The organism is Klebsiella sp. GG_Kp175, assembly GCF_040062325.1.
Classification (GTDB): Bacteria; Pseudomonadota; Gammaproteobacteria; order Enterobacterales; family Enterobacteriaceae; genus Klebsiella; species Klebsiella quasipneumoniae.
This window is the reverse complement of record NZ_JBEAFX010000002.1, coordinates 57,187-518,559: the sequence shown is the minus strand read 5'-3', so window position 1 is coordinate 518,559 and position 461,373 is coordinate 57,187. Positions and strand designations below refer to the sequence as shown.

The following is a 461,373-nucleotide window of genomic DNA, read 5'->3' as shown; positions in this document are numbered from 1 at the left end:
TACCGACGAAGAAACCCACCACCGAGGAGCGCAGCGTCGCGCCGACGCACTGTGCGGCCTCTTTGGTGTTAAACAGCATCCGTCCGGTTTTCCGCACCAGGGTTTGTCCGCCGCTGGTGCTCTCCAGCATCAGCAGGATCTCCGAAACCGAGAACAGGCCGATCACTACCACAATAAACTGTACGCCGTCGGAGAGATGGACGCTGTCGAAGGTGAAGCGGTAAACCCCGGTATTAGCGTCTACGCCCACCGTCGCCAGCCCCAGGCCGATTAACGCCGCGAGGAACGACTTCAGCGGGTTCTGCGCCATCATGCTGCCAAGACAGGCGATGGCGAAGACCATCAGCGCGAAGTATTCCGCGGGACCGAACGCCAGCGACCACTGGGCGAGCAGCGGCGCGAACAAAATAATGCCGCCGATGGCGATCAGTGAGCCAAAGAAGGAACTGACGGCGGAAATCGACAGCGCAACGCCGCCGCGACCCTGCTGGGCCATCGGATAGCCGTCGAGGGCGGTCATAATGGCGGCGGCATCGCCGGGCACGTTCAGCAGAATCGATGAAATACGCCCGCCGTATTCGCAACCGATATAGACCGTCGCCAGCAGGATCAGCGCCGACTCCGCGGGTAAATGCAGGGCGAAAGCCAGCGGCAGCAGGATCGCCACGCCGTTGATAGGCCCCAGCCCCGGCAGCAGGCCGACGATAGTCCCGACAAAGCAGCCGATCAGGGCGATCAACAGGTTCTCCGGCGTCATGGCGACGGCGAAGCCCTGCGAGAGATAGATCCAGGTATCCATAAACGCCTCCGTTAATTAAACCAGATGCCGAGGGGCAAGGTGACATCGAGCAGGGTGTCGAAGGCGTACCATAACGACACGCCCATCGCGACGCCGGCAATGCCCGCCGCCGGCAGCGTCGCGCCGAACAGCAGACCAATGATCGCCGTCAGCAGCGCGGTGGCCAACGGAAAACCGAGCCATTCAAACCCCCAGGCGTACACCACCAGCACCACGACCATGGTCAGCAGACGCTGCAGCACATGCCGTCCCGGCCACTCGACGGCGTCCGGGCGACGCAACAGCATTAACGCCGAGCACAGCAGCATCAGGCCGATGATCCCGAGCGGGAAGGGGCGCGGGCCGACGGGTTCATAGGAGTATTCGCTATGGATCTGCCAGGCGATAAACAGACCGCCAGTACATAACAACAGCCATACTCCGGCAAAAATACGATCGCTCATGAGCGCCTCCGCGGTTTATTTTGCCAGGCCAAAGGCTTTCGCCTGTTCGCGGTAGTCGCTGACCTGCTGCTTAACGTAGGTATCGAGCGCCTTGCCGTTCATATTGAATTCAAACAGGCCGCGCAGTTCACGTTGCTTTTTGAACGCTTCGGTTTGCTGCAGTTTAGTGAATTCATCGACCCACCACTGGTACTCGGCGTCGCTGACTTTCGGGCCCATAAAGAAGCCGCGAATAATCGGCCAGACCAGGTCGTAGCCCTGCTCTTTTGCAGTGGGGACATCGGCGAGCGCCCCCGGCAGCCGTTCACTGGAGAAGACCGCCAGCACGCGGATTTTATTGCCCTGCAGATAGGGCACCATCTCGCTGAGATCGCCGGAGACTGCCTGCACATGGTTACCGAGCAGCGCGGTCACCGGCTCGCCGCCGCCCTCAAAGGCGACGTAGCGCATTTTATGCGGGTCGACGTTGGCTTTTTGCGCCAGCAGCGCCGCTTTCATCCAGTCCTGGCTGCCGATGGAGGCCCCGGCGCCAATCACGATACTGGAGGGATTTTTCTCCATCGCGGTCATAAACGACTTCAGATCTTTCCATGGCGAATCGGCGCGCACGGCGATCATGCCGTAGTCGGTGCCGACGCTCGCCAGCCAGCGCACGTCATCGACGCTGTAACGGCCGAATTTACCCTGCGACAGGTTCAGCAGCGAGCCGCCGGAGAAGGCGACGACGGTCCCCGGCTCTGCCGGGCGCTGGGCGACAATGGCGTTGTAGGCTACCGCGCCCACGCCGCCGGGCATATAGGTGACGCGCATCGGTTTCTCGATAGCGCCGGTTTCCATCAGGCTCACCTGAATCAGCTTACAGGTCAGGTCAAAGCCGCCGCCGGGTTTAGCAGGCGCGATACATTCGGTGCGGGACGGGGCCTCCGCGGCGAAGGCGCATGTGGTACAGAGGCACAGCGCGATGGCGCTCAGATGACGGAGAAATGGCGTTTTCATAGGCTTCCTCAGCAGGTACAGGGCAGGTTTTTTTGATTATGTGAACCGACATATGGCGATTCGGTTGCATGATTGTTAAAACAGTTACCTTTCATTTCCCTTTCAATGCGGCAGCAACGTTACAGGATGTGATATGCGTCTCTTATTAGCCGAGGATAACCGTGAGCTGGCTCACTGGCTGGAAAAAGCGCTGGTGCAGGGCGGTTTTGCCGTGGATTGCGTCGCTGACGGGCGTGCAGCCGACCATCTGCTGCAAAGCGAGCAATATGCGCTGGCGGTGCTGGATATCGGTATGCCGGGGTACGATGGCCTTGAAGTGGTCCAGCGGCTGCGCAAGCGCGGGCAGACTCTGCCGGTGCTGTTGCTGACCGCCCGCAGCGCGGTAGCGGACCGGGTGAAAGGTTTAAATGCCGGCGCGGATGATTATTTACCCAAGCCCTTTGAGCTGGAAGAGCTCGACGCCCGCCTGCGGGCGCTGCTCCGGCGCAGCGAAGGGCAGGTGCATGAGGTGCAGCAGCTTGGTGAGCTGGCGTATTGTGACGAAGGCTATTTTTTACTCCGTGGCCAGATGCTGTCTTTGACGCCGCGTGAGCTGGCGTTATTGAAGGTGCTGATGTTTCGCCGCACCCGCCCGGTTTCGCGCCAGCAGTTATTCGAACAGGTGTTCAGTCTCAGCGACGACGTCAGTCCGGAAAGCATCGAACTCTATATTCACCGCCTGCGCAAGAAACTTCAGGCGAGCAATGTGCGTATAACCACCCTGCGCGGGTTAGGCTATCTGCTTGAGTGCGAGTGCAATGAGATGGGGTAAGCCGCAATCGCTCTATGCCCAACTGTTGCTGTTTCTCGGCCTGCCGCTGGTTCTGCTGTGGGGACTCTCCGCGTTTAATAGCTACGTCAGCGCGCTGCAGGCGGCGACGCAAGCCTACGATCGTACCCTGCTGTCGTCGGCGCGGACGGTGGCCGAGCGGCTGGTGGTGCGCGGAGGGCAACTGGAGGTGAATGTGCCCTGGGTGGTGCTGGACAGCTTCGAGCTCAACATGAACGATCGCCTCTATTACAAGGTGCTTGACCCGCAGGGGAAGGTTATTTCCGGCTATGACGATCTGCCCGCGATGCCGCCCTCCACCTCGCGAACTCAGCTCTATCCGGCGCTGGCATGGTTTTATCATACCGAATATCGCGGTCAGGCAATTCGCGTGGCGCGCCTGCTGCAGCCCATCAACGAAGGGGGCATCGTGGGCATGGCGGAGATCTATATTGCCGAAACGCTGCAGTCCCGCCGCTGGCTGGCTGGACAGTTACTCTTTTCATCCTGGGTGTCGCAGGGGTTACTGGTCCTGTTGACGCTGGTGCTGGCAGCCTGGCTGCTGCGCCGCGTGCTGCGGCCCATGCGCCAGCTCTCCGCGCTGATGGTGCGCCGTGAACCCGGCCTGCTGACGCCGCTGCCGGAGCTGCTGCCCTGGTCAGAAACGCGGCTGCTGATTGTCGCGTTCAACCGCTATATCGACCGCCTGCGGGTGATGATCTCCCGTCAGGAGCGCTTCAGCGCCGATGCGTCCCATCAGCTGAAAACGCCGCTGGCGGTGCTGAAAACGCAGGCTTCGGTTGCGCTGGCCAGCGACGATCCGCAACTGTGGCGCGAAAGCCTGCAGGCGATGCGCGCCACGCTGGACGATACGGTCTTGTTAACGGAGCGGTTGCTGCAGCTGGCGACGGTAAAACAGCGGGAGCAGGCGTTTGCGGTGATTAACTTGCCGGAAATTGTGCGCAACAGCTGCTTTTCGCGTATTGCGCAAGCGCGGAGCAAACATATCGATCTTGGCTATGAGGGCGAGCAGTCGGCGGTACAGGTGGCAGGCGATAGCGTTCTGCTGGGGGAACTGTGCGCTAACCTGCTCGACAATGCCATTCGCTATACCCCGGAATATGGTACGGTCACGCTTAGCCTGCATCGCGACGGCGACGCCGTGCTGCTCAGCGTGGAAGACAGCGGCCCGGGAATTGACGACCAGCAGGTACACCAGGCGCTGATGCCGTTTCGCCGCCTCGATAACGCGGGCGCGATACCCGGTGCCGGGCTGGGGCTGGCGCTGGTAAACGATATCGCGCGTCTGCATCGTAGCCACCTGCAGCTTTCGCGCAGCGAAAGCCTGGGCGGACTGAAGGCGACGCTGCGCCTGCCGACCGTGGCGTCAGAGTAGCCCCTTCATGCTCAGGGTCAGGCGGGTGGCGGCGTTGAGATCGTAGTTTTTAAGCTCATCCGCTTTCACCCAGGCGTAATCGTCAAACTCCTCGTTGATCGTCACGTCACGATTGGCGCTGACGCAGTCGAAGATCAGATAGATCATATAGATCGCTTCCTGGCGCCCATCGGGGTAAGTTTTAACGCGGGTATCATCTCGGAAGCTCCACGGCGCAATATGGGTAAGGATGAGTTTTTCGCCGAGCTCTTCGCGGATTTCCCGGCGCAGCGCCTCTTCAAGACGTTCCCCCGGCTCCACGCCGCCGCCGGATAAGGCCCATTGTCCGGGAAAAACGCCGCGGTCGGCAGCCATCTTGCACAACAGGTAATGGCCATCATTTTGGATTAGCGGGCAAACAATCGTCCTTTGACGCATGATCTTTCTCCTTCGCAATAAGTCGGGCTGGGTATCGAGGAAACAGTTTGCGAGGCGCCTCGGCAAACCGCAAGGGAAATACGGCGCTGGCTTTACAGAGTGATAAGTTAAGCGAAAATTATCGTATGGAGAGCCACCATGGAAAGGACCACCCATTCCCCACATGACGCCGTGTTTAAACACCTACTGTCGCATCGGGCGACGGCGCGGGATTTTCTGGACATTCACCTTCCTGAACATTTGCGAGAATTATGCAATCTGCAAACGCTGCAGTTGGAGTCCGGAAGTTTTATCGATGAAGACCTGCGCGCCAGCCATTCCGATATTCTTTACTCGCTGCAAACCCAGGCGGGGGACGGATATATCTATCTGCTTATCGAACATCAAAGCTCTGCGGACCGTCATATGGCATTTCGCCTGATGCGTTATGCGATAGCAGCGATGCAGCGCCATCTGGATAAAGGACATACGCAACTGCCATTGGTGATCCCGCTGCTTTTTTATCATGGGCAAGTCTCGCCCTGGCCGTATCCCATGTGCTGGCTGGAAGGATTTGCTCATCCGCAAACCGCGCGGCAAGTATACAATCAGGATTTTCACTTAATCGATATCACGGTGCTTCCTGACGATACAATAATGCAGCACCGACGGGTCGCGATGCTTGAGTTGCTGCAAAAGCATATCCGGCAACGCGATATGATGGAACTGCAGGAGCAACTAGCCAGCCTGTTAGCGCTGGGATACACTAGCCGCAGACAGCTCAGGACGCTGCTTCACTATTTATTGCAGGCAGGAAATGCCGCCGATCCGGTCGCCTTTTTACGTAATCTTGCGCAAAATGTCCCCAGGCGGCTGCATAAGGAGACGCTAATGAACATTGCCCAGTTTCTGGAACAACGCGGCCATCAGCAGGGCCTTGAGCAGGGCCTGCAGCAAGGTCTTGAACAGGGAGAACAATTGGCTGCGCAACGTATTGCCCAGGCGATGCTGGAAAACGGGCTTGATCTGGCGCTGGTGGCGAAGCTGACGGGGCTTGCGCCGGAGCGCCTGGCCCTGCTCGCCCATTAATTTTTCTGCTTCCTTCAAACAGCCTGCGCGACGGCGATTGCGCAGGTAAATATAGATTTATTTAATCAATACAACCTAATTAAATATAATTCCACTGAATTTGAATGCGATGAAATTTACTTTCTTTCGCAAATGCGCGGCGGTATTGCTGTAAAAAGACGCAACTGGTTACACTCTTGTGAAAAATCATTTCGCCAGGTCATTGATTCCTGACGAGTGCGCAGTAGAATTTTCGGGTTTTTTCGGGACTTCTTTGATTTTAATTTTCTGGATAGAGTAAATAATGAAAAAAAGCATTTTTATGGCGCTGGCTGGCGTCATGCTGGTTTCTTCGGCGGCCCATGCGATCAGCGTTACCGGCGAAGCAGGCGAGCATTACACCAACCTTGGGGTCGGCTTCGGCACCGAGTCCACCGGTCTGGCTGTTTCGGGTAACTGGTTGCACAGCGATAACGACGGCGACGCCGCGGGTTTAGGCCTGGGTCTGAATATTCCGCTGGGGCCGTTCCTCGCGACCGTGGGCGGTAAAGGGGTATACACCAACCCGAAGCAGGGTGATGAAGGCTATGCGGCCGCGGTCGGCGGCGGCCTGCAGTGGAAAATCGGCGACAGCTTCCGTCTGTATGGCGACTACTACTACTCTCCGGATTCCCTCTCCAGCGGCATTGACAGCTATCAGGAAGCCAACGTCGGCGCCAGCTGGACCATTATGCGTCCGCTCAGCATCCAGGCGGGCTATCGCTATCTGAACCTGGCGGGTAAAGATGGCAACCGCGATAACACCATCGCCGACGGCCCGTACATCGGCGCCAGCGCCAGCTTCTAATCTCCTCCGGCGCGGTCTCTTCTTGCCGCGCCAGATTTTCCTCCTCGTCAGCATCCCGCTTTGCGTTATAGTATTTGCCACCTGGCAGGCAAGGAGTGAGCAATGTTGAATGTGGAAATGCTGTCCACTGGCGATGAAGTGTTGCATGGTCAAATCGTTGACACCAATGCAGCATGGCTGGCGGATTTCTTTTTTAATCAGGGTTTACCGTTAACGCGCCGTCATACCGTCGGCGACGATCTCGATGCGCTGGTGGCGATTCTGCGCGAACGCAGCGAACAGGCGGATGTGCTGATCGTCAATGGCGGCCTCGGCCCCACCAGCGACGACCTGAGCGCGCTGGCCGCGGCCACCGCGAAAGGCGAAGGGCTTATTTTGCATCCGGAGTGGCTGGATACCATGACCCGCTTCTTTGCTGAACGCGGGCGGCCGATGGCGGAAAGCAACCGTAAGCAGGCGGAAATCCCCGCCAGCGCCGAGATGATCAATAACCCGGTGGGCACGGCCTGCGGCTTTGCCATCCAGCTCAATCGCTGCCTGATGTTTTTCACCCCCGGCGTTCCCTCTGAATTCAAAGTGATGGTCGAGCAGGAGATTTTACCGCGCCTGCGCCAGCGCTTTACGCTGCCGGAACCGCCGGTATGCCTGCGGCTGACCACTTTTGGCCGCTCGGAAAGCGAGCTGGCGCAAAACCTCAATCCGCTGACGTTACCGCCTGGCGTCGTGATGGGCTACCGCTCGTCGATGCCGATCATTGAGCTGAAGCTGACCGGACCGGCTGAGCAGCGTGACGCCATGCTGGCTCTGTGGCCGGAAGTGCGTAAAGTGGCTGGCGACAGCCTGATTTTCGAAGGCACTGAAGGGTTACCGGCGCAGATTGCACGCTCCCTGCAGGAGCGGCAGCTGAGCCTGACGCTCAGCGAGCAGTTTACCGGCGGTCTGCTGGCGCTCCAGCTGTCCCGCGCCGGCGCGCCGCTGCTGGCCAGCGAAGTGGTCCCGGCGCAGGAGGAGACGCTGGCGCAGGCGGCCCGCTGGGCGGCCGAGCGGCGCATAAACCATTTTGCCGGCCTGGCCCTGGCGGTGAGCGGCCAGGAGAACGATCATCTTAACGTGGCCCTGGCCACCCCGGACGGCACCTTCGCGCTGCGGGTGAAGTTCAGCGTCACCCGCCACAGCCTGGCGGTACGCCAGGAAGTCTGCGCCATGATGGCATTAAACCTGCTGCGTCGCTGGCTGAATGGCCAACCGCTGGCCAGCGAACATGGCTGGATTAACGTGGTGGATTCCCTCTCGCTGTAAGTCGTTTCCCGGCGCACGGGCTTCTCCCTGGCGCCGGTTGTCCAGCCTGTTGTACTCTCCTGAAAAAATTCTGTGCGTTAAGTCGCAATTTTCCGCTGCGAACGGTCCAGCATACGGGAAAGCGATTGCCCCGCGATGTCGCTCACACTTTACCGCCCGGACAACCGCAACACTGATTCCAGTATTCAGGATTGGAGTCCAGTATGTTGGAATCAACGAAAGTCCCGGCGCTGACCCGCGCGATTGAGATCCTCAATTTAATTGGCCGCATCGGACCCTGCAGCGCGGCGACGATAATAGCGGAGCTGGGGATCCCGAAAAGCACGGTTTATCTGCTGCTGGGCGAGCTGAAAAAGCAGCGCTTCATCAGTATGGATAATCAGGATAACTACTGCCTGTGGACCAAACTGGTGGAGCTGGCCGGGCAGGCGCTAAGCAAAATGGACCTGCGCGAGCTGGCGCGGCCACGCCTGACCCGGCTGATGGATGAGTGCGGCCTGCTCTGCCATCTGGGCATTATCGATCACGGTAACGCCTACTACATTCTGAAAATTGAATCACCCGCCACCATTAGCGTGCGTTCGCACGAAGGAAAGAGCCTGTCGCTTTACCGCTCCGGGATCGGCAAATGTTTGCTGGCCTGGCAGCCCGCCGGGGTTCAGGCATCCATTATCGATGAACTGCAGTGGGAGCGGGCTACGCCAACGACCATCAGCAATGCTCAACAGCTGCGGGAGGAGCTGCGGCGGATCCGCGCCCGGGGCTGGAGCTTTGATAATGGCGAGGACTACCCGGATGTGCGCTGCGTGGCCGCCCCGGTTTTTAACGCCAATAACGACCTGACCGCCGCCATCTCGGTGGTGGGCACCCGTCTGCAAATCAATGAAGACAATCGCGATTATCTGGCCGGTAAGGCGATTGCCTGCGCGAAAGATATTTCACGACTGCTGGGGTGGAAAAGCCCCTTCGAACAACTCGCCTCATCATAAGGAGAACAACATGACCCTACCGAAAATTAAACACGTCCGTGCCTGGTTTACCGGCGGCGCCACGGCAGAGCAGGGCGCCGGCGGCGGCGATTACCACGATCAGGGGGCTAACCACTGGATTGACGATCATATCGCTACCCCGATGAGCAAATATAAACAGTATGAGCAGTCCCGCCAGTCGTTTGGCATCAACGTGCTGGGCACGCTGATTGTGGAAGTGGAGGCTGACAACGGGCAGACCGGCTTTGCCGTGTCGACGGCCGGAGAGATGGGCTGCTTTATCGTGGAGAAACATCTCAACCGCTTTATCGAAGGCAAATGCGTCAGCGATATCAAACTGATCCATGACCAGATGCTCAACGCTACCCTTTACTACGCGGGATCCGGCGGTCTGGTGATGAACACTATCTCCTGTGTCGACCTCGCGCTGTGGGATCTGTTCGGGAAAGTGGTTGGCCTGCCGGTCTACAAACTGCTGGGCGGAGCGGTGCGTGACGAAATCCAGTTCTATGCTACCGGCGCTCGTCCGGATCTGGCGCAGGAGATGGGCTTTATCGGCGGCAAAATGCCCACCCACTGGGGGCCGCACGATGGCGACGCCGGGATCCGCAAAGACGTCGCCATGGTGGCGGACATGCGCGAAAAATGCGGCCCGGATTTCTGGTTAATGCTGGACTGCTGGATGAGCCAGGACGTTAACTATGCCACCAAACTTGCCCATGCCTGCGTCCCTTACAACCTCAAGTGGATCGAAGAGTGCCTGCCGCCGCAGCAGTATGAAGGCTATCGCGAGCTGAAGCGCCAGGCGCCGGCCGGGATGATGGTGACCAGCGGCGAGCACCACGGCACCCTGCAGTCCTTCCGCACCCTGTCGGAGACCGGGATTGATATTATGCAGCCCGACGTCGGCTGGTGCGGCGGCTTAACCACGCTGGTGGAGATAGCGGCTATTGCTAAAGCGCGCGGGCAGCTGGTGGTGCCGCACGGCTCGTCGGTGTACTCACATCATGCGGTGATCACCTTCACCAACACGCCGTTCAGCGAGTTTCTGATGACCAGTCCGGACTGCGCCACGCTGCGTCCGCAGTTCGACCCGATCCTGCTCGGCGAGCCGGTGCCTGAGAGGGGGCGCATTCATAAATCGGTACTGGATAAACCCGGTTTTGGCGTCGAACTCAATCGCGACTGCAACCTGAAACGTCCTTATCAACACTGATCCCCCGGGCCGCCCGGCGGCCCACGCCTGAGGATATTATGATGAGCAACACTCTGCTGGAGAGCGTGGTGAAGAAAAACCGCGCCCGCTTAATCCCCTTTATGCTGGCGCTGTACGTGCTGGCGTTTCTTGACCGTTCGAATATCGGTTTCGCCAAAGAGACCTACCAGCTGGATACGGGCCTCAGCAACGAAGCCTATGCGCTGGGGGCGGGGATTTTCTTTGTGGTCTATGCCTTTCTCGGGGTACCGGCCAACCTGCTGATGCGCAAATTCGGCGCCAGAAAATGGATCGGCTGCACCACGCTGCTGTGGGGCGTGCTGTCGGCGGCGATGGCGTGGGCGGATACGGAAGCGAAATTCCTGCTGGTACGCACCCTGCTGGGCGCGGCGGAGGCGGGCTTCTTCCCCGGCATGATCTACCTCACTTCACAGTGGTTTCCCCAGCAAAACCGCGCCAGCATTATGGGGCTTTTTTATATGGGGGCGCCGCTGGCGCTGACGCTCGGTTCGCCTTTATCCGGCGCACTGCTGGAGATGCATGGGTTTATGGGCCATCCCGGCTGGTTCTGGATGTTTGTGATTGAAGGCCTGCTTGCTGTCGCCGCGGGAGCGTTCACCTTCTTCTGGCTGGACGATTCGCCGCAGCATGCCCGCTTCCTGAGCGCTGCGGAGAAACAGGCGCTGATCGGCGAGCTGGCGCGAGAGGAGGAGAAAAAGGTCACCTCGCGCCTGTCCGATGCGCTGCGTAACGGGCGGGTCTGGCAGCTGGCGCTGATTTACATGACCATTCAGGTGGCGGTCTATGGCCTGATTTTCTTCCTGCCTACTCAGGTCGCCGCGCTGTTGGGCACCAAAGTCGGCTTCATTGCGTCGGTGGTGACGGCTATCCCATGGGTGGCGGCGCTGTTCGGCACCTGGCTTATCCCTCGCTACTCCGATCGCACCGGCGAGCGGCGCAATATTGCCGCGCTGACGCTGCTGGCGGCAGCGGTCGGGATTGCGGTTTCCGGGCTGGTGGCGCCGGTGCTGGCTATCATCGCGCTGTGCGTGGCGGCGGTTGGGGTGATTGCCGTGCAGCCGGTCTTCTGGACGATGCCGACGCAGCTGCTCTCCGGCACGGCGCTGGCCGCCGGGATTGGCTTCGTTAACCTGTTTGGCGCCATCGGCGGCTTTCTGGCGCCGATCGTGCGTGTGCAGGCCGAAACGCTGTTCGCCAGCAGCGCCGCCGGACTGTTAACCCTGGCCGGCGTGGCCATCGTCGGGGTGATCATCATCTTCTCATTAAGCCTCACCCGCGCGGTTCCTCAGCGCGGCAGCGTACAGCATTGATTGAAGGAATCGCTATGAACGCACTATTATCTAACCCCTTCAAACGTGGATTATTACGCGGTGAGACGCAAATTGGCCTGTGGCTGAGCTCGACCTCCTCCTATATGGCGGAGATTGCCGCCACCTCAGGATATGACTGGCTGCTGATCGACGGCGAGCATGCCCCGAACACCATTCAGGACCTTTATCATCAGCTCCAGGCCATCGCTCCCTATGCCAGTCAGCCGGTGATCCGACCGGTGGAGGGCAGCCGCAGCCTGATAAAACAGGTGCTGGATATTGGCGCCAGAACGTTGCTGGTGCCGATGGTCGATACCGCCGAGCAGGCGCGGGAAGTCGTCTCGGCAACCCGTTATCCTCCCGTCGGTAGCCGCGGCGTGGGCGCCGGCGTGGCCCGGGCGGCGCGCTGGGGCAGAGTGGAGAATTATATGGCGGAGGCGAATGACGAGCTCTGTCTGCTGATTCAGGTAGAGAGCCGAACCGCGCTGGAAAATCTGGACGCTATCCTCGAGGTGGAGGGCATTGACGGGGTGTTTATCGGTCCGGCGGATCTCTCCGCTTCGCTGGGGCACCCGGACGATGCCGGCCATCCTGACGTGCAGCGGGTGATTGAGCAGAGCATCCGGCGCATTCGCGCGGCGGGTAAAGCGGCCGGATTTCTGGCGGTCGACCCGGCGATGGCGGAAAAATGTCTCGCCTGGGGGGCCAATTTCGTCGCCGTCGGGGTCGATACCATGCTCTACACCGAGGCGCTGGACCGCCGGCTGGCGATGTTTAAATCCGCCAGCGCTCAGCCGCAGGGGAAAGCGAGCTATTGACGGCGCAGGCTGGCGCCGGACTCAGACGAGCGCCTGCGCCAGCACCGTCAGCGGATGTTCGCAGCGTTTGCTGGTGGACATCTCAATCTGCCATTTGCAGGTCTCGCAGTCGGTGACGACGATGTCGGCTCCGCTCTCCTCAATCTGACGGAACAGCGGGGCGCCGATAGCCTGGGATACCGCGTAATTCTCAGTCTTAAAGCCGTAGGTGCCGGCGATGCCGCAGCACTGCGAATCCAGCACCTCCAGCTGCAGGCCGGGGATCAGCCGCAGCAGTTCGAGGGTATACAGCGACCAGCCCATTTTCTCCATATGGCACGGCGTGTGATAGACCACCTTCAGCGGCAGCCGGCGCAGCGGCAGCGTTTTGCCACTATCCAGTTGTTTCCAGATCCAGCGAGTGGCCAGTTCCACCCGGTCGCGGAGATCGCTGTTGTCAACATCCAGGAGGTGAGGGTATTCATCGCGCAGGGTAAAGGTGCAGGTCGAAGAGGTGGCAATGATCGGCAGCGCGTTTTCCCGCATCGCGGCGACGTTGCTCAGCGCCTGCTTACGCGCTTTGTCAAAAAAGCCGTTGGCGATCAGCGGCACGCCGCAGCATTTTTCCCTTGATAACAACTGCACGCCGGTGCCCAGCGCATTGACGACGCGAATCAGGTCCTTGCCCAGCTGCGGGTGGTTATAGTTGACGTAGCAACCATGAAAGAAGGCCACCTGCTCAGGGTACTGCGTCTGGTGGGCCGCGAGCTGGCGGTAAGCGCGGCGGAAGGTACCGAAGCCATATTTCGGCAGCGTGCGGCGATGATCGATATGGAGCGCTGCGTCGAGCAGGCGGCGTACCGGTTTTAAGCCGGTGGTGGCATTAACCAGTGGGGCAAAGGGGGTGGAAAGGGTGCCCATCAGGTCGGTATGGCTGAGGATGGCGTCGCGCAGGGTCGGCTTTTGCTGGCCGTACTGTGCCCGGGCGCGTTGAATGATATCGCCAATTTTCACATCCGACGGGCAGGCCACCTCACAGCGCTTGCAGTTGATGCAGTACTTGAGCGCCTCATCGTACAGCGCGCCATCCTTCAGGCGGAGGCGTTCGCCATCCGGCCCCGCCTGTTTCGGCCCGGGATAACGCGGATTGACCCGGCTTACCGGACAGGTGGTGGTACAGACCGTGCACTTAATGCAGCTTTCAAAATGGGTATCGTTCATGGCCGGCCTCCGGCAAGGGCGTGGATCTGTCTGGCGGCGTGCAGCGCGGTGACGGCACAGACCCCGCCGCCGCAGCCGAGCTGAATGGCATCGAACCCGCCGAGCAGCGAACCGATGGCGAACAGATTGCTGAACGGCTGCCCGCTCAGCAGGGGACGCAGCAGTGCATCGGTTTTCACCCCGAAGCGCTGCCACGGCTGGGAGGCAAAGAAGTCCCGCTGGTACCAGTCGTCGCGCGGCAGGGTCTGTTGCAGATCGAGACCAAGAATGGGTTCGCGCACGCTCTCCCGCGTGGCGACAAGACCGTTACTGAAAAAGCTGCCGCTGGCCAGCACGGTAAAACGCGGACGCAGCGCAATATCGCCGTGATTTCGCGTCCAGACGGCCTCGACGGCGCCCTGTCGATGGCTGATGTTCACCACTTCATCGCCGGCAAGCCAGGTGCCGCCGCCGCGAATAAACTGCCGCTGCAGCAGACTGTGCAGGCGCATCCCGGGAACCGAAGGCGGCAGCGTCGGCAGCAGACGCAGCGGGCAGGGCAGGCGCGCCTGCAGCCAGTGGTACAGGCGATCGTCGGCGAGACCAAAGCAGGCGGGCATGATCAGCAGCTCATGCTGCTGCGCCAGGGGCAGCAGCGCCGCGTGCAGGGCAGGCCAGTGGTTTTCATCGTCGAGGAGGCGGGCGATATTGGCGGCGCGAAATTCGGTGGGGTTGTCACGCAACACATCCAGCAGCGGTAACTCGATTTCCGCCGCCACGGCGGTAACGCCGGTTTGCCCGAGCGCGGCGGCGGCGAGGTGCGGCTGAAAATCGGCAAAGCCGCTGATCCCCACCAGGCAGACCCCTTGTCGGGGGAGTGGCGCGACAGGAACCTCCTGCGGCGATAGCCACGCCGCGCGCAGCGTCCCCAGCGGCGTTACTCGCCGGTGCGGGTGGTGCGCGTCGCCCTGCATCTCCGCCCCGCAGGTGGTCAGCAGGGCTTCAGTCTGTTTAGCGTATTCGAGCACCGCCCCGGCACCGAGCCGGGAATAAGGGTGCTCAGGAAGCAGTTCAGCGAGCTGCTGCAGACCTTGCGCGAGGTCAGTGACGTTATCGCCGTTCGGCAGCGCCGAGAGCAGATCTAACGACGCGGAGGAAAAATGCAGCGCGCTTTGCCCGCGGCTGATGATAACGCTGCGCAGGCCGGACTGATTCAGCGTCAGGCCGCACAGCAGACCGGCCAGTCCGCCGCCGATAATCGCGCAGTCAAATTTCATCCTGATGCTCCTGTGGCAGTCCGCACAGGCCGAGGTAGACCCAGCGGGTGAATTCGCTTTCGCGCAGCGCGTCGCCCCAGGCGATGGGCTGCACGCCCTTCCAGCGTTCATTGAGAAACGCCGACAGCTGGGCCAACGACTGCGCGGGGGTGGTGACGTTAAAGCGCTGCAGCAGCCCGGCGGCGCGGCAGGCGCAGAGTTCCCCCTGGCAGGTCCCCATGCCAATCCGGGTACGGCGGCGCAGGTCGAGCAGGGTGTTAACCGCCAGATTTTCCACCGCGTATTTCACTTCACCAGCGGTGACGGCTTCGCATTCGCAGACCAGGCTACGGTGCTGGCGGCTGTCGCCAAGCCAGGCCGGAGTGCGATCGCCATGGCGGTAGACGGCAGAGCCGCGCAGCGGGCCAGGCAGGGAGATAATTTTTCGCAGGGTGCTTTCCGTCGGCTCCTGTGAGCCGGGCAGCGGGCTCTCGGCCGTGGTACAGGGGGTGGTGTTGCCCAGCTTACGACAGACGGCGTCGGTGGCCCACTCGGCCATCAGGCGATAGGTCATCAGCTTGCCGCCGGTGATGGTAATGAAGCCTTCCATGCCGTCACGCTGAGCATGGTCGAGCAGGACGATGCCGCGGCTGACGCTGCGTCCGCTGGGATCGTTGTCGCTGGCCACCAGCGGGCGGACGCCGGAGTAGGCGCGGAGGATCCGGGTGTGGCCCATGACCGGCGCCAGCTTTTCGCCTTCGCGCAGCAGGGTATCGACTTCCGCGGTCGTGACCCGGTTGTCGTCAATTTCATCATAAGGAATATGCATCGAGGTGGTGCCAATCAGCGAGATGGTATCCCCAGGCACCAGAATATCGGCATCGGCCGGCTTACGGCAGCGGTTGATCACCAGGTTGTTAATCCGGTGGTCGAGGATCAACAGCGATCCCTTCGCCGGGAACATGGTGATGCGCAGGTCGGCATATTCCGCAATGCGCTGCCCCCAGATCCCGGCGGCATTAACCACTACCCCGGCGTACAGCGTGCGGGCCTGGTGAAGCTGACTGTCGTATACCTGGACGCCGCAGACGCGATCGCCCTGGCGCAGCAGGCCAGTGACTTCGCAGCCGGTGAGGATCTGCGCGCCGTGTTCGCGGGCGTCGAGCATATTGGCCGCGGTGAGGCGAAACGGGTCAATGGTGCCGTCCGGAACCTGCACCGCCCCCAGCAGCGCCGGGTTGACGGCGGGCTCGCGGCGCAGCGCCTCCTGCGCAGAGAGCGGCGTGGCCTCTATGCCAGCCTGCTGGCAGGCGGCGATAAAGGTCTGCTGATATGCCAGATCGTCTTCAGGCAGGGTTATGAACAGACCGCCGGCAGGTTCGATACAGTGACGGGCGATGCGGCGCAGGATGCGGTTCTCACTGATGCATTCGCGGGCGGATTCGTTGTCAGTCACCGCATAGCGGGCGCCGCTGTGCAACAGCCCATGATTACGGCCGGTGGCCCCGGTGGCGATATCATGACGCTCAATGAGCAGTGTGCGTAATCCGCGCCGGGCGCAATCGCGGGCGATACCGGCGCCGGTTGCTCCGCCGCCGATGATTATGACCTCGCTATCCAGACGTCCCGTCATCTTCAGCTCCTTTGCTTTCGTTTAACACCATTTAGCCACAGTCTATAAGGTTATTGTTTGATTTCGAGCACATTCGCGCGTTATTTGAGCGTGTTATGTGATTTCGTGCTCACATTGGAACCTTTTGTCATATTTCTGTAACAAATTGTGCGATGTTTCACAGTATCAGCTCTACGTATTGCCTACCATCGCGGCCAGATTCGAAGTTAGTGATTAATCTGGGATTGTTGTCGTGACGTCAGTAAAAAACAGCAAGGGCCACGGAGGCTGATATGTTAAGTATTTTTAAACCCGCCGCGCATAAAGCGCGTTTGCCAGCCGCGGAGATCGACCCGCTCTATCGTCGGTTACGCTGGCAGATTTTTATCGGCATCTTCTTTGGTTATGCCGCTTACTATCTGGTTCGTAAGAACTTTGCCCTGGCGATGCCCTATCTTATCGAGCAGGGTTTCTCCCGCGGCGACCTCGGTTTCGCCCTTTCCGGCATCTCCATTGCCTACGGATTTTCGAAATTCATCATGGGATCGGTCTCTGACCGTTCGAATCCACGCATTTTCCTGCCGGCGGGGCTGATCCTCGCCGCGCTGGTGATGCTGGTGATGGGCTTCGTACCGTGGGCCACCTCGAGCATCATGATCATGTTCGTGCTGCTGTTCCTCTGCGGCTGGTTCCAGGGGATGGGCTGGCCGCCGTGCGGCCGTACCATGGTCCACTGGTGGTCGCAGAAAGAGCGTGGCGGAATTGTTTCAGTGTGGAACTGCGCGCATAACGTCGGCGGCGGGATCCCGCCGCTGTTGTTCCTGTTGGGTATGGCCTGGTTTAACGACTGGCACGCGGCGCTCTATATGCCGGCGTTCGCCGCTATCCTGCTGGCGATTTTCGCCTTTGCGATGATGCGCGATACTCCGCAATCCTGCGGCCTGCCGCCAATCGAAGAATATAAAAATGACTACCCGGACGATTACAGCGAAGAGCATGAACAAGAGCTGACGGCGAAGCAGATCTTTATGCAGTACATTCTGCCGAACAAGCTGCTGTGGTACATCGCGGTCGCCAACGTCTTCGTTTATCTGCTGCGCTACGGCATTCTCGACTGGTCGCCGACCTACCTGAAAGAGGTGAAGCACTTCGCGCTGGATAAATCCTCCTGGGCCTACTTCCTGTACGAGTACGCCGGGATCCCGGGCACCCTGCTGTGCGGCTGGATGTCGGATAAGGTGTTTAAAGGCAACCGCGGCGCCACCGGCGTGTTCTTTATGACCCTGGTGACCATCGCTACCATCGTGTACTGGCTGAACCCGGCGGGTAACCCGGGCGTGGATATGGCCTGTATGATTATTATCGGCTTCCTGATCTACGGCCCGGTGATGCTGATTGGTCTGCATGCGCTGGAGCTGGCGCCGAAGAAAGCTGCCGGCACCGCGGCAGGCTTCACCGGTCTGTTCGGTTATCTCGGCGGCTCCGTGGCCGCGAGCGCCATCGTCGGCTACACCGTCGATTTCTTCGGCTGGGACGGCGGCTTTATGGTAATGATCGGCGGCAGTGTGCTGGCGGTCGTCCTGCTGGTTATCGTGATGCTCGGTGAACGCCGTCATCATCAACAGCTGAAACAAGCCTAAGGAGCGGCGATGAACATGAAACTCACCACGCTAATGAGCGGCATGATGTTGGCCAGTTCGGCGCTGTGCTTCAGCGCGACAGCGGCGGATAAAATGGTTATCGCCCACCGGGGCGCCAGCGGTTATCTGCCCGAACATACCCTGCCGGCGAAAGCGATGGCCTACGCGCAGGGGGCGGATTACCTTGAGCAAGACCTGGTGATGACCAAAGACGACCGGCTGGTGGTGTTGCACGACCATTATCTCGACCGGGTGACCGACGTCGCCCAGCGCTTCCCGCAGCGGGCGCGTCAAGATGGCCGTTTCTACGCCATCGACTTTACCCTGGCCGAGATTAAGTCGCTGAAGTTTACCGAAGGCTTTGAGCCGAAAGATGGCAAGAACGTGCAAACCTACCCCGGGCGTTTCCCGATGGGCAAATCCGATTTCCGCATTCATACCTTTGAAGAGGAGATTGAGTTTGTCCAGGGGCTGAATCATTCCACCGGCAAAAACATCGGTATTTACCCGGAAATCAAAGCGCCGTGGTTCCACCATCAGGAAGGCAAAGATATTGCTGCCAGCACCCTGAAAGTGCTGAAAGAATATGGCTATACCAGCAAGCAGGATAAGGTCTATCTGCAGTGCTTTGACGCCAACGAGCTGAAGCGCATTAAAAATGAACTGGAGCCGAAGATGGGCATGGATCTTAATCTGGTGCAGCTCATCGCCTATACCGACTGGAATGAAACCCAGCAGAAACAGGCCGATGGCCAATGGGTGAACTACAGCTATGACTGGATGTTCAAGCCGGGGGCCATGGCGCAGATTGCACAATACGCCGACGGCATTGGTCCGGATTACCATATGCTGGTGGCGGAAGGCTCAAAGCCGGGGGCGGTGAAGTTGACGGCGATGGTGAAAGAGGCGCACGCCAGCCATCTGCAGGTGCATCCGTACACCGTGCGCGCGGATCAGTTGCCGGAGTACGCGACTAACGTTAATCAGCTCTATGACCTGCTGTATAACCAGGCGGGCGTCGACGGCTTGTTTACCGATTTCCCGGATAAAGCGGTGCAGTTCCTGGACGCGAAACGCTAAAAAGCCGGGTGGCGGTTGCGCCTTACCCGGCGTACGAACTGCGGTTTTGTTGACACGGTTCTCGGCGTGCAACGATTTCGACCCGGGAATAACGTTTGTTCTATGATATTTCCTGGAAGATTGCGCTCCCGATATTTCTTCTGCGTTATGCCTTTCATAGCGCAGGGAGCGCACAGGGGGAGGCCAGTCGCCGCCTCCCCCTGTACCCCCGGGCTCCGGCCAGCAAAATCGCCGCTGCGCGGTCCCTTCGACTTATCCCTGCAGGCTTCGGGTCGGGCCGAGGCAGCGTCCCTGCAAAACACGGCCCTCAGCCCGCATCCATGCGGGCTGCTCCGGCCTTCCGGGAACGTCTCAGCGATTTTGAGGCCGTCAACACCGTCAGTTTCAGCAGCCCAGGGCGGCAGTACGTAAACGGCCGGTCCTGGAACAGTAGCTCAGGTAAGTGTAGCGCCACCTGACAAGACTACATCTCGATCTCAATATCGCCTTTCGCCCGGCAGCAGCAGGGCAAAATCTCGCCCGGCTGGATAAAGGCCAGCGGCTCGGTCAGCCAGTCAACCTGGCCGGAGACCAGACGGGTGCGGCAGGAGCCGCAATAGCCTGCGCGGCATTGATACTCGACGTCGATATTATGCGATTCAAGAGCAGCCAACAGGGAAGGGTGTTCATCCTGACACTCAAGGCGAGTGTCAGAGATTTTCAAGAAGATCCGCTTCATTACAGCTGGAAGTTGCTCAGATCGTCGGCATCGACTTCAGAGTCGATCTGGCCGACCAGGTAAGAGCTGACCTCTACTTCCTGCGGCGCCACCTGAACGTTGTCGGAGACCAGCCAGGTGTTGATCCACGGGATCGGGTTGGAGCGGGTCTGGAACGGCAGATCAAGGCCCACCGCCTGCATGCGGATATTGGTGATGTACTCGACGTACTGGCAGAGAATATCTTTGTTCAGGCCAATCATCGAGCCGTCGCGGAACAGGTAGTCCGCCCACTCTTTCTCCTGCTGGGCCGCCAGCACGAACAGATCATAGCACTCCTGTTTGCACTCTTCGGCGATTTCCGCCATTTCCGGATCGTCGCTGCCGGAGCGCAGCAGGTTCAGCATATGTTGAGTGCCGGTCAGGTGCAGCGCTTCATCGCGGGCGATCAGGCGGATAATTTTGGCGTTGCCTTCCATCAGTTTGCGCTCGGCGAAAGCGAAGGAGCAGGCGAAGCTGACGTAGAAGCGGATCGCTTCCAGGGCGTTAACGCTCATCAGGCACAGATAGAGTTTCTTTTTCAGCTCGCGCAGATTGACGGTCACGGTCTTGCCGTTGACGGTATGGGTGCCTTCGCCCAGCAGATGCCAGTAGCTGGTCATCTCGATCAGCGAATCGTAATAGTGGGAGATCCCCTCGGCACGCTTCTGGATCTGCTCGTTGGTGACGATATCGTCGAACACGGTCGCCGGATCGTTGACGATGTTGCGGATGATATGGGTGTACGAGCGCGAGTGAATGGTCTCAGAGAAGGCCCAGGTTTCCACCCAGGTCTCCAGCTCCGGGATGGAGATCAGCGGCAGCAGAGCAACGTTCGGGCTGCGGCCCTGGATGGAGTCGAGCAGCGTCTGGTACTTCAGGTTGCTGATGAAAATGTGTTTTTCATGTTCCGGCAGCGCCTGGTAGTCGATGCGATCGCGGGAAACGTCAACCTCTTCCGGGCGCCAGAAGAAGGAGAGCTGCTTTTCAATCAGCTTTTCAAAGATGTCGTATTTTTGCTGATCGTAGCGGGCCACGTTAACCGGCTGGCCAAAAAACATTGGCTCAAGCAGCTGATCGTTTTTCGTCTGTGAAAAAGTGGTGTATGCCATTGAAGTGAGTCCTGTTGAACTGTATTGCCCGGCGGGAATGGGTTGGCCGGGCCTACAAAATCGTAGGCCGGGTAAGCGTAGCGCCACCCGGCAAAAATACCTTAGATCTTACAAGCGCCGCTTTCGCAGCCGTCGTCCTGAATGGACGGGGCCAGGTCATCCTGAGCGTCTTCAGCGCCATCACGGGTGTTATGATAGTACAGCGTTTTGACGCCGAATTTATAGGCGTTGAGCAGGTCTTTCAGCAACTGCTGCATCGGCACTTTTCCGGAAGGGAAGCGCGTCGGATCGTAGTTGGTATTCGCAGAGATCGACTGGTCGATAAACTTCTGCATGATACCCACCAGCTGCAGGTAGCCGTCGTTGTTCGGCATTTCCCACAGCAGCTCGTAGGCGTTCTGCAGGTTTTCGTAGTCCGGCACCACCTGGCGCAGGATCCCATCCTTCGAGGCTTTGATACTCACGTGACCGCGCGGCGGCTCGATGCCATTGGTGGCGTTGGAGATCTGCGACGAGGTCTCGGACGGCATCAGCGCGGAGAGCGTAGAGTTGCGCAGGCCGTGGGTTTTAATGGACTCGCGAAGCGCTTCCCAGTCGTAGTGCAGGGATTCGCTGACGATGCTGTCCAGGTCTTTTTTGTAGGTATCGATCGGCAGGATACCCTGCGCATAGGTGGTTTCGTTGAACCACGGGCAGGCGCCCTGTTCGATAGCCAGCTCGTTGGAGGCCTTCAGCAGGTAGTACTGAATCGCTTCGAACGTTTTGTGGGTCAGGTTGTTGGCGCTGCCGTCGGAGTAGCGTTTGCCATGCTTCGCCAGATAGTAAGCGAAGTTGATCACGCCGATGCCGAGCGTACGGCGGCCCATTGCGCCGCGTTTGGCGGCCGGGATGGGGTAATCCTGATAGTCGAGCAGCGCGTCCAGGGCACGCACCGCCAGCACCGCCAGCTCTTCCAGCTCGTCGAGGCTGTCGATAGCCCCGAGGTTGAAGGCCGACAGGGTGCACAGCGCGATTTCGCCGTTTTCGTCGTTGACGTCTTCCAGCGGTTTAGTCGGCAGAGCGATCTCCAGGCACAGGTTAGACTGGCGCACCGGGGCGACCACCGGATCGAACGGGCTGTGGGTGTTGCAGTGGTCGACGTTCTGGATGTAGATGCGGCCGGTGGAGGCGCGCTCCTGCATCATCAGCGAGAACAGCTCAACCGCTTTAATGCGCTGCTTGCGAATGCTGTCGTCCTGCTCGTACTGGGTGTACAGGCGCTCAAACTCGTCCTGATCGGCGAAGAAGGCGTCATACAGGCCCGGGACGTCGGAAGGGCTGAACAGGGTAATGTCGCCGCCCTTCAGCAGACGGGTGTACATCAGCTTATTGATCTGCACCCCGTAGTCCATGTGACGAACGCGGTTGGCGTCGGTACCGCGGTTGTTTTTCAGCACCAACAGGCTTTCCACTTCCAGATGCCACATTGGGTAGAAGAGGGTCGCCGCGCCGCCGCGAACGCCGCCCTGCGAGCAGGACTTCACCGCAGTCTGGAAATGTTTGTAGAACGGAATGCAGCCGGTGTGGAAGGCTTCGCCGCCGCGGATCGGGCTGCCCAGCGCGCGAATGCGGCCGGCGTTGATGCCGATGCCGGCGCGCTGGGAAACGTATTTCACAATCGCGCTGGAGGTGGCGTTGATGGAATCCAGGCTGTCGCCGCACTCGATCAGCACGCAGGAGCTGAACTGACGGGTCGGGGTACGCACGCCGGACATGATCGGCGTCGGCAGCGAGATTTTAAAGGTCGACACCGCGTCGTAGAAACGCTTGATGTAGTCCAGACGCGTTTCGCGCGGGTAGTTAGAGAACAGGCAGGCAGCCACCAGAATATAAAGGAACTGCGCGCTCTCATAAATTTCGCCGGTGACGCGGTTCTGTACCAGATACTTGCCTTCCAGCTGCTTCACGGCAGCATAGGAGAAGTTCATGTCGCGCCAGTGGTCGAGGAAACCGTCCATCTGCTGGAACTCTTCTTCCGTGTAGTCTTCCAGCAGATGATGATCGTATTTACCCTTCTCGACCATCTTCACCACGTGATCGTAAAGCGCCGGCGGCTCAAACTGGCCGAAGGCTTTTTTACGCAAGTGGAAGATCGCCAGACGCGCGGCGAGGTACTGGTAATCCGGCGCCTCGCGGGAGATCAGGTCCGCAGCGGCTTTAATAATGGTTTCGTGGATGTCCGCGGTTTTAATGCCGTCATAGAACTGGATATGCGAGCGCAGCTCTACCTGGGAAATCGAAACGTTATTCAGTCCTTCTGCCGCCCAATCCAGTACGCGATGGATTTTGTCGAGATTGATGCGCTCGGTGGTCCCGTCGCGCTTTGTCACCAGCAGACTCTGATTCATGTGGATTTTACCTGTCCGTGAAAGAAAATATCCCCCGTTTATCCACAGAAGGCCGTTGTGACTAACTCTGTGGATAAATACTATATGTAGGGGGTTGTCGATAAAAGGAACGCTATATGGTGAGTATTTTAGTAAGGAATCTTTTGAGTACAAGGGTTGATTTTGACGTTAAATTGAGGTTGCGGAAGGGTAATAATCCGCAAGTCCACGTCGCATAAGGCCTGGAGAAGAAGTCAATAAAACAGAAAAAAAAATGAAAATTTGATCGAGTGCTGATTTCTTCATCGGAAGAAATAATCACGCGGCTTGATGCCGCGCAATCATCATAAGCGCAGCTGCTGACGTCACGCTTTTTTGGCGCTGGTATGCAACATATAGTTAACATCAACCCCCGGCGCCAACTTGAAGGTGTTGGTCAACGGATTGTAATGCAGACCGATGATATGCTGCTCTTTCAGAGTAGTCTGATCTACCCAGCCCAGCAGTTCGGCCGGCTTGATAAACTTTTTCACATCATGGGTGCCTTTGGGCACCATCTTCATGACATATTCCGCGCCGACCACCGCCATCAGCCACGCTTTACCGTTGCGGTTGATGGTGGAGAAGAAGACCTGACCGCCAGGCTTCACCAGCCGCGCGCAGGCGTGGACTACCGACTGTGGGTCAGGGACGTGCTCCAGCATTTCCATGCAGGTGACGACATCGTATTGCTGCGCGTGCTTCGCGGCATGTTCCTCAACCGTTTCCTGAACATATTCCACCTGAATACCGCTCTCCAGGGCGTGCAGTTTCGCCACCTGCAGCGGCTCTGCGCCCATGTCCAGTCCGGTGACCGTCGCGCCTTCGCGCGCCATACTCTCGGCGAGGATGCCGCCGCCGCAGCCGACATCGAGGACTTTTTTACCGAACAGGCCGCCTGAGCGTTCGGCGATATAGCCCAGCCGCAGGGGATTAATGCGGTGGAGCGGTTTGAACTCGCCCTCCAGATCCCACCAGCGCGAGGCGACGGCTTCGAATTTGGCGATTTCAGCATGATCGACGTTAGGGGCTACCGACGTTTTTTCGGCATTCATGGGCGCTTTTACTCCTTTTCTGTTCAGACCTGGGAGTATATCAGCAGCGCGCCATGAATAAACCGTATTGCTTTACCTCTCTTAGCGCGGCTGTGTTATAATTTGCGACCTTTGAATCCGGGATACAGTAGAGGGATAGCGGTTAGATGAGCGACCTTGCGAGAGAAATTACACCGGTCAACATTGAGGAAGAGCTTAAGAACTCTTATCTGGATTATGCGATGTCGGTCATTGTTGGCCGTGCGCTGCCGGATGTCCGAGATGGCCTGAAGCCGGTACACCGTCGCGTACTTTACGCCATGAACGTATTGGGCAATGACTGGAACAAAGCCTATAAAAAATCAGCCCGTGTCGTTGGTGACGTAATCGGTAAATACCACCCGCACGGCGACTCCGCGGTATACGACACCATCGTCCGTATGGCGCAGCCGTTCTCGCTGCGTTACATGCTGGTGGACGGCCAGGGTAACTTTGGTTCCATCGACGGCGACTCCGCCGCGGCGATGCGTTATACCGAAATTCGTCTGGCGAAAATCGCTCATGAGCTGATGGCCGATCTTGAAAAAGAGACGGTCGATTTCGTTGACAACTATGACGGTACGGAGCGTATTCCGGACGTCATGCCGACCAAAATTCCTAACCTGCTGGTAAACGGCGCCTCCGGGATCGCCGTCGGGATGGCCACCAACATACCGCCGCATAACCTGACGGAAGTGATCAACGGCTGTCTGGCCTATGTCGACGACGAAGACATCAGCATTGAAGGGCTGATGGCGCATATTCCTGGCCCTGATTTCCCGACCGCCGCCATTATCAACGGCCGTCGCGGCATTGAAGAGGCCTACCGCACCGGTCGCGGTAAAGTCTACATCCGCGCGCGCGCGGAAGTGGAAGTGGACGCCAAATCCGGCCGCGAAACCATCATCGTGCATGAAATTCCTTATCAGGTGAACAAAGCGCGCCTGATTGAGAAAATCGCCGAGCTGGTAAAAGAAAAACGCGTGGAAGGCATCAGCGCGCTGCGTGATGAGTCTGATAAAGACGGGATGCGCATCGTGATTGAAGTGAAGCGCGACGCGGTAGGGGAAGTGGTGCTCAACAACCTCTATTCCCAGACCCAGCTGCAGGTCTCCTTCGGTATCAACATGGTTGCGCTGCACCATGGCCAGCCGAAGATCATGAACCTGAAAGACATCATCGCCGCCTTCGTGCGCCACCGCCGCGAAGTGGTGACCCGTCGTACGATTTTCGAACTGCGCAAAGCGCGCGACCGGGCGCATATCCTCGAAGCGCTGGCCGTGGCGCTGGCCAACATCGACCCGATTATCGAACTGATCCGTCGCGCGCCGACCCCGGCTGAAGCGAAAGCGGCGCTGGTTGCCCAGGCGTGGGATCTCGGTAATGTCGCGGCGATGCTGGAACGTGCCGGTGATGACGCCGCGCGTCCGGAATGGCTGGAGCCAGAGTTCGGCGTGCGCGAGGGTAAATACTACCTGACCGAGCAGCAGGCTCAGGCGATTCTGGATCTGCGTCTGCAGAAACTGACCGGCCTTGAGCATGAAAAACTGCTCGACGAATATAAAGAGCTGCTGGAACAGATCGCGGAACTGCTGCACATCCTCGGCAGCGCCGACCGTCTGATGGAAGTGATTCGCGAAGAGCTGGAGCTGATCCGCGACCAGTTCGGCGACGAACGTCGTACCGAAATCACCGCCAACAGCGCTGATATCAACATCGAAGATCTGATCAACCAGGAAGACGTGGTGGTCACCCTGTCGCATCAGGGCTATGTGAAGTATCAGCCGTTGACCGACTACGAAGCACAGCGTCGTGGCGGTAAAGGCAAATCGGCAGCGCGCATTAAAGAAGAAGACTTTATTGACCGCCTGCTGGTGGCCAACACCCATGACACTATCCTCTGCTTCTCAAGCCGCGGTCGTCTGTACTGGATGAAGGTCTATCAGCTGCCGGAAGCCAGCCGCGGCGCGCGCGGTCGTCCGATCGTCAACCTGCTGCCGCTGGAAGCCGATGAGCGTATCACCGCTATCCTGCCGGTACGCGAGTACGAAGAGGGTGTTAACGTCTTTATGGCCACCGCCAGCGGTACCGTGAAGAAAACCGCGCTGACCGAGTTCAGCCGTCCGCGTTCCGCTGGCATCATCGCGGTGAACCTGAACGAAGGCGATGAGCTGATCGGCGTCGATCTGACCTCTGGTCAGGACGAAGTGATGCTGTTCTCCGCGGCCGGCAAGGTCGTGCGCTTCAAAGAAGATGCCGTTCGCGCCATGGGCCGTACCGCCACCGGCGTACGCGGCATTAAGCTGGCGGAAAACGACAGCGTCGTCTCGCTGATTATTCCGCGCGGCGAAGGCGCGATCCTGACGGTGACGCAAAACGGTTACGGTAAACGTACCGCCGCGGCTGAGTATCCGACCAAGTCGCGTGCCACCCAGGGCGTTATCTCGATCAAAGTCACCGAGCGTAACGGTTCCGTGGTCGGCGCCGTACAGGTGGATGATTGCGATCAGATCATGATGATCACCGACGCCGGGACGCTGGTGCGTACCCGCGTTTCCGAAGTGAGCATCGTGGGCCGTAACACCCAGGGCGTGATCCTCATCCGCACCGCGGAAGATGAAAACGTGGTGGGTCTGCAGCGCGTCGCTGAGCCGGTAGACGACGAAGAACTGGACGCCATCGACGGTAGCGCGGCGGAAGGCGATGATGATATCGCCCCGGAAGCAGATACCGATGACGACATCGCCGAAGACGAAGAGTAATCGTCCCAGGTAAATGTTCTGAAAGGGCCGGGTATTCTCCCGGCCCTTTTTGCATTAACATTGCGGCAAAGCCGGTTTACCGCTACTTTAACCCCATTCTGTTGAGTCCCTGACGGCCGAGCATCGCCACATTGAAATATCTTGCCTCTTTCCACACAACCCTGAAGGTTTCACGTTATCTGTTCAGAGCGCTGGCGGTATTGCTGTGGCTGCTGATTGCGTTTGTCTCTGTGTTTTATATCGTCAACGCGCTACACGAGCGGGAAGCCGAGATCCATCAGGAGCTCAATCTCAATGCCGATCAGGCCCAGCGCTACATTCAGCGTACGGCGGACGTGATTAAAGAGCTGAAGTATGTCGCCGGTAACCGGCTGTCGGCAGGGGATGCGGTAGCGCAAGGGCAAAGCGGCGATATTGCGATCCCCAGCTTTGAACCCCTGTATCCTGACTCCGACTGCAGCGCAATGAGTAGTGCATGGCGTAATTCGCTCCAATCGCTGGCGTGGTTTATGCGCTACTGGCGGGATAATTTTACCGCCGCCTACGACCTTAACCGCATCTTTCTCATCGGCAGCGATAATCTCTGTATGGCCAACTTTGGCCTGAGGGACGTGCCGATTGAGCGCGATCAGGCGCTGAAAGTCCTGCATCAACGCATTGAGCAATACCGCAATGCGCCGCAAAACGAGCGCGGCAACAACCTGTTCTGGATAAGTCAGGGCGTGCGCCCCGGGGTGGGCTACTTTTACGCCCTGACGCCGATCTATATGGCCAATCGCCTGCAGGCGATGCTCGGCGTGGAGCAGACCATCCGCATGGAAAGCTTCTTTACGCCGGGCAGCCTGCCGATGAGCGTGACGATCTTCGACGATAACGGCCAGCCGCTGATCTCGCTGGCCGGCGCGGAAGGCAAAGTCCAGAGCGAAGCGAAGTGGATGCAGGAGCGAATGTGGTTTGGCTACAGCACGGGTTTCCGCGAGCTGGTGCTGAAGAAAAGCCTCGCGCCGTCCTCCCTGAGCATCGTCTATTCCGTCTCGGTAGACCAGGTGCTGGAGCGGATCCGCATGCTGATCATCAACGCCATCGTTCTCAATATCCTCAGCGGCGCGATGCTGTTTGCGCTGGCGCGGATGTATGAGCGGCGCATTTTTATCCCGGCGGAAAATGACGCTCAACGGCTGGAAGAGCATGAGCAGTTCAACCGCAAAATCGTGGCCTCCGCCCCGGTGGGGATCTGTATTCTGCGCACCCTCGACGGGACCAACATTCTCAGTAACGAGCTGGCGCACAACTATCTGAACATGCTGACCCACGAGGACCGCCAGCGGCTGACGCAGATTATCTGCGGCCAGCAGGTCAACTTTGTCGATGTGCTGACCAGCAACCATACCAACCTGCAGATTAGCTTTGTCCACTCGCGCTATCGCAATGAAAACGTGGCGATTTGCGTGCTGGTGGACGTTTCCGCCCGCGTGAAGATGGAGGAGTCGCTGCAGGAGATGGCCCAGGCGGCGGAGCAGGCCAGCCAGTCGAAATCGATGTTCCTTGCCACCGTCAGCCATGAGCTGCGTACCCCGCTGTATGGCATCATCGGTAACCTCGATCTGCTGCAGACTAAAGCCTTGCCGAAAGGCGTCGATCGCCTGGTGACGGCGATGAACAACTCCTCGAGCCTGCTGCTGAAAATCATCAGCGATATTCTCGATTTCTCCAAAATCGAGTCCGAGCAGTTGAAGATCGAGCCGCGGGAATTTTCCCCGCGCGAGGTCATGAACCATATCTCCGCCAACTATCTGCCGCTGGTGGTGCGCAAGCAGCTGGGTCTGTACTGCTTTATCGAACCGGACGTTCCGGAACAGATGTCAGGCGACCCGATGCGTCTGCAGCAGGTGATCTCAAACCTGCTGAGCAATGCGATCAAGTTCACCGACACCGGCTGCATTATCCTCCACGTTCAGTGCGCAGGAGATTATCTGCAGATTAGCGTCCGCGACACCGGGGAGGGGATCCCGGCGAAAGAGGTATTGCGCCTCTTCGACCCTTTCTTCCAGGTGGGGACCGGCGTGCAGCGCAACTTCCAGGGCACCGGCCTTGGCCTGGCGATCTGCGAAAAACTGATCAGCATGATGGATGGCGATATCGCCGTGGAAACGGAGCCGGGAATGGGCAGCCGCTTTACCATCCGCATCCCGCTGTATGGCGTGCAGAACACGCCGCAGGTGACGGCGGACGGTTTCGCTGGCAAGACCTGCTGGCTGGCCATCCACAACACCTCGTTGGCGATGTTCGTCACCTCGCTGCTCAGCTATCACGGCCTGACGGTACGCCGCCATGCCGGAGAAACCCCGGACGCCGAGGATGTCTTACTCACTGACGATGAAGCGCTGAGCGGCTGGCAGGGAAGGGCGATGGTCATCTTCTGCCGTCGTCATATCGGTATTCCGCAGGAGCGGGCCGCCGGCGAGTGGCTGCATAGCGTGACGACGCCGCATGAACTGCTGCCGCTGTTGGGACGTATTTTCCACGTCGCGCTGGCCAGTGCGGAGAATAGCCGGGCGCTGATGGCGCCGGAGGCGCAGGTCGGCAATAACGACGACATGATGATTCTCGTGGTCGACGATCATCCGATCAACCGCCGCCTGCTGGCGGATCAGCTGGGATCGCTCGGCTACCAGTGCGTGACCGCCAACGACGGGGTCGACGCGCTCAACGTTCTCAGCAAGCAGCACATCGATATTGTGCTCAGCGACGTCAACATGCCTAATATGGATGGTTATCGCCTGACGCAGCGCATTCGTCAGCTTGGCCTGACGCTGCCAGTGATTGGCGTAACGGCCAATGCCCTGGCGGAAGAGAAGCAGCGCTGTCTGGAATCGGGGATGGACAGCTGTCTGTCCAAGCCGGTGACGCTTGACGTGCTGAAGCAAACGCTGACGGTATATGCGGCGCGGGTACGTAAAGGGCGGGAATAATCGGGAGCTCCGTCTCGCCGGGGCGAGACGGAGAGCGCGTCGGGATTACTCTTTGTCCGTCGAGCTCAGCGAGACGGAGGAGAGGTAGTTCAGCAGGGCGATGTCGTTTTCGACGCCCAGCTTCATCATCGCCGACTTTTTCTGGCTACTGATGGTTTTGATGCTGCGGTTCAGCTTTTTGGCGATCTCGGTCACCAGGAAGCCTTCGGCGAACAGACGCAGCACTTCGCTCTCTTTCGGCGACAGGCGTTTATCGCCATAGCCGCTGGCGCTGATTTTTTCCAGCAGACGAGAGACGCTTTCCGGGGTGAATTTCTTCCCTTTCTGCAGCGCGGCCAGCGCTTTAGGCAGATCGGTCGGCGCCCCCTGCTTGAGGACGATCCCTTCGATATCCAGATCCAGCACCGCGCTGAGGATCGCCGGGTTATTGTTCATGGTCAGAACAATGATCGACAGATCCGGGAAGTGGCGCTTGATGTATTTGATCAGCGTGATCCCGTCGCCGTATTTATCACCGGGCATGGACAGATCGGTAATCAGCACATGGGCGTCCAGCTTCGGAAGATTGTTGATAAGGGCCGTGGAGTCTTCAAACTCGCCAACGACGTTCACCCACTCAATTTGCTCAAGTGACTTACGAATACCGAACAGTACGATCGGATGGTCATCGGCAATAATTACGTTCATAGTGTTCATGTATAAGGCTACCTTCTACAGCAAACTCTTGACGTAAGCGTCAATGTCGCTGATATATTTTTCTATGCCTTGCGCATCCTTTTCGCGAATCAGATGCTCAAGCGTTTCACATAACTGCTTGCCGGGTATCAGATTAAGCATAGCAAATGCCCCTTTGAGGCGGTGGGCGGTTTGCGCCAGAGCAGCAAAATCACCCGCTTCGTTTTCAGTATACAATCTCTGAACATCATCCGGTACCGTATCGGCAAACAGTGCGTAATAGCCGCTGGCATGGAGTTCGGCGTTACTCTCGTTTCCTGAGGTGGCGGGTTGAACCGCCTCCTCCGCCAGCTGCTGCTCAATAAGCTGCAGGATAGCCTCCTGCATCGCCGTGCTAATATTAAAGTTGACCCGCAGTTGGCCCGGGCCGATTTTGCGTATCCCAACCTCATCATCGCTTAAAAGCAAGCCCGAAGCAGTAAGATTAGACGGATTATCCGTTAAATACAGATCGAACGCTTGACTTGTCGCTCGATCGTCCGGCGTGATGCAGGACGCCCCCCAGCTCTCCAGCTGGCGGGTGACAATCCGCCGTACTTCGCTGGAGGTCACATCCAGCAGGACGATAACGTCATCCAGCAGATGTTCTCCCGCCTCTGGCGCCTCTTCGCTGGCCGGCATTTTCAGATGCAGGCTATAGCGAGTCCCCAGCGACTCCCGCGCTTTGATGGTCAACTGCCCGCCCAGCTTGCGCGTCATACGGTCACATAACCAGAAGGTAAGGGCGTTCGCTTTGCCGTACAGATCGCTCTGAGTCTCATTGAGATACGGGAAGTGCATATTGTCGATCTCGTTTGCCGAGACCCCGTTGCCAGTATCCAGTATGCGGAAGGTCAGGCGATCGCTGGCCGACTCTTCCTGGCAGACGTCGAGGGTGATCTTGCCGATAGGCGTGGTGGTGATGGAATACTGGATCAGCAGTACCAGCGTGCGCCGCAGGGCTTCACGGTCGCCATAGCGTTGCTCGCCGGCAGGCAGCGCGTTATTGATAAGCAACTGCAGACCCTTGCGCTTCATCGCCGGCAGCACCTCCGGTACGACGTCGTCGATCAGCTCCTGCACCGAGAACAGCGACTGGCTGGTTTTCCAGGCATCGCTTTCCAGCAGGTTGGCGAGCTGAATATCATCGATCAGTTTGACCAGCTCATCGGCATGCTGCGCCAGCGTCCGGCTCTCCGCGCCGTCGAGCGCCGCTGCCTCAGCCGCCAGGTTAAGGGCTGGCTGCTTCAGGGCGCTGCCGATATGCCGCATAAAGGTCGTCCGGCCCTGCTGGTTTTTCTCATACAAGCGCTGGGCCTGTTTGAGCTTTTTATTGACCAGCACTTCGCGGTCCTGGTCTCGGATAATCAGGATCTGCGTGCGCGGCGCGACCTGGCTGCGATACTGGCGGATCTCATACTGTTCGTTGTTGACGGTGGCCTGGATCACCCCCTGATGCTGGTCCGCCATGTTAGTGATGTTCTGCAGATTCAGGTGCGGAAGCAGATGGTCGGCAATCGGGTTGCTGATCACCGTTCGGTTGGCTTCCTGATCGTGGACCAGCAGCCCCAGCGGCAGCAAAGAAACAATTTCTTCATTAAGGGCGCGCAGTAAACGCAGTTCGCTATTGGCGGCGGAGGGGAGCCCGGCGCCCGAGGCGCTGCTGCGACCTTTATAATTCCGGAAGGTCGTGAAACCGAACAGCGCCAGCGCCAGCAGGCCAATGTTAAGCAGCAGCGGCAGAAGAATGTTTTGCAGGGACTCCAGTAGCATAGTGCTCATCGGTACCGTCCACACTAACTGCATACCGGTGGTGCTGATGTCGGTGGCGATGTCAATCTGCATGCCGTTGAAGGTGATCCCGATATGATCGCTAGCCTCTTTCTCGGGGCTGGCGGCCACATTTTGCGTGGGATCAGGCTCGATACGAAAGCTATCCAGCGCCATGCCCGGCGGGATCAGATCGTTAATCGGCAGGTCGAAGGCGACCACCGTTGCCAGGTGTCCTGGCTGATTGAAGGTAGTACGTAACGTGAAGTAGTGCGCGTTCTGCCAGGCAAGATGGCGCAGCGGCGAGAAGGTCTCGCGCTCATCAAGGGTATTGGCCTGCAGCAGCATTTCCGCGCGCCGGGATTCCACCACGCTGCTGATCGTTGACTCTTTAAAGCTTGAGGAGAGGTCCTTCAACGGCAGGGTGGAGATAAGGATCAGGCTATTGTCCAGCCCATTGAGATAGTACATCGACCACGGAATGGTCTCCGCGCCCCACAAAATATCGAGATAATCGGACATTTTCTGCGTCATCTCGAGGGTCGAACTGTCGTGGGAGCCAAAGATCAGGGCTTCGGTTTTACGCCGGGGCTTCTCCAGATAGTACACGTCCTGCTTTAAACGCGTCTCCTGCAGACCGCCGCTGGCGGTGTTGGCGGAGGTGGCGGCGATATTGTCGTAGATCTGCCAGGTGGCATAGCGCCAGGTATCAATGCGTTGGTGCAGGGCATGGGAGACATCAACTACCTGATAGCTCTTCTCTTTCAGCCAGGCATTGACGGCGCTTTGAATCATCACCCCCATCGTCGCCAGCAGGACAATAACCATCAAAATGAAGAAGCGGCTGATGTTGCCGGGGATCAGAGAGAATTTTTTCGGGGTCATCTTGTGGCTGAACGACTCATCATTGTTTGTAAACAGGATGTAGCGCCAGAGTAACTGGCAACAAAGCAGATGCTGCAGGCAGTATAAAGGCTAATGGCGTAAATCCATACTACAGATTGGTGCCAGCGGCGCGATACCGCCCAGGAATTATCTTAGAAACGAAGCGTAAATGAAACCGCGTCCGCAAGACTGACCAGTGACGATATTGACAGAAACAAAAGCCAGGAATCGCACGAAATAACAAGACATTGGCAGAATAAGCGCAAAAGACGGCCTAATTGATTGATTAATAGTCGTTAGGGAATCATTGGCTGTAGCACAGATAAATTAAAGTTGTGTAAAGAAGGGTAAAAAAAACCGGATGCGAGGCATCCGGTTGAAATAGGGGTAAACAGACATTCAGAACTGAATGACGGTAATAAATAAAGTTAATGATGATAGCGACTGTTATTTTAGTCACCGATGATCATTTTGTTTTACCATTCAGTGCTATAGGCTTAGTTTTGTATATCCTGTTGATTTTAAATGGCTAAATAATTTTTTTGATTATTAGTGCGTATTTCCCTGGCCATTTTGGGGTAAAAAAAAGTTCCGCCATATTTACAAATTGAAACATCTTGTGGGAACTTTGAAACATCTTAGAAGTTTTAGTATCATATTCTTGTTGGATTATTCTGCATTTTGCAGCACAATGAAATAGCCGACTGATTAGAAGGGTAATCAGTAAGCAGTGGCATAATAAAAGGCATATAACAAACAGAGGGTTAATAACATGAAAGTTAAAGTACTGTCCCTCCTGGTACCGGCTCTGCTGGTAGCAGGCGCAGCAAATGCGGCTGAAATTTATAACAAAGACGGCAACAAATTAGACCTGTACGGTAAAATTGACGGTCTGCACTACTTCTCTGACGACAAGAGCGTCGACGGCGACCAGACCTACATGCGTGTAGGCGTGAAAGGCGAAACTCAGATCAACGACCAGCTGACCGGTTACGGCCAGTGGGAATACAACGTTCAGGCGAACAACACTGAAAGCTCCAGCGATCAGGCATGGACTCGTCTGGCATTCGCCGGTCTGAAATTTGGCGACGCGGGCTCTTTCGACTACGGTCGTAACTACGGCGTAGTATACGACGTAACGTCCTGGACCGACGTTCTGCCGGAATTCGGCGGCGACACCTACGGTTCTGACAACTTCCTGCAGTCCCGTGCTAACGGCGTTGCAACCTATCGTAACTCTGACTTCTTCGGTCTGGTTGACGGCCTGAACTTTGCTCTGCAGTATCAGGGTAAAAACGGCAGCGTCAGCGGTGAAGGTACTTCTCCGACCAACAACGGTCGTGGCGCTCTGAAACAGAACGGTGACGGCTTCGGTACCTCTCTGACCTATGACATCTATGATGGCATCAGCGCTGGTTTCGCGTACTCGCACTCCAAACGTAACGGCGATCAGAATCGTTTGGATAAAGGCCGTGGCGACAACGCTGAAACCTACACCGGTGGTCTGAAATACGACGCCAACAACATTTACCTGGCGACTCAGTACACCCAGACCTACAACGCAACTCGTTTCAGCGGCAACGGAGAATCTGATTCTATTAGCGGTTTTGCTAACAAAGCACAGAACTTCGAAGTGGTTGCTCAGTACCAGTTCGACTTCGGTCTGCGTCCGTCCGTAGCTTACCTGCAGTCCAAAGGTAAGGACATCGAAGGTTACGGCGACCAGGACCTGCTGAAATATGTTGACGTTGGCGCGACCTACTACTTCAACAAAAACATGTCCACCTATGTTGACTACAAAATCAACCTGCTGGACGAAAACGATTTCACTCGTCGCGCTGGTATCTCTACCGACGACGTGGTTGCACTGGGCCTGGTTTACCAGTTCTAAGTTGCAAGCTGCATAACAAAAAGGCGCCTCTGGCGCCTTTTTTTATGTCTGGTTTAACCTCGCTGGTATACTCTTGTCGCCCTGGTAAGAGGAGCCTCGATTAATGGATATGACTTTCTTTCGCGCCGCGCTGTTGGGCGCCTGCGTACTCTTCTCTGGCTGCGATTCAGCCACCACTCCCGCGACACCCGCATCAACGGCCACCGTGCTGGATGGTAAAACAATGGGCACCTTCTGGCGGGTCAGCGTTATCGGCGTGGATGAGGCAAAGGCCCAGGCGCTGCGCGCCAAGGTTCAGGCCCAGCTGGACGCCGACGATCGCCTGCTGTCGACCTGGAAAAACGACTCGGCGCTGATGCGTTTCAACCACGCGGCGGATACCCGGCCCTGGCCGGTGAGCGAAGCGATGGCGGACATCGTGACCCTGTCGCTGCGGATTGGCGCCAAAACGCATGGCGCGATGGATATCACCGTCGGGCCGCTGGTCAATCTGTGGGGCTTTGGCCCGGATAAACAGCCGGTTGCCACTCCGGATGCGCAGGCGATCGCCGCGGCGAAAGCGCGCACCGGCCTGCAGCATCTGCAGGTTATCAATCAGAGCGGCAGGCAGTTCCTGCAAAAAGATATTCCCGATCTGTTTGTCGACCTCTCCACCGTGGGTGAAGGCTATGCCGCCGACCACCTCGCGCGCTTGATGGAGCAGGAAGGGATCTCCCGCTATCTGGTGTCGGTAGGCGGGGCGCTGGTCAGCCGCGGGATGAACGGCGAAGGCAAGCCCTGGCGGGTGGCGATCCAGAAACCGACCGACCAGGAAAACGCCGTTCAGGCGATTGTCGACATCAATGGCCACGGCATCAGCACCTCCGGCAGCTATCGCAACTACTATGAACTCGATGGCAAACGTATCTCGCACGTCATCGATCCGCAGACCGGGCAGCCGATAACCCATAAGCTGGTCTCCGTGACCGTCATTGCGCAAACGGCGCTGGAGGCGGACGGCTGGGATACCGGGCTGATGGTGCTTGGGCCGGAAAAAGCGCAGCAGGTGGTGCGCGAGCAGGGCCTGGCGGTCTACATGATCGTCAAAGAGGGGGAGGGCTTTAAAACCTGGATGTCGCCGCAGTTCCGTACCTTTCTCGTCGGCGAAAAAAATTAAAAAGCAAGATTGCGGGTTTTTTGCTGCGGGCTTTACCGCAGACTGAGGATACACTTACAGCAGGAGACCCGTGATGAAACCGATAGTTGCCGATACCGATGACCGCCGCTGGCAGGCGGTCTGCGAGCGTGATACCCGGGCCGATGGTCAGTTCGTCTTTGCGGTACTGACCACCGGCGTCTGCTGCCGTCCCTCCTGCCGCTCACGGCGCGCGCGGCGGGAAAACGTGCGCTTTTTTGCTGACGTCGCTGCTGCCGTGGCGGCGGGATTCCGCCCCTGCAAACGCTGCCAGCCGGATAAAGACTCTCCGCAGCAGCAAAGGATCGACAAGGTGGCGCAGGCCTGTCGGCTGCTGGAGCAGGAGGCGCCCCTGACCCTCGAGGCGCTGGCGTGCGAGCTGGCGGTCAGCCCGTTTCATTTCCACCGTTTATTCAAATCCGTCACCGGCATGACCCCGAAAGCCTGGCAGCAGGCGTGGCGCGCGCGACGCCTGCGGGAGGCGCTGGAGCAGGGGAAACCGGTGACCCGCGCCGCGCTGGCGGCCGGCTTTCCCGACAGCAGCAGCTATTATCGCCAGGCCGATGCCGCCTTAGGGATGACCGCCAGCCAGTTTCGCCGCGGCGGCGCCGCCACCGTGGTGACCTGGACGACAGGCGACTGTGCGCTGGGCCGCTGCCTGGTGGCGCAAAGTGAACGCGGCGTCTGCGCTGTGCTGCCGGGTGATAACGATGCTGCTTTGCTCGACGATCTGCGTCAGCGCTTTCCCCGCGCCGAGCTGCGTCAGGGCGACCCTGAGTTTCGTCGTCAGATGGCGGAGATTTTCGCCCACCTCGACGACAGCCGGCGGCCGGTGTCGCTGCCGCTGGATCTGCGGGGCACCGCGTTCCAGCTGCAGGTCTGGCAGGCGCTGCGGCAGATCCCGGCGGGGGAGACCCGAAGCTACCGCCAGGTGGCCGAGCATATTGGCCAGCCGCGGGCGGTAAGAGCCGTGGCCGGCGCCTGCGCGGCGAATTCACTGGCGGTGATCGTTCCCTGCCATCGGGTGGTGCGTGAAGATGGCGCGCTATCCGGTTATCGCTGGGGAACGGCGCGAAAAGGGCAGCTGCTGGCGCGCGAGGCGCAACGAGAGGAGGAGTAATGCTCGATCTGTTTAGCGATACCCCACCGTGGCAGGAGCCGCTGGCCCCCGGCGCGGTGGTGCTTCGCCGCTTTGCCCGCGAGCGTGCCCCAGGGCTGCTGCAGGCGATTGCCGACGTCGCCCGCCAGTCGCCGTTTCGCCAGATGGTCACGCCGGGCGGGTACACCATGTCGGTGGCGATGACCAACTGCGGCCGGCTGGGCTGGACCACCGATCGCCACGGCTACCTCTACGCCCCGGTCGATCCGGTCACCCGTCACACCTGGCCGCCGATGCCGGCCGTGTTCCATGAACTGGCGCTGGCGGCAGCCGCGGCCGGCGGCTATCCGGGCTTTTCCCCCGACGCCTGTCTGATTAACCGCTACCAGCCCGGCGCAAAGCTGTCGTTGCATCAGGATAAAGATGAACAGGATCTGCGGGCCCCGATCGTCTCGGTCTCCCTGGGCCTGCCGGCCATCTTTCAGTTTGGCGGGTTGCAGCGCAGCGACCCGCTGCAGCGGCTGTTGCTGGAGCATGGCGATGTGGTGGTCTGGGGCGGGGAGTCGCGCCTGTTTTATCATGGCATTCAGCCGCTGAAAGCGGGCCATCATCCCGAGACCGGCGACTGTCGATATAACCTCACCTTTCGGCAGGCGGGCCGTCCCGGCGATTAAAATAAGAATTATTCTTGATGTCACCGGCGAGCCGTTTAAACTGCTGGCTGTTTTGCTTTTCCGGATAGCCTGTTATGGAACTTCTTTCTCTCGTCTGGCGCCAGTATCGCTGGCCGTTTCTGGGCGTTATTGCCCTTAGCCTGCTCAGCGCCGCGCTGGGTATCGGCTTAATCGCTTTTATTAACATGCGCCTGATCGCCACTGTCGATACCTCGCTGCGGGTGCTGCCGGAATTTCTTGGCCTGCTGGGGCTGTTAATGGCGGTGACCCTGGGCTCGCAGCTGGCGCTGACCACCCTCGGCCACCATTTTGTTTTTCGCCTGCGCGGCGAGTTTGTGAAACGCATCCTCGATACCCAGATTGAACAGGTGGAGAAGATCGGCAGCGCGTCGCTGCTTGCCGGGCTGACCAGCGATATCCGCAATATTACCATCGCCTTTGTACGCCTCCCTGAGCTGGTGCAGGGGATCATTCTCACCTTCGGCTCCGCCGCTTATCTGGCCTGGCTGTCAGGAAAAATGATGCTGGTGACGGCGCTGTGGATGGCGCTCACCATCTGGGGCGGCTTTGTGCTGGTGTCGCGGGTGTACAAACATATGGCCAGCCTGCGCGAAACGGAAGATAAGCTCTATCACGACTACCAGACGGTGCTGGAAGGGCGTAAAGAGCTGACCCTCAACCGGGAGCGCGCGGAGTACGTGTTTAATCAGCTCTATCTCCCGGACGCCCGCGACTACCGGCACCACATCGTTCGCGCCGATACCTTCCATCTCAGCGCGGTCAACTGGTCGAATATTATGATGCTTGGCGCCATCGGGCTGGTGTTCTGGATGGCCAACAGCCTCGGCTGGGCCGATACCGCCGTGGCGGCGACCTACTCCCTGACGCTGCTGTTTTTGCGCACGCCGCTGCTCTCCGCCGTCGGCGCGCTGCCCACGCTGCTTAGCGCCCAGGTGGCGTTCAACAAGCTGCGCCAGTTCTCGCTCGCCCCTTACCGGGCGGATTTCCCCCGGCCGCAGCCGCAGGCTGACTGGCAGACGCTGGAGCTGCGCGATGTCACCTTCCATTATCCGGACCAGCGCTTTGCGGTAGGGCCGCTTAATCTGACGCTAAAACGCGGCGAGCTGGTGTTTCTCATCGGCGGCAACGGCAGCGGCAAATCAACCCTGGCGATGCTCCTGACCGGCCTGTATCAGCCGATTTCCGGTCAGATTCTGGTGGACGGCCAGCCGCTGGCGGCGGATAAACCGGAGGCGTACCGCAAACTGTTCTCCGCGGTGTTTACTGACGTCTGGTTGTTCGACCGTCTGCTCGGGCCGCAGGGCGAGGAGGCCGATCCGGCGCTGGTGGCAACGTGGCTGGAGCGTCTGCAAATGGCCCACAAGCTGCAGCTGGAAAACGGTAAGATCGGCGACCTGCGGCTGTCGAAAGGGCAGAAGAAGCGCGTGGCGCTCCTGCTGGCGCTGGCCGAGTCCCGGGATATCATTCTGCTGGATGAATGGGCGGCGGATCAGGACCCGCATTTCCGCCGCGAGTTCTACCAGGTCCTGCTGCCGCTGATGAAGCAGATGGGGAAAACCGTGTTTGCCATCAGCCATGACGATCACTACTTTCAGCACGCCGATCGCCTGCTGGAGATGCGTGCCGGGCAGCTGTCCGAGCTCACTGGCGAAGAGCGGGCGCAGGCCTCCCGCGATGCGGTGGCCCGCACGGCCTGATTCACGCTGCGCGCCCGGGGAAAGCCGGGCGCCGCTGAAATTTTCAGCGTCTACAGTGCTGACGGTTATTATTTCCCCCTCCTCGCGCTATGCTTAAGGCTTCCGGCCCGCAGGCCGGCTCACTATTCTCAAAAGGATTGCCTGACCGATGTCCGTTTTGCATAAAAAAAGCGCCCGCTTGCGTGACGAAGAGCGCGCCCGTCTGATTTGGCTCTTGAGCACCGATAAAGCGGTGACCTCCGCGCTGCTGGGCAAACTGACGCTGGCCGAACGTTACGATGAAGGGACGCTGGCCGATGACCTGGCTGAAGTGGAAATGCTGGTCTCGCATCTGCCGCCGCCGGATCTCGCCGATGCGCTGGAAGCGCTCCCCTATGACGCCCGCACCGCGCTGTGGTGCCTGGTGCCCGACGATAAACGCGGCGAAGTGCTGCTGGAAGCTTCAGAAAACGTCTGGGGCGACCTCATCGATAAGATGAGCGACCACGAGCTGCTGCAGGCGATGCAGCCGCTGGATATCGATGAACAGGTTTACCTGCTGCAGCATCTGCCGCGCAATCTTACCGGACGGTTGCTGGCGACCCTGCCGGCTGAGAAGCGCGCCCGTATTCGCCAGATTATGCGCTACGCCGACAACAGCGTCGGGTCGATCATGGAGTTTGAGGTCATTACGGTGCGGCCGGAGGCCACCCTGGCGGCGGTCCAGCGCTATCTGCGGCGTCTCGGGAAAATGCCGGAGAACACCGATAAACTGTTCGTCACCACCCGCAATAAGCTGCTGCTCGGCGAGCTGGAGCTGCAGACCATTCTGCTCAACGATGCGCAGAAGCGGGTGGGGGAGGTGATGGAGGGCGATCCGGTCACCTTTCAGCCGCACGAAGAAGCGGAGAAGGTGGCGCGCACCTTCGAGCGTGATGACTTGCTCAGCGCCGCCGTTATCGATGCCGATGGCAAACTGATCGGCCGTCTGACCATCGATGAGATCGTCGATGTGGTCTATGAAGAGACCGACAACGATCTGCGGCGGATGGGCGGCCTGAGCGATGAAGAAGATGTCTTCGCCCCGGTCAGCAAAGCGGTGAAAACGCGCTGGGCGTGGCTGGCGGTGAACCTGTGTACGGCGTTTATCGCTTCCAGGGTCATCGACGGCTTCGAACATACCATTTCACAGCTGGTGGCGCTGGCCTCGCTGATGCCGATCGTCGCCGGGATCGGCGGCAATACCGGCAACCAGACGATCACCATGATCGTTCGGGCGATGGCGCTGCAGCAGATCCAGCCCGGCAGCTTTACCTTTCTGATCCTGCGTGAAATGGGCGTTGCACTGATTAATGGCCTGGTGTGGGGCGGGATCATGGGGGCCATCACCTGGTGGCTGTATGACGATCCGCAGCTTGGTGGGGTGATGACGCTGGCCATGATGCTCAACCTGCTGATGGCGGCGATGATGGGCGTGATAATCCCGATGCTCATGGTGAAGCTGGGGCGTGACCCGGCGGTCGGCTCCAGCGTAATGATCACCGCTATCACCGACACCGGCGGCTTCTTTATTTTTCTGGGCCTGGCGACGCTGTTTCTGATGTAGCCTGCGCTTTTGCTCGCAGGCGGCGGGGGATGATCGCCATCGCGACAATCCCCGCCAGCACGCCAATCGCCAGATTGCTGGTTCCCACCGTCGCGGCGACGGTCACCAGCATCACCAGCGTTTCCGGCCACGGATTGCACGCCAGCTCGCCCGGGCGAATGCTGTGCCAGCTAAAGGTCTTCACCGCCACGATCACCATCACCCCGGCCAGGACCGCCATCGGGATCTTCGCCATCACCTGGCTGAGCGCTGTCACCAGCAGGAGCAGCACCAGGCCGGCGATAACCGTTGAGAGACGGCTACGGGCTTTGCCCATTTCCACGTTAACGATAGTCTGGCCGATCATCGCGCAGCCCGCGATACCGCCATAACAGCCGGCGAGGATGTTGGCGATCCCCAGCCCGGCGCTCTCCCGCGATTTATTCGACGGCGTATGGGTCAGGTCATCCACCAGCTTAGCCGTCAGCAGAGACTCCATGAGGCCGACAAAGGCGATGCTGAGGGCGCACGGCCAGATTATCTGCAGGGTGGTCAGGTTCAGGGGAACGGTCAGGGCGGTGAACCCCGGCAGGCCGCCGCTCATTGACCCTTCATCACCCACGGTCGGCAGCAGCTGGCCGGTGGTCGCGGTATAGAGAGTGAGCGCGACGATGGCGATCAGCGGCGCCGGGATAGTCTTAATAAAGCGCGGCGCCCACAGAACGATAAGCAGCGTCAGGACGAACAGGCCGACGATCAGCGGCTGGCGGCTCCAGAAGTGCGGCACCTGGGCGAAGAAAATCAGGATCCCGAGGGCGTTGACGAACCCGGTCATCACCGCCGGGGGAATAAAGCGCATCAGGCGCGCCATGCCGCACAGACCAAACAAAATTTGAATCATACCCGCCAGAATGACGGCTGGCAGAATGTAACCCACGCCGTGCTGATGCACCATCGGGCCAATGACCAGCGCCACTGATCCCGCGGCGGCGGTGACCATCGCCGGGCGTCCGCCGAGTAGCGACATCGCCAGACAGAGCACGACGGAAGCAATCAGGCTCACCTGCGGGTCAACGCCGGCAATAACCGAAAACGAAATCACTTCAGGAATTAACGCCAGGGCGGTGAGCACGCCGGCCAGGACTTCGCGCGTCAGCAGCGACGGAGAACGAAGGATTGGACGCAGGTTGCCGGAAGCGGCGGGGTCTGAAACTGGGGGCATAAAAAAAGTTCGCAGATTATAAAAAAAGGAGGAGCGGTGTCAGGCCCTGCTTCCGTGCGGTCTGTCACAAAACCAGGGATGATAGCGCGGAATCTGCCAGGGCACCAGTACAAAAAGTGATTTGGTGTATACATTTATTAAACATTTTTATAACGGATCTCAAAACAGAACTTAAAATTTAAACAATATTTAAATTTTTGAGCTTCGGTGGTAACGTGAGGGGTGACAATCGTATCACCTGCGCTAAATAAAACAGCGAGTAAAGTAAGGCTCAAATCCGATGAATAAAAAGATGGCCGTACCACGCTCACAGGCGGTTGGTCCCAACAGCACTCGGACCAACACCCGCCATGAGCAAGAGACGGATGTATTGTTGATTGGCGGCGGCATTATGAGCGCCACACTGGGAACCTGGCTGCAGGAGCTTGAGCCAGACTGGTCTATTACCATGGTTGAGCAGATGTCCAGCGTGGCGGAAGAGAGCTCAAACGGGTGGAACAATGCGGGTACCGGCCACGCGGCGCTGATGGAGCTGAACTATACGCCGCAGACCGCCAACGGCATCAATATCGACAAAGCGGTCGACATCAACGAAGCCTTCCACATCTCGCGTCAGTTCTGGGCGCATCAGGTGACGCGCGGCGTCCTGAACAAACCAAAATCATTCATTAACAGCGTGCCGCACATGAGCTTTGTGTGGGGCGAAGATAACGTCAACTTCCTGCGCGCGCGCTATGCGGCGCTGCAGCAGAGCGAACTGTTCCGCGGCATTCGTTATTCTGAAGACCATCAGCAAATCAAAGCCTGGGCGCCGCTGGTGATGGAAGGCCGCGACCCGCTGCAAAAGGTGGCCGCCACCCGTACGGAAATGGGAACCGACGTCAACTATGGCGAAATCACCCGCCAGCTGATCGCCAGCCTGCAAAAGCATGATAATTTCTCCCTGCAGCTGGGCACCGTGGTGCGTCGCTTCAAGCGCAACGCCGATAAGAGCTGGACGGTGACCCTCGCGGATGCCGACAACCGTCGTCAGAAGCGGGTTATTAAAGCCAAATTTATCTTTATCGGCGCCGGCGGCGCGGCGCTGACCCTGCTGCAGGAAACCGGCATTCCGCAGGCCAAAGAGTATGCCGGCTTCCCGGTCGGCGGCCAGTTCCTGGTCTGCGAAAATCCGGAGGTAGTAAACCACCATCTGGCGAAGGTTTACGGCCAGGCCGAAGTGGGCGCGCCGCCGATGTCAGTGCCGCACATCGATACCCGTATTATCGACGGTAAACGCGTGGTGCTGTTCGGGCCGTTCGCCACCTTCTCGACCCGCTTCCTGAAGAACGGTTCGCTGTGGGATCTGCTGGCCTCGACCAATACCTCGAATATCCTGCCGATGCTCAACGTCGGCCTGGACAACTTCGATCTGGTGAAATACCTGATTAGCCAGGTGATGCAGAAAGATAAAGATCGTCTGGCCGCGCTGTGCGAATACTATCCGGAAGCGCGGAAAGAGGACTGGCGGTTGTGGCAGGCCGGTCAGCGCGTGCAGATCATCAAGCGCGATGCGAAGAAGGGCGGGGTACTGCGCCTGGGCACCGAAGTGGTCAGCGATGACGAAGGCACCGTCGCGGCGCTGCTCGGCGCATCGCCAGGCGCCTCCACCGCGGCGCCTATCATGCTGCAGCTGATGGAAAAAGTGTTTAAAGACAAAGTGAATTCGCCCGAATGGCAGGCCAGGCTGAAGGCGATCATCCCGACCTACGGTATTCGCCTTGATGGCAACCCGGCGGAGATTGAGAAAGCGCTGGCGTGGACCAGTGAAGTGCTGGAGCTGAAATATGAGCCGGCCGCGGCGGCGGATGAAGCTCCGCAGGCGGAGCTGAAGCCGCTGAGCGGCGGCAAGCCGATGGCGGACATCGCGCTCTGACAAAAACGGCAGCCTGCGGGCTGCCGTTGTTTTATTGCTGATTTAATTGCGCGCCTTAGCGGATCTCGGCGTTGCCGATAGTCTCGTCGGCGCGCCAGATGCGATATTTTACATCGACATTAGTCGGCGTGTAGATGACGATCGGCAGCTTGCTGTTGTAGCGCAGCATAGCGTCATCGCCGAGGCCGGCAGTAACAAATTTCTTCGTTTTCTTGCCGTCCGGGCAGGCCATCATGGTGGATACCGGGCCGCTCAGCTTATCAAAGACATAGTAGTCATAACCCCAGCCTTCCAGGGTTTTGCTTTCCAGCTGCCCGCCAAAACGATGGTGGTTACAGTCGACTTCCAGCGTCTGGCCGATCATCAGCTCAACCTTCAACGCCGACTCATCCTGCTGCTGCGGCAGCTGAATAACCTGACGCTTCATGCCTTTTTCCGCTTTCGGGAACGGCGCGACTTTTTCCAGCGGCTGGTCTGCGGCCAGGGCACCGGCAGACATGCAGGCGGCGGTGAGCAGAGAAACGGCTAGCGTAGTGATTTTTTTCACGGTTGATCATCCTTTATTTTCGTTCCTGACAGGGATAGCCTATCATCACTTAGCTGAATGTTAAGATTTATTTACCATTTTTTGCAAAGTGAATAGTGTTATCTACTGGCAAAAGGGCAGCGTTCAGAGCGCGACAGTGGCGCTGGCGGGCCGCCAGACGCCTGCCGGAGAAGCTATTCAGTACGGCTATTTTTTGCTTCCTCAATAAACTCTTCATCGATTTCATCGGTGTTGCCAGCATGTTCCCGTCCCGACAGCAAATTCCAGCAGGCGATAAACAAGGCGGCGATCAGTGGCCCGATCACGAATCCATTGATACCGTAGATCTCCATGCCGCCTAAAGTGGCGATCAGGATCAGGTAGTCCGGCATCTTGGTATCCTTGCCCACCAGCAGCGGACGCAGAATATTGTCCACCAGACCAATCACAACGACAAAGAAGCCCACGATAAAGGCGCCCTGCCACAACTGGCCGGTAGCAAAAAGGTAAATAGCCGCCGGCACCCAGATAATGGCCGAGCCCACCGCCGGGATAAGCGACAGGAACGCCATCAGCGCCCCCCAGAGAATGCTGCCGTCCAGACCGGCGATCCAGAAGGCTAAGCCGCCCAGCGCCCCCTGCGCCAGCGCCACGGCGACGGTGCCTTTTACCGTGGCGCGGGCCACTGCGGCGAACTTAGCGAACAGGTGCTGCTTCACATAGCTGGATAACGGCAGAGATTCGAGGATCAACAGCACCAGGTAAGGTCCATCCTTCAGCAGGAAAAACAGTAGGTACAGCATGATGCCGAAGCTGACGGTAAAGCCAAAGGTCCCTTTGCCAATCAGAAACGCGCTGCCGGCCAGATACTGGCCACCTTTCAGGGCGACATCGGAGAGCTGCTGCTGGATCTGCTGCGCGCTATCAAGGTTATGTTCTGCCAGGAAGCTTCTGGCCCAGCCGGGGAGGTGGGCAATCAGGCTGGCGACCACCGTCGGGAACTGGGTATCGTTATGCTGCAGTTTGCTGTACACCACGTTCAGCTCGTAGGCCAGTGACGACAGGATAATCGCCAGCGGCGTAAACACGATAAGGCAGATAATGACGATGGTCATCAGCGCCGCCAGGCCATTACGCTCGCCGAGGCGGGTGCGAATTTTGTTTTTGACCGGATTAAAAATCACCGCGAGGATCGCGGCCCAGAGAATGGCGGAATAGTAGGGTGAGAGAACATCAAAAAAGGCCAGGGTTACAATGAAGACGATAAGGATGAAAAATCCTTTGGTAAGTCCATTAACTCTCATGTCATCCGCTCCTGCTTATGAGTCATACGGTCGAATAATAGATGCTACGACGTAATTTACCATCAGGATAGTCGTACTCTATACGCTGTGGTGCGGAAAGGGCACAAATTCAACGAGGTGGGGGACGGGCGTAAAAGAGAGACATAAAAAAACCAGCCTTAAAAGGCTGGTTTCTCTGGGATTTTTGGTCGGCACGAGAGGATTTGAACCTCCGACCCCCGACACCCCATGACGGTGCGCTACCAGGCTGCGCTACGTGCCGACGCGTGGGGAACAATATTACCCGTTCCCCAGGCGAATGCAAGCGGGTCGCGCGCGATTGATTCATAATTAATCAATCAGTTAGCGATAAAGCGTTTTTCGTCGGTCAGGACCTGCAGCAACAGGCTGAGCTGCGGTTTCTGATCTTTGATTTTCTCGCCGTCGCGGCTCCAGGTGGTGTAGGTGCCGTTATGGTTGAGGACCACGGTGATGGTCGGGGTGGTAATGGCCAGCGTATCGCCGTTGGCCGCGGTGACCCAGTTCCGACGCCGCGCGGCGCTGAACAGATCTTCACCCTGCGAATACTCATTGGCCGGCGTCGAAACGTGAAGCAGGCGCTGCATCAGCGTGGTCATCACATCTTTGTTATCGGTCAGGGTGGCAATTTCCTGGGCTGGCGTGCCCGGCCAGTGAATAACCAGCGGCACCTGCAGCTGCTCGCGCGACCAGTCGAATGAGTCGTGTTTGACGTTAAGCGGCTTGCCGTGGCCGCCGGTGATAATCACCACCGTATTATCGAGCTTGCCGGCTTCGCGCAGCGCGTTCAGCACCCGATCGATCTGGGCATCAACGTCGCCTGCCGCCTTGCTATAACGGCGGACAAAGTTCTGCTGCTGCGTGTCGTCGAGAGTGGTGCCATTCAGCGAGATCCACGAGAACCAGCGATTCTCATCCTGCGCGTAACGGTCCAGCCAACTGATCCACTGATTGGCGGTCTGCTCGTCGCTCTGGGTCTTCGCGCTCGGCAGCGAGAAGTCGGAGAGCAGCGCCTGGCGATACAGCGGGCTGCTAAACCCATCGGAAGAGAACAGCCCCAGCTGGTAGCCCTGCTGGTTGAGGGCGGTGATCAGCGCTGCGGGAATACGCGCCGAGAGGACACCGTCCATATAGGCTGGCGAAATGCCGTAGAACAGGCCAAACAGGCCGCTGTCGGCGGTATTGCCCGAGCTCATATGCTGGGTAAAGTTGACGTTTTCTTTGGCAAACGCCGCCAGCGCCGGCATCGTCTTTTCAAACCGCGAGTAGTTCAGGTTGTCGACGGTGATCAGCAACACGTTATAGCCCGCGCCGAGGTCGCGGTAGCGCAGGTTACTGAGCGGATACTGGACCGATACCGCCTCCGGCGCCCCTTGTTCCACCAGGCGACGCTGATAATCCTGGGCGTCGAGCAGGCCATGTTTCTCAAGGAAACGACGGGCGGTCATCGGATAGGAAAGCGGTAGATTCGCTCGCTGCATGGTGATCGGGCGATAGAAGTTGGCATCCGCCCAGATATAGACCAGGTGGCTGCTGACGAACGACAAAAAGAAGAACCAGGCCACCGGGCGGGCGTAATGGCGGCGGCGCGTCAGGCTGCGCAGCTTTTGCCAGCTCCAGGTGGCGAAGAGCATTTCAATCAAAAAGATGACCGGGACGCTGATAAACATCAGCTGCCAGTCGCGCGCCATCTCATTCTGGTCAGGGTTGATGACCAGCTCCCAGACCACCGGATTTAAATGAAGATGGAAGCGGGTAAAGACCTCGCTGTCTATCAGCAACAGCGTCATCCCGGCGGTGGCAAGGATCACCGACAGGAAGCGCATCAGGCGCTGCGAGACCACGATAAAGGTCAACGGAAAGAGGATCAGCACATAGCTGGTAAACACCAGGAAGCTGAAGTGCCCGACGAGACTGACGTACGAAAAGAGTCGTCCGGCAAGCGTCGTCGGCCAGTCGGCGACAAAAAGGTAGCGGCTGCCGAGCACCATGGCCAACAACATGTTGAACAGGGCGAACCAGTGCCCCCAGCTAACCATCTGGGAGACTTTTTCTCGGTAGGGCTGACGTAGAGTCACCATATACTGTTGCTGTTATCCTTAATGCGCTGGATCGTCGTTAATCGAAGATTGCAAAGCCTGCGCGAAAGAACGGGCGATGGCCTGACGCTGCGCCGGCGCGACGCTACTGTTGATCAGGTTGGTCACCATATTGCCTAACACCATCAGTGAAAGGTCAACCGGGGCTTTGTGTGATTCCAGGACGTTCGTCAGCTCGCTGAGCAACTGTTCGACCTGTTGATCGCTATAGCGGGAAATTTGCGGCATAAACTCAAAATCTGTTTGTTCGTGAAAGGGCAACATATTACCGTAGCAGCAGCTTTTTTTCCGCATTTTTTCGCCGCGGCGCAAAAGCGCACCGATCGTCAGTCATGACGTCGAAATGTGTGGCGCCAGTTGCGTCGGCTACCCGGCGGTGGTTGAATACCGCCCGGTCTAAAAGGAGAGTTTAACATGAGTCTGGATATCGACCAGATTGCCCTGCATCAGTTAATCAAACGTGATGAACAAAATCTGGAGCTGGTGCTGCGCGAGTCACTGCTGGAGCCGAACGCGACGGTCGTCGAGATGATGGCTGAACTGCACCGGGTTTATAGCGCCAAAAGCAAAGCCTATGGGCTGTTCAATGAAGAGAGCGAACTGGCGCAGGCGCTGCGCCTGCAGCGTCAGGGCGAAGAGGAGTTTCTGGCGTTCAGCCGCGCGGCGACCGGCCGCCTACGCGATGAGCTGGCGAAATACCCGTTCGCCGAAGGGGGCATTGTCCTCTTCTGCCAGTATCGTTACCTGGCGGTCGAGTATCTGCTGGTGGCGGTGCTCAATAACCTGAGCAGTATGCGCGTCAACGAAGAGCTGGATATCCGCTCGACCCATTATCTGGATATTAACCATGCCGATATCGTCGCGCGCATCGATCTGACCGAGTGGGAAACCAACCCGGAGTCGACTCGCTACTTAACCTTCCTGAAAGGGCGGGTGGGGCGCAAAGTGGCCGATTTCTTTATGGATTTCCTCGGGGCCAGCGAAGGCCTCAACGCCAAAGCGCAGAACCGCGGCCTGCTGCAGGCGGTGGACGACTTCGCCGCCGACGCGCAGCTTGATAAATCCGAGCGACAGAATGTGCGTCAGCAGGTCTATGCGTACTGCAACGAACAGCTGCAGGCCGGGGAAGAGATTGAGCTGGAATCGCTGTCCAAAGAGCTGGCCGGCGTCAGCGAAAAGAGCTTCCAGGAATTCACCGCCGAACAGGGTTACGAACTGGAAGAGAGCTTCCCGGCGGATCGCAGCACCTTACGCCAGCTGACCAAGTTTGCCGGCAGCGGCGGCGGTTTAACCATTAACTTCGACGCGATGCTGCTGGGCGAACGCGTATTCTGGGATCCCGCCACCGATACTCTGACCATTAAGGGCACCCCGCCGAACCTGCGCGACCAGCTGCAGCGCCGGACCTCCGGCGGCAACTAAGCGCCGCGCCCCGTCAGCGCGACCGCTGAACGGGGACGATCTCCACGCCGCGCTGCACCAGCTGCTGGCGCAGCGCGGCGTCGGGATCCCCATCGACGATAAGCGTACTGGCGAGGTTCAGCTCGCCGATGGCAAAGGCCGACGCGGCGTTGAGCTTTTCCCGGGAGGCCATCACCACGGTTTCCGCGGCCCTGGCCGCCAGCGCGCGCTTGATGCCTGCCTCTTCATAATCACCGGTGGTAAAACCCGCTCGCGGGTGGACGCCGGTCACCCCCATAAAGAACACATCGGCGTTGATCCGCGCCATTCCTTCCAGCGTTTCGGGGCCGACGGCGACAACTGAATGCTTAAACACTTTGCCGCCAAGCAGGATCACCTCGATTCGCGGGTGATCGACCAGCGCCACGGCGATGCCGGGGCTGTGGGTGACCACCGTGCAGCTGAGGTCGGCGGGTAAGAAGCCGATCATCGCCGCGGTGGTGGTGCCGCCATCGACAATCACCACCTGTCCAGGCTGGATCCGGGCGGCGGCGGCGCGCGCTACCGCCTGCTTGGAGGCGATTTGCACGCTTTTGCGTGTTTCAATAGGGGCGATGGCAGCGGAGACCGGCAGCGCCCCGCCGTGGACCCGCTGCAGTTTTCCTTCCGCCGCCAGCTCGCGCAGGTCGCGGCGAATGGAGTCCTCTGAGACGTTAAACCGTTGGCTCAGCTCCCCGGACATCACCTGTTTTTCCTCCGCAAGGATGTGCAGGATTTGCTGTTTTCGTTGACTGGCGAGCATGATTTTTCCTTCACGAGTGATCTTGTTTGTGCACTATTATGCATGTTATGGTGCCTGTTGTCATCTTAAAGGGGATATAACATGCAAACTCATGCACCGCACGTCCGCCACATTCGCGAGACGCTGCTCTCTGATAACTGGTACACGCTGAAAAAATATACCTTTGAACTGCAGCGCCGGGACGGACGCTGGCAGGAGCAGAGCCGCGAGGCCTACGATCGCGGCAACGGCGCGGTCATTTTACTCTACAACCGGGAAAAGCGAACGGTGGTCCTGACTCGTCAGTTCCGTTTTCCGGTGTTTACTCACGGTCACGACGGATATCTCATTGAAGCGGCGGCCGGGCTGTTGGATAACGCCTCGCCGGAGGCGAGGATCGTTGCCGAAGCGGAAGAGGAGACCGGCTTTCGGGTGACGCGCATCGAGCCCGTCTTCACCGTCTTTATGAGCCCCGGATCTGTCACCGAAAAACTCTACTTTTTTATCGCCGAATATCAGGCCGATGACCGGCAGGGAGAGGGCGGCGGGCTGGCGGCGGAAGGTGAGGACATTGAAGTGCTGGAGTGGCCGCTGGCGCGGGCGCTGCAGGCCATTCGCGATGGCGAGATCATGGATGCCAAAACCATTATCCTGCTGCAGCACCTGGCGCTGAATGCCGACACGCTCCTCGCCGGCTGAGCGGCAAGGAGCTGGGGGGGTTAACGCAGCTCGCGGGCAATGGCGCTGTACATCAGCGCCGCTTCCAGCGGCTGGGCGTTAAAGGAGGGTTCCGCCTGCGGCCAGGTCGACCACTGGACGATCACCAGGTGTTCCGCGCGGTTCACCATGATCACCTGGCCGTAGATACCCAGCGCCCACAGCGAGTCCTTCAGCCCTTCCTGCGGCGTCGGCTGGACGTTTTGCGCATTCGCCGGAATGGCGTTATTCCACCACTGATAGCCGTAGATACCTTGCGGATGCGCCGCCGAGACCGAGTTTAGCGCTGTGGTCCAGCTTGCGGCCTGATCGAACCAGCCCGCAGGCACCAGCTGTTTGCCGTTGCTTAACCGACCATCGCGGGCGACGAATTCGCCGAAGCGGCCCCAGTCTTCAAGGGTGGCGTTAAAGCCATGGGCGCCAACATCATGCTTCCCTTGCTGATAAGCATGCCATACGCCGTCGTGGGCCATCCCGGCGGGCTGCCACAGCGACTGCTCAAGCCAGGCGGCCAGCGGCATACCGGTGGCGCGCTCCAGGATATCGCCCAACAGCCAGGCGCCGCCGGAAGAGTAGGACCACTGCTCCCCCGCCGGATGCTGGCGCGCCAGGCCGGTGACGATCTTGCGCACGCAGGCATAGGCGCCGTGCTGCGCCTCGCACTGGGTCAGGCGGGCGAAGTGCGACTGCGGGTCGGTGTAGTCTTCATTCCATTCCACACCGCTGGTGTGCTGAATTAACTGCTTCAGCGTCACGCCGTCCCAGGCGGTGCCTTTCAGTTCGGGCTCATAAACGGTAATCAGATCATCGAGGGAGTGTATCTTACCCTGCTGAATGGCGATACCCACCAGCGTCGAGACCACCGATTTTCCCACCGAGCGTGAGGTCCACAGGGTGGTATCGGTGTTGCCGTCGCCAAGATATTTCCAGGCGACTTTGCCGTCTTTCAGCACCAGCATACCGCTGACGTTCTCGCGCTTCAGGTAATCCTGCAGGGTCCAGGTGTGGCCGTTAAGGGTATAGCGGGCATCGGTCAATTGTTTTTCAGCGCGTTCCAGCGGCACTGAGGCGCCGTGGCGGAAGACATCCCCGGCATAGTTGCGATAGTCATTGCGAAAGCCAATCACGCGTGAAGTCTGATCCCAGCTGAGCATGTCTTTGGCCGCGGGTAGCGTTTGATCGTAAGGCGTTGGGCAGACATCCAGCGTCAGGCCGCCGCAGTTTTGCGCCATTGCCGCCGCCGGCAGCGCCGCCAGGATTAACGCCAGGGCCAGTGGTTTTCTTATCATCTTCCTTTCCTCGTTTGCCATAGATTCGCTGCGCAGTATATAAATCGGCGCGCGCCGGCTAAAATCAGCACAGGGGGGATTTTCCCCCGTAAGGGAGAGAAGGATGAAAACCCTGCAATATTCTTTCGCGCAGATTGAAGCATTCGCCACTATCGCCGAGACCGGCAGCCTGTCGCGGGCGGCCATTCGGTTAGGTAAAGACCGAACCACGCTGCGCGATCTGCTGGACTATCTGGAAGACGCGCTGGGTTACCATCTGTTCAGCCGGGAAGGGCGTACCCTGATCTTAACCGCCGAAGGCGAGCAGCTTTTTCGTCAGGCGCATCTGCTGTTGCGCCAGGCGCAGGCTTTCGAGTCTTTTGCGCAAACGCTGCCGCAAACCACCGGACAGGCGCTGCGTCTGGTGTACGATCCCTTTATCCCACGTGATTTTCTCTGCGCGCTGGCCGATACGCTGGCCCGGCGGCAGATCCGCCTGAGCTGCTGGAGCGCCTCGCGGCGCGAAGCCGAGCAGGCGCTGAGCGATGGCGTGGCGGATATGGCGCTGTGCCAGGCTAACAACCGCACGCTGGGGAGCGAAATGGAGTGGCGGGCGCTCGGCACCGTGGATCTGCGTTTCTACGCGGCGGACAGTCTGTTCCACGACGCTCCGCGGCCGCTGACGCTATTGAATCTTTCGTTGACGCCGCAGTTAGTGATGCACCGGCGCAGTGACGATCAGATTGCCCGCCGGCTGCAGATCTCCGGCCATACGCTGTATATGAACGAAATTACTCTGCTGCGCCATGCGCTGGAGCAGGGGAGGGGCTGGGGGTTTTTACCGGACCATTTGCGGCCAGGCGAGTGGCAGGGAGTCAGTGAAATCGCGACGGAGGTCGGCAGTCAGGGGCTGAACGTCACCATGGTGATGCTCTGGCTGCCCGGAATGAATAAGCATCGGATGCTTAGCGACATCGTGGACGAGGCGCCGGAGCTTTGGCGGCGCGGATAACAAAACGCCCCGGAGCCGAAGACCCCGGGGCGCTTGCCATACAACTTGCTATCGGCGATTACGCGCGAACGAAGTCGATGTGAGTCAGTTTCGGCTTGAACGCGTGGCGCTGAACAGCCTGAACTTTGACTTTTTCTTCTTTGCCATCAACCACGACGGTCAGAACTTCGCCGTAAAACTCAGCTTTGTCCTGCATGTTCCATACTTTGTCGTGGTCCAGTTCGATAGCAACCGGAGCAGCTTCGCCACCGTAGATGATTGCCGGGAACTTGTTAGCTGCGCGCAGGCGGCGGCTCGCACCCTTACCCTGCTCTTTACGTACTTCTGCGTTGATAGTAAACATTGATGTCTCTCTATATATAAAGCCTGCTACAGGCGACCCAGCAACAGGCGGATTATCTGCTTTGCGAATGCAAAAGCGGGCGGCATTATAGCCGCCAAACGACACCCGGGCAATCAAAACCTCAGCTTTCGGGTGATTAACGCAGCTCGTTGGCGCGGCGAAAACGCCCCTGATAATCGAACACTTTTTCCCGCACCTGCCAGTACTGGCCTTTCATGCGGGCGACGACAAAGTCCGGATGGCGCAGCAGCGTCTGCTGGGCCACGATATCCGCCGGCGTTATCCAGCGCAGCGGCACCCCCGGCGTGCGGGTATGCGGACGGATAAACAACTGCTCAAAGGCGGTACGCTGGGCGGGCGTTTGCAGACGGAAGCGCTCACTGACGTCGGCGCCGTCCTCATCGTAGTAGGTGATCTTCAGCCACGGGCCTTTCTCGTCGCCGCCATGCTGCAGGGCCATGCCGCTGCAGCGCAGCACCAGCGCGTCCTTCAGCTTCAGCGCCGCCTTCAGCATATCGTCCGGGTCAACCAGAATGGTGTCGCACTCCCGGCAGCGGCGGGCGGCGATATCGTTTTCCGCGTTGCACTGCGGACAGTTTTTGAAGCGAAAGCGGAAGTCGCACTGTTCGCGGTGGCCGTCGTCATCTTCGAACCACCCCTGGCAGCGGCGGCCAAAATGCTCAATCAAGGTGCCGTCGGCGGTGGTTTTGCCCCAGAAGGTATTGGCGAAGCCGCAGGCCGGGCAGAAGACCTGCACCGGCACGTTGTCGCTTTTACCCTTCGGCGTTCCCACTTCCGGGGCGTACAGGTCGTGCGGGTTGCCGGCGTAGTCGAGGATCAGGCAGTCGGTTTTTCCCGGCGCCAGGCGCAGGCCGCGGCCAACGATCTGTTGGTAAAGACTCACCGACTCGGTGGGGCGGAGGATGGCGATCAGGTCGACGTGCGGGGCGTCGAAGCCGGTGGTCAGCACCGCGACGTTCACCAGATAGCGATACTCCTGCGCTTTAAACGCCTCGATGATGCGATCCCGTTCCGGACCCGGGGTTTCCCCGGTGATCAGCGCCGCCTGGCCTGCCGGCAGCAGGCCGGTCACTTCCCGGGCGTGCTCCACGGTGGCGGCGAAGATCATCACCCCTTTGCGGCTTTCGGCGAACTCCACGATCTGGCTGACGATATGTGGGGTGATACGCTGCTGTTTTTTCAGCTCATGGTTAAGATCGGCTTCGCTGAACAGGCCGTTGCTTTGCGCCTGCAGGCGACTGAAATCGTACTGCACCACCGGCATATCGAGGCGCTCCGGCGGCGTCAGGTAGCCGTGCTTAATCATATAGCGCAGCGGTAGCTCATAGATGCAGTCGCGGAACAGGGCCTTTTCATCGCCGCGCACCATCCCGTGGTAGTGGAACTGATAGATCCAGCCCTTGCCAAGGCGGAACGGAGTGGCCGTCAGGCCGAGCAGCCGGATCTGCGGATTAACCTGCCGCAGGTGGCCGATGATCTGCTGATACTGGCTGTCGTCATCATCGCTGATGCGGTGGCATTCATCGACGATGAGTAGCGAAAATTCGCTGCGAAACTGGTCGAGATTGCGCGCCACCGACTGTACGCTGCCGAACACCACTTTGCCGTGGCTCTCTTTTCGCTGCAGACCGGCGGCAAAGATATCCGCCTCGAGGCCAAGGGCGCAGTATTTGGCATGATTCTGCGCCACCAGCTCTTTGACGTGGGCCAGCACCAGCACGCGGCCGCGGGCCAGGCGGGCAAGCTCGGCGATCACCAGGCTTTTGCCCGCGCCGGTGGGTAGGACAATCGCCGCCGGCTCGGTATGGCGACGGAACCAGGCGAGGGTGGCATCGACGGCTTCTTGTTGGTAAGGACGTAATGTAAAAGTCATGAATTCACGGGGCTAATTAACTCGCGAATAGTATGCCATGAATCTTTTCCCTTGAGTGGTGTTAAGAGCCCGTTATACTAGCCAGTGAAATTCTTCTTTTTCGGGCGATTTGCCCGCTCCAGCACTTTGACAGGCTAAAAAAATCTCATGCGACTTGATAAGTTTATCGCTCAGCAGCTTGGCGTCAGCCGGGCTATTGCCGGGCGTGAAATCCGCGGCAGCCGCGTTACCGTGGACGGCGACATTGTAAAAGATGCTTCCTTTAAGCTTCAGCCGGAGCACGAGGTGGAGTATGACGGAAACACGCTGACCCAGCAGAACGGCCCGCGCTATTTTATGCTCAACAAGCCGCAAGGGTACGTCTGTTCCACCGACGATCCCGATCATCCGACTATCCTTTATTTCCTCGACGAGCCGGTGGCGCATAAGCTGCACGCCGCCGGAAGGCTGGATATCGACACCACCGGACTGGTGCTGATGACCGATGACGGCCAGTGGTCGCACCGCATTACCTCGCCACGCCACCATTGTGAAAAAACCTATCTGGTGGCGCTGGAAAGCCCGCTGGCGGAAGGGACCGCGGAGCTGTTCGCCAAAGGGGTCCAGCTGCATAACGAAAAAGATCTCACCAAACCGGCGGTGCTGGAAGTGATCACTCCGACCGAAGTGCGCCTCACCATCAGCGAAGGCCGCTACCATCAGGTGAAACGCATGTTCGCCGCCGTGGGTAACCACGTGGTTGGCCTGCATCGGGAACGCATCGGCGACATCCAGCTGGATGAATCGCTGGCGCCGGGTGAATATCGTCCGCTGACGGAAGCGGAAATTGCCAGCGTGGGCGCCCCGCAGCCACGGAGTAAAACGTGACGCTGAAGCAGAATTCTTCACTGGGGATTGTGTTTATCCTTGGCCTGCTGGCCATGCTGATGCCGCTGTCGATCGATATGTACCTCCCGGCCCTGCCGGTGATCGCTGCCCAGTACCACGTGCCGGACGGCAGCGCGCAGATGACCCTCAGCACCTATATCCTCGGCTTTGCGTTGGGTCAGCTGCTGTACGGTCCGATGGCTGACAGCCTCGGCCGCAAGCCGGTGATCCTCGGCGGAACGCTGGTCTTCGCGGCGGCCGCGGTGGCCTGCGCCCTGTCGCAGACCATCGAGATGCTGATCGCCATGCGCTTCTTCCACGGTCTGGCGGCCGCGGCGGCCAGCGTGGTGATTAACGCCCTGATGCGCGACATCTATCCGAAAGATGAGTTTTCGCGGATGATGTCGTTTGTCATGCTGGTGACGACCATTGCGCCGCTGGTGGCGCCGATGGTCGGCGGGGCGGTGCTGGTCTGGTTCAGCTGGCATGCCATTTTCTGGATCCTTGCCCTGGTGGCCCTGCTGGCCTCGCTGATGATCGGCCTGTTTATCCGCGAAACGCTACCGGCTGAAAGGCGTCAGCCGTTCCACCTGCGCACCACGCTGGGTAACTTTGCCACCCTGTTCCGCCATAAGCGGGTCCTGAGCTATATGCTGGCGAGCGGCTTTAGCTTCGCGGGCATGTTCTCTTTCCTAAGCGCCGGGCCTTTCGTCTATATCAATATTAACCACGTTGCGCCTCAGCACTTTGGCTACTATTTTGCGCTGAACATTGTCTTTTTGTTCCTGATGACCATGTTCAACAGCCGGTTTGTGCGGCGGGTAGGGGCGTTGCGCATGTTCCGCGCCGGGCTGTGGATCCAGTTTGCCATGGCGGTGTGGATGGTGGTTTGCGCGCTGCTCGACGTCGGTTTCTGGTCGCTGGTGATCGGCGTGGCGGCCTTCGTTGGCTGCGTATCGATGGTGTCGTCTAACGCTATGGCGGTGATCCTCGATGAGTTTCCGCATATGGCGGGCACCGCTTCGTCGCTGGCGGGGACTTTCCGCTTTGGTATCGGGGCGATTATCGGCGCGCTGCTGTCGATGGCGACCTTTACCACCGCCTGGCCGATGCTGATCTCTATCGCCTTCTGCGCCACCAGCTCTATTTTCTTCTCGCTTTACGCTTCCCGCCGGCGAAAAATCGCACGCTAGGTCACATTTTCAGGGGCGAAATCGCCCCTTTCTTGATGCATGTCAACCGTAATGGGCTTCAGGGTTCTGTGATTTGTTTCCTTTATGTAAAATCAATTAGTGTAAAAAGTCGCATTGTTGCGATAAAAAAGTTGTTTTGGATCACAGAAACGGGTACATATAGCGCCAATCGGCTTGCCGGGTTAAAAAATAACACGCTGGAATATAAGCGCTTAACCCTGGTCCGACGCGGCTGTAAACGTTTTCTGCGTCTGAGTAGGACTATTTGTCAACAGTGTGTTAATATTGATGTAAATTTATTGTGAAGCCTTTTGCTTCCGGGGAAACCACGTGAATACACAACAACTCTCTATCGTACACCGTCTGCCGCAGAGCTATCGCTGGCTGGCCGGTTTTGCGGGTTCCAGAGTTGAACCGATTCCGCAAAACGGCGCGCAGAACGAAAACAGTCTCGTCGCCCTGAAACTGCTGAGTCCGGACGGTGAAAAAGCCTGGCCGGTGATGCATAAGCTCAGCCAGGCGTTAAGCGACATCGAAGTCGACTGTTCCGTTCTTGAGTGCGAAGGCGAACCCTGCCTGTTCGTTAATCTGCAGGATGAGTTTGCCGCCACCTGTCGTCTGAAAAATTTTGGCGTGGCGATCGCCGAGCCCTTCTCCGGCAATAACCCTTTCTGACCGTCAGCTTAGCGCCAGCAGCTGGCGGGTATACTCATGCCTGGGCGCGCTGAAGACGGACTGGCACTCGCCCTGTTCAACCACCACTCCCTGCCGCAGCACCATCACCTGGTGACACAGCGCGCGCACCACGCCTAAATCATGGCTGATAAAAATATAGGCCAGCTGATGCTTCAGCTGTAATGCTTTCAACAGATTCAGGATCTGCGCCTGAACGGTTTTATCCAGCGAGGAAGTCGGCTCGTCGAGGACGATCAGCTGTGGCTTGACGATTAACGCTCTGGCGATGGCGATACGCTGGCGCTGGCCGCCGGAGAATGCCGCCGGGTAGCGCTGGCGGCTGGCCGGATCGAGCCCGACCTCCTGCATGGCAAGGATCACCGCCTGTTCGCGTTCGACTGCCGTCAGCGTCGGCTGATGGACGCGCAATCCTTCTTCAATAATCTGCTGCGCCGTCAGGCGCGGATTGAGCGACGAGTTCGGATCCTGAAAAACCACCTGCATTTGTCGGCGCAGCGGCAGCAGCTGTCGACGGTTACGCCCCTGAATCGGCTGACCGGTAAAGGTTATCCTGCCCTCGGATGAGATCAGGCGCAGCAGCGCCAGACCGGTGGTGCTTTTCCCCGATCCCGATTCGCCCACCAGCCCCAGCGTCTCGCCGGCGCGCAGCTGAAAACTGAGGCTGTTGACCACCCGATGGTGATCGACAACCCGGCGCAGGATCCCTTTGCGAACAGGAAATGCCACGTTTAAATCGTCCACCTGCAGCAGCAACGGGGCATCGACGGCCAACGGCACCGGCTCACCGTCCGGTTCGCTATCCAGCAGGCGTTGGGTGTAGGGATGAGCCGGCGCGCTGAACAGCGCCCGACAGTGATTGTGCTCCACGCAGCGGCCGTTCTGCATTACCGCCACCCGGTCAGCCAGCTGGCGGACGATGCTCAGGTTATGGGTAATAAACAGCATCCCCATGTTCAGCTCCCGCTTCAGCTCGCGCAGCAGCTGCAGAATTTGCGCCTGCACTGACACATCGAGGGCGGTGGTCGGCTCGTCGGCGATCAGCAGCTCAGGGCGCGTCAGCAGCGCCATGGCGATCATCACCCGCTGGCGCTCGCCGCCGGAGAGCTGGTGCGGATAGTCCGCCAGCCGCCGCGGCGCCTGACGGATCCCGACGCGCTCCAGGCAGTCGAGGATCTCCCCGCGCGCCGCCTCTTTGCGCATTCCCCGGTGTAACGACAGCACCTCGTAGAGCTGTTTTTCCAGGGTGTGCAGGGGATTGAGCGACACCATCGGCTCCTGAAAGATCATCGCGATCCGGTTGCCGCGTACGCCGCGCAGGGTCGCCTCATCAGCATGCAGCAGCGACTGGCCATGAAAACGGATATCGCCGCTGGGGTAGCTTGCCGGCGGGGTAGGGAGCAGCCGCAGCACCGACAGGGCGGAGATGCTCTTACCGGAGCCGGATTCTCCCACCAGGGCCAGCGTTTCGCCGACCGCCACTTCGAGCGACAGATTATGCACGACGGTCTGCGTCTCGCCCTGCTGGCGAAAGGCGATAGAGAGATTGTCGATAGCTAACAGCGGGTGGGTCATATTACACCGCCTTACTGGGGTCAAAGGCGTCGCGAACCGCTTCACCGATGAAAATCAGCAGCGTCAGCAGCATGGCGACGGAAAGAAACGCGGCAATACCCAGCCAGGGCGCCTGCAGGTTGTTTTTGCCCTGCAGGAGCAGCTCGCCGAGTGAGGGCGAGCCAAGCGGCAGGCCGAAGCCGAGAAAATCCAGCGACGTCAGGGTGGTAATAGAGCTGCAGAGAATAAAAGGCAGGAAGGTGAGGGTCGCCACCATCGCGTTGGGCAGCATATGCCGCAGGATGATCTGCCGGTCGCTGACCCCTAACGCCTGCGCCGCCCGGATGTAGTCGTAGTTGCGGGTGCGGAGAAATTCAGCGCGCACCACGCCCACCAGTGTCATCCAGCCAAACAGGACGGTGATCGCCAACAGCCACCAGAAGCCCGGCTGCACGACGCTGGAGAGCAGAATGATCAGAAACAGCGTCGGCATGCCGGACCAGACTTCGATAAAACGCTGCCCCCAGAGGTCGATTTTACCGCCGTAATAACCCTGGATCGCCCCGGCCAGCACCCCCAGCACGCTGGAGAACAGCGTCAGCAGCAGGCCAAAGAGTACCGAGATGCGCGTCCCATAGAGGATCCGCGCCAGCACATCGCCGCCGTTGGCGTCGGTGCCGAGCCAGTTGCTGGCCGAGGGCGGCGAGGGAAAAGGAACCGTGCTGGCAAAATTGATCGTCGTCGCGCCGAAGCGCACCGGCGGCCAAAGCGCCCAGCCGTGGCTGGCCAGCTGGTGCTGCAGCCACGGATCCTGATAGTCAGCGGCGGTGGCGAATGCGCCGCCGAAGGTCTGCTCGGTGTAGTTTTTTAATACCGGGACGTACAGCTGGCCCCGGTACTGCACCAGCAGCGGCCGATCGTTGGCCAGCAGCTCAGCCCCCAGGCTGCAGAGGAAGAGAATTAAAAACAGCCACAGCGACCAGTAACCGCGACGATTGTGGCGAAAGCGCGCCCAGCGGGCCTGATTAACGGGACTGAAGAACGACATTAGCGGCCCTCAAAATCAATACGCGGGTCGACCAGCGTATAGCTGATATCGCTGACGATATTAAGCAGCAGGCCGATCAGGGTGAAAATATAGAGCGTCCCGAACATCACCGGATAGTCGCGGGAGACCGTCGCTTCATAGCCCAGCAGCCCCAGACCATTCAACGAGAACATCACTTCGATCAGCAGCGAGCCGGTAAAGAACATACTGATAAAGGTGGCCGGGAAACCAGCGATCACCAGCAGCATGGCGTTGCGGAACACGTGTCCCCAGAGGATCTGTTTCTCCCCGACGCCTTTGGCGCGGGCGGTAACCACATACTGTTTGCGGATCTCCTCGAGGAAGCTGTTTTTGGTCAGCATGGTCAGGGCGGCGAAGCCGCCGATCACCGTCGCCAGCACCGGCAGGGTGATGTGCCACAGATAGTCGAGGATCTTTTCATACCACGGCAGGGTGTCGAAGTTTGGCGAGACCAGACCGCGCAGCGGGAAAAGGTCGAAATAGCTGCCGCCGGCAAAAATCACGATCAGCAGGATGGCGAACAGAAAGGCGGGGATCGCATAGCCAATGATAATCAGCGTACTGCTCCAGATGTCAAAGCGGCTGCCGTTGCTGACGGCTTTGCGGATGCCCAGCGGAATGGAGACCAGATAGATGATCAGCGTGCTCCACAGCCCGAGGCTCACCGAGACCGGCAGGCTGTCTTTAATCAGCTGCAGTACGGAGGCGCTGCGAAACAGGCTGTCGCCAAAATCAAAGCGCAGATAATCGCCCAGCATCTTCAGGTAGCGCTCGTGCAGCGGTTTGTCGAAGCCGTAGCGGTGGGTGATCTCGGCGATGACTTCCGGATCGAGGCCGCGCCCGCCGCGATAGTGCCCCTCGCTGATATTGCCGGCGCCGGTGCGGGCATGGCTGGCGCCCATCCCACCGTCGCCGGCGCCTGGCATTCCGCCGTGCTGACCAAATTCGATGGCGGCGATGGCCTGGTCGACCGGGCCGCCGGGGGCGATCTGCACAATAAAAAAGTTAATGGTGATGATGGCCCACAGGGTGGGGATCACTAACAGCAAACGGCGGATCAGGTAACTGCCCATGGTATGTCCTTAGCGTCTGTCCGCGGGGAGGGTGGCCGCTTTGTTCGCGTCATACCACCAGGTATCAAGGCCGGACGAATAAATGGGGCGGGTTTTCGGGAACGAGAATTTATTCCACCACGCGGTGCGGTCCTGCGCCATATACCACATCGGCAACATATAGTGGTTCCAGGTGAGGACGCGGTCCAGCGCCCGGCCGAGCGGGATCAGCTTCTGCTTATTACCCTGCCACTGCAGGATCTGCGCAATCAGTTTATCTACCACCGGACTCTGCACCCCCGGCGCGTTGTAGCTGGAGTGAATATAGTCTGACGCCCAGGAGATTTGCAGGTCGGTCCCCGGCCAGGGCATGGCACGCCACAGGCTTGGCATCATGTCGTAATCGCGGCTGCGGCGGCGGTTGCTGTACTGCGAGTTATCCACCTGACGAATATCCATGACGATCCCCAGGCGCTGCAGGTTGTGCTGGAACGGCAGCACCCAGCGGTCATTGCTTCCGGCCGGCATCAGCAGCTCAAAGCGCAGCGGCTTGCCGGTGGCGGCGTTAACCCGGCGCTGGTTCTTCACCGTCCAGCCTGCCGCGTTGAGCAGGGCGTCGGCTTTGAGTAAGTTGGCGCGGTCAAAGCCATCGCCGCGGGAGACCGGCGGCTGGTAAACCTGACTGAAGAGCTCGGGGGGCAGTTCGTTTTTCATCGGCGTCAGCAGGGCCAGTTCGGCCGCGTCGGGCAGGCTGCGGGCGGCATATTCGGTGTTCTGGAAATAGCTATTGGCGCGCTGATAGGCGCTGTAGAACAGCGCTTTGTTCATCCATTCAAAATCAAACGCCAGGGTAATAGCCTCCCGCACCCGGTGATCGGCGAATACCGGGCGCTGGATATTGAACGCCAGCCACTGGGTATCCTGCGCCGAGGTGTTGGCATACTCCTCTTTGATGATGTAGCCGCGGCTGAAGTTGCGGCCGACGTAGCGGGTGGCCCAGTTTTTGGCGACCGTCTCTTCCCGGCGGTCGACGGCCCCGGCTTTAAAGGCTTCGAAAGCGACGTTGTCGTCAAGATAATAGTCATAGCGCAGCGTATCGAAGTTCCAGCGACCGCGGTTGACCGGCAGGTCGGCCGCCCAGTAGTCGGCGACCCGGGAATAGGTAATATACTGTCCCATCCGCCAGGCGCTGATGCGGTAGGGCCCGCTGGCCAGCGGCGGCTTTGACAGCGGGTCGCTGAGTTTGTGATGACGCCAGAACGCCTCGGGCATCACCGGCAGGCTCAGCAGGCTCAGCATGTTCTCTTTACCGGGCTGGCCGAGGTCGATACGCACAGTCAACGGCGCGATGGCCTTCACGGTGGTGCCTTTATAAAAGAGGCGGAACTGCGGCACCCCTTCGGTCATAAACTTCTTGAAGGTAAAAGCGACATCCTGGGCGGTGATTGGCGTGCCGTCGTGAAAACGGGCGCGGGGGTTGAGAGCGATCTCCATCCATGAATAGTCCCCGGCGTAGCGCGCCCGCTCGGCAATCAGCGGATAATAGCTCCCGGGCTCATCATCCGAAGTGGTGAACAGGGCATCGTAGAGCGCCTCAGTTCGTACCGCGGGATTGCCGCGCAGCGCATAGCGGTTGAAGTTGTCGAAGGTGCCGATTGCCGCCAGGGTGAGGGTACCGCCTTTCGGCGCCTGTGGATTGACATAATCAAAATGGCTGAAACCGGCGGCGTACTTGGGCTCGCCGATAATCGCGAAGGCGACGCTTTCCTGAATGGATTGCGCGTTAGCGCTCAGGCTAAACAGAGCAAGCAGAAGCAGAAAAAGTCGCGCATACATAGGCGGCAGAATACCCCGTCATAGCCGGCCCCCATGGCCGACTTCTGTTCCCGCATCATAAGTGAGACTTAACGCGTTGTGAAATAGTTCGCGGGTTCATCGTGCGCGGCCACCAGCGCCGCCAGCGACAGCGGCCGGCTGATCCAGTACCCCTGCAGGAAATGAACCCCCTGAGCGCGGAGCCACTCCGCCTGCTCCTGGGTCTCCACCCCTTCGGCGATGGTCATTAATTTCAGCCGGCGGCTGAGGGTCAGCACCGCATCCAGCACCGGCGAGGTAACAGTTTCGGTGCCAATCGCCTGCACAAAGCCGCGATCGATCTTCAGATAGTCGAAGTTATAGCGCTCAAGATAGATCAGCGCGCTATGCCCGGTGCCAAAATCATCAATCGCGATTTCGAATCCCTGGCGGTGGAGCCAGGCGAAGTTAGCCATCGATTTTTCTTTATCAATCATCGCCCGCTCGGTCACCTCCAGCACCACGTGAAAATGGCCGGCGGGCAGGGCGGCGGTGAAGCGCAGCATATCGTCGCGGAAGCTGTCGGCCTGCAGATGCGCAGGGGAAATATTCAGCCCCAGCTTGACGCCGCGCGGCAGAATACGCTGCAGCGCCGGCGCGTCGCGGGCGATCAGCGCCAGCAGGTGATCGGTCAGCGGCACGATCATCTGCTGGGTTTCCGCGAGGTTAATAAAGATGTCAGGCGGGATTTCGCCCACCACCGGATGGCGCCAGCGCATCAGAACCTCCACGCCCATGATCCGCAAGGTCTGAGCATTCACCACCGGCTGATAGACGATGTAGAACTGGTTGTTTTTGATCCCCAGGAGAATGGATTTTCGCGGATCGGATTTGATCGTCAGCACGTAATAGCAGAGCAGCCCCGCCAGCAGGCCGCACACCACCCCGAGCAGCAGAGCAAACTGCGTATTTTCCGCCAGCCAGCTGTTGGCATACAGGTAGACCTTCAGCGGTAAACCCTCGATCTGTGTCTGGCGGATCGGCGCGTCATGCAGCGTTTGCGGATCCACCAGCCGGTTACTGAAGGTGGAGATGGCGGTGTGATCGATGGCCAGCGCAATGCCGCTGAAATCATTCTGCCGTGCAGAATAGAGGATATACGGTGTGAGATTGGCGTTAATCGACACGAAAATGCCGCTGTTTTTATCACCAGGTTTTCCTACCCACAACGCCAGCGCCGCGCTCTTCGGCATCATCGGCGTGCCCGGCAAAATGGCCATATCAAGGGGTTTGCGGATATCAATGGCCGGGATCAGCTGGGTGAGGGGGGTATCCATGGCGCCGGTTGCCGAGGAGCAAAAGGCCACGCCGTTTTTGACCAGCAGAAAGGCGCGGACGTTAGGGCTGAAAGCGGCATGGGAGGTGAGCCCGGAGTCAATATTCTCGCAGGGCTGGTCCACCAGCGGCTGCAGGCCGTCGATGGTCTGCCGCAGGTCGTGAAAGTAGCTCTTCAGATAGGTATTAACGTTGTTGATAATGGCGTCGAAACGCTCCGCCCGGTTATGGTAAATCACCATAAACTGAATGCTGCCGGCCAGTAGCGCGACGATAACTCCCACGCACAAGCTGGTTATCCAGGTTTTACGCTGGGGCGAAAAGTAGCGAGTCAGCATAGCTATAGTCTTTCCGTGTTATTGATGCGCAGCAACGGGTTGTCAGTCGTCGTTTTTCTCATTCCCACTTAAAAGACATAGCTTATTTTGCGTCGTTCAGAATCAGGTGGCAAAAAAAAACACTGCCGGGGCAGTGTTTTTTATCCCGCTTCCAGCCAAGGGATAACCGGCGGCGGTAGAGGACAGTTTACGAGCGGCTCAGGACTCGACGCGCTTCGTTGTAGCGCTTTTTCCAGTATGGCTCATCCATGCTGGAGATAGTCACCCCGCTGCTGGTAGAGGCGTGAACAAACTGGTTGTTGCCGAGGTAGATCCCTACATGGCGGCCGGTAGAACCGGCACGGAACAGAACCAGATCGCCGGTACGCAGCTGGGTACGGGAAATCGATTTTCCGGTTTCCTGCTGTTCAGAAGTTGAACGCGGCAGTTCCAGACCAAATTGTTCGCGGAAGGTGCGCTGCACGAACGCCGAGCAGTCGATACCTTTGCGGGTGCTGCCGCCGAGGCGGTAACGCACGCCTTTCCAGCTGGCATACTGATCCATTAAACGGGACTTCACGTCCAGGTTACGGACCATCGTTTCAAATTCATCCTGAGAGGCTTGCAGTGATGATAAATCGCCACTACCCACAGCATGCGTCTCAGAATGCATATTCCTGGCGGTACTTGTTGAACTACACGCGGAAAGCAGAACCGCTACTGCAATCGCGGGGGCTACCCGCAAGATGTATCTCAAAATCGGCTGAGATTTGACCATGCTGTTTATTTTCCCTTGTTGTCCTTAACGACAATGTCGTTATAAAAAATGCCAAACGTGTTAGAGCCTAAATACCCATCCGCAATGAGACAATTCCTTAAGCTTAAATTTGTGCAGTCACGCACAATTTTATTCACGCCTTGAATTAATGTTGCGGAAAAGGCAAAACGAGAACGAGATTACCCTATCAAACGCCGCATGGCGAGCGGTTTTGCGCGATTTCTTATAAGTATTTTGGTGACAAAAAGTGAATCATCGGGAAAGGCCAAAATAGCGACAATATCGGGCAAAAAACAGACAATTCCTTCATTTGTCACGGGATTAATGTGACAAGAAGATGAACGTGATGTAGAAAAAAAGGACAATTGAAAAAAAGGGACCCAAAAGGTCCCCTTATAGATAATGAGTCTGGCGACTGCCGGAGACATTATTTGGCTGATATTCCACCGGGTAAGTAGCGATCGAAAAAGGCGATCAGTTTATCGCTCAGGGGAGTCATCAATACCCAGGGCGCGCCAATCAGCACGGCGGTCAGCGAGCCGACGGCAATATCGCTGAACCAGTGGGCGCCAATCATCACCCGCGGGAAAGCAAAGACCACAAATATCACCAGCGCCACGGCCAGCGCGCGGCGACCAAAATAGCGCCACATAAAGCTCGCGAAGATCAGCAGCATCATCCCATGATCGCCGGGGAAGCTGTCCTTGGAAGCATCCTTAGTGGGGAAGTTAACGACGTCGCTGACGCGGGTTACATCGCTGAAAAACAGCGACGGGCTGGCGCGCTGAACCGGCATCAGGTGCTGCGCCAGCTGGTTGATGATCACCGCCGCCAGCAGCATCACCAGGCCCATAATGGCGATCTGACGACGGCCTGCCGCCGGCGCCTTGAGCCAGTAGCTAAGCATCAGGCACCCCATAGCCAGCAGCGAGCAGGCGTCGAAGGCGCGATTGTTGATGATCGCCAGCAGCCAGGCGTAAGCGCGGCTGACGCTGACGCCATGGTTAAAGAAATGGAAGATCGCGGAGTCAACAGGCGCCCACGCGCCGTGGTTGGCTGGCAGATACCAGGAGCAAAATAGCGCCACACCCGCGATGTTTAGCAGCAAGATTAAAGGAATTCGGTTTTTCATCATAGCCATTGCGATTTTGTGACAGTCGGCGGCAACCTTAGCCGCCTTAACTTAAACGAAGCCTCAACAATGAGGTCTGGAGCGCATTCCAGTCGGCTTCATTAGCGGAGATAAGCTCGATGCGGCTATCGGGCGGTGCAACGCTGAGGGTCTCGATATGCAGATCCTCACCCTGGCGGTTGATCCGCACCGCCCCTTCGGCAATGCGCAGCACACCTTTGACGCGCGCCACCGGCGCCAGCCGGGCCCACTCCAGCAGGGCGATGGTGTCAAAGACCGTTTCCGCGTCGAAGATCCAACCGCAGGCCTGATAGCCCTGGCCGCTGTTAAGGTGGCGGCGCCAGCGCTGGTGTTCCGCCAGGCTAAGGGCGGCGAGACCGGCTGTTGGGGGATGGCGATGGGCGTGCTCCCCGCTCGCCGGCAGTGGGGCGGTGTTCCGTCGTGGCTCATCAAGCAGGGCGAGGTCGATATTCCCCTGGGTCACCGACACCTGGCGACGCTCGCCGCCCCAGCGTTGCCACCAGTCGGCAAACGCCTGAGCGCTTTCGGGCGTTTCCCGATCGCTTTTATTGGCCACGATGATATCCGCCGCCGCCAGCTGGTCGCGAAAGTTGTCGTTGTTGACCGCTTTCTCGTCCAGTAGCTGACGCGGATCGAGGATGCACAGGGTCGCGCGCAGATCGATCCAGGGTTCATACACCGCCGCGGTGAGAATATCGAGGATCTGCTTTGGATGGCCAAGTCCGGTAGGTTCGATCAACAGACGATCGGGTTTCCCCTGGCGCAGCAGGGTGTTCAGTCCGACCTGCATCGGCAGGCCATTGACACAGCACATGCAGCCGCCGGGGATCTCTTTGAGCAGGGCGCCGCTGTCGGCCAGCAGCGCGCCGTCTATCCCGACTTCGCCAAACTCGTTAACCAGTACGGCCCATTTTTCATCCGCAGGCTTCTGCGCCAGCAGATGAAGAATCGAGGTCGTCTTACCGCTGCCGAGAAAGCCGGTGATCAAATTGGTTCTGGTCACTCTTTTCTCCAGGATAAATGTAATGTTGTAACAGTTATGCCTATCCTGACGAAAAAAGAGGGAAAAGAGAAGTCCTGAGGCGGACAGAAGGGAATTCTGTCCGCATAAGCGCAAATATTGTTAAGAATCGAGCGCGCGGGCAACTGCCTCGCGGGCGCCGTGCATCGCCAGCTGCTGCCAGGCGGCGCGGATCCCGGTCACAAACAGGGCGTTGCGCGGCAGGTCGCGGCCAAATATTTCCTCCAGACCCAGCAGGGCGTCAACACGCTGCTGCTCATCGCTCTGCGCCACCCGCTGCTGGATCTTGTCCACCAGCGGATCGCGCACGTCGATGGCCTGACCGGCATCGTCCGTGCCGCTGACGTAGCGCATCCAGCCGGCCACGCCGAGGGCCAGCAGCGGCCAGCGGCTGCCGCGCTCAAGATGCACGCGAATACCGTCGAGCATGCGCTGGGGTAGCTTCTGGCTGCCGTCCATGGCGATTTGCCAGGTACGGTGTTTGAGCGCCGGGTTGCTGAAGCGCGCGATCAGGCTGTCGGCATAGGCCGCCAGGTCGACGCCGGTAATGGTCAGCGTCGGGGCCTGTTCGTCGAGCATCAGCTGGCGGGCGGCGCGGCGGAAGACCTCATCCTGCATGCAGTCGCTAACGTGCGCATGACCTGCCAGATAGCCAAGCCAGGCGAGGAAAGAGTGGCTGCCGTTGAGCATCCGCAGCTTCATCTGCTCCCAGGGCAGCACGTCGTCGGTCATCTGCACGCCTGCCGTCTCCCAGGCGGGGCGCCCGGCGACAAAGTGGTCTTCGACTACCCACTGAATGAAGGGTTCGCAGCTGATGGCGCAGGGATCTTCCACCCCCAGCACGGCGGCGATTTCCGCCAGCGATTCGGCGGTGGCGGCGGGAACAATGCGATCCACCATCGTGCCCGGGAAGCTAACGTTGTCGGCGATCCAGCTCGCCAGCGCCGGACTGCGTTTTTCCGCCATGCCGAGGACGGCATTTTTCACCACGTTGCCGTTATCGGGAATATTATCGCAGGAGAGCACGGTAAAGGGCGGCAGGCCGCGTTCCCGGCGGCGGGCCAGCGCTTCAACTAAAATACCGGGAGCCGACTGCGGGAGCGTCGGATTTTCCAGATCGTGAACGATGCGCGGATGCGTCGGATCCAGCTTGCCGGTCGCCGGATCGATGCAATAGCCTTTTTCCGTGATGGTCAGCGAGACAATCGCCACCTGCGGCTCGCAAAATTTCTCGATAATCGCCGCCAGCGAATCGAGCCTGGCGTTCAGGCATTCGTGCACTGCGCCGATAATAATGGGCTGATTACCGTCGGCGCCTTTTTCCAGTACGGTAAACAGGTGGTCCTGTTCGCGCAGCTGGCTCATCAGCGTATCGCCGCTGAACAGACTGATTTCGCAGATCCCCCAGTCGCCGCCGATGTTATTCAGCACGCGATCGGTCAGCAGCGCCTGGTGCGCGCGATGAAACGCGCCAAAGCCGAAATGGACAATACGCGAGCGGAGCTGGCTGCGATCGTACTGAGGACGTTGCACGTTTTCCGGTAGCGTAGCGGTTGCAATTGTTGTCATTCTTTACACACCTGTTTAACTGCTTATTAACATTGCCAGTCTAAAGTTATATGACAGGAAATTAAATTGGTAAGCCGAAATTATCCGCTGACTGTGAGCTGGATCAATCAATGCGCCGGCACTGTTTGCAGCCTGCTGAGAAACATGTATGGTAGTCGTCATGAGTGTCGCCATTATTGGTATAACAACTTTTGTGAGGGCATAGCGATGGAGCAAACCTGGCGGTGGTATGGGCCGAACGATCCGGTATCGCTTGATGATGTACGGCAGGCAGGAGCGACCGGGGTCGTCACTGCGCTGCACCATATTGCAAACGGTCAGGTCTGGCCGGTCGACGAGATTAAAGAGCGTCAGGCGCTGTTAGCGGCGAAAGGGCTGACCTGGTCGGTGGTCGAAAGCATTCCGGTGCACGAGGATATTAAAACCCACAGCGGGCAGTATGCGACCTGGATTGCCAACTATCAGCAGAGCATCCGCAACCTCGCGGCCTGCGGCATCGATACCGTATGCTACAACTTTATGCCGATCCTCGACTGGACGCGCACCGATCTGGAATATGAGCTGCCGGACGGCTCCCGGGCGCTGCGTTTCGATCAGATCGCCTTCGCCGCCTTTGAACTGCATATCCTCAAACGCCCGGGGGCGGAAGCGGATTACAGCGAAGAAGAGCAGCGCCAGGCCGAGGCGTATTACAAGGCGATGAGCGAAGCGGACATTGAGAAACTAACCCGCAATATCATCGCCGGCCTGCCGGGGGCGGAAGAGGGTTACACCCTCGACCAGTTCCGCGCGCGTCTGGCGGAATATGACCACATCGATAAAGCGCAGCTGCGCGAAAATATGGCCTATTTCCTGCGGGCCATCGTGCCGGTGTGCGAAGAGGTGGGGATCCGTCTGGCTGTGCATCCGGACGATCCGCCGCGGCCGATCCTTGGCCTGCCGCGTATCGTCTCGACCATTGAAGATATGCAGTGGCTGAAAGAGACAGTAGACAGCATTAATAATGGCTTTACCATGTGCACCGGATCCTATGGCGTCCGCGCCGATAACGATCTGGTAAAGATGGTGGAGACCTTTGGCGATCGCATTCACTTTACCCATCTGCGCTCCACCTGCCGTGAAGCGAACCCGAAAACCTTCCACGAGGCGGCGCACCTTAGCGGCGACGTTAATATGGTGGCGGTGGTGGATGCGATTCTGCGTGAAGAGCAGCGGCGTAAGCAGGCCGGCGATCTGCGCCCGATCCCCTTCCGTCCGGATCATGGTCATCAGATGCTCGACGATCTGCGGAAGAAAACCAACCCAGGCTATTCGGCGATTGGCCGTCTCAAGGGGATGGCGGAAGTACGTGGCGTGGAGCTGGCGCTGAAGATGACCAAATACCCTGAACTGCTGTAATCGCGGCAATGGGGATAATAAAAAGGACAGCCAGCGGCTGTCCTTTTTTATGTCAACTCGTCACGGAAGATTAATCCGCGCGGCCCATATAGCGGCACTCTTCGATATGAATGCGGATTTTCTCACCGGTGGTCAGGTATTCCGGCACCTGAATCACCAGGCCAGTGCTCATGGTGGCGGGCTTGGTGCGGGAGCTGGCGGATGCCCCTTTAATCCCCGGCGCGGTTTCGATAATTTCCAGGTCCACGGTCTGCGGCAGCTCAAGCGCGAGCAGCTGCCCATCCCAGGTCAGCACCTGCATATCCGGCATGCCGCCTTCCGGAATAAACTGCAGCTCTTCTTCGATCTGCTCTTTTGTAAAGGTGTAAGGGGTGTAGTCTTCTTTATCCATGAACACGTATTCGTTGCCATCGACATAAGAGAAGTCAACGAAACGGCGGGTCAGGGTCACGGTATCGACGATATCGTCGCCTTTGAAGCGCTCTTCTACTTTCAGGCCGGTACGCACATCGGAGAAGCGCATTTTATACAGTGTCGCAGCACCGCGGGCGCTGGGTGACTGAATATCGATATTTTTCACAATCAGCAGCTTGCCGTTGTAATTCAGCACCATACCTTTTTTAATTTCATTCGCTCTTGGCATTGCAGTAATCCTGTCACTTAACGAGTCAAAAATATCGCGTAAAACTACTCGCGCCCGGGCGTTCAGGCAAGTGGAATTCGCGAGTTTTGCTATCTTCTGGCAAAACGTTTAGGCTGTGGCGCAAAATGAGCGTTCGGGAGCTGGGTTGTGGAATGTCGTACTGATTGTGGCGCATGTTGCATCGCCCCCTCTATATCATCGCCGATCCCCGGTATGCCGCAGGGCAAGCCGGCCAACACTCGCTGTATTCAGCTCTCCGAGCACAATCTGTGCCTCATTTTCGGTTCCCCACTGCGCCCGAAGGTGTGCGCCAGCCTGCAGCCCTCGCCGGAGATGTGCTTGACTCATCGTGATGAAGCCATTACCTGGCTGCTGGCGCTTGAGCTGGCCACCGCGCCCTGAGCTTAAAGCAGCAAATGAGACAGGTTTTTGATATGGACGCTGAGGCCGTCCAGCAGCGCCTGGACGCGCAGCGGAAGAATGTCCCGTCGCTGGTAGATAAGCCAGGCCTGCAGATCGATACAGCGCTCCTTTTTCAGACAGGGAACCAACTGTCCTGCCGCCAGCTCGGTGGCGAGTGAATAGTAGGGCGCATAAACGATCCCCATCCCTAGCTTCGCCAGCTCCACCGCCGGCAGCGTGTTATCGCACACGAATCCCCCCTTTACCGTGAGATTAAGCGGTTTGCCGTTTTTGCTTTTGAAGGTCCAGATATTGTCGCTGCCGCCCAGCATACGCAGGGTGATGCACTCATGATCCACCAGCGCCTCCGGTTCGGCGATAGGGTGTTGCGCGAGGTAATCCGGGGAGGCGAAGACGCCGGTACGAAAGCGGGTAAACGGGCGGGCGATGAGGTTTTCATTCTGTGGCTTAAAGGGGCTTATCAGCAGATCGCAGTCGCTATTGAAAATGGCGCCGTATTTCTGTTCCCGCTCGCTGGCGTTGCGGGTGACCAGATTGATCTGCAGCTCCGGCAGCGTTTTTCTTAGCGCTGGCAGAATATAGCGCCCGAGAAACTGGTGGATGCCGATGGGCGCTCCAAGGGTGACAACGCCCTGCAGTGTGTTCTTATAACGGTCGGCGAGGTTGATAAGCTGCTCATGCTGCGCAAGAACGGCGCTGCTGGCGTGAATAAACTGCTCGCCGAACTCGGTACGCACCAGTTCCCTGGCGGTGCGCAGAAAAATAGCCAGACCGACTTTCCGCTCCACGCTGGTCAGCGTCCGTGAGACGTTAGACTGGGGCATATTCAGGCGCTGGGCTGCCCGGCTTACGCTGGCGGTTTCGGCGATGGCGCAGAGGATCCTCAGCTCGTCCATTTTAAAGTCTTTCAACATCTTATCGCTGCCTGATATTAATGGTATATCAAAAATGATATACCAGTTTGGCTGAATTGCCATGTGATTTATTGATCCGCTGAACGTATGATGGCCTTTGCGTTGAACAGTCGTTTATTTAAGGAAATCTGTGCGTTTTATTGCTTCTTTTGTGGTTCTCGACGTGATTAAAAATAACGATCTTCCCGCTGGCTTACTGAGTGTATATGCACCATGCTGCTTAATTATTTTGCTTTGTTTGTATTAATACTGGTATTTCTCATATTGTTTTATGGAGTTATTATTATCCACGATATTCCCTATCACATCGCGCAAAAACGCCAGCATCCCCATCAGGACGCGATTCATGTAGCAGGCTGGATAAGCCTGTTTACCCTGCATGCTATCTGGCCTTTTCTGTGGATCTGGGCCACGTTGTACCGGCCTGATCGTGGCTGGGGGATGGCCTCACAGACCGAAGGACATCAGCAGCGAGCGGAGCTGGAGAAACGCATTGCGTTACTTGAAGCGGCATTAAAAAACAGCCAGCAGGCGTCGGTGGAGAATAGCGAGAAATAATATGGATCTGTTAATTATCCTTTGCTATGTCGCCATTGCCTGGGGCGTGTTTAAAATATTTCGCATTCCAGTAAATAAATGGACGATCCCCACCGCTATATTAGGCGGAATAGTGATCGTCGGTGCACTAATATTAACGATGAACTATAACCACCCCTATACGATGCGAGCGCAAAAAATTGTCGTCTCCATTCCGATGGTGCCGCAGGTATCAGGCGAGGTGGTGGAGGTGACCAGTAAAACCAATGTGTTAATGAAGAAGGGCGAACTGCTGTTTCGCATCGACGATACCCGCTACCGCGCACGGCTGAACAAGCTGAAAGCCGATCTGGCGGCCGAGGAGGCCACGCTGCGGGCGAAGCAGGCAACCATTGACGATGCCAGCGCCAGAGTACAGCAGGCGCAGGCGGAGTACGACCGGGTCACCCGCGACTACCAGCGCTATGCCCAGGGAGCGGCCATGCCGGTGAATCCTTTTTCGGAACAGGATGTGACCCATGCCAGGCAGCAGGTGCAGATTCAGTCGGCGGTACTGCAGGCGGCTAAAGCGCAATTACAAAACGCCCGAGAGCAGGTATCCGGACGCTACCACGGGCTGGATGCCAATATTGCCAGCCTGAAATCGCAGATCCTTGAAGCGGAGTATAATCTGGCGCAAACCGTGATTCGCGCGCCGAGCGACGGCTACGTCACCCAGCTTCTGGCGCGGCCGGGGATGACCGCGGTGCGTCTGCCCTTCAAGCCGGTGCTGGTGTTTATTCCCCAGCAAAAGCGCCAGGTGGTGGCGGTATTCCGCCAGAATTCGGTCCTGCGTCTGACGGCCGGGGATAGCGCGGAGGTGGTGTTTAACGGTCTGCCGGGCAGCGTCTACAGCGGTAAGGTATCGCGGGTGTTGCCGACCGTCCCGGACGGCAGCTACCAGGCCAGCGGCGCGCTGCAAGGACTGAACGCCGGGGCAGGGAAAGAGGGCATTTACGTGCTGATCGACCTCGATCCCCATCCGGAAGTGGAACATTTACCGGACGGGGTCAGCGCCCAGGCGGCGGTGTATACCGATTATTTTGCCCATGTGTCGATTATGCGCAAAGTGCTGCTGCGCATGACCAGCTGGCTGCATTATCTCTATCTGGATCATTAATCCCCATTGCCCGGCTCCGGCCGGGCAACCTTATCTAGACGTCCCTGATCCGCCACAGGCAGGCCTGCGTGGCGATCCCCATGACCAGCGCAATCCAGAACACCGCATGATAGCTCCAGATCTCTGCCGCCACGCCCGCCAATGAGCCGGCGATGATCCAACCGACGCGGGTGGTATTGGTGTAGAGGGTGGTGGCAGCGCCTGCCTGCCCGGGCATCAAATCCTGGAAATAAAGCATGCCAATACCGGCGAGGATCCCAATATAGATGGCGTTCAGCACCTGCATCGCCAGCAGCAGCCCCGGCGTATGCACCGTCAGCATGCCCACATAAAACAGCACCCCAGCCACCGCGGAGAGGCGCATCAGAAAGCGTTTACCGAAGCGCCGGGCATAGTAACCGGCAATCAGCATGGTGGGGATTTCCAGCCCGGCGGCGGTACCCATCATCAGGCCGGCCAGCTTTTCCGGCAGATGCAGCTCGTTAATGATAAACAGCGGCATATTAATGATGTACAGGCTGTTCGTGCCCCACATCAGCGTGCAGATGCTGAACAGCAACAGCGCATCGCGGCGGTGCGTGCGCGGGGCTTCCAGCCGGCCGGTCGCCACCGCCTTCGCTTTGCGCATGCTGGGCAAGAACAGCCAGACCATTATCCCGCAGACGATAAACGCCGCCGCGGCGCTGAGGTACATCGCGGTAAAGCCAAACCCCATCGCCAGCGCATAGGCCAGCGGGGGACCAATCACCCATGCCAGGGAAACCTGGGCGCGCAAAATGGAGCTGAACATTACCGCTTCGCGGCCGGTTTTGTCGGCATGCTCGCGCGCGAGGGCGAACATCTGTGGGTTGGCGGTCGAACCAAAGCTGCTGAGGAAGACGCCGACGAACAGCAAAATGAAGTAGTTCCGGTTCCAGGCAAACAGCACGCAGGCCAGCACTCCCAGCAGGCAGCAGACGACAATCAGCTGCTTGCGGTCGCCCTGACGGTCAGAACGTCCGGCGAGGAACTGGCTGACCAGAATGCCTATGACGGCGCTGCCGGTAAAAAAGAAACCCACCATCGCCGGGCGGACGTGTACTTCATTGGTCAGAAACAGGCTCAGGGTCGGCGTCTGCAACGCCCCGGCAATGCCCGTCAGAAAGGCGACGATCAGGAAGGCGGAAGAGGTGACATCGAATCCGCGTCGGGGAAGGGCGGCGCTTCGGTTTTCCATGTGTTTGGTTTTCTGTAGTTTCAGGAGACGGCGCGGAGTTTACGCCTGCTGGCTGAAAATAAACAGTAGTATGGCACGAATAATTAAAAAGGCGTTTCAAAATACAAGGTTCAGCAAAAAGCTGACGCTTACCCCAGCCAGGCGCCAGGGCTTCAGCAAAAGTGTGCAGTACCTCTAAGTTCTGCAATCAAGTCGCTGACGTACCTTGCGCATTGAGCAAGAAAGGTACAAAATTCTTGAAACGTTTCAGCGTCATTCGACATATCGTTCACCGTCAGATGGCGCCTTTTTTCTCAAGTTAGCTGAAACGATTCAATTCAGCAGGAGAGGAGAACCATGTTCCAGTTATCTGTGCAGGATATTCATCCCGGCCAGCAGGCCGGTAATAAAGAAGAGGCCATCCGGCAGGTCGCCGCCGCGCTGGTCAGCGCCGGCAACGTGGCCGATGGCTACGTGAACGGCATGCTGGCCCGCGAGCAGCAGACCTCGACCTTCCTCGGCAACGGGATCGCGATCCCGCACGGCACGACGGATACGCGTGATCAGGTGCTGAAGACCGGCGTTCAGGTGTTTCAGTTCCCGCAGGGCGTCACCTGGGGCGAAGGGCAGACCGCCTATGTGGCGATCGGGATTGCCGCCAGCTCAGATGAACACCTCGGCCTGCTGCGTCAGCTGACCCACGTGCTGAGCGATGACGCCGTCGCCGCCCAGCTGCAGTCCGCCACCACCGCGGAAGAGCTGCGTGCGCTGCTGATGGGAGAGAAACAGAGCGAAGCGCTGAAGCTGGACAACGAGACCCTCAGTCTCGACGTCGCGGCCAGCGATCTGCTGACCCTGCAGGCGCTGAACGCCGCGCGTCTGAAAGAAGCAGGCGCGGTGGATTCCGCCTTCGTTAGCCACGTCATTAACGATACGCCGCTGAACCTCGGTCAGGGCATCTGGCTGAACGACAGCGCTGAAGGCAATCTGCGCAGCGCCGTGGCGGTCAGCCGCGCCGCCACCGCCTTCACCCGCGACGATCAGCCGGTTTCCCTGCTGGTCACGGTGGCGATGACCGACGAGCAGCCAACCGCGGTGCTGAACCGCCTGAGCAAGCTGCTGCTGGACAAGAAAGCTGACCATCTGCTGAAAGCCGACGCCGCCACCGTGCTGGCGCTGCTGACCAGCGACGACGCGATTGCCGAAGATGTGCTGAGCGCCGAATTCGTGGTGCGCAATGAGCATGGCCTGCATGCCCGTCCGGGCACCATGCTGGTCAACACCATTAAACAATTTTCCAGCGACGTCACCGTCACTAACCTCGACGGTTCCGGCAAGCCGGCCAACGGTCGTAGCCTGATGAAGGTCGTGGCGCTGGGTGTGAAAAAAGGTCACCGTCTGCGCTTTACCGCGCAGGGTGAAGATGCGCAACAAGCGCTGGATGCGATTGGCGAAGCGATCGCCGCAGGCCTTGGGGAGGGCGCATAAATGAGCAGACGTGTAGCAACCATTACTTTAAACCCGGCGTACGATCTGGTGGGCTTCACCCCGGAGATCGAGCGCGGTGAAGTGAACCTGGTGCGTACCACCGGCCTGCACGCCGCCGGGAAAGGCATCAACGTGGCGAAAGTGCTGAAAGATCTTGGCATTGACGTCACTGTCGGCGGCTTCCTGGGGAAAGACAACCAGGATGGCTTTCAGCAGCTGTTCAGCGAGCTGGGGATCGCCAACCGTTTCCAGGTGGTGCAGGGCCGGACCCGCATCAACGTTAAGCTGACGGAAAAAGATGGCGAAGTGACCGATTTCAACTTCTCCGGCTTCGAAGTGACCCCGGGCGACTGGGAACGCTTCGTCAACGACTCCCTGAGCTGGCTCGGGCAGTTCGATATGGTCTGCGTCAGCGGCAGTCTGCCGTCCGGCGTCAGCCCGGAGGCCTTTACCGACTGGATGACCCGTTTGCGCAGCCAGTGCCCGTGCATCATTTTCGACAGCAGCCGCGAAGCGCTGGTTGCCGGACTGAAAGCGGCGCCGTGGCTGGTGAAACCGAACCGTCGCGAGCTGGAAATCTGGGCTGGCCGTAAGCTGCCGGAGATGAAAGACGTTATCGACGCCGCCCATGCGCTGCGCGAGCAGGGGATCGCTCACGTAGTGATTTCCCTGGGCGAAGAGGGCGCGCTGTGGGTGAACGCCTCCGGCGAGTGGATTGCCAAGCCGCCTTCAGTCGAAGTGGTCAGCACCGTTGGCGCCGGCGATTCGATGGTCGGCGGCCTGATTTACGGCCTGCTGATGCGTGAATCCAGCGAACATACCCTGCGCCTGGCGACCGCTGTCGCTGCCCTGGCCGTCAGCCAGAGCAATGTAGGGATCACCGACCGTACCCAGTTGGCCGCGATGATGGCGCGCGTCGACTTACAACCCTTTAATTGACAGCAGGAGAGGCATAATGAAAACGCTGCTGATTATTGATGCCGGACTCGGACAGGCGCGCGCCTATATGGCGAAAACCCTGCTGGGCGCCGCCGCGCCAAAAGCGCACCTTGAACTGATTGATAACCCCAACGACGCCGAACTGGTGATTGTTCTCGGGTCGGCGCTGCCCACTGACAGCGCGCTGAACGGCAAACAGGTTTTCCTCGGCGATATTAATCGCGCCGTGGCGCACCCGGAGCTGTTCCTGAGCGAAGCCAAGGGCCATGCGACGCCGTACGCGGCGCCTGCCGCCGCGGCAGTCCCGGCGGCCACCAGCGGACCGAAACGTATTGTCGCGGTCACCGCCTGTCCGACCGGCGTTGCCCATACCTTTATGGCCGCTGAAGCCATTGAAACCGAAGCGAAAAAACGCGGATGGTGGGTGAAAGTGGAAACTCGCGGCTCCGTCGGCGCGGGCAATGCTATCACCCCGGAAGAGGTGGCCGAGGCGGATCTGGTGATCGTCGCCGCTGATATCGAAGTCGACCTGGCGAAATTCGCCGGCAAGCCGATGTATCGCACTACCACCGGTCTGGCGCTGAAGAAAACCGCCCAGGAGCTGGACAAAGCGGTGGTGGAAGCCAAACCGTACCAGCCTTCCGGGAAACCTCAGGCTGCTGGCGAAGGTAAAAAAGAGTCGGCGGGCGCCTACCGCCACCTGCTGACTGGCGTCTCCTACATGCTGCCGATGGTGGTGGCGGGCGGCCTGTGTATCGCGCTCTCCTTTGCCTTCGGGATCAAAGCGTTTGAAGTAAAAGACACCCTGGCGGCGGCGCTGATGCAAATCGGCGGCGGCTCGGCCTTCGCGCTGATGGTGCCGGTGCTGGCGGGCTTTATCGCCTTCTCTATTGCCGACCGTCCGGGTCTGACCCCGGGTCTTATCGGCGGTATGCTGGCGGTCAGCGGCGGCTCCGGCTTTATCGGCGGGATCATCGCCGGTTTCCTTGCCGGTTACGTGGCGAAAGCCATCAGCACTAAGCTGAAACTGCCGCAGAGTATGGAAGCGCTGAAGCCAATCCTGATCATTCCGCTGGTTTCCAGCCTGATCGTGGGCCTGGCGATGATCTACCTGATCGGTAAACCGGTCGCCGGTATCCTCGCCTGGCTGACCCACTGGCTGCAAACCATGGGCACCGCCAACGCGGTTCTGCTGGGCGCGATCCTCGGCGCGATGATGTGTACCGACATGGGCGGCCCGGTGAACAAAGCGGCCTATGCCTTCGGCGTTGGCCTGCTGAGTACCCAGACTTACGCGCCGATGGCGGCGATCATGGCGGCCGGTATGGTGCCTCCGCTGGCGATGGGTGTCGCGACGCTGGTTGCCCGCAATAAGTTCGACAAAGGGCAGCGGGAAGGGGGCAAAGCCGCGCTGGTTCTCGGCCTGTGCTTTATCTCTGAAGGGGCGATTCCTTTTGCCGCACGTGACCCGATGCGCGTGCTGCCTTGCTGTATCGTCGGCGGCGCGGTAACCGGCGCTATCTCGATGGCAATTGGCGCAAAACTGATGGCGCCGCACGGCGGGCTGTTTGTTCTGCTGATCCCGGGGGCGATTACGCCAGTGCTGGGCTACCTGCTGGCGATTGTCGCCGGGACGCTGGTGGCGGGCCTCTCCTACGCGGTGCTGAAACGCCCGGAAGCGCAGGTAGCGGAAGTCGAAAAAGCGGCATAATCTCTCCGCAATAAAAAAGGGCCGACTGTTCGGCCCTTTTTTTATGTCTCTGTTTACGCCACTTCGGCGATCTGCTGCGCCCGCAGCCAGGCTATCTCTTCCGCCCAGATATCCGGGTTGATGGTTTCCAGAATCAGCGGAATGCCGTCGAAGCGGCTGTCCTGCATGATCCAGCTGAAGCAGTCGTGGCCGATGTTGCCTTCCCCCAGACTATGGTGACGGTCAACCCGGCTGCCAAAGGCGCTCTTGGCATCGTTGAGGTGCATGCCGCGCAGATACTGAAAGCCGACGATACGGTCGAAGTCGGCAAAGGTCTTCTCGCAGGCTTCGGCGCTCCGCAGGTCGTAGCCGGCGGCAAAGGCGTGGCAGGTATCGATGCAGACGCCGACACGGGTTTTATCTTCCACGCCATCGATGATGGCCGCGAGATGCTCGAACTTAAAGCCGAGGTTGCTGCCCTGGCCGGCGGTGTTTTCGATCACGGCGGTGACGCCTTCGGTCTTGGCCAGCGCGATATTGATCGATTCGGCGATGCGCGCCAGGCACTCCTCCTCCGGGATCTGCTGCAGATGGCTGCCGGGGTGGAAGTTGAGCAGCGTCAGCCCCAGCTGCTGGCAGCGGGTCATCTCATCGATGAAGGCATCACGGGATTTTTCCAGCGCTTCTTCCACCGGATGGCCGAGGTTAATCAGGTAGCTGTCGTGCGGCAGGATCTGCCCGGGGCCAAAGTGATACTTTTCACAGGCGGCTTTGAATTCGGCGATGGTCTCGTCGCTGAGCGGCGCGGCGCGCCACTGGCGCTGGTTTTTGGTGAAGAGGGCGAAGGCGGTTGCTTCGATTTCGGCGGCGCGAATGGCGGCATTGGCCAGTCCACCTGAGGCGCTCACGTGCGCTCCTACGTATTTCATAAAAAAACTCCAGTTAAAGCCGCTGGGGGGTGGGTAATGATAGCGGCTTAACTGGAGAAAGATGTAGTGCTTTATGCCATCAGGCTGTGGATCGCGACGTTAATGGCCCCGCCGCCGACAATCAACCAGACGAACAGCATCAGCGCCATCAGCAGCGGTTTCGCCCCGGCTTTTTTCAGCGCGCTGACGTGAGTGGTCACTCCAAGAGCGGCCATGGCCATCGCCAGCAGGACGGTATCCAGCGTCACCAGCATATCCACGACCGCTTTCGGCAGCAGATGGAAGGAGTTAAACACTGCCACCAGGATGAACATAATGGCAAACCACGGAATGGTGATTTTGCTTTTCTCGCCGTTACCCGCCGGGGTCAGCTGTTTAACACGCGCCGCCAGGAACAGCAGGAACGGGGCCAGCATCATCACGCGCAGCATTTTAGCGATAACCGCGGCATTCTCCGCATCCGGGCTGACCGCATGGCCGGCGGCGACGACCTGCGCCACTTCATGCATGGTGGAACCCATATAGATCCCGTAGGTCTCCGGGGTAAACCAGTGCGCCAGCAGCGGGTACATCGCCGGGTAGAGGAAGATGGCGATGGTACCGAAGATCACCACCGTGGCGACTGCGACGGTCACTTTACTGGCTTCGGCTTTGACCACCGGCTCGCTGGCGAGCACAGCCGCCGCGCCGCAGATGCTGCTGCCGGCGCCGATCAGCCAGCTGGTGTGCTTATCGAGCCCAAACACTTTCTGGCCCAGGAAGCAGGCGATGAAAAAGGTGCTGGAGAGCGTCAGAACGTCAATCAAAATACCGCTCACGCCGACGTCGGCAATCTGGGCGAACGTCAGGCGGAAGCCGTAGAGGATGATCCCCAGGCGCAGCAGATGCTGTTTGGCGAAGATCACCCCGCCGTCGCAGGGTTGCCAGATTTTCGGATAGACCGTGTTACCGACGACCATCCCGAACAGGATAGCGAGGGTCAGGGCGCTGAAGCCCGCCCCGGCAATGGCCGGAAAGCTACCGGCCCACAGGGCGGCGCCGGTCAGGGCGGCGGTCAGCGCCAGGCCTGGGACAAAATGCCACAGGGAACGATGTTTGGTGGGTAAAGTGAGTGCTGTCATAACCTTCTCCTTTGTCTGCCTAAAGGTTACGCCGCGCGGGATTAAATATAAAATTGATTATATGTTTATAATCAATCGTAATAAGTGGTTAATGACCGCTTCGCCGGTGACAATGGGGCAGGGGAGTGAGGCGCGGAGGCGAGCTGTTCTTGTCAGCAAGACGATGATTTTGTGACGTAAGGGGATTTTCCTTCCATCAGCCGCCTCGATTTGTGTCACCATAGTAAGAAAGGTTATTCAGACTGGATTACTCAACGGGTGGGTTATGCATATTACGCTGCGGCAGCTGGAAGTGTTCGCCGAAGTCCACAAGAGTGGGTCGACCACTCAGGCGTCACAGATGCTGGCGCTTTCGCAATCTGCGGTCAGCGCCGCGCTGACCGATCTGGAAGGGCAGCTCGGCGTACAGCTGTTCGACCGCGTCGGCAAGCGGCTGGTGGTCAATGAGCATGGACGGCTGCTCTATCCGCGCGCCCTGGCGCTGCTGGAGCGGGCCCTGGAGATCGAGCAGCTGTTTCGCGGCGACAACGGGGCGATTCGGGTCTACGCCAGCAGCACCATCGGCAACTATATTATGCCGGAGATCATCGCCCGCTATCGCCATGACTTCCCGGATCTGCCGGTTGAGCTGAGCGTGGGCAACAGCCTGGACGTGATCAACGCCGTTGCCGACCTGCGGGTGGATTTCGGTCTGATCGAGGGGCCGTGTCATGCCGCCGATATTATTGCCGAGCCGTGGCTGGAAGATGAGCTGGTGGTGTTTGCCGCGCCTGACTCGCCGCTGCTGGCGGGGGAGGTGACCCTGCAGCAACTGGCCGAGGCGCCGTGGATCCTGCGCGAGCATGGATCCGGCACCCGGGAGATTGTCGATTACGTTCTGCTGTCGCATCTGCCGGCGTTTCATCTGGGGATGGAGCTCGGCAACTCGGAGGCGATCAAACACGCGGTACGCCATGGGCTGGGGATCAGCTGCTTATCGCGGCGGGTGATTGCCGAACAGCTGGCCTCCGGCACGCTGGCGGAGCTGAAAGTGCCGCTGCCCCGGCTGACGCGCACGCTATGGCGGATCCACCACCGGCAGAAGCATATTTCTAAAGCATTACAACGTTTTCTGCAGTATTGCCAGGTGTAGCGATCCGGCTTTATCGCCTGATAATGGTGGGGGGAATTTGCTGGCAATTCCGCAGGTTAGTGCTTTACTAATAATTTGCGGTCGATCATGAAGCTCTCTTATAACTTTGCATTTGTACCGGATGGAACCCCGATCGTCTGCTACAATCGCGCCTCATTTTTTGGATGGATAGCATTATCACATGGTTTCGGAAACTAAAACCACAGAAGCGCCCACGCTACGTCGTGAACTGAAGGCGCGCCACTTGACCATGATCGCCATCGGCGGTTCCATCGGTACGGGTCTTTTTGTTGCCTCTGGCGCAACGATTTCGCAAGCAGGTCCCGGAGGGGCGCTGCTGTCTTATATTCTGATCGGTCTGATGGTCTATTTCCTGATGACCAGCCTGGGCGAACTGGCGGCGTTTATGCCGGTGTCCGGTTCCTTCGCCACCTACGGACAGAATTATGTTGAAGAGGGCTTTGGCTTCGCGCTGGGCTGGAACTACTGGTACAACTGGGCGGTAACGATCGCCGTTGATCTGGTGGCCTCGCAGCTGGTGATGAGCTACTGGTTCCCTGACACCCCGGGCTGGATCTGGAGCGCCTTGTTCCTCGGCATTATGTTCCTGCTGAACTGGATCTCGGTGCGCGGCTTTGGCGAGGCGGAATACTGGTTCTCGCTGATCAAAGTGGCCACCGTCATTATCTTTATCATCGTCGGCGTGATGATGATTGTCGGCATCTTCAAAGGGGCGCAGCCTGCCGGCTGGAGCAACTGGGGGATCGCGGATGCGCCGTTTGCCGGCGGCTTCTCGGCGATGATCGGCGTGGCGATGATTGTCGGCTTCTCCTTCCAGGGCACCGAGCTTATCGGTATTGCCGCCGGTGAGTCTGAGAACCCGGAGAAGAACATTCCGCGCGCGGTGCGCCAGGTCTTCTGGCGTATCCTGCTGTTTTACGTCTTCGCGATCCTGATTATCAGCCTGATCATTCCATATACCGATCCGAGCCTGCTGCGCAACGACGTTAAAGATATCTCCGTCAGCCCGTTCACGCTGGTCTTCCAGCACGCCGGTCTGCTGTCGGCGGCGGCGATCATGAACGCCGTTATCCTGACGGCCGTTCTGTCGGCGGGTAACTCGGGGATGTACGCCTCTACGCGTATGCTGTATACCCTGGCCTGCGACGGCAAAGCGCCGCGCATCTTCTCGAAGCTGTCGCGTGGCGGCGTGCCGCGCAACGCCCTGTACGCGACCACCGTTATCGCGGCGCTGTGCTTCCTGACTTCGATGTTCGGTAACCAGACGGTGTACCTGTGGCTGCTGAACACCTCCGGGATGACGGGCTTTATCGCCTGGCTGGGGATTGCCATCAGCCACTACCGTTTCCGTCGCGGCTACGTCCTGCAGGGTAACGATCTCAATAACCTGCCGTATCGTTCCGGGTTCTTCCCGCTGGGGCCGATCTTCGCCTTCGTGCTGTGCCTCATCATCACCCTGGGACAGAACTATGAAGCGTTCCTCAAGGACACCATTGACTGGGGCGGTGTGGCGGCGACCTACATCGGTATTCCGCTGTTCCTCGTCATCTGGTTTGGCTACAAACTGGCGAAAGGCACCCGCTTCGTTCGTTACAGCGATATGACCTTCCCGGACCGCTTTAAGCGTTAATCCCGGCGGTGATACAGCATAAGCCCTCTGATACAGAGGGCTTTTTTTATGTCCGCGCAGTTACAGCCTGACACAATTCTTCATAATTATATTGATAATAGAAATCATTATCTTTATCATTTCTGACCATTACGGATGAAGCCACTCCCCCGTCTCTGCCATGTGTACAGACTGACATCGGGCGACCAGCCACATCGACAAGAAAACAGCGAGTCTACCGCCGACAGAGCGGCAGGCCGCCAGCGCGTGTGAGCAGCACCTTTTTTGTTTGTTTGGTTGTACACCTCATGGAGATTTGGAATGTTCAGGTTAAACCCTTTTATCCGGGCGGGATTGTCTGCGTCCGTCGTATCGTTGGCGTTTCCGGCCCTGGCCGACGTGAATGAAGAAACGCTGGTGGTGACCGCCTCGGCGACTGAACAGAGCGTCAAAGACGCGCCGGCGAGCATCAGCGTCATCACTCAGCAGGATTTGCAGCGCAAGCCGGTCCAGAACCTGAAAGACGTACTGCGCGATGTGCCCGGGGTCCAGCTCACCAACGAAGGGGATAACCGCAAAGGCGTCAGCATCCGCGGTCTGAGCAGCAGCTATACCCTGATCCTGGTTGACGGCAAGCGCGTCAACTCGCGGAACGCCGTCTTCCGCCACAACGACTTCGACCTTAACTGGATCCCGGTGGATGCCATCGAACGTATCGAAGTGGTGCGCGGCCCGATGTCTTCCCTGTACGGCTCCGATGCGCTCGGCGGTGTGGTCAACATTATTACCAAAAAAATCGGCCAGAAATGGACCGGGACGCTGAGCGCTGATACCACCATCCAGGAGCACCGCGACCGCGGGGATACCTGGAACGGCCAGTTCTTCACCAGCGGCCCGCTGATCGACGGCGTGCTCGGGATGAAGGCTTACGGCAGCCTGGCGAAACGCGCCAAGGACGATCCGCAGTCCTCCAGCAATGCCACCGGCGAAACGCCGCGCATCGAGGGCTTCACCAGCCGCGATGGCAATGTTGAATTCGCCTGGACGCCGAACGACAGCCACGATTTCACCGCGGGCTATGGCTTTGACCGCCAGGATCGCGACTCCGATTCCCTTGACCGCAACCGCCTTGAGCGTGAGAACTACTCCCTGAGCCATAATGGTCGCTGGGATATGGGCAACAGCGAGCTCAAGTTCTACGGCGAAAAGGTGGATAACAAAAATCCGGGGCAGAATGGGACCATCACTTCGGAAAGCAATGCCATCGACGGCAAGTACGTTCTGCCGCTGGACATGATTAACCAGCTGGTGACCTTCGGCGGCGAATGGCGCCACGACAAGCTGAAAGATCCGGTCAACCTGAGCAGCGGCGGTCAGTCAACGGCGGCCAGCCAGTACGCCCTGTTTATTGAAGACGAATGGCGCATCATCGAGCCGCTGGCGCTGACCACCGGCATTCGTATGGACGACCATCAGACCTATGGCGATCACTGGAGCCCGCGCGCCTATCTGGTGTATAACGCCACCGATACCGTCACCGTTAAAGGCGGCTGGGCGACGGCGTTTAAAGCCCCGTCCCTGCTGCAGCTTAATCCCGACTGGACCACCAACTCCTGCCGCGGCTCGTGCAGCATCGTTGGTAACCCGGATCTAAAACCGGAAACCAGCGAAAGCTTCGAACTCGGTCTCTACTACCGCGGGGAAGAGGGCTGGCTTGAAAATGTCGAAGGCAGCATCACCACCTTCCAGAATAATGTCGACGACATGATCGATGTTCTGCGCACCTCCAGCGCCAGCGAAGCGCCGGGCTACCCGAACTTTGTCGGCTGGAAAACCGTCAACGGCAAGCGCGTGCCGATCTTCCGCTATTTCAACGTCAACAAAGCGCGCATCAAAGGGGTGGAGACCGAGGTGAAGATCCCGTTTGGCGATGAGTGGAAGCTGACGGTGAACTACACCTACAACGATGGTCGCGATCTGAGCAACGGCGGCGACAAACCGCTGCAGACGCTGCCGTTCCATACCGCCAACGGCACGCTCGACTGGAAACCGCTGGATGACTGGTCCTTCTACGTGACGGCCAACTATACTGGCCAGCAGCGCGCGGTGAGCGCCACCGGCAAAACGCCGGGCGGCTATACCCTGTTTGACGTCGGCGCGGCGTGGCAGGTCACCAAGAATGTGAAACTGCGCTCCGGGGTGCAGAACGTGGGCGATAAAGATCTCAGCCGGGACGACTACAGCTATACCGAAGAGGGCCGTCGCTACTTTATGGCGGTGGATTATCGCTTCTGATTGCCGGCGCTAAAACGCGTCCTGTAGGCCTGAACATGCGCCGCGAAGCAGCTTCGCGGCGCATATGCGTTTAGCCAAAGAGATGCTGCGCATGGAAGCGCAGATGGTCTTCAATAAACGAGGCAATGAAGTAGTAGCTGTGGTCGTAACCGGGCTGGATGCGCAGCGTTAACGGCCAGGCCTTCTGCCGCGCGACCTCCGCCAGTACCGCCGGCTGCAACTGTCCGGCAAGGAATGGATCGCTGTCGCCCTGATCGATAAGCGTCGGCACAGCGTCCGCCGGCTGGCTGGCCTGCATCAGGGCGCAGCTGTCCCAGGCGTGCCATGTCGATTCATCGGCGCCGAGATAGGCGGTAAACGCTTTCTTACCCCACGGCACCTGGGAGGGATTGACGATCGGCGCGAAGGCGGAGACGCTGACGTAGCGGCCGGGATTGTTGAGCGCCATGATAAGCGCGCCGTGACCGCCCATCGAGTGGCCGCTGATGGCGCAGCGGTCGCTGATGCTAAACTCGCTGCGGATAATCGCGGGCAGTTCGTCGCGCAGGTAATCGTACATTCGGTAGTGCGCCGCCCAGGGCGCCTGGGTGGCGTTCAGGTAGAAGCCGGCGCCTTGCCCCAGATCGTAACTGTCGTCGTTGGCCACCTCGTCACCGCGCGGGCTGGTATCCGGCATCACCAGCGCGATGCCCAGCTCGGCGGCAATGCGCTGCGCGCCCGCCTTGGTGGTAAAGTTTTCATCGTTACAGGTCAGCCCGGACAGCCAGTACAGCACCGGCGGCGGCGTTTCGCGCTCAGGCGGTAAAAAAATGCTGAACGTCATGGCGCAGTTCAGGACAGGGGAGTGATGACGCCAGCGTTGTTGCCGGCCGTCAAAACAGCGATGCTCTTCAAGCAGTTCCATGCAAGGCTCCTCGGAAGGGGTGTGCGCGTAAACGTTCATAATACAGATATTTCATTAGCCGGTGAGCAACTTTCACTTTCTCCTTTTGAGAACTTACTGCATCATTAATGCAACTTATAGCCAACATGCCGGTGTAGCGATGGCGCTTATGGATGCGTACAGCGGTTGGATCATTCCGGATTCGGCGGTAGGGATTTGGCGCCGCGCTTGAGGCGAGACTTCGCGCCTTAATAAAAGGCAGCGCCAATTTCAATAATTATCGTTACGGCTACTGGATTCTGTGCGCCGCCTCACGCACAATGAATACAAACTTTGCCCCCAGAAAAAGCAAAGAGCGCCACACCTGCAGGAGAAACCCAAATGTCATCACTGAGTAAAGAAGCCGTCCTCGTTCATGAAGCGCTGGTCGCTCGTGGGCTGGAGACGCCGATGCGTGCGCCAGTACAAGAAATTGATAACGAAACACGCAAGCGTTTGATTACCGGTCATATGACCGAGATTATGCAACTGCTGAATCTGGATCTGAGTGATGACAGTCTGATGGAGACCCCGCATCGCATCGCCAAAATGTATGTCGATGAGATCTTCTCCGGACTGGATTATTCTCGCTTCCCGAAAATCACCGTCATTGAAAACAAAATGAAGGTCGATGAAATGGTCACTGTACGCGATATCACCCTGACCAGCACCTGTGAACACCATTTCGTCACCATCGATGGTAAAGCGACGGTAGCCTATATCCCGAAAGATTCGGTGATTGGCCTGTCGAAAATCAACCGTATCGTGCAGTTTTTCGCCCAGCGTCCGCAGGTCCAGGAGCGTCTGACGCAGCAGATCCTGATCGCGCTGCAGACGCTGCTCGGCACCAGCAACGTGGCGGTATCCATTGACGCGGTGCATTACTGCGTGAAAGCGCGCGGCATCCGCGACGCGACCAGCGCCACTACCACCACCTCCCTCGGTGGCCTGTTCAAATCCAGCCAGAATACCCGCCAGGAATTCCTGCGCGCAGTACGTCACCACAGCTAAAACGGAGCAGGGTACATGGAGAGAAATGTCACGCTGGACTTTGTCCGCGGCGTCGCCATCCTCGGTATCCTGCTTCTCAATATCAGCGCCTTCGGCTTGCCGAAGGCCGCTTACCTCAATCCGGCCTGGTCAGGAAGCGCGACCCTCAGCGATACCTGGACCTGGGCGCTTCTCGACCTGCTGGCGCAGGTGAAATTTCTCACCCTGTTCGCGCTGCTGTTTGGCGCCGGTCTGCAGCTTCTGCTCCCCCGCGGAAAACGCTGGATTCAGTCGCGCCTGACCCTGCTGGCGCTGCTTGGTTTCATTCACGGTCTTTTCTTCTGGGATGGCGACATTCTGCTGGCCTACGCCCTGGTGGGGCTGGTGAGCTGGCGCATGGTGCGCGAGGCGCAGCATGTCAAATCGCTGTTCAACACCGGGGTGGTGCTCTACCTCACCGGCATTGCGGTGTTGGTCCTGCTGGGGATGATCTCCGGACCCGCAGCCAATCGCTCCTGGGTCCCGGACGCGGCCAATCTGCAGTATGAGCAGTACTGGAAGCTGCACGGCGGCATGGAGGCGGTCAGCAACCGGGCGGATATGCTGTCGGACAATCTGCTGGCGCTCGGCGCGCAGTATGGCTGGCAGCTGGCGGGGATGATGCTGATAGGCGCGGCGCTGATGCGCAGCGGCTGGCTGAAAGGGCAGTTCAGCCAGCGTCACTATCGGCGCACCGGCGTGCTGCTGGTGGCGGCCGGGATGGCGGTGAATGTGCCGGCCATTGTCGCCCAGTGGTATCTGGCCTGGGACTATCGCTGGTGCGCGTTTTTACTGCAGGCGCCGCGTGAACTGAGCGCCCCGCTGCAGGCTATCGGCTATGCCTCGCTGGCCTGGGGCTACTGGCCGCAGCTCTGCCGTTTCCGCCTGGTGGGGGCTATCGCCTGCGTTGGACGCATGGCGCTGACCAACTATTTGCTGCAGACCCTGATCTGCACCACCCTGTTTTATCATCTCGGGCTGTTTATGCGCTTCGATCGTCTGCAGCTGCTGGCCTTTGTTCCCCCCATCTGGGCCGTAAACCTCCTTCTGTCATCACTCTGGCTGCGCCGCTTCCGCCAGGGGCCGGTGGAATGGCTGTGGCGTCAGTTAACCCTGCGTGCGTCAGGGACATCATTGAAAGACACATCCAGATAACGATCTCGATCACAATCATTAACAAAACGGATGTAAACGTTTCCAGCCGTGTGACCTCACTCACGTAGCGGACCGCGGGTCGCTGCCAGAATAGCCTCCTTGCTGAGCACAGGAGGTGAATGTGACGTGCTGTAATTCTCTTAAGGTCGCTGAGTATGATCACCATTCGTGATGTCGCCCGCCAGGCGGGCGTATCCGTGGCCACCGTGTCGCGGGTGCTGAACAACAGCGCGCTGGTGAGTCCGGATACGCGCGACGTCGTGATGAAAGCGGTGACCCAGCTGGGCTACCGGCCAAACGCCAATGCCCAGGCGCTGGCCACCCAGGTCAGCGATACCATCGGCGTGGTGGTGATGGACGTCTCCGATGCCTTCTTCGGCGCGCTGGTGAAAGCGGTGGATACCGTCGCCCAGCAGCATCAGAAGTATGTGCTGATCGGCAACAGCTATCACGAGGCGGAAAAAGAGCGCCACGCCATCGAGGTGCTGATCCGCCAGCGCTGCTCGGCGCTGATCGTCCATTCGAAAGCGCTCAGCGATGCTGAACTGAGCGACTTTATGCAACATATCCCGGGGATGGTGCTGATCAACCGCATCGTGCCGGGCTTTGCCCATCGCTGCGTGGGTCTCGACAACGTCAGCGGCGCGCTGATGGCTACCCGCATGCTGCTCAATCACGGCCACCAGCGCATCGGCTATCTCTCCTCAAATCACGGCATTGAAGACGACGATATGCGCCGGGAAGGGTGGAGCAAAGCGCTGCAGGAGCAGGGCATCATCGCCCCGGACAGCTGGGTCGGGTCCGGCTCCCCGGACATGCAGGGCGGCGAAGCGGCGATGGTCGAACTGCTGGGGCGGAATCTCGGCCTCACCGCCGTGTTCGCCTATAACGACAGCATGGCGGCCGGCGCGCTGACAACGCTAAAGGATAACGGCATTGTCGTGCCGCAGCATCTGTCGCTGATTGGCTTTGATGATATTCCTATTTCCCGTTACACCGATCCTCAACTGACCACCGTGCGCTATCCGGTGATGTCGATGGCGAAGCTGGCCACCGAGCTGGCGCTGCTGGGGGCGGCCGGCAAGCTGGATCGCGAGGCGACGCACTGCTTTATGCCGACCCTGGTGCGCCGTCACTCCGTTGCCCAGCGGCAAACTGTGGGGCCGATCACTAACTGAAGCGGCAGCGGGATGTAACCGCTTTCAATTTGTGAGTAAATTCACAGTATATTAACATTCGCCTGATTATGATGGCAGCGTTTACCAGTCTGAACCACAAGGTGATGGGAAATCCTCACTTTTACTATTAGGAACAAGGCGTTAAACGAGTATTAGAGTCGTATTTTCCTGGAGCGTTACCCGACACGGAAGACCGAATTTTCGTCGTGAAATGCGTTGTGCGGTAACACTAATGCAACAAGTCCCGCCCGCACTTTTCACAAAAATGACCCTGCATAATAAAACCGGAGATTCCATGAATAAGAAGGTGTTTACCCTCTCTGCTGTAATGGCTGGTCTGTTATTTGGCGCCGCAGCACACGCAGCAGATACCCGTATCGGCGTGACGATTTATAAATATGACGACAACTTTATGTCGGTGGTGCGTAAGGCGATTGAAAAAGATGGCAAATCCGCGCCTGACGTCCAGCTGCTGATGAATGACTCGCAGAACGACCAGTCGAAACAAAACGATCAGATTGACGTGCTGCTGGCGAAAGGCGTGAAAGCCCTGGCGATCAACCTGGTTGACCCGGCTGCGGCGGGAACGGTCATCGAAAAAGCGCGCGGGCAGAATATTCCGGTGGTGTTCTTCAACAAAGAGCCTTCCCGTAAAGCGCTGGATAGTTATGACAAGGCTTACTACGTCGGTACCGACTCGAAAGAGTCCGGGATTATTCAGGGCGATCTGATCGCCAAGCACTGGAAAGCAAACCCGAACTGGGATCTGAATAAAGACGGCCAGATCCAGTACGTCCTGCTGAAAGGCGAGCCGGGCCATCCGGATGCGGAAGCGCGTACCACCTACGTTATCAAAGAGCTGAACGATAAAGGTCTGAAGACCCAGCAGCTGCAGATGGACACCGCTATGTGGGATACCGCCCAGGCGAAAGACAAAATGGACGCCTGGCTCTCCGGCCCGAATGCGAACAAGATTGAAGTGGTGATCGCCAACAATGACGCCATGGCGATGGGTGCGGTTGAAGCGCTGAAAGCGCACAACAAGAGCAGCATTCCGGTGTTCGGCGTTGACGCCCTGCCGGAAGCCCTGGCGCTGGTGAAATCCGGCGCGATGGCCGGTACCGTGCTGAACGATGCTAACAACCAGGCGAAAGCGACCTTCGAGCTGGCGAAAAACCTTGCCGACGGAAAAGAGGCGGCGGCAGGCACCAACTGGAAAATTGACAACAAGATTGTTCGCGTCCCCTACGTGGGGGTCGATAAAGACAACCTGAGCCAGTTTACCGGCAAATAATCGTGATGTGAGTTGCGGGCGTGGGTTATCCACGCCCGATTATTCCTGATACAGAACCAGACTCCTGCTGGCGTTATTGCGCCGGACGGGGCGTGCATGAACGCAGCCAGGTATAACTATGGTCAGCAATAATAGCGAACGGTCAGGCGAATATTTGTTGGAGATGACCAACATCAACAAATCGTTTCCTGGCGTCAAGGCTCTTGATAATGTCAACCTGAAGGTTCGTCCGCACTCCATTCATGCGTTAATGGGTGAGAACGGCGCCGGAAAATCGACATTATTAAAATGCCTTTTTGGGATCTATCAAAAAGATTCCGGCAGCATTCTTTTTCAGGGAAAAGAGATCGATTTCCATTCGGCGAAAGAAGCCCTGGAAAACGGTATTTCGATGGTGCATCAGGAATTAAACCTGGTCTTACAGCGTTCGGTCATGGACAACATGTGGCTCGGCCGCTATCCCACCAAAGGCATGTTTGTCGATCAGGACAAAATGTACCGGGATACCAAGGCTATTTTTGATGAGCTGGATATTGATATCGATCCGCGCGCCCGCGTCGGGACTTTATCGGTATCTCAGATGCAGATGATTGAGATCGCGAAGGCGTTTTCCTATGACGCCAAAATCGTCATCATGGACGAGCCGACGTCATCGCTGACGGAGAAAGAGGTCAACCATCTGTTCAAGATCATCCGCAAGCTGAAAGATCGCGGCTGCGGTATCGTCTATATCTCGCACAAAATGGAAGAGATTTTCCAGCTGTGCGATGAAATTACCATCCTGCGCGACGGCCAGTGGATCGCTACCCAGCCGCTGGAAGGGCTGGATATGGACAAGATCATCGCCATGATGGTCGGGCGTTCGCTCAATCAGCGCTTCCCGGATCGTGAAAACACCCCGGGGGAAGTCATCCTCCAGGTGCGCAATCTCACCTCCCTGCGCCAGCCCTCCATTCGCGATGTCTCCTTCGACCTGCATAAGGGCGAAATTCTCGGTATCGCCGGTCTGGTGGGCGCGAAGCGTACCGACATCGTGGAGACCCTGTTCGGGATCCGTGAGAAGGCCAGCGGCACCATTACCCTGCACGGGAAGAAGATCAACAACCACAGCGCCAATGAGGCGATTAACCACGGTTTTGCGCTGGTAACCGAGGAGCGGCGCTCCACCGGAATTTACGCCTATCTGGACATCGGTTTTAACTCGCTGATCTCCAATATTAAGAAATATAAAAACAGCGTCGGCTTGCTGGATAACTCGCGGATGAAGAGCGATACCCAATGGGTGATTGACTCCATGCGCGTTAAAACCCCCGGCCAGCATACGCAGATTGGTTCGCTTTCCGGTGGTAACCAACAAAAGGTCATTATTGGCCGCTGGCTGCTGACCCAGCCGGAGATCCTGATGCTGGACGAGCCGACGCGCGGTATCGACGTCGGTGCCAAATTCGAGATCTATCAGCTGATTGCCGAGCTGGCTAAAAAAGATAAAGGGATCATTATTATTTCTTCCGAAATGCCGGAACTGCTGGGGATTACCGACCGCATTCTGGTAATGAGCAACGGCCTGGTCGCGGGCATTGTTGAGACTAAAACCACCACGCAAAACGAAATACTGCGTCTTGCGTCATTGCACCTTTAAGATCAGGGGCTTCACATGAGTGCGTTAAATAAAAAGAGTTTTCTCACTTACCTGAAAGAGGGTGGGATATATGTCGTCCTTCTGGTCCTGTTGGCCATTATTATTTTCCAGGATCCGACATTTTTAAGTCTGCTCAACCTGAGTAATATTCTGACCCAGTCCTCGGTGCGTATTATTATTGCCCTCGGCGTGGCCGGACTGATCGTCACGCAGGGCACGGACCTCTCCGCCGGCCGTCAGGTGGGACTGGCGGCGGTGATTGCCGCGACCATGCTGCAGGCGGTGGATAATGCCAACAAGGTGTTCCCGGATATGGCGACCATGCCGATCCCACTGGTCATCCTGCTGGTATGCGCCATCGGGGCGGTCATCGGGCTGATTAACGGGATCGTCATTGCCTATCTGAACGTAACGCCGTTTATTACCACCCTCGGGACCATGATCATCGTCTACGGCATTAACTCGCTGTACTACGATTTCGTGGGCGCGTCGCCGATCTCCGGCTTCGACAGTCACTTCTCCCATTTCGCGCAGGGGTTTGTGGCGCTGGGCTCGTTCCGCCTGTCCTACATTACCTTCTACGCGCTGATTGCCGTCTTCTTTGTCTGGATCCTGTGGAACAAAACGCGCTTTGGCAAAAACATTTTCGCTATCGGCGGTAACCCGGAAGCGGCGAAAGTCTCCGGGGTTAACGTGGCATTGAACCTGCTGATGATCTATGCCCTCTCCGGGGTGTTCTACGCCTTCGGCGGCCTGCTGGAAGCCGGTCGTATCGGCTCGGCGACCAATAACCTCGGCTTTATGTACGAACTGGACGCCATCGCCGCCTGCGTGGTGGGCGGTGTATCGTTCAGCGGCGGGGTAGGGACCGTATTCGGCGTGGTGACAGGGGTAATTATCTTCACCGTGATCAACTACGGCCTGACCTACATTGGCGTCAACCCTTACTGGCAGTACATCATCAAGGGGGCGATCATTATCTTCGCCGTGGCTCTGGATTCCCTGAAATACGCCCGTAAGAAGTAATTTTTGCCTGAGTAAAAACCCGCGCCTGGCGCGGGTTTTTTTATACCTGAAACGGATGCGATGATGCAGGCTACTTTTCTTTCTGCAGCTCCAGCAGCTGCTCCGGCGTGACCGCCGGGTAGGACTGGGCGTCATCCGGCACGTCGTGCTGCTGCGCCGGAATCGGGATTAAAGGGCCAAGGAAGCGCGGTTCCCGTTTGAAGATGTAGAGGTCCGCCAGCGCGCCAAAGCGGGCACCGAATTCGCGCAGCCGCACGCTCCACATATCCTTCGGCGACGGCACCGCGTAGCACTGGGCCTGGATCCCCATATGCAGGGCGATAAACAACGCCCGTTCGCAGTGGAAGCGCTGGGTGATGATAATGAAGTCGTTGGTGTCGAACACTTTGCGGGTGCGGACGATCGAATCAAGCGTGCGGAAACCGGCATAGTCCAGCACGATATCCGCCGGATCGACGCCGCCTTTAATCAGGTCCCGGCGCATCGTCATCGGTTCATTGTAGCTTTGCAGGGCGTTATCCCCGCTCAGCAGCAGATAGTTGACCTTGCCGCTGTTGTAGGCGTTGAGCGCGCCCTGGATGCGGTAGCGGTAATACTGATTGATGACGCCGGTGCGGTAGTATTTAGCAGTGCCCAGCACCACGCCGACCTGGCGGTAGGGGAGGTCCTGCAGCTCGTCATAGATATAGGGCGCGGTTTTCCAGCTCATCCAACGGTCAAGACCCAGCACGGTCAACAGCAGCAGGCCGAGCAGGACTAACAGGCTGTAGAACACACGCTTTAACATGAACTTGGCTCAATAATAGACAACGGAGTCTTCAGGCTACTTTACCCGCCGGGTAAGCGCAAGAAACCCGCGTTTGATTGCGGGGATTTTCAGCAATATAGACAGATCGCCGAACGCAGGCCGGGTAAGGGGTGAGCCGACACCCGGCATAGGGATCTTCAGCTCGCCATGGCGCGAACCGTAGGTCGGGTAAGCGTAGCGCCACCCGACACCTAAGGGTATAAAAGGTAGGCCGGATAAGCCGAAGACGCCATCCGGCCATCTGCGCAGGCTGATTAACCTAACAGCACGCGCTCGATATTGTGGCAGCCCAGCGCCTTCAGGGTGGCGACGGTGGCGTCCCACTGAATCAGCGCCGCATCGGCTTTCTCCGCCAGGATCGCCCGCTGGATGTCCGGATAATCATAGCCGTTGAGGCTGAGGAGATTCAGCGCCCCCTGCAGCGGCGGCAGCGTCGGGTTGAACGCCGCGTTTTCCGCATAGCTGCCGCTGAAAAGGGTGCCATCTTTCAGCTCCAGCGCTACGCCGGAAGGCGAGTGGCTGTACGGCGCGTGGCAGCGGTTAGCGGCCTCAATCGCCGCCTGGGACAGGGCATCGCCGCTGACCGGGAAGCCGTGGTTCTGGTGGTCCATCAGCAGGGTTTTGATCTCCAGGTCTTTCGGGCCGAAGGCATCCGGCAGATAGTGCTGCAGCGCATGGGCTTCGCGACCGGGCAGATGAATGCGCAGCGCCAGTCCGCTGTTCAGTTCGTTCATAAACTGACGACAATGGCCGCACGGCGTGTAGTTCACCGTGATAGCGCGCAGGGAGGTTTCACCGCGCAGCCAGGCGTGGCTGATGGCGCTCTGCTCTGCATGGACGGTCTGCTGCATGGTGGCGCCGAGAAACTCCATGTTGCCGCCAAAGTACCAGCGGCCGCTGACGCCGCGGGCGATAGCCCCGACGTTAAAGTGAGAAAGGTCGGCGCGCGCGCAGGCGGCGGCCAGCGGCAGTAGCGCAAAGGCCAGCGCGTCTTCGTCCAGACCTGTCGCCTGTTGCAGCGTCGCCACCTGATCGGCTTCGAGCAGCGCCGGGAAGTGCGGGTCGGCGAGCATCGGGGAGATGGCCGCCTGCAGGTCTGCTGCCAGGGTAGTCAAAGCAGCTTGAAAACGTGAGTGCATAGCGTTGCCTCATAACAGTGTAATGGGGAACCAGTGTACGGGCGTCAAGGGGTTTCAAATGTGATTTACATCCCATTGCTAATGCAACTTTTCTTTGTTGCATTAAGAAATGTGACTTGAATCACAATTCATCCCACCACCGCGAGGATCAGCGGGAATAAAAATGGTGCCATCAACGAGGTGATGATCCCGCACAGCACCAGCGCCAGCGAGCTGAACGCTCCTTCCTGATAGTCCAGTTCCGCACAGCGGGCGGTACCGAGGGCGTGCGAGGCGGTGCCCATCGACAGGCCACGTGATGCTTTGGTGCGAATACGCATCAGGTTGAGCAGCGTATGGCCGAATACCGCGCCAAGGATACCGACAAAAATCACGCACACGGCGCTGATGGCCGGGATGCCGCCGATACTGCCGCTCACCGCCATCGCAATCGGCGTGGTCACCGATTTGGGCAGAACAGAGGCGGCGATTTGCGGCGTGGCGCCCATCAGCAGGGCCACGGTGGTGCCGGTGATCATCGCCACACAGCTGCCGATAAAGCAGATGGTGATGATCGATTTCCAGCGCGCGCGGATCTGGTGCAGCTGTTCATATAGCGGGAAGGCCAGCGCGACCACCGCCGGCTGCAGCAGATCGTTCAGGATCTTGCTGCCGGCAAAATAACGTTCATAGGAGATCCCGGTCAGCAGCAGAAAGGGAATAATCACCACCATCGCCACCAGCAGCGGGTTGAGCAGCGGGAATTTGAAGCGGGCCGCCAGTTTGCGGGCGAGGAAAAAGACGATCAGGGTAAGCGGTAGCGACCACCAGATTTCATGCATCATTTTTCTTTTCCTTTTGCCCAATCACTTTACGTTCGCCATGCACCAGATGGGAACTCCAGCTCACCACCACAAACACCACCAGCGTGCTGATGGCGCAGGAGATAACGACAGGCCCAAGCTGGGCGCGTAGCAGATCCCAGTACTGCATCACGCCGACGCCGATCGGCACGAACAGGAGCGCCATATAGCGGATCAGGATATTGCAGCCGGGGTTGACCCACTGCGGCGGCATGATTTGCAGCGCCAGCAGCACGAAGAGGATCAGCATGCCGATGATGCTGCCGGGGATGGTGATGGGCAGCAGCCCGGCGATAAATATTCCGGCGTACAAGCAGGCGTAAATCAGGACGAAAGCCCGCAGGTACTGCCAGATAATAGTCAGCGATTTACTCATGGTAATAACCCTTGATGAAGTGAATTCATCATACAATTAATCCCTAAAATGTGCTACCGATCACATCATGAATTCTATGCATAGCGCTTATAGCTTACGGGAACCATCGTCTCGCCCGTCAGAGTCCGAAGCCTTGCGGCTTAGACGGTTTCTCTCCCCACGCTACCTTGCTGGACGAGGCGCGGCAAATAAAGGTAAATGGGACGCCACAGACCCCTGTAAAGCATAGAGATTATCTCGCCGTTTTGCCGCCTCGGGCGTCCGGGGACCGGAGTGCGCTGGGTCGGACGCATTGAGCGCTTTCAACCAACGCCCGGAGGCGCTACCATAGCGCCTCTTTTTTTTCCGGGTAACGATATGCGTGTACTACTGGCGCCGATGGAAGGCGTGCTCGATTCGCTGGTGCGCGAGCTGCTGACCGAGGTTAACGATTACGATCTTTGCATCACCGAATTTCTGCGCGTGGTGGACCAACTGCTGCCGGTCAAATCGTTCTACAGGCTGTGCCCGGAACTGCATCATCAAAGCCGCACCCCGTCCGGTACCCGCGTGCGCGTCCAGCTGCTGGGACAATATCCCGAGTGGCTGGCGGAAAACGCCGCCCGCGCGGTGGCGCTGGGGTCGTGGGGCGTTGATTTAAACTGCGGCTGTCCGTCGAAGCTGGTGAACGGCAGCGGCGGTGGGGCGACGCTACTGAAAGATCCAGAGCTGATCTATCGCGGCGCGAAAGCCATGCGCGAAGCGGTCCCTGCGGATTTACCGGTGACCGTCAAGGTGCGTCTCGGCTGGGACAGCGGTGAACGGCGCTTTGAAATCGCCGACGCGGTGCAGCAGGCGGGGGCCAGCGAACTGGTGGTTCACGGCCGTACCAAAGAAGATGGCTACAAAGCCGAACGCATCAACTGGCAGGCGATCGGCGAGATCCGCCAGCGCCTGACTATCCCGGTGGTCGCCAACGGCGAGATCTGGGACTGGCAAAGCGCGCAGGACTGTATGGCCGTCACCGGCTGCGATTCGGTGATGATTGGCCGCGGGGCGCTCAATGTGCCGAACCTCAGCCGGGTGATCAAATACAATGAACCGCGCATGCCGTGGCCGCAGGTGGTCCAGCTGTTGCAAAAATATACCCGCCTGGAAAAGCAGGGTGATACCGGCCTGTATCATGTGGCGAGAATTAAGCAGTGGTTAGGCTATTTACGCAAGGAATATACCGAGGCGCTGACCCTGTTTAATGAAATTCGCGCCCTGCAAACGTCTGCTGAAATAGCGGTGGCGATCGGCCGCTATTAACCGCCATACTGTTATTCGCTTCACATATTATTACTTGCATGCCTATTGATGATAGGCATGGGTTGAATAAAGTGATAATGTGCGGTCAATCAATTCAGGATTGCTACTGAACTCAGGCAAAACCTAAGCACTTTCGTCATTCGTGGCGCAAAGTGCTTAGGTTTTTTTTTGGTAAAAATTCAGGGTGGATAAAATGATGATGTAAAACAATGAGATGTGAATAACGATTTCTCTGGCATTGTCGCGGTTTTATTACCGACGGACGCTTTTTGCCATTCATTTTTAAAAAAAGAAAACGGGTAAATAAATAGCCTGGGGATCCCCTTTGTTTTTATTCAGTCACGGTGGAGATCACAATGCATAACAAAAAAATAAATCAGCTTTTTATCGGCGCGGCGCTGGCGACTATGGCGCCCGCCGTGAACGCGGCGCAAACCCCGGCGTGGAACGGCAGCGTGCTGGGGTTTGAAGCCGGACAGCCAGGGCTGCTGGGCGATATGCTGGGCATTCGTCCCATCCTTGAAGAGAACGGCTTTCATTATAATCTTGGCTATCTTAACGAGATGGCCTACAACGCCGGCGGCGGCTATAACCATGATAAACATCTGGCCTATATTGACCAGGTGTCATTGACCTTTACCCAGGATCTGGAGCGCTGGACCGGCATACCGGACGCGCGGCTTGAGGGTAATATCGTCAATCGCAACCATGATGATAACCTCACCACGAAACGGCTGCAGGATCCGCGGGTCAGCTTCAACGATCTGTCGCAGGAGAGCTGGGGCGGCGGGTCGATCACCCGTCTCGGCTGGCTGACCTTTGCCCGCAGCTTTGACGACCGCCGCCTGACCTGGCGCATCGGCATGATGAACAAGGTGCAAACCTTCGACCAGATCATACCCTGCGATTTTCAGCTGCTGACCCAGTGCGGTGGGAAATCGGCCAACTCGCTGACGTGGAATAACTGGAACATTCATACCTGGGGCACCACCCTGGAGTACAAGCTGACGCCGACCGTCACCCTCAAAGGCGGGGTGATGGAGCAAAACCCGCAGGCTACCGCGCGCAGCCACGCGTGGAGCTGGTCGACGAAGGGTAGCAAAGGCATCTTACTGCCGATGGAGATCGAAACCCGTCCGCTGATTAATGGCCTGCCGGGAGCCTATAACCTTGGCGTGGTCTGGACTAACGCGCCGCAGAGCGACCTCTATAGCGGCAAATCTGGCGGCGCCGGGGCGACCGATCCGCAAGGTTACGCCGAGCACGACAGCACCTGGTTTATGTACGCCGGCCTGAACCAGCAGATCACCCGCCACGCCGACGACCCGCTGCGGGGGATGAGCGTCTCACTGAGCGGCAGCCTCAGCGACCAGCGCAGCAACTATATCCACTCCGCCGTCGCCGCCTCACTGCGCTACCGCGGTCTGTTTGACGCCCGTCCGGAGGACTGGATCGGCTTCGGCCTGACGTGGATCGACATGAGCAGCCACTACGCACGTAATCAGCGCTATATGAATCAGATAAGCGGCGCCACCGACTATAACGATCCGGCTTACCAGCCGGTGGCCGGTCATTCGCTGAACGGTGAACTCTATTATCGCTTCCGCCCGGTCTCCTGGCTGGAGCTGCAGCCGGGCCTGCAGTACTGGCACCGTCCGGGCGGCGTCGCGCAGACCCAGGACGCGTGGGTAGTGGAGTGGAAAACCATCGTGACCTTCTGATAGTCGCGATCTTAATCACGTTTTTTCACTTGTCAGGTTGAGCGCGCAGCAGAAGTTGTTACAGTGCTGGCGTTGGATTGCAACTGCTGCGGCAGGCAAAACCTGATCACCTGGCGTTTCGTCGGGGGTCAGGTTTTTTTGTTTCTGGGGTCTATATGCAAATCGCCAAAGTACTCAATAACAATGTGGTGGTGGTTCTCGACGAGCACCGGCGCGAACAGGTGGTGATGGGGCGAGGGCTGGCCTTTCAGAAACGCCCGGGCGACGCGCTGGACGACAGCAAAATTGAAAAAGTTTTCGCCTTACAAAGCGATGAGCTGGTCGGCCGCTTAGGCGAGCTGCTCAGTCAGATTCCGTTAGAAGTGATGACCACCTGCGATCGCATTATCGACCTGGCACGCGGGCGGTTGGGCAAGTTACAGGAAAGTTTGTACATCACGTTAACGGATCACTGTCATTTTGCTATCGAGCGGCAGAAAAAGGGCATCGCACTGCGTAACGTGCTGCTGTGGGAGATTAAGCGGCTGTATCCGAAGGAGTTCGCGCTGGGCCAGGAGGCAAGGGCCATCATTGCCAAAAGGCTAGGCGTGGCGCTGGCGGAGGATGAAGCCGGATTTATCGCCCTGCATCTGGTGACGGCGCAGCTCAACAGCGAAATGCCGGAGGTCATGCACGTGACCCGGGTGATGCAGGAGATCCTGCAGCTGGTGAAGTATCAGCTGCAGCTTAACTACGATGAAGAGTCGCTGAGCTATCAGCGTTTCGTCACCCACCTGAAGTTTTTCGCCCAGCGGATGCTGACGCGCACGGTGGTGGAAGATGACGACGTCTCGCTGCACAGCGCGGTGAAAGATAACTACGCCAAAGCGTGGAAGTGTGCGGAAACGGTGGCGACGCATCTGCAAAAGCAGTATCAGCGGTCGCTGACCACCGAAGAAATTATGTTTCTTGCCATTCATATCGAACGGGTAAGAAAAGAGGGGCGTTAATTCTCCCCAACAAAACTGGATTGTTACTGCATGATGCAGGCAAAACCTGAGCGCGACGCCCACCGGCGTGGTTCTCGGGTTTTTTTATTTTTTACTACTCAGTCGCCGGTTGTCTGCGGGCAGCGGCAGTAAGGAAAAGAGCATGGAATATAAAGCACTCGCGCAGGATATTCTCAGCCGCGTCGGCGGCAAAGAGAACATTGTGAGTCTGGTTCACTGTGCGACACGTCTGCGTTTTAAACTGAAGGATAACGGCAAAGCCGATGCCGAAGGGCTGAAGGCCAATCCGGGCGTGATTATGGTGGTGGAGAGCGGCGGCCAGTTTCAGGTGGTGATTGGCAACCACGTCCACGACGTCTGGCTGGCGGTGCGCCAGGAGGCGGGGTTGAGCGATGACAGCGAACCGGTTGCCGAGGAAAAAGCGGCCAAAGGATCGGTGTTAAGCCAGCTTATCGACATCATCTCCGGCATCTTTACACCGTTTATCGGCGTGATGGCGGCAACCGGTCTGCTGAAAGGCCTGCTGGCGCTGGCGGTGACCTGCGGCTGGCTTACGCCGGAGCAGGGGACTTATAAAATCTGGTTTGCCGCCAGCGACGCGCTGTTCTTTTTCTTCCCGCTGTTTCTTGGCTATACCGCCGGGAAGAAGTTTGGCGGCAACCCGTTTATCTCGATGGTGATTGGCGGGGCGTTAACCCACCCGCTGATGATTCAGGCCTTTGAGGCCAGCCAGGCGCCGGGCGCGGCGGTGGAGCACTTTCTCGGCATTCCGGTGACCTTTATCAACTACAGCTCGTCAGTGATCCCGATTATTCTCGCCTCATGGGTCTCCTGCTGGCTGGAGCGCAAGAGCAACGCGCTGTTGCCGTCATCGATGAAAAACTTCTTCAGCCCGGCCATCTGCCTGGCGGTGGTGGTCCCGCTCACCTTCCTGGTGATTGGCCCGGTCGCCACCTGGCTGAGCCATCTGCTGGCCAACGGCTACCAGTTCATTTATGCGTTTGCGCCATGGCTGGCGGGCGCGGTACTGGGCGCCATGTGGCAGGTGTGCGTTATTTTCGGCCTGCACTGGGGGCTGGTGCCATTGATGATCAATAACATGACGGTGCTTGGTCACGACTCCATGCTGCCTATTATCCTCCCGGCGGTGATTGCCCAGGTGGGCGCCGTGCTCGGTATTTTCCTCGCCACCCGCGATGCGCGCCAGCGGGTGCTGGCCGGTTCCGCCTTCTCCGCCGGGCTGTTCGGCATCACCGAGCCGGCTATCTATGGCCTGACTCTGCCGCTGCGCCGTCCGTTTATCTTCGGCTGTGTCGCCGGGGCGATTGGCGGGGCGATCACTGCCTTTAGCAACAGTTATGCCTACTCGTTTGGCCTGCCAAACATCTTTTTCCCGGCGCAAATGATCCCGCCCGGCGGGATTGACGCCAGCGTCTGGGGCGGGCTTATCGGCACCGGCGTGGCTTTCGTGCTCGCCTGCGTGCTGACCTTCTTCGCCGGCCTGCCGCGCGCCAGCGCCGCGCCGGGCGCCGTGGCGGTAGCGCCGGTCTCGGCAAATGACATCCTGGCGCCGATGAGCGGCAGCGTCATCGCCCTCGATCAGGTGCCGGACAGCACCTTCGCCAGCGGCCTGTTGGGGAAAGGAGTCGCCATTATCCCGGCGGTGGGCAAAGTCATCGCCCCATTCCCGGGCGAAGTGGCTTCCCTGTTTCAGACTAAACACGCCATCGGCCTGCAGAGCGACAGCGGCATCGAGCTGCTGATCCACGTCGGCATCGACACGGTCAAACTCGACGGCGTGCCGTTTACCGCGCATGTGAAAGAGGGCGACAGGGTACAGGCCGGCGATCTGCTGATTGAGTTCGATCGTCAGGCGATTCTGGACGCCGGTTACGACCTGGCGACCCCGATTATTATCAGCAACAGCGATGACTATCGTGAGATCGACACGGTGGCGCCCAGCGCCGTCGAAGCCGGTCAGCCGTTGTTGTCAGTCAGCCATTAATCACAGGAGAGAGAGATGAAAACATTCCCGACAGATTTTTTATGGGGCGGCGCGACCGCGGCGAATCAGGTGGAAGGGGCGTACCTGGAAGATGGCAAAGGGTTATCCACCTCCGATGTGCAGCCGCACGGCGTCTTCGGCGAAGTGGTCGAGCGCGTACCCGGCGACAGCGGCATAAAGGATGTGGCGATCGATTTTTACCATCGCTACCCGGAAGATATCGCCCTGTTCGCTGAGATGGGCTTTAACTGCCTGCGGGTCTCCATCGCCTGGACGCGCATCTACCCCAACGGCGACGACGCCGAGCCGAACGAAGCCGGACTCGCCTTCTACGACAAATTGTTCGACGAGATGGCGAAGCACAACATCACTCCGCTGGTGACGCTGTCGCATTATGAAATGCCATGGGCGCTGGTGAAAAATTACGGCGGCTGGGGCAACCGGCAGGTGATTGGCTTCTTTGAGCGCTACGCCCGGACGGTGTTCAGCCGTTATAAAAACAAAGTCAAACTGTGGCTGACCTTTAACGAAATCAATATGTCGCTGCATGCCCCGATGACCGGCGTCGGCTTGCCGGCCGGCAGCAGTAAAGGCGAGGTGTATCAGGCCATTCATCACCAGCTGGTGGCCAGCGCTCTGGCGGTCAAAGCCTGTCATGAGCTGGTGCCCGAGGGCAAAATCGGCAATATGCTGCTCGGCGGGCTGATGTATCCCCTGAGCTGCAAACCGGAAGATGTGTTTGCGACGCTGCAGGAGAACCGCAGCTGGCAGTTCTTCGGCGACGTGCAGGCGCGCGGGGCGTACCCGGGCTATATGCAGCGCTTTTTCCGCGACAACGGCATCACGCTCGACATCACCGAGGCCGATCGCGAAACGCTGAAAACCACCGTCGATTTTATCTCCTTCAGCTACTACATGACCGGGTGCGTCACCGCCGATGAGGCGCTGAACCAGCAGGCGCGCGGCAATATTCTCAGCATGGTGCCGAACCCGCACCTGGCGAGCTCGGAGTGGGGCTGGCAGATAGACCCCCTCGGCCTGCGTACGCTGCTGAACGTGCTGTGGGATCGCTATCAGAAGCCGCTGTTTATCGTGGAAAACGGTCTGGGCGCCAAAGATAAGGTGGAAGCCGACGGCAGCATTAATGATGACTACCGCATCAGCTACCTGAACGACCACCTGGTGCAGGCGCGGGAAGCCATTGACGATGGCGTTGAGCTGATGGGCTTTACCAGCTGGGGGCCGATTGATCTGGTGAGCGCCTCGAAGGCGGAGCTGTCGAAGCGATACGGCTTTATCTATGTCGACCTCCATGATGACGGCACCGGCACCCTGGCACGCAGTAAGAAGAAGAGCTTTGACTGGTATAAAGAGGTGATTGCCAGCCGCGGCGCCAGCCTGAAAGCGTAATGCTTCCCCGCCCGGCCATCGCCGGGCGAGGGATCAGCCCGGTTTACGCGCGCGCAGTAAAAAGATCATCGGACGCTCTTTCTCTTCATCCAGGGCGGGCTGTTGAGCAATCTGTTCGGCGCTCGGACCCCACTCATCCAGCTGCTCCAGCACAAAACCAGCGGCGATAAGCGCGTTTACCCAGCTTGAGAGTTTGCGGTGCTGTTTAATGACGCCCTCGGCAAACCAGTTGCTTACGCGCTCGCCCTCCTGCTGATAGTGGCTGACCGGCCAGCTTTTTTGCCCCTGCTCATTTACCTGCCATCCCTGCTGCAGCGGCGCGGTATAGATGGGATGTTCCGCGGAAAAGACCAGGATGCCGCCAGGGACCAGCGCCTGCTGCAGGGCGGTGAAGAGCGGGGCGATGTCTGGTAAGTAATGGAGCGCCAGTGAGCTGTAGACCAGATCGCAGCTGTTGGCGGGCAACGTCAGGGTTTGCAGATCGGCGCAGCGGTAGTCAATCTCATCCCCGCGGGTCATCTCTCGCGCCTGCGCCAGCATACGTCGGGAGATATCAAAACCAATTATCTGGCTGGCTCCCTGCTGCAGCGCCCAGCGGCAAAACCAGCCGTAGCCACAACCGAGATCCACCACCCGCAAACCGGTTACTGGCGGCAGCATTGCCTGCAGCGATGGCCACTCTGGTGCACCCTCCAGTCCCTTCACCGAGCGATCGAGGGTCGCATAGCCGGCAAAGAACTGCGGGTCGTCATAAATATTCTGACTCATATTCATCCCTTGAATTGATAAGGTTGTTTATTTTTAGCTAACTAATAATTTAGTCACACGCTTTACTAAACGCGTTTAATTCAATTAATTTATGATAACCAACCTGATTACGTTATCTGACCTGTTAAATGAAATTGATATTAAAAAATAGCGTGCTGGCGGCGTTGCCCCTGGCCATCGCGCTGGCTGGCTGCGCGCCTTCTCATGAGGTCGCTAATCCGCCGCAGCAGCAAATTCCGGCTTCCCACGTTTCCATGGATCTTCCCGCCGCCGTCAAAAATGGCTGGCCACACACCGACTGGTGGAAAGACTACCACGATGCCCAACTGGATAATCTGATTCAGCGCGCACTCGCCAACGCGCCGGACATGCAGATTGCCGAACAGCGCATCAGGCTTGCTGAAGCGCAGGCGCGAATGTCGCAGGCGAATCTTGGCCCGGAGATGGATTTCTCCGCCGATATCGAACGGCAGAAAATGTCCGCTGAAGGCCTGATGGGGCCGTTCGCCACCGATACCGACGGCAATACCGGCCCGTGGTACACCAATGGCACCTTCGGCCTGACTGCCGGCTGGGATCTCGATCTGTGGGGCAAAAACCGCGCGCTGGTGAAAGCGCGCATCGGCGAGCTGAAAGCCCAGGTGGCCGAGCAGGCCCAGACCCGCGAGCTGCTCTCCGGCAGCGTGGCGCGCCTGTACTGGCAGTGGCAGACGGAAGCGGCGATCAAAGCGGTGCTGCAGCAGGTGAAAAACGAGCAAAATAATATCGTGACGGTCGACAAGGCCCTGTATCAGCGCGGGATCACCAACTCCGCCGAAGGGGCGGAGAACGATATTAACGTCAGCAAAACCGACCAGCAGCTGGCGGACGTGGCGGGCACGATGAAAGAGATTGAAGCGCGGCTGATGGCCCTGACCAACAGCCAGAGCCAGTCGCTGAACCTCAAACCCGCCAGCCTGCCGACGGTCAGCGCGCAGCTGCCGGATACCCTCGGCTATGAGCTGCTGGCGCGCCGCCCGGATCTGCAGGTCGCTCACTGGTATATCGAGGCGTCGCTGAGCGAAGTGGACGCGGCGAAGGCGGCGTTTTATCCGGACATCAACCTGATGGCGTTCCTGCAGCAGGATGCCCTGCACTTAAGCGATCTTTTCCGCCATTCGGCGCAGCAGATGGGCGTCACCGCCGGACTGACGCTGCCGATCTTCGACAGCGGTCGTCTCAATGCTAATCTGGATATCGCCAGCGCGCAGAACAGCCTGTCCATCGCCCAATACAACAAAGCGGTGGTGGACGCCGTCAACCAGGTGGCGAAAACCGCCAGCCAGGTTGAGACGCTGATGGCCAAAAGCCAACAGCAGCAGCAGGTTGAAAAAGACGCCCAGCGGGTGGTGGATCTGGCGCAGGCCCGAATGGCGGCGGGGATCCTGCCCGGCTCCAGGGTGAGCCTGGCGAAACTCCCGGCGCTGCAGGAGCGTATCACCGCCTTGCGCCTGCACGGCCAGTGGATTGACGCCAGCATTCAGCTGACCTCGGCCCTTGGCGGCGGCTACCACCAGACGGTGAAGTAACCGCCAACCACGGTGCGCCCGCGGGCGCGCCGCTCAGTCTTTCTTCTTACTCTCGCGCCGCCTGAGCCACCAGTGGGCGGCCACGACCACCAGCACCGCGAGGATCAGCCAGATCCAATGCTTCAGATGGGCGTCCAGATGGTGCAGCCACGGGCCGACCACCTCGCCGCCAAGATAGCCTATGGTGGTAAACAGCAGGGCCCACACCAGCGCTCCGACAATATTCAGCGGCAGGAAAATGCGCGGCGGCAGGCGGCTGGCGCCGATCAGCAGGGGGCCGATCACCCGGAAGCCGTACATAAAGCGGGTGCCGATGACAAACAGCCACGGCCGGTGCTGGATCATGCGCTGCGCTTTCCGGATCCGCGCCTTCTGGCTGGCGAAACGGCGCAGAATGCGCCCGCCGAAGCGGCGACCAAGCAGATAGAGCAGCTGATCGCCAATCATCCCGCCGAGGGCGACGGCGATCACCACCAGGGGAAACTTCAGTAGCCCCTGATGCGCTGCGACGCCGCCCAGCAGGGTAATGGTCTCACCTTCCGCCATGCTGCCGACGATCAGCGCCGCGTAGCCATACTGGGAAATCAGGTGATTGATATCCATAAACAGCTTTTCTCCTTACCTCATCACCTCTTAATCATACACCCTGCTGACCAAAACGCGGCGAGGCAGATTTTTTGCGCTGTACACAAAATAATCTATAGGGTGAATTATACTTGGATCAGTGCAGTACGAAGCCGTGACAAGGGGGACGCTATGAACCATGTCTGGGGGCTCTTCGCTCATCCCAACCGGGAGATGAGCGTGATCAAGAGCGAGAATGAAACCATTTCTCATCACTATACGCACCATGTGCTGCTGATGGCGGCGGTTCCGGTGGTTTGCGCCTTTATCGGCACCACGCAGTTGGGCTGGAACTTCGGCGACGGCACTATTATTAAACTGTCGATGTTGACCGGGCTGGCGCTGGCGGTGCTGTTTTATGCCGTGATGCTCGCCGGGGTGGCGATCATGGGGCGGGTCATCTGGTGGATGGCCAGGCAATATCCACAGCAGCCTTCCCTGAAACGCTGCATGGTATTTGCCGGCTATGTGGCCACACCGCTGTTCCTGAGCGGGATTGTGGCGCTCTATCCGCTGGTCTGGCTATGCGCGCTGATCGGTACCATTGCCCTGTTCTATACTGGCTATCTGCTCTATCTCGGGATCCCGACCTTCCTGAGCATTAACCGGGAAGAGGGGCTCAGTTTCGCCAGCTCAACCCTGGCCATCGGGGTGCTGGTGCTGGAAGTCCTGCTGGCGATCACCGTGGTGCTGTGGGGGTATGGCTACCGACTCTTCTGATCGGACGTAACGGGTCAATATGCATTGCCGGCAAATATGTATTTTATGTCGGCAATGCAGCATTTCTTCACGATTCTTATTAGGCACAGGGCCTTACAGCGCGGTATGATGGCGTTTGCCAGCGAAGTTGCCCACTTAACCTCGCGGCGTACGTTGCATAACGTGCAAAAATACTTTTCAGAATGCCCATGATGCCGAAATTTCGAGTCTCTTTGCTCAGCCTGACCTTGCTGCTGGCTGTGCCTTTTGCGCCCCAGGCGTTAGCAAAAACCTCCGCGGCGGTGACCGCCTCGCAGCCGGACATCGCTTCCGGCAGCGCCATGATCGTCGATCTGGCCACCAAAAAAATCATTTACGCCAGCCAGCCGGATCTGGTGCGCCCGATGGCGTCGATCACCAAGGTGATGACCGCCATGGTGGTGCTCGATGCCCATCTGCCGCTGGATGAGATGCTGACGGTGGATATCAGCCATACCCCGGAAATGAAGGGGATTTACTCGCGCGTGCGTCTCAACAGCCAAATCAGCCGCCGCGATATGCTGCTGCTGGCGCTGATGTCTTCCGAGAACCGTGCGGCCGCCAGCCTGGCGCATCACTATCCTGGCGGCTACGACGCCTTTATTCGCGCGATGAACGCCAAAGCGCAGGCGCTGGGTATGACCCATACCCGCTACGTGGAGCCCACCGGACTGTCGGTGCATAACGTCTCCACCGCCCGCGATCTGACCAAACTGCTGATCGCCAGCGAGCAGTACCCGCTGATCGGCCAGCTGAGCACCACCAAAGAAGAGACCGCCACCTTTGCCCATCCGGCCTACAGCCTGCCGTTCCGCAACACTAACCATCTGGTGTATCGCGACAACTGGAACATCCAGCTGACCAAAACCGGCTTCACCAACGCCGCCGGCCACTGCCTGATTATGCGCACGGTGATCAACCAACGCCCGGTGGCGCTGGTGGTGATGGATGCCTTCGGCAAATATACCCACTTTGCCGACGCCAGCCGTTTGCGCACGTGGATCGAGACCGGGAAGGTGATGCCGGTGCCGGCTTCGGCGCTGAGCTATAAGAAGCAGCGCGAAGCGCAGATGGCGGAGGCGATGCTGAAAGGCGGCGCCCAGACCGCGCAGAACGATTAATCTGCACATCCCCCGGATGACGGCGCATTGCGCCTTATCCGGGCTACGTGATTTGGCACCCGGTTCGCCCCCTTCGTAGGCCCGGCAAGCGCAGCGCCGCCGGGTAATCAGGCTGAGTGCCGGTGTTTGTGCCGGATGGCGGCTGACGTCTTATCCGGCCTGGGGAACCGCGCTGAACGGTAGCCCGGCTGAGGCGTTTACGCCGCGAGCCGGGGATTTGACGCCGAATATTACTCCGGGAGCGTCCAGTCGCCGTCACCCAGCGCGCGCTGCATAATCAACGTATCCCGCCAGTCGCCCATCTTATAGCCGACGCTGCGCAGCTGACCCGCCACGGTAAAACCGAACTTTTTATGGATCGCCAGCGAGCCGGCATTGTTATGGCCATCGCCGATGATCGCCAGCATCTGCCGCCACGGGCCTTTCTCGCATTCGGCGATCAGCCGCGACAGCAGCGCGCTGCCGATGCCGCGCCCGCCCATTCCGGACTCCACGTAGATGGATTCCTCGAGGGTATAGCGATAGGCCGGGCGCGGGCGATAGAAAGTGGCGTAGCAGTAGCCGACGATAGCCCCGCGCCACAGCGCGACCAGCCAGGGCAGCCCGTTATCGCGCACGGTCTGGATCCGTTTACGCATTTCGTCAACGGTGGGGGGGATCTCTTCGAAGGAGGCGCGGCCATTAAGCACGTGCCAGACATACAGCGCGGCGATGGCGTGCGCATCGTCGGGCAGCGCTTCACGAATTTCTAAATCACTGTCGAGTAACGGGGCCTCTGCGGGCATGGCGGCGCTCCTGAATCTGCCGGAGAGACATTCTCCGGCGTGCAGCGTAATACAGAAGCGCCAGGCTGAATAGCCCTGCCGCCGATTATTGCGGATCCGCCGGGGAGACCGGCGCCGGGGCCGCTTCACCCCAGTATTTTTGCTTGCTGGTTTTACCAATCCCCGGGTTCATGCTGTTGGTCGGATCGTTCTGGCGATAGAACTGCTGCAGGCTCTCCGGCGCTTCATACAGATGACCCACGTTATGCTCCGCCGGGTACTGGGCGCCGCGCGCTTTCAGTAACGCCAGCATCTGCTCCTTCAGCGCATGGGCATCGACTCCTTTCTTGACGATGTAATCCTGATGGAACACATGACACATAAAGTGGCCATAGTAGAGCTTGTGCACCAGCTGGCTGTCGATCTCCGGCGGCAGATGTTCGAACCACTCGGTATCGTTGCGGCGCAGGGCGATATCCAGCGCCAGAATATCTTCGACTTCGTCGGCATGCACCGCCTGATAGCGGATCGCCGCGCCGGCGGCGGCAAAGCGATGGAGAAACGCCTTACTGCCTTCCTCCGGCGTACAGGCGAAGAAATCTCCCTCGGCCTGCTGGAAGTATTCCGTCAGCCAGCGCTGTGCTTCTTCGATGCCGTCGCCGGCCATCTTCAGCAGCAGATGGTGTTCATATTTGTCGCGCCAGGTTTTCATCCGCTCCGGTAAATGCGCCGGGAAGACGTGGCCGAGCTTCTGCATAAAGCGGTCGGTAAAGTGCGGTTTAAACAGCGACACTTTCTCCAGCATCGCGTCGGTTCGCCCCTTCATGGTGAAGAAGAACGGCATTTTGTCGGTGCCGAGCTTGTCGATCATCAGGAAGGTGTCTTTGCCATACTGCTCGGCGATATCGTAAATATCGCGGTGCATATATTCCCCGGCCACCGGCAGATGCTGGAACTCGGCGAGGATATGGCGGCGGATCTCGGTCAATACCTGCGGCTGGTTGGTGCCAATGTAAAACACCTGCTGGCGCTTTTCCGCCGGGAAGGTATCGAGACGCACGGCGAAAACCGCCAGCTTGCCGGCGCAGCCGGAGGATTCGAACAGGCGGTCCGGGTCGGCGTTGTAGCGCGCCGGGGTGTCGGCATCGACATCGCGCACGCGGGTAACATAGTCGTGATCGTGGGCGTGGCGGCCATCGTGCAGCACATCGCTATCGCTGATCCGCTCGTCGTCGAGTCGGCTGAGGATCTGCTCCGGCGTACTGCCGAGATCGATGCCCAGATGGTTGACCAGCTTCAGCTTGCCGTCGGCGTCAATCTGTGCGAACAGCGACATCTCGGTGTAGGCCGGCCCGCGCTGCACCAGGGAACCGCCGGAGTTGTTGCAGATCCCGCCGATCACCGACGCGCCGATGCACGATGAGCCGATCACGGAGTGCGGCTCGCGCCCCAGCGGTTTCAGCGCTTTTTCCAGTGAGTAGAGCGTGGTGCCGGGCCAGGCCAGCACCTGCTCGCCTTTGTCCAGCAGATGCAGTTTATCCAGGCGCAGGGTGCTGATAATCACGATCTCGCGATCGTAATCATTGCCGTTGGGGGTGGAGCCTTCGGTCAGGCCGGTGTTGGCCGCCTGCATCAGAATGATTTTATCGGCGTCGACGCAGGCGTTGAGCACGCGCCAGAGTTCCAAAAGGGTGCCGGGAAAGACAACCGCCAGCGCCTCGCCCTGACCGGAGCGGAAGCCTTTGCGGTAGCGCTGGGTTTTTGCCGGGTCGGTCAGCAGATGCGAAGGGCCAACCAGGCGCGCGAGGTCAGCCAGAAACGTTTTATTGGTGTTAGTGGGTGCAGATGACATGTTCCACTCCTTGTGGTGGTGCGCGAAATATCGAGGATAAGCATAGCGCTTTGTATGACAATTTGATGCATGAATGTTTCGCAAAAATCAGAGAAGAACCTTAGCATTCTGCGGGCGCGTTGTTTATATATATGGCAAACTGCGGTTTTTATTATGTTTTACCGAGTCCCCGTCTGAGAAAAAGCGAGATAACAATGAAATGGCTCTGCACTGTAGGCGTCGCCGTGAGTCTGGCGCTGCAACCCGCGCTGGCGGATGAACTGTTTGGTAACCACCCCCTGACCCCGCAGGCGCGGGATGCCTTTGTCACCGACCTGCTGAAAAAAATGACCGTAGACGAGAAAATCGGCCAGCTGCGTCTGATAAGCGTCGGCCCGGATAACCCCAAAGAGGCGATCCGTGAAATGATCAAAAACGGTCAGGTGGGGGCGATTTTTAATACCGTTACCCGCCCGGATATCCGCGTGATGCAGGATCAGGTGATGCAGCTCAGCCGCCTGAAAATCCCGCTGTTCTTTGCCTACGATGTGCTGCACGGCCAGCGCACCGTCTTCCCGATAAGCCTCGGCCTGGCCTCGTCGTTTAACCTCGACGCGGTGAAGACCGTGGGCCGGGTGTCAGCTTATGAAGCCGCCGATGACGGGCTGAACATGACCTGGGCGCCGATGGTCGACGTCTCCCGCGACCCGCGCTGGGGACGCGCTTCCGAAGGGTTCGGGGAAGACACCTATCTGACCACGATGATGGGTCAGGCGATGGTGGAGTCGATGCAGGGCAAAAGCCCGGCGGACCGCTATTCGGTGATGACCAGCGTCAAGCACTTCGCCGCCTACGGCGCGGTGGAGGGCGGGAAAGAGTACAACACGGTCGACATGAGCCCGCAGCGCCTGTTCAACGACTATATGCCGCCGTATAAAGCCGGGCTGGATGCCGGCAGCGGCGCGGTGATGGTGGCCCTGAATTCGCTGAACGGCACCCCGGCGACCGCCGATTCCTGGCTGCTGAAAGATGTCCTGCGCGACCAGTGGGGCTTTAAAGGCATCACGGTCTCCGACCACGGCGCCATTAAAGAGCTGATCAAGCACGGCGTGGCCTCCGACCCGGAAGACGCGGTGCGCGTGGCGCTCAAGTCCGGCATCAACATGAGCATGAGCGACGAGTATTACAGCAAGTACCTGCCGGGGCTGGTGAAGTCCGGCAAGGTGACCATGGCCGAGCTGGATGACGCCACCCGTCACGTGCTTAACGTCAAATATGATATGGGGCTGTTCAACGATCCGTACAGCCACCTGGGGCCAAAAGATTCTGACCCGCAGGACACCAACGCAGAAAGCCGTCTGCATCGTAAAGAGGCGCGGGAAGTCGCCCGCGAGAGCCTGGTGCTGCTGAAAAACCGGCTTGATACGTTGCCGCTGAAAAAATCCGGCACTATCGCGGTGGTGGGCGCGCTGGCGGACAGCAAACGCGACATGATGGGCAGCTGGTCGGCAGCGGGCGTGGCCGACCAGTCGGTGACCGTCCTGACCGGCATCAAAGAAGCGCTGGGCGATAACGGCAAAGTGATTTACGCCAAAGGGGCGAACGTTACCAACGACAAAGGCATTGTCGATTTCCTCAACCTGTATGAGAACGCGGTGCAGGTTGACCCGCGCTCGCCGCAGGAAATGATCGACGAAGCCGTCGCGGCGGCGAAGCAATCCGACGTGGTGGTTGCCGTAGTGGGCGAGGCGCAGGGCATGGCCCATGAGGCCTCCAGCCGGACCGACATCACCCTGCCGCAGAGCCAGCGCAACCTGATTGCCGCCCTCAAGGCCACCGGCAAACCGCTGGTGCTGGTGCTGATGAACGGCCGTCCGCTGGCGCTGGTGAAAGAGGATCAGCAAGCCGATGCGCTGTTGGAGACCTGGTTTGCCGGCACCGAAGGCGGGCATGCCATCGCCGACGTGCTGTTTGGCGACTATAACCCGTCGGGCAAGCTGCCGATGTCCTTCCCGCGCTCGGTGGGGCAGATCCCAACCTACTACAGCCACCTGAATACCGGTCGTCCGTATAATCCTGAGAAGCCGAACAAGTACACCTCGCGCTACTTCGATGAAGCCAACGGCCCGCTGTACCCGTTTGGCTACGGCCTGAGCTATACCACCTTTAGCGTCTCCGATGTCACCATGTCGTCGGCCACCCTGCCGCGCGACGGCAGCGTGACCGCCAGCGTGCAGGTGACCAATACCGGAAAACGCGAAGGGGCGACGGTCATTCAGCTGTATCTGCAGGACGTCACTGCCTCCATGAGCCGGCCGGTGAAAATGCTGCGCGGCTTTAAAAAGGTCAACCTCAAGCCGGGCGAAACGCAAACCGTCAGCTTCCCGATCGACGTCGACGCGCTGAAGTTCTGGAACCAGCAGATGAAATACGTCGCTGAGCCGGGCAAATTCAATGTCTTTATCGGCGTGGACTCCGCCCGCGTGAAGCAGAGCGAGTTTGAGCTGTTGTAAGGCATAGCCCTTAAGCCCAACGTCACACTTAAAAGGCCGATTAATCGGCCTTTTCTTTTTCGTATCGCTGGCAAATGGACTACGCTTTTCTCTTAAGCTTCTGTAAGCGAAGCGCAAAAGAACTGAGGGATGCGGGATGAAGATGGCGACGAAATGGTCCGGCGCGCTGGCGCTGGCCGCCCTGATAAGTGTGCCGCTGCAGGCGGCGGAGCCGGTGAAGGTCGGCTCGAAAATTGATACCGAAGGGGCGCTGCTGGGTAATATGATCCAGCAGGTGCTGGAAAGCCACGGCGTCAAAACGATTAACAAAATCCAGCTCGGCACCACGCCGGTGGTGCGCGGGGCGATTGTCGCCGGCGAGCTGGATATCTACCCGGAATATACCGGCAATGGCGCTTTTTTCTTTAAAGATGAAAACGACCCGGCATGGAAGAATGCCCAGCAGGGCTATGAGAAGGTGAAGCGCCTGGATCAGGAGAAACATCAGCTGGTATGGCTTACCCCGGCGCCGGCTAACAACACCTGGACCATCGCCGTGCGTCAGGAGCTGGCGGAGAAAAATCACCTGACTTCGCTGGCCGACCTCAGCCGCTATCTGCAGCAGGGCGGCGAATTTAAGCTGGCGGCCTCGGCGGAGTTTATTGAACGCCCGGACGCGCTGCCGGCGTTTGAAAAAGCGTATGACTTTAAACTCAACCAGAACCAGCTGCTGTCGCTGGCCGGGGGCGATACGGCGGTGACCATCAAAGCGGCGGCGCAGCAGACCTCCGGTGTCAACGCGGCGATGGCCTACGGCACCGACGGCCCGGTGGCGGCCCTGGGATTACAGACGTTGAGCGACCCGCAGGGCGTGCAGCCGATTTACGCCCCAACGCCGGTGGTGCGCGAGACGGTGCTGAAAGCCTACCCGCAGATCGCCGACTGGCTGAAGCCGGTCTTCGCCAGCCTCGATGAAAAGACCCTGCAGCAGCTTAACGCCCGCATCGCGGTGGAAGGCCAGGATGCGAAGCGCGTGGCGGCAGATTATCTGCAGCAGAAAGGCCTGCTGAAGTAAGCCACCGGTGACCATTCGCTGTACTCACCGCGTCGGCCTGCTGCTGACAGGCCTGCTGCTGGTTACGCTGGCGCTGCCGTTTATCACTTACGCGCCGAATCGCTTACTCTCCGGGGAAGGGCGCGGTCTGTGGCAGGTGATGCCCTGGCTCGCCGGCGTTCAGCTGGCGGCAGCCCTCGCCGGGATCCTGCTCTGCTGGCTGCCGGGCAGGGTCGCGCCGCTTCTCCATCTGCTGCTGGCCGAACTGCTCTTCCCGCTGCTTATCTGGGGCAGCGGCCAGGCGGCGCTTGAGCTCTCCCGGCACGGCTCGCCGCTGGCGCGCACCTCGCCCGGCAGCGGCCTGTGGCTGTCGCTGGCGCTCTGCCTGCTGCTGGCCAGCGAGGCCATTCGTCATCTTACCGCCCGGCCGCTGTGGCGCTGGCTGCTCAATGCGCAAGTCTGGCTTCTGCCCATCATCCTGCTCGCCGCCGGGGCGCTCGATCAGCTCTCGCTGCTGAAAGAGTATGCCAACCGCCAGGAGGTGTTTGACGACGCTCTGCGCCAGCATCTGCTTCTGCTGTTTGGCACCCTGCTGCCGGGCCTGCTGATCGGCCTGCCGCTGGGGGTATGGCTCTGGCGGCGTCCGCGCTGGCAGGCGCCGGCCTTCACTGTGCTCAATGTGATCCAGACTATCCCGTCGGTGGCGCTGTTCGGCCTGCTGATTGCCCCGCTTGCCGGTGTGGCGCGCTATTTTCCGGCGCTGGGCGAGCTGGGCGTCTCCGGGACCGGCGTGGCGCCGGCCCTGATTGCCCTGACGTTGTATGCGCTGCTGCCGCTGGTGCGCGGGGTGGTGACCGGCCTGCAGCAGGTGCCGCAGGATGCGCTGGAGAGCGCGACGGCGATGGGCATGAGCGCCGGGCAGCGCTTTCGCCAGGTGCAGCTCCCGCTGGCGATGCCGGTGCTGCTGCGCAGCCTGCGGGTGGTCAGCGTGCAAACCGTCGGCATGGCGGTGGTGGCGGCGCTGATCGGCGCCGGCGGCTTTGGCGCGCTGGTATTTCAGGGGCTGCTGAGCAGCGCGCTGGATCTGGTGCTGCTGGGCGTGGTGCCGACCATTGCCCTGGCGGTGGTGGTGGATGCTCTGTTCGCCCTGTGGGGCGCCTGGCTAAAAGGAGAGGCCAATGATTGAGTTTCAAGGGGTCAGCAAAGCGTTTGCCGGCCACCCGGCGGTGAAGGACCTGACCCTGGAGCTGCGCGAAGGCGCATTTTCGGTGCTGGTGGGCACCTCCGGCTCGGGCAAGTCGACGACGCTGAAAATGATCAACCGCCTGCTGGAGCCGGACCGGGGCATGGTTCGCTTTGCCGGCGAAGACATCCGCCAGCAGCCGCTCCTGACCCTGCGGCGACGGATGGGCTATGCCATCCAGTCTATCGGCCTGTTTCCCCACTGGACGGTGGCGCAGAATATCGCCACCGTGCCGCAGCTGCAAAAATGGCCGCGGGCGAGGATCGCCGACCGGGTCGACGAGCTGATGGCGCTGCTGGGGCTGGAGGCGACGCTGCGCGACCGCTACCCCCATCAGCTTTCCGGCGGCCAACAGCAGCGGGTCGGGGTGGCGCGGGCGCTGGCGGCAGACCCGGAGGTGCTGCTGATGGATGAACCCTTCGGCGCCCTCGACCCGGTGACCCGCGAGGCGCTGCAGCAGGAGATGCTGCGCATTCACCGCCTGCTGGGGCGGACGATTGTCCTGGTGACCCATGATATTGACGAAGCGCTACGTCTGGCGGACCACCTGGTGCTGATGGACGGTGGCGAGGTGGTCCAGCAGGGGGCGCCGCTGGCGATGCTCCTGCGGCCAGAGAATAGCTTTGTGCAGACCTTTTTTGGCCGCAGCGAGCTGGGCGTGCGCCTGCTGTCGCTGCGTGAGGTGCGGGACTATCTGCGCCCCGACGAGCGGCTGGCGGGCGAGGGGCTGATCGTCACCATGACCCTGCGGGAAGCGCTATCGCAGTTTGTCGCCCGGCGCTGCGAGGCGCTGCCGGTGGTGGATGCCGAGGGGCAGCCCTGCGGCACGCTGCATTTTGCCGATCTGCTGCGCCAGGAGGCGAGTCATGAAGGCGCTTCGTGAGCCGTTGTGGTGGCTTATCGCGCTGTTCATCGGCCTGCTGATGGGGCTACCCTACAGCGCGCCGCTGTTCAGCCGGCTGTTTCCGGAGCTGCCGCGGCCGGTTTACCAGCAGGAGAGCTTCTGGGCGCTCACTCTCGATCACGGCTGGCTGGTAGTGGTATCCAGCCTCGTGGCAACCGCCGTCGGGCTGGGGGCAGGGGTGGCGGTTACCCGGCCCGCGGGCAGCGCGTTTCGTCCGCTGGCGGAGACCATCGCCGCTATCGGGCAGACCTTTCCGCCGGTGGCGGTGCTGGCGATGGCGGTACCGGTGCTGGGCTTTGGCTGGCTGCCGGCGCTGATCGCCCTCGCGCTGTATGGCATACTGCCGGTGCTGCAGGGGACGCTGGCCGGGCTGGGCTCGATACCGTCGGGCGTGTCAGATGTGGCAGAAGGGATGGGAATGACCGGCTGGCAGCGTCTGTATAAGGTGGAGCTGCCGCTGGCGGCCCCGGTGATCCTGGCGGGGATCCGCACCTCGGTCATCGTCAATATTGGTACCGCGACGATAGCCTCGACGGTGGGGGCCAATACGCTTGGGACGCCGATCATCATCGGCCTGAGCGGGTTTAATACCGCCTATATTGTGCAGGGGGCGCTACTGGTGGCGCTGGCGGCGATCATTGTCGACCGCGCGTTTGAGCGTCTGACCCGCTGGATCAGCCGACACCGCCACGCACAATAAAGGAATAGCCGGCCAGCATTACGCCGCTGATCCCGCCGATGGCCATAAGTAAGAAGAGAGTGACGACCGCGATTTTCGCTGGCTTCATAATAGGCTCCTGATGTTAACAGGGGGATTATACGGTGAAGCGCAGGTGTTAATGAAACATTAATTGCGGTTTAGCGCGCCGCGCCGGGCTTTTTGCCGCTTTGGCTGAGCAACGCGCCGCAAAAAAGTGTGATCCTGCCCGTCATTTTTCATTTTTATGCAGGGCTTCAAAGAAAGTTTTCGCCAGTCAGGGTATGGTACGCGCTTTCTGAAATGTGTGGTTTGCGGGTATGTACGAGTTTGATCTGGTGTTGCTGCTGCTTCAGCAGATGTGCGTATTTTTGGTCATCGCGTGGTTGATGAGCAAAACCCGACTGTTTATCCCCCTGATGCAAGTCACCGTTCGCCTGCCGCACAAGCTGCTGTGCTACGTCACCTTCTCCATTTTCTGCATTATGGGGACCTATTTTGGTCTGCATATCGAAGACTCTATCGCCAATACCCGCGCCATCGGCGCCGTGATGGGCGGCCTGCTCGGCGGCCCGGTGGTCGGCGGGCTGGTGGGGCTGACCGGCGGCCTGCACCGCTACTCGCTGGGGGGGATGACCGCCTTAAGCTGCATGGTCTCCACCATCGTCGAGGGGCTACTGGGCGGTCTGGTGCACAGCGTGCTGGTCAAACGCAGCCGGCCGGACAAAGTCTTTAGCCCGCTCACCGCCGGGGCGATCACCTTCGTGGCCGAGCTGGTGCAGATGATGATCATTCTGCTGATTGCCCGCCCGTTCCAGGACGCCCTGCATCTGGTGCAGAGCATTGCCGCGCCGATGATGGTGACCAATACCGTCGGTGCGGCGCTGTTTATGCGCATTCTGCTGGACAAGCGGGCGATGTTCGAGAAGTACACCTCCGCTTTTTCCGCCACGGCGCTGAAGGTGGCGGCGTCCACCGAGGGGATCCTGCGTCAGGGGTTCAACGAAGAGAACAGCATGAAGGTGGCCCAGGTGCTTATCCAGGAGCTGGATATCGGCGCGGTGGCGATCACCGATCGCGACAAGCTGCTGGCGTTTACCGGCATCGGCGACGACCACCATCTGCCGGGCAAACCTATCTCCTCGTCGTATACGCAACGGGCGATTGAGACCGGGGAGGTGGTGTATGCCGACGGCAACGAGGTGCCCTACCGCTGCTCGATTCATCCGCACTGTAAGCTGGGATCGACGCTGGTGATCCCCTTACGCGGTGAGAACCAGCGGGTGATCGGCACCATCAAACTGTATGAGGCGAAAAACCGTCTGTTCAGTTCGATCAACCGCACCCTCGGAGAGGGGATTGCTCAGCTGCTGTCGGCGCAGATCCTCGCCGGGCAGTACGAGCGGCAGAAGGCGCTGCTGACGCAATCCGAAATCAAGCTCCTGCATGCCCAGGTTAACCCGCACTTCCTGTTTAACGCGCTCAACACCCTGAAGGCGGTGATCCGTCGCGACAGCGAGCAGGCCGGCCAGCTAGTGCAGTATCTGTCGACCTTCTTTCGCAAGAACCTGAAGCGGCCGACGGAAATCGTCACCCTCGCCGATGAGATAGAGCATGTTAACGCCTATCTGCAGATTGAGAAGGCCCGCTTTCAGGCTAACCTGCAGATCCAGATGGCGGTGCCGGAAGGGCTGGCGCATCACCAGCTGCCGGCCTTTACCCTGCAGCCGATCGTGGAGAACGCCATTAAGCATGGCACATCGCAGCATCTTGGCGTCGGCGAAATTACCATTCGCGCCAGCCAGGACGATCGCTGGCTGCAGCTGGATATCGAAGATAACGCCGGGCTGTACCAGGCCAACCCTCAGGCCAGCGGGCTGGGGATGAATCTGGTGGACAGGCGGCTGCGGGCGCGTTTTGGCGCCGACTGCGGCATCAGCGTCACCTGCGAGCCGGAGCGCTTTACCCGTGTCACCCTACGTCTGCCCCTGGAGGAGAATGCATGCTGAGAGTATTGATCGTCGATGATGAGCCGCTGGCGCGGGAAAACCTGCGTATATTGCTGGAGACACAGCGCGATATCGAGATCGTCGGCGAGTGCGGCAACGCGGTGGAGGCGATTGGCGCGGTACATAAGCTGCGTCCCGACGTGTTGTTTCTCGACATCCAGATGCCGCGCATCAGCGGTCTGGAGATGGTCGGGATGCTCGACCCGGAGCACCGCCCCTATATTGTGTTTCTCACCGCCTTTGATGAATACGCGGTGAAAGCCTTTGAGGAGCACGCTTTTGACTATCTGCTCAAGCCGATTGAAGCTGCGCGGCTGGAGAAAACCCTCGCCCGCCTGCGCCAGGAGCGTAATCTGCAGGATGTGTCGCTGCTGGATGATGCTCAGCAGACGCTGAAATACATACCCTGTACCGGTCACAGCCGTATCTGGCTGCTGCAGATGGAGGATGTAGCCTTCGTCAGCAGCCGGATGAGCGGCATCTACGTGACCGACCGCGAGGGCAAGGAAGGGTTTACCGAGCTGACCCTGCGCACCCTTGAGAGCCGCACGCCGCTGCTGCGCTGCCATCGCCAGTATCTGGTGAATATGGCGCACCTGAAGGAGATTCGCCTGGAGGAGAATGGTCAGGCGGAGCTGCTAATGCGCGCCGGGCAAACGGTGCCGGTGAGCCGACGCTATTTAAAAAGCCTGAAAGAGGCGATTGGCCTGTAAAGCTGCTACACTGCGCCCCATTGCATCATCGACAGTAAAAGGCACTCATGCTCAGTAATGATATTCTTCGTAGCCTGCGCTACACCCTGAAAATCAATAATAACGATATGGTGCGCATTCTTGCGCTATCCGCGATGGAATCCACCTCCGCCAGCTTCGACACTTGGACCACGAAAGAGGATGAAGAGGGCTTTGTCCGCTGCCCGGACATTATCCTGTCGGGTTTCCTCAACGGCCTTATCTATGACAAGCGCGGCAAAGACGATTCGGCGCCGGAGTTAGCGCTGGAGCGTCGGGTGAATAACAACACGGTGCTGAAAAAGCTACGGATCGCCTTCTCGCTGAAAACGGACGATATTGTGGCGATCATGAGCGAGCAGAAATACCGCGTGTCGGTGCCGGAAGTGACCGCCATGATGCGATCGCCTGACCACAAAAACTACCGCGAGTGCGGCGACCAGTTTCTGCGCAATTTCCTGCGCGGGCTGACCCAGCGGGTGCATCACCCGAAACCGTGATTTTTGCCGGGTGGCGGTTTCGCCTTACCCGGTCTACATAACCCGTAAGCCCGTGCAAGCGCAGCGCCGCCGGGCAAAAAAAAGCCGGATGGTTAATCCGGCTTTTTTATTATTTCACCTGCTGACCCGGCTTGGCGCCGTCGTCAGGGCTTAACAGGAAGATATCCTTCCCGCCAGGGCCGGCGGCCATCACCATCCCTTCCGAGATACCGAAGCGCATTTTGCGCGGCGCCAGGTTGGCGACCATCACCGTCAGGCGGCCAATCAGCGGCTGCGGATCCGGATAAGCGGAGCGGATGCCGGAGAAGACGTTACGCTTCTCGCCGCCAAGATCCAGCGTCAGGCGCAGCAGCTTGTCGGAGCCTTCAACAAATTCCGCGTTCTCAATCAGCGCCACGCGCAGATCGACTTTGGCGAAATCGTCAAAGGTGATGGTGTCCTGAATCGGATCGTCCGCCAGCGGGCCGGTCACTGGCGCAGCTGCGGCTTTCACCTCTTCTTTTGACGCTTCAACCAGGGCTTCGACCTGTTTCATCTCGATGCGGTTGTACAGCGCCTTAAACGGATTGACCTTATGCGCCAGCAGCGGCTGCTGAATGGCGTCCCAGCTCAGCTCGCTGTTAAGGAACGCTTCCGCACGCGCGGCCAGCTGCGGCAGGACCGGTTTCAGCCAGGTCATCAGCACGCGGAACATGTTCAGACCCATGGTGCAGATGGCCTGCAGGTCGGCGTCGCGGCCTTCCTGTTTCGCCACCACCCACGGCGCCTGCTCATCGACATAGCGGTTGGCCACGTCGGCGAGCGCCATGATTTCGCGGATGGCCTTACCGAACTCGCGGCTGTCCCACGCTTCGCCGATGCTTTCCGCCGCGTCGGTGAAGGTTTTGTACAGCGCCGGGTCGGCCAGCTCAGCGGCCAGCACGCCGTCAAAACGCTTGCTGATAAAGCCGGCGTTGCGCGATGCGAGGTTAACCACCTTGTTGACGATGTCGGCATTCACGCGCTGGATAAAGTCTTCCAGGTTAAGGTCGATGTCATCGATGCGCGAAGAGAGCTTGGCGGTGTAGTAGTAGCGCAGGCTGTCAGCGTCGAAATGATTTAACCAGGTGCTGGCCTTGATAAAGGTCCCGCGCGACTTGGACATCTTCGCGCCGTTGACCGTCACGTAGCCGTGCACGAACAGGTTAGTCGGCTTACGGAAGTTGCTGCCTTCCAGCATCGCCGGCCAGAACAGGCTGTGGAAGTAGACGATGTCCTTGCCGATAAAGTGATACAGCTCGGCCGTGGAGTCTTTCTTCCAGTATTCGTCGAAGCTGGTGGTGTCGCCGCGCTTGTCGCACAGGTTCTTGAAGGAGCCCATGTAGCCGATCGGCGCGTCCAGCCAGACGTAGAAGTATTTGCCCGGCGCGTTCGGAATTTCGAAGCCGAAGTACGGCGCATCGCGGGAGATGTCCCACTGCTGCAGGCCGGACTCAAACCACTCCTGCATTTTGTTCGCCACCTGCTCCTGCAGCGCGCCGCTGCGGGTCCACGCCTGCAGCATTTCGCTGAATGACGGCAGGTCGAAGAAGAAGTGTTCGGAGTCACGCATCACCGGCGTGGCGCCGGAGACCACCGATTTCGGGTCGATAAGCTCGGTAGGGCTGTAAGTCGCGCCGCACACTTCGCAGTTATCGCCGTACTGGTCTGGAGATTTACACTTCGGACAGGTGCCTTTCACAAAACGGTCCGGCAGGAACATGCCTTTTTCCGGATCGTAGAGCTGAGAGATGGTACGGTTTTTGATAAAACCGTTCTCTTTCAGACGAGTGTAGATCAGCTCCGACAGCTCGCGGTTCTCATCGCTATGCGTCGAGTGATAGTTATCGTAGCTGATGTCGAAGCCGGCAAAATCGGTCTGATGCTCCTGGCTCATCTCACCAATCATCTGCTCCGGAGTGATACCGAGCTGTTGCGCCTTGAGCATAATCGGCGTGCCGTGGGCGTCGTCGGCGCAGATGAAGTTGACTTCATGGCCGCGCATTCGCTGGTAACGGACCCAGACATCAGCCTGGATGTGCTCCAGCATGTGGCCGAGGTGGATGGAGCCGTTGGCGTACGGCAGGGCGCACGTTACCAGAATTTTCTTCGCGACTTGAGTCATAGTGAGCATTACATCTTCTGTTGTAAAAAGGGCTTCCGATATTACCAAAAGGGCTGTGGGTGCGCCATAAATGGCTGCCCATATATGGATAATCCTTACCTGTGATAAACTCTGTGATTACTGAAAGCATCTCAAAACAACAAAGGAGTCGGGATGAATTCGCAATCCCAGGCCAAATCCCCCGAGCGCCTACGTGCGATGGTCGCCGGGACGCTGGCCAATTTCCAGCACCCAACCCTGAAGCATAACCTCACCACCCTCAAGGCGCTGCACCATGTCGCCTGGCTGGATGATACCATTCATATTGAGCTGCAGATGCCGTTCGTCTGGAGCAGCGCCTTCGAAGCGCTGAAAGAGCAGTGTAGCGCCGAGCTGCTGCGCATCACTGGCGCGAAGGCTATCGACTGGAAGCTGACCCACAGCATCGCCACCCTCAAGCGCGTGAAAAACCAGCCCGGGATCAACGGCGTGAAGAACATTATCGCCATCAGCTCCGGGAAAGGCGGCGTCGGTAAATCCTCCACGGCGGTAAACCTGGCGCTGGCACTCGCCGCGGAAGGGGCGAAGGTGGGCATTCTGGATGCCGATATCTACGGCCCGTCGATTCCCACCATGCTTGGCGCGGAGGACAGCCGCCCGACCTCGCCGGACGGCACCCATATGGCGCCGATCATGAAGTACGGGCTGGCCACCAATTCCATCGGCTACCTGGTGACTGACGACAACGCCATGGTCTGGCGCGGCCCGATGGCCAGCAAGGCGCTGATGCAGATGCTGCAGGAGACCCTGTGGCCGGATCTGGATTACCTGGTGCTGGATATGCCGCCGGGCACTGGCGACATTCAACTGACGCTGGCGCAGAACATTCCGGTCACCGGCGCGGTGGTGGTCACCACGCCGCAGGACATCGCGCTGATCGACGCCAAAAAGGGCATCGTGATGTTCGAGAAAGTGGAAGTGCCAGTGCTGGGGATCGTGGAAAACATGAGCATGCATATCTGCAGCAACTGCGGGCACCACGAGCCGATCTTCGGCACCGGCGGCGCGCAAAAACTGGCCGAGAAATACCACACCCAGCTGCTGGGCCAGCTGCCGCTGCATATTACGCTGCGGGAAGATCTGGATAACGGCACGCCGACGGTGGTGGCGCGTCCGGAAAGCGAATTTACCGACATTTACCGCCAGCTGGCGGGCCGGGTGGCGGCCCAGATGTACTGGCAGGGAGAAGTGATCCCGGGTGAGATTGCCTTCCGCGCCGTTTAAGGCCGCGGCGAGCGCATCAGCCAGTATCCGCCCTCGGGCGAGGCGCCCTGTGCTTCGATGGTCCAGCCGTGACGCTGGTAGAAGCGCAGGGCGTTTTTATTTTCCATCAGGCACTTCAGCGTCCCGCTGGCGGTAAAGGTCCGTTCGACCTGCGCCAGCAGCGCGCTGCCGATATGTTTGCCCTGCCAGTCCGGGTCGACGAACAGATGGTGAAGGAAATTATCGGCGGTCCATACGGCGGCAAAGCCCACCGGCAGGCCGTCGCATTCCGCGACCCACAGCTGTTCATCCGCGGTGGCGGCATCGAAATCTTCCAGCCGCCAGGTCGTGGAGGGAAGCCAGGTCCACGATACACTGCGCGCCCGCAGGAAGAGCTGGCGCAGCGCCGGAGAGTCCGCTGGTTCGCCGGGGCGGATGCGGATATTAAGCGGATCAGCGATGATAGAAGATCTCACCATCGTACACCTTGAGGATTTTGCCTTCGGTGTCGGTGATCAGCACGTAGTTACCGCCCATATAGGTCCAGTGGCTGCCGGCGTCCGGCGCGGGAAGATTACGCTGCTGCCAGCCTTTGATGTTGTATTCCGGGGTAAGGTACATCGCCGGAACGGTGTCGCCAATGTGAAACTGGGTGAAGTCGGCGGTGAACTCTTTCAGCGCATACTGATCGATCCCCGCGGCAGAAGCCGTCCAGCTGGCGCCAGCGGTGGCAAGGAGTACGCCCAGAAGCATCATTTTTGTTTTACGCATAATTTCCTCAATATTACCTGGACTCAAAATAGCAGCCTCGTATCATTCCTGATGCGTTGCTGAAATGGCAAGCACTGGATTTTTAAAAAGTGTAAGCAAAACACGGCGCAAGTCCGGCGCCGCTTGCGTTGCAGCGACGGTGATGCGTATTTTGGGAGCAATCTGAAGCAGGGGAGAATCGGCATGTTCAGGTTGGAAGATCTGACCTTATTTGTCCGCGCCGCGGCACTGGGCAGTTTTAGCGACGCCGCGCGCGAGGCGGGGCAGCAGCCGGCGCAGGTGAGCGCGGCGATTAAACGTCTGGAGACGATCCTCAATATTCGCCTGTTCGCCCGCTCGACCCGCAGCCTGCGCCTGACGCCGGAGGGGGAGACCTGGCTGCCGTATGCCACCCAGATGCTCGATACCCTCGAGGCCGGCCTGCAGAAGATCCAGACCCCGGATGATGAAATTCGCGGCATGCTGCAGATTGCCGTGCCGTCAGACCTCGGGCGTAACCTGCTCCTGACCTTGTTCCGCGACTTTCGGCAACGCCATCCGGCGCTGCGCCTGCGGCTGCTCTTTTCCGACCAGCTGACCGACGTGTTTAAAGATCCGGTGGACGTCGCGTTTCGCTATGGCAATAACGATGACGCCTCGTTTATTTCGCTGCCGGTGGCGCCGGAAAATCGTCGGGTGCTGGTGGCCTCCCCAGAGTGGATCGCCCGCCACGGCGAGCCGCAGACCCTTCAGGAGCTCGGCCAGCACAATGCGTTGATCTACATTTTGCGCGGCCGCCCGTTCGACCGCTGGTCACTGAGCCTCGACGGAGAAGTTCAGCAGCAGAAGGTCTCCGGCACGGTGATGAGCGACGACGCGGAGGTGATCCGGCGGCTGGCGGTGGCCGGGGAGGGCATTGCCTATAAATCGATGCTCGACGTCAGCGACGATCTGCGGGCGGGCCGCCTGCGGCGCCTGCTGCCGCGTTACCAGGGGGATATGGTGCCGTTGAACCTGATTTGTCCGCACCGCAAGCAGCTCTCTGCCGCGGTGCGTTTGTTATATGAAGAGGTGAAAGCACATTGTGAAGGGCTTAATGTCTGACTAAGGTCGCGAAGTAGTAGACCAGAGGGACGGCCAGCACCCACAGGCCAATCGGGATTTCCCGCCACTTGCCGGCGATGGCCTTGATCACAATGTAAAACAGCAGCCCGCCGGCGATACCGGTGCCGAAGCTGTTGGCGATGAGGGTGATCATCACCATCATCAGTACCGGCAGGCCGTCGGTGAAGTTGCCGAGATCCACTTTGCGCAGGCCGCTGAACATGTTCAGGCCGATCAGGATCAGCGCCGGGGCGGTGGCCTCCTTCGGGATCATCAGCGCCACCGGCGTGAACAGCAGCATCAGCAGGAACATCACCGCCGCCGACAGCGCGGTGAGGCCGGTTTTGCCGCCGGCTTCCGCTGCCGCCGAGGACTCGATCAGCGCCGTTGCCGCCGGAATCCCCACCCACGGGCCGAGCGCCGCAGCAATCGAATCGACCATAAACGGGCGATTAATCTGCGGCATGTTGCCTTCTTCATCCAGCAGACCTGCCTCGCCGCCCACCGCCAGCGTCGTCCCCATGGTGGAGAAAAACTCAGAAGCGAAAAAGACGAACAGGAACGGCAGGAAGGCGATGTTTAACGCCCCCAGCAGGTCAACCTGTCCCAGCACCGGCGCCAGCGAGTGGGGGACATCGATAAAATGCGTCGGCAGTTTGGTCACGCCGAACGGGATCCCCACCAGGGTAGCGCACAGAATGGCCCACAAAATGGCGCCCGGCACCTTACGCGCCTGCAGGGCTATCGCCAGGAACAGGCCGCACAGCGCCACCAGCGCGCCGGGGGCGAGAAAGTCGCCGAGCATCAGGGCGTTGGTTTTCGCATTGGCGAGCACCAGCCCGGCGTTGCGAAAGCCGAGGACGGCGACAAACAGGCCGATGGAGGCCGTCAGCCCCAGCTTGATCGACTGCGGCACCGAGCGGGTGACCACTTCGCGCAGGCCAAAGCAGGTCAGCAGGAAGAAGAGAACCCCTGACCAGCAGGCGATCCCGAGGCCTGTCTGCCAGCCAATCCCCTCGCTACCGGCCAGCGTAACCCCTACCAGCACCGAGCCGCCAATGCCCGGGCCGACGATAAACGGCAGGTTGGCGTAAAACGCCATCAGCAGCGAACCGACGACGAAGACCAGAATGGTGCCGGTGGTGGCGGCGCCTTTGTCCATCCCGCCGATCGCCAGCAGTCCCGGGATGACCACCAGTAAATAGGCGGCGGCGAGGAAACCGGTGATCCCGGCCAGGCATTCAGTGCGTAGCGTGCCGCCGCGCGAGCGCAGCGCAAAGCGGCGCTCCAGCCAGTTATCGCGGGCGGAAGAGTGAAGTGTGTTATCGGCCATGCTCAGGCTCCCTGAGGATTATTGTTGTGAGGCGTTGGCGCCGGGGTCTCCCGGCAGGCTATCAACGGGTCGACTATCTGGCGGCTGCCGCCGTCGGTGAGACCCAAATCGGTTAAATGCGGCCCGGCGTTACAGGCAAGACAGGTGCCTTCAATAGCCTTGAAGACCCGGTACGGCGGCTCCCAGTCAGCGACTCTGCTGCTCAGATCGCGCAGCTCGCGGAACTGACGCGCCAGCTCGGCGGCCGGCAGATCCGACAGCATGCCGGCAATCGGCATCGCCACATGGGCGAGGATCTCGCCCTGTTGCGCCAGCGCCATCCCGCCGCCGGAGGCGATAAGCTGGTTGGCCGCCAGCGCCATATCCTCAGCATCGCGCCCGAGCACCACCAGATTGTGTGAGTCGTGGGAGTAGCTGGTGGCGATGGCGCCGCGCAGCTCGCCCCAGCCTTCAAGCAGGGCGATTTGCGGCGTCGCCTGATGGCGGCCGTGGCGGTGCTTGACCCAGATCAGGCTGAAGCCGGCGGGCAGCTGGACCTGGCCGTCGCGGATCTGCACCTCGACCTCACCCCACTGGGTGAAGCGCGCGCCGCGGATATGGCGCAGGCGGGCGACGCCGTGGCGAATGCCCTTGATGCGCAGGATAAAGTCATCGGCGGCGAGGGGGGCTATCTGTAAGGTATCGCGCGGCGGCGTCACGCCCGGCGCCGGGGCGATCGGCTTCAGCAGGCGGCCGGCATGGGCCAGCCGTTCCCCGCCAACATAGACTTCGCGGGCCGCCAGTTTTTCCAGGGAGTCAAACACCACCAGGTCGGCGCGTCGCCCGGCGGCAATCAGCCCGAGATCGTGGCGCTGCAGACGAATAGCGGCGTTGAGGGTGGCGAAACGCAGCGCGTCGACCGCCGGTAAACCGTGCTCGATCAGCAGGTTGAGCAGGGCGATGATCCCGCCTTTCTCCAGCAGCATATCCGGCGGCACGTCATCGGTGCAGACGGTGATCTGCGAGGAGAGGTGCGGCAGCGTTTTCAACGCCGCGACGATATCCGGCAGCAGATAGGGGTGCGAGCCGCGGATCTCGATCGTCAGTCCGGCGCGCAGTTTTTCCAGCGCGTCGTCCGCCGAGGTCAGTTCATGATCGGAGGTGACGCCGGCGGCGAGGTAGGCCTGCAGGTCGGCGCCGCTCAGGCCACGGGCATGGCCTTCAATCAGTTTACCGCTGTTAAGACCGGCCTGGACAATCTCCTGCATCCGCTCGCTGCCGTGCAGCACGCCGTGCATATCCATCACTTCCGCCACGCCGCGCACTTCCGGCCAGCCGAGCATGGTCTCCATTTCCGCGCCGGCGAAATCGGCGCCGGACATTTCAAGGCCGGGGGTGGAGGGGACGCTCGACGGCGCGGCGACCATCACCTGCAGCGGCAGGTGGCGGCTGGCGTCTACCGCGTAGCGCACACCCTCGACGCCGAGGACATTGGCCAGCTCATGCGGATCCCAGAACACCGCGGTGGTGCCCTGGGTGAGGACGATTTCGGCGTAGCGCTCGGGTGGCAGATGCGAGCTTTCGAGGTGCACATGGGTGTCCATCAGGCCGGGCGACAGGTAGCTACCGGCCAGGGAATGCACTTCATGGGCGTCGGCGCGGCTGCCGCGGGGGTGGACGCTGGCGATCATCTCGCCGACGATACCGATGTCAGCGGGGCGAATTTCGCCCGTGGCCATATCGACGATCTGCGCATCGACCAGCAGCAGATCAAACGGGGATTCGCCGCGCGCGGCCTGCACGGCGCGACGGCGGACTTGAGCATTGCTGGACATAACCACTCCGGCACAAGGATAATGCGGATACTCTAGGGGCACAGCAAACGTTTGCCCAGATGAATAAATTTATCACCCGATAAGTTCGGGTTATTGTGCAGGACCACCGTAGCGAACCCGATAATGAAAGAACCCTGGCAGCGACTGCCCGCGCTCTCACTTAAACAGCTTCAGTATTTCGTCACCCTGGCCCAGCTGCGCCATTTTACCGATACCGCCAGTCGGCTGGCGATTAGCCAGCCGGCGCTGAGCAGCGCCCTGCGGCAGATTGAAACGGTGCTCGGCGGCAAGCTGGTCAACCGCACCGCTTCGGCGGTCACCCTGACTGAGCTGGGGGCGGCGATTTTACCCCACGCCCAGCGGATCCTCAGCGTGGCGCAGGCGGCCTTTTTCGATATGCAGCAGATCGTCGAGGCGGGCGGCGACGGGACGGTGCGCATCGGCCTGGTGCCGTCGGTCAGTTCGCTGCTGTTTCCTCTGCTGCCGCAGACCCTGGCCCAGGCCTTTCCCCGCCTGCGCATTGAATTTCACGATCAGACCAACGATGCGCTTATCCTGGCGCTGCAGCGTGGCGAGATTGATTTCGGCATCGGGGCGATCGACAGCTCACTGCCCGCGGAATTGCTGGTCTATCCGCTGCGCGACGATCCCTTCGTGGCGGTGCTGCACCGCGACGATCCGCTGGCCGCGCAGGCGCATCTGCCGTGGAAACAGCTGGTGGGGCGGGACATTGCCGTGTTCTCGAAGGGCAATATCCAGCGGCTGGTGGCGGCATTAGTGGAGAGCCATCGCCTGACGCTAACCACCCGCTACCAGGTGGACTATATCGAAACCTTGTATGGCCTGGTACGCTCGCGCTTAGCGGTGGCGATTCTGCCGGAGCTGTACACCACCCATCTGCAGGACCCGGCGCTCAAGGTCGCCCAGCTGCAGCAGCCGGCGTTGACCCGCACGGTGGCCCTGATGCGCGGGCCGCAGGCGCTGCCGCCGCTTATCGAAGACTGTTTTTCCCTGCTACAGGCCGCCTTGCGCTAGGGCAGGTGCTTGATCAGCACGTCTATGGTTAAGTGGTTGATGTACTCCAGCGAGTGTGAGGAGAGGAAGCCCAGCAGCCTGTTATGGTGCCCGGCAATAATTAAATCGATCTGCCGCTGTCGAATGCAGGCTTCGACATCTTCAAACCGGCGAGTGGTCACCAGCGAGAGAGTATCCACCGGCAGGGAGACGGTGCAGGCCAGCTCGTTGAGCAGGGCTTTGGCCTGGATTACCTCCTGCGAGACCTGATCGTCGCGCAGGCTGTCGGAAACATAGTTCAGCGCCCGGTAGTCGGTGCTGATGTGGGCGATGGTGATGCGCATGCCGTTCTCTTCTGCCATTCTGGCGGCATGCTCGAGCAGCGGGACGCCGTCCTGACTGCTGTTAATCAGTACCAGCGCATGGTGATAAACGGCCATGGCGTATATCCTCAGTAGGCTAATTAGCTCATGATGTCATCATTTTCCGCCCGCCAGCAGCGGAATGCAATCTTGCCCGGTCGCTTGATGAGCATGATGGCCGCGATGTTATCGTATGCAGGGTTAAAGGCTTGTTGTATGAACCGGTGAGTTGCGGTAAATTCCACAACGCTTAACAATTTCACTATTTTGACTCGGGGTGCCCTTCTTCGTTGAAGGCTGAGAAATACCCGTACCACCTGATCTGGATAATGCCAGCGTAGGGAAGTCAGAGACCGCAGGGTCATTGCTTCTACCTCGTCTGGCGGGAGCAAACCATGCCTGAGCTGCTGAATCCCGCGCCTGTCGCGCACCTGCGCCATCTGCTGCGCGCCCATTCCCCCCTTGTGCACTGCATGACCAATGACGTGGTGCAGACCTTTACCGCCAATGTTCTGCTGGCCGTCGGCGCCTCGCCGGCGATGGTGATCGATCCCCGCGAAGCGGCGCAGTTCGCCGCCATCGCCGATGCGCTGTTAATCAACGTCGGCACCCTGACCGCAGACCGCGCCGTGGCCATGCGCGCCGCAGTGGAGCAGGCCCGCCAGGCCGGCAAGCCCTGGACGCTGGATCCGGTAGCGGTCGGCGCCCTGACCGTGCGCACGGCCTTTTGTCACGAGCTGCTGGCCCTGCAGCCGGCGGCCATTCGCGGCAATGCCTCTGAAATTCTGGCGCTGGCCGGGATGAGCGGTGGCGGGCGCGGGGTGGATACCACCGATACGGCCGCCGCAGCGCTGCCGGCGGCCCAGGCGCTGGCTCGTCAGCTGAGTACCGTAGTGGCGGTCACCGGCGAGGTGGACTACGTCACCGACGGCGAGCGGGTGCTCAGCGTGGCGGGCGGCAGTGCGCTGATGACCCGGGTGGTGGGCACCGGCTGCGCGCTGTCGGCGGTGGTGGCGGCGAGCGCGGCGCTGCCGGGCGACCGGCTGGAAAACGTGGCCGCCGCCTGCGGGCTAATGAAGCAGGCCGGGGAAATCGCCGCCCGTCAGGGAGGCCCAGGCAGCTTTATTCCGGCATTTCTCGACGCGCTGTATCAGGAGGTGCAGGGATGAAACGCATCAACGCCCTGACCATCGCCGGCACTGATCCCAGCGGCGGGGCCGGTATCCAGGCCGATCTGAAAACCTTCTCCGCGCTGGGAGCCTATGGCTGCTCGGCGATCACCGCCCTGGTGGCGCAGAATACCCGCGGCGTGCAGTCGGTCTATCGTATTGAACCGGACTTTGTGGCGGCGCAGCTCGATTCGGTATTCAGCGATGTGCGCATCGATACCACCAAAATCGGCATGCTGGCGGAGACCGATATTGTGGAAGCCGTGGCCGAGCGGCTGGCGCGCTACCGGGTGGCCAATGTGGTGCTGGATACCGTCATGCTGGCGAAAAGCGGCGATCCGCTGCTGTCGGCCTCGGCGGTAGAGACCCTGCGTCAACGATTGTTGCCGCAGGTGTCGCTGATCACTCCAAACCTGCCGGAAGCGGCCGCCCTGCTTGACGCCCCCCATGCGCGCAACGAGCGCGAAATGCTGGAGCAGGGGCGGGCGCTGCTGGCGCTGGGCTGCGGCGCAGTATTAATGAAAGGCGGCCATCTCGACGATGCCGAAAGCCCGGACTGGCTCTTCACCCGCGAAGGGGAACAGCGATTTACCGCGCCGCGAGTGCAGACCAAAAACACCCACGGCACCGGCTGCACACTCTCCGCCGCGCTGGCGGCGCTGCGCCCGCGTCACGCCGACTGGGCGGCCACCGTTACCGAGGCCAAGGCCTGGCTGTCGGCGGCCCTGGCCCAGGCCGACTCCCTGGAGGTGGGCCACGGCATCGGACCGGTACACCATTTCCACGCCTGGTGGTAAATGGCAGCGTAACGGGACAGCAGAATCTCCTGAAAAAATGCCCTCCCGGCTGGAAAATAGGCTAAGTCGGTACCAGGCTTAACCTGCCCAAAATAATTGGGTTGGGATAATGCATGCCGGCTCCGGCCGGCCTTACGGGAGATTGCTATGACTGATATTACGCAGTTGCTGGGCAAAGATGCCGAGAGCCTTTTGCAGCACCGTTGTATAACCATTCCGGCCGACCAGCTGTATCTGCCTGGCGCAGATTATGTTGATCGGGTGATGGTGGATAACAACCGGCCACCGGCGGTGCTACGCAATATGCAAACCCTGTACAACACCGGACGTCTGGGGGGGACCGGTTACCTTTCCATTCTGCCGGTCGACCAGGGCGTGGAGCACTCGGCGGGGGCCTCCTTCGCCGCCAACCCGCTGTACTTCGATCCGAAAAATATCGTCGAGCTGGCGATCGAAGCCGGCTGTAACTGCGTGGCGTCGACCTACGGCGTGCTGGCCTCGGTGTCGCGCCGTTACGCGCATCGCATTCCTTTCCTGGTGAAGCTCAACCATAACGAAACGCTGAGCTACCCCACCGAGTACGACCAGACCCTCTACGCCAGCGTTGAGCAGGCGTTCAATATGGGGGCGGTGGCCGTGGGCGCGACGATCTATTTCGGCTCGGAACAATCGCGTCGTCAGATAGAAGAGATCTCCGCTGCCTTTGAGCGGGCGCATGAGCTGGGCCTGGTCACCGTGCTGTGGGCCTATCTGCGCAATTCGGCTTTCAAGAAAGACGGTGTCGACTATCATGTTTCCGCTGACCTGACCGGTCAGGCCAACCACCTGGCGGCCACCATCGGCGCCGATATCGTTAAGCAGAAAATGGCGGAGAATAACGGCGGCTACAAAGCGGTTAACTTCGGCTATACCGACGACCGGGTGTACAGCAAACTGACCAGCGATAACCCTATCGATCTGGTGCGCTACCAGCTGGCCAACTGCTATATGGGCCGCGCCGGGCTGATTAACTCCGGCGGCGCAGCGGGCGGGGAGACCGACCTTGCCGACGCGGTGCGCACGGCGGTGATCAATAAACGCGCCGGCGGCATGGGGCTGATCCTCGGCCGTAAAGCGTTTAAGAAATCGATGGCCGACGGCGTGAAGCTGATCAATGCCGTGCAGGATGTCTACCTCGACGGCAAAGTCACCATCGCCTAAGGCGAAAATCCGGGCGTTACCGCCCGGATTGCTCGTTGTTCCTACCCGATGTCGGGTTTATTAAGACTCCGCCGCGTTGGCGGTAAACGGTTTTGCGCCCTGAGCACTGGTAAAGCCAGGCTGTTCAACGCGGATTAACGGGCACAGGAAGAAGGCCAGGATATATAAGGCGGTATAGGCAATCACCACCCCGATGGTGCTGAAATAGGGCAGCAGCACCACGGCGATCGCCGGCGCCAGAAAGTTCGACAGCCCGGCTGACAGGTTATAGACCGAAATCGCCGCGCCTTTATGGTTCGGCTCCAGCGCCGGGAACACCGCCGCCATCGGCACGAATGCGGCGACGAAAATACCCAGGGCAATAGCCGGCACCAGCGCCATCGCAAAGCTGTGGCCAAAGTGCTGAGGGATGTAGTAAAACGCCAGGCTGGAGAACGCCATCCCGATGCAGCCGAACCAGCGAATCACCTTCATCCAGCCCATTTTCTCCGCCACGATCCCCCAGAAAACGTTCGAAAAGATAGTGGTGAAGAAGAAGGCCGCCCACACCTGGAGCCACTCCGAGGTGGTAAAGCCCAGCTCATCAACGAACATCATCGGCATAATCACCGCAAAACCAAACAGCGACAGGGTGTTAATAATGCGCACAATGCTCGAGAACAGGATGCTGCGGTTGGTATAGAGCAGCGTCGCGGCGCGCCCCAGTTCGGCGAGTTTTTCGCGAGTGGTCAGGTTCTGCATATGGTGCGGCGTTTCGGTATGACGCATCGACACCAGCGCAATGATGCCGCCGGTGGCGCAAAAGACCAGCGCCAGCCACAGGGTGCCCATTTCGCCAATGTGAGGAATGGTGAAACTCGGAATATAGCTGCCGAACACGCCGATGCCCACGGAGTAGACCGCCCAGAACCAGCCCAGCGCAGAGCTGGAACTGTCGCTGCGAACGTTGTGGATAATGGCGACGATAAATGAGTAGAGGAACAGCGGGTAGGCCAGGCCGCGGATGCCATAAAACAGCAGGATCAGCGCATAGTTGGCGCGACCGAGGCCGAAGACGAGGAACAGTACATGGAATACGCACCACAGCACGAAGCCGATCATCATGGCCTTGCGTGGGGTGATGATCTCCGCCACCACGCCGGAGACCCACGCCGACAGGGCGGCGGCCAGACCGTATAGCGTAAAGGCAAAGGAAGCCTGCGCCGGGGTGAATCCGAGTGCTTTGATGTAGTGCGACAGAAAAGCCAGCTCAAAGCCGTCGCCGGTCATAAACACGGCGATGGCGACATATCCCCAGATGAGGTTGAGCGGTAGACCGTACCACTGTTTGTTATTAACGGACATGTTGACCTCGATTTCAGAGTGCAGATGAGTGTCTCCGCTGCACAGCAGCGGAGCATTATTGTTATTAAAAAAGAGGGTTGTTATTCGCGAATCAGCCTGCCGGCCTGTTGTAGCGCCTTATAGGCCTCATACCTGCGCTGATGTAGCGAGCTAAACGCAGTCTCGCTGTGATAGGTGGCATCCACCTGAGTAAATTGCTTCATGGCCTCCGGCAGCGAAGCCGTGATTCCGCCCGCGACGGCGCCGAGGATGGCGGAGCCTAACAGCACCGGCTCGCTGCAGGCGGTGCTCACGACGCTAACGCCGCAGGCGTCGGCCAGCAGCTGCCGCACCAGCGGATGCTGTCCGGCCCCGCCGCTGATGACGATATTTTCACTCTCAATTCCGCAGGCGCGCTGGGCGTCGAGGATCTGTCGCAGGCCATAGCCAATCCCGCATAACCCGGCAACGTACAGCGCGGTCAGGTTATCCAGGTCCCGCTCCATCCCCAGCCCGGCAATCAGCGCTTTCGCGTGGGGGTCGGCAAGCGGCGCGCGGTTACCGAGAAACTCGGGCACCACGTGTAGACCGGCGGCCAGCGTGACAGCCTCAGAAGGCGAGGCAGCCTGCGCCAGTACGCGATCTGCCAGCCAGACCGGCAGAGGGACGCCCGCGGCTTTAGCCTGCTCGCAAGCCGCCGCCGCCGCCGGATGGAAGCTCAGCAGCTGGTCGATTGCTGCGCCGGCGGCGCTTTGTCCGCCTTCAATCAGCCAGTAGCCCGGGACCATCGCCGAATAGTAGGGGCCCCAGACGCCGGGGACGAACACCGCTTCCTCAGTGGTGGTCATGGTGCAGGAAGAAGTGCCGAAGACGTAGGCCATATTGTTGACCGCGCCGTTAAGCACCCCAACGGTGCCGATGCCGCCCGCGTGGGCGTCAATCATCCCCACCGCCACCGGCGTGCCGATCGGCAGGCCCATCTCTTCTGCCGCCGTGGCGCAAAGACCGTCGCCGCAAGGGGTTCCAGGGGCGACAATCCGCTGGCCGATGCGGACAAAATCTTCATCCGCCAGCTCGTCGAGGCCAATCTGGCGGAAGTAGCCGGCATCCCAGCGTTGTTCATGCGCCAGGTAGGTCCATTTACAGGTCACCGTGCAGACCGAGCGGGCGTCATCGCCGGTTGAGCGCCAGGTAAGGTAATCGGCGAGGTCGAAGAAGTGGCGCGCCAGCTGATAGATGTGCGGGCGATTCTCCTTCAGCCACAGAATTTTCGGCGTTTCCATCTCCGGCGAGATTTTGCCGCCAACGTACTGCAGTACCGGGTGGCCCGTCGCGTTGATCTTTTCCGCCTGCGCGGTGGCGCGATGATCCATCCAGACAATAATATTGCGGTCCGGATCGTCCGAAGGCCCGACCGCCAGCGGCGCGTCGTTATCGCCAATCACCACCAGCGAGCAGGTGGCATCGAAGCCGAGCCCGGCGATCGACGACGGCGGGACGCCGGCGCTGGCCACCGCGGTTTTAATGCAGTAGCACACCGCCTGCCAGATTTCACGGCTCGACTGCTCGACCTTGTTTCCGGCGCTGCGAAACAGGGTAATTTCCCGGGTCGCGTGGGCGAGAAGCTCGCCCCGCAGATTGAAGACCCCGGCGCGCACGCTGCCCGAACCGACATCCACACCAATAATGTTTTGCGTATCGTTTTGCATCACATCCTCTCACAGGCTGGTTACGGGTCAGAGATCCACGCTGTTCGGCAGGATCACAATGTCGCGTACGGTGACGTTTTTCGAACGCGTCACCATAAACAGCACCGACTCCGCCACTTCAATCGGCTGCATCAGACTGCCGTTGGCCAGCGCTTCATCCATTTTGGCTTTTGGCCAGTCGTCCAGCAGCGCGGTCACCACCGGGCCCGGCAGTACGGCGCCGACGCGCACGCCATACTGCGCCACCTGACGACGAGTGGTGTGGACAAACGCCTGCACGGCGAATTTCGACGCGGTATAGACAGGCTCCCAGATCACCGGCACCACGCCCGCGATGGAGCTGGTGAAAATAATATCCCCGGATTGTTGCGCGATCAGATGCGGCAGGACGCTGCGCACGCAGCGGAAGGCGGCGTTGATGTTGAGGTGCAGCACGCGGTCCCAGACGTCCGGGTCGCCCTCGGCCACCGGCCCGCCGATATAGGCGCCGGCGTTGGCGTGGAAGATATCGAGACGCCCGGTAAGCTGCAAAATGCCCTGCAGAAGATTATCGACCTGGTCCGCCTGCATCAGATCCACCTGCAGAGCGAAGGCGTTTTCGCCAAGTTCGGCGACCAGTTTGTTGAGCTTTTCGCCTTCGCGGTCGATTAGCACTACTTTTGCGCCAGCCCCCAGCAGGGTCTTCGCGCACTCGAGGCCGATACCGGACGCCGCGCCAGTGATCGCGGCGACTTTACCGCTGAGGGAAGTATTCATAGAGGAGACGGAGTGGTTCATTTTATAATCCTTTGCCGTGTCTGGTTAAAACTATCGAACCCGAGGGCATCGCGTTCGAGGTTATGGACAAAAACCTGGTAACATATTGAATATCAGCATCATTATTCAGACTTGCTGGCATGTTAAGGCAGTATGCGCGCGTACTTTCTGGCGTGAAATGGATGCTCAATCGATGAAGCTATGTTGCGCTCGCTTCATCGATTGAGCAAGTGGGGAAATTAACAGCGACATGATTTTGTGACGCAAGTTGGAAAAATGAAGAAGATAACGATTTACGACCTGGCGGAGCTTTCCGGCGTTTCGGCGAGCGCGGTGAGCGCTATCCTCAACGGTAACTGGAAAAAGCGCCGCATCAGCGCAAAGCTTGCCGAGAAGGTGACCCGGATTGCTGAGGAGCAGGGCTATGCGATTAACCGCCAGGCCAGCATGCTGCGCAGTAAAAAATCACACGTCATTGGCATGATTATCCCCAAATACGATAACCGCTACTTTGGTTCCGTCGCTGAACGCTTTGAGGAGATGGCCCGCGAGCGTGGCCTGCTGCCGATTATCACCTGTACGCGCCGAAGCCCGGAGCTGGAGCTCGAAGCGGTAAAAGCGATGCTCTCCTGGCAGGTTGACTGGGTGATCGCGACCGGGGCGACCAATCCGGATAAAATTTCCGCGCTCTGCCAGCAGGCGGGCGTGCCTACGGTCAATCTCGACCTGCCGGGGTCTCTCTCTCCGTCGGTGATTTCGGATAACTACGGCGGTGCGAAAGCGCTGACCCACAAGATCCTCGCTAACAGCGCCCGCCGTCGGGGATCGCTGGCGCCGCTGACCTTCATCGGCGGGCGCAGCAGCGACCATAACACCAGCGAGCGTTTACGCGGTTTCCACGATGCGCATCACGAGCAGGGGCTGAGCGTGCCGCAGGCGAATATTCTGGCTCCCGGCTATTCGAAAGGTCACGTCGAGGACTGCCTGCAGGAGCGGTTTGGCAGCGCGAAGACGCTATTGCAGGGGATATTTGTTAACTCGACGATATCCCTTGAAGGGGTTGTGCGCTGGCTGTCGCAGGTGGGGCTGACCGGCAGCGAGCAGCCGCCGATGGGCTGCTTCGACTGGGATCCGTTTGTCTATCTGCTGGGGCACGATATCGACATGGTGCAGCAGGACGTGCCGGCGATGCTGGACGCTGTTTTTTCGATTATTGACGCCGGCGAAGCCAGCCAGCAGCGGATTGAAATTCCGCCGCGACTGATGAGCAGCAGTTGAGTCGCTGTCTGCTGTTTGCCGTTAGCGCGTCAGCAGCCAGCGAGCGGTATGTTCATCGGTCACCAGGCCGTTGATCCAGCCGCCTTTAAGGGCGGCCAGGATCGCCGGTCGTTTGTATTCTCCACAGGCCGCGGCAATCCGCGGGCAGTGGTTCTGGCGGATATCATAGCTGGTGATCATGCGGTTGATCTCGCTGTCGACCACCTCGCCTTCTGCATCAATAAACCGCCCGAGGATCTCCCCGATGCCGCCGCGGGCGGTCAGCTTATCCATCTGCGCCTGATTGATAAATCCGTCTTTAAAGATCGGGCTTTGCGTGCCCAGCGGACCAATACCGACAAAAATCACGTCCGCCTCCCGGGCGACGCCAGAGACGCTGCGGAATAAGCGATTGGTGCACCACATCTCATACTCATCCGCGGTCTGGGCGTAGCGCGGCGCCGGCCACTGATAGTACTTGGCTTTTATTTTGCTCGTCAGCAGCAGGGGCACGTCATCGTAATAGTTGCACTGCCCGTCGGCGTCCATGGCGCTGATCAGCGCCACGCAGCGGGTATTCAGGCTGTCGAAATCGATGCGCTGCAGCGCTTTTTTCAGGGTCAGGCCCGAGCCCAGACCGATGATTTTCTCTTTATCATCCTGCAGGTAGCGAGCCATCAGCTGATAGCAGCCAAACGATACGCTATCGAGGGTGCTTTCTTCGCTAAAGGCGGGGACCACATTGCACTCAAGAAGCCGATACTTTTCCTGCAACAACTGCGCATAATCGAGGCAGTTCGCCACTGGATGGTGCAGATTAATCGACACAATCCCTTCTTCTTTCGCGGCGGCGATCAGCCGTTGCACCACCGGTCTGGAGGTGCCCAGCTGGCTGGCAATCTCGCTCTGATTCTGGCCGGCGATGTAGTACATCCATGCGGCACGCACCTTCTGATCCAACCGGATATCGTCTTCTTTACTCATGGTTTCCCGCCCTAAGTTGCTGGCCTGGGCACGCAATTGGCCCGGCGAATACCCGCATTCTCGCCGTGGTTGGCATAACTGGCAAGCTTTTGCTCTCGACTGGTCATTTGTAATTTAATTGGGTAATTGTTCTTTTGTGATCTGTGGCTCTTATTTTGGTCAAATGATCAATTACAGTGGCGCCATCAACTCAAGGAGAGCAGAACATGAACAATCAATTCACATGGCTTCACATTGGTCTGGGTTCTTTTCATCGCGCGCATCAGGCGTGGTATCTGCATCGTCTGATGGCTTCCGGGGATAAGCGCTGGCGCATCGCGGCGGGCAATATCCGCAACGACGCCGAGCAGGTGGTGCAGGCGCTGGCGGCGCAGGGAGGACGTTACGTGCTGGAGACCGTCAGCCCGGAAGGGGAGCGCGAATATGAAGAAATCACCTCTATTCAGAAACTGCTGCCGTGGCAGGCAGGGCTGCAGCCGCTGATTAACGAAGGGGCCAATCCGCAAACAAAAGTTATCGCCTTTACCGTGACGGAAGGGGGGTACTACCTGAACACCCGCCATCAGCTGGAAACCAGCAACCCCGATCTGCAGGCCGACCTGAAAGGCGAATGCAAAACCATTTACGGCACCCTCGCACGAATTCTGGAAAAGCGCATGGCGGACAACGCCGGGCCGCTGACCCTGCTCAACTGCGACAACGTGCGGCATAACGGTGAGCGCTTCCACGACGGGATGGTGGAGTTCCTGCAGCTTACCGGCAAACAGGCGGTGATTAACTGGATGGCCGCGAATACCACCTGTCCGAATACCATGGTGGACCGCATCACCCCGCGTCCGGCGGCCGATCTGCCGGCCCGTATCAAAGCGCAAACCGGCATTGACGATAAGGCGCCGGTAATGGGCGAGACCTTTATCCAGTGGGTGGTGGAGAACAACTTCCGCGATGCCCGCCCAAATCTGGAAGCGGTCGGCGTGGAGATGGTCGAGTCGGTTATCCCCTATGAAGAGGCGAAAATCCGCATCCTGAACGCGTCCCACAGCTGCATTGCCTGGGCGGGGACCTTAATCGGCCAGCAGTATATTCACGAAAGTACGCTCACCGATGCTATCTACGCCATTGCCGACCGCTACGTCACGGAGGATGTCATTCCTTGCCTCGGTGATAACGGCATTGATCTGCCGACCTACCGCGATGTGGTGCTCAAGCGCTTTACCAACCCGCATATCCAGGACACCAACCAGCGCGTTGCCGCCGATGGTTTCTCAAAGATTCCGGCGATGATCGCGCCAACCTTGCAGGAGTGCTATCAGCGCGGCGTCCGTCCGGAAGCGACCGCCATGCTGCCAGCGCTGTTCTTCGTCTTTATGGAGCAGTGGCATAAGGGAACCCTGCCGTATCAGTACCAGGACGGCATCCTGGATGAGCAGGCGGTGCATGAGATGTATGAGGCTCAGGATCCGGTGGCTGTCTTCGCCCGTGATAAAGCCCTGTTTGGCGACCTGGCCGACAACGCGGATTTCCTGGCGCTAATGCGCGAGAAAGTCGCCGCTGTTTACACGCTGATTAAATAAGAGGTGGCTATGTATCTGGGTATCGATCTTGGCACATCGGAAGTCAAAGCGCTGATCATTGATGAGAACAATCAGGTTATCGCCAGCCATAGCGCGCCGCTGAGCATTCAGCGGCCTCATCCGCACTGGTCAGAACAATCGCCGGAGTTATGGTGGGAGGCGACGGAGTACCTGATGGCCACCCTACGGGAAAAATGCGCTCAGCACTGGTCGGCCGTCAAGGCGATTGGCCTCTCCGGACAGATGCACGGCGCGGTGCTGCTGGATGAAAAGGGGGAGACGATCCGTCCGGCCATTCTGTGGAACGACACCCGCTGCGCCGCAGAGTGCGCAGAGCTGGAGGAGATGGCGCCGGAGCTGCATCAGGTGGCGGGCAACCTGGCGATGCCGGGCTTTACCGCGCCGAAGCTGCTGTGGGTGCGTCGTCACGAGCCGCAAAACTTTCAGCGCACCGCCACGGTGCTGCTGCCGAAAGATTATCTGCGCTACCGGATGACCGGGAAGAAAGTCTCCGATATGTCGGACGCCGCCGGAACGCTGTGGCTGGACGTGGCGAAGCGCGACTGGTCCGACTCGCTGCTGGATAAATGCGGCCTGTCGCGCAGCCAGATGCCGATGCTGGTGGAAGGCTGTGAGGTTTCCGCCACCCTTGACCCGCAGGTGGCTGCACGCTGGGGGCTGAACGCCTCGGTGGTGGTGGCCGGGGGCGGCGGCGATAACGCAGTCAGCGCCATTGGCGTCGGCGCGGTCTCGCCGGGGGACGCGTTTATTTCGCTCGGTACCTCCGGGGTGCTGTTTGTGGTGACCGACGCCTATCGTCCGGCGCCGCAGTCGGCGGTCCATGCATTTTGTCACGTTCTGCCGAACCTGTGGCATCAGATGAGCGTGATGCTTAGCGCCGCCAGCTGTTTGCAGTGGTTCTGCCGCCTCACCGGTACCACGGAAGTGGCGCTGCTGGCGGAGATTGCCGAGCTAAGCGAGGAGGATAAAGCCAACGCGCCGTTCTTCCTGCCTTATCTCTCCGGGGAAAGAACCCCGCATAACGATCCTGACGCCCGCGGCATCTTCTGGGGCATGACCCACTCCAGCCTGCGTGCCCAGCTCGGCTACGCGGTGCTGGAAGGGGTGAGCTTTGGCATCAATGACGGTCTGCAGGCATTGAAAGAGAGCGGGACGCCGATCGCGCAGTGCTCGCTGGTGGGCGGGGGCGCCCGCAGTCCGTTCTGGGCCCAGCTGCTGGCCGATATTCTCGCTATGCCGGTGGTGACCCACAAAGGCGGAGAGACCGGCGGCGCACTGGGCGCGGCGCGGCTGGCCTGCCTGGCGACGGGCAAACCCATTGACGCGGTGTGTGAAAAACCGGAAGTCTGGCAGACCTGGCGTGCGGATCCTGTTCGCCACCACACCCTGATGCAACGCTACGCGCAGTTTAAGGCCCTGTATTTAAACGATCTGCACTATCGGCAGCACTGATTTTACCACCACAGCCGCTTCGTTGCACATCGCGGAGCGGCCACCCTGTACCCTGAAAACGAGGTCATTATGTCTATCAATAATAAACAGTGGCTCGGTTTACCCCTGAACCTGCTCTGGGGATACATCGCCATTGCCGTATTTATGACCGGCGACGGTTTCGAATTAGCTTTTCTCTCGCACTATATCAAAGCGCTCGGCTTCTCTCCGGCGGAGGCCTCCTTTGCCTTTACGCTATACGGTCTGGCCGCCGCGCTGTCGGCGTGGATTTCCGGCGTGGTGGCGGAAATTATCACCCCGCTGAAAACGATGATGATTGGCTTCGTACTGTGGTGCGTGTTCCACGTGCTGTTCCTCGTTTTCGGCCTCGGTCACGCCAACTATGCGCTGATCCTGCTTTTCTACGGCATCCGCGGCTTCGCCTATCCGCTGTTCCTCTACTCGTTTATCGTGGCGATTGTCCATAACGTCAAAAGCGACAACGCCAGCTCGGCCATCGGTTGGTTCTGGGCGGTCTATTCCATCGGCATCGGGGTCTTCGGCAGCTATATTCCGAGTTTCACCATTCCGCATATTGGCGAAATGGGCACCCTGTGGCTGGCGCTGGCCTTCTGCCTTACCGGGGGGGGGATTGCTCTGGCTTCCCTGCGCCATATTCAAACGCCGCAGCATATGCAGAATCTCACCACCCGTGAGAAGTTTGCCGAGCTGGGACGCGCCGCGACGCTGCTCTATACCAACCGCAATATTCTGCTGTCGAGCATGGTCAGGATCATCAATACCCTCTCGCTGTTCGGGTTTGCGGTGATTATGCCGATGATGTTTGTCGATGAGCTGGGCTTTACCACTTCAGAATGGCTTCAGGTGTGGGCGGTCTTCTTCTTCACCACCATTTTCTCTAACGTGCTGTGGGGGATCCTGGGGGAAAAACTGGGCTGGATGAAGGTGGTGCGCTGGTTCGGCTGCATTGGGATGGCGCTCTCCAGCCTGGCGTTTTACTACATCCCTCAGCACTTTGGCCATAGCTTTGCGATGGCGCTGATCCCCGCCATCGCCCTCGGGATCTTTGTCGCCGCCTTCGTGCCGCTGGCCGCCGTGTTCCCGGCGCTGGAGCCGAAGCACAAAGGCGCGGCGATTTCGGTCTATAACCTGTCGGCGGGGATGTCGAACTTTCTCGCGCCGGCGATTGCCGTGGTGCTGCTGCCGTTCTTCAGCACCATCGGGGTGGTGATCGCCTACACCGCATTGTACGTGGTGGCCTTTTTCCTCTGCGCCTTTATCCGCGTGGAGCAGCCGGGATTTTCCCACAAGGAAGCGACTGCCCGTGAGCAGGTTGAATTCTCTTAAGGTGATGCGGCGGGCATGGGCTCCATGCCAGCCTTAATGAGGTGAACGAATGAGTATGCAGGCGGTTATTTTTGACATGGATGGCGTGATTATTGATTCCGAGGCGCTGTGGCGCCAGGCGCAGATTGACGCCCTTGCGCAGTGGGGAACAACGGCGAGCGTGGCTGAGTGTGAAACCCTGACCAAGGGCAAGCGTCTCGACGAAATCGCCGACACCTGGTGCCGCTATTTTCAGCTTAACCTTGCCCCATCGCTGCTGGAAGAGGCCATATTGCAGCGCATCACCGGCCTGATTGCCGCCGATGGCGAGCCGATGCGTGGGGTGCAGGAGGCGTTAGGCTATTTTCGCGCTGCCGGCTATAAAATTGCGCTCGCCACGTCATCATCCCGCCAGGTTATCGCCGCCGTGCTGAACAAGCTCTCGCTCTGGCACTTTTTTGACGCGATCTCCAGCGCAGATGATGAACCACGCGGCAAACCGCACCCGGCGGTGTACCTCACGACGCTGCGGAAGCTCAATCTCAACGCCAGCCAGTGTCTGGTGATTGAGGATAGCTTTACCGGCTTTTGCGCGGCCCAGTCGGCGGGGATTGCCACGATAGTGATTGCAGAAGATAGCCAGCACGCGCGTTTTCAGGCCGCCGCTGGCCGCTATCAAACCTTACCTGAACTGCTGGAAGCGCTTAGCGCGGAGCCAGCGGCGGCGGTTTAAGTCAGCCATTTGTGGGCGCAGACATTCCCGGGATGTAGCTGGTCGGTTAATCTCTTCTCTGCGCTCACGCCCTTTTTTCTCCTGGTCGATCTGCCTCACATTTCGCTCATCTTTTGTGAAAACAGTCACGTCTTGTTGTGCCAATGCCCAAATTTATGGCCTTGCTTAGCGGTGTTTGTCCGAGGCACTACTACGAAGTTGTGCTTAGATTATATATTGAAACGTATTTTCAATAATGTGAAACCGCTTTGCCGATTTGATTATGTCGATCGGATTTGGCCGTGATAAGGACCGAGCATGAAAATTGAATCTGTGAATGTCACCGTTTTCCAATATCCCACTCGTCGGGTTTCCGACAGCGCCGGGCACTCCCATCCGGGGGGTGAAAGCATGGCCAAAATGGCGATGCTGACCATCACCGCTGATGATGGGGCGCAGGGCTTTTCGTTTGCGCCTCCGGAAGTCGTGCGCCCGTTCGTGGTGAATACTTTTTTTCGCAAAGTGCTGGTGGGACAGGACCCGTTTAACCGTGAGCGTATCTGGCAGGATCTTAACCACTGGCAGCGCGGCAGCGCACATCAGCTAACGGAGCGCGCGCTGTCGTTTGTTGAACAGGCGCTGTGGGACCTGATCGGCCGCAGCCTTAAGATGCCGGTTTATAAGCTGCTCGGCGGCTATCGCGACACTGTCCCGGCTTACGGTAGCACCATGTGCGGCGACGATCTGCCGGGCGGCCTGTCGACCCCGGAAGAGTATGCCGCTTTTGCTGAGAAGCTGGTCGCCCGCGGCTACAAGGCCATCAAGCTGCACACCTGGATGCCGCCAATCTCTTTTGCGCCCAATCCCAAAATGGACATTAAAGCCTGCGCGGCGGTGCGCGAAGCCGTAGGGCCGGATATTGACCTGATGATTGATGGCTATCACTGGTACAGCCGCGCCGAGGCGCTGTGGATCGGCAAAGAGCTGGAAAAACTCAATTTCGCCTGGTTTGAAGAGCCGATGGAGGAGGATTCGATGTCCTCCTATGCGTGGCTGGCGGAAAACCTGTCGATTCCCATCGTCGGGCCGGAGAGCTTCGGCGGCAAGCACCACATGCGCGCCGAATGGGTGAAAGCCGGGGCCTGCGACATTCTGCGCGCCGGCGCTAACGGCGTGGGGGGGATTACACCGACCATGAAGGTGGCGGCGCTGGCGGAATCTTTCGGCATGGATTGCGAAGTCCACGGCAACGGAGCGGCAAGCCTGGCGGTGGTGGGCGCGATCCGCAACTGCCGCTGGTACGAGCGCGGCCTGCTGCATCCGTTCCTCGACTACGATGAACCGGCGGCCTATCTCAACAGCATTGTCGACCCGATGGATGACCAGGGATTTGTGCATTTGTCACAACGTCCGGGTCTCGGTGAAGACATTAATTTTGCGTATATCGAAGCCAATACCGTTAGCCACGACTGATTTAAAAAAATAAATACCCGATGGCGCTGCGCTTATCGAGCCTGCGGCCCGGTAGACCGGATAAGCCGAAAATGCCGCCATCCGGCAACATGTACCCTACAGTACAGGCAAACAGAGATATGAAAAAAACCTCCTTACTGGGAGCGTGTATTCTCGCGCTCGCCATGTCGATGGGGAGCGGGGAGGCGGTGGCGAAAACGCCGCCCGACCAGCTGATCATCGGCATGAATATGAATAACCTGCTCACCCTTGACCCGGCGGCGATGACCGGTAACGAAGTGGTGGGGATCGTGGTCAACCTCTACGACTCGCTGGTGGAGCTTGACCCTGAGCAGCTCACCACCGTCAGGCCCGCGCTGGCGAAATCCTGGGATATCAGCCCCGACGGCAAAACCCTGACCTTTCATCTGCGCGATGACGTTAAGTTTCACTCCGGCAACCCGCTGACCGCCGCCGACGTCGTGTGGTCAATGCGGCGCATCCTGCACCTCAACCTGGCCCAGGCCTCAGTATGGAAATCCTATGGCTTCAGTAAGAAAAATATCGACAGCCAGGTCAGCGCGCCGGACCGCTTCACGGTGCAAATCGTATTACCCAAAGATAACGATCCGCAGCTGGTGATTTACTCGCTGGCGGCGCTGGGCAACCTCGGAGTGCTGGACAGTAAAACGGTGCAAAGCCACCAGCAGGATAACGACTGGGGTAACCGCTGGCTAACCACCCATGAAGCCGGTTCCGGGCCGTTTATCCTCGAAACCTGGCAGGCGAAAGATGTGCTGCGCATGAAGCGCAACCCTGACTACTGGCGCGGCGAGGCGAAAATGAGCCGCGTGGTACTGCGTCATTTCCAGGAGTCGCAAACTCTGCGCCTGATGATCGAAAAAGGCGACCTTGATATTGCCAACAATATGGCGGTTTCCGATATCAACGCCCTGCGCAGCGATCCGCAGCTGACCGTCGATGCGGTGCAGCGCGGCACCATGTACTACGTGGCGATGAGCATGAAAGAGGCGCACTTCGCCAATCCGAAAGTGCGCGAGGCGGTGCGCTATCTGATTGATTACCAGGGTATCAATAAAGCGCTGATGCCGGGCTACGGCGTGCTGCACCAGCGGCCTATCAAAGCGGGAATGCCGTCCACGCTACCCGATCCCGGCTACAGGCTGGATGTGGCGCGGGCGAAAAAGCTGCTGGCGGAAGCGGGATATCCCAACGGCTTTGATACCACGCTGCGGGTACTCTCCGATCAGCCATTTCTTAACATCGCTATCGCCGTGCAGTCGACGCTGATGCAGGCGGGGATTAACGCCAAAATCATCACCGGCACTGGTAACCAGATCTACGGCGCAATGCGCGAGCGTAAATTTGACCTGCTGGTAGGTCGCGGCGGCAGCGGGATGGAGCCGCATCCGCACTCCAGCCTGCGCGCGCTGGTCTATAACCCGGATAACAGCGATAAGGCGCGCCTGACCAACTTCCAGGGCTGGCGTACCGGTTTTTACGACCCGCAACTGAATACGATGATTGACCAGGCCCTGCTGGAACGCGATCCGCAAAAACAGGTGGCTGACTACCAGGCCATCCAGACACGCTACGACCAGCTGGTTCCGGCTTTAATTCCGCTTTCGCAGATGGTTGATTCGGTCGTCGTGCGCAACGAGGTACGGGAGTATCAGCCGCACCCCTCCGCCACCACTTTTCTGCGTGACGTCTATAAAGTCCGCGAAGGAGAGAAAGGATGAGTACCGCAATCCTTGCGCCCGGCTCACGCGGCCGGCGCTTATCAAAACGGCTACTGCAGGTGGTGATTACACTGTTCGGCCTGCTGCTGCTGACCTTTACCATTGGCCGCGTCATGCCCATCGACCCGGTGCTGGCGATTGTCGGCCCGGATGCTGACCAGAGTACCTATCAGCAGGTTTACCAGCAGCTGGGGTTTGATAAATCGCTGACCACCCAGTTTGGCATCTATTTCGTCAACCTGTTGCACGGCGATCTGGGCAACGCGCTGCTGACCGGGAAACCGGTGGTGGACGATATTATCCGCGTCTTCCCGGCCACCATGGAGCTGGCAACGATGGCGATTATTGTCGGCGCGGGTCTTGGTATTCCGCTGGGCGTGTTGGCGGCGGCGCGGCGCAATAGCGTCTCCGATTATGTGGTACGCATTATCAGCCTGGCGGGCTACTCGATGCCGATCTTTTGGGTCGGGATGATGGGGCTGCTGGTGTTCTATGCCTGGCTTGGCTGGGTAGGCGGCGCCGGGAGGGTAGAGCTCGGGCTGGATGGTGTGGTGCCGCGCTGCACCGGGCTGATGACCGTTGATGCGCTGCTGGCCGGCAACGGCCAGGTGTTCTGGAACGCCATTAATCATCTGATTCTTCCCGCCTCGCTGCTGGGTTTTCACTCGCTGGCTTATATCAGCCGTATGACCCGCAGCTTTATGCTGGCCCAGCTGTCGCAGGAGTTCATTATTACCGCCCGGGTGAAAGGGCTGACCGAGCGCCAGGTTATCTGGAACCATGCGTTTCGTAACATCCTCGTGCAACTGCTGACGGTGGTGGCGCTGGCCTACGGCGCGCTGCTGGAAGGCGCGGTGCTGATTGAAACCGTCTTCTCATGGCCGGGGTTTGGCTCCTACCTTACCGGAAGCTTGCTGCTGGGCGATATGAATGCGGTGATGGGCTGCGTGCTGCTGGTGGGGGTGATCTTCGTGATGCTCAACCTGCTCTCCGACATGCTGTATCAATTCTTTGACCCGAGGACAAAATCATGACCGTTTCTCTGGATTCGCCGCTTTCGGGTGGTGCGGGCGAAGGCCGTCAGCGGCTGCAACGCGCGGCGGCGCGGGCCGTCGGGTTTATCGGCAAAATGGCGCGCAATCCGCTCACGGCCATCGGCGGAGGAATTATCTTTATGCTGCTGGTGGTGGCGATTTTCGCGCCGCTGATTGCGCCTTATAACCCGCTGGTACAGGACCTGAATAGTGCGCTGGTCGCGCCGAATGCGCAGCACTGGTTCGGCACCGATGAGTTTGGCCGAGATATCTTTAGTCGCCTGGTGTACGGCTCCCGCATCACGCTCTATATCGTGCTGCTGGTCTCAGTGACCGTCGGTCCGCTCGGACTGCTGCTGGGCGTCAGTGCCGGCTATTTCGGCGGTAAAGTCGATATGGTGCTGATGCGCGTCACCGATATTTTCATCTCCTTCCCGAGTCTGGTCCTGGCGCTGGCGTTTGTCGCCGCTTTAGGACCGGGGCTGGAGCACGTGGTTATCGCCATCACGCTGACCGCCTGGCCGCCGATTGCCCGTCTGGCGCGCGCCGAAACGCTCTCTCTGCGCCAGGCTGATTTTATCTCCGCCGTGCGTCTGCAGGGCGCTTCATCGGCCCGCGTCCTCTGGCGCCATATCGTGCCGCTGTGTCTGCCCTCGGTCATTATCCGTATCACCATGAATATGGCCGGGATCATTCTGACCGCGGCCGGCCTAGGCTTTCTCGGCCTCGGCGCGCAGCCGCCAGAGCCGGAGTGGGGAGCGATGATCTCCAGCGGGCGCACTTATATGATGGAGTGCTGGTGGGTCGTAACCATTCCGGGGCTGGCGATTCTGATCAATAGCTTAGCGTTCAACTTCTTAGGAGATGGCCTACGTGACATCCTCGATCCCCGTAGTGAATAATGCACCGCTGCTCGACGTGCGCGATTTGTGCGTCGACTTTGTTAACGGTAGCGCGGTGACCCACGCCGTGCGCGGCGTCTCCTTCCAGTTGGGGCGTGAAAAGCTGGCGATTGTTGGCGAGTCCGGTTCGGGTAAATCCACGGTTGGACGCGCGCTTTTGCAACTCCATCCGAAAAAAGCCCGCGTGACCGCCAGCCGGATGCAGTTTGCCGACCTCGATCTGCAGCATCTTAGCGAAGCGCAGATGCGCGGCGTACGCGGCAAACGTATCTCTATGATTATGCAGGACCCGAAATATTCGCTTAATCCGGTGGTCTGCGTGGGTAAGCAAATCGCCGAGGCCTGGCTTACTCATCATCCCGGGCGCAAAGATGAGGCGAAAGCCAGGGCGCTGGAGATGCTGGAGGTGGTGCGTATTCGCCAGCCGGAGCGCGTTTATCAGCTTTATCCGTATGAAATATCCGGCGGACAGGGGCAGCGCATCATGATCGCCATGATGCTGATTACCGACCCGGAGCTGATCATTGCCGATGAGCCCACCTCCGCGCTGGACGTGTCGGTGCGCCTGCAGGTGCTGGGCCTGCTGGATGACCTGGTTCAGTCGCGCGGGCTGGGGCTGATTTTTATCAGCCACGATATCAACCTGGTGCGCAGCTTCTGCGACCGGGTGCTGGTGATGTACGCCGGACGGGTAGTGGAGTCCATCGCCGCTAAAGATCTCGATCACGCCCGTCACCCCTACACTCAGGGATTGATTAACTCGCTGCCGGATATGCAGCATCGTCGCCCGATACTGCCGGTGCTGCAGCGTCAGGCCAGCTGGTTAACGGATTAAGGAGCGGATAATGATTGAAGTTCAACATCTCAACCTCGCGTTTGGCGAGGGGGAGAAGCGTAACCAGGTGCTGTATGACGTCAGTTTCCACGTTAAGCCCGGCGAGATCTACGGTCTGGTAGGAGAGTCCGGTTCCGGTAAAACGACGGTGCTCAAGTGCCTGGCGGGGCTGTTTACCCACTGGCAGGGGGAACTGACCATCGATGCTCAGCCCTTAGGGCATGAAATTAGCCGCGAGCGCTGCCGTCAGGTGCAGATGGTATTTCAGGACCCTTACGGATCACTGCATCCCCGTCACACCATTGGCGATATCCTCGAAGAGCCGCTGCAGATCCATCGTATCAACGACCGCGACCGGCGGATCAATGTGCTGCTGGATAAAGTTGGCCTCAACCGCGCCTTTCGCGAGCGCTATCCGCATCAGCTCTCCGGCGGGCAGCGGCAGCGCGTGGCGATAGCCAGAGCGCTGATTCTTGAGCCTCAGGTGCTGCTGCTGGATGAGCCGACGTCGGCGCTGGATGTGTCGGTGCAGGCTGAGATCCTTAACCTGCTGGCAGAATTGCAGCGGGAGGCTAAGCTCACTTACCTGATGGTCACCCACGATCTTGGGGTTATTGCCCACTTATGCCAGAAAGTGGCGGTGATGCAGTACGGGAAGATCCTCGAAACCCTGACGGTCGATGCGCTGGTCAGCTGCCAGGCGCAGACGGCCTATACGCAGATGCTGGTTAACGCCAGTCGGCAATATACGCGCGAAATGGCGCGTGAGGTGGCGGAATACTAAGCTTTATGGCGCATTGTCTCACGGAAGATGCGCCCATTTTAATAGGTAACTATTTGATGTTATAGGTTTTTTGTGGTTGTAGGTATCGTCTATTAATGTAAGCGCGTTGTTTGGATCGATATCCTGCCCAGGTTTTTCCTGCAGCCGCAGGTGCCGTTTTACCTTAACATTCAGAGGCTCAATCAACGAACCCGGCTGCTGTATACCAGCCGGGCACCGTCTTTGCTTTGCGAAGCCTGATCAGCGTAGCAGCGGGCAGTCGGGCGGCAGCCGGCAGCGCAGGGCCGCCGGTAACAGCTCCATACGGAAGGTTTTTCCGCTGAGCGGCTCGCCGTCGAGGTTAAACGTCATCTCATGGGGGGCGGTGATCTCAAACCAGGAGGAGACGCCGTCGACAATATTCGGCGAGTTTTCCGGATTCGCCAGGGTGCTGAAGAGGGCAGGGATCAGCTCTTCGCCGGTGAAAATGCGCAGATGCAGCAGACCATCGTTAATCAACGCCTCCGGACATAGCTGCTGGCCGCCGCCCGCCTGGCGGCCGTTGCCGATGCCGATGACCAGCGCATCGCCCTGCCAGTGAAAGTTCTCCCCGCGGATCTCGCAGCGGTCCGGCTTCAGGGTATCCATGCGCATCAGGCCATGGATTAAATAAGAGACACCGCCGAGCGCGGCTTTGAGCTTTTCCGGCGTTTCGGTGGTGATCCGGGTGCCGAACCCGCCGGTCGCCATATTAATAAAGCCGGTCTTATCATTAACCCGGGCGATATCTATCGGCACATCGCGACCGACGATCGCCAGCTTGAGGGCGCTGGCCAGATCCTGTGGAATACCGACGCTGGTGGCGAAGTCGTTGGCCGTGCCCAGCGGTAAAATCCCCAGCGCCATGTTGCTGCCGCGCTCCACCAGCGCGGTCGCCACTTCATTAATCGTGCCGTCGCCGCCGCCGGCGATCACCGTTTCAACGTTCAGCTGCAGGGCTTCATCGATAAACCGCGCGGCATCGCCCTTTTCCCAGGTCACGCGGACGTGAATATCAATCCCTTCATCGCGTAACAGGTTAACCGCTTCGCGTAGCTGCGGTTCATTGGCACCTTTGCCGTTAAGGATCAGTAAGCTGGCAGGAAACGTAGACATCATCAAGGGAACCTTTATTGCTCAATGTTGCATAAAGTGTACCGCATGACGCAAGTGAAGGCCGGGAGAGAGGCAAAAAAATAAGCCCGCGTAAGGGAGATTACGCAGGCTAAGGAGGTGGTTCCTGGTACAACTAGCATTTATGGGTTATGTTTTTCAGCGAAATGGATGATACCTGTTTCGATCGAAACGGTATGTGATCCGATTCTAATATCCTTACATCGTGAAAAAATAACGCAAATTAACTAGTTACCGTGCGGGTTTCTGGTTGTCTGACCAGTAAAGTTGCGCATCAGCAGCGCATACTGCAGGGGCAGGTCGTCCGGCACAGGCAACCATACGGTATAGCCGTCGCCCGGGGCCACCGGCATGGCTTCGCCTTTGCCATTTTCCATGTGCTCGAGGGTGAAGTTGACGTTACCCTGCGGAGTCATCAGTTCAAGGCTGTCGCCAACGCTGAACTTATTTTTGACCGCCACTGCCGCCAGCGGGCCGTTCCGCTCCCCGGTGAATTCGCCGACAAACTGCTGGCGTTCGGAGAGGGAGTAGCCATATTCGTAGTTCTGGTAATCGTCATGGGTATGGCGGCGCAGGAAGCCTTCGGTGTACCCGCGATGGGCCAGCCCCTCAAGGGTTTCCAGCAGGCTGGTATCGAACGGTTTGCCGGCGGCGGCATCATCGATCGCCTTGCGGTAAACCTGGGCGGTGCGCGCGCAGTAGTAGAAGGATTTGGTGCGGCCTTCGATCTTCAGCGAGTGAACGCCCATCTGGGTCAGACGCTCAACGTGGGCGATAGCCCGCAGATCTTTCGAGTTCATGATGTAGGTGCCGTGCTCATCTTCGAAGGCGGTCATGTACTCGCCCGGACGTTTGGCTTCCTCGATCATAAAGACTTTATCGGTCGGCGCGCCAATGCCGAGGGTTGGCTCCACGGTCTGCACCGGAATCGGCTCATATTTGTGAACGATGTTGCCGACGTCGTCCTCTTTACCTTCCGCCACGTTGTATTCCCAGCGGCAGGCGTTGGTGCAGGTTCCCTGATTCGGGTCGCGCTTGTTGATATACCCGGAGAGCAGGCAGCGGCCGGAGTAGGCCATGCACAGCGCGCCGTGGACGAAAATCTCAATTTCCATCTCCGGCACCTGGCGGCGGATCTCTTCGATTTCATCCAGCGACAGTTCACGCGACAGGATCACGCGAGTGAGGCCCATCTGCTGCCAGAATTTGACCGTCGCCCAGTTGACGGCGTTGGCCTGCACCGAAAGATGGATCGGCATATCCGGAAAGTTTTCCCGCACCAGCATGATTAAACCCGGATCGGACATGATCAGCGCGTCCGGACCCATCTCCACCACCGGCTTCAGATCGCGAATAAACGTTTTCAGCTTGGCGTTATGCGGGGCGATGTTGACCACCACATAGAATTTTTTACCCAACGCGTGGGCTTCATTGATGCCGAGCTGCAGATTTTCGTGATTGAATTCGTTGTTACGCACGCGCAGCGAGTAGCGCGGCTGGCCGGCATAAACGGCATCGGCGCCATAGGCGAAAGCGTAACGCATATTCTTCAGCGTTCCCGCCGGGGAAAGGAGTTCTGGTTTAAACATGGTGTTCTCGTTCTGATGACAGGTCAGATTCGCCGCACCGGGTGCGGCGAGTTGGGGAGTGTCCCCACATTAAGGGCGGGCATTGTAGCGCCGCGGCGAAGGGGAGTAAATATCAGATGGGTATCTTTCAGTATGGCTAATTTGTTTGCCATTTTAAACCTGGGCAGTGCTCACACTGACAGCACTCATAACGCCTGGTGTCATAGTCGCTACGGAGTTTCCCGGGTTGCGGCGTAAACGCCTTACCCGGGCTACGGATTGCAGACGGCGGTGGACTTGTAGCCCGGCTAAGCGCAGCGCGAGCCGGGAAAAGGCTCACTACGCCAGTCGACAGGCGTCGGCTTCCCAGCGGTAGCCAACCCCGTACACGGCGCGGATGAACGACTGTTCGGCGTCCAGCGCCTCCAGCTTGCGCCGCAGATTTTTGATGTGGCTGTCAATGGTGCGGTCGGTCACTACCCGATAGTCGTCATACAGATGGTTGAGCAACTGTTCGCGGGAGAAGACCTTCCCCGGCTCCTGGGAGAGGGTTTTCAGCAGCCGGAACTCGGCGGGGGTGAGGTCCAGCAGCTTGTCGCGCCACGAGGCCTGAAAACGGCCCTCGTCGACAATCAGCGGACTCTGCGCGTCCAGCGCCTGCAGGTCGCGCTGCGGCTTGCAGCGGCGGAGAATGGTTTTCACCCGGGCGACCACTTCCCGCGGGCTGTAGGGCTTGCAGATATAGTCGTCGGCGCCAATCTCCAGCCCCAGCAAACGGTCGATCTCTTCGATTTTCGCCGTCACCATCACCACCGGAACGTCGGAGAAGCGGCGAATTTCGCGGCACAGCGTCAGGCCGTCGGTACCGGGCAGCATCAGATCCAGCAGGATCAGGTGCGGCGGAGTCTGGCGAACGTAGGGCAGGACCTTGTCGCCATGGTTAATCAGCGTAGGCGCATAGCCGGCGGCCTGCAGATAATCAATCAGCAGCTGGCCGAGCTTGGGTTCATCTTCCACGATAAGAATGCGCGGGGTGTTTTCATCTACAGGCAATTCAGTCATACGTCTCTCGGTAAATCATGTTCCAGAGGTAACTCAACTTTAATGCTAACCCCGCCAAAAGGCGAATGGTCGGCACGCAGGGTGCCGCCGTGGGCCGCTACGATATTGAGGCAAATCGCCAGCCCAAGGCCGGAGCCGCCGCTGGCGCGGTTGCGCGATCCTTCCGCCCGGTAAAAGCGCTCGCACAGGCGGGCCAGCTGCTCATCGCTGACCCCGGGGGCGCTGTCGGCGAAGTCGATCACCAGCATCCGTCCGCTGCGGCGGGCGGTGATGTGCAGGCTGCCGCCGCTGTCGGTATAGCGCAGGCTGTTTTCCAGCAGATTGTTGAAGAGCTGCATCAGGCGGTCGCGGTCGCCGAAGATCATCGCCTGCTCCGGGAGCGACACCTGGATGCTCAGCTGCCGGCCGGCGAAGCGCTCGCGAAAAGCGCCTGCGGCTACCTCCAGCAGGGTGATGATATCCAGCGAGGTTTTCTGGTAGGCCAGCGCTCCCTCATCGGACATCGACAGCTGATGGAGATCGTCTACCAGCTTGGTGAGGGTGGCCACTTCAGCCTGCAGAGAGGGAATGGATTCAGGGGTAAAACGCCGGACCCCGTCCTGAATCGCCTCCAGCTCGCCGCGCAGCACCGCCAGCGGGGTACGCAGTTCATGGGAGATATCGGCCATCAGGTCGCGACGCATCTGCTGGTTGCGCTCCAGGGTGCTGGCGAGCTGGTTAAAATCCTGCGCCAGGCGGCCGAGCTCATCGCCGCCGGTCACCGTCACGCGGGTGGAAAAGTCGCCCGCCGCCAGCTTATGGGTGCCTTCCACCAGCCGTTTCACCGGCGCCAGCAGGCCGCGGGCCAGCGGGAAGGTGGCCAGCGCGGCAAGCAGGGTGGCGAGGGCGACAATCAGCCAGCTGGTGCGCTTCTGCTGCCGGTCGAAGTTAATGTCGGTATTGCGGGTTAGCCGCTCCACCGGCGAGGCGATCACTCTGCCTACCTCCACGCCGTTGACCATAATGCTGCGCTGGCTGCCGTCCTCCGGCACGCGCTCGCGGGGGCCCACCAGCACCCGGCCAGACTGATCGACCACCCAGAACATGGTGCGCCAGCCGTGGGGCGGCATTTCCGGCCTCGGGCGCGGGCCGTCAGGGGGACCATCCGGCGGCGGCCCATCGGGACCGGCGTCCGTCGCGTCCATCGCCCCCGGCTTCATGGCGTGCCCCGGCGGCGAGCGGTCGTCATTATCCCGTTCGAAGGTGCGCAGCAGCTGGAAGATAAAGCGGTCATTGTTGCGCAGAAACGCCCAGCTGCCGTGCTGGGCATACTGCTCGCTCAGCGCGTCGCTAAGCATGGTTAACCGCTGCTCATTGCCGCGCTTGATGTAATCGATAAACCCGCGTTCGAAACTGATGCGCACCGCCCAGTGCATGCTGATCAGCAGCACGATGCAGGTGGCGAAAATAGCGAGGAACAGCTTGCCGGTAATGCCCGGGCGCCAAAATTTCACGATCCACTCCTGTTGCGTCGACGGATGACGGTATTGCTGCCGACGTCATCCGGTACCCGGGAAAAGATGAGCGCCGGCAGGGCGATGATCGCCGCCATGCTCAGATAGGTATAGAGAAAGACCTGATGGGTGCCGGCGGCGTCGAGGCTCAGATGCTGCTGGCCGTACAGCCCCAGCAGCAGCCCGGCGATGGTCACGCCAATACTCATCGACAGCTGCATCACCATCGACAGCAGGCTGTTGCCGCTGCTGGCCAGATCGTCCGGGAGATCTTTCAGGGTCAGGGTATTCATCGACGAGAAGCGGCTGGCGTTGATCATTCCCTGCAGAAACAGGATCAGCGGCAGCGCGTAATACCAGCCCGCCAGGGCGCTAAACATAAACAGCAGGCTGACCGCCGCCAGCCCCAGAGTGCTGGCGACCAGCACCCGACGGTAGCCGAAGCGGTTGACCACCTGGACCACGATCCGCTTCATCCCCATGCTGCCGAGCACCATCGGGATCATCATCAGCCCGGCGTGGAAGGGGCTAAAACCGAGGCCGATCTGCAGAAACACCGGGGTCATAAACGGCAGCATGCCGCTGCCGATGCGCCCGGCGAAGCTGCCGCCGAGGCCAAGGGAGAAGGTGCGGTTGCGAAACAGGTTAAGGCTGAACAGCGCCCGGGCGTTACCGCGGGCGTGCCACAGGTAGAGCAGCAGGGCGGCGAGGCCGACGGCCACCAGTCCCGCCAGCCAGGCGGGGGAAATGCCGAGCCCTTTCTGGCCATCCAGCGCCAGTGTCAGGGTCGCCATCCCGGCCGCCAGCAGCACAAAGCCGGCGAGATCGAAGCGTCGGGTCTGCATGGTGTAGTTGGGCATCAGGCAGAGGGTGGCGATGGCGCCGACGATCCCCACCGGGATGTTAATGAGGAAGATCCAGTGCCAGGAGGCGTACTCCACCAGTACCCCGCCCAGCGCCGGGCCGAGCAGCGGGCCGACCTGGCCCGGCAGGGTAACGAAGGTCATCGCCGCCATGTACTGATCGCGCGGGACGATCTTCATCACCGTCAGGCGACCGACCGGCACCATCATCGCGCCGCCGATACCCTGCAGCACCCGCGCCATCACCAGCTGGTCAAGGGTGCTGGCCTGGGCGCAAAACAGCGATCCAGCGGTAAACAGCACGATGGCGGTAAAGAAAATATTGCGCACCCCGACCCGGTCGGCCAGCCAGCCGCTGGCCGGCAGCATCACCGCCACCGTCAGGACATAGGAGACGATGATCATATGCATATGCAGCGGACTCTCCCCGAGGCTTTTGGCCATCGAGGGGAGGGCGGTGTTGACAATGGTGGTGTCCAGCGACTGCATAAAGAAGCCGAACGCCACTATCCATAGCTGCCAGCGCACGCTGGCCGGGAGGTCTGTCATCTTATTCGCTTACCGGTTGAGTGGAATGACGCGAAAAACGCAGCCGCAAACGGTCAAAGAAAAGATAGACCACCGGCGTGGTGTAGAGCGTTAACAGCTGGCTCATCACCAGACCGCCGACGATAGTGATCCCCAGCGGCTGGCGCAGTTCGGAGCCGTCGCCGCCGGAGAGCACCAGCGGCAGGGCGCCGAACAGCGCGGCGAGGGTGGTCATCATAATCGGCCGGAAACGCAGCAGGCAGGCCTGGAAAATCGCCTCTTCCGGCGTCAGGTTGCCGGTGCGCTGCGCCTCAAGGGCAAAATCAACCATCATGATGGCGTTTTTCTTCACGATGCCAATTAATAACATGATCCCGATAAGGGCGATTAGGCTGAACGGGGCATCGAATATCTCCAGCGCCAGCAGCGCGCCCACCCCGGCGGAGGGCAGCGTCGAAAGGATGGTCAACGGATGTACATAGCTCTCGTAGAGCATCCCCAGCACGATATAGACCGTGGCGATGGCCGCGAGGATCAGGATCACCTGCGCGTTCATGGTCTGCTGGAACACCTGAGCGGTACCGGCAAAGGAGCCACGTACGGTGGACGGCACCCCGAGCTGGGTCATCGCGCGGTTAATCGCCTCGCTGGCTTCCGACAGCGAGCGGCCGGTGGGCAGGTTAAAGGAGATAGTGGACGCCGCCGACAGCCCCTGGTGGTTCACCGACAGCGGGGCGTTGGCCGGCTGCCATTTGGCGAAGTAGGCCAGCGGGATCGGCTTGCCCTCGCTGTTGATGACAAACATCTTATCCAGGGCGCTGACGTCCTGGGTGTAGGTCGGATCCACCTCCATCACCACCTTGTACTGGTTAAGCGGCTGGTAGATGGTGGAGATCTGCCGCTGGCCGAAGGCGTTGTTCAGCAGGTTGTTGGCGTCCTGAACGCTGATGCCGAGGCGCGACATGGTATCCCGGTCATAGACCAGGTCCATTTCGGCGCCATTGTCCTGCTGATCCGAGTTGACGTCCGCCAGCTCAGGCAGCGCCGCCAGCGCTTTGCGGATCTTCGGCTCCCACTCGCGCAGCGCCGACAGGTCATCGGACAGCAGGGTGTACTGATAGCTGGCGTTCGACTGCCGGCCACCGACGCGGATATCCTGCACCGCCATCAGGAACAGGTTAGCCCCGGGCTCGTTGGCCAGCTTTTTGCGCAGCCGGTCGATCACCTGCTGCGCCGTCTCGTGGCGCTGGTCGCGCGGCTTGAGGGTGATAAACATCATCCCGCTGTTGACCCGCGAGCCGCCGGTAAATCCGGTGACGTTATCCACCGCCGGATCTTCGCGAATGATTTTCATAAAGTCCTGCAGCTTGCCGCGCATCGCCTGGAAGGAGATGCTCTGGTCGGCCTGAATGCCGCCCATCAGCACGCCGGTGTCCTGCTCCGGGAAGAAGGTTTTCGGGATCGAGATATAGAGCCAGACGCTGAGGGCGATGGTGCCCAGCACCACCAGGCCGGTCAGGCGGCTGTGCTTCAGCACCCATTTTAACGATTGACCATAGCCGCCCTGTACGGCCACCAGCAGGCGGCCAAAGCCGCGGTTGCGCGTCGGCTGGTGGGGTTTGCCGCTTTTCAGCAGCCAGCCGCACATCATCGGCGTCAGGGTGAGGGAGACCGCCAGCGAGATGCCGATCGCCACCGACAGGGTGACGGCGAACTCGCGCAGCAGGCGGCCGGGCAGGCCGCCCATCAGCAGCAGCGGCAGAAACACCGCCACCAGCGACAAGCTCATCGACAGGACGGTAAAGCCGACCTCGCGGCTTCCCTGCAGCGCCGCCTGCAGCGGTTTCATCCCCGCCTCCAGATGGCGGGAAATATTCTCCAGCACCACGATGGCGTCATCCACCACGAAGCCGGTGGCGATAGTCAGGGCCATCAGCGACAGGTTATTGAGGCTGAAACCGCATAAGTACATCGCGGCGAAGGTGCCGATTAAGGAAACCGGAACGGCGACGGCGGGGATCAGCGTGGCGCGTCCGGAGCGCAGGAACAGGAACACGACCAGGATCACCAGCGCCACCGAAATCACCAGCGTCTGCTCCACCTCCTCCAGCGAGGCGCGGATGGTCGGCGAGCGATCCTGGGCGATCTGCAGGTCGATAGCCGCCGGGATGGTCTGCTGTAGCTCCGGCAGGCGGGCGCGGATGCTGTCCACTGTCTGGATAATATTGGCTTCCGGCAGTTTACGGATCATCAGCAGGATCGCCGGCTTGGCGTTGGTCATCCCGGCGTTGCGCACGTCCTGCACCGAATCCGAGACGGTGGCGACATCCCCCAGCCGCACCGCGGCGCCGTTCTGGTAGTGGACGATCAGCGGCTGATAGTCGGCGGCGGTCTTCAGCTCATCGTTGGTATGCACCTGCCAGCGGTGGGCGCTGTCCTCCAGCGCCCCCTGCGGCTTGCGCACGTTGGCGTCGCTGATGGCGGTGCGCACCGCGTCCAGCGACACGCCCTGGTTGAACAGCGCCTGCGGGTTGAGGTCGACGCGCACCGCCGGCAGGGAGCTGCCGCCGACGTCGACATCGCCGACGCCGTCAATCTGCGCGATGGTCTGCGCCAGCTGGGTGGAGGCGAAATCATACAGCTCACCCTGGGAGTAGGTGTCGGAGGTCAGCGTCAGGATCATGATCGGCGCATCCGACGGGTTGGCTTTGCGGTAGGTCGGCCGGCTGGGCATCCCGCTCGGCAGCAGGCTTTGCGCGGCGTTGATCGCTGCCTGGACATCGCGCGCCGCGCCGTTGATATCGCGGTCGAAGTTAAACTCGAGAATGATGCGGGTGCTGCCGAGTGAACTGGAGGAGGTCATCTCATTGACCCCGGCAATCCGCCCCAGGGAGCGCTCCAGCGGGGTGGCCACCGACGAGGCCATGGTCTCCGGCGAGGCCCCCGGCAGCGAGGCGCTGACCATAATCACCGGGAAATCGACCTGCGGCAGCGGGGCCACCGGCAGCAGCCGGAAGCCGAGAATGCCGCACAGGGTGATGGCCAGCGAGATGAGGATCGTCGCCACCGGGCGGTAAATGAAGAGGGCGAATAACTTCACTTACGCCTCCTCTTCCTGACGCGGGAAGCGGCGCTTCAGGTGCAGCGACAGGCGGTCGAACAGCAGATAGATCACCGGGGTGGTGAACAGGGTCAGCACCTGGCTGAGCATCAGGCCGCCAACCATGCCGATCCCCAACGGACGCCGCAGCTCCGCGCCGACGCCGGTGCTCAGCATCAGCGGCAGGGCGCCGAGCAGGGCGGCGAGGGTGGTCATCAGGATCGGTCGGAAGCGGAGCAGACAGGCCTGGTAGATCGCCTCCCGCGGCGGCATGCCCTGCTCGCGCTCGGCGGCCAGCGCGAAGTCGATCATCATGATGGCGTTCTTCTTCACGATGCCGATCAGCAGAATGATGCCAATAATGGCGATCACGTCCAGCTCGCTGCCCGCCAGCCACAGCGCCAGCAGCGCCCCGACCCCCGCGGTGGGCAGGGTGGAGAGAATGGTGATCGGATGGATAAAGCTCTCATACAGCACCCCCAGGACGATATACATCGCCACTACCGCGGCCACGACCAGCCAGACGGTGCTGCCCAGCGCCGACTGGAAGGCCAGCGAGCTGCCCTGGAACTGAGTGCGAATATCGCTCGGGAAATCCAGCGACTGTTCGGCGGTGAGGATAGCCTCTACCGCTTCGCCCAGCGAGTAGTTGTCCGGAACGTTAAACGAGATGGTGGTCACCGGGAACTGATCGAGGTGGTTCACCGACAGCGGGGTAAAGCGCTGCTCCACCGTGGCGATGGCGGTCAGCGGCACGATGCCGCCGTCGCTGCTGGTCAGGCGGATATTATCCAGCGCCGCCAGGCCCGGCGTCGCTTCGGTATCCTGCTCTAGCACCACGCGATACTGATTCGCCTGGGTGTAAATGGTGGAGATCAGCCGCTGGCCGAAGGCATTGTACAGCGCGTTATCGACATCGGCCATCGAGATGCCGAGGCGGCTGGCGCTGTCGCGATCCACCTTGATATAGGCGGCCAGGCCTTTGTCCTGCCAGTCGCTGCTGACGTCGGCCAGCTGCGGCTGAGCCTGCAGGCGACTGAGCAGCGGCGGCACCCACGTGCTCAACGCCTCGAGGGAGTTCGCCTGTAGAGTGAACTGGTACTGGGTGCGGCTCACCGTGGTGTCGATGGTCAGATCCTGGGTCGGCTGCAGATAGAGCGCCACGCCCGGGACACCGGCCACCGCCTGCTGCAGACGGCTAATCACCGTCTGGACGCGGTCGTCGCGTTCATCCAGCGGCTTGAGGTTGATCTGCAGGCGGGCGCTGTTCAGCGCCGGGTTGGTGCCGTCGACGCCGACGAACGAGGTCAGGCTCTCCACCGCCGGATCCTTGAGAATAATGTCGGAAACCTGCTGCTGGCGCTGGGCCATACTGGCGAAGGAGACCGACTGCGGCGCCTGGAGGGTGCCCTGGATAATGCCGTTATCCTGGATCGGGAAAAAGCCTTTCGGGATAAAGACCCACAGCAGAATCGACAGCGCCAGGGTGCTCAGGGCGACGCCGAGCGTCAGCCAAGGATGGTTCAGCACCCGGCTCAGCCAGCGGCCATAGACGGCGATCACCCGGTCGAAGAAGCGCTCGCTGGCCCGCGAGAAGCGGTTCTGCTTACGCAGCGATTCGTGGCTTAACATGCGGGCGCACATCATCGGCGTCAGGGTCAGGGAGACCACCGCCGAGATCAGGATGGCGACGGCGAGGGTAACGGCGAATTCGCGGAACAGGCGGCCGACGATATCGCCCATAAACAGCAGCGGGATCAGCACCGCGATCAGCGAGAAGGTGAGGGAGATGATGGTGAAGCCGATTTCTCCCGCGCCTTTCAGCGCAGCGGCCAGCGGCTTCTCGCCTTTCTCGATATAGCGCGAGATGTTCTCGATCACCACGATAGCGTCATCCACCACAAAGCCGGTGGCGATGGTCAGGGCCATCAGCGTCAGGTTGTTGATCGAGAAGTCGAGGAACACCATCACCGCGAAGGTGCCCACCAGCGACAGCGGCACCGCGACGCCGGGAATAATGGTCGCTGGCACGTTGCGCAGGAACAGGTAAATGATCATCACCACCAGGGCGATGGCCAGCATCAGCTCAAACTGGGTGTCGCGCACCGAGGCGCGAATGTTGGTGGTCCGGTCAGAGAGAACCTGCACCTTCACCGATTTCGGCAGGCTCTCGGTGAGCTGCGGCAGCATCTGGCGAATGCTGTCGGCGGTGTCGATGATGTTGGCCCCCGGCTGGCGCTGGACGTTCATCACGATCGCCCGCTGCTGGTTGGCCCACGCCCCGAGCCAGCTGTTTTCGGCCCCTTGTTCGACGCTGGCGACATCGCCGAGCCGGATCGGCGCCCCGTTCTGATAAGCGATAATCAGGCGGCGGTAATCCTCAGCGGACTGCATCTGATCGTTAGCGGAAAGCGTTACCGCGCGGGCCGGGCCGTCGAGGCTGCCTTTCGCCGAGTTAACGTTGGCGCTGGTGATGGCGGTGCGCACGGTTTCGCTGGTCAGGCCGAGGGCGGCGATGGCCTGGGCGTTAAGCTTCACCCGCACCGCCGGGCGCTGGCCGCCGGCGAGGGTCACCAGACCGACGCCGGAAACCTGAGAGATCTTCTGCGCCACCCGCGTCTCCACCATATCCTCTACCTGGGTCATCGGGATCGCGGAGGAGGTAACGGCGAGGGTCATGATCGGCGGATCCGCCGGGTTCACCTTGCTGTAGACCGGCGGGTTGGGCAGATCGTTCGGCAGCAGGTTGGTGGCGGCGTTGATGGCCGCCTGCACTTCCTGCTCGGCAACGTCCAGCGGCAGGGTCAGCTGGAACTGGAGCGTGACGACCGAGGCGCCGCCGGAACTTTGCGATGACATCTGCTTAAGCCCGGACATCTGGCCGAACTGGCGTTCCAGCGGGGCGGTGATGGCGGAGGTCACCACGTCCGGGCTGGCGCCCGGATAGAGGGTGACTACCTGAATGGTCGGGTAATCCACCTCCGGTAACGCGGAGACCGGCAGAAAGCGGTAGCCGATGATCCCGGCTAACAGGATCGCCACCATCAGCAGAGTGGTGGCCACCGGACGCATAATAAACAGCCGGGACGGGCCGCCGGTGCGGCCTGGGGGTAACACCTGCATCAGGAACGCGCTCCGTGTTTACCGCTCTGGCGCGGGGCGGGCTGCGCCTGCTCGCTGCCGCTGGCGGTGACAACTTCCACTTTCGCCCCTTCGGTCAGGCGGTCAATCCCGTCGGTGACCACGCGATCCCCGGCGGAAAGCCCGGCGCTGATGACCACTTTCTGGCTGTCCTGGATCCCCGGGGTGACGCTGTGTTTGCTGACCTTATTCTCATCGTTCAGCACCCATACAAAATGCCCTTCGTTGCCCATCTGCAGAGCGGCGGCAGGGATGACTACCGCGTTCTGCTGGGTGTCCACCAGCAGGCGGGCGTTAACGAACTGGTTGGGGAACAGGGCGTCGTCCAGATTGCTGAAGCGCGCCTTCAGCTTGATGGTCCCGGTGGTCGCATCGATCTGGTTGTCGAGGCTCAGCAGCTCCCCGACGCTGATTTTCTGCTTATTGGTACGGTCCCAGGCTTCGACGCTGAGCGCTTTACCCGCTTTCTGCGCCTGCACCACCGTGGCGATGCTGTTTTCCGGCAGGGTAAAGACCACGTCGATCGGATGCGTCTGGGTGAGAACCACAATCCCGGTGGTATCCCCGCTGGAAATTTGGTTGCCGATATCCACCTGCTTTAAGCCGACGCGGCCGTCGATCGGCGCGGTAATGCGCGTCCAGTCGAGCTGCAGCTGGGCGCTGGCGACGGCTGCTTCATCGGCTTTTACGGTGCCAGCGGATTCCACCACCAGCGACTGCTGGGTGTCGAGCTCCTGGCGGGAGACGAGATTGGTTTTCACCAGCTGCTGGTAACGGGCGAGATCGCGGCGGGCATTCGCCAGAGTGGCGTTATCTTTCGCCAGCTGACCCTGCGCCTGGGCGAGGGCGACTTTAAACTGGCTGGGATCGATCTGCGCCAGCAGATCGCCGGCTTTGACCTGCTGACCCTCCTGGAAGTGAAGGCTAAGCAGCTGGCCGTCGACCCGGCTGCGCACGGTGACGGTATTGGCTGCCGTCACGGTACCCAGCCCGGTGAGATAGCGCGGGACCGCTTGTTCGGTCGCGGTGGCGGCCTGCACCGGCGCCAGCGCGCCGCCAAAGCGGCCATGGCGCGCGCCACCCGGCCCCTGCGGACCCTGCCCGGCGGCGGGCGTCCCGCTGCCGCTCGTTCCACGATCGTGCCAGAACCAGTAGGCGGCCCCGGCGATAATCACTACCGCCAGCGCGGCGCCCCAACGACGTATGTTACTGCCTTTCATTAGTTTACGGTCTCATCCTGAAGCGTTTCGCTGAATGATACTAGTTTAGTGAGGGAAGGGGCCGTAAAAATGGAGGAATTATGAAAAGAAGGTTGAGAAATGTCTGGATAACGGCCGCGACGCCGGGCGTTCTCGCCGCTGATTTCCGGTGTGATATCAACTTTTAGTTTAAAAAAGCAAAAAATAGTTGTATCCGCGGGGGCTTTAATTAGATTTATGCGGTGAATAAATCAGTGCATTCTCATAATAATAAAATATGCACTTAAAAATCAACGTGTTAAATAATCAGGGGTCATTGCTGTGGCAAACGCAAACAAACTCACGCTCTTCATCGTCGTTTTTATGCTGATGGGGATCCTCTCCGGCGCGGCTATCCATGCCTACGCGACGCCGACTACTATCTCCGCCTGGGCAGACAACATCACGCTGCTGACCGATCTGTTTCTGCGCTTAATCAAAATGGTTATCGCGCCCTTGGTGTTCAGCACCCTGACGGTCGGGATCATGCGCCTCGGCGAGACGGCGACCATCGGCCGGGTGGGCGGTAAGGCGATGGTGTGGTTTATCACTTCATCGGTATTATCCATTCTCGTCGGGCTGGTGATCGTCACCTTCCAGCACCCGGGCGCCGGGCTGAACCTGACGGTACCGAAAGAGGCGGTGGATACCGGCCTGGCGGTCAGCGGCATGACCCTGAAAGGGTTCCTGTCGCATACCATCCCTACCAGCATCACCGAGGCGATGGCCAACAACGAGATCCTGCAGATCGTGGTGTTCTCGATGTTCTTTGGCATCGCCGGCGCGTCGCTGGGAGAGAAGTTTAATGCTCCGCTGGTGGCGGCCCTAAACGTGGTGTCGCACATTATGCTGAAGGTGACCGGCTATGTGATGTACGTTGCGCCGCTGGCCATCTTCGCCGCCATCTCGTCGGTGATTGCCTCGCAGGGATTGGGGATATTACTCAACTACGCTTCGTTCATCGGCGGTTATTACCTGGCGGTGCTGCTGACCAGCGCGGTGCTGATTGCCGTCGGCTATATGGTGCTGAAGAAAGAGGTCTTCCGTCTGCTGAACATGCTGAAAGATCCGGTGCTGGTAGCCTTTACCACCAGCAGCTCGGAAGCTGCCTATCCGAAGACCCTCGAACGGCTGGTGAAGTTTGGTTGTTCGCGCAATATCGTCTCGTTCGTTCTGCCGATTGGCTACTCGTTTAACCTCGTCGGCTCGATGGTCTACTGCTCCTTCGCCGCGATGTTTATCGCCCAGGCCTATAACGTGCCGCTGAGCTTCAGCGAGATTACGGTCATGATGTTGACCCTGATGCTGGCCTCGAAAGGCATCGCCGGGGTACCGCGCTCGGCGCTGGTGGTGCTGGCGGCCACTATCCCCAGCTTCCATATCCCGGTTGCCGGGATCCTGCTGCTGATGGGCATCGACCATTTCCTCGATATGGGGCGCTCCGCCATCAACGTACTGGGTAACGGCATCGCCACCGCTATGCTGTCGAAAAACGAAGGTCTGCTGACCGACGAGGAAGCGCAGCCGGACTGGCAAGTGGAGAAAGTGGAAGCCTGATCCTGCCGCGCCCTCACGCAGAGGGCGCCATTCCACACCGAAAAAAGACCCCTGACAGGCACGTCAGGGGCAATGTGACGAAGTATCAGTTTTCCTCGTAAATAGTCTTTTTTCTTATATAAAGGCGCGCGGTAACGTCTTTATACCGAGGAAGCGTCAGAGTTTAACGTTATGTCTGGCAGCGCTGGCGCTTTTTTAGCATCCTGTGGCTATTTTCGGATTTACGACAATATCGCCAGGCGAATATCTTATTCTCTTCTGCTGGCTATTTACCTACCAGCGCTCTCGTAACAGATTCATAAACTGGAAAAAGTCATGGTTATTATTCAGACTGTATTTTTCCATAATCTTATTTTTATGATAGGCGGCGGTACGGGGACTGACGCGCTGCAGGGCGGCGATTTTACTCATATCCATCCCTTCGAGAATACCGTGCACCACGGCGGTCTGCGAGCGCGACAGCACGCGGTGCGGGCAGCTGGCGCAGCTGAGTTCCCGACCCGCGGCGTCGGTGGCTGACGGGCTCATACAATGCTGGAGCTCGCTTTTAATGATCGTCAGCAGTTGCGGAATACTGGCGGTTTTTAGCGAAACAAAAATAACCCCTTTCAGGCAGTTAATCATGAAATCATCTTCCGGCAACTGGTCGTAGCTGTGGAGGATAATCAGCGAACTGCCTTTTTTCCTGTTTTTAATCAGCGTATTGCACAGGTAGATTTCGCCGGGGATCACTTCGCAAATGATGATGTCTTCCCCTGACAGGTCATTATTACGCCAGGAAAAACGCGCCCGTATTTCGCCCTGCGTGAGGTCATTGACCATAGCCATCAGCGATTCACGGACAAAGGTATTGCGGGTGTTGATGGTGACATTAATGTTTCTCATGGCGTTATTTCCTTACGCAAAAACATAACGCCATGCTGTGACACATCCTCCGGGCGTATGCGGTGTGTTGACTGTATTAAAGTATCTACAATATGTTTTTATTATTCTACAGTGAATTATTTACGACGCATTGAACGCTTATCGTTAAAGGTAAATTTCTGCCGTCTCCTGTCTTTCAGATAGGAAATAAAACTGTATACAGAGATGCTGAAGAAAAAAATGCATAGCAATAAAACTAACCACGTTTGCATGGCCATTGTTTATACCTTGTTTGTGTTGCATGGTGTCAGAATTTGCCGCGAACGGCTAATACGTTTTGTTATATGCTTTTCTGTCCGATGAAAATCATACGACATCATCCTGATGTAGTAGCACTATAAGAAAGTTCTTAAGGTCATCGTCAGTCTCATTCCTCTCATTTCTCTCAGAAAATGAGAAAAATTAACACTTGCGAGTCATTCATATCCCGCGCGGCCGCCGACATGCCCCGTCGTTCAGGAGATAAAGGCCAGCCCCTTACCAAAGATTGCGCGTACGGGCAGATGGATCCCCTGCTGGCGAGCCTTGTGGCGCAGGCGGCTAACCACCACGTCGATACGGTGCAGGTCAGGCTCGCTTTCATGGGCAAACAGGCAAGCATGAAGCTCCAGTTTGCTACACACTTCGTTGCGATTGCGCATTAAGAGTTCCACCAGGCGATATTCCTGCTGGGTTAATTCCAGCGTCCGCGCGTCTGGGGAGATCAGTTTATCCTCATGCAGACGCCACAGTCCGGTGGCGGGAGCGGGGGCGGCGCTGGCCATCTCTGGCTGCTGGGGGGCCGGCCGATCCTGCTGCAGGCGGGCGCCGAGGGCGGTCAGGGTCTCCGCGAGATGGGCGAAGTTAACCGGCTTGATCAGATAGGCATCGGCCCCGAGGCTCAGCGCCTGCAGTTTATCCTGCTGTTGGCCGCGGGCGCTGACCACCACCAGACCGTAGTGCCCCAGCTCGTGCAGGTAGCTCAGCACGCTGAAGCCATCCTCGCCGGGCAGACCGATATCAATCAGCACGATGTCCACCGGATGGCTGTGCAGTTGCCGCCAGAAGGCCTCAGCGCTCCGCGTCCCCCATACCTCGAAGCCGCGATAGCCCAACCAGGCCAGCAGTTCATCCAGCAGATCGGGGTTATCTTCAATTATCGCCAGCCGTAAAGCCATGCGTCGTTCTCCTCTTAAGCAACCGTGGGGAGGGTGAGAATAAAGGTGCAGCCGTCCGGGCCATGCCCGGCCAGCCACAGTTTGCCATCATGAGCCTGCACGATCTGACGCGCAACATACAGTCCGAGACCGGTGCCGCCCGGCACCGGCGACGTATGTTCCCCGCGGCGATAGCGCTCAAAGATCAGTTCCGCCTGTCCGGCGGGGAGCCCAGGGCCGTAGTCGCGAATGCGCAGCTCTGTTTGCCCGGCATCAGCGTGAATATCGATGGTGATTTCGCCCGGCGGCGAATACTTGACCGCGTTATCCAGCAGGTTAGCGATGGCGATGCACAGCAGACCGGCATCGGCCTGCAGCTGGGGGCTTTCCACCGCGCCGTGATGGCGGATGTTCAGGTAGTGATCATGGGAGATGGCTACCACCGAGGCGGCCATGTTGATCACCGCCAGCAGGGCGGTCTGCTGGCGGTCAACGTGTAGATCGTGGGAGGCGAGGCGCGCGTCGGCGAGGCAGTTATCGGTGAGCTGTACCAGACGGGTGGCGGCGCGGCCGATGCGATCGAAGCGCGCCTCCTGGCTGGCGGAGGCCGCCGAGAGGCGGAGATTCTCCAGCGCCGCCTGGATCACCGCCAGCGGGGTGCGGAATTCGTGCGCCACCATGCCCATAAACTGCCGCTGGTGGAAGCTGGCCTCGCGCTCAATCTGCAGCTCGCGCGCCAGGCGCTGCTTTTGCTCCAGCTGGCGGTTTTCAGCCCGCACCCGCAGGATGGCAATGATCAGCACCGTAATGATGTGGACGATCAGCGCATACTGCCAGAGGGAATAGATCGCCATATGAAACGGGATAATACCGTGGATCGACAGCTGCACCAGCACCGCGGCGGCGACATAGAACGGCGGCAGGAGCCCCAGCAGGAGGGTGTTGCGGTCGATAGCTTTTTTGCGCCACAGCCACCAGGAGGTGAACAGCAACACCGGAGTGATAATGATAAAGATCACTCCTTCAATCTGCATCGCGAGGCCGTAAAAACCCAGCGGAATACTGACCTGCAGCAGCAGGTTGAGCACCACGGCGGCGATCAGCAGCCGGTAAAGCCGCGGCATATTTTTCTTTAAATCGAATATCTCACTGTGCAGCCAGAGGGCGGTGGCATAGCTGAACAGGGAGAGGCTACTGATCATAAAATCCTGGAAGGGCAGCGCGGCGTGGCCGAAGAACCACTCCGGGAAGCCGTGCAGGGCAGCCACCAGCGGATAATTGAGCGAGAAGAAGCAGATGCCCCATAGCAGACGCCGGCGCAGGGCCAGGGCCAGCCACAGCGCCACGCCGCTGGCGACCGCCGCGAGACCAAAATAGAAGCTCCAGAAGGCGGTGTCGGCGGCGGCCCGTTGCACGTAGGCCTGCGGCGAAGAGAGCGAGGCCAGCAGGATCAGAGTGCTGGTGCTCTGCAGGCGAAAGACTATCTCATAGCCGGCGGCGGTCGGCGGCGGAGGGAGGATCAGCACGCTTTCCCGATAGTGAAGATCGCTCTCGCGGGCCGGGTCGCGGTCGCCAAAGGTACGCGCTGTCCACGGGGCATCGCTACCCAACGGCCGGTAATAGAGGGTCAGGTGATCGACAAAAGAGGGGCCAATCTGCAGCCAGCGCGACTCGTCGGCAAACCAGCTGCCAGGCAGTTCGCTGCGCAGCCACAGGGTTTTGCGCGAATAGCCAAAAGAGGGGATCTGCCGGGTGGTGGCGAGCCGGTCCGCGGGCAGGTCGGCAAAGCGATCGATGGTCATCTGGCCGCTGTCGTCCGCGTACCATTCGACGGGGATATCCGTCCCCAGTTGTCGGGGCGCCGACTGCGCCTGCGGAGCGATCAGCAGCAAGAGCAATCCGCAGCTGACCAGCCAGCCTGCCAGGAACTGCGGCCGGCAACGCCGGACCGCCGCGAAGATCGCAGACACCCTTTTCAAACACGCCCCCTTGCGGCATGCAAAGATTACTGACCGCAGACGACTGGCTACGGTATGGATAATACGCCCCCGGAAGCGGAGGAAAGTGGACAGGCCTGTCCGGAAGAACAGGCCATTTTGCGTGGGAGACCAGGAATATTCCAGCGTAATCTGCAGCGCCACGATCAGGACAGACCTGCTGCGCGGCAGCGCCGGGGGGGACTAGCGGAAAACCACCTGCGCCCAGCGGGCCAGCCCGGCGGTTACCGAGCCAAAATCATCGCCACCGGCCAGCGGAATACCGGGCAGCCGGGCCGCCAGCGCCTTTTTGATCAGCGGCGAGCGGGCGCTACCGCCGGTAAGATAGATCACATCCGGGGTGGTCTGGCTGCTATCGAGGGCGAGCTGCACCTGTTCCATAATGCGGGCCAGAGGCTGATCCAGCGCCGCTTCCAGACCCTGCTGAGCGATATCGGTAGCCAGCTCGTCCTGAATAAACGGCAGCGCGGTCTCAACGCGGGCGGCGCTGGAGAGGGCGATTTTGCTCTCTTCGGCGCTGCGCACCAGGCGATAGCTCAGACGCTGACGCCAGACCTTCAGCAGCAGGGCCACCTTATCGGCATCCCGGGCGCTGCGCAGCAGGTCGTTCAGCAGTCGGCCATTGGCGGTACTGTAGAAATCGCTCTGCGCCGGGACGTCGTTGATCGCCACCGCATTCCACCACGGGAGGATCGGCAGCGCGGTGCCTTTCTCCGTTTCACCGCCCATGCCGAGAAGGGGCATCAGGCATTTAAAGGCCAGGGCAATGTCGAGGTCGTTACCGCCGATGCGGCAGCCGCTGTGGCCGAGCAGGCTCTGCTGGCGGTCGGCGCGCTCCCGCCACTGCGGACCCATCAGCAGCAGAGAACAGTCGGTGGTGCCGCCGCCGATATCGACGACCAGCACCCGCTTCTCTTCATTGAGGGTAGCTTCGAAATCCAGACCGGCAGCCACCGGTTCAAACTGGAAGACCACGTCGCGGAAACCGGCGCGGAGGGCGGCCCGCTCAAGGATCCCCTGCGCCTGGGCGTTGGCGTCGTCGCCGCCGAGGCCCTGGAAGTTAATCGGTCGGCCAATCACCGCCTGGTCAATCTGCTCGGGCAGCTGGCTTTCCGCCTGCAGTTTGATGTGCAGCATCATGGCGCAGACCAGGTCTTCAAACAGGGCCACCTGCTGCGGCTTGAGGCCGCTGGCGCCGAGGAAGGACTTTGGCGATTTAACGAAGTAGACCTCTTGCGGATCTTCAACATATTGATGCAGTGAGGCGAGGCCGAACTGCACGCTGTTGCGCAGCACCTCGATGTCTTCGTCGCGGTTGGCGGCAATCGCCCGGCGCAGCAGCGCCTGGTTTTCGTCGCTGTGGGTGGGCACATCGTGATGGCGATAGAGCCACTCGCTGACCGCTTCGCGCGTCGGCGCGCAGAGCATCGAGGGCAGCAGGGCGCTGCCGTTTTCCAGCGTCAACAGCTGGGGCTTGTTTTCCCGCATCACGGCCACCGAACAGTTGGCGGTGCCGTAGTCAAAACCAATAAACATCGTCTGCAAAATCCCCATGCCGGTGAAGAAGGGGGGCGACTTTAGCGGATCGCCGTCATGCCGACAACCGGAATTTAAAAGCAAGGCGCTGATGGTGAAGGGCGACTATCATTGAAACGCTATATAAAGGAGAGCTTATGGTGTTGTTACCCTGGACCCCGCCTTACGACTGGGCGTGGATGGTTGGTTTTCTGCAGGCGCGTGCGGTCGCTGGCGTTGAGCGTTTTCATGACGGCGGCTACAGCCGCAGCTTTCGCGTAGCAGGCCACGGCGGGCTGATTCATCTGGCGCCGGACGAGGAGGCGCAGGGCCTGCGGGTGACGCTCTCCCCGGGGCTGCAGCCGGTGGCTGAGATCTGCTATGCGCGAATTGGCCAGCTGTTCGATCTGGCCTGCGATCCGCAGCAGGTCGCTCGCACGCTGGGCGACCTGGCGCAGGCGCGACCGGGGCTGCGCCTGCCCGGGGCGCTGGACGCTTTCGAACAGGCGGTGCGCGCGGTGCTCGGCCAGCTGGTGAGCGTGGCGATGGCCGCCCGGCTCACCGGCAAAGTGGCGGCCGGCTGGGGCGAACCGCTGGCGGACGCCCCCGGCTATGTCTTATTCCCGACGCCGGAGGCGCTCTCCCGGGCCGATCCGCAGGGGCTGAAGGCGCTGGGGATGCCGCTTCGCCGCGCGGAGGCGCTGATCCACCTCGCCCGGGCGGCGCTCAGCGGCGAGCTGCCCCTGACGGCACCGGCGGATATCGACGCCGGGCTGCGTCAACTGCAGGCGCTACCCGGGATTGGCCGCTGGACGGCAAACTACTTTGCCCTGCGCGGCTGGCAGGCGAAGGATATCTTTTTGCCGGACGACTACCTGATTAAACAGCGCTTTCCGGGAATGACGCCAGCCGCCATCGCCCGCTATGCCCGCCGCTGGCAGCCGATGCGATCTTATGCGCTGTTGCATATCTGGTATACCGATGACTGGGCGCCGGCGGCGGAATAGCCGTCCGGGGCGCATACCACTGGTATCGGGACGCTGAAATCCCTATAATTGCCGCGTTTGGCGGTCCGCCGCCACCCTCCATCTCTATCCAGGTTAATCAGGTCGCAAAAATTTATGACTGATATGTCCCATCAGTGCGTCATTGTAGGTATCGCCGGCGCATCGGCTTCTGGCAAAAGTCTTATTGCCAGTACTCTCTATCGCGAATTGCGTGAACAAGTTGGCGACGAACATATTGGCGTCATTCCGGAAGACAGCTATTACAAAGATCAAAGTCATCTGTCGATGGAAGAGCGCGTCAAAACCAACTATGACCACCCGAGCTCAATGGACCACAGTCTGTTGTTCCAGCACCTGCAGATGCTGAAAAGCGGCCAGCCGATTGAACTGCCGGTCTACAGCTACGTCGAGCATACCCGCACGCCGAACACCATTCACGTCGAGCCGAAGAAGGTGATTATTCTTGAAGGGATCCTGCTGCTGACCGACGCGCGTCTGCGTAACGAGCTCAACTTCTCTATTTTCGTCGACACCCCGCTCGATATTTGCCTGATGCGCCGCATTAAGCGCGACGTTAACGAGCGCGGCCGCTCCATGGACTCGGTGATGGCCCAGTATCAGAAAACCGTGCGCCCGATGTTCCTGCAGTTTATTGAGCCGTCGAAGCAGTATGCCGACATCATCGTGCCGCGCGGCGGCAAAAACCGCATCGCGATTGATATTCTGAAGGCCAAAATCAGTCAGTTCTTTGAATAACCTGGCCGAATTGTGTAACGTGCAAAGAGTAGCCCTGTTGCCCTCTCCGCCGCGAAGCGTGCGGGAAGCAGCTTTATAAGGAGAAAGCCCATGCGTCTGTGTGACCGAGATATTGAAGCCTGGTTGGATGAAGGGCGACTGGCCATCAATCCGCGCCCGCCCGTTGAGCGTATTAATGGCGCGACGGTTGATGTACGGCTGGGTAATAAATTCCGCACCTTCCGCGGCCACACGGCGCCGTTTATCGATTTAAGCGGCCCGAAGGCCGAGGTCAGCGCCGCGCTGGACCGCGTGATGAGCGAAGAGATCGTTCTGCCGGAAGGGGAGGCCTTTTTCCTGCATCCAGGCGAACTGGCGCTGGCGGTGACCTACGAGTCGGTCACCCTGCCTGCCGACCTGGTGGGCTGGCTTGACGGACGCTCCTCGCTGGCGCGCCTGGGGCTGATGGTGCACGTGACTGCGCACCGCATCGACCCGGGCTGGTCTGGCTGCATCGTGCTTGAGTTCTACAACTCCGGCAAACTGCCGCTGGCGCTGCGCCCGGGGATGCCCATCGGCGCGCTGAGCTTTGAACCCTTATCGGGCCCGGCGGCGCGGCCATATAATCGCCGTGAAGACGCCAAATATCGCGACCAACAGGGCGCGGTGGCGAGCCGAATCGACAAGGATTGATAACGTCAACGGGGTGTTGCTGAGGGTGCCATGAGACGAATACTGACAACGCTGATGATCCTGCTGGCGGTCATTGTCGCCGGGCTTACCTCGTTGGTATTGCTGGTCAATCCCAACGATTTTCGCGCCTATATGGTGCATCAGGTGGCAGAGCGCAGCGGTTATCAGCTTGAACTCGATGGCCCGTTGCGCTGGCACGTCTGGCCGCAGCTCAGCATTCTCAGCGGACGCATGACGCTGACCGCCCGAGGCGCCGAGGAGCCGGTGATCCGCGCCGACAACATGCGCCTCGACGTGGCGCTGTTGCCGCTGCTTTCGCACCAGCTGCAGGTGAAGCAGGTGATGCTCAAGGGGGCGGTGATCCAGCTGACCCCGAAAACCGAGGCGGTTCGCGACAGCGCCGCGCCGGTGGTGCCGCATGACAACACCCTGCCGCTGGCTCCGGAGGACCGCGGATGGTCCTACGACGTGCGCCAGCTGCAGGTGGCCGACAGCGTGCTCTTCTTCCAGCATGAGAACGGCGAGCAGGTGACCGTGCGCGACATCCGCCTGCAGATGGAGCAGGATGAGAACCACCGGGCCACCGTTGATTTCTCCGGCCGCGTCAACCGCGACCAGCGCGACCTGGCGCTGAGCTTCTCCGCCACCGTGCAGGGCGGCGACTATCCGCACTCGTTAAAAGCCGACTTTAGCCAGCTCAGCTGGCAGCTGCGCGGCGCCGAGCTGCCCCCCGACGGCATCAATGGTCAGGGGAGCCTGCAGGCCAGCTGGCAGGAAGATAGCAAGACTCTGCGCTTTGATAATCTGAACCTGATGGCCAGCGGCAGCACCCTCACCGGCAACGGCAGCGTGGTGCTGGGAGACCGCCCGGACTGGTCAGTGGATCTGCACGCCACCACCCTGAATCTCGACAGTCTGCTGGCATCCTCTTCGCCGGCGACCGACAGCAGCGCCAGCCAGCAGGGCCAGAGCCAGACGCGACCGCTGCGTCCGGTGATCGCCGACAGCGATGAGCGCGAAGATTATCAGAGCCTGCGCGGCTTTAACGGCCGGATGGCCCTGAGCGCCGACCAGCTGCAGTGGCGCGGCCTGAACTTCACCCAGGTGCAGAGCGAAATCAGCAATCAGCAGGGGCTGCTGACGGTCAGCAAAATGCAGGGCAACCTCGACGGCGGCCAGCTCTCCCTCCCCGGGACCCTTGATGCCCGCGGCGACACGCCGCAGGCGACGTTCCAGCCGGCGCTGCAGAACGTGGAGATCGGTTCGCTGATCAAAGCCTTCAACTATTCATTAAGCCTGACCGGCAAGCTGTCACTGACCGGCGAGTTTTCCGGAACGCGCATTGACGCGGATGATTTCCGCCGTCACTGGCAGGGCCAGGCGCAGCTCCAGATGACCGATACCCGAACCGAAGGACTTAACTTCCAGCAGCTGGTGCAACAGGCCGTGGAGCGCAGCACCAACGTGCGGGCGCAGGAAAACTATGACAATGCCACCCGCCTGGATGCCGTGAGCAGCCAGCTGACGCTGGATAACGGGCAGGTGACGCTGAACCGCCTGCAGGGGCAGTCCGATGTGATGGCGATGACCGGCGAAGGTCAGCTCGATCTGCAGAAAGAGAACTGCGATATGCGCTTTAACGTGCGCGTGCTCGGCGGCTGGAAAGGCGAGGGCAAACTTATCGACCGCCTGAAACAGACCGCTATCCCGCTGCGCATCTATGGCGACTGGCAGTCGCTGAGCTACAGCCTGCAGGTCGACCAGATCCTGCGCAAACAGCTGCAGGATGAAGCGAAGCAGCGCCTCAACGACTGGGTCGAACGTAATAAAGGCAGCAAAGAGAGCAAAGACGCCAAAAAGCTGCTCGATAAGCTGTAATCGTCCAGACCAGCAGCTCGGGACTTCCGGGCTGTGTCATTGCCGTCAAAGGGTGATGTCATGTTGATGCCGGGCGGCGGCTACGCCTGATCCGGCCAGGATTGTGCGGCAGGGGGTAATTCCCCGGTTTGTGTCGCCCTCCCGTAGGCCTGATAAGCGAAGCGCCATCAGGCAGTGTGGCGGCTGTAGAGCATCAATTCCTGTGATGTGAGCATGTCGTCAAAGTGTGATGTCACGTTAATGCCGGGCGGCGGATACGCCTGACTAGGCCTGGGTTGTGCGGCAGGGGGTAATTCCCCGGTTTGTGTCGCCATTCCGTAGGCCTGATAAGCGAAGCGCCATCAGGCAATAAACAGGGTACCTGGCTATCAATTTTACGGCCCGGGATACCCCGGGCCGTTATTTATCCCTTAGGATTACACCTCATAATCCAGCTCATCCTGCTTTACCGGCGGGACGATCTGCACCTTTTGCACCCGATGGCTGTCGACCTGCAGCGTGCGCAGGGTATAACCGTCAATCTCAATGGTTTCTCCCACCTGCGGCACATGCTGCAGATACTCCATCAGCAGACCGGCAACGGTGTGGTACTCACGCTTATCATCCAGCGGCAGCGGAACGTACTGCACCAGGTCCTCCAGCGGCATATGGCCGTTGACCGTCCATGAACCGTCCTGATGATGCTGAATATCGTGTCGGGCGTCGATCTCCTCCACCTCGTTGGGCAGGTTGCCGGCGATGGTCTCCATCACGTCGCTCAGGGTCACAATCCCCTCGACGGAGCCAAACTCGTCCACCACAAAGGCAAAGTGGGTGCGGGCCTGACGGAACTGCTCGAGCGCGGAGAGGAGCGGCAGCCCCTCAGGAAAGACCAGCGGTTGGCGCACCAGCGCCTGCAGATCCAGCGGCTCCTGGCGCAGGGACTGCTGGAGCAGGTCGATAACATGCACCACTCCCAGCAGGTCTTCATTATCTTTCCCGCCGGTCACCACCAGGCGGGTATGCTGATTTTTTTCCACCAGGCTGCGGATCTCTTCCTCCGGCGCACTGAGGTTGATGCGCTCGATATCATGGCGGGAGGTCATAATACTGCTGACGCTGCGCTGATTCAGGTTCAGCACCCGCTCAATCATCAAGCGTTCCTGCGGATTAAACAGCGGATGATGATCCTGATCGGCGACTAGTGACGCCGTGTCAGCATCCAGTTCAGCTTTTTCTTTCTGACCGCTCAGCAGGCTCATCACCGCCTCGGTGGTGCGCTGACGCAGCGTCATATTGGCGGAAAGAAAGCGACGGCGGTTAAACAGCGCCAGCTGGTTAAGGGCTTCAATCATCACCGAGAAGCCAATTGCCGCATATAAATAGCCTTTCGGAATAATAAAGCTGAAGCCTTCAGCAATCAGGCTGAAGCCGATCATCAGCAGGAAGCTCAGACAGAGGATCACGATGGTCGGATGGCTGTTAACAAAGCGCGTCAGTGCCTTGCTGGCCATCAGCATCAGGCTGATGGCGATAACCACGGCGGCCATCATCACCGCCAGGTGATCGACCATGCCGACGGCGGTGATCACCGAGTCGAGCGAAAAGATGGCGTCGAGCACCACGATCTGCGCCACCACGGCCCAGAATTTCGCCCCTTTGCGCTGGGTGGGGTTATCGCTGTCTTTCCCCTCCAGCCGCTCATTAAGCTCGACGGTCGCTTTGAACAGCAGGAATAAGCCGCCAAACAGCATGATTAAATCGCGGGCGCTAAAGCTGAAGTCGCGAAAAGCAATTAACGGTTTGGTCAGGGTGACCAGCCAGGAGATAGAGGCCAGCAGCAGGAGACGCATGACCATCGCCAGCATCAGACCAGTGATCCGCGCGCGGTCGCGCTGGGCGGGCGGGAGCTTCTCGGCGAGGATAGCGATAAAGACCAGGTTATCGATGCCCAACACCAGTTCGATAACCACCAGCGTGACGAGACCTGCCCAGATTGACGGATCGGCAATCCATTCCATATGTATTAAAACCTGTACGACTGCGGTATGTGTTACCACGATCATGGATAAGATGAGTCTAAAATGCAATAACGACGCGGATATCGCCCTGCCATGGATGGATATATTTCCAGCACATAAAGCGAACCGATAAGAATTATGTTCCGGTAAAGAACAGTGAGAAAATAACACCATGGCGACTGCTCTGGAATAAGCGAGCCGGTATAAGAACTTTTCGGCTGCGTATCAGCGAGGGCGGTAAAAGGGCTTCATCCCACGGTTCGTTACGGCGAGCATTGATGCGCACAGGAGACGCGAAGCGCGAAGCCCGCTCACAAAACCGGCAAAATTCATATTATGAAGTGAGCGCAGAATAGGGCAGATCGCAGTTCATAGACGCCGAATTGCGGTAATATGTCACCATATCTGGCTGTTTATGCTGAAATATATTGTCTGGCGAAATTTATTATCTATATCTATTCTTTGCGGGCACAGGCACAGCATGGCTGGCCCGGCGCCCCGGAAAGCCCGCCTGGCGCGCCTCTCCGCCACATGGCGTGGTGTAGTAAACGAGCCGCTGAATAACCTGAACGAAAATAAGATTATTCTCAGCTCTAACTGTTGGTAAATGGAAGTTGTGTGTATTCTTTTACGTGACAGTGAATTTAAGAATTTGGCGGGCAGATGCCCGGGCAGTATCCGTGTATTATCAGTTTCAATGGATTTGTGACATGTACAATTTTGCATAACTGCGTGTTTTGCAACCAAACAGGTGAAGATGAATATGGCGAATTTGAAAGCGGTTATTCCGGTCGCAGGACTAGGCATGCATATGCTGCCGGCCACAAAGGCAATTCCAAAGGAGATGCTGCCGATCGTTGATAAGCCAATGATTCAGTACATCGTTGATGAAATCGTCGCCGCCGGGATCAAAGAGATTGTCCTGGTGACGCACTCCTCGAAGAACGCGGTGGAAAACCACTTCGACACCTCCTACGAGCTGGAAGCCCTGCTTGAGCAGCGCGTGAAGCGCCAGCTGCTTGCGGAAGTCCAGGCCATTTGCCCGCCGGGCGTGACCATCATGAACGTGCGCCAGGCACAGCCGCTGGGTCTGGGCCACTCCATCCTCTGCGCCCGCCCGGTCGTCGGGGATAATCCGTTTGTCGTGGTGCTGCCGGATATCATCCTCGACGGCGGCACTGCGGACCCGCTGCGCTATAACCTCGCCGCCATGGTCGCCCGCTTTAACGAGACCGGCCGTAGCCAGGTGCTGGCGAAACGCATGCCGGGGGATCTCTCCGAATATTCCGTGATTCAGACCAAAGAGCCGATGGTGGCGGAAGGGCAGGTTGCGCGTATCGTTGAGTTTATTGAAAAACCGGACGAGCCGCAGACCCTGGACTCCGACCTGATGGCGGTGGGCCGCTACGTGCTGTCGGCGGATATCTGGGCCGAACTGGAGCGTACCGAACCGGGTGCCTGGGGCCGTATCCAGCTGACCGACGCCATTGCCGAACTGGCGAAAAAGCAGTCTGTTGACGCGATGCTGATGACCGGCGAAAGCTATGACTGCGGTAAGAAAATGGGCTATATGCAGGCCTTCGTCACCTACGGAATGCGTAACCTGAAAGAAGGTGCCAAATTCCGCGAAAGCATTAAAAAACTGCTGGCCTGACCGCTGGCGTAAAGATGAGCGGCAGGGCAGAACCTTTCGCCACGCCGCTCATAACGTTATGCAGAAATTATTCATAACGTGAATGTTATAACGATTGTAAAGAAACGTATGGCTTCGGAGACTTCTGGTAGTTTGTCTCTGGCCTCTGTGGTGCAATGGTCGGAGTAGCGGCAATAATGCTTTGCGGATAGTCACTTAGTGCGACAATTCCTGAAGTGCAGGGTAAGCGGTCAACGTCAGCCAAAAATAAAACTTGACTGCGATCATGTTTCCGCTTTAAACATCTCACTTGCATGCATAAAAATGTGAAATGAATTGGCATGCGAGCTGGTACAGACATTACGGATAATCCCTGAGCACGGCAGTGGACATCATCGAAGGATCACAGGTATATGAACTGGCAACTCATCTCATTTTTTGGCGATAGCACCGTTTTGCTGCCCAGCGCAGCGGCGCTGTTTATTGTCCTGATGCTGCGTAAAACGTCGCGGTTGCTGGCGTGGCAGTGGAGTTTGCTGTTCGGCATCACCGGCGCCATTGTCTGCGCCTCCAAACTGGCCTTTATGGGCTGGGGACTGGGCATTCGTGAGCTGGATTACACCGGCTTCAGCGGCCACTCAGCGCTTTCCGCGGCCTTCTGGCCTATCTTCCTGTGGCTGCTTAGCGCTCGTTTTTCAGCGGGTGTGCAAAAAGCAGCCGTCGCCACCGGCTATGTTCTGGCCGCTGTAGTGGGGTATTCACGGCTGGCCATCCATGTGCATTCCGTCTCGGAAGTGATCGCTGGCCTGCTGCTCGGTGCTGCTGGCAGCGCTTTGTTCCTGCTGCTGCAAAAACGAACCACTCATTCGGAAAGCGTGAGTATTTCCTGGGGCGGCGTCGCGTGCCTGGTGATGGTCCCCCTTATTCTGTTGCATAGCGGCAATAAAGCGCCGACTCAGTCCCTGCTGGGGCAAATCGCCACTGCAATTGGACCGCTGGATAAACCCTTTACTCGAACTGATCTACATAAGCAGGTCTGGTAATCGCCATTTGTTTTACAGGGGAAATTAAGTTTTCGCCGGTTAATTAGACAAATAAGAAAATAATCTACTATATGCCAGGCAATTGATAATTCATATTTATGAAATAATGAAGTGCTACTACATTGTTATTGCATATTTGCCTGGATATAGCAGGTATGAGACGTTTCTTAAATGCACTGAGAAAGGACCTGGAGCACGTCTGCTGAATATTCTGATACCAGGAAACTATTAGAAATTGTAGTTGACTTAGAGGCCATCATCTGATTTTTGAATGACGCGACCTTTCCGTAAAATATCTTGTTTTACAGATGGTTAGCTTCATGCTTGATAGTGTGGCAACAACGTGACACTGTATGGCCGTTTAACGTAGTGAATAATCTTAAGAGTTGATCCGCTTATTTTCGCCAATAAAAGGGCAAGCAGCATTAATTGGCAGATATTCGGCAGCAAGACTCCCAATTGTGACCGAAATCCCGTAGACTTAACGCCGCAAAAAATAAAGGCCTGACCAATTTATCACCCATAGGCCGATTAAATAAGCCGTTCAGGTAGTCAGTGCGCTGGTAGCTGTTAAGCCAGGGGCGGTAGCGTCGCTGAAACCACTTGCTGTAACACAAAACACCTTCTTTGAACGGCTATAAAAATCGACACTCTCTGGGGGATTAACGCGATGAGATATCTATGATGCTTATCAGATATCCTCAAAAAGGGTCAGGAGCGGCTGCTGATATCACCTGTAAACCAACTTTCCCGTCTCATCGATAGCCTGTAGGGTAAAATTCGCCTACATTGTGAGCTGGGTGGATGTTATAAGGCTAACAAGCAGCTTAGGGTAAATGTACTTGCCTCGCCGGTGTTGCACAGTGAAGTCCGCTGGTGCCGCGAGCGCTTTCTATCTTGGTATTCCCCTCATTCTCATTGAGATACGACAGCGGGGCTGAAAATGGATCTTGTACAATGATAAAAATTGCGCGCATTGCCGTGACGCTGGGCTTGCTTTCCTCACTGGGAGTCCAGGCTTACGCGGCCGGGTTAGTAGTAAATGATAATGATCTGCGAAACGACCTTGCCTGGCTTTCCGATCGTGGGGTCATCCATCTGAGCCTGTCGACCTGGCCGCTAAGTCAGGAAGAGATCGCCCGGGCGCTAAAAAAGGCCAAACCTTCCTATTCTTCTGAGCAAGTGGTGCTGGCTCGTATCAATCAGCGACTGTCAGCGTTAAAAGCCGATTTCCGGGTCACCGGCTACACCTCAACCGACCAACCGGGCACTCCGCAGGGGTTTGGTCAGACGCAGTCGGCAGATAACTCGTTAGGCCTGGCGTTCAACAACAGCGGCGAGTGGTGGGATATGCACCTGCAGGGCAACGTCGAAGGGGGAGAGCGGATCAGCAACGGATCGCGCTTCAATGCCAACGGCGCCTACGGCGCGGTGAAGTTCTGGAACCAGTGGCTCTCCTTTGGTCAGGTACCACAGTGGTGGGGACCGGGCTATGAAGGTAGCCTGATCCGCGGGGATGCCATGCGGCCGATGACCGGTTTCCTGATGCAGCGAGCCGAGCAGGCAGCGCCAGAGACCTGGTGGTTGCGCTGGGTCGGCCCGTGGCAGTACCAGATCTCCGCCAGCCAGATGAATCAATATACCGCGGTGCCTCATGCCAAAATTATCGGCGGTCGTTTTACCTTTTCACCATTCCAGTCTTTAGAATTAGGCGCATCACGCATTATGCAGTGGGGTGGGGAAGGGCGGCCTGAATCACTTAGTAACTTCTGGGATGGTTTAACAGGCAAGGATAATACCGCCGCAAACGATCCCAATGAACCAGGGAACCAACTGGCCGGTTTTGACTTTAAGTTCAAATTGGAGCCGACCCTGGGCTGGCCGGTGAGCTTCTACGGGCAGATGATCGGCGAGGATGAGTCTGGTTTTCTTCCTTCAGCAAATATGTTCCTTGGCGGTGTTGAAGGACACCATGGGTGGGGCAAAGATGCGGTAAACTGGTACGTGGAAGCACATGACACGCGCACCAATATGAGCCGAACCAATTACAGCTATACCCATCATATTTATAAGGATGGCTACTATCAGCAGGGTTATCCGCTGGGTGATGCGATGGGCGGGGATGGTCAACTCGTTGCCGGTAAGGTCGAGCTTATTACGGAGGATAACCAGCGCTGGAGTACGCGCCTGGTTTACGCCAAAGTTAACCCGGAGAATCAGTCGATCAACAAAGCATTCCCTCATGCTGATACCTTGAAGGGGGTCCAGCTGGGTTGGAGCGGAGATGTTTATCAGTCGGTCCGTCTGAATACCTCGTTGTGGTACACCAACGCTAACAATAGCGACAGCGATGACGTTGGGGCTAGCGCAGGGATAGAGATACCGTTTAGTTTATAAGGCTGAATGCTGAAAACAGGGGAGAGAGGGTGGTAGCGCTGCAGGACGCAGTCAGCTTTTATCTCTCCACAAGCCGGCAGGGAAGCAACGGCTATGACAGCTGCTCAGGAATTGGCAAATCTTGATTTACTGATAATGTGACATTATGAAGAAAAAAATTGTTAGATTTTCGGCATTAGCGTTGGCGATTGGGTTTTTATCGGGTTGTACCATTATCCCTGGTCAGGGATTAAACAGTCTGCGTAAGAACGTAGTGGAGCTCCCGGACAGCGACTACGATCTGGATAAACTGGTCAATGTGTACCCAATGACTCCGGGTCTAATCGATCAACTGCGTCCGGAGACCGTTCTTGCTCGTCCAAACCCACAACTGGATAATTTACTGCGTAGTTATGAATACCGCATCGGGGTTGGTGACGTACTGATGGTTACGGTATGGGATCACCCTGAACTTACTACTCCAGCAGGTCAATACCGTAGCGCCAGCGATACCGGTAACTGGGTCAACTCCGACGGTACCATTTTCTATCCCTATATCGGGAAGGTGCAGGTGGCGGGGAAAACACTTAGCCAGGTACGCCAGGATATAGCCAGCCGCTTGACCACCTATATTGAAAGTCCTCAAGTTGATGTTAGCGTTGCTGCATTCCGTTCTCAGAAAGCTTATGTTACGGGTGAAGTTATCAAATCTGGTCAACAGCCTATTACTAATATACCTCTGACTATTATGGATGCAATCAATGCAGCAGGTGGATTGGCTCCTGATGCTGATTGGCGAAATGTTGTGTTGACTCATAATGGTAAAGATACAAAAGTGTCTCTTTATGCTTTGATGCAGAAAGGCGATTTAACTCAGAATCATTTACTATATCCAGGGGATATTCTCTTTGTGCCTCGAAATGATGACCTCAAAGTATTTGTAATGGGCGAAGTCGGTAAACAAAGCACAATGAAGATGGACCGGAGCGGTATGACATTAGCAGAGGCATTAGGTAATGCTGAAGGTATGTCGCAAGCCTTCAGTGATGCTACAGGGGTATTTGTTATTCGTCAGATAAAAGGTGACAGCCATGGCAAAATTGCAGATATCTATCAACTTAATGCTCAGGATGCATCAGCAATGGTATTAGGTACGGAATTTCAACTTCAACCATACGACATAGTTTATGTCACAACTGCGCCACTTGTGCGTTGGAACCGTGTAATCTCTCAACTTGTACCGACGATTACTGGTGTGCATGATATGACAGAAACAGTTAAATATATCAAAGAGTGGCCCTAATATCATGTTCAATTCTATTCTAGTTGTTTGTACCGGAAATATATGTCGTTCTCCTATAGGAGAACGATATTTACGAAAAAAATTACCAAATAAGAAAATTGACTCTGCAGGCACCGGTGCTTTAATTGGCCATGAGGCGGACCAAAGTGCAATTTATATCGCGGAACAAAATGGACTATCATTAGCAGATCATAAAGCGAAGCAATTTACGGCTTCACTTGGTCATCAATATGATTTAATTTTGGTAATGGAAAAAATCCATATCGAGCAAATATGCCGAATTGCGCCTGAGGTAAGAGGGAAAACCATGCTATTAGGTCATTGGAACAATCAAAAAGAGATACCAGACCCTTATCGAAAGAGTCAAGAAGCATTTTCCTCAGTATATCAGTTAATCGTTCAGGCCAGTAACTATTGGGCTGAAAAGCTAGATGTTTAATTCAGGGATAACTCATGCCATCAGTGACAAACAAATCTATCTCGAAAGAAGAAGATGAAATCGATTTAGGCCGTTTAGTCGGTGAATTGATTGACCACAGAAAACTTATTATTGCTATAACGGCATTTTTTTCTTTAGTATCGATAGTATATGCAATATTTGCAACACCTATATATCAAGCAGACGCGTTGATCCAAGTTGAACAAAAACAAGGTAATGCTATTTTAAGCAATCTTAGTCAAATGTTGCCTGATAGTCAGCCGCAGTCTGCACCCGAAATTGCTCTTATTCAGTCAAGAATGATTATAGGGCAAACAGTAGACGATTTAAATTTACAAACGATTATCAAACAGAAATACTTTCCAATTTTTGGGCAGGGATTATCTCGCTTACTAGGAAAAGAGGCTGAAAATATTTCTGTATCACAATTATTCATACCTGATGAAGGCAAAGACGAGGCAACTATAACCTTAACTGTTATAGATAAAAATCATTATAAAATCAATTTTGGCAATGATTCATTTGAGGGCAAAGTTGGTGAGCTCTTACAAAAAGATAATGTCAGAATAAAAGTAGATTATATTGATGCTTTGCCAACTAGTAGTTTTATTATTTCATATGTACCGAAGCTTAAAGCAATAACAAGCTTGCAAAAGGTACTTTCAGTAAATGATCAAGCGAAAGATACAGGCATGCTCACAATTTCATTGACTGGGGACGATCCAAAGTTAATTAAAAACATAGTAAATAGTATCAGTAATAATTATCTGGCTCAGAACATTGCTAGACAGGCTGCACAAGATGCTAAAAGTCTCGACTTTCTAAATAAGCAATTACCTAAGGTGAGAAATGATTTAGATTTAGCTGAAGATAAATTAAATGAATACAGAAGGAAAAGTGATTCTGTCGATTTATCTCTTGAAGCTAAATCGGTGCTTGATCAAATCGTTAATGTTGATAATCAGTTGAATGAATTGACTTTCCGTGAGTCGGAAATATCGCAGCTTTATACAAAAGAGCATCCAACATATAAGGCTTTGATGGAGAAAAGAAAAACACTGCAAGATGAGAAAGCTAAATTAAATAAAAGAGTTTCTGCTATGCCCGAAACACAGCAAGAAATACTAAGATTAAGCAGGGATGTTGAATCTGGTCGAGCTGTTTATATGCAATTATTGAATAGGCAGCAGGAACTTAATATAGCGAAATCAAGTGCTATAGGGAATGTAAGGATAATTGATGATGCAGTTGTACAGCCAAAGCCGGTAAAACCTAAAAAGATAATAATAGTTTTGGTTGGGTTTGCGCTAGGCTTCATTTTATCCATGAGTTTGGTATTCATTCGAGTTCTATTAAGACGAGGAATTGAGTCTCCGGAGCAACTGGAAGAGTTGGGTATTAATGTTTATGCTAGTGTTCCAGTAGCTGAGTCTGTTGCACAGAAAGCACGAGCTTATAAAATAATTGGGAAGAGACAAGAACTTAATAATGAAAAATCACTTCTTGCGATTGAAAATCCGGCGGATTTGGCAATAGAGGCTATTCGAGGCTTGCGAACAAGTTTGCATTTTGCAATGTTGGAGGCGAGAAACAATATCCTCATGATATCTGGCGCGAGTCCTAATGCAGGTAAAACTTTTGTCAGTTCTAATTTGGCCGCAGTAATCGCCCAAAGCGGCAAGAACGTATTATTTATTGATACAGATATGAGAAAAGGATATGTGCATAAAGTGTTTAACACTACCAACGAGAATGGTCTGTCTGAATATTTAGCAGGAAAAATAAACATCAGCCAAGCTATTAAAAAGGTTAGCCAAGCTGGCTTTGATTATATATCTCGTGGTATGGTGCCACCAAATCCTGCAGAGCTTCTGATGCATCGACGTCTTGAGGATTTACTTCAGTGGGCCAGTAAGAATTATGATATTGTTATATTAGATACACCACCAATTTTAGCTGTTACTGATGCCGCTGTACTGGGACATTATGTTGGAACAACATTGCTTGTAGCAAGATTTGAAATTAATACAGCAAAAGAAATTGAGATTGCAAAAAAACGTTTTGAACAAAGTGGCATTGTCGTTAAAGGTTGTATTCTGAATGGTGTTATAAAGAAAGCAAGTGGCTATTATGGTTACGGTTATAACCATTACGGATATTCCTATTCCGAGGGTGAAAAGCGTTAACATATCAATAAGAGGTGCAAGTATTTATCAAGAGTACTTGCATTTTATTGTCTTGATTTCAATATCTGTATGCGAAAGCAGAGGGATTTATGACCCATTTTACAAAAAATATGATCTGTAGCATATTTTTAGCATTCTCAGATCTTTTAGGATTTGTTATTTCATTGTATTTGTCACTAGGTATACTCTCTTTTTCCATGACTAACTTCAGTGAGAGAGTGCCTGATGATCAAGTCGCAAGTTGGATTATTCTTCATTGGTTATTAGGTCTTTGCTGTGTCGCATGGTATGGTATTCGGTTACGTCACTATTTTTATCGGAAAACATTTTGGTTTGAGCTTAAAGAAATATTAAGAACGCTTATTATTTTTGCTGTAATCGAAATGGCTGTCATGGCCTTTGCAAAATGGTATTTTTCTCGTTACGTATGGCTTCTTACTTGGGTCTTAGTAATTATATTGGTTCCTCTACTGAGAATAGCCACTAAAATTATTTTAAATAAATTAGGTTTATGGCTAAGAGAAACATGGATAATCGGGAGTGGTAAAAATGCAAGGGAAGCATATAAAGCGATATACAGTGAGAAGAATTTGGGGTTGGGTGTTATAGGTTATGTTTCTACAGCAACTCATGATGATGAAATAAACAACTACGATGGTATACCTATTGTAAAAAATAAATCAGATGTTAACTGGTTGAAAAATATCGATAGACGTACTCAGTTTATAGTTGCGGTGGAAGCATCTGAGGGTGAGGTAAGAAATAAATGGCTTAGAGAGTTTATGATTAAAGGATATAGATATGTGTCTGTAATTCCTACTTTACGTGGTGTACCGCTTGATAGTACTGATATGTCATTCATTTTTAGTCATGAAGTGATGATTTTTAGAGTGCAACAAAATTTAGCTAAATGGTCTTCGAGAATATTAAAAAGAGTCTTTGATATATTTGGGTCACTAAGCATAATAGTAATATTGTCACCCCTTCTTTTATATATTAGCTTGAAAGTTAAAAGGGATGGTGGTCCTGCAATATTTGGACATGAACGGATTGGTAAAAATGGTAAACCTTTTAAGTGTCTAAAATTTAGATCAATGGTTGTAAACTCAAAAGAAGTGTTGGAGTCATTGCTTAAGAATAATATGGAGGCAAAGGCAGAGTGGGACGCGACATTTAAATTGAAAGATGATCCTAGAATCACCAAAATTGGTGCTTTCTTAAGGCGTACAAGTCTTGATGAGTTACCTCAATTATTTAATGTTCTTAAAGGCGAAATGAGTTTAGTCGGACCAAGACCAATCATATCAGCTGAGTTGGAAAGATATAATGATGAAATAGATTATTACTTATTGAGTAAACCAGGTATGACTGGATTATGGCAGGTAAGTGGGCGTAGTGATGTTGATTATGATACTCGAGTGTATTTAGATGCTTGGTATGTTAAAAATTGGTCTATGTGGAATGACATAGCTATATTATTTAAGACTATTTCAGTTGTCTTAAAAAAAGAAGGCGCATATTAAGTATTCAATTTTACTTTAAACTGGTCATATTAAATGAAAATAATGATACTAAACTCTCTTTATTACCCCTATAAATTTGGAGGGGCTGAAGTATCCGTGCAATTACTAGCGGAAGAATTGGTAAAAAAAAATCATGAGGTAAGAGTAGTTACTCTTAATGATCAAGGAAGCATTAAAAAAGAAGTCATAAATGGTGTAAAGGTTATTTCCTTGCCATTGAAAAACAGATATTGGCCATTTTCCTCGGAAGCACATAGCCGTATCCAAAAGCTCTTTTGGCACCTAAAGGATGTATACAATGCAGATATGGTTTCTATGGTGCACAATGAGATAACCAATTTTTCACCTGATATTATTCATACAAATAATTTGGCTGGTTTTTCTATAGGTGTCTGGGATGTAGTAAAACGCGATAATTATAAATTAGTTCATACAGCACGAGATTATTATTTATTTCATCCGAATTCAACATTGTTTAAAAATGGAGTTAATATTGATCCTGATTCTAAAATTGTAAAGTTATTATCTTTTTATAAAAAAAATAAAAGCCAAAAAATAGATGCTTTTGTTGGAATTAGTCAGCATATATCGCTTATGCACAAAAATAATGGCTTCGCCAAAAAAGCACTCTTCGCTCATATTTATAACCCTGTAGATAAGCCGGATAAGGTAAAACGTGAAAAAACCAAAATTATAACAGTGGGATTTATTGGTCGATTTACTACCGAAAAAGGCTTTGATATATTTTCTGAATATGCAAAAAAATATCAAGATTGTATGAAATTTATTGCTGCGGGAAAAGCATCCTCTTCAAATGAATCAAATTTATTAATTACCGATGCTAAATTATCGGGAGTCGAGATACAAGGATATGTTCCTGTAGAGGACTTTCTTAATGAGGTTGATGCAATACTTTTACCTACTAAATGGCATGAACCATTCGGACGTGTTGTTGCAGAGGCTGCATTGTCTAGGACGCCAATTTTTACTAATCTAACTGGCGGCGTGAAAGAAATCGCAGAAATGTTCCCTTGGGTTTTATCTGTTGACGAATTTAGTCCGAAAAAAATTAAAACCATTCTTGGATATTTAAATACTGAAAAGGAAGTTGAGAATCCTTTCAACAAAGAAGAACATGCTGGATATTATATTGATATATATAATAAGTTACTTGATGTTGAAAATAAAAAGCATGACGGAGTCTAATAAAAATGAATGTGTTAATAGATAATAGATGGAAAAAAAGTGGCGGTATAGGGACCTTTGCGGAGGAAGTAAATAATATATTGAAATATCCTAACGCTGGTTTTAAAGGAACACCATTTTCTGGGATTGACACATTAAGAACATCTTTTAAAATGCTACGTTCTGATAGAAAAGTATATTTTTTTCCGGGTTATATACCTCCAATATATTCTAAGAGCAAATTTGTCTTTACAATCCATGATCTCAATCATATTGATCGGAAGGAAAACTCCAACGTTATAAAACGTTTTTTTTATAATACGATTATAATGCGTGGATGCAAAAAAGCATCTTTTATATTTACAGTCTCTGAATTTTCCAGAAGAAGAATTATTGAATGGTCAAAGGTCGATGAGTCAAAAGTTATCAATGTTGGAAATGGTGTATCCAATAGATTTTGTATTGATGGTGTAAAAAAAGATTATGGTTTTGAATATATCTTGTGCGTGGGAAATAGAAAGGCTCATAAAAATGAAATTAGAATTTTAGAAGCTTTTAGCAGAGCTAATGTTTCTGATAATTTAAAAATTGTTTTCACTGGCTCTTTAAATGATACTTTAGATCAGAAAATTCACGAGTTAGGTTTGTCTGAGCGAGTTATATTTACAGGGTATATAAAAACTGCTGATTTGCCTCCTTTATACAGAGGAGCAAAAGCGTTAGTTTTTGTTTCTTTGTATGAGGGATTTGGACTACCAGTCATTGAGGCAATGGCATGTGGAACACCAGTTGTGACGTCGAATACGACTTCTTTAGGTGAAGTGGCTGGAGAAGCAGCAATATTAGTTAATCCAGAGAGCACTACCGAAATTACTTCAGGGATAGAGCAGGTGATAAATGATAATGACAAACGAGCTTGGTTGATTAGTAATGGATTAAAAAGAGCGCAGTTATATACATGGGATAAGGTTGCCAATAAAATATCAAATGTATTATCGTCATTAGATTGATAATAAATAATATACATGAAAAATTATTTAACTTTTTTAATGGTAATTAGTATATGAACTTGATTAAAGATGAATTAAAAGTTGGTATCGTTGCAGATTGGTTTATTACATATGCAGGCTCAGAGAAAGTTGTATCAGAATTTTTAAAAGTGTTTCCTAATGCTGACTTATATTCAGTGGTGGATTTTTTATCGGCCGATAACAGGCGGAAATTTAATGATAAAAAAATAGAAACCACCTTCATACAAAAATTACCTAGAGCTAAAAAAAAATATCAAGCATATCTGCCTTTAATGCCGTTTGCTATAGAGCAGCTAGATGTTTCTAAGCAAAATATAGTGTTGTCGAGTAGTCATGCAGTTTCGAAAGGTATCTTAACAGGACCGGATCAACTACATATAAGCTATGTTCATTCACCTATTAGATATGCTTGGGATTTACAGCATCAATATTTAAGAGAGTCTGGTTTAGATCATGGATTGAAAGGTATTCTTGCTAAATGGATATTACATAAAATGAGGATGTGGGACTATAGAACTGCAAATGGAGTTGACCATTTTATTGCAAATTCGCACTTTATAGCCAGAAGAATAAAGAAAGTTTATGGAAGGGATGCAGATGTTATTTATCCACCTGTTGATGTAGACAGTTTCACTTTAAATAATCAAAAAGAGGATTTTTATTTAACTGCATCTAGAATGGTACCTTATAAGCGTATTGATTTAATCGTAGAAGCTTTTAGTCATTTACCTAATAAAAAATTAGTAGTCATAGGTGATGGGCCAGAAATGAATAAAATCAAAAAAAAGGCCACATCAAACATAGAGATACTTGGATATCAACCCAATGAAGTAATGGTTGATTACATGCGAAAAGCAAAAGCATTTGTATTTGCTGCTGAAGAAGATTTTGGTATTACGCCTGTTGAAGCTCAGGCATGTGGTACTCCTGTAATCGCCTTTGGAAAAGGGGGGGCTCTTGAGACAGTTAAAGGCCTTGATTCTGAGAGTCCAACTGGAATTTTCTTTGGTGTACAAGATGTTAAGTCCATTATCAATTCAATAAATGAATTTGAAAGGTATGGAGACAAAATAACCGCTGAAAACTGCAGAGAAAACTCTGAGTTGTTTTCTGAAAGTCGCTTTAGAAAAGAATTTGAGGCTTATGTGATGGAGAAATGGACTGCCTTTGAAAGCGAAAAAAGAATATCAAAATGAATTTTCAGTGTGGTAATAATATTCTTTAAGGAAAAATAATGACACCGCATGCCCATATTCTAATTGTTTTATACAATAAAAAAATAGAGGAATCAGAGAGTGTTGATTCTTTATTGAATTCGGAGGTGAGTTCAGTTGATTTACATATTCATAATAACGGACCATGCAAAGTAGAGTTAAGTGAAGATTTGGTGTTATTGTTTAAAAGTAAAAATATTAAAGTTAGTCTATGCAATTGTATTGATAACAAGCCTCTTAGTTTGTTATATAATGATTTCATTTGTTCGATATCAGACTACAACAAGATAGTTATTTTGGATGACGATACAACAATAACAACATCATTTGCTTTGCAAATAATGAATGGTAACTGTGATGTAACACTACCACGTATAATTTCACGCGGGGATAATAAAGAATATTATCCATTGAAAAATGGTGATCTTTTGATTAATTACGGTGTTCTTGACACTATAAATAATATTTGGTCAATTGGTTCAGGGATTATTGTTTCTAAAAAAACTGTTGATGTATTTGCAGAACATAAAATTAAATTGTTCGATGAGCATTATGCATTGTACGGAGTTGACATTAGCTTTTTTAGAAACCTTTGGATTCTTGAGAAAAGAGGGGTAAAATTTCGTGTATGTGTTGACTCAATACTTGTACATTCTTTATCTAGGGTAGAGACTGTTCAAAGTGAGTTTAGAGTACGTGAAAGATTAATTGATATTGCTATTACCGCTAGACGTTATCCTTCAACAAGAAAATTATTATCATTTTGCAAACAAATAGTTAAACATATGGTGAAAGGTCATTTTAAGATTTCGATAATAGCCATTTCTTGTTTCCTGTCTGGTATACATCCAAGAATATCTGCTTGGAAGGTTCGTCAAGAGCGGAGTATTAGCTAAAATTGATAGACATTGTTTAATATAATGGCAATGTTTTTATATCTGAGTATATCTATGAATTCTTCAATTATTAAAGCCGCGTTTGCTTATATTCTTTCATCTTTTTGTGTGCAAGGCGTTGCTTTTGCATCCCAACTATTATTAATGCGATGGTTTTCAGTTAGTCAATATGGAGAATATGCATTAGCTTTCGAAGCCTTGGCCGTGTGTAATTTAGTTATCAATGGCGCTTTTAGAAATTATTACCTTAAATCGATAAGAGATGGTATTGATTATCAGGATCTATTATCTTATCAGCTATTATTTGGAAGTTTGTGGTGTGGAGTTGCAGGGGTAATAGTTGCACTCCTCTTTAAAATTGAATTTAGTATAAGTGTTGCTATCTGTATATCGATGGTCTTATCCTCTCTCTTTTTGCCTGTAAATATGGAATATTTAGCTAAAGGGCGTAAGTGGAGATTAATTATTAGGGATGTGTTCAATTCAATCTCTACTCTAGCTTTATCGTTTTTACTTATAAAATTAGGCTTCCAAGAAGCTAAGCCATTTATTTTTTCAGTACTGTTGTCTCAGGTGGTTGTTAATTTTATTGTTTTTTTTAGATTTAGATACCTTAAGAGAATATTGAATTTTACTTTAATAAAAAATGTTAAATTATCAATTATTCCTTTTTTTGGTGTATTTATTGTTAATACAATCTATAATAAGTTAGGTGTGACTTTCGTCAACTTAAAATTAGGAATTGTTGATGTGGCTGTTTATCTTGCTGCATTCAAGTTTATTACTCCATTTTACGCTGTTCAGGCAGCGTTAATTTCTGCAGTAATGCCAAAATTTACATCGGCAGAGAAGTTTAAATTCAATTGTTCATTTTTTATGTTTTTTGCTTTGCCTGGGGCAATTGCATCAATCCTGTTGATTTTGTTGTTCCCTACTATGATAAGTATTTTTTCTCTCCATAAATATGATGGCCTTTTTTACCTCATGAAATATGCAGGCGTGGTCATATTTGTTGTGTTTATTTATGGTGCCCTTTCAAATTATATCGCTGTTAATGGAGGGCAAAAATATATAATAATAACAAACGTTGCTGGTGTTATTTTCTATTCTGCTCTATTATGCCTAGGTACCTTTTATGCCCCAGAAAACAATCTATTAGTTTTTTCTATAGGCTTTTTTGTAATTACCGAATGTATTGTTTGTATATTGTATTATTTTAATCTAAAAAAAAGCCACGATATTACATTCCTTTTCCTTTTATCTCCAATTTTAATCATCATTTATGAATCTTACATGTTAATGGCATAAGTATTTTAAGCGAGGGTTTGATGAATTTGTTTTTAATTTTTCCTCGATTTGCAAGTGAACATATATCAAAGGATGTTTATTTATTCCCGAAGTATATGGCTGAACAGTTAAACGCAAGGTTATATATTTGTTTTGATAAGGATAATGACTTAAATTATAGTTTTGATGATAATGTTAAAGTTAAAGACTTAGCATTAAAAGGTCATTCTGAATGTTCGTTCATATCTATACTAAAACAAATTTTTTTTATTTATAAAAATAGAAGTGATATTGACCTATTGGTTCTTTTTCATTATAGGTGGTATTCATTAATATTGAGTTTGTTCTATAAATTATTAAAAAGCTCTGGCAAAGTCTATATTAAATCAGATATGCCTCTTAATGAAGCCAGTAATGTTTTTAATCAAAGTTCATCATTTATAAAAAAATTACGGCGCATCATTTATTTAAACTTAGCTAGAGTTGTAGATGTTATTTCTTTTGAGGTCAAAGATGTATACGATGCGGTAAAGTCATCAACGAGTTCAGAATACATTAAAAGTAAATTTCGTTTAATTCCAAATGGCTATGTCAGTTCTACTGATTCACATCATGAACTTATCAAAGAAAATATGTTTTTGACGGTTGGTAGATTAGGAACATACCAAAAGAATACTGAATTTCTCTTGGATGTTATTGAGGGGTTGAATTTAAAAGATTGGACATTCCATTTCGTTGGCCCAGTTCAAGATTCTTTTGCTAGCCGTATAGAAGAGTTTTATGCGAGAAATCCTCATTTAGCAAAAAGTGTTTTTTTTGAGGGCAGCATAAGTGACCTAGCTTTAAAAAATAGTTTCTACGAACGTGCAAAAGTATTTGTTTTGCCCTCTCGTTATGAAAGTTACGGTTTGGTTCTTTTGGAGGCGGCTTCATACAATTGTCACTTGATTTCTACAAATGTAGGGGCGATAAATGATCTTATTTCAATATATAATTGTAGTGGTCAAGTCTTAGAGCAAGATATTGAATGCTTTAGAAGCAAAATGCAAAAAATAATAGATTGTAATATTTATCCAGTCTCCAATGATGTTAAGTCTCTAGAAATGAATGAGCTTGTTCATACACTTATCAATTTTATTTATAGTAATAGAAAAATTTAATTCATTATGTAAAATAATCTATGGGTTATATATGATAGGTTGTTTTCATATTTATTTATGTCCATTGTTGAGATAGGATAGATGGGAAGAAATTATAGTCTTCAGGCACTCAGAGCAATTGCGGCAGTTTTAGTTGTTTTCGCTCACACCATAACTCAGATTAATATGGCCTCAGAAATTAATGGATATTTGGGATATGTGCTGAAAACGATTGAAAGTCTAGGTGGTCTTGGCGTTTATATTTTTTTTATCATAAGTGGTTATATCATGTCTTATACTACATGTGATAAAAAAGGAGGAAGGCAGGAAGCTATTTCCTTCTTAAAGAAAAGATTTCTTCGTGTCTATCCTGTTTACTGGATTTGTTTGTCAATTATGACTATTGGTTGGGCGGGCGGTATTTTTTTAAAATCACATGATTATAGTATATACAAAGTCATAGCATCGTATCTTTTACTTCCTTTCTCTGACCCTTATTCAGGGAATATTAATCCAATCCTGTCCCAGGGCTGGACTTTAATGTACGAAATATTTTTTTACTTTTCATTTTCTGTTTTGCTGTATCTGGATGTCAAAGGTTTAAAGAAGGTTTATTATCTTTTTGGATTTTATTTTTTTGTTTATTTTTTCGGAAGGTTCAATTTTTTCCCTTGGATTTCTCTAAACCTTTTTCTTCAAAAACCATCCTTTTTCTTATTTATTCTGGGTATGATATTCTTTGAGTGTCAGGTTTTTTTTCGACATCTTCTTCATAATTACTTATTAAGGTTTTTTATTGTTGTAATTTGTATTTTTTTACTGTTTTATGTTTTTGATCCCAACTGCAGCATTAAACCTGACTTTATAATGTATCCATTGTCAGCTTTGATCTTTTTATTATTTAACAGCTGCAATATCAATAATAGAACTTTAAACTTATTAGGCGATTCCTCTTATTCTATATATTTGACTCATGGCTTCATTGTTCTGATGTTTGGTAATGTAATCAAGAGGTTGGATGTAAACTATAATTATGCATTGCTTTTTTCTTCACTCCCATTTATATTTTCTATAATGATAGGTGTTTATTTTTATAAATATGTCGAAACTAAGGTTATTTATAAATCTAAATTGATCTTTAGCTAAGGGTTTTTATTTACTGTTTAGGTTATCAGATAATGATACGTTTTAAATGTAAAAAGAAAACGGCCATTGAATTCTTTGTTTTATTGTTACTGACAATCGTTGGGGCTTTTTTTATAAGTGGCCGTAATCAGTATTTACCTGATTATCAAATGTACCTTACTTTGTATCACTATGCATCTGATCTCGTAGAGTTTTCATTTAATGCAATTGCTGGTTTTTATAGGGGCTTTTTTCCTGGTGATGATGGTTTTATATATTTTTTATTTACGTATGCCATCTTAGGGTTTGTACTCCATATGTATTTTGCTTATTTTTATATAAAGAAAGAGCAAGGGTGGATTAGATATTTGTTTTTTTTAATGCCATATTTTTGTTATTTTTTTATTTTCTGGGATTTGATTCAAATTAGATACGCTGCTGGAATCAGTTTTCTTTTATTTGGTATGTTTGCAAGTTCTGTTAGGTGGCGGTTTTTCTTCTTTGCTTTAGCTATTTTATTTCATAATTCGATGGTTTTACCGGAGGCACTTTTTTTATTATTCACTCTCATAAGAAAGGATTATATTAAACTGATAGCGGTCCCGGGAATTGCAATAACTGCATTAATAGGATTACAGTTTACAAGATATTCGGTGAAGTATGAACAAAGCTCAGCTGAGTGGGATCACTTAAATTTACTTGGTGGTAATTGTTTAATGCTTTATCTAATGGTCTTGTCTATGCTGTATTTTAAAAAATATTTAAATAATAATTATAAAAAAACTGTAACGACACTTATTTATACTGTTTCTGTATTAACACTTTTGATAGTTGTACTTAACGGAAATTATCCTGCTATAGCAAACAGGTTACTTGCATTAACATTGTTTCTTGCTTTTATATGTGTTTCTTTTGTTAAGGGTAAATATAATTTAATCTTTTTTATAGCGTTATCAATAGTATTCTCTCTATGGAATTTGAATATTATTGTCCTTGATCCAAATAGTTTTTTCAATACCCCGTGGTATCATTATTAAGCTGATCAACCTCACATGTATTGGTGTCTTTATGAAACGAAAATATGCTCGTTGTTTTCTTTTGCTTTTAAGTATCTTGTATAGCGGTTATTCTTTTTCATTTGAGGTTGGTGTTGGAACACATATATCTGGCTTTACAGGAACTCCAGAGCAATACATTAATTTACTAAAGAAATATAATATTACATCTTTTCGTACGGACTACCATTGGGCCGACGTAGAAAAACAAAAGGGGGTCTATACTCCGGCTTCTCATAAATTAGATGAGCTCATCAATTTAGCAGTCATAAATAATATTAAGCCCATTTTAATCTTAGACTATGGAAATCCACTTTATGTAAACGGAAAACCTACAACAGATAATGAGCGTGATGCATTTGCTAGATATGCTGCTTGGACTGTTAGTCATTTTAAGGGTAAAGTTGATGTTTTTGAGATATGGAATGAATGGCATTTAGAAAAACCAAGGTATTTATCTCAAAACCAAAAGTCAGCACAGCAATATGTATCCTTAGTTCATTCATGCTATACTGCTATAAAAAAGGTTGATCCCAATGTGAAAGTAATTGCTGGTTCTTTTAATCCAACCCAAAAAGACGAAATTATTTGGCAGGATAAACTCTTCGAGTTAGGCTTTTTAAATTATATCGACGGCGTTTCAATTCATACTTATCATAATACAGATTCTACCTTTATGCCACCTCAAGATAACTTATCTCTCATTGACGCTATGCAAGAAAAAATAATTAAAATTAAAGGGGCCGCTCTTCCGGTTTTTATAACTGAAATCGGTATTAGCGATTATTACAAAAACAAAATCCCACAAGCTGATATAGGTAAGTTCGCTTCTGAGTATTTTATGTTTTCGGCCAAAAGAAATTATATCCAAGGCGTTTGGTGGTATGATTTCATTAATGATGGCATTGATAAGAAAAATGGCGAGCATAATTTCGGCATGTTGAATCGTGATCTAAGTGAGAAAGATACAGCATCTGCAATAAAACAGTTTTCGCAAAGGCTAAGAGTTAAATAAAATCTTATTTCATTCTCTTTTGTTTTTATTATGTTAAGTATTATAATATACACTTCCATATGAATTGTTTTCAGTTACAATGATGGAATCATAACTAAAGTAACTGTGAATCTTCACAGTATCCACACCTGACAGGAGTATGTAATGTCCAAGCAACAGATCGGGGTTGTCGGTATGGCCGTGATGGGGCGTAACCTTGCGCTGAACATCGAAAGCCGCGGTTATACCGTCTCCGTTTTCAACCGCTCCCGTGAAAAGACCGAAGAAGTAATTGCCGAAAATCCTGGCAAGAAACTGGTCCCTTATTACACAGTACAAGAGTTTGTTGAATCCCTCGAAACACCACGCCGTATCCTGTTGATGGTGAAGGCAGGGGCTGGCACTGACAGCGCCATTGACTCCCTCAAGCCTTACCTCGATAAAGGCGACATCATCATTGATGGCGGTAACACATTCTTCCAGGATACCATCCGTCGTAACCGTGAGCTGTCTGCCGAAGGTTTTAACTTTATCGGTACCGGTGTTTCCGGTGGTGAAGAAGGTGCTCTGAAAGGACCTTCCATCATGCCTGGTGGCCAGAAAGAAGCCTATGAACTGGTTGCTCCCATTCTGAAGCAGATCGCGGCGGTTGCTGAAGACGGTGAGCCGTGTGTCACCTATATCGGTGCTGATGGCGCTGGCCATTATGTGAAGATGGTTCATAACGGCATCGAGTATGGCGACATGCAGCTGATTGCCGAAGCTTATGCGCTGTTGAAAGGCGGCTTGGCACTTTCTAACGAAGAACTGGCGCAAACCTTCACTGAATGGAACGAAGGTGAACTGAGCAGCTACTTGATCGACATTACCAAAGATATCTTCACCAAGAAGGATGAAGAGGGTAAATATCTCGTCGATGTCATCCTTGATGAAGCAGCAAACAAAGGTACCGGTAAGTGGACCAGCCAGAGCTCACTGGATCTCGGCGAACCTCTGTCTCTGATCACCGAGTCCGTGTTTGCTCGCTATATTTCTTCGCTTAAAGACCAGCGTGTAGCCGCGTCGAAAGTGCTGAGCGGCCCGCAGGCACAGCCGACTGGTCACAAAGCGGAATTTATTGAGAAAGTGCGTCGTGCACTGTACCTCGGTAAAATCGTTTCCTATGCTCAGGGCTTCTCCCAGCTGCGTGCTGCTTCTGATGAATACAACTGGGATCTGAACTACGGCGAGATCGCTAAGATTTTCCGCGCTGGCTGCATCATTCGTGCGCAGTTCCTGCAGAAGATCACTGATGCTTATGCGCAAAACGCTGGCATTGCTAACCTCCTGCTGGCGCCGTACTTCAAACAGATCGCTGATGACTATCAGCAGGCGCTGCGTGATGTCGTGGCTTATGCCGTGCAGAATGGTATTCCTGTACCGACGTTCTCTGCCGCGATTGCTTACTACGACAGCTACCGTTCCGCAGTTCTGCCAGCTAACCTGATCCAAGCTCAGCGTGATTACTTTGGTGCGCATACCTATAAGCGTATTGATAAAGAAGGTGTATTCCACACAGAGTGGTTGGAATAAATTTCTTTCCACAGTCAGGCCATTTGGCCTGACTATTTTTAATTTTATATTTAATGGTGCAAACTGACCTTAAGCATTTCCTTTCTAAAAATATTTCCAATATCTAATTTTTTAATCTTTTTAAGAATTTGCCATATTTATTATCTTGTACGCCTATATTAATCTGCTTCTGGCCTCAGTAAATTACTGGGTGTTAAATAACAGGGTTTTAATTAAAGGAAATTAATATGTTACTTCCTGTGATAATGGCTGGCGGTACCGGCAGTCGTCTCTGGCCGATGTCTCGCGAGCTTTACCCGAAACAGTTCCTCCGTCTGTTCGGGCAGAACTCCATGCTGCAGGAAACCATCACCCGACTCTCGGGCCTTGAAATCCATGAACCGATGGTCATCTGTAACGAAGAGCACCGCTTCCTGGTGGCCGAACAGCTACGCCAGCTCAACAAGTTGTCGAACAACATTATTCTTGAGCCGGTCGGGCGCAACACCGCCCCGGCCATCGCCCTGGCGGCTCTTCAGGCCACCCGCCACGGTGACGACCCGCTGATGCTGGTTCTCGCCGCCGACCATATCATCAATAACCAGCCAGTCTTCCACGACGCCATCCGCGTCGCCGAGCAGTATGCCGATGAAGGCCATCTGGTCACCTTCGGTATCGTGCCGAACGCCCCGGAAACCGGCTACGGCTACATCCAGCGCGGCGTGGCCCTCACCGACAGCGCCCACACCCCGTACCAGGTGGCCCGCTTCGTGGAGAAGCCGGACCGCGAGCGCGCTGAGGCCTACCTCGCCTCCGGGGAGTACTACTGGAACAGCGGCATGTTTATGTTCCGCGCCAAAAAATATCTCTCCGAGCTGGCCAAATTCCGCCCGGATATCCTCGAGGCCTGCCAGGCCGCGGTCAATGCCGCCGATAACGGCAGCGACTTCATCAGCATTCCGCATGACATTTTCTGCGAGTGCCCGGACGAGTCCGTCGACTACGCGGTGATGGAGAAAACCGCCGACGCGGTGGTGGTCGGTCTCGATGCCGACTGGAGCGACGTCGGCTCCTGGTCCGCCCTGTGGGAGGTCAGCCCGAAAGATGAGCAGGGCAACGTCCTCAGCGGTGACGCGTGGGTGCACAACAGCGAAAACTGCTACATCAACAGCGACGAGAAGCTGGTGGCGGCCATCGGCGTGGAAAACCTGGTGATTGTCAGCACCAAGGACGCCGTGCTGGTGATGAACCGCGAGCGTTCCCAGGACGTGAAGAAGGCGGTCGAGTTCCTCAGGCAGAACCAGCGCAGCGAGTACAAGCGCCACCGCGAGATTTACCGTCCCTGGGGCCGCTGCGACGTGGTGGTCCAGACCCCGCGCTTCAACGTCAACCGCATTACCGTGAAACCGGGCGGCGCCTTCTCGATGCAGATGCACCACCACCGCGCCGAGCACTGGGTCATTCTCGCCGGCACCGGTCAGGTGACGGTCAACGGCAAGCAGTTCCTGCTGACCGAGAACCAGTCCACCTTTATTCCGATTGGCGCCGAGCACAGCCTGGAAAACCCGGGCCGCATTCCGCTGGAAGTGCTGGAGATCCAGTCGGGGTCGTACCTCGGCGAGGACGACATTATTCGTATTAAAGACCAGTATGGTCGTTGCTAATTTTATTCGGGACAAAACGCAGAATGACACAGTTAACATGCTTTAAGGCTTATGACATCCGGGGTGAACTGGGCGAGGAGCTGAACGAGGACATCGCCTACCGTATCGGCCGCGCCTACGGCGAATTTCTCAAACCCGGGAAGATAGTGGTGGGGGGCGATGTGCGCCTCACCAGCGAGTCGCTGAAGCTGGCGCTGGCCCGCGGGCTGATGGACGCCGGCACCGACGTGCTGGATATCGGCCTGAGCGGCACGGAAGAGATTTACTTCGCCACCTTCCACCTCGGGGTGGACGGCGGCATCGAGGTGACGGCCAGCCATAACCCGATGAACTACAACGGCATGAAGCTGGTGCGCGAGAACGCGAAGCCCATCAGCGGCGACACCGGCCTGCGGGATATCCAGCGCCTGGCGGAGGAGAACCAGTTCCCGCCGGTGGACCCGGCGCGTCGCGGTACCCTGCGCCAGATATCGGTGCTGAAGGAGTACGTCGACCACCTGATGGGCTACGTGGACCTGGCGAACTTCACCCGTCCGCTGAAGCTGGTGGTGAACTCTGGCAACGGGGCGGCGGGACACGTGATTGATGAAGTGGAGAAACGCTTCGCGGCGGCCGGGGCGCCGGTGACCTTTATCAAGGTGCATCACCAGCCGGACGGCCATTTCCCGAACGGTATCCCGAACCCGCTGCTGCCGGAGTGCCGCCAGGACACCGCCGACGCGGTGCGTGCGCATCAGGCGGACATGGGCATCGCCTTTGACGGCGACTTCGACCGCTGCTTCCTGTTCGATGACGAGGCGTCGTTTATCGAGGGGTACTACATTGTCGGCCTGCTGGCAGAAGCGTTCCTGCAGAAGCAGCCGGGGGCGAAAATCATTCACGACCCGCGCCTGACGTGGAACACGGTGGACATCGTGACCCGCAGCGGCGGCCAGCCGGTGATGTCGAAGACCGGGCATGCGTTCATCAAGGAGCGGATGCGCCAGGAAGACGCCATCTACGGCGGGGAAATGAGCGCGCACCATTACTTCCGCGACTTCGCCTACTGCGACAGCGGGATGATCCCGTGGCTGCTGGTGGCGGAGCTGCTGTGTCTGAAGAACAGTTCGCTGAAATCGCTGGTGGCGGACCGCCAGGCGGCGTTCCCGGCGTCGGGGGAGATCAACCGCAAGCTGGGTAATGCGGCGGAGGCGATAGCGCGCATCCGGGCGCAGTATGAGCCGGCGGCCGCCCACATCGACACAACGGACGGTATCAGTATTGAATACCCTGAGTGGCGCTTTAACCTGCGCACGTCCAACACGGAGCCGGTGGTGCGTCTGAACGTGGAGTCCAGAGCGGATTCTGGTCTGATGGAGAGTAAAACTAAAGAAATACTCAATCTCCTGTCATAAAATGTTCAAAAATTGACGAGAAATATACGAGCTTCATTTAAATACGCAGATTATATTTTAATATCTAAGTGCTCATTAATTCTCATTTCTATAATTGAAAGGGCATAGAAAAGTGTTATGCCCTTTTTTATCTACGAAACGATTTCGGATAAGATAATTATGAAGATTCTTGTAACTGGTGGCGCGGGCTTTATCGGCTCTGCCGTGGTTCGTCATATCATTGAAAATACCCGGGATGAAGTCCGTGTGATGGACTGCCTGACTTACGCCGGTAATCTCGAATCCCTGGCGCCGGTGGCCGGGAGCGAACGCTACTCGTTTTCCCAGACTGATATCACCGATGCCGCAGCTGTGGCAGCCCAGTTCAGCGAGTTCCGCCCGGATATCGTGATGCACCTGGCGGCGGAAAGTCATGTGGACCGTTCCATTGATGGCCCGGCCGCATTTATCCAGACCAACGTGATCGGCACTTTTACTATGCTGGAGGCGGCCCGTCACTACTGGTCCGGGCATGGGGAAGCGCAGAAGCAGGCCTTCCGTTTCCACCACATCTCCACCGATGAGGTGTACGGCGACCTGCACGGCACCGATGACCTGTTCACCGAAGAGACTTCGTACGCTCCGAGCAGCCCGTACTCCGCCTCCAAAGCGGGCAGCGACCATCTGGTTCGCGCCTGGAACCGCACCTACGGCCTGCCGGTGGTGGTGACCAACTGCTCCAACAACTATGGTCCGTATCACTTCCCGGAAAAACTGATCCCGCTGACCATCCTTAATGCCCTGGCGGGTAAACCGCTGCCGGTATATGGCAACGGGGAGCAGATCCGTGACTGGCTGTATGTTGAGGACCATGCCCGTGCGCTGTACAAAGTGGCGACCGAAGGCAAGAGCGGCGAGACCTACAACATCGGCGGTCATAACGAGCGTAAAAATATCGATGTGGTGCGCACCATCTGCACCATTCTCGACAAGGTGGTGGCGCAGAAGCCGGGAAACATCACCCACTTTGCTGACCTGATCACTTTTGTCACCGACCGTCCGGGACATGACCTGCGCTACGCTATTGATGCCGCGAAAATTCAGCGCGATCTGGGCTGGGTGCCGCAGGAAACGTTCGAGAGCGGGATTGAGAAAACCGTGCACTGGTACCTGAACAACCAGACCTGGTGGCAGCGCGTGCTGGACGGCACCTATGCCGGTGAGCGCCTTGGTCTGAATAACTAATAAGGAAGTAAAGATGAAAGGTATTGTTCTGGCCGGCGGCTCCGGCACGCGTTTATATCCCATCACTCAGGGCGTCTCCAAGCAGCTGCTGCCTATCTACGACAAGCCGATGATTTTCTACCCGGTGTCTGTCCTGATGCTGGCGGGCATTCGCGATATCCTTATCATCTCCACGCCTGACGACATGCCTTCCTTCCAGCGCCTGCTGGGTGACGGGTCGCAGTTCGGGGTGAACTTCAGCTACGCCGTCCAGCCGTCGCCGGACGGCCTGGCGCAGGCCTTTATCATTGGCGAGAAGTTTATCGGCAACGATGCCTGCGCCCTGGTGCTGGGGGATAATATCTACTTTGGCCAGAGCTTCGGTAAAAAACTGGAAGCGGCGGCGGCGAAGACTTCCGGTGCCACGGTGTTTGGTTATCAGGTGCTGGATCCGGAGCGTTTCGGGGTGGTGGAGTTCGATGAGAACTTTAAGGCACTGTCTATCGAAGAGAAACCGCTGAAGCCGAAATCGGACTGGGCGGTGACCGGACTCTACTTCTACGACAATAACGTGGTGGAGATGGCGAAGGACGTTAAGCCTTCAGCTCGCGGGGAACTTGAGATCACCACCCTGAACCAGATGTATCTTGAGCGTGGCGATCTGCAGGTAGAGCTGCTGGGGCGCGGTTTTGCCTGGCTGGATACAGGCACTCATGACAGCCTGATGGACGCATCACAGTTCATTCACACCATTGAAAAGCGCCAGGGGATGAAGGTCGCGTGCCTGGAAGAGATCGGTTACCGCAACAAATGGTTGTCGGCGGAAGGGGTGGCGTCTCAGGCCGAACGCCTGAAGAAAACCGAGTACGGTGCTTATCTCAAGCGCCTGCTGAACGAGCGTTAATGCCTTCTTCGTCAACGACAGGATACAGAGAATGAAGATTTTACTGATTGGCAAGAATGGCCAGGTGGGCTGGGAGCTGCAGCGTTCCCTGTCCACCCTCGGCGACGTGGTCGCGGTGGATTATTTTGATAAAGAGCTGTGCGGTGACCTGACGAACCTGGCAGGCATCGCGCAGACCGTGCGTACCGTCCGCCCGGACGTGGTGGTGAATGCCGCCGCGCACACGGCCGTGGACAAGGCCGAAAGCGAGCGGGAGCTTTCCGACCTGCTGAACGACAAAGGGGTGGCGGTGCTGGCGGCGGAGTCGGCGAAGCTCGGTGCCCTGATGGTGCACTATTCCACCGACTATGTGTTCGACGGCGCCGGCAGCCATTATCGCCGGGAAGATGAGGCAACCGGCCCGCTTAACGTCTACGGTGAAACCAAGCGTGCCGGTGAGCTGGCCCTGGAGCAGGGCAACTCGCGTCACCTGATTTTCCGTACCAGCTGGGTGTATGCCACCCGCGGCGCCAACTTTGCCAAAACCATGCTCCGCCTGGCGGGGGAGAAAGAGACCCTCACCATCATTGACGACCAGCACGGGGCGCCCACCGGCGCTGAGCTGCTGGCAGACTGCACGGCGACGGCAATCCGTGAAACGCTGCGTAATCCGGCGCTGGCCGGCACGTATCACCTGGTGGCCAGCGGTGAAACCAGCTGGTGCGACTATGCCCGCTATGTGTTTGAAGTGGCGAGAGCGCACGGTGCCGAGCTGGCGGTGCAGGAAGTGAAGGGCATTCCGACGACGGCCTATCCTACGCCGGCGAAGCGTCCGCTCAACTCGCGCCTGTCGAATGAAAAATTTCAGCAGGCATTCGGGGTGACTCTCCCGGACTGGCGTCAGGGTGTGGCTCGCGTGGTAACAGAAGTCCTGGGTAAATAAACGGTTAGCAAAAGATGAACATTATTAAAACAGATATTCCTGACGTGCTGATTTTTGAACCGCGCGTGTTTGGTGATGCGCGGGGCTTCTTCTTTGAGAGCTTCAGCAGCAAGGTGTTTAATGAGGCGGTGGGCCGTCAGGTGGAATTCGTCCAGGACAACCATTCACAGTCCCAGAAAGGCGTATTGCGCGGGCTGCACTATCAGCTGGATCCGCACGCTCAGGGCAAGCTGGTCCGCTGTGTGGAAGGTGAGGTGTTTGACGTGGCAGTGGATATCCGTCGTTCATCGCCTACCTTTGGTAAATGGGTTGGAGCGGTGCTCAGCGCAGAGAATAAACGTCAGCTGTGGATCCCTGAAGGATTCGCCCACGGGTTTATGGCGCTGAGCGACACGGTGCAGTTTGTCTATAAGGCGACGAACTACTACGCGCCACAGTCAGAACGGAGCATCATCTGGAACGATCCGGAGATAGGGATTGACTGGCCGGCACTGAGCGACTGCGTGCTGTCGCTGTCGGAGAAAGACCTGCGGGCACATACTCTGGCCATAGCAGAAGTATATAAATAATTAGGTTGTTTTTTCCTAAAATGGCGGGTTCCAGATGGACTCGTCATGTTTATTCGTTAACAAGCCGGGTCAACCGACCGACTTGACTTACCTTCCTTCTCAGCGTAAAACCGCCCACAGTATTATTTAATTTCGTGGCTATCCGCCATTATCCAGTTAACTGATTAAAGTGTAATCTCATGAAAATTACTATTTCCGGTACAGGTTATGTTGGTTTATCGAACGGTGTCCTGATTGCGCAAAACCACGAAGTGGTTGCCCTGGATATCGTACAGGCCAAAGTGGATATGCTTAACCAGAAGATCTCTCCGATTGTGGATAAAGAGATTCAGGAATATCTGGCAGAAAAACCGTTAAATTTCCGTGCTACCACGGACAAGCACGACGCCTATCGTAATGCCGACTACGTCATCATTGCGACGCCGACCGATTACGATCCCAAAACCAACTACTTCAACACCTCTACAGTGGAAGCGGTTATTCGCGATGTCACAGAGATCAACCCGAATGCGGTGATGATCATTAAATCGACCATCCCGGTGGGGTTCACCCGCGACATCAAAGAGCGTTTAGGGATTGATAATGTTATTTTCTCTCCTGAGTTCCTGCGTGAAGGCCGCGCGCTGTACGACAACCTGCACCCGTCGCGCATTGTCATTGGTGAGCGCTCTGCACGTGCCGAACGTTTCGCAGACCTGTTGAAAGAAGGCGCGATTAAGCAGGATATCCCGACCCTGTTTACCGACTCCACTGAAGCGGAAGCGATCAAACTGTTCGCGAACACCTATCTGGCGCTGCGCGTTGCCTATTTCAACGAGCTTGACAGCTATGCTGAAAGCCAGGGGCTGAACAGCAAGCAGATTATCGAAGGGGTATGCCTGGATCCGCGTATCGGCAACCACTATAACAACCCGTCCTTTGGCTATGGCGGCTACTGCCTGCCGAAAGATACCAAGCAGTTGCTGGCGAACTACGAATCGGTCCCGAACAATATCATCGCGGCTATCGTAGATGCTAACCGTACCCGTAAAGACTTTATCGCGGATTCTATTCTTGCCCGTAAGCCGAAAGTGGTGGGTGTGTATCGCCTGATCATGAAGAGTGGTTCGGACAACTTCCGTGCCTCTTCTATTCAGGGCATTATGAAGCGCATCAAGGCAAAAGGTATTCCGGTTATTATCTATGAACCGGTGATGCAGGAAGATGAGTTCTTTAACTCCCGCGTAGTGCGCGACCTGGATGCCTTCAAGCAAGAGGCGGATGTGATTATCTCTAACCGTATGGCGGAAGAGCTGGCGGATGTGGCGGACAAGGTATACACCCGCGATCTGTTTGGTAACGATTAATCCTGCCTGTCTGACACTGGCGGCTCCTCGCCGCCAGTATGCTTCTTTATCTCCCCGCTATATTCCTCACTGCGCGTATTTCTCGCACATTCAGATTAACCTCAATAAATTGTGATGGACATTACGATCCTGCTCAAAAGCCGTTGCGGGTTGAAAACAGGTCCGATAAGTTAAACTTACCTTGTGAAGAGCTACCGTCACTGTGATGTAGATGCCGGAGATAAGCGCCGGGAGGTAAAACAAAGCCTGCAACGCAGGCTTTTGTTATTTATGCCCTGGGAAAATACGAGGGACTGGGCGCGAGTAGCTTTATTTTTTTTCTTGCCTTAAGGCCACGCCAAAACGCAGAATGAACGGTCATTCTGTCATATCATTTTTTTATCTCTTAATATTATCTTAATCTAATTGCAATATGGAGTGGGCCTTACCACTTGCGTTTATTAAACGTCAGTTTGGTTTTCTTTCTGTCTTTCAGATATGAAATTAAAAAGAAAACCGACACAGCAAGTAGTATGGCAGCCACCACTAAGAAAAACAGGTTTTCCATAATATCTACCATAGCTTTAATTGGTTGAATCATTAGCAAGTTAAGCAATATATCAGCGTGGAAGGTGCTGTATTGCGATCTCTAACATATCCTGTTCTTAAGAAAATTCCTACAGAAAGTAATGTCTTTTATTTATCAGGAGAAAATGCTGAAGGAGCCAATAAAAATAGTATTGAAAAGAGTGACTGCAGGGAACCAGGCTTAAAGTTGTTGGCTTTTTCGCTGGCGGGTAGATGAAACTGGTTTCAGCACCGTCGTTAAAACCAGTAAAAATTATTCTTTAGCACAAAAAAGTATAGCCTGTGCCAGGCTCGGGTAAAGAAATGAATGATCAATGAAGGGAATACGGGAGGTTTATCCATTGCCGCAATCAGCTGATCGCGGCAGGGCAGAGACAGGTTAGATCTGATAGTAATCCTTATACCACTCGACGAAGTTTTTCACCCCTTCCTTCACTGACGTCTGTGGCTTGAAACCCACCAGGTCATACAGCGGCTGGGTGTCTGCGCTGGTGTCGAGCACATCACCCGGCTGAATCGGCATCATATTTTTCTTTGCTTCCATCCCCAGCGCCTCTTCCAGAGCGGTGATGTAGTCCATCAGTTCCACTGGCGAGCTGTTGCCAATGTTATAGACCCGATACGGCGCGGAACTTGTCGCCGGGGAACCGCTCTCAACGGTCCAGTCGGCATTGGCCTGCGGGATCACATCCTGGACGCGCACCACCGCCTCGACGATGTCGTCGATGTAGGTGAAGTCGCGCTTCATTTTGCCGTAGTTGTATACGTCAATACTTTTCCCTTCCAGCATCGCTTTCGTGAACTTGAACAGCGCCATATCAGGGCGTCCCCACGGACCATAGACCGTAAAGAAGCGCAGGCCGGTAGTCGGGATGCCGTACAGATGGGAATAGGTATGCGCCATCAGCTCATTGGCTTTCTTGGTGGCGGCGTACAGGGAGACCGGATGATCGACGGAATCCTCCGTGGAGAACGGCATTTTGCGGTTAAGGCCGTAAACCGAACTGGAGGAGGCGTACACCAGGTGTTTCACTTTGGTATGGCGGCAGCCTTCCAGAATGTTCAGATACCCCATCAGGTTAGCGTCCGCGTAGGCATAGGGGTTTTCCAGCGAATAGCGCACGCCCGCCTGGGCCGCCAGGTGGATCACGCGGTCAAATTGTTCTGCAGCGAACAGCTTCGCCATCCCCTCACGGTCGGCAAGATCCAGCTGCTGGAAACGAAATGCCGGAGATGCCAGACGATCCAGGCGAGCCTGCTTTAGGCTGACGTCATAATAGTCATTCATGTTGTCGATCCCGACAACATCATGCCCTTCATTCATCAGGCGTTGCGCGATATGAAAGCCGATAAAACCTGCGGCACCAGTGACCAAAAACTTCATATTTTTCCTCCGGGGTGTGGATATCCCGTTCTACATAAGTGCCGATTTTACACTGGCTTGCGGTTGGGATCACTTGCTTTACACTTGCAGAGTGTGCGTTGACATGAAGCTGGCCGGGAAAATCAAATGCTTTAATGCAAATGATTTGCATTTGAAATCGAGTCAAACCATCACTATGGTTACACGGAAAAAAAACAGTTTGCAGGAATCAGCCCATACAAGTTCGATATCTTGAAAAAACATGACATGTATTTCCGAATGAAGAGGTATTGTTGTTCGTGAAATTCGAATTAATTAGTGTTGTTGTCACCAGAGATAACTTGTAATCAAAGGATGTATAGCAAGCTATTGAATGTTTTAACATTGTATCAAAAGTGTTCCATTCACACCTTGAATTAATTCACGCCGCTTTTTGATTTTTATTCTGTATAACCAGCGCTATAATGCGGCGCTACCTTGTTGGGTACTAAGCGATGTTGAGTGTGCTGCACTTCGTAATGGGGATAGTGCAGCTTTGCCATGATATCAACGACCGAAGTGATGCTGAGAGGGATGATAGCCCGGCACTGAGCGCATCTCTCTGCTTCAGAGAGATTCCTTTAGCTGTTTGGGAAAGTCCTGATAGCGAAAGGACATAGAAGCAAGCAAAGTGACCGCTGTTTGGCCGACTTGCCGTTTCCAGCACAATGAGAGCGTGGTTCATGTTCCGCTAACTTTAGCTGATGACATATACAAATTACTGCAGGCACTACGCATTTTGGTTGCGAAAGCCAATGGCGGTAGCGTGCCTGCGGTTGTTTGCTACTTCAGAAAATTGTATGTAATTCATTGAAAAACGAGAGAAAGTATGAAGATTCTTGTCACCGGGGGCGCAGGCTTTATCGGTTCTGCCGTGGTTCGTCATATCATTGAAAATACCCTGGACGAAGTCCGTGTGATGGACTGCCTGACCTACGCCGGCAACCTCGAATCCCTGGCGCCGGTGGCCGGGAGTGAACGCTACTCGTTTTCCCAGACCGATATCACCGATGCCGCTGCCGTGGCGGCCCAGTTCAGCGAGTTCCGTCCGGATATCGTGATGCACCTGGCGGCAGAAAGCCATGTGGACCGTTCCATTGATGGCCCGGCCGCCTTCATCCAGACCAACGTAATCGGCACCTTCACTCTGCTGGAGGCAGCCCGCCACTACTGGTCCGGGCATGGGGAAGCGCAGAAGCAGGCCTTCCGCTTCCATCATATCTCCACCGATGAAGTGTACGGCGACCTGCACGGCACCGATGACCTGTTCACCGAAGAGACTTCGTACGCCCCGAGCAGCCCGTACTCCGCCTCCAAAGCGGGCAGCGACCATCTGGTTCGCGCCTGGAACCGCACCTACGGCCTGCCAGTGGTGGTGACCAACTGCTCCAACAACTATGGTCCGTATCACTTCCCGGAAAAACTGATCCCGCTGACTATCCTTAATGCCCTGGCGGGTAAACCTCTGCCGGTATATGGCAACGGGGAGCAGATCCGTGACTGGCTGTATGTTGAGGACCATGCCCGTGCGCTGTACAAAGTGGCGACCGAAGGCAAGAGCGGCGAGACCTACAACATCGGCGGTCATAACGAGCGTAAAAATATCGATGTGGTGCGCACCATCTGCACCATTCTCGACAAGGTGGTGGCGCAGAAGCCGGGAAACATCACCCACTTTGCTGACCTGATCACTTTTGTCACCGACCGTCCGGGACATGACCTGCGTTATGCCATTGATGCCACGAAAATCCAGCGCGATCTGGGCTGGGTGCCGCAGGAAACGTTCGAGAGCGGAATTGAGAAAACTGTGCACTGGTACCTGAACAACCAGACCTGGTGGCAGCGTGTGCTGGACGGCTCCTATGCCGGCGAGCGTCTTGGCCTGAATAAATAAAAAAGGAACTGAAGATGAAGGGCATTGTTCTGGCCGGCGGCTCCGGCACGCGTTTATACCCCATCACCCAGGGCGTCTCCAAGCAGCTGCTGCCTATCTACGACAAGCCGATGATTTTCTACCCGGTGTCTGTCCTGATGCTGGCGGGCATTCGCGATATCCTTATCATCTCCACGCCTGACGACATGCCTTCCTTCCAGCGCCTGCTGGGTGACGGGTCGCAGTTCGGGGTGAACTTCAGCTACGCCATCCAGCCGTCGCCGGACGGTCTGGCACAGGCCTTTATCATTGGCGAGAAGTTTATCGGCAACGATGCCTGCGCCCTGGTGCTGGGGGATAATATCTACTTTGGCCAGAGCTTCGGTAAAAAGCTGGAAGCAGCGGCGGCGAAGACTTCCGGTGCCACGGTGTTTGGTTATCAGGTGCTGGATCCGGAGCGCTTCGGGGTGGTGGAGTTCGATGAGAACTTTAAGGCACTGTCCATCGAGGAGAAACCATTAAAGCCGAAATCAAATTGGGCCGTAACTGGTCTCTATTTCTACGACAATAACGTGGTGGAGATGGCGAAGGACGTTAAGCCTTCAGCACGCGGGGAACTCGAGATTACCACTCTCAACCAGATGTATCTGGAGCGCGGTGACCTGCATGTTGAACTCCTGGGGCGTGGCTTTGCCTGGCTGGATACAGGCACTCATGACAGCCTGATGGACGCATCACAGTTCATTCACACCATTGAAAAGCGTCAGGGGATGAAGGTCGCGTGCCTGGAAGAGATCGGTTACCGCAACAAATGGTTGTCGGCGGAAGGGGTGGCGGCTCAGGCCGAACGCCTGAAGAAAACCGAGTACGGTGCTTATCTCAAGCGCCTGCTGAACGAGCGTTAATGCCTTCTTCGTCAACGACAGGATACAGAGAATGAAGATTTTACTGATTGGCAAGAATGGCCAGGTGGGCTGGGAGCTGCAGCGTTCCCTGTCCACCCTCGGCGACGTGGTCGCGGTGGATTATTTTGATAAAGAGCTTTGCGGTGACCTGACGAACCTGGAAGGCATCGCGCAGACCGTGCGTACTGTCCGCCCGGATGTGGTGGTGAATGCCGCCGCGCACACGGCCGTGGACAAGGCAGAAAGCGAGCGGGAGCTTTCCGACCTCCTCAACGACAAAGGGGTGGCGGTGCTGGCGGTGGAGTCGGCGAAGCTCGGTGCCCTGATGGTGCACTATTCCACCGACTATGTGTTCGACGGCGCCGGCAGCCATTATCGTCGGGAAGATGAAGCGACCGGCCCGCTTAACGTCTACGGCGAAACCAAGCGTGCCGGTGAGCTGGCCCTGGAGCAGGGCAACCCGCGTCACCTGATTTTCCGTACCAGCTGGGTGTATGCCACCCGCGGCGCCAACTTTGCCAAAACCATGCTCCGCCTGGCGGGGGAGAAAGAGACCCTCACCATCATTGACGACCAGCACGGGGCGCCCACCGGCGCTGAGCTGCTGGCAGACTGCACGGCGACGGCAATCCGTGAAACGCTGCGTAATCCGGCGCTGGCCGGCACGTATCACCTGGTGGCCAGCGGCGAGACCAGCTGGTGCGACTATGCCCGCTATGTGTTTGAAGTGGCGAGAGCGCACGGTGCCGAGCTGGCGGTGCAGGAAGTGAAGGGCATTCCGACGACGGCCTATCCGACGCCGGCGAAGCGTCCGCTCAACTCGCGCCTGTCGAATGAAAAATTCCAGCAGGCATTCGGGGTGACTCTCCCGGACTGGCGTCAGGGTGTGGCTCGCGTGGTAACAGAAGTCCTGGGCAAATAAACGGTTAGCAAAAGATGAACATTATTAAAACAGATATTCCTGACGTGCTGATTTTTGAACCGCGCGTGTTTGGTGATGCGCGGGGCTTCTTCTTTGAGAGCTTCAGCAGCAAGGTGTTTAATGAGGCGGTGGGCCGTCAGGTGGAATTCGTCCAGGACAACCATTCCCAGTCCCAGAAAGGCGTATTACGCGGGTTGCACTATCAGCTGGATCCGCACGCTCAGGGCAAGCTGGTCCGCTGTGTGGAAGGTGAGGTGTTTGACGTGGCAGTGGATATCCGTCGTTCATCGCCTACCTTTGGTAAATGGGTTGGAGCGGTGCTCAGCGCAGAGAATAAACGTCAGCTGTGGATCCCGGAAGGGTTCGCCCACGGGTTTATGGCGCTGAGCGACACGGTGCAGTTTGTCTATAAGGCGACGAACTACTACGCGCCGCAGTCAGAACGGAGTATCATTTGGAACGATCCGGAGATAGGGATTGACTGGCCGGCACTGAGCGACTGCGTGCTGTCTCTGTCGGAGAAAGACCTGCGGGCACATACTCTGGCCACTGCGGAAGTCTACGCTTAAGTATAAATATTCTTGTTCGATAATGGATATCACAAGTTACTATCAAAAATAATAATAATAAATAATTTTTTATCCTAAAGGTAATCGATTAATGAATTATAAAGCAATGAAGCCTAAAGTTATCGCTTCTATTGTATTATTTAATCATTCCTATGATGATATTAAAGATACGTTCCTCTCATTATGCCATGAAGAGAGCGTTGAAAAAATAATCTTCGTTGATAATGGTGGTTGTCAGTGGGCGGCATCATTGAATGAACCTAAGGTGAGCTACATCAAGTCTCCTTACAACTGTGGTTTTGGTGCTGGACATAATCTTGCAATAAAAGCAAGTGCAGACTTTGACGGTTATTTCTTGATATGTAATCCGGATATTAGCTTTGATAAGCAGTCACTTGATAAATTAGTTTCGTTTGCGTGGGAAAATGAGTATAGTTTTGTTTCCCCGCAAATAATATATAGAAATGGTGAGAGACAATATAGTTGCCGTCTACTACCTACTCCCGGTAATCTTTTTTTAAGACGTTTCTTTCCAGTGACTGCAATAAAGTACGATGTTAAATATGAACTGAAAGATGCAGCATATGATGAGATATTTTCCCCACCAACGGTATCTGGCTGTTTCATGTTATTAAGTAATGTATTATTGCAAAAACTTAACGGTTTTGATGAACGATACTTTATGTATCTGGAAGATGTAGATTTATGTCGCCGAGCATTACAGCTAACCAAAATATACTATTATCCTGGAACAACTATTGTCCATGCCTTTAATAAAGGTTCGTATAAAAGCAAATTATTACTTTGGTACCATATTCGCTCCGCAGTTTCCTATTTTAATAAATGGGGATGGTTTCTTGATCGTAAAAGACATGCGTATAATAAGCAAGCCATATATGAAATTCCCAAAAAAATAATTTAAGATTATTTGCCATAAAATACGAGTTTAAAATGAAAAACCCTCATCAAAAACTTTCATCATCACCATTAGCAGTGGTGCGCAGTATTGCCACTCACTGGAGTATTATTCTGCAGATGGCTAAACGTGATGTTGTTGGAAGATATAAAGGTTCTGTGATGGGCCTGCTTTGGTCTTTTTTGAACCCTTTATTTATGTTAACAGTATATACTTTTGTCTTCTCCGTGGTATTCAAAGCCAGATGGTCAACTGGTGGGGACGAAAGTAGGACACAGTTTGCTATAATTTTATTTGTCGGAATGATAGTTCATGGTTTTTTAAGTGAAGTGGTAAATAAAGCACCGTTGATTATTTTGGGAAATACAAACTATGTGAAGAAAGTTATATTTCCATTGGAAACGCTGCCTGTTATCTCTTTATTTGCGGCATTATTTCATACTTGTATCAGCCTTTGTGTGTTACTGATGGCGTTTTTCATTTTTAATGGATATTTACATTGGACCATAGTGTTTTTACCTTTGGTCTTTTTCCCTTTAATTATTTTTTGCCTTGGCATTTCGTGGATCTTAGCATCTCTTGGCGTATTCCTAAGAGATGTAAGTCAAACTACGGTAATTATTACTACAGTATTAATGTTTTTATCACCGGTATTCTTCCCTATAAGCGCCTTGCCTGAAAAGTATCATATCTGGATCATGCTCAATCCATTAACCTTTATTATTGAACAAGCCCGAACGGTCCTTATTTGGGGTGGTATACCTAATTTTATCGGTCTGTTTTTATATTCTTTGGGTGCCTTAGTCGTAGCCTGGATGGGTTTTGCCTTCTTCCAGAAAACCAGGAAGGGATTTGCTGATGTCCTCTAATGAAATTGCCATTCAGGTTACAAACCTGAGTAAATGTTATCAGATATATGCGCGTCCAACTGATCGTCTAAAACAGTTTTTTGTTCCGAAACTTCAACAGGTGGTCCGCAGAGAGCGAAACTGCTATTTTCGTGAGTTTTGGGCCCTCGATGACGTTTCCTTCAGTATCAAAAAAGGGGAAACGGTAGGTATTATTGGACGAAATGGTGCCGGGAAGTCGACTTTGCTGCAGATTATCTGCGGCACACTAACCCCCTCCGCTGGAGATGTACGTGTTAATGGGCGTATTGCTGCATTACTTGAATTAGGTGCTGGGTTCAACCCGGAGTTTACCGGTCGTGAGAACGTTTATTTAAATGGTTCGGTATTAGGTTTAACCAAAGAGCAGATTGCGGCTAAGTTTGCTGAAATTGAAGAATTTGCAGATATCGGCCAGTTCATTGATCAACCCGTAAAAACATACTCTAGCGGTATGTATGTCCGTTTAGCCTTTGCCGTTCAAGCATGTGTTGAACCGGAAATTTTGATTGTTGATGAGGCGTTAGCTGTTGGCGATATTGGCTTCCAGTATAAATGCTATAAACGGATGGAAGCATTACGTGCGAAAGGTGTAACCATCATTATGGTAACTCATTCAACAGGCAGCATCCTTGAGTATGCTGATCGCTGCCTGGTTATGGAACACGGAAAACTAATCGGTGATACCAATGATGTTCTCGCTGCAGTTCTGGCCTATGAGAAAGGGATGATCCTGGCCAACGATAAACCAGAGCCTACAACACTTGCAGAGAATCGCTCTTCTGAAACTTGCAGTTTGGAAGACCTCAAAAGCATCCAGTTACATACTGCTAATGAAGAAATTGGGGAAAAACGTTTTGGTACTGCGCGTGCTATTATCAAAAATCTTACCATCTACAAATCAGATGGTACGACTTTGACAGAGAAACCACTCATCAAATCAGGTGAAGAAGTTACATTTGATTTCACCATATTAGCTACCGAAGAGATTAAGGATGTTGCTCTTGGCCTTTCCATATCCAAAGCTCAGGGAGGGGATATTTGGGGAGATAGTAATATTGGCGCAGGTTCACCAATTACACTTCGTCCAGGTAGTCAGCGTATCGTTTATAAAGCAACGCTGCCTATAAATTCGGGCGATTACCTAATACACTGCGGCCTCGCTATGGTTGGCAACGGTGCTCGAGAGGAGCTTGATCAACGTCGCCCGATGATGAAAATAAAGTTTTGGTCGGCCAGAGAGCTAGGCGGGGTCATTCATGCTCCGTTAAAAATCATTACAAATGGAGAGTAAAGCATGTTTGCTGTTTTTCTTCCTCCATATCCGTTCAGAGGGGTGAAAGCCCCTTATTTATGGCTTTTTTTAAAGTATTTGCATTGTTCAAACGAAAAGATACTTTTTATTACAAGTCCTGATTATGTTGAAGTAATAAACGATGAAACGCAACATTCCCGTTGGGAGTTTGATGCTGCCTCGATGGCATCTTTAGGATATTCTCTTCCTGATGAACAAAGCCTTGCCAGACATGAATATCTGTACCTTGATCATGCTTTGTATGAAATCATGTTGGCTCAACATCATCATGATCCCATAAAATCATTTACCACATTTTTAACCGAATCTATTTCCGAGCTTGAAAATGAGTTATTTTCTTTACTTACAAAGGAAATAATTCAACGTGTTGATGCTTTTGTCTCTATCTGCAACTGTCCATCGCTTGAAAAAGTCGCAAGAGCTTTAAATAAAGAGGTTATACACCTTGAGATCGGGCCATTGCGAGCACCGATGTATCGCAATACAGCATATCTGGATTTCACCGGCGTTAATGGTAATACCGAGGCTCGGGCACGCTATGAATCTTGCCAGACGGAAATTGATATTACGTGCTCAATGAATGATTTGCATCGTTATTTTCTTGAAGCAATCTCATTACCTTCGTCAAGTGAAAACCAAGTTGCTGGGATTGTGTTACAGGTAGAAGACGATTCCAATATCATTGCTTACAGCCATAATTTTACGAATATATCTTTAATTTCTTATGTACGTCAACAGCATACTCTCGAGAATATATTAGTTCGGGCGCATCCCGGGAGTTTGTTTCGTTTACGAGATGACATATTTAGCATTGATGCATCGGCAAACAGCCTCGAATTTATTCAAAAATGTCATTCTATTTATACTATTAACTCAAGCGTTGGCTTAGAGGCGCTTTTATGCGAGAAAAAGACTAATATTCTCGGTGATTGTTCCTATGCTTTTGTCGCTGAGGAGGCCTCAGGTCCCAACAGAGTAAATGCCATGGCATTTTATCTGTTTGCTTATCTGGTGCCCTTTGAACTTATATTTAATCTGGAATATTTGCGATTCAGGTTGGACCATCCAGCAGAGCTGGATATCGTACGTAAACACCTGCAATTTTATTCTAAAATGCCGGATGAGCGTGAAGAAAACAGCCATACGCTGTCAACATTAATAAACGAAGCGATTTCCAAAGATATCACCATGAGAACCATTTTAGAAAACTCATTAGCCGAGAATAACAAACAACTTGAAGATTTGAAAACGCAGCTTGCTGCCGAGGTTACTGAGCGCGAAAAATTAGCTGCAGCGATTACCAAACTCCAGCAAACGGCAGACTTGGCAGCAAAAGACAGGGAGATATTAGTTTCCGCCCTGGCAGTCAAACAAGATGAAGTAGATCGTATGCGCAGAAGTCTGTCATGGAAGTTAACCATGCCAGTTCGTATATCTGGTAGGATTTCCCGAGGTGAATTTAGCACTATAAAAGCAATGATGAGGGAATACACGACTTCCGGTAATAATGTTTTTTCTCGCTATATTTTATCGGGTGGGCTTCTTTCAAAATCGAAATATAAAACGGCTATTCGTCTTCTATTGTCAGGAAACTGGTCAGGGATGGTTGATGGTTTTAAACGTGTTTTAAGCCGAGCTGCTATCGACTCTTCACCAGCTACGCCATTTGTCGATACTGGAACGGTAAGAATTCTTGCTACTCAGCATACCCTATTCGTTGCACATTTGATTGAAAAGAATCTGCTTGATTGCGGAATTAAGGGCCATGTCAGTACTGCTTATTCCGTTGAGCAGGATATGGGGCAGATGCACATTGTAGTTTGTCCGCAAATGTTCAAACAACTGCCCCGTAACTACATTGCTTTCCAGATGGAGCAGTCGGTCAACTCAAGATGGTTTACCGATGAGTATTTTTCTCGTCTCAATAATGCTGTTGCTATTTTTGATTATTCCTTGAAAAATATTGAATATTTACTGGATAAAGGCATTCCGTATCAGAAATTGTTTTATATGCCGATTTCCAGCTTTCCAGATTACCCAGCCCATTTAGCAGATAACGGTTATGTACTGGATGATCAGAAAGGTGATATACACGCAGATGTTCTATTCTATGGCGATCCAAACTGTGAGCGCCGCAAGGCCTATCTTCAGGAATTGAAGAAGCATTTTAATGTCACTGTCGCTTCGGAAGTTTTCGGTGATAAACTCACCAGAATGGTTAAGAATGCGAAAGTCGTCGTCAACATTCATTACTATGAAAATGCGTTGCTTGAAACCACACGTCTATATGAAACGATTTCGCTTGGGACGCCTGTAGTGAGTGAAAGCAGTTCAGATATTGTAGAGCATGAAGACCTACAGGATGTGATCGATTTTTGCCCCATCGGTGATATTCCGGCAATGGTCGAGAAAATTCAGAATTTGTTATCTGATAAAGAATATTACAACGAAAGAAAAGAAAAAATTAAGCACTTTACTAATGTAGATAATAAAAATAATTATTATCTGCGACGTTATCTGCTGTCGATTGATAAACTCAATTTTTCACAATACAAAAGTATTTTCTCATTTGAGCAATTTCAAACTGGAGATGTCCCACGCCTTTGTTTATCATTGTCTGAAACACCCGTCCGCCGGAAAGCTTTTTTCGCTAGTCCATCCCATGGATTCCAATTTTTCGAGGGGATCCGTTATCGCATTGGTTGGATTGGTTGTGGCATGAGCTATAAATATATGCTTTCAGGCATGCTGGCCAGTAAGGCGGAAATGGGGATTATCTGTGAAGATGATGTTATTTTCCCGGTTGATTATGATAATAAATTAAATAAAATTATTAACCATCTACAGAGTACTGAGGCTAAATGGCATATTTTTGCTGGCATAATTGCACATCTGCATGAGGACACGAAGGTACTGGATGTTAAGGTAATGGATGGTATTGAGTATATCTACATTGACAAAATGACTAGTATGGTTATGAATATTTATTCTCGCCGTGGTATGGATCTTATTAGCCAGTGGGATGAGAAAAATATTGATGCCGAAACCAATACTATTGACCGCTATGTTGAATCAGCTCAAGATCTGGTCGTCGTGACTACATTACCTTTCCTTGTAGGATACGCAGAAGAGCAACAGTCAACATTATGGGGCTTTGAGAACTCTCAATATACATCGTTAATAAAAGCCAGTGAAAAACTGTTAGCTGAAAAGGTTGCAGAATTTAAAAAGAATCGCTAAAAAATTCGACCTGAAAATATAAAGGCCGGTTGCTGAACTTTTCAGCTTCCGGCCTTTTTTCTTTCATCCTGCAGATTATTTATGCCGACTCTTAAGGTTGGCAATAATATCTTGTAATGAAAGCCCCTGGTCCTGCAGCAGCACCAGCAGGTGATACATCAGGTCCGACGCCTCATTCTTCAGCTCGAAGCGGTCGTTCACCGTGGCGGCCAGCGCGGTCTCTACGCCTTCTTCTCCCACTTTCTGCGCGATGCGCTTGGTGCCGCTGGCATACAGCTTCGCCGTGTAGGAGCTCTCCGGGTCGGCGTGCTTACGCTCAGCCAGCAGCTGCTCCAGCTGATACAGGAACAGCCACTGGTGGCCAGCGTCGCCGAAGCAGCTGGTGGTGCCTTTGTGGCAGGTCGGCCCGATCGGGTTCACCAGCACCAGCAGCGTATCGTTGTCGCAGTCCGGTGTGATGCTCACCACGTTGAGGACATTGCCCGAGGTTTCACCCTTGGTCCACAGCCGCTGTTTGGTGCGTGAGTAAAAGGTGACCTTGCCGGTGGCTTCGGTTTTCTCCAGCGCGTCCTTGTTCATGTAGCCCAGCATCAGCACTTCGCCGGATACGGCGTGCTGCACGATGGCCGGCATCATGCCGTCCGTTTTTTCCCAGTCCAGCTGTTCAGTCAACATACCCTTATCTCCACGCCCTGTGCCGCCAGGTACGCTTTCAGTTCGCCAATATTAATAATCTGTTTGTGGAATACCGAGGCCGCCAGCGCGCCGTCAACGTCGGCGTCGCGGAAGGCTTCGAGGAAGTGTTCCATGGTGCCTGCGCCGCCGGAGGCGATCAGCGGCACATGGCACACCGCGCGGACCTTCGCCAGCTGCTGCAGGTCGTAGCCGTTGCGCACCCCGTCCTGGTTCATCATATTGAGGACGATCTCGCCCGCGCCGCGCTTCTGCACTTCCTCCACCCAGTCGAGGGTTTCCCACTGCGTCACCCGGGTGCGGCTCTCGTCGCCGGTGTACTGATTAACGTGATACTTGCCGGTCTGTGCATCAAACCAGGTATCGATCCCCACCACGATGCACTGCACGCCAAAGCGGTCTGCAAGGCGGGTGATCAGCGTCGGGTCGGCGAGAGCAGGGGAGTTAATCGAGATCTTATCGGCGCCGAAGGAGAGGATCTGCGCCGCGTCTTCCAGCGACTTGATCCCGCCCGCCACGCAGAAAGGAATATCGATTACTTCCGCCACCCGCGACACCCAGCTCTTATCGACCACCCGGCCGTCGCTGGAGGCGGTGATATCATAAAACACCAGCTCGTCGGCGCCTTCGTCGGCATAGCGCTTGGCCAGCGGGACGATATCGCCGATGATCTCGTGATTACGGAACTGCACGCCTTTCACTACCTGGCCGTCGCGGACGTCGAGGCAGGGGATTATCCGTTTTGCCAGCATTGAATGGCCTCCGTTACGTTGAATTTGCCTTCCAGCAGCGCGCGACCGACAATCACGCCGCGCACCCCGGTGCCGCGCAGGGCGGCAATATCATTGAGATCGCCGATGCCGCCGGACGACTGAAACGCCACCTGCGGGTAGCGGGCGCAGACTTCCTCGTACAGCGAGACGTTGGAGCCCGCCAGCGTGCCGTCGCGGGAGATATCGGTGCACAGCACATGCTGCAGGCCGACCGGCAGATAGCTCTCCACCAGCTCCTCCAGGGTCACGCCGGAGTTTTCCTGCCAGCCGCTGACCGCCACCTGCTTATTGCCGTCGGCGTCGATACGCACGTCGAGGGCCAGCACCAGCCGCTCAGGGCCAAAGCGTTTAAACCAGCCTTTCACTTCCTCCGGGGATTTCACCGCAGTGGAGCCGACCACCACGCGGTCGACGCCGGCTTCAAGCAGGGCCGCGACATCCGCCTCGGTCCGCACGCCGCCGCCGACCTGCACCGGGACGTCAACGCCGGCGACCAGCGATTTCAGCAGCGGGATCTGGCGCTTCGCCGGATCCTTCGCCCCGGTCAGGTCGACCAGGTGCAGGACTTCCGCTCCCTGAGCGGCATAGGACTGCAGGCGCGGCAGCGGATCGCTGCCATAGTCGCGCTGCTGGCCATAATCGCCCTGGTGGAGACGAACGACGGTGCCGTCGATTAAATCTAAAGCAGGAATAATCATCACATCTCCAGGAAGTTTTTCAGCAGCTGCGCCCCGGCGCTCCCGGAGCGCTCCGGATGGAACTGCACGCCAAAGAAGTTATCTTTCTGCACCGCGGCGGTGAACGCCTCGCCGTAATTGCACTGGGCGATGGTGTACGGGTTGACCGGCATGGCGTAGCTGTGCACGAAGTAGAAGTAAGCCCCTTCTTCAATGCCGCGGAACAGACGATCGCCCGCTTTGGCATACACCCGGTTCCAGCCCATGTGCGGCAGCGGCAGGCCGTGGTCGGTCATCTTCGGCACCTCTTCCTCGATAATGCCCAGCAGATCGACGCCGTTGTTCTCTTCACTGCGCTTGCCGAGCAGCTGCATACCCAGGCAAATCCCCAGCACCGGCTGGGTACAGGCTTTGATCAGGTCGATCAGTTCGCGGTCGCGCAGCTGGTCCATCGCCGCCTGGGCGGTGCCGACGCCGGGAAGAAACAGTTTATCGGCACGCAATACCACCTCCGGGTCGCGGCTGACCACCGGCTCATAGCCGTGGCGGCCAATCGCCGATTTCACCGAATTGAGGTTGGCGCACCCGGTATCAAGGATCACCACATTCATTACAGCACCCCTTTGGAAGACGGCAGGGCATCGCCCTGGACGCGGATCGCCTGGCGCAGCGTACGGCCAAAGGCTTTGAACAGGCTCTCCACGCGGTGGTGATCGTTCTTGCCCTTGGTTTTCAGGTGCAGCGTCACCGCCATGGTGTAAGAGAGCGAGCGGAAGAAGTGTTCCACCATCTCGGTGCTCAGATCGCCGACGCGCTGATAGGTGAAGTCCGCCTTATACTCCAGGTGCGGACGGCCGGAGATATCCAGCGCGCAGCGGGCGAGACACTCGTCCATCGGCAGCACGAAGCCGAAGCGGTTGATGCCGCGCTTGTCGCCAAGCGCCAGCTTCAGGGCTTCGCCGAGGGCCAGGCCGGTATCTTCCACCGTGTGGTGATCGTCGATGTACAGATCGCCGCCGACGTTGACCTCCATGCGGAAGCCGCCATGGGTGGCGATTTGGTCGAGCATATGGTCAAAAAAGCCGACGCCGGTGTGGATCTTGCTGCCGCCTTCGCGGTCCAGCCACACTTTCACATCCACCTGGGTCTCTTTGGTGATGCGCTCGACGTGGGCATAGCGGTCGCGGCGGGTCAGTTGCTCGCAGATGGTCGGCCAGTTCAGCGTCTCGCGGTCATAGCGCAGACCGATAATCCCCATGTTATCCGCCAGCTCAAGGTCGGTGGCCCGGTCTCCAATCACATAGCTGTGGGCTTTATCCAGTACGCCCTCTTCCAGCCACGGCAGCACCAGCTGGGTTTTCGGCTTGCGGCAGTCGCAGTTGTCGCCCGGGAAGTGCGGACAAATCAGCACTTCTTCAAAGTTAACGCCCTGCGAGGCGAAGATCTGCATCATCAGGTTGTGCGGGCCATCAAACGCCTCCTGCGGCAGGCTGTCGGTGCCCAGACCATCCTGGTTGGTGATCATCACCAGCTTATAGCCTTCCTGCTGCAGCTTCAGCAGCGCCGGGATCACCTGCGGCTCAAACGCCAGCTTGTCGAAACGGTCCACCTGGAAATCCACCGGCGGTTCGGAAATCAGGGTGCCGTCACGGTCAATAAAGAGATACTTCTGGGTCATACATTCTCCGCAGTCAAGGCGTCAATCACGCGCTGGCTCTCTGCACGGGTACCGATAGTGATACGCAAACAGCCGCTCAATGAAGGTTGTTTATTCTGGTCACGTAAGATAATGCCCTGATCCCACAAAGATTTAAACACTGCGCTGGAGGCGGTTATCCGCGCCAGGACGTAGTTGGTTTCGGAATCGAAGACCTGCTCCACGCAGGCGATGCCGCGCAGCTGTTCCACCAGGTAGCGGCGCTCGTCGAGGATCTGCGCCACGCGCTGACGCATCGCGGCGATCCCTTCCGCGCTCAGCGCCTGGGCGGCGATATCGGCCACCGGCGTGGAGAGCGGGTACGGGGCGATCACTTTCAGCAGCACGTTGATCACCTCGGCGTTGGCGAGGGTGAAGCCGCAGCGCAGGCCGGCGAGGGCGAAGGCTTTAGACAGCGTGCGCAGCACCACCAGGTGCGGGTAGTCGCTGAGCCAGCCGGCGAGCGTCGCCTGCGGGCAGAATTCAATATAGGCTTCGTCGGCCACCACGATAGCTTTGCCGCGGGTCATCTCCAGCAGGTCGCGCATCGACTGCGGGTCGATAATTTGCCCGGTCGGGTTGTTCGGGCTGCAGACGAAGACCACCTTCACCCCGTCCAGCTGCGCCTCGATGCCCGGCAGGTCGAGCTGCCAGTCGGCCAGCGTCGGCACGGTGCGGCACTCGACGCCGATGGTCTCGGCGCTGACGCTGTACATGCCGTAGGTCGGCGGGCAGTAGAGCACGGCGTCTTCGCCTGGCTCGCAGAAGGCGCGGATCAGCAGCTCAATGCCTTCGTCGGCGCCGCGGCTGACCAGCACCTGCTCCGGTTTAACCTCGGCGTAGCGGGCGTAGCTCTCAATCACCGCCTTCGGCTGCGGCTCCGGATAGCGGTTCAGCGTCTGCTCGGTCAGCTGGAAGGCCACGGCGGTGGGGAATTCGTTAGCGTTGAGCCAGACGTCGCCTTTCCCGCCCAGGCGGCGAGCGGATTGATACGGGGTCAGCGCGCGAACGTTGGCGCGGGCTAAATCTTCAATGCTCATGCTTGCTCCTTCAGGGCGGCAACGCGCAGCGTTACGGCGTTTTTGTGGGCGTCAAGGCGCTCGGCGGCGGCCAGAATCTCAATCGTCGAGGCGAGGGCGGCAAAGCCGTCGCGCGACAGCTCCTGCACGGTCATCCGTTTCTGGAAGTCGGCCAGGCCGAGGCTCGAGCAGGTGGCGGTATAGCCATAGGTCGGCAGGACGTGGTTGGTGCCCGAGGCATAGTCGCCCGCGGATTCCGGCGACCAGTCGCCAAGGAAAACCGAGCCGGCGCTGGTGATGCTGTCCACCAGCTCACGGGCCTGGCGGGTCTGAATGATCAGGTGCTCCGGGCCGTACTGGTTGGAGATGGCCACGCACTGCGCCAGGTCGCGGGCCACGATGATCCGGCTGGCGGAGAGCGCCACGCGAGCGGTTTCGGCGCGCGGCAGGGCGGCCAGCTGGCGCTCCACGGCCTCGGCGACGCGGTTGCCCATCCCGGCGTCCGGGGTCAGGAGGATCACCTGCGAGTCCGGGCCGTGTTCCGCCTGCGACAGCAGGTCGGAGGCGACGAAGTCCGGGTTGGCGCCGCTGTCGGCGATCACCAGCACTTCCGACGGGCCGGCCGGCATGTCGATGGCCGCGCCGTCCAGACGCTGGCTGACCTGGCGTTTGGCCTCCGTGACGTAAGCGTTACCCGGGCCAAAGATTTTATCCACCTTCGGCACCGACTCGGTTCCGAGGGCGAGGGCGGCGATGGCCTGCGCGCCGCCGACGTTAAAGATGGTTTTCACGCCGCACAGCTGCGCGGCGTAGAGGATCTCATCGGCGATAGGCGGCGGCGAGCAGAGCACCACCTGCTGACAGCCGGCGATGCGCGCCGGCGTCGCCAGCATCAGCACCGTGGAGAACAGCGGCGCCGAGCCGCCCGGAATATACAGCCCGACGGAGGCGATAGGGCGGGTCACTTGCTGGCAGCGCACCCCCGGCAGCGTTTCGACATCCACCGCCTGCAGCTTTTGCGCGTTGTGGAAGGTCTCGATGTTTTGCACCGCCACCGCCATCGCCTGCTTCAGCTCGTCGCTGAGGCGCTCGCCGGCGGCGGCGATCTCCGCCTCGCTCACCTGCAGCGCGGCGACGGTGGTTTTATCAAACTTCGCGCTGTATTCGCGCAGCGCCGCGTCGCCGTTGGCTTTGACGTTATCGAGGATCTCCGCCACCGTTTTACTGATGCTGTCGGAGGCGGAAATCGCCGGGCGCGTTAAGAGTTGTCGCTGTTGGTCTGCGCTACAGCCGTTCCAGTCGATGATTGTGTTGAAGCTCATGATTGTTTTCCCCTGTGTGTCCCGTGACCGGCTGGCCGATTACTCCATCATCTTCTCAATCGGCAGCACCAGAATGGAGCTGGCGCCCAGCGCCTTCAGTTTTTCCATGGTCTCCCAGAACAGGGTTTCGCTGCTGACCATGTGCATCGCCACGCGCTGCTTGTCGCCTGCCAGCGGCAGAATGGTCGGACGCTCGGCGCCCGGCAGCAGGGCAACCACTTCCTCAAGGCGTTCGGTCGGGGCGTGCATCATGATGTATTTCGACTCGCGGGCCTGGATCACCCCCTGAATACGGGTCAGCAGGCGGTCAATCAGCTGCTGTTTGGCGTCGGCCATTTCGCCGTCGCGCTGGATCAGGCAGGCTTTGGAGCGGTAGATCACTTCCACTTCGCGCAGGCCGTTGGCTTCCAGGGTGGCGCCGGTGGAGACGAGGTCGCAAATGGCGTCGGCGAGGCCGGCGCGCGGCGCCACTTCCACGGAGCCGTTCAGCAGACAGGATTTAAAGGAGATACCTTTTTGATCGAGGTAGCGCTTCAGCAGGTGCGGGTAAGAGGTGGCGATACGTTTGCCGTCCAGCGCCGCCGGGCCGTTCCAGGCTTCATCCACCGGGGTCGCCAGCGACAGGCGGCAGCCGCCGAAGTCGAGACGGCGCAGGGTGAAATAGCGCGGGTCTTCGCCCTGGGCGCGGCGGCTGAGCAGCTCTTCTTCCAGCACGTTTTCGCCGATAATGCCGAGGTCGACAACACCGTCCATCACCAGGCCCGGGATATCGTCATCACGCACGCGCAGAATGTCGATTGGCATATTTTCCGCCAGCGCAATCAGACGCTGGGTGTGCAAATTGACTTTAATGCCGCAGCGGCTGAGTAATTCGCGTGAATCTTCGCTTAAACGGCCTGATTTCTGAATAGCTATGCGTAAACGGGTGTTGTCTAACATTGTTCTTTTCCTCTGAATACCTGTCTGAATCTGTCCGAATTTGGTCCAAAAAAAAGCCCCCGGAAGTGAATCTTCCGGGGGCTCTCTGCGCGTTCATGCACCACTGGAAGATCCAAATGTCTTCCAGCACACATCGCCTGAAAGACTAGTCAGGATGATGGTGATGATGGTGGTGTTTAAATTGAACGCGGTTCATAAAATTCTCTGTGAATGACTATGCATTTGATGTCCTTTAACCTAAACCACTTCCGCCGCAGAAAGCAAGGGCTTTTTTCTATCATTAATTCATTTCACATTGAGCGAAGAAATTGTCAGTTGCCGCTGGCTGGCGTAGCCTGTAATCAGCACAGCGAAAGAGTCAGGAGCCTGGGATGAAAAAGGTCGCGATAGTCGGTTTGGGATGGCTGGGGATGCCGCTGGCGCTGTCGTTGACGGCGCGAGGCTGGCAGGTCACCGGCAGTAAAACCACGCAGGATGGCGTGGAGGCGGCGCGGATGTGCGGGATCGACAGCTATCCGCTGCGCCTGGAGCCGCAGCTGGTCTGTGATACCGAGGACCTCGACGCGCTGATGAACGTCGATGCGCTGGTGATCACGCTGCCGGCCCGGCGGACCGGCGCGGGGGAAGGGTTTTATCTGCAGGCGGTGCAGGAGATCGTCGATACCGCGCTGGCGTACCATATTCCGCGGATCGTCTTCACCAGCTCCACCTCGGTGTATGGCAACGTCAACGGCACGGTGAAAGAGAACTCCCCGCGCCTGCCGGAGACCGCCAGCGGGCAGGTGCTCAAGGAGCTGGAAGACTGGCTGCACAACCTGCCGGGGACGTCGGTGGATATTCTGCGCCTGGCCGGGCTGGTGGGGCCGTCCCGTCATCCGGGACGTTTTTTCGCCGGCAAGTCGGCGCCGGATGGCCAGCATGTGGTCAATCTGGTGCATTTGCAGGATGTGGTGGCCGCCATCGAACTGCTGCTGCAGGCTCCGAAGGGCGGGCACATCTATAATCTATGTGCGCCCCGCCATCCGGCACGCGGCCTCTTTTATCCGCAGATGGCCCGCGAGCTGGGGCTGCCGCCGCCGGTGTTCAGTGACAGCCCGGACGGCGGCCAGGGCAAGATTGTGGATGGCAATCGAATCTGCAATGAGCTGGGATTTGAGTACCAGTACCCCGATCCGCTGGTGATGCCGATGGAGTGATGCGCCAGCGGTGATTCGCATACCGTAAGGGGGTAGCGATGAAACCACTGCTGGATGTCCTCGTGATCCTCGACGCACTGGAAAAAGAGGGGAGTTTTGCCGCGGCGTCGGCAAGGCTCTTTAAAACGCCCTCGGCGCTGAGCTACACCATTCACCGGCTGGAAAGCGATCTCAATATTCAGCTGCTCGACCGCAGCGGTCACCGCGCGCGCTTTACCCCCACCGGACAGATGCTGCTGGAGAAAGGACGGGAAGTGCTGCATATCGCCCGCGAACTGGAGATCCGGGCGGTTAAGCTGCAGCAGGGGTGGGAGCATACCCTCCGCCTGGCGGTGGACAGCACTTTTCCCGTGGCGCAACTCTCGCCGCTGATCGCCGCATTTTATCAACAGCAGCCGCTGACCCGGCTGCACTTCACGCTGAACCCCTCGCTGCTGGACTGGCGGCCGCTGACTGAAGGGCAGGCCGATCTCCTGCTGGGGGCGCTCGGCGAGCCGCCGCCGCTGAGCGGCTATGATTATCTTCCCCTTGGCGAGCTGGATCTGGAGCTGGTGGTCTCCCCGCAGCATCCTCTGGCGGAGCGTCGCGCCCCGTTGAGCTGGCGAACTCTGCGCCGTTACCGCGCGGTCGCCACCGGCGAGGGCGGGGCGCTGCTCGGCGATCAGGAGACCCTGACGGTATGTGACGTTACGGCGCAGCTGGCGCTGCTGTGCATGGGGCTGGGGTGGGGCTGCCTGCCGCGTTACCAGGTGCAGGGGCTGCTGGAGAGCGGCGAACTGGTCAGCTTGACCGTGCGCGGGCAGTCGCCTCGTCAGCACGCGTGGATCGGCTGGAATGACGCTACCTGCGGTTTGGCTGGTAAATGGTGGCGGGAAACGCTATTAGCAAATAGTGCTATTTTTACAATTTATCATATGGAAACCGTATAGATATTAGCACGTTAAAAAATATGCTTACGCAATGAACTTCATAACATCTTGTCAACGCCGTTGAATTTGTTGCAAAATATGCGGCCTGAAAACCAGAGACTAGCCGACGCTTTTTTTTAAAGTGTCGGTTATTTTTTTGGTCGAAAGACACATCATTCAATACCAAGAGGCCGGGCTTCGTACCGGATAGATATTTACTAAAAACCGACAGTCGTTGTCGCTGAGGAATAGAAAGAAATGGGGCAATTTTTTGCTTACGCGCTGGCGTTCACCGTAAAAGGGGATAACTATGTCGCATAACGCTACTCCAAATACCTCTCGCGTGGAATTACGTAAAACACTTACGCTAGTTCCGGTTGTAATGATGGGCCTGGCCTATATGCAGCCGATGACGCTGTTCGATACGTTTGGTATCGTCTCTGGTATGACCGACGGTCACGTGCCGACGGCCTACGCCTTTGCGTTAATCGCTATCCTGTTTACTGCGCTGAGCTACGGCAAGCTGGTACGTCGTTACCCGTCCGCCGGCTCGGCGTATACCTATGCGCAGAAATCCATCAGCCCGACCGTTGGCTTTATGGTGGGTTGGTCCTCGCTGCTCGACTACCTGTTCGCGCCGATGATCAACATTCTGCTGGCGAAAATCTATTTTGAAGCGCTGGTGCCTTCGATTCCGTCGTGGGTGTTTGTTATCGCGCTGGTCGCCTTTATGACCGCCTTTAACCTGCGCAGCATTAAATCCGTGGCCAACTTCAACACCGTGATCGTGGTGCTGCAGGTGGTGCTGATTGCCGTGATCCTCGGCATGGTGATTTATGGCGTGTTTGAAGGCGAAGGCGCCGGTACGCTGGCCAGCAGCCGTCCGTTCTGGTCCGGTGACGCGCACGTGATCCCGATGATTACCGGGGCGACGATCCTGTGCTTCTCGTTTACCGGCTTCGACGGCATCAGCAACCTGTCTGAAGAGACCAAAGATGCAGAGCGCGTCATTCCGCGCGCGATCTTCCTGACCGCGCTGATCGGCGGCCTGATCTTCATCTTTGCCACCTACTTCCTGCAGCTGTACTTCCCGGATATCTCGCGCTTTAAAGATCCGGATGCGTCACAGCCGGAAATTATGCTCTACGTGGCAGGTAAAGCCTTCCAGGTGGGCGCGCTGATCTTCTCCACCATCACCGTACTGGCTTCCGGTATGGCGGCGCACGCTGGCGTGGCGCGTCTGATGTACGTGATGGGTCGTGACGGCGTATTCCCGAAAAGCTTCTTCGGCTACGTCCACCCGACCTGGCGCACCCCGGCGATGAACATCATCCTGGTCGGCGCTATTGCCCTGCTGGCGATTAACTTCGACCTGGTGATGGCGACGGCGCTGATTAACTTTGGTGCGCTGGTGGCGTTTACCTTTGTTAACCTGTCGGTAATTTCGCAGTTCTGGATCCGTGAGAAACGCAACAAGACGCTGAAAGACCACTTCCAGTATCTGTTCCTGCCGATGTGCGGCGCCCTGACCGTCGGCGCGCTGTGGGTCAACCTGGAAGAGAGCTCGATGATTCTGGGCCTGATCTGGGCCGGTATCGGTCTGGTCTATCTGGCCTGCGTGACCAAAAGCTTCCGCAACCCCGTGCCGCAGTACGAAGACGTGGCGTAAGGCGTAGCGTGATGTGAATGAGAAAAGCCGGAGGGAAACCTCCGGCTTTTTTTTCGTCTGCGCTTGTTCGATACCGGGACCTGTTTTTTGCCCGGCGGCGCTGCGCTTGCCGGGTCTGGGGGATATAAGCTGACGGCAGGTCTTTGCAGGACGGGTCAGGCGCAGTGGCTACCCGGCGTAAATACTTATCCCTCCCGCACCATCACGTTCAGCAGCGTATCCAGCAGGCCGGGAAAACGGGCGTCCAGATCTTCCCTGCGCAGCGAAATCATATTCTCCCGTCCCTGAGGCCGCTGCCAGATCACACCGCTGTCGCGCAGGACGCGCCAGTGGTGGGTCATGGTGGACTTGGCCACCTCTTCCTGACGCAGCGCGTTGCAGCTCTGCTCGCTGCCGTCGGCCAGCGTGCGGATGATCTCCAGTCGCAGCGGGTTGCCGAGCGCGGAAAGGACATTTTCCAGGCGAATTTGTTCTCGTTCGGGGTGATTGGCGATCATAATAATCCTGTGTCGGCGTTGGCGCGGCGCATGGCGGTCGCAGCCCGTATCGGCGGCTGGCGGCTACTATACCCAAACTCCAGGTCTGATACCACGCGCGCCGCCGCAACCTGACCAATCATAATAATAGTCAAAATAGTTCGAATATACTCGTACAATTGTACTATCATAGGCGGCAGTTAAATGAACTGCGGATCATTCCGACCGCAGACTGACAGTCAAAACGACTAAGGACGCATCATGCCCCGACCCATCCCCCTCGAACGTTATCGCAACATCGGTATCTCCGCGCATATCGATGCCGGTAAAACCACCACCACCGAGCGCATCCTGTTTTACACCGGGATGAGCCATAAGCTGGGTGAAGTACACGATGGCGCGGCAACCACCGACTGGATGGCCCAGGAGCAGGAGCGCGGGATCACCATTACCTCGGCGGCGGTGAGCTGCTTCTGGCCGGGTATGGACCGCAGCTTCGAGCCGCACCGGATCAATATCATCGACACCCCGGGGCACGTGGATTTCACCATTGAGGTGGAACGTTCCATGCGCGTGCTCGACGGCGCGGTGATGGTGTATGACTCAGTCGGCGGAGTGCAGCCCCAGTCGGAGACTGTCTGGCGCCAGGCGAATAAATACCATGTCCCGCGGCTGGCCTTCGTCAACAAGATGGACCGCCCCGGGGCGGATTTCTTCCGCGTGGTGCAGATGATGATCGACCGCCTGAAGGCCAACCCGGTGCCGATTGTCATCCCCATTGGCGCCGAAGAGCATTTCACCGGCGTCGTCGACCTGGTGAAAATGCGCGCCATCCTGTGGGATGACGCCACTCAGGGCATGACCTTCAGCTACGGGCCGGTCCCTGACGATCTGCTGGCGACTGCCCGCGAGTGGCGGGAGAAAATGGTCTCGGCGGCGGCGGAGGCCAGCGACGCGCTGATGGACAAATACCTCGAAACCGGCGAGCTGGACGAGGCGGAGATCGTCGCCGGTCTGCGCCAGCGCACGGTGAAGGGCGAAATCCAGGCGGTGCTCTGCGGGAGCGCCTTTAAAAACAAAGGCGTGCAGCGCATGCTCGACGCGGTGGTGGAGCTGATGCCGTCGCCGTTGGATATTCCGGCGATACAGGGCGTGGATGAGAAAGGCCAGTCGGCGGAACGCCATCCGAGCGACGATGAGCCGCTGTCGGCGCTGGCGTTCAAACTGATGACCGACCCCTACGTCGGCCAGCTGACCTTTATCCGCGTCTACTCCGGGACGCTGAAGAAAGGCGATGCGGTGTGGAACCCGGTGAAGGGCAAGAAAGAGCGCATCGGACGTATCGTGCTGATGCAGGCCAACGATCGCCACGAAGTTGACGAACTGCACGCCGGGGATATCGCGGCCTGCGTTGGGCTGAAGGATGTGACCACCGGTGATACGCTATGCGATCCGGATGCGATTATTACCCTTGAGCGCATGGAGTTTCCGGAGCCGGTGATTTCGCTGGCGATTGAGCCGAAGACCAAAGCGGACCAGGAGAAAATGGGCATCGCGCTGCAGCGGCTGGCGGCGGAAGATCCGTCGTTCCGTCTGCATACCGATGAAGAGTCCGGCCAGACGATTATCTCCGGCATGGGCGAGCTGCATCTGGAGATCATTGTCGACCGGATGAAGCGCGAGTTTGGCGTTGAGGCCAACATTGGTCGTCCGCAGGTCACCTACCGCGAAACCCTGCGCAAGAAAGTGACGGACGTGGAAGGCAAATTTGTACGCCAGTCCGGCGGCAAAGGGCAGTACGGGCACGTTGTGCTGACCCTGGAGCCGCTGGAGCCGGGCAGCGGTTTCGTTTTCGAGGACGCCACCAAAGGTGGCGTGGTGCCGCGCGAGTACATCCCTTCCGTGGAGAAAGGGCTGCGCGAAGCGATGGGCACCGGCGTGCTGGCGGGCTATCCGGTGGTTGACGTGAAAGCGACCCTGACCTTCGGGTCGTACCACGACGTGGACTCCTCGGAGATGGCGTTCCGCATGGCGGCGATCTTTGGCTTCCGGGAAGGCGCGCGCAAAGCGGATCCGGTGATCCTGGAGCCGGTGATGCACGTGGAGGTGGAGACGCCGGAAGAGTACGCCGGGAATATCATGGGCGATCTCTCTTCCCGTCGCGGGATGGTGCAGGGGATGGAAGAGCGCTTCGGCAGCCAGATCATCCGCGCCGATGTGCCGCTGGCGGAGATGTTTGGTTATTCCACCACGCTGCGCTCGATGTCTCAGGGACGAGCAACCTACAGCATGGAGTTCCACCACTACGCGGAAGCGCCGCGCAACGTAGCGGATGAAATCATCGCCAGCCGTGCGAAAAGTTAAGCCAGTCATCCCGGGTAGCGGCTAGCGCCTTACCCGGGCTACTCTGGTACCAGCGTCCAGGCCCGGTAAGGCGAAGCCGCCACCGGGCAAAAAGGTAAGCACGAACTGGGGAGGCAATGCCCGGCGGCGCTGCGCTTGCGCGGGCCTACGGTCAGGCGTCCTCCCCGGTCATCGTTTGTAGCCCGGGTAAGGCGTTAGCCGCAACCCGGGCATGTCCGCCAATCAGACAATATCCTGCGCGTACTGCCACAACGCCTTCAGCTGCGCCAGCTTCTCTTTATCATCCGCATACTGCTGATACAGCATCTGCAGCTCATCGGCATAGGCCTGCAAAAACTCAGGCGTAAATACCTGACGACGGTGCTCTAACCAGCGCTGCTGCTCATGTTCATCGAGCGTGCCGGGGAAGTTGCGCGCCCGGTAGTTAAACAGCAGGCGTTCGATGCGCTTGTCGGCGAAGGTGATATCCAGCGCCGGCAGATTGCGCGGTTCGGTTTCCAGCACGATTTTCATCGCCGCGCGGTCGGCATCGCTAAAGAACCCATTGTAAAGCTGGGCGTCGACGTTTTCGGACGGCACGAACGGCTCGGCTTCGGCATAGACCGCCACCACTTTCTCCCGCACCTGCGGATTCGCCCGCAGCAGCTGGGCATTCTCCAGACAGCGTTGAATAGAGATCCCCAGCCGGTCGGCATCCTGCGGGCGCAGGGTATTGGCCTGGGCCAGCACCGGACATTTGTTCAAATGCACCAGTTTAATCGGCGCCGCCGGCAGATCGCCAAGCTCGGCGCGCGGGGTGTAAAGCCGCTCGCGCAGGGCGTCGGCATCCAGTTCCAGCAGCGGCGCCATATCCCCCGCCAGATCGACCATGATCACCGCATTGCGGTTTTCCGGATGCCAGGCCAGGGGCGCCACCAGGCTGGTGTTGCCGCGCGCGGCGCCGAACATGCCGGAGACATGCACCAGCGGCTTCATTTGCGGCACGTCGATGAGCGTCGCCAGCTTGCGCTTATTGCGGTGGCTGTAGAGATAGTCAAACAGCCGCGGCTGCCGGGTTTTCACCAGCTTCGCCATGGCGATGGTGGCGTAAACGTCGGCCATCGCGTCATGGGCGTTCTGGTGTTCAATACCGTTGGCGACGGTCAGATGTTCAAGCCGGAAGCTCGGCAGACCCTCGTCATTCTCCGGCCAGACGATCCCTTCCGGACGCAGGGCATAGCAGGCGCGCATCACGTCGAGCAGATCCCAGCGCGAGTTATCGTGCTGCCAGCTCCAGGCATAAGGGTCATAGAAGTTGCGATAGAAGATATTCCGCGTCACTTCGTCGTCAAAGCGCACGTTGTTATAGCCGACGATGCAGGTCTGCGGCACCGTGAACAGATCGTGGATGCGGCGGGCAAACGCGGCCTCGTTATCCCCTTTGGCCAGCGCTTCCTGCGGGGTGATCCCGGTGATCATCACCGCCTGCGGCTGCGGCAGATAATCGTCAGCGGGCTTGCAGTAAAACACCTCGGGCTCGCCGAGCACGTTTAACTCCGCGTCGGTGCGGATGGCGGCGAACTGCGCCGGCCGGTCAAGGGAAGGGCTGGTGCCGAAGGTTTCATAATCGTGGAATAAAAATCCGGGCTGGTTGACGCTATCTTGCATAGTCTGTTCATTATCCGTGGTGGCGTGCGACCGGTATGGTAAACGATTTGCCCGGTCATCAGAAGGGTAACGGCAAGCAACTTCCTCTGCTGTGTCATATTTTCTTGCAATTAAACCCTGATATGAAACGCGAAGTTCCGTAAAAAGGACGGCGGATCTGTAAATCTAGAGGATATGCCGTTGAAAGGCCGTTTGTTTATTGCTGTATCTTTGCTCGCTTCGAGCGTTTCCTGCGCATTTGCCGTCGACTTACCTGCTACGGTCGCGCCGCCTTCCATTCAGGCTGGCTCCTGGGTGCTGATGGATTACACCACCGGTCAGGTGCTGACCGCGGGTAACGAACATCAGCAGCGTAATCCTGCCAGCCTGACCAAACTGATGACCGGCTACGTGGTCGATCGTGCCATCGACAGCCATCGTATCACCTTTGATGATATCGTCACCGTGGGTAAAGACGCCTGGGCGAAGGGCAACCCGGTGTTCGACGGGTCATCCCTGATGTTCTTAAAGCCAGGGGACCGCGTCAGCGTCCGCGACCTCAGCCGTGGGCTGATTGTCGACTCCGGCAACGACGCCTGCGTCGCGCTGGCCGACTATGTCGCCGGCGGTCAGCCGCAGTTTGTCGCCCTGATGAATCAGTATGTCGAAAAACTGCATCTGCAGGACACCCATTTCGAAACCGTCCACGGCCTCGATGCCCCGGGCCAGCACAGTTCGGCCTATGACCTGGCGGTGCTGTCGCGGGCGATTATCCATGGCGAGCCTGACGTCTACCACATGTACAGCCAGAAAAGCCTGACGTGGAACGGCATTACCCAGCAAAACCGTAACGGTCTGCTGTGGGATAAAACCATGAACGTCGATGGCCTGAAAACCGGCCACACATCGGGCGCCGGGTTCAACCTGATCGCCTCGGCGGTGGATGGCCAGCGCCGGCTGATCGCCGTGGTGATGGGGGCCGACAGCCCGAAAGGCCGCGAGCAGCAGGCCGCGAAACTGCTGCACTGGGGTCAGCAGAACTTCGACACCGTGCAAGTGCTGCAGAAAGGGCAGAAGGTCGGCACTGAGCGCATCTGGTACGGCGATAAAGAGCAGATTAAGCTCGGCACCGATCAAGATTTCTGGTTAGCGTTGCCGAAGGCGGAAGTATCGCGGATTAAGGCGAAATACGTGCTGGATAAAAAGGATCTGGAGGCGCCGATCGCCGCCAACCAGCGGGTCGGCGAGATTTCGCTGTATGACGGCGACAAGGTCGTGGGCCACTATCCGCTGGTCACCCTCGAAAGCATCAATAAAGGCGGGGTGTTCTCGCGAATGAGCGATTACCTGCACCACGAGCTGTAACCATGATAACCGCCTCTTTGCAGGCGGTTTTTTTTCGGCTGCCGCCCGGCAGACGCGGCGACAAAGTCGCCGTTTTTTTCATCAGCCGCAATGGCGACTCTGTGAATTCGCGCACATACTGAGGGGGGATCTCCTGCTAGATTAACTGTACATTTATACAGTAATTTGTTCACAAAGGAGGCAAGATGAACTACAGCGTCACCACCCTCGGCAAGAAAACCATTGCCGGTTTCCATCTGGTCGGGCCCTGGGATCAAACCGTCAAGCAGGGGTTTGAGCAACTGATGATGTGGGTTGAGAACCATCAGGTGCCCGCCCGCGAGTGGCTTGCCGTCTACTACGATAACCCGGAGGACGTGCCAGCGGAAAAACTACGCTGCGCCACCGTGGTCGCCGTTGACGAGGATTACGTCATTCCCGCCAACAGCGAAGGGGTGATACTGGCGGCGATTGCCGGCGGGGATTACGCCTGCGCCCGCGCGCGAGTGGTGGATTACGATTTTGCTACCCCGTGGATGCAGTTTTTCGACAGTCTGCTGCAGAGCACAACGCATCGCGTGGCCCCCAGGCCCTGTTTTGAGATCTATCTTAACGACGGCAACCACGACGGCTACTGGGATATCGACATGTATGTCCCCGTTGAGCGCGTCGTGTCGTAGCGGTTTACCCCTGTTCCGGACAAGGATTTTTACATTCCCGGCATGCTCCGGGCGAAAAAGCAGTTACAATTGGCCTTTTCGTTTTGCCGGAGAGGGTTGTGCGCGCTGATAAATCACTCAAGCCATTTGAGATCCGCTTGTATCGCCATTATCGGGTGGTGCATGGTGTGCGGATTGCGCTGGCCTTTGTGCTCACCTTTTTGCTGGTGCGGCTGCTGAACGTGCCCGAGGGGACCTGGCCTCTTATTACCCTGGTGGTGGTGATGGGGCCGATCTCCTTCTGGGGCAACGTCGTGCCGCGGGCGTTTCAGCGCATCGGCGGCACGATCCTCGGCTCGGCGCTGGGGCTGGTGGCGCTGAAGCTTGAGCTTATCTCCCTGCCGCTGATGGTCCTCTGGTGCGCGGCGGCAATGTTCCTCTGCGGCTGGCTGGCGCTGGGCAAGAAACCCTATCAGGCGCTGCTGATCGGCATTACCCTGTCGGTGGTGGTCGGGGCGCCGCCCGGCGATATGCATACCGCGCTGTGGCGAAGCGGCGACGTGATCTTCGGCTCGCTGCTGGCAATGTTGTTTACCGGTATCTGGCCGCAGCGGGCGTTTATCCACTGGCGTATCCAGATGGCCAGCTACGTCACCAACTTCAACCGCCTCTACCAGGCCGGCTTCTCGCCAAATCTGGTGGATCGGCCGCGGCTGGAAAAACATCTTCAGCAGGCGCTCAACGACGTCGTCAAAATGCGCGGGCTGATCACTCCCGCCAGCAAAGAGACGCATATCCAGAAGGCGATCTTCGAGGCTATCCAGACCGTCAGCCGCAACCTCGTGTGCATGCTGGAGCTGCAGATCAACGCCTGGTGGGCAACCCGTCCGGGTCACTTCGTGATGCTCAATGCGCACACCCTGCGCGAGACGCAGCAGATGACCCAGCAGACGCTGTTGGCCATCGCCCACGCGCTGTACGAAGGAAACCCTCAGCCTGTGCGCGCCAACAATGAAAAGCTGAATGAGATTGTCCTCGAACTGCGCCAGCTGATGAAAGAGCAGGGGGACGACAGCCTGGCGGAAACCCCGATCCATGGCTATGTTTGGCTCTCTATTGAACTGGCACGCCAGCTGGAGCTGCTGTCGCATCTGATCTGCCGCGCATTGCGCAAATAAGCACCAGATGCGCCGGGTAACTGCATGGGTTGTTTCGATTCAGCAGCGTTTAGGGTTATGATAAACGCAAAGGAAAAAACATTGTCATCAGCGACTGCTAGCAGTTATGTTAGCCCTATAACGCAGTCGCTTTACGAATCCGAATCTCAATTATTAGGGGTGTAAAAATGGAAACAACTAAGCCTTCTTTCCAGGACGTACTGGAGTTTGTTCGTCTGTACCGTCGTAAGAACAAACTGCAGCGTGAAATTCAGGACGTTGAGAAAAAGATCCGTGATAACCAGAAGCGCGTTCTGCTGCTGGACAACCTCAGCGACTACATCAAGCCGGGCATGAGCGTGGAAGCTATCCAGGGCATCATCGCCAGCATGAAGAGCGATTACGAAGACCGCGTTGATGACTACATCATCAAGAATGCCGAGCTGTCCAAAGAGCGTCGCGACATCTCCAAAAAACTGAAAGTGATGGGCGAAGCCAAAGTCGAAGGCTAATGCCTGCTGTCCGGCGGCGGTCAGCGTCGCCGGGCTGTTCTGCACTACCAGCTCCTCAACGCATATTTCTGCGAAAACTTTGTCCCGGCAACTGCCTCTCCTCACCGACTCTTTGCTATACTGCCCCGCGAAAACGTATTGATATCGGAAAGGTTTCTCTCATCCTGGCCGGGCATCTGACGCAGTGGCGTCAGGGCGATATCTCAACACCTCTCACCTCTCCGACGATCGATTCGCCAGAAGACAAACTCAGGTGCTGACCGGGCGCGACAGAACTCTTCCGCTGCTTTCGCCGACAGGAGTCAACCCCACGTGATTAAGTCATTCTTTGCTGCACTCTCGTTTATCAGCCGTCTGCCGGTCCCGGCGCGGTTATCCCAGGGCCTGGAGATCGAACAGTACCAGCGCAGTATCGTCACCTTCCCGCTGGTCGGTTTACTGCTCGGCGCCATCGCCGGCGCGGTGGTGTACCTCCTGCAGCCATGGTGCGGCGTCCCGCTGGCGGCGCTGTTCGGCGCGCTGGCGCTGGCGCTGCTCACCGGCGGATTTCACCTTGACGGGCTGGCCGATACCTGCGACGGCATCTTCTCCGCCCGCACCCGCGATCGGATGCTGGAGATCATGCGCGACAGCCGGCTGGGTACCCACGGCGGGCTGGCGCTGATTTTTGTGCTGGTGGCCAAGGTGCTGGTGGTCGGCGAACTGCTGCTACGCGATGTCAACCCCATCGCGGCGCTGGCGGCGGCCTGCGCCGTCGGTCGCGGGATGGCGGTACTGCTGATGTATCGCCATCGCTATGCGCGGGAAAAAGGGTTGGGCAATCTGTTTATTGGCAAGATTAGCCTGCAGCAGACGCTAACGACGTTGGCGATAGCGATCGCGCTGGCCACCGCCCTGCTGGGGCTGCAGGGGCTGCGCGCCGCGCTGATCGCCCTGGTGCTGATCGGGGGCCTGGGGTGGGCGCTGAAGCGCACCCTCGGCGGGCAGACCGGGGATACCCTCGGAGCGGCGATCGAGCTGGGCGAATTATTCTTTTTACTGGCGCTACTGTAAGGCCTGGCATCCACGGTGAGGAACAGAATGGAAACACTTTCGGCGTTACTGGCTGCCATTCCGCAGCCCGATGTGGCGGGCATGGCGCGCGCGCAGCAGCATATTGACGGCCTGTTAAAGCCGCCCGGCAGCCTTGGCCGTCTGGAGAGCCTGGCGGTGCAGCTGGCCGGTCTGCCGGGGCTGCAGGGGCAGCTGGCGCTGAGCGATAAAGCCATCGTGGTCATGTGCGCCGACCACGGCGTCTGGCATGAAGGCGTGACCCCTTCGCCGCAGGCGGTGACGGCCATTCATGCCGGCAATATGGTACGGGGCAACACCGGGGTCTGCGTGCTGGCGGCACAGGCCGGGGTGAGAGTGGAGGTGGTGGATGTCGGCATCGACGCCGAGCCGCTGCCGGGCCTGATCAACCTCAAGGTGGCCCGCGGTAGCGGGAATATCGCCCGGACGGCGGCGATGAGCCGTCAGCAGGCGGAGACGGTGCTGCTGGCCAGCATGCATTTCACCCGCCAGCTCGCCGCCGACGGAGTGAAAGTCTTTGGCGTGGGAGAGCTGGGGATGGCCAATACCACCCCGGCGGCAGCGACGATCAGCGTCCTGACCGGCAGCGACCCCGACGCGGTGGTGGGCTGCGGGGCCAATCTGCCGCTGGCGCAGCGGGGCCATAAGGTGGCGGTGGTGCGCCAGGCGATCGCTTATAACCAGCCGAACCCGGCGGACGGGCTGGACGTGCTGGCGAAGGTGGGCGGTTTTGATCTGGTGGGCATGACCGGGGTGATCCTCGGGGCGGCTTCCTGCGGTCTGCCGGTGGTGCTGGATGGTTTCCTCTCCTACGCTTCGGCTCTGGCGGCCTGCCGCATGGCCCCGGCGGCGCACCCGTATCTTATCCCTTCGCACCTGTCGGCGGAGAAAGGGGCGCGGATCGCCCTCGACGCGCTGGGTCTGCGCCCGTATCTCGATATGGACATGCGCCTGGGGGAGGGCAGCGGCGCCGCGCTGGCCATGCACCTGCTGGATGCCGCCAGTGCAATGTACCATCAGATGGGGACCCTGGCGCAGAGCAACATTGTGCTGCCCGATAGCGCGCCAGCGTCCTGATGATAAAGCGCATCGTTTCGACGATGCGCCGGGTTTACAGCGCCTGCTGCCAGACCGCCTGCGGTAGCAGGTAAACCTGCGCCGGGGCGCGCATACCGTCGCTGACAATATGACCGATACCGCTGGCCATCACCGCCAGGGTGACGTCAAAGGCGTTCAGGCTGTCGCCGAAGCCGGCGGTCAGGTTGAGCATCGAGCCATTGGCCATCAGGTAGACGGTTTTGTCAGCCATGCGGTAGGCGTTGATATACGGCATCACCTCTTCCTGAGGATACTGGCGCAGGTATTCGCCGTCGATCTCTTCCGCCACGTGGCCGACGTTAAGGATAAACACTCCCGCTTTCGCCCGGTCCAGCGCCTGGCGATTAACCACGTTTTTACCGCCTGTCGCCGTGGCGACCACGTCCGCCGAGGCGATAGCCTCCTGGAGATCGACCACGTGCCAGCCGTCATAGGCCGCCTGCAGTCGACGGGCAGGAGCGATCTCCGCCACCATCACTTGGCCGCCAAAAGCTTTTGCCGCCGCCGCGACGCCCTGGCCAACCAGGCCGTAGCCGATGACCAGCACTTTTTTCTCATGCAGGGTGAGATGAGTGGTCTGGAAGAAGGTATGCCAGGCGGTGAGTCCGACCATATGGCGGTTATGCAGCCCCTCTTTGACCGGCAGATCGTCCCAGTTAAAGATCGGATAGCCGGGCTGAATATCCCCCAGCCGATTGACGCCGGAGCCGGTTGCTTCCAGACCCGCCACGATGTTGCCGAACTCGCCGCGCTGGTGGAGGAGGGTGGTGATATCGGCTCCCATTTCGCACAGGTGAGTCGGCTGCCAGGCGATCGCTTTTTCCCATGACTGTTGCCAGTCGGCATCGCTCATATTGCGCCAGGCGCAGGCCTCGGCGCCACGCTCCACCAGCCAGGCCACCACGTCGTCCTGCACGGTGGTGGGGTTACAGGTGGTTAAAAAGACCTGAGCGCCCTTGTCGAGGATCCCCTGCACCAGCGGGATCATTTTCATGTCGAGGTGCATACAGCAGGCCAGGCGGATGCCGCTGAGGTCGGGCAGGGCGGCGACCTGGCGCAGGGTACGCGGCATATTCTGGCTGGCCCATGCCACTTCTTTCGCTAAAGAGATTTTATTATTCACTGGGTTATGACCTTCAGTTCGCAAAGGGGTATCCCCCTGACAGAAAAGGGATTCTATCAGTCCGGGCGAGAATTCACAGCCCTGTGCCGCCTGGAAATCGCCGCCCGTGCAATCCCCTGCGAAATACAGGGTTGTTAATGAAAGGTTAAAAAAAGAAAATAAAATATAAGTTATTCCTATGATCTGAGCGATAAAGCGATGTTGAGTGTCATTCCCGCGGGCCTGTTTTCACGGCTGCGGATTTTCCTTGGGCGGTTGAAGCCGCATGCGCTGCCGGTGGCTCGACGGCATATTGTGCTGGGATCCATCGGCGCCGGCACCGGCCTGGCGGTGACCAGCATGTTCAGCCACTGGCTGCTGGGCGAAGTTAACCTGTGGTTTATTGCCCCCATGGGCGCCTCGGCGGTACTCCTGTTTGGCGTGCCGAGCAGTCCGCTGGCGCAGCCGTGGTCGATTGTCGGCGGCAATGTGCTGTCGGCGCTGATCGGCGTCACGGTGGGTATGCTGGTGCCCGACCCGTCGCTGGCCTGCGGGCTGGCGGCGGCGCTGGCCATCGCCGGAATGTATTTTCTGCGCTGCCTGCATCCTCCCGGCGGCGCGGTGGCCCTGACGGCGATCCTCGGCGGCGCCGGGGTGCACAGCGAAGGCTATCACTTTGTGCTGACGCCGGTGCTGCTCAACTCCCTGATGCTGGCGCTGCTGGCCATCGTGTTTAACAATCTGGTTGGCCGCCGCTACCCCCATCCGCTGGCGGCAGAGGAGGTCAAATCCCGGACGGTGCCGCTGGGCATTTCGGTTACCCGGGAAGATATTCACGCCGCGCTGCTGGAAGGACAGTTCCTCGATATTGACGAAGACGATGTCCAGGAACTGCTGGAAAATATCGAACAGCAGGCGCGCCAGCGCATCGCGGCGGCTGGCCGCCGCTGACAGCGCTCTCCCGGCCGCGGGTTAAAGATCGCCGGTAAGATACTGGGCGACCCCGCGGCCAAAGCTCCAGTCGCCTTTCTGGTTGCTGATAATCGACACCATCAGATCATCGCCGCTCAGGCCGCAGTGTTCCGCCAGCTCCTCCTGCAATATGGCGAAGAAGCGCTGCTTCTGCGCGTCGCTGCGCGGGCTGGTATAGACCCGCACCACCACCAGATCCCGCGTGCGGGTCAGTCCGAGACCGGTATCTTCAATCACCATATGATGGGCCTTGTTTTCGTGAACAATCTGGTAGCGGTCGCGTTCCGGTACCTCGAAGGCGCGCAGCACGGCGCGATGAGCGGCATCCAGCAGGGTTCTGATCTCCTGTTCCGTACGGCCTTCAATCAGATCAAATGTCAGTAATGGCATGCAGGTGTTCCTTATCGTTAGGCAATAATCGCGGTCTGATAAAGATGCTAGCCGATGCCGTCGCGGGCAAAAACCGCTATAGTTGAATACATTGTTTTTACTGGTGAACAATCAACATGAGCGAGAGTCGTCCGGAGAGTTACTGGGCCCATCTCTACTGGCTAACGGTGCTGGAAGAGCAGAAAAGCTATACCCGGGCCGCGGAAAAGCTGGGGATCAGCAAGTCGGCCATCAGCCAGAAAATCAGCGAGCTGGAGCGGGTGACCGGTAAAACACTGGTCCATCGCACCACCCGCAGCGTCAGCCTCAGCGACGACGGGCTGCGGCTGGTGGCGGAGCTCAATGAGCCGTTTGGCCAGCTGCGGGATATTTTCACCGGCGCTTGCGATGAGGGCGGGCCGCTGCGGGGGACGCTGCGCCTGACCGCGCCGGTGGCTTTTTCCCGTCAACAGCTGGTGCCGGCCATCGCGCCCTTTTTGCATCAGCATCCCCAGCTGCATCTGCAGCTGGAGGTGACCGACCGGCTGGTCTCTCTCGGCAGCGAAGGGTTCGACCTCGCCATCCGCCACTGTCGGCGCGAGGCGCTCCCGGACACCCACGTCGCCTGGCCGCTGTGCCACACCGCGACGCTGATCGTCGCGTCCGCCGACTATATCCGCCGCCATGGCCGCCCCGAGACGCCTGACGATCTGCGTCATCACCAGTGCCTGACCTACCCCCGTGGGCCCCAGCGCCCGCAGTGGACGTTTGCCTCCCGCCAGACGCCCGATGAACGGGTGACCATCAACGTGCAGGGGCCGTTCGCCACCAACAACAGCGAGTCGCTGCGCGATGCGGTGCTGGCGGGGTTGGGGGTGGCGCTGCTGCCGGATTTTAGCGCCCGGGAGGCCATCGGCCGCGGGCAGGTGCAGGAGCTGCTGCCGGCGTGGCAGCCGGTGGAAGTGTTCGCCGATCGGCTGTACGTCATCCGGCCCTATACTCCGCAGGTGTCGCGCGCGGTGGAGACATTCAGCCGCTACCTGAAAGCAACCTTCAGCGAGCCGCGTCCAGCTCCCGCGCCAGCGCTTCGCTGAATCGGGGGAGCAGATGGCGCTCGCCGGGAAGCAACTGCGCCAGGGTGACGGTTTTGTCGGCGCGGTAGACCCGCCCGCTGCCGAGCTGCGCTTCGAAGGCGTTCGCAGCCTGATGCGCCGCGCTCAGGTCGGCGTCAATAAGGATCACCGCATGGGCCAGCACCACATGGCCGCCGCTCGCCGTCAGCGGCCGCCAGTACTGGGCGGTACCGACAATCTTACGCGCCGCCTCTCCCTCCCCGCAGGCGAGGTTATACCGGCCATCGCAAAAGGAACCGCTCACCGCCCGGGGGTGGCTGGCAACGCCGAAGCGCGCGAGGGTGCGCTGAAGCACAGCGCACAGCGAGTGATAGATGGGTTCGGCGGCTTCGCCGAGCGGCTGCTGCACCGGCCAGGCGAGGCTGAGGTTGATAATCCCCGGCCCCTGGGGCACCAGACCGCCCCCGGAGCGGCGGAGCCATACCGGCCAGCCCCGCGCGGCAAAATGCGCGCTGACCGCCGGCAGGTCCGCAAACTGACGATAGCTCCCCGGCACCACGAATCCCTGCGGCGCCTGCCAGAGCTGGGCGACGGCCTCGCCGGCGCAGGCTTTGGCAAACAGCGGCTGTTCTGCCAGGGTGGGGTCCTCGCAAAACTGCAGCGCCAGCGAGGCGGGGGTAAAGCGGCGTGGCCAGCAGTCGGCCAGAGGCAATAAAGACATGCATTCTCCTTACCGGAGGGCGCGGGTCGCGCCCTCCGAAGGCTGGTCAGTCGACGGTACGTTTTTTCATCAGCAGCGCGGTGAGTGCTGACAGCAGGCATCCCGCGGTCAGATAGAGGGCCACGCTGTGCCAGGCTCCCCCGGAGAAGGTGACCAGCGCCGCGGCGATAAACGGCGTAAAGCCGCCGCCGACTACGCTCGCTACCTGGTAGCCGACGCCGGCGCCGCTATAGCGATAGCTGGCGCCGAACAGCTCGGTAAACATCGGCTGCTGGACGCAGACCACCATATCATGAGCGATATTGGCCAGCATCAGGGCGAAGAACAGGATCCAGAAAACGGACTGACTCTCCAGCGCCATAAAGAACGGGAAACCGCTCAGCGTGCCGATTAGCGCCCCGGTAATGTAGATCCGCCGACGGCCAAAACGGTCCGCCAGCCAGGCGAAGCAGGGGATAGTCAGACAGCTGAGGCCGCCCACCAGCAGGCCGATGTTGAGAAACAGCTCACGCGGCAGGCCGAGGTTTTGCGTTGAGTAATTGAGGGCGAAGGCGGTAACGATATACATGGTCAGCAGTTCGCACAACCGCAGGGCAATAATCAGTAAAAACGCCCCGGGATGGCGAAGCAGGGCTTCCACCACCGGCAGCCGCTTTTTCACCTGCGGCGCGTTGGCCTGGCTCTGCTGGGCCTCAAACTCCTGCGATTCGGCCATACCGTTACGGATCCACAGCGCAATCAGGACCAGCGCCACGCTGAACAGGAAGGGTAAGCGCCAGCCCCAGCTGAGAAACTGCTCGTCGGTGGTCAGGCTGCTGATCAGCGATACCAGCCCGGTGGAGAGCAGCAGGCCGACGCCGTAGCCCACCTGCACGCCGCTGCTGTAAAAGGCTTTTTTTCCCTTCGGAGCGTTCTCCACCGAGAGCAGCGCCGCGCCGCCCCATTCGCCGCCGACGGCAAAGCCCTGAACCGCCCGCAGGAATACCAGCAGCACCGGCGCCCACCAGCCGATCTGGCTGAACGACGGGAGCAGGCCGATGCAGGCGGTGGCGATACCCATCATCCAGACGGTCATCATCAGCATCCGCTTGCGCCCGAGACGGTCGCCGAAGTGGCCAAAGATAATCCCGCCCAGCGGGCGGAAAAGAAACCCGACGCCGAAGGTGGCAAATGCGGCAAGGGTGCCCATCGCCGGGCTGATTTGCGGGAAAAATTCGCGGTTGAACACCAGCGCGGCGGTAATGCCATAGAGAAGAAAATCGTACCAGTCGACCACGGCGCCGGCAAAGCTGCCCCATGCCGCCCGCCGGGCCCGATGCAGCGAATCCGGCGCCTCGTCGGGCAGCACGCTTATTGTTGAATCCATATCCTGTCCTGTCAGTCACATATTCGTTGTTATTGGAATGAGACGCTTTTAGCATTGCGTCTGCTCTGAGACTACCGCGCGGCGGCCGTGGAGGAAAGTAGTTTGCCTGCTAAGCGGAGAACTGGTGCAAAAATAAGCGGCCGGAAAGGCGGGCGAAATCACACCCTTTACTAAACATTCTGGCAATTTGCCAGCCAGCTTATACTTTTAATTAAATCAACGGATAACAAAGAGGAGCACCTTTTAAGAATTGACGTAAATGGTTTACACTTAACATGTCTCCTTCTCTGGAATGGTGAGTTAAATGCGTCTACTTCTTGCAGTTTTATTTTGTTCTGTCATGTTGCCTTCTGCTTATGCTGAAAAACTGCCTGCGCCGACAGGAAAACCTGTACTGACCATTTCCGGGAAAATCGGAAATACGAACGTCGGTGACAAGGCGGTTTTTGATCTCGCGATGCTGGAAAAACTGGGCATGAAGACGGTGGAAACCACCACCCCCTGGTACACCGGGAAGGTCCGTTTTGATGGCATTCCCCTTAATAAACTCATGGATTTAGTCGGCGCTAAAGGCCAATCCGTCCGCGTGCTGGCGCTCAACGACTACACCACCCTTATCCCGATGGACGATTTTTATAAATTCCCGGTCATTATGGCGTTAAAAATGAACGGCGAATATATGCGCGTTCGGGATAAAGGCCCGTTATTTATCGTCTACCCTTACGACAGCAGTGCTGAATTACAGAACCAGATCTATTATTCCCGATCGGCCTGGCAAGTTTCTAAGATTATTATAGAGTAAGGGTTGGATCTTGAATCGAATACTCACGGCTATTATTTTGTCGTTGTTTATTGTTACTGGATATATTACTTATCTGGTGCATGAGCGACAAAGTGAGTTGCAAAAATTTACCCGCTATACGGACTCGTGGTCAATGTCGCAGATGGTATCGGAATATATGCGACTGGAGTCTCGTCTGGCGGGCATGGCGATTGGGGCCGAAGGGGCGGACCACGATGAGGTGCGCCTGCGCCTCGAGATCATGATGAGCCAGATCGAACTTCTGCAGCAGGGCGATCTGGGTCGCTTTATTAATAAAAGCGAACAGCGGAAGGCGGTGGTCGCCACGCTGATCCGCAATCTCCATTTGCTTGATAAACAAGTTGACACCATGACGCCGGCGCAGGTTAAAGCGATCCTGCCGGTGTTAAGCGAGCTGGATGGTCCTCTGACCTCAATGGCGGCCGCCACGCTGACGCAAGATATTAATATCGTTAATATCACCCATGATAAAATTCAGCATCTCTATTATATCTACTCGGTGATCTCCATTTTGCTGATCGCCATGTGTATTACCCTCGGGCTGCTGATGCTGCGGCAGAATAATAACCTGCGGCGCGCCCACGTTCGTATGAAAACCCTGGCCAACGATCTGCAGGCCTCGAAAGAGAAGCTGCAGGTGCAGAACCGTCGTCTGCAGTACGACGCCTACCATGATTCGCTGACCGGTATGCCAAACCGTCTCTCTTTCTGGCAGCGTCTGCAGGAGATCGTCAATCAGGTGCGTCCCTATAACGGATGCGCCGTGGTGATGCTTTTTGACCTCGACAGCTTTAAGGATGTAAACGATACCCTCGGCCATGACGCCGGCGATAAGCTGCTGCAGGATCTGGCCAGCCGCCTCTCTTTTTTCCGTAAAACCTCTGAGACGCTGTATCGCCTCGGCGGCGATGAGTTCGCGATGCTCTCTTACGATCTGACCGAAGAGATGGCCCTCGAGCGGGCCAATGTTATCCGGGAGAAGATCAGCCAGCCCTATCAGATCTACGATGCGCAGATTAATATCGACGCCTGCATCGGGATCGTGATCTCTGATGGCGAAAGCCGGACCGATTATCTGTACAAGTGTGCCGACCTCGCGCTGTATGAGGCGAAAAAAGAGGGCAGCGGCCATGTACAAATCTTCCGGCCGGGGATGCTGCAGCGTCTGCAGGAGAATAAATCGTTTGAAGACGATCTGCTGCAGGCCCTGTCCCATGACGAATTCAAAGTCTACTACCAGCCGATCGCCGATACCGTCACGCGCGAAATCTACGGCTACGAAGCGCTGGTTCGCTGGTTCCATCCGGTGCGCGGCGCCGTGCCGCCGACGGTGTTTATCCCGGTGGCAGAGAAAATCGGCCTTATCAATGCCCTCGGCGAGTGGGTGCTGAAAACCGCCTGTGCCGAAGCGGCCAGCTGGGCGACGCCGCTCAAGGTCTCGGTCAACGTTTCGCCGATTCAGCTGATGAACACCTCGCTGACCGACACCATTATCAGCGTATTGCAGCAGACTGGCCTCGACCCGCGACGGTTGGATCTGGAGATCACCGAGTCGGACGTGTTCAATGAGAACACCCGTTCGCTGGAAATTCTCAGCCAGCTGCGCGAGCAGGGCATTCAAATCTCCATCGATGACTTCGGTACCGGCTATTCTTCGTTGTCACGTTTAAGCTACTTCCCGTTCGACAAAATCAAAATCGACCGCTCGTTTGTTATTAATATTCCGGAGCAAAAAGACGATCTGGATATCGTGCGCCTGATTATCAGCATGGGAAAGAGCCTGCATATGCGTATTGTGGCTGAAGGCGTGGAGACCGAAGAGCAGTTGGCCTCGCTACAGGCGCTGGGCTGCGACCTGGTGCAGGGCTATTTAATCGGCAAACCGAGTCCGCTGCGCTAATTTAAATGTAAACGGCTTAACATAATTATTGCGGGGCGATTTCAGGACACTGTAATCGCCTTTTTTATTTTATCAAAGCGTTAATCCCTGAGGGGTATAAAAAGGAGTAGAGGTAAAATTCACCAGCAAAATAATATCCTTCCCCTTTGAAAGAGGTATATGATATGCATCATATCGATTATTTCTGACCGTATCCTGTGCGACGGTAAAGTGAGGCGCAATCATGCAGCGAATTATTATTCCCACCCATTACGTTCATACCCGCAGCACGCCGCTGTGGACAAAGGAGACCGCGCCGGCTTCTATCTGGCGCCGCCATCTGGACGCTGGCACCCGCCAGGGGGTCTATCCCCGGCTGTCGGTGATGCAGGGGGCGATCCGCTATCTCGGCTATGCCGATGAGAGCAGCCCCGAGCCGGTTGAAACCCTGACCATTGAAGCCGGCCAGTTTGGCGTTTTTCCGCCGGAAAAATGGCACTGCATTGAGGCCCTGTCGGAGGACACGGTATTTAATGTCGACTTCTATGTTGATCCGAATATTCTTATCGAGGGCTAAAAGCATGAACAGTGAAAATAAAGGTTATACCTTAGCGGTAGAGAATGGCCGCCTTCAGCGGAAACAAGAAAAAATATTCCTCAAACCGATGGCATTGTATATTCCGCAGCAGGCGGTGGAGGCCGTTAATGGGCTGCTGAGCGATCTGCCGGACGACAATTTAGAGGGGGAGTTTGTGCTGACGGTCACCAATAACAATAACGGCGTCTCGGTCGATAAAAGCTTTTCCTCGCTGGCGGCGCTGCGCGATCCGCTCGCCGCGGCCGATGCAGTGAAGGAGCTGATCAATATCGTCCGCGGCTATGAGTCCGACGAAGAGACCAACGTTTGCGGCTGGTAAGGCCGCTATCCCGCTGCCGGCTGGCCGCTGTCGCCCGAGGCCATCTGCCCCACCAGCCACTCCCGCAGCGCGATAATATCCCCCCGCTGCGCTGCCGCCTCGGTGGTGACCAGGTAGTAGCTGGCGCCCGGTAACGCGCTGCTGAATGGCGCGGATAACACTCCGCGCTGCAGCAGATCCCGCGCCAGCAGTTCGCTGGCGATCACCGCCCCCTGGCCAGCCACCGCCGCCTGCAGGGCATGGGTTTCATCGCTAAATGTTAACCCCGCGTCAATATTCAGCGTCGGCGGTCCATAGCGGCGACGCCAGTTCTCCCAGCTCGGCGAATCCGCCGGTACGTGCCGGTTGGCGACGTGAAATAGCGTCACTTGCGCCAGATCGTCAGGCCGACTGAGGGCCAGCGTCGGGCTGGCGACCACGATAAAGCGATCCTCATGCAGCAGCGTACAGCACAGATCCGGCTCGGGCGTTTCGCGATAGCGAATCGCGGCGTCCACCGTGCCCAGATGCAGATCCACCCGTTCGACGCTGGTGTGCAGACGCAGGTCGATAGCCGGAAAGCGGGCGGTGAAGTCCGCCAGCCGTGGCACCAGCCAGTGGGTGAGAAAATTGGAGGTGGTGGTGACGGTTAAGGATGGCGGCTGGCGGGCCTGGGCTATCTGCACAACGGCCTGCTCCAGGGCGCTGAAGGCGCGCTGGGTGGCGGCGTAGAGGATCTCGCCGTCGGCGGTCAGGCTGACGCCCTGCGCGCTGCGCTCGCAGACCCGGCACTCCAGGACCGATTCCAGCAGTTTAATCTGATGGCTGACCGCCGTCGCGCTGACGCCGAGCGCCCCGGCGGCCAGTTTAAAACTACGCTGGCGGGCGACGGCGTGGAAGGCGCGCAGGGCGCCCAGCGGCGGCAGGCGGGGTGTTCTCATGGCTGAGTTTTTCTCATCTATGGCTGAAAACTATGCGTTTGTGTGTCCCTGTATAGTGGCGATAGGCTACGGGCATGTAAAGACGATGGCATGAGTTATTTTCATGTCGTTTACAGTGTCAGGAGCTGAATATGCACGTTTTACACCACCATGCCGCCGCGGACGCGGCGGGAACCATCGACCCGCGCGGCCGCGCCATCGCTCTCAGCGTGCTCTTCGCCGCCGGGGCCTTGCTGTCAATCATGGCTCCCGTTATCGGGGCGAGCGGCACGCTGGGTCTGCTGGCGCTCCTGATCGCGGCCTTCGGCGCCGGATGGGGATTCGCGCGCGCGCAGCCCAGGCTCTATCGGGCGCCCCTGGCGGCAACGCGCTGGGCTTTCCTGCTGTCGGCGGCCGGCTGGCTGCTGGCGCTGGTGGCGTGGTATGGCGGCCAGGCCTGGCCGGCGCTGCTCCCCGGCGTGACGTTCGGCAGCGCGGGGGCGGCTGTCGCCTGGCGCGTTGCCGCGGGACGGGCGGCACTGTCGGGTAGCCGCGTCAGCGGCGCCACGGCGCTGAGCGTGGCTGTCGCCATCGCGGCGACGCTGCTGACCTGGCACACCGCCGGGGCAGGACGCGGCGGCGTGTGCTTTGCCTTCGCCGTGCTGCTGGACTGGTCGCTGCTCGGCGCGCTGATTGTGCGGATCCGCCAGCAGGAGAGTGCGGCGTAGCCGCTGGCGCTTGCTGGGCTTGAGCGAGCCGATCAAGCGAGACGGGATAAGTCGTCCGGCAGGGTGATAAATTTCTTCTACACTGTTACTGGCATCACATTCCTGCGCGGCTGGCATCTCAGCCGGCCGCCGTCGGCATTCAGCCCAGGCACGGGCCTGCAGGCTGGTTATCCTGAGAGAGGAGTCTGTAACATGGCATTTGTCACCACCCAAGACGGCGTCAATATTTACTTCAAAGACTGGGGTCCAAAGGAGGCTCAGCCGATTGTTTTCCATCACGGCTGGCCGTTAAGCGCCGACGACTGGGATAACCAGATGTTGTTTTTCCTTGCCGAAGGTTTTCGGGTCATCGCTATCGACCGCCGGGGCCATGGCCGCTCCGATCAGGTCAGCGAGGGGCATGATATGGACCATTATGCGGCAGACGTCTCGGCGGTAGTGGAGCATCTGGATCTGCACAATGCGGTCCATGTTGGACACTCTACCGGCGGTGGCCAGGTTGCCCGCTACGTGGCCCGCTACGGTCAGCCGCAGGGGCGGGTGGCGAAGGCGGTGCTCATCAGCGCCGTCCCGCCCCTGATGGTCAAGACCGAACAGAATCCTGGCGGCACGCCGATCGAGGTGTTTGACGGTTTCCGCAAAGCGCTGGCGGCTAACCGCGCCCAGTTCTATCTCGACGTCGCCTCTGGCCCGTTCTATGGCTTCAATCGTGACGGGGCGGAGGTGTCGCAGGGGACGATCCAGAACTGGTGGCGACAGGGGATGATCGGTAGCGCCAAAGCCCATTATGAAGGCATCAAGGCGTTTTCAGAAACCGACCAGACCGAAGATCTTAAGTCGATTACGCTGCCGGTGCTGGTTATGCAGGGGGATGACGATCAGGTGGTTCCCTATAAAAATGCCGCTATCCTGCAGGACCAGCTGCTGCCCAACAGCCAGTTGATCATTTATCCTGGCTTCCCGCACGGGATGCACACTTCTCACGCCGATACCATCAACGCCGACCTGCTGGCGTTTATCCGCGCCTGATCTTCCCTTTCGCCGGGCGGAAAGCCGTCAATGGCCTTCCGCCAGCGCCCTGGCCGCCAGTCGCCGGGGCGCGCCGGTTGACGAGCAGGGGAAATCTGCTTAACTCATGGGATACCTGACGACTATTTTTCCCCTGGCAGGATAAAACACCGGGTTTCCTGTCGGAAGCCCGGTGGAATTCTGCGCAAGAGACAAGAGAGAGACAATGAAATTAGCCGGACTTCATCCCGACGAGCAGCGTCGCCTGCAATCGCTTCGCTCTTCCGGGCTGTTGAATAGCGGAAAAGAAGAACGCTTTGATCGCCTGACCAGGCTTGCCCGTTCGCTGTATAACCTGCCGGTGGCCTCCATCAGCCTGGTAGGGGAAGATCTGCTGCACATCAAATCCTGTGCCGGTCTGGATGTGGACACGGTGCCGAGAGATATTTCATTTTGCGCCCATACCATTTTGCAAACCGACCCGCTTATCGTTAACGACATGCAGCAGGACGAGCGTTTTCACGACAATCCGCTGGTGATTCAGGCGCCGTTTATCCGCTTTTACGCCGGGTACCCGGTTCAGCTGCCGGATGGCGCGACGGTGGGGTCTTTTTGTCTGATGGACCATCAGCCGCGTTCGTTCTCCGCGCATGAAATACAGATCTTAAGCGATCTGGCGGCGATCGTGGAGGATGAGTTCAAGGTGCTGGATGCGGCAACCTCCGATGAGCTGACGGGACTGTTTAACCGCCGGGGATTCCTCACCCTGGCCGAGTATGCCCTGCTGACGGCCCAGCGCCGCCATGAGCCGGTGAGCCTGGCGTTTGTCGACCTCGATCGCTTTAAGCACATCAACGATACCTGGGGGCATGAAGAGGGCGATCGCGCGCTGATCGCCATCGCCGATTTGATGAAAACCGCCTTCCGTGAATCCGATATCCTCGCCAGGCAGGGAGGCGATGAGTTTATTATTCTGTTCGCTAATACCAGCCGCCACGATGCCGCGACGGCAATGGAGACGCTCAGCCACAACGTAGCGCGTTTCAATCAACAGGCGGCTCACCCCTGGCAGCTGGCGTTCTCCTGGGGCTGCGTCGAGTACGATCCCGCCAGCCATCCCAGTCTCAACGCGCTGGTGGCCACCGCCGACCGCCTGATGTATCAGGCGAAGCAGAAACAGGGGCGCGAGCGCCGTTAATCCTTTACCGCGGCGGCATTGAGCAGGTACTGCTGCGCCTGCTGCCGCTTTTGTGCATAGTCACCGAGCAGCGCCTGCTGCGATTTCCCAGCGTTGTCGTAAAACAGGCCGCCTTCGTCGGCGATAAAGCGATAATGCTGTTCCAGCTGGCCTATCACCCAGTCGATACGTTGCAGGGTGAGCAAGGTGCAGGACTGGCCATGCAGGTCGTCTTCAATATCCAGCACATGGGAGCGGAAGGCTTCCAGGGCAAACAAGCGGCGCAGTGCGGAAGGGTCAGCCAGCGCCGTCTCCCAGCGCGTCGTTATCTGCTGAAAATGAGCCTGTACCTGCGGGGCTGCCCGCCGGGCGCGAAGCCATACCAGCTTGCGCCGGTAGCTTTCGACGGCCAGCCGCTTCATCTCGCGATACTGCGCCAGCTGCTGTTCGGCATCGGGCACCCGTGTCATCAGCCAGCTAAAAAAGAAACGGGTCTCAAAGCGCTCGACAAAGTGAAACAGGGGATCGGCCAGACCGTTGCTGTTGAATTCTCTCAGCGGGTCGAAGGGATACATATAGCCAAAATCGAACAGCCACAGCTGCTCCTCCCGGTCCACCAACAGGTTCCCGCTACAGAGATCCCACTCCATCAGTCCCTGCTCCTCGCAGGCTTCCAGCGTGGTGAACAGCTGGGCGATCAGCGGCGGGGTCAGCTGGTGAATCGGCTCGCCATCGATCCAGGGGGAGAGCAGGATGCCGAGGCGATAATCGGCATACAGCGTTGGGACGATGTGGGTGAAGCGCGGTGCGGTATTTGGGTCATCCTTCAGCCGTTGCAACGCCTGTCGGCGCTGTACCTCATTCAAAAACGACAGCTGGCCGTTAAGATTGGCAACGCCGGCGACGGCACGTCGTTTCTTTAAATTATACTCTTTACCGGCGATGCGCAGCCGGTAAACCTCGCCGGTCAGACCCGAACCGTATACCTGCACCACATAGGGGGAATCCGGACCCAGCGCGGCGAGGCTCTCCGGCGGCAGTGGACAGTGGTTGACGTCGCCGACGATAAGCGGCTGACCGCTGCGGTCAAACGCCTGCTGCTGCTGTTGTCTGAGGTTCATGGCGCCTCCTTATAAGACATAGGACAGAGTGATTCATTCACGCTATCTCACCCGCAAGCGTCAGCAAAATCATCCTACCGCCGGGCGCTTTTTCAGGCTGAGCGGCGGCGTGTTCATGGAGGATACCTGGGGCGTAGGGTGGCGGTAGCGAAAGGCAAGCGTCTGAAACGCATACCTGTCGCCGTTGTCAATGAGGTGCTTGCCGGGCTGGATGCGATTCTGCGTTAAGGCCAGAGACGCAGAAAAGCAAAAAGCCTGCTCGAAAGCAGGCTTCTTAAATGTGGCTCCTCTGACTGGACTCGAACCAGTGACATACGGATTAACAGTCCGCCGTTCTACCGACTGAACTACAGAGGAATCGTGTGGAGTCGTATCTTAGCGGCGAAAAATCTTTTGTCAAACATCAATTCGCCCGTTCAGGTGCAACTGCCGCTTCCATCAACAATTTGTTGTCATTTCCGACAATTATTACGGAAAAATACTTTGCAGGATATCCATTTCTCGATCATCATTTGAAATGTTGTTTCAACATCTCTCACTAAGGTCTCTCTTGAACGTCACCTCCGCCGTACGCCAGGCCGTCGAACGGACATCCTGGTTTAAAAAACGTCAGCGTTATCGTGTGCTGTACTGGCGCGAAATCAGCCCCCTCGCTGTGCCCATTCTGCTGGAAAATGCCTGCGTATTGTTGATGGGGGTGTTGAGCACCTTCCTTGTCAGCTGGCTGGGAAAAGAGGCCATGGCCGGGGTGGGTCTGGCCGATAGCTTTAACATGGTGATCATGTCGTTCTTTGCCGCCATCGATCTGGGTACCACGGTGGTGGTAGCCTTTAGCCTCGGCAAGCGAGATCGGCGGCGGGCGAGAGCGGCCGCGCGCCAGTCGCTGGCCATTATGACCCTGTTTTCCATTGTGCTGGCGGGGGTGATCCACGCCTTTGGTCAGGAAATTATTAATTTTGTCGCCGGCGATGCCACCCCGCAGGTCAAGGACCTGGCGCTGACCTATCTCGAGCTGACGGTGCTAAGCTATCCGGCGGCGGCGATTGCGCTGATCGGCAGCGGGGCGCTGCGCGGGGCCGGTACCACTAAAATCCCGCTGTTGATCAACGGCGGGATGAACATCCTCAATATCCTAATCAGCAGCGTGCTCATCTATGGCCTCTTCTCCTGGCCGGGGCTGGGCTTTGTCGGCGCCGGTCTCGGGCTGACCATTGCCCGCTATATTGGCGCCATCGCCACTATCTGGGTGCTGATGGTGGGCCTCAATCCCGCGCTTCGGCTGTCGCTGAAAGGCTACTTCAAACCCTTTAACTTCGCCATTATCTGGGAAGTGATGGGGATCGGCATCCCGGCCAGTATCGAATCGGTTCTGTTCAATGGCGGTAAGCTGCTGACCCAGATGTTCGTCGCCGGGATGGGCACCAACGTTATCGCCGGCAACTTCATTGCTTTTTCGGTGGCGTCGCTGATTAACCTGCCGGGCAACGCCCTCGGCTCCGCCTCGACGATCATCACCGGCAAGCGGCTGGGGAAAGGGCAGATTGGTCAGGCGGAATTCCAGGCCTGGCATGTGTTCTGGCTGTCGACCATTATTTTGACGCTGATTGCCTGGGGCTGTGCCCCGTTCGCGGGCTTTATCGCCTCTTTCTATACCCATGAAGAGGATGTAAAAGAGGTGGTGAAGCAGCTGCTGTGGCTCAACGCCCTGTTTATGCCGATCTGGTCGCTGTCGTGGACTTTACCCTGCGCCTTCAAAGGCGCCCGTGACGTACGCTATACCATGTGGGTGTCGATGCTCGGTATGTGGGGCTGTCGGGTGGTGGCGGGCTATACGCTGGGCATCGTGCTGGGGATGGGGGTGATCGGCGTCTGGTTAGGGATGGTGCTCGACTGGGCCGTGCGCGGCGTGCTGTTTTACTTCCGCATGGTGAGCGGTCGCTGGCTGTGGAAGTACCCGCGGGTTAAGGCCTCAACGCCGGAAACCTGATCCGTTTGGCGGATAAACGCCATTTTTTGCGCAAAGTGAGGAATAATTCGGCAAACGATTCATTTTATTAAAAACAGGCTTTACAGCGTCCGGCGTCATCGTTAATATTCGCCCCGTTCACACGATTCCTCTGTAGTTCAGTCGGTAGAACGGCGGACTGTTAATCCGTATGTCACTGGTTCGAGTCCAGTCAGAGGAGCCAAATTTTAAAAAGCCTGCTTTCGAGCAGGCTTTTTGCTTTTCTGTCTGCCTGTTTCCTTGCGGACGAAAAATCTGGAGTCACCGCCGGGACGTTTGTTTCGCTCACCCGAGCGCTGACGCTCCCCAGCGGGGAACGCCAGCGTTTTCCTCTTTATTCCCACGTCACCGGTTAGCGGAACGGCGGTTCGTTGAAGGTGCGTAGCTTACGCGAGTGCATGTGATCCCCCTCGGCGCGCAGCAGATCGATGGCCCGGATGCCGATCTGCAGATGCTCAGAGATGGCCCCCTCATAGAAGCGGTTGGCCTGACCGGGGAGCTTGATCTCACCGTGCAGCGGTTTGTCCGAGACGCAGAGCAGCGTGCCGTAGGGGACGCGAAAGCGATAGCCCTGGGCGGCGATGGTCGCGCTCTCCATATCGATAGCCACCGCCCGGCTGAGATTAAAGCGCAGCGCCGAAGCGGAATAGCGCAGCTCCCAGTTACGGTCGTCGGTGGTGACCACCGTCCCGGTACGCAGCCGCTGCTTCACTTCCTCGCCCGGCATCCCGCTCACCTGCTTGGTGGCGTCGTACAGGGCGCGCTGCACTTCGGCAATGCTGGGGATGGGAATATCCGGCGGCAGCACCGCATCCAGTACATGGTCGTCGCGCAGATAGGCGTGGGCCAGCACATAGTCGCCGATAGCCTGGCTTTCGCGCAGGCCGCCGCAGTGGCCGATCATCAGCCAGACATCCGGGCGCAGCACCGCCAGGTGGTCGCAGATGGTTTTGGCGTTGGCCGGGCCGACGCCAATATTAATCAGCGTGATCCCTTTGCCGTCGTGGGTGATCAAATGCCAGGCCGGCATCTGGTGCTTCTTCCACGCCAGATCGGAAATGGCCTGCTCCGGCGCTTCGGTTTCGGCGGTGATCCAGATCCCGCCGGCGCAGGAGAGAGCGATATAGGGGCTGTCGGGATCGAGGATCTGGCTGCAGCCCCAGCTGACGAACTCATCCACGTAGCGGGTATAGTTGGTGAACAGCACGTAGGGCTGGAAGTGTTCCGCCGGCGTGCCGGTATAGTGCCGCAGACGCGCCAGCGAAAAATCGACGCGGCGGGCGTCAAAGTGCGACAGCGGATAGAACTCGGTAGGATGGAACAGGCCGTCTGCGGTCTCATCGCCAATCTGCGACAGCTCGGTGGTAGGGAAATAGCGCGTCAGACCGGCGCTCATCGAGCGGTCGAGTGTCAGGGTGGAACCATCTATCACGTAAGGATAGGGGATCTCATGCTGCGACAGCTCGACGCTGATATGCGCGCCATAGTCCTGATACAGCAGGGTCAGCTGTTCCAGCAAATAGTGGCGGAACAGTTTCGGATTGGTGATGGTGGTGGTATAGCACCCGGCATGGGTGAAACGTCCCCAGGCGCGCGTTTTGAGGGCTTTATGATCGGCGCCGTCCCAGGAGACCGAGAGCTGCGGATAGACAAAAAGACCTTCCGCGCGGGCTTCGGTATCGGGGAGCGTATTATGGTCGATATAGTCGCCGATGGCTTTGCGTAATGCCGTGACCGAGGCTTCATAGCGCGCTTCCAGCTCGGCAAGCGCTTGTTCCGGGGTCAGACTGGCGGCCTTGTTATTCATGATTCGCTCCTTGTTTCAGGTCTGCTGACATTCCCGATAGTATGTCACAGCGTGAAAAGGGCGAAGGGGAATTTATCTGTCAGATGCGAAGAGACCCAGCTCATCTCTGGCAAAGGGGTCGGACCCGATTTATTTGCCGGCGTTTGCCCAGCGCTCACTGCTATAGTGGGTTGCTTTGAGGATCTTCAACGTCTGTGTCGGGTTATTATTCAGACAATAACGCGCATCGGCCAGCGGAGTAAGTTTATCGCCTTCCTGCAGGTGAAGGCGACAGGCTTCAATTTCAGCAATCATCGCTAATGTACCGCTCTGAAGCACGACGCAGCAGGGGCTGGTCATTGAATTTGTTCTCACTTTTTTTACCCACCACTCCATCTATATCTTCCTGTCCTGATCACATCCCTGCCGATAATTCATGTTTCCTGAAGGCCTGACAATAAGATTATCCCCTTGGTTTATACAGTGTTTAAAAATAGGCGACCTAACGTTGATCTCAGCGGTAGGCTTTTTTTCGCTGAACATGAATGATCTGCCGGGTTTAATTTGCCGGAGCCGATGGCTATGCTGAGAAGCAGACAGTGAAAATAGCCTGTCAGGAATAGGGCAGCTGAGTTCGGCTATGCGAAAAATAATAGAGAGAGCGTCATGAAGCATCTTTTACGCCACTGGCGAACGTCAGGCGCCGTTATTGGCTCACTGTTAAAAAAAGGGATCGTTGCGGTGCTGGCGCTGCTGGTGGTGTTTCTCGCCGGACGGATCTATGAGTCCCAGCGCGGCCCCGCGCTGCATTCCTGGCATACCTGGCATGGCAACGAGATGACGGCCAAAGAGATCGACCAGGCGACCTTTGCCCAGTATCTGGCGCGGGAGAAAACGATTTTCGCCGATCTTCAGCGCGAGGTGACAGAGGCCTTGCCGGAAGAAGATAAAACCCCAGTCAACCGCTTTTATCGCCATAGCCGGGTCTGGCCGGGACAGTTTACGCAGGACTGGAACCGCTCTTTTGTACTATTGCCGCAGGGCAAACCGCGCGGCAGCGTGGTGCTGCTCCATGGCCTGACCGATTCGCCCTACAGCGTGCGCTATCTGGCGCAACTCTGGCGGCAGCGGGGCTATGTGGCGGTGGCGCCGCGTTTGCCGGGCCATGGCACCGCGCCGGGGGCGTTAACCGCCGTTGACTGGGAGACCTGGCTGGCGGCAACGCGTCTGGCGGTGCGCGAAGCGACGCGCCTGGCCGGGGCGGACGTGCCGCTGCATCTGGTCGGCTACTCTAACGGCGGCGCGCTGGCGCTCAAGTATGCCCTCGATAGCCTGGAGGACAGCCATTTACGCCAGCCGCAGCAGATTATCCTGCTGTCGCCGATGATCGGCGTGACGGCGTTTGCCCGTTTTGCCGGTCTCGCCGGGCTGCCGTCCATCTTCCCGGCGTTTGCCCGTGCGGCCTGGCTAAACGTGGCGCCTGAATTTAACCCGTTCAAGTACAACTCTTTTCCGGTAAAAGCGGCGAGACAGTCCTGGCTGTTAAGCCAGGCGCTGCAGCAGCAGATTCTTCGCGCGTCCCGTCAGGGGGAGCTGAAAGCGCTGCCGCCAGTCCTCACCTTTCAGTCGGTGATGGATTCCACCGTCAGCACCCGGGCGGTGGTGGAGTCCCTGTATCGCTACCTGCCGGACAACGGCAGTGAGCTGGTGGTGTTCGACATAAACCAGGCGGCGGATCTCCGGGTCCTGTTCCGTCCCGCGCTCTATGCGGCGGTGAATACGCTGCTACCGCCGGCGCCGAGGGCCTATACCACCACGGTGGTGACCAACGCGACGGCGCATACGCTGCAGACCGTCGCCCGCACTACGCTGGCGCAGGAACGGGAAGAGCATCGTTATCCTCTACACCTTGCCTGGCCGGCGGATATGTACTCCCTGTCGCATGTGGCGGTGCCGTTTCCCCTGAGCGACTCGCTGTATGGCCGCGAGCCGGACGAGAAGAACCGCTACGGCATTAGCCTGGGCACCATTTCACTGCGTGGAGAAACCGGAACGCTGAGCGTGGGGCTGGAGACGTTAATGCGCGTCACCTCTAATCCTTTCTTTCCGTGGATGCTGGCGCGCGTCGATGAGCATATCGCCTGCGGCGAACAGGCGGCGGTAGTGGCCTGCCTGAAGGCGCAGGCCAGCGCGCAGGCGTTAAAAGAGGCTCAGGTGCAGGACGGTGCGCAGCAGAATGCCGACGGTCGCCGCGGGAACCACGAAGCGAAACAGGCGGACAAACCGTGAGCTGATGCCGAGGAAAATACCGATTCCGGGCAGATCGAAGGTCTGGATCAGCAGGCCTGCCGAGGCGTTGACCTGGCTGACGGTGACTTTGCCCTGCTGGATCAGCTCGGAAATGACGCCAAAGTAAGCGGTGCCTCCGGCGACGCACTTCACCAGCGCCGGCAGCACAAAGTTCTGCGGAATGTGCAGCCAGCCGAGCACCGGTTTCAGCAGCTGCTGCAGCAGGTCGATGGCGCCAGCGCCCTGCAGCAGTCCGACGATGGTTAACGACAGGATCAGCATCGGCACCGCGCCGAGCGCCAGGCGGATGGCGTCGGAGCCGGCGCTATTGATCACCGCCAGAATGCCCTGACTGTTCTGCTCGGCGTTGGGCAGCGCTTCCGCGCGAGGATTCTCGGCGACCGATAAGCGCCGTCCGGTGACGTGCCAGGCGACGGCGGCCGCGCACAGGCCGCCGACCACTGAGATAACGATCGAGGCCAGCCAGTGGAGGCCGAAAGGGGTGAGGGGATAGAAGACGTTGCCTTGCCCCATGGCGAAGACCATGGCCAGCGTGGCGGCCATTTGCCGGTCAGAAACGCCGCGTTTGTCCATAATCGACAGCGTGGCCAGCGGGGCGGCGAAGCTGACAAAGTTAATCTGGATCAGGGCGAAGGCGCTCATCCCGGTTAAGCCGAAGGGCTTCAGCAATGGCGCAACCCAGCGCACAATCACATCGAGGATGCCGCGGACCTCCAGATATTTCATGATAATCAGCATGATCACCATGATCGGCAACAGCGTATACAGCGCGACGTCAACGGACGATTTGCCCGCCGCCATAATGATGCTTATGACATCCATTTACGTTCTTTACCACTCGCAAAGCCATTCGTTCGCGTCATCATAATCCCGTGGGGAAGGAAATGATATGTCAGGATCGCCCCGGGGACCGGCGCCATGGGGCGCCGGGAGGAGAGAATTACTGGCCGATGTTGACCAGCGTGCGGCCATGAATATTGTTGCTGAGGAAATCTGCGGCATACGCTGGCGCCTGCTCCAGCGTGATTTCGGTGGCTGCCTGCTGGTAGTAGCCCTCCGGCAGCAGCTGGGCCAGACGCTGCCAGACCGCGTCGCGTTCTGCGGTGGGCACCATCACCGAATCCACCCCCTGCAGACGCACATTGCGCAGAATAAACGGCATTACGGTGGTCGGCAGATCGAAGCCCCCGGCCAGACCGCAGGCGGCGACGCAGCCGCGATATTGCGTTTGCGCCAGCACTTTAGCCAGCATCGTGCCGCCAACGGTATCCACCGCGCCCGCCCACAGCTGTTTCTCCAGCGGGCGGGTCTCTGCGAAGTCGCTGCGCGGCAGGATGGCGTCGGCGCCGAGCTGGCGAAGGTAATCGTGCGTCGACTCGCGGCCCGATACTGCTGTCACCCGGTAGCCGAGCGCTTTCAGCAGTACCACGGCGGTGCTGCCGACCCCGCCGCTGGCGCCGGTGACCAGGATATCACCGCTTTCCGGGGTGATGCCCGCACTGACGAGGGCATCGACGCACAGCATTGCGGTAAAGCCGGCGGTGCCGATGATCATTGCCTGGCGCGCGCTGAGTGCCTCCGGCAGGGCAACCAGCCAGTCGCCTTTGACACAGGCCTCGGTGGCCAGACCGCCCCAGTGGTTTTCGCCCACGCCCCAGCCGGTGAGGATCACGGCCTGGCCGGGAACAAAGCGCGGATCGCGGCTTTCACTTACCCTGCCGGCAAAATCAATCCCCGGCACCATCGGGAACTGGCGGATGATTTTGCCTTTGCCGGTGATCGCCAGGGCATCTTTATAGTTGAGACTCGACCAGTCGATGGCGACCTGCACGTCGCCTTCGGCAAGGGCGGGCAGGTCAATCGCTTTGACGGCGGCCACGGTGCGGTTGTCAATCTGGTCCAGAACTAATGCTTTCATGACTGAGTATTCCTCGTCTGAAGGGAGTTATCGGCGCTATCGCCGTCCTGTGCAGGTGTTATTGTCATCATATTGTGCGCAAAGAAATCCCAGTACTGGTTAAGGGGAGCGGCGGACTGGACCAGCCTGGCGCGCATCACCGCGCCTTCCCAGCCGATCCAGAACACCTGGGCCAGCGCCTCCGGTGAGGTGTCGCTGGCGATCGCCCCGGCAGCCTGCGCCTCGTGCAGGCAGCGGGCCACGCGCGCCTCCCATGCCGCCAGGATGGCCTGCAACCGCTGGGTAAATGCCTCGGGCAACAGCGGAGCTTCCTGCAGCAGGTTGCCTACCAGACAGCCGCGACGAAACTGGTATTTCTCCATTCCCTGACCGGCACCTCGCACGAAGGCCGCCATCCGTTCCAGCGGCGGCACGGCGTCGTCCAGCAGGAATTTATCTAATTTATGCGCAAAGTAGTCGCCATAGGCGGCAAGCACGGCGAGGCCAAAGGCCTCCTTGCTTTTGAAACAGTGGTAAAACGACCCCTTTGGCACGGCGATATTCTTGATTACCGCATCAATCCCCGCCGCGAGATAGCCCGTTTCGGTCAGCACCTCCAGGCCCGAGCGAATCAGCGCCTGGCGGGTGTCGACAAACTGCCGATCGGCCTTTGGCGGTCGGCCGCGGCGGGGCTTCAGGTTGGCGGAGATAGCGGGATTCATCATTTAGACCGTGTGGTTTAATTGTTTGTCAGGGTACCCCCAATCCTGGTATGGGGCAAGCAATGTATGGCAGCGAAGGGCGGGATTTCGAGGCATTCGGCTTATGAAAGGCAATGCGGATTATCAATAATGGCTAATGCATGGATATCGGGCCGTTACGACAGAGAATATCAATCCGCTGAGGCTATTCCGCTGACCATATATCTCTCTGGCCGCCACGGAATGATAAGGATGAATGGTAGAGATTATATTGCCGGGCTGACGATGATTTGCAGACCATAGCGGATTGACAATGCCGGCATGATAAAACACATTGTCCCCCCTGGACGGGCGCCGGTTGCCACCTCAGTTTAAATAAACACGCCGCCAGACAGGAAAGCCTGTCCTTTATTATCGGCGTCTGGATAAATAACCCGCCGCTGAAACCACACCTGCGAAAAAGGAATAACAGCCTGATGTACAGAATGAATATTGCCGTCAAAGGAGGGGAGGAATGTCGCTAATCGCTATTGTGCTGGTCTTTATCATGGCCATCGTGGTGACGGTGTTCATTTCCCATCTTCTGCCCGTTAAAGTGCCGCTGCCGTTGATCCAGATTGCGGCGGGCGCCGCGCTGGCCGCCGGTGGTTTTCAGGTCGATTTCGATCCGCACATCTTTTTGCTGTTGTTTATCCCGCCGCTGCTTTTCCTCGATGGCTGGCGGATCCCGAAAGACGCGTTTTTCCGCGATATGAAGCCGATTCTGTCGCTGGCGATAGGCCTGGTGATGGTGACTATCCTCGGTATTGGCCTGTTTATTCACTGGCTTATTCCGGCGATTACCGTGGCGGCGGGGTTCGCCCTGGCGGCGATTCTGTCACCCACCGATCCGGTGGCGGTATCGGCAATGACCGCCAGCTCGCCGCTGCCTTCCCGGATGGCGCATATCCTCGAAGGGGAGTCGCTGTTAAACGATGCTTCGGGTCTCGTCGCTTTTAATTTTGCCATCGCCGCGGTGCTGACCGGCAGCTTCTCAGCGGGAGAGGCGGTGATGAAGTTTTTCCTGATGGCGTTCGGGGGTATCCTCAGTGGGCTCGTGGTGGTGTGGGTCACCGGCAAATGTAATAACTTTCTGGTGCGGCGCACTCGCGAGGAGCCGGCCATCCAGATCCTGATCAGCCTGCTTATCCCCTTCGCCGCCTACCTGCTGGCCGAGGCGTTCCATGTCTCCGGCATTCTTGCCGCCGTCGCCGCCGGCATTGCGATGCACTATGAGCAGCTGTCGGGGCCGCGGCTTCCCGCGACGCGCATGAAAAGCAGCGCGGTGTGGTCCATGCTGCAGACTACCCTCAATGGGATGATCTTCCTGATGCTGGGCGAGCAGTTGCCCCGCATGCTCAGGACGTTGCCGGCGGTAGCCAGCCAGGCCGGCGTCCCTTCGCCCTGGTATCTGCTGCTGTACGCCGTGGCCATCACTCTCGCGCTCGGTCTGATGCGTTTCGCCTGGGTATGGCTGTCGATGACGCTGACCATTTTTCGCCGTAAACGCCGGGGCAAGGCCATCACCGTCCGTCCGCGATTCAGCATCCTCGCCGTCATGGCGCTGGCGGGGGTCAAAGGCTCCGTGACGCTCGCCGGTATTCTGACGCTGCCGGCGGTGCTGGCGGATGGTTCACCATTCCCGGGCCGCGAACTGCTGATCTTTCTCTCAATGGCGGTGATCCTGATGTCGCTGGTGGTGGCGGCTATCGGTCTGCCGTTCATGACCCGCTATCTTGCCGATGATTTACCCCATGACACCGGCAAGGACGATATTGGCGCCGTCATGACCGAAGTGGCCATCAACCGGCTAAATGCGCTACTCGACGAGCCGGTGGAGGATCCCACTGAGCAGGCCCTGCGGGCGGATGCCGGCAATATGCTGCTGGAAACCTACCAGCGTCGGCTTCACTATAACGACAATGACGAAGGGCAGGACGTCGGGCTGGAGCTGGCGAAGCGCGCCAGGCTGGAGAAATATATGCAAAGAGAGGTCATTATCGCCCAGCGTCAGGAGCTGTTCCGGCTGCGTCGCGCTCACAACATTAGCGATACCACCTTTTATGAGGTGCTGCGTGAGATAGACCTGAAGGAAGAGAGTTTGCGCTAGGGGCGCCATTGCTGGAGGGGAGCCTTCGCCCTCCGGCCGCGCAGCTGGCGCGGAAAAGCAAAAAGCCTGCTCGAAAGCAGGCTTTTTTAAATTTGGCTCCTCTGACTGGACTCGAACCAGTGACATACGGATTAACAGTCCGCCGTTCTACCGACTGAACTACAGAGGAATCGTGTGAACGGGGCGCATATTAACGATGCCACCCGGCCTTGTCAAAGCCTGATTCAAAGAATTGCGTTCGACTGCTGACAATTTCAGCAACCTCCGCTCATGCGCTGTTTTTTTCAGCAGATTGCACCGTTGTAGTGCGAATGTACCCCTAATGGGGCATACCACAATCTGCTTACCGGGCAAATAAAAACCGGATTGCTATCACTATCCCTTATAACACCGCCTGTGGCGGGCAGCGGCAGCGGAAATGAAAAGCTGGCAAGCAAATTGCAAAACCAGTTTCATCATACTTCCAGCGTTGACGCTGGCGTTCCTTACAGGAGGCAAAATGAACTTAAGACGACTGAAATATTTTGTGAAAATCGTCGATATCGGCAGTCTGACCCAGGCCGCTGAAGTCTTGCACATCGCCCAACCGGCCCTCAGCCAGCAGGTCGCGACCCTGGAAGGTGAAATGGACCAGCAGCTGCTGATACGCACTAAGCGAGGGGTCACGCCAACGGAAGCCGGTAAAATCCTGTATACCCATGCGCGGACCATCCTGCGCCAGTGTGAGCAGGCGCAGCTGGCGGTCAATAACGTCGGTCAGACGCTGCGTGGCCAGGTCTCGATCGGCCTGGCGCCGGGCACGGCGGCCTCTGCCATTACTATGCCGTTGCTGCAGACGGTGCGTAATGAACTGCCCGAGGTGATGGTCTATCTGCAGGAGAGCAGCGGCACGGCGCTGAATGACAAGCTGCTGGCGGGCCAGCTGGATATGGCGGTGCTGTATGAGCGTTCGCCGGTGGCCGGCATCGTCAGCCAGCCGCTGCTGAAAGAAGATCTCTACCTGGTCGGTACCCGCGATTGCCCGGGGCAGAGCGTGGACCTCACGGCGGTGGCGGAGATGAACCTGTTTCTGCCGCGCGACTACAGCGCTGTACGGGCGCGGGTCACCGAAGCGTTCACCCTGCGTCGGCTGTCGGCGAAAATTATCGGCGAGATTGAATCCATTACCACCCTGACCGCGGCCATCGCCAGCGGCATGGGGGCGACGGTCCTGCCGGAATCCGCTGCCCGCTCCCTGTGCGGCGCGGCGAACGGCTGGATGGCGCGGATTAGCACGCCGTCAATGAGCCTGTCGCTGTCGTTGAACATGTCGGCGCGCGGCGGTTTGTCGCCGCAGGCGCAGGCGGTGAAGGAGATCCTGCTGTCTCTGGTGAGCCGTCCATCGCTTGAGAACCGTGAACTGCAGCTGGTGAGTTAGGCTATATTCTCTTAAGGAATAAGTTGCTGGTTTTTATTATTTGTTACCCGGGACAACAGACTTTAACAATAGCAGATACGTTAAGTCCATTGGCCCGGAGGAAAGGGTGAACTTCCAGCAACTGAAAATTATCCGTGAGGCGGCCCGTCAGGATTACAACCTGACGGAAGTCGCGAATATGCTCTATACCTCGCAGTCAGGCGTCAGCCGCCATATCCGGGAACTGGAAGAGGAGCTGGGGATTGAGATCTTTATCCGTCGCGGCAAACGCCTGTTAGGCATGACCGAGCCGGGTAAAGCGCTGTTATCCATTGCCGAGCGGATCCTCAATGAAGCCAGCAACGTCCGGCGGCTGGCGGATCTCTTCACTAACGATGCCTCCGGCGTCTTAACCATCGCCACCACCCATACTCAGGCGCGCTACAGCCTGCCCCCGGTGATTAAAGCTTTCCGCGAGCTGTTCTCCGACGTTCGCGTCGAGCTGGTGCAGGGCACCCCGCAGGAAATCGAAGCGCTGTTGCATAACGGCGGGGCGGATATCGGCATCGCCAGCGAGCGTCTGAGCAACGACCCGACGCTGGCGGCTTTCCCCTGGTTCCGCTGGCATCACAGCCTGCTGGTACCCAAAGACCATCCCCTGACCCAGGTGTCTCCTCTGACGCTGGAGGCGATTGCCCGCTGGCCGTTAATCACCTATCGCCAGGGGATCACCGGCCGTTCGCGGATCGATGAGGCCTTCAACCGCAAAGGGCTGATGCCGGATATTGTGCTGAGCGCCCAGGATTCCGATGTCATCAAGACCTACGTCGAGCTGGGGCTGGGCGTCGGGCTGGTCGCTGAGCAGTCCGGGGATGCCCGCGAAGCGGACACCTTTACGCGCCTCGATACCCGCCATCTGTTTGATGCCAATACCGTGTGGCTGGGACTGAAGCGGGGCCAGCTGCAGCGTAATTACGTCTGGCGCTTTATCGAATTGTGCAATGCCGGACTGTCGCTGGATGAGATCAAACGCCAGGCGATGGAGCCGGAAGAGGCCGCTATCGACTATCAGATTTAAGGAAATGCTGGCCAGCGGATCGGGGAGAGGAAATACCGCTATAATTCACACACGAGAGTCGCGACTGAGGAAGGGAAAATGACGATGCGGCGTGTGAAATTACTTTGTTCGGCGCTGATGCTTCTCGCCAGCCACAGCGCGCTGGCCGTTAGCTATCCGCTGCCGCCGGAGGGGAGCCGTCTGGTGGGCAGCGCATTTACCATTGCCGTGCCGGAGAATAACACTCAACCACTGGAAAGTTTTGCCGCCCAGTACGGCCAGGGGTTGAGCAATATGCTGGAGGCTAACCCCGGCGTCGATGTCTATTTGCCGCACTCCGGTTCGACGCTGACCATTCCGCAACAGCTGATCCTGCCTGACACCGTGCGGGAGGGGATCGTCATCAACGTCGCCGAGATGCGTCTCTATTATTACCCGCCGCTGGGCAATAGCGTGGAAGTCCTGCCAATCGGCATTGGTCAGGCGGGACGCGAAACGCCGCGTAACTGGGTGACGGCGGTAGAGCGCAAGCAGGAGGGACCCACCTGGGTACCGACCGCCAATACCCGCCGCGAGTATGCGAAAGAGGGCAAAACGCTGCCGGCTATGGTGCCGCCCGGGCCCGATAATCCGATGGGGCTGTATGCGATCTATATCGGCAGGCTGTACGCCATCCACGGCACCAATGCCAACTTTGGTATCGGGCTGCGCGTCAGCCAGGGATGCATCCGCCTGCGTAATGACGACATTAAATTCCTGTTTGATAACGTGCCGGTTGGGACGCGCGTCCAGCTCATCGATCAGCCGGTGAAGTACAGCGTGGAGCCGGACGGCAGTCACTGGCTGGAGGTGCACGAGCCGCTGTCGCGCAACCGCGCGGAGTTTGAATCCGACAGAAAAGTCCCGTTGCCGATGACCTCGGCGCTGCGCGAGTTTACTCAGGGGCCGGGAGTGAGTTCTTCGCAGGCCGAGCAAACCCTGCAGCGCCGCTCCGGCATGCCGGTGAATATCAGCGCCACAGCGGCGCAGGGAAGTTTGTAGCGGTGGAAAAAGTTAAGCCTTGATGCGGGATGGCGGCCCGGCGGGACCCGAAAAGCAAAAAGCCTGCTTAAAAGCAGGCTTTTTAAATTTGGCTCCTCTGACTGGGATCGCCTTTGCCATTAACTGGCTGATTGGTAAGCTAAACCTAAAAATTGGGGTTGTCAAGACCACCAGAATGACCACCTTTTTGTGCATGGGGCATTCTGGTCAAAGAGCCTTGGTATGACATCATGATTGATACGCTTGTGTACTTACTATTGAGCATGTTTTTCTAAGATAAGCAGTATGAGAGGTTCACGTGTCGTTGTATTCACTACCTGTCGTTTAGTACCTTTACTTTAACATCCATAGTGTTAGCATGGCTTTGTTTGTCTTAGGAGAATGGTTATGGTCAACAGGAAGTCAAAAAAGAATCGGAATAAGCAACAACGACAGAAGAAAAATGAAAATCCCCAACGAAGAGGGAATAGTGAATATTTATTCAATAATACTATACTTCCAACTAATATTCCATTGATTGACTTTTGTTCACTTATTATTGATCAGGTTAAATTAAACCCAGAACTAGAAAATAGTCCAGATTATCATTTTTCTAATATGATTGTTTGCTGGGAAAATAAAGATTATGAGTCACACAGGATATCTGCATTTTTATTACTGATGACTATTTATGATGAAGTCCCCTCATATATAACAAGACTGATGACTGAAGAAAATGAATTTATTTTATCAGAGAGACTTTCATTTATTCATTTAGATAACATAAGTGAAGGGGCTAAGTTAGCACATGTATATTATAAACTAATTGATTGCTTTATACGTACTGGGGCTAAAGGACGTAACTCAACATATTTTAAAACCTTTATGAAGGTGGTCATAAATACAAAAGAGAATGCTAACTATCCTTTACATTATTATGACGATATTTTATTACGGTTTTATGAGTACTATCATCGAGTATTGATTAAAAATGATAATGAGTTGAATAATCTTACACTTTTTATTTATCAACATCTTGAGGGCGAAGGGAGTCAGTCATTATATTTCTTTTTATCTTATTTCTGTCTTAATAAAAATGATCAACAAGCAATAGACTATGCTTTAACGTGTTTGAACTCAAGAAATTATGCAGATGGAGCATCGTATAATGTCTCATTATGTAAGAATACAATAAGAGCAACTATTCGCTGTAATCTTTGGCATGAATATGATAAGTGGATGGACATTTTAGAATCAGCAGTTGGTGGTGATAATCCAGAGTTCTTACAGTTACGAGAACAAGGTGAATGTGCAATAAATAAAGCATTAGCTAGACATGAACATCCAATAAATCCGAATAATGTAACTCCAATTACCCTAGATTCTGTGAAGACAGAAGAATTGTTGATATTGTTATCAATAATTGATGGATGTGGTGGGGATTGGGGAATTGTTGCTACAGAAGAACTTTTACGCTATACATTTCCATCAAAGGAAATTGCAAACAAGCAACTAATAAATCTGCTCACTCAGCACATTCTCAAAATTTCAGTTTCTGATTTTTCTTCATTGAAAGATGATGATTTATATAACTTTGACTCATTCATCAATATCTGCCGTTTCCACTTAAATATAATTGGGGTAAGTGATACGAAAACTATATCGTTAAAAGTTTTACAAGAAGAGGTTTTAAAGAGGAGGGATATAAAAGATAGTATTATCAATCTTTGGCGTAAAATTAATCTAGGGTATTTTTACAATACGTTAGAATATTATCTTTCTAAAATATCTGAGCGATGGGCTCAGGAGTTTTTTCTTAACGAAAATACTAAGCAGCGACTAGAGAATGTTATAACCAGTGCTAGGCGACTGTCTTTTTCAGCATATAAATCGGTTAATACGACAGTAGGATTTCATGAATTACAAAGCACGGGAACAAAACACACACAAAATATGCTTTTGCATGAGATAAATAAATATATCAATTTTATTGAGCAAAGTGATGTTGATTATTCAAAACCACGTTATGATAAAATGCCTATACTTTCAGTAGAAAGGCAGTTATATGATTTATTTAATCTTGAACCAGCAATTTTGTATAATGAAGTTCCATCTATAGGTATTGTTGAAAACTGTATGCTGCTTGATGAGTTTTGATAGTTGTCTATGGATAGTCTCAATAATCTCCATTTCAGTAGTATTATATTTAGATGAAAATATTTTGGGGAGTATTACATGTTAAACAGGCAAGTCAGGCAGATTCACCCCCAAGAGGATAAAGATAGCCAAACTAAGACATTTGGTGATTATTCGGAATCTCCTAACATTGTTCTGCTTGGCGATCCTGGTGCTGGAAAAACTCATCTTTTCAAACAGTTTTCGGCATTTCATAGGGCAAACTATCTGACGGTACGGCACTTTCTAAGTGGTGTTCCGATAGATAACCAAAAAGCCCTATTTATTGATGCATTAGATGAAAAAAGGAGCAGTCATAACAGTAGCGATGTTATAGATGACATAGTCCGAAGGCTTTTTTCCCAAACCCCGCAAAAAGTCAGAATCTCCTGTCGCTCTCAGGACTGGTTGGGCGAATCAGACCTGTCGGCATTTTTACCCTATTTTGAGCGGACAGGAGGATATGTCGTTTTACATTTGCAGCAGTTATCAAGGGAAGAGCAGATAGCGATTCTGCATGCTCATGGCATCGAGCACCCCGAGAAGTTTCTGGAGGAAGCAGAAAAACACTCTGCCTATGAGTTTCTTCACAACCCACAAAATCTGCTTATGCTGGCTGAGGCCGTCAAAGAGGGAAACTGGCCTCAGACGAGGTCAGAACTTTTCCACTCAGCGACACAGCTTCTTTTAACTGAACATAGTAAAGAGCATTCGCGGCAAAATTCGGGAATTTATACCAGCGACGAGTTAGAGCCCCCTGCCGGGTCTATTTGTGCGTTGCGCATACTGAGTGATGTTTCCGGGATTTCTCTGCTTCCGAATGATATCCGACCAGAATATCCTAGCTATAGAACCATACCATTTTTCTCACATGAAATAATAAGAGCGACGTTATCCCGACGCGTTTTTGCCGCTGGGGATGAACTCGAAACAGTTGATTACAGCCATAGGACAATTGCTGAGTATTTGGCAGCGAAATGGTTAGCGAGTATCGTTGAAAAGGGATTACCCTTGGGACGTTTGAGAAGCCTGCTGGGGTTTGAGGGCTATCCGTCTTCAGAATTAAGAGGATTACACGCATGGTTGGCGGTCTTTTTACCACAATACGCCAATGTCTTCATTCAAGCCGATCCTTATGGTGTACTGACTTATGGCGATGCAGCTTCGTTATCCACTGTAGATAAACAAAGTTTACTTGTGGCGCTATCCAAACTTTCGGAAAGCGATCCTTGGTTTAGAAATCACGGCTTTTCTTCTAATTTGAATGGCTTCGTGAGCGAGGAGATGGAAGCACATTTGCGCCTGATTATTCATGATCCAAGATCGCGATTTTCTCTGCGTATGCTTATTCTCGAATCTCTATCTGCTGCAACCCCAATATTGTCATTGAATCAGGACTTAATTGATGTTGTTAGATCTGAAAGTCATTCATATGCCGAGAAAGAAGAAGCAATAACGGCATTAATACACTCGGGCCTATCAGGTATTAAAGACGTCGTCGAAATCTATTCTGGGTTGAAAGAGATAAATCACGACAATATTCGATTGCGCAACCACATTATTCAGTTGCTTTATAAAGATTATTTCTCCGCGTTGGATGTAGCGCAACTCCTGACTGACACTTTAAGTGTTACTGAGGAACGTTTGCCGGTAGGGGCTCTATGGGGAATCATAGATGTTGTTCCTGCCGAGGATATAATGACAATATTTGAATATCTCTATCAATATCAAAATGAAAATATAGATAACCAGTATTCATCATCAATAAATCGCCATGAAGTTTTGTGTTATATTGAAAGTGGTCTGGTGATTATTCTTAATATGAAAGATCAGTATACTGCTGAACAGATATGGATATGTCTGAATGTTTATCACTGGTATAAAGATTATTATGGTAGTTTTGAAAATAAAACGAATCAGATTGTCCAGTTGCTAAAAGAACGTGATTGGCAGTATGAAGATATTATAGATGCCGCAGTAGCATCATTCGATCGTTATAATACAAGATTTCTTTTTTTAAATGAATTCGAACAAAGTACATTTTGGGTCATTCCTCGTGAGCTTTTGCTGTCCCGATTTATTCATTATTTGTCTAGTAATAAAAATATTTCGGATAAAACTAAATTTATTTATCGCTTAGCATTTCCTGTTCTTTGGAGCTGTGATGTACCTACTCAGAAGGTTTTTGATTTTCTTATTTCCTATGGCCTTTTTAACAACGAATTATCTTCAATTTTAGAAGATGCGTTGATCTGTGAAATTGAGGATTGGCAGGTAAAGAGCAACGTCAGAAGACTAGAAAGTGAGAAAGAGAAAAGGGATATAATTAACGCGGATAAATTGGACTTTCAGCTTTGTAGAGAGCAGATTATTTCAGGTACACATAAACAGTGGCTTAGGCGTATAGCATATGTATACTATGCCCTATGTAGCGGTGTAGATAAAAAACAAACTTACTCTGAGAGACTTTCATCAGCGTTTGGTGATGAAAGTGTGGTAGATTCTATCTCTGGACTTATAGCAACGCTCCAGCGACAAGATCTTCCAACACTTGATGATGTTAATGTTGCTATAATTAAAGGTCATTATTATGAATGGTGGTTTTCCGTTCTGGCTGGTGCTGAAGAACTATGGGCGCGTAAACCTGATATTACTCAATGGAGTGAAGGGTTATTAAAAATATTGCTAGCATTGGAACTTAGGCTAGGAAAATATATTGAAAGTAGTAAGGGGGTTGATACTAAAATATTTGAATGGAAAAAAGATGTCATAATACATAGAACGGATATTTTTATAGAAACATATCGGTATATAATAAATGCTTGTTTTAAAAATAAGTTGCAATGCATTAGCGCGCTAAATTATTTAATGCGTGATAATTCCCTGCCGCATTCGCATATCATACCTTTACTCATGCATTTTGCTAAAAAATTTCCTGATGATATTAATCATACACAAAGCTTAGTTGAATGGCTGCTAGTGCGTCCACAGATACATGGAGAGCTGCTGGAACTATCCCAACTTATGGTTAATCGACGAGGTGTGTTAAAGAAGGTTAATTATCATATTTGGCTAGTATGCTGTTATTTGCTAGAGCCCGAACAGGCTTATGATTTATTTGTATCTGAAGCTAAATTAGATCCTGAGATCATTTGGATTGTGCGTGAGTTAACGGGTAATGCCAGAAGACGGGGAGAAAATAATAATCAAGAGCTTTCTTTAATTCAATTAGAAACCATCATTAAAGTTTCAGCAACACATTTTCCTAACGCTTATTATCCAGTGGAGGGAGGTCATGGTTCAAGAAATAGCTGGGATTATGCAGAATTTATCAGAACATTGATTAACGAAGTTTCTGCTATTTCTTCATACGATGCCAGTGAAGTGCTTGAGCGTTTATTATTGCTGCCTGAATGCGAAAGCTACCGGGATCATCTCTCACATGCCAAAAGTAATCAGATAATCCGTTATAGAGAATCCCAGTTTTATCATGCTGACTGGAAGCAGGCAGTAAGTACATTAGTGAATGAAACGCCTGCCAACGTAATGGATCTTTACTCATTGTTGCTTGATCATCTACGGGATATTTCTAACAGAATTACTTACGAAAATACCGATATTTATAAACAATTCTGGAATGAAGACAGTTATGGGCGTACCTTGGCGCCTAAACCGGAAGAGAGTTGCCGTCATATTTTTCTGGAGTTACTCCGTACCCGACTTAATCCATTAAAAATAAGCTGTGAACCAGAAGGACACATGGTTTCTGATAAAAGGGCAGATATCATTGTTTCACTACCGGGGATAAAAATACCTATTGAGATAAAGCGTGATTATCATCGTGATGTCTGGACTGCGCTTAACGGACAGTTGGACAAACTTTATACTAAAAACCCCGATGCTGCTGGTTATGGTATTTATCTGGTTTTTTGGTTTGGTTCTGCTCGGCCGAATGCCCTGCCTCGTTTGACGAAAATCATGCCTCAACCTAAAAACGCCAGTGCAATGGAAAATATGCTTAATGAAACTGTGCCGGTTGAAAAAAGAGACCGCTTATCAGCGATAGTAATTGATGTTTCCGGTGAGGTCATACTTCCTGTTGAAGCTTCGAATTCTGCTATATAAGGAAAAATTATTTTGATAACAAAAGAGCTTGTCGATGAAAGTAATTTTATTCGCAAACTGGTTGATATCGGAAGATTTGACGAATCTTATCAACAGTCAGTTGCGTTCCTGAACAAACTGGTAAGAATAACAATCAGGAGCGATAACTACTTTATAGTATTGGCGAATATTGCGGGTACTCTTGTTGACATCGGGCAGATGCAAAATAATAAAGATGCATCAGAACTTGGTTGCAACCTGATGGAAGATAACAAAGAAGCATTTATCTCAGTGCTGGGAGAGTGCCTTTACTATTATAACTATGGCAATGCATTATCTAATTTGGTAAGCATTACTAACCCCAATGACCATACATTCAAATCGATAGAGGAATTGGTTTCTTTAAAAAATATCTACTGGCGTTCTTTTAAGTTATCTTCTGAGGAGCAGGAGGAATTTCAGGCTGAACTTTCTGTTAATTTGGCGAATTCGTTAAAAAGTCAATTTCGGCTCAGTGAGTCACTGAGATATTATGACCTTATTAATCGCAAGGGATTGGATATACCACAGGCTTGGGTCAATCGTTCGATGTCACTCATGGTACTCAATCTTATTTCATCTTCATTCTCAATCAAATTGTTAAAAGAAGTGAGAGCAGGATATATTAAAGCTTCTGTATCAAAAAATATCCCACCACAATGGGAATCATTCTATTTAGGCCGCATAGCACAGACTAACGATAAAATCGCAGAATATGCAACTGATGATGAAACTGACGAACACGATGAAGCACTTACGCAACAAGAGTTCGAAGCGTTAAGCCCATACCGACAGTTTTGTCTTAGAAATCATCTGACTTTATCAGAACATGGCCTATATTGCCCATGTATAGGAAGTGCTACAGATGATCTTGTTATTTCTTCAGGAGGTGGCGTAACAGGTGATTTTATCATTCCCATGGAGATGGTATTAAATCGCCTTAAATCGGAGTTTTCACTCGCACGTCATCTTTATTTTGATTATCTTCATCCACAGAATACGGATTACATTAAGTACGAAAGTCATTTTCTGGAATTGTATAATGACGAAGTTTTAGGGATAGAAATTGAAAAGATCAGGACGGCATTTCGTCTTTGTTTTGGCATTCTCGATAAAATTGCAGTGGCCATATGTGAACTTTATAATCTTTACCCAATAGCAAAAAAAGGGATGCCTCAGAAGAATATTTATTTCCAGAATTTCTGGCAGTTGGATGTTGGTAACAGAAGACAATTATTTGAAAAGGTAAAATCACCTGGACTTTTGGCATTGTACAGTATTGCTACCGATCTGAATAAAGATAAGGGCGGGGAGTTGGCTTTCTATAAAGAATGGCGCAATGGTTTAGAGCATAAGTTTTTAGTTGTACATAAAAGTGATAAACCTGAGGATATTTACGAATCTTATCAACTAATCGAAGATGTTCTTTTCATAAAAGAAAGTGATTTTATTCGCCATTTCGAACATTTACTTCAGATAACGCGTTCAGCAATTTTTTCGTTTACTTTTATGGTGAGGCATGAGGGGATGAAAGAGAAAAAAGAGGGTATCCACTATATGACCCGAGAATTACATGCGAAAAACTATTCAACAGACTGAAGAAAGTATAATCAAAGAGTTATTGTATAAGTTCTTTAGCTTAGCTGACAGTAGCTCTTTTTGATCTTTGTTACTGCCACATAGCTTCTGTAGAACTGATTATATGCAGTAATCTACTAGCCTCCTCCCACAAAACCCTCTTGCCGTTAGTCCCTAATCGTTGATATCCTAGTAAACGAGGACTCAAAACCTCTTTCACGCGGCCAAAACCAACCCCGTCAGTGTTGGCTTTTTTATATCCTCCGTCCGAAAGGACGGAGGGAGTATGCTGCCCGATCAAAGTCGGGAGGGCGACTAATACAACACCCTTCGGGGAAATAAGTCCGCGGTTTCGTGAAGCCGTTTTGAGCCTCCCGGCACCACTTTAATGTGGCCATCTCAAAAAAATTTCACGGAGGCATTTATGCCTGATTTCACTCTATCTTTCATTAAGTCACCCGGAGAGTTACTCTCCGTTCCCTTCAGCGCTGCTACGGATTTCACCGTACTTGCCGATCACTGCGACCGCTTCGCCGAAACCCTGCTTGAAAGCGGCGACCCGACGCTGCGGCTGGCGCTCTGCGGAAGGCTTGCCGCCTGTCTTTCGTTGCTGCGGCCCACGCTGAACGACCCCATCCCGCCCCACCTGATCGAAAGTCTGACCATTGATACCCTTCCTGCCAGTTACTCTCGCTTTGAACCCGGATCCGAATTACTTTGCGACTACTCGCTTATGCTGGCGCAGCTTCTAACGGGGCGAGTGTTGCTGCCGAAAATGGAACGGACGCTGACCGGATTACTGTGTGACCTGGTCTGGTATTTCGCCGCCGATCTCAAAGCCCCGCGCTGGATACGCACCGCCGACGGCGTGAAGTTTATCGACGAGGTGGTGGCATGATGCAACAGGACTGGCATCCCGCCGACATTATTGCAGCGTTGAAAAAGCGAGGAACATCGCTGGCGGCGGTTTCCCGTAACGCCGGGCTGGCGTCCTCCACGCTGACTAACGCGCTTAACCGCCGCTGGCCCAAAGGCGAAAGGCTGATAGCGGAAGCGCTGGGCGTCGCGCCTGAAAAAATCTGGCCTTCGCGCTATCGCTGAGTCCCTACGGCGCAGCCCGGATACGGAAGCTGCGCCGCATTTCGTTTATCTGATTTGTCATAATCCTTTGAACTGCAAGAACAGTTTTCTATTATCGGCCTTCTTTGTTACGCACTAAGCTCCCGCCTGCACGAAATGCTTCATGACCTGAAAGAAGCGCCTGATGTATCAGTATGGTCGCCGTTTTACCGGCAATGCCGCCTTTGAAAACTGCCGGATCTGTCTTTCGATGGATTAAGGCTTTCTTCACGCTTTATTACGCTAAGGAAATCACAATGAATCTGATGAATAATTGTGCATCGCCTGCCGTAGATGTTATATTAAAATATAATATTCGGAGGTGCTCTATGTATACAACTCGCCTGAAAAAGGTTGGCGGATCCGTCATGCTGGCGGTTCCCCCCGCCGTGCTGAAAACGCTGGGGCTGTCGACGGACAGCGAAGTGGGCATGACCATTGATAATGGCTGCCTGATTATTGAACCTCAAAAACGTCCCCGCTATTCGCTCGAAGAACTGTTGGCGCAGTGCGATCCGCACGCTGAAATAAGCGAAGAGGGTCGGGAATGGATTGATGCGCCTGCGGTGGGCAAGGAGATCCTATAGATGGACAGAGGGGAAATCTGGCTCGTTTCACTGGATCCCACCAGCGGCCATGAACAAAGCGGAAAACGTCCGGTACTCATCGTGTCGAAGGCATCATTTAACAAGCTGACCCAGCTACCCGTTATTGTTCCCGTCACCAGCGGCGGAAACTTTGCTCGCGAAGCCGGTTTTACCGTCTCACTGGACGGCGCGGGAACAAAAACAACGGGTGTTATTCGCTGCGACCAGCCCAGAACCATTGATATGGGAGCCCGGAGCGGTAAGCGACTGGAACGCATACCCGACGCTGTTGTGAATGAAGTGCTGGCCCGACTGGAGGCCATTCTGAGCTGATGCTTTTTATGTAACCTGAACGAGGGCGCTGTCACACACTGTGCCCTCATTTTTTATATCGACACAAAGTGATTAAAAATCCTTTTACAGCTAAAAACAGTTTCTCCTTTCCGCTCCAGTGGTACCGGCATAGTCTCCCCGTTGCCCTATGCTGTCGTTGACAGCGCCACGCTTCACAACCTGAAAGAAGCGCCTGTTATCAGGATGGTTGATCCGTTTACCGGTGCCGGCCTCTGCAAACACCGGGTCGCAGAACATCGTGATGGAGGCCTGAGTTTTCACTCGATATGTCCTTTTACTGCGCCAGCTTGCTGGTCTGAATCTGCACCGCGCCGGAATTCTCCTGGGTAACCTGCATTTGCCGCAAGGCATTTGCTGCCGCGTGACCGTAAAACTGCACCAACGATAAATTTTCAGATACTGCACCAGTCCAGTGCGTCACTTTAACCGCGCAGAGCGGGAAAGTGACGCACGCAGCCCTTTCGACCTGCACCAGAAAACTCAACTGTGCCAGCTCATGGCTGGATTCTGACACTGCCTTTTCAGGCCATTTTACCCATAAGGAGAACCTGAACCGATACCGAGGCGGATCTGGACGATCCGGGGGATAACCCGTTAAGGCGGGCGGCTGCTCTGAGAGCACAACCGAAGCCCCACCACACCTCAACGGCGGCCGCCCCGGCGCTCAGGTATCGTTCGCAGCCCCGACAAAAAAACAGGGGCTATCGGCCTGTGCGCCGGGGAAAGCAGTATCAGTGTCGGGTTTTTGGAGATGAGTTTGCGGCATTCATGAAAAGGGGAATGTATGGGAATACTGGAACAGGAAATGAAGCGGCTGGCGCAGCAGGCTGGCGGCAGCCATAAGACCGTTCACGACCGTATTAAGCTGGCGCAGCGGTTTTGTGAGCGTCTGGTTCTGGCGCAGAATGTGCAGATCCGCCGGGTGGAACAGCTTAAGGCGCGGCATATCGAGGGTTATATCTGTGAACGACTGGCGCAGGGCATCACGAATCGTTCCCTGCAAAACGAGATGGCGGCGGTGCGCTGCATTCTGAAACAGGCCGGGCGTGACAGGCTGGCGCAGAGTGAGCGACTGAACAACCGTTCGCTGGGATTGTCCGGCGCATCCCGTAATGGTACAAAGCTGGCGATCACGCCGGAGCACTATCGTGACGTGCTGGAGACGGCACGAGTAAAAGATCCAGGACTGGCGGCGGCACTGGAACTTTCAAGGCTGATGGGATTACGCTCGCAGGAGGCGGTGCAGAGCGTACAGTCGCTGAAAACGTGGCGGCAGGCTCTGGAGAGCGGTGATACCCGCTTAACCGTGGTGTTCGGCACCAAAGGTGGACGGCCCCGCGAAACGATTATTCTTGATACTATTGCTGTCAAGAAAGCGCTGGATAATGCGCTGGCCGTGGCAGCAGATCGCCACGGCAGGCTGATAGATAAGCCGGATCTGAAAAGCGCGATGAAATACTGGCACAGTCAGGCGTCACGTCTCGGCTTAACGGGTGCATATACCCCGCACTCGTTGCGCTATGCCTGGGCGCAGGATGCGATCCGTCATTATCTGGCGCAGGGATTTTGTGAGAAAGAAGCGCTGGCAATGACGGCGATGGATTTGGGCCACGGTGACGGGCGCGGGCGGTATGTGGCGCAGGTTTACGGGCGAAAGGAAATTGACTGATAGTCGTTGCCTTGAAAAGACTGACTTATCTATCGGTTTTCGTACAAAATTATTTGCCCCAAATAATTTTGGGTAGTTTCCTATTAATCCCGGGGTATTCATCGGTTTTAGTACAAAAAATTTCTACGTAGAATTTTTTTGTACGGTTTACTCTCAATAATAATGTTTCTGAACGGTATGGCCTATTAATATGCTTTTAGTGAAGCATTACGGTATTTTTTCTGGTGATTGCGCCAACAAAAGGAAAAGGCCAGATAAAGGTAAAGGAGGGCTAAGGGTAACAGCGCCAGACCGGAAAAGGCCAAAGGGCTGAAAGGGCCTTAACACTGGCGCAGTTTGATGTTTATCCGATTATATCTGGCGCACTTCTGACATAGACTGGCGACGGCAGACTGGCGCAGATAAACGGTGACATTCAACTGGTGCAGTTATGGCGTATCGGAAAATCAGTTTCTGGTGCAGATTGTATGGCTGCTATCGCCTGAAATTATTCTCCTCAAATAATTTTCTATATTTACCTATTAATTGGTGAGGAATTAATAGAAGAATGCCCTAATTTATACGGGTCCGTATAAATTAGGGTACTTTCCGATGAATAACCAGAAAAACGAAGCCAGAACCTTTCAATGTAAAAAGCGGCTCCCGGACAACAGAAAACCGCTTTTCCATGCTCAATAAATGACACTGTGACTGGCTCAGGCTGCCTTATGCCGCCGCGCATAAATATACGGCGCAACGTATCCTTCGCGGCTCACATCCAGATAGTCCGACCACCACTGCATCATGGCTTTGCGGGCGTCGAGATGTTCGGCGCGATGAATGTACGCCGCCCGCACGCTGTTGCGCTCCTGATGGCTCATCTGCCGTTCCACGGCATCCCGCGACCAGAGTTCAGATTCCACCAGTGCGCTACAGGCCATTGCCCGGAAGCCATGTCCGCAAACCTCGGTTTTGGTATCGTAACCCATCAGACGCAGCGCCCGGTTGATGGTATTTTCGCTCATCGGCTTATACGGGTTATGGTCGCCGGGAAACACCAGTTCCAGATGGCCGGAGATTTCCTTTATCTGCTTCAGAATGGCGATAGCCTGACGAGAAAGCGGCACAATATGCGGGGTACGCATTTTCGCGCCACGGCCAGAGAAACGGACTTTCTCAATCGTTTCCCTTGTGGCGGGAATGGTCCAGATTTTATTCCTGACATCAATCTCGCTCCAGCGGGCGAAGCGCAGTTCACTAGAGCGAATAAACAGATGGAGTGTCAGCACCACCGCCAGCCTCGTAAGCTGCCGTCCCTGCTGATAGTCGCCAATGCGCTCAAACAATTCGGGCAACCGTTCCAGCGGCAGGGCGGGATAGTGATTTTTAACTGGCGGCGCGGTGACGCCTTCCAGATGCAGCGCCGGATTGTTTTCGGTCAGTCCCTGCTGCACGGCATAACGCATGATGTTGCAAAGCTGCTGCCGGGTACGGGACGCGACTTCCAGAAAGCCTTTATCCTCGATAACTTTCAATAACGCCGTGAAATGTTGCGTTTTCAGCATAGTGACGGGCAGGTGACCAATCGCCGGAAAGATATGATTCTTCATACTGGCGAGGATGCGCTCTGCATAGTCAGCCGACCATTTCTTGTTGGTTTTGTGCCATGCCACCGCAACGGCCTCAAAGCATTTTTCCGGTGATGCGGCGGCTTTTTCAGTCATGCGTTGTTGCGCGGGATTGATATTCTGCGCCAGTAGTTTACGTATACCGTCGCGCTGCTGGCGGGCGTCGGAAAGCGAGACCTGCGGATAGGCACCTAATGCGATACGGGATTCTTTTCGGTTAAAGCGATATTTGAGATACCAGAGGCGTGAACCGCCCGGATTGACAAGCAGATACAGACCCTGCGAATCGGTCAGTTTAAAGGGTTTATCAGAAGGCTTGATACTGCGGATTTTCGCGTCGGACAGGGACATATGGTGGTCACTCCATTATCGAACTGAAATGACCCCAAATCAGACCACCAATTTCGCCGGATGCGCAGGGAAAACCAGATACGCATCGGGAAAGATTTTCACGCTAACTTATTGAAACCTAACTTAATAGGGACTTATAAGTACGCCTGGAAACAGGAATTTGGCTCCTCTGACTGGACTCGAACCAGTGACATACGGATTAACAGTCCGCCGTTCTACCGACTGAACTACAGAGGAATCGTGTGAACGAGGCGCATACTACTGGCCCGGCATTTTTGTGTCAACACTAAAATTAACCTGCTGATTCAAATGGCTAAATTTAGCTCAACACGTTGTTTTAGTGAACAGTGCGCCGATCGTCTTCGTCCTGCAGGCCATTCTCCCGTCTGCGCGCCAGCGGATCCTGGCGGTAAAAATGGCAAAAACGCTGCCACAGGGCCGGGAAGCGGGGCGCGAACAGTTCAGGCGCGCTGAAAAAATATTCCGATAGGACGGCAAAGCACTCAGCGGGATCGGTGGCGGCATAGGCGTCAATGCTGGCTGCGCTTTCCCCCACCAGATCTATCTCATCCTGAATGTTGTTCATCGCCGCGTGGAGATCGTGCTCCCAGCCGGCGACTTCGCGCAGTGGGATCAGCGGCACCCCGCTGGCCCGATCGCCATTCCGCGTATCGAGCTTATGCGCTACCTCATGCACCACAAGGTTAAAGCCTGACGCATCAAAGGAGTCCTGAATATCCAGCCAGTTTAGCACCACGGGACCCTGCTGCCAGCTTTGCCCCGATTGCACCACCCGCTGGTTGTGGACCAGGCCAATATCATCCTCCCATTCATCATCCACGACAAACGGGGCAGGGTAGATCAGCACTTCATGAAAACCGTCCAGCCACTCTATCCCCAGCTCAAGTACCGGCAGGCAAAAGAGCATAGCTATCCGCGCCTGATGCAGCGGAGTCAGCTCCAGTCCCTGAAGCGCTACCAGACGTTTTTGCTGTAGGAAACGGGCAGCCATCTGCGTCAGCTTATGCTGCTCAGCGGGCGAAAGGTGGGCTAAAACCGGAATGGCAAGCGCTTGCTCCCAGGGCATCTCTGCGTTGCCGGACTCATCATCTGCTTTCCAGGGCCATTTAAACATCATATTGCTCGCAAAGTCGTCACTTGAACACGATTACCGAAACGGGAGCTATTAAAATGCCAAAGATCCTGGCATTATAGCAACCACAACAGCGGAGAGATGCCGGAGCGGCTGAACGGACCGGTCTCGAAAACCGGAGTAGGGGCAACTCTACCGGGGGTTCAAATCCCCCTCTCTCCGCCACTCTTCTTTCTCTGACCATTCCCCTTCAATAACACCTTTAGCTTCAGGTATAACGCCTGCGCTGGGGTATCGCCATCATCATCGTCCTGGTTTCAGCGTAAAGACGCGGTACTGTGCCTTGTCCTTTTGTGGTCTTACCGCCGCAATTTGCCCGAACGAGCTTAAACGCATCATAAAGCGGGAAGGTACGCCTGGAAAGCGGCAATGTCGAAAAGAGTGATCTCAACGGAGCGGGAACAAGAAAAAGCCCGCTGAGCGCGGGCTTAGATGGGGATCAGAACTGGTAAACCAGACCGAGGGCCACGATATCATCGGTCGAGATACCGTTGTTGCTGTAGAAGCGGTCGTCTTCATCCAGCAGGTTGATTTTGTAATCCACATAGGTGGACATATTTTTATTGAAGTAGTAGGTCATGCCGATGTCGACATACTTGACCAGATCCTTGTCGCCGAAGCGAGAAGAGGAGTAGAGATCTTTACCCTTTGATTGCAGATAGGCCACAGACGGACGCAGCGGTAAATTATACTCATCGAACTGGTACTGGGCGACGACTTCAAAGTTCTGCGTCTTATTGGCAATAGCGCCGTTACCGTAGAAGGTCATGTTGCGGGTTTCCGCATACATGGCGGCCAGATAGATGTTGTTGGCGTCATATTTGGCGCCGACGGTCCAGGCGTCGGCTTTATCTCCGTTGGCATAAATATGGCTGCTACGTGCTGCCGCCAGCTGGTTATGGGTACGGTCGGAAGATGAGTAGGCTGCCCCGAAGCTGATGCCCATATCGAGATCGTAGTAGCTGGAGATACCAAACCCGTCGCCATTTTCCCGCGCCAGTTTACGAGCACCACCGTTGTTAGTGCCTTCGCCAGAACCGGCGTTTTCATTATTACCCTGGTACTGCAGGGCGAAATGCAGGCCGTCGACGAGGCCGAAGAAATCGCTGTTACGGTAGGTGGCCACCCCGTTGGTGCGGCCGGTCATGTAAACGTCGGTCTGGGTGTAGGTATCGCCGCCGAATTCCGGCAGCATATCAGTCCAGGATTCGATGTCGTACACCACGCCGTAATTACGGCCATAGTCCAGTGAGCCATAGTCAGCAAACTTCAGACCGGCGAAGGCCAGACGTGTCCAGGAATTCGCTCCTTCATTTTCGCTGGTATTGGCCTTGATATTGTATTCCCACTGACCGTAGCCGGTTAACTCGGAAGCGATCTGCGTTTCGCCTTTGATGCCAAAGCGTGCATAGGTCTGATCGCCGTCCTCTGAAGTGTCGTCTGAGAAATAGTGCAGGCCGGCGACTTTCCCGTAAAGGTCCAGTTTGTTGCCGTTGTTGTTATAGATTTCCGCGGCATTAACGGCATTGGCCATTAATAATGCCGGAACCATGAGAGCCAGTACTTTTCTTTTCATTATATATTCCCTTTTAATAATAATTTCTGTGAATTATGACAATCCCTCCGGAATGACTATCAGATACTAACGACCAGGTTCATTTTTATTTAAAATAAAATATGTAAATAAATAATGTAAGATATTGCAAAATATTTCCAAATGGTTCGTTATATTAAATTTAAATGAATCTGCTTTTATTATTATTTTATTATATAGCAATGAGTTATGTTGTTTTGTTGCGGGCTCGGTTAACCAAATGAAATTATTTTTATTAATTTACGGCTAGGGGTTATTCAGCATTTAAATATAATTTATGAGACAAACTCGCCGGGTGAGATAAGTACAATACGCGGCATGGTTGATGTCGTTAATGTTTAATCCTGTGGGTAAGTAATAAAGAACAAACCCTTGGGTATTTCCATTGGCAGCATAAGTGATAAGTAGGTGCAGAAGACAAGGATGAAACTGCTGCCTGTGGCGCAGGTTGGCGGTATAATGTGATGCGTGTCACGTTTTGGGTGGCAGTAGTATGATTTGTCACGGAGAAGAATGAGATGGAAGAGCAGGCAAAACGCAGCCCGGGCGGCAAACTCGCGCTCTGGGCGTTGTATGCCTTTTGCGGATATTGTGTCTGGGTCATTGTGCGTTACTGGTGGGTGGTAGGGAAAATTCACAGCGTTCCCGGCGCCAGCGCGGAGGGCGACTTTGGCACAATGGCAGGGAAATGGCTTGGCGCCCTGTTGGGGATGCTGGTGCTCGCCGGCATTGGCGCGATCCTTGGTGCTGTCGTCTGGTATACACGGCCCGCCAGAAGCGGGCGGGATCATCGGTCGTAAAGTTGCTATGCTCGAGGCTGACCTTCAGATAAGGAACGCCTATGAACCTGGTAGACTGGCAGCAACGATTTGAGCACTGGATACTGACGCACCACGCCCAGGAGGATGCGGCGCACGATCTATCCCATTTTCGTCGCGTCTGGGCCACCGCCACCCGGCTGGCCGCCGGGGAGGTGGAAGTCGACAGGCTGGTGCTTCTCACGGCCTGCTATTTTCATGACATTGTCAGTCTGCCTAAAAATCATCCGGAGCGAAGCCGCTCTTCGATGATGGCTGCCGAGAAAACCCTGGCGATTTTGCAGTCGTCGTTTACCGATTTTCCCGCAGACCGCTATGCGGCGGTCAGCCATGCTATTGAGGCGCACAGCTTTAGCGCGGCGATCCCGCCGCGCACGCTGGAGGCGAAAATCGTCCAGGACGCCGACCGTCTCGAGTCGCTTGGGGCGATTGGCCTGGCGCGGGTCTTCGCCGTCGCCGGCGCCCTGAACACCATTCTGTTTGATGCCAACGATCCTTTCGCCGACCGGCGAGCGCTGGATGACAGAAAATATGCCCTCGACCATTTCCAGTGCAAACTCCTGCGCCTGCCGGAAACCATGCAGACCGCCGCAGGAAGGGCTATGGCGCAGCATAATGCGCGCTTCCTCGTCGAGTTTATGGCCAAGATCAGCGCGGAGCTGAAGGGGGAGCCTATGGCGCTGGATGAGGCGGTTTTACGCCGCTTTGCACCACAGCCGTCAACCGACCAGTGATTTATGGTACTCTCTGCAAAAATCGTCCGCGCTGGTTGAGGATATGCCACAAAAGTTAATCAAGGAAAACAGGTCGTTGTCATTGACGGAGCAGGCCGGTGAAGAGGCTCAGGCGCTGCTGCGTCAGCTGATGACGATCTACGATGTGAAAACGCTGGTCGCCGAGCTGGTTAGCGTCGGGGAGCAGCACTGGAGCGCGGCGATCCTCAAGCGCGTGGCGGCCCTCGGCCGCGCGGCGGGGCGTTTGCGTCCGCAGGAGGTCGCTCATCTGGCGACGCTGCTGCCGTCGCCGCCGGCCCATCATCCGCACTATGGGTTCCGCTTTGTCGATCTGTTTGCCGGTATCGGCGGGATCCGCAGTGGTTTTGAAGCCATCGGCGGGCAGTGCGTCTTTACCAGCGAGTGGAATAAGCATGCGGTGCGCACCTATAAGGCCAACTGGTATTGCGATCCGCAGCAACACCGTTTCAATGAAGATATCCGCGATATCACCCTCAGCCATCGCCCCGACGTTAGCGATGACGAGGCGGCGCAGCATATCCGCGAGACTATCCCGCAGCATGATGTGCTGCTGGCCGGCTTTCCCTGCCAGCCTTTCTCACTCGCCGGCGTATCGAAAAAAAATGCCATGGGTCGCGCCCACGGCTTTGCCTGCGAAACCCAGGGGACGCTGTTTTTTGATGTGGTGAGAATTATCGCCGCCCGTCAGCCGGCGATCTTTGTGCTGGAGAATGTTAAAAATCTCAAAAGTCACGATCAGGGACGCACCTTCCGCATCATCATGCAGACACTGGATGAGCTGGGGTATGAGGTCGCTGACGCCGGGCATAGCGGGCCGGACGATCCGAAAGTGATCGACGGGCGCCATTTCTTACCACAGCACCGGGAGCGCATCGTGCTGGTAGGCTTCCGTCGCGATCTGCACCTGCACGAAGGGTTTACGCTGCGCGATATAGCGGCGCTTTACCCGGCGGTTCGGCCAACGTTTGGCGAGCTGCTGGAGCCTACGGTGGATGCCAAATTTATCCTCACGCCGGTGCTGTGGAAATATCTTTATCGCTATGCGCGCAAGCATCAGGCGCGGGGCAATGGCTTTGGTTATGGCCTGGTGGACCCCGCCAATCCCCACAGCGTGGCCCGGACGCTCTCCGCCCGCTACTATAAAGATGGCGCCGAAATTCTCGTCGATCGCGGCTGGGACCGGCCGCTGGGCGAGACGCATTTTGACGATCCGCAGAATCAACAGCGGCGTCCTCGTCGGCTGACGCCGCGGGAGTGCGCCCGATTGATGGGCTTCGAATCGCCTCAGGGGGCGCGTTTCCGCATCCCGGTGTCGGATACCCAGGCCTATCGTCAGTTCGGCAACTCGGTGGTGGTTCCGGTCTTCGCCGCGGTGGCGAAGCTCCTGGCCCCGCGCATCGCTCAGGCGGTGGCGCGTCGCGAAGCGGATGATAACGATGGCGGATGTTCACGATAAAGCCACACGCAGTAAAAATATGCGGGCTATCGCCACGCGCGATACGGCGATCGAAAAGCGGATAGCGGCGCTGTTGACTCAGGCGGGATTCACCTTTATTGCCCAGGATCGCGAGCTGCCGGGGCGCCCTGATTTCGCTTTACCCGACTACCGTTGCGTCATCTTTACCCACGGCTGTTTCTGGCACCACCATGACTGTTACCTGTTTAAGGTGCCGGCCACCCGGACGGCGTTCTGGCTGGACAAGATCGCCGGCAACGTAGCGCGCGATGCCCGTGACCGGCAAAAGCTGGCCGCGCAGGGCTGGCGGGTGCTTATCGTCTGGGAGTGCGCCCTGCGCGGTCGCCTGAAGCTGAATGACGAGGCGCTCACCGAGCGTCTGGAAGAGTGGATCTGCGGCGCCGGACACGACGCGCAGATCGACACCCAGGGGATCCGCGAACTGGCGCTTATTTCGACGCCTTACAAGGGGTAGCTTCGCTGCGAACCGGGAAGAGATATTTGCCCAGCGTCACCAGCACGACGGCGAAAATAATCACCGCCAGCGCCAGCCACTCGATCAGTGACAGGCTTTCGCCACCGAATCCGGTGCCAAGGAGAACCGCTACCACCGGGTTGACATAGGCGTAGCTGGTGGCCACCGCCGGGGTGACATTGCGGATCAAAAACATGTAGGCGTTGATGGCAATCAGCGAGCCAAAGATAGCCAGATAGGCTACGGCGGCGATCCCGGACCACGACGGAATGCGGGTTAAGGTTTCACCGCTCAGCCATGAGGCGGCCAGCAGGACGATCCCGGCGGCGAGCATCTCGATTGCCCCCGCCATCATGCCGGTCGGCAGCACGATCCGCGAGCCGTAAACCGAGCCGAAGGCCCAGCTCAGAGAGCCAATCAGAATCAGCAGTGCGCCCCAGGGGTTGCCGTTCAGGTTGCCCCCGCTGTTAAGCATCACAATACCCGCGAGGCCAATGGCAATCCCCAGCCACTCCAGCTTCCGAGTGGTGATGCCGAAAAAGCGGCTGAAGCACAGGGTGAACAGCGGAACGGTGGCGACCATCACCGCGGCGATCCCGGAGGGAACGTGCTGATGTTCGGCCAGGGTGACAAAGCCGTTGCCGACGGCCAGCAGCAAAACCCCGATCAGCGCGGCATTAAGCAACGGCCTGCGGGCCGGCAGTTTATGGCCGGTGGCCAACAGCCATCCCAGCAGCAGCACGCCGGCAGAGAGAAAGCGAATTCCGGCCATCATCAGCGGCGGCCAGCTGGCGACGCCGACGGCGATGGCGAAATAGGTAGAGCCCCAAATGATATACAGCGCAAACAGCGCCCCGATAAGCGGTAACAGCTGACGGGTAGACATACTTCCTCACGACGGTGCAAAGATAGAAAGGGGACATATAGTAAACGTGAAAACTATCCTGCTGGCGAGCGCTTAATTTGCGCCAGGTTGTTAAATTTATATTGACTAATTGTACCTTGGGCAGCGGCCGTTTTTTAACGCATACTCGAGGGAGACATTGATGAAAAGAGAAGGAAAATCATTTTGGCAGGAAGTAGTCTTTTAACATTACTCGATGATATCGCCACGCTGCTGGACGATATCTCCATGATGGGCAAGCTGGCGGCGAAAAAAACGGCGGGGGTGCTGGGCGACGATCTTTCCCTGAATGCCCAACAGGTGACCGGCGTGCGGGCAAATCGTGAGCTGCCCGTGGTCTGGGGCGTGGCGAAAGGGTCGTTCGTCAATAAAATCATCCTCGTGCCGCTGGCCCTGCTGATCAGCGCCTTTATTCCCTGGGCGATCACGCCGCTGCTGATGGTGGGTGGCGCGTTTCTCTGTTTTGAAGGGGTGGAGAAGGTGCTCCACAGTCTGGAAGCGCGTAAGCACAAGGAGGACCCAGCGCAACGGCAGCAGCGTCTTCAGGCGTTGGCGGATCGTGACCCGCAGGCCTTTGAGCGTGACAAAGTAAAAGGGGCGATTCGCACCGACTTTATTTTGTCCGCGGAAATTGTCGCCATCACCCTCGGCATTGTCGCGGAAGCGCCGCTGCTGAATCAGATCCTCATTCTCTCGGGGATCGCGATTCTGGTCACCATCGGGGTCTATGGCCTGGTGGGGGTGATCGTCAAGCTGGATGACATGGGTTACTGGCTGGCGGAGAAACGCAGTACGCTGGCGCAGTGGCTGGGCAAAGGGTTATTGGCCGTGGCTCCGTGGCTGATGAAACTGCTCTCTGTCGTCGGGACGCTGGCCATGTTCCTCGTTGGCGGCGGGATTGTGGTCCACGGTATTGCGCCGCTGCACCATGCCATTGAGCACTGGAGCGCGGGCCTGGGCGGCATGTTGGCCGCCTTGCTGCCGATGGTGGTCAATCTGGTGCTGGGTTTTATCATCGGTGCGGTGGTACTGGCCGGCGTCAAGGCGGTGAGCCGCCTGCGTGGCGCGGCGAAGTAGTCAGGTGCGGCGCAGCGTATTGGCGCCGCGTGGTCTACGCTAAAAAGCGCGTCCGGTATCGACAGAAACCGCGTGCGCTGACGACGTCAGGTTTGCGCAACGTACTACGAGAGAAAGATGGATAAGCCACTGCGGTTGAAGTTGAAAAAGCGCTACTTCCTGACTCGCCCGGCACATGTGGTTAACGTTTGTTTTATCGTGGTGCTATTTTTCTCCACGCTGCTGATCTGGCGTGAAATCAACGTCCTGGAAGAGGCCTACGTGGCGAACCAGCGCAATAATCTGGCTAACGTCGCGCATGAAATGGATGGGCTGCTGCAGTTTAACATCGACAGGATGATGTTTTTTCGCCACGGTATGCAGTCCGCACTTGAACGCCCCCTCGACGTCGATGTGTTGCACGAGGCCAGCCAGCGCTATCTGAACCAGCGCCATCAGGAGATTTGGCGGGTGGCGCTCCCGAACCGCCGGACGCTGCCGGTGTTTGGCGTCTCGGAGAGCGTCGTCAGGGAGCACCCGCTGCTCTTGCCGGACGATCCGCTGGTGGTCAATGAACTGATGGCGACGCTGGAGCTGGGTTATCTGTTAAATCTGACGCAGCATGACCGCGATTTTGCCGAGCGGATGCAATATATCTCCCGCAGCGGCTTTTTCACCTCGACCCTGCCGCTGCGCGATGAATCGCAGGTGAAGACGCACTATTCGCGCGCTATCAGCGCCCTCTGGTTTACCCGGCAGACCCAGCGGAACAATCCGTACCGCGGCGTTATCTGGCAAACCTTTCCTGACGATGACCCGCAGCTGGAAGAGCAGGTGGTTACCGCCTCGATACCGCTGGATTTTGCCGGTTACTGGCGCGGCGTGCTGGCGATGGATTTCTCAGTCAGCGAAATAAAAGCTTTTTTAATCAGCGCGATGAAGGGCGGGCAGGAGGGGGAATACCAGCTTTATGACAGCCATCTTAGCCTGCTGGCCTCCTCTGCGCCGGGGAATGTCCTGACGCTGCTGTCGCCGCGCGAGCAGGAGCTGCTCAGCCGCGCGTTTGCCCATGATAACCAGGGCGGCCTGCGTCTGCTGACGCGCTATATCAGTTGGGCCAAACTACGGAATTTTGACGGCGTGCTGCTGCGGATCCACACCCTGCGGGAAGGCGTTCGCGGCAACTTTGGCACCATCACCATCGCCCTGACCCTGATGTGGATCCTCTTCACCTTGATGCTGCTGCTCTCCTGGCTGGTGATCCGCCGTATGGTCCGCAATATGAGCGTCCTCCAGACCTCTCTGGAGTGGCAGGCCTGGCACGATGCCTTAACCCGCCTGCTCAATCGCGGGGCGCTGTTTGAAAAGGCGATGGCGCTCGCCAGCGCCTGCCAGCGCAGCGGACTACCGCTGGCGGTGATCCAGCTCGATCTGGATCACTTTAAGAGCATTAACGATCGCTATGGTCATCAGGCGGGTGACAGGGTGCTGTCGATGGTGGCCAGTACCCTTGCCGGCACTGTGCGGGAAGGCGATTTGCTGGGCCGCGTGGGGGGAGAGGAGTTTTGTGTCGTGCTGCCGAATACCACGCTGCAGGAAGCGGCGGCGATAGCGGAGCGGCTACGCCTGCGTATTCATGGCCGGGAGGTCTTTTTGCATAACAACGTGACGCTGCGGGTCAGCGCGTCGTTAGGGGTAAGCGCCAGCGAAGAGCAGGGAGAGTATCACTTTGAAGCGCTGCAGTCGGTCGCCGATGGTCGACTGTATCTGGCCAAGCAGAATGGCCGCAACCAGGTCTGTTATCGCAGCGAAGCGTGAGTAAAACGTTTCGCTCGCGCCAGCGGATTTGAGATTTATCTTAAAGTAATGTCTGGCGATCGTACTATCAGATGAAACCGGTTTGCGGCTAAGCCTTCTCGCATCAGCCCTGCAGCCCTTTCTGCTGCGAAGCGCCGACTTTCTCAATATTTTGCGTCATGAATATCTCTTGTCATGCAAAATAATTGAGGATAATGTTTCAACGCATCGGATTTCCCGGTGTAACGAATTTTCAAGTGCTTCTTGCATTAGCAAGTTTGATCCCGACTCCTGCGAGTCGGGATTTTTTTCGCCCATCACTAGCGGTTGGCTTCACTGGCGCTGAAATCATGAATATCGAGTTCAAATGCCTCCGCCAGTTCGCGCCAGGTATGCGCCCCGCGGCCATCGATACTGGCGCGCTGAGGGTCATCGAGGATGCGGTGGACTTCGCTTTCGCTGATCTCATTAATCGCCGCCAGTAGAGCATCAACGTTGACATCAACGTCGTTCCCGGTCTGGTCTGTCAATCGGTTCTTCATCATTACCCCCCTCGCTGAGCGTCGCTCAAGCCTTTTTAAGTATAGTCGGTCTAAAAAAACGCCAGTCACCGGCCGCGACGCTGCGAGCGGCGTGGTTTTGTTCTACACTGGCTGAAAATAGAGAGGAGATGGATTATGCAGGTGAACGATCGTGTCACGGTGAAGACCGACGGTGGCCCACGTCGATCGGGCGTAGTGCTGGCAATTGAGTCGTTTAGCGAAGGGACGATGTATCTGGTTTCGCTGGAAGACTATCCCCTGGGGATCTGGTTTTTCAATGAAATAGGGCACCCGGATGGGATCTTCGTGGAAAAAGAAATCTCGTAAAACCGAACTGGCGGGACCACCGCCAGTTTGTTTCAGCGTAGATTCACCTGAATACCACTGGTAATGTTTTCGGTCAGCCGAACGATGTGGTAAATCACCTGCTTATTATGCGTCTGTATTTTCTTTTTAATATTACCTTTGTGCGATGATACCGTTTTCGCTTTGATGTTCATTTGCGTTGAAATTTGCGAAGTACCATGCCCGGCCATCCACATTTGCAGCATATTTGATTCTGTTTTGCTTAGCGACAACGTCGGTAAATTCAACTGCCCCAGGCTCGTGTTCTTGTATTTAAGATAATTAACCAGAATGACATCAAGGTCTTTTGGGGTGATCGATTTTGAACTGATTAGCAGATTCTTACGTACCCGCAGATAGCGGTCAAAATGGATGTTCGCCAGCGACATAAAAATCACAAACAGCGTCGCCGGATTTTGCGTGATGATCTGGCGAATAATGTTATTACTTTCATCATCATGCAAAAAGCAATCTTCATTCAGAAACACCACCGCCGGGCAACATGACGCACAGTGCCTGTGCAGATCCTCAGCGCAGTTGACCTCAACGATTTCCTGTTTTTTAATTCCCCGACTGGTCAGATATCCCGTAAGTCCTAACCGGGTATAACTGCACAAATCCATAATCATCGTTGACATGACCCATCCTCAATCAACACGTAACGATATACACTTCGCACTGGCTGTGCGAAGCAGTCCTTGCGGGCGGTAATAATAGTAGGTTTAAGAAAGAACCCATTAGTTCCATTAAACTATTCCGCATCTCTGCATATAATTTGCCAGGAAAACTCTTAAAGTAAAGTCGAGAACCGGTAGTGTGAGCGAATTAAAAACAAAAAGTGCCCGTGGCTGCTATGGTTAGGCGCCAAAGATTCTTTTACTTTCAGAATTTCCTTATTTCATATGAAGGTCGCGATGCCTGGCCGTGTTTTACCCGGCTTCTCCGCCCGCAGCGGGGGTGGAAGGCTTAACGCTTTAATGCCACAATACTTTTTTATCAGCTTGTGGGATGAATGATGAAACAGTTAGTTTTTGCTGGCATGGTGGTGGCGCTGGCCGGATGCGTGCAGGTTGATCGTTACGAAGACGTTGTTAAAGCCCCCGCGCCGGCAGGCCTGGAAGGCTACTGGCAGACGAAAGGGCCGCAGAGTGAGATGATGAGTCCGGACGCCATCGCCAGCCTGATCGTCACCAAAGATGGGGACACCTTCGACTGCCGCCAGTGGCAGCGCGTGATCGCCCAGCCGGGGAAACTGATGAACCGCGATAGCGATATCTACAACGTGACCGCTTCCCTGGATATCTACCCGATCGAGCGCGAGGGCAACACCCTTTCCTACGATCGTATGACGTTGACCCGCGTTGAACGTCTCACCCCGGAGTGCGAGAAAGCGTGGGCTAAAGCGCGTGCCACCGCTCCAGTCAGCGCGCCGACCACCGCGCACTAAGATTCCGGCGGGCCACCGCTGGCCCGACCGGCGTCAGATGACTACAGCACCGCCTCCAGCACCCACACGCTGACGCTTCCTCCGTTACAGGTAAAGGTGGCGCAGCCTTCGCCGTCGGTTTCGACAATCTCTTCCCGATTGCCCAGGAAATCCCGCCAGCGTTTGTTGCCATAATTCTCGCCCAGCGTCAGGGTCTTTTCTCCCTCATCACCATTGGACATCACCACCACGCAGCCGGGATCCTCGTCCGTGCCGCTGCGGCTGAAGGCAATGCAGTTGGGGTGATCGAACCAGAGAGTCTGCACGCCGTGGGCAAAACGCTGACGGGCGTCGATCAGCTCGTGGAGTTGTTCGATAACGGGCATTTCTATGGCGTAGGTTTGTCCGTCGCCGCCGGTATCCTCATAGGAGGCGCCGAAGAGATCGGCATAGAAGACCGAGGGTACGCCATTTTCACGCAACAGGATCAGCGCATAGGCCAGCGGTTTAAACCATGGCTCAACCGGCGCCTCGAGCGCCTGCAGCGGCTGGGTATCATGGTTGGTGACCAGGGTGACGGCATGGAAGGGGTCGGCTTCCACCAGCGTCCCGCTGAAAATCTGGCTCATGTCGTAATCGCGCCCCTGGCGGGACGCTTCATGAAATTTCATCTGCAGCGGGGCGTCAAACAGCATCGTCTTGCCCTCGACCAGATCGATATACTGCTGGAGCTTTTCCACTTCATGGGACCAGTATTCCGCAACAATAAACAGCGGCTGCGGGGCTACCTCCTGAACATGCTCGATCCACGCTTTGTAAAACCATGCGGGGATATGCTTCACAGCGTCAAGACGAAAACCGTCGCAACCGGTTTGCTCCATCACCCAGCGCGCCCAGTATTTGATCTCTTCGGTGACGGCGTGATTTCGAAAATCGATATTGGCGCCCATCAGGTAGTCGAAGTTGCCAAGCTCGTCATCGACCTGTTCATTCCATCCTTCGCCGGTGTAGTCGTTGACGATTTTAAATACACCGTCTTCCGTCGGATTCTCGATGTGGTCAATGCCGCTAAAGCACTTGTAGTCCCAGACAAACTGCGAATACTGTCCGGCGCGCACCGGGAAGGTATAGCGAGTCCATGCCTCGCACTCGATGATCGTCTCGTCAATTTGCGTGCGATCCTGCTCATCAACGCGCTGCACGCGCAGGGCCTCTTTTTCATCGGCGCCCATTTTATGATTCACCACCACGTCCAGCAGCACGGCGATGTCGTGCTCCTTCAGGGCGTTGATTGCCGCCAGCAGCTGGGTCTTATCGCCATATTTGGTGGCGACAGAGCCCTTTTGATCAAACTCGCCGAGGTCGAAGAGATCGTAGGTGTCATAGCCGACGGAATAGCCGCCCGAGGCGCCTTTGTAGGCGGGGGGCAACCAGACCATATTGATGCCGATTTCGTTAAGACTGGGGGCCAGCGCTTCGACTTCACGCCACAGTTCGCCGCCGGCGGGGTAGTACCAGTGAAAACATTGCAACAAGGTGGGGTTTTTCATCTTCCATGCTCCAGACGTCAACAGGCTGACCTTTGCAGTATGGGAGATATCCCGCAAAACGGGTGAGGAAAGCCCTGAATTTCGCTATACCCTAAAGCGGATCATATATAATAAATTTGCATAAGATGTAGCGTAACGATGTTGGTGTCGGGCCGTTAAGCGCTTTACACTACAGGAAAATCCTAACCTTCGGGGTATCTATGAAATTAGCACTTCTGGGTCGTCAGGCGCTGATGGGCGCGATGGCCGTTGTTTTGATGGCTGGCGTTAGCGTGAAAACTTTTGCGGCGGAAAACCTGCTCAATCAGATTAAAGAGCGCGGCACCCTGCGCGTGGGCCTCGAAGGCACCTATCCTCCTTTTAGCTTCCAGGGCGATGACGGTAAGCTGACCGGCTTTGAAGTGGAGTTCGCCAACGAGCTGGCGAAACATCTGGGCGTGAAGGCTGACCTCAAACCGACCAAGTGGGACGGTATGCTGGCCTCGCTGGATTCCAAGCGCATTGACGTGGTGATTAACCAGGTCACTATCTCTGATGAACGTAAGAAAAAATACGATTTCTCCACCCCGTACACGATCTCCGGTGTGCAGGCGCTGGTGAAGAAAGGCAACGAAGGCGCGATTAAAACCGCGGCGGATCTGAAAGGCAAGAAAGTGGGCGTCGGGCTGGGCACTAACTATGAAGAGTGGCTGCGTCAGAACGTCCAGGGCGTGGATGTCCGCACCTATGATGACGATCCGACCAAATACCAGGATCTGCGCGTAGGCCGTATTGACGCGATTCTGGTTGACCGTCTGGCGGCGCTGGATCTGGTGAAGAAAACTAACAACACGCTGGCGGTAACCGGCGAAGCGTTCTCCCGTCAGGAAGCTGGCGTTGCACTGCGCAAAGGCAACGATGACCTGCTGAAAGCGGTAGATGGCGCGATCGCGGATATGCAGAAAGATGGCAGCCTGAAGGCCCTGTCAGAGAAATGGTTTGGCGCTGACGTGACAAAATAAAGGCCAGCGGTGAAAAAAGGCGCTCCTGGAAGCGCCTTTTTTTATTTAGCGCGTAACTGTGTGCATAATGAAGCATAACTGAGTCAGGAGGGGCCATGTCACTGCAAAATTTAACCCGCTTTCCGCGTCTGGAATTGATCGGCGCGCCGACGCCGCTGGAGTATCTGCCGCGTCTGTCCGATCACCTCGGGCGCGAAATTTTTATCAAACGTGATGATACGACGCCGCTGGCGATGGGGGGAAACAAACTGCGCAAGCTGGAGTTTCTCGCCGCCGATGCGCTGCGCGAAGGGGCGGATACTTTAATTACCGCCGGCGCGATCCAGTCTAACCATGTGCGCCAGACGGCGGCGGTCGCCGCCAAACTGGGCCTGCACTGCGTGGCGCTGCTGGAAAATCCCATCGGCACCCGTGCGGAGAATTATCTGAGCAATGGCAACCGCCTGCTGCTGGATCTGTTTAATACCCAGGTTGAGATGTGCGATGCCCTGACCGATCCCGCTGCGCAGCTCGACGAGCTGGCGACCCGTATCGAAGCGCAGGGGTACCGCCCGTATGTCATTCCGGTCGGCGGTTCAAACGCCCTTGGGGCGCTAGGCTATGTGGAAAGCGCGCTGGAAATCGCCCAGCAGTGCGAAGACGCGGTGGAGATTTCGTCGGTGGTGGTCGCCTCCGGGAGCGCCGGCACCCATGCCGGACTGGCGGTCGGCCTTGAACAGCTGATGCCGCAGGCGGAACTGATTGGGGTGACGGTGTCGCGCGCTGTTGCCGACCAGCTGCCGAAAGTGGTAGCGCTGCAGCAGGCCGTGGCCAACAGCCTTGAGCTGCAGGCGAAAGCCGACATCATCCTGTGGGACGATTACTTTGCCCCAGGCTACGGGACGCCAAATGAGGAAGGAATGGCCGCCGTGAAGCTGCTGGCGCAACTGGAAGGTATTTTGCTCGACCCGGTTTATACCGGCAAAGCGATGGCCGGACTTATCGATGGCATTACGCAGAAACGCTTTAAGGATGAAGGGCCGATTTTGTTCGTCCATACCGGCGGAGCGCCGGCGCTGTTTGCCTATCATCCTCACCTCTAATACAGAAACCACAGCATGCAAGAAAGTATTCAACTGGTCATCGATTCTGCGCCTTTTCTGCTGAAAGGCGCCGTCTTTACGCTGCAGCTGAGCATTGGCGGGATGTTTTTCGGCCTGGTGCTGGGCTTTATCCTGGCGCTGATGCGCATGTCGACCCTCTGGCCGGTAAAATGGCTGGCGCGCATGTATATCTCCATTTTTCGCGGGACACCGCTTATCGCTCAGCTGTTTATGATCTACTACGGTTTGCCGCAGTTTGGCATTGAGCTTGACCCGATCCCGGCGGCGATGATCGGCTTATCGCTGAACACGGCGGCCTACGCGGCGGAAACCCTGCGCGCGGCCATCGCCTCGATTGACAAAGGGCAATGGGAAGCGGCGGCCAGTATCGGTATGACCCCGTGGCAGACGATGCGTCGGGCTATTTTACCCCAGGCGGCGCGGGTCGCTTTGCCGCCGCTCTCTAACAGTTTTATCAGCCTGGTAAAAGATACCTCGCTGGCGGCGACGATCCAGGTGCCGGAGCTGTTCCGTCAGGCGCAGCTTATCACCTCGCGTACGCTGGAGGTCTTCACCATGTATCTGGCCGCCTCTCTGATCTACTGGGTGATGGCGACGGTACTCTCCTCGCTGCAGAACTATTTTGAAAACCAGCTGAACCGCCAGGAGCGTGATCCGAAATGAGTGCGATTGAAGTAAAAAGCCTGGTGAAAAAATTCCATGGCCAGACGGTGCTCCACGGTATCGACCTCGAGGTGCAGGAAGGCGAAGTGGTGGCAATCATCGGCCCCAGCGGCTCGGGTAAAACCACCCTGCTGCGCAGCATTAATCTGCTGGAGCAACCGGAGAGCGGCACTATCCGCGTCGGCGATGTGACGATCGACGCTGGTCGCAGCCTCGGGCCGCAAAAAGGGCTTATCCGTCGGCTGCGCCAGCACGTTGGCTTTGTCTTCCAGAACTTCAACCTGTTTCCCCACCGGACGGTGCTGGAGAACATCATTGAAGGGCCGGTCATCGTAAAAGGTGAAGACAAGCAGGAGTCGATGGCGCGGGCGCGCGATCTGCTGGCGAAAGTGGGCCTCAGCGGCAAAGAGAACAGCTATCCGCGCCGCCTCTCTGGCGGGCAGCAGCAGCGGGTCGCGATTGCCCGCGCGCTGGCCATGCGTCCGGACGTGATCCTGTTTGATGAACCGACCTCGGCTCTCGATCCCGAGCTGGTAGGGGAGGTGCTCAATACCATCCGCCAGCTGGCGCAGGAGAAACGCACCATGGTTATCGTGACCCATGAAATGAGCTTCGCTCGCGACGTTGCCGATCGGGCGATTTTTATGGATCAGGGACGCATCGTTGAACAAGGCGAGGCCAAAGCGCTGTTCGCCTCGCCTCAGCAGCCGCGTACCCGCCAGTTCCTCGAAAAATTCCTGATGCAATAGAGCAGGCGCAGGCGCGGCGGCTCGCCTTCGTGTGAGCCGCCGCAATGAGCCCAATTCCACGCTGGGGTAACACCCCATCGTCACGTCTTTGTGCTATTTACTCCCCTGGCCGTATACACCGCTTCCCATCCCCCCTTGTAGGGTGTAGAAAATGAAGGGAGGGGCCTTAGTTTCAGCGCAGCGAACTGGGAAAAGGCAAGTCTTCAGGCTAATAAATGCGACAGCTACGATATTTTATACATATAAATAAGATTTATGTGTTAGTTTTCTGTATTTATAATAATGATTATCAATCAGGAGTTATTTGCACAGCTATGAGGGACAATGATTTTTTCAGCTGGCGGCGGGATATGCTGCATCAATTTCAGTCCATGGCCGCCGCTCAGGAGGTTTATAATCTCCTGCAACGAGAAACAGAAACGCTGGAATATGATTTCTATACGCTTTGTGTGCGTCACCCGGTGCCTTTCACTCGCCCCCGCGTCACGTTTCAGTCGACCTATCCCCGCGCATGGATGTCTCATTACCAGGCAGAGAATTATTTCGCCATAGATCCCGTATTACGCCCGGAGAATTTTATGCGTGGCCATCTGCCGTGGGAAGATGGGCTGTTTCGCGATGCGCAGGCGTTATGGGACGGCGCGCGCGACCATGGTCTGCAAAAAGGGGTGACACAGTGCCTGACGTTGCCGAATCATGCTCAGGGTTTTCTTTCCGTCTCCGCGAACAACCGTTTGCCGAATGCTTATGCTGAAGATGAGCTGGAGCTGCGCTTGCGAACGCTGACGGAGCTGAGCCTGCTGACGCTCTTGCGTCTTGAAGATGAGATGGTGATGCCGCCGGAGATGAAGTTCAGCCGGCGCGAACTGGAGATCCTCAAATGGACCGCGGAAGGAAAGACCTCTGCGGAGGTGGCAATGATCCTCTCGATTTCGGAAAATACGGTCAATTTCCATCAGAAGAATATGCAACGGAAATTTAACGCGCCGAATAAAACGCAAATTGCCTGTTACGCTGTGGCGACAGGGTTAATCTGAAGGCGCCTGCCGTTCTGCGTGCCAGACGTGATACCGGCTGTCAGTCATACTTTCAGCCGGTACAGGATTACTGCCGATAAGCTTGTTTAATTTGCTTAACGGTGCTGGAGAATACGGCGGCCTGAGCCTCATCTTCCATCTGCGCGATCTGCTTTTCCATTTTAATAATCACGCGACCCGCATCTGCCTGGCCCATCGCCTGCAGCATCAGCGTCATCATCGCTTTCAGGCAGGAGACTTCCTGCGCCAGTTCCTGATTATTTTCTGCAGTGGAAAAATCTGGTGTGCTCATCGATATCCTCGTTTACTCGCTGCGCTATTGCGCTCTACTCAATGTGAAGGCCGCGCAGTATACCACAAGCGACAGAAAAAAAAGGAGTGCTTAATTTCTGTTCTCTCATCTGAGCTGTGAATGGTTTTATGCTTCAGATAAGACGTAATAGCCATCGTCAGGCCAATAATTGCCACTATCTATTTAGTACGTTAATAATTGTTACATATTTAGCCTCGTATTTATGCGCTACGTAATCTGTTGTGTTTTTTGTGCCTTCTGTATGGGGATTGTTAAAAAATAAGACTCGTGCAACCGACTGTTCGCAATGACTTTCCACTGAGTGTGCACAGACATTGCCATAAATGAGAGCCAAATCGAGGCGAGGGCATTTTTTTGCCTTTTAAAATAGCAATAAAACCCGGTAATATGTGGGAGATAAAGTATCAGTAGCGTTATCCCTCATTCTGGAGATTATTCCTTTGATCAACGTTCTTCTTGTTGATGACCACGAACTGGTGCGCGCAGGGATACGACGCATTCTGGAAGATATAAAAGGGATTAAAGTCGCTGGCGAAGCCTGCTGCGGCGAAGACGCCGTCAAGTGGTGCCGGGCTAATTCCGCCGATGTCGTCCTGATGGACATGAACATGCCCGGGATCGGGGGTCTGGAAGCGACGCGCAAAATTGCGCGCTCGGTAGCGGGCACGAAAGTGATCATGTTGACCGTGCATACTGAGAATCCCTTACCTGCCAAGGTCATGCAGGCGGGGGCGGCAGGTTATCTCAGTAAGGGCGCCGCGCCACAGGAAGTGGTGAATGCGATTCGCTGCGTCGCGTCAGGGCAACGTTATATTGCCTCTGATATTGCTCAGCAAATGGCGTTAAGTCAGATTGAACCGGAAAAAACAGAATCGCCGTTTGCCAGTTTGTCTGAACGCGAATTGCAGATTATGCTGATGATCACCAAAGGTCAGAAGGTGAATGAGATCTCAGAGCAGCTGAATCTGAGTCCTAAAACGGTTAACAGCTATCGCTATCGGATGTTCAGCAAATTGAACATTCATGGCGATGTCGAGCTGACCCACCTGGCAATTCGCCATGGCCTGTGTAATGCGGAGTCGTTAGCAAGCCAGTGAGTGATGTTTTTGACGCAAAAGCTTTCCTGAAAACGGTAACTAGCCAGCCCGGTGTGTATCGGATGTATGATGCTGGCGGAACCGTCATCTATGTTGGCAAAGCCAAAGATTTGAAAAAGCGGCTCAGCAGCTACTTCCGCAGCAACCTCGCGTCGCGTAAAACGGAAGCGCTGGTGGCGCTGATCGCGCAAATCGACGTGACCGTCACCCATACCGAGACGGAAGCGCTGCTGCTTGAGCACAACTATATCAAGCTGTACCAGCCGCGGTACAACGTGCTGTTGCGCGACGATAAGTCGTATCCTTTTATTTTCCTCAGTGGCGATACCCATCCGCGTCTGGCGATGCATCGTGGCGCCAAACATGCGAAGGGCGAGTATTTTGGTCCTTTTCCCAACGGCTATGCCGTGCGCGAGACCCTGGCGCTGCTGCAGAAGATCTTTCCCATCCGTCAGTGTGAAAACAGCGTCTACCGCAATCGCTCCCGTCCCTGTCTACAGTATCAGATTGGCCGCTGCCTCGGGCCGTGCGTGGCGGGGCTGGTCAGTGAAGACGAGTATGCTCAGCAGGTGGAGTATGTGCGGCTGTTTCTTGCCGGCAAAGATGACCAGGTGCTGACTCAGCTCATCGCGCGGATGGAGAAGGCGAGCCAGAACCTTGAGTTTGAAGAGGCGGCGCGCATTCGCGACCAGATTCAGGCCGTCCGCCGCGTGACGGAGAAACAGTTTGTCTCTAACACCGGCGACGATCTTGACGTGATCGGGGTTGCCTTCGATGCCGGCATGGCTTGCGTCCATGTACTGTTTATCCGCCAGGGTAAAGTACTGGGCAGCCGCAGCTACTTCCCGAAAGTGCCGGGCGGTACCGAGCTGGGCGAGGTCGTCGAGACCTTTGTCGGCCAGTTCTATCTGCAGGGCAGCCAGATGCGCACGCTGCCGGGGGAAATTTTGCTCGACTTTAACCTCGGAGATAAGACGCTGCTGGCCGAGTCGCTGTCAGAACTGGCGGGGCGTCGAATCCATGTGCAGACCAAGCCGCGCGGCGATCGGGCGCGTTATCTTAAGCTGGCGCGCACCAATGCCGCGACGGCGTTAACCACCAAATTGTCTCAGCAATCGACCATTCATCAGCGTCTGCAGGCGCTGGCCTCCGTGCTGGAGCTGCCGGCGGTGAAGCGGATGGAGTGCTTTGATATCAGCCACACCATGGGCGAACAGACCGTCGCCTCCTGCGTGGTATTTGACAGCAATGGTCCGCTGCGCGCGGAGTACCGGCGATACAATATCGCCGGCATCACCCCGGGCGATGACTATGCGGCGATGAATCAGGTCCTGCGCCGTCGCTATGGCAAAGCGATTGATGACAACAAGATTCCTGATGTGATCCTGATAGACGGCGGCAAGGGGCAGCTGGCGCAGGCGAAAGCGGTATTTGCGGAGCTGGACGTCCCCTGGGATAAACATCATCCGCTGCTGCTGGGCGTGGCGAAAGGTAGCGATCGTAAAGCCGGCCTGGAAACGTTATTCTTTGAGCCGGAAGGCGAGGGGTTTAGCCTGCCGCCGGATTCGCCGGCTCTGCACGTGATCCAGCATATCCGCGATGAATCGCATGATCATGCAATCTCCGGCCATCGCAAAAAACGGGCGAAAGTGAAGAACACCAGCTCGCTTGAGACTATCGAGGGGGTGGGGCCGAAGCGTCGCCAGATGCTGCTGAAGTACATGGGGGGACTGCAGGGGCTGCAGCAGGCCAGCGTCGAAGAAATTGCCAAAGTACCGGGCATCTCTCACGCTCTGGCAGAAAAGATCTTCTACTCGTTGAAACATTAGGGGCTCTGTAGCAACATAGGGCTAATTTTTACTTACAACAGATAGTTACCCGTCACTATGCAATTTAATATCCCTACGTTGCTTACTCTGTTCCGCGTCATCCTGATCCCGTTCTTTGTGCTGGCGTTTTATCTGCCCTTTAGCTGGGCGCCGTTTGCCTGCGCGCTGATTTTCTTTGTTGCCGCTGTGACCGACTGGTTTGATGGTTTCCTCGCCCGTCGCTGGAACCAGAGTACCCGGTTCGGCGCCTTCCTCGATCCGGTGGCCGATAAAGTCATGGTGGCTATCGCCATGGTGCTGGTCGCTGAGCACTATCACACCTGGTGGGTTACGCTGCCGGCGGCGACGATGATTGCCCGGGAAATTATTATCTCCGCGCTGCGCGAGTGGATGGCGGAGTTGGGAAAACGCAGCAGCGTGGCGGTCTCGTGGATTGGCAAAGTAAAAACCACCGCGCAGATGACCGCCCTGGTGTGGATGCTGTGGCGTCCTTATCCGTGGGTGGAGTGGGCCGGGATCGCGCTTTTCCTCGTGGCGGCGGTGCTGACGCTGTGGTCGATGCTGCAATATTTGAACGCGGCGCGCGGCGATTTGCTTGATCAGTGATCGTTTCGCCGTTATTTTCAGCAAACGATGCAAAGTTGCGAAAAATACCGTTGACTCACCGCGAGAGATAAGTAGAATGCAACGCATCGAACGGCGGCACAGTCTTCCAGACGATAACAAAATCAAGTGATTAGCAAATAACTTGATGATGCGGGAATAGCTCAGTTGGTAGAGCACGACCTTGCCAAGGTCGGGGTCGCGAGTTCGAGTCTCGTTTCCCGCTCCAAATTAATAGCATCGGCATAGGCGGGTGCTTCAGTATCAAAGGCGCGTTAGCAAAGCGGTTATGTAGCGGATTGCAAATCCGTCTAGTCCGGTTCGACTCCGGAACGCGCCTCCACTTTATATCCCGAGCCCGGATGGTGGAATCGGTAGACACAAGGGATTTAAAATCCCTCGGCGTTCGCGCTGTGTGGGTTCAAGTCCCACTCCGGGTACCATTGGGATAAAAGCAGAATAATCAAAGCAATAAGCAGTGTCGTGAAACCACCTACGGGTGGTTTTTTTGTTTTTAAATCCCTCTTCATCACGACATGTCATCCTGTTTCTCTTGTCCATCTTGCGCTACACCCGAATTATTGTCACTGGTTAAGCCTGCGCCTGATGATACGGTATGGCGTTCTGACTCCGGGCAAGGAGAGGCTTGAAGTCAAGGTCTGTGGTTGGCACAGACTTCTGGCATAGAAGCTTACCGTAGTGAAGCAGGTCCGGGTCGCGGTGGATAATCGGCTTAACGGGTGGGGGATAAGGCGTTCGGGACGATCTCGCTCCCCCAGGCCAGCAGGGAGGAAGCGAGTGGGTACAAGACGAGACAGCGGACCGGCGTTGAAACCGTCTCTATAGTTCGAGGTTGAAAGAAAGTACTGTCGATATAAATACCATCTCATCCGTAAGCGAGGGGAATTTGCCGGTAAATATTTCTTCAGACTCCGGGGTAAAACGATATAGCGAATAATTGTCCCCAGGAGCGATGCTCTCCAGTTGAATATGAGAGGGTTTCCGCAGTGAAAAAGCTAACAGATAGAAGTTCGTCGTATGCTGAGCAAGTTCGGCGACTAATGCCGGGGGCACCTTTACAAGATTGATCTCTTCTCTGCAGCAAATGACAAAAAGCTTGCCATCCGCGCTTTTTAATATGTTCCTGAACCTCTTTACTGCCCGGACGTAATACGCCTAAACGGTTCGAGGGATCGCGATGGGTGAAAATCGTCCCACAGGCAATCGATGACCATCGCGGGGCAGGAAAAAATCCAGTCAAAAGGCAGAGAGGTGTTTTCAGATTGAATTTTTTCAGTGTCCGCGATGTTAAACAATGGCTTCCTGGCGACACAATGTGCTTTACAGCCAACCGCTCTTGAGTCTCCGTCCCTGATACACATTGTGGCGGGAGACACATATTCTCGAATGCCATTCTGGATGTTGTTAATCCCTTGAACTCGTCACTGTTTATCAGCGATGCGTTAAGAAGTTGTGTTGATTCTGCAAGCGGCTTGTCAGAAGTTGCGTGAGGATCTCCAGGTCGACCCAGTAATATTTTATACGTTGACTTTATTAATCATATTTTTAGATATTTTTCCTGGTTGTCATCTACCATTTTTTATCCATTTGAAGCCGTAGTGGTACCTTATTTAATTGCTGCTTATATATAACAACATCAATCATGCGGTCTTATGGCAAATTGATTCAAGATTGGCAATGCAGCAAAAAATAGCGACTGCAGGGAACGGCGTCGTTGAATATCCTCGGCAGAAACTGGTGGCTATCGATGCCTGGGCTGACAGCGGCAATATCGCGAATAGGAACGCCACGTAGTGGGGAACCACTCCATTGTCACCGGCAATCGCTCATTTGTCCCAGGACAAAACGATCTCTCCCTGCTACTATCGTCCGGACACTTCTCCCAGCCTGCCGGAGGCATCATGTTCACAGGGCTTTGCGCATTTCCGTTGACGCCGCTGCATCAGCAAAATATCGATGAAAAAGCGTTTATTCGTATTCTTGCTCGTCTTACCGATGCCGGAGTCGACTCCCTGGGCATCTTAGGCTCAACCGGCAGCTACGCTTATCTCAGTCGTGAGCAGCGCAAGCGGGTCGTGCAGGTGGCAAAGGCGCATGCCGGGCCGACCCCGATGATGGTCGGCGTCGGCGCCATCGCCACCAGCGAGGTGCTGCGGCTGGTGGAGGATGCTCAGCAGGCCGGGGCGGATGCATTGCTCCTGCCGATGATGTCCTATCAGCCGCTGTTTGCGGAGGAGATCTATGCTTTTTACGAGGAGGTCTGCCGGCATGCCTCGGTGCCGGTTTGCCTGTATGACAATCCCCGTACCACCCATGTGACGTTATCGGATGAGCTGCAGGGGCGTATTGCCGCCTTACCGGCCATCGCCTCGATTAAAATTCCCGGTCTGCCCGCGCCACAGGCCAGCGAACGGGTGGCGGCGCTGCGTCGTCATCTGCCTTGCGGCGTCACGCTTGGCGTGAGCGGTGACGTCCGGGCGACAGCGGGCTTGCAGGCCGGCTGTGAGGTCTGGTACTCGGTTTGCGGCGGACTCTTTCCCTGGATCTCACTGGCGCTGGTAAAAGCCATCCGTCACGGCGACGCGGAACAGGTGGCGGCGCTGAATAAGCAACTGGCGCCCCTCTGGCGGTGCTTTGACCGCTACGGCGGCAGCCTGCGGGTGATCGCCGCCGCTGCGGCCATCCTGGGATTGTGCGACCCTGACTCGCTTCCCCGCCCCTTGCTGCCGTTAGGGGAGGAGGCCTGTCGCGACGTGGCGGCGGCGCTACAAGGGCTGGCCTGATTGTGTCAGGGCGGCGCAGGCGCAATGGGCGCTGCCGGGTGGCTTTCTGCCGGCATTTCGGCTACTGTAGGCCCGATTTTTACCATGCGAGCCTGTGAATGAATACCGGACCCTTAAACGAAAACGAACTGGAATGGCTGGACGAGACGCTGGCGAAATACGCCACCGAAGGCGCTATTCTGGATGTCTCTGAACTGGATGGCCTGCTGACGGCGATCCTCTCGGCGCCCACCGCCATCGAACCCGCCCAGTGGCTGCTGGCGATCTGGGGTGGTGCAGATAATGTGCCACGCTGGGCCAACGACCGCGAGCGCGATCGCTTTGTCAATCTGACGCTGCAGCATATGAGCGATATCGCCGAACGGCTGGAGTCTTATCCCGATCAGTTCGAACCGCTGTTCGGCACCCGCGAAGCGGAAGGTCAGGAGCTGACCATCGTTGAAGAGTGGTGTTTTGGCTATCTGCGCGGCGTGGCGCTGAGCGACTGGTCGACGCTGCCCGCTGAACTTCAGCCTGAGCTGGAGGCGATTGCGCTCCACGGTAGCGAAGAACAGTTTTCCGCGCTGGATAATCTGACGGCGGATGAATTTATCGCCAGTATCGAGCGTATCACCCCGGCGGCGCTGGCGCTTTACCAGTACTGGATGGCGAATCCGCAGCCGGAGGTGGTCCCGCAGCCGGTAAGAAATGAGGCGAAAGTTGGACGTAACGATCCTTGTCCGTGCGGCAGCGGTAAAAAGTATAAGCAGTGTTGCTTAGCGAAATGAAAAAGGGGCCGGCTGGCCCCTTCTTTTATCCCACCGCCGGTAACAGCCCGGCGACGATGCAGAACTGGATCGCCACGATGCCGATCCCGCACAGCAGGACCAGCCACAGCGCCGGGGCGCCGCCGGCCACCCGCCAGGCGGCCTGCGGATGCAGTCGGCGACTCTTCATGACCAGCATGGCCGGTAACATCAGGGCCAGAACGGCCAACGCCACCCCGGCGTAGCCCAGGGCCATGACGAAGCCGCGGGGATAGAACAGGGCGAACGCCAGCGGCGGCAGAAAGGTGATCATCCCGCTCTGCAGACGCCCGCTGACGTTGTTTTTGCGCTGAAACATATCGGCCAGATAATCAAACAGCCCGAGCGAGACGCCGAGGAAGGAGGTCGCCAGCGCAAGGTCGGCAAACAGGTGTACTGCCAGCTCCACGTGCGGTGACGCTACCACTTCGCGGATCGCCTCCAGCAGACCGTTCAGACCTGAATGTTGCGCCAGCAGGGCGGTAAAGGCTGGGGCGTCGATACTGCCCAGCGTCGCCAGCTGCCAGAAAATATAGGCCACCAGCGGAATAAAACTGCCGATAATAAACACCCGGCGCAGTTTACGGATATCGCCCCCCAGATAGCTGACGATGCTCGGCACGCTGCCGTGAAAGCCGAAGGAGGTAAAGATCACCGGAATGGCCGACAGCGCCAGGCCTTGCTCAACCGGCAGCGTGAGGAGATTCACCTGATGAATGTGCGGCATCAGCAGGGCCAGCATAATCACCAGGAAGACGATTTTGGCGCTAAACAGGAAGCGATTGAACAGGTCGACCAGCGCGGTGCCAATGCACACCACCGCCCCGCCGAGCAGGGTGAAGATCAGTACGCCTGCGGCCGGCGGCAGCTGCCAGTCCAGCCACTGGTTTAGGCTGGAAGCGAGTAATTCGCCGGCGCCACTAATGTAGGCCGCCGTGAGGGCGTATAACAGAAACAGCATGCACAACCCGGTGATCCACTGTCCGTAACGGCCCAGATAGCGCGCCGCCAGAGAACCGAGCCCCATATCGGCAGGGACATGCTGGTAGACTTCCAGCAGCAAAAGGGCGGTATAGCACATCAATGCCCACAGGGTGAAAAGTAAACCCAGCGTGACGGTAAACCCGACGCCTGCGGCGGCCAATGGCATTGCCAACATTCCTGCACCGATTGTGGTGCCGGCTACGATTAAAATACTGCCCAGAGTGCGGTTCTTCACGCTTTTCGCTATCCCTACAGCAAATCACAATAATTTATGCCGCGCAGAGTAGGGGATATTGCGTCTTTCGTCAAATCAGGGTTACAAGCAGTGTAATCAAAAATTTACGAATTCGAAAGGGCGAAAGCCTGCGCTGGCGCAAGGCGCGGGCCGCCGGTCTGGCCTAAGCTGACGTTTTTTTCCGGAGGGGTTATGTCTTCTATACATGGTCATGAAGTGCTGCAGATGATGCTGGCGTCGGGGGAGTGCTGGACGGCAGCTTCGCTGGAGGCGGCCATACACCGTCGCTTTGGCGCAGAGGCGCGCTTTCACACCTGTTCGGCGGAAAATCTGAGCGCTGCGGAGCTGGTGGCGTTTTTAGAGCAAAAAGGTAAATTTATTGCCAGAGCGACAGGGTTTACCACCGCAGAAAATAAGATTTGCCAGCATTAAAAATGCCGCGACGGAGAAGCGTCGCGGCGCGAGCAATTAATTCTGCGTATCGAGAGTGGCCAGCTCTTTGTCGATAAAGTACAGACCTTCACCGCTTTTCCCGGCGAGGGTCAGTTTGTCAATTACCGATTTAAATAATTTCTCTTCTTCATGCTGTTCGGCGACATACCACTGCAGGAAATTAAAGGTCGGGTAATCCTGACTGGTCATAGCCGCGTGCGCCAGTTCATTAATTTTTTGCGTGATCAGCTGCTCGTGCTCATAGGTCTGGCGGAACAGTTCATCCAGTGACGCATACTCGGCAAACGGGGAGGCGATGGCGTTGATGCGCGGCAGGCTGCCGGTGTCGGTCAGGTAGTCGAACAGGCGCTGCATATGGGTCATCTCTTCCTGGGCATGGCGACGCAGGAAGGCCGCAGCCCCTTCAAAACTATGGTAACTGCACCAGGCGCTCATCTGCTGATAAAGAAGAGAAGAATAAAGTTCAAGATTCATCTGTTCATTCAGTTTGTCGATCATTTCCGTTTTCAGCATCGTCGCGCTCCTGGAATTAAAAAATAGATGTTATCGGCTGCCACTATAATTTGTTATTTAATTATTTGCAAAAAGTAAATTTAAAAATATTTTATTTAAAATGCTAATGGGAATAACACGCATTGGCAATTTAATAATAAATGAGAATGGTTTTAATTTATTATTAGTTTTTTGCGGAGGCGAAACGACGCCCTCTGCGGGTTGCCAGGTGGGGAGCGCCAGGCGGAGTGGTCCTGATGAGGGGCGACACGGTAACCTGAGCGGCAGAGGCGGTGAAAGTGTGAAGCGCTGCGTGATTTTTAAAACAACTTTTCATAAAATTTGAAAGTTTGTTTTCCAGGTAGTAGAGTGCAGTCAACGCCAATGACATTCTGCGGGCAGGCCCGCACAGCATTCAGGAGAGTAAACCATGAAGATTGCACTGATGATGGAGAACAGCCAGGCGAACAAAAACGCCATCATCCTCAAGGAGCTTAACGCGGTTGCCGACGAAAAAGGATTTCCGGTCTTTAACGTCGGTATGAGCGATGAGAACGATCATCATCTGACCTATATTCACCTCGGGATCATGGCCAGCATCCTGCTGAATTCGAAGGCGGTCGACTTCGTGGTCACCGGCTGCGGTACCGGCCAGGGAGCGCTGATGTCGCTGAACATCCATCCTGGCGTGGTCTGCGGCTACTGTATCGACCCGGCGGACGCGTTCCTGTTTGCCCAGATCAACAACGGTAACGCGCTGTCGCTGCCGTTTGCCAAAGGTTTCGGCTGGGGCGCCGAGCTGAATGTGCGCTTTATCTTTGAAAAAGCCTTTACCGGTCGTAACGGCGAAGGCTATCCGCCGGAGCGCAAAGAACCGCAGGTGCGTAATGCCGGGATCCTCAACCAGGTCAAAGCGGCGGTAGTCAAAGAAAATTATCTCGACACCCTGCGCGCCATCGATCCGGAGCTGGTGAAAACTGCGGTCTCTGGCCCTCGCTTCCAGCAGTGCTTCTTCGAAAACTGCCAGGATAAAGCGATCGAAGCGTTCGTCCGTCAGATCGTCGGGTAATCGTTATCAGGGCCAGCGCCGCTGGCCCTTCCATCATTCAGGTTTTCTTCGCCGACACGCTGCTGCCTGCCGTTTTAGCCAGATGCAGGCTGTCGATCATCCCCACCAGACAGATCACCGCGATAAACACAAACGCCAGGCGAAAGCTGATCCCCGGCACGGCGGAAAGGTGCAGCCAGTCGCCGACCTGTTCCCCCAGGCGAATGCCGATCGCCCCAAGCGTGATCCCCAGCCCCACCGCCAGCTGCGACGCGGTACTGAACAGGGTATTGGCATCGCTCATCTGCGCGGCGGGGACATCGGCAAAGGCCAGCGTGCTCACGCCCGTGAACTGGACAGAGCGAAACACCCCGCCGAGATAAAGGATCAGCATGATCGCCCAGACCGGGGTTTGTGGCGTGAGCAGCGCGCAGGCCAGCAGCGAACAGACGTTCAGCGCGCCGTTGATCAACAGCAGGCGACGAAAGCCCAGCCAGCGGATCAGCGGCGTGGTGGCGGGTTTAATGGTTAAATTGCCGACAAATACCGCCAGCACCAGCAGACCGGAGTGAAAGGGATCCATGCCGAACCCCACCTGAAACAGCAGCGGCAGGAGAAAGGGGACCGCGCTGATGGAGGCCCGGAACAGCGAGCCGCCGTACATCGTCACCCGGAACGTCGGCACCTGCAGGGCGTCGAGACGAACCATAGGCGCCGCCGCCCGGCGGAAATGACGAATGGAATATAACAGACAGCCGAAGCCCAGCGCGGCGAGGGCCAGCGTCGGCCAGAACTGCGGCTGACGATCGCCGAGCCGTTCCATCGCCGTGACCAGGCTAACCATCGCCACCGCGGTCGTGATAAATCCTGTCATATCGAAGGCGCGCCGCGCCGTTTCGCGGATATCAGGAATGATGCGCAGCGACAGGATAATCGCCGCAACGCCCAGCGGGACATTGATAAAGAAGATCCAGTGCCAGCTGGCGTAGCGGGTAATAAACCCTCCCAAAGGCGGGCCGATAATGGGGGCCACCAGCGCCGGCCAGGTGAGGGTGGCGATGGCCTTAATCAGCAGGTGTTTCGGCGTGGTGCGCAGTACCGCCAGACGGCCGACGGGGACCATCAGCGCGCCGCCGATCCCCTGCAGGATACGCATGGCGACAAAGGTATGCACCTCGCTGGAGAGGCCGCAAAAGATCGAGGCAAGGGTAAAAATGGCCAGGGCGAGGGTGAAGATAGCCCGGGCGCCGAAGCGATCGGCGATCCAGCCGCTGGCCGGGATCAGCACCGCGAGGGTTATCAGATAGGCGCTGATGCCGATATTAAGCTCGACGGCGGTGACGCCAAAATCTCTCGCCATGTCGGGCAGGGCGGTAGCGATCACCGTCCCGTCGAGAAACTCCATAAAAAAGGCGCCAGCCACCAGCAGCGCCGGGGCTGAAAAGGCACGTTCGTTACCGGAAGAGATCGCGGTGTTCATGTTGTCGCTGCCATCAAGGGGATCCTCGGCAAAGCGGCAGCAGAGGCGCCGCCAGCCACTCGGGTGGTGAAAAAAACCTGCCGCGGCAGGTTTTATTATCGTTATCGATTTAGGGTACTATTACGCTCCTGAAAAAAGGAGTAATTAATGTCTCAACATCTTACCGAACACGACGAGCTGGTTTCTGATGTGGTTGCCTGCCAGCTGGTTATCAAGCAGATCCTCGACGTGATTGACGTCATCGCGCCGGTGGAAGTGCGTGAAAAAATGACCAGTCAGCTGAAAGCCATCGACTTCGCCAGTCACCCGGCTTCTGCCGACCCGGTGACGCTTCGCGCGGTGCAAAAAGCGATTGCCCTGATTGAGCTGAAGTTTACCCCGCAGGAAGAAACGCATTAATAACCGGCCCCGCGGATTACCGCCGGGGCCTTTTTCTTTAATGAGAAACCACGGTCTGCACTGGCGCAGGCTCAGCGGTTTTAAACAATTTGCTGTTGCCCCAGCACTCTTCGTAGCGATGGCCAACCAGATCCTCTACGATTGCCCGCACCTCCGGCGCAATATCACTGATTTTACCGCCTGCTTTAATCCGCGCGACTTCCTGCAGAACCACCAGATGAGCTTTACGGTCCAGTTTCATCTGCTTACTGAAGACGATGGCGGCCAGGGCTAAGGCGACGACACCGACGCAGAATACCACCGCGATGGCGGTCACGGCGCTTTCCGGTTGGCTGTGCGCTTTTGACTGGAAACCGTAAAAGCTCAGGATGGCTCCCATCGAAAACACCACAATCGAGCGCAGAATTTTCCCTGAGAAGGTCATGGCGCCGGCATAGATGCCTTCCCGGCGGCGTCCGGTGTAGATTTCGTCGACATCGGCGAGGAAGGTGTAAACGGTCCAGGGAATATAGTAAACCCCGCCGGTCCCCAGGCCGAACAGCACGGTAATACCGAACATCAGCACTGTCGCCAGGCCTGACGGCAGATGGAAGAACCACAGCGAGGTATACAGCAGGACTGCGAAAATCACGATCCCCAGCGCGAGGATATAGGGTTTGCTAAAGCCCTTTTTCACACACAGGCCGATAAACAGCGCGGTGGAGATCAGCTGCAGAATCGAGTTCAGGCTGTTCAGCCCGGCCACCATTGCCGGATCGTGCTGCAGAACGAATATCACGAAATAGGTGAAGATGGAGGCAAACAGCCATTCCGCGCCAAACCCGCACAGGTACATACCGAGATGTTTGCGGAACACGCGAAGATAAAAGGTGGAACGCATGTCTTTCGCCAGCGACAGCAGGGTGCTCAGCAGCCCCTTTTTCGCGCTGGTATCCATGGCTTCCGCACGCTCGCGCTCCCAGCTGCACAGCCACAGGCAGGTAATCGCGACGATCAGGATCGCGCCATAGGTCAGCCCGGTGAGGAAGAAAGGGGTGGCGGAATCTTTGCCGTACAGCAGAATGAACTGTCCGGGAATAAACGCGGCGAGGAAGTTGGCCAGCTTGCCGAAGATGGCTTTATAGCCGGTGAGCTTTGAGCGTAGCGAGAAATCATCGGTCATCTCTGTCGCCAGCGTCTCATAGGGCACCATGATGGAGGTATAGATGATCTCAAACACCACATAGGTACACAGGTAGTACCAGAAACTCAGGCCCTCTACCCATAGCAGCGGGTAGAACAGCATCAGAGGAATGCCGATCAGCAAAAAGAAGCGCCGACGTCCAAAGCGCTTGCCTAACCGCGTTTTGCCAAAATTATCCGTCAGATAGCCCATCAGCGGGTTGCTGATGGCGTCGATGATGCTGGCGACGGAGAAGATAAATGAGGCCTCGATCAGCGTCAGGCCGCAAAAGGTCGTATAAAAATAGAGTAGCCATGCTCCGCTTATCGCCAGTGCGCCACTCCCTAACAGATTACCGCCGCCGTAGGCTAACTGATGGCGTAACAAGATCGGTCTTCCCTGCAGCCCTTCAGAGGCTGAAGCCGTGTATCTAGCCATAAAAAATAAACCTCGTGTTTTATATTTTTGAAACACTGTTTTTATATTTCTTTATGACTCAACAAAAAGTGACCGCGCTCACTAATCCCCCCTAAGGGGTAACGGTGACGAGGGAATGGGATCGAGTTAAAACTTTTTTATTCGTTTGAGGAATAAATAGCAGGGGAGAATAGCAAGAACGGATTAATAAACAGGGCGGGGCAGCGCGAACGCGCTCCCCCTGACCGGGCGAGAAAGGCCCGGCGCGTCTGATTAGTGGGGGTTCTGTGACGCTCCGACGAGGGCCATCAGACGGCGATCGGTCTGTTCCATACCTATCCCGGCTTTGTCGGCATTGCGAATTTCCTCGAGCACGCTTTGCAGCAGCAGCCCATCCTGCTGCTGCTCTTCCGCCAGGCGGGTCAGAAAACGCCAGGTGTTGTCATCGCTCTGCGCTTTGGCTTCCTCGGCGAGACCGCTCAGCATACTGCTCCGCTGGCGGTAATCGACCAGGGTTTGGGTAAAGAGATCTTCCAGCGAGGTACATTCGGGATTACAGGCGCGGTCGGGATTGACTATCGGCCAGTTGCCGGCTTTTTTCAGATAGTCAAATACGCGCATGGTGAGGGTGATGCTGCATTGCGCGCGGTTGCGCAGAAATGTCGCGGCGCCGTCGAAGCGATGCCGGGCACACCACTCGCTTAAGTTCAGGTAAACGTTAGAGGCGTGGAACTCAAGGTTCATCTGGGTGTTTAGCTTTTGTGCCATTCCTGGAACTGCCATAAAAATATCCTTATTAACCGGGAAGGGGTTACTGGTGCGCGTCAGCGGTTCCTGGAGCAAACAACAGGATAAAAGAGTGACGCGCTGCACTGTTGCAGAATAATAAAACTCTACACATTCCGTATGAGTCGGGTAATTTTTCCACTTGCCGACAATTTAAGAATACTCGCTGAGTGCGATTAAGAAAACTCTCAAGATGGATAATTTACGTTTTGTTACACCATTATTCCTGCATGACGACATGCAGTGGGATTGCGGCTCAGGCTGGGGAATGAGTGCGGTGTGTCAGGTATAAGTTATAGATATTTGACTACGAGATTCATCGTATAACTCAAAGCTATAAGTTATTTCAGAGGGCAATGTTTCGTTGTGATGATAATTATTTTTATTTTTTGTTGCAGGCTTTCCTATGCAGCGGGAATATCTTTTATCAATTCGGAATAAATTACGCAAAAGATCCGTTTTATCGCGATATAAAACGGCCGACGCTGGACTGGCGGCGCGCGTCTGTTGCACAACAGCGCCGGCGGGCAGTCGACCGCCGCTGCGACCCCCTTAGCCGCTGGTTATAACAGTGCCGTAACCCTCTGTTAAACACCCACTGACATCACAAGGATAAGCCTGCTGGTGGTATAGATGATCCTGCTATTCACTGGTTAAATTGTATGACAATTATGTCTTTTTTTATGTCTTTTTTTGCTAAATCTATGTACGCAATTACTGTAATTCCGCGATGTGATAATGCTCTCGTATGGAGAAATAATTTCCGGGTATTACTACTCTAACAACGGCAGTAGGGGATGCGATTTTTCTAATGCCTTGTTTTGATGCTGATAAAAAAGTTAATTCCGATTTTTCCCTACATGAAAGCGAATTAAAGCTGGAGTTTACCATGCACAAATTTACTAAAGCGCTGGCGGCCATTGGTCTCGCAGCGGTTATGTCACAATCAGCTATGGCGGAAAACCTTAAATTAGGTTTTCTGGTGAAACAGCCGGAAGAGCCATGGTTCCAGACCGAGTGGAAATTTGCTGATAAAGCAGGAAAAGATTTAGGCTTTGACGTCATTAAAATAGCGGTACCGGATGGTGAGAAAACCCTGAACGCCATCGATAGCCTGGCGGCCAGCGGCGCGAAGGGCTTTGTCATCTGTACCCCCGATCCTAAGCTCGGCTCGGCGATAGTCGCTAAAGCACGCGGCTATGACATGAAGGTGATTACCGTCGATGACCAGTTCGTCAACGCCAAAGGTAAACCGATGGAGAGCGTGCCGCTGGTGATGATGGCGGCCAGCGAAATTGGCGCCCGCCAGGGACAGGAGCTGTATAAAGAAATGCAGAAACGCGGCTGGGATGTCAAAGACACTGCGGTGATGGCCATCACCGCCGATGAGCTGGACACCGCCCGTCGTCGCACCACCGGCTCCATCGATGCCCTGAAGGCGGCCGGCTTCCCGGAAGCGCAAATCTACCGCGTTCCGACAAAATCTAACGATATCCCGGGGGCGTTTGACGCCGGTAACTCAATGCTGGTCCAGCACCCGCAGGTGAAACACTGGCTGATCGTTGGGATGAACGATAACACTGTGCTTGGCGGCGTGCGTGCCACTGAAGGGCAGGGCTTTAAAGCGCCGGATGTGATTGGTATTGGCATCAACGGCGTGGATGCCGTCAACGAACTGTCGAAGGCGCAGCCGACCGGCTTCTATGGCTCCCTGCTGCCAAGCCCGGACATCCATGGCTATAAAACCAGTGAAATGCTCTACAACTGGGTCACCAAGGGCGTTGAGCCGCCGAAGTTCACTGCGGTGACCGATGTGGTGCTGATTACCCGCGATAACTTCAAAGAAGAGCTGGCGAAAAAAGGGCTGTAACAGCCCGGTTGAACTGGCCTCCGCCGCGGCGGGGGCTGAGTGCAGAAGAGCGGAGTCGTTATGCAACAGTCTACCCCTTATCTCTCATTTCGCGGCATCACCATGACGTTCCCTGGCGTAAAGGCCTTGTCCGATATCAGTTTTGACTGCTACCCAGGACAGATCCACGCGCTGATGGGCGAAAATGGCGCAGGCAAATCGACGCTGTTGAAAATTCTCAGCGGTAACTACATCCCCACCGCTGGCCACCTGCAGATCGGCGGCCAGCAGATGGCGTTCACTAATACGATGGCGGCGCTCAACGCCGGCGTGGCGATTATCTATCAGGAGCTGCATCTGATCCCGGAGATGACCGTCGCCGAAAATATCTATCTTGGCCAGCTGCCGCACAAAGGCGGCATCGTCAACCGCTCGCTGCTCAACTATGAGGCCCGTCTGCAGCTGGAGCATCTGGGGCTGGATATCGACCCGGAGACGCCGCTGAAGTATCTCTCTATTGGCCAGTGGCAGATGGTGGAGATTGCCAAAGCGCTGGCGCGTAATGCCAAGATTATCGCCTTCGATGAACCGACCAGCTCGCTCTCCGCCCGGGAGATCGACAATCTGTTTCGCGTTATCCGCGAGCTACGGGAGGAGGGGCGGGTCATCATCTATGTCTCACACCGGATGGAAGAAATTTTTGCCCTCAGCAATGCCATCACCGTCTTTAAGGATGGTCGCTACGTCTGCACCTTTGACGATATGTCGAGCGTCAGCCACGACGCGCTGGTCCAGGCGATGGTCGGGCGCAATCTGGGTGATATTTACGGCTGGAAACCTCGTCCCTATGGCGAAGAGCGGCTGCGTCTGGAGGAGGTCAAAGCCCCGGGCGTGCGCACGCCGGTCAGCCTCTCGGTGCGCAGTGGCGAAATCGTCGGCCTGTTCGGGCTGGTGGGCGCCGGGCGCAGCGAACTGATGAAAGGTCTGTTCGGCGGGACGCGGATCACCGGCGGTCAGGTGTATATCGATGGCCAGCCCGTCGACATCCGCAAACCGGCCCAGGCCATCCAGGCCGGGATGATGCTGTGTCCGGAAGATCGTAAAGCGGAGGGGATTATTCCGGTTCACTCCGTGCGCGACAATATCAATATCAGCGCCCGGCGCAAGCATATCCACGCCGGCTGCCTGATCAACAACGCCTGGGAGGCGGACAACGCCGATCAGCATATCCAGTCGCTGAACATTAAAACGCCGGGCCCTGAACAGCTGATCATGAACCTGTCTGGCGGCAACCAGCAGAAAGCGATCCTTGGCCGCTGGCTGTCGGAAGAGATGAAGGTGATCCTGCTTGATGAGCCCACCCGCGGCATCGATGTCGGCGCCAAACATGAAATTTACAACGTGATATATGGCCTCGCCGCCGCCGGTGTCGCCGTGGTATTTGCCTCCAGCGACCTGCCGGAAGTGCTGGGCGTCGCCGACCGCATCGTGGTGATGCGTGAAGGGCAAGTCGCCGGCGAACTGCTGCATGAAGAAGCCAATGAACAGCAGGCGTTAAGCCTTGCGATGCCAAAAGTGAGTCAGGCTGTCGCCTGAGTAAGGAGTAAATGATGTCATCAGTGACTACGTCCGGCGCTACCCGCTCTGCCTTTAGCTTCGCCCGTATCTGGGATCAGTTTGGCATGTTGGTGGTGTTTGCGGTGCTGTTTATCGGCTGCGTAATTTTTGTGCCTAACTTTGCCTCATTCGTCAACATGAAGGGGTTGGGGCTGGCGATCTCGATGTCCGGGATGGTGGCCTGCGGCATGCTCTTCTGCCTGGCCTCCGGCGATTTCGACCTGTCGGTGGCGTCGGTTATCGCCTGTGCCGGGGTCACTACCGCGGTGGTGATTAACCTGAGCGAAAGCCTGTGGCTGGGGATTGCCGCCGGTCTGCTGCTGGGGGCAGTCAGTGGTCTGGTCAACGGCTTTGTCATTGCCCGTCTGAAGATAAACGCCCTGATCACCACGCTGGCCACTATGCAGATTGTCCGCGGCCTGGCCTACATTATCTCCGACGGTAAAGCGGTGGGGATCGAAGATGAGCGCTTCTTCACCCTCGGTTACGCCAACTGGTTTGGTCTGCCGGCGCCGATCTGGCTGACGGTCGCCTGCCTGGTGGTTTTCGGATTATTACTAAACAAAACCACCTTTGGCCGTAATACGCTGGCTATAGGCGGCAATGAAGAGGCGGCGCGTCTGGCCGGTGTTCCGGTGGTGCGCACCAAGATTATTATCTTTGTGCTCTCCGGTCTGGTGTCGGCCGCGGCGGGGATTATCCTGGCGTCGCGAATGACCAGCGGCCAGCCGATGACTTCGATTGGCTATGAGCTGATTGTTATTTCGGCCTGTGTGCTGGGCGGGGTGTCGCTGAAGGGCGGGATCGGCAAGATCTCCTACGTGGTGGCCGGGATCCTGATCCTCGGGACCGTGGAAAATGCGATGAACCTGCTTAACATCTCGCCGTTCTCGCAATACGTCGTGCGCGGGGTCATCCTGCTGGCGGCGGTGATCTTTGACCGTTACAAACAAAAAGCCAAACGTGCGGCCTGATTTCAGGCATAACTTTTAAGTCTACAGAGTAATTGCCGCCAGCGCCCGTTTCGCTGGCGGTATCTATCAAAAATGGCGAGGTTGGTCACACTGTCTATACTTACATGGCTAACATATAATTAACAACCAGCTTCGGCTGGCCATGATAAGGAGGAAACAGGGTGGATAACCAGATATCTGTACCGCCTGCGCTAACCGGAAACTACGCTTTTTTCTTTGACCTCGACGGTACTCTTGCCGATATCCAGCCGCACCCCGATCAGGTGGTGATACCCGACAACACGCTGCAGGCGCTCAACGCGCTGGCCCGGCAGCAGGGCGGGGCGGTGGCATTGATTTCAGGGCGCTCAATGGCTGAACTTGACGCGCTGACCCATCCCTGGCGGCTACCGCTGGCCGGCGTTCACGGGGCCGAGCGCCGTGATATCAATGGTAAAACCTATATTGTCTCTCTGCCGTCGGCCCTGCGGGATGAAATCGCGGCTGAGCTGAGCTCGGCACTGCAGGCGCTCCCCGGGTGCGAGCTGGAGAGTAAAGAGATGGCCTTCGCGCTGCACTACCGTCAGGCCCCGCAGCAGCAGACCGCGGTGCTGGAGCTGGCGCAGCGCATTGTTCAGCGCTACCCGCTGCTGGCGCTGCAGCTTGGCAAGTGCGTGGTGGAGATTAAACCCCGCGGTGTCAACAAAGGGGAGGCGATCACTGCCTTCATGCAGGAAGCGCCGTTTGCCGGTCGCGAACCGGTTTTTGTCGGCGATGATTTGACCGACGAGGCGGGATTCAGCGTGGTGAATCAACTGCAGGGAATGTCGATAAAAGTTGGCGCCGGGGAAACTCAGGCGCACTGGCGGTTGGCGGATGCCGCCGCCGTAAGGACGTGGTTGCAACATCTGGCGTATGACGCGCAAACCGAAAGGAGGGATGACCATGAGTCGTTTAGTCGTAGTCTCTAACCGTATCGCCTTACCGGACGATAAAAAATCGAGCGCTGGCGGTCTGGCCGTCGGCATCCTGGGGGCACTGAAAGCGGCAGGGGGTCTGTGGTTTGGCTGGAGCGGCGAAATTGGCGATGACCAGCAGCCGCTGAAGCAGGTCTCCCGAGGAAATATTTCATGGGCATCGTTCAACCTTAACGAACGTGACCATGATGAATACTACAACCAGTTCTCTAACGCCGTGCTGTGGCCGGCCTTCCACTATCGTCTTGATCTGGTCAGCTTCCAGCGCGAAGCCTGGGAGGGATATCAGCGAGTTAACGCCATGCTGGCGGACAAGCTTCTACCGCTGATCGAGCCAGATGATACGTTGTGGATCCATGATTACCATCTGCTGCCCTTCGCCAGCGAACTGCGCAAGCGCGGGGTCAACAACCGCATCGGCTTCTTCTTGCATATTCCTTTCCCGACGCCGGAGATTTTTAATGCGCTACCGCCGCACGCTGAGCTGCTGGAGCAACTGTGCGACTACGATCTGTTGGGCTTCCAGACTGAAAGCGACAGAACCGCCTTTCTCGACAGCATTGCCATGCAGACCCGACTCTCCGACCTCGGAGACAAACGCTATCAGGCGTGGGGTAAAGCGTTTAGCACCGAGGTTTATCCGATAGGGATCGATCCGGACGAGATTACGCGCAACGCCAAAGGTCCGCTGCCGCCGAAGCTGGTCCAGCTGAAAAACGAGCTCAAAAACGTGAAGAATATCTTCTCAGTGGAGCGCCTTGACTACTCGAAAGGGTTGCCGGAGCGGTTCCTCGCCTATGAGACGCTGCTCGAAAAGTATCCTCAGCATCACGGTAAGATCCGTTATACCCAGATCGCGCCGACGTCCCGCGGCGATGTGCAGGCCTATCAGGATATCCGCCACCAGCTGGAAACCGCAGCCGGACGCATCAATGGCCAGTTCGGCCAGCTTGGCTGGACTCCGCTTTACTATCTGAACCAGCATTTTGACCGTAAGCTGCTGATGAAGGTCTTCCGCTACTCTGACGTTGGGCTGGTGACGCCGCTGCGCGATGGCATGAACCTGGTGGCGAAGGAATACGTGGCGGCGCAAGATCCGGATAACCCTGGCGTACTGGTCCTGTCGCAGTTTGCCGGCGCGGCGCAAGAGCTGAACAGCGCCCTGATCGTCAATCCCTACGATCGCGACGAGGTTGCTGCCGCGCTGGATCGCGCCCTAAGCATGCCGCTGGCGGAACGTATTGCCCGTCATTCCGCGATGCTGGATGTGATCAGAGAGAATGATATTCATAACTGGCAGGCGCGCTTTGTCGACGATCTGCAGCATATTTCGCCGCGCAGCGAGGAGAGCCGCCTGCGGGGGAAGATAGCCACGTTCCCTAAACTGGCCTAGTTCAGGAAAAGGGCTAACCGGCGTTAGCCCTTTTCAAGGGAAACCAGCAGGACATCGACGCCGCAGCTGCCGACGATATTTTTCGCCGAGCAGGTGGCGCGCGAAAAAAGGGAATGATTATGATTGCCGCAGATCACCAGATCGACCTGGTGTGACCGGCAGAAGTCCTTAATATGATGGCCCAGTTCGCCGCAGGCGATGGTCATTTTTTCTATCGGGTAGTCCGCGTGACGCGCCAGCTCGTTGAGAAAATCACGCGTCTCTTCCTGCATCACCTCGCGCAGATTTTCCATCATCGGCGCGGCGAACTGGTTATACAGCTCCGGATCCGTGGCGAGGGTGATAAAGCTCACTTTCGCGTTCACGGGGCGGGCAATTGACACCGCTTTTTTAATTAATACCTGACTCTCCGGCGTTGGCGCGACGGCAACCAGCAGATGTGAATAAGGCATCTGGCCTCCTTGAGATACGCGGAATAACCCTTTCTTTCTTTACTCCTGTTTACCCTGCTACGCAAGGGCCGCTCCCGTGATTTGCGACGCTCTTCGCCAGTCCGTGTTTCCCCGACAAGATCACATAAATGAACCTAATTTTTTATTTAAAAGAAATGCTGTTTTATAAATGAGTGAAGTTGAGACATCGTCTCTTTGTCATTTTGCCATCGGCGGTTCTTCCGTGGCAAAAACACAAAGGTAACGTCGTTTCACTGCTTTTAGTGTAGCCAGGTACCCACTCCCTTCCGGTGGCAAATCCGGAAAGATTGTCGGCGTTCTCTTAAAAAAAGACACAGGATCACGGCGATGAAAACACGAAAGATTGGACTGGCTAACTACCTGGCCTACGGCGCGGGCGATTTTCTCGGCGCCGGCACCACGGCGCTAACCGCCGCATGGCTGCTCTACTTTTACACCACCTTCTGCGGACTCTCCCCGATAGAAGCCACGCTTATATTCGCTTCCGCCCGCGTACTGGATGCGGTGGTGAGCCCGCTGATGGGCTTTCTCACCGATAACTTCGGCACCACCTGGCTCGGCAAGCGCTTCGGCCGCAGAAAATTCTTTATTCTGCTCGGCATCCCCTGCGTATTCAGCTACTCGGCGATGTGGGTCGGCGAGATGGGATTCTGGTACTACCTGGTCACCTATCTGCTGTTTGATATGGTCTACACCATGATTCTGGTGCCCTACGAGACGCTGGTGCCGGAGATGACCGATGACTTTAAACAGAAAACCAAATTCTCCGGCGCGCGCATCTCAATGGCGCAAATGTCGGCGATTTTAGCCTCCTTTTTGCCGGGGATCCTCCTTACCTGGCTCGGCAAAGATAATGCCAGCTCGTTCTTTTATGCCAGTCTGGTGTTCTCGGTCCTGTGCGCGGTGATGCTGACCTTCGTCTGGTGTTTCACCTGGGAGCGGCCGCGTGAGGCCTGGTCAGAGGCGGCGCTGCGGGCGGAAGCGGAAAAACAGAACCTCACTCTCGCCCAGAGCCTCAATCGCCTGGTGATTGAGCTGAGCTCTACGCTGCGGATAAAAATTTTCCGCCAGCACCTCGGCATGTATCTGGGGGGCTATATCGCCCAGGACGTCTTCAATGCCGTGTTTACCTACTACGTGGTCTTTGTTCTGATGCAGGAAGCTTCTGTCGCCTCGAATCTGCTGGGGACGATGGCGATTTTCCAGTTTATTGCCGTGATCGCCATGATCCCGCTGTGCATTCGCTTTGGCCCCGCGCCGTCGTACCGCATGGTGGTGGTCCTCTTTGGCCTGAGTTCGCTCTCCTATGCGCTGCTCTATTACGCCGGACTGAGCGACGTCTATTCATTATTGTTGCTCATCTCTGCTGTCGCCGGACTGGGACGCGGCGGGATTAACTACGTGCCGTGGAATACCTACACCTATATTGCCGACGTCGACGAAGCGATCACCGGCCAGCGCCGGGAGGGGATTTTTGCCGGCATCATGACCCTGACCCGCAAAGCCTCGCAGGCGGGGGCGGTGATGCTGGTGGGCATCATTATGCAACTGTCGGGGTTTGTCTCCGGGCAAAAAATACAGCCTGAAGGGGTCAGCCATACCATTCTGCTGATCCTCAGCGTCGGTACATTGGTGGTGTTAGCCTGCGGCTTCCTCGTTTCACTGCGCTTCAAACTCAATCTGCACACCCACAGCGTCCTGCGCAGCGAAACCCTCAGAATGCGCGAAAGCGGTCACGCCCGGCCGGAGCTGACCAGTGCGGAACACCGCGCGGTGGTCGAGATGCTGGCGGGGATGCCCTACGACTGCCTGTGGGGGAATAACAATATTGGCTATCTGAATCGTCATAAACCTGCTGCCCCGGCGCTCACCCAGGGCGGCGCTTTGAATTCGACATATACCCGAGGTTAACAACATGAAAGTTTGGCCGGTCAAACATAGCCCATTACTCTGTCAGCCTGAGCGTTTTATCGCCCGCAGCGAACTGCAGGCGCTGATCCGCAACGTGACGCAAAACCTGGTGAATATTAAGGATGAGAGCGGGCAATTTTTACTGCGCCTGGATGACGGGCGCGTTATTGATACCAAAGGCTGGGCCGGCTGGGAGTGGACCCACGGCGTCGGACTGTACGGCATCTATCAGTATTATCAGCAAACCGGCGATATCGAGATGCGCGATATCATCGACCGCTGGTTTGCCGACCGCTTCGCCGAGGGGGCAACGACCAAAAACGTCAACACCATGGCGCCGTTCCTGACCCTGGCTTATCGCTTTGAAGAGACCGGATGTAAGGCGTATCTGCCGTGGCTGGAGAGCTGGGCGGAGTGGGCGATGTATGAGATGCCGCGTACCGAGCAGGGCGGTATGCAGCACATCACCCTGGCGGAAGAGAACCACCAGCAAATGTGGGATGACACGCTGATGATGACCGTGTTGCCGTTAGCCAAAATAGGCAAGCTGCTTCACCGTCCGCATTATGTGGAGGAGGCGACCTATCAGTTCCTGCTTCATGTGCAAAACCTGATGGACCGGGAAACCGGACTGTGGTTTCACGGCTGGAGCTATGACGGTCGGCATAACTTTGCCCGGGCGCGCTGGGCACGGGGCAACAGCTGGCTAACCATGGTGATCCCGGATTTTCTTGAGTTAGTGGATCTTCCAGAAGGGAATGCGGTACGGCGCTATCTGACCGAGGTGCTGAACGCGCAAATTGCCGCTTTAGCGAAATGCCAGGATGACAGCGGCCTGTGGCATACCCTGCTGGACGACCCGCACTCTTATCCTGAGGCTTCGGCGACCGCCGGCTTTGCCTACGGCATACTTAAAGCGGTGCGCAAGCGATATGTCGGGCAGCACTATGCCGGGGTGGCAGAAAAAGCGATTCGCGGAATTGTGCAGAATATATCGCCGCAGGGGGAGCTGCTGCAGACTTCCTTTGGCACCGGAATGGGGTCAGACCTCGATTTCTATCGCCAGATCCCACTCACCTCGATGCCCTACGGCCAGGCGATGGCGATCCTCTGTCTGACCGAGTATCTGCGCAAGTATTTCTGAGCAAGAGAGCCCGCTGGCGCGGCGCCTGAAAAAATTAACCCGGCTTTCGCCGGGTTGGTTTTACATACGCTCGACGGTTTCGATACCGAGGGTATCAAGACCCAGCTTGAGGGTTTTCGCCGTCAGCAGCGCCAGCTTCAGGCGGCTGTTGCGGGTCGCTTCGCTCTCCGCGCTGAGGATCGGGCAGTGCTCGTAGAAACCGGAGAACAGGCCCGCCAGATCGTAGAGGTAGGCGCACATCACGTGCGGCGTCCCTTCGCGAGCGACCACGGAGAGGGTCTCTTCAAACTGCAGCAGGCGCGCGGCCAGCTGGGCTTCGCGATCTTCTGCAATCACCACCGGCGCGTCGGTGAGGGCGTTTTCGTCAATGCCGGCTTTGCGGAACACGGAGAGCACGCGGGTATAGGCATACTGCATATACGGCGCGGTGTTGCCTTCGAACGCCAGCATATTATCCCAGTCGAAAACGTAGTCGGTGGTGCGGTTTTTCGACAGGTCGGCATATTTCACCGCGCCGATACCCACCACTTTCGCCAGATTTTCCAGCTCATCAGCGGACATCTCCGGGTTCTTCTCGGCCACCAGGCGACGCGCGCGCTCCAGCGCTTCGTCCAGCAGATCCGCCAGCTTCACGGTGCCGCCGGCGCGGGTTTTAAACGGCTTGCCGTCTTTACCCAGCATCATGCCGAACATATGGTGCTCCAGCGGCACGGAGTCCGGCACATAGCCTGCCTTGCGCACGATGGTCCACGCCTGCATCAGGTGCTGGTGCTGACGGGAGTCGATGTAGTAGAGCACGCGGTCGGCGTGCAGCGTTTCATAGCGATACTTCGCACAGGCGATATCGGTGGTGGTATAGAGGTAGCCGCCATCCTTTTTCTGGATGATGACGCCCATCGGTTCGCCTTCCTTGTTTTTATACTCATCAAGGAACACCACGGTGGCGCCTTCGCTCTCAACGGCCAGCCCTTTGGCTTTCAGATCGGCGACGATCCCCGGCAGCATCGGGTTGTACAGGCTTTCGCCCATCACGTCATCGCGGGTCAGCGTCACATTCAGGCGATCGTAGGTGATCTGGTTCTGCGACATGGTGATGTCGACCAGCTTACGCCACATCTGCAGGAAGTACTCATCGCCGCCCTGCAGCTTAACCACGTAGCTGCGTGCGCGCTCGGCGAAGGCTTCGTCTTCGTCGTAGTGTTTTTTCGCTTCGCGATAGAAACCTTCGAGGTCGGCCAGGGCCATTTCACCGGCGTTTTCCTGCTGCTGTTTTTCCAGATACGCGATCAGCATGCCGAACTGGGTGCCCCAGTCGCCGACGTGGTTGGCGCGGATCACCTTATGGCCAAGAAACTCCAGGGTACGGACCGAGGCATCGCCAATGATGGTCGAACGCAGATGGCCGACGTGCATCTCTTTCGCCACGTTCGGCGCCGAGTAGTCGACGACGATGGTCTGTACCTGCGGCGTGGCGACGCCCAGGCGTTCGGACTGCAGCGCGCGGTTGACGTTGTCCGCCAGGAACGCGGGGTCAAGGAAAATATTGATAAAGCCCGGCCCGGCGATTTCAACCTTGCTGGCAATGCCGTTGAGGTCAAGATGAGACAGTACCTGCTCTGCAAGTTGTCGCGGCGCCATGCCCAGTTTTTTGGCGACAGCCATCACGCCGTTGGCCTGATAGTCACCGAACTGAACTTTTGCTGACTGGCGGACCTGAGGTTCGCAATCGGCAGGCGCGCCTGCCGCGATCAGGGCCTGGCTGACTTTTTCTGAGAGAAGAGCCTGAATATTCACCGGAATACCTTACGTGTAATGCGCCAGCCCCCGAGGGAGGCGGCGCCGGAATGTGGACAAATTAGGGCGGGAGTATACTGCATTTGTCCCCGTCCGTCAGCATCGCGCGCGGCCCGGCGGCGTGGGCAATCCATCGCCGGTCAGTCACGCATCGGCAGGGTGGCGGTTGGTCCGCGGCCGGAAACACGGTAGATTAGCCTTTTTATTATTGACGAACCTAATTGACGAGCAAACCCATGGCGAACTGGCAGCAGATTGAACAACTGGCCGATATTACGGCGGATCTCCCGCGATTTTCCGATGCGCTGCAGCGCTTCGCTGCGCGAGTGGGACTGGAGATCGGCGGACTCGACGCCGACCATATCTCCCTGCGCTGTCATCAGAACGCTACCGCGGAGCGCTGGCGCAGCGGTCTGGCGCAGTGCGGCACTCTGCTGTCGGAGAATATAATCAACGGCCGGCCTATCTGCCTGTTTAAACTGGCGGAGCCGGTCTGCGTGGCGCACTGGCGCTTCCATATCGTTGAGCTGCCGTGGCCGGGTGAAAAGCGCTATCCCCATGAAGGCTGGGAGCATATCGAAATTGTCCTGCCCGGCGATCCGGCTACCTTAAATGCCCGCGCTCTGGCGCTGCTGGCCGATGACGGACTCAGCCAGCCGGGGATCGTCGTCAAAACCAGCTCGCCGAAAGGGGAACACGAGCGCCTGCCTAATCCCACCCTGGCGGTCACCGACGGCAGCGTGACGGTCAAATTTCATCCGTGGTCTATTGAACAAATCGTCGCCAGCGAGCAAGCCGATACGTAACAGTGTGAAGCTGCGCGGCGTCTGCCGCGTGAAATCATGACATGCTAAGAAAGTTGTCTGGATCAGGGAGTGAGGAATGGCGGTACTGGAAGTTTGTTGTTACAGCATGGCGTGCGCCCGGGAAGCTGAGCGCTGCGGCGCCGATCGTATTGAACTCTGCGCCGCGCCGCAGGAAGGGGGATTAACCCCCTCTTACGGGGTGCTGGTCTCGGTCCGCGAGGCGATTACTCTCCCGGTGCATCCGATTATCCGCCCGCGTGGCGGCGACTTCTGCTATACCGAAGAGGAGTTCGCCGCGATGCTTAGCGACATCCGCATGGTGCGGGAGCTCGGCTTTCCCGGGCTGGTGACCGGCGTACTGGATGTCGATGGTCAGGTCGATATCCCGCGGATGAAAAAAATAATGGCTGCGGCCGGGCCGCTGGCGGTGACCTTTCATCGCGCGTTCGATCTGTGCGCCGACCCGCGTCAGGCCTGGGAGACGCTGGGTGAGCTGGGGGTTAAACGTATCCTGACTTCCGGTCAGCAATCCTCGGCGGAGAAAGGTATTTCATTAATTACGGAACTTATTGCCGCAGGGGATACTCCAATCATTATGGCCGGTGCGGGAGTGCGCGCCGCGAACCTGCCGCTGTTTCTGCAGGCGGGGGTGAAAGAGGTTCATAGCTCTGCAGGCCAGTGGTTGCCATCGGAAATGCGCTTTCGTCATCCAGGCGTTTCGATGTCAGCTGATCCCGATGCGGACGAATACAGACGCTACGCCGTGAATGGCGCAGCGGTGGCGGAGATGAAAAAGATAATTTCCGCTAACAGAAGTTAAACGGTTTTTGCTGCACATCATGTCGCCCAATATGATGATTGCCCGTACCAGGCCCCTGCCCATTAAACAGGGGCCTTTTTTTATCTCGCTTTTTTTGCCAGCGACTGCTGGGTTTCCGGTTTAGTGGCAATGATCACAGCCCGTAATGGCGCCGGATAGCCTTCCACGGTTTTGCGCTGATCTCGCGGGTCGAGGAAATCGGCCAGCGATTCGCTGGTCATCCATTCTGTGCGCCGCTGCTCCTCCGTCGAGGTGACGCAGGCGTCGACGATGCGCACATCGATAAATCCGCACTTCTCCAGCCACATTTTCAGGGCCGCCGCCGAGGGGATAAAATAGACGTTGCGCATCTGCGCATAACGGTCGCCCGGAACCAGCACCGTATTTTCATCCCCTTCGACCACCAGCGTCTCCAGCACCAGCTCGCCTCCCGGCGCCAGCTGATCTTTCAGCTGCCACAGATGATCCAGCGGCGAGCGGCGGTGGTAGAGCACGCCCATCGAGAACACGGTGTCGAAGGCCTCCAGCGCCGGCAACTGCTCGATGCCCAGCGGCAGGAGATGCGCCCGCTGGTCGTTGCCGAGGAGCTTACGTACCGCTTCAAACTGACACAGGAACAGCTGGGTGGGATCGATGCCGACCGCCAGATGCGCGCCGGCGCCGATCATCCGCCACATGTGATAGCCGCTGCCGCAGCCCACGTCGAGGATGGTTCGTCCGCTAAGATCGGACAGGTGCGGCAGGACGCGCTCCCATTTCCAGTCGGAGCGCCATTCGGTATCGATGTTGATGCCGTACAGCGAATAAGGCCCTTTGCGCCATGGCATCAGGTTTTTCAGCAGATTTTCTATCCGCAGCCGATGGCCTTCGCTGAGCGGCGTTTCGCTTTCGGCGGTGACGCTGTGCAGGAGGTCCAGACGCCAGGGCGTTAATTCCGGAAGAAACTCAACGGCGCGCTCCCATTCGCGAAACTTGCCGTGCAGGGCCTCGCGCTGCCAGGCGGCTACCTGGGCAGGCAGCGTCTCCAGCCAGTGAGACAGCGGGCTTTTGGCGATCAGCTGATAGAAGTTACTGAAGTCGATCATGCCTGCTCCCCGGATTTTACTGCCACCAGCGAGCCAAAGTTAAAGCACTGGAACCACAGTTCGGCATGTTCGAACCCAGCCTGACGCAGGCGTTTTTTATGGGTTTCCACAGAGTCGGTCAGCATTACATTTTCCAGCATGCTGCGTTTTTGACTGATCTCCAGCTCGCTGTAGCCGTTCGCGCGCTTAAAGTCATGATGCATATTGAACAGCAGCTCGCCGACGTGGGCGTCTTCGAAGCTAAATTTCTCCGAGAGCACCAGCGCGCCGCCGGGATTCAGCCCCTGATAGACTTTATTGAGGATCGCCTGGCGATCGCCCGGCTCAAGGAACTGAATGGTAAAGTTCAGGATCACCAGCGAGGCGTTTTCAATGGCCACATCGCGGATATCCCCTTCAATCACCTCGACCGGCGTCGGTGCTTTATAGGCGTCAATATGGCGACGGCAGCGCTCCACCATCGCCGGGGAGTTATCGATGGCGATAATGCGGCAGCCCGGGTGGCTAATATTGCGGCGCACGGAAAGAGTGGCGGCGCCCAGCGAACAGCCAAGATCGTAAACCTGGGTGTGGGGCTGAACGAAGCGCTCGGCCAGCATGCCGATCATCGAGATGATATTGGAGTAGCCAGGCACAGAACGCTGGATCATATCGGGGAAGACTTCAGCAACCCGTTCATCAAAGGTCCAGTCGCCGAGGCTGGCAATCGGCGCGGAAAAAAGCGTATCGCGGTGAGACATAACGTTAAACCCGAAAAAACGAAAACGGCGTATTGTGCGCTAACGGAGGGAGAAAACCAACTCCCAGGGCATATACCAGAGATTGGCCAGCACCATCAGCAACAACGCGCACCAGGTGGCGCTCATGCCGGAGCGGCGCCAGTGGTAGACACGGTGATGAAAACCCCAGGAGTGCATCAGTCGTCCGAGGATCAATAAAATGCCGCAAACGTGCACCATCCAGGTCTGGGCGCCGTTCATCTCCATAAATAACAGCAAAATGAGGCCAATCGGCACATATTCGACGGCATTGCCGTGAACGCGGATGGCGACCTGCAGCTCGCTGAAGCCGCCGTCGCCATAGCCTACATGGTATTGGGTGCGCAAACGCACCACGTCAAATGAGAACTTCACTAACAATAACGCACCTAAAACGGCATACAGCGCGCTGACCATACGAAAACTCCCTTTAACTCTGGCAGATGGCTCCGGATATGATAGCAGGATATCAGAAAAGAGAAGATTGCTGCGGAATCGACGGCGCATTTCCTAGCGCCGGCAGGGCAGCGCGCAGATCGCCCCACAGGGTATCCACCAGCGCCGGCGCGTAAGCAATGTCGGGGGTATGGAGGAACAGCCACGGCGTCCCCGACTGATGCCATTTCGGCAGCGTCTGCAGCCAGACGCGAAACAGTTCCCGATTATGGACCATATCGTCGCCGCCAATAAAGCGCACCATTGGCTGCCGGGCGGTCATCACTGCATGCACCGGCACCTTCGGTTTCTTTTGTTGCGCGTCGATCATCGCCGGACTGGTGGCCGCGGCGCTGTGGACCGGGCGGCTGTCGAGGATCACGCGGTTGACGTTGCGCTGGTGCAGCCCGCGGTTGAGCTGCTGTTCCGCTTCCCCTTTGGCGAAGAACTCGGGGTGACGAACTTCGACGCCGTAGGTGAAATCCTTCGGTAGCCCATCGAGAAAGTGCCATAGCGCGGGGAGATCGCGAGGACCAAAGGTCGCCGGCAGCTGCAGCCAGTACTGGCCGATGCGCGAGGCCAGCGGCGCCAGGCGGGTGAAGAATTCACTACTTAACTCGTCGCAATGGCGCAGGGCGGCCTGGTGCGAGATAGTCGCCGGGAATTTAAAGCAGAAGCGGAAGTCATCGTGGGTCTGCTCGTACCAGCGGGCGACAATCTCCGGCTTGGGCAGCGCATACAGGGTGGTGTTGCCCTCGACGCAATTGAAGTGGCGGGCGTACTCTTCAAGGCTGGTGATGCCAAGGCGCACCCATTTCGGGTGCGACCACTGGGGAAGCCCAATATAAATCATAACGCGGCGAGGATCTCCTCGGTGCTGCGCACGCGGCCGATGCGCGGGAAAATATGCGTCATGCTGCCCTGATGCTGTTCGGCGGAGGCGGCGCTGCAGGCATCTTCGGCGATGACCAGGTTAAAGCCCAGCTCCCAGGCGTTGCGGGCGGTGGATTCGACACCGATGTTGGTGGAGATGCCGCAGAGAATAATGGTGTCGATACCGCGGCGGCGCAGCTGAAGCTCAAGGTCGGTGCCATAGAACGCGCCCCACTGGCGTTTGGTCACTTCGATATCGCGCTCTTGTTTACCTAGCGCGGCCGGATAGGCCCACCAGTTCTCAGGCAGCGTATGCGCCCCGGCCTGAGCGTCGACAGGCTGTTTCAGCGCTTCGGCGAAATCGGCCGACCAGCCGACGCGGACCATGATCACCGGCGAACCCTGTTGCCGGCATTTGTCTGCCAGGCGAGCGGCGCGCGCCACCACCTCGTCAGCCCGATGTGGGCCGCCGGCGAAAGGCAGAATGCCTTCCTGCAGATCGATCACCACCAGCGCCGTGTTTTTCGCATTGAGTTCTAACATGGTATCCCCGTATCTTCATCTGTTGTCAGGCGGCTACAATACCTTTGCGGCTTCAGCAAAAGGGTAACAAATTTTGTTAATTTATGTGAGTGTGGACGTTAAGCGCGCAGCAAAGCAGCGTACATCGTGCGTCGGACTTATCGAACGACAGAATTTCCAGTATAATAGCCGCCTTTTTTCATTCAGTTGTGACATCAGCTAAAGCTGCGACCTCGTCGCCTGCAGGGCAGACGACAATCCGCCGACGGCTAAGTTAAGGGATATCTCATGCGTACAGAATATTGCGGACAGCTTCGACAGTCCCACGTTGGGCAGCAGGTGACTCTGTGTGGTTGGGTCAACCGCCGTCGCGATCTCGGTAGCCTCATTTTTATCGATATGCGCGACCGCGAAGGCATCGTTCAGGTGTTTTTCGATCCGGATCGTGCGGATGCGTTGAAGTTAGCCTCTGAACTGCGTAATGAGTTCTGCATTCAGGTCACTGGCACCGTTCGCGCGCGTGAAGAGAAAAACATCAACGCGGACATGGCCACCGGCGCTATCGAAGTGCTGGCTTCCGATCTGACGATCATTAACCGCTCAGAATCGCTGCCGCTGGACTCCAATCACGTCAACACCGAAGAAGCGCGTCTGAAATACCGCTACCTCGACCTGCGTCGTCCGGAAATGGCGCAGCGTCTGAAGACCCGCGCGAAAATCACCAGCTTTGTGCGCCGCTTTATGGATGACCATGGCTTCCTCGACATCGAAACCCCGATGCTGACCAAAGCCACCCCGGAAGGCGCCCGCGATTACCTCGTGCCTTCCCGCGTGCATAAAGGCAAATTCTACGCGCTGCCGCAGTCGCCGCAGCTGTTTAAACAGCTGCTGATGATGTCCGGCTTCGACCGCTACTATCAGATCGTCAAATGCTTCCGCGATGAAGACCTGCGTGCCGACCGTCAGCCTGAATTTACCCAGATCGACGTGGAAACCTCCTTTATGACCGCGCCGCAGGTGCGTGAGATCATGGAAGCGATGGTGCGTCAGCTGTGGCTGGAGATTAAAGGCGTCGACCTGGGCGATTTCCCGATCATGACCTTCGCCGAAGCCGAACGTCGCTACGGTTCCGATAAACCGGATCTGCGTAACCCGATGGAGCTGGTGGACGTCGCCGACCTGCTGAAATCGGTGGAGTTCGCGGTCTTTGCCGGCCCGGCCAACGATCCGAAAGGGCGTGTGGCGGCGCTGCGCGTTCCGGGCGGGGCTTCTCTGACCCGCAAGCTGATTGACGAATACGGCAACTTTGTGAAGATCTACGGCGCGAAGGGGCTGGCCTATATTAAAGTGACCGAGCGTGCCAAAGGCATGGACGGGATCAACAGCCCGGTGGCCAAATTCCTCACCGCTGAAATCGTGGAAGCGATCCTTGACCGCACCGGCGCGCAGGACGGAGACATGATCTTCTTCGGCGCCGATAATAAGAAAGTGGTGGCCGACGCGCTGGGCGCGCTGCGTCTGAAGCTGGGTAAAGACCTGAGCCTGACTGACGAGAGCAAATGGGCGCCGCTGTGGGTGATCGACTTCCCGATGTTCGAAGACGACGGCGAAGGCGGCCTGACGGCGATGCACCATCCGTTCACCTCGCCGAAAGATATGACGGCGGACGAGCTGAAAGCCGCGCCGGAAGAGGCCGTGGCCAACGCCTACGATATGGTGATTAACGGTTATGAAGTCGGCGGCGGTTCGGTGCGTATCCACCGCGGCGACATGCAGCAGACGGTATTTGGTATTCTGGGCATTAACGAGCAAGAGCAGCGTGAAAAATTCGGCTTCCTGCTCGATGCGCTGAAATACGGTACCCCGCCGCATGCGGGCCTGGCGTTCGGTCTTGACCGTCTGACCATGCTGCTGACCGGTACCGATAACATCCGCGACGTTATCGCTTTCCCGAAAACCACCGCGGCCGCCTGCCTGATGACCGAAGCGCCAAGCTTCGCCAATCCGGCGGCGCTCGGTGAACTGGGTATTCAGGTTGTGGAGAAAGAGGCAAAAGTGTCTCTGGAGAACAAGTAATATGTCATTTAAGCTGCCCGTTTCGGTGCTGGTGGTGATTTACGCCGAAGATACGAAACGGGTGCTGATGTTGCAGCGGCGCGACGATCCCGCGTTCTGGCAGTCGGTCACCGGCAGCCTGGAAGCAGGAGAGACCGCGCTGCAGGCTGCCGCGCGTGAAGTAAAGGAAGAGGTCGCCATTGACGTTGCCTGCGAGCAACTGACCTTAATCGACTGTCAGCGCACGGTGGAGTTTGAGATCTTTTCTCATTTGCGTCATCGCTATGCGCCGGGAGTGGAGCGAAATACGGAATTCTGGTTCTGTCTTGCGCTGCCTCATGAGCGGGAAATTACCTTTACCGAACATCTGGCCTACCGCTGGGTCAGCGCGACGGAAGCCGCTGCGCTGACCAAGTCGTGGAGCAACCGGCAGGCGATTGAAGAATTTGTAATTAACGCCGCCTGAAAGGGCGCGCTTTTTGGAGAGTTTTTTATGGCAGGTCATAGTAAATGGGCCAACACCAAACATCGCAAAGCGGCACAGGATGCCAAGCGCGGTAAAATCTTTACGAAAATCATTCGCGAACTGGTTACCGCAGCGCGTCTGGGCGGCGGCGATCCGGCGTCCAACCCGCGTCTGCGTGCGGCGGTGGATAAAGCGCTGTCTAACAACATGACCCGCGACACTCTGAACCGCGCCATCGCGCGCGGCGTCGGCGGCGATGAAGACGCGAACATGGAAACCATCATTTACGAAGGCTATGGCCCTGGCGGCACCGCGGTGATGGTGGAATGTCTGTCCGACAACCGTAACCGTACCGTTGCGGAAGTGCGTCACGCCTTCACTAAAACCGGTGGTAATCTCGGCACCGACGGTTCTGTCTCCTACCTGTTCAGCAAAAAAGGCGTCATCTCCTTCGAGAAAGGCGATGAAGACACTATCATGGAAGCGGCGCTGGAAGCTGGCGCTGAAGACGTGGTGACCTATGACGACGGCGCGATCGACGTCTACACCGCATGGGAAGAGATGGGCGCCGTGCGCGACGCGCTGGAAGCCGCTGGCCTGAAAGCCGACGCTGCTGAAGTCTCGATGATCCCGTCCACCAAAGCGGATATGGATGCTGAGACGGCGCCGAAGCTGCTGCGTCTGATCGATATGCTCGAAGACTGCGACGACGTGCAGGAAGTGTACCATAACGGCGAGATCTCCGACGAGGTCGCAGCCACCCTGTGATGCAGCCGCATCCACGGTTCACCGGAGGCGCGTGATGGCTATTATTCTCGGCATTGACCCGGGGTCGCGCGTTACCGGTTATGGCGTGATCCGTCAGGTCGGCCGGCAGCTGAGCTACCTTGGCAGCGGCTGTATCCGCACCAAAGTGGACGATCTGCCGTCGCGGCTGAAGCTGATCTACGCCGGGGTGACGGAGATCATCACCCAGTTCCAGCCCGACTTTTTCGCCATTGAGCAGGTCTTTATGGCCAAGAATGCCGACTCGGCGTTAAAGCTCGGGCAGGCGCGCGGGGTGGCGATCGTGGCGGCAACCAATCAGTCGCTACCGGTGTTTGAATACGCCGCCCGCCAGGTTAAGCAGACGGTTGTCGGCATTGGCAGCGCTGAAAAGAGTCAGGTCCAGCACATGGTGCGCACCTTGCTCAAGCTGCCTGCCAATCCGCAGGCGGATGCGGCGGATGCGCTGGCGATCGCCATCACCCATTGCCATGTCAGCCAGAATGCCGCTCAGATCAGCGAGACCCGGCTCAATCTGGCGCGAGGGCGCTTACGATAATCGCAAATCAGGCTGGATATCTATCCAGCCTTTTTTTATGATACCGCCAGATACTTAGACCATAACGCAGGAGCCCCACGTGATAGGCAGACTCAGAGGCATCATTCTCGAAAAACAACCCCCGCTGGTGTTGCTGGAAACGGCGGGCGTCGGCTATGAAGTGCACATGCCAATGACCTGCTTTTATGAGCTGCCGGAGGCCGGGCAGGAGGCGATTGTCTTCACCCACTTTGTGGTGCGTGAAGATGCCCAGCTGCTGTATGGGTTTAACAATAAACAGGAGCGTACCCTGTTTAAAGAGTTGATTAAAACCAACGGCGTAGGGCCAAAGCTGGCGCTGGCGATCCTCTCCGGCATGTCGGCGCAGCAGTTCGTCAACGCCGTTGAGCGGGAAGAGGTCGCCTCGCTGGTGAAGCTGCCGGGGATTGGTAAAAAAACCGCTGAACGCCTGATCGTCGAGATGAAAGACCGCTTCAAAGGGCTTCACGGCGATCTGTTCACCCCGGCGGCCGATCTGGTGCTAACCTCGCCGGCAGGCCCGACGGCGGACGATGCCGAGCAGGAAGCGGTTGCCGCGCTGGTCGCGCTGGGCTATAAACCGCAGGAGGCCAGCCGGATGGTCAGCAAGATCGCGCGTCCGGACGCCAACAGTGAAACGCTAATCCGCGAAGCGCTGCGCGCCGCGTTGTGAGGTAAGGGATGATTGAAGCAGACCGGCTGGTATCGGCAGACAGCAGCGGCTTCGAAGAGGCCGCTGACCGCGCCATCCGCCCAAAATTGCTGGCAGAGTATGTCGGCCAGCCGCAGGTGCGTTCGCAGATGGAGATCTTTATCCAGGCGGCGAAGCTGCGCGGCGACGCCCTCGATCACCTGCTGATTTTTGGCCCGCCAGGGTTGGGGAAAACCACCCTGGCCAATATCGTCGCCAATGAAATGGGGGTGAATCTGCGTACCACCTCCGGCCCGGTGCTGGAGAAAGCGGGCGATCTCGCCGCGATGCTCACCAACCTCGAACCGCACGATGTGCTGTTTATCGATGAGATCCATCGCCTCTCGCCGGTGGTGGAAGAGGTGCTCTATCCGGCAATGGAAGACTACCAGCTGGATATCATGATTGGCGAAGGGCCGGCGGCGCGCTCGATTAAAATCGACCTGCCGCCGTTTACCCTGATTGGCGCCACCACCCGGGCCGGTTCGTTGACCTCGCCGCTGCGCGACCGCTTTGGCATCGTGCAGCGTCTGGAGTTCTATCAGATCCCCGATCTGCAGCATATTGTCAGCCGCAGCGCCCGACATATGGGGCTGGAGATGAGCGACGAGGGCGCGCTGGAAGTGGCCCGCCGTTCACGCGGCACGCCGCGTATTGCCAACCGTCTGCTGCGCCGGGTGCGTGACTTCGCGGAAGTGCGCCACGACGGCACTATCTCCGCCGACATTGCCGCCCAGGCGCTGGATATGCTCAACGTCGATGCGGAAGGGTTCGACTATATGGACCGCAAGCTGCTGCTGGCGGTGATAGATAAGTTCTTCGGCGGGCCGGTGGGGCTGGATAACCTCGCCGCCGCGATTGGCGAAGAGCGGGAAACCATTGAAGATGTGCTGGAGCCCTACTTAATTCAGCAGGGTTTTCTACAGCGTACGCCGCGGGGAAGAATGGCGACGGTGCGCGCCTGGAACCATTTCGGGATTACGCCGCCGGAAATGCCGTAGCGCGTTGTGGTTGAGCCGTTCATGGTGAAGCCCGGTCAGCAGCGCGACCGGGCTTTTTCACTTTTAGCTGGCGGCTTTTTTCGTCATGCTGAGAATAAACAGCACCGCAGCGCACAGCACCACCGACGGCCCGGCCGGCGTGTCGTAGAAAGCCGAGAAGGTTAACCCGCCGGTGACGGCCAGCATGCCCACGCCCACCGCCACGGCGGCCATCTGCTCCGGCGTGCGGGCAAAACGGCGGGCGGTAGCGGCCGGGATAATCAGCAGAGAAGTGATGATCAGCGCCCCGACGAACTTCATCGCCACGCCGATAGTCAGGGCGGTGACCAGCATCAACAGCAGCTTGACCCGCTGCAGCTTCACGCCATCGACAAACGCCAGGTCCGGACTGATGGTCATCGCCAGCAGATTCCGCCACTGACAGAGCAGAATGCCAATCACAATCACCACGCCAATAGCAATGGCGATCAGATCCTGCGGCGTGACCGCCAGCAGATCGCCGAACAGGTACGCCATCAAATCGACGCGGACGTTAGACATCAGACTGACCACCACCAGCCCAAGGGACAGCGCGCTGTGCGCCATGATGCCCAGCAGGGTATCAATCGCCAGATGCGGCCGTTTTTCCAGCCATACCAGCCCGCCGGCCAGCAGCAGGGTCACGGCGATCACCGCATAAAACGGATTGACGTTAAGCAGTAAACCGAAAGCGACGCCGAGTAGCGACGCATGCGCCAGCGTATCGCCGAAATAGGACATGCGGCGCCAGACCACAAAGGAGCCCAGCGGGCCGGCGGCGCAGGCCAGCATCATCCCGGCCAGCCAGCCAGGTAAGAGAAGTTCAATCATTAGCGGCTGTTTCCCCGACGCAATACAATTCGCCCCTGAAGATCGTGGCGGTGATTATGGTGATGGCGGTAGATCCCCAGCTGTTCCGCGCCGCGCGGGCCGAACATGGAGATAAACTCCGGATGCATCGAGACGACTTCCGGTGCGCCAGAGCAGCAGATATGCTGGTTCAGGCACAATACCTCGTCGGTTTTGGCCATCACCAGATGCAGGTCGTGGGAGACCATCAGCACCGCGCAGTCCAGCTCATGGCGCAGCTGGTCGATAAGATCGTAGAGCGCCACCTGGCCATTGACGTCGACGCCCTGGGTCGGTTCATCCAGCACCAGCAGCTGCGGACGATTGAGCAGGGCGCGGGCCAGCAGCACGCGCTGGGTTTCGCCGCCGGAAAGTTTTTGCATCGGCGCGTCGATCAGGTGCCCGGCCTGCACGCGCTTCAGCGCCGGCAGGATGTCGTCTTTGCGGGTGCCTGGACGTAAACGCAGGAAGCGGCTGACGGTCAGCGGCAGCGTGGCGTCCAGATGCAGTTTCTGCGGTACATAGCCGATCCGCAGGCGTTCTTCGCGCTTGATAACACCCTGTGTCGGTGCTACCAGCCCGAGAACCACCCGCACGAGCGTCGATTTACCGGCGCCGTTGGGCCCCAGCAGGGTTAATATTTTGCCTGGCGTGAGAGCCAGCGAGATGTCAGACAGCACGCGGCGTTGGCCAAAGGCCACCGAGACATTTTCCAGCGTTACAAGGTTTGTCATAATCATTTAGGGGTTGCACAAGCTAGTGAATGTTATAATATCACATCACACTCACTCGTTTCGATGACTAGACGCATTATGTTACATAAAAATACGCTTCTTTGCGCTGGACTTGGCGCTGTTTTTTTGTTCGCACAGGTACCGCAGGCCAGCGCCGCCGTGGTGACTTCCATGAAACCGCTGGGCTTTATCGCAGCAGCCATCGCAGATGGGGTCACCGACACCCAGGTGCTGCTGCCCGATGGTGCCTCTGAGCATGATTATTCCCTGCGTCCTTCCGATGTAAAACGCTTACAGAACGCAGACTTAGTGGTGTGGATCGGTCCGGAAATGGAAGCCTTTATGGATAAGTCGACGCAAAGCATTGCGGCGAATAAAAAGGTGACCATCGCTGAGCTGGATGGGGTCAAACCGCTGCTGATCGCTGGCGCTGACGATGATGACGATCATCATGGTCATGACCATGGCGCAGCGGAAAAAAGTGACGGCGATCACCATCACGGTATCTACAATATGCATCTGTGGTTATCCCCAGAGATAGCGCGGCTTTCGGCGGTTGCAATCCACGATAAATTATTGGAACTTATGCCGCAGAGTCGAGCCAAACTCGACAGCAACCTGCAGCAGTTCGAGGCCGCGCTGGCGGCGACCGACAAGCAGGTTAGCAATGAGCTGGCACCGCTGAAAGGAAAGGGCTATTTCGTTTTTCATGACGCCTACGGTTACTTTGAAAAACACTACGGTTTAACCTCGCTGGGGCATTTTACCGTCAACCCTGAAATACAGCCTGGTGCGCAGCGTTTACACGAAATCAGAACACAACTGGTTGAGCAGAAAGCCACTTGCGTTTTTGCTGAGCCACAGTTCAGGCCAGCGGTTATCGAAGCTGTTGCCCGGGGCACGTCTGTGCGCATGGGGACCCTGGATCCACTGGGTAGCGGAATTAAGCTGGGTAAAGCGAGTTACCCGCAATTCCTCACCCAACTGGCGAATCAGTATTCGAGCTGCCTGAAAGGAGATTAACGAGGAAGTGAATACGTGCAACAGATAGCCCGCGCTGTCACTCAGGCATTTAACAATCTGCCACGACCTCATCGCGTTATGCTGGGGTCGCTTAGCGTTCTTACCTTAGCGGTCGCCGTCTGGCGACCCTACATTTACCACCCGGAATCCGCCCCCATCGTCAGAACCATTGAGCTGGAAAAAAGCGAGATCCGCTCCCTGCTGCCGGAAGCCTCCGAGCCGATCGATCAGGCCCCGCAGGAAGAAGAAGCCATTCCTCAGGATGAACTCGACGAAAAAGCCGATAGCGATGCCGGCGGGCACGAATACGTGGTGTCGACCGGCGATACCCTCAGCAGCATCCTGAATCAGTACGGTATCGATATGGGTGATATCGCCCAGCTCTCCTCCGCCGATAAAGAGCTGCGTAATCTGAAGATTGGCCAGCAGCTCTCCTGGACCCTGACCGCCGACGGCGATCTGCAGAGTCTGACCTGGGAGATGTCCCGCCGCGAAACCCGCACCTACACCCGCGTGGATAACGGCTTTAAAATGAGCAGCGAGCTGCAGAAAGGCGACTGGGTCAACAGCGTGCTGAAGGGCACCGTCGGCGCCAGCTTTGTCTCCAGCGCGCGCGATGCCGGGCTGACCAGCACGGAAATCAGCGCGGTGATCAAGGCCATGCAGTGGCAGATGGATTTCCGTAAGCTGAAGAAAGGCGATGAGTTCTCGGTATTGATGTCCCGCGAAATGCTTGACGGCAAACGCGAGCAAAGCCAGCTGCTCGGCGTGCGTCTGCGCTCCGACGGTAAGGACTACTTTGCCATCCGTGCCGAAGACGGTAAATTCTACGACCGCAACGGGACAGGGCTGGCGAAAGGCTTTATGCGCTTCCCGACAGCGCGTCAGTTCCGCGTCTCCTCTAATTTTAACCCGCGTCGTCTGAATCCGGTCACCGGGCGCGTCGCGCCGCACCGTGGCGTCGATTTTGCGATGCCGCAGGGAACGCCGGTGCTGGCAGTGGGCGATGGCGAAGTGGTGGTGGCCAAGCGCAGCGGCGCCGCCGGGTATTACGTGGCAATCCGCCACGGCCGTACCTATACCACTCGCTACATGCACCTGCGTAAGCTGCTGGTGAAGCCGGGGCAGAAAGTGAAGCGCGGCGATCGTATTGCGCTATCGGGGAATACCGGACGCTCTACCGGGCCGCACCTGCACTACGAAGTGTGGATCAACCAGCAGGCGGTCAACCCGCTGACGGCGAAACTGCCGCGTACCGAAGGGCTGAGCGGTTCCGACCGTACCGATTATCTGGCGCAGGTCAAAGAGGTCGTTCCGCAGCTGCGGTTTGACTAACCACCGGTCAGTGGAAAGCCGGTGCCCCAGGGCGCCGGCTTTTTCTTTTGTAGGATACCCAACGTCTCGCTACACTATCCCATTATCTTGATTAAGCAGTCGATCTGCGGATTGGGCATGGAAACGAAAAAAAATAATATTGAGTTTATCCCTAAGTTTGAAAAATCTTTTTTACTGCCGCGCTACTGGGGCGCCTGGCTGGGTGTTTTTGCCTTCGCCGGTATTGCGCTGACGCCGCCATCCTTCCGCGATCCGCTCCTCGGCAAACTCGGTCGTCTGGTCGGGCGTCTGGCGAAAAGCTCGCGCCGCCGGGCGCAGATTAATTTGCTGTATTGCTTCCCGGAAAAAAGCGAGCACGAGCGGGAAGCGATCATCGACGCCATGTACGCCTCGGCGCCGCAGGCGATGGTGATGATGGCCGAGCTGGGTCTGCGCGATCCGCAGAAAATTCTCGCCCGCGTCGACTGGCAGGGTAAAGCGATCATCGACGAGCTGCAGCGCAATAACGAGAAGGTGATTTTCCTCGTCCCGCATGCATGGGGTGTGGATATCCCGGCGATGCTGATGGCCTCCGGTGGGCAGAAGATGGCGGCGATGTTCCACAACCAGGGCAACCCGGTCTTCGATTACGTGTGGAATACCGTGCGTCGTCGTTTTGGCGGACGGATGCACGCGCGCAACGACGGGATCAAACCGTTTATTCAGTCGGTGCGCCAGGGCTACTGGGGCTACTATTTGCCCGATCAGGATCACGGCGCCGAGCACAGCGAGTTTGTGGATTTCTTCGCTACCTATAAGGCCACCCTGCCGGCGATTGGCCGCTTAATGAAGGTATGCCGCGCCCGCGTCGTTCCGCTGTTCCCGGTCTATGATGGCAAGACGCATCGCCTGACGGTGCTGGTGCGCCCGCCGATGGACGATCTGCTGGACGCTGATGATACAACAATCGCCCGGCGGATGAACGAAGAGGTGGAGGTGTTTGTTACGCCGCACACCGAGCAGTACACCTGGATCCTGAAGCTGCTGAAGACGCGCAAGCCGGGTGAAATCGAGCCCTACAAACGCAAAGAGCTGTACCCTAAGAAGTAGACTGCAAGCGCGCCAGTGGGTATTCCAGGCTCACTGGCTATATTGCGTCAGCAACATCACGCTCTCGGCCACAAGCCGGTAGCGATACTCCGGGCGACCGGTGATGCCGTAGTGATTGCTGGTGAAGAGCACGTTGATCTGCTCAAGCCAGATCAGGTATTTGCGGCACGATACTCGGGAGATCTGCAGCGCCGCCGCCAGCTCATTGGTTGAAAAATCCCGCGCCTGATGCGCGATTATCCACCGGCACACCAGGCGAAGCGTTTGCGGCGTCAGCCCTTTCGGCAAGCGGCGGGGACCGTCCTGTTGCAGAACCCCGCGGCGTAGCAGGGTGTCGATATCCGCCTGGGCGTAGCAGGATTTCGCTTGCTTCGCATCGCGTTTATTGCGCCAGGTCCGCAGCGCCTCCTCAAAGCGCGACAACTGAAACGGTTTAATCAGGTAATCAACCACGCCATAGCGCAGTGCCGTCTGGACGGTGAGCGCATCGGCAGCGGACGTCATCATGATGACGTCAATATTCCGCCCATCAGCGCGAAGCGCTGGCAGCAGGTCCAGGCCACTCTCCTGGTGCATATAGACATCCAGCAGCAGCAGATCGACCTGCGCCAGATGGCTTAGCATCGCTTTGGCGTCGGCGATCGTCGCCGCTACTCCACAGCAGTGAAAATCAGCTACCCGGCTGATAAATAACTGGTTCAGTTCGGCCACCATGGGATCATCATCGACAATCAGCACATTGAACATGAGTGGTTCCCCCGAGTGGCGGGAAGCCTGCCGGCTTCCCGCGAGATGAGCGATCACAATGACGAACGTTTATACGCGGTGTAGCGCGCTCGCCAGAAGGTTTTATCGATATTCGCCGCCAGTTGCACCTCGTCAATCTGCGGCGCTACGCCGTCCTGCTGAGCCGCGCGGGCGACATCAGCGGCAATGGCCCGGGAAATCATTTCGATCTCTTCTACCGGCGGCAGCAACCCGCCGGTTTCGCGGGTCGCCAGAGGCGAGTGGGCGGCCAGCGTTTTACTGCAGGTGATAAGCATTGCTTCGGTGACGCGCTCGGCTTTACTGGCAAGGATCCCCAGCCCCAGACCGGGGAAAATATAGGCGTTATTGCACTGGGCGATGTCGTAGGTTTTGCCGTCATAGAAGACGGGGTCGAACGGGCTGCCGGTGGCGATAAGCGCGCTACCCCGAGTCCACTCCAGCAGATCCTTCGGCTGGGCCTCGGCCCGGGAAGTGGGGTTAGAGAGCGGCATAATAATCGGACGCGGGCAGTGCCGATGCATCTCTTTCACTATCTCTTCGCTAAACAGCCCCGGCTGGCCTGACACGCCGATCAGCACGGTAGGGTGGACGTTGCGTACGACATCCATCAGCGACAGCTGGGCCGCCTCGGTATCCCAGTGGGCGATACTGGCTCGGGGGGTGACCAGCTCGCGCTGAAAATCGAGCAGATTGGGCATCTGATCAGTCAGCAGACCAAAGCGGTCAACCATAAAGATGCGGCGGCGTGCTTCCGTCTCTGAGAGCCCATCATCCACCATCAGCGCAATGATTTTTTCCGCAATGCCGCATCCGGCCGAACCGCCGCCAAGGAAAACCACCCGCTGATCGCGGAGCGGCGTCCCGGCGGCGGCGGCGGCGGCGATCAGCGTCCCCGACGTCACGGCGGCGGTTCCCTGAATATCATCGTTAAAACAGCACAGCTGGTGTCGATAGCGGTTGAGCAGTCGCGTGGCATTTTTTTGGGCAAAATCTTCAAACTGGAGCAAGACATTCGGCCAGCGCTGTTGAACGGCATGGACAAACATGTCCATAAACTCCAGGTATTGCTCGTCGCTGATGCGCGGATGTCGCCAGCCCATATACAGCGGATCTTCCAGATGCTGCGGATTGTTGGTACCGACATCTAACATAATGGGCAGCGTTGATGCCGGATGAATACCCCCGCAGGCGGTATATAACGAGAGTTTGCCGATGGGGATCCCCATCCCGCCAATCCCCTGGTCGCCCAGCCCCAGAATACGCTCGCCATCGGTCACCACGATGACTTTGATATCGTTGCGGGAAAATCCCTGCAGCATCTCGTCAATATGGTGACGGTTGGGCCAGGAGATGAACAGGCCGCGTCCTCGGCGATATATTTCTGAAAAATGTTCGCATGCTTCACCCACCGTCGGGGTATAAATAATCGGCAGCGTCTCTTTCATATGGCTGCGCAGCAGGTTATAGAATAACGTCTCGTTGGTGTCCTGAATATTTCTGAGATAAATATGGCGCGAAATACTTTTTTTGAACTGGCAAAACTGGCCCCATGCGCGCTCGGTTTGTTCTTCAATGGTTTCCACATTGTGCGGTAACAGTCCCTGAAGATTAAACGCTGTGCGTTCGCTTTCCGTAAACGCGAGGCCTTTATTTAATAACGGGTTTTCCAGCAGGACGGCACCATTATAGGGCGTGTATAAGGTTTCTGTGGCTAACATGACATGACTCCTGAATATAAAATTAAAACATTGCCTGATGTCTAGGTATTTTATTTCCGTGATTACGAAATGAGATAAATCATGACGCCTTCGGTGACCACGCCGATGGCGGTGCCCAGCAAAATAGAAGATGAGGCGGGTTCAATATAGGTATCGCTGCGCAGGGCAAACATCCCTGCCGCGATAGCGGAAGGCGTCGCGCCGATGATAATAACCTGTTGCATCAGGGTATGACTGAGCCCAAAGGCCAGCCCGGCCAGCGCCATCATGGCCGGCTGGATCAGGTTTTTAATACTGATGTTGGTGCAGGTTTGAATATTGACCGTCGGACGTTCACCGTAAAACAGCAGCCCAAGGGCGAAGAGTGACAGACCGCCGGCGATTTTACCCACCATTTCAACGGGTACGCTGAGCAGATGCGGCAGCTGGATCCCGGCCAGGCTGAGCAGTACTCCGGAAATGGGGATCCAGACAATGGGGTTTCTCACGGCTTTCAGCAGGTTTTGCAGGATCAACTGCCCGGCGTGGAGCTGGGGAGCCCCAGCGTCTCCGGGCTGGTCTCCCATGCGGATCAGGATGATGGTCAGAGGGATCATCAACACGCTGGTCACCAGGTTTCCGATAAGCACCCCGAGAAAGCCCTCCGGACCTATCAGCACCGCCAGCACGGGGGCGCCGAAGTAGGCCATATCGGGGAAGGCGCAAACCAGCGACTGAATCGCGCTAGTTTTAATATCATGACGAAAAACATAGCGCGAGATCAGTAGCGTAAGAAAATACGACCCCATTAGACCGATAACCAGCACCGCCATAAAGGTGAAGTTTTTTATTTTATCCGGGCTGGTATGTAATGCGCCGATAAAAAGATGAAAAGGAAGCGCAAAGCGGATAACTACCGTGGCGAGAACGGAGGCGTCCTCACGGCGGGTATAGCCGAGTTTGCCGCTAAGCCATCCGAGCAGCATGATAAATACCAACGGGAAAAGAGATTGCAAGAGCAGTGAAGGCATAAAAGGTCCTGACATATATTATCGGTTTGTTGTGCTGCCAATCTAACGATCCCCTAACATTTAAAAGGTGATAGCCATCACAGTCATCTGGCTTTAAATAATTTCGCCTTGGCTACTTTACTTACAAATAGGGAAAAGAGGATTAAATCATAGGGTTGCATTAACAGGGTTTATTATTTTAGCGGACGATAACTTTAGCTTCGTGATAATAAATTAAATTACTTAAAATAAACTTTATGGCTCAGTCACAAAGCCGACAGCGTTAATACGGTTGTCGTTTTTAGTTTTAAAGTCCTGTGTTACCGTTTCGGTGTATTTAGTTGATACGGCGTTTAGCGCTTTTGAATTCATAGTGCTGCGCAATTTTAATATTGCATCCTGACCCTACGTGACCTCTTTATTATTCAGGTAAAAATATGAAAAATAATTCACTCAACCAACCGATAGATAAAACATTGCCGAACGGGCAAGCGACTCGACTTTTCGCCAATATCGAAGTCGGCGCTGTGCCATTAACGCTGTTCATCGGTATCGCCGCGATAGTGGCGCTCTCCGCGGGCGCGGGGTTGTTGCCAAAAAACATGATTGGCGGACTGGCGGTCATCATGACCCTGGGGTTCGCGCTGGCGAAAATTGGCCGCATGGTGCCGGTGTTAAAAGATATTGGCGGTCCGGCGATTTTGTGTTTGATGATGCCCTCAGTGCTGGTCTACTTTGGCGTGTTTGAAGCGCATACGCTCGATACCGTGCATTTGCTGATGAAGGAGGCCAATCTCCTCTATTTCGTCATCGCCTGCCTGGTGGTCGGCAGTATCCTGGGAATGAACCGCACGATTCTGATCCAGGGGATGGTGCGCATGTTTGTCCCGCTGGTGGTTGGGACCGGCGCGGCAATCGCCACCGGCCTGCTGGTGGGCAGCTTATTCGGCTACAGTCTGTATCACACCTTCTTCTTTATCATTGTGCCGATTATCGGCGGCGGCATTGGCGAAGGGATCCTGCCGTTGTCGCTGGCTTATTCGGCGATCCTCGGGCAGACGCCTGATGTCTACGTGGCCCAGCTGGCGCCGGCGGCGGTGGTGGGTAACATCTTCGCCATTATCTGCGCCGGCTTTCTGGCCCGCATGGGCGCCCGTCGCCCGGCGCTGTCCGGCAACGGGCTACTGATCCGCAGCCATGAAGATAACAGCGTCTTTGCGCAGAATCAGAGTACGCAGCCGACCGATTTTCAGCTCATGGGCGCCGGGTTGCTGATGATTTGCGCCTTTTTCATTGTCGGCGGCTTGCTGGAGAAGGTGGTGCATATTCCGGGGCCGGTGCTGATGATTCTGGCGGCGGTATTCTGCAAATATACCAAAGTTATCCCGGCGGCGATGGAGCTGGGGGCGCACAGCTGCTACAAGTTCGTCTCCGCCGCGCTGGTGTGGCCGCTGATGATCGGCCTGGGCATGCTGTATGTACCGCTGGAGAGCGTGGTATCGGTCTTCTCCGTTGGCTACGTCGTGGTGTGCGGCTCAATTGTCATTGCCATGGCGCTGAGCGGGTTCTTTATCGCTTCACGTCTAAATATGTATCCTGTGGAAGCCGCCATTGTCACCAGCTGCCACAGCGGGTTAGGCGGAACGGGGGATGTGGCCATTCTCTCGGCCTCAAACCGCATGGGATTGATGCCGTTTGCACAGATTGCGACGCGTATCGGCGGGGCGTCGACGGTGATCGCCGCGACGCTATTACTGAGCTGGATGGTGTAGCCTGCCGGAGGGCAAAAAAAACCTGCCAGCCGTATCGCTGGCAGGTAGACACCGAGGCTTACTCGACGGTGAGGATACGCGTGGTGTTGGTGCTGCCGATGGTGCTCATCACGTCACCCTGGGTAACAACCACCAGATCGCCGGAGACCAGGTAGCCTTTGTCCCGCAGCAGATTGACGGCATCGTGCGCAGCGGCCACCCCGTCATTCTGGCTGTCGAAGAACACCGGCGTCACCCCGCGGTAGAGGGCGGTCAGGTTCAGGGTGCGCTCGTGGCGGGACAGAGCGAAAATTGGCAGACCGGAGCTGATGCGCGAGGTCATCAGCGCGGTGCGGCCTGATTCGGTCATGGTGATGATAGCCGTGATGCCTTTCAGGTGGTTGGCGGCATACATCGCCGACATGGCAATCGCTTCTTCCACGTTGTCGAACTGGACGTCCAGACGGTGTTTGGAGACGTTGAGGCTCGGGATTTTTTCGGCGCCCAGACACACGCGCGCCATCGCGGCCACGGTTTCCGACGGGTATTGACCGGCAGCGGTTTCCGCGGAGAGCATCACGGCATCGGTACCATCCAGCACGGCGTTGGCCACGTCCATGACTTCCGCACGGGTCGGCATCGGGTTGGTGATCATCGACTCCATCATCTGGGTGGCGGTAATGACGGAACGGTTCAGCTGACGCGCACGACGAATCAGCGCTTTCTGGATGCCCACCAGCTCCGGATCGCCGATTTCGACGCCAAGGTCACCGCGGGCAACCATCACCACATCGGAGGCGAGGATCACGTCGTCCATGGCGTCCTGATCGCAGACGGCTTCCGCACGCTCGACTTTGGCGACGATTTTCGCATCACAGCCGGCATCGCGCGCCAGGCGACGGGCGTAGTTCAGGTCTTCGCCGCAGCGCGGGAAGGAGACGGCGAGATAGTCGACGCCGATTTTAGCGGCGGTGACGATATCGGCCTTGTCTTTGTCGGTCAGCGCTTCGGCAGACAGGCCGCCGCCGAGCTTGTTGATCCCTTTGTTATTGGACAGCGGGCCACCAACGGTCACTTCAGTGAAGACTTTCATCCCCTGAACTTCGAGGACTTTCAGCTGCACACGACCATCGTCGAGCAGCAGGATATCGCCAGGCACGACGTCCGCCGGCAGGCCTTTATAGTCGATTCCGACTTTCTCTTTATCGCCTTCGCCCTTGCCGAGGTTGGCATCGAGCAGGAATTTGTCGCCGACGTTGAGGAAAATTTTGCCTTCTTTGAAGGTCGATACGCGAATTTTTGGTCCCTGGAGGTCGCCGAGGATGGCCACGTGACGGCCCAGTTTTGCCGCAATCTCACGCACTTTATCGGCACGGAGCTGATGATCTTCCGGGGTGCCGTGAGAGAAGTTCATACGCACTACGTTTGCGCCCGCGGCGATAACTTTTTCCAGGTTGTTATCGCGGTCAGTTGCCGGGCCTAAGGTAGTAACGATTTTGGTTCTGCGAAGCCTTCTGGACATGTAATACTCCGTTGACTGATACAACTTTGGTGTTGCGTGAACATGGATTCGGTAGCGCCAGCCTGCAACGTCGCACAGCCGGATCGTTATCGAAGGTGTAATGGGGTACTGCTTGTTATCAACTTTTATTGATTATCACTGGGTACGAACGGTTCTTTATCAAAACGCGATTCCTTCAGCGCTTCCTTGACCCTCTTCAAGTTATCTCTGAATTTTGCCCCCCGGCGCAGGGTAAAGCCTGTCGCCAGCACGTCAATGACGGTCAACTGGGCCAGACGCGAGACCATCGGCATATAGATGTCGGTATCTTCCGGCACATCCAGGGTAATGGCCAGCGTGGCTTCCCGGGCCAGCGGCGAGCCGGGGGAGGTGAGAGCGATCACCATGGCATCGTTTTCACGCGCCAGCTGCGCCAGCTCTACCAGGCTCTTGGTTCTTCCGGTATGTGAGATAATCACCACCACATCATCGTCATCGCAATTCATACAACTCATGCGTTGCAGGACAATGTCGTCGGAATAGATGACCGGCACGTTAAAGCGGAAAAATTTGTTCATCGCGTCATGAGCGACCGCCGCCGAGGAGCCGAGGCCGAAAAAGGCGATTTTTTTTGCCTGAGTCAGCAGATCCACCGCACGATTCACCGCCGACATGTCGAGAGAATGGTGGACCTGATCTAAACTCGCCATGGCCGATTCAAATATTTTTCCCGTGTATGACTCAACGCTGTCGTCTTCATCAACATTGCGGTTAACATAGAGCGTGCCGTGCGCAAGGCTCTGGGCGAGATGCAGTTTGAAGTCAGGAAAGCCGCGGGTTTCGAGACTACGGCAGAAGCGATTGACGGTCGGTTCGCTCACTCCGGCCTCAAGGGCGAGGGCGGCGATGCTCGAATGAATGGCCTGCGCGGGGGTGGCAAGGATCACTTCCGCCACTTTGCGTTCAGATTTGCTAAGGTGTTCCAGTCGGGACTGGATTTTTTCCAGCATGTTCATTAGTAACAGGGCGCTCATCAATGGAAACGATTTCATTAATGGGTGAAATCATCGGGCGTTTTAGCAAGAATATACCCCTCCGCAAGCGCAAGCGGTGAGGAATGACGGGAAAAAATGTTGTTTTTTTTCATTACATGATCAGAGTCGTATTTTACTGACCTGAAACAGGTACAAACAACGAACAATATCAGCCAAATGCCTAAATCATCGCCGAATGTTTTCACCCTGTGCGGTTTTCCCGCTGCAAACGGAGGGGAAGGCTTTCGGGAAACAGGTAAACACAGTACAGTGCAGTGTAAGAAAATTACAAATATAGCCTGGCAAAAGCACCAGACTATCAACTGAGGAGAATGACATGGCGGTAACGCAAACGGCCCAGGCATGCGACCTGGTCATTTTCGGCGCGAAGGGCGACCTGGCGCGGCGTAAATTGTTGCCTTCCCTGTATCAGCTTGAAAAGGCGGGCCAGATCCACGCCGACACCCGGATCATTGGCGTCGGCCGTGCCGACTGGGATAAAGCGGCTTACACCAAAGTGGTGCGCGAAGCGCTGGAAACCTTCATGAAGGAAAAAATTGATGAAGGTTTGTGGGATTCCCTGAGCGGCCGCCTGGAGTTCTGTAATCTTGACGTCAATGACACCAGCGGCTTCACCCGCCTGGGTGACATGCTGGACCAAAAAAATCGCGTCACCATCAACTATTTCGCCATGCCGCCGAGCACCTTTGGCGCCATCTGTAAAGGTCTGGGCGAAGCGAAGCTCAATGCCAAGCCTGCGCGCGTGGTAATGGAAAAACCGCTGGGCACCTCGCTGGAAACCTCGCGGGAAATCAACGATCAGGTCGGCGAGTTTTTTGAAGAGTGCCAGGTCTACCGTATCGACCACTACCTCGGAAAAGAGACAGTCCTCAACCTGCTGGCGCTGCGCTTTGCCAACTCTCTGTTCGTCAATAACTGGGACTGCCGTACCATCGATCATGTGGAAATCACCGTCGCGGAAGAGGTAGGCATTGAAGGGCGCTGGGGGTACTTCGACCAGGCCGGACAGATGCGCGACATGATCCAGAACCACCTGCTGCAGATCCTGTGCATGATTGCCATGTCGCCGCCGTCCGATCTCAGCGCCGACAGCATCCGTGATGAAAAGGTCAAGGTGCTGAAATCCCTGCGCCGTATTGACCGCTCCAATGTGCGCGAGAAAACCGTTCGCGGCCAGTACACCGCCGGCTTTGCCCAGGGCAAAAAAGTGCCAGGCTACCTCGAAGAAGAGGGGGCGAACAAAACCAGCAACACCGAAACCTTCGTGGCGATCCGCGTTGATATCGATAACTGGCGCTGGGCTGGCGTACCGTTCTATCTGCGTACCGGCAAACGTCTGCCAACCAAATGTTCCGAAGTGGTGGTTTACTTCAAAACGCCGGAGCTGAACCTGTTTAAAGAGACCTGGCAGGAGCTGCCGCAGAACAAGCTGACCATTCGTCTGCAGCCGGACGAAGGGGTGGATATCCAGGTCCTGAACAAAGTGCCGGGCCTCGACCATAAGCACAACCTGCAGATCACCAAGCTGGATCTGAGCTACTCCGAAACCTTCAACCAGACGCATCTGGCCGATGCCTATGAACGTCTGCTGCTGGAGACCATGCGCGGTATCCAGGCGCTGTTCGTCCGCCGCGATGAAGTGGAAGAGGCATGGAAGTGGGTGGACTCCATCACCGAAGCCTGGGCGGCCGACCGCGATGCGCCGAAACCGTATCAGGCCGGGACCTGGGGACCGGTGGCCTCGGTGGCCATGATCACCCGCGATGGACGCTCGTGGAACGAGTTTGAGTAAGCTCGCGATCTTATCCGTCAGGGTTATTTTACCGGTAACATGATCTGACGCAGAAAGTCGCACGCTTTTTAATCTTTTAAGCCCCGTGAGGATTCACCCACGGGGCTTTTTTTATTACACTGCCTTCAGATATTTTGCCCCTGAGCGCTGGTGTTGGTGGCTTCGGGCACCAAAACACGTCATCTCGCAGCGGCCGGACAGATAAAATTTTGAGGAGCCTTTATGAATTCGACAATGTTACGGGTAACAAATCGCATTATCGAACGGTCGCGTGATACCCGCGCGGCTTACCTCGCAAGGATTAACCAGGCCAAAACCGACACCGTGCATCGTGCGCAACTGGCCTGCGGCAATCTGGCTCACGGTTTCGCGGCCTGTCAGGCCGACGACAAAGCCTCTCTGAAAAGCATGTTGCGCAACAACATCGCCATCATCACCTCCTACAACGATATGTTGTCCGCGCACCAGCCCTATGAACACTACCCGGATATCATTCGCAAAGCGCTGCACAGCGCCAATGCGGTCGGTCAGGTGGCCGGCGGCGTGCCGGCGATGTGCGATGGCGTGACCCAGGGACAGGACGGCATGGAGCTCTCTCTCCTGAGTCGCGAAGTGATCGCCATGTCCGCGGCCATCGGCCTGTCGCATAACATGTTCGATGGCGCTCTGTACCTCGGCGTGTGTGATAAAATTGTGCCCGGACTGACCATGGCCGCGCTCTCATTCGGCCACCTGCCGTCGGTCTTTATTCCCTCCGGTCCGATGGCCAGCGGCCTGCCTAATAAAGAAAAGGTTCGCATTCGCCAGCTGTACGCGGAGGGCAAAGTTGACCGCATGGCGCTGCTGGAGTCCGAAGCCGCTTCTTACCACGCGCCGGGAACCTGTACGTTCTACGGTACGGCGAACACCAACCAGATGGTGGTGGAGTTTATGGGCATGCAGTTGCCGGGCTCGTCCTTTGTCCATCCGGATGCTCCGCTGCGGGAAGCGCTGACCGCCGCCGCCGCGCGCCAGGTCACCCGCATGACCGGCAATGGCAACGAGTGGATGCCGTTGGGCAAAATGTTTGACGAAAAAGTGGTGGTCAACGGCATTGTGGCGCTGCTGGCGACCGGCGGCTCCACCAACCACACTATGCACCTGGTGGCGATGGCCCGCGCGGCGGGCATTATCATTAACTGGGATGATTTCTCCGACCTGTCAGACGTGGTACCGCTGCTGGCGCGCCTCTACCCCAACGGTCCGGCGGATATCAACCATTTCCAGGCAGCGGGCGGCGTTCCGGTTCTGGTGCGCGAGCTGCTGAAAGGCGGCCTGCTACATGAGGACGTTCACACCGTCGCTGGCTTCGGTCTGTCGCGCTACACCCTCGAGCCGTGGCTCAACAACGGCGAGCTGGACTGGCGGGAAGGGGCGACGGCGCCGCTTGACGATCAGGTCATCGCGACATTCGAGAAACCGTTCTCCCGTCACGGCGGCACCAAGGTGCTGAGCGGTAACCTGGGACGCGCGGTCATGAAAACCTCGGCAGTCCCGGCTGAGAACCAGGTGATCGAAGCGCCGGCGGTGGTGTTCGAGAGCCAGCACGACGTGTTGCCGGCCTTCGAAGCGGGTCTGCTGGACAAAGACTGCGTGGTGGTGGTCCGTCATCAGGGGCCAAAAGCGAACGGGATGCCAGAATTACATAAACTTATGCCGCCACTTGGTGTATTATTGGACCGCCGTTTCAAAATAGCGCTGGTGACCGATGGCCGACTCTCTGGCGCCTCCGGTAAAGTCCCGTCAGCCATCCACGTCACGCCTGAAGCCTATGACGGCGGGTTGCTGGCGAAAGTGCGCGATGGCGACCTTATTCGCGTGAACGGGCAGACGGGGGAACTGACGCTGCTGGTGGACGATGCCGAACTGGCGGCGCGTCAGCCGCATATCCCTGACCTCAGCGCGTCGCGCGTAGGAACCGGTCGGGAGATGTTTGGGGCGCTGCGTGAGAAGCTCTCTGGCGCGGAGCAGGGCGCAACCTGCATCACTTTTTAAGACGATTTAATTTGTAGATCTGGCGAGAGAAAATCCTGATGAAAAACTGGAAAACAACAGCAGAAGCAATCCTCACCTCCGGTCCGGTTGTCCCGGTTATCGTAGTGAAAAAGCTGGAACACGCGGTACCGATGGCGAAAGCGCTGGTCGCGGGCGGCGTGCGCGTCCTGGAAGTGACTCTGCGCACCGAGTGCGCCCTGGAGGCGATCCGCGCGATTGCTAAAGAAGTGCCGGATGCGATTGTCGGCGCGGGCACGGTGACCAACGTCGAGCAGCTGAAAGCGGTAACGGAAGCCGGCGCGCAGTTCGCTATCAGCCCGGGGCTGACCGAATCTCTGCTGAAAGCGGCGACCGAAGACGGCACTATTCCGCTGATCCCAGGGATCAGCACCGTCTCCGAGCTGATGCTGGGCATGCAGTACGGTCTGAAAGAGTTTAAATTCTTCCCGGCGGAAGCCAACGGCGGCGTGAAAGCGCTGCAGGCGATTGCGGGTCCGTTCGGTCACATTCGTTTCTGCCCGACCGGCGGTATCTCCCCGGCTAACTACCGTGATTACCTGGCGCTGAACAGCGTGCTGTGCATCGGGGGCTCCTGGCTGGTGCCGGCCGACGCCCTGGAAGCTGGCGACTACGATCGCATCACCACCCTGGCGCGTGAAGCGGTGGAAGGCGCGAAGTAAACCGCGCCTCAAGGTCAACAACCCGGTCAGCGGCAACGCGACCGGGTTTTTTTTGTCTTTACCCTTCGACGATAACCGCCGCGGCGGCGGTTTTAGCCCGCGCCACAGCCTCTTCCACCGAATCGGCGACGGCGAGAGTCACCCCCAGACGACGGGTGCCGTCAATCTCCGGCTTGCCGAACAGACGCAGCTGCAGGCCAGCTCCGACGGCCGACCGCAGCTGGCCGAAGCTGACGTTCTGACTGGTCAGCTGCGGAAGGATCACTGCGGAAGCGGCCGGACCATACTGGCGGATAGCGCCGACGGGCAATCCAAGAAAGGCGCGAACGTGCAGGGCGAATTCCGAGAGATCCTGCGAAATAAGCGTCACCATTCCGGTGTCGTGCGGGCGCGGGGAGACTTCGCTGAAGATCACCTCATCGCCGCAAACGAACAGCTCCACCCCGAACAGGCCATGCCCTCCCAGCGCCAGCACCACCTTACGGGCGATATTCTGCGCGCGTTCAAGGGCCAGGTCACTCATCTGCTGCGGCTGCCAGGATTCACGATAATCGCCATCTTCCTGACGATGACCGACCGGGGCGCAGAAATGCACGCCATCGACGGCGCTGACGGTGAGCAGGGTGATTTCAAAGTCGAAATTCACCACCCCTTCGACGATCACCCGCCCGGCGCCGGCGCGGCCGCCCTGCTGGGCGTAGCGCCAGGCTTCGCTGAGCTGGTCAGCCGAGCGGATAAAGCTCTGACCTTTACCGGAGGAGCTCATCACCGGCTTGACGATGCACGGCAAGCCGATCTCTGCTACCGCCGCGCGGAAGGCTTCTTCACTGTCGGCGAAACGGTAGCTGGAGGTGGGGAGCTGCAGCTCTTCGGCCGCCAGACGGCGTATGCCTTCGCGGTTCATGGTGAGCTTCGCTGCCCGCGCCGTGGGGACCACTTTCTGCCCGGCCTGCTCCAGTTCGACCAGGGTATCGGTGGCGATAGCTTCGATCTCCGGCACGATGTAATCGGGTTTTTCCTGTTCGATCAGCGCGCGCAGGCTTTCGCCGTGCAGCATATTGATGACGTGGGCGCGGTGGGCGACCTGCATCGCCGGGGCATCGGGGTAGCGGTCGACGGCGATAGTTTCAATGCCCAGACGCTGACATTCGATGGCGACTTCTTTACCCAGCTCGCCGGAGCCTAACAGCATAACTTTGGTGGCTGCCGGGCGCAGCGCGGTGCCTAATACAGTCATAACTCTCTTCCGCAGTAAAAAAAGATGCGGTCGATTATAAACGAAAACGTTTGCGTCTGTCTTCATGCGCGTGAGTTGAGTCCAGAAGGGAAATTTGCTATACTGTATAAAAATACAGTGCTAAGAGGCTGCAGCATGGCGGTTGAAATTAAATATGTAGTGATCCGCGAAGGTGAGGAAAAAATGTCTTTTGCCAGCAAAAAAGAGGCCGACGCTTACGACAAAATGCTCGATCTGGCAGAGGTGCTGAATGACTGGCTGGTAGCATCGCCGCTGGAAATGGACGATGCCCAGCGCGATACCATGGCGATGTGGCTGGCGGAGCGTAAAGAGGCGCTGCAGCATATTCTGCGCGCCGGCAGACTGCCGGAGCAGGATGCGACTGCGCACGATGTGCCCGCGCCGTCAACGGACGCTGAGGCTTCCCCGGCGGAAGAGGCCGCCGCGCCAGCTGCCAAAACGCGGAAAGCCAAAGCGGCCTGATGGCTGGCGGTCAGCCGCTGATGGGCTGATGGGCTGATGGGCTGGTCGGTTGGTCGGCTGGACCCGGAGCCCCCGCCGCGCGCACCTTTGCGCATCTTTAGCCATGTCTAACATTTCCTGACATCGCGTCGTTTAGGCTGATAACAGTGTTTGTCACCTGAGAGGAAAACCATGGCTAACTGGCTAAATCAACTGCAGTCGCTGCTCGGACAGCAGGGCGCGTCGCCGTCCGGCGAGTCGTCAAAAGGGAGCGCCCTGCTGCCCGGCGCCATCGGCGGGCTGGCGGGGCTGCTGGTGGCCAGCAAATCGTCACGCAAGCTGCTGGCGAAATATGGCACCAGCGCGCTGCTGGCTGGCGGTGGGGCGGTGGCGGGTACCGTATTGTGGAACAAGTATCAGCAGAAAATGCGCGCTCAGAACACGCCCGCTCCGACACCCGAGACGGCTGCGGCGCCGACGGAGGTCGATCCGCGCAGCGTGCGGTTGATCACCGCCCTGGTGTTTGCCGCCAAAAGCGATGGTCATATCGACGATCACGAGCGGGCGAGGATTGAAGCCCAGCTTCGGGAGGCCAATATTGACGTGCAGGCCCGGGTGCTGATTGACCAGGCGCTGGCTCAGCCGCTGGATCCGCAGCGTCTCGCCGAGGGCATCGTTGACCCGCAGGAGGCGCTGGAGATCTACTACGTCAGCTGCGCGGTGATTGATATCGACCACTTTATGGAGCGCAGCTATCTCAACGCCCTGGGTGAGGCTCTGGCGTTGCCAAAAGATGTCCGGGCCGACATCGAACAGGACATCCAGTCACAAAAACAGGCGCTAAGCGTTTAAATTATCACGTTTCGCTTGCATCGCCCGCGTCTTTTGCCACCCTTATAGACACGTCATCATTCAGGCGCCACCCTGCGGCCTGAATGCTCTTGTGTCACGAAAAAGCAGCAGAAGAATAACATGCCACCTAAAGCCAAACGGATCCCTCACGCCATGACCTTGCATGGCGATACACGCATCGATAACTATTACTGGCTGCGCGACGATGAACGCGCGCGGCCTGATGTGCTGGAATATCTGCACGCGGAAAACGCCTACGGCAAGCAAGTGATGGATTCGCAGCTCAGCCTGCAGGAGCGTCTGCTGAAAGAGATTATCGACCGCATTCCGCAGCGGGAAGTCTCTGCCCCCTATAGTAAAAACGGCTTTCGCTACCGGCAGGTGTATGAGCCGGGCTGCGAATACGCTATCTACCAGCGACAGTCGGTGCTGAAAGAAGAGTGGGACGAGTGGGAGATCCTGCTTGATGCCAACCAGCGGGCGGCAAAGAGCGAGTTTTACACCCTGGGCGGGCTGGGTATTGCGCCCAACAACCAGTTGATGGCGGTGGCGGAAGATTATCTCTCCCGTCGCCAGTACGGTCTGCGTTTTTGCGACCTCAGCAACGGCGAGTGGTATCCGGAGACCCTGGAAAATGTCACCTCCGGCTTTGCCTGGAGCAACGATTCACGCTTTGTGTGGTACGTGCGTAAACATCCCACCACGCTGCTTCCTTATCAGGTCTGGCGCCACACCGTCGGGACGCCGGCGCAGAGCGACGTGCTGGTCTACGAGGAAAAAGATGAGACCTTCTACGTCAGCGTGCATAAAACCACATCCCAGCAGTTCGTGGTGATTTATCTCTCCAGCGCCACCACCAGCGAAGTACTGCTGCTCAACGCCGAACTGCCAGACGCTGAGCCGGTCTGCTTCCTGCCGCGGCGTAAAGATCATGAATATAGCCTCGATCACTATCAGCACGCCTTCTATCTGCGATCCAACCGGGACGGGAAGAATTTTGGTCTCTATCGTACCGTGCTACGCGATGAAGATCAGTGGACCACGCTGATCCCGCCGCGTCACGACGTGATGCTTGAAGGATTTACCCTGTTTACCGACTGGCTGGTCGTCGAGGAGCGTCAGCGCGGCCTGACCAGTCTGCGGCAGATTAACCGCAAGACCCGGGAGGTGGTGGGGATCGCCTTTGACGATCCGGCCTATGTCACCTGGCTTGCCTATAATCCGGAGCCCGAAACGTCGCGCCTGCGCTACGGCTACTCCTCGATGACGACGCCCGACACCCTGTTTGAACTGGATATGGATACCGGCGAACGACGGGTGATCAAGCAGCAGGAGGTGAAGGGGCTGGACACCCGCTGCTATCAGAGCGAGCATCTGTGGGTGACCGCCCGCGATGGCGTCGAAGTCCCGGTCTCGCTGGTCTACCATCGCGACCATTTTCGTAAAGGGAGCAATCCGCTGCTGGTCTATGGCTATGGCTCGTATGGCGACAGTATCGATGCCGATTTCAGCGCCAGTCGGCTGAGCCTGCTCAACCGCGGCTTTGTCTACGCCATCGCCCACGTCCGCGGCGGCGGCGAGCTGGGTCAGCAGTGGTATGAGGACGGTAAATTCCTGTGTAAGAAAAATACCTTTAACGACTATCTCGACGTCTGCGACGCGCTGCTGGCTCAGGGGTACGGCGACCCGCGGCTCTGCTATGGCATGGGCGGCAGCGCCGGCGGGATGCTGATGGGGGTGGCCGTTAACGAGCGTCCAGAGCTGTTCCACGGCGTGATAGCCCAGGTGCCGTTCGTCGACGTGGTAACCACGATGCTGGATGAGACCATTCCGCTGACGACCGGCGAATTTGAAGAGTGGGGGAACCCGCAGGATGAAACCTATTACCACTACATGAAAAGCTACAGCCCCTACGACGGCGTGAAGGCGCAGGCGTATCCGCATATGCTGGTGACCACCGGGCTGCACGATTCCCAGGTGCAATACTGGGAGCCGGCGAAGTGGGTGGCAAAACTGCGTGAACTGAAAACCGACGATAACCTGCTGCTGCTTTGCACCGATATGGACTCCGGGCATGGCGGAAAATCCGGGCGCTTTAAAAGCTATGAGGGGGTGGCGCTGGAGTACGCCTTTTTCATCGCCCTGGCGCAGGGGACACTGCCGGGGAAAGCGGCAGTGTAGGGGCTATTCCCCAAGGTAATGCTTGAGCGTGAGGCGCAGTTCTGGGCTCATGCGGTCGAGATTGTTGAATAACCAGCGCAGATAGCCTGGATCGTTTTCAGCAATCTCGGCGACGGCTTTACCGCGATATTTGCCGAAGGTAAAGGTGGTGAGCAGCGCCGGCCGACCTGTGATATCGGCCATTTCGTCAGGCGTCCAGCCGGAAACGTTGATGATATCCAGCAGCAGCGCAGCGGTGATATAGCAGTCATACAGCGCCCGGTGGTGATGCAGCCCCGGCGGCGTGGCCACGTTCAGCTTACGTGATTTATAGAGCCCCATATTACTGTATTTGATCCCCGGCCACAGCCGGCGGGCCAGCTTCATCGTACAGATCCACTCGCCATGCATCTCCGGTAGCACCCGACGATCGAAGCTGGCGTTATGCGCGACGTACCACGGGCTGCCATGATAGTGCGGAATAATCTCCTCAATCCACGGCTTATCGGCGACCATCTCTTCGGTAATCCGGTGGATAGCCATCGCCTGCGGGCTGATGGGGCGGTCAGGACGCACCAGATGACTCATGGGATTGGTGATTTGCCCGTCGACAATGTCGACCGAGGCGATTTCAACGATGCCCCCCTGCAGTCCGCAGGTTTCGGTATCAATGACGCGCAGCATGGCTCGCTCCAGAGCAAAACAATAAGCGTAAAGTAATTGGCCGGGCTTGCCAACCGACGGCGAGGAGGCAAGTAGGCATTATTTCTGTTTCGGCTCCCAGGGCAGGCGGGACAGTGAAACGGAGGCCAGCCGATGGGCGATCAGCCGTTCGCGGAACCAGTCGCGCAGATGGGCGGGCTGTTCACGCTCGACCAAATCAGCGACCACCGGCATATTATACCGCTCTTTAAAGGCGACGCCGGCGGCGGCGAGATCGACGTTAACTTTATCCATCTCATCTTGCGAAATTTTGGCCAGATTTCTTTCCATCATACACTCCACTCTGCTTGTAAACCCGGTCAGGGCCTGACGCCCGGCTCGACTCTGCCATTATACAGGGTTATTCTCTGTGCTACAGACATAACAAAAGGGAATGACGAATATGCGACTTCTTGCTGGACGCGCATTGCGCCTCTCCGTTGCGTTTGCCGGGCTATTAACCGCGGCGGGCGCGCTCGCCCACGCTCACCTGCAGCAGCAGATCCCCGCCGCCGGAGCGCAGCTGGCGGCCTCCCCGCAGACGTTGACGCTCAGTTTCTCCGAAGGCATTGAACCCGCGTTCAGCGGCGTGACCGTCACCGGTCCACAGCAGCATGCGGTAGCCACCGGCAAACTGACCCGCAGCGCCGACAACCCCGCCCAGGTCACCGTGCCTGTAGCGGAAACCTTGCCGCCGGGAGAATACACTGTGGCTTGGCATGTGGTCTCAGTGGATGGCCATAAAACCAAAGGGCAATACACCTTTAGCGTGAAGTAAGCGATGCTGACCGGGCTCTACATTACTCTGCGCTTTGGGCACTTTATCACCCTGATGCTGGCTTTTGGCTGCGTGCTGTATGGCGCCTGGTGGGCGCCGGTGCCGCTGCGACGCGTACTGATGCTGCGCTTCTATCCGCTGCTGCGCCCGCTGCTGCTGATCGGCGCCCTCTCTACCCTGGCGCTGTATCTGCTGCAGGGGGGATTGATGGGCGACGGCTGGGCAGATGTCTGGCAACCCGCCGTCTGGCAGGCGGTGGCGGGCACCCGCTTCGGCGGGGTGTGGATTTGGCAGATCCTGCTGGCGTGGATCGCCCTCGCCGTAGTGTGGATCCGTCCCCGACATGGCGCTCGCCAGCTGGTGGCCCTGCTGGCGGCCCAGCTGCTGCTTTCCGCTGGGGTAGGGCATGCCGCCATGCATGATGGTTTACTCGGCGCCCTGCAGCGGACTAATCATGCTGTCCACCTCTTCTGCGTTGCCAGCTGGTTCGGCGGCCTGTTGCCCTTTATCTATTGCCTGCGCCTGGCGCAGGGGCGCTGGCGGCAGGCCGCGGTCTATACCATGGCGCGCTTTTCACGTTACGGGCATCTGGCCGTCGCCGGCACCCTTGCCAGCGGGGCGATCAATGCGCTGTTGATCCAGGGAGGGATGATTGGCGCATCGCCCTGGGGACGTCTGCTGTTGATCAAATGTGCGCTGGTGGCCGGGATGGTGGTAATTGCGTTAGTGAACAGGTATGTTCTGGTACCGCGCATGTCGGCAAGCGGTTCGCGGGCGGAAAGTCTGATCCTGCGAACCACGCAGGCTGAGATAGGGCTGGGCGCGCTGGCGCTGCTGGCCGTCAGTCTGTTTGCCACCTGGGAACCTTATTGAATTAACTGGCAAAATCATGAAAAAAATTGTTCTGACCATGTTGTTACTGGCAAGCTCCGGCGCTGCACTGGCGGCGCCGCAAATTATCACCGTGAGCCGCTTTGAGGTAGGGAAGGAGAGCTGGGCGTTCAACCGTGAAGAGGTGATGTTGACCTGTCGTCCGGGCAATGCCCTTTACGCTATCAACCCGAGCACTCTGGTCCAGTATCCGCTCAATGAGGTGGCTGAGCAGCAGGTCAAAGCCGGCAAAACCACCGCCCAGCCGATCTCAGTGATCCAGATCGACGATCCGCAGCATCCTGGGCAAAAAATGAGCCTCGCGCCGTTTATCGAGCGCGCGCAGAAGCTCTGCTAGATTTTCGCGCTATCTCGCTGTAATGGCATAAAAAAAACCGCCCTTGCCGGACAACGGCAGTGGCGGTTTTTTTGCTGGCAGCGCCCACTTTTCCAGGAATTATTCGGCCACATTGGCCGCAGACTGGAAAAGCTGACGCGTTAAACTATTCTTATAGTGCAAGGCGACTTAGCCTGCATTAATGCCAACTTTTAGCGCACGGCTCTCTCCCAAGAGCCATTTCCCTGGACCGAATACAGGAATCGTATTCGGTCTCTTTTTATCTTAATCTGTCTGCTTTCGCGATCACCAGCGACATCCTGTCAGTCAATTCAGTCAATCACCAGGCTGGCCTCTGGATGTCCCGTTATAGCACACCGTTTTTAGCATACACAATTCATTTACACACAAATTGCATCCTGCGGAAGAACGGTATGGGGAAGGCGGAACCGTAAGCGAGGGGAGAGGGAAAGAAAAAACCTGCACCTAAACAGGCCCGGCGTGCAGGTTAACTGGCGGGCCAACATCGGAAGGCTGCTAGTATACATATTTGTATGATAAATAGAATAAACAAAACCTTATTGATTTGGCAATTCATGCGATTAGCCGTCCACGCCCCCCGAAATGGCAGGAAATAATATTGAGGGGCGTAGTTTCGGGCGTCCGGTATTATTCCGGAACGCTGAAGGTAGGAAATATCTGACTTTCCAGATAGCAGAGTAAAAGCCAAATTTCATCGCTGAAAATAAACCATATGCTGCCCAGCAGGACGACCGCGAGAATAATCAGCAGGAAAATTTCGGTTTTACTCATCATGCTAACGACTATCCAGTGGTCTGCGGGGACCATGATAGTAGCGAAATAAGAACATAATAAGCAAACGCCGCGTGACGGGGCGAGTTCACTGGTCGTGAAATTACTCGCCCGGCAGTGGCTGCGTCAATATTGCCACCTGCTCCGCCAGCTGATCCAGCAGCTGGAATCGACGCCGGTATTCGGCCCGTTTTTTACTGGCGATGCTCTCCAGCGGTTTTCTTTCCAGACGCAGCGGTAGCTGCCAGCGCCAGGGGCTTTCCGGCTTGCCGTCGATGGATTGCCAGAATTCGTCGTAGCTGGCGTGGAAATGGCGCCCCTTGCTCAGGCGATAGCGCAGGGCGCGAAACACATGGCCATTATCGCTAACGCCGTAAATCGCTGCGATATGGCTGCGAGCGGCCAGCAGCCAGATAAACTCCAGCAGCAGGCGCTTCGGGAACAGACCGTAGCAGGCGCGGGTCGCCTGCTTGATCACCTCATGAGAAACGTGGCGTCGCGGTCCCTGCAAGCCGCCGATGATCAGTTGCCAGGCTTCGCCATCCCAGGTCACGCTGAAGGTGGCGCTGGCCAGCAGGGTATGATCGCTGTCGCGCAGCCACAGGGTGGTTTCACCCTCACGCTCGGCCTTCCCGGCCGAAGAGGCCGAGAGGGAAAACTGGCGCTCTTCCTTTCCATTGAGCGTCAGCAACGGGACCTCGCACACCGCGGTCATGGCATGCGCCAGCCGGGAACCGCGCAGGGTATCGACATAGCGATAATGGCTTATTACCGCCATCGCCCGCTGCCAGGCGTTGAGATCGCGCGTTAGATATTGACGGTGCACTTTCCCCGGCAGCGTCGTCTGCGCCGCCAGCAGCTGGTTAAAATCGTCACGAGCGCTCAGCGCCTCCAGCATCGCTTTGGTCGGGCTATAAAATAATGCCGTGCGCAGTAGAAATTTAAAGCGGTAATTTTTCTGCCGCCATATAGGTGCGGGTGTTAATCTACCCATCACCAGATCGGCAATGAGATGCGAGCGCGGCGTAAGCACGCTGGATGAATGCAGGCTATTGTCTGTCACGATAAACACCTCGTTGTTATTTCCTGCTATTTTAAAACGAGGCGCTGATAAGCTTAATCCTCTGGCCGACTATATTTGCCGTTTGTTTAAAATCGATTGAGGTGTAAATAAAAAACAGCGGCTATAAGCTGGAATTACCTATAATTACAGCAGAGAGGTAATTATATGTATCAGCGTATTAATGGCAGAGACTGGCGTAATATCTGGCTGATGGGCGATCTGCATGGCTGCTTTGCGCTGCTGATGGCGCGCCTGCGCCGACTGCGCTTTGATCCCTGGGCCGATCTGCTGATCTCGGTGGGCGATCTGATCGATCGCGGGCCGCAAAGCGCTGACTGTCTCGGCCTGTTGCGCAGCCGCTGGTTCCGGGCCGTGCGCGGGAATCATGAGCAGATGGCGCTCGAGGCGCTGGAGAGCGGAGATATGACGCTCTGGCAGATGAACGGCGGCGACTGGTACGCCCGGAGCAACGTGCGGCAGCGGGATGACGTCGATCGCCTGCTGGCGCGCTGTCAGCGGCTGCCGTTGATTATTGAAGTGGAGTGCGCAAAAGTGCGGCATGTGATCGCCCATGCCGATTATCCGGCGCCGGTCTATCGCTGGCAGCAGCCGGTGGATCCCCAGCGGGTCCTGTGGAGCCGCCATCGTCTGAGTGAACATCTGGCCGGGCGTCATGGCGCTATCGCCGGGGCTGACCATTTCTGGTTTGGCCATACGCCGCTTCGCGCGCGTTATGACTCCGACAATCAACACTATATTGACACCGGCGCTGTGTTCGGCGGCACGCTGACGCTGGTGGCGCTGCAGTCGGCAGACTAAAAGTCACTGTATTCGCTGGCGGGTTGCCAGAAGCCGTCAATAAAATCTTCTATCGGGTAGCAGCCGCCGTGGCGGATCCGCTGATCTTCCATCGCCACCAGGCACTGCGTTTCCTCGCGGTAGACGTCAACCACAATGTCCTCGCAGCCGCCATCCAGATAGCAAATAAACAACACTAAGGCAAACATCCTGGCCTCATGTTCGGGGGGACATACTGTTTAGTGTAGGGGATGACGGCGGGACGGGGAAATAAATAACCCGTCTCAGGCGACGGGTTCATTGGCGTCAGGCAAGGCGCATGACCCAGGCATCGGACTGGCGGTCGTAATGTTTACGGTAGAGGACGGAATGTTCACCATTGAGAATCGCGGGAACGCTGGTGTCGGCATCCCAGGCGTCAAGCTGCATACATAAATCTGGATCGGATTTGCAGGGAATGCTTAACGTTCGCTCACCCTGATGTTCACCATGCAGTTCGGCATCGTCTATCTCAAACGCGCCGATGCGGACATTGGTTTTACTCATCGCTTCACCCCATTTTTTCAGCTGAGTTGTGGTACGACCAGTTGCGGCCGTCATTTTTCAGCGTAGTCAATGGGGGGAAAACCGCCAGTCAAAAAGTGCGTATTTTTTGCGCGGCGTCACACCTTGCCGGCAAAAAGTTTCCCATCGCGTACCAGCTCGCGCGGGTAACTGTTCTTCAGACGGGAGCCGACGCGCTTGGCCAGGCCCAGCGGCACACCCTGGAAGGTGACAATGGCTTCATCCTGCGCTGGCGGGGTTTGCGGATAGACGTCGCGTCCGCGATACCATTCCTCCGCTTCCTCCAGCGTCAGCTCGAAGGCGCGCTGCGGCGCGGCAAAGGCAATAACCGCCTCATGCTGCCAGCGGTAACCCTTATTGTGCAGTTCCGCCAGACGCACGCCAATGCGCGAAAACCGCACCTGACCAAACAGAGGCTCCATAGACTGCGGAAACAGCCACAGCTCTTTATCCCGTTGCCACAGCGTGTGGCTCGCGTCCCATTCCAGCCCGACAGCGCGGGCGGCGGCGGTCGCCGCGGCGGCCTCCCGGCCCTTCAGCGGCGCGAACGGGAACTTGCCGACCTTGTAGCCCGGCGCCGGGAGCGGATCGATCGACGCAGTCTTGCGCAAGCGGGCGACAAAGAAGCCTTCACAATCGAAGATCTGCGGGAAGACATGCAGAAATCCCTCGGCGGTTAAGGCATCGGCCGCGCCGGGAAACAGCTCTCCCAGCGGCTGGATCGCCACCGCCTGCGGGTAGCGGGACAGCAGCCAGTGAATGACGGACTGATTTTCTTCGCGGTTCAGGGTGCAGGTCGAATAGACCAGCGTCCCGCCGGGGCGCAGGGCATGGAAAGCGCTGTCGATAAGCTCGCGCTGGGTGGCGGCGATGTCGAGGTTGCTCTCCGGCGACCAGTTTTTCAGCGCGTCCGCATCTTTGCGTACCACCCCTTCGCCGGAGCAGGGGGCATCAAGCAGAACGGCGTCGAAAGCTTCGGGCAATGCTGCGCCGAACACCCGGCCGTCGAAATGGGTCAGGGCGACGTTGCTGATGCCGCAGCGGCTGATGTTGGCATGCAGCACTTTCACCCGGCTGGCGGAGAACTCATTCGCCAGGATGCCGCCCGCATTGCCCATCCGGGCGGCGATCTGGGTGGTTTTCGACCCCGGAGCGGCAGCAACGTCCATGACTCGTTCAGGCTGCGGGTTATCGGCGAACAGGGCGGCGACCGGCAGCATTGAGCTTGCTTCCTGTATATAGAACAGACCGCTGAGATGTTCGGCGGTGCTGCCCAGCGGCAGCGCGTCGTCGTCGTCCCGCTCGATCCAGAATCCCTCCTCGCACCAGGGGACCGGCGTCAGCTGCCAACCATAGGGGGCGACCAGAGAGAGAAAATCATCGACGCTGATTTTCAGCGTATTGACGCGAATACTTCGGCGTAGCGGGCGCTGACAGGCGGCGATAAATTCGTCGAAAGAGAGGTGCGCCGGCATCGCCGCGCGCATTTGAGCAAGAAACGCTTCAGGGAAATAGACAGTATTTTCGGCCACAGGCAGCGCACCACAGAAAAAAAGGGTGCGCAGTTTAGCACAAACGCCCCGGTGCAGGACACCGGGGCGTGAGGTTTGTGTCTGCCCGCGCCCGGCGTTTGCCGGGGCGGGAGAAGGGGAGGCGAGGATTACTGCGGCAGGGCGGTGCCCCACTCCCGCCACTCTTTCGGCTCGCTCTCCAGCAGCAGGAAGTGCTTGCCGTCCTGGGCTTTCGGCGCCAGCGGCGTACCCGGCGGCGTGGCAAAGGCGATCCCGCCGCGGATAAACTGATTGAAGGTCCCGGTTTTCACCACGCCGCCAACCAGGCCGAAGTCGAGGCTGTAACCCGAGGCCAGCCAGAACACCGAGTTATTGCGCACCAGGTACTGGTAGCGCTTGCTGATGCGCATCTTAACCATGACCCGGTCAGACATCGATCCCAGCGACAGACCGGTCACCGTCCCGACTTCCAGGCCGCGGAACAGCACCGGCGTGCCGATGCCGAGCGATCCGGCCTCCGGCGCTTCCACCACGATATTCAGGCCGTCGATATAGCGCGAGTCGCTGATCGTCGTATCCTGGATCTCAAAGTCGCGGCGCGCCGGGCCGCGTCCGGGCTCAACGTTAATATAGGACTGGAACAAGGTGTCGAGATGCTCCACGCCCGCGGCGGAGATCTGCGGGGTGATCACCGAGAAGCGGGTCCCGGCGCGGGCAAACGTGCCGACGTATTCCGGATAAAGCACGGCTTTCGCCTGCACCTCGTTTTTGGCGGTGATCAGCTCCAGCGACTGGATCTGACCGATATCGATGCCGAGATAGCGAATCGGCATCCCGGCCGCCATCTTCCCGGCGTCGAACGCATGCAGGGTGATCTGGCCGCCCACGGCGCGCGCTGCCGTTTCAGAAGCGTAAAGGATGCGTTTGTTATTCAGCCGCGCATTGGCGCTGCTGCCGTTGAGGTTATCGAAACTGATCGCCCCTTTTATGGCGCGGGCCAGCGGCGAGGCCTGAACGGTGAGTCCGTTGCCGTCAAGTTTAACCTTCGCACCCCCTTCCGCCCAGAAGACGCTGTTGTTGGTCAGCAGGTAGCGGTACTCAGGCTTGATATGCAGATCGATATCGAAAGCGTCTTTGCGCGGTTTGACGGCGATGATCTCGCCGACGGCGAATTTACGATATAGCACCACCGAGCCAGCCTGAACGTCAGGCAGCGTCTCAGCGGAGAGGCTCAGAGTGGTGGTCGGCACTTCGCTCAGGCTGTTTTCCTGCGCCTTTTCGAGGTTGGCGTACAGCGGATAGCTGCTCTGCATTTCGCCTTTTTCACCCGGGATCACCCGGATCCCGCCGTTCACCCATTCGCTGGCGCTGGCGCCCAGCACCTGCACGCCATCAAGTCCCACTTTGACGTCCAGACGACTGTTCACCACAAACTTGCTGTCGCCGCGAATCAGATCGCGGTATTCCGGGGCAATCGCCACCTGGAAGGTTACCCCTTTGGCCGTCAGCTTACGCTCCAGCACCTGGCCGACTTTCACTCCGTGAAGCACCAGCGGCTGGCCGCCGTCGATCCCGTAGCTCTCCGGCGCCGAAAGGGTGACGGTGGCGACATTGGGCTCCTCCAGCAGCGCTTTATCCGCTGGCATGACGGAGAAGTGATTACGCGGCTCGCCTTCGCCGGGCACCAGCTCAAAGGTATTGCCGGTGAGCAGGGCGCTGACGCTGGGGTTATCGAGGGAGATCTTCGGCTTCTTCATCTGAATCAACGTTTTCTCCCGCAGCAGGGTCACCACGCTCGGATCAACGGTCATCTCGCCAGTGACTTTGCCGCCGGGGTTAAGATTCAGTTTGCTTAACTGGCCCACTTCCAGCCCCTGATACATCAGCGGCGTCGAGCCCGCTTTCAGGCCGTCGCCGTCAGGCAGGTCAAGGGTTACCACCACCCCGCGCTGGCTGTGCGCCAGGTCTTCATACAGATGATAGTCATCGTTTTGCGACGCGACCTGCGAATCGGCAGGGGAGTCAAAGGCGATGGCACCGTTCACCAGCGCGGAAAGGTTCTCCAGCTGGACTTTGGCCCCGCTCAGGCCGACATCGGCTTTGATCCCCGAGACGTTCCAGAAACGGCTGCCTTTTTTCACCAGGTTGGTGAACCGGCGCTCGATCAGCACATCAATGGTGACCCCCTGATTATTATCATTCAGCGTGAAGTCATACACCCGCCCGACCGGGATCTTACGGAAGTAGACCAGCGAGCCGCTGCTCAGAGAGCCAAGGTCGGGCGCCTGCAGGTGGATCATCAGCTCGCCGTTGTTGATACGGTATTTTGGCTGAGTGTCGAGGGCGACGAAGTGATCTTCGGGTTCGCCCTTGCCCGGCATCATGCCGATATAGTTCCCGCCCACCAGCGCATCGAGGCCCGACACGCCGGCCAGAGAGGCTTTCGGCGTGACCAGCCAGAACTGCGTATCTTTGCGCAGCGCCTCTTTCATATCGCGCTTGATGCTGGCGGAAACTTCAATCTTGCTCAGGTCTTTACTGAGACTAATATCCTGGACGGTACCGACTTCCACCCCCTGATAGCGGATAGGCGTCCGCCCCGGCACGATGCCGTTAGCAGACTGGAAATCGATAGTAATCGTCGATCCGCGGTCGTCAAAGCTGGTCCAGATGAGCCAGGCGGCAATCAGCAGCGCGATGACCGGCAACAGCCAGAATGGCGAGATACGACGTTTGGTTTTTATTCTGGCTTCAGTCTGCGAAGCGGGCGTTTCCTGACTCATGTGCGTCCCAAAGTAAGCGGCTGTCCAGCCATTCAACTGCAAGAATAGTTAAAATTACCGCGCCGCCAAAGTAAACCGCGGCCGGCCCCATCGTAAAGGCGAGGAGCTGATCGCGATTAATGAGCGACATGGTGAGTGAGATAACAAACAGATCCAGCATCGACCAGCGGCCAATCCAGGTTATCAGCCGCAGCAGCAGGATGCGGGTGCGCAGCCCCTGCTCGCACTTGAATTGTATGCTGAGCAGCAGGGTAAATAACACTATAACTTTGGTGAATGGCACCAAAATACTGGCGATAAACACCACGCCGGCGATGGCGATATTGCTGCTGGCGAGGGAGATGATCCCGGAGAGGATGGTGTCTTCCTGGCGCGCGCCGTTGACGTAGATTATAGAGATCGGCAGCAGGTTGGCCGGTAGGAGGAAAACCAGCGAGGCAATCAGTGCCGCCCAGCTGCGCTGCAGGCTCTGCGGCCGGCGATGGTGCAGCGGCGTGTGGCAGCGTCGGCAGCGGCCGCGGGCGTCGCGGTAGCCGGTGTAGTGGCAGCCGGTGCACACCTGCAGATTGTTATCGGCGCGGGTCGCCGGCCGTTCGGGATAGAAGCGCTCCCATAGCTCTTCGACGTTCATATGGATAAGCGTCAGGATGCTCAGCAGCGTCAGGGAGATAAACGCCACCAGGCCGATGCCGGGCTGCAGAAAGGCGTAATCCTGCACCTTGATGGAGGCGACGCCGATGCCCACCAGATAGATATCCAGCATCACCCACTCCTTGAGCTTATCGAGCATCAGCAGCACCGGGCGCAGGTTCATCCCCAGCACGTTGCCCAGCCACAGATAGCTAATCGAGACCACCAGCAGTACCGGGGCGACCACCGCGCAAAACAGCACCATCGCGGCGGTAAGCGGGTCGCCCTGCGCGGTCATCTGCCAAATCCCCTGCAGGACGTTGGCGTCAATGCGAACCCCCAGCAGGTGAAGGCGCAGCAGGGGTTCGGACCAGGCAAAGGGCATTAACAGCAGCATGGCCAGGGCCATGCTGCCCAGACGGGTCAGCGACCAGTCGCGGCCATCGCGCACCTTCGCGTTACAGCGTGGACACCAGGCGCTTTGGTTGCGTTTGAGCACCGGTAAGCGGAACAGCATGTCACACTGCGTACAGCGCTGATAATGCGCATAGGGAAGCGGCGTGCTGACGGCATGCACGACCATCTTATTCGCAGGCTTAAGGGTGGGTGTTTTTATCGGCATTTATTACGTACAGGAATGAATGTATCTCACTATCTTAACCTATGAATGAATTCATCTTGAGCCCAAGCGCATTTAATGCTTATTTTAGTAGGCTGTACGTATCAGGCAGTAAGACAACCAAGTGAAGATATAATGAGCAAAACAGAATTTTACGCGGATTTGAACCGCGATTTCCAGGCATTAATGGCAGGTGAAACCAGTTTTCTGGCGATGATCGCTAATACCAGCGCGCTGCTGTTTGAACGACTGGGCGAGGTCAACTGGGCCGGTTTCTATCTTCTGGAAGGCGATACCCTGGTGCTGGGGCCGTTCCAGGGCAAACTGGCCTGCGTCCGGATCCCGGTTGGGCGCGGCGTATGCGGCGCGGCGGTGGCGCAAGCCCAGGTGCAGCGCGTCGAGGACGTCCACGCCTTTGACGGCCACATTGCCTGCGATGCCGCCAGTAATTCGGAAATTGTCTTCCCCCTGCGCGTGAACGACCAGATTATCGGCGTGCTGGATATCGACAGTCCGGCTTACGGCCGCTTCACTGCTGAAGATGAGCAGGGGTTGCGCACGCTGGTCGAGCATCTGGAAAAACTTATCGCGGCCACTGATTATCAAAAAATCTTTACCCGTGTCGTGGGATAATCAACGGATAACGTAGCATTTAGCGAGGACGTCATTATAATGTCGCCTGTTCATGCCTGCGGCTTGTTGGCTACGTCCGTTGTAATCAGGAAATTTCATGGAAAATCAACCTAAGTTGAATAGCAGTAAAGAAGTTATCGCCTTTCTGGCCGAACGTTTCCCTCAGTGCTTCAGCGCTGAAGGCGAAGCGCGCCCCCTGAAAATCGGAATTTTTCAGGATCTCGTTGAGCGAGTGGGTGGTGAGATGAATCTCAGCAAAACCCAGCTTCGCGCTGCATTACGTCTTTACACCTCGAGCTGGCGCTATCTCTACGGCGTAAAAGCCGGCGCTATCCGCGTTGACCTGGACGGCAACCCGTGCGGCGAACTGGAAGAGCAGCACATTGCCCATGCGCGTCAGCAGCTGGAAGAAGCGAAAGCTCGCGTTCAGGCGCAGCGCGCTGCCCAGCAGGCGAAAAAACGCGAGGCCGCTGCCGCTGCAGGCCAGCCGGATGAAGGCGTTCGCCGCGAGCGTAAACCGCGTCCTCAGCAGCCGCGTCGTAAAGAGGGCGCTGAACAGCGTAAACCGCGTCCTGTTGCGGCCAAAGCTCCGCGGGAAGAGCGTCTCACTCCGGTATCGGATGTTTCCGTTCTGACCGTCGGCCAGGCGCTGAAGGTAAAAGCAGGCAATAACGCAATGGACGCCACCGTTCTGGAAATCACCAAAGATGGCGTTCGTGTACAGCTGACTTCTGGTATGTCAATGATTGTACGCGCAGAACACCTGGTGTTCTGAAACGGAGGCCGGGCCAGGCATGAACACATTTTTTAAAATCACCGCGCTTGCGGGCCTGCTGGCAATAGCAGGCCATGCTTTCGCTGTTGATGAAATAACCCGTGCAGATCAAATCCCCGTGCTGAAAGAAGAGCCGCAGCACGCGACGGTGAGCGAGCGCGTGACGTCGCGCTTTACCCGCTCTCACTACCGTCAGTTCGATCTCGACAACGCCTTCTCGGCAAAAATTTTTGACCGTTATCTGAACCTGCTGGACTACAGCCATAATGTGCTGCTGGCCAGCGATGTGGCGAAGTTCGCGGCGAAAAAAGACCAAATCGGCGACGAACTGCGCACCGGGAAACTGGATGTCTTCTACGACCTCTACAACCTGGCGCAGCAGCGCCGCTTCGAACGCTATCAGTATGCTTTGAAGGTGCTGGAACGTCCGATGGACTTTACCGGCAACGACAATTTCAACCTTGACCGCTCGAAAGCGCCGTGGCCGAAAGACGAGGCCGAGCTGAACAAGCTGTGGGACGCCAAGGTTAAATTTGACCAGTTAAGCCTGAAGCTGGCGGGAAAAGACGATAAAGAGATCCGCGACACCTTAACCCGTCGCTACAAGTTCGCTATCCGTCGTCTGGCGCAAACCAACAGCGAGGATGTCTTCTCGCTGGCGATGACCGCCTTCGCCCGCGAAATCGACCCGCACACCAACTATCTGTCGCCGCGCAATACCGAGCAGTTCAACACCGAGATGAGTCTCTCACTCGAAGGGATCGGCGCTGTGCTGCAGATGGATGATGACTACACGGTGATTAATTCGCTGGTGGCCGGTGGTCCGGCTGCGAAGAGCAAAGCGATCAGCGTCGGCGACCGCATCGTCGGCGTCGGCCAGACCGGGAAGTCGATGGTCGATGTCATTGGATGGCGTCTGGATGACGTCGTGGCGCTAATTAAAGGGCCGAAGGGCAGCAAGGTTCGCCTTGAGATCCTGCCGGCCGGCAAAGGGGCCAAGACGCGTATCGTCACCCTGACCCGCGAGCGCATCCGTCTGGAAGATCGCGCGGTGAAGATGTCGGTGAAAACCGTTGGTAAAGAAAAAGTCGGCGTGCTGGATATCCCGGGCTTTTACGTTGGCCTGACCGATGATGTGAAGGTGCAGCTGCAGAAGCTGGAAAAACAGAACGTCAGTAGCATCGTTATCGATCTGCGCAGCAACGGCGGCGGGGCGCTGACCGAAGCGGTATCGCTGTCGGGGCTGTTTATTCCGTCCGGCCCGGTGGTGCAGGTGCGGGATAACAATGGCAAGGTGCGCGAAGACAGCGATAACGATGGCGTAGTCTATTACAAAGGGCCGCTGGTGGTGCTGGTTGACCGCTTTAGCGCCTCGGCGTCTGAGATCTTTGCCGCCGCAATGCAGGATTATGGCCGCGCGCTGATCGTTGGCGAGCCGACCTTCGGTAAAGGTACCGTACAGCAGTATCGCTCGTTGAATCGTATCTACGATCAGATGCTGCGTCCGGACTGGCCGGCGTTAGGTTCCGTGCAGTACACTATCCAGAAGTTCTACCGCATTAACGGCGGCAGTACTCAGCGCAAAGGCGTTACGCCGGATATCATGATGCCAACCGGCAATGAAGATCGCGAAACCGGCGAGCAGTATGAAGACAACGCGCTGCCGTGGGATAGCATCAACGCGGCCACCTACGTGAAGTCCGGGGATCTGACCCCATTTGGACCGGAACTGCTCAAGCGCCACGACGAGCGTATTGCCCAGGATCCTGAGTTCCAGTACATCATGAAGGATATTGCCCGTTATAACGCGATGAAGGACAAACGTAACATCGTCTCTCTGAACTACGCTCAGCGTGAAAAAGAGAACGAAGAGGATGATGCGATTCGTCTGGCGCGGATTAACGATCGCCTGAAACGCGAAGGCAAACCGCCGCTGAAAAAACTGGACGATTTGCCGAAGGATTACCAGGAGCCGGATCCGTATCTTGATGAGACGGTCCATATCGCGGTAGACCTCGCCCATCTCGAAAAAGCGCGCCCGGCGGTGGAACCGCCGGCCAGCCAATAAGTCGCCAACGGGCACCCTGAGAGGTGCCCGTTTTTTTTATGCCCTTTGTCATCGCCATTCAGCTCATCTAACAAAATGTCAACCTGCTCTGCCGCTGTCAGCAAGATGCTACAAAATGTAAAGTTGTGTTTTTATCGTGACTTAGCGGGGGCTGATGGTTGAAAATTGCAGCCTGACCCATACGATGTGGGTAATCGCATAGTGCGTTTTGTTAAATTGAGGTAAAAAGAAAATTATGATGCGAATCGCGCTTTTCCTGCTGACGAACCTGGCAGTGATGGTCGTGTTCGGGCTGGTGTTAAGCCTCACGGGGATCCAATCCAGCAGCATGACCGGTCTGTTGATTATGGCCCTGCTGTTCGGCTTCGGTGGTTCTATCGTTTCGCTGATGATGTCGAAATGGATGGCGCTGAAGTCTGTGGGTGGGGAAGTGATCGAGCAGCCGCGCAACGAAACGGAACGCTGGCTGATGAACACCGTTGCGCAGCAGGCGCAGCAGGCGGGCATTGCCATGCCGCAGGTGGCTATCTATCACGCCCCTGACATCAACGCCTTCGCTACCGGTGCGCGTCGCGACGCCTCGCTGGTCGCTGTCAGTACCGGGCTGTTGCAAAACATGAGCCGTGATGAAGCGGAAGCGGTCATCGCCCATGAAATCAGCCACATCGCCAATGGCGATATGGTCACCATGACTCTGATTCAGGGGGTGGTGAACACCTTCGTTATCTTTATCTCCCGCGTTATCGCGCAGATTGCGGCCGGCTTCCTCGGCGGCAACCGGGAAGATGAAGGCGAGAGCAGCAATGGCAACCCGCTGATCTACTTCGCCGTCGCCACGGTGCTGGAGCTGGTGTTCGGTATTCTGGCCAGCATTATCACCATGTGGTTCTCTCGTTATCGCGAATTCCATGCTGATGCCGGCTCGGCGCGTCTGGTGGGCCGCGAGAAGATGATTGCCGCCCTGCAGCGCCTGAAAACCAGCTATGAGCCGCAGGAAGCCAGCAGCATGATGGCGTTCTGCATCAACGGTAAAGCGAAGTCCATGAGCGAGCTGTTTATGACCCACCCGCCGCTGGACAAGCGTATTGAAGCGCTGCGTAGCGGAGAATATCTGAAATAGTCCGTCAATCTGACGCTGAAAATAAAAATCCGCAGCCCGAAGGCTGCGGATTTTTTTGTCCTTAATCGTCAGGCTGCGCACGGCTGAGTGACGCGCAGACCGCTAATCAGCGCAGCGACGGTCGCCAGGATGCCGGCCAGCAGCAGGGCGGTGTGGGTGCCGCTGTTGCCGAGCAGGTTGAATAAAAGGGCCACCAGCGCGGCGCCGGTGCTCTGGCCGAGCAGGCGAGCGGTACCCAGCATGCCGCTGGCGCCGCCGCTGCGATGGCTCGGGGCCGAGGCGACAATGGTGTGGTTGTTTGGCGACTGGAACAGCCCGAAGCCGGCGCCGCACAGCGCCATACGCCAGATAATATCCAGATCGCTGGGCGACGCCGGAAGCAGCGCCAGGCCGAACAGGCCGCAGGCCATAACCAGCAGCCCAATGGCCCCCAGCAACCCCGCATGGCATTTTTCAATTAAATAACCGGCCAGCGGCGCCATCACCATCGTTGCCAGCGGCCACGGCGTCAGCAGCAGGCCGGTCTCCACTTCGCTGCGCCCGATCATTGTTTGCAGGAAGAAGGGCAGAGAGACCATCGCCAGCATCTGCGCACAGAAAGAGCAGATGGAGGTGCAGATAGAGAGGGAGAAGAGTGGGATGCGCAGCAGATCGACCGGCAGCAGCGGGACGGGCATCGTGAGCTGACGGCGAACGAAGAAAAAGCCCACCACCAGCATAGCGGCGACCTCCGCCAGCACCAGCTGAGTGGACTGGCCCTGTGCGAAACCGCTCAGGGCGGTGATCAACAGCCCGAAGGTCAGCGCGTTCATGATGGCGCTCGGCAAATCGAAGCGGACGATTTTGCTGCGCGCGCTGTTGGGCGGCAGAAAGCGCATCGCCAGGAGTAAGGCGACGATGCCGAGAGGCACGTTAATTAAAAACAGCCATTGCCAGGAGGCAAGGGAGAGGATCGCAGCGGCGATCGTCGGGCCTGCTGCTGAAGAGACGGCGACGACAAAGGAGTTGATACCCATGCCGCGACCGAGAAAGCGTTGCGGATAAATCAGGCGGATCAAGGCGGTGTTAACGCTCATCAGCGCGGCGCCGCCCAGCCCCTGGGCGACGCGAGCGAAAGTCAGCATTTCGAGGCTGCGCGAGAGGGCGCAGGCTAGTGAGGTAAAGATAAACACCACCAGGCCTATCTTATAGATACGGCGATAGCCGACCATGTCGCCGAGGAAAGAGAGCGGCAGCAGGGCGATAACAATGGCGATTTGGTAGGCGTTAACGATCCAGATTGAAGCCGCCGGGGAGGCGTTAAGATCGCTGGCGATGGTCGGCAGCGCGACGTTGGCGATGGCCCCGTCGAGCACGGCCATGGTCAGCCCAAGCACAATGGTCAAAATGGCGCCATAGCGCTGCGGCAGCGGCACGCCATCGGAAGAGTTTTTATCCATGGTGAAAATGAGTCTTAAATGAAACGGTTTTTTGAATGATGAGTTTAGCATTGATTATTCCGCAGTATGTCGCAGATTTGTAACGAAGTGGCAGAAGAATGATTGCGGCGCAGAGGCGGCGAATTTATAATAAAAACCGGTTCTAAATTTTATAAAACAGTTACGACGAGGTGATAAATGGCAGGTGCAGATTTGGATAAACAGCCAGATTCTGTCTCTTCGGTATTGAAGGTTTTCGGCATCCTGCAGGCGCTGGGTGAAGAGCGTGAAATTGGCATTACCGAACTGTCCCAGCGCGTCATGATGTCGAAAAGCACCGTTTATCGCTTTTTACAGACCATGAAATCACTGGGCTATGTGGCGCAGGAGGGAGAGTCTGAGAAATACTCCCTCACGCTCAAACTGTTCGAGCTGGGGGCGCGCGCGCTGCAGAACGTCGACCTGGTGCGCAGCGCCGATATTCAGATGCGGGAACTCTCCCGACTGACGAAAGAGACGATCCATCTCGGCGCGCTGGATGAAGACAGTATTGTTTACATTCACAAGATTGATTCGATGTATAACCTGCGGATGTACTCTCGTATCGGCCGTCGCAATCCGTTGTACAGCACCGCGATTGGCAAAGTACTGCTGGCGTGGCGCGATCGCAGCGAAGTGGAGCAGATCCTTGACGGCGTGGAGTATAAACGCAGCACCGAGCGGACCATCACCAGTACCGCTGAGTTGCTGAAGGTGCTGGATGGCGTTCGCGAGCAGGGATACGGCGAAGATAATGAAGAGCAGGAAGAGGGGCTACGCTGCATTGGGGTACCGGTATTCGACCGTTTCGGCGTAGTCATCGCCGGGTTGAGTATCTCTTTCCCGACCTTACGGTTCTCTGAAGAACGTTTGCATGAATATGTGGCGATGCTGCACCAGGCGGCGCGCAAGATTTCTGAGCAGATGGGCTACAACGACTACCCCTTCTGACCGCGCTGAAGCATTCGGCGACCGCGGCGCTATCGTCGCGGTCGCCGGTTCGATCTTAGCCGTTATCCACGACGGTTGCGCTTTTACGCAGCAGCGGGCAGCTGCTGACGCCGATCACGCCGCTATCGGAATGCACATAAAGTGCGGTACTGACCCCACGGGCGGTGAGATATTGACACTTCAGGCCCAGGCCGCCGACGTTTTCTTCACTGTGGAATAATACCCCGTAGCCGCTTAATAATACGCCAATCCATAAGATAGCCACGACCACAATAGTACGAATGATTAATCGCATTGATGCCTCATTATTTGTATGATCCTTGCCGTGATTTTGACACGAACACGTTTTGAAACAAGTCGATGATTCCTAAACTTGCCTTTCGTATTACAGTTAGCCGCGGTTTAAGAAGGCCGTGTTATCCTGGCGACATAAAGTACTGATGCGGAGAGTGGAGTGAAAAAATTACGGTGGGTTTTACTGATAGTCATCATAGCAGGCTGCCTGTTGCTGTGGACTCAGATGCTTAACGTAATGTGCGACCAGGATGTTCAGTTTTTCAGCGGCATTTGCACTATCAATAAATTTATCCCGTGGTAAGACATTTTTCTGACGACTGATTTCCTTCTGCGCCGCGGGTGGTAGAATGAACGCCTTCTCTTTGAGGTGGTGAAATGAGTGAGTTACTAAATCCTGGGATCTTAAATCTGGCATCGCTGGCCGTGTCTGTGGCGCTGCTGCTTGTCGGTCTGTTGTTATGGTTCTTCGTCAACCGCGCCAGCTCGCGGGCGAATGAGCAGATAGAACTGCTGCAGGCTCTGCTGGATCAGCAAAAGCGGCAGAATGCGCTGCTACGTCGCTTGTGCGAAGCCAGTGCGCCGGAAAAAGAGGACGTGGTCGAGCCGACCGTCGCCGGTAAGGCGAAAGGGGAGGATGAGTTTATCCGCCTGGTGGCAGAGCGCTAAGTACCTCGACAGGTGTGCATCATATGATGCGCACCTGCATGATAGCGGTCGGTAATATCTTATTCTTATTCCATTATTCCTTTCTCAATGCACTATCCTCTTTTATACACGCTGTAAATAAAGTGATCCCCGCCGCGTTTATTGTCGGATAACGTGACGCTGTCATCTTTTTTTCATTATTAAGGTGCAGAATTAGCACTATTTTTAGCGAGACGACTGAAAGGATTTATTATCACTACACTGGCCTGGCTTTAGCGATTTTTCGTCTGGGGTTATAACGAATTTTGCGCATCAATATTCATCACGGCTCGTCAGTCGCCCGTATACTGGCAGTTCGTATACGGACATACCTGGACGAAGCGAAGTTGTTGAGCTATGGTAAAAAAGTTGCAGTTACAAGGCAGCGCTCCGGCGTTATTGATAAACGCCATAGCGCCTTGCCAGGGGCGGCAAAGACGCATAAATGTGCAGGCGATCAAAGGATTACCTTATAATTTGTGCGAACGATCGAGACACGTTTAAAAATGGCTTGCCATTATTTACGTAGTGTGTGATAACACCTTTCGGGTTAAACGAGGTACAGTTCTGTTTATGTGTGGCATTTTCAGTAAAGAAGTCCTGAGTAAACACGTTGTCGTTGAATACCGCTTCTCTGCCGAACCTTAAATTAGTGCCTCATGCAGTTATGTGTCAGTTTTATCTATGTAAACGCCAGCAGGCGAAGAAAACAGTCTAAGGAATTTTGCAAATGGCAAAGATTAAAGGTCAAGTTAAGTGGTTCAACGAGTCTAAAGGTTTTGGTTTCATTACTCCGGCTGATGGCAGCAAAGATGTGTTCGTACACTTCTCCGCTATCCAGGGTAACGGCTTCAAAACTCTGGCTGAAGGCCAGAACGTTGAGTTCGAAATTCAGGACGGCCAGAAAGGTCCGGCTGCAGTTAACGTAACTGCTATCTGATACAAGACCACTCTTCTTGTATAAAAGCCTCGCCTGTGCGGGGCTTTTGCGTTTTTATTGCAAAGCATGTCATTTTTCCCTCTCTCGTCGCGTCTTGTTGCAAATACTCAACTTTATTAGCATTGTGTAGCAGTCTGTTTTGCTAATTTTCTGTTAAATCAGTTGGTTGCAAAACAATGCCGGAGCTATGGTGCTAAACAAAAAAATGAAGTCCGCCGCCAGCTTTACCCCGATTCGCTTCGGGTTACTCTGTGTGGCCATACTCGGTTGTCTGGGACTGCTATTGGCCCGCGTGGGCTGGCTGCAGATTGTTTCCCCCGATAATCTGGTAAAACAAGAGGATATGCGTTCTCTGCGCGAAGAGCCCGTTGCGGTTGAGCGGGGGATGATCACCGACCGGGAAGGACGACCGCTGGCGGTGAGCGTTCCGGTTAGCGCGATCTGGATCGATCCGCAGACCACCATGGAGAAAGGCGGCGTCGGCTACGGGCCCCGCTGGCAGGCGATGGCCGAAGCGCTGCATCTCAACCTCGGGGAACTGGCCCAGCGGGTACAGAGCCATCCTCACGCCCGCTTTCTCTATCTGGCGCGGCAGATCAATCCCGAGCAGGCGGAGTGGATTGATAAACTGCATCTGCCTGGCGTCTACCTGCGTGATGAATCGCGGCGTTTCTATCCGGCAGGCCACGTGGCTGCCAATCTGCTGGGCTTTACCAATGTCGATAATCAGGGCATCGAAGGGGTGGAGAAAAGCTTCAACGCCCAGTTGACCGGTAAACCCGGGCGACGTCTGGTGCGTAAAGATAAACATGGCAATGTGATTGAGAATATTACCGAAGTACCGCCGGTGCCGGCGCATAATCTGCAGTTGAGTATCGATGAGCGCCTGCAGACGGTAACGGAAGATGCCCTCGACAACGCTGTTCGCTGGAATAAAGCCGAGTCAGGGGCAGCGGTGCTGATCAAAATCGATACCGGCGAGATCCTGGCGATGGCCAGCTATCCCGACTTCAATCCAAACAATCGTGATGCCGCAACGCTGGATGATTTTCGCAATCGGGCCATCAGCGATACCTTCGAGCCGGGGTCGACCGTCAAACCGCTGGTGATCATGACCGCGCTGCAGCAGGGGATTGTCCAGCCGGACAGCGTTGTGGACACCCATCCGTTTGTCCTTGACGGCCACCGTATCCGCGATGTCGGCTATTATCCGGAGCTGAGCCTGACCGGGATCCTGCAGAAATCCAGCGATACCGGTGTGTCGCATCTCTCGCTGGCCATGCCGGTGCAGCATCTGATTGACACCTATACGGCTTTCGGTTTCGGCGAGCCGACGGGGCTGGGGTTGACCGGGGAAAGCGCCGGGCTGATGCCGCATCGTCGCTACTGGGGGCAACTGGATCGCGCCACCTTCGCTTTCGGCTATGGTTTGATGGTGACCCCGCTCCAGCTGGCGCACGTTTATGCCACCATCGGCGGCTTCGGCATTGAACGACCGTTGTCGATCACCCGCATCGACCCGCCAGTGATTGGCACGCGCGTAATGCCGGAGAATATTGTCCACAGCGTGGAGCATATGATGGAGAGCGTGGCGCTCCCGGGCGGAGGCGGCACCAAGGCGGCGGTGCGCGACTACCGGGTGGCGGTAAAAACGGGGACGGCGAAGAAGATCGGTCCGGACGGCAAATATATTGATAAATATGTGGCCTATACCGCCGGCGTGGCGCCCGCCAGCCGTCCGCAGTTCGCGCTGGTGGTAGTGATGAACGATCCGAGCAATGGCTCGTATTACGGCGGGGCCGTTTCCGCCCCGGTATTCAGCCAGATTATGGGCGACGTCCTGCGGCTGGAGAACGTCATGCCGGACGGTATGCCGCAAGGCGCGGAGAATCTGATCGTCATGCACGACAGCCACCCGCTGGCACCGGCGCTGTAACAGTGGTCTGCAAGGGCGAATAGCGCTACACTTTCGCCCTTTCAGCGACACCGGAGCCGTCATGTCATACAGTTGCCCCCTTTGCCACGCGCCGCTCAGCCGTAGCGACAACCACTATTCCTGCCCGCAGCGGCACCAGTTCGATCTGGCGAAAGAGGGGTACGTCAATCTGCTACCGGTGCAGTTCAAACGGTCGCGCGATCCCGGCGACAGCGCTGAGATGATGCAGGCCCGTCGGGCGTTCCTCGACGCCGGGCATTATCAGCCGCTGCGGGATGCTATCGCTGAGCGACTGCGGCACGCTGCCCCTCAGGCGTTACTGGATATCGGCTGTGGCGAAGGCTATTACACCCACGCGTTTGCCGCCATCGCCAGCCGCAGCTGGGGGCTGGACGTATCGAAGCCGGCAATCCGCGCGGCGGCAAAACGCTATCCGCAGGTGAATTTTTGCGTCGCCTCCAGCCAGCGTCTGCCGTTCTCCGATAACAGCTTCGATGCGGTAGTGCGCATTTACGCCCCCTGCAACGCCGGTGAGCTGGCGCGAGTGGTGCGGCCTGGCGGGTGGGTGATCACCGCCACGCCGGGACCCCGCCATTTGCTGGAGCTGAAAGGGCTGATTTACGATGAGATCCGCCTGCATGAGCTGAAGACGGAAGCGATGCCGGGGTTCCGCCTGGATGCGCAGCAGCAGCTGGCTTATCCGATGACCCTGACGGGCAGTGAAGCGCAGGCCCTGCTGCAGATGACGCCTTTCGCGTGGCGGGCCAACGCCGACGTGCATGACGCGCTGCGTCAGCAGGCAACCTTTGGCTGCCAGACCGATTTTATGATCCATTGCTGGCAGCGCGAGGAGTAAAGCTTAACCGGCGAAATGGCTCCAGAGGATTTCGCTGCCGATGCCAATCAGCACGATACCGCCGAGAATTTCGGCCCGTTTGCCCAGCAGCGGGCCGATAAAGCGACCTACCATGATCCCCAGCGTCGACATGATAAAGGTGGCGCAGCCGATCGCCAGCGCGGTGGTGACAATGCTGACCTGCAGGAAGGCCAGACCGACGCCGACCGCCATGGCGTCAAGGCTGGTGGCGAAGGCGGTGGTGACCAGCAGCCAGAAGCCATGCCGGCGAGGCGCCTCGCACGCCTCGTCGCTGTCGCCGCGAAACCCTTCGATGATCATCCGCCCGCCGAGAAACACCAGCAGAATAAAGGCAATCCAGTGGTTCCATTCGAGAACAAACTGGCTGGCCAGCATGCCCAGTCCCCAGCCGACCAGCGGCGTCAGGGTTTCAATAGCGCCAAAAATCAGCCCGGTGCGCACTGCTTCTGAGAATTTGGGGTTGTGCAGGGTGGCGCCTTTGCCAATAGAGGCCGCGAAGGCGTCCATAGACATGCCGAAAGCGAGAAGAAGGGTTGCGGATAAATTCATGTGCCTGTCCTGACCGGGGATAATCCATATGACACATCGCTGCCCCCAGTAAATATACGCGGAGCCGCTCAATGGCTGAGCAATACGTACAGCAGTGATGTATCTATGGTCTCGCCTGATTGAATCACTTCAACCCGTACGTGCCACGTTTTGCAACGAGTATGTTGACACGTACATTTCCTGGCGGGCAGGAAATCGGCTACTCCCCAACGACGGGCGCAACCTTAACATATTTTTAGAATATAAAACAATAACAGAAGAGGGCTATTTTAATAACCAAATGATAACGATTTTCATTTGAATTTATAAGTAAATAAATAGTTAATGAAAAACAGAAGAGCAGGTGGGGAAATATAGCCATGGCTATATAATCCCCCAGACGAAATCGGAAAAAACATAGCGCTGGCTATATTTATAACTCATTGAGTTGAAACAAGAAGTTTGTATATCTTCTCCAGATCGTCGATATTTCTTACGCGAATCAGCAGCCGCCGTTGCTCTAATTGCATCACCAGCACGCCGTCTTCGGATAAATTCATCTCTTTAATTCGCTGATATTCTATCCACACGTTGGCGAAGAAAAAGCCGCGCGGTTTGAAAATGATTTTCGGCGTACGGATCCAGAATAAATAGAGTCCCATCAGCGCCAGCGCAGACAATAGCCAGGTGGTGATCGGGGTGCCGTGCTGGGTGATGTTGTTATAGATTAGAATGGCGATGAGGCCGACAAAGATCAGGCCGTCAACGCGGCTGCGGCGAAGCAGGGGAATGGCCAGCAGCACCGGGCCGTTGCGCCTCGGCATAATAAACTGGTCATACACCGCGTAGGCCAGTAGCGCAAGGATGAACAGGATGATCACCAGGTCCGTGAATGTCATTGCTTTGCGTTCCTCCTGATAAAAAAAAGCCGGGGGCTAGCCCCCGGCGTACAACCTGGAAATTACAGACCCAGCAGGCCGACAGCGTAGCCTGCGATACCGATGACGAAGAAGCCAACGATGATCCACAGCGGGTTAACTTTCTTACGCAGCAGCCACATACAGGCGAAGGTCAGCAGCAGCGGTACCAGGCCCGGCATCAGCTGGTCGAGGATCGTCTGCACCGTGGTGACATGAACCTGTCCGTCAGAGCCGGTGATTTTTGACACCACCATCGGAATATTCACGTGCGTCCACTTGTTAACCAGCGCCCCCATGACAAACAGGCCGAGGATTGACGCCCCCTCAGTCAGTTTCTGCAGGAAGCCGCCGCCCATATCTTTCACGATGTCCACGCCTTTGCGGTAACCATAGGCGACGCCATAGTAGCGGGTCAGCAGACGCACTGCGTTGAACAGGATAAAGAACAGCAGAGGACCGAGCAGGCTACCGCTCATCGCGATCCCAGCGCCTAAGGCCGCGAACACCGGACGCACAGTGCCCCAGAAGATCGGGTCGCCGACGCCGGCCAGCGGTCCCATCAGACCGACTTTGATGCCGTTGATAGCGCCATCGTCAATCTCTGCGCCATTGGCGCGCTGCTCTTCCATCGCCAGCGTTACGCCCAGTACCGGAGCGGCAACGTAAGGATGGGTATTGAAGAACTCAAGGTGACGCTTAATCGCCTGCTTACGCGCATCGTTATTCTCCGGGTACAGACGACGAATCGCCGGAACCATAGAGAAGCAGAAGCCCAGCGCCTGCATACGTTCGAAGTTCCATGAACCCTGGAACAGGTTAGAACGAATGAACACGCCACGAATATCACTCTGAGTGAGTTTTTTCTCGGTGGTATTTTTAGTCATATCAACCATTTCGCTCACCTGTTAGTCCAGTTCGTTATCGAGATCGTTGTTACCAGCCGCCTGAGCCGGGGCACCGGCGACGCGGTTATATTTCGGGCTCAGCTGGATGTAGAGGATTGCCATGACCGCGCCAATCACGCCCAGGGCCACCAGGTTGAAGTTGGTGAAGGCGGCGGTGACGAAGCCGAGGTAGAAGAACGGCATCAGGTAGCCCGCGCGCATCATATTGATGACCATCGCGTAACCAACCACCACGATCATGCCGCCGGCAATGTTCAGGCCGCTGGTGACCACTTCAGGGATTGCGTTCAGCAGGCCCTGGACTTCGCTGGTACCGACGGAAATGGCCACGATGACGGCCGGGATAGCGATACGCATCGCCTGCAGGAACAGGGACGAGACGTGCAGCCACGACAGGGCAGTCAGGTTGCCATTCTCCGCCGCTTTATCCGCCGCGTGCTGGAAGGCTACGGTGATAGTACGCACGATGATGGTCAGCACCTGGCCTGCAGCCGCCAGCGGGATAGCCAGCGCGATGCCGGCGCCGATGCTCTGATGGCCGGCAATAACCAGAACGGTGGAAATAATGGACGCCAGCGCGGCATCAGGGGCAACCGCCGCACCGATGTTCATCCAGCCCAGGGCGATCATTTCCAGCGTACCGCCGATAATAATACCGGTTTTCATATCGCCGAGAACGGCGCCGATCAGCGTACAGGCGACCAGAGGACGGTGGAACTGAAATTCATCAAGCACCGACTCCATACCCGCAATACACGCGACGATGAACACCAGCACAATCTGAAGAAGGGTAATCTCCATTGTACTTCTCCTGTTGATTAAGTCTTAAAGTGAAAACTGGGGCGCGATCGTCCGGGTTATTTATCGACCTTGGCGATCAGATCCATCATTTTCAGTTTCGGGTCGGTGGACACTTTACGTGCCTCCAGCTCGATACCGCGTGCGTTCAGCTTGTTAAACGCCTCAATATCTTTGGCATCGACCGAAATCGCGTTGTTAACCTGGGTTTTGCCCTGGCGGAACGCCATACCGCCGATGTTGACGCTGGTGATTTTCACGCCGCCCTCGACGACGCGCTCAACGTCGGTCGGGTTAGTAAACAGCAGCATGACGCGCTGTCCGGCGTACATCGGGTTGTTGTAGACGCGGATCATTTTGGCGACGTCCACCACGTGGGCGGTGACGCCCGGCGGCGCAACCTGGGTCAACAGGGTTTTGCGCACGGTATCTGCGGCGACTTCGTCGCTGACGACGATGATGCGGGTGACGTTGGTCTCTTTGGTCCAACGGGTGGCGACCTGACCATGGATCAGGCGATCGTCGATACGCGCGAGGCCAATCACCATGTAGTCATTCGGACCCATCGGTTTGGCCGGTGCTGCGGCTTTAGGCGCCGCGGCTGGAGCGGGCGCAGGGGCCGCTTTTTCCACCGGTTTGGCCTTCAGCGCTTTCACGCCTTCGCTGCCGGTCTCTACCGCTAAGGCGACCAGCTCATCAAAGGAAGGATCGTCATCGCGGGCCATGAAGGTTTCCACCAGCATCGGGATGTTGACGCCGGCGATAACTTCGTAGTGCTCTTTATCGACGACAATGCGGCTCGCAGCGTTGAACGGGCTGCCTCCCCATGTATCGACGAGAAACAGCACGCCTTTACTGGTATCCAGTTTTGCCAACTGGGCATTGTATTTCTCGATCAGCGTTTCGGCGTTTTCACCCGGAACGAAATCGATCCAGCCAACGTTTTCCTGCTCGCCCAACAGCATCTCTGCTGTTTTCAGCAGCTGTTCTGCAGCCCAACCATGTGTGCCTATTACAATAGCAATCGTCACTTGCTACCTCCTTTATTATCGTGAATGCATCATCTGCTTTGATACATCCTGAATCACTCTTGAGGACAAAATCGATTCAGTTAGGGTGTAAGATAGAAAATAGTTACTACCGCGAATTATTTTAGACAGTGAAAAAATAATTAATGTGATGAAGATCCGTTAATCAGGCATCGCCTGCTAATAATTTTGCAGCGCAAAAAATAGCCTTAGTTATTGCAAATTCAGGTAAATCTTTTCCAATTTCGCTCTATATTTTGCTATGTTTAACTTCCGTTTAATTACTCAGGAGTATAGGGCATAGCCCGCAGTATGGACCGTCATCGACGTCTTTTCACTTTCTGGCACCTGGTTGCCACCTCCACGCATCACGCTTATCTTTCAGCATCTATTGTCACGTCCGTGCATGACATGGCGATGACTGACCTTGCCGCTTACCGGAGTCGCACATGGAATTGTTAATGGATCCCTCAATCTGGGCCGGCCTGTTGACGCTTATCGTTCTGGAAATTGTGCTCGGTATTGATAACCTGGTGTTTATTGCCATCCTGGCGGACAAACTGCCGCCGAAGCAGCGTGATAAAGCGCGACTGATCGGCCTGTCGCTGGCGCTGGTGATGCGCCTGGGGCTGCTGTCGGTGATCTCCTGGATGGTGACGCTGACGAAGCCGCTGATTACTATCGCCGATTTCTCCTTTTCCGGGCGTGACCTCATCATGCTGCTTGGCGGGATCTTCTTGCTGTTCAAGGCGACAACTGAGCTGCATGAACGGCTGGAAAACCGCCAGCACGATGCCGGTCACGGGAAAGGCTATGCCAGTTTCTGGGTGGTGGTACTGCAGATCGTAGTGCTGGATGCCGTCTTCTCACTGGACGCGGTGATCACCGCGGTCGGGATGGTGAACCATCTGCCGGTGATGATGGCAGCGGTCGTGATCGCGATGATCATGATGCTGCTGGCCTCCAAGCCGTTGACGCGCTTTGTCAACCAGCACCCGACGGTGGTGGTGCTCTGTCTGAGCTTCCTGTTGATGATCGGCCTGAGTCTGGTGGCGGAAGGGTTTGGCTTCCATATTCCGAAAGGGTACCTTTACGCGGCGATCGGTTTCTCGATCATCATTGAGTTCTTTAACCAGGTGGCGCGCCGCAACTTTGTACGTCACCAGTCGACGTTGCCGCTGCGCGCCCGTACCGCGGATGCGATCTTGCGTCTGATGGGCGGCCGTAATAAACAGGCCTCCGTCAACCACGACGCTGACAGCCCGGCGGCGGTGCCGGTACCGGAAGGCGCCTTTGCGGAAGAAGAGCGCTACATGATTAACGGCGTGCTGACCCTGGCTCAGCGCTCTCTGCGCAGCATCATGACGCCGCGCGGGGAAATCAGCTGGGTCGACGCCGAGCAGAGTGAAGATGAAATTCGCCGTCAGCTGCTTTCGTCGCCGCACAGTCTGTTCCCGGTCTGCCGCGGAGAACTGGATGAAATCATTGGTATCGTGCGGGCGAAGGAGATGCTGGTGGCTCTGGAGTCGGGCGAAAACGTCGCGGCGCTGGCCTCCGCCTCCCCGGCGATCGTGGTACCTGAAACGCTGGACCCGATCAATCTGCTCGGCGTCCTGCGCCGCGCCCGCGGCAGTTTCGTCATCGTGACCAATGAATTTGGCGTGGTGCAGGGATTAGTGACCCCGCTGGACGTTCTGGAAGCGATCGCTGGAGAATTCCCGGACGCCGATGAGACGCCGGAGATCGTTATCGATGGCGACGGCTGGCTTATTAAGGGGTCGACCGACCTGCATGCGTTGCAGCAGGCGCTGGGGCTGGATCCGCTGATCAATGACGATGAGGATATTGCTACGGTTGCTGGTCTGGTGATCTCCGCCAATGGCCATATCCCGCGCATTGGCGACGTGGTGTCATTACCGCCGCTGCATTTCACCGTGGTGGAAGCGAATGACTACCGGGTCGATCTGGTTCGCGCGGTGGTCACCCGTCCGCCGAGCGACGAAGAAGAGTAATCGTCCTGCGCACCGGTCCCCTTGGGGACCGGTGCGTTATTCTGTTGCCTCTCGACTGGCCAGCCACGCCGGGAATGCCTCCACCGGCATCGGCCGGGCATAATAAAACCCCTGCAGCACATCGACACCGTGGTCTCTGAGGTAGCTTTCCTGTTCCTGCGTCTCCACCCCTTCGGCAACGGTAATAATATTCAGCCGGTTGGCGAGGGCGATAATGATATCGGTCACCGTGGCATTGACGCTGTCTATCCCCACCGAGCTGGTAAACGAGCGGTCAATCTTCAGCACGTCCGGGCGCAGTGTTTCCAGCCACGACAGGGAGCTGTTGCCGGTGCCAAAGTCATCGATCGCCAGCTGGACGCCTTTCTGGTGCAGATCTTCGGCCATGTGCTGGTCGCCATCCTGCAGGACATCGCGTTCGGTCAGCTCGACCACCAGCTGCTGTACCGGGTTCATGCTGAACCAGTAATTATGCAGGTCATGCAGCAGTAAGCCGTTGGCAAAGTGGCGGGCAGCGACGTTAATCGCGATATGAAATTGGCGGTCGCGGGGAAAAGCATCCAGACGGCGGGCGGTTTCGGCAATCACGTAGCGGGTGAGGGGGATGATCAGATTGTCCCCTTCGGCGATGGGAATAAACACCTCCGGCGAAATCGCACCGCGGCGGGGGTTGTTCCAGCGCAGCAGGATCTCCACCCCGCAGCAGCGGCCGCTGCGCGCATCCTGCAGCGGCTGGCACCAGAGGGCAAACTCCCGGGCGGAAATACCGAGGCTTATCTCCCGCGAGAAGCTCATTCTGCCGGCGGTGGCCAGCCAGGCGATGCCGGTCATCAACAGGCTGAAGATCAGCGCCAGCGGCAGCTCGCCGGGCAGCTCCTCAAGCGCAATCGCCGAGGCGCCAGGGCCATTGATATTGACGATAAACGGAAACTCGGTAGAGCGCTGGCGATAAATCACCGTTCCCGGCGGGGTATGCGCTTTCTCGAGAAGCCCATGGCTGCTGCTAAAATAACGATCGCCAACCTGCAGGCTGACGTCGCTTATCAGGGATGATTTTTCGTTGAGAATTAAGGTCCCCAGCAGCTCGATATTGACAATCAGCATCACGCCGTCCACGCCTCTCTCCGAGGCTGGATACCACTGTATCAGCACCGGTGAGCCTTTGAGCAAGGAGCTGTCGTTCGAAAAGAGCAGCAGAGGACGGGGTGCAGGAAGCGCAGGCTGCAGGCGATGTAAATCCGCCTGTCGCGGCCCAAAAATACTCGAACAGTAAACGATACCTGACGTCACGAGCGCGACGGAACGAACGGTCTGCAACGAGGCCGCGATTTTACGCAGCGACAAATGGATATCCGGGCAGGGGTGACCCACCAGAGGAAGCAGGGTGGTTCGCTGCGCGCTCAGCGGACGCAGGATATTATCCAGCGCCGCCACCCGTTGGCTGGCGGCCATGCGAATATAGCCTTCATTTTCGCTACGCTGCGAAATAAATCGGATGGCTAAGGTGGTGCCCAGGGTCACCAGGGCTACCAGCAGGCAGACAATAATGCGTTTGCGACGATAGGCCGTAATGACTTTTTGTGCAGTCTGCATGTGCGACACCCTGTCGACAGGACGAGTGGTTAAGCGTGGCTTATTTAATAGAGCAATTGTAGTGGCAGAATATCGTCAGGTATAGAAAAAAGAAATGCGCCACAGAGGGCGCATCAGGAAGGCAGGGGGCTTTCAGTTCCCCTCGCTTCACGCCTGCGCACCGGGAGGGGGCAGGCGTAAGCCAACACTTTAGTCACACTGAACTTTAATCGCCAGTCCGCCGCGCGAAGTTTCGCGGTACTTGGCGTTCATGTCTTTGCCGGTTTCGTACATGGTCTCGATCACTTTATCGAGCGAGACGCGCGGTTCGCTGGTGCGGCGCATTGCCATCCGCGCGGCGTTGATCGCTTTCACGGAGGCGATGGCGTTACGTTCAATGCACGGCACCTGTACCTGGCCGGCGACCGGGTCGCAGGTCAGTCCGAGGTTATGTTCCATGCCGATCTCCGCCGCCACGCAGACCTGTTCCGGGCTGGCGCCGAGCAGTTCGGCCAGACCCGCCGCCGCCATCGAGCAGGCGACGCCTACTTCGCCCTGACAGCCGACTTCGGCGCCGGAAATGGAGGCATTCATCTTGTACAGCGCGCCGATCGCACCGCAGGCCATAAAGTAGCGGATATAGATCTCCGGGCTGACGGATTCGATAAAGTGATCGTAATAAGCGAGTACCGCCGGAACGATGCCGCAGGCGCCGTTGGTCGGCGCGGTCACCACGCGACCGCCAGCGGCGTTCTCTTCATTGACCGCCAGCGCGAACATGTTGACCCAGTCAACGACGTTCATCGGATCGCTGGAGAGCTTATCGCTGGCCACCAGCAGACGACGCAGCGCCGACGCGCGACGCGGTACGCGCAGCGGGCCAGGCAGCACGCCTTCGGTGTTCATGCCGCGGTCGATACAGGCGCGCATGGTTTGCCAGACATTAGCGAAATAGTCCTCGATCTCTTTTTTGTTGTGCAGCGCCAGCTCGTTCTGCATCACCATCCCGGAGAGCGACAAGCCGGTCTCTTTGCAGTAGGCCAGCATTTCCTGCGCCGATTTAAACGGGTAGGGCACCTGCAGTTCGTTGGCGTTCTCTTTGCCGAAGTGCTCTTCATCGACGATAAAGCCGCCGCCAATCGAGTAATAGGTCTTGCAGTAGATCTCTTTCTCGCCGGCCCAGGCATGAATGGTCATGCCGTTTTCGTGCAGCGGCAGATTGTCGCTGCGAAAACGCATGCCGTCATCCGCCGGGAAGTCGACTTCGTGCTGACCGTTGGCCAGCAGCAGACGGCCGCGTGTCTCGACGTCACGGATAAATGCCGGTATCGCGTCTATATCGACCGTATCGGGCTGATTGCCCGCCAGTCCCATGATAATGGCGATGTCCGTATGGTGGCCTTTGCCGGTTAATGACAGCGAACCGTAGACGTCAACCGCCACGCGGGTCACTGCATTAAGCAATCCTTTTTCGACCAGGTCATCGACGAACTGTTTACCGGCCTTCATCGGGCCAACAGTGTGGGAAGATGAGGGACCAATCCCCACCTTGAACATGTCGAATAGACTAATCACGATAATACTCCTGACAGGGTTACCGCGGGTGCGGTAACGATGTAATAACTGCGCATAGTGTAAGAGGGAAGCGCCCTGTCAGTTCAACTATTCACATGAATTAAACTAATGGATAACCGCGATTTTACTAATAGTGAGAGCGCCCTCTCATAATCAGTATAGCTAAGGGCGCGCGCCTATCTGCAGCGCCAGCTCGCGAATGATCCCGGCGGTCATTCCCCAGACAAAATAATGCTGGTACCAGGAGAGCCAGACGCGGTGGTCGTTGCCCCGGCGGTGGATATCGAGCGGATGGTAGCGCCCGAGGCGCAGGGCTTCGGCGAGCGGCATTTCAAATACCGCGGAGACCTCGTCCTGGCTGGCGTGATAGTGCAGATCCGGTGGAATAATGCCCACCACCGGCGTCACCTGGAAGCCGGTGACACTGTCCACCGGCGGCAGAACGCCAATCACCTCAACCTTCTCAGGCGGGATCGCCACCTCTTCCTGGGCTTCGCGCAGAGCGGCGGCGATAAGCGTCGCATCGGTATTATCTACCGCCCCACCGGGAAAGGCGACCTGGCCGGCGTGCTTGCGCAGCAACGGCGAACGCTGGGTCAACAGCAGGCCAGGCTGCGGCCGGCGTACGATCGGTACCAGCACCGCCGCCTGCCGCTGGTTTAGCGCCTGTGGCGAAGGCTGTGGACGCAGCAGCTGAAAGCGGGACAGAAAGTCATCCAGATTGAGGGCGCGGTCCGCCATGGTCTAGTTCTCCAGTTGGTGCAGGATACGATTAACTTTATCAAAAGTTTCCTGATATTCTGCGGCTTCCTCACTATCCGCCACAATCCCGCCGCCGGCGGAACAGTACAGTTGCCCCTGCCAGGCCGTTAGGGTGCGAATGGTGATGCTGGTATCCATATTGCCGCAATAGCTCAGATAGCCGATGCTCCCGCACCAGGCGTTACGTCGCTGGGGTTCCAGTTCATCAATAATCTCCATCGCCCGGACCTTCGGCGCGCCGGTGATCGACCCTCCCGGGAAGGCGGCGCGCAGCAGATCGCTGGCGTGCAGCGTCGCCGGCAGGCGGGCGGTGATGGTACTGACCAGATGATGGACCGCCGGGAAGGGCTCCACCACGAACAGCTCGGGGACCCGCACGCTGCCCGGGACGGCGACGCGGCCGATGTCGTTGCGCATCAGGTCGACAATCATTAAATTCTCGGCGCGATCTTTCGGCGAGTTCGCCAGCTTCTCCGCCTGCTGCGCATCCGCCAGCGGCGAATCGAGCCGCGGCAGGGTGCCCTTAATCGGGCGCGTCTGGATTTCCCCCTGGCGGAGCTGAATAAATCGCTCCGGCGACAGGCTTAAAATCGCCCCTTCCGCAAGGCGGATGAAGGCGCTAAAGGGGGCGCGGTTGGCGGCGTTCAACTGGCGGAAAGCCTGCCATTCATTCCCGACGTAGCGTGCCTGAAAACGCTGGGCGAGATTGACCTGATAGCAGTCACCGCTGCGCAGATAGGCCTGCACCTGACGAAATTTCTCGCCGTATTGCTGGCGGCTCATATTTGACTGCCAGGCAGAGGTCAGGGTGAAGGTTTCACCTGGCGCCGACGTTTGCGCCTCCAGCCACTGCAGACGCTGCTGCGGTTCGTCATAGCTGAGCAGCGACACCTGCTGGCGCTGATGGTCGACGATCAGCGCCCAGTCATAAATCCCCACCGCCATATCCGGCAGCGCGATATCGGCCTGCGCCACAGTGGGAAGTCGCTCAAAACGGCGGCCCAGATCGTAACCGAACAGCCCCAGCGCGCCGCCAAGAAACGGCAAATCCTCATGGGGCTGCGGCGTGAACGGCTGACGATCCAGCTGCTGCTGGAGTAGTTGCAGCGGATCGTCCGCCGAGACAAAAATGCTCTCGCCGTCATCGACCCAGGTCTGTTCACCGCGCGTCAGCAGCGTGGCGCGCGGGGCCGCCACCAGGATATCAAAACGGTTATGCGGATGGTCGGCAAAGCCGGAATGTAGCAGCATCGCCCAGGGCAGGGCGCTTAACGGCGTAAAATAGTGTTCGGCGGCATCCGGGCGCCAGGGCAGGGTAATAATCGCGGGGGACAACATCTTTCTCGATCCTGAACGTTACCGTCCCTCTGGCGTAGGCGGGGACGGCGTGAAATAATTACGCCCCACAATGTAGCAGGAGTACAAGATGTTTGCAGGTTTACCTTCGCTGAGCCACGAGCAACAGCAAAAAGCGGTCGAACGTATCCAGGAGCTGATGGCCCAGGGGATGAGCAGTGGCCAGGCGATTGCCCTGGTGGCGGAAGAGCTACGCGCGACGCATACCGGCGAACGGATCGTCGCGCGCTTTGAAGATGAAGACGAAGACGAGTAATTACACCGCGGCGATAATTTTGATTTCAACCTTATACTGCGGGTTCATCAGCGTTGCTTCCACCGTGCAGCGCACCGGGGCGTGACCGGCTACCACCCAGGCGTCCCACGCTTTATTCATCGCCGCAAAGTCGCTTTTGTCGGCGAGGAAAATGGTGGCGTCAAGAATGCGCGACTTGTCGCTGCCCTGTTTTTCCAGCACCGCGTCAATCTGCGCCAGGGTGTTGGCGGTCTGCTCGAAGGCATCGGCATCAAGATTCGCCGGCACGCCGGTGTAGTAAAGGGTCTGATTGTGGATCACTACATCTGACCAGCGGGCTTCGGCATCAATACGCGTAATTGTCATTTCTCATTCCTCTCTGAGCATTCCATTTAGCTGCGGCAAGACTGCCATAATGTTCCGCTCGCGTCACTACCCGGACTGGCGAAACGCCGCCCTCCCTGACATAATCACTGTCCAAATAACCAGGGGGCAATGTGATCGACGATTTTGCAGCAGACGGCCAGCTAGCCAAAGCCATACCGGGATTTAAACCGCGCGAGCCGCAGCGCCAGATGGCGGTGGCGGTCAGCGAAGCGATTGAGGCCTCCCGGCCGCTGGTGGTGGAAGCGGGGACCGGAACCGGTAAAACCTACGCTTACCTGGCGCCAGCGCTGCGGGCGAAAAAAAAGGTGATTATCTCCACAGGGTCGAAAGCGCTGCAGGATCAGCTCTACAGCCGCGATCTGCCCACCGTCGCCAAAGCGCTCAAATTCACCGGCAAACTGGCGCTGCTCAAAGGGCGCTCCAACTACCTGTGCCTCGAACGCCTGGAACAGCAGGCGCTGGCGGGCGGCGATCTGCCGGTGCAAACCCTCAGCGACGTGATCCTCCTGCGCTCCTGGTCGAACCAAACTCAGGATGGCGATATCAGCACCTGCGCCAGCGTGGCGGAAGATTCCCAGGCCTGGCCGCTGGTCACCAGTACCAACGATAACTGCCTCGGCAGCGACTGCCCGCTGTATAAAGATTGCTTCGTGGTGAAGGCGCGTAAAAAAGCGATGGACGCCGACGTAGTGGTCGTCAACCATCACCTGTTCCTTGCCGATATGGTGGTCAAAGAGAGCGGCTTTGCCGAACTGATCCCCGAGGCGGAGGTGATGATCTTCGACGAAGCCCATCAGCTGCCGGATATCGCCAGCCAGTACTTTGGCCAGTCGCTCTCCAGCCGCCAGCTGCTGGATCTGGCGAAAGACATCACCATTGCCTACCGCACCGAACTGAAAGACACCCAACAGCTGCAAAAATGCGCCGATCGCCTGGCGCAAAGCGCCCAGGATTTTCGCCTGCAGCTGGGGGACCCTGGCTACCGCGGCAACCTGCGGGAACTGCTGGCGGACAGCCACATTCAGCGGGCGCTGCTGCTGCTCGATGATGCGCTTGAACTGTGTTACGACGTCGCCAAACTCTCGCTGGGCCGCTCGGCGCTGCTCGACGCCGCCTTTGAGCGCGCCACCCTTTATCGCGGGCGCCTGAAGCGGCTGAAAGAGATCAATCAGCCGGGCTACAGCTACTGGTATGAGTGCACCTCGCGTCACTTTACCCTTGCGCTGACGCCGTTGACCGTGGCCGAGAAGTTTAAAGAGGTGATGGCGCAGAAGTCGGGGAGCTGGATCTTTACCTCGGCGACGCTGTCGGTAAACGACGATCTACACCACTTCACCGCCCGGCTGGGGATCGACGAGGCGCAGACTCTGCTGCTGCCGAGCCCCTTTGACTATCAGCATCAGGCGCTGCTCTGCGTGCCGCGTAACCTACCGCTGCCGAACCAGCCCGGCGCGGCGCGCCATCTGGCGGCGATGCTCAAGCCGCTGATCGAGGCTAACGACGGTCGCTGCTTTATGCTGTGCACTTCGCACGCCATGATGCGCGATCTGGCGGAGCAGTTCCGCGCCACCATGACTCTGCCGGTGCTGCTGCAGGGCGAGACCAGTAAAGGCCAGCTTCTGCAGCAGTTCGTCAGCGCCGGCAATGCCCTGCTGGTGGCCACCAGCAGCTTCTGGGAAGGGGTCGACGTGCGCGGCGACGCGCTGTCGCTGGTGATCATTGATAAGCTGCCGTTTACCTCGCCGGACGATCCGTTGCTGAAAGCGCGGATGGAAGATTGCCGGCTGCGCGGCGGCGATCCGTTCGATGAAGTGCAGCTCCCGGACGCGGTGATCACCCTTAAGCAGGGGGTGGGCCGCCTGATCCGCGATATCGACGATCGCGGGGTGCTGGTGATCTGCGACAACCGGCTGGTGATGCGCCCCTACGGCGCGGTCTTTCTGGCCAGTCTGCCGCCGGCGCCGCGAACCCGCGATATCCGCCGGGCGGTGCGCTTCCTCGCCGTGCCGCCGGCGAGGTAATCCGCCCTTAAATGTGTTAAGCTGCGCGCCATTTTGTTAATTAGCGGTTCCCACTAGACTTCGGGCGGTGTGGCGACGGGTTGTCCGTCTGCCGGAAAACAGGCTGCCTGAAGGCCTGAACTATGTAACGAGAGCGTGACCACCCATGCGAATTTTGGCTATCGATACCGCCACAGAAGCCTGCTCCGCAGCGCTGTGGAATGATGGCACCCTTAGTGCTCATTTCGAAATTTGTCCCCGCGAACATACCCAACGTATCCTGCCGCTGGTGCAGGAGGTCCTCGCCGAGAGCGGCACCACCCTGACCGAGCTGGACGCGTTGGCCTTTGGCCGCGGTCCTGGCAGCTTTACCGGCGTACGCATTGGCATCGGTATCGCTCAGGGGCTGGCGCTGGGCGCGGAGCTGCCGATGATCGGTGTTTCCACACTGGCCACCATGGCGCAGGGCGCGTGGCGCAAAACCGGCGCCACCCGCGTGCTGGCGGCGATTGACGCTCGGATGGGGGAAGTCTACTGGGCCGAGTATCAGCGCGACGAGCAGGGCGTCTGGCACGGCGAAGAGACGGAAGCGGTGCTCAAACCGGACGCGGTGGCCGAACGGCTGGCACAGCTTTCCGGCGAATGGGCCACTGTCGGTACCGGCTGGCAGGCGTGGCCGGATCTGGCGAAAGAGAGCGGACTGACCTTAAGCAGCGGCGAAATTGAACTGCCGGCGGCAGAGGATATGCTGCCGTTAGCCTGTTATCTGCTGGCGGCAGGGAAAACCGTGGCCGTGGAGAAAGCGGAGCCGGTTTATTTGCGTAACGAGGTGGCGTGGAAGAAACTTCCGGGCCGCGAGTGAATCTCAGTAACAAGAAGACTGAGAAAAGGAGTCGCATCATGGCGGGTCAAAAACAGGGCGTTCGCTGGCTGCTGGCCGCGGCGGTTGCCGTTGCGCTGAGCGGCTGCGTATCGGTGCCGGATGCCATCAAAGGCACCAGCCCCACGCCGCAGCAGGATTTAGTGCGGGTGATGAATGCCCCGCAGCTGTACGTCGGTCAGGAAGCGCGCTTTGGCGGCAAGGTGGTCAACGTGCAGAACCAGCAGGGGAAAACCCGCTTAGAAATCGCTACCGTGCCGCTGGACAGCGGTGCGCGACCGGAACTGGGCGAACCCTCGCGCGGGCGGATCTATGCCGATGTTAACGGCTTCCTCGATCCGGTGGACTTCCGCGGTCAGCTGGTGACCGTGGTCGGGCCGATTGCCGGGGTGGTCGAAGGCAAAGTAGGCAGCACGCCCTACAAATTTATGCTGATGAACGCCACCGGCTACAAACGCTGGAACGTGGTGCAGCAGGTGGTGATGCCCCCGCAGCCGATCGACCCGTGGATGCTGGGTCCGCGCCCCTGGGGTTACGGCTATGGCGGATGGGGTTGGTACAACCCCGGCCCAGCAGAGGTCAGAAACGTTGTAACCGAATGATTTTGTTGTTTTTGTTAGTTCAAAGAAACAGCGGCCGGTCCGCTGTTTCTTTGTTTTCAGTCGAATAAGAAAAAAAATAGTGACGCGCTTCGCAACCTGCTCATTGCCTAATTAATAAACTGGTACGCTGAGTTAATATAATGTTAACAAAATGTATTTTCCAGGGGCTGTGATGACGACGAATAACTATTTCAGAGGTGATGCAGTGAAAAAGGTTTGGCTAAACCGTTATCCCGCAGATGTTCCGGCGGAGATAAATCCTGACCGCTATCAATCCCTGGTTGAACTGTTTGAACATGCCACCACCCGCTACGCCGACCAACCGGCGTTTATCAATATGGGTGAAGTGATGACCTATCGTAAGCTGGAAGAGCGCAGTCGCGCCTTCGCCGCTTACCTTCAGGAGGGCTTAGGACTACAGAAGGGCGACCGGGTGGCCCTGATGATGCCTAACCTGCTGCAGTATCCGGTGGCCCTGTTTGGCATCCTGCGCGCCGGGATGATCGTGGTTAACGTCAACCCCTTATATACCCCGCGTGAACTGGAGCATCAGCTCAACGACAGCGGCGCGGCGGCGATCGTCATCGTCTCCAACTTTGCCCATACCCTGGAAAAAGTGGTGGCGAAGACCCAGGTGAAACACGTGATCCTGACGCGCATGGGCGACCAGCTCTCCACCGCCAAAGGCACGCTGGTGAACTTTGTGGTTAAGTACATCAAGCGGCTGGTGCCGAAGTACCATCTACCGGATGCCATCTCGTTTCGCAGCGCGCTGCAGCACGGCTATCGCATGCAGTACGTGAAGCCGGAGATCGTTGCGGAAGATCTGGCGTTTCTACAGTACACCGGGGGCACCACCGGGGTGGCTAAAGGGGCGATGCTGACCCACCGCAACATGCTGGCCAACCTTGAGCAGGTCAATGCCACCTACGGCCCGCTGCTGCATCGCGACAAAGAGTTTGTGGTCACCGCGCTGCCGCTGTATCACATTTTCGCCCTCACCATGAACTGCCTGCTGTTTATCGAGCTGGGCGGGCAGAATCTGCTGATCACCAACCCGCGCGATATCCCCGGGCTGGTGAAGGAGCTGGCGAAATATCCGTTTACCGCCATGACCGGGGTCAACACCCTGTTCAACGCCTTGCTGAACAACAAAGAGTTCCAGCAGCTTGATTTCTCCTCGCTGCACCTCTCCGCCGGCGGCGGCATGCCGGTGCAGCAGGCGGTGGCTGAGCGCTGGGTGAAACTGACCGGACAATATCTGCTGGAGGGCTACGGCCTGACCGAGTGTTCGCCGCTGGTCAGCGTCAACCCGCACGACATCGACTACCACAGCGGCAGCATTGGCCTGCCGGTGCCCTCCACTGAAGCCAAACTGGTGGACGACGACGATAACGAAGTGGCGGCGGGTCAGCCGGGCGAGCTCTGTATCAAGGGGCCGCAGGTGATGCTGGGCTACTGGCAGCGTCCTGACGCAACGGATGAAATTATTAAAGACGGCTGGTTGCACACCGGGGACATCGCGGTGATGGATGAAGAGGGATTCCTGCGCATCGTTGACCGGAAAAAAGATATGATCCTGGTGTCGGGTTTTAACGTCTATCCGAATGAAATCGAAGATGTGGTCATGCAGCACAGCGGCGTGCTTGAGGTGGCGGCCATCGGCGTGCCGTCCGGCAGCAGCGGCGAAGCGGTGAAGATCTTCGTGGTGAAGAAAGATGCCGCGTTAACCGAAGAAGCGCTGATTACGTTCTGCCGTCGCCATTTGACCGGTTACAAGGTACCGAAGCTGGTGGAATTCCGTGACGAACTGCCGAAATCCAACGTCGGGAAAATTTTGCGGCGAGAACTGCGTGACGAAGCGCGCGCTAAAGTGGACAATAAAGGCTAAGTAACGAATGAGTCGCCAGACGCCGGCTACGCCGGCGTTTTTTATGGGCGCAAGTTAAGAGAGTATGCTTTGAACTATCAGATGATCACCACCGACGATGGCCTGCGCGCTGTCTGCGAAGCGGCAAGCGCCGCCTCCGCCGTCGCTCTGGATACGGAATTTGTCCGTACCCGTACCTATTACCCGCAGCTGGGCCTGCTGCAGCTGTTCGACGGCCGCCAGGTCTCTCTGATCGATCCCTTAACGATTACCGACTGGGCGCCGATGCGCGACCTGCTGCTCAACCCGGATGTGACCAAATACCTGCATGCCGGCAGCGAAGATTTAGAAGTCTTTCTCAACGCGTTCAACCTGATGCCGCAGCCGCTGATCGACACCCAGATCCTGGCAGCCTTCTGCGGTCGGCCGATGTCCTGGGGCTTCGCCTCGATGGTGGAAGAGTATTCCGGGGTTGCGCTGGACAAAAGCGAATCCCGCACCGACTGGCTGGCGCGTCCGCTAACCGAGCGTCAGTGTGAATATGCCGCGGCCGACGTCTGGTACCTGTTGCCGATCACCAGCCAATTAATGGCGGAGACCGATCGCGCGGGCTGGCTATCGGCGGCACTGGACGAATGCCGCCTGATGCAGCAGCGTCGCCAGGAGGTGGTCGACCCGGCCGAGGCCTGGCGCGATATCGGCAACGCCTGGCAGCTGCGTACCCGCCAGCTGGGCTGCCTGCAGCTGCTGGCGGAGTGGCGCCTGCGCAAAGCGCGTGAGCGCGACCTGGCGGTGAACTTTGTGGTGCGGGAAGAGCATCTGTGGAGCGTGGCGCGCTATATGCCCACCAGCCTCGGCGAGCTCGACAGCCTCGGGTTGTCCGGTAGCGAAATTCGCTTCCATGGCAAAACGCTGATTAGCCTGGTCGAGAAAGCACAGGCGCTGCCGGAGTCGGCCCTGCCGGCGCCGCTGCAGAATCTGATCGACATGCCGGGCTACCGCAAAGCCTTTAAAGATATTAAAGCGCTGGTGCAGGAAGTGAGCGCTGAGAAGGGCGTAAGCGCGGAGCTGCTGGCGTCGCGTCGGCAGATCAACCAGCTGTTGAACTGGCACTGGCAGCTGAAAACGCAGGCCGCTGAGCCTGAGCTGATTTCCGGTTGGCGTGGTGAGCTGATGGCCGAACGGCTGAAGAGGCTGTTAAGCGACTATCCGCGCTAGCGGACGGTCTGGTTCAGGCCATAAAAAAACCGGCGGCGCGTGGCGTAGCCGGTTTTTTTTCGGGATGGAACAGCAGGTCAGGGTTTCGACTCTTCCGTTTCGGGTAGGGTCACGTTCAGCTCAAGAATGGAAATATCACCGTCCCGCTGCTCCAGTTGCACGCTGACCATCTCCGGGTCGATCTGCACGTATTTACAGATCACTTCCAGGATATCTTTGCGCAACTGCGGCAGGTAATGCGGCTCCGCGTCCCCGCGGCGGCGCTCGGCGACGATGATTTGCAGGCGTTCTTTCGCAATATTAGCCGTGTTCTTTTTTCGCGAGAGAAAAAAGTCGAGTAAAGCCATAATTTATCCTCCGAACAGGCGTTTGAGGAATCCTTTCTTCTCTTCTTCAATGAAGCGGAAAGGGCGTTCTTCTCCGAGCAGACGTTCAACGGTATCGGCATAGGCTTTGCCTGCATCCGACGCGGCATCGAGGATCACAGGCTCACCCTGGTTGGATGCGCGCAGGACTGACTGGTCTTCCGGGATCACGCCCACCAGGTTGATGCGCAGAATCTCCAGCACGTCTTCCATGCTCAGCATATCGCCTTTATTGACGCGGCCTGGATTGTAGCGGGTCAGTAGCAGGTGCTCTTTGATCGGCTCTTCGCCATTTTCCGCACGACGGGATTTGGAGGCGAGAATGCCAAGGATACGGTCGGAGTCGCGAACGGAGGAGACTTCCGGGTTGGTAGTGATAATGGCTTCGTCAGCGAAATAGAGCGCCATCAGCGCACCGGTTTCAATGCCTGCCGGGGAGTCACAGACGATGAAATCGAACTCCATCTTTTTCAGTTCTTCGAGAACTTTGTCGACGCCTTCGCGGGTCAGGGCGTCTTTATCCCGGGTCTGGGACGCCGGAAGAATGTAGAGGTTTTCCGTGCGCTTATCTTTGATCAGCGCCTGGTTCAATGTGGCATCGCCCTGGATGACGTTGACGAAATCATAAACGACGCGACGTTCGCAGCCCATAATCAGGTCGAGGTTACGCAGGCCGATGTCGAAGTCGATAACGACGGTTTTCTTTCCCTTCTGGGCCAAACCTGTAGCGATGGCCGCGCTGGAGGTGGTCTTGCCAACGCCCCCTTTACCCGAAGTCACAACAATAATGCGTGCCATAGAAATTCCTTGTTAAAAAGGGATTAATTTAACGGTTGAATTGTCAAAGCGCTTTCGCCTAAACGCAGGCGTGCCGCTTTGCCATAAAATTCGGCCGGGATGTTATCGCTCAGCCAATATTCCCCGGCGATGGAGACCAGCTCCGCCGCAAGGTGGGTACAAAATATCTGGGCGTCTCTGTCGCCACCGGCGCCTGCCAATGCGCGTCCCCGCATCATGCCATATACATGGATATTGCCGTCAGCGATAAGTTCCGCACCGGCACTCACATGATTTGTAACAATAAGATCACAGTGTGGCGCATAAATGCGCTGACCGGAACGTACCGGCTGATCAATCAAACGCGTTTTTGTGATCTGACTAGCAACTGGTGGCGGCGGGGCGGGTTCGGACGGTGCCGGACGAGGGGCTTTTTCTTTCCCTTCGGTTAATAACGGGATCCCGGCGCGGTCGATTTCGGTTTTCAGGCGCGGGATTTTGCATCCGCTGACGCCCATAATGCGTAAACCGGTCGCGGCGATAGCCTCGTTGACGGCGCGCCATTCGACACTCTCCTCGACGCTGGCGATATTCACCACCACCGGAGCATGGCGTAAAAAGGCGGGAGCCTGGGCGATTTTGTCTTCTAACGCCTGACGAATAACCTCGGGATTTGCATCGTGCAAATGAACGACAGATAACGTGAAGCTACTGCCTTTAAGTTCGATTGGCGTATTTGACATCCTGGCCTTACTCAATTTGCTGTTTATCGACCGCCGAAGTGCGGTGATATTCCGAAGACTAAAAGGCATGTTATAGTCACTGATATATTGAGGCAAGTGACCACGGGTCTAATTCCGAGTAAAACTATGTTTTGTGTGATCTATCGAAGTACTAAACGTGAACAAACCTATTTATACGTCGAAAAAAAGGACGATTTCTCACGCGTTCCTGACGAGCTCATGCGCGGTTTCGGCACGCCGCAAATGGCGATGCTGCTGCCGCTTGATGGGCGCAAAAAACTGGTTAACGCCGACCTTGAAAAAGTGAAACAGGCGCTAAGCGAACAGGGCTATTACCTGCAACTTCCTCCGCCATCTGAAAATCTACTAAAGAAACACCTGGCGGAACAGGGGAAACAATCCGATTAACCCACGAGGGAAAATAATGTACCAACATCATAACTGGCAGGGAGCGCTCCTGGATTATCCGGTGAGCAAAGTGGTTTGCGTCGGCAGCAATTATGCAAAGCACATCAAGGAAATGGGCAGTGCGACGCCGGAAGAGCCGGTGCTGTTTATTAAACCTGAGAGCGCGCTGTGCGATCTCCGTCAGCCGTTGGTGCTTCCTGAGGGGCTGGGTTCGGTGCATCATGAAGTGGAGCTGGCGGTGCTGATCGGCGGTACGCTGCGTCAGGCGACGGAAGAGCATGTGCTGAAAGGGATTGCCGGCTATGGCGTCGCGCTGGATCTCACCCTGCGCGACCTGCAAGCTAAAATGAAAAAGGCCGGGCAGCCGTGGGAGAAGGCCAAAGGCTTCGATAACGCCTGTCCGATCTCCGGCTTTATTCCGGCGGCCGAGTTCCACGGCGACCCGCAGAATACGCCGTTAAGTCTGAAGATTAACGGCGAAGTGCGCCAGCAGGGCACTACCGCCGACATGATCCATAAGATTGTGCCGCTGATCGCCTATATGTCGCGCTTCTTTACCCTCAAAGCCGGCGACGTGATCCTCACTGGCACCCCGGAAGGGGTGGGACCGCTGCACAGCGGCGACGAGCTGGAGGTCGGTTTCAACGGCCTGTCGCTCACCACCCGCGTACTGTAAGCGTGGTTTGCCGCCTTTTGGGGCGGCAAAACTTGCATCGTCGTGCCAGACTGGTTATAAGGTGCACCCTTAACTGGCAACGACGGACATTCCGATGAGCGAACAACCTTTCTGGCAACAAAAAACCCTGGATGACATGACCGACGCGGAGTGGGAATCGCTGTGCGACGGCTGCGGCCAGTGCTGCCTGCATAAGCTGATGGATGAAGATACCGATGAGATCTACTTCACCAACGTCGCCTGCCGTCAGCTCAATATCAAAACCTGCCAGTGCCGTAACTACGAGCGTCGCTTCGAATATGAGCCGGACTGCATCAAGCTCACTCGTGAAAATCTGCCGACCTTCGAATGGCTGCCGCCGACCTGCGCCTATCGCCTGCTGGCGGAAGGCAAACCTCTGCCGGCCTGGCACCCGCTGCTGACCGGCTCAAAAGCGGCGATGCACGGCGAACGCATCTCCGTCCGCCATATAGCGGTGCCCGAGTCCACCGTTGTCGACTGGCAGGACCATATCCTCAATCTGCCTGACAGGGCGCGGTAAGCCCGTCACGCTTTCTTCGCGTGAAACAGCCCGTTTTCACCGTCGGTTTCTTCCGCCACCCAGAAGTGAATATTGAAGCGGGCATCGTCGCTGAGTTCGACGCGGTGCCAGTACTGCGGCGGACTGATGGCAAACTGCCCGGCATGAATCACGACTTTTTTCTCCGGCTCCGTCGCCTGTTCATTGGCAAAACCGTAATAGGTGACCGAACCTTCCATGACGCACAACTGACCGAAGACACCGGCCGCGGTGTTGTGGTGGCTCAGCAGAGCGGCGGGGACGTTCTCTTTGGTAAAGAACGGGGTGGAGCGTTTAACTTTCCAGTCTGCGGGGATCAGTAAAGATGACATGTGAGCTCCTGTGGGGTTATAAAAGATGTATTTAATATGCACCTTTTGGTGTCTGTGGTCAACCACGGACAGGAAACGATTCAGTGATGAACGGCAGGCACAAAAAAACGCCCCGTAGGGCGTTTCAGTGTGCGGTACTCGCTGCGGCTTAGCGGCCAAACAGATCGCGCTTTTTGGCTTTAAAAGGCTGAGCAACGATCACCAGGATAGCGACCACCAGATAAGCCGCGAAAATTCCCACCAGCCATTGCGGCATCTCCAGCGACAGGAACTGCCACTGGCGTACCGAACAGTCGCCGGACGCGACAAACACCTGCGGCAACCATTTATCCAGCGGCAGCCAGCTCGGGAAACGGGCGGCGAAATCGCAGGTCTGGAACGGCGATGGGTGCAGCTGAATCATCGTATGTTCCCACGCCAGCTGTAGCCCACGTACCGCGCTGTACAGCCAAATCAGCATGGCGACATAGCGCAGCGGCGTTTTAGGGGCGATAGCGCCCACCAGCCCCGCGCCCATGATGCCAAACAGGGCGCAGCGTTCATAAATGCACATCACGCACGGCTGCAGCAGCATCACGTGCTGGAACCACAGCGCGACGAGTTCGAGAATGAACGCGGTCAAGGCCATCAGCAGCCAGGCGCCGCGTCCCCGCGAGCACTGGTTTAAATATTGCAACATAATCATTTCCCTGGAAGATGCTAAATCATGGCAGTGTAAACGAAAACCGTACCGACGCCAGCGGCCCGGCGGAAAATATTACGTAACTGGTTATTGAATCGCCCGGGCGAACCCGGGCGACGCGTGGATCACGGCAGGGTGGGGGTAACCAGCCAGCCGTGAGCCAGCAACCATTCGGTGACCGGCATCAGGGTGAACTCGACGCACAGCAGGCCGACCAGCGTCAGTACGAGGGTGTAGGGCAGGGCCATCCACACCATGCGGCCATAGGAGAGTCGGATAAGCGGCGCCAGCGCGGAAGTCAGCAGGAACAAGAATGCCGCCTGGCCGTTCGGGGTGGCCACTGACGGCAGGTTGGTGCCGGTGTTGATTGCCACCGCCAGCATCTCAAACTGCTTCAGGCTGATGGCGCCATGCTCGAGGGCGGTTTTCGCTTCGTTGATGTAGACCGTGCCGACAAAAACGTTATCCGAGATGGACGACAGCAGGCCGTTAAACAGATAAAACAGCGACAGCTGCGCGTGCGGAGAGGCCTGCAGAACAAACTCGATGACCGGCGTGAACAGCTGCTGGTCGATGATCACCGCCACTACGGCAAAGAACACCGTGAGCAGCGCGGTGAAGGGCAACGCCTCGGTGAACGCCTTGCCAATCGCGTGCTCATCGGTCACCCCGGTAAAGGTGGTGGCGAGGATGATCACCGACAGGCCAATCAGGCCGACCTCAGCCAGGTGAAAAGCGAGGGCGACGATCAACCAAACGCCAATGAGCGCCTGGGCAATCAGCCGTAGCCGCTCCTGACGACTGCGCTGGGCGCGGCTGCGATCGTCAAACTCCTGCAGCACCTTGCGCACCGTCGGCGGCAGCGGTTCGCCGTAGCCAAACAGGCGATACTTTTCCACCAGCAGACAGGTTAACAGACCGCAGACCATCACCGGCAGGGTGACGGGCGCCATGCGGAGAAAGAACTCGCCAAAATGCCAGCCCGCCGCTTTGGCGATAATCAGGTTTTGCGGTTCGCCGACCATGGTCATGACGCCGCCGAGCGCGGTCCCGACGCCGGCGTGCATCATCAGGCTGCGTAGAAAGCCGCGGAACTGCTCCAGCACCTCGCGGTAGTGTTGCTCGATATGGCTGTCGTCGAGCAGGTCGCTATCGTCCGGGCGCGCCGAGGCGACGCGGTGATAGATGCCGTAGAACCCGACGGCGACGCTTATCACCACCGCCACCACCGTCAGCGCATCGAGAAAGGCGGAGAGGAAGGCAGCGGCCAGGCAGAAGGCCAGCGACAGCAGCATCTTGCTGCGGATCCCTAACAGCAGGCGCGTAAAGACAAACAGCAGCAGCTGCTTCATAAAGTAGATGCCCGCCACCATAAACATCAGCAGAAGCAGCACTTCCAGGTTGCTGGCGATCTCTTCCCGCACGTGCGCTGGGCTGGTCATGCCGATCAGCAGCGCCTCGATAGCCAGCAGGCCACCCGGCAGCAGCGGATAGCACTTCAGCGCCATGGCGAGGGTAAAGATAAACTCAACCACCAGCAGCCAGCCGGCGACAAATGGCGCCACGGCGAACACCAGCGGATTGATAATTAAGAAAATGATTAATGCCAGCTTGTACCAGTCAGGCGACTGGCCAAGAAAATTGCGCCACAGCGCGCGGCCATAAGAAATTTCCACGACAGAATCCTTCCCCGTCAATTAGTGCATGATTTTGTGCGTAACTATTGGCAAGAGTACCAGTTGAGCAAAATGAGAAGCAACTTTCTTCGCAGCGCTGCGGCGGTTACGGGAGATAAGGAAAAGCGTAAAGTAAAAACGGAAAATGAAACGGCGATCCCTTTTTAATTCACTTGCGATGCTATCTGCGCTATAGCGGCTCTGGTATGATGAGTGCAATTGCAACAATGTGTAATGGAAATATTATTATGGTCATTAAGGCGCAGAGCCCTGCGGGTTTCGCGGAAGAGTATATCATTGAGAGCATCTGGAATAACCGCTTCCCACCTGGATCGATTCTCCCCGCTGAACGCGAGCTTTCTGAGCTGATCGGTGTCACCCGCACCACGCTGCGCGAAGTGTTGCAGCGTCTGGCGCGTGACGGCTGGTTGACCATTCAGCACGGCAAACCCACCAAAGTGAACAACTTCTGGGAGACCTCCGGGCTGAATATCCTTGAAACACTGGCGCGCCTCGATCACGACAGCGTCCCGCAGTTGATTGATAACCTGCTCTCCGTGCGCACCAATATTTCCACGATTTTTATTCGCACCGCGTTCCGTCAGCATCCGGATAAAGCGCTGGCGGTGCTGGACAGCGCCCGGGAAGTGGAAGATCACGCCGACGCCTTCGCCGATCTCGATTACAACATTTTCCGCGGTCTGGCTTTCGCCTCCGGCAACCCGATTTATGGCCTGATCCTCAACGGCATGAAGGGGCTATATACCCGCATCGGCCGCCACTACTTCTCCAGCCCGGAAGCGCGCAGCCTGGCGCTGGGCTTTTATCATCAGCTGGCGAAGGTGTGCGAAGGCGGCCTGCACGATCAGGTGTATGAGCTGGTTCGTCGCTACGGCCATGACAGCGGCGAGATCTGGCACCGGATGCAGAAATCGCTGCCCGGCGATTTAGCCATGAATGTGCGTTAAGCCGGCTATTCGCGATCGATAAACAAAATAAGGGGGCCGATGGCCCCCTTCGTCGTTTTAACGTCCCGCAATGCTATAGCGCGTTTGGCCGCGCCGGGCAGCGGTCCAGCAGCTCAATGCTGCCGTCAGCGTTCTGCTGCTCCAGCAGCACATCGAACCCCCACAGACGATGCACATGTTTCAGCACTTCGCGCCGCCCTTTGTCCAGCGGGACGCGGTTGTGCGGCACATAGCGCAACGTCAGCGAGCGGTCGCCGCGCAGGTCAACGTTCCACACCTGGATATTCGGCTCGAGATTGCTGAGGTTATATTGCGCCGAGAGCTTGTTGCGGATTTCGCGATAGCCCTCTTCGTTGTGGATCGCCGAGATCTCGAGATAATTGTTGTGATCGTCGTCGAGCACGGTAAAGAAGCGGAAATCGCGCATGATCTTCGGCGACAGGAACTGGCTGATAAAGCTCTCATCCTTGAAGTCGCGCATGGCGAAATGCAGCGTTTCCAGCCAGTCGGAACCAGCAATATCCGGGAACCAGTACTTGTCCTCTTCGGTAGGCGACTGGCAGATGCGCTTGATGTCCTGGAACATGGCGAACCCCAGCGCGTAGGGGTTAATCCCGCTGTACCACGGACTGTTGTACGGCGGCTGGAACACCACGTTCGTGTGGCTGTGGAGAAACTCCAGCATAAAGCGCTCGGTCACTTTCCCTTCATCATAGAGATGGTTGAGGATGGTATAGTGCCAGAAGGTGGCCCACCCCTCGTTCATCACCTGGGTCTGTTTCTGCGGGTAGAAATACTGGCTGACTTTGCGCACGATGCGCAGGATCTCGCGCTGCCACGATTCCAGCAGCGGGGCGTTCTTCTCCATAAAGTACAGCAGGTTCTCCTGCGGTTCGGAAGGGTAGCGGCGGGCGGACTCAATCGCCTTCTCCTCTTCGCGCTTCGGCAGGGTACGCCACAGCATATTCACCTGGCTCTGCAGATACTCTTCCCGGCTTTTCTGCCGCGCCTTCTCCTCCTGCAGAGAGATTTTTTGCGGACGTTTATAGCGGTCGACGCCGTAGTTCATCAGCGCGTGGCAGGAGTCGAGCAGTTTCTCCACTTCGTCGACGCCATAGCGCTCTTCGCACTCGGTAATGTATTTGCGGGCGAAAATCAGGTAGTCGATGATTGAGCTGGCGTCGGTCCAGCTGCGAAACAGGTAATTGTTTTTGAAGAACGAGTTATGCCCGTAGCAGGCGTGCGCCATCACCAGCGCCTGCATGGTGATGGTATTTTCTTCCATCAGATAAGCGATGCAGGGATTGGAATTGATGACGATCTCATACGCCAGGCCCTGCTGGCCGTGCTTATAGGCCTGCTCGGTCTCAATGAATTTTTTGCCGAACGACCAGTGCGGATAGTTGATGGGCATGCCGACGCTGGAGTAGGCGTCCATCATCTGTTCGGAAGTAATGACTTCGATCTGGTGCGGGTAGGTGTCAAGACGATAGAGCTTAGCGACCCGGTCCACTTCGGCCAGGTAGGTCTCCAGTAACTCGAACGTCCAGTCGGGTCCATCGCTTAAACGGGTGGTGTCCCTGTTCATGGAGTCAATCGTAGCCATTAGCGCGCCCTCGTTGTTGTTGGTTTTCTCTGAACGGAAAACCTCTAAACAAGCATAGAACACCGCACAGCAAACTGTGTTGTCAGCCAATCGCTTTTCTTCGCGATTTCCCCATCTCAAAGCCGTTTTTTGTGCTCATTTGCAGAATTAAATGCTGGGTAAAAATAAAGCGCAGCATGAGATCGTAAATCTTACAGCTCAGGACTGGTGCGGTTTGCTGTGAGTTAAGTCACCATAAATAAAGCGTATGTTGAATAATATTTTCAACTGAGTTATCAATTTGTAATTAGATGATTGTTCTTTAACTGTTACGGAGTTGCTATGCGTGTCGTCATACTGGGAAGTGGGGTGGTTGGGGTAGCCAGCGCGTGGTATTTGAGTCAGGCGGGTCATGAGGTGACAGTCATCGACCGTCAGCCCGGTCCGGCAGAGGAGACCAGCGCGGCCAACGCCGGGCAGATATCTCCCGGCTATGCGGCGCCCTGGGCGGCGCCGGGAGTGCCGCTGAAGGCGATCAAATGGATGTTCCAGCGCCATGCGCCGCTGGCGATCGGCCTTGACGGCACGTCGTTCCAGCTGAAGTGGATGTGGCAGATGCTGCGCAACTGCGACACCCGCCATTATATGGAGAACAAAGGCCGGATGGTGCGCCTGGCGGAGTACAGCCGCGACTGCCTGAAGGCGCTGCGCGACACCACCGGCATTCAGTATGAAGGGCGTCAGGGCGGGACGCTGCAGCTGTTCCGTACCGCCAAACAGTATGAAAACGCCACCCGCGACATCGCGGTGCTGGAGGACGCCGGCGTGCCCTATCAGTTGCTGGAGGCGAAGCGGCTGGCGGAAGTGGAGCCCGCGCTGGCGGAGGTTAGCCACAAACTGACCGGCGGTCTGCGTCTGCCAAACGATGAAACCGGCGACTGCCAGCTGTTTACCACCCGTCTGGCGGCGATGGCGGAACAGGCCGGGGTCACCTTCCGCTTTAACACCGCGGTGGACGCCCTGCTGCAGGAGGGCGATCGCATTGCCGGGGTGAAATGCGGCGATGAGATTATCAAGGGCGACGCCTATGTCATGGCCTTTGGCTCTTACTCGACGGCGATGCTCAAGGGGCTGGTGGATATTCCTGTCTACCCGCTGAAAGGCTATTCGTTAACCATCCCGATTGCCCAGGAAGACGGCGCGCCGGTTTCCACTATCCTTGATGAGACCTATAAAATCGCCATCACCCGTTTCGATCAGCGCATTCGCGTCGGCGGTATGGCCGAGATCGTCGGTTTTAATAAAGCGCTGCTGCAGCCGCGTCGCGAAACCCTGGAGATGGTGGTGCGCGATCTGTTCCCGCGCGGCGGCCACGTTGAGCAGGCCACCTTCTGGACCGGCCTGCGGCCGATGACGCCGGACGGCACGCCGGTGGTCGGGCGCACGGCGTTTAAAAACCTGTGGCTCAACACCGGCCACGGCACGCTTGGCTGGACCATGGCCTGCGGCTCCGGGCAGCTTATCAGCGATCTGATCTCCGGCCGCACGCCGGCGATCCCTTACGACGATCTGGCGGTCGCCCGCTACAGCCCCGGGTTTACCCCGGCGCGTCCGCAGCATCTGCATGGCGCACACAACTAAGGAGCTTGCATGACCCGTCCGGTAGTGGCCAGTATCGACCTGCTGGCCTTGCGGCAGAATTTACAGATAGTGCGTCGCGCGGCCCCCGGGTCGCGCCTGTGGGCGGTGGTCAAAGCAAATGCTTATGGCCATGGCGTGGCGCGGGTATGGAGTGCGTTGAGCGCGGCGGATGGTTTCGCCTTGCTCAACCTGGAAGAGGCGATCCTGCTGCGCGAGCAGGGCTGGAAAGGGCCGATCCTGTTGCTGGAGGGCTTCTTCCATGCCGATGAGCTGGCGGTGCTGGATCAATATCGCTTAACCACCAGCGTCCACAGCAACTGGCAGATTAAGGCGCTGCAGCAGGCGAAGCTGCGCGCGCCGCTGGATATCTATCTCAAGGTGAACAGCGGTATGAACCGGCTGGGCTTTATGCCGGAGCGGGTGCATACCGTCTGGCAGCAGCTGCGGGCGATAAGCAACGTCGGCGAGATGACGCTGATGTCGCACTTCGCGGAGGCGGAGAACCCGCAGGGGATTGTTGAGCCGATGCGCCGGATCGAACAGGCGGCGGAGGGGCTGGATTGCCCACGCTCGCTGGCCAACTCGGCGGCGACGCTCTGGCATCCGGAAGCGCATTTTGACTGGGTTCGTCCCGGCATCGTGCTGTATGGCGCATCGCCCTCCGGGCAGTGGCAGGATATCGCGAACACCGGCCTGAAGCCGGTGATGACCCTGCGCAGCGAAATCATCGCCGTGCAGAACCTGCGCCCCGGCGAAGCGATTGGCTATGGCGGCCTGTATCGCACCACCCAGGAGCAGCGGATCGGCATCGTCGCCTGCGGCTATGCCGACGGCTACCCACGGGTAGCGCCGAGCGGCACGCCGGTGCTGGTGGACGGCGTACGCACCACCACCGTCGGGCGCGTGTCGATGGATATGTTGGCGGTCGATTTAACGCCCTGTCCGCAGGCCGGGATCGGCGCGCCGGTCGAACTGTGGGGCAAAGAGATTAAAATCGACGACGTGGCGGCCAGCTGCGGCACCGTCGGCTATGAGCTGATGTGCGCCCTGGCGCCGCGGGTGCCGGTTGTGACCCTGTAACCTGTTCCGGGGCGGATCACTCCGCCTCGTCTTCCGCGACCCGTACCCCTACCTTCAGCACGTGATCGTTCTCTTTTTCCGCGACTGTCCATACCATCCCGGCGAACTCCACCTGGTCGCCCACCACCGGCGCGGCGCCCAGCAGCTGCTGCACCACTTCCCCCAGCGACTGCTGATGTTCGCGGAACTCCTCTCCGCCGTCGAGGCCGTAGATTTGCGCCACATCGGCGAAGCGGGCCTCGGCATCAAGTATAAAGTCGCCGAAAAAACGCTGATCGAGCGCCACCGGCGGCGACTGGCTGAACATTTTGCCCAGCGCCGGCAGGTCGTGCTCGCGGCCAATGACGCACAGGATATCGCCTTCCCGCAGGCGGGTGCTGCCGGTGGGGTGCAGCAGGGCATTGTTGCGAAACAGGGCGGCAATCCGCGTCTCCGGCGGCATATGCAGGTCGCGCAGCGCCGCGCCGATGCACCATTTATCGGCGCCCAGCTGGTAGACAAACTGCTCCCACGGGTTTTCCGGGTGAATATCCAGCCCGACGCGGGAGATGGGCCAGCTGACGGGCGGCACCACCACTTTGGCTTTTTTCGCCGCCCACGATAGCGATGTGCCCTGGAGCAGAAGCGACACCAGCACCACGAAGAAGGCGACATTGAAGAACAGGCGGGCGTTGTCCAGGCCGGCCATCATCGGGAACACCGCGAGAATAATCGGCACCGCGCCGCGCAGGCCGACCCAGCTGATAAATACCCGTTCGCGGAGGTTGAACCCGCGGAACGGCAGCAGACCGGCAAATACCGACAGCGGACGGGCAATGAAAATCATCCACATCGACAGCAACAGCGCCGGGATAGCGATCGGCAGCAGGTCGGAGGGCGTCACCAGCAGGCCCAGCACCAGGAACATGGCGATTTGCGCCAGCCACGCCAGACCGTCGAAGTTCTGCAGGATACCGTGCCGGTTGCGGATAGGCCGGTTGCCCAGCAGAAAGCCGCAGAGATAGACGGCGAGGATACCGCTGCCGTCGAGGGTAGTGGTGACGGCGAAAATCATGATCCCGCCGCTCAGCGCCAGCAGCGGATAGAGCCCGGCGGGCAGCACGATGCGGTTGATCATCTGCAGCAGCAGGTAGCCGCCGCCGAGGCCGATGGCGATCCCGAGACCGAACTGTTGAATGATATGCACGGCGAACATCCAGCTGAGGCCGGTCTGGTGCTGCTGGATCATTTCGATCAGGGTGATGGTCAGGAAGACCGCCATCGGGTCGTTACTGCCTGACTCAATCTCCAGCGTCGAGCCGACGCGCTCGTTGAGCCCCTTGCCGCCGAGCAGCGAGAAGACCGCCGCGGCGTCGGTGGAGCCGACAATGGCGCCGATCAGCAGGCCTTCGATCATATCCAGTTTGAACAGCCAGGCCGCCATCATCCCGGTCAGCGCCGAGGTGATCAGCACCCCGACCGTCGCCAGCGACAGTGCTGGCCACAGCGCGACGCGAAAGGAGCTGGCCTGGGTGCGCATCCCGCCGTCCAGCAGGATCACCGCCAGCGCCAGGTTACTCACCATGTAGGCGAAGGGGTAGTTGTCGAAGGGGATGCCGCCGATGCCGTCAATGCCTGCCAGCATCCCGATGGCCAGAAAGATGACCAGAATCGGGATGCCAAGGCGCGAAGAAAAGGAGCTCAATAAGATACTGCAGGTTACTAAAACAGAACCCAGAATAAACAGACTAATGACCGCAGCGGCGTCCAATGTTCACGTACTCCCTGACTGGCGTGAAAAAATGGCTAAAAGTGACACTATTTTAACAATTCGCAGGGAATCCGCCTATGCGTCTGGGAAATTTATTCTGCCAGCACCGGGTGGCCGCTGATTGTCAGGGTGGTGGCTGATGGCTGGTTGACCAGCCGCGCGCGCGCGCCCAGCGGCAGGGTCACCGTGCGCTGCTCGTGGCCAAACTCCAGTCCGCTTATCAGCGGTACAGAGAGCTGCTGGCGCAGATAATCAAACACCTGCGGCAGGTCATATCCCACGTCATAGTCGTTCGGCGCGCCGCCGGTGAAGCTGCCGAAGATCACCGCCTTCTGCGCCGCCAGTACGCCGCTGTGCAACAGCTGAAGCAGCATGCGTTCGACGCGGAACGGGTGCTCATTGATATCCTCCACCACCAGGATGCCGTCGCGGATCGCCGGCAGCCACGGGGTACCGATAAGCGAAGTCAGCATCGCCAGATTCCCGCCCCACAGGGTGCCTTCCACCCGGCAGTTCGGCCCTTCGCCCGGCCATTCGAGGGTGAATTCAGGCTGGCGCAGCGCCTGCCAGAAATGCTGTTCGGTAAACGGATCGAGGGTCTCCGCGCCGAAGTTCCCTGCGAGCATCGGCCCGCTGAAGGTGACGACGTTGCCCATGGCCAGCAGGCCCGACTGGATGACGGTGAAATCGCTGTGGCCGCAAATCAGCAACGGGTCACGCTGCTGGCGGGCAATCAGCCCCTGCCAGTCGATATGCGGCAGCAGGCGGCTGGCGCCGTAGCCGCCGCGCACCGCGAGAACGATCCGGTTGCGGCCCGGCAACTGGGCAAGCTGGTTAATATCGGCCAGCCGTTCATGTTCAGTTCCGGCGAAACGCTGCTGCCGACGGGGAATGACCTGCTGGTGGGCCACCTCGTGCCCGGCCTGCTGCAGACGCTCGACGCCGCGGGCCGCCGCCTGCTGGTTGATGCAATAACCGGATGGCGCGACCAGATAAAACTGAGACATGATAATTCCTTGCTATGAATGAAAGGGTTATGATGCCGCCTGGAATGGCGATTGTCATCTCCAGGTGGCTAACTTCAATCCGCACCCGTCATCCATCAGGCTGTCGGCGGGCGGGGGACGTACCGCTGCCGTCGTTCTGCAGCATGATGGCGTTTGGGTAGATAAGGATAGATGTGTGAAATTGAGATGGTTGCTTATTTTAGTCGTTTTTCTGGCCGGTTGTAGTTCGAAACATGATTACACCAATCCACCGTGGAACCCCGAGGTCCCGGTGAAGCGGGCGATGCAGTGGATGCCGATCAGTGAAAAAGCCGGCGCCGCCTGGGGCGTGGATCCGCAGCTGATCACGGCGATCATTGCCATCGAGTCGGGCGGTAATCCTGCGGTAGTGAGTAAATCCGGCGCCGTCGGGCTGATGCAGCTTAAGCCGTCGACCTCCGGACGCGATGTTTACCGGCGGATGGGCTGGCGCGGCGAGCCGTCGGTCAGTGAGCTGAAAAACCCGGAACGGAATATCTCGATGGGGGCCGCCTATCTGAGCATTCTGGAGAATGGTCCGCTGGCGGGGATCAAAGACCCGCAGGTGATGCGCTATGCGGTGGTGGTCTCCTATGCCAACGGCGCTGGCGCGCTGCTGCGCACCTTCTCGTCAAACCGGCAGGACGCCATCGAGGAGATTAACGACCTCGACGCCGATGAGTTCTTCGAGCATGTGGCGAAAAAACACCCGGCTCCGCAGGCGCCGCGCTATATCTGGAAGCTGCAGAAAGCGCTGGACGCCATGTAACCTTACCTTCGCCCCGCCGGCCTGGCGGGGTCCTAATCCTCTGTGCGCAGCGACGTGATAACGCTAATCGGCGCTATTAACGCTTTATATTCCCGGTAGCGCTCAGGAAGCGATTCCACGCCGTTTACCGCCACGCAGAGCATGGCCGTCGCGTCATCCTCCTGCGCGCCTTTATACGCTAACGTTTCTCGTAACGCATTGATGCAGGCATGGGCGTCATGATGCGAAATGCCGTTGATATCGAGACGAATGGTTTTGCTAATGGCCTCTATCCATAATCCGCCCCACAGAACGCAACCCGAGGGCATGAGCAGGCAACTGAAGATGCTGTAAGCGGTGAGGTCGAGCCAGATAAAGGTCTTACTGGCAACGATAACGCCGAGGGCGACCGAAGGGATGCTGATGGCCAGCATATTCCATCCGCGGCGCAGCGGACTTAAGGCTAAACCCGCACTTGCTATCTGTTCCTGCCAGAGGTTACGTCCGGCGATACTCAGGCAGCAGGGCAGATCTTCATGACACGGCTTTCGCACCGCAAAATGGTCAAATAGTATGCTTTCAATGACGTTCATTTCGTGGTTTGCATAGCGTCCGTTAGCCAAAACCTGCCCGGGCTCCGGGACCCACAGATGCTTATTACTGAGTAAGCTGAACATTGCCAGCTGAATCACCCGGGTCCCTTCTCCGGTCAGCCACGCCAGCAGCCAGGGGCTAACCTCCATCGCGTGCGGCTGGGGCTGAGCCGCTGGCCGCGACAGGATAATCATTATACCAATAGCAATATAGATACCCGGGACGATAAGTATAAAACCGCCGAGAAACAGCAGTGGATGCAGATGCATTATAAAATTCCACATACCATCCCCTCGTTAATCCAGCCTCTGCAGACAAAAGGGATACTTAATAAGGTTGATGATTTTTACATATTCAGCAAATCTTTCGGGAATCAGGGCGGTTTTACCGATCGCCACGCAATAATCGGCGTTTTCATCGGTCAGGGTATCTGAGTCAGCAATAAGCGTCTCCTTCAGGGTATCAATATAGTGATGACAGATATTAACGGCGATCCCTTCCCGGTCCAGCCGGGTGGCATTTAAGGTGATGCATAACAGCCACAGCCACCACAGGCCGGAAACCATCCCCATTGTCAGCCAGCTGAACACGCTGGAGTGAATTATCGCCTGATTATCAAAAAGCGTTTTCCAAGCGAGCGCGGCGATCAATAGCAGGGAGGGCGCGGCAATCAATATCATATTCCACGTTTGGTGCGTCGGGCTGAGCCGCAGCCCTTGGCAGTGAGGATCGGTCGCCCAGTGGTTCTTTTCGGCGACGTGCAGAGAAAGCGGCAGATCCTGGTCACTGGATTTTGGCGTAGCGAAATGGTCAAACAGTATTTTTTCCACACAGGTCATTTTGCATTCTGCGTACTGCTGATTGGCGCAGAGTTGAATATTGTCCGCAGAATGGATGAGAGTGACATAGTTTTTTCTTAACAGCCTGAACATGGCCAGCTGAATGACGCTGGTGGCGCTATTACGTAGCCAGGCTAAAAAAGAGGGTGAGATAGAATAGGGCGCCGGAACGGCTGTGGTATTTTCAGTAGGGCGGGTCTTCGCAATAATTATATTTACCAGAATATATATCACTGTGGTGGATAATATATGGTAACCCATAAATGATAACGGATGTAAATTGGTGAGATAGCTAATGACAGGGTTCACTTTTATTCCTTGTGAGCGTCCTAACCTGTTTTCGCCAGCATATTAAGTCCTCTCATCACAGGGGGGCAAGTGAAATAATGGCCTGGCATCTTTAAGTTAATATTAGCCATCAAAGCGTGACGTCACCTGTTAACGAAAGCCTCCGCCGTCACGGGCGGAGTCTTATCTTTACGCTGTCAGTTAAAAGTCGTAGCCCACGGTGGCCATGACGCTGCGCTCTGCTCCCCAGTAGCAGTTGCCGGTGCCGTAGCAGCCGGAAACGTATTCACGATTGCCGATATTGTTGGCGTTGACCTGCACATAAGCGCCTTTCAGCCCCGGCGACCAGACGCCGAGGTCGGCCCGCATCATGGCGTCCATCAGCGTGACCGACGGCAGCCGCGCGGTGTTGGCATCATCCGCCCACTGTTTACCAATGTAGCGGACGCCGGCGCCCAGCGAGATCCCCGCCGGGAATTGATAGCGCGCCCAGAAGGAGGCCATCTGATCCGGGGTCAGCTGCGGCGTGTTGTTGTCGGTACCGTCCTTAGTGTCCTGGAAGCGCAGACGATTCCAGGTATACGAGGCGAGGGTGCTCAGCTGCGGGGTGATCTGGTGGTGCGCTTCCAGCTCAACCCCCTGGGAATGGACCTTACCCGCCGGAATATAGGTGGCGGTGGCGATGTTGGGGTCGCGGGTGGCGACATCCTTTTGCATCAGATCGTAAATCGCGATGCTATAGAGGTCGCTGCTGCCCGGCGGCTGGAACTTCAGGCCGGCTTCGACCTGTTCGGCGGTGGTCGGTTTCAACGGTTTGCCGTCAGCGCCGGGCAGCATCGCCGGGGTAATCGCCTGGCTGTAGCTCAGGTAGGGCGAAAGACCGTTGTCCAGGGCGTACAACAGCGAGGCGCGGCCGCTGATATGGTCGTCTGAACGGCGGTTTGAGGTGCCCAGAGTATCGCTGACCTGCTGGGAAACGATGCGGTCATAGCGGGCGGAAACATCCACATGCCAGCGGTCCCAGACCATCTCATCCTGCAGATACAGCCCGGTCTGGTAATAACGGCGATTATTATCATCGCTGTAGGTCACGGTATGCCCGGTCTGGGCGGTATAGCCGGTAAACGGGTTAAGGGGCGCCGCGCCGCCGGCGCCGGTCCACAGATCGTTGCGGAAGCGATGGTATTCAGCGCCGAGGATCAGGGTATGCGCCAGATTGCCAGTATTGAAATCGGCGCGCAGGCGGTTATCGGTTGACCAGCCGTCCAGCGAACCGCGCGAGCCGCTGTAGCCGCGAGCCAGCATGTCGCTGTCATCTATCCAGCCGACCTGGTAGACCTGATCGAGGGAGACGTTGGTGTGGGTGTAGCTTCCCGCGGAATAGACCGACCAGACATCGGTGAACTGGTGGTCAAACTCATAGCTGTAGATCTGCTGGCGGCGCTGATAGCCATCTCCCGGATCGCCCTCGTTGGTGCTGGTGGAGAGCTTACGGCCATTGTGCGCGTAGCGGGTGCCGTCCAGCGGCAAAGAGCCATGATAGCCACCGGAAGGATCTTTTTGCAGATAGGCGCGTAGCAGCAGCGAGGTATCGCTGTCCGGCTGCCACAGCAGGGAAGGTGAAATGGCGTAGCGCTCTTCGCGGGTATGGTCATACTGCGTGTCGCTGCTGCGGGTCATACCGATCAGCCGCCATGCCCACTGCTCATTGATGGCGTCGGTGTAATCGAAGGCCGCGCCTTTGGTATTTTGCGTCCCGCCAGTCAGGCGGACGTGGCCCTGCGGGCTGAACTGTGGGCGCTTGGAGGTCAGGTTGACCACGCCGCCCGGCACGCTCTGCCCGTAGAGCGCGGAGGAGGGGCCGCGGATCACATCGACGCGTTCGATAAACCACGGGTCGATCTGCACCACGTTATGGCTGCCGCCGTCGCTCATCAGACGCATGCCGTCGAGGAACAGGTTATCGACGTCGCCGCCGTGGTAGCCGCGCAGGGAAATGGCGTCAAATCGGGTGGCGCCACCGCCGAAGCTGGAGTAGACCCCCGGGGTATATTCCAGCGCCTGGCTGATGGTATTCGCCCCCTGATCCGCCATCTGCTGGCGGGTGACAACCGACACCGACTGGGCGGTGGTGATTAACGGCTGGTCGGTTTTCGTCGCCCCGAGCGAGGTGCTGGCGCTATAGCCTTCAGTCGGCGCGCTGGCGGATGCCGGCGGGCTGGCCGTCACCACCACCGTCTCTTCGGCCTGCGCGGTGAAGGGAAGTGCGACCGCGAGGGCGTACAGCAGCCCCGGGCGTTTGCGAGAAATAGCCACGTTCATAAGATCATCCTGAACCTGCGCGGTCTGGTACTCCTGTACGCCGCCGCGGGAAAAACGAATCTGTCATTATTCGTTAAAAAGTAATGCGAATTATTATTGTTTGTATTTATGCAATCAAGCGAAAAGGTGATCTGTTCAGCGCGAGGGGATGGAGAAGGGTTTCCCGCGAGCCGCAGAATGGGCCTGCGCGGGACGGTAGTGAGCAGGGAGACCGCTTCCCCCTACCGATTTTGGTAGGGGCGGCAAAGCGTCAGGAGCCGGTCTTTTGCGGTTCCGCAGGGGCGGGGTCGTTAGCCGCGGGCGCCGCAACAGGTTTGTCCTGCGGTGAAGGCGTTGGCGCCGGACGGGTAGCAGGCAGCGCATCGCAGGGTTTCTCCTGCGGGCAGATCAGATCCAGCATCTTAAGGGTGACGCCGTTGGTCCAGCCAAAGCCGTCCTGCAGTGGATATTCCCCACCGCCGCCACCGGTGCCGGTTGAGCTTACGTCATACTTCTCCACCAGCTTTTGCTTGCTGTCATAGGTATGCTGCACGTTGGTCAGGAAGCGCCAGGTGACCTCCATGGCGATCTTCTGCTGACCATAGTTTTGCAGCCCCTCGACGGCCACCCACTGCAGCGGCGCCCAGCCGTTGGGGGCGTCCCACTGCTGGCCGCTGTTGACGGTGGTGGTGGTCAGCCCGCCGGGTTTGAGCAGCCGCGACTCGGCGGCGGCCGCCACTTTCGTCGCTCGCTCGCGCGACGCGGCATTGACGTACAGCGGGAACAGCGCCGCGGCGGTCAGCTGATTGCGCACCTTGTGGGTTTTCAGATCGTAATCGGCGTACCACCCCTCTTTTTCATTCCACAGGTATTTCTCGATAGCCTGCTGGCGGGCGTTGGCCAGCGCGTCGTACCGGGTAGCGCCGGCGCTGTCCCCCGCTGCTTTACTGGCGCGGGCGAGGGTTTTCTCCAGATGGAACATCAGGGCATTGAGATCGACCGGGATAATCGAGGTGGTGCGAATGGTGGCGAGCTGCTGCGGATTGTCCATCCAGCGGGAGCTGAAATCCCAGCCGGAAGCGGCGGCGGAGCGCAGGTCGCGATAGATCTCGGTGGCCGGACGATTCGGGTTGCTTTTGGCGGTTTTGACGTCGTCAAGCCAGGACTCGGGGCGTGGGGTGTCGTTATCGTCCCAGTAGCGGTTGAGCAGCGCGCCATCCGCCATCCGCACCGCCCGTTTGTCGGCACTGCCGGGTGCCAGCGCGTCCGCCCCGGCCATCCAGTAGCGATACTCTTTCTCCAGCTGCGGCTGGTAGGTTTTCAGCACCTGGTCGCCATCGTGCGTCGCCAGCAGGCTTACCATAAAGGAGAAGAAGGGGGGCTGCGAACGGCTGAGGTAATAGGTGCGGTTACCGTTGGGGATATGGCCCCAGGTGTCAATTTCCGCAGCGAAGTTGGCGACCATATCTTCGACTTTATCCCAGTGACCGCTTTCGGCAAGACCCAGCATGGTGAAATAGCTGTCCCAGTAATAGACTTCGCGAAAGCGTCCTCCGGGGACCACGTAGGGCTTAGGCAGCGGCAGCAGCGAGTCCCACTTTTCCACCTCGACGGTGCTGCGGGTCAGGACCGGCCACAGGCCGTCGATATGCTGACGCAGGGTTTGCCCTTTGGGCGGCACATAGGCGTCGTTCTCTTTCGGCAGCGTGAAGTTCAGCTCAACGAAGTGGCGCAGGTCGAAGCTGGCCTGGTTTTTTTGCATCCGGTAATCGGCAAGGATCATCAGCGGATCGCTGTTCGGAATGGCGTCAGCGAACGTTTTCTGATCAGAAAACAGTTTCGCGCTTTGCACATCATTAAACAGCGGACCGAGCAGGATATCGGGTGATTGCGGGATTGGACGGGTTTCTTCAGCCTCAGCGGTCAACGTCGCCAGGGCGATAAACGCACCCCCTAGCGCCAGACGAAGAGCATAAGGCAGGGTAGCGGGGCGACGGGAAAAGGGACTCGTCATGGATTGTTCTCCTTATCATTGCAGACTCATGTGCCACTGCATTTGGCCATCAGAAAACCATAGACGAATATCCGCCGCTGCGCGTGTCGAAGCTAACATTTTGCGCTAAAACAGAGAATTTACCGCTCACCGGTCGCTATCCAGGCGGCACAATTCTGCTCAGCCGAATATTATAATCTTAATTATATAAATGCTGGCTGGTGTTATTTTTGCTGTGAATGTTTCTGGGTAAATAATAAGCGCTATTCGATAGCGGCATCCGAAAAAAGAACGGATGTTTATCTGTAACAATAAGGTTCGTATTTATCGCATTTTAAAAATTGCGCAACGGATGAAGGCTGTGATCTGTCAGGCAAAAATACCGGGATTAATATGACTGAAGCCTGGCAGGATCACATAAATTAAAAAACATAAATAATTAATAAAAAAACATAATGGCGCCGCGCATAGCGGATAAGTAAAAAATGCAGACACTACAGAAACCGGTTTCATTTTGCATAAAGGAGTGGTGTATGTCTGCTGGCGAAAAAATTTCTGTCAGAGAGAAAATAGGTTATAGCCTGGGGGACGCAGCCAGTCACATCGTATTTGACTCGTCTGTGGCTATTCTGGCTTATTTTTATACCGATATTTATGGCCTGCCGCCCGCCGTAATGGGGACGATGTTTTTGCTGGTGCGTCTGCTGGATGCGATTACCGATCCGATTATGGGCGCGATTGCTGACGCCACCTCAACCCGCTGGGGCCGCTTTCGCCCCTGGCTGTTAGCGATCTGCGTGCCCTTTGCGGTGAGCTGCGTGCTGGTGTATTCCATTCCCTCCTTTTCCGACTCCGGAAAAATTGCCTACGCCGTGGCGGCTTATATATTTATGACACTGATGTATACGGCGATTAATATTCCGTACTGCTCGCTGGGCGCGGCGCTGACCTCCGATCCGCGCGAAAGCCTCTCGCTGCAGTCCTGGCGTTTCGCTATCACCCCAATCGGCGGCGCGCTCGGTACTGCGTTTATTTTACCGCTGGCTGATTTTCTCTATCCCGGCGATCGCGCGACCGGTATTCAGGTCTCGATGGCCCTGTTTGGCGTTATCGGCTGCCTGATGTTTATCACCTGTTTCGCCACGACTAAAGAACGCGTGCAGCCGATTAAAGAACAGAACCTGAACATCGCGCGGGACGTGAAAATACTATTTCGTAACGATCAGTGGCGTATTCTTTCCGTTTACAATTTTATGATGCTGGTCGCCGTGGTAATTCGCGGTGGCGCCGTCGTCTATTATGTTAACAGCGTCCTGCATAAAGGCGCCGACGTGATTACCATATTCATGCTCGGCGGTATGTTTGCCTCCATGCTGGGTTCGGTGCTGGCCAAGCCCTTTGGGACGCGCTTTTGTAAGGTCCGATTCTCTTTCTGGATTAATCTTCTCACCGCCGCGCTGGGCGTGGTCTGCTTTATCGTCCCGGTACAATATTGGATTGCGGTGCTCGGCGTGCATATTCTGATTTCTATCATTCAGGGCGGCAACGGCGCGTTGCAGTGGTCGATGATTACCGACGTGAATAACTATGGCGAATGGAAAACCCAGCGGCGTATTACCGGTATGAATGTCGCAGCAAATATCTTTGTCATCAAGCTGGGCGTCGCCGTCGGCGGGGCCATCCTCGGCTGGATATTGGCCTATTTCCATTACGCCGCTAACACCACGGTGCAGTCGGCTTCAGCGGTGCAGGGCGTGGTGCTGTTGTTTACTCTGGTCCCTTCCGTGTTTTATGTGCTTACCGCCGTCTCGATTAAATTCTACGGCTTAACGGAAAACAGAATGAACGGCATCGTTGATGATTTAAAACACGGCACTTTCGCCGAATCCTGATTATTCCACGCTGTATTAAGAGGGCTATGCAGGTAATTCCCTGGATAGCCCGGCTATACCCTGGATGAAACATATAACAATGTAATTAGGGATGTTAATAATGAAAGTAAACTATATGGCTCTGATTATGAGTGGTCTGTTCTCCTCTGGCCTTTGGGCCGCGACGAATAATCACCCGACGGATATTGAAAAACGTTTAGCGCAGCTGGAACAGCGCGTAATAAATGCTGAGCAACGAGCGGCCGATGCGGAAGCGAAAATCCAGACCTTAACCCGACAGCAGAGCGTGGTGGCGAAAAGCACGCCAACTGTCAAAGTGGAGTCCGCCGCGCCCGTGGCACCGGGCGCGGAGCCGACAACACTAACGCTGTCCGGCTATGGGGATATCAAATTTTATGGTGATGTCGAATTTAACATGGATGGCGCCAGCAGCAGCGGGAGCCTGACTTCGGTAAAAACCACGGCAAATAAAGACTGGGCGCCGGGCAATAATGAACGCTGGGATATTAATGGCCGCCTGCTGTTAGGTTTTGACGGCATGCGCAAAATGGATAATGGCCGTTTTGCCGGTTTTTCCGTCCAGCCGCTGGCCGACCTGAACGGCAAAATGAATCTTGATGATGCGGTATTCTTTTTTGGCCAGGAGAACGACTGGAAGGTGAAGGTTGGTCGTTTCGAAGCCTACGATATGTTCCCGTTGAATCAGGATACGTTCGTGGAATACTCCGGGAACACCGCCAACGATCTGTACAGTGACGGCTACGGCTATATTTACATGATGAAGGAAGGGCGCGGTCGGAGCAACAGCGGCGGCAACTTCCTGATGAGCAAAACCCTTGATAACTGGTATTTCGAACTGAATACCCTGCTGGAGAACGGCAGCACGCTATTCCAGGACCAGCAGTATCATGGCACCGCGCTGGAAAATGAGAAAAATGTGGCCTATTTGCGCCCGGTTATCGCGTGGAACAGCGGGCGCTTCTCCACTGCCATCGCCATGGAAAGCAACGTGGTAAATAACGCCTATGGCTATCACGATGCGAAAGGACGCTGGGTCGACCAGTCCAGCCGTACCGGCTATGGCTATACGATGACGTGGAATGGGCAAAAAACCGATCCGCAGGACGGCGTGGTGACCAACCTTAACGTCGCTTATATGGATGCCGAAGATGAGACTGACTTTACCGCGGGCGTTAACTCCCTGTGGCACGGTTTTGAGCTGGGCTACATTTACGCGCATAACAAAATCGACAGCTTTAACACCGCTGATTTTATCGCTAACTGCGACGATAATTGCTGGATCGCCGATCCGGGCAACTATGATATCCACACAATCCATGCGTCGTACCTGTTTCCGAACGTAATGAATATGAAGAACTTCAACATCTATCTTGGGGCCTACGCATCATGGATTGAATCCAACCCAAACAACGGCGACGGCCAGGAAGACTCCCGCTATGGCGGCCGGCTGCGCTTCAAGTATTTCTTCTGAGCAACACAGAGCCTGCACAGCGCAGGCTCTATGCTATTCAGCCGCCTGTCGCTAGGCGGCGTGGCTCGCGAAGCCTCAGCGTCCCGTGAATCCACTTGCCCCAAACTGGTGCGTTTAACGCTAAAAACCGCCCACAAATAAGCAAAGTGTCTGGTTGTTTTTTAATCAACTCAAAGCCATGGCCTCACAGCGTAACGCTGCGCCGACGCGCTGTGTGACCTGGCATAATTAATGCTTATCTCTTATCGGGATTACCACAAAGTGAGTACAACCGGAGGAGACGGCCATGATAAAAATAACGCTTCCTGACGGGCATTATTATGACGAGATGCTGACCTCCCAGGGTGAGCAGCGGCCGCACTATAATGCCTGGTGGCAATGGTTTCGCAACACCGATCAATTCTCTATCCGGCAGAAAAAAGCGCAAGCGGAACTGCTTTTTCACCGTATCGGCATCACCTTTAACGTGTACGGCGAGGATGAGGGAACCGAGCGGCTGATCCCGTTTGATAGCGTGCCGCGGATCATACCCGCCGGGGAGTGGCAGCGCATTGACCGCGGCATTCGCCAGCGGGTGAAAGCGCTGAACGCTTTCCTCTATGACATCTATCATGAACAGAATATCCTGCGCGCGGGGCTGATACCGGCCGAGCAGGTGCTGGCCAACGAGCAGTATCAACCGTGCATGCAGGGCATCAACCTGCCAAACAACACCTATGCCCATATCACCGGCGTCGATATGGTGCGCAATAACGACGGTCAGTATTACGTGCTGGAGGATAATCTGCGCACGCCGTCCGGCGTCTCCTACATGCTCGAAAACCGTAAGATGATGATGCGCCTCTATCCGGAGATGTTCGAGCAGCATCACATTGCGCCGGTGGAGCGCTACCCGAGCTACCTCCTGCAGACCCTGCGCGAAAGTTCGCTGGTGGATGATCCCTGCGTCGTGGTGATGACCCCGGGTCGCTTCAACAGCGCCTACTTCGAGCACAGCTTCCTGGCGCAGCAGATGGGGGTCGAGCTGGTGGAAAGCGCCGATCTGTTTATTAAAAACGGCGCGGTGTATATGCGCACCACTGAGGGGCCGCGGCGGGTGGATGTGATTTATCGCCGCATCGACGACGCCTGGCTCGACCCGCTGGCCTTCCGCGCCGATTCGATGCTCGGCGTCCCGGGGCTGCTGTCCGTCTATCGCGCCGGCGGCGTAGTGCTGGCCAACGCCATCGGCACCGGGGTGGCTGACGACAAATCGATCTATCCGTACGTCCCGGAGATGATCCGCTTTTACCTCGGCGAACAGCCGATCCTCAGCAATATCCCCACCTTGCAGTGTCGGAAAGCGGAGGACCTGCGCTACGTGCTGAGCAATCTGGAGCTGATGGTGGTCAAGGAGGTCCATGGCGCCGGGGGCTACGGCATGTTGGTCGGCCCGCGTTCCACCAAAGAGGAGCGGGAGGCCTTCCGCCAGCGCCTGCTGGCCAATCCGGCCAACTATATCGCCCAGGACACCCTTGCGCTGTCGACCTGCCCAACCTTCGTTGATGAAGGGCTGTCGCCACGGCATATCGATTTACGCCCCTATGTGCTTTCCGGACAGGAGATGCGGCTGGTGCCCGGCGGCCTGACCCGCGTGGCGCTGACCGAAGGGTCGCTGGTGGTCAACTCGTCGCAGGGCGGCGGAACCAAGGATACCTGGGTGATGGAGGATGACGCATCATGCTAAGTCGTACGGCGAGTGAACTGTTCTGGATGGCCCGCTACCTTGAGCGGGCGGAGAGCTACGCCCGGGTGCTGGACGTGACCTGGAAATTATCAATGATCCCCCGCCACAGCCAGCAGTCGCGGGATCTGGCGCTACCGCTGAATTTGTCGATGACCCACGAGCTGTTTCAGGCGCGCCATGCCCGCTTTACCATGAGCAATCTACTCAACTTTTTTGCCCTCGATGGCAACAACCCCTGCAGTATTTACAGCTGCGTGGAGATGGCGTGGAACAACGCGCACGCGGTGCGCGGCAGTCTGTCGGCCGAAGTGTGGGAGAGCATCAATGCCACCCGCATCGAACTGCGGACCCTCCGCCAGCAGGGGCTGGGCGAACTGGGGAGCGACGGCTTTTTCGAGTGGGTGAAAGAGCGGGTGCATCTGTTTCGCGGAGCGGTGATAGGCACGCTGCTGCGCAACGACGCCCTGAGCTTTATCGGTATCGGCACGCTGATCGAGCGCGCGTTCGCCACCACCCAGCTGCTGCTGATTAAGGATCAACAGCTGACCAACGATCCGGACCCGGTGCGCGAATACTACCGGCTGGATACTCTGCTCAATGCGGTCAGCGCCCGCGAAGCTTACAACAGCCTCTACCGCCAGCCGGTCAGTCGCGAAACGGTGATGGAGCTGCTGATCCTGCGTAACGATATTCCACGTTCGCTGCGCGCCAGCATTGCCGACCTGGTGGGCGAACTGGAGAAGATCGCCAACGATCGCTCTTATCAGCCGCTGCGCCTCGCCCATCAGCTCAACGTTGACCTGCGCTTCAGCACCCGTGACGACCTGGCGCAGGCGGACCTGCAGACCACGCTTAACGGATTGCTGGGGAGAATTAACGCCCTGTCCGACAGCATCAGACAAACCTATCTGGAGGCCTTATGAAACTGGTCATCGATCATCTCACTCGCTATGGCTACGATGAAGAAGTGAAGTTTTCCACCCAGTATCTGCGCCTGACCCCGCGCAGCACCGGACGGCAGACGATCACCGCCTGGACGCTGACCCTGCCGGACGGCGCGGCGGTGACCACGACCGACGGCTGGGGTAATGTGCTGCATGTGCTGACGCTGGATAACCCGCATAAAGAGATCACCATTCGCGCCAGCGGGATTGTCGATATCGCCGACGAGGGGGAAGAGACGCGTGATGAAGAGGCCGAGCTGCTGTCGCCGCTGGTTTTTCTGCGCAGTACGCCGCTGACCCGCGCCGATACGGCGATCCGTGAGTTCGCCCAGCGCCTCTATCGTCCCGATGCGGCGGAAGAGAGTTTGAATCAACTGATGGCGGATCTGCTGTTAAGAATGCCATACTCCCCCGGCGCGACCCAGGTCCAGGACTCCGCTGCCGACGCCTTCGCCCGGGCGAAGGGCGTGTGCCAGGATCATACCCATGTTTTTCTCGCCTGCTGCCGGGCGCTGGAGATCCCGGCGCGCTACGTCAGCGGCTATGTCTACAGCGATAACGCCCAGCATGTCGCGATGCATGCCTGGGCGGAAGTGTGGCTCGACGGCCGTTGGCTGTCGTTTGATATCACCAATAATACCCGTCGCCTGAATCAGCATCTGCGGCTGGCGACCGGACTGGATTATCTCGACGCCTGCCCGGTACGGGGCACCCGGCTGGGCGGCGGCGGGGAGATTATGTTAACCAACGCTGAAGTGCGCGAACACAGCCAGCAGGCGCAGCAGCAATAATACGGGAATAACCGCAATGACCTACTGTGTGGCCATGTGCCTGGCGGATGGACTGGTGTTTGCTTCCGACTCCCGCACCAACGCGGGCGTCGACCATATTGCCACTTTTAAAAAGCTGCACGTTTTCCATCAGGAAGGGGAACGGGTGCTGGTGCTGCAATCCGCCGGCAACCTGGCCACCACCCAGAGCGTGATAAGCCTGCTCAGCGCGCGGATCCGTACCCAGCAGGAGCCGAACCTGATGCAGGTGACTTCCCTCTACGACGCCGCCATGCTGATCGGTAAAACGCTGCTGGAGGTGATCCAGCGCGACAGCAGCAACCAGCAAAACTGCAGTAATACTAACTTCAACTGCAACCTGTTGCTTGGCGGCCAGATCGCCGGCGAAACCCATCGTCTGTTCCATATTTATCCGGAGGGCAACTTTATTGAAGCCACCCGCGACACGCCTTATTTCCAGATTGGCGAAAGCAAGTACGGCAAGCCGATCATCGATCGGGTGCTGACCATCGATACGCCGCTGGAGCAGGCGATGTGCTGCGCCTTGATCTCCATTGACTCGACGCTGCGCAGTAATCTGTCCGTTGGCCTGCCGCTGGATACGCTGCTCTACCGCAGCGGCAGCCTGAGCAGCGCCGGGCAGCATCGCATCACCGACAGCGATCCCTACTTCAACCGCATCCGCAAGGCGTGGTCCGAGGGGCTGTTGCACACCTTCCAGACTCTGCCGGCCTGGACGCCAGCAGAGCGGGAAGGGGAGTAGCCCTGGAATACGACCTCGCCCGGAGCCCGGCCACACGGATGATGACCGGCTCCCTTCGCCCTTAACGCGTCTCCGCCAGCCGCTCGCCGCTGGCGGCATCAAACAGATGCAGGCTCTCGCAGCGGAGAGTCAGCCCCAGCGTCTGCTGCGCCGCGACCGCCACCCTGCCGGCAACCTGCACATGCACCGGAAAACCCTGCCAGTCGAGATGCAGCAGGGTGGACTCCCCCGTCACCTCCATAATGTTTACCGTTGCCAGCGCGCCATGCGCATCCGGCAGAATATCCTGCGGGCGCAGGCCGACAATCAACGGGGCATCGCCCTGGTTCGCCACCGCCTGATGCCAGCGTTCGGCCAGCGGAAACCACAGCGCGCCGCAGGCGACGCCGGGCTGGCCATTGCGCACGTCGCGCTGACCGGGCAGGAGGTTCATCGGCGGGGAGCCGATAAAACGGGCGACGAAGGTGTTGCATGGCTGGTCGTAAATGGCCAGCGGCGCCCCCTGCTGGACGATCTGCCCGTCGCGCATCACCACAATCTGATCGGCCAGAGTCATTGCCTCCACCTGGTCATGGGTGACATAGATCATGGTGGTATTGATGCGCTGGTGCAGGGATTTGATCTCCGCGCGTAGCTCCATCCGCAGCTGAGCGTCAAGGTTCGACAGCGGCTCATCGAACAGGAAAACCTGCGGGTTTCTGACCATTGCCCGGCCCATCGCCACCCGCTGGCGCTGGCCGCCGGAGAGCGCACGCGGATAGCGAGCCAGCAGTTTATCAATGCCCAGCAGGCTGGCGACCTGCTGCACTTTGTTTTTCTGCAGCTGCTTATCCACCTTTTTGACCTGCATATGAAAGGCGAGATTTTCCGCCACCGTCAGGTGGGGGTAAAGCGCATAGCTCTGAAAGACCATCGCCACATCGCGGTCGGCGGGATCCAGATCGTTGACCGGCCGCTGGTTCATCAGAATGGTGCCGCCGGAAAGCGTTTCGAGACCGGCCAGCAGGCGCAGCAGGGTCGACTTGCCACAGCCGGAAGGGCCCACCAGCACGGTAAAGCTGCCGTCGGGGATGGTGAGGTCCAGCGGCTGGAGCACCGTCTGTTTGCCGTATCGCTTGGCGACATCGATCAGTTCAACACTGGCCATCGGTGGCCTCCTCAAGGTGATGTTGCAGGGTATGCCAGTCGGGATAGCGGCGCGGGGAGGTGCCGATCGCCTGCGCGGCGACGGTATTTCCCCAGCGCAGCGCTTCTGGCACCGGTTTACCGCTTAGCAGCGCGGCAAGAAAGCCCGCGTTAAAGCTGTCGCCAGCGCCGATGGTATCGATGACGGTGACGGGCCGGGTTGGCGCATGGTGATGGCTGTCGGTCGTCCAGCAGTCCGCGCCGTCAGCGCCGCGCTTCACCACGCACCCGCCGCTGCCGCTGAGCCGTGCCGCCAGGGCTGCGGCGGCTTCGGCGAGGGTGGGGCGGGCGGCCAGCTGCTGGGTTTCAACGTCGTTGAGCAACAGCCAGTCGCAGTCGCCCAGCCAGCGGTCGACCTCATGACGCAGCGGGTCGCTCCAGCCCTGGGGCGGCCAGCCGGTATCGACGGCAAGGGTAAACCCGCGCTGGCGGAGCGTGGCGAGCAGCTGCGGATAGTCGGACAGCAGCCTGGTACAGAGAAAGGTGCCGCAGAGCAACACGATATCGCCCTCGCCAGCGGCGGCAGGCAGCTGGTCCAGCACATCCCCGGCGGTCAGGCGGGTAATGTGTCCGTGGTTGCTGAGGAACGAGCGCTCTTTGTTGGGATGGGTGACCGCCACCGTCAGCGAGGTTTCACAGGGATACTGCGGCCAGCGCGCGCTATCGCCGGGAAACTGTGCCGCCAGCCACGGGGTAAACGCGTCGTCGCCCTGACAGCCGACCGCGCAGTGCGGCAGCTGCATGGCGGCGGCGGCCAGCGCGCAGTTGCCAGCAGAGCCGCCGGGCCGCAGAGCGCTGTGCTCGAGCATCATCTCAGTTCCCTGCGCGGGCCAGTGGGGCAGGGTTCCCATCACTAAATCAATATTGTAATTGCCCACGATATAGAGCACAGGTGTCCTGGTGTTATCCATAGTTATCCTTTACTTCCCCCGTTGGTGAGGCCACTGACCAGCGATTTTTGCAACCAGATTGCAATCAGCAGCGGAGGGACTGAGGCGAGTATGCCTACCGCCGCCACCAGTCCGTCATCGGTGGCGCGGCCGGCGGTGAAGCCGGCGATGGTCACCGGCAGCGTTTGGGCGGCGAGGTTGCTGGTAAACAGTAGCGCATAGAAAAACTCATCCCACGCCAGCAGCCAACCGAACAGCGCGGCGGCGCCAAGCATCGGTTTCGCCAGCGGCAGGGTGATGCGCAGCAAGACTTGCCAGATGCGCAGACCGTCAAGCCGTGCCGCCTGTTCGATATCCTGCGGTAGGGTATCGAACTGGTTTTTTACCATCCACGTCAGAAACGGCACGATCAGCGAGCAATAGACCAGCACCAGTCCGCTTCGGGTGTTGAGCAGGCCAAAGTGTTCGAGAATAAAATAGAGCGGCAGCACAAAGGCTACGGGCGGCACCATATAGATGCCGAGGCCGGCGTACAGCCAGCCGTCGCGTCCGGGGTAGCGAGAAAAGCTGAAGGCGGCGGGGATCGCCAGCAACAACGAGACCAGCGTCGCGCCAGCGGCCACCAGCACGCTGTTGCCCAGCGCGGGGAGAAACAGCGCCCCGGGTTCGCCAGGGGCCAGCGACAGCAGATGGCCATAGCGGCTAAAGTCCCACTGCCGCGGGATCCACGCCAGCGGGACGCGGGTGAGGTCCGCGGTGGTGCTGACGCTCATCAAAAATAGCCACAGCATCGGGGCGAGGATCGAGACCGCCACCGCCAGCGCCGCCATGTAACGCAGCACGATGTACCCTTTACGCTTCATCATCAATACTCCGGCGCCGCTGACGCAGCAGCAAAAACAGATACAGGGCGATCAGTACGGCGCACATCAGGCTCATCAGCATGGCGTAGGCCGCGCCGCTGCCGGCGCGCAGATAGCTGAATGACTCCTGATAGACAAAAAAGCTCAGCGTTTTGGTACTGTCCAGCGGGCCGCCACGGGTCATAACATAGATAATGTCGAACACTTTGAAGGCATCAATGGTGCGTAGCACCAGCGCGACGCCAAGGGGGCCCACAATGGCCGGAAAGGTAATGGCGCGAAAGCGCCGCCAGGCGGAGGCGCCGTCGAGCCGCGCCGCCTCGTACAGATCGTCGGGGACGGACTGCAGCGCGGCCAGCACCAGCAGAGTGACCAGCGGGTAGTTTTTCCAGATATCCGCCAGCATCACCGCGTGCAGCGCAGAATCCGGCGAGCCCAGCCAACTGCGATAGCTGTCAATCAGCCCCAGCTGGCTGAGCAGGGCGTTAACGCTGCCGTAGTCGGGATTAAAGTTAAGCCGCCACATCATGGCGTTGACGATCGTCGGCAACGCCCACGGCAGGATCACCAGCACCCGCAGGACATTGCGCCCGACAAAACGCTGATTCAACAACAGCGCCACCAGTACGCCGATCGCCCCCTCAATCGCCACCGAGACCACGGTGAAATAGAGCGTTCGCGCGAAGGCGGCGCGAAAGTCCGGGTCGGTCAGGGCATAAAGATAATTATCCAGCCAGACGTAGTGGGTCGCCTCGCCGCTTCCCGCCAGCGCAGTATCAGTGAAACTCAGCCACAGGGTGCGCGCCAGCGGCCACGCAGTGAGGATAAACATCGCGATAAGCATGGGCGCTAACAGCACCCATGCCTGACGATGCTCGCGTCGTTGCAGACTCAGCATCACGCCTCCTTAACGCAGACGGGCCGCGCTGGTGTCGACCGCCTTGAGGGCGACGTCGGGCGTGGCTTTACCCTGCAGTACCGATTGAAGCTGCTGTTGCAGGGTGTTTGACAGGCGCGAGTAATCTGCCGTTTCGGGGCGAGAGAGCATCACGTTCAACGACTTGTCGGCGGCGGCGATCAGGCTCTCCTGGCCTTTGGCAACGGCAGGATCCTGGTACGAGGCTTTCCATACCGGCAGGCTCAGTTTGGCATACTTGTCCTGTACCGGCTGGGAGGTGAGGTAGTGAATATACTGCCAGGCCTCTTCCGAATGCTGACTGGCTTTGGCGATGCCCAGCCCCATTGAACCGTTGACAGCGCCGGGTTTATCCGGGGTATCGCCTGGGGCGGGGACAATGCCAACATCACCTGCGACTTTACTCTGTTTCGGATCGTTGGCCATGTTGTACATATAGGTCCAGTTGAGCGCAAAGGCGGCGTCGCCATTGGAGAAAGCCTTACGCACATCTTCCTCAAGGTATTCACGTGATGCCGGGTTGCTCAGCCCCTGATCGAGCGAGGTTTTCATCAGCGTGACCGCTTTCAGCGAGGCGGGCGTCGAAAAATCGAGCTTGCCGTTCTGGTAGAAGCTCCCGCCGAAGCCGGAGACGAGGGTGGTGTAATCACAGACCAGCGCTTCCGCTTGCGACCAGCTCCACACCAGCGGATATTTAACGATCCCTTTGTCCTTAAGCACTTTAGCGTCGTCCATCACCTGCTGCCAGCTGACTGGCGGCGTTTTGATCCCTGCTTTGTCCAGCATGGCTTTGTTGTAGTACAGATATTTTGTGTCGAGGATCCACGGCATGCCGAGGGTTTTGCCTTGATACACCACGGTATTCATCGCCCCGGGGAAAATCTTCTCACGCTCGTCTGGGGCAATTCGTGAAGAGACATCCTGCAGCAGATCGAAGCGGCTAAACTCCGCCGGCCAGATCGCGTCGAACAGCACCACGTCGTAGCCGTTACCCCCCGCGCCGCGGGCGGCGACGATCTTGTCGTGCAGCGCTTCGTAGGGAACGAATTCGAGGTTGACCTTCACATCAGGATGTTGCTTTTCGAAATCGCTGGTCATCGCGCGAATGTCGTTTTCGCTATAGGCCGCCTGGGTCATAAACAGGGCATTAATCTGGGTCGCTGCGCTGACGCTCCCACTGATAACGAGCATCGCCAGCAGACAGGCGTTGACCCGTAGTGCGCTGTGGTATTTCATCTTTGCTCTCCGCTGTGCTGTACTGAAAGGGGTTATGATTTATTAAATCAATTTGATTGATTTAATCAGGGCGACACTATCGGCAACATCTCCCGAGTGGCCCTGGGACTAAGCGTAGCAAAGGGTATGCCATCGCGAAGGCTCGCCTGCGCGGGTCGTTGTCAGATCTGTGATGCCGGCTAAAATTTCACCAGTCCAGCCTGGAAGGGAAACGATGAAAACATCAGGTACAAACCTTGAACATGCCCGGGTGCATAACCGCCGGGTGATCATTGAGGCGGTGCGTTTACATGGCGAGCTGACCCGCGCCGAGCTGGCGCGGCTGACCGCGCTGACCCCGCAGACCGTGTCGAATATTGTGGCGGAGCTGGAGCAGATGGATCTCCTGACCAGCCACCAACCGCGGCGCGCCAGCGGCCGGGGACAGCCAGCGGTGCCGGTGAGCCTCAATCCCGCCAGCGCCTGGTCGATTGGAATCCATCTTGATCATCAGACGCTGATTGTGGTGCTGGTGGATCTGACTGGCGAGGTCCATTTTCGCCGACTCATTCTGGTGCAAAAGCCCCAGCCTGGTGCGACCTTTGCCCGCCTCGCTGAGGTGCTGGATGAGATCCGTGCGCTGCCGGCGCTGGACTGGCCGCGGGTGCTGGGGATGGGGGTTGTGATGCCGGGGCCCTTTGGCGTGGAAGGGATTTCGTCGACGGGACCCACGACGCTTAACGGCTGGGAAGGGGTAGACGTAGCAGCGGAGCTCGGGCGACTGAGCGGCCTGCCGGTGACCCTCGAAAACGACGCCACGGTGGCCGCCATTGGCGAACGCTTTCACGGCGTGGCGCGGCAGCTCAACTCCTTTGTCTATCTCTACATAGGCACTGGTCTGGGCGCCGGAATTTTTACCGATGGTCATGTGTATACCGGCCATGCTCATAACGCCGGCGAGGTCGGGCATATTGTGGTCGCGCCGAATGGTCGCCCTTGCTATTGCGGGAATGAGGGATGTCTTGAGCGCTATGTTTCCCTGCAGGCGGCCTATGAGTTTTGCGGCCTCGATCCCTATCGCGCCCTGCCGGAGGATCTGCTGTCGGTGGACGCTGCGCTTTTCGACCAGTGGATCACCAGCATCCTGGCGCCGTTGCGTCAGGCGATCAATTTGCTGGAGTGCGTCTTCGATGCCGAGACGGTAGTGGTGGGCGGCATGATGCCCGCCCCGCTGCTGGAGAGAGTGCTGGCGCGTCTGCCGCCGCTGTATCAGTCCGTCCGCGGGCGTTACCTGCCGGCCCAGCGTGTCAAAATGGGGATGACCGGCACTGATACCGCCGCGCTGGGCGCCGCTGCGCTGCCGATCTTTGACGAATTTAATCCGCAGTTTCAGGTGTTGATGAAAGCGGTAAATACAAACGCGCTTTTTGGCAAAGCTAAGTAAATTAAATACTTTGTTATTTAACGTGTTATCTCACATCTTCGGAGGGAATGAGGCAACACGGCAAGGTATCGGAAGTGACGGAAAAGAAGACGGCTGTCTATGTGGATGACCAACAGCGCATCCTGATCCGCCAGCTGGCGCGCAGCTGGCTGTGGCGCAGCGAGCTGCCGACCTGGCTGCTGTTGGTGACGGTTTACGGCGGCTGGTTTGCCTGCGTGGCGGGCTGGCGGACGCTGGGCCTGTTTCCGGCCACGCTGCTGCTGATCTGGTTTACCGCCTGGTATATGTCCTTACAGCATGAGCTGATCCATGGGCATCCCACCCGGCTGGCATGGTTTAACCAGCTGCTGGGGACGCTGCCGCTGGCGGTCTGGTATCCCTATGGCGTCTATCGCGACAGCCATCTGGCGCACCATCGCAACCATCTGCTGACGCACCCCGAGGATGATCCCGAATCGTACTACGTGACCGCGGAAAGCTGGCAGCGCTTCTCAGCCTGGCAACGCCGCCTTATCCACCTGCGCAATACCTTCTGGGGGCGTCTGCTGCTGGCGCCGCTGATGGATATCGTTCACACCCTGCGCAGCGCGCTGCGGGCTTTCCGCGAGGGCGACCACCGCGCCATCGCCATGTGGAGCCTGCATCTGTTGCTGCTGACGGGCCTGCTGGCCTGGATGGCGGCGCAGGGTTTATCCCCGCTGTGGTTTGTGCTGGCGGTGAGCTACCCGGCGCTGGCCCTGACCAAAGTGCGCTCTTTTCTCGAACACCGGGCCGCGGATGACCCGCTGGCCCGCTCGGTGATCAACGAGGCCGGGCTCCCCTGGCGAGTGCTGTTCCTCAATCTCAACTACCATGCGGTGCATCATGACCTGCCAGGGGTTCCCTGGTACGCTTTACGTCAGCTGTATCTGCATCGCCAGACGGCCTATCTGCAGCGTAATCAGGGGTTCCTGGTGCGTGGGTACGGTGAGTGGCGACGCCATTTTAGCCGCCGGGCGGTGGCGGTGAACGCCCATCCGGGCTTTGGCGAGCAGGTGCAGGCGGGAGGAGAACATGGCTGAACGCATGACCTTTCCGATGTATGCCATCCACCGTCAACAGACCCAGGCTCTGTGGCAGGCGGTACAGTCGCTGCTGGCCGAACGCGGCGTGATGGTGGCGGGGGACCCGCCGGCGGATGACCCCGAGGATCTGCTGGCCCACTGGCGCCAGCCGAGGCTGTTGCTGAGTCAGACCTGTGGCTATCCGCTGGTGACCCAGCTGCCGGAGGTGCAGACGGTGGGCTGCTTCCACTACGCCGCGCCCGGTTGCGAAGGGCGCCGCTACCGCAGCCTGCTGGTGGTCCGCAAAGCGGATAGTCACCGGATGCTGGCTGACTTTTTTGGCCGCCGGGCCGTGTGCAATGCCGAGCACTCGCAGTCCGGCTACAACGTGCTGCGCAAAATGGTCGCGCCGCTCTCGCGGGAGGGGCGATTTTTTTCGGCTGTGGTGTTTAGCGGCAGCCATCGGCAATCGTTGCGCGAGCTGCAGCAGGAAAACGCCGATATCGCCGCCATCGACTGTGTGACCTACGCTCTGCTGCAGCGACATCAACCGCAGGCCCTGGCAGGACTGGTGGCGATCGGCTGGAGCCCGGACGCGCCAGGGCTGCCGCTGATCACTGCCAGCGCCACCCCGGCTTCGACGCTGAACAGCCTGCGCGAGGCGCTCCAGCAGTTAGTGAGCGATGCGCGCTATCGTTCCCTGTGCGACGCCTTGCTGATCTGCGGCTATAGCGATATGTCGCGGGAGGCCTATGCTCCGCTGCTGGCGTGGCGGGATGAGGCCGCGGCGCAGGGAGTCAGCCAGCTATAGGTAAAATGCCCCGGCCAGCGATCTGCGCCGGGGCGGGTCATGGCAGACTACGGCGTCGGCGGTAACGCGGGGCGGGAAGGGGCGGTGAAGCGGTTTGCCACCGCCGGCAGACCGAGCTTTTCACGCAGGGTGCCGGGCGGATAGCGGTCACGCATGACGCCGTTACGCTGCAGAAGCGGCACCACCTGGTCAACAAAGCGGTCAAAGTCTCCCGGCAGCAGCGGGAACATCAGGTTGAACCCATCGGCGGCGCCCGCCTGCCAGGTCTCCGTTAAGGTGGCGGCAATCTCCTCGGCGCTGCCCAGCAGCAGCCAGCTATCAGAACTCTGTAATAACAACTTCCCCAACTCCAGCAGAGTGAGCCGCGGATCGTACTGGCGGATAAGCTTCAGCGCGGTACGGATGCCGTCAAAGCTCTCTTCATCAGGGAGCGGCGGCAGGGGCTGGTCCCTCGGCAGGGCGCTGAGATCCATTCGAAGATAAGAGGAGAGCAGATCGATAGCCATCTGGTCGCTCATCAGCTGTTCGTTAAGCTGCTGGCGGGCCGCCTTCTCCTCGTCGGAGTTCACCACCACCGGCAGGACCCCGGCGATGATTTTGAAATGGGCCGGATCGCGCCCGTGCTGGCGCAGCCGTTGATTCATCTCTTCGCGATAGGCCAGCCCCTCGGCGATCGAGTGAATAAACACGAAGTGCATATCGGACCAGGCGGCGGCCAGCGCTTTCCCTGCTTCCGAAGAGCCGGCCTGCACCAGCAGTGGATGGCCCTGCGGCGGGCGAGGGACGTTGAGCGGGCCGCGCACGCGAAAGTACTCGCCCTGATACTCGAGATGATGCACCTTGTCGGCATCGGCAAATAATCCGCGCGCTTTATCGAAGATCGCCGCGCCATCTTCCCAGGAATCCCACAGACGAGTGACCACGTCGATGAATTCATTGGCCCGCTGGTAGCGCGTGCCGTGGCGGGGAAGCTGCTCCAGACCGAAGTTTGCTGCTTCTTCTTCCAGCCACGACGTGACCACATTCCAGCTTGCCCGGCCATTGCTGAGGAAATCCAGCGAGGCAAAGTAGCGAGCCAGGTTATAGGGTTCGTTATAGGAGGTGGACGCGGTGGCCATCAGGCCGATATGCTCCGTCACCGCGGCGAGGGCTGAGAGCAGCGTCAGGGGTTCAAGCCGGGCGTTGGCGTAGTGGGTCAGGCCGCTGGGCACCGTATCCCACACCGCGATATGGTCGGCGACAAAGATAGCGTCGAGGGTCGCCGCTTCGGCCTTGCGCGCCAGACTGGCGTAATAGTTGAGGGTAAATATGTCCGCTTCAGGCGCGTCAGGGTGACGCCAGGAGAAACGGTAATCCCCCTGTGGGTTATAAAAGAACAGGTTCAGGATCATGTGTCGGGTAGACATAGCGTGGACTCGCGGCTGAACGCCATCCGTGGCGGAGTGAAGGTCAGTGTTGGGATAGGTTGGCATTAACCCACTGGTCGGCGACGGCCGCTGGATCTTTATGCTGAAGATCTACCTGCTGGTTGAGGGCAATCAGCGTGGCATTGTCCAGTTTGCCGGAGACCTCATTGAGCACGGCGCCGATCTCCGGCGTCAGACTGGCTTTGCGCACCAGCGGCACCACGTTCTGACTCGGTTGCTCATGTTTATCATCTTCCAGAACCACCCATTTCTCCTTCGCCAGATTGCCCTGGGTGGAGACGACCGTCGCGACATCGATTTTGCCCGAATTGAGCGCCAGCCGGGTCAGCGGCCCGCCCATGTCCAGCGATTTCACCGCTTTGAACTCAAGACCATAGACGCGTTTCAGCCCCGGCAGGCCCAGGGCGCGTACCGCCAGCTCCGGCGGTCCGCCGATCACCAGCTGCGGGGCGACGGGCTTCAGGTCGGAGAGGGTGCGCAGATGGTATTTCTCCGCGGTCTCGGCACGTACCGCCCAGGCGGTGATCGAGGTGGCCGGGGCCGGGTTCAACAGAGTGAAATCGGCAGGCAGGACCTGAGCCAACTCAGCGCTGACGTCCTGCTGGCTGGTGGCCTCGGTTTTGCCGTTATAGAAATTGAGCAGGGCGCCAAGATATTCCGGAACGATATCGATCTCACCGCTCTGCAGCGCCGGAATAATAATTTCCCGGTTGCCGAGGTTGAGACGGGTGTTGGCCTCGATATGATTTTTCTTTAGCGCGCTGGCGTAGATGTTGGCGAGAATGGAACTTTCGGTAAAGTTGGCCCCGCCCACCGTGACGCTGGCGGCATAGGTGTAAACGCTCAGGCTGAACAGCCCGGCGGCCAGCAACGAGAGACGAAATCGACGGGCGGTGACGGCCTTGCCAAATAATTGCTTCATAATACCTCTTTTATTTTCAGGTTAATCAGCGCCAGGCGCTGGGGTCATGTCAGTGTCACGCTAATAAGGCGCGGCAATACGGCGATGAACCAGGCGGCCGGCGCAGCGGGCGAAAAGCAGTTCGCCGCCTATCGCCAGCAGGGAAACCACCAGCGAGCCGCCGATCACCTGCGGGATATCCCGTTGCCCGAGTCCGTCGATCAGAAATCGTCCCAACCCGCCCAGACCGGCATAGGCTGCGACCACCGCCGTGGCGATAAGCTGAACCAGCGCGGTGCGCACTCCGGCGAGGATCAGCGGCGCCGCCAGCGGGATCCGCACCTGCCACAGGCTTTGCCAGGGGGTCATGCCCAGCGCGATGGCCGCATCGCACAGCGGGCGGTCGGCGTGATAAATCCCCACCCAGGTGTTAGTGAGAATCGGCGGAATAGAAAGCGCGATAAGCGCCGCCAGCACCGGGATATCGTTAAAGCCAAAAACGATGATGCATAATAAAATCAGCCCTAACGAAGGGATGGCGCGGCCAAGATTAAACAGGTTGATCACCACGAAGGCGCCTTTGCGCCAGTAGCCAAGGGCGATACCAAGCGGCAGGGCAATGGCGCAGGCCACGGCCATGCTGACCAGCACGTAATAAAGGTGTTGGCCCAGGCGCAGCAGGATGCCCTCGTCGCCCAGCCAGTGCTCCGGCTGGGTCAACCAGTGAAAGGTGGCGAGAAGCAGTGTCATCATTTCGTCCACGGCGTTAGCCAGTCGCCGAGACGGGCGATCAGCCCGTCAAAGACCAGCGACAGCAGCAGGCTCAGGACCAGGCTGACGATAATCGGCGTCAGAAAGTCCTGATTAAAACCCGCCAGCAGCAGCTGTCCCAGCCCGCCCTGGCCGATCAGCGCGGTGACGGTGACCAGGCCGACCAGCGTTACCGAGGCAATGCGCAGCCCGGCAAACAAGGAGGGCAGCAGCAGCCACAGCTCGATATCGAAGAAGCGGAATCCCCGGGTGTAGCCGAGCGCCCGCGCCGACTCCAGCGCCGCCTGTGGCAGCTTTTCTATGCCGGCCAGCATGTTGCGCAGCAGGATCAGCAACGAGTACAGCGTCAGGCCAATCAGCGAGGTAGTCAGCGACAGCCCGGTAAACGGCAGCAATAAAATAAATAGCGCCAGCGAGGGAATGGTAAACAGCACGCCGCAAAGGGTGATGAGCGGCTGCGCCGTCGCGGGCCAGCGCAGGGTAATGGCTAACAGGCCGCCGGTGAGCAGGGAGCCGAAAAGTAGCGCCAGCAGGACCATCCGCGCATGCTGCCAGAGGAGATCGCCGATCATCGCGCGGTTATCGATAACCCAGCCCCAGTCAATCATGAGGTCTCACCCCCACCGCGCCGTCGAGCACTTGCTGCAGCAGGGCGTGAGACACCGCCCCCTGGTATTGTCCTTCGCCATCCACATGCACCAGCACGCCGGTCGCCACGTCGAGCAGCGCGCTATAGGCAAAACGCAGGCTGTGACTGCTGGCGAGCGGGCGCTCCACCGGCAGGGTGAGACCCCGCTGCGGATCAAACCAGTGCAGCGGGCGTCGCTGGCGGTCAAGCACCAGGCGCAGCGGGCTGGCCAGCGGTGGATGGGCGCTGGCGATCGGCGTTAGCGCTTCGTCGAGCAGGGGGACATCGTGACGCGGCAGCTGGCCGACCTGTACCATGCCCAGCCGCTTCAGATTGGGTTCCGGACCAATAAAGCGGCGCACGAACTCGCTTGCCGGGTGGGCCAGAATACGGTCGGGGGTATCAAACTGCGCCAGCACACCGCCTTCCTGGAAAATGGCGATTTTATCGCCGAGACGGATCGCTTCATTGATGTCGTGGGTCACCAGTACAATGGTTTTCTGCAGCCGCTGCTGCAACAGCAACAGCTCGTCCTGGAGGCGTTCACGGACCACCGGGTCGATGGCGGCGAAGGGCTCATCCATCAGTAAAATCGGCGGATCGGCGGCGATGGCGCGGGCGATGGCTACGCGTCCCTGCTGGCCGCCGGAGAGCTGATGCGGATAGCGGTGCAGCAGATGGCTGTCGAGCGACATCAGCGCCACCAGTTCGTCAATGCGCGCGCGGATCCGCGCTTTGCTCCAGCCCGCCAGCCGCGGTACGGTGGCGATATTTTGCGCCACGGTACGATGGGGAAAGAGCGCGGCGCTTTGCATCACGAAGCCGATCTGGCGGCGGACCTGGATAATATCAGCGTCAGCGAGGCGGACGCCCTGAATATAGACGTCGCCGCTGTCGGGAATATCCAGCTGGTTAATCATGCGCAGGATAGTCGTTTTTCCGCAGCCGCTCGGGCCGACGAAGGTGCAGAATTCGCCATGATCAATATCCAGACTGAGGTTGCGAATGGCCGGCTGGGCGCTGCCTGGGTAGGTTTTGCAAAGATGCGTTAATTTAATCATGGTGGAATTCAACACTCTGAATAATAAAGTCCTGACCCGGATAAAGTAGCGCCGGGATCCTGGCTCAAACTACAGAGCGCCTGCGGGGAGGGCAAATACGTTATTTGCATTTGCATAGTGAAAAGCTGGTTAATCAGTTGCGGTGGAAGAAAAGCCGGAAGGTTGTTTTATGGATTTGTGATCGGCAACACAAATGACTCTCAAGCGGCCACCGTAAAAAATAAATTACCAGGGTTGATTTTAATCAAAGTATGACCGCCTGCGATAGGGCGGAAAAAGCCGTACCGTCCGCCGCACAAGAAAAACTAAATTGTGAATATAATGTTTCTTTGATGTAAATAATGCCTGTGCCCTTTTCCCGCCCGCCGCAGATAAAATGTGATGCCAAACCGACTTGTCGTTAAATAAGGGCGTTGATTACGTCTGCTTTTTATTCTTTACAGCATTAATTTAATTTTCGGCTCTCTTCTCACCCTGACAGCGTTGGTTAAATAGCGTGCAAAAGGCGTATTTTTTATCGCCATTCTGCCGTCGATGTTATTGCCATCAATTATTTTTATCCCCGCATTCGGTCACGACAAAAGGCGTGCAAATAGCGTTCATGATGCTTTTAATGTATTGATTTTAATTTATTTATTCTGACTTGTGACTCTTGCTCATCCGCCGCGGCGGAGCCTTTGTGAGAGCTCTCACATAACCCGGTGATCGCGATTTGTTACACTTTCCGCCGTCAACAAAGGAATGAAAGCGAGACGTGATGAATACTTTTTCTCTGCCTAAAACTCAGCATCTGGTGGTTTTCCAGGAAGTGATCCGCAGCGGGTCAATCGGGGCTGGAGCAAAAGCGTTAGGACTCACTCAGCCGGCGGTCAGTAAAATCATTGGCGACATGGAAAGCTATTTTGGCAGCGAGTTAATCGTTCGGCGAAATACCGGCGTCTCGCTCACCGAGGCCGGGCAGGTATTTCTTAACTGGTCAGAGACAATCACCCGTGAAATGAAAAATATGGTCAATGAAATGAATGCCCTGACCAACAGCACGGTAGTGGATGTCTCCTTTGGTTTCCCCTCGCTGGTGGGGTTTACCTTTATGTCGGAGATGGTGCATCAGTTCAAAATGACCTTCCCCAAGGCGCGGGTCTCAATGTATGAGGCGCAGCTCTCCGCCTTTTTACCGGCAATCCGCGACGGCCGCCTCGACTTCGCCATCGGGACGCTGAGCGATGAGATGAAGCTGCAGGACCTGCACGTCGAGCCGCTGTTTGAGTCTGAGTTTGTGTTGGTGGCGAACCGGGCGCGGATCGGCAACGGCACCGTCCGCCTGGCCTCGCTCCAGCACGAGCAGTGGGTGCTGCCGGAGACCAATATGGGTTACTACAGCGAACTGCTGACCACCCTGCAGCGCAGCGGCATCCGCCGCGAAAATATCGTCAATACCGATTCGGTGGTGACGATCTATAACCTGGTGCTCAATGCCGATTTTCTGACGGTCATTCCCTGCGACATGACCACGCCGTTCGGCTCGAGCCAGTTTGTCACCATCCCCATTAAAGAGGCCTTGCCGGTGGCGCGCTATGCGGCGGTGTGGTCGAAAAATTACCGGCTGAAAACCGCGGCGGCGTCGCTGGTGGAGATGGCGAAACAGTATTCATCGGGGCAGGACAACCGCCACTGGCAGCCAATAGAAATTGCCTGACTGATAGTTATTAAATAACCCAACACCCATCCTCGCTGTTATCAGCAGGATGACGCCCGGTTATTGACTTTATCTTAAGAAACAGAGGCCATCATGCATATTACCTACGATCTTCCGGTATCGATTAACGATATTCTCGAAGCGAAACAACGCCTGGCAGGAAAGATATATAAAACGGGTATGCCGCGCTCGAATTATTTTAGCGAACGCTGCAAGGGGGAAATATTTCTTAAATTCGAAAATATGCAGCGCACGGGCTCATTTAAAATTCGCGGCGCCTTTAATAAGCTCAGCGGGTTAACCGCGGCGGAAAAACGCAAAGGGGTGGTGGCCTGCTCAGCGGGCAACCACGCCCAGGGCGTCTCGCTCTCCTGCGCCATGCTCGGCATTGACGGGAAAGTGGTGATGCCGAAAGGGGCGCCGAAATCGAAAGTCGCCGCCACCTGCGATTATTCGGCGGAGGTGGTGCTGCATGGCGATAATTTTAACGATACCCTCGCCAAAGCCAGCGATATTGTTGAACTTGAAGGCCGTATTTTTATTCCCCCCTATGACGACCCGCAGGTTATTGCCGGGCAGGGCACCATCGGTCTCGAAATATTAGAAGATCTGTATGACGTGGATAATGTCATCGTGCCGATTGGCGGCGGTGGCTTAATTGCCGGCATCGCGATTGCGATTAAATCCATTAACCCGACGATCCGTATTATCGGCGTGCAGTCGGAGAATGTTCACGGTATGGCCGCCTCCTGGTACGCCGGAGAGATCACCAGCCATCGCCACGCCGGCACTTTAGCCGATGGCTGCGATGTCGCCCGCCCGGGGAAACTGACCTATGAAATCGCCCGCCAGCTGGTGGATGACATCGTCCTCGTCAGTGAGGACGACATTCGCCAGAGCATGGTCGCCTTAATTCAGCGCAATAAAGTGATCACCGAAGGGGCCGGGGCCTTGGCCTGCGCCGCGTTATTAAGCGGCAAATTAGACAGCTATATCCAGAACCGCAAAACGGTCAGCCTGATTTCCGGCGGCAATATCGATCTCTCGCGGGTCTCGCAAATTACGGGTTTTGTTGACGCTTAATTCAATACAGAAGTGAGGACAGGATATGAGTACGACTGAGAGCATTGCATCCAGCCAGACAAGCCTTTCGTCCTGGCGTAAATCTGACACCACCTGGACCCTGGGCCTGTTTGGCACCGCTATCGGCGCCGGGGTACTGTTTTTCCCCATCCGCGCCGGCTTCGGCGGGCTGATCCCGATCCTGGTGATGCTGGTGCTGGCCTATCCCATCGCCTTCTATTGCCATCGGGCGCTGGCGCGGCTGTGCCTGTCGGGGGCTAACCCCTCCGGCAATATCACCGAAACGGTGGAAGAGCATTTTGGCAAAACCGGCGGGGTGGTGATCACCTTTCTGTACTTCTTCGCCATCTGCCCGCTGCTGTGGATTTATGGCGTCACGATCACCAATACCTTCATGACCTTCTGGGAGAACCAGCTACAGATGCCGGCCCTCAACCGCGGGGTGGTGGCGCTGCTCCTGCTGCTGCTGATGGCGTTTGTCATCTGGTTTGGTAAAGACCTGATGGTCAAGGTGATGAGCTATCTGGTGTGGCCGTTTATCGCCAGCCTGGTGGTGATCTCCCTGTCTCTGATCCCTTACTGGAATAGCGCGGTGATTGACCAGGTGAACCTCAGCGATATCGCCTTAACCGGTCATGACGGCATTCTGGTGACAGTATGGCTGGGCATCTCCATTATGGTGTTCTCCTTCAACTTCTCGCCGATCGTCTCCTCGTTTGTGGTCTCCAAACGCGAAGAGTATGAAGCGCAGTTTGGCCGGGAGTACACCGAACAAAAATGTTCGCAGATTATCTCCCGGGCCAGCATGCTGATGGTGGCGGTGGTGATGTTCTTCGCCTTCAGCTGCCTGTTTACCCTCTCGCCGCAGAACATGGCGGACGCCAAGGCGCAGAATATCCCGGTGCTCTCCTATCTGGCGAATCACTTTGCCTCGATGTCGGGCACTAAATCCACCTTTGCCACCCTGCTGGAATATGGCGCGTCGATTATCGCCCTGGTGGCCATCTTCAAATCGTTCTTCGGCCACTATCTCGGCACCCTCGAGGGGCTGAACGGGCTGATCCTGCGCTTCGGCTATAAAGGGGATAAAACCCGCGTCTCCAGCGGCAAGCTCAATACCCTGAGCATGGTGTTCATCATGGGCTCGACCTGGGTGGTGGCGTATGCCAACCCCAATATCCTCGACCTGATTGAGGCCATGGGCGCGCCGATTATCGCCTCGCTGCTGTGTCTGCTGCCGATGTACGCCATTCGTAAAGCGCCTTCGCTGGCCAAATACCGTGGCCGTCTCGACAACCTCTTTGTGACCGCTATTGGTCTGCTGACCATCCTCAACATCGTTTACAAACTGTTCTAATCCGGCTCAGGCCACGCGGAGTACAACATGACTGAATTTCCGGTAGTTCTGGTGATCAACTGCGGCTCGTCGTCGATCAAATTTTCCGTGCTGGACGCCGCCAGCTGCGACTGCCTGCTCAACGGCGTGGCCGAGGGCATCAACGCAGACCAGGCGTCTCTCTCGCTTAACGGCGGCAAACCGGTGGCGCTGGCGCCGCGCGGCTACGAAGGCGCCCTGCAGGCGATTGCCGGGGCATTAGCCCAACGCGACCTCATCGGCAGCGTGGCCCTGATTGGCCACCGCGTCGCCCACGGCGGCGACCTCTTCACCGAGTCGGTCATTATCAGCGAGGAGGTTATCGACAATATTCGCCAGGTGTCGTCCCTGGCCCCCCTGCATAACTACGCCAGCCTCAGCGGCATCGCCTCGGCGCAGCGGCTGTTCCCGGAGGTGATGCAGGTGGCGGTCTTTGATACCAGCTTTCACCAGACCCTGGCCCCGGAAGCCTTTCTCTATGGTCTGCCGTGGGAGTATTACCAGAACCTCGGGGTGCGCCGCTATGGCTTCCACGGCACCTCGCACCGCTATGTCTCCCGGCGCGCCCTGGCGCTGCTCGGGTTGCCGGAGCAGGAGAGTGGTCTGGTGATCGCCCACCTGGGCAATGGCGCCTCGGTCTGCGCAGTGCGCAACGGCCGCAGCGTAGACACCTCGATGGGGATGACGCCGCTGGAGGGGCTGATGATGGGCACCCGCAGCGGCGATGTCGACTTCGGCGCCATGGCGTGGATTGCCGCGGAAACCCGGCAGACCCTCAGTGACCTGGAGCGGGTGGCCAACACCGCCTCCGGCCTGCTGGGGATCTCCGGCCTTTCCTCCGACCTGCGGGTGCTGGAGCAGGCCTGGCATGAGGGCCATGCCCGCGCCCGCCTGGCGATCAAAACCTTCGTCCATCGCATCGCCCGCCATATCGCCGGCCACGCCGCCGCGCTGCAGCGTCTCGACGGCATTATTTTTACCGGCGGGATTGGCGAAAACTCGGTGCTAATCCGCCGGCTGGTAAGCGAGCGGCTGGCGGTCTTTGGCCTTGAGATGGACGCCGCCCGCAACCAGCAGCCCAATTCGGACGGTGAGCGTCTGATCTCCGCCGACGGCAGCCGGGTGCGCTGTGCGGTTATCCCCACCAATGAAGAGCGCATGATTGCCCTCGATGCGATCCGCTTAGGCCGGATCCACACCGCGGCGGCGCTGGCCTGATTTTTTTATTCTGTAGAGAGACGATGTTCATGAAAGTAGATATCGACACCCACGACGCACAATACGCCGACGCCTGGCAGGGCTTTCGCGGTACGGCGTGGCAAACGCAGATTAACGTTCGCGACTTTATTCAGCATAACTACACCCCTTACGAGGGCGATGAGTCTTTCCTCGCCGACGCGACGCCGGCCACCACCGCCCTCTGGGAGCAAGTGATGGCCGGGATCCGCGTCGAGAACGCCACCCATGCGCCGGTGGATTTCGACACCAATGTCGCTACCTCCATCACCGCCCACGCGGCGGGCTATATCAACCAGCCGCTGGAAAAGATCGTCGGCCTGCAAACGGACCAGCCGCTGAAGCGCGCTCTGCATCCCTTTGGCGGCATCAATATGATCAAAAGCGCCTTCGAGGCCTATGGTCGCGAAATGGATCCTGACTTTGAGTATCAGTTTACGGCGCTGCGCAAGACCCACAATCAGGGCGTTTTTGACGTCTATTCCCCGGATATGCTGCGCTGCCGTAAATCCGGGGTGCTGACCGGGCTGCCGGACGGCTACGGTCGCGGACGGATCATCGGCGATTACCGCCGCGTGGCGCTGTACGGCATTCGCTTTCTGGTCCGCGAACGTGAGCTGCAGTTTGCCGACCTGCAGCCAGCCCTGGAGCGCGGCGAGGCGCTGGAGGCCACCCTGCGCCTGCGCGAAGAGCTGGCCGAACAGCGGCGCGCGCTGCTGCAGATGGAGGAGATGGCGGCCCGCTACGGCTGCGATATTTCCCACCCGGCGCGCACTGCCCGTGAGGCGGTACAGTGGCTCTACTTCGCCTACCTGGCGGCAGTGAAGTCGCAGAACGGCGGCGCCATGTCGCTGGGGCGCACGGCCACCTTCCTCGACATCTATATTGAACGCGATCTGCGCGCCGGCTTACTGAATGAGGAGCAGGCCCAGGAGCTGATTGACCACTTCATCATGAAGATCCGCATGGTGCGTTTCCTGCGCACCCCGGAATTTGATTCGCTGTTCTCCGGGGATCCCATCTGGGCGACGGAAGTGCTGGGCGGCATGGGGCTGGATGGTCGCACCCTGGTCAGCAAAACCACCTTCCGCTATCTGCATACCCTGCACACCATGGGCCCGGCGCCGGAGCCCAACCTGACCGTGCTCTGGTCGCAGGCGCTGCCGGTGGCGTTTAAAAAATACGCCGCCCGGGTCTCTATCGCCACCTCGTCGCTGCAGTATGAGAACGACGATCTGATGCGCAGCGATTTCCACAGCGACGACTACGCCATCGCCTGCTGCGTCAGCCCGATGGTCATCGGCAAGCAGATGCAGTTCTTCGGCGCCCGCGCCAATTTGGCCAAAACGTTGCTCTACGCAATTAACGGCGGGATGGATGAGAAACTGAAGATCCAGGTGGGGCCGAAAACCGCGCCGCTGCGCGATGAGGTGCTGGACTACGACACCGTGATGGCCAGCCTCGACCACTTTATGGACTGGCTGGCGGTGCAGTACATCAGCGCGCTGAACATCATCCACTGCATGCATGATAAATACAGCTACGAGGCGGCGCTGATGGCCCTCCACGACCGCGACGTTTACCGCACGATGGCCTGTGGCATCGCCGGCCTGTCGGTGGCGGCGGATTCGCTGTCGGCAATAAAGTACGCCCGGGTGAAGCCGGTACGCGATCATCACGGGCTGGCGGTGGACTTTGTCATTGAGGGGGATTATCCGCAGTATGGCAACAACGACGATCGCGTCGATGCCATCGCCTGCGACCTGGTGGAGCGCTTTATGCGCAAAATTCAGGCGCTGCCCACCTGGCGCCAGGCGGTGCCGACCCAGTCGATCCTGACCATCACCTCCAACGTGGTGTACGGGCAGAAAACCGGCAACACGCCGGACGGACGTCGGGCGGGGACGCCGTTCGCCCCGGGTGCCAATCCGATGCATGGCCGCGATCGCAAAGGGGCGGTGGCGTCGCTGACCTCGGTGGCGAAACTGCCGTTTACCTACGCCAAAGATGGCATCTCGTACACCTTCTCCATCGTGCCGGCGGCCCTCGGCAAAGCGCCGTCGGCGCAGGAAAATAACCTGGTGGGGCTGCTGGACGGCTACTTCCATCACGAGGAGACGGTGGAGGGGGGACAGCATCTCAACGTCAATGTGCTGAACCGGGAAAAGCTGCTCGATGCGATAGAACATCCGGAGCAGTATCCGAATCTGACGATCAGGGTCTCCGGCTATGCGGTCCGCTTTAACGCGCTGACCCGCGAGCAGTAGCAGGATGTGATCTCCCGAACGTTCACCAGCCAACTCTGAGCGGCCGCCGGGCCACAGGGGAGCCCTTAACGGGCTCTCCTGTTATCATCTTCACATTACCGCAACAAAATAATCACCACTGTTGATCATATTCGCATTTTTGCACCACGCTGGCGCGCAGCGAGCGCTAACTGCATCTATGTTTAGCTCACGGGCCGGTACGGATACCGCGTTGTCCGGCTCGCCACGTGATGGCAACCAATCTCCTGACCTGAAAGGGAATGCGCCCTTGCCGGATGCGGCACGGGTTGCCGTCGCGTGCGCACCGACCGGGGCGTCCGCTCTCCGGCGCGCCCTCTCTACCTGGCGGGATTTTTGCTTCTTCCACCCTGGCCGTCCTGGCGCTGCGCCTGCGTCGGCACCACACGGTAAGTGATATTTTCTGCGTCATTCCATGACGCCAGGCTCTAAATCGCTGAGGAATATCCGAATGTCTTTGAAACTGAAAACAATGACGCTTCATGTTGTGATAGCAGGTTGTATGAGCATGGCCTTTTACGCCCAGGCTGACGTGAAGATCGGCGTCGCCGGGCCCTTCACCGGCCCCAACGCTACCTACGGCGCCCAGTACTGGAAAGGGGCCTCGCAGGCGGTGGCTGATATCAATGCCGCCGGCGGCATCAAAGGCGAAAAAATTGTGCTGGTGCAGGGGGATGACGCGTGCGAACCGAAACAGGCGGTAGCGGTGGCTAACCGGCTGGTGGACGAAGCGAAAGTCTCCGCCGTGGTGGGGCACTTTTGCTCTTCCTCAACGATGCCAGCCTCCGAGGTGTATGACGAAGCCGGGATCCTGACCATTACCCCCGGCTCCACCAACCCACAGATCACCGAGCGCGGCATGAAGGATCTCTTCCGCATGTGTGGTCGCGACGATCAGCAGGGGGCGATTGCCGCCAACTATATGCTGGACGTGCTGAAGGCGAAGAAAATTGCCGTCATCCATGATAAAGACACCTATGGCCAGGGGCTGGCCGATGCCACCCGCGCAGCGCTTGCGAAGCGGGGCACCAAAGAAGTGTTGTACGAAGGCCTCTCCCGCGGTGAAAAAGACTTTAACGCCCTGGTGACCAAGATCGGCGCCCTCAAGCCGGACGTGGTCTACTTTGGCGGCTGCCACCCTGAGGCCGGCCCGCTGGTGCGCCAGATGCGCGAGCAGGGAGTGCAGGCTAAATTCTTCTCCGGCGACTGTATCGTCACCGAGGAGCTGGTGACGGCCGCCGGCGGGCCGCAGTTCACCAACGGCGTGCTGATGACCTTTGGTCAGGACCCGCGCACCCTCCCGGAAGGCAAAGCGGTGATCGAGAAGTTCCGCGCCAGCGGCTTTGAGCCAGAAGGCTATACCCTCTACGCCTACGCCTCCATTCAGGCTATTGCCGCGGCCTGGAACGCCGTCGGCACCGATAACGCCAAAGCCAGCGACTGGCTGAAGAACCACGACGTCGAGACGGTGATGGGCAAGAAAGCCTGGGATGGCAAAGGCGACCTCAAGGTGTCCGACTACGTGGTCTATCAGTGGGATGACAAGGGCAAATATCACCAGCTCTGATCGGCCACGACCTGAGGACGTTCTGTCCTTTTGACTTGCGAATCGTCACATGACGGCGGTCGACCGGGTACCCATCCCGGCGGCCGTCGGCCTGGCGGCTGGAGGGGCTATGACGGCGTTTTTTCTACAACAACTGATCAATGGGTTGACGCTGGGGGCGGTGTACGGCTTAATCGCCATCGGCTACACCATGGTGTATGGGATCATCGGCATGATCAACTTCGCCCACGGCGAGGTGTATATGGTCTCCGCCTACCTGTGCGCCATCGGCCTGGCGCTGCTCTCTTTCTTCGGGATCCACTCCTTTCCACTGCTGATTTTCGCCACCCTGGTGTTCACCATCGTGGTCACCGGCGTGTACGGCTGGGCGATCGAGCGCATCGCCTACCGGCCGCTGCGCAACTCGACGCGCCTGGCGCCGCTGATCTCGGCTATCGGGATGTCGCTGATCCTGCAGAACTATGTCCAGCTGAGCCAGGGGCCGAACCAGCAGGGGATCCCGACGCTGCTCAGCGGCGCGCTGCGGATGACGGTGGGCGATGGGGTGGTGCAGATCACCTGGACCAAGGTGTTTATTCTCGTCGCGGCGCTGGCGGGGATGCTGATCCTGACCTGGATTATTCAGTACACCCGGCTGGGGCGCATCTGCCGTGCCACCCAGCAGGACCGGCGCATGGCGGCGATCCTTGGCATCAATACCGACCGGGTGATCTCCCTGGTGTTTGTCATCGGCGCGGCGATGGCCGGCCTGGCCGGGGTGCTGGTGACCATGAACTACGGCACCTTCGACTTCTACATCGGATTTATTATCGGCATCAAAGCCTTCACCGCCGCGGTGTTGGGCGGGATTGGCTCGCTGCCGGGCGCGATGCTGGGCGGACTGCTGCTTGGGGTGGCCGAAGCCCAGTTCGCCGGGCTGGTGAATTCGGATTACAAAGATGTCTTTTCCTTTGCGCTGCTGGTGGCGATCCTGATTTTTCGCCCGCAGGGGCTGCTGGGTCGTCCGCTGGTGGCCAAGGTCTGAGGGGGCTCTATGGGTGAACTGACGCGCCAGCCTGCGCGGGAAATCAAAAGCGCGCTGATCGACAGCGTGCTGGCCGGTCTTTGCGCATTAATTGTCTTTGGCCCGATCGTCGGCGTGGTGCTCAAAGGGTATGGCTTTACCCTCGCGCCCGCGCGGGTGGCGATCCTGGTGGCGGTGGTGATGGCCGGCAGGCTGGCGCTCAGCCTGCTGCTGCAGAGCCACAGGGGAAAAGCCTTTATTGCCCGCTTTGAGGGGACGGATGACGGGGTGTACGTCCGGCCGCCGGGCTACCGCTCGCGGCTGCGCTGGATAATGCCGATGCTGGTGGGCCTGGCCATTGTCTTTCCGTTTCTCGCCACAAAATATCTGCTGACCGTGGCCATCCTTGGGCTGATCTACGTTCTGCTTGGCCTGGGGTTAAATATTGTGGTGGGCCTCGCGGGGCTGCTCGATCTGGGCTATGTGGCGTTTTACGCCATCGGCGCCTACGGCCTGGCGCTGGGCTACCAGTACCTCGGGCTCGGCTTCTGGGCGATGCTGCCGCTGGGGGCGGTGATGGCGGCCCTCGCCGGGGCATTGCTTGGCTTTCCGGTGTTGCGCATGCATGGCGACTACCTGGCTATCGTCACCCTCGGCTTTGGCGAAATTATCCGCCTGGTGCTCAACAACTGGGTGAGCTTCACCGGCGGCCCTAACGGCGTACCGGTGCCGTCCCCTACGCTGTTTGGCCTCGAATTTACCCGCCGGGCTAAGGATGGCGGCATCCCCGTCCATGAGTTCTTCCACGTCAGTTACAACCCCAACCTGAAATTCATCTTTCTCTACGCCGTGCTGTGCCTGGTGGTGATGCTGGTGCTGCTGGTGAAGCATCGCCTGACGCGGATGCCCATCGGCCGCGCCTGGGAGGCGCTGCGCGAGGATGAGA

At 57.0% G+C, this 461,373-nt stretch carries 404 protein-coding genes, 9 tRNA genes, 7 pseudogenes, 1 riboswitch and 1 other annotated feature (2 of these 422 cut by a window edge); of the genes and pseudogenes, 245 read left to right on the top strand and 175 right to left on the bottom strand.

Features of this window, described 5'->3' with window-relative positions; all coding sequences use genetic code 11:
* The 3 genes in view from ABLU73_RS05555 to ABLU73_RS05545 are tightly spaced (at most 15 nt apart) and all read right to left on the bottom strand, a layout consistent with a single transcriptional unit that may run on beyond the window.
* Positions 1–799: the 5' portion of a tripartite tricarboxylate transporter permease gene (locus tag ABLU73_RS05555; protein ID WP_004201726.1), read on the bottom strand. Its footprint begins 719 nt before the window's first position; only the first 799 of its 1,518 coding nucleotides appear in the window; its start codon is at positions 797–799; its stop codon lies off the left edge, out of view.
* 11 nt (positions 800–810) lie between these two features.
* Entirely contained in the window at positions 811–1,242 is a 432-nt protein-coding gene (locus ABLU73_RS05550) for a tripartite tricarboxylate transporter TctB family protein (protein ID WP_004201725.1), read from the bottom strand.
* Positions 1,243–1,257: 15 nt separating this feature from the next.
* The gene (locus ABLU73_RS05545) at positions 1,258–2,238 is read right to left on the bottom strand and encodes a tripartite tricarboxylate transporter substrate binding protein (protein WP_264924422.1); all 981 of its coding nucleotides are present in this window, start codon (positions 2,236–2,238) and stop codon (positions 1,258–1,260) included.
* Between the two features lie 133 nt (positions 2,239–2,371).
* Between ABLU73_RS05545 and tctD the strand changes: the two genes are divergently transcribed.
* Both tctD and ABLU73_RS05535 read left to right on the top strand, forming a co-directional pair.
* On the top strand, positions 2,372–3,049 hold the full coding sequence (gene tctD / locus ABLU73_RS05540; protein WP_060656154.1) for a transcriptional regulator TctD: 678 nt from the start codon (positions 2,372–2,374) through the stop codon (positions 3,047–3,049).
* Positions 3,036–4,442 carry a HAMP domain-containing histidine kinase gene (locus ABLU73_RS05535; protein WP_004201716.1) on the top strand — a complete coding sequence of 469 codons (1,407 nt, stop codon included), beginning with the start codon at positions 3,036–3,038 and terminating at the stop codon, positions 4,440–4,442. Before tctD ends, ABLU73_RS05535 begins: the two co-directional genes overlap by 14 nt.
* Here ABLU73_RS05535 and nudI read toward each other — a convergent pair.
* Positions 4,434–4,859, bottom strand: coding sequence for a nucleoside triphosphatase NudI (gene nudI, locus ABLU73_RS05530; protein ID WP_017899287.1), 426 nt, complete (start codon positions 4,857–4,859; stop codon positions 4,434–4,436). The two genes, ABLU73_RS05535 and nudI, sit on opposite strands and share 9 nt — an antisense overlap.
* A gap of 138 nt (positions 4,860–4,997) precedes the next feature.
* On the opposite strand from nudI, the gene ABLU73_RS05525 reads away from it, so the two are divergent.
* The 7 genes from ABLU73_RS05525 (at position 4,998) to yfaU (ending at position 12,406) form a co-directional block, all read left to right on the top strand.
* The gene (locus tag ABLU73_RS05525) at positions 4,998–5,927 is read left to right on the top strand and encodes an Rpn family recombination-promoting nuclease/putative transposase (protein WP_032453563.1); all 930 of its coding nucleotides are present in this window, start codon (positions 4,998–5,000) and stop codon (positions 5,925–5,927) included.
* A 283-nt stretch (positions 5,928–6,210) separates the two neighbouring features.
* Entirely contained in the window at positions 6,211–6,753 is a 543-nt protein-coding gene (locus tag ABLU73_RS05520; protein WP_004201712.1) for a YfaZ family outer membrane protein, read from the top strand.
* A gap of 102 nt (positions 6,754–6,855) precedes the next feature.
* A complete protein-coding gene (locus ABLU73_RS05515; protein ID WP_049004647.1) occupies positions 6,856–8,052 on the top strand; it encodes a nicotinamide mononucleotide deamidase-related protein YfaY in 1,197 nt (398 codons plus the stop codon).
* A gap of 203 nt (positions 8,053–8,255) precedes the next feature.
* Positions 8,256–9,041, top strand: a complete 786-nt coding sequence (locus ABLU73_RS05510; protein WP_048325206.1) for an IclR family transcriptional regulator — start codon at positions 8,256–8,258, stop codon at positions 9,039–9,041.
* 10 nt (positions 9,042–9,051) lie between these two features.
* Positions 9,052–10,257 carry an L-rhamnonate dehydratase gene (gene rhmD / locus ABLU73_RS05505; protein ID WP_048325204.1) on the top strand — a complete coding sequence of 402 codons (1,206 nt, stop codon included), beginning with the start codon at positions 9,052–9,054 and terminating at the stop codon, positions 10,255–10,257.
* A gap of 41 nt (positions 10,258–10,298) precedes the next feature.
* The gene (locus ABLU73_RS05500; protein WP_004201705.1) at positions 10,299–11,588 is read left to right on the top strand and encodes an MFS transporter; all 1,290 of its coding nucleotides are present in this window, start codon (positions 10,299–10,301) and stop codon (positions 11,586–11,588) included.
* A gap of 14 nt (positions 11,589–11,602) precedes the next feature.
* Entirely contained in the window at positions 11,603–12,406 is an 804-nt protein-coding gene (gene yfaU, locus ABLU73_RS05495) for a 2-keto-3-deoxy-L-rhamnonate aldolase (RefSeq protein ID WP_004201703.1), read from the top strand.
* Positions 12,407–12,427: 21 nt separating this feature from the next.
* Here the strand turns inward: yfaU and glpC are convergent, their stop codons facing one another.
* From glpC to glpA, 3 genes are read right to left on the bottom strand one after another with little or no spacing between them, the layout of a single operon-like run.
* Complete coding sequence (gene glpC / locus ABLU73_RS05490) at positions 12,428–13,606, bottom strand: anaerobic glycerol-3-phosphate dehydrogenase subunit GlpC (RefSeq protein ID WP_049092581.1); 1,179 nt, start codon at positions 13,604–13,606, stop codon at positions 12,428–12,430.
* Positions 13,603–14,862: a glycerol-3-phosphate dehydrogenase subunit GlpB gene (gene glpB / locus ABLU73_RS05485; RefSeq protein WP_264924432.1), complete on the bottom strand. Its 1,260-nt coding sequence runs from the start codon at positions 14,860–14,862 to the stop codon at positions 13,603–13,605. The genes glpC and glpB overlap by 4 nt, the downstream gene beginning before the upstream one ends.
* Positions 14,852–16,474 (bottom strand): anaerobic glycerol-3-phosphate dehydrogenase subunit A, encoded by a 1,623-nt coding sequence (gene glpA, locus ABLU73_RS05480; RefSeq protein ID WP_040181368.1) that lies wholly within the window; start codon positions 16,472–16,474, stop codon positions 14,852–14,854. Before glpA ends, glpB begins: the two co-directional genes overlap by 11 nt.
* 272 nt (positions 16,475–16,746) lie before the next feature.
* Between glpA and glpT the strand changes: the two genes are divergently transcribed.
* Positions 16,747–18,093 carry a glycerol-3-phosphate transporter gene (gene glpT, locus ABLU73_RS05475; protein WP_004201695.1) on the top strand — a complete coding sequence of 449 codons (1,347 nt, stop codon included), beginning with the start codon at positions 16,747–16,749 and terminating at the stop codon, positions 18,091–18,093.
* A gap of 9 nt (positions 18,094–18,102) precedes the next feature.
* The gene (gene glpQ / locus ABLU73_RS05470; RefSeq protein WP_004201693.1) at positions 18,103–19,173 is read left to right on the top strand and encodes a glycerophosphodiester phosphodiesterase; all 1,071 of its coding nucleotides are present in this window, start codon (positions 18,103–18,105) and stop codon (positions 19,171–19,173) included.
* A 463-nt stretch (positions 19,174–19,636) separates the two neighbouring features.
* Here the strand turns inward: glpQ and yfaE are convergent, their stop codons facing one another.
* The 4 genes from yfaE to ubiG form a co-directional block, all read right to left on the bottom strand.
* The gene (gene yfaE, locus ABLU73_RS05465; protein ID WP_004201692.1) at positions 19,637–19,891 is read right to left on the bottom strand and encodes a class I ribonucleotide reductase maintenance protein YfaE; all 255 of its coding nucleotides are present in this window, start codon (positions 19,889–19,891) and stop codon (positions 19,637–19,639) included.
* Positions 19,891–21,021 (bottom strand): class Ia ribonucleoside-diphosphate reductase subunit beta, encoded by a 1,131-nt coding sequence (nrdB, locus tag ABLU73_RS05460; RefSeq protein WP_004140835.1) that lies wholly within the window; start codon positions 21,019–21,021, stop codon positions 19,891–19,893. Before nrdB ends, yfaE begins: the two co-directional genes overlap by 1 nt.
* A 101-nt stretch (positions 21,022–21,122) precedes the next feature.
* Positions 21,123–23,408 carry a class 1a ribonucleoside-diphosphate reductase subunit alpha gene (gene nrdA, locus ABLU73_RS05455; RefSeq protein WP_043520274.1) on the bottom strand — a complete coding sequence of 762 codons (2,286 nt, stop codon included), beginning with the start codon at positions 23,406–23,408 and terminating at the stop codon, positions 21,123–21,125.
* A 344-nt stretch (positions 23,409–23,752) separates the two neighbouring features.
* Positions 23,753–24,481 (bottom strand): bifunctional 2-polyprenyl-6-hydroxyphenol methylase/3-demethylubiquinol 3-O-methyltransferase UbiG, encoded by a 729-nt coding sequence (ubiG, locus tag ABLU73_RS05450; protein ID WP_004201690.1) that lies wholly within the window; start codon positions 24,479–24,481, stop codon positions 23,753–23,755.
* A gap of 146 nt (positions 24,482–24,627) precedes the next feature.
* On the opposite strand from ubiG, the gene gyrA reads away from it, so the two are divergent.
* Together gyrA and rcsC are read left to right on the top strand one after the other, a co-directional pair.
* Complete coding sequence (gyrA, locus tag ABLU73_RS05445) at positions 24,628–27,261, top strand: DNA topoisomerase (ATP-hydrolyzing) subunit A (protein ID WP_004201688.1); 2,634 nt, start codon at positions 24,628–24,630, stop codon at positions 27,259–27,261.
* Between the two features lie 131 nt (positions 27,262–27,392).
* Positions 27,393–30,233 (top strand): two-component system sensor histidine kinase RcsC, encoded by a 2,841-nt coding sequence (gene rcsC / locus ABLU73_RS05440; RefSeq protein ID WP_017899297.1) that lies wholly within the window; start codon positions 27,393–27,395, stop codon positions 30,231–30,233.
* A 45-nt stretch (positions 30,234–30,278) separates the two neighbouring features.
* Here the strand turns inward: rcsC and rcsB are convergent, their stop codons facing one another.
* Complete coding sequence (gene rcsB / locus ABLU73_RS05435) at positions 30,279–30,929, bottom strand: response regulator transcription factor RcsB (RefSeq protein ID WP_004201684.1); 651 nt, start codon at positions 30,927–30,929, stop codon at positions 30,279–30,281.
* A 15-nt stretch (positions 30,930–30,944) separates the two neighbouring features.
* Positions 30,945–33,602: a phosphotransferase RcsD gene (rcsD, locus tag ABLU73_RS05430; RefSeq protein ID WP_048295231.1), complete on the bottom strand. Its 2,658-nt coding sequence runs from the start codon at positions 33,600–33,602 to the stop codon at positions 30,945–30,947.
* A gap of 772 nt (positions 33,603–34,374) precedes the next feature.
* Here rcsD and ompK36 point away from each other — a divergent pair.
* The 6 genes from ompK36 to mgtE all read left to right on the top strand — a co-directional run bounded on the left by ompK36 (position 34,375) and on the right by mgtE (position 41,743).
* Positions 34,375–35,493: a porin OmpK36 gene (gene ompK36, locus ABLU73_RS05425; protein WP_004149145.1), complete on the top strand. Its 1,119-nt coding sequence runs from the start codon at positions 34,375–34,377 to the stop codon at positions 35,491–35,493.
* A 103-nt stretch (positions 35,494–35,596) separates the two neighbouring features.
* The gene (gene apbE, locus ABLU73_RS05420; protein ID WP_080841626.1) at positions 35,597–36,649 is read left to right on the top strand and encodes an FAD:protein FMN transferase ApbE; all 1,053 of its coding nucleotides are present in this window, start codon (positions 35,597–35,599) and stop codon (positions 36,647–36,649) included.
* A gap of 73 nt (positions 36,650–36,722) precedes the next feature.
* Positions 36,723–37,787, top strand: coding sequence for a bifunctional DNA-binding transcriptional regulator/O6-methylguanine-DNA methyltransferase Ada (gene ada, locus ABLU73_RS05415; protein ID WP_264924440.1), 1,065 nt, complete (start codon positions 36,723–36,725; stop codon positions 37,785–37,787).
* Positions 37,787–38,440: a DNA oxidative demethylase AlkB gene (alkB, locus tag ABLU73_RS05410; protein WP_017899302.1), complete on the top strand. Its 654-nt coding sequence runs from the start codon at positions 37,787–37,789 to the stop codon at positions 38,438–38,440. Before ada ends, alkB begins: the two co-directional genes overlap by 1 nt.
* 74 nt (positions 38,441–38,514) lie before the next feature.
* On the top strand, positions 38,515–40,158 hold the full coding sequence (locus ABLU73_RS05405) for a multidrug ABC transporter permease/ATP-binding protein (RefSeq protein ID WP_043520285.1): 1,644 nt from the start codon (positions 38,515–38,517) through the stop codon (positions 40,156–40,158).
* A 148-nt stretch (positions 40,159–40,306) separates the two neighbouring features.
* Positions 40,307–41,743, top strand: coding sequence for a magnesium transporter (gene mgtE / locus ABLU73_RS05400; RefSeq protein ID WP_048325184.1), 1,437 nt, complete (start codon positions 40,307–40,309; stop codon positions 41,741–41,743).
* Here the strand turns inward: mgtE and ABLU73_RS05395 are convergent.
* On the bottom strand, positions 41,706–42,944 hold the full coding sequence (locus ABLU73_RS05395) for a SulP family inorganic anion transporter (protein WP_227667304.1): 1,239 nt from the start codon (positions 42,942–42,944) through the stop codon (positions 41,706–41,708). The genes mgtE and ABLU73_RS05395 overlap by 38 nt on opposite strands.
* Positions 42,945–43,224: 280 nt before the next feature.
* On the opposite strand from ABLU73_RS05395, the gene mqo reads away from it, so the two are divergent.
* On the top strand, positions 43,225–44,859 hold the full coding sequence (gene mqo / locus ABLU73_RS05390; protein ID WP_017899305.1) for a malate dehydrogenase (quinone): 1,635 nt from the start codon (positions 43,225–43,227) through the stop codon (positions 44,857–44,859).
* Positions 44,860–44,914: 55 nt separating this feature from the next.
* Here mqo and eco read toward each other — a convergent pair whose 3' ends face one another.
* From eco to ABLU73_RS05365, 5 genes are all read right to left on the bottom strand, one after another.
* On the bottom strand, positions 44,915–45,406 hold the full coding sequence (gene eco, locus ABLU73_RS05385) for a serine protease inhibitor ecotin (protein ID WP_004201671.1): 492 nt from the start codon (positions 45,404–45,406) through the stop codon (positions 44,915–44,917).
* Positions 45,407–45,579: 173 nt separating this feature from the next.
* Complete coding sequence (locus tag ABLU73_RS05380) at positions 45,580–46,689, bottom strand: AI-2E family transporter (protein ID WP_004201670.1); 1,110 nt, start codon at positions 46,687–46,689, stop codon at positions 45,580–45,582.
* A 185-nt stretch (positions 46,690–46,874) separates the two neighbouring features.
* Positions 46,875–46,951, bottom strand: a tRNA-Pro gene (locus ABLU73_RS05375).
* A gap of 76 nt (positions 46,952–47,027) precedes the next feature.
* The gene (yejM, locus tag ABLU73_RS05370; RefSeq protein WP_048295224.1) at positions 47,028–48,788 is read right to left on the bottom strand and encodes an LPS biosynthesis-modulating metalloenzyme YejM; all 1,761 of its coding nucleotides are present in this window, start codon (positions 48,786–48,788) and stop codon (positions 47,028–47,030) included.
* Between the two features lie 18 nt (positions 48,789–48,806).
* Positions 48,807–49,034, bottom strand: coding sequence for a YejL family protein (locus ABLU73_RS05365; protein WP_004195346.1), 228 nt, complete (start codon positions 49,032–49,034; stop codon positions 48,807–48,809).
* A 186-nt stretch (positions 49,035–49,220) separates the two neighbouring features.
* On the opposite strand from ABLU73_RS05365, the gene yejK reads away from it, so the two are divergent.
* The gene (yejK, locus tag ABLU73_RS05360) at positions 49,221–50,228 is read left to right on the top strand and encodes a nucleoid-associated protein YejK (protein ID WP_004144267.1); all 1,008 of its coding nucleotides are present in this window, start codon (positions 49,221–49,223) and stop codon (positions 50,226–50,228) included.
* Between the two features lie 13 nt (positions 50,229–50,241).
* On the opposite strand, the gene ABLU73_RS05355 is transcribed toward yejK, so the two are convergent.
* Complete coding sequence (locus ABLU73_RS05355; RefSeq protein WP_114466034.1) at positions 50,242–51,009, bottom strand: DeoR/GlpR family DNA-binding transcription regulator; 768 nt, start codon at positions 51,007–51,009, stop codon at positions 50,242–50,244.
* 81 nt (positions 51,010–51,090) lie between these two features.
* Between ABLU73_RS05355 and ABLU73_RS05350 the strand changes: the two genes are divergently transcribed.
* Entirely contained in the window at positions 51,091–51,687 is a 597-nt protein-coding gene (locus ABLU73_RS05350) for an NUDIX domain-containing protein (protein WP_048295223.1), read from the top strand.
* A gap of 20 nt (positions 51,688–51,707) precedes the next feature.
* Here the strand turns inward: ABLU73_RS05350 and ABLU73_RS05345 are convergent, their stop codons facing one another.
* Positions 51,708–52,994: a serine hydrolase gene (locus ABLU73_RS05345; protein ID WP_348850074.1), complete on the bottom strand. Its 1,287-nt coding sequence runs from the start codon at positions 52,992–52,994 to the stop codon at positions 51,708–51,710.
* Positions 52,995–53,097: 103 nt separating this feature from the next.
* Between ABLU73_RS05345 and ABLU73_RS05340 the strand changes: the two genes are divergently transcribed.
* The gene (locus tag ABLU73_RS05340) at positions 53,098–53,985 is read left to right on the top strand and encodes a LysR family transcriptional regulator (RefSeq protein WP_080828021.1); all 888 of its coding nucleotides are present in this window, start codon (positions 53,098–53,100) and stop codon (positions 53,983–53,985) included.
* 58 nt (positions 53,986–54,043) lie between these two features.
* Here ABLU73_RS05340 and rplY read toward each other — a convergent pair whose 3' ends face one another.
* Positions 54,044–54,328 (bottom strand): 50S ribosomal protein L25, encoded by a 285-nt coding sequence (rplY, locus tag ABLU73_RS05335; protein ID WP_004201664.1) that lies wholly within the window; start codon positions 54,326–54,328, stop codon positions 54,044–54,046.
* A 136-nt stretch (positions 54,329–54,464) separates the two neighbouring features.
* A complete protein-coding gene (locus tag ABLU73_RS05330; protein WP_094334369.1) occupies positions 54,465–56,222 on the bottom strand; it encodes a DEAD/DEAH box helicase in 1,758 nt (585 codons plus the stop codon).
* Between the two features lie 147 nt (positions 56,223–56,369).
* Between ABLU73_RS05330 and rsuA the strand changes: the two genes are divergently transcribed.
* From rsuA to ABLU73_RS05315, 3 genes are all read left to right on the top strand, one after another.
* On the top strand, positions 56,370–57,089 hold the full coding sequence (gene rsuA, locus ABLU73_RS05325; protein WP_064178377.1) for a 16S rRNA pseudouridine(516) synthase RsuA: 720 nt from the start codon (positions 56,370–56,372) through the stop codon (positions 57,087–57,089).
* The gene (locus tag ABLU73_RS05320; RefSeq protein ID WP_004201661.1) at positions 57,086–58,282 is read left to right on the top strand and encodes a Bcr/CflA family multidrug efflux MFS transporter; all 1,197 of its coding nucleotides are present in this window, start codon (positions 57,086–57,088) and stop codon (positions 58,280–58,282) included. Before rsuA ends, ABLU73_RS05320 begins: the two co-directional genes overlap by 4 nt.
* Before the next feature lie 330 nt (positions 58,283–58,612).
* On the top strand, positions 58,613–58,957 hold the full coding sequence (locus ABLU73_RS05315) for a YejG family protein (RefSeq protein ID WP_002912974.1): 345 nt from the start codon (positions 58,613–58,615) through the stop codon (positions 58,955–58,957).
* 3 nt (positions 58,958–58,960) lie between these two features.
* Here ABLU73_RS05315 and yejF read toward each other — a convergent pair whose 3' ends face one another.
* The 9 genes from yejF to ABLU73_RS05270 all read right to left on the bottom strand — a co-directional run bounded on the left by yejF (position 58,961) and on the right by ABLU73_RS05270 (position 70,617).
* Positions 58,961–60,550 carry a microcin C ABC transporter ATP-binding protein YejF gene (yejF, locus tag ABLU73_RS05310; protein WP_065878340.1) on the bottom strand — a complete coding sequence of 530 codons (1,590 nt, stop codon included), beginning with the start codon at positions 60,548–60,550 and terminating at the stop codon, positions 58,961–58,963.
* Between the two features lies 1 nt (position 60,551).
* Positions 60,552–61,577, bottom strand: a complete 1,026-nt coding sequence (locus tag ABLU73_RS05305) for a microcin C ABC transporter permease (RefSeq protein ID WP_048325169.1) — start codon at positions 61,575–61,577, stop codon at positions 60,552–60,554.
* On the bottom strand, positions 61,577–62,671 hold the full coding sequence (locus tag ABLU73_RS05300) for a microcin C ABC transporter permease YejB (RefSeq protein ID WP_264924454.1): 1,095 nt from the start codon (positions 62,669–62,671) through the stop codon (positions 61,577–61,579). Before ABLU73_RS05300 ends, ABLU73_RS05305 begins: the two co-directional genes overlap by 1 nt.
* 9 nt (positions 62,672–62,680) lie before the next feature.
* Positions 62,681–64,486, bottom strand: a complete 1,806-nt coding sequence (locus tag ABLU73_RS05295; RefSeq protein ID WP_348850073.1) for an extracellular solute-binding protein — start codon at positions 64,484–64,486, stop codon at positions 62,681–62,683.
* A gap of 68 nt (positions 64,487–64,554) precedes the next feature.
* The gene (locus tag ABLU73_RS05290; RefSeq protein WP_004201655.1) at positions 64,555–66,117 is read right to left on the bottom strand and encodes a cyclic di-GMP phosphodiesterase; all 1,563 of its coding nucleotides are present in this window, start codon (positions 66,115–66,117) and stop codon (positions 64,555–64,557) included.
* Between the two features lie 187 nt (positions 66,118–66,304).
* Positions 66,305–66,874: a bifunctional murein DD-endopeptidase/murein LD-carboxypeptidase gene (mepS, locus tag ABLU73_RS05285; RefSeq protein WP_004201653.1), complete on the bottom strand. Its 570-nt coding sequence runs from the start codon at positions 66,872–66,874 to the stop codon at positions 66,305–66,307.
* A 427-nt stretch (positions 66,875–67,301) separates the two neighbouring features.
* Positions 67,302–68,015 carry a phosphatase PAP2 family protein gene (locus ABLU73_RS05280; protein ID WP_004201651.1) on the bottom strand — a complete coding sequence of 238 codons (714 nt, stop codon included), beginning with the start codon at positions 68,013–68,015 and terminating at the stop codon, positions 67,302–67,304.
* 37 nt (positions 68,016–68,052) lie between these two features.
* Positions 68,053–69,030: a GTP-binding protein gene (locus ABLU73_RS05275; protein ID WP_108433368.1), complete on the bottom strand. Its 978-nt coding sequence runs from the start codon at positions 69,028–69,030 to the stop codon at positions 68,053–68,055.
* Between the two features lie 120 nt (positions 69,031–69,150).
* A complete protein-coding gene (locus ABLU73_RS05270; RefSeq protein ID WP_043520313.1) occupies positions 69,151–70,617 on the bottom strand; it encodes a fructuronate reductase in 1,467 nt (488 codons plus the stop codon).
* Between the two features lie 207 nt (positions 70,618–70,824).
* On the opposite strand from ABLU73_RS05270, the gene uxuA reads away from it, so the two are divergent.
* Complete coding sequence (uxuA, locus tag ABLU73_RS05265) at positions 70,825–72,015, top strand: mannonate dehydratase (RefSeq protein WP_043520315.1); 1,191 nt, start codon at positions 70,825–70,827, stop codon at positions 72,013–72,015.
* 70 nt (positions 72,016–72,085) lie between these two features.
* Here uxuA and yeiP read toward each other — a convergent pair whose 3' ends face one another.
* Positions 72,086–72,658 carry an elongation factor P-like protein YeiP gene (yeiP, locus tag ABLU73_RS05260; protein ID WP_002912951.1) on the bottom strand — a complete coding sequence of 191 codons (573 nt, stop codon included), beginning with the start codon at positions 72,656–72,658 and terminating at the stop codon, positions 72,086–72,088.
* Positions 72,659–72,805: 147 nt separating this feature from the next.
* Here yeiP and ABLU73_RS05255 point away from each other — a divergent pair, with 147 nt between their 5' ends.
* Positions 72,806–73,060: a YkgJ family cysteine cluster protein gene (locus tag ABLU73_RS05255; RefSeq protein WP_004201647.1), complete on the top strand. Its 255-nt coding sequence runs from the start codon at positions 72,806–72,808 to the stop codon at positions 73,058–73,060.
* Between the two features lie 2 nt (positions 73,061–73,062).
* On the opposite strand, the gene ABLU73_RS05250 is transcribed toward ABLU73_RS05255, so the two are convergent.
* On the bottom strand, positions 73,063–73,995 hold the full coding sequence (locus tag ABLU73_RS05250) for a LysR family transcriptional regulator (protein WP_017899320.1): 933 nt from the start codon (positions 73,993–73,995) through the stop codon (positions 73,063–73,065).
* Positions 73,996–74,208: 213 nt separating this feature from the next.
* Here ABLU73_RS05250 and ABLU73_RS05245 point away from each other — a divergent pair, with 213 nt between their 5' ends.
* On the top strand, positions 74,209–74,553 hold the full coding sequence (locus ABLU73_RS05245) for a DUF3302 domain-containing protein (RefSeq protein ID WP_017899321.1): 345 nt from the start codon (positions 74,209–74,211) through the stop codon (positions 74,551–74,553).
* Between the two features lies 1 nt (position 74,554).
* The gene (locus ABLU73_RS05240) at positions 74,555–75,691 is read left to right on the top strand and encodes an HlyD family secretion protein (RefSeq protein WP_004201644.1); all 1,137 of its coding nucleotides are present in this window, start codon (positions 74,555–74,557) and stop codon (positions 75,689–75,691) included.
* Positions 75,692–75,725: 34 nt separating this feature from the next.
* On the opposite strand, the gene setB is transcribed toward ABLU73_RS05240, so the two are convergent.
* Positions 75,726–76,907, bottom strand: a complete 1,182-nt coding sequence (setB, locus tag ABLU73_RS05235) for a sugar efflux transporter SetB (RefSeq protein WP_043520318.1) — start codon at positions 76,905–76,907, stop codon at positions 75,726–75,728.
* A 336-nt stretch (positions 76,908–77,243) separates the two neighbouring features.
* Between setB and fruB the strand changes: the two genes are divergently transcribed.
* The 3 genes from fruB to fruA are packed head-to-tail and all read left to right on the top strand — an operon-like array spanning position 77,244 to position 81,024.
* The gene (gene fruB / locus ABLU73_RS05230; RefSeq protein ID WP_004201642.1) at positions 77,244–78,374 is read left to right on the top strand and encodes a fused PTS fructose transporter subunit IIA/HPr protein; all 1,131 of its coding nucleotides are present in this window, start codon (positions 77,244–77,246) and stop codon (positions 78,372–78,374) included.
* Entirely contained in the window at positions 78,375–79,313 is a 939-nt protein-coding gene (fruK, locus tag ABLU73_RS05225; protein ID WP_002912941.1) for a 1-phosphofructokinase, read from the top strand. It begins immediately after the preceding gene.
* A 16-nt stretch (positions 79,314–79,329) separates the two neighbouring features.
* A complete protein-coding gene (fruA, locus tag ABLU73_RS05220) occupies positions 79,330–81,024 on the top strand; it encodes a PTS fructose transporter subunit IIBC (protein ID WP_004201641.1) in 1,695 nt (564 codons plus the stop codon).
* 53 nt (positions 81,025–81,077) lie between these two features.
* Here the strand turns inward: fruA and nfo are convergent, their stop codons facing one another.
* Together nfo and ABLU73_RS05210 are read right to left on the bottom strand one after the other, a co-directional pair.
* A complete protein-coding gene (gene nfo / locus ABLU73_RS05215) occupies positions 81,078–81,932 on the bottom strand; it encodes a deoxyribonuclease IV (RefSeq protein ID WP_017899323.1) in 855 nt (284 codons plus the stop codon).
* Positions 81,933–82,003: 71 nt separating this feature from the next.
* Positions 82,004–83,053 (bottom strand): YeiH family protein, encoded by a 1,050-nt coding sequence (locus ABLU73_RS05210; RefSeq protein WP_004201639.1) that lies wholly within the window; start codon positions 83,051–83,053, stop codon positions 82,004–82,006.
* Positions 83,054–83,318: 265 nt separating this feature from the next.
* Between ABLU73_RS05210 and yieE the strand changes: the two genes are divergently transcribed.
* The 3 genes from yieE to cirA all read left to right on the top strand — a co-directional run bounded on the left by yieE (position 83,319) and on the right by cirA (position 88,110).
* Complete coding sequence (gene yieE, locus ABLU73_RS05205) at positions 83,319–84,185, top strand: DNA-binding transcriptional regulator YeiE (protein ID WP_004201638.1); 867 nt, start codon at positions 83,319–83,321, stop codon at positions 84,183–84,185.
* A gap of 181 nt (positions 84,186–84,366) precedes the next feature.
* Positions 84,367–85,836, top strand: a complete 1,470-nt coding sequence (locus ABLU73_RS05200) for an amino acid permease (protein WP_004201637.1) — start codon at positions 84,367–84,369, stop codon at positions 85,834–85,836.
* Positions 85,837–86,136: 300 nt separating this feature from the next.
* A complete protein-coding gene (gene cirA, locus ABLU73_RS05195) occupies positions 86,137–88,110 on the top strand; it encodes a catecholate siderophore receptor CirA (protein ID WP_126494211.1) in 1,974 nt (657 codons plus the stop codon).
* 70 nt (positions 88,111–88,180) lie between these two features.
* Here cirA and fghA read toward each other — a convergent pair whose 3' ends face one another.
* Complete coding sequence (gene fghA, locus ABLU73_RS05190; protein WP_057216273.1) at positions 88,181–89,014, bottom strand: S-formylglutathione hydrolase; 834 nt, start codon at positions 89,012–89,014, stop codon at positions 88,181–88,183.
* Between the two features lie 360 nt (positions 89,015–89,374).
* Here fghA and folE point away from each other — a divergent pair, with 360 nt between their 5' ends.
* The 6 genes from folE to mglC all read left to right on the top strand — a co-directional run bounded on the left by folE (position 89,375) and on the right by mglC (position 96,353).
* A complete protein-coding gene (gene folE / locus ABLU73_RS05185; protein WP_004201633.1) occupies positions 89,375–90,043 on the top strand; it encodes a GTP cyclohydrolase I FolE in 669 nt (222 codons plus the stop codon).
* Positions 90,044–90,058: 15 nt separating this feature from the next.
* Complete coding sequence (yeiB, locus tag ABLU73_RS05180) at positions 90,059–91,216, top strand: DUF418 domain-containing protein YeiB (protein WP_032456403.1); 1,158 nt, start codon at positions 90,059–90,061, stop codon at positions 91,214–91,216.
* A gap of 155 nt (positions 91,217–91,371) precedes the next feature.
* The gene (gene galS, locus ABLU73_RS05175; protein ID WP_017899327.1) at positions 91,372–92,394 is read left to right on the top strand and encodes an HTH-type transcriptional regulator GalS; all 1,023 of its coding nucleotides are present in this window, start codon (positions 91,372–91,374) and stop codon (positions 92,392–92,394) included.
* A gap of 295 nt (positions 92,395–92,689) precedes the next feature.
* Entirely contained in the window at positions 92,690–93,688 is a 999-nt protein-coding gene (gene mglB, locus ABLU73_RS05170; RefSeq protein ID WP_004201626.1) for a galactose/glucose ABC transporter substrate-binding protein MglB, read from the top strand.
* 118 nt (positions 93,689–93,806) lie between these two features.
* Positions 93,807–95,327, top strand: a complete 1,521-nt coding sequence (mglA, locus tag ABLU73_RS05165) for a galactose/methyl galactoside ABC transporter ATP-binding protein MglA (RefSeq protein ID WP_004201625.1) — start codon at positions 93,807–93,809, stop codon at positions 95,325–95,327.
* A gap of 15 nt (positions 95,328–95,342) precedes the next feature.
* Positions 95,343–96,353, top strand: coding sequence for a galactose/methyl galactoside ABC transporter permease MglC (mglC, locus tag ABLU73_RS05160; RefSeq protein ID WP_002912871.1), 1,011 nt, complete (start codon positions 95,343–95,345; stop codon positions 96,351–96,353).
* A gap of 70 nt (positions 96,354–96,423) precedes the next feature.
* Here mglC and sanA read toward each other — a convergent pair whose 3' ends face one another.
* The 4 genes from sanA to ABLU73_RS05140 form a co-directional block, all read right to left on the bottom strand.
* Entirely contained in the window at positions 96,424–97,140 is a 717-nt protein-coding gene (gene sanA, locus ABLU73_RS05155) for an outer membrane permeability protein SanA (RefSeq protein WP_004201624.1), read from the bottom strand.
* A gap of 275 nt (positions 97,141–97,415) precedes the next feature.
* Complete coding sequence (cdd, locus tag ABLU73_RS05150; protein ID WP_049093651.1) at positions 97,416–98,300, bottom strand: cytidine deaminase; 885 nt, start codon at positions 98,298–98,300, stop codon at positions 97,416–97,418.
* 128 nt (positions 98,301–98,428) lie between these two features.
* Entirely contained in the window at positions 98,429–99,124 is a 696-nt protein-coding gene (locus tag ABLU73_RS05145) for a CidB/LrgB family autolysis modulator (protein WP_004201621.1), read from the bottom strand.
* Positions 99,114–99,518: a CidA/LrgA family protein gene (locus ABLU73_RS05140; protein ID WP_004201620.1), complete on the bottom strand. Its 405-nt coding sequence runs from the start codon at positions 99,516–99,518 to the stop codon at positions 99,114–99,116. The genes ABLU73_RS05145 and ABLU73_RS05140 overlap by 11 nt, the downstream gene beginning before the upstream one ends.
* A 357-nt stretch (positions 99,519–99,875) precedes the next feature.
* Between ABLU73_RS05140 and dusC the strand changes: the two genes are divergently transcribed.
* From dusC to ascB, 5 genes and pseudogenes are all read left to right on the top strand, one after another.
* Positions 99,876–100,808 carry a tRNA dihydrouridine(16) synthase DusC gene (gene dusC, locus ABLU73_RS05135; RefSeq protein ID WP_043520328.1) on the top strand — a complete coding sequence of 311 codons (933 nt, stop codon included), beginning with the start codon at positions 99,876–99,878 and terminating at the stop codon, positions 100,806–100,808.
* 356 nt (positions 100,809–101,164) lie between these two features.
* The gene (locus ABLU73_RS05130) at positions 101,165–102,529 is read left to right on the top strand and encodes a carbohydrate porin (RefSeq protein ID WP_114466040.1); all 1,365 of its coding nucleotides are present in this window, start codon (positions 101,165–101,167) and stop codon (positions 102,527–102,529) included.
* A gap of 155 nt (positions 102,530–102,684) precedes the next feature.
* Positions 102,685–103,518, top strand: coding sequence for a transcriptional antiterminator BglG (gene bglG, locus ABLU73_RS05125; RefSeq protein ID WP_114466042.1), 834 nt, complete (start codon positions 102,685–102,687; stop codon positions 103,516–103,518).
* 30 nt (positions 103,519–103,548) lie between these two features.
* Positions 103,549–105,523 (top strand): annotated as a pseudogene (bglF, locus tag ABLU73_RS05120) (PTS beta-glucoside transporter subunit IIABC).
* 15 nt (positions 105,524–105,538) lie between these two features.
* On the top strand, positions 105,539–106,933 hold the full coding sequence (gene ascB, locus ABLU73_RS05115) for a 6-phospho-beta-glucosidase (RefSeq protein WP_264924475.1): 1,395 nt from the start codon (positions 105,539–105,541) through the stop codon (positions 106,931–106,933).
* A gap of 33 nt (positions 106,934–106,966) precedes the next feature.
* Here ascB and ABLU73_RS05110 read toward each other — a convergent pair whose 3' ends face one another.
* Complete coding sequence (locus ABLU73_RS05110) at positions 106,967–107,701, bottom strand: class I SAM-dependent methyltransferase (protein ID WP_023318739.1); 735 nt, start codon at positions 107,699–107,701, stop codon at positions 106,967–106,969.
* Between the two features lie 128 nt (positions 107,702–107,829).
* Between ABLU73_RS05110 and mdtQ the strand changes: the two genes are divergently transcribed.
* Positions 107,830–109,269: a multidrug resistance outer membrane protein MdtQ gene (gene mdtQ / locus ABLU73_RS05105; protein WP_023318738.1), complete on the top strand. Its 1,440-nt coding sequence runs from the start codon at positions 107,830–107,832 to the stop codon at positions 109,267–109,269.
* 33 nt (positions 109,270–109,302) lie between these two features.
* On the opposite strand, the gene ABLU73_RS05100 is transcribed toward mdtQ, so the two are convergent.
* Positions 109,303–109,872 carry a DedA family protein gene (locus tag ABLU73_RS05100; protein WP_023318737.1) on the bottom strand — a complete coding sequence of 190 codons (570 nt, stop codon included), beginning with the start codon at positions 109,870–109,872 and terminating at the stop codon, positions 109,303–109,305.
* 153 nt (positions 109,873–110,025) lie between these two features.
* On the opposite strand from ABLU73_RS05100, the gene ABLU73_RS05095 reads away from it, so the two are divergent.
* Both ABLU73_RS05095 and pbpG read left to right on the top strand, forming a co-directional pair.
* Positions 110,026–110,613 carry a Yip1 family protein gene (locus ABLU73_RS05095; protein ID WP_004201605.1) on the top strand — a complete coding sequence of 196 codons (588 nt, stop codon included), beginning with the start codon at positions 110,026–110,028 and terminating at the stop codon, positions 110,611–110,613.
* 188 nt (positions 110,614–110,801) lie between these two features.
* Positions 110,802–111,752, top strand: a complete 951-nt coding sequence (gene pbpG, locus ABLU73_RS05090) for a D-alanyl-D-alanine endopeptidase (protein ID WP_017899335.1) — start codon at positions 110,802–110,804, stop codon at positions 111,750–111,752.
* Between the two features lie 230 nt (positions 111,753–111,982).
* On the opposite strand, the gene ABLU73_RS05085 is transcribed toward pbpG, so the two are convergent.
* Positions 111,983–112,537 carry a GNAT family N-acetyltransferase gene (locus ABLU73_RS05085; protein ID WP_002912829.1) on the bottom strand — a complete coding sequence of 185 codons (555 nt, stop codon included), beginning with the start codon at positions 112,535–112,537 and terminating at the stop codon, positions 111,983–111,985.
* A gap of 85 nt (positions 112,538–112,622) precedes the next feature.
* A complete protein-coding gene (gene dld / locus ABLU73_RS05080) occupies positions 112,623–114,368 on the bottom strand; it encodes a D-lactate dehydrogenase (protein ID WP_124989377.1) in 1,746 nt (581 codons plus the stop codon).
* Positions 114,369–114,562: 194 nt separating this feature from the next.
* On the opposite strand from dld, the gene bglX reads away from it, so the two are divergent.
* The 5 genes from bglX to ABLU73_RS05055 all read left to right on the top strand — a co-directional run bounded on the left by bglX (position 114,563) and on the right by ABLU73_RS05055 (position 120,740).
* A complete protein-coding gene (bglX, locus tag ABLU73_RS05075) occupies positions 114,563–116,860 on the top strand; it encodes a beta-glucosidase BglX (RefSeq protein WP_114508312.1) in 2,298 nt (765 codons plus the stop codon).
* Between the two features lie 136 nt (positions 116,861–116,996).
* On the top strand, positions 116,997–117,914 hold the full coding sequence (locus ABLU73_RS05070) for an ABC transporter substrate-binding protein (protein ID WP_004201600.1): 918 nt from the start codon (positions 116,997–116,999) through the stop codon (positions 117,912–117,914).
* A gap of 7 nt (positions 117,915–117,921) precedes the next feature.
* On the top strand, positions 117,922–119,079 hold the full coding sequence (locus ABLU73_RS05065) for an ABC transporter permease (RefSeq protein ID WP_032456398.1): 1,158 nt from the start codon (positions 117,922–117,924) through the stop codon (positions 119,077–119,079).
* The gene (locus ABLU73_RS05060) at positions 119,072–120,019 is read left to right on the top strand and encodes an ABC transporter ATP-binding protein (RefSeq protein ID WP_064150965.1); all 948 of its coding nucleotides are present in this window, start codon (positions 119,072–119,074) and stop codon (positions 120,017–120,019) included. Before ABLU73_RS05065 ends, ABLU73_RS05060 begins: the two co-directional genes overlap by 8 nt.
* Positions 120,003–120,740, top strand: a complete 738-nt coding sequence (locus tag ABLU73_RS05055; RefSeq protein ID WP_094311358.1) for an ABC transporter permease — start codon at positions 120,003–120,005, stop codon at positions 120,738–120,740. Before ABLU73_RS05060 ends, ABLU73_RS05055 begins: the two co-directional genes overlap by 17 nt.
* Here the strand turns inward: ABLU73_RS05055 and ABLU73_RS05050 are convergent.
* Positions 120,715–120,828 carry a protein YohO gene (locus tag ABLU73_RS05050; RefSeq protein WP_002912762.1) on the bottom strand — a complete coding sequence of 38 codons (114 nt, stop codon included), beginning with the start codon at positions 120,826–120,828 and terminating at the stop codon, positions 120,715–120,717. The genes ABLU73_RS05055 and ABLU73_RS05050 overlap by 26 nt on opposite strands.
* Positions 120,829–121,057: 229 nt before the next feature.
* On the opposite strand from ABLU73_RS05050, the gene ABLU73_RS05045 reads away from it, so the two are divergent.
* From ABLU73_RS05045 to ABLU73_RS05035, 3 genes are read left to right on the top strand one after another with little or no spacing between them, the layout of a single operon-like run.
* Positions 121,058–122,746: a sensor histidine kinase gene (locus ABLU73_RS05045; RefSeq protein WP_048295202.1), complete on the top strand. Its 1,689-nt coding sequence runs from the start codon at positions 121,058–121,060 to the stop codon at positions 122,744–122,746.
* Positions 122,740–123,459, top strand: a complete 720-nt coding sequence (gene btsR / locus ABLU73_RS05040) for a two-component system response regulator BtsR (RefSeq protein WP_004144215.1) — start codon at positions 122,740–122,742, stop codon at positions 123,457–123,459. Before ABLU73_RS05045 ends, btsR begins: the two co-directional genes overlap by 7 nt.
* 47 nt (positions 123,460–123,506) lie before the next feature.
* Positions 123,507–123,977 carry a DUF1456 family protein gene (locus ABLU73_RS05035; protein ID WP_264924487.1) on the top strand — a complete coding sequence of 157 codons (471 nt, stop codon included), beginning with the start codon at positions 123,507–123,509 and terminating at the stop codon, positions 123,975–123,977.
* A gap of 109 nt (positions 123,978–124,086) precedes the next feature.
* On the opposite strand, the gene metG is transcribed toward ABLU73_RS05035, so the two are convergent.
* Entirely contained in the window at positions 124,087–126,120 is a 2,034-nt protein-coding gene (gene metG, locus ABLU73_RS05030) for a methionine--tRNA ligase (RefSeq protein WP_064157330.1), read from the bottom strand.
* Between the two features lie 153 nt (positions 126,121–126,273).
* Here metG and apbC point away from each other — a divergent pair, with 153 nt between their 5' ends.
* Positions 126,274–127,383, top strand: a complete 1,110-nt coding sequence (apbC, locus tag ABLU73_RS05025; RefSeq protein WP_004201592.1) for an iron-sulfur cluster carrier protein ApbC — start codon at positions 126,274–126,276, stop codon at positions 127,381–127,383.
* Here apbC and ABLU73_RS05020 read toward each other — a convergent pair.
* Together ABLU73_RS05020 and ABLU73_RS05015 are read right to left on the bottom strand one after the other, a co-directional pair.
* Positions 127,380–127,841 carry a GNAT family N-acetyltransferase gene (locus ABLU73_RS05020; protein WP_053810136.1) on the bottom strand — a complete coding sequence of 154 codons (462 nt, stop codon included), beginning with the start codon at positions 127,839–127,841 and terminating at the stop codon, positions 127,380–127,382. The two genes, apbC and ABLU73_RS05020, sit on opposite strands and share 4 nt — an antisense overlap.
* Positions 127,816–128,133: an RcnB family protein gene (locus ABLU73_RS05015; RefSeq protein WP_004201590.1), complete on the bottom strand. Its 318-nt coding sequence runs from the start codon at positions 128,131–128,133 to the stop codon at positions 127,816–127,818. Before ABLU73_RS05015 ends, ABLU73_RS05020 begins: the two co-directional genes overlap by 26 nt.
* Positions 128,134–128,316: 183 nt before the next feature.
* Here ABLU73_RS05015 and ABLU73_RS05010 point away from each other — a divergent pair, with 183 nt between their 5' ends.
* The gene (locus ABLU73_RS05010; RefSeq protein WP_004201589.1) at positions 128,317–129,216 is read left to right on the top strand and encodes a LysR family transcriptional regulator; all 900 of its coding nucleotides are present in this window, start codon (positions 128,317–128,319) and stop codon (positions 129,214–129,216) included.
* Here the strand turns inward: ABLU73_RS05010 and ABLU73_RS05005 are convergent.
* Positions 129,206–130,549, bottom strand: a complete 1,344-nt coding sequence (locus ABLU73_RS05005; protein ID WP_264924491.1) for an NCS2 family permease — start codon at positions 130,547–130,549, stop codon at positions 129,206–129,208. The two genes, ABLU73_RS05010 and ABLU73_RS05005, sit on opposite strands and share 11 nt — an antisense overlap.
* A 2-nt stretch (positions 130,550–130,551) precedes the next feature.
* Positions 130,552–132,363 (bottom strand): adenine deaminase C-terminal domain-containing protein, encoded by a 1,812-nt coding sequence (locus ABLU73_RS05000; RefSeq protein WP_208692355.1) that lies wholly within the window; start codon positions 132,361–132,363, stop codon positions 130,552–130,554.
* Positions 132,364–132,483: 120 nt separating this feature from the next.
* Between ABLU73_RS05000 and ABLU73_RS04995 the strand changes: the two genes are divergently transcribed.
* On the top strand, positions 132,484–133,398 hold the full coding sequence (locus ABLU73_RS04995; RefSeq protein WP_025999155.1) for a LysR family transcriptional regulator: 915 nt from the start codon (positions 132,484–132,486) through the stop codon (positions 133,396–133,398).
* On the opposite strand, the gene ABLU73_RS04990 is transcribed toward ABLU73_RS04995, so the two are convergent.
* The gene (locus ABLU73_RS04990; RefSeq protein WP_264924494.1) at positions 133,395–133,817 is read right to left on the bottom strand and encodes a universal stress protein; all 423 of its coding nucleotides are present in this window, start codon (positions 133,815–133,817) and stop codon (positions 133,395–133,397) included. The genes ABLU73_RS04995 and ABLU73_RS04990 overlap by 4 nt on opposite strands.
* A gap of 185 nt (positions 133,818–134,002) precedes the next feature.
* Positions 134,003–134,100: riboswitch (TPP riboswitch) on the top strand.
* A 34-nt stretch (positions 134,101–134,134) separates the two neighbouring features.
* Between ABLU73_RS04990 and thiM the strand changes: the two genes are divergently transcribed.
* The 3 genes from thiM to fbaB all read left to right on the top strand — a co-directional run bounded on the left by thiM (position 134,135) and on the right by fbaB (position 136,905).
* Positions 134,135–134,908 carry a hydroxyethylthiazole kinase gene (thiM, locus tag ABLU73_RS04985; protein WP_004201581.1) on the top strand — a complete coding sequence of 258 codons (774 nt, stop codon included), beginning with the start codon at positions 134,135–134,137 and terminating at the stop codon, positions 134,906–134,908.
* A complete protein-coding gene (gene thiD / locus ABLU73_RS04980) occupies positions 134,905–135,705 on the top strand; it encodes a bifunctional hydroxymethylpyrimidine kinase/phosphomethylpyrimidine kinase (RefSeq protein ID WP_009307429.1) in 801 nt (266 codons plus the stop codon). Before thiM ends, thiD begins: the two co-directional genes overlap by 4 nt.
* Positions 135,706–135,852: 147 nt before the next feature.
* A complete protein-coding gene (fbaB, locus tag ABLU73_RS04975; protein ID WP_004201578.1) occupies positions 135,853–136,905 on the top strand; it encodes a class I fructose-bisphosphate aldolase in 1,053 nt (350 codons plus the stop codon).
* Positions 136,906–136,965: 60 nt separating this feature from the next.
* Here fbaB and ABLU73_RS04970 read toward each other — a convergent pair whose 3' ends face one another.
* The 3 genes from ABLU73_RS04970 to ABLU73_RS04960 form a co-directional block, all read right to left on the bottom strand.
* Entirely contained in the window at positions 136,966–138,249 is a 1,284-nt protein-coding gene (locus ABLU73_RS04970; protein ID WP_130944569.1) for an RbtT/DalT/CsbX family MFS transporter, read from the bottom strand.
* An 80-nt stretch (positions 138,250–138,329) separates the two neighbouring features.
* Positions 138,330–139,937 carry an FGGY-family carbohydrate kinase gene (locus tag ABLU73_RS04965; RefSeq protein WP_264924498.1) on the bottom strand — a complete coding sequence of 536 codons (1,608 nt, stop codon included), beginning with the start codon at positions 139,935–139,937 and terminating at the stop codon, positions 138,330–138,332.
* Between the two features lie 27 nt (positions 139,938–139,964).
* Complete coding sequence (locus tag ABLU73_RS04960) at positions 139,965–140,714, bottom strand: SDR family oxidoreductase (RefSeq protein WP_023318720.1); 750 nt, start codon at positions 140,712–140,714, stop codon at positions 139,965–139,967.
* 255 nt (positions 140,715–140,969) lie between these two features.
* Here ABLU73_RS04960 and ABLU73_RS04955 point away from each other — a divergent pair, with 255 nt between their 5' ends.
* Positions 140,970–141,971, top strand: coding sequence for a LacI family DNA-binding transcriptional regulator (locus tag ABLU73_RS04955; RefSeq protein WP_023318719.1), 1,002 nt, complete (start codon positions 140,970–140,972; stop codon positions 141,969–141,971).
* Between the two features lie 21 nt (positions 141,972–141,992).
* On the opposite strand, the gene ABLU73_RS04950 is transcribed toward ABLU73_RS04955, so the two are convergent.
* Complete coding sequence (locus ABLU73_RS04950) at positions 141,993–142,934, bottom strand: sugar-binding domain-containing protein (RefSeq protein ID WP_264924501.1); 942 nt, start codon at positions 142,932–142,934, stop codon at positions 141,993–141,995.
* Positions 142,935–143,140: 206 nt separating this feature from the next.
* Here ABLU73_RS04950 and dalD point away from each other — a divergent pair, with 206 nt between their 5' ends.
* From dalD to ABLU73_RS04900, 10 genes are all read left to right on the top strand, one after another.
* Positions 143,141–144,508 carry a D-arabinitol 4-dehydrogenase gene (dalD, locus tag ABLU73_RS04945; protein WP_264924503.1) on the top strand — a complete coding sequence of 456 codons (1,368 nt, stop codon included), beginning with the start codon at positions 143,141–143,143 and terminating at the stop codon, positions 144,506–144,508.
* Between the two features lie 9 nt (positions 144,509–144,517).
* Positions 144,518–145,981 (top strand): xylulokinase, encoded by a 1,464-nt coding sequence (gene xylB / locus ABLU73_RS04940; RefSeq protein ID WP_064187894.1) that lies wholly within the window; start codon positions 144,518–144,520, stop codon positions 145,979–145,981.
* A gap of 69 nt (positions 145,982–146,050) precedes the next feature.
* Entirely contained in the window at positions 146,051–147,328 is a 1,278-nt protein-coding gene (dalT, locus tag ABLU73_RS04935; RefSeq protein WP_004201568.1) for a D-arabinitol transporter, read from the top strand.
* A 49-nt stretch (positions 147,329–147,377) separates the two neighbouring features.
* Positions 147,378–148,040 (top strand): HAD-IA family hydrolase, encoded by a 663-nt coding sequence (locus tag ABLU73_RS04930; RefSeq protein WP_043520368.1) that lies wholly within the window; start codon positions 147,378–147,380, stop codon positions 148,038–148,040.
* Between the two features lie 297 nt (positions 148,041–148,337).
* Positions 148,338–149,492, top strand: a complete 1,155-nt coding sequence (locus ABLU73_RS04925; protein WP_004214749.1) for a mandelate racemase family protein — start codon at positions 148,338–148,340, stop codon at positions 149,490–149,492.
* 119 nt (positions 149,493–149,611) lie between these two features.
* Positions 149,612–151,234 carry an ABC transporter substrate-binding protein gene (locus ABLU73_RS04920; RefSeq protein WP_004180553.1) on the top strand — a complete coding sequence of 541 codons (1,623 nt, stop codon included), beginning with the start codon at positions 149,612–149,614 and terminating at the stop codon, positions 151,232–151,234.
* On the top strand, positions 151,231–152,268 hold the full coding sequence (locus ABLU73_RS04915) for an ABC transporter permease (RefSeq protein WP_032456380.1): 1,038 nt from the start codon (positions 151,231–151,233) through the stop codon (positions 152,266–152,268). Before ABLU73_RS04920 ends, ABLU73_RS04915 begins: the two co-directional genes overlap by 4 nt.
* Entirely contained in the window at positions 152,265–153,170 is a 906-nt protein-coding gene (locus ABLU73_RS04910; protein ID WP_004200464.1) for an ABC transporter permease, read from the top strand. Before ABLU73_RS04915 ends, ABLU73_RS04910 begins: the two co-directional genes overlap by 4 nt.
* Entirely contained in the window at positions 153,142–154,005 is an 864-nt protein-coding gene (locus ABLU73_RS04905) for an ABC transporter ATP-binding protein (protein WP_264924526.1), read from the top strand. The genes ABLU73_RS04910 and ABLU73_RS04905 overlap by 29 nt, the downstream gene beginning before the upstream one ends.
* Before the next feature lie 10 nt (positions 154,006–154,015).
* On the top strand, positions 154,016–154,789 hold the full coding sequence (locus ABLU73_RS04900; RefSeq protein WP_043520375.1) for an ABC transporter ATP-binding protein: 774 nt from the start codon (positions 154,016–154,018) through the stop codon (positions 154,787–154,789).
* 240 nt (positions 154,790–155,029) lie between these two features.
* Here ABLU73_RS04900 and yegS read toward each other — a convergent pair whose 3' ends face one another.
* The 8 genes from yegS to ABLU73_RS04860 all read right to left on the bottom strand — a co-directional run bounded on the left by yegS (position 155,030) and on the right by ABLU73_RS04860 (position 168,916).
* A complete protein-coding gene (gene yegS / locus ABLU73_RS04895; RefSeq protein ID WP_017899357.1) occupies positions 155,030–155,926 on the bottom strand; it encodes a lipid kinase YegS in 897 nt (298 codons plus the stop codon).
* A gap of 242 nt (positions 155,927–156,168) precedes the next feature.
* The gene (yegQ, locus tag ABLU73_RS04890) at positions 156,169–157,530 is read right to left on the bottom strand and encodes a tRNA 5-hydroxyuridine modification protein YegQ (RefSeq protein WP_004201559.1); all 1,362 of its coding nucleotides are present in this window, start codon (positions 157,528–157,530) and stop codon (positions 156,169–156,171) included.
* A gap of 318 nt (positions 157,531–157,848) precedes the next feature.
* Positions 157,849–158,571, bottom strand: a complete 723-nt coding sequence (baeR, locus tag ABLU73_RS04885; protein WP_004201558.1) for a two-component system response regulator BaeR — start codon at positions 158,569–158,571, stop codon at positions 157,849–157,851.
* Positions 158,568–160,064: a two-component system sensor histidine kinase BaeS gene (gene baeS, locus ABLU73_RS04880; RefSeq protein ID WP_057216225.1), complete on the bottom strand. Its 1,497-nt coding sequence runs from the start codon at positions 160,062–160,064 to the stop codon at positions 158,568–158,570. Before baeS ends, baeR begins: the two co-directional genes overlap by 4 nt.
* A complete protein-coding gene (locus ABLU73_RS04875) occupies positions 160,061–161,476 on the bottom strand; it encodes an MFS transporter (protein WP_043520380.1) in 1,416 nt (471 codons plus the stop codon). The genes baeS and ABLU73_RS04875 overlap by 4 nt, the downstream gene beginning before the upstream one ends.
* A 1-nt stretch (position 161,477) precedes the next feature.
* The gene (gene mdtC / locus ABLU73_RS04870; RefSeq protein WP_264924512.1) at positions 161,478–164,555 is read right to left on the bottom strand and encodes a multidrug efflux RND transporter permease subunit MdtC; all 3,078 of its coding nucleotides are present in this window, start codon (positions 164,553–164,555) and stop codon (positions 161,478–161,480) included.
* Complete coding sequence (locus ABLU73_RS04865) at positions 164,556–167,678, bottom strand: MdtB/MuxB family multidrug efflux RND transporter permease subunit (RefSeq protein ID WP_017899361.1); 3,123 nt, start codon at positions 167,676–167,678, stop codon at positions 164,556–164,558.
* Entirely contained in the window at positions 167,678–168,916 is a 1,239-nt protein-coding gene (locus ABLU73_RS04860; RefSeq protein ID WP_004201552.1) for an MdtA/MuxA family multidrug efflux RND transporter periplasmic adaptor subunit, read from the bottom strand. Before ABLU73_RS04860 ends, ABLU73_RS04865 begins: the two co-directional genes overlap by 1 nt.
* A 300-nt stretch (positions 168,917–169,216) precedes the next feature.
* Here ABLU73_RS04860 and ABLU73_RS04855 point away from each other — a divergent pair, with 300 nt between their 5' ends.
* Complete coding sequence (locus tag ABLU73_RS04855; RefSeq protein ID WP_032456376.1) at positions 169,217–170,491, top strand: dicarboxylate/amino acid:cation symporter; 1,275 nt, start codon at positions 169,217–169,219, stop codon at positions 170,489–170,491.
* A gap of 273 nt (positions 170,492–170,764) precedes the next feature.
* Here ABLU73_RS04855 and ABLU73_RS04850 read toward each other — a convergent pair whose 3' ends face one another.
* From ABLU73_RS04850 to yegD, 5 genes are all read right to left on the bottom strand, one after another.
* Positions 170,765–171,376, bottom strand: a complete 612-nt coding sequence (locus tag ABLU73_RS04850) for a LuxR C-terminal-related transcriptional regulator (RefSeq protein ID WP_004201550.1) — start codon at positions 171,374–171,376, stop codon at positions 170,765–170,767.
* Between the two features lie 116 nt (positions 171,377–171,492).
* Positions 171,493–171,633: a small membrane protein gene (locus ABLU73_RS04845; RefSeq protein ID WP_004146563.1), complete on the bottom strand. Its 141-nt coding sequence runs from the start codon at positions 171,631–171,633 to the stop codon at positions 171,493–171,495.
* 237 nt (positions 171,634–171,870) lie between these two features.
* The gene (locus ABLU73_RS04840) at positions 171,871–172,572 is read right to left on the bottom strand and encodes a response regulator transcription factor (RefSeq protein ID WP_032456375.1); all 702 of its coding nucleotides are present in this window, start codon (positions 172,570–172,572) and stop codon (positions 171,871–171,873) included.
* Positions 172,573–172,586: 14 nt separating this feature from the next.
* Positions 172,587–174,443, bottom strand: coding sequence for a sensor histidine kinase (locus tag ABLU73_RS04835; RefSeq protein WP_264924528.1), 1,857 nt, complete (start codon positions 174,441–174,443; stop codon positions 172,587–172,589).
* 288 nt (positions 174,444–174,731) lie between these two features.
* On the bottom strand, positions 174,732–176,084 hold the full coding sequence (gene yegD, locus ABLU73_RS04830; RefSeq protein ID WP_004201546.1) for a molecular chaperone: 1,353 nt from the start codon (positions 176,082–176,084) through the stop codon (positions 174,732–174,734).
* Positions 176,085–176,221: 137 nt separating this feature from the next.
* On the opposite strand from yegD, the gene alkA reads away from it, so the two are divergent.
* From alkA to asmA, 4 genes are all read left to right on the top strand, one after another.
* On the top strand, positions 176,222–177,070 hold the full coding sequence (gene alkA / locus ABLU73_RS04825; protein ID WP_130971969.1) for a DNA-3-methyladenine glycosylase 2: 849 nt from the start codon (positions 176,222–176,224) through the stop codon (positions 177,068–177,070).
* 114 nt (positions 177,071–177,184) lie between these two features.
* Positions 177,185–177,826 carry a uridine kinase gene (udk, locus tag ABLU73_RS04820; RefSeq protein ID WP_002912442.1) on the top strand — a complete coding sequence of 214 codons (642 nt, stop codon included), beginning with the start codon at positions 177,185–177,187 and terminating at the stop codon, positions 177,824–177,826.
* A 90-nt stretch (positions 177,827–177,916) separates the two neighbouring features.
* Entirely contained in the window at positions 177,917–178,498 is a 582-nt protein-coding gene (gene dcd / locus ABLU73_RS04815; RefSeq protein ID WP_004151145.1) for a dCTP deaminase, read from the top strand.
* Between the two features lie 30 nt (positions 178,499–178,528).
* Positions 178,529–180,376, top strand: coding sequence for an outer membrane assembly protein AsmA (gene asmA / locus ABLU73_RS04810; RefSeq protein ID WP_264924516.1), 1,848 nt, complete (start codon positions 178,529–178,531; stop codon positions 180,374–180,376).
* A gap of 416 nt (positions 180,377–180,792) precedes the next feature.
* Here asmA and ABLU73_RS04805 read toward each other — a convergent pair whose 3' ends face one another.
* Positions 180,793–182,376: a TerC family protein gene (locus ABLU73_RS04805; protein WP_023318705.1), complete on the bottom strand. Its 1,584-nt coding sequence runs from the start codon at positions 182,374–182,376 to the stop codon at positions 180,793–180,795.
* Positions 182,377–183,133: 757 nt separating this feature from the next.
* Between ABLU73_RS04805 and galF the strand changes: the two are divergent.
* The 24 genes and pseudogenes from galF (at position 183,134) to ugd (ending at position 212,358) form a co-directional block, all read left to right on the top strand.
* A pseudogene (gene galF / locus ABLU73_RS04800) lies at positions 183,134–184,107 on the top strand (GalU regulator GalF).
* Positions 184,108–184,422: 315 nt separating this feature from the next.
* A complete protein-coding gene (locus tag ABLU73_RS04795) occupies positions 184,423–185,052 on the top strand; it encodes a phosphatase PAP2 family protein (protein ID WP_221347472.1) in 630 nt (209 codons plus the stop codon).
* Between the two features lie 957 nt (positions 185,053–186,009).
* Complete coding sequence (locus ABLU73_RS04790; protein ID WP_221347471.1) at positions 186,010–187,449, top strand: capsule assembly Wzi family protein; 1,440 nt, start codon at positions 186,010–186,012, stop codon at positions 187,447–187,449.
* A gap of 145 nt (positions 187,450–187,594) precedes the next feature.
* Positions 187,595–188,731, top strand: a complete 1,137-nt coding sequence (locus tag ABLU73_RS04785) for a polysaccharide export protein (RefSeq protein ID WP_221347470.1) — start codon at positions 187,595–187,597, stop codon at positions 188,729–188,731.
* Between the two features lie 4 nt (positions 188,732–188,735).
* Positions 188,736–189,170, top strand: coding sequence for a protein tyrosine phosphatase (locus ABLU73_RS04780; RefSeq protein WP_073961359.1), 435 nt, complete (start codon positions 188,736–188,738; stop codon positions 189,168–189,170).
* Positions 189,171–189,184: 14 nt separating this feature from the next.
* Positions 189,185–191,356: a polysaccharide biosynthesis tyrosine autokinase gene (locus ABLU73_RS04775; RefSeq protein ID WP_221347469.1), complete on the top strand. Its 2,172-nt coding sequence runs from the start codon at positions 189,185–189,187 to the stop codon at positions 191,354–191,356.
* An 89-nt stretch (positions 191,357–191,445) separates the two neighbouring features.
* Complete coding sequence (wbaP, locus tag ABLU73_RS04770; protein ID WP_065809181.1) at positions 191,446–192,879, top strand: undecaprenyl-phosphate galactose phosphotransferase WbaP; 1,434 nt, start codon at positions 191,446–191,448, stop codon at positions 192,877–192,879.
* Between the two features lie 33 nt (positions 192,880–192,912).
* Positions 192,913–194,085: a glycosyltransferase gene (locus ABLU73_RS04765; protein ID WP_221347467.1), complete on the top strand. Its 1,173-nt coding sequence runs from the start codon at positions 192,913–192,915 to the stop codon at positions 194,083–194,085.
* 5 nt (positions 194,086–194,090) lie between these two features.
* The gene (locus ABLU73_RS04760; protein WP_221347466.1) at positions 194,091–195,074 is read left to right on the top strand and encodes a glycosyltransferase family 1 protein; all 984 of its coding nucleotides are present in this window, start codon (positions 194,091–194,093) and stop codon (positions 195,072–195,074) included.
* Positions 195,075–195,136: 62 nt separating this feature from the next.
* On the top strand, positions 195,137–196,291 hold the full coding sequence (locus ABLU73_RS04755; protein ID WP_217332664.1) for a glycosyltransferase family 4 protein: 1,155 nt from the start codon (positions 195,137–195,139) through the stop codon (positions 196,289–196,291).
* A 38-nt stretch (positions 196,292–196,329) separates the two neighbouring features.
* Positions 196,330–197,205, top strand: coding sequence for a glycosyl transferase (locus ABLU73_RS04750; RefSeq protein WP_221347465.1), 876 nt, complete (start codon positions 196,330–196,332; stop codon positions 197,203–197,205).
* A 54-nt stretch (positions 197,206–197,259) separates the two neighbouring features.
* Positions 197,260–198,513 carry a hypothetical protein gene (locus ABLU73_RS04745; protein WP_264924814.1) on the top strand — a complete coding sequence of 418 codons (1,254 nt, stop codon included), beginning with the start codon at positions 197,260–197,262 and terminating at the stop codon, positions 198,511–198,513.
* A gap of 95 nt (positions 198,514–198,608) precedes the next feature.
* A complete protein-coding gene (locus tag ABLU73_RS04740; RefSeq protein ID WP_348850072.1) occupies positions 198,609–199,652 on the top strand; it encodes a glycosyltransferase family 4 protein in 1,044 nt (347 codons plus the stop codon).
* An 81-nt stretch (positions 199,653–199,733) separates the two neighbouring features.
* Positions 199,734–200,777, top strand: coding sequence for an acyltransferase (locus ABLU73_RS04735; protein WP_221347462.1), 1,044 nt, complete (start codon positions 199,734–199,736; stop codon positions 200,775–200,777).
* 32 nt (positions 200,778–200,809) lie between these two features.
* Positions 200,810–201,793 carry an EpsG family protein gene (locus ABLU73_RS04730; protein WP_217332660.1) on the top strand — a complete coding sequence of 328 codons (984 nt, stop codon included), beginning with the start codon at positions 200,810–200,812 and terminating at the stop codon, positions 201,791–201,793.
* Positions 201,794–201,824: 31 nt separating this feature from the next.
* Positions 201,825–202,826 (top strand): cellulase family glycosylhydrolase, encoded by a 1,002-nt coding sequence (locus ABLU73_RS04725; RefSeq protein ID WP_114475075.1) that lies wholly within the window; start codon positions 201,825–201,827, stop codon positions 202,824–202,826.
* Positions 202,827–202,970: 144 nt separating this feature from the next.
* Positions 202,971–204,377 (top strand): NADP-dependent phosphogluconate dehydrogenase, encoded by a 1,407-nt coding sequence (gene gndA, locus ABLU73_RS04720; protein ID WP_221347461.1) that lies wholly within the window; start codon positions 202,971–202,973, stop codon positions 204,375–204,377.
* A gap of 227 nt (positions 204,378–204,604) precedes the next feature.
* Positions 204,605–206,020 (top strand): mannose-1-phosphate guanylyltransferase/mannose-6-phosphate isomerase, encoded by a 1,416-nt coding sequence (locus ABLU73_RS04715; protein WP_064794875.1) that lies wholly within the window; start codon positions 204,605–204,607, stop codon positions 206,018–206,020.
* Positions 206,021–206,043: 23 nt separating this feature from the next.
* Positions 206,044–207,414, top strand: a complete 1,371-nt coding sequence (gene rfbK / locus ABLU73_RS04710; RefSeq protein WP_055323507.1) for an O9 family phosphomannomutase RfbK — start codon at positions 206,044–206,046, stop codon at positions 207,412–207,414.
* 159 nt (positions 207,415–207,573) lie between these two features.
* Positions 207,574–208,638 carry a dTDP-glucose 4,6-dehydratase gene (gene rfbB, locus ABLU73_RS04705; protein ID WP_264924745.1) on the top strand — a complete coding sequence of 355 codons (1,065 nt, stop codon included), beginning with the start codon at positions 207,574–207,576 and terminating at the stop codon, positions 208,636–208,638.
* A gap of 13 nt (positions 208,639–208,651) precedes the next feature.
* Complete coding sequence (gene rfbA, locus ABLU73_RS04700) at positions 208,652–209,521, top strand: glucose-1-phosphate thymidylyltransferase RfbA (RefSeq protein WP_221347458.1); 870 nt, start codon at positions 208,652–208,654, stop codon at positions 209,519–209,521.
* 31 nt (positions 209,522–209,552) lie between these two features.
* Positions 209,553–210,443 carry a dTDP-4-dehydrorhamnose reductase gene (gene rfbD, locus ABLU73_RS04695; protein WP_264924746.1) on the top strand — a complete coding sequence of 297 codons (891 nt, stop codon included), beginning with the start codon at positions 209,553–209,555 and terminating at the stop codon, positions 210,441–210,443.
* Between the two features lie 14 nt (positions 210,444–210,457).
* Entirely contained in the window at positions 210,458–211,012 is a 555-nt protein-coding gene (rfbC, locus tag ABLU73_RS04690) for a dTDP-4-dehydrorhamnose 3,5-epimerase (RefSeq protein ID WP_126494238.1), read from the top strand.
* Positions 211,013–211,191: 179 nt separating this feature from the next.
* Positions 211,192–212,358: a UDP-glucose 6-dehydrogenase gene (ugd, locus tag ABLU73_RS04685; RefSeq protein WP_000704907.1), complete on the top strand. Its 1,167-nt coding sequence runs from the start codon at positions 211,192–211,194 to the stop codon at positions 212,356–212,358.
* A 424-nt stretch (positions 212,359–212,782) separates the two neighbouring features.
* Here ugd and ABLU73_RS04680 read toward each other — a convergent pair whose 3' ends face one another.
* Both ABLU73_RS04680 and ABLU73_RS04675 read right to left on the bottom strand, forming a co-directional pair.
* The gene (locus ABLU73_RS04680) at positions 212,783–212,905 is read right to left on the bottom strand and encodes a small membrane protein (protein ID WP_000429184.1); all 123 of its coding nucleotides are present in this window, start codon (positions 212,903–212,905) and stop codon (positions 212,783–212,785) included.
* Positions 212,906–213,304: 399 nt separating this feature from the next.
* Positions 213,305–214,309 (bottom strand): NAD-dependent epimerase, encoded by a 1,005-nt coding sequence (locus ABLU73_RS04675; RefSeq protein ID WP_094309014.1) that lies wholly within the window; start codon positions 214,307–214,309, stop codon positions 213,305–213,307.
* 847 nt (positions 214,310–215,156) lie between these two features.
* On the opposite strand from ABLU73_RS04675, the gene rfbB (ABLU73_RS04670) reads away from it, so the two are divergent.
* The 8 genes from rfbB (ABLU73_RS04670) (at position 215,157) to ABLU73_RS04635 (ending at position 224,954) form a co-directional block, all read left to right on the top strand.
* On the top strand, positions 215,157–216,221 hold the full coding sequence (gene rfbB, locus ABLU73_RS04670) for a dTDP-glucose 4,6-dehydratase (RefSeq protein WP_348850071.1): 1,065 nt from the start codon (positions 215,157–215,159) through the stop codon (positions 216,219–216,221).
* Positions 216,222–216,235: 14 nt separating this feature from the next.
* Positions 216,236–217,105: a glucose-1-phosphate thymidylyltransferase RfbA gene (gene rfbA, locus ABLU73_RS04665; RefSeq protein ID WP_126494239.1), complete on the top strand. Its 870-nt coding sequence runs from the start codon at positions 216,236–216,238 to the stop codon at positions 217,103–217,105.
* Between the two features lie 31 nt (positions 217,106–217,136).
* Positions 217,137–218,027: a dTDP-4-dehydrorhamnose reductase gene (rfbD, locus tag ABLU73_RS04660; RefSeq protein ID WP_109938733.1), complete on the top strand. Its 891-nt coding sequence runs from the start codon at positions 217,137–217,139 to the stop codon at positions 218,025–218,027.
* A 14-nt stretch (positions 218,028–218,041) separates the two neighbouring features.
* Positions 218,042–218,596 (top strand): dTDP-4-dehydrorhamnose 3,5-epimerase, encoded by a 555-nt coding sequence (gene rfbC / locus ABLU73_RS04655; protein ID WP_072657387.1) that lies wholly within the window; start codon positions 218,042–218,044, stop codon positions 218,594–218,596.
* Positions 218,597–218,687: 91 nt separating this feature from the next.
* Positions 218,688–219,518: a glycosyltransferase family 2 protein gene (locus ABLU73_RS04650; RefSeq protein WP_023318681.1), complete on the top strand. Its 831-nt coding sequence runs from the start codon at positions 218,688–218,690 to the stop codon at positions 219,516–219,518.
* 29 nt (positions 219,519–219,547) lie between these two features.
* Positions 219,548–220,381: an ABC transporter permease gene (locus tag ABLU73_RS04645; protein ID WP_126494240.1), complete on the top strand. Its 834-nt coding sequence runs from the start codon at positions 219,548–219,550 to the stop codon at positions 220,379–220,381.
* Positions 220,371–221,693, top strand: a complete 1,323-nt coding sequence (locus ABLU73_RS04640) for an ABC transporter ATP-binding protein (RefSeq protein ID WP_049004241.1) — start codon at positions 220,371–220,373, stop codon at positions 221,691–221,693. Before ABLU73_RS04645 ends, ABLU73_RS04640 begins: the two co-directional genes overlap by 11 nt.
* 3 nt (positions 221,694–221,696) lie before the next feature.
* Positions 221,697–224,954, top strand: a complete 3,258-nt coding sequence (locus tag ABLU73_RS04635) for a hypothetical protein (RefSeq protein WP_264924748.1) — start codon at positions 221,697–221,699, stop codon at positions 224,952–224,954.
* A 75-nt stretch (positions 224,955–225,029) separates the two neighbouring features.
* Here ABLU73_RS04635 and hisIE read toward each other — a convergent pair whose 3' ends face one another.
* The 9 genes from hisIE to hisL all read right to left on the bottom strand — a co-directional run bounded on the left by hisIE (position 225,030) and on the right by hisL (position 232,269).
* Positions 225,030–225,629: a bifunctional phosphoribosyl-AMP cyclohydrolase/phosphoribosyl-ATP diphosphatase HisIE gene (gene hisIE / locus ABLU73_RS04630; protein ID WP_023318677.1), complete on the bottom strand. Its 600-nt coding sequence runs from the start codon at positions 225,627–225,629 to the stop codon at positions 225,030–225,032.
* Entirely contained in the window at positions 225,623–226,399 is a 777-nt protein-coding gene (gene hisF / locus ABLU73_RS04625; protein ID WP_017899707.1) for an imidazole glycerol phosphate synthase subunit HisF, read from the bottom strand. The genes hisIE and hisF overlap by 7 nt, the downstream gene beginning before the upstream one ends.
* Positions 226,381–227,118 (bottom strand): 1-(5-phosphoribosyl)-5-[(5-phosphoribosylamino)methylideneamino]imidazole-4-carboxamide isomerase, encoded by a 738-nt coding sequence (hisA, locus tag ABLU73_RS04620; RefSeq protein ID WP_126494242.1) that lies wholly within the window; start codon positions 227,116–227,118, stop codon positions 226,381–226,383. The genes hisF and hisA overlap by 19 nt, the downstream gene beginning before the upstream one ends.
* Positions 227,118–227,708 (bottom strand): imidazole glycerol phosphate synthase subunit HisH, encoded by a 591-nt coding sequence (gene hisH, locus ABLU73_RS04615; RefSeq protein ID WP_002912227.1) that lies wholly within the window; start codon positions 227,706–227,708, stop codon positions 227,118–227,120. The genes hisA and hisH overlap by 1 nt, the downstream gene beginning before the upstream one ends.
* The gene (gene hisB / locus ABLU73_RS04610; RefSeq protein WP_043520635.1) at positions 227,708–228,775 is read right to left on the bottom strand and encodes a bifunctional histidinol-phosphatase/imidazoleglycerol-phosphate dehydratase HisB; all 1,068 of its coding nucleotides are present in this window, start codon (positions 228,773–228,775) and stop codon (positions 227,708–227,710) included. The genes hisH and hisB overlap by 1 nt, the downstream gene beginning before the upstream one ends.
* On the bottom strand, positions 228,772–229,833 hold the full coding sequence (gene hisC / locus ABLU73_RS04605; protein WP_004203588.1) for a histidinol-phosphate transaminase: 1,062 nt from the start codon (positions 229,831–229,833) through the stop codon (positions 228,772–228,774). The genes hisB and hisC overlap by 4 nt, the downstream gene beginning before the upstream one ends.
* On the bottom strand, positions 229,830–231,134 hold the full coding sequence (hisD, locus tag ABLU73_RS04600) for a histidinol dehydrogenase (protein WP_004203587.1): 1,305 nt from the start codon (positions 231,132–231,134) through the stop codon (positions 229,830–229,832). Before hisD ends, hisC begins: the two co-directional genes overlap by 4 nt.
* Before the next feature lie 39 nt (positions 231,135–231,173).
* Complete coding sequence (hisG, locus tag ABLU73_RS04595) at positions 231,174–232,073, bottom strand: ATP phosphoribosyltransferase (RefSeq protein ID WP_002912152.1); 900 nt, start codon at positions 232,071–232,073, stop codon at positions 231,174–231,176.
* Positions 232,074–232,120: 47 nt separating this feature from the next.
* Positions 232,121–232,243 (bottom strand) — a sequence feature (His leader region).
* Positions 232,219–232,269 carry a his operon leader peptide gene (gene hisL / locus ABLU73_RS04590; RefSeq protein ID WP_004899375.1) on the bottom strand — a complete coding sequence of 17 codons (51 nt, stop codon included), beginning with the start codon at positions 232,267–232,269 and terminating at the stop codon, positions 232,219–232,221. It overlaps the preceding feature by 25 nt.
* Before the next feature lie 175 nt (positions 232,270–232,444).
* Here hisL and ABLU73_RS04585 point away from each other — a divergent pair, with 175 nt between their 5' ends.
* From ABLU73_RS04585 to plaP, 3 genes are all read left to right on the top strand, one after another.
* Positions 232,445–233,269, top strand: a complete 825-nt coding sequence (locus tag ABLU73_RS04585; protein WP_004203585.1) for an SDR family oxidoreductase — start codon at positions 232,445–232,447, stop codon at positions 233,267–233,269.
* A 38-nt stretch (positions 233,270–233,307) separates the two neighbouring features.
* Positions 233,308–234,198, top strand: coding sequence for a LysR substrate-binding domain-containing protein (locus tag ABLU73_RS04580; RefSeq protein WP_122543153.1), 891 nt, complete (start codon positions 233,308–233,310; stop codon positions 234,196–234,198).
* Between the two features lie 289 nt (positions 234,199–234,487).
* Positions 234,488–235,846, top strand: a complete 1,359-nt coding sequence (gene plaP, locus ABLU73_RS04575) for a putrescine/proton symporter PlaP (RefSeq protein ID WP_004148994.1) — start codon at positions 234,488–234,490, stop codon at positions 235,844–235,846.
* A gap of 185 nt (positions 235,847–236,031) precedes the next feature.
* On the opposite strand, the gene ABLU73_RS04570 is transcribed toward plaP, so the two are convergent.
* Positions 236,032–236,343, bottom strand: coding sequence for a helix-turn-helix domain-containing protein (locus tag ABLU73_RS04570; RefSeq protein ID WP_017899702.1), 312 nt, complete (start codon positions 236,341–236,343; stop codon positions 236,032–236,034).
* Between the two features lie 240 nt (positions 236,344–236,583).
* Between ABLU73_RS04570 and fusA the strand changes: the two genes are divergently transcribed.
* The gene (gene fusA / locus ABLU73_RS04565; protein WP_348850070.1) at positions 236,584–238,686 is read left to right on the top strand and encodes an elongation factor G; all 2,103 of its coding nucleotides are present in this window, start codon (positions 236,584–236,586) and stop codon (positions 238,684–238,686) included.
* A 222-nt stretch (positions 238,687–238,908) separates the two neighbouring features.
* Here the strand turns inward: fusA and sbcB are convergent, their stop codons facing one another.
* On the bottom strand, positions 238,909–240,333 hold the full coding sequence (gene sbcB / locus ABLU73_RS04560) for an exodeoxyribonuclease I (protein WP_004203547.1): 1,425 nt from the start codon (positions 240,331–240,333) through the stop codon (positions 238,909–238,911).
* Between the two features lie 180 nt (positions 240,334–240,513).
* On the opposite strand from sbcB, the gene dacD reads away from it, so the two are divergent.
* The 6 genes from dacD to cobT all read left to right on the top strand — a co-directional run bounded on the left by dacD (position 240,514) and on the right by cobT (position 246,132).
* Entirely contained in the window at positions 240,514–241,677 is a 1,164-nt protein-coding gene (gene dacD, locus ABLU73_RS04555; protein WP_004203546.1) for a serine-type D-Ala-D-Ala carboxypeptidase DacD, read from the top strand.
* Between the two features lie 185 nt (positions 241,678–241,862).
* A complete protein-coding gene (sbmC, locus tag ABLU73_RS04550) occupies positions 241,863–242,336 on the top strand; it encodes a DNA gyrase inhibitor SbmC (protein ID WP_264924749.1) in 474 nt (157 codons plus the stop codon).
* Between the two features lie 98 nt (positions 242,337–242,434).
* On the top strand, positions 242,435–243,493 hold the full coding sequence (locus ABLU73_RS04545; RefSeq protein ID WP_004203544.1) for an FUSC family protein: 1,059 nt from the start codon (positions 242,435–242,437) through the stop codon (positions 243,491–243,493).
* Between the two features lie 167 nt (positions 243,494–243,660).
* Positions 243,661–243,984: a DUF496 family protein gene (locus tag ABLU73_RS04540; protein WP_002911883.1), complete on the top strand. Its 324-nt coding sequence runs from the start codon at positions 243,661–243,663 to the stop codon at positions 243,982–243,984.
* A 312-nt stretch (positions 243,985–244,296) separates the two neighbouring features.
* Positions 244,297–245,037, top strand: a complete 741-nt coding sequence (cobS, locus tag ABLU73_RS04535; RefSeq protein WP_017899696.1) for an adenosylcobinamide-GDP ribazoletransferase — start codon at positions 244,297–244,299, stop codon at positions 245,035–245,037.
* 27 nt (positions 245,038–245,064) lie between these two features.
* The gene (gene cobT / locus ABLU73_RS04530) at positions 245,065–246,132 is read left to right on the top strand and encodes a nicotinate-nucleotide--dimethylbenzimidazole phosphoribosyltransferase (RefSeq protein ID WP_048325042.1); all 1,068 of its coding nucleotides are present in this window, start codon (positions 245,065–245,067) and stop codon (positions 246,130–246,132) included.
* Between the two features lie 34 nt (positions 246,133–246,166).
* Here the strand turns inward: cobT and ABLU73_RS04525 are convergent, their stop codons facing one another.
* Entirely contained in the window at positions 246,167–247,276 is a 1,110-nt protein-coding gene (locus ABLU73_RS04525) for an adenosylhomocysteinase (RefSeq protein ID WP_348850069.1), read from the bottom strand.
* Between the two features lie 198 nt (positions 247,277–247,474).
* Here ABLU73_RS04525 and ABLU73_RS04520 point away from each other — a divergent pair, with 198 nt between their 5' ends.
* Positions 247,475–248,206 carry an HPP family protein gene (locus tag ABLU73_RS04520; protein ID WP_264924750.1) on the top strand — a complete coding sequence of 244 codons (732 nt, stop codon included), beginning with the start codon at positions 247,475–247,477 and terminating at the stop codon, positions 248,204–248,206.
* A gap of 21 nt (positions 248,207–248,227) precedes the next feature.
* On the opposite strand, the gene ABLU73_RS04515 is transcribed toward ABLU73_RS04520, so the two are convergent.
* Positions 248,228–248,617: a tautomerase family protein gene (locus tag ABLU73_RS04515; RefSeq protein WP_004203532.1), complete on the bottom strand. Its 390-nt coding sequence runs from the start codon at positions 248,615–248,617 to the stop codon at positions 248,228–248,230.
* Between the two features lie 116 nt (positions 248,618–248,733).
* Here ABLU73_RS04515 and ABLU73_RS04510 point away from each other — a divergent pair, with 116 nt between their 5' ends.
* Entirely contained in the window at positions 248,734–249,690 is a 957-nt protein-coding gene (locus ABLU73_RS04510) for a LysR family transcriptional regulator (protein WP_264924751.1), read from the top strand.
* Here the strand turns inward: ABLU73_RS04510 and ABLU73_RS04505 are convergent.
* Together ABLU73_RS04505 and shiA are read right to left on the bottom strand one after the other, a co-directional pair.
* The gene (locus tag ABLU73_RS04505) at positions 249,650–250,390 is read right to left on the bottom strand and encodes a hypothetical protein (RefSeq protein ID WP_017899690.1); all 741 of its coding nucleotides are present in this window, start codon (positions 250,388–250,390) and stop codon (positions 249,650–249,652) included. The genes ABLU73_RS04510 and ABLU73_RS04505 overlap by 41 nt on opposite strands.
* Positions 250,391–250,436: 46 nt before the next feature.
* On the bottom strand, positions 250,437–251,756 hold the full coding sequence (gene shiA / locus ABLU73_RS04500; protein WP_080847784.1) for a shikimate transporter: 1,320 nt from the start codon (positions 251,754–251,756) through the stop codon (positions 250,437–250,439).
* A 340-nt stretch (positions 251,757–252,096) separates the two neighbouring features.
* Here shiA and ABLU73_RS04495 point away from each other — a divergent pair, with 340 nt between their 5' ends.
* The 4 genes from ABLU73_RS04495 (at position 252,097) to ABLU73_RS04480 (ending at position 255,375) form a co-directional block, all read left to right on the top strand.
* A complete protein-coding gene (locus ABLU73_RS04495; protein WP_023318660.1) occupies positions 252,097–252,558 on the top strand; it encodes a molybdopterin-dependent oxidoreductase in 462 nt (153 codons plus the stop codon).
* Positions 252,559–252,568: 10 nt separating this feature from the next.
* The gene (locus ABLU73_RS04490; protein ID WP_062914128.1) at positions 252,569–254,479 is read left to right on the top strand and encodes an EAL domain-containing protein; all 1,911 of its coding nucleotides are present in this window, start codon (positions 252,569–252,571) and stop codon (positions 254,477–254,479) included.
* Positions 254,480–254,702: 223 nt separating this feature from the next.
* A complete protein-coding gene (locus ABLU73_RS04485; RefSeq protein WP_004203524.1) occupies positions 254,703–255,035 on the top strand; it encodes a DUF1971 domain-containing protein in 333 nt (110 codons plus the stop codon).
* A 4-nt stretch (positions 255,036–255,039) separates the two neighbouring features.
* On the top strand, positions 255,040–255,375 hold the full coding sequence (locus ABLU73_RS04480) for a DUF1869 domain-containing protein (RefSeq protein WP_032456346.1): 336 nt from the start codon (positions 255,040–255,042) through the stop codon (positions 255,373–255,375).
* 5 nt (positions 255,376–255,380) lie between these two features.
* Here ABLU73_RS04480 and ABLU73_RS04475 read toward each other — a convergent pair whose 3' ends face one another.
* Complete coding sequence (locus tag ABLU73_RS04475; protein ID WP_049093796.1) at positions 255,381–256,295, bottom strand: LysR substrate-binding domain-containing protein; 915 nt, start codon at positions 256,293–256,295, stop codon at positions 255,381–255,383.
* A 131-nt stretch (positions 256,296–256,426) separates the two neighbouring features.
* Here ABLU73_RS04475 and ABLU73_RS04470 point away from each other — a divergent pair, with 131 nt between their 5' ends.
* The 3 genes from ABLU73_RS04470 to ABLU73_RS04460 all read left to right on the top strand — a co-directional run bounded on the left by ABLU73_RS04470 (position 256,427) and on the right by ABLU73_RS04460 (position 259,208).
* Positions 256,427–257,002 (top strand): hypothetical protein, encoded by a 576-nt coding sequence (locus ABLU73_RS04470; RefSeq protein ID WP_264924752.1) that lies wholly within the window; start codon positions 256,427–256,429, stop codon positions 257,000–257,002.
* 192 nt (positions 257,003–257,194) lie between these two features.
* On the top strand, positions 257,195–258,031 hold the full coding sequence (locus ABLU73_RS04465; RefSeq protein WP_004203515.1) for an alpha/beta hydrolase: 837 nt from the start codon (positions 257,195–257,197) through the stop codon (positions 258,029–258,031).
* Between the two features lie 205 nt (positions 258,032–258,236).
* Positions 258,237–259,208, top strand: a complete 972-nt coding sequence (locus ABLU73_RS04460; protein ID WP_049093797.1) for a sensor domain-containing diguanylate cyclase — start codon at positions 258,237–258,239, stop codon at positions 259,206–259,208.
* Here ABLU73_RS04460 and ABLU73_RS04455 read toward each other — a convergent pair.
* Positions 259,205–260,308, bottom strand: coding sequence for an AarF/UbiB family protein (locus ABLU73_RS04455; protein WP_240709214.1), 1,104 nt, complete (start codon positions 260,306–260,308; stop codon positions 259,205–259,207). The genes ABLU73_RS04460 and ABLU73_RS04455 overlap by 4 nt on opposite strands.
* A 281-nt stretch (positions 260,309–260,589) precedes the next feature.
* Positions 260,590–260,665, bottom strand: a tRNA-Asn gene (locus ABLU73_RS04450).
* A 193-nt stretch (positions 260,666–260,858) separates the two neighbouring features.
* On the opposite strand from ABLU73_RS04450, the gene ABLU73_RS04445 reads away from it, so the two are divergent.
* Positions 260,859–262,295 (top strand): EmmdR/YeeO family multidrug/toxin efflux MATE transporter, encoded by a 1,437-nt coding sequence (locus tag ABLU73_RS04445; protein ID WP_348850068.1) that lies wholly within the window; start codon positions 260,859–260,861, stop codon positions 262,293–262,295.
* Positions 262,296–262,421: 126 nt separating this feature from the next.
* Positions 262,422–262,497: transfer RNA gene (locus ABLU73_RS04440), tRNA-Asn, on the top strand.
* A gap of 168 nt (positions 262,498–262,665) precedes the next feature.
* Here ABLU73_RS04440 and ABLU73_RS04435 read toward each other — a convergent pair.
* Positions 262,666–264,120 (bottom strand): AMP nucleosidase, encoded by a 1,455-nt coding sequence (locus tag ABLU73_RS04435; RefSeq protein ID WP_004203506.1) that lies wholly within the window; start codon positions 264,118–264,120, stop codon positions 262,666–262,668.
* Positions 264,121–264,249: 129 nt separating this feature from the next.
* Entirely contained in the window at positions 264,250–264,495 is a 246-nt protein-coding gene (pmrD, locus tag ABLU73_RS04430; RefSeq protein ID WP_108432892.1) for a signal transduction protein PmrD, read from the bottom strand.
* A gap of 270 nt (positions 264,496–264,765) precedes the next feature.
* Here pmrD and ABLU73_RS04425 point away from each other — a divergent pair, with 270 nt between their 5' ends.
* Positions 264,766–266,388, top strand: a complete 1,623-nt coding sequence (locus ABLU73_RS04425) for an alpha/beta hydrolase (RefSeq protein WP_264924753.1) — start codon at positions 264,766–264,768, stop codon at positions 266,386–266,388.
* On the opposite strand, the gene ABLU73_RS04420 is transcribed toward ABLU73_RS04425, so the two are convergent.
* The 3 genes and pseudogenes from ABLU73_RS04420 to ABLU73_RS04410 all read right to left on the bottom strand — a co-directional run bounded on the left by ABLU73_RS04420 (position 266,299) and on the right by ABLU73_RS04410 (position 269,028).
* Entirely contained in the window at positions 266,299–267,231 is a 933-nt protein-coding gene (locus ABLU73_RS04420) for a nucleoside recognition domain-containing protein (RefSeq protein ID WP_264924754.1), read from the bottom strand. The genes ABLU73_RS04425 and ABLU73_RS04420 overlap by 90 nt on opposite strands.
* A gap of 118 nt (positions 267,232–267,349) precedes the next feature.
* The gene (locus tag ABLU73_RS04415; protein ID WP_227506520.1) at positions 267,350–268,264 is read right to left on the bottom strand and encodes an MDR family oxidoreductase; all 915 of its coding nucleotides are present in this window, start codon (positions 268,262–268,264) and stop codon (positions 267,350–267,352) included.
* Positions 268,203–269,028: pseudogene (locus ABLU73_RS04410) on the bottom strand (TetR/AcrR family transcriptional regulator). Before ABLU73_RS04410 ends, ABLU73_RS04415 begins: the two are co-directional and overlap by 62 nt.
* Positions 269,029–269,521: 493 nt before the next feature.
* Between ABLU73_RS04410 and ABLU73_RS04405 the strand changes: the two are divergent.
* Positions 269,522–271,156, top strand: coding sequence for a Na+/H+ antiporter (locus tag ABLU73_RS04405; protein ID WP_264924755.1), 1,635 nt, complete (start codon positions 269,522–269,524; stop codon positions 271,154–271,156).
* A 93-nt stretch (positions 271,157–271,249) separates the two neighbouring features.
* On the opposite strand, the gene ABLU73_RS04400 is transcribed toward ABLU73_RS04405, so the two are convergent.
* Positions 271,250–271,325, bottom strand: a tRNA-Asn gene (locus tag ABLU73_RS04400).
* A gap of 330 nt (positions 271,326–271,655) precedes the next feature.
* Here ABLU73_RS04400 and nac point away from each other — a divergent pair.
* The 3 genes from nac (at position 271,656) to ldtA (ending at position 274,650) form a co-directional block, all read left to right on the top strand.
* Positions 271,656–272,573 (top strand): nitrogen assimilation transcriptional regulator NAC, encoded by a 918-nt coding sequence (gene nac, locus ABLU73_RS04395; RefSeq protein WP_004203498.1) that lies wholly within the window; start codon positions 271,656–271,658, stop codon positions 272,571–272,573.
* Positions 272,574–272,679: 106 nt separating this feature from the next.
* Positions 272,680–273,630: an HTH-type transcriptional regulator Cbl gene (gene cbl / locus ABLU73_RS04390; RefSeq protein WP_004180456.1), complete on the top strand. Its 951-nt coding sequence runs from the start codon at positions 272,680–272,682 to the stop codon at positions 273,628–273,630.
* Between the two features lie 78 nt (positions 273,631–273,708).
* Positions 273,709–274,650: a L,D-transpeptidase gene (gene ldtA / locus ABLU73_RS04385; RefSeq protein ID WP_072206877.1), complete on the top strand. Its 942-nt coding sequence runs from the start codon at positions 273,709–273,711 to the stop codon at positions 274,648–274,650.
* 12 nt (positions 274,651–274,662) lie between these two features.
* Here ldtA and ABLU73_RS04380 read toward each other — a convergent pair whose 3' ends face one another.
* A complete protein-coding gene (locus ABLU73_RS04380; protein ID WP_264924756.1) occupies positions 274,663–274,845 on the bottom strand; it encodes a hypothetical protein in 183 nt (60 codons plus the stop codon).
* Positions 274,846–275,037: 192 nt separating this feature from the next.
* Between ABLU73_RS04380 and ABLU73_RS04375 the strand changes: the two genes are divergently transcribed.
* From ABLU73_RS04375 to ABLU73_RS04345, 7 genes are all read left to right on the top strand, one after another.
* A complete protein-coding gene (locus ABLU73_RS04375; protein WP_348850067.1) occupies positions 275,038–276,786 on the top strand; it encodes a hypothetical protein in 1,749 nt (582 codons plus the stop codon).
* A 78-nt stretch (positions 276,787–276,864) separates the two neighbouring features.
* Entirely contained in the window at positions 276,865–280,929 is a 4,065-nt protein-coding gene (locus tag ABLU73_RS04370) for a hypothetical protein (RefSeq protein ID WP_348850066.1), read from the top strand.
* Positions 280,930–280,941: 12 nt separating this feature from the next.
* On the top strand, positions 280,942–282,546 hold the full coding sequence (locus ABLU73_RS04365; protein ID WP_264924810.1) for an LA2681 family HEPN domain-containing protein: 1,605 nt from the start codon (positions 280,942–280,944) through the stop codon (positions 282,544–282,546).
* Between the two features lie 403 nt (positions 282,547–282,949).
* A complete protein-coding gene (locus ABLU73_RS04360) occupies positions 282,950–283,423 on the top strand; it encodes a hypothetical protein (protein WP_348850065.1) in 474 nt (157 codons plus the stop codon).
* Positions 283,420–283,626, top strand: coding sequence for a helix-turn-helix transcriptional regulator (locus tag ABLU73_RS04355; RefSeq protein WP_061372073.1), 207 nt, complete (start codon positions 283,420–283,422; stop codon positions 283,624–283,626). The genes ABLU73_RS04360 and ABLU73_RS04355 overlap by 4 nt, the downstream gene beginning before the upstream one ends.
* Before the next feature lie 347 nt (positions 283,627–283,973).
* The gene (locus tag ABLU73_RS04350) at positions 283,974–284,231 is read left to right on the top strand and encodes an antitoxin (protein ID WP_000288814.1); all 258 of its coding nucleotides are present in this window, start codon (positions 283,974–283,976) and stop codon (positions 284,229–284,231) included.
* On the top strand, positions 284,232–284,564 hold the full coding sequence (locus ABLU73_RS04345; protein ID WP_071583017.1) for a type II toxin-antitoxin system PemK/MazF family toxin: 333 nt from the start codon (positions 284,232–284,234) through the stop codon (positions 284,562–284,564).
* Between the two features lie 295 nt (positions 284,565–284,859).
* On the opposite strand, the gene ABLU73_RS04340 is transcribed toward ABLU73_RS04345, so the two are convergent.
* On the bottom strand, positions 284,860–285,099 hold the full coding sequence (locus ABLU73_RS04340) for a hypothetical protein (RefSeq protein ID WP_264924808.1): 240 nt from the start codon (positions 285,097–285,099) through the stop codon (positions 284,860–284,862).
* 270 nt (positions 285,100–285,369) lie between these two features.
* Here ABLU73_RS04340 and ABLU73_RS04335 point away from each other — a divergent pair, with 270 nt between their 5' ends.
* Positions 285,370–286,254, top strand: a complete 885-nt coding sequence (locus ABLU73_RS04335; protein WP_264924807.1) for an integrase domain-containing protein — start codon at positions 285,370–285,372, stop codon at positions 286,252–286,254.
* A 695-nt stretch (positions 286,255–286,949) separates the two neighbouring features.
* Here ABLU73_RS04335 and ABLU73_RS04330 read toward each other — a convergent pair.
* The 3 genes from ABLU73_RS04330 to mtfA form a co-directional block, all read right to left on the bottom strand.
* Positions 286,950–288,212, bottom strand: coding sequence for an integrase arm-type DNA-binding domain-containing protein (locus ABLU73_RS04330; RefSeq protein ID WP_264924806.1), 1,263 nt, complete (start codon positions 288,210–288,212; stop codon positions 286,950–286,952).
* Between the two features lie 161 nt (positions 288,213–288,373).
* Positions 288,374–288,449: transfer RNA gene (locus ABLU73_RS04325), tRNA-Asn, on the bottom strand.
* Between the two features lie 100 nt (positions 288,450–288,549).
* Positions 288,550–289,350, bottom strand: a complete 801-nt coding sequence (mtfA, locus tag ABLU73_RS04320; protein ID WP_074194586.1) for a DgsA anti-repressor MtfA — start codon at positions 289,348–289,350, stop codon at positions 288,550–288,552.
* Positions 289,351–289,440: 90 nt separating this feature from the next.
* Here mtfA and ABLU73_RS04315 point away from each other — a divergent pair.
* Positions 289,441–289,530, top strand: a tRNA-Ser gene (locus ABLU73_RS04315).
* A 274-nt stretch (positions 289,531–289,804) separates the two neighbouring features.
* Here ABLU73_RS04315 and ompC read toward each other — a convergent pair.
* Complete coding sequence (gene ompC, locus ABLU73_RS04310) at positions 289,805–290,941, bottom strand: porin OmpC (RefSeq protein ID WP_017900242.1); 1,137 nt, start codon at positions 290,939–290,941, stop codon at positions 289,805–289,807.
* Between the two features lie 536 nt (positions 290,942–291,477).
* Between ompC and drpB the strand changes: the two genes are divergently transcribed.
* The 4 genes from drpB (at position 291,478) to ABLU73_RS04290 (ending at position 294,463) form a co-directional block, all read left to right on the top strand.
* The gene (drpB, locus tag ABLU73_RS04305) at positions 291,478–291,759 is read left to right on the top strand and encodes a cell division protein DrpB (RefSeq protein ID WP_032456337.1); all 282 of its coding nucleotides are present in this window, start codon (positions 291,478–291,480) and stop codon (positions 291,757–291,759) included.
* Positions 291,760–291,800: 41 nt separating this feature from the next.
* On the top strand, positions 291,801–292,511 hold the full coding sequence (locus ABLU73_RS04300) for a phosphohydrolase (protein ID WP_032456336.1): 711 nt from the start codon (positions 291,801–291,803) through the stop codon (positions 292,509–292,511).
* A gap of 76 nt (positions 292,512–292,587) precedes the next feature.
* Positions 292,588–293,988 (top strand): DNA cytosine methyltransferase, encoded by a 1,401-nt coding sequence (locus ABLU73_RS04295; RefSeq protein ID WP_074194585.1) that lies wholly within the window; start codon positions 292,588–292,590, stop codon positions 293,986–293,988.
* Positions 293,969–294,463, top strand: coding sequence for a very short patch repair endonuclease (locus ABLU73_RS04290; protein ID WP_004203485.1), 495 nt, complete (start codon positions 293,969–293,971; stop codon positions 294,461–294,463). Before ABLU73_RS04295 ends, ABLU73_RS04290 begins: the two co-directional genes overlap by 20 nt.
* On the opposite strand, the gene yedA is transcribed toward ABLU73_RS04290, so the two are convergent.
* Complete coding sequence (yedA, locus tag ABLU73_RS04285) at positions 294,438–295,349, bottom strand: drug/metabolite exporter YedA (protein ID WP_126494248.1); 912 nt, start codon at positions 295,347–295,349, stop codon at positions 294,438–294,440. The genes ABLU73_RS04290 and yedA overlap by 26 nt on opposite strands.
* A gap of 183 nt (positions 295,350–295,532) precedes the next feature.
* Between yedA and ABLU73_RS04280 the strand changes: the two genes are divergently transcribed.
* The gene (locus ABLU73_RS04280) at positions 295,533–296,444 is read left to right on the top strand and encodes a DUF808 domain-containing protein (RefSeq protein ID WP_004203481.1); all 912 of its coding nucleotides are present in this window, start codon (positions 295,533–295,535) and stop codon (positions 296,442–296,444) included.
* A 117-nt stretch (positions 296,445–296,561) separates the two neighbouring features.
* Positions 296,562–298,241, top strand: coding sequence for a cellulose biosynthesis regulator diguanylate cyclase DgcQ (gene dgcQ / locus ABLU73_RS04275; RefSeq protein WP_017900237.1), 1,680 nt, complete (start codon positions 296,562–296,564; stop codon positions 298,239–298,241).
* Between the two features lie 299 nt (positions 298,242–298,540).
* Here dgcQ and yodD read toward each other — a convergent pair whose 3' ends face one another.
* The gene (yodD, locus tag ABLU73_RS04270; RefSeq protein WP_004203478.1) at positions 298,541–298,762 is read right to left on the bottom strand and encodes a YodD family peroxide/acid resistance protein; all 222 of its coding nucleotides are present in this window, start codon (positions 298,760–298,762) and stop codon (positions 298,541–298,543) included.
* Between the two features lie 135 nt (positions 298,763–298,897).
* Between yodD and dsrB the strand changes: the two genes are divergently transcribed.
* Positions 298,898–299,089, top strand: coding sequence for a protein DsrB (dsrB, locus tag ABLU73_RS04265; RefSeq protein WP_004203477.1), 192 nt, complete (start codon positions 298,898–298,900; stop codon positions 299,087–299,089).
* A gap of 32 nt (positions 299,090–299,121) precedes the next feature.
* Here dsrB and rcsA read toward each other — a convergent pair whose 3' ends face one another.
* Positions 299,122–299,745 carry a transcriptional regulator RcsA gene (gene rcsA, locus ABLU73_RS04260; protein WP_348850064.1) on the bottom strand — a complete coding sequence of 208 codons (624 nt, stop codon included), beginning with the start codon at positions 299,743–299,745 and terminating at the stop codon, positions 299,122–299,124.
* A gap of 374 nt (positions 299,746–300,119) precedes the next feature.
* Between rcsA and yedD the strand changes: the two genes are divergently transcribed.
* Complete coding sequence (gene yedD, locus ABLU73_RS04255; protein ID WP_072140493.1) at positions 300,120–300,554, top strand: lipoprotein YedD; 435 nt, start codon at positions 300,120–300,122, stop codon at positions 300,552–300,554.
* Positions 300,555–300,595: 41 nt separating this feature from the next.
* Here the strand turns inward: yedD and amyA are convergent, their stop codons facing one another.
* Entirely contained in the window at positions 300,596–302,083 is a 1,488-nt protein-coding gene (amyA, locus tag ABLU73_RS04250; protein ID WP_004203469.1) for an alpha-amylase, read from the bottom strand.
* 200 nt (positions 302,084–302,283) lie between these two features.
* Here amyA and tcyJ point away from each other — a divergent pair, with 200 nt between their 5' ends.
* The 5 genes from tcyJ to sdiA all read left to right on the top strand — a co-directional run bounded on the left by tcyJ (position 302,284) and on the right by sdiA (position 306,636).
* Positions 302,284–303,084, top strand: coding sequence for a cystine ABC transporter substrate-binding protein (gene tcyJ, locus ABLU73_RS04245; protein WP_004203468.1), 801 nt, complete (start codon positions 302,284–302,286; stop codon positions 303,082–303,084).
* Between the two features lie 95 nt (positions 303,085–303,179).
* Entirely contained in the window at positions 303,180–304,166 is a 987-nt protein-coding gene (gene dcyD / locus ABLU73_RS04240) for a D-cysteine desulfhydrase (protein ID WP_004203467.1), read from the top strand.
* Positions 304,167–304,181: 15 nt separating this feature from the next.
* Positions 304,182–304,850 carry a cystine ABC transporter permease gene (gene tcyL / locus ABLU73_RS04235; RefSeq protein ID WP_004203466.1) on the top strand — a complete coding sequence of 223 codons (669 nt, stop codon included), beginning with the start codon at positions 304,182–304,184 and terminating at the stop codon, positions 304,848–304,850.
* Complete coding sequence (tcyN, locus tag ABLU73_RS04230; RefSeq protein WP_004203465.1) at positions 304,847–305,599, top strand: L-cystine ABC transporter ATP-binding protein TcyN; 753 nt, start codon at positions 304,847–304,849, stop codon at positions 305,597–305,599. Before tcyL ends, tcyN begins: the two co-directional genes overlap by 4 nt.
* Positions 305,600–305,913: 314 nt before the next feature.
* Positions 305,914–306,636, top strand: a complete 723-nt coding sequence (gene sdiA, locus ABLU73_RS04225; protein ID WP_004203458.1) for a transcriptional regulator SdiA — start codon at positions 305,914–305,916, stop codon at positions 306,634–306,636.
* 67 nt (positions 306,637–306,703) lie between these two features.
* Here sdiA and ABLU73_RS04220 read toward each other — a convergent pair whose 3' ends face one another.
* A complete protein-coding gene (locus ABLU73_RS04220; protein WP_004203457.1) occupies positions 306,704–306,928 on the bottom strand; it encodes a DUF2594 family protein in 225 nt (74 codons plus the stop codon).
* Between the two features lie 461 nt (positions 306,929–307,389).
* On the opposite strand from ABLU73_RS04220, the gene uvrY reads away from it, so the two are divergent.
* The 8 genes from uvrY to ABLU73_RS04180 all read left to right on the top strand — a co-directional run bounded on the left by uvrY (position 307,390) and on the right by ABLU73_RS04180 (position 314,049).
* A complete protein-coding gene (uvrY, locus tag ABLU73_RS04215) occupies positions 307,390–308,046 on the top strand; it encodes a UvrY/SirA/GacA family response regulator transcription factor (RefSeq protein WP_002911539.1) in 657 nt (218 codons plus the stop codon).
* Positions 308,043–309,875 carry an excinuclease ABC subunit UvrC gene (gene uvrC / locus ABLU73_RS04210; protein ID WP_017900233.1) on the top strand — a complete coding sequence of 611 codons (1,833 nt, stop codon included), beginning with the start codon at positions 308,043–308,045 and terminating at the stop codon, positions 309,873–309,875. The genes uvrY and uvrC overlap by 4 nt, the downstream gene beginning before the upstream one ends.
* Before the next feature lie 57 nt (positions 309,876–309,932).
* Positions 309,933–310,481, top strand: coding sequence for a CDP-diacylglycerol--glycerol-3-phosphate 3-phosphatidyltransferase (gene pgsA / locus ABLU73_RS04205; protein ID WP_004141115.1), 549 nt, complete (start codon positions 309,933–309,935; stop codon positions 310,479–310,481).
* A 150-nt stretch (positions 310,482–310,631) separates the two neighbouring features.
* Positions 310,632–310,707, top strand: a tRNA-Gly gene (locus ABLU73_RS04200).
* A 40-nt stretch (positions 310,708–310,747) separates the two neighbouring features.
* Positions 310,748–310,821, top strand: a tRNA-Cys gene (locus tag ABLU73_RS04195).
* Between the two features lie 13 nt (positions 310,822–310,834).
* Positions 310,835–310,921, top strand: a tRNA-Leu gene (locus tag ABLU73_RS04190).
* 1,479 nt (positions 310,922–312,400) lie between these two features.
* On the top strand, positions 312,401–313,282 hold the full coding sequence (locus ABLU73_RS04185; RefSeq protein WP_114506021.1) for a dihydrodipicolinate synthase family protein: 882 nt from the start codon (positions 312,401–312,403) through the stop codon (positions 313,280–313,282).
* 98 nt (positions 313,283–313,380) lie between these two features.
* On the top strand, positions 313,381–314,049 hold the full coding sequence (locus ABLU73_RS04180; RefSeq protein ID WP_032456330.1) for a YecA family protein: 669 nt from the start codon (positions 313,381–313,383) through the stop codon (positions 314,047–314,049).
* A gap of 25 nt (positions 314,050–314,074) precedes the next feature.
* Here ABLU73_RS04180 and tyrP read toward each other — a convergent pair whose 3' ends face one another.
* Positions 314,075–315,286, bottom strand: a complete 1,212-nt coding sequence (gene tyrP, locus ABLU73_RS04175; protein ID WP_048324873.1) for a tyrosine transporter TyrP — start codon at positions 315,284–315,286, stop codon at positions 314,075–314,077.
* Between the two features lie 192 nt (positions 315,287–315,478).
* On the opposite strand from tyrP, the gene ABLU73_RS04170 reads away from it, so the two are divergent.
* Positions 315,479–315,718 carry a YecH family metal-binding protein gene (locus ABLU73_RS04170; protein WP_004203452.1) on the top strand — a complete coding sequence of 80 codons (240 nt, stop codon included), beginning with the start codon at positions 315,479–315,481 and terminating at the stop codon, positions 315,716–315,718.
* Between the two features lie 36 nt (positions 315,719–315,754).
* Here the strand turns inward: ABLU73_RS04170 and ftnA are convergent, their stop codons facing one another.
* Both ftnA and ABLU73_RS04160 read right to left on the bottom strand, forming a co-directional pair.
* On the bottom strand, positions 315,755–316,252 hold the full coding sequence (gene ftnA / locus ABLU73_RS04165) for a non-heme ferritin (protein ID WP_004203451.1): 498 nt from the start codon (positions 316,250–316,252) through the stop codon (positions 315,755–315,757).
* A gap of 57 nt (positions 316,253–316,309) precedes the next feature.
* Positions 316,310–316,519, bottom strand: a complete 210-nt coding sequence (locus tag ABLU73_RS04160; RefSeq protein WP_309297978.1) for a hypothetical protein — start codon at positions 316,517–316,519, stop codon at positions 316,310–316,312.
* 142 nt (positions 316,520–316,661) lie between these two features.
* Between ABLU73_RS04160 and ABLU73_RS04155 the strand changes: the two genes are divergently transcribed.
* Positions 316,662–317,300 (top strand): RpiB/LacA/LacB family sugar-phosphate isomerase, encoded by a 639-nt coding sequence (locus tag ABLU73_RS04155; RefSeq protein ID WP_004203450.1) that lies wholly within the window; start codon positions 316,662–316,664, stop codon positions 317,298–317,300.
* A 37-nt stretch (positions 317,301–317,337) separates the two neighbouring features.
* Here the strand turns inward: ABLU73_RS04155 and ABLU73_RS04150 are convergent, their stop codons facing one another.
* Entirely contained in the window at positions 317,338–318,759 is a 1,422-nt protein-coding gene (locus ABLU73_RS04150; protein WP_049092171.1) for an MFS transporter, read from the bottom strand.
* A 147-nt stretch (positions 318,760–318,906) separates the two neighbouring features.
* Between ABLU73_RS04150 and ABLU73_RS04145 the strand changes: the two genes are divergently transcribed.
* Positions 318,907–319,158 (top strand): DUF2766 family protein, encoded by a 252-nt coding sequence (locus ABLU73_RS04145; protein ID WP_004203448.1) that lies wholly within the window; start codon positions 318,907–318,909, stop codon positions 319,156–319,158.
* 37 nt (positions 319,159–319,195) lie between these two features.
* On the opposite strand, the gene ABLU73_RS04140 is transcribed toward ABLU73_RS04145, so the two are convergent.
* Positions 319,196–320,707: an MFS transporter gene (locus ABLU73_RS04140; protein WP_264924620.1), complete on the bottom strand. Its 1,512-nt coding sequence runs from the start codon at positions 320,705–320,707 to the stop codon at positions 319,196–319,198.
* 65 nt (positions 320,708–320,772) lie between these two features.
* Between ABLU73_RS04140 and ABLU73_RS04135 the strand changes: the two are divergent.
* Positions 320,773–320,907 (top strand): annotated as a pseudogene (locus ABLU73_RS04135) (succinate dehydrogenase).
* A gap of 103 nt (positions 320,908–321,010) precedes the next feature.
* Here the strand turns inward: ABLU73_RS04135 and ABLU73_RS04130 are convergent.
* Positions 321,011–321,520 (bottom strand): non-heme ferritin-like protein, encoded by a 510-nt coding sequence (locus ABLU73_RS04130; protein WP_048324866.1) that lies wholly within the window; start codon positions 321,518–321,520, stop codon positions 321,011–321,013.
* Between the two features lie 892 nt (positions 321,521–322,412).
* Here ABLU73_RS04130 and ABLU73_RS04125 point away from each other — a divergent pair.
* The 5 genes from ABLU73_RS04125 to otsA all read left to right on the top strand — a co-directional run bounded on the left by ABLU73_RS04125 (position 322,413) and on the right by otsA (position 328,312).
* Complete coding sequence (locus ABLU73_RS04125; protein ID WP_004203441.1) at positions 322,413–323,393, top strand: arabinose ABC transporter substrate-binding protein; 981 nt, start codon at positions 322,413–322,415, stop codon at positions 323,391–323,393.
* Between the two features lie 60 nt (positions 323,394–323,453).
* Positions 323,454–324,968, top strand: a complete 1,515-nt coding sequence (gene araG, locus ABLU73_RS04120; RefSeq protein ID WP_226549613.1) for an L-arabinose ABC transporter ATP-binding protein AraG — start codon at positions 323,454–323,456, stop codon at positions 324,966–324,968.
* Positions 324,969–324,982: 14 nt separating this feature from the next.
* Complete coding sequence (gene araH / locus ABLU73_RS04115) at positions 324,983–325,963, top strand: L-arabinose ABC transporter permease AraH (RefSeq protein WP_004203438.1); 981 nt, start codon at positions 324,983–324,985, stop codon at positions 325,961–325,963.
* Positions 325,964–326,124: 161 nt separating this feature from the next.
* Positions 326,125–326,913, top strand: coding sequence for a trehalose-phosphatase (otsB, locus tag ABLU73_RS04110; RefSeq protein WP_004203436.1), 789 nt, complete (start codon positions 326,125–326,127; stop codon positions 326,911–326,913).
* The gene (gene otsA, locus ABLU73_RS04105; protein ID WP_004203435.1) at positions 326,888–328,312 is read left to right on the top strand and encodes an alpha,alpha-trehalose-phosphate synthase; all 1,425 of its coding nucleotides are present in this window, start codon (positions 326,888–326,890) and stop codon (positions 328,310–328,312) included. Before otsB ends, otsA begins: the two co-directional genes overlap by 26 nt.
* A gap of 23 nt (positions 328,313–328,335) precedes the next feature.
* Here otsA and uspC read toward each other — a convergent pair whose 3' ends face one another.
* Entirely contained in the window at positions 328,336–328,764 is a 429-nt protein-coding gene (uspC, locus tag ABLU73_RS04100) for a universal stress protein UspC (protein WP_004203433.1), read from the bottom strand.
* 348 nt (positions 328,765–329,112) lie between these two features.
* On the opposite strand from uspC, the gene ABLU73_RS04095 reads away from it, so the two are divergent.
* Both ABLU73_RS04095 and ABLU73_RS04090 read left to right on the top strand, forming a co-directional pair.
* Positions 329,113–330,696 carry an MFS transporter gene (locus ABLU73_RS04095; protein ID WP_017900226.1) on the top strand — a complete coding sequence of 528 codons (1,584 nt, stop codon included), beginning with the start codon at positions 329,113–329,115 and terminating at the stop codon, positions 330,694–330,696.
* A gap of 4 nt (positions 330,697–330,700) precedes the next feature.
* Positions 330,701–331,840: a glycoside hydrolase family 105 protein gene (locus ABLU73_RS04090; protein WP_004203430.1), complete on the top strand. Its 1,140-nt coding sequence runs from the start codon at positions 330,701–330,703 to the stop codon at positions 331,838–331,840.
* 60 nt (positions 331,841–331,900) lie between these two features.
* Here ABLU73_RS04090 and argS read toward each other — a convergent pair whose 3' ends face one another.
* Positions 331,901–333,634: an arginine--tRNA ligase gene (gene argS / locus ABLU73_RS04085; RefSeq protein WP_004203428.1), complete on the bottom strand. Its 1,734-nt coding sequence runs from the start codon at positions 333,632–333,634 to the stop codon at positions 331,901–331,903.
* A 236-nt stretch (positions 333,635–333,870) separates the two neighbouring features.
* On the opposite strand from argS, the gene ABLU73_RS04080 reads away from it, so the two are divergent.
* Positions 333,871–334,440: a VOC family protein gene (locus tag ABLU73_RS04080; RefSeq protein ID WP_017900224.1), complete on the top strand. Its 570-nt coding sequence runs from the start codon at positions 333,871–333,873 to the stop codon at positions 334,438–334,440.
* Positions 334,441–334,516: 76 nt separating this feature from the next.
* Positions 334,517–335,260: a copper homeostasis protein CutC gene (cutC, locus tag ABLU73_RS04075; RefSeq protein WP_022066256.1), complete on the top strand. Its 744-nt coding sequence runs from the start codon at positions 334,517–334,519 to the stop codon at positions 335,258–335,260.
* 80 nt (positions 335,261–335,340) lie between these two features.
* Here the strand turns inward: cutC and cmoB are convergent, their stop codons facing one another.
* Genes cmoB through ABLU73_RS04050 form a run of 5 tightly spaced genes read right to left on the bottom strand, consistent with a single transcriptional unit; the run spans position 335,341 to position 338,954 of the window.
* Positions 335,341–336,345 carry a tRNA 5-methoxyuridine(34)/uridine 5-oxyacetic acid(34) synthase CmoB gene (cmoB, locus tag ABLU73_RS04070; RefSeq protein WP_017900222.1) on the bottom strand — a complete coding sequence of 335 codons (1,005 nt, stop codon included), beginning with the start codon at positions 336,343–336,345 and terminating at the stop codon, positions 335,341–335,343.
* Positions 336,342–337,085, bottom strand: coding sequence for a carboxy-S-adenosyl-L-methionine synthase CmoA (gene cmoA / locus ABLU73_RS04065; RefSeq protein WP_004203422.1), 744 nt, complete (start codon positions 337,083–337,085; stop codon positions 336,342–336,344). Before cmoA ends, cmoB begins: the two co-directional genes overlap by 4 nt.
* 39 nt (positions 337,086–337,124) lie before the next feature.
* A complete protein-coding gene (locus tag ABLU73_RS04060) occupies positions 337,125–337,520 on the bottom strand; it encodes an MAPEG family protein (RefSeq protein ID WP_004203421.1) in 396 nt (131 codons plus the stop codon).
* Positions 337,521–337,572: 52 nt separating this feature from the next.
* Positions 337,573–338,391 carry a DUF72 domain-containing protein gene (locus ABLU73_RS04055; RefSeq protein WP_004203419.1) on the bottom strand — a complete coding sequence of 273 codons (819 nt, stop codon included), beginning with the start codon at positions 338,389–338,391 and terminating at the stop codon, positions 337,573–337,575.
* Entirely contained in the window at positions 338,388–338,954 is a 567-nt protein-coding gene (locus tag ABLU73_RS04050; protein ID WP_017900220.1) for a hydrolase, read from the bottom strand. The genes ABLU73_RS04055 and ABLU73_RS04050 overlap by 4 nt, the downstream gene beginning before the upstream one ends.
* 267 nt (positions 338,955–339,221) lie before the next feature.
* Here ABLU73_RS04050 and aspS point away from each other — a divergent pair, with 267 nt between their 5' ends.
* From aspS to ruvB, 6 genes are all read left to right on the top strand, one after another.
* Positions 339,222–341,009, top strand: a complete 1,788-nt coding sequence (aspS, locus tag ABLU73_RS04045; protein ID WP_080846944.1) for an aspartate--tRNA ligase — start codon at positions 339,222–339,224, stop codon at positions 341,007–341,009.
* A gap of 1 nt (position 341,010) precedes the next feature.
* Entirely contained in the window at positions 341,011–341,454 is a 444-nt protein-coding gene (gene nudB / locus ABLU73_RS04040) for a dihydroneopterin triphosphate diphosphatase (RefSeq protein ID WP_002911477.1), read from the top strand.
* 27 nt (positions 341,455–341,481) lie between these two features.
* Positions 341,482–342,222, top strand: coding sequence for a YebC/PmpR family DNA-binding transcriptional regulator (locus tag ABLU73_RS04035; protein WP_002911459.1), 741 nt, complete (start codon positions 341,482–341,484; stop codon positions 342,220–342,222).
* A 34-nt stretch (positions 342,223–342,256) separates the two neighbouring features.
* Positions 342,257–342,778 carry a crossover junction endodeoxyribonuclease RuvC gene (gene ruvC / locus ABLU73_RS04030; protein WP_004203412.1) on the top strand — a complete coding sequence of 174 codons (522 nt, stop codon included), beginning with the start codon at positions 342,257–342,259 and terminating at the stop codon, positions 342,776–342,778.
* A 79-nt stretch (positions 342,779–342,857) separates the two neighbouring features.
* Positions 342,858–343,469 carry a Holliday junction branch migration protein RuvA gene (ruvA, locus tag ABLU73_RS04025; RefSeq protein WP_002911454.1) on the top strand — a complete coding sequence of 204 codons (612 nt, stop codon included), beginning with the start codon at positions 342,858–342,860 and terminating at the stop codon, positions 343,467–343,469.
* An 8-nt stretch (positions 343,470–343,477) separates the two neighbouring features.
* A complete protein-coding gene (gene ruvB / locus ABLU73_RS04020; RefSeq protein WP_004148860.1) occupies positions 343,478–344,488 on the top strand; it encodes a Holliday junction branch migration DNA helicase RuvB in 1,011 nt (336 codons plus the stop codon).
* Positions 344,489–344,551: 63 nt separating this feature from the next.
* Here ruvB and znuB read toward each other — a convergent pair whose 3' ends face one another.
* A complete protein-coding gene (gene znuB, locus ABLU73_RS04015; protein WP_264924548.1) occupies positions 344,552–345,337 on the bottom strand; it encodes a zinc ABC transporter permease subunit ZnuB in 786 nt (261 codons plus the stop codon).
* On the bottom strand, positions 345,337–346,089 hold the full coding sequence (znuC, locus tag ABLU73_RS04010; protein WP_025999238.1) for a zinc ABC transporter ATP-binding protein ZnuC: 753 nt from the start codon (positions 346,087–346,089) through the stop codon (positions 345,337–345,339). The genes znuB and znuC overlap by 1 nt, the downstream gene beginning before the upstream one ends.
* A 78-nt stretch (positions 346,090–346,167) precedes the next feature.
* On the opposite strand from znuC, the gene znuA reads away from it, so the two are divergent.
* From znuA to lpxM, 3 genes are all read left to right on the top strand, one after another.
* Positions 346,168–347,112 carry a zinc ABC transporter substrate-binding protein ZnuA gene (gene znuA, locus ABLU73_RS04005; protein WP_004203405.1) on the top strand — a complete coding sequence of 315 codons (945 nt, stop codon included), beginning with the start codon at positions 346,168–346,170 and terminating at the stop codon, positions 347,110–347,112.
* A gap of 15 nt (positions 347,113–347,127) precedes the next feature.
* On the top strand, positions 347,128–348,447 hold the full coding sequence (gene mepM / locus ABLU73_RS04000) for a murein DD-endopeptidase MepM (protein ID WP_004203403.1): 1,320 nt from the start codon (positions 347,128–347,130) through the stop codon (positions 348,445–348,447).
* Positions 348,448–348,564: 117 nt separating this feature from the next.
* Complete coding sequence (gene lpxM / locus ABLU73_RS03995; protein ID WP_017900217.1) at positions 348,565–349,536, top strand: lauroyl-Kdo(2)-lipid IV(A) myristoyltransferase; 972 nt, start codon at positions 348,565–348,567, stop codon at positions 349,534–349,536.
* A gap of 30 nt (positions 349,537–349,566) precedes the next feature.
* Here lpxM and dcuR read toward each other — a convergent pair whose 3' ends face one another.
* The 3 genes from dcuR to ABLU73_RS03980 all read right to left on the bottom strand — a co-directional run bounded on the left by dcuR (position 349,567) and on the right by ABLU73_RS03980 (position 353,032).
* Positions 349,567–350,283, bottom strand: a complete 717-nt coding sequence (gene dcuR, locus ABLU73_RS03990; RefSeq protein ID WP_017900216.1) for a two-component system response regulator DcuR — start codon at positions 350,281–350,283, stop codon at positions 349,567–349,569.
* Positions 350,284–350,336: 53 nt separating this feature from the next.
* Entirely contained in the window at positions 350,337–352,022 is a 1,686-nt protein-coding gene (locus ABLU73_RS03985) for an NAD-dependent malic enzyme (protein WP_004203398.1), read from the bottom strand.
* A 62-nt stretch (positions 352,023–352,084) separates the two neighbouring features.
* Entirely contained in the window at positions 352,085–353,032 is a 948-nt protein-coding gene (locus ABLU73_RS03980) for an AEC family transporter (protein ID WP_004203397.1), read from the bottom strand.
* 416 nt (positions 353,033–353,448) lie between these two features.
* Between ABLU73_RS03980 and ABLU73_RS03975 the strand changes: the two genes are divergently transcribed.
* Complete coding sequence (locus tag ABLU73_RS03975) at positions 353,449–354,783, top strand: 2-hydroxycarboxylate transporter family protein (RefSeq protein WP_053810189.1); 1,335 nt, start codon at positions 353,449–353,451, stop codon at positions 354,781–354,783.
* 58 nt (positions 354,784–354,841) lie between these two features.
* Here ABLU73_RS03975 and pyk read toward each other — a convergent pair whose 3' ends face one another.
* Together pyk and ABLU73_RS03965 are read right to left on the bottom strand one after the other, a co-directional pair.
* A complete protein-coding gene (gene pyk / locus ABLU73_RS03970; protein WP_002911440.1) occupies positions 354,842–356,284 on the bottom strand; it encodes a pyruvate kinase in 1,443 nt (480 codons plus the stop codon).
* Positions 356,285–356,409: 125 nt separating this feature from the next.
* Positions 356,410–357,315, bottom strand: coding sequence for a MurR/RpiR family transcriptional regulator (locus ABLU73_RS03965; RefSeq protein ID WP_072096624.1), 906 nt, complete (start codon positions 357,313–357,315; stop codon positions 356,410–356,412).
* Positions 357,316–357,474: 159 nt separating this feature from the next.
* Between ABLU73_RS03965 and ABLU73_RS03960 the strand changes: the two genes are divergently transcribed.
* The 4 genes from ABLU73_RS03960 (at position 357,475) to ABLU73_RS03945 (ending at position 361,824) form a co-directional block, all read left to right on the top strand.
* Positions 357,475–357,624 (top strand): hypothetical protein, encoded by a 150-nt coding sequence (locus tag ABLU73_RS03960; RefSeq protein WP_032425929.1) that lies wholly within the window; start codon positions 357,475–357,477, stop codon positions 357,622–357,624.
* A 10-nt stretch (positions 357,625–357,634) separates the two neighbouring features.
* The gene (zwf, locus tag ABLU73_RS03955) at positions 357,635–359,110 is read left to right on the top strand and encodes a glucose-6-phosphate dehydrogenase (protein WP_004203394.1); all 1,476 of its coding nucleotides are present in this window, start codon (positions 357,635–357,637) and stop codon (positions 359,108–359,110) included.
* 222 nt (positions 359,111–359,332) lie between these two features.
* A complete protein-coding gene (gene edd, locus ABLU73_RS03950) occupies positions 359,333–361,144 on the top strand; it encodes a phosphogluconate dehydratase (RefSeq protein ID WP_004203393.1) in 1,812 nt (603 codons plus the stop codon).
* A gap of 38 nt (positions 361,145–361,182) precedes the next feature.
* Entirely contained in the window at positions 361,183–361,824 is a 642-nt protein-coding gene (locus ABLU73_RS03945) for a bifunctional 4-hydroxy-2-oxoglutarate aldolase/2-dehydro-3-deoxy-phosphogluconate aldolase (protein ID WP_002911423.1), read from the top strand.
* A gap of 58 nt (positions 361,825–361,882) precedes the next feature.
* Here the strand turns inward: ABLU73_RS03945 and purT are convergent, their stop codons facing one another.
* Positions 361,883–363,061, bottom strand: a complete 1,179-nt coding sequence (gene purT, locus ABLU73_RS03940) for a formate-dependent phosphoribosylglycinamide formyltransferase (RefSeq protein WP_264924559.1) — start codon at positions 363,059–363,061, stop codon at positions 361,883–361,885.
* Between the two features lie 135 nt (positions 363,062–363,196).
* On the opposite strand from purT, the gene ABLU73_RS03935 reads away from it, so the two are divergent.
* From ABLU73_RS03935 to ptrB, 3 genes are all read left to right on the top strand, one after another.
* Positions 363,197–363,544 (top strand): YebG family protein, encoded by a 348-nt coding sequence (locus ABLU73_RS03935; RefSeq protein WP_348850063.1) that lies wholly within the window; start codon positions 363,197–363,199, stop codon positions 363,542–363,544.
* A gap of 171 nt (positions 363,545–363,715) precedes the next feature.
* Positions 363,716–364,375 (top strand): tellurite resistance TerB family protein, encoded by a 660-nt coding sequence (locus ABLU73_RS03930; RefSeq protein WP_004203389.1) that lies wholly within the window; start codon positions 363,716–363,718, stop codon positions 364,373–364,375.
* 120 nt (positions 364,376–364,495) lie between these two features.
* On the top strand, positions 364,496–366,556 hold the full coding sequence (gene ptrB / locus ABLU73_RS03925; RefSeq protein WP_004203388.1) for an oligopeptidase B: 2,061 nt from the start codon (positions 364,496–364,498) through the stop codon (positions 366,554–366,556).
* Positions 366,557–366,559: 3 nt separating this feature from the next.
* Here ptrB and exoX read toward each other — a convergent pair whose 3' ends face one another.
* Both exoX and ABLU73_RS03915 read right to left on the bottom strand, forming a co-directional pair.
* Complete coding sequence (gene exoX, locus ABLU73_RS03920) at positions 366,560–367,219, bottom strand: exodeoxyribonuclease X (protein ID WP_004203387.1); 660 nt, start codon at positions 367,217–367,219, stop codon at positions 366,560–366,562.
* Between the two features lie 78 nt (positions 367,220–367,297).
* Positions 367,298–367,528, bottom strand: a complete 231-nt coding sequence (locus tag ABLU73_RS03915) for a DNA polymerase III subunit theta (RefSeq protein WP_002911406.1) — start codon at positions 367,526–367,528, stop codon at positions 367,298–367,300.
* 112 nt (positions 367,529–367,640) lie between these two features.
* On the opposite strand from ABLU73_RS03915, the gene yobA reads away from it, so the two are divergent.
* The 3 genes from yobA to ABLU73_RS03900 are packed head-to-tail and all read left to right on the top strand — an operon-like array spanning position 367,641 to position 369,243.
* Positions 367,641–368,015 carry a CopC domain-containing protein YobA gene (gene yobA / locus ABLU73_RS03910; protein ID WP_004203386.1) on the top strand — a complete coding sequence of 125 codons (375 nt, stop codon included), beginning with the start codon at positions 367,641–367,643 and terminating at the stop codon, positions 368,013–368,015.
* Positions 368,016–368,018: 3 nt separating this feature from the next.
* The gene (gene copD / locus ABLU73_RS03905; protein ID WP_004203385.1) at positions 368,019–368,888 is read left to right on the top strand and encodes a copper homeostasis membrane protein CopD; all 870 of its coding nucleotides are present in this window, start codon (positions 368,019–368,021) and stop codon (positions 368,886–368,888) included.
* Between the two features lie 16 nt (positions 368,889–368,904).
* Positions 368,905–369,243 (top strand): YebY family protein, encoded by a 339-nt coding sequence (locus ABLU73_RS03900; RefSeq protein WP_002911404.1) that lies wholly within the window; start codon positions 368,905–368,907, stop codon positions 369,241–369,243.
* 648 nt (positions 369,244–369,891) lie between these two features.
* Here the strand turns inward: ABLU73_RS03900 and ABLU73_RS03895 are convergent.
* Together ABLU73_RS03895 and ABLU73_RS03890 are read right to left on the bottom strand one after the other, a co-directional pair.
* Positions 369,892–370,035 (bottom strand): Ecr family regulatory small membrane protein, encoded by a 144-nt coding sequence (locus tag ABLU73_RS03895; protein WP_032425946.1) that lies wholly within the window; start codon positions 370,033–370,035, stop codon positions 369,892–369,894.
* A gap of 103 nt (positions 370,036–370,138) precedes the next feature.
* Positions 370,139–371,107, bottom strand: coding sequence for a VirK/YbjX family protein (locus ABLU73_RS03890; protein ID WP_122543197.1), 969 nt, complete (start codon positions 371,105–371,107; stop codon positions 370,139–370,141).
* A gap of 156 nt (positions 371,108–371,263) precedes the next feature.
* Between ABLU73_RS03890 and pphA the strand changes: the two genes are divergently transcribed.
* Positions 371,264–371,917: a protein-serine/threonine phosphatase gene (gene pphA / locus ABLU73_RS03885; RefSeq protein ID WP_053810193.1), complete on the top strand. Its 654-nt coding sequence runs from the start codon at positions 371,264–371,266 to the stop codon at positions 371,915–371,917.
* Here pphA and ABLU73_RS03880 read toward each other — a convergent pair.
* From ABLU73_RS03880 to yebS, 5 genes are all read right to left on the bottom strand, one after another.
* A complete protein-coding gene (locus tag ABLU73_RS03880; protein WP_002911395.1) occupies positions 371,914–372,105 on the bottom strand; it encodes a YebW family protein in 192 nt (63 codons plus the stop codon). The genes pphA and ABLU73_RS03880 overlap by 4 nt on opposite strands.
* Positions 372,106–372,202: 97 nt before the next feature.
* A complete protein-coding gene (locus ABLU73_RS03875; RefSeq protein ID WP_002911393.1) occupies positions 372,203–372,442 on the bottom strand; it encodes a YebV family protein in 240 nt (79 codons plus the stop codon).
* Positions 372,443–372,558: 116 nt separating this feature from the next.
* Positions 372,559–373,992 (bottom strand): 16S rRNA (cytosine(1407)-C(5))-methyltransferase RsmF, encoded by a 1,434-nt coding sequence (gene rsmF / locus ABLU73_RS03870; RefSeq protein WP_065802960.1) that lies wholly within the window; start codon positions 373,990–373,992, stop codon positions 372,559–372,561.
* Positions 373,993–374,120: 128 nt separating this feature from the next.
* Positions 374,121–376,754, bottom strand: a complete 2,634-nt coding sequence (locus ABLU73_RS03865; RefSeq protein ID WP_017900210.1) for a PqiB family protein — start codon at positions 376,752–376,754, stop codon at positions 374,121–374,123.
* Entirely contained in the window at positions 376,723–378,006 is a 1,284-nt protein-coding gene (gene yebS / locus ABLU73_RS03860; RefSeq protein WP_004203379.1) for a membrane integrity lipid transport subunit YebS, read from the bottom strand. The genes ABLU73_RS03865 and yebS overlap by 32 nt, the downstream gene beginning before the upstream one ends.
* A gap of 132 nt (positions 378,007–378,138) precedes the next feature.
* Between yebS and ABLU73_RS03855 the strand changes: the two are divergent.
* The 4 genes and pseudogenes from ABLU73_RS03855 (at position 378,139) to htpX (ending at position 382,599) form a co-directional block, all read left to right on the top strand.
* Positions 378,139–378,652, top strand: a pseudogene (locus ABLU73_RS03855) (GAF domain-containing protein).
* A gap of 81 nt (positions 378,653–378,733) precedes the next feature.
* Positions 378,734–379,411 carry an RNA chaperone ProQ gene (proQ, locus tag ABLU73_RS03850; RefSeq protein ID WP_004203375.1) on the top strand — a complete coding sequence of 226 codons (678 nt, stop codon included), beginning with the start codon at positions 378,734–378,736 and terminating at the stop codon, positions 379,409–379,411.
* A 19-nt stretch (positions 379,412–379,430) separates the two neighbouring features.
* Complete coding sequence (gene prc, locus ABLU73_RS03845) at positions 379,431–381,479, top strand: carboxy terminal-processing peptidase (protein ID WP_004203373.1); 2,049 nt, start codon at positions 379,431–379,433, stop codon at positions 381,477–381,479.
* Between the two features lie 235 nt (positions 381,480–381,714).
* Positions 381,715–382,599: a protease HtpX gene (htpX, locus tag ABLU73_RS03840; protein WP_004203371.1), complete on the top strand. Its 885-nt coding sequence runs from the start codon at positions 381,715–381,717 to the stop codon at positions 382,597–382,599.
* 68 nt (positions 382,600–382,667) lie between these two features.
* On the opposite strand, the gene ABLU73_RS03835 is transcribed toward htpX, so the two are convergent.
* On the bottom strand, positions 382,668–384,038 hold the full coding sequence (locus tag ABLU73_RS03835; protein ID WP_264924623.1) for an MFS transporter: 1,371 nt from the start codon (positions 384,036–384,038) through the stop codon (positions 382,668–382,670).
* Between the two features lie 177 nt (positions 384,039–384,215).
* On the opposite strand from ABLU73_RS03835, the gene kdgR reads away from it, so the two are divergent.
* Positions 384,216–385,007, top strand: a complete 792-nt coding sequence (gene kdgR, locus ABLU73_RS03830) for a DNA-binding transcriptional regulator KdgR (RefSeq protein WP_004203369.1) — start codon at positions 384,216–384,218, stop codon at positions 385,005–385,007.
* A gap of 55 nt (positions 385,008–385,062) precedes the next feature.
* Here kdgR and ABLU73_RS03825 read toward each other — a convergent pair whose 3' ends face one another.
* The gene (locus tag ABLU73_RS03825) at positions 385,063–385,302 is read right to left on the bottom strand and encodes a YobH family protein (RefSeq protein WP_004203368.1); all 240 of its coding nucleotides are present in this window, start codon (positions 385,300–385,302) and stop codon (positions 385,063–385,065) included.
* 159 nt (positions 385,303–385,461) lie between these two features.
* Here ABLU73_RS03825 and mgrB point away from each other — a divergent pair, with 159 nt between their 5' ends.
* The 6 genes and pseudogenes from mgrB (at position 385,462) to rlmA (ending at position 389,720) form a co-directional block, all read left to right on the top strand.
* Positions 385,462–385,605 (top strand): PhoP/PhoQ regulator MgrB, encoded by a 144-nt coding sequence (mgrB, locus tag ABLU73_RS03820; protein WP_002911375.1) that lies wholly within the window; start codon positions 385,462–385,464, stop codon positions 385,603–385,605.
* A gap of 74 nt (positions 385,606–385,679) precedes the next feature.
* The gene (locus ABLU73_RS03815) at positions 385,680–385,970 is read left to right on the top strand and encodes a YebO family protein (RefSeq protein ID WP_004203366.1); all 291 of its coding nucleotides are present in this window, start codon (positions 385,680–385,682) and stop codon (positions 385,968–385,970) included.
* Positions 385,971–386,561: 591 nt separating this feature from the next.
* A pseudogene (locus ABLU73_RS03810) lies at positions 386,562–386,633 on the top strand (DUF2627 domain-containing protein); the annotation flags it as partial.
* An 85-nt stretch (positions 386,634–386,718) separates the two neighbouring features.
* Positions 386,719–386,928: a transcription antiterminator/RNA stability regulator CspE gene (gene cspE, locus ABLU73_RS03805; RefSeq protein WP_001062678.1), complete on the top strand. Its 210-nt coding sequence runs from the start codon at positions 386,719–386,721 to the stop codon at positions 386,926–386,928.
* A 187-nt stretch (positions 386,929–387,115) separates the two neighbouring features.
* Complete coding sequence (gene ftsI, locus ABLU73_RS03800) at positions 387,116–388,864, top strand: peptidoglycan glycosyltransferase FtsI (RefSeq protein WP_004203364.1); 1,749 nt, start codon at positions 387,116–387,118, stop codon at positions 388,862–388,864.
* 61 nt (positions 388,865–388,925) lie between these two features.
* A complete protein-coding gene (rlmA, locus tag ABLU73_RS03795) occupies positions 388,926–389,720 on the top strand; it encodes a 23S rRNA (guanine(745)-N(1))-methyltransferase (protein ID WP_004203363.1) in 795 nt (264 codons plus the stop codon).
* Between the two features lie 3 nt (positions 389,721–389,723).
* Here rlmA and mntP read toward each other — a convergent pair whose 3' ends face one another.
* From mntP to manX, 5 genes are all read right to left on the bottom strand, one after another.
* Positions 389,724–390,290, bottom strand: coding sequence for a manganese efflux pump MntP (gene mntP, locus ABLU73_RS03790; protein WP_226549631.1), 567 nt, complete (start codon positions 390,288–390,290; stop codon positions 389,724–389,726).
* A 419-nt stretch (positions 390,291–390,709) separates the two neighbouring features.
* Positions 390,710–391,168, bottom strand: coding sequence for a DUF986 family protein (locus ABLU73_RS03785; protein WP_004203361.1), 459 nt, complete (start codon positions 391,166–391,168; stop codon positions 390,710–390,712).
* Between the two features lie 62 nt (positions 391,169–391,230).
* On the bottom strand, positions 391,231–392,082 hold the full coding sequence (locus ABLU73_RS03780; protein WP_004145526.1) for a PTS mannose transporter subunit IID: 852 nt from the start codon (positions 392,080–392,082) through the stop codon (positions 391,231–391,233).
* A 12-nt stretch (positions 392,083–392,094) separates the two neighbouring features.
* A complete protein-coding gene (locus ABLU73_RS03775) occupies positions 392,095–392,895 on the bottom strand; it encodes a PTS mannose/fructose/sorbose transporter subunit IIC (protein ID WP_004203359.1) in 801 nt (266 codons plus the stop codon).
* Between the two features lie 56 nt (positions 392,896–392,951).
* Complete coding sequence (gene manX / locus ABLU73_RS03770; RefSeq protein WP_004203357.1) at positions 392,952–393,923, bottom strand: PTS mannose transporter subunit IIAB; 972 nt, start codon at positions 393,921–393,923, stop codon at positions 392,952–392,954.
* A 446-nt stretch (positions 393,924–394,369) separates the two neighbouring features.
* Here manX and yoaE point away from each other — a divergent pair, with 446 nt between their 5' ends.
* The gene (gene yoaE / locus ABLU73_RS03765) at positions 394,370–395,932 is read left to right on the top strand and encodes a CNNM family cation transport protein YoaE (RefSeq protein WP_004203354.1); all 1,563 of its coding nucleotides are present in this window, start codon (positions 394,370–394,372) and stop codon (positions 395,930–395,932) included.
* A gap of 36 nt (positions 395,933–395,968) precedes the next feature.
* Here yoaE and ABLU73_RS03760 read toward each other — a convergent pair whose 3' ends face one another.
* The 4 genes from ABLU73_RS03760 to pabB all read right to left on the bottom strand — a co-directional run bounded on the left by ABLU73_RS03760 (position 395,969) and on the right by pabB (position 401,179).
* The gene (locus ABLU73_RS03760) at positions 395,969–397,525 is read right to left on the bottom strand and encodes an EAL domain-containing protein (protein ID WP_060656060.1); all 1,557 of its coding nucleotides are present in this window, start codon (positions 397,523–397,525) and stop codon (positions 395,969–395,971) included.
* A 189-nt stretch (positions 397,526–397,714) separates the two neighbouring features.
* A complete protein-coding gene (gene sdaA / locus ABLU73_RS03755; RefSeq protein ID WP_096833404.1) occupies positions 397,715–399,079 on the bottom strand; it encodes an L-serine ammonia-lyase in 1,365 nt (454 codons plus the stop codon).
* 162 nt (positions 399,080–399,241) lie between these two features.
* Positions 399,242–399,820 carry a CoA pyrophosphatase gene (locus ABLU73_RS03750; RefSeq protein WP_004203342.1) on the bottom strand — a complete coding sequence of 193 codons (579 nt, stop codon included), beginning with the start codon at positions 399,818–399,820 and terminating at the stop codon, positions 399,242–399,244.
* A gap of 3 nt (positions 399,821–399,823) precedes the next feature.
* The gene (gene pabB / locus ABLU73_RS03745; RefSeq protein WP_264924575.1) at positions 399,824–401,179 is read right to left on the bottom strand and encodes an aminodeoxychorismate synthase component 1; all 1,356 of its coding nucleotides are present in this window, start codon (positions 401,177–401,179) and stop codon (positions 399,824–399,826) included.
* A gap of 88 nt (positions 401,180–401,267) precedes the next feature.
* Between pabB and ABLU73_RS03740 the strand changes: the two genes are divergently transcribed.
* On the top strand, positions 401,268–401,453 hold the full coding sequence (locus ABLU73_RS03740; RefSeq protein WP_004203339.1) for a YoaH family protein: 186 nt from the start codon (positions 401,268–401,270) through the stop codon (positions 401,451–401,453).
* Here ABLU73_RS03740 and ABLU73_RS03735 read toward each other — a convergent pair whose 3' ends face one another.
* Positions 401,454–401,798 (bottom strand): RidA family protein, encoded by a 345-nt coding sequence (locus ABLU73_RS03735; RefSeq protein WP_002910910.1) that lies wholly within the window; start codon positions 401,796–401,798, stop codon positions 401,454–401,456.
* A gap of 131 nt (positions 401,799–401,929) precedes the next feature.
* Between ABLU73_RS03735 and ABLU73_RS03730 the strand changes: the two genes are divergently transcribed.
* From ABLU73_RS03730 to rnd, 5 genes are all read left to right on the top strand, one after another.
* On the top strand, positions 401,930–403,840 hold the full coding sequence (locus ABLU73_RS03730; RefSeq protein WP_004175456.1) for an ATP-dependent DNA helicase: 1,911 nt from the start codon (positions 401,930–401,932) through the stop codon (positions 403,838–403,840).
* Positions 403,841–403,985: 145 nt separating this feature from the next.
* The gene (gene tsaB, locus ABLU73_RS03725; protein ID WP_017900203.1) at positions 403,986–404,681 is read left to right on the top strand and encodes a tRNA (adenosine(37)-N6)-threonylcarbamoyltransferase complex dimerization subunit type 1 TsaB; all 696 of its coding nucleotides are present in this window, start codon (positions 403,986–403,988) and stop codon (positions 404,679–404,681) included.
* A gap of 38 nt (positions 404,682–404,719) precedes the next feature.
* Positions 404,720–405,301, top strand: coding sequence for a Slp family lipoprotein (locus ABLU73_RS03720; protein ID WP_032456304.1), 582 nt, complete (start codon positions 404,720–404,722; stop codon positions 405,299–405,301).
* Between the two features lie 205 nt (positions 405,302–405,506).
* Positions 405,507–407,192: a long-chain-fatty-acid--CoA ligase FadD gene (gene fadD, locus ABLU73_RS03715; protein ID WP_264924580.1), complete on the top strand. Its 1,686-nt coding sequence runs from the start codon at positions 405,507–405,509 to the stop codon at positions 407,190–407,192.
* A gap of 81 nt (positions 407,193–407,273) precedes the next feature.
* On the top strand, positions 407,274–408,389 hold the full coding sequence (gene rnd / locus ABLU73_RS03710; protein ID WP_264924625.1) for a ribonuclease D: 1,116 nt from the start codon (positions 407,274–407,276) through the stop codon (positions 408,387–408,389).
* Positions 408,390–408,466: 77 nt separating this feature from the next.
* Here rnd and minE read toward each other — a convergent pair whose 3' ends face one another.
* From minE to minC, 3 genes are read right to left on the bottom strand one after another with little or no spacing between them, the layout of a single operon-like run.
* A complete protein-coding gene (minE, locus tag ABLU73_RS03705) occupies positions 408,467–408,736 on the bottom strand; it encodes a cell division topological specificity factor MinE (protein WP_004103270.1) in 270 nt (89 codons plus the stop codon).
* A gap of 3 nt (positions 408,737–408,739) precedes the next feature.
* The gene (minD, locus tag ABLU73_RS03700) at positions 408,740–409,552 is read right to left on the bottom strand and encodes a septum site-determining protein MinD (protein WP_002910900.1); all 813 of its coding nucleotides are present in this window, start codon (positions 409,550–409,552) and stop codon (positions 408,740–408,742) included.
* A 23-nt stretch (positions 409,553–409,575) separates the two neighbouring features.
* Entirely contained in the window at positions 409,576–410,274 is a 699-nt protein-coding gene (gene minC / locus ABLU73_RS03695; protein ID WP_004203323.1) for a septum site-determining protein MinC, read from the bottom strand.
* A 126-nt stretch (positions 410,275–410,400) separates the two neighbouring features.
* On the opposite strand from minC, the gene ABLU73_RS03690 reads away from it, so the two are divergent.
* From ABLU73_RS03690 to ABLU73_RS03680, 3 genes are all read left to right on the top strand, one after another.
* Positions 410,401–410,682 carry a YcgL domain-containing protein gene (locus ABLU73_RS03690; RefSeq protein ID WP_004203320.1) on the top strand — a complete coding sequence of 94 codons (282 nt, stop codon included), beginning with the start codon at positions 410,401–410,403 and terminating at the stop codon, positions 410,680–410,682.
* Between the two features lie 16 nt (positions 410,683–410,698).
* Complete coding sequence (locus ABLU73_RS03685) at positions 410,699–411,358, top strand: fumarylacetoacetate hydrolase family protein (RefSeq protein WP_023318603.1); 660 nt, start codon at positions 410,699–410,701, stop codon at positions 411,356–411,358.
* 94 nt (positions 411,359–411,452) lie between these two features.
* The gene (locus tag ABLU73_RS03680) at positions 411,453–411,899 is read left to right on the top strand and encodes a YcgN family cysteine cluster protein (protein ID WP_017900197.1); all 447 of its coding nucleotides are present in this window, start codon (positions 411,453–411,455) and stop codon (positions 411,897–411,899) included.
* 5 nt (positions 411,900–411,904) lie between these two features.
* Here the strand turns inward: ABLU73_RS03680 and ABLU73_RS03675 are convergent, their stop codons facing one another.
* The 3 genes from ABLU73_RS03675 to nhaB form a co-directional block, all read right to left on the bottom strand.
* Entirely contained in the window at positions 411,905–412,249 is a 345-nt protein-coding gene (locus tag ABLU73_RS03675) for a DUF1971 domain-containing protein (protein ID WP_032456303.1), read from the bottom strand.
* Between the two features lie 148 nt (positions 412,250–412,397).
* Entirely contained in the window at positions 412,398–412,928 is a 531-nt protein-coding gene (dsbB, locus tag ABLU73_RS03670) for a disulfide bond formation protein DsbB (RefSeq protein WP_004203315.1), read from the bottom strand.
* 128 nt (positions 412,929–413,056) lie between these two features.
* A complete protein-coding gene (nhaB, locus tag ABLU73_RS03665) occupies positions 413,057–414,607 on the bottom strand; it encodes a sodium/proton antiporter NhaB (protein ID WP_004203313.1) in 1,551 nt (516 codons plus the stop codon).
* Positions 414,608–414,855: 248 nt separating this feature from the next.
* Between nhaB and fadR the strand changes: the two genes are divergently transcribed.
* On the top strand, positions 414,856–415,575 hold the full coding sequence (gene fadR / locus ABLU73_RS03660) for a fatty acid metabolism transcriptional regulator FadR (RefSeq protein WP_004203311.1): 720 nt from the start codon (positions 414,856–414,858) through the stop codon (positions 415,573–415,575).
* 73 nt (positions 415,576–415,648) lie between these two features.
* Here the strand turns inward: fadR and ABLU73_RS03655 are convergent, their stop codons facing one another.
* On the bottom strand, positions 415,649–417,181 hold the full coding sequence (locus tag ABLU73_RS03655) for a SpoVR family protein (RefSeq protein WP_004203310.1): 1,533 nt from the start codon (positions 417,179–417,181) through the stop codon (positions 415,649–415,651).
* 76 nt (positions 417,182–417,257) lie between these two features.
* Between ABLU73_RS03655 and ABLU73_RS03650 the strand changes: the two are divergent.
* The 3 genes and pseudogenes from ABLU73_RS03650 (at position 417,258) to dadX (ending at position 419,881) form a co-directional block, all read left to right on the top strand.
* A pseudogene (locus ABLU73_RS03650) lies at positions 417,258–417,404 on the top strand (hypothetical protein).
* Positions 417,405–417,502: 98 nt separating this feature from the next.
* A complete protein-coding gene (locus ABLU73_RS03645) occupies positions 417,503–418,801 on the top strand; it encodes a D-amino acid dehydrogenase (RefSeq protein ID WP_023318600.1) in 1,299 nt (432 codons plus the stop codon).
* A 9-nt stretch (positions 418,802–418,810) separates the two neighbouring features.
* Positions 418,811–419,881, top strand: coding sequence for a catabolic alanine racemase DadX (gene dadX, locus ABLU73_RS03640; RefSeq protein WP_004203306.1), 1,071 nt, complete (start codon positions 418,811–418,813; stop codon positions 419,879–419,881).
* A gap of 16 nt (positions 419,882–419,897) precedes the next feature.
* Here dadX and ABLU73_RS03635 read toward each other — a convergent pair whose 3' ends face one another.
* Both ABLU73_RS03635 and ldcA read right to left on the bottom strand, forming a co-directional pair.
* Positions 419,898–421,631: a potassium/proton antiporter gene (locus ABLU73_RS03635; RefSeq protein WP_004203303.1), complete on the bottom strand. Its 1,734-nt coding sequence runs from the start codon at positions 421,629–421,631 to the stop codon at positions 419,898–419,900.
* Positions 421,632–421,723: 92 nt separating this feature from the next.
* On the bottom strand, positions 421,724–422,638 hold the full coding sequence (gene ldcA / locus ABLU73_RS03630) for a muramoyltetrapeptide carboxypeptidase (protein ID WP_017900195.1): 915 nt from the start codon (positions 422,636–422,638) through the stop codon (positions 421,724–421,726).
* Between the two features lie 175 nt (positions 422,639–422,813).
* Here ldcA and emtA point away from each other — a divergent pair, with 175 nt between their 5' ends.
* Entirely contained in the window at positions 422,814–423,425 is a 612-nt protein-coding gene (gene emtA / locus ABLU73_RS03625; protein ID WP_004203299.1) for a membrane-bound lytic murein transglycosylase EmtA, read from the top strand.
* A gap of 32 nt (positions 423,426–423,457) precedes the next feature.
* Here the strand turns inward: emtA and ABLU73_RS03620 are convergent, their stop codons facing one another.
* The 4 genes from ABLU73_RS03620 to ABLU73_RS03605 form a co-directional block, all read right to left on the bottom strand.
* Positions 423,458–424,267: a TIGR04222 domain-containing membrane protein gene (locus ABLU73_RS03620; RefSeq protein WP_227524528.1), complete on the bottom strand. Its 810-nt coding sequence runs from the start codon at positions 424,265–424,267 to the stop codon at positions 423,458–423,460.
* A 27-nt stretch (positions 424,268–424,294) separates the two neighbouring features.
* The gene (locus ABLU73_RS03615; RefSeq protein ID WP_065696932.1) at positions 424,295–425,146 is read right to left on the bottom strand and encodes a hypothetical protein; all 852 of its coding nucleotides are present in this window, start codon (positions 425,144–425,146) and stop codon (positions 424,295–424,297) included.
* Between the two features lie 180 nt (positions 425,147–425,326).
* Positions 425,327–427,447: a TonB-dependent siderophore receptor gene (locus ABLU73_RS03610; protein ID WP_087812352.1), complete on the bottom strand. Its 2,121-nt coding sequence runs from the start codon at positions 427,445–427,447 to the stop codon at positions 425,327–425,329.
* A gap of 250 nt (positions 427,448–427,697) precedes the next feature.
* A complete protein-coding gene (locus ABLU73_RS03605; RefSeq protein ID WP_043520531.1) occupies positions 427,698–429,440 on the bottom strand; it encodes an alpha,alpha-trehalase in 1,743 nt (580 codons plus the stop codon).
* 512 nt (positions 429,441–429,952) lie between these two features.
* On the opposite strand from ABLU73_RS03605, the gene ABLU73_RS03600 reads away from it, so the two are divergent.
* From ABLU73_RS03600 to ABLU73_RS03575, 6 genes are all read left to right on the top strand, one after another.
* Entirely contained in the window at positions 429,953–431,311 is a 1,359-nt protein-coding gene (locus tag ABLU73_RS03600) for a glycoside-pentoside-hexuronide (GPH):cation symporter (RefSeq protein WP_017900190.1), read from the top strand.
* Positions 431,312–431,411: 100 nt separating this feature from the next.
* On the top strand, positions 431,412–432,803 hold the full coding sequence (locus ABLU73_RS03595) for a carbohydrate porin (RefSeq protein ID WP_049093378.1): 1,392 nt from the start codon (positions 431,412–431,414) through the stop codon (positions 432,801–432,803).
* 286 nt (positions 432,804–433,089) lie between these two features.
* Positions 433,090–434,529: a circularly permuted type 2 ATP-grasp protein gene (locus ABLU73_RS03590; RefSeq protein ID WP_231786766.1), complete on the top strand. Its 1,440-nt coding sequence runs from the start codon at positions 433,090–433,092 to the stop codon at positions 434,527–434,529.
* A complete protein-coding gene (locus ABLU73_RS03585; protein ID WP_057215996.1) occupies positions 434,523–435,452 on the top strand; it encodes an alpha-E domain-containing protein in 930 nt (309 codons plus the stop codon). Before ABLU73_RS03590 ends, ABLU73_RS03585 begins: the two co-directional genes overlap by 7 nt.
* Positions 435,449–436,264, top strand: a complete 816-nt coding sequence (locus tag ABLU73_RS03580; protein WP_004203291.1) for a transglutaminase family protein — start codon at positions 435,449–435,451, stop codon at positions 436,262–436,264. The genes ABLU73_RS03585 and ABLU73_RS03580 overlap by 4 nt, the downstream gene beginning before the upstream one ends.
* Positions 436,265–436,280: 16 nt before the next feature.
* Positions 436,281–437,027, top strand: coding sequence for a proteasome-type protease (locus ABLU73_RS03575; RefSeq protein ID WP_004203290.1), 747 nt, complete (start codon positions 436,281–436,283; stop codon positions 437,025–437,027).
* Between the two features lie 61 nt (positions 437,028–437,088).
* Here ABLU73_RS03575 and ugpC read toward each other — a convergent pair whose 3' ends face one another.
* Genes ugpC through ABLU73_RS03550 form a run of 5 tightly spaced genes read right to left on the bottom strand, consistent with a single transcriptional unit; the run spans position 437,089 to position 442,117 of the window.
* A complete protein-coding gene (ugpC, locus tag ABLU73_RS03570) occupies positions 437,089–438,174 on the bottom strand; it encodes a sn-glycerol-3-phosphate ABC transporter ATP-binding protein UgpC (RefSeq protein ID WP_069135304.1) in 1,086 nt (361 codons plus the stop codon).
* The gene (locus ABLU73_RS03565; protein ID WP_004203288.1) at positions 438,161–439,123 is read right to left on the bottom strand and encodes a carbohydrate kinase family protein; all 963 of its coding nucleotides are present in this window, start codon (positions 439,121–439,123) and stop codon (positions 438,161–438,163) included. Before ABLU73_RS03565 ends, ugpC begins: the two co-directional genes overlap by 14 nt.
* Before the next feature lie 2 nt (positions 439,124–439,125).
* Positions 439,126–439,965, bottom strand: coding sequence for a carbohydrate ABC transporter permease (locus ABLU73_RS03560; RefSeq protein ID WP_004203287.1), 840 nt, complete (start codon positions 439,963–439,965; stop codon positions 439,126–439,128).
* The gene (locus tag ABLU73_RS03555; RefSeq protein ID WP_017899871.1) at positions 439,955–440,863 is read right to left on the bottom strand and encodes a sugar ABC transporter permease; all 909 of its coding nucleotides are present in this window, start codon (positions 440,861–440,863) and stop codon (positions 439,955–439,957) included. Before ABLU73_RS03555 ends, ABLU73_RS03560 begins: the two co-directional genes overlap by 11 nt.
* Before the next feature lie 9 nt (positions 440,864–440,872).
* Positions 440,873–442,117, bottom strand: a complete 1,245-nt coding sequence (locus ABLU73_RS03550; RefSeq protein WP_017899870.1) for an extracellular solute-binding protein — start codon at positions 442,115–442,117, stop codon at positions 440,873–440,875.
* A 214-nt stretch (positions 442,118–442,331) separates the two neighbouring features.
* Between ABLU73_RS03550 and ABLU73_RS03545 the strand changes: the two genes are divergently transcribed.
* From ABLU73_RS03545 to ABLU73_RS03535, 3 genes are all read left to right on the top strand, one after another.
* The gene (locus tag ABLU73_RS03545) at positions 442,332–443,540 is read left to right on the top strand and encodes an ROK family transcriptional regulator (protein WP_114506033.1); all 1,209 of its coding nucleotides are present in this window, start codon (positions 442,332–442,334) and stop codon (positions 443,538–443,540) included.
* A gap of 74 nt (positions 443,541–443,614) precedes the next feature.
* Positions 443,615–444,601 (top strand): fatty acid desaturase, encoded by a 987-nt coding sequence (locus ABLU73_RS03540; protein ID WP_348850062.1) that lies wholly within the window; start codon positions 443,615–443,617, stop codon positions 444,599–444,601.
* On the top strand, positions 444,594–445,394 hold the full coding sequence (locus ABLU73_RS03535) for a PhnD/SsuA/transferrin family substrate-binding protein (RefSeq protein ID WP_114506035.1): 801 nt from the start codon (positions 444,594–444,596) through the stop codon (positions 445,392–445,394). Before ABLU73_RS03540 ends, ABLU73_RS03535 begins: the two co-directional genes overlap by 8 nt.
* A 47-nt stretch (positions 445,395–445,441) precedes the next feature.
* Here ABLU73_RS03535 and ABLU73_RS03530 read toward each other — a convergent pair whose 3' ends face one another.
* The 6 genes from ABLU73_RS03530 to ABLU73_RS03505 all read right to left on the bottom strand — a co-directional run bounded on the left by ABLU73_RS03530 (position 445,442) and on the right by ABLU73_RS03505 (position 450,742).
* Entirely contained in the window at positions 445,442–446,785 is a 1,344-nt protein-coding gene (locus tag ABLU73_RS03530) for an LLM class flavin-dependent oxidoreductase (protein WP_004203278.1), read from the bottom strand.
* Positions 446,786–446,843: 58 nt separating this feature from the next.
* A complete protein-coding gene (locus ABLU73_RS03525; protein ID WP_032456285.1) occupies positions 446,844–447,743 on the bottom strand; it encodes an ABC transporter substrate-binding protein in 900 nt (299 codons plus the stop codon).
* 60 nt (positions 447,744–447,803) lie between these two features.
* Positions 447,804–448,472, bottom strand: a complete 669-nt coding sequence (locus ABLU73_RS03520) for an ABC transporter permease (RefSeq protein ID WP_004203269.1) — start codon at positions 448,470–448,472, stop codon at positions 447,804–447,806.
* On the bottom strand, positions 448,472–449,101 hold the full coding sequence (locus ABLU73_RS03515) for an ABC transporter permease subunit (RefSeq protein WP_004203268.1): 630 nt from the start codon (positions 449,099–449,101) through the stop codon (positions 448,472–448,474). Before ABLU73_RS03515 ends, ABLU73_RS03520 begins: the two co-directional genes overlap by 1 nt.
* Complete coding sequence (locus ABLU73_RS03510; RefSeq protein WP_114506038.1) at positions 449,094–450,182, bottom strand: ABC transporter ATP-binding protein; 1,089 nt, start codon at positions 450,180–450,182, stop codon at positions 449,094–449,096. The genes ABLU73_RS03515 and ABLU73_RS03510 overlap by 8 nt, the downstream gene beginning before the upstream one ends.
* Before the next feature lie 437 nt (positions 450,183–450,619).
* Positions 450,620–450,742: a hypothetical protein gene (locus ABLU73_RS03505; RefSeq protein ID WP_032447029.1), complete on the bottom strand. Its 123-nt coding sequence runs from the start codon at positions 450,740–450,742 to the stop codon at positions 450,620–450,622.
* Positions 450,743–450,939: 197 nt separating this feature from the next.
* On the opposite strand from ABLU73_RS03505, the gene tdcA reads away from it, so the two are divergent.
* The 5 genes from tdcA (at position 450,940) to pflB (ending at position 457,839) form a co-directional block, all read left to right on the top strand.
* Positions 450,940–451,878 (top strand): transcriptional regulator TdcA, encoded by a 939-nt coding sequence (gene tdcA / locus ABLU73_RS03500; protein ID WP_264924602.1) that lies wholly within the window; start codon positions 450,940–450,942, stop codon positions 451,876–451,878.
* 93 nt (positions 451,879–451,971) lie between these two features.
* Entirely contained in the window at positions 451,972–452,961 is a 990-nt protein-coding gene (gene tdcB, locus ABLU73_RS03495) for a bifunctional threonine ammonia-lyase/L-serine ammonia-lyase TdcB (RefSeq protein ID WP_004203265.1), read from the top strand.
* Positions 452,962–452,986: 25 nt separating this feature from the next.
* Positions 452,987–454,318, top strand: a complete 1,332-nt coding sequence (gene tdcC / locus ABLU73_RS03490; protein ID WP_004203264.1) for a threonine/serine transporter TdcC — start codon at positions 452,987–452,989, stop codon at positions 454,316–454,318.
* A gap of 27 nt (positions 454,319–454,345) precedes the next feature.
* Complete coding sequence (gene tdcD / locus ABLU73_RS03485) at positions 454,346–455,554, top strand: propionate kinase (RefSeq protein ID WP_017899865.1); 1,209 nt, start codon at positions 454,346–454,348, stop codon at positions 455,552–455,554.
* 29 nt (positions 455,555–455,583) lie between these two features.
* The gene (pflB, locus tag ABLU73_RS03480) at positions 455,584–457,839 is read left to right on the top strand and encodes a formate C-acetyltransferase (protein WP_348850086.1); all 2,256 of its coding nucleotides are present in this window, start codon (positions 455,584–455,586) and stop codon (positions 457,837–457,839) included.
* A 90-nt stretch (positions 457,840–457,929) separates the two neighbouring features.
* On the opposite strand, the gene ABLU73_RS03475 is transcribed toward pflB, so the two are convergent.
* Complete coding sequence (locus ABLU73_RS03475) at positions 457,930–458,076, bottom strand: hypothetical protein (RefSeq protein ID WP_032425919.1); 147 nt, start codon at positions 458,074–458,076, stop codon at positions 457,930–457,932.
* Positions 458,077–458,365: 289 nt separating this feature from the next.
* On the opposite strand from ABLU73_RS03475, the gene ABLU73_RS03470 reads away from it, so the two are divergent.
* From ABLU73_RS03470 to livM, 3 genes are all read left to right on the top strand, one after another.
* A complete protein-coding gene (locus ABLU73_RS03470; RefSeq protein ID WP_025999207.1) occupies positions 458,366–459,424 on the top strand; it encodes a branched-chain amino acid ABC transporter substrate-binding protein in 1,059 nt (352 codons plus the stop codon).
* 109 nt (positions 459,425–459,533) lie between these two features.
* Entirely contained in the window at positions 459,534–460,448 is a 915-nt protein-coding gene (locus ABLU73_RS03465) for a branched-chain amino acid ABC transporter permease (protein ID WP_017899862.1), read from the top strand.
* A gap of 9 nt (positions 460,449–460,457) precedes the next feature.
* Positions 460,458–461,373: the 5' portion of a high-affinity branched-chain amino acid ABC transporter permease LivM gene (gene livM / locus ABLU73_RS03460; protein WP_264924605.1), read on the top strand. The gene runs 371 nt beyond the window's last position; the window shows 916 of its 1,287 coding nt (coding positions 1–916); its start codon is at positions 460,458–460,460; its stop codon lies beyond the right edge, outside the window.

Coding starts and splice junctions, on each gene's coding strand:
- ABLU73_RS05550 (WP_004201725.1), bottom strand. CDS start 1,242: ATGAGCGATCGTATTTTTGCCGGAGTATGGCTGTTGTTATGTACTGGC.
- ABLU73_RS05545 (WP_264924422.1), bottom strand. CDS start 2,238: ATGAAAACGCCATTTCTCCGTCATCTGAGCGCCATCGCGCTGTGCCTC.
- tctD (WP_060656154.1), top strand. CDS start 2,372: ATGCGTCTCTTATTAGCCGAGGATAACCGTGAGCTGGCTCACTGGCTG.
- ABLU73_RS05535 (WP_004201716.1), top strand. CDS start 3,036: ATGAGATGGGGTAAGCCGCAATCGCTCTATGCCCAACTGTTGCTGTTT.
- nudI (WP_017899287.1), bottom strand. CDS start 4,859: ATGCGTCAAAGGACGATTGTTTGCCCGCTAATCCAAAATGATGGCCAT.
- ABLU73_RS05525 (WP_032453563.1), top strand. CDS start 4,998: ATGGAAAGGACCACCCATTCCCCACATGACGCCGTGTTTAAACACCTA.
- ABLU73_RS05520 (WP_004201712.1), top strand. CDS start 6,211: ATGAAAAAAAGCATTTTTATGGCGCTGGCTGGCGTCATGCTGGTTTCT.
- ABLU73_RS05515 (WP_049004647.1), top strand. CDS start 6,856: ATGTTGAATGTGGAAATGCTGTCCACTGGCGATGAAGTGTTGCATGGT.
- ABLU73_RS05510 (WP_048325206.1), top strand. CDS start 8,256: ATGTTGGAATCAACGAAAGTCCCGGCGCTGACCCGCGCGATTGAGATC.
- rhmD (WP_048325204.1), top strand. CDS start 9,052: ATGACCCTACCGAAAATTAAACACGTCCGTGCCTGGTTTACCGGCGGC.
- ABLU73_RS05500 (WP_004201705.1), top strand. CDS start 10,299: ATGAGCAACACTCTGCTGGAGAGCGTGGTGAAGAAAAACCGCGCCCGC.
- yfaU (WP_004201703.1), top strand. CDS start 11,603: ATGAACGCACTATTATCTAACCCCTTCAAACGTGGATTATTACGCGGT.
- glpC (WP_049092581.1), bottom strand. CDS start 13,606: ATGAACGATACCCATTTTGAAAGCTGCATTAAGTGCACGGTCTGTACC.
- glpB (WP_264924432.1), bottom strand. CDS start 14,862: ATGAAATTTGACTGCGCGATTATCGGCGGCGGACTGGCCGGTCTGCTG.
- glpA (WP_040181368.1), bottom strand. CDS start 16,474: ATGACGGGACGTCTGGATAGCGAGGTCATAATCATCGGCGGCGGAGCA.
- glpT (WP_004201695.1), top strand. CDS start 16,747: ATGTTAAGTATTTTTAAACCCGCCGCGCATAAAGCGCGTTTGCCAGCC.
- glpQ (WP_004201693.1), top strand. CDS start 18,103: ATGAACATGAAACTCACCACGCTAATGAGCGGCATGATGTTGGCCAGT.
- yfaE (WP_004201692.1), bottom strand. CDS start 19,891: ATGAAGCGGATCTTCTTGAAAATCTCTGACACTCGCCTTGAGTGTCAG.
- nrdB (WP_004140835.1), bottom strand. CDS start 21,021: ATGGCATACACCACTTTTTCACAGACGAAAAACGATCAGCTGCTTGAG.
- nrdA (WP_043520274.1), bottom strand. CDS start 23,408: ATGAATCAGAGTCTGCTGGTGACAAAGCGCGACGGGACCACCGAGCGC.
- ubiG (WP_004201690.1), bottom strand. CDS start 24,481: ATGAATGCCGAAAAAACGTCGGTAGCCCCTAACGTCGATCATGCTGAA.
- gyrA (WP_004201688.1), top strand. CDS start 24,628: ATGAGCGACCTTGCGAGAGAAATTACACCGGTCAACATTGAGGAAGAG.
- rcsB (WP_004201684.1), bottom strand. CDS start 30,929: ATGAACACTATGAACGTAATTATTGCCGATGACCATCCGATCGTACTG.
- rcsD (WP_048295231.1), bottom strand. CDS start 33,602: ATGACCCCGAAAAAATTCTCTCTGATCCCCGGCAACATCAGCCGCTTC.
- ompK36 (WP_004149145.1), top strand. CDS start 34,375: ATGAAAGTTAAAGTACTGTCCCTCCTGGTACCGGCTCTGCTGGTAGCA.
- apbE (WP_080841626.1), top strand. CDS start 35,597: ATGGATATGACTTTCTTTCGCGCCGCGCTGTTGGGCGCCTGCGTACTC.
- ada (WP_264924440.1), top strand. CDS start 36,723: ATGAAACCGATAGTTGCCGATACCGATGACCGCCGCTGGCAGGCGGTC.
- alkB (WP_017899302.1), top strand. CDS start 37,787: ATGCTCGATCTGTTTAGCGATACCCCACCGTGGCAGGAGCCGCTGGCC.
- ABLU73_RS05405 (WP_043520285.1), top strand. CDS start 38,515: ATGGAACTTCTTTCTCTCGTCTGGCGCCAGTATCGCTGGCCGTTTCTG.
- mgtE (WP_048325184.1), top strand. CDS start 40,307: ATGTCCGTTTTGCATAAAAAAAGCGCCCGCTTGCGTGACGAAGAGCGC.
- ABLU73_RS05395 (WP_227667304.1), bottom strand. CDS start 42,944: ATGCCCCCAGTTTCAGACCCCGCCGCTTCCGGCAACCTGCGTCCAATC.
- mqo (WP_017899305.1), top strand. CDS start 43,225: ATGAATAAAAAGATGGCCGTACCACGCTCACAGGCGGTTGGTCCCAAC.
- ABLU73_RS05380 (WP_004201670.1), bottom strand. CDS start 46,689: ATGAGAGTTAATGGACTTACCAAAGGATTTTTCATCCTTATCGTCTTC.
- yejM (WP_048295224.1), bottom strand. CDS start 48,788: ATGGTGACTCTACGTCAGCCCTACCGAGAAAAAGTCTCCCAGATGGTT.
- ABLU73_RS05365 (WP_004195346.1), bottom strand. CDS start 49,034: ATGCCGCAAATTTCCCGCTATAGCGATCAACAGGTCGAACAGTTGCTC.
- yejK (WP_004144267.1), top strand. CDS start 49,221: ATGAGTCTGGATATCGACCAGATTGCCCTGCATCAGTTAATCAAACGT.
- ABLU73_RS05355 (WP_114466034.1), bottom strand. CDS start 51,009: ATGCTCGCCAGTCAACGAAAACAGCAAATCCTGCACATCCTTGCGGAG.
- ABLU73_RS05350 (WP_048295223.1), top strand. CDS start 51,091: ATGCAAACTCATGCACCGCACGTCCGCCACATTCGCGAGACGCTGCTC.
- ABLU73_RS05345 (WP_348850074.1), bottom strand. CDS start 52,994: ATGATAAGAAAACCACTGGCCCTGGCGTTAATCCTGGCGGCGCTGCCG.
- ABLU73_RS05340 (WP_080828021.1), top strand. CDS start 53,098: ATGAAAACCCTGCAATATTCTTTCGCGCAGATTGAAGCATTCGCCACT.
- rplY (WP_004201664.1), bottom strand. CDS start 54,328: ATGTTTACTATCAACGCAGAAGTACGTAAAGAGCAGGGTAAGGGTGCG.
- ABLU73_RS05330 (WP_094334369.1), bottom strand. CDS start 56,222: ATGACTTTTACATTACGTCCTTACCAACAAGAAGCCGTCGATGCCACC.
- rsuA (WP_064178377.1), top strand. CDS start 56,370: ATGCGACTTGATAAGTTTATCGCTCAGCAGCTTGGCGTCAGCCGGGCT.
- yejF (WP_065878340.1), bottom strand. CDS start 60,550: ATGACCCACCCGCTGTTAGCTATCGACAATCTCTCTATCGCCTTTCGC.
- ABLU73_RS05305 (WP_048325169.1), bottom strand. CDS start 61,577: ATGTCGTTCTTCAGTCCCGTTAATCAGGCCCGCTGGGCGCGCTTTCGC.
- ABLU73_RS05300 (WP_264924454.1), bottom strand. CDS start 62,671: ATGGGCAGTTACCTGATCCGCCGTTTGCTGTTAGTGATCCCCACCCTG.
- ABLU73_RS05295 (WP_348850073.1), bottom strand. CDS start 64,486: ATGTATGCGCGACTTTTTCTGCTTCTGCTTGCTCTGTTTAGCCTGAGC.
- ABLU73_RS05290 (WP_004201655.1), bottom strand. CDS start 66,117: ATGCTGACTCGCTACTTTTCGCCCCAGCGTAAAACCTGGATAACCAGC.
- mepS (WP_004201653.1), bottom strand. CDS start 66,874: ATGGTCAAATCTCAGCCGATTTTGAGATACATCTTGCGGGTAGCCCCC.
- ABLU73_RS05280 (WP_004201651.1), bottom strand. CDS start 68,015: ATGGCTATGATGAAAAACCGAATTCCTTTAATCTTGCTGCTAAACATC.
- ABLU73_RS05270 (WP_043520313.1), bottom strand. CDS start 70,617: ATGACAACAATTGCAACCGCTACGCTACCGGAAAACGTGCAACGTCCT.
- uxuA (WP_043520315.1), top strand. CDS start 70,825: ATGGAGCAAACCTGGCGGTGGTATGGGCCGAACGATCCGGTATCGCTT.
- yeiP (WP_002912951.1), bottom strand. CDS start 72,658: ATGCCAAGAGCGAATGAAATTAAAAAAGGTATGGTGCTGAATTACAAC.
- ABLU73_RS05250 (WP_017899320.1), bottom strand. CDS start 73,995: ATGTTGAAAGACTTTAAAATGGACGAGCTGAGGATCCTCTGCGCCATC.
- ABLU73_RS05245 (WP_017899321.1), top strand. CDS start 74,209: ATGCTGCTTAATTATTTTGCTTTGTTTGTATTAATACTGGTATTTCTC.
- ABLU73_RS05240 (WP_004201644.1), top strand. CDS start 74,555: ATGGATCTGTTAATTATCCTTTGCTATGTCGCCATTGCCTGGGGCGTG.
- setB (WP_043520318.1), bottom strand. CDS start 76,907: ATGGAAAACCGAAGCGCCGCCCTTCCCCGACGCGGATTCGATGTCACC.
- fruB (WP_004201642.1), top strand. CDS start 77,244: ATGTTCCAGTTATCTGTGCAGGATATTCATCCCGGCCAGCAGGCCGGT.
- fruK (WP_002912941.1), top strand. CDS start 78,375: ATGAGCAGACGTGTAGCAACCATTACTTTAAACCCGGCGTACGATCTG.
- fruA (WP_004201641.1), top strand. CDS start 79,330: ATGAAAACGCTGCTGATTATTGATGCCGGACTCGGACAGGCGCGCGCC.
- nfo (WP_017899323.1), bottom strand. CDS start 81,932: ATGAAATACGTAGGAGCGCACGTGAGCGCCTCAGGTGGACTGGCCAAT.
- ABLU73_RS05210 (WP_004201639.1), bottom strand. CDS start 83,053: ATGACAGCACTCACTTTACCCACCAAACATCGTTCCCTGTGGCATTTT.
- yieE (WP_004201638.1), top strand. CDS start 83,319: ATGCATATTACGCTGCGGCAGCTGGAAGTGTTCGCCGAAGTCCACAAG.
- ABLU73_RS05200 (WP_004201637.1), top strand. CDS start 84,367: ATGGTTTCGGAAACTAAAACCACAGAAGCGCCCACGCTACGTCGTGAA.
- cirA (WP_126494211.1), top strand. CDS start 86,137: ATGTTCAGGTTAAACCCTTTTATCCGGGCGGGATTGTCTGCGTCCGTC.
- fghA (WP_057216273.1), bottom strand. CDS start 89,014: ATGGAACTGCTTGAAGAGCATCGCTGTTTTGACGGCCGGCAACAACGC.
- folE (WP_004201633.1), top strand. CDS start 89,375: ATGTCATCACTGAGTAAAGAAGCCGTCCTCGTTCATGAAGCGCTGGTC.
- yeiB (WP_032456403.1), top strand. CDS start 90,059: ATGGAGAGAAATGTCACGCTGGACTTTGTCCGCGGCGTCGCCATCCTC.
- galS (WP_017899327.1), top strand. CDS start 91,372: ATGATCACCATTCGTGATGTCGCCCGCCAGGCGGGCGTATCCGTGGCC.
- mglB (WP_004201626.1), top strand. CDS start 92,690: ATGAATAAGAAGGTGTTTACCCTCTCTGCTGTAATGGCTGGTCTGTTA.
- mglA (WP_004201625.1), top strand. CDS start 93,807: ATGGTCAGCAATAATAGCGAACGGTCAGGCGAATATTTGTTGGAGATG.
- mglC (WP_002912871.1), top strand. CDS start 95,343: ATGAGTGCGTTAAATAAAAAGAGTTTTCTCACTTACCTGAAAGAGGGT.
- sanA (WP_004201624.1), bottom strand. CDS start 97,140: ATGTTAAAGCGTGTGTTCTACAGCCTGTTAGTCCTGCTCGGCCTGCTG.
- cdd (WP_049093651.1), bottom strand. CDS start 98,300: ATGCACTCACGTTTTCAAGCTGCTTTGACTACCCTGGCAGCAGACCTG.
- ABLU73_RS05145 (WP_004201621.1), bottom strand. CDS start 99,124: ATGATGCATGAAATCTGGTGGTCGCTACCGCTTACCCTGATCGTCTTT.
- ABLU73_RS05140 (WP_004201620.1), bottom strand. CDS start 99,518: ATGAGTAAATCGCTGACTATTATCTGGCAGTACCTGCGGGCTTTCGTC.
- dusC (WP_043520328.1), top strand. CDS start 99,876: ATGCGTGTACTACTGGCGCCGATGGAAGGCGTGCTCGATTCGCTGGTG.
- ABLU73_RS05130 (WP_114466040.1), top strand. CDS start 101,165: ATGCATAACAAAAAAATAAATCAGCTTTTTATCGGCGCGGCGCTGGCG.
- bglG (WP_114466042.1), top strand. CDS start 102,685: ATGCAAATCGCCAAAGTACTCAATAACAATGTGGTGGTGGTTCTCGAC.
- ascB (WP_264924475.1), top strand. CDS start 105,539: ATGAAAACATTCCCGACAGATTTTTTATGGGGCGGCGCGACCGCGGCG.
- ABLU73_RS05110 (WP_023318739.1), bottom strand. CDS start 107,701: ATGAGTCAGAATATTTATGACGACCCGCAGTTCTTTGCCGGCTATGCG.
- mdtQ (WP_023318738.1), top strand. CDS start 107,830: ATGAAATTGATATTAAAAAATAGCGTGCTGGCGGCGTTGCCCCTGGCC.
- ABLU73_RS05100 (WP_023318737.1), bottom strand. CDS start 109,872: ATGGATATCAATCACCTGATTTCCCAGTATGGCTACGCGGCGCTGATC.
- ABLU73_RS05095 (WP_004201605.1), top strand. CDS start 110,026: ATGAACCATGTCTGGGGGCTCTTCGCTCATCCCAACCGGGAGATGAGC.
- pbpG (WP_017899335.1), top strand. CDS start 110,802: ATGATGCCGAAATTTCGAGTCTCTTTGCTCAGCCTGACCTTGCTGCTG.
- ABLU73_RS05085 (WP_002912829.1), bottom strand. CDS start 112,537: ATGCCCGCAGAGGCCCCGTTACTCGACAGTGATTTAGAAATTCGTGAA.
- dld (WP_124989377.1), bottom strand. CDS start 114,368: ATGTCATCTGCACCCACTAACACCAATAAAACGTTTCTGGCTGACCTC.
- bglX (WP_114508312.1), top strand. CDS start 114,563: ATGAAATGGCTCTGCACTGTAGGCGTCGCCGTGAGTCTGGCGCTGCAA.
- ABLU73_RS05070 (WP_004201600.1), top strand. CDS start 116,997: ATGAAGATGGCGACGAAATGGTCCGGCGCGCTGGCGCTGGCCGCCCTG.
- ABLU73_RS05060 (WP_064150965.1), top strand. CDS start 119,072: ATGATTGAGTTTCAAGGGGTCAGCAAAGCGTTTGCCGGCCACCCGGCG.
- ABLU73_RS05055 (WP_094311358.1), top strand. CDS start 120,003: ATGAAGGCGCTTCGTGAGCCGTTGTGGTGGCTTATCGCGCTGTTCATC.
- ABLU73_RS05050 (WP_002912762.1), bottom strand. CDS start 120,828: ATGAAGCCAGCGAAAATCGCGGTCGTCACTCTCTTCTTACTTATGGCC.
- ABLU73_RS05045 (WP_048295202.1), top strand. CDS start 121,058: ATGTACGAGTTTGATCTGGTGTTGCTGCTGCTTCAGCAGATGTGCGTA.
- btsR (WP_004144215.1), top strand. CDS start 122,740: ATGCTGAGAGTATTGATCGTCGATGATGAGCCGCTGGCGCGGGAAAAC.
- ABLU73_RS05035 (WP_264924487.1), top strand. CDS start 123,507: ATGCTCAGTAATGATATTCTTCGTAGCCTGCGCTACACCCTGAAAATC.
- metG (WP_064157330.1), bottom strand. CDS start 126,120: ATGACTCAAGTCGCGAAGAAAATTCTGGTAACGTGCGCCCTGCCGTAC.
- apbC (WP_004201592.1), top strand. CDS start 126,274: ATGAATTCGCAATCCCAGGCCAAATCCCCCGAGCGCCTACGTGCGATG.
- ABLU73_RS05020 (WP_053810136.1), bottom strand. CDS start 127,841: ATGGTGAGATCTTCTATCATCGCTGATCCGCTTAATATCCGCATCCGC.
- ABLU73_RS05015 (WP_004201590.1), bottom strand. CDS start 128,133: ATGCGTAAAACAAAAATGATGCTTCTGGGCGTACTCCTTGCCACCGCT.
- ABLU73_RS05010 (WP_004201589.1), top strand. CDS start 128,317: ATGTTCAGGTTGGAAGATCTGACCTTATTTGTCCGCGCCGCGGCACTG.
- ABLU73_RS05005 (WP_264924491.1), bottom strand. CDS start 130,549: ATGGCCGATAACACACTTCACTCTTCCGCCCGCGATAACTGGCTGGAG.
- ABLU73_RS05000 (WP_208692355.1), bottom strand. CDS start 132,363: ATGTCCAGCAATGCTCAAGTCCGCCGTCGCGCCGTGCAGGCCGCGCGC.
- ABLU73_RS04990 (WP_264924494.1), bottom strand. CDS start 133,817: ATGGCCGTTTATCACCATGCGCTGGTACTGATTAACAGCAGTCAGGAC.
- thiM (WP_004201581.1), top strand. CDS start 134,135: ATGCCTGAGCTGCTGAATCCCGCGCCTGTCGCGCACCTGCGCCATCTG.
- thiD (WP_009307429.1), top strand. CDS start 134,905: ATGAAACGCATCAACGCCCTGACCATCGCCGGCACTGATCCCAGCGGC.
- fbaB (WP_004201578.1), top strand. CDS start 135,853: ATGACTGATATTACGCAGTTGCTGGGCAAAGATGCCGAGAGCCTTTTG.
- ABLU73_RS04970 (WP_130944569.1), bottom strand. CDS start 138,249: ATGTCCGTTAATAACAAACAGTGGTACGGTCTACCGCTCAACCTCATC.
- ABLU73_RS04965 (WP_264924498.1), bottom strand. CDS start 139,937: ATGCAAAACGATACGCAAAACATTATTGGTGTGGATGTCGGTTCGGGC.
- ABLU73_RS04960 (WP_023318720.1), bottom strand. CDS start 140,714: ATGAACCACTCCGTCTCCTCTATGAATACTTCCCTCAGCGGTAAAGTC.
- ABLU73_RS04955 (WP_023318719.1), top strand. CDS start 140,970: ATGAAGAAGATAACGATTTACGACCTGGCGGAGCTTTCCGGCGTTTCG.
- ABLU73_RS04950 (WP_264924501.1), bottom strand. CDS start 142,934: ATGAGTAAAGAAGACGATATCCGGTTGGATCAGAAGGTGCGTGCCGCA.
- dalD (WP_264924503.1), top strand. CDS start 143,141: ATGAACAATCAATTCACATGGCTTCACATTGGTCTGGGTTCTTTTCAT.
- xylB (WP_064187894.1), top strand. CDS start 144,518: ATGTATCTGGGTATCGATCTTGGCACATCGGAAGTCAAAGCGCTGATC.
- dalT (WP_004201568.1), top strand. CDS start 146,051: ATGTCTATCAATAATAAACAGTGGCTCGGTTTACCCCTGAACCTGCTC.
- ABLU73_RS04930 (WP_043520368.1), top strand. CDS start 147,378: ATGAGTATGCAGGCGGTTATTTTTGACATGGATGGCGTGATTATTGAT.
- ABLU73_RS04925 (WP_004214749.1), top strand. CDS start 148,338: ATGAAAATTGAATCTGTGAATGTCACCGTTTTCCAATATCCCACTCGT.
- ABLU73_RS04920 (WP_004180553.1), top strand. CDS start 149,612: ATGAAAAAAACCTCCTTACTGGGAGCGTGTATTCTCGCGCTCGCCATG.
- ABLU73_RS04915 (WP_032456380.1), top strand. CDS start 151,231: ATGAGTACCGCAATCCTTGCGCCCGGCTCACGCGGCCGGCGCTTATCA.
- ABLU73_RS04910 (WP_004200464.1), top strand. CDS start 152,265: ATGACCGTTTCTCTGGATTCGCCGCTTTCGGGTGGTGCGGGCGAAGGC.
- ABLU73_RS04900 (WP_043520375.1), top strand. CDS start 154,016: ATGATTGAAGTTCAACATCTCAACCTCGCGTTTGGCGAGGGGGAGAAG.
- yegS (WP_017899357.1), bottom strand. CDS start 155,926: ATGATGTCTACGTTTCCTGCCAGCTTACTGATCCTTAACGGCAAAGGT.
- yegQ (WP_004201559.1), bottom strand. CDS start 157,530: ATGTTTAAACCAGAACTCCTTTCCCCGGCGGGAACGCTGAAGAATATG.
- baeR (WP_004201558.1), bottom strand. CDS start 158,571: ATGACTGAATTGCCTGTAGATGAAAACACCCCGCGCATTCTTATCGTG.
- ABLU73_RS04875 (WP_043520380.1), bottom strand. CDS start 161,476: ATGACAGACCTCCCGGCCAGCGTGCGCTGGCAGCTATGGATAGTGGCG.
- ABLU73_RS04865 (WP_017899361.1), bottom strand. CDS start 167,678: ATGCAGGTGTTACCCCCAGGCCGCACCGGCGGCCCGTCCCGGCTGTTT.
- ABLU73_RS04860 (WP_004201552.1), bottom strand. CDS start 168,916: ATGAAAGGCAGTAACATACGTCGTTGGGGCGCCGCGCTGGCGGTAGTG.
- ABLU73_RS04850 (WP_004201550.1), bottom strand. CDS start 171,376: ATGAGAAACATTAATGTCACCATCAACACCCGCAATACCTTTGTCCGT.
- ABLU73_RS04845 (WP_004146563.1), bottom strand. CDS start 171,633: ATGGCCATGCAAACGTGGTTAGTTTTATTGCTATGCATTTTTTTCTTC.
- ABLU73_RS04840 (WP_032456375.1), bottom strand. CDS start 172,572: ATGGCTTTACGGCTGGCGATAATTGAAGATAACCCCGATCTGCTGGAT.
- yegD (WP_004201546.1), bottom strand. CDS start 176,084: ATGTTTATTGGTTTTGACTACGGCACCGCCAACTGTTCGGTGGCCGTG.
- alkA (WP_130971969.1), top strand. CDS start 176,222: ATGGTGTTGTTACCCTGGACCCCGCCTTACGACTGGGCGTGGATGGTT.
- udk (WP_002912442.1), top strand. CDS start 177,185: ATGACTGATATGTCCCATCAGTGCGTCATTGTAGGTATCGCCGGCGCA.
- dcd (WP_004151145.1), top strand. CDS start 177,917: ATGCGTCTGTGTGACCGAGATATTGAAGCCTGGTTGGATGAAGGGCGA.
- asmA (WP_264924516.1), top strand. CDS start 178,529: ATGAGACGAATACTGACAACGCTGATGATCCTGCTGGCGGTCATTGTC.
- ABLU73_RS04805 (WP_023318705.1), bottom strand. CDS start 182,376: ATGGAATGGATTGCCGATCCGTCAATCTGGGCAGGTCTCGTCACGCTG.
- ABLU73_RS04795 (WP_221347472.1), top strand. CDS start 184,423: ATGAACTGGCAACTCATCTCATTTTTTGGCGATAGCACCGTTTTGCTG.
- ABLU73_RS04790 (WP_221347471.1), top strand. CDS start 186,010: ATGATAAAAATTGCGCGCATTGCCGTGACGCTGGGCTTGCTTTCCTCA.
- ABLU73_RS04785 (WP_221347470.1), top strand. CDS start 187,595: ATGAAGAAAAAAATTGTTAGATTTTCGGCATTAGCGTTGGCGATTGGG.
- ABLU73_RS04780 (WP_073961359.1), top strand. CDS start 188,736: ATGTTCAATTCTATTCTAGTTGTTTGTACCGGAAATATATGTCGTTCT.
- ABLU73_RS04775 (WP_221347469.1), top strand. CDS start 189,185: ATGCCATCAGTGACAAACAAATCTATCTCGAAAGAAGAAGATGAAATC.
- wbaP (WP_065809181.1), top strand. CDS start 191,446: ATGACCCATTTTACAAAAAATATGATCTGTAGCATATTTTTAGCATTC.
- ABLU73_RS04765 (WP_221347467.1), top strand. CDS start 192,913: ATGAAAATAATGATACTAAACTCTCTTTATTACCCCTATAAATTTGGA.
- ABLU73_RS04760 (WP_221347466.1), top strand. CDS start 194,091: ATGAATGTGTTAATAGATAATAGATGGAAAAAAAGTGGCGGTATAGGG.
- ABLU73_RS04750 (WP_221347465.1), top strand. CDS start 196,330: ATGACACCGCATGCCCATATTCTAATTGTTTTATACAATAAAAAAATA.
- ABLU73_RS04745 (WP_264924814.1), top strand. CDS start 197,260: ATGAATTCTTCAATTATTAAAGCCGCGTTTGCTTATATTCTTTCATCT.
- ABLU73_RS04740 (WP_348850072.1), top strand. CDS start 198,609: ATGGCTGAACAGTTAAACGCAAGGTTATATATTTGTTTTGATAAGGAT.
- ABLU73_RS04735 (WP_221347462.1), top strand. CDS start 199,734: ATGGGAAGAAATTATAGTCTTCAGGCACTCAGAGCAATTGCGGCAGTT.
- ABLU73_RS04730 (WP_217332660.1), top strand. CDS start 200,810: ATGATACGTTTTAAATGTAAAAAGAAAACGGCCATTGAATTCTTTGTT.
- ABLU73_RS04725 (WP_114475075.1), top strand. CDS start 201,825: ATGAAACGAAAATATGCTCGTTGTTTTCTTTTGCTTTTAAGTATCTTG.
- gndA (WP_221347461.1), top strand. CDS start 202,971: ATGTCCAAGCAACAGATCGGGGTTGTCGGTATGGCCGTGATGGGGCGT.
- ABLU73_RS04715 (WP_064794875.1), top strand. CDS start 204,605: ATGTTACTTCCTGTGATAATGGCTGGCGGTACCGGCAGTCGTCTCTGG.
- rfbK (WP_055323507.1), top strand. CDS start 206,044: ATGACACAGTTAACATGCTTTAAGGCTTATGACATCCGGGGTGAACTG.
- rfbB (WP_264924745.1), top strand. CDS start 207,574: ATGAAGATTCTTGTAACTGGTGGCGCGGGCTTTATCGGCTCTGCCGTG.
- rfbA (WP_221347458.1), top strand. CDS start 208,652: ATGAAAGGTATTGTTCTGGCCGGCGGCTCCGGCACGCGTTTATATCCC.
- rfbD (WP_264924746.1), top strand. CDS start 209,553: ATGAAGATTTTACTGATTGGCAAGAATGGCCAGGTGGGCTGGGAGCTG.
- rfbC (WP_126494238.1), top strand. CDS start 210,458: ATGAACATTATTAAAACAGATATTCCTGACGTGCTGATTTTTGAACCG.
- ugd (WP_000704907.1), top strand. CDS start 211,192: ATGAAAATTACTATTTCCGGTACAGGTTATGTTGGTTTATCGAACGGT.
- ABLU73_RS04680 (WP_000429184.1), bottom strand. CDS start 212,905: ATGGAAAACCTGTTTTTCTTAGTGGTGGCTGCCATACTACTTGCTGTG.
- ABLU73_RS04675 (WP_094309014.1), bottom strand. CDS start 214,309: ATGAAGTTTTTGGTCACTGGTGCCGCAGGTTTTATCGGCTTTCATATC.
- rfbB (WP_348850071.1), top strand. CDS start 215,157: ATGAAGATTCTTGTCACCGGGGGCGCAGGCTTTATCGGTTCTGCCGTG.
- rfbA (WP_126494239.1), top strand. CDS start 216,236: ATGAAGGGCATTGTTCTGGCCGGCGGCTCCGGCACGCGTTTATACCCC.
- rfbD (WP_109938733.1), top strand. CDS start 217,137: ATGAAGATTTTACTGATTGGCAAGAATGGCCAGGTGGGCTGGGAGCTG.
- rfbC (WP_072657387.1), top strand. CDS start 218,042: ATGAACATTATTAAAACAGATATTCCTGACGTGCTGATTTTTGAACCG.
- ABLU73_RS04650 (WP_023318681.1), top strand. CDS start 218,688: ATGAATTATAAAGCAATGAAGCCTAAAGTTATCGCTTCTATTGTATTA.
- ABLU73_RS04645 (WP_126494240.1), top strand. CDS start 219,548: ATGAAAAACCCTCATCAAAAACTTTCATCATCACCATTAGCAGTGGTG.
- ABLU73_RS04640 (WP_049004241.1), top strand. CDS start 220,371: ATGTCCTCTAATGAAATTGCCATTCAGGTTACAAACCTGAGTAAATGT.
- ABLU73_RS04635 (WP_264924748.1), top strand. CDS start 221,697: ATGTTTGCTGTTTTTCTTCCTCCATATCCGTTCAGAGGGGTGAAAGCC.
- hisIE (WP_023318677.1), bottom strand. CDS start 225,629: ATGTTGACTGAACAGCTGGACTGGGAAAAAACGGACGGCATGATGCCG.
- hisF (WP_017899707.1), bottom strand. CDS start 226,399: ATGCTGGCAAAACGGATAATCCCCTGCCTCGACGTCCGCGACGGCCAG.
- hisA (WP_126494242.1), bottom strand. CDS start 227,118: ATGATTATTCCTGCTTTAGATTTAATCGACGGCACCGTCGTTCGTCTC.
- hisH (WP_002912227.1), bottom strand. CDS start 227,708: ATGAATGTGGTGATCCTTGATACCGGGTGCGCCAACCTCAATTCGGTG.
- hisB (WP_043520635.1), bottom strand. CDS start 228,775: ATGACCCAGAAGTATCTCTTTATTGACCGTGACGGCACCCTGATTTCC.
- hisC (WP_004203588.1), bottom strand. CDS start 229,833: ATGAGCATTGAAGATTTAGCCCGCGCCAACGTTCGCGCGCTGACCCCG.
- hisD (WP_004203587.1), bottom strand. CDS start 231,134: ATGAGCTTCAACACAATCATCGACTGGAACGGCTGTAGCGCAGACCAA.
- hisG (WP_002912152.1), bottom strand. CDS start 232,073: ATGTTAGACAACACCCGTTTACGCATAGCTATTCAGAAATCAGGCCGT.
- ABLU73_RS04585 (WP_004203585.1), top strand. CDS start 232,445: ATGAAAAAGGTCGCGATAGTCGGTTTGGGATGGCTGGGGATGCCGCTG.
- ABLU73_RS04580 (WP_122543153.1), top strand. CDS start 233,308: ATGAAACCACTGCTGGATGTCCTCGTGATCCTCGACGCACTGGAAAAA.
- plaP (WP_004148994.1), top strand. CDS start 234,488: ATGTCGCATAACGCTACTCCAAATACCTCTCGCGTGGAATTACGTAAA.
- ABLU73_RS04570 (WP_017899702.1), bottom strand. CDS start 236,343: ATGATCGCCAATCACCCCGAACGAGAACAAATTCGCCTGGAAAATGTC.
- fusA (WP_348850070.1), top strand. CDS start 236,584: ATGCCCCGACCCATCCCCCTCGAACGTTATCGCAACATCGGTATCTCC.
- sbcB (WP_004203547.1), bottom strand. CDS start 240,333: ATGCAAGATAGCGTCAACCAGCCCGGATTTTTATTCCACGATTATGAA.
- sbmC (WP_264924749.1), top strand. CDS start 241,863: ATGAACTACAGCGTCACCACCCTCGGCAAGAAAACCATTGCCGGTTTC.
- ABLU73_RS04540 (WP_002911883.1), top strand. CDS start 243,661: ATGGAAACAACTAAGCCTTCTTTCCAGGACGTACTGGAGTTTGTTCGT.
- cobT (WP_048325042.1), top strand. CDS start 245,065: ATGGAAACACTTTCGGCGTTACTGGCTGCCATTCCGCAGCCCGATGTG.
- ABLU73_RS04520 (WP_264924750.1), top strand. CDS start 247,475: ATGTTGAGTGTCATTCCCGCGGGCCTGTTTTCACGGCTGCGGATTTTC.
- ABLU73_RS04515 (WP_004203532.1), bottom strand. CDS start 248,617: ATGCCATTACTGACATTTGATCTGATTGAAGGCCGTACGGAACAGGAG.
- ABLU73_RS04510 (WP_264924751.1), top strand. CDS start 248,734: ATGAGCGAGAGTCGTCCGGAGAGTTACTGGGCCCATCTCTACTGGCTA.
- ABLU73_RS04505 (WP_017899690.1), bottom strand. CDS start 250,390: ATGTCTTTATTGCCTCTGGCCGACTGCTGGCCACGCCGCTTTACCCCC.
- shiA (WP_080847784.1), bottom strand. CDS start 251,756: ATGGATTCAACAATAAGCGTGCTGCCCGACGAGGCGCCGGATTCGCTG.
- ABLU73_RS04495 (WP_023318660.1), top strand. CDS start 252,097: ATGTTGCCTTCTGCTTATGCTGAAAAACTGCCTGCGCCGACAGGAAAA.
- ABLU73_RS04485 (WP_004203524.1), top strand. CDS start 254,703: ATGCAGCGAATTATTATTCCCACCCATTACGTTCATACCCGCAGCACG.
- ABLU73_RS04480 (WP_032456346.1), top strand. CDS start 255,040: ATGAACAGTGAAAATAAAGGTTATACCTTAGCGGTAGAGAATGGCCGC.
- ABLU73_RS04475 (WP_049093796.1), bottom strand. CDS start 256,295: ATGAGAACACCCCGCCTGCCGCCGCTGGGCGCCCTGCGCGCCTTCCAC.
- ABLU73_RS04470 (WP_264924752.1), top strand. CDS start 256,427: ATGCACGTTTTACACCACCATGCCGCCGCGGACGCGGCGGGAACCATC.
- ABLU73_RS04465 (WP_004203515.1), top strand. CDS start 257,195: ATGGCATTTGTCACCACCCAAGACGGCGTCAATATTTACTTCAAAGAC.
- ABLU73_RS04460 (WP_049093797.1), top strand. CDS start 258,237: ATGAAATTAGCCGGACTTCATCCCGACGAGCAGCGTCGCCTGCAATCG.
- ABLU73_RS04455 (WP_240709214.1), bottom strand. CDS start 260,308: ATGAACCTCAGACAACAGCAGCAGCAGGCGTTTGACCGCAGCGGTCAG.
- ABLU73_RS04435 (WP_004203506.1), bottom strand. CDS start 264,120: ATGAATAACAAGGCCGCCAGTCTGACCCCGGAACAAGCGCTTGCCGAG.
- pmrD (WP_108432892.1), bottom strand. CDS start 264,495: ATGGAGTGGTGGGTAAAAAAAGTGAGAACAAATTCAATGACCAGCCCC.
- ABLU73_RS04425 (WP_264924753.1), top strand. CDS start 264,766: ATGAAGCATCTTTTACGCCACTGGCGAACGTCAGGCGCCGTTATTGGC.
- ABLU73_RS04420 (WP_264924754.1), bottom strand. CDS start 267,231: ATGGATGTCATAAGCATCATTATGGCGGCGGGCAAATCGTCCGTTGAC.
- ABLU73_RS04405 (WP_264924755.1), top strand. CDS start 269,522: ATGTCGCTAATCGCTATTGTGCTGGTCTTTATCATGGCCATCGTGGTG.
- nac (WP_004203498.1), top strand. CDS start 271,656: ATGAACTTAAGACGACTGAAATATTTTGTGAAAATCGTCGATATCGGC.
- ldtA (WP_072206877.1), top strand. CDS start 273,709: ATGACGATGCGGCGTGTGAAATTACTTTGTTCGGCGCTGATGCTTCTC.
- ABLU73_RS04380 (WP_264924756.1), bottom strand. CDS start 274,845: ATGCACAAAAAGGTGGTCATTCTGGTGGTCTTGACAACCCCAATTTTT.
- ABLU73_RS04375 (WP_348850067.1), top strand. CDS start 275,038: ATGGTCAACAGGAAGTCAAAAAAGAATCGGAATAAGCAACAACGACAG.
- ABLU73_RS04370 (WP_348850066.1), top strand. CDS start 276,865: ATGTTAAACAGGCAAGTCAGGCAGATTCACCCCCAAGAGGATAAAGAT.
- ABLU73_RS04360 (WP_348850065.1), top strand. CDS start 282,950: ATGCCTGATTTCACTCTATCTTTCATTAAGTCACCCGGAGAGTTACTC.
- ABLU73_RS04355 (WP_061372073.1), top strand. CDS start 283,420: ATGATGCAACAGGACTGGCATCCCGCCGACATTATTGCAGCGTTGAAA.
- ABLU73_RS04350 (WP_000288814.1), top strand. CDS start 283,974: ATGTATACAACTCGCCTGAAAAAGGTTGGCGGATCCGTCATGCTGGCG.
- ABLU73_RS04345 (WP_071583017.1), top strand. CDS start 284,232: ATGGACAGAGGGGAAATCTGGCTCGTTTCACTGGATCCCACCAGCGGC.
- ABLU73_RS04335 (WP_264924807.1), top strand. CDS start 285,370: ATGGGAATACTGGAACAGGAAATGAAGCGGCTGGCGCAGCAGGCTGGC.
- ABLU73_RS04330 (WP_264924806.1), bottom strand. CDS start 288,212: ATGTCCCTGTCCGACGCGAAAATCCGCAGTATCAAGCCTTCTGATAAA.
- mtfA (WP_074194586.1), bottom strand. CDS start 289,350: ATGATGTTTAAATGGCCCTGGAAAGCAGATGATGAGTCCGGCAACGCA.
- ompC (WP_017900242.1), bottom strand. CDS start 290,941: ATGAAAAGAAAAGTACTGGCTCTCATGGTTCCGGCATTATTAATGGCC.
- drpB (WP_032456337.1), top strand. CDS start 291,478: ATGGAAGAGCAGGCAAAACGCAGCCCGGGCGGCAAACTCGCGCTCTGG.
- ABLU73_RS04300 (WP_032456336.1), top strand. CDS start 291,801: ATGAACCTGGTAGACTGGCAGCAACGATTTGAGCACTGGATACTGACG.
- ABLU73_RS04290 (WP_004203485.1), top strand. CDS start 293,969: ATGGCGGATGTTCACGATAAAGCCACACGCAGTAAAAATATGCGGGCT.
- yedA (WP_126494248.1), bottom strand. CDS start 295,349: ATGTCTACCCGTCAGCTGTTACCGCTTATCGGGGCGCTGTTTGCGCTG.
- dgcQ (WP_017900237.1), top strand. CDS start 296,562: ATGGATAAGCCACTGCGGTTGAAGTTGAAAAAGCGCTACTTCCTGACT.
- yodD (WP_004203478.1), bottom strand. CDS start 298,762: ATGAAGAACCGATTGACAGACCAGACCGGGAACGACGTTGATGTCAAC.
- dsrB (WP_004203477.1), top strand. CDS start 298,898: ATGCAGGTGAACGATCGTGTCACGGTGAAGACCGACGGTGGCCCACGT.
- rcsA (WP_348850064.1), bottom strand. CDS start 299,745: ATGTCAACGATGATTATGGATTTGTGCAGTTATACCCGGTTAGGACTT.
- yedD (WP_072140493.1), top strand. CDS start 300,120: ATGATGAAACAGTTAGTTTTTGCTGGCATGGTGGTGGCGCTGGCCGGA.
- amyA (WP_004203469.1), bottom strand. CDS start 302,083: ATGAAAAACCCCACCTTGTTGCAATGTTTTCACTGGTACTACCCCGCC.
- tcyJ (WP_004203468.1), top strand. CDS start 302,284: ATGAAATTAGCACTTCTGGGTCGTCAGGCGCTGATGGGCGCGATGGCC.
- dcyD (WP_004203467.1), top strand. CDS start 303,180: ATGTCACTGCAAAATTTAACCCGCTTTCCGCGTCTGGAATTGATCGGC.
- tcyL (WP_004203466.1), top strand. CDS start 304,182: ATGCAAGAAAGTATTCAACTGGTCATCGATTCTGCGCCTTTTCTGCTG.
- tcyN (WP_004203465.1), top strand. CDS start 304,847: ATGAGTGCGATTGAAGTAAAAAGCCTGGTGAAAAAATTCCATGGCCAG.
- sdiA (WP_004203458.1), top strand. CDS start 305,914: ATGAGGGACAATGATTTTTTCAGCTGGCGGCGGGATATGCTGCATCAA.
- ABLU73_RS04220 (WP_004203457.1), bottom strand. CDS start 306,928: ATGAGCACACCAGATTTTTCCACTGCAGAAAATAATCAGGAACTGGCG.
- pgsA (WP_004141115.1), top strand. CDS start 309,933: ATGCAATTTAATATCCCTACGTTGCTTACTCTGTTCCGCGTCATCCTG.
- ABLU73_RS04185 (WP_114506021.1), top strand. CDS start 312,401: ATGTTCACAGGGCTTTGCGCATTTCCGTTGACGCCGCTGCATCAGCAA.
- ABLU73_RS04180 (WP_032456330.1), top strand. CDS start 313,381: ATGAATACCGGACCCTTAAACGAAAACGAACTGGAATGGCTGGACGAG.
- ABLU73_RS04170 (WP_004203452.1), top strand. CDS start 315,479: ATGTCTTCTATACATGGTCATGAAGTGCTGCAGATGATGCTGGCGTCG.
- ftnA (WP_004203451.1), bottom strand. CDS start 316,252: ATGCTGAAAACGGAAATGATCGACAAACTGAATGAACAGATGAATCTT.
- ABLU73_RS04155 (WP_004203450.1), top strand. CDS start 316,662: ATGAAGATTGCACTGATGATGGAGAACAGCCAGGCGAACAAAAACGCC.
- ABLU73_RS04150 (WP_049092171.1), bottom strand. CDS start 318,759: ATGAACACCGCGATCTCTTCCGGTAACGAACGTGCCTTTTCAGCCCCG.
- ABLU73_RS04145 (WP_004203448.1), top strand. CDS start 318,907: ATGTCTCAACATCTTACCGAACACGACGAGCTGGTTTCTGATGTGGTT.
- ABLU73_RS04130 (WP_048324866.1), bottom strand. CDS start 321,520: ATGGCAGTTCCAGGAATGGCACAAAAGCTAAACACCCAGATGAACCTT.
- ABLU73_RS04125 (WP_004203441.1), top strand. CDS start 322,413: ATGCACAAATTTACTAAAGCGCTGGCGGCCATTGGTCTCGCAGCGGTT.
- araG (WP_226549613.1), top strand. CDS start 323,454: ATGCAACAGTCTACCCCTTATCTCTCATTTCGCGGCATCACCATGACG.
- araH (WP_004203438.1), top strand. CDS start 324,983: ATGTCATCAGTGACTACGTCCGGCGCTACCCGCTCTGCCTTTAGCTTC.
- otsA (WP_004203435.1), top strand. CDS start 326,888: ATGAGTCGTTTAGTCGTAGTCTCTAACCGTATCGCCTTACCGGACGAT.
- uspC (WP_004203433.1), bottom strand. CDS start 328,764: ATGCCTTATTCACATCTGCTGGTTGCCGTCGCGCCAACGCCGGAGAGT.
- ABLU73_RS04095 (WP_017900226.1), top strand. CDS start 329,113: ATGAAAACACGAAAGATTGGACTGGCTAACTACCTGGCCTACGGCGCG.
- ABLU73_RS04090 (WP_004203430.1), top strand. CDS start 330,701: ATGAAAGTTTGGCCGGTCAAACATAGCCCATTACTCTGTCAGCCTGAG.
- ABLU73_RS04080 (WP_017900224.1), top strand. CDS start 333,871: ATGGCGAACTGGCAGCAGATTGAACAACTGGCCGATATTACGGCGGAT.
- cutC (WP_022066256.1), top strand. CDS start 334,517: ATGGCGGTACTGGAAGTTTGTTGTTACAGCATGGCGTGCGCCCGGGAA.
- cmoB (WP_017900222.1), bottom strand. CDS start 336,345: ATGATCGACTTCAGTAACTTCTATCAGCTGATCGCCAAAAGCCCGCTG.
- cmoA (WP_004203422.1), bottom strand. CDS start 337,085: ATGTCTCACCGCGATACGCTTTTTTCCGCGCCGATTGCCAGCCTCGGC.
- ABLU73_RS04060 (WP_004203421.1), bottom strand. CDS start 337,520: ATGGTCAGCGCGCTGTATGCCGTTTTAGGTGCGTTATTGTTAGTGAAG.
- ABLU73_RS04055 (WP_004203419.1), bottom strand. CDS start 338,391: ATGATTTATATTGGGCTTCCCCAGTGGTCGCACCCGAAATGGGTGCGC.
- ABLU73_RS04050 (WP_017900220.1), bottom strand. CDS start 338,954: ATGTTAGAACTCAATGCGAAAAACACGGCGCTGGTGGTGATCGATCTG.
- aspS (WP_080846944.1), top strand. CDS start 339,222: ATGCGTACAGAATATTGCGGACAGCTTCGACAGTCCCACGTTGGGCAG.
- nudB (WP_002911477.1), top strand. CDS start 341,011: ATGTCATTTAAGCTGCCCGTTTCGGTGCTGGTGGTGATTTACGCCGAA.
- ABLU73_RS04035 (WP_002911459.1), top strand. CDS start 341,482: ATGGCAGGTCATAGTAAATGGGCCAACACCAAACATCGCAAAGCGGCA.
- ruvC (WP_004203412.1), top strand. CDS start 342,257: ATGGCTATTATTCTCGGCATTGACCCGGGGTCGCGCGTTACCGGTTAT.
- ruvB (WP_004148860.1), top strand. CDS start 343,478: ATGATTGAAGCAGACCGGCTGGTATCGGCAGACAGCAGCGGCTTCGAA.
- znuB (WP_264924548.1), bottom strand. CDS start 345,337: ATGATTGAACTTCTCTTACCTGGCTGGCTGGCCGGGATGATGCTGGCC.
- znuC (WP_025999238.1), bottom strand. CDS start 346,089: ATGACAAACCTTGTAACGCTGGAAAATGTCTCGGTGGCCTTTGGCCAA.
- znuA (WP_004203405.1), top strand. CDS start 346,168: ATGTTACATAAAAATACGCTTCTTTGCGCTGGACTTGGCGCTGTTTTT.
- lpxM (WP_017900217.1), top strand. CDS start 348,565: ATGGAAACGAAAAAAAATAATATTGAGTTTATCCCTAAGTTTGAAAAA.
- dcuR (WP_017900216.1), bottom strand. CDS start 350,283: ATGTTCAATGTGCTGATTGTCGATGATGATCCCATGGTGGCCGAACTG.
- ABLU73_RS03985 (WP_004203398.1), bottom strand. CDS start 352,022: ATGTTAGCCACAGAAACCTTATACACGCCCTATAATGGTGCCGTCCTG.
- ABLU73_RS03980 (WP_004203397.1), bottom strand. CDS start 353,032: ATGCCTTCACTGCTCTTGCAATCTCTTTTCCCGTTGGTATTTATCATG.
- ABLU73_RS03975 (WP_053810189.1), top strand. CDS start 353,449: ATGAAAAATAATTCACTCAACCAACCGATAGATAAAACATTGCCGAAC.
- pyk (WP_002911440.1), bottom strand. CDS start 356,284: ATGTCCAGAAGGCTTCGCAGAACCAAAATCGTTACTACCTTAGGCCCG.
- ABLU73_RS03965 (WP_072096624.1), bottom strand. CDS start 357,315: ATGAAATCGTTTCCATTGATGAGCGCCCTGTTACTAATGAACATGCTG.
- ABLU73_RS03960 (WP_032425929.1), top strand. CDS start 357,475: ATGCCTAAATCATCGCCGAATGTTTTCACCCTGTGCGGTTTTCCCGCT.
- zwf (WP_004203394.1), top strand. CDS start 357,635: ATGGCGGTAACGCAAACGGCCCAGGCATGCGACCTGGTCATTTTCGGC.
- edd (WP_004203393.1), top strand. CDS start 359,333: ATGAATTCGACAATGTTACGGGTAACAAATCGCATTATCGAACGGTCG.
- ABLU73_RS03945 (WP_002911423.1), top strand. CDS start 361,183: ATGAAAAACTGGAAAACAACAGCAGAAGCAATCCTCACCTCCGGTCCG.
- purT (WP_264924559.1), bottom strand. CDS start 363,061: ATGACTGTATTAGGCACCGCGCTGCGCCCGGCAGCCACCAAAGTTATG.
- ABLU73_RS03935 (WP_348850063.1), top strand. CDS start 363,197: ATGGCGGTTGAAATTAAATATGTAGTGATCCGCGAAGGTGAGGAAAAA.
- ABLU73_RS03930 (WP_004203389.1), top strand. CDS start 363,716: ATGGCTAACTGGCTAAATCAACTGCAGTCGCTGCTCGGACAGCAGGGC.
- ptrB (WP_004203388.1), top strand. CDS start 364,496: ATGCCACCTAAAGCCAAACGGATCCCTCACGCCATGACCTTGCATGGC.
- exoX (WP_004203387.1), bottom strand. CDS start 367,219: ATGCTGCGCGTCATTGATACCGAAACCTGCGGACTGCAGGGGGGCATC.
- ABLU73_RS03915 (WP_002911406.1), bottom strand. CDS start 367,528: ATGGAAAGAAATCTGGCCAAAATTTCGCAAGATGAGATGGATAAAGTT.
- yobA (WP_004203386.1), top strand. CDS start 367,641: ATGCGACTTCTTGCTGGACGCGCATTGCGCCTCTCCGTTGCGTTTGCC.
- copD (WP_004203385.1), top strand. CDS start 368,019: ATGCTGACCGGGCTCTACATTACTCTGCGCTTTGGGCACTTTATCACC.
- ABLU73_RS03900 (WP_002911404.1), top strand. CDS start 368,905: ATGAAAAAAATTGTTCTGACCATGTTGTTACTGGCAAGCTCCGGCGCT.
- ABLU73_RS03895 (WP_032425946.1), bottom strand. CDS start 370,035: ATGAGTAAAACCGAAATTTTCCTGCTGATTATTCTCGCGGTCGTCCTG.
- pphA (WP_053810193.1), top strand. CDS start 371,264: ATGTATCAGCGTATTAATGGCAGAGACTGGCGTAATATCTGGCTGATG.
- ABLU73_RS03880 (WP_002911395.1), bottom strand. CDS start 372,105: ATGTTTGCCTTAGTGTTGTTTATTTGCTATCTGGATGGCGGCTGCGAG.
- ABLU73_RS03875 (WP_002911393.1), bottom strand. CDS start 372,442: ATGAGTAAAACCAATGTCCGCATCGGCGCGTTTGAGATAGACGATGCC.
- ABLU73_RS03865 (WP_017900210.1), bottom strand. CDS start 376,754: ATGAGTCAGGAAACGCCCGCTTCGCAGACTGAAGCCAGAATAAAAACC.
- yebS (WP_004203379.1), bottom strand. CDS start 378,006: ATGCCGATAAAAACACCCACCCTTAAGCCTGCGAATAAGATGGTCGTG.
- proQ (WP_004203375.1), top strand. CDS start 378,734: ATGGAAAATCAACCTAAGTTGAATAGCAGTAAAGAAGTTATCGCCTTT.
- prc (WP_004203373.1), top strand. CDS start 379,431: ATGAACACATTTTTTAAAATCACCGCGCTTGCGGGCCTGCTGGCAATA.
- htpX (WP_004203371.1), top strand. CDS start 381,715: ATGATGCGAATCGCGCTTTTCCTGCTGACGAACCTGGCAGTGATGGTC.
- ABLU73_RS03835 (WP_264924623.1), bottom strand. CDS start 384,038: ATGGATAAAAACTCTTCCGATGGCGTGCCGCTGCCGCAGCGCTATGGC.
- kdgR (WP_004203369.1), top strand. CDS start 384,216: ATGGCAGGTGCAGATTTGGATAAACAGCCAGATTCTGTCTCTTCGGTA.
- ABLU73_RS03825 (WP_004203368.1), bottom strand. CDS start 385,302: ATGCGATTAATCATTCGTACTATTGTGGTCGTGGCTATCTTATGGATT.
- ABLU73_RS03815 (WP_004203366.1), top strand. CDS start 385,680: ATGAGTGAGTTACTAAATCCTGGGATCTTAAATCTGGCATCGCTGGCC.
- cspE (WP_001062678.1), top strand. CDS start 386,719: ATGGCAAAGATTAAAGGTCAAGTTAAGTGGTTCAACGAGTCTAAAGGT.
- ftsI (WP_004203364.1), top strand. CDS start 387,116: ATGGTGCTAAACAAAAAAATGAAGTCCGCCGCCAGCTTTACCCCGATT.
- rlmA (WP_004203363.1), top strand. CDS start 388,926: ATGTCATACAGTTGCCCCCTTTGCCACGCGCCGCTCAGCCGTAGCGAC.
- mntP (WP_226549631.1), bottom strand. CDS start 390,290: ATGAATTTATCCGCAACCCTTCTTCTCGCTTTCGGCATGTCTATGGAC.
- ABLU73_RS03785 (WP_004203361.1), bottom strand. CDS start 391,168: ATGACATTCACGGACCTGGTGATCATCCTGTTCATCCTTGCGCTACTG.
- ABLU73_RS03780 (WP_004145526.1), bottom strand. CDS start 392,082: ATGGTTGATATGACTAAAAATACCACCGAGAAAAAACTCACTCAGAGT.
- ABLU73_RS03775 (WP_004203359.1), bottom strand. CDS start 392,895: ATGGAGATTACCCTTCTTCAGATTGTGCTGGTGTTCATCGTCGCGTGT.
- yoaE (WP_004203354.1), top strand. CDS start 394,370: ATGGAATTGTTAATGGATCCCTCAATCTGGGCCGGCCTGTTGACGCTT.
- ABLU73_RS03760 (WP_060656060.1), bottom strand. CDS start 397,525: ATGCAGACTGCACAAAAAGTCATTACGGCCTATCGTCGCAAACGCATT.
- ABLU73_RS03750 (WP_004203342.1), bottom strand. CDS start 399,820: ATGGCGGACCGCGCCCTCAATCTGGATGACTTTCTGTCCCGCTTTCAG.
- pabB (WP_264924575.1), bottom strand. CDS start 401,179: ATGTTGTCCCCCGCGATTATTACCCTGCCCTGGCGCCCGGATGCCGCC.
- ABLU73_RS03740 (WP_004203339.1), top strand. CDS start 401,268: ATGTTTGCAGGTTTACCTTCGCTGAGCCACGAGCAACAGCAAAAAGCG.
- ABLU73_RS03735 (WP_002910910.1), bottom strand. CDS start 401,798: ATGACAATTACGCGTATTGATGCCGAAGCCCGCTGGTCAGATGTAGTG.
- tsaB (WP_017900203.1), top strand. CDS start 403,986: ATGCGAATTTTGGCTATCGATACCGCCACAGAAGCCTGCTCCGCAGCG.
- ABLU73_RS03720 (WP_032456304.1), top strand. CDS start 404,720: ATGGCGGGTCAAAAACAGGGCGTTCGCTGGCTGCTGGCCGCGGCGGTT.
- rnd (WP_264924625.1), top strand. CDS start 407,274: ATGATCACCACCGACGATGGCCTGCGCGCTGTCTGCGAAGCGGCAAGC.
- minE (WP_004103270.1), bottom strand. CDS start 408,736: ATGGCTTTACTCGACTTTTTTCTCTCGCGAAAAAAGAACACGGCTAAT.
- minD (WP_002910900.1), bottom strand. CDS start 409,552: ATGGCACGCATTATTGTTGTGACTTCGGGTAAAGGGGGCGTTGGCAAG.
- minC (WP_004203323.1), bottom strand. CDS start 410,274: ATGTCAAATACGCCAATCGAACTTAAAGGCAGTAGCTTCACGTTATCT.
- ABLU73_RS03690 (WP_004203320.1), top strand. CDS start 410,401: ATGTTTTGTGTGATCTATCGAAGTACTAAACGTGAACAAACCTATTTA.
- ABLU73_RS03685 (WP_023318603.1), top strand. CDS start 410,699: ATGTACCAACATCATAACTGGCAGGGAGCGCTCCTGGATTATCCGGTG.
- ABLU73_RS03680 (WP_017900197.1), top strand. CDS start 411,453: ATGAGCGAACAACCTTTCTGGCAACAAAAAACCCTGGATGACATGACC.
- ABLU73_RS03675 (WP_032456303.1), bottom strand. CDS start 412,249: ATGTCATCTTTACTGATCCCCGCAGACTGGAAAGTTAAACGCTCCACC.
- dsbB (WP_004203315.1), bottom strand. CDS start 412,928: ATGTTGCAATATTTAAACCAGTGCTCGCGGGGACGCGGCGCCTGGCTG.
- fadR (WP_004203311.1), top strand. CDS start 414,856: ATGGTCATTAAGGCGCAGAGCCCTGCGGGTTTCGCGGAAGAGTATATC.
- ABLU73_RS03655 (WP_004203310.1), bottom strand. CDS start 417,181: ATGGCTACGATTGACTCCATGAACAGGGACACCACCCGTTTAAGCGAT.
- ABLU73_RS03645 (WP_023318600.1), top strand. CDS start 417,503: ATGCGTGTCGTCATACTGGGAAGTGGGGTGGTTGGGGTAGCCAGCGCG.
- dadX (WP_004203306.1), top strand. CDS start 418,811: ATGACCCGTCCGGTAGTGGCCAGTATCGACCTGCTGGCCTTGCGGCAG.
- ldcA (WP_017900195.1), bottom strand. CDS start 422,638: ATGTCTCAGTTTTATCTGGTCGCGCCATCCGGTTATTGCATCAACCAG.
- ABLU73_RS03620 (WP_227524528.1), bottom strand. CDS start 424,267: ATGCATCTGCATCCACTGCTGTTTCTCGGCGGTTTTATACTTATCGTC.
- ABLU73_RS03610 (WP_087812352.1), bottom strand. CDS start 427,447: ATGAACGTGGCTATTTCTCGCAAACGCCCGGGGCTGCTGTACGCCCTC.
- ABLU73_RS03605 (WP_043520531.1), bottom strand. CDS start 429,440: ATGACGAGTCCCTTTTCCCGTCGCCCCGCTACCCTGCCTTATGCTCTT.
- ABLU73_RS03600 (WP_017900190.1), top strand. CDS start 429,953: ATGTCTGCTGGCGAAAAAATTTCTGTCAGAGAGAAAATAGGTTATAGC.
- ABLU73_RS03595 (WP_049093378.1), top strand. CDS start 431,412: ATGAAAGTAAACTATATGGCTCTGATTATGAGTGGTCTGTTCTCCTCT.
- ABLU73_RS03590 (WP_231786766.1), top strand. CDS start 433,090: ATGATAAAAATAACGCTTCCTGACGGGCATTATTATGACGAGATGCTG.
- ABLU73_RS03585 (WP_057215996.1), top strand. CDS start 434,523: ATGCTAAGTCGTACGGCGAGTGAACTGTTCTGGATGGCCCGCTACCTT.
- ABLU73_RS03580 (WP_004203291.1), top strand. CDS start 435,449: ATGAAACTGGTCATCGATCATCTCACTCGCTATGGCTACGATGAAGAA.
- ABLU73_RS03575 (WP_004203290.1), top strand. CDS start 436,281: ATGACCTACTGTGTGGCCATGTGCCTGGCGGATGGACTGGTGTTTGCT.
- ugpC (WP_069135304.1), bottom strand. CDS start 438,174: ATGGCCAGTGTTGAACTGATCGATGTCGCCAAGCGATACGGCAAACAG.
- ABLU73_RS03565 (WP_004203288.1), bottom strand. CDS start 439,123: ATGGATAACACCAGGACACCTGTGCTCTATATCGTGGGCAATTACAAT.
- ABLU73_RS03560 (WP_004203287.1), bottom strand. CDS start 439,965: ATGAAGCGTAAAGGGTACATCGTGCTGCGTTACATGGCGGCGCTGGCG.
- ABLU73_RS03555 (WP_017899871.1), bottom strand. CDS start 440,863: ATGCTGAGTCTGCAACGACGCGAGCATCGTCAGGCATGGGTGCTGTTA.
- ABLU73_RS03550 (WP_017899870.1), bottom strand. CDS start 442,117: ATGAAATACCACAGCGCACTACGGGTCAACGCCTGTCTGCTGGCGATG.
- ABLU73_RS03545 (WP_114506033.1), top strand. CDS start 442,332: ATGAAAACATCAGGTACAAACCTTGAACATGCCCGGGTGCATAACCGC.
- ABLU73_RS03535 (WP_114506035.1), top strand. CDS start 444,594: ATGGCTGAACGCATGACCTTTCCGATGTATGCCATCCACCGTCAACAG.
- ABLU73_RS03530 (WP_004203278.1), bottom strand. CDS start 446,785: ATGATCCTGAACCTGTTCTTTTATAACCCACAGGGGGATTACCGTTTC.
- ABLU73_RS03525 (WP_032456285.1), bottom strand. CDS start 447,743: ATGAAGCAATTATTTGGCAAGGCCGTCACCGCCCGTCGATTTCGTCTC.
- ABLU73_RS03520 (WP_004203269.1), bottom strand. CDS start 448,472: ATGACACTGCTTCTCGCCACCTTTCACTGGTTGACCCAGCCGGAGCAC.
- ABLU73_RS03515 (WP_004203268.1), bottom strand. CDS start 449,101: ATGATTGACTGGGGCTGGGTTATCGATAACCGCGCGATGATCGGCGAT.
- ABLU73_RS03510 (WP_114506038.1), bottom strand. CDS start 450,182: ATGATTAAATTAACGCATCTTTGCAAAACCTACCCAGGCAGCGCCCAG.
- tdcA (WP_264924602.1), top strand. CDS start 450,940: ATGAATACTTTTTCTCTGCCTAAAACTCAGCATCTGGTGGTTTTCCAG.
- tdcB (WP_004203265.1), top strand. CDS start 451,972: ATGCATATTACCTACGATCTTCCGGTATCGATTAACGATATTCTCGAA.
- tdcC (WP_004203264.1), top strand. CDS start 452,987: ATGAGTACGACTGAGAGCATTGCATCCAGCCAGACAAGCCTTTCGTCC.
- tdcD (WP_017899865.1), top strand. CDS start 454,346: ATGACTGAATTTCCGGTAGTTCTGGTGATCAACTGCGGCTCGTCGTCG.
- pflB (WP_348850086.1), top strand. CDS start 455,584: ATGAAAGTAGATATCGACACCCACGACGCACAATACGCCGACGCCTGG.
- ABLU73_RS03470 (WP_025999207.1), top strand. CDS start 458,366: ATGGCCTTTTACGCCCAGGCTGACGTGAAGATCGGCGTCGCCGGGCCC.
- ABLU73_RS03465 (WP_017899862.1), top strand. CDS start 459,534: ATGACGGCGTTTTTTCTACAACAACTGATCAATGGGTTGACGCTGGGG.